Annotated in this window: 386 protein-coding genes, 2 tRNA genes, 3 pseudogenes and 1 riboswitch (1 of these 392 cut by a window edge); of the genes and pseudogenes, 139 read left to right on the forward strand and 252 right to left on the reverse strand. The window is 38.9% G+C overall.

Annotation, left to right across the window (positions count from 1 at the left end):
• Nucleotides 1-2,760: the 3' portion of an EAL domain-containing protein gene (locus tag A3Q33_RS04085; protein ID WP_081178836.1), read on the forward strand. The gene continues 1,830 nt to the left of window position 1, outside the view; the window shows 2,760 of its 4,590 coding nt (coding positions 1,831-4,590); the start codon falls outside the window, past its left edge; its stop codon occupies nt 2,758-2,760.
• Between the two features lie 142 nt (nt 2,761-2,902).
• Entirely contained in the window at nt 2,903-3,265 is a 363-nt protein-coding gene (locus tag A3Q33_RS04090) for a hypothetical protein (protein WP_081178837.1), read from the forward strand.
• Nucleotides 3,266-3,497: 232 nt separating this feature from the next.
• On the opposite strand, the gene A3Q33_RS04095 is transcribed toward A3Q33_RS04090, so the two are convergent.
• From A3Q33_RS04095 to fadI, 3 genes and pseudogenes are all read right to left on the reverse strand, one after another.
• Entirely contained in the window at nt 3,498-3,701 is a 204-nt protein-coding gene (locus A3Q33_RS04095; RefSeq protein WP_081178838.1) for a hypothetical protein, read from the reverse strand.
• Nucleotides 3,702-3,948: 247 nt separating this feature from the next.
• Nucleotides 3,949-6,102, reverse strand: coding sequence for a fatty acid oxidation complex subunit alpha FadJ (gene fadJ, locus A3Q33_RS04100; RefSeq protein ID WP_081178839.1), 2,154 nt, complete (start codon nt 6,100-6,102; stop codon nt 3,949-3,951).
• Nucleotides 6,102-7,408: pseudogene (gene fadI, locus A3Q33_RS04105) on the reverse strand (acetyl-CoA C-acyltransferase FadI). The gene fadJ and the pseudogene fadI overlap by 1 nt, the downstream one beginning before the upstream one ends.
• 251 nt (nt 7,409-7,659) lie before the next feature.
• Between fadI and A3Q33_RS04110 the strand changes: the two are divergent.
• The 8 genes from A3Q33_RS04110 to A3Q33_RS04145 all read left to right on the forward strand — a co-directional run bounded on the left by A3Q33_RS04110 (nt 7,660) and on the right by A3Q33_RS04145 (nt 16,416).
• A complete protein-coding gene (locus A3Q33_RS04110; RefSeq protein ID WP_081178840.1) occupies nt 7,660-8,616 on the forward strand; it encodes an AAA family ATPase in 957 nt (318 codons plus the stop codon).
• A gap of 15 nt (nt 8,617-8,631) precedes the next feature.
• Nucleotides 8,632-9,642 (forward strand): DUF58 domain-containing protein, encoded by a 1,011-nt coding sequence (locus tag A3Q33_RS04115; RefSeq protein WP_081178841.1) that lies wholly within the window; start codon nt 8,632-8,634, stop codon nt 9,640-9,642.
• Nucleotides 9,630-10,214 (forward strand): DUF4381 domain-containing protein, encoded by a 585-nt coding sequence (locus tag A3Q33_RS04120; RefSeq protein ID WP_081178842.1) that lies wholly within the window; start codon nt 9,630-9,632, stop codon nt 10,212-10,214. Before A3Q33_RS04115 ends, A3Q33_RS04120 begins: the two co-directional genes overlap by 13 nt.
• Nucleotides 10,211-11,230 (forward strand): vWA domain-containing protein, encoded by a 1,020-nt coding sequence (locus A3Q33_RS04125; RefSeq protein WP_081178843.1) that lies wholly within the window; start codon nt 10,211-10,213, stop codon nt 11,228-11,230. Before A3Q33_RS04120 ends, A3Q33_RS04125 begins: the two co-directional genes overlap by 4 nt.
• Before the next feature lies 1 nt (nt 11,231).
• Complete coding sequence (locus tag A3Q33_RS04130; RefSeq protein ID WP_081178844.1) at nt 11,232-13,103, forward strand: vWA domain-containing protein; 1,872 nt, start codon at nt 11,232-11,234, stop codon at nt 13,101-13,103.
• Entirely contained in the window at nt 13,097-14,767 is a 1,671-nt protein-coding gene (locus A3Q33_RS04135) for a BatD family protein (protein ID WP_231295774.1), read from the forward strand. Before A3Q33_RS04130 ends, A3Q33_RS04135 begins: the two co-directional genes overlap by 7 nt.
• Before the next feature lie 427 nt (nt 14,768-15,194).
• Nucleotides 15,195-15,710 carry a sigma-70 family RNA polymerase sigma factor gene (locus tag A3Q33_RS04140; protein ID WP_502687240.1) on the forward strand — a complete coding sequence of 172 codons (516 nt, stop codon included), beginning with the start codon at nt 15,195-15,197 and terminating at the stop codon, nt 15,708-15,710.
• The gene (locus A3Q33_RS04145) at nt 15,703-16,416 is read left to right on the forward strand and encodes a DUF3379 family protein (RefSeq protein ID WP_081178846.1); all 714 of its coding nucleotides are present in this window, start codon (nt 15,703-15,705) and stop codon (nt 16,414-16,416) included. The genes A3Q33_RS04140 and A3Q33_RS04145 overlap by 8 nt, the downstream gene beginning before the upstream one ends.
• 138 nt (nt 16,417-16,554) lie before the next feature.
• On the opposite strand, the gene putP is transcribed toward A3Q33_RS04145, so the two are convergent.
• On the reverse strand, nt 16,555-18,039 hold the full coding sequence (gene putP, locus A3Q33_RS04150) for a sodium/proline symporter PutP (protein WP_081178847.1): 1,485 nt from the start codon (nt 18,037-18,039) through the stop codon (nt 16,555-16,557).
• Between the two features lie 291 nt (nt 18,040-18,330).
• Here putP and A3Q33_RS04155 point away from each other — a divergent pair, with 291 nt between their 5' ends.
• Entirely contained in the window at nt 18,331-19,551 is a 1,221-nt protein-coding gene (locus A3Q33_RS04155) for an EAL and HDOD domain-containing protein (protein ID WP_081178848.1), read from the forward strand.
• Nucleotides 19,552-19,838: 287 nt separating this feature from the next.
• Here A3Q33_RS04155 and galE read toward each other — a convergent pair whose 3' ends face one another.
• The 33 genes from galE to A3Q33_RS04320 form a co-directional block, all read right to left on the reverse strand.
• Nucleotides 19,839-20,849 (reverse strand): UDP-glucose 4-epimerase GalE, encoded by a 1,011-nt coding sequence (gene galE, locus A3Q33_RS04160; RefSeq protein WP_081178849.1) that lies wholly within the window; start codon nt 20,847-20,849, stop codon nt 19,839-19,841.
• 53 nt (nt 20,850-20,902) lie between these two features.
• Complete coding sequence (locus tag A3Q33_RS04165) at nt 20,903-21,859, reverse strand: DHHA1 domain-containing protein (RefSeq protein ID WP_081178850.1); 957 nt, start codon at nt 21,857-21,859, stop codon at nt 20,903-20,905.
• Between the two features lie 153 nt (nt 21,860-22,012).
• Entirely contained in the window at nt 22,013-22,615 is a 603-nt protein-coding gene (cysC, locus tag A3Q33_RS04170) for an adenylyl-sulfate kinase (protein WP_081178851.1), read from the reverse strand.
• Nucleotides 22,616-22,946: 331 nt separating this feature from the next.
• Nucleotides 22,947-24,674 carry an SLC13 family permease gene (locus tag A3Q33_RS04175; protein WP_081178852.1) on the reverse strand — a complete coding sequence of 576 codons (1,728 nt, stop codon included), beginning with the start codon at nt 24,672-24,674 and terminating at the stop codon, nt 22,947-22,949.
• Between the two features lie 1,345 nt (nt 24,675-26,019).
• Nucleotides 26,020-27,423, reverse strand: coding sequence for a sulfate adenylyltransferase subunit CysN (gene cysN, locus A3Q33_RS04180; RefSeq protein WP_081178853.1), 1,404 nt, complete (start codon nt 27,421-27,423; stop codon nt 26,020-26,022).
• A 104-nt stretch (nt 27,424-27,527) separates the two neighbouring features.
• The gene (cysD, locus tag A3Q33_RS04185; RefSeq protein WP_081178854.1) at nt 27,528-28,427 is read right to left on the reverse strand and encodes a sulfate adenylyltransferase subunit CysD; all 900 of its coding nucleotides are present in this window, start codon (nt 28,425-28,427) and stop codon (nt 27,528-27,530) included.
• A gap of 135 nt (nt 28,428-28,562) precedes the next feature.
• The gene (gene pgi, locus A3Q33_RS04190; protein WP_081178855.1) at nt 28,563-30,209 is read right to left on the reverse strand and encodes a glucose-6-phosphate isomerase; all 1,647 of its coding nucleotides are present in this window, start codon (nt 30,207-30,209) and stop codon (nt 28,563-28,565) included.
• Between the two features lie 764 nt (nt 30,210-30,973).
• The gene (locus A3Q33_RS04195; protein ID WP_081178856.1) at nt 30,974-31,342 is read right to left on the reverse strand and encodes a GxxExxY protein; all 369 of its coding nucleotides are present in this window, start codon (nt 31,340-31,342) and stop codon (nt 30,974-30,976) included.
• An 841-nt stretch (nt 31,343-32,183) separates the two neighbouring features.
• Complete coding sequence (gene galU, locus A3Q33_RS04200) at nt 32,184-33,086, reverse strand: UTP--glucose-1-phosphate uridylyltransferase GalU (RefSeq protein ID WP_081178857.1); 903 nt, start codon at nt 33,084-33,086, stop codon at nt 32,184-32,186.
• 286 nt (nt 33,087-33,372) lie between these two features.
• A complete protein-coding gene (gene rfbB / locus A3Q33_RS04205; RefSeq protein ID WP_081178858.1) occupies nt 33,373-34,473 on the reverse strand; it encodes a dTDP-glucose 4,6-dehydratase in 1,101 nt (366 codons plus the stop codon).
• A gap of 63 nt (nt 34,474-34,536) precedes the next feature.
• Nucleotides 34,537-35,412: a dTDP-4-dehydrorhamnose reductase gene (gene rfbD, locus A3Q33_RS04210; protein ID WP_081178859.1), complete on the reverse strand. Its 876-nt coding sequence runs from the start codon at nt 35,410-35,412 to the stop codon at nt 34,537-34,539.
• Between the two features lie 13 nt (nt 35,413-35,425).
• A complete protein-coding gene (rfbC, locus tag A3Q33_RS04215; protein ID WP_081178860.1) occupies nt 35,426-35,986 on the reverse strand; it encodes a dTDP-4-dehydrorhamnose 3,5-epimerase in 561 nt (186 codons plus the stop codon).
• Between the two features lie 176 nt (nt 35,987-36,162).
• Nucleotides 36,163-37,041 carry a glucose-1-phosphate thymidylyltransferase RfbA gene (rfbA, locus tag A3Q33_RS04220; RefSeq protein ID WP_081178861.1) on the reverse strand — a complete coding sequence of 293 codons (879 nt, stop codon included), beginning with the start codon at nt 37,039-37,041 and terminating at the stop codon, nt 36,163-36,165.
• Between the two features lie 414 nt (nt 37,042-37,455).
• Entirely contained in the window at nt 37,456-38,202 is a 747-nt protein-coding gene (locus tag A3Q33_RS04225; protein WP_081178862.1) for a glycosyltransferase family 2 protein, read from the reverse strand.
• A 109-nt stretch (nt 38,203-38,311) separates the two neighbouring features.
• Nucleotides 38,312-39,238 (reverse strand): glycosyltransferase, encoded by a 927-nt coding sequence (locus tag A3Q33_RS04230; RefSeq protein WP_155866696.1) that lies wholly within the window; start codon nt 39,236-39,238, stop codon nt 38,312-38,314.
• Between the two features lie 307 nt (nt 39,239-39,545).
• Nucleotides 39,546-40,769 (reverse strand): hypothetical protein, encoded by a 1,224-nt coding sequence (locus tag A3Q33_RS04235; RefSeq protein WP_081178864.1) that lies wholly within the window; start codon nt 40,767-40,769, stop codon nt 39,546-39,548.
• On the reverse strand, nt 40,756-41,787 hold the full coding sequence (locus tag A3Q33_RS04240) for a glycosyltransferase (protein WP_081178865.1): 1,032 nt from the start codon (nt 41,785-41,787) through the stop codon (nt 40,756-40,758). Before A3Q33_RS04240 ends, A3Q33_RS04235 begins: the two co-directional genes overlap by 14 nt.
• Nucleotides 41,780-42,754 carry an acyltransferase family protein gene (locus A3Q33_RS04245; RefSeq protein WP_081178866.1) on the reverse strand — a complete coding sequence of 325 codons (975 nt, stop codon included), beginning with the start codon at nt 42,752-42,754 and terminating at the stop codon, nt 41,780-41,782. Before A3Q33_RS04245 ends, A3Q33_RS04240 begins: the two co-directional genes overlap by 8 nt.
• On the reverse strand, nt 42,751-43,683 hold the full coding sequence (locus A3Q33_RS04250; protein ID WP_196798048.1) for a glycosyltransferase family 2 protein: 933 nt from the start codon (nt 43,681-43,683) through the stop codon (nt 42,751-42,753). The genes A3Q33_RS04245 and A3Q33_RS04250 overlap by 4 nt, the downstream gene beginning before the upstream one ends.
• Nucleotides 43,676-44,836 (reverse strand): glycosyltransferase family 4 protein, encoded by a 1,161-nt coding sequence (locus tag A3Q33_RS04255; protein ID WP_353615522.1) that lies wholly within the window; start codon nt 44,834-44,836, stop codon nt 43,676-43,678. Before A3Q33_RS04255 ends, A3Q33_RS04250 begins: the two co-directional genes overlap by 8 nt.
• Before the next feature lie 81 nt (nt 44,837-44,917).
• Entirely contained in the window at nt 44,918-45,814 is an 897-nt protein-coding gene (locus A3Q33_RS04260; RefSeq protein ID WP_081178867.1) for a ParB N-terminal domain-containing protein, read from the reverse strand.
• A complete protein-coding gene (locus A3Q33_RS04265) occupies nt 45,814-47,136 on the reverse strand; it encodes a hypothetical protein (RefSeq protein WP_081178868.1) in 1,323 nt (440 codons plus the stop codon). Before A3Q33_RS04265 ends, A3Q33_RS04260 begins: the two co-directional genes overlap by 1 nt.
• Nucleotides 47,137-47,151: 15 nt before the next feature.
• Nucleotides 47,152-48,417, reverse strand: a complete 1,266-nt coding sequence (locus A3Q33_RS04270; RefSeq protein WP_155866697.1) for a flippase — start codon at nt 48,415-48,417, stop codon at nt 47,152-47,154.
• Between the two features lie 58 nt (nt 48,418-48,475).
• Nucleotides 48,476-49,447 carry a GDP-L-fucose synthase gene (gene fcl / locus A3Q33_RS04275; RefSeq protein WP_081178869.1) on the reverse strand — a complete coding sequence of 324 codons (972 nt, stop codon included), beginning with the start codon at nt 49,445-49,447 and terminating at the stop codon, nt 48,476-48,478.
• Between the two features lie 142 nt (nt 49,448-49,589).
• Entirely contained in the window at nt 49,590-50,717 is a 1,128-nt protein-coding gene (gene gmd, locus A3Q33_RS04280; RefSeq protein WP_081178870.1) for a GDP-mannose 4,6-dehydratase, read from the reverse strand.
• A 30-nt stretch (nt 50,718-50,747) separates the two neighbouring features.
• A complete protein-coding gene (locus A3Q33_RS04285) occupies nt 50,748-52,169 on the reverse strand; it encodes a phosphohexomutase domain-containing protein (RefSeq protein ID WP_081178871.1) in 1,422 nt (473 codons plus the stop codon).
• A 24-nt stretch (nt 52,170-52,193) separates the two neighbouring features.
• Nucleotides 52,194-53,594 (reverse strand): mannose-1-phosphate guanylyltransferase/mannose-6-phosphate isomerase, encoded by a 1,401-nt coding sequence (locus A3Q33_RS04290; RefSeq protein WP_081178872.1) that lies wholly within the window; start codon nt 53,592-53,594, stop codon nt 52,194-52,196.
• Between the two features lie 37 nt (nt 53,595-53,631).
• Nucleotides 53,632-54,111: a GDP-mannose mannosyl hydrolase gene (locus tag A3Q33_RS04295; protein WP_081178873.1), complete on the reverse strand. Its 480-nt coding sequence runs from the start codon at nt 54,109-54,111 to the stop codon at nt 53,632-53,634.
• A gap of 109 nt (nt 54,112-54,220) precedes the next feature.
• Nucleotides 54,221-55,258, reverse strand: coding sequence for a UDP-N-acetylglucosamine--undecaprenyl-phosphate N-acetylglucosaminephosphotransferase (gene wecA / locus A3Q33_RS04300; protein WP_081178874.1), 1,038 nt, complete (start codon nt 55,256-55,258; stop codon nt 54,221-54,223).
• 12 nt (nt 55,259-55,270) lie between these two features.
• Nucleotides 55,271-56,371: a Wzz/FepE/Etk N-terminal domain-containing protein gene (locus A3Q33_RS04305; RefSeq protein ID WP_353615518.1), complete on the reverse strand. Its 1,101-nt coding sequence runs from the start codon at nt 56,369-56,371 to the stop codon at nt 55,271-55,273.
• 357 nt (nt 56,372-56,728) lie between these two features.
• Nucleotides 56,729-57,766 carry an NAD-dependent epimerase/dehydratase family protein gene (locus tag A3Q33_RS04310; RefSeq protein ID WP_081178875.1) on the reverse strand — a complete coding sequence of 346 codons (1,038 nt, stop codon included), beginning with the start codon at nt 57,764-57,766 and terminating at the stop codon, nt 56,729-56,731.
• A gap of 453 nt (nt 57,767-58,219) precedes the next feature.
• Complete coding sequence (gene tviB / locus A3Q33_RS04315) at nt 58,220-59,500, reverse strand: Vi polysaccharide biosynthesis UDP-N-acetylglucosamine C-6 dehydrogenase TviB (RefSeq protein ID WP_081178876.1); 1,281 nt, start codon at nt 59,498-59,500, stop codon at nt 58,220-58,222.
• Between the two features lie 259 nt (nt 59,501-59,759).
• On the reverse strand, nt 59,760-62,480 hold the full coding sequence (locus A3Q33_RS04320; RefSeq protein ID WP_155866698.1) for an SLBB domain-containing protein: 2,721 nt from the start codon (nt 62,478-62,480) through the stop codon (nt 59,760-59,762).
• 681 nt (nt 62,481-63,161) lie between these two features.
• Here A3Q33_RS04320 and A3Q33_RS04325 point away from each other — a divergent pair.
• The 4 genes from A3Q33_RS04325 to serA all read left to right on the forward strand — a co-directional run bounded on the left by A3Q33_RS04325 (nt 63,162) and on the right by serA (nt 69,009).
• Nucleotides 63,162-64,697 (forward strand): peptide MFS transporter, encoded by a 1,536-nt coding sequence (locus A3Q33_RS04325; RefSeq protein WP_081178877.1) that lies wholly within the window; start codon nt 63,162-63,164, stop codon nt 64,695-64,697.
• 1,361 nt (nt 64,698-66,058) lie between these two features.
• Nucleotides 66,059-66,694, forward strand: coding sequence for a 5-formyltetrahydrofolate cyclo-ligase (locus A3Q33_RS04330; RefSeq protein WP_081178878.1), 636 nt, complete (start codon nt 66,059-66,061; stop codon nt 66,692-66,694).
• A gap of 332 nt (nt 66,695-67,026) precedes the next feature.
• A complete protein-coding gene (gene rpiA / locus A3Q33_RS04335; protein ID WP_081178879.1) occupies nt 67,027-67,683 on the forward strand; it encodes a ribose-5-phosphate isomerase RpiA in 657 nt (218 codons plus the stop codon).
• 96 nt (nt 67,684-67,779) lie between these two features.
• On the forward strand, nt 67,780-69,009 hold the full coding sequence (gene serA, locus A3Q33_RS04340; RefSeq protein WP_081178880.1) for a phosphoglycerate dehydrogenase: 1,230 nt from the start codon (nt 67,780-67,782) through the stop codon (nt 69,007-69,009).
• Between the two features lie 267 nt (nt 69,010-69,276).
• Here serA and A3Q33_RS04345 read toward each other — a convergent pair whose 3' ends face one another.
• From A3Q33_RS04345 to A3Q33_RS04365, 5 genes are all read right to left on the reverse strand, one after another.
• Nucleotides 69,277-69,750 carry a phosphatidylglycerophosphatase A family protein gene (locus A3Q33_RS04345; RefSeq protein WP_081178881.1) on the reverse strand — a complete coding sequence of 158 codons (474 nt, stop codon included), beginning with the start codon at nt 69,748-69,750 and terminating at the stop codon, nt 69,277-69,279.
• Between the two features lie 2 nt (nt 69,751-69,752).
• Nucleotides 69,753-70,724 carry a thiamine-phosphate kinase gene (gene thiL, locus A3Q33_RS04350; protein ID WP_081178882.1) on the reverse strand — a complete coding sequence of 324 codons (972 nt, stop codon included), beginning with the start codon at nt 70,722-70,724 and terminating at the stop codon, nt 69,753-69,755.
• 18 nt (nt 70,725-70,742) lie between these two features.
• Nucleotides 70,743-71,159: a transcription antitermination factor NusB gene (gene nusB, locus A3Q33_RS04355; RefSeq protein WP_081178883.1), complete on the reverse strand. Its 417-nt coding sequence runs from the start codon at nt 71,157-71,159 to the stop codon at nt 70,743-70,745.
• Nucleotides 71,160-71,171: 12 nt separating this feature from the next.
• Nucleotides 71,172-71,636, reverse strand: a complete 465-nt coding sequence (ribH, locus tag A3Q33_RS04360; RefSeq protein WP_081182288.1) for a 6,7-dimethyl-8-ribityllumazine synthase — start codon at nt 71,634-71,636, stop codon at nt 71,172-71,174.
• Between the two features lie 626 nt (nt 71,637-72,262).
• Entirely contained in the window at nt 72,263-72,715 is a 453-nt protein-coding gene (locus tag A3Q33_RS04365; RefSeq protein ID WP_081178884.1) for an REP-associated tyrosine transposase, read from the reverse strand.
• Between the two features lie 879 nt (nt 72,716-73,594).
• On the opposite strand from A3Q33_RS04365, the gene A3Q33_RS04370 reads away from it, so the two are divergent.
• On the forward strand, nt 73,595-73,903 hold the full coding sequence (locus A3Q33_RS04370; RefSeq protein ID WP_081178885.1) for a DUF6170 family protein: 309 nt from the start codon (nt 73,595-73,597) through the stop codon (nt 73,901-73,903).
• Between the two features lie 43 nt (nt 73,904-73,946).
• Here A3Q33_RS04370 and A3Q33_RS04375 read toward each other — a convergent pair whose 3' ends face one another.
• From A3Q33_RS04375 to A3Q33_RS04535, 33 genes are all read right to left on the reverse strand, one after another.
• Complete coding sequence (locus A3Q33_RS04375; RefSeq protein WP_231295775.1) at nt 73,947-74,747, reverse strand: MlaA family lipoprotein; 801 nt, start codon at nt 74,745-74,747, stop codon at nt 73,947-73,949.
• A gap of 387 nt (nt 74,748-75,134) precedes the next feature.
• Nucleotides 75,135-75,602, reverse strand: coding sequence for a DUF2802 domain-containing protein (locus A3Q33_RS04380; protein WP_196798049.1), 468 nt, complete (start codon nt 75,600-75,602; stop codon nt 75,135-75,137).
• A 58-nt stretch (nt 75,603-75,660) separates the two neighbouring features.
• The gene (locus A3Q33_RS04385; RefSeq protein WP_081178887.1) at nt 75,661-76,155 is read right to left on the reverse strand and encodes a chemotaxis protein CheW; all 495 of its coding nucleotides are present in this window, start codon (nt 76,153-76,155) and stop codon (nt 75,661-75,663) included.
• A gap of 75 nt (nt 76,156-76,230) precedes the next feature.
• Nucleotides 76,231-77,112 (reverse strand): chemotaxis protein CheW, encoded by an 882-nt coding sequence (locus tag A3Q33_RS04390; protein ID WP_231295776.1) that lies wholly within the window; start codon nt 77,110-77,112, stop codon nt 76,231-76,233.
• Between the two features lie 4 nt (nt 77,113-77,116).
• On the reverse strand, nt 77,117-77,893 hold the full coding sequence (locus A3Q33_RS04395) for a ParA family protein (RefSeq protein WP_081178888.1): 777 nt from the start codon (nt 77,891-77,893) through the stop codon (nt 77,117-77,119).
• A 9-nt stretch (nt 77,894-77,902) separates the two neighbouring features.
• Nucleotides 77,903-78,901, reverse strand: coding sequence for a flagellar motor protein MotB (locus A3Q33_RS04400; RefSeq protein WP_081178889.1), 999 nt, complete (start codon nt 78,899-78,901; stop codon nt 77,903-77,905).
• Nucleotides 78,898-79,644 (reverse strand): flagellar motor protein, encoded by a 747-nt coding sequence (locus A3Q33_RS04405; protein ID WP_081178890.1) that lies wholly within the window; start codon nt 79,642-79,644, stop codon nt 78,898-78,900. Before A3Q33_RS04405 ends, A3Q33_RS04400 begins: the two co-directional genes overlap by 4 nt.
• The gene (locus A3Q33_RS04410; protein WP_081178891.1) at nt 79,637-80,758 is read right to left on the reverse strand and encodes a protein-glutamate methylesterase/protein-glutamine glutaminase; all 1,122 of its coding nucleotides are present in this window, start codon (nt 80,756-80,758) and stop codon (nt 79,637-79,639) included. Before A3Q33_RS04410 ends, A3Q33_RS04405 begins: the two co-directional genes overlap by 8 nt.
• 46 nt (nt 80,759-80,804) lie before the next feature.
• Complete coding sequence (locus tag A3Q33_RS04415) at nt 80,805-82,922, reverse strand: chemotaxis protein CheA (RefSeq protein ID WP_081178892.1); 2,118 nt, start codon at nt 82,920-82,922, stop codon at nt 80,805-80,807.
• Nucleotides 82,923-82,935: 13 nt separating this feature from the next.
• A complete protein-coding gene (locus A3Q33_RS04420; RefSeq protein WP_081178893.1) occupies nt 82,936-83,679 on the reverse strand; it encodes a protein phosphatase CheZ in 744 nt (247 codons plus the stop codon).
• A gap of 30 nt (nt 83,680-83,709) precedes the next feature.
• Nucleotides 83,710-84,093, reverse strand: coding sequence for a chemotaxis response regulator CheY (cheY, locus tag A3Q33_RS04425; protein WP_081178894.1), 384 nt, complete (start codon nt 84,091-84,093; stop codon nt 83,710-83,712).
• A 48-nt stretch (nt 84,094-84,141) separates the two neighbouring features.
• Nucleotides 84,142-84,855, reverse strand: a complete 714-nt coding sequence (locus A3Q33_RS04430) for an RNA polymerase sigma factor FliA (RefSeq protein WP_081178895.1) — start codon at nt 84,853-84,855, stop codon at nt 84,142-84,144.
• A gap of 21 nt (nt 84,856-84,876) precedes the next feature.
• On the reverse strand, nt 84,877-85,719 hold the full coding sequence (locus tag A3Q33_RS04435) for a MinD/ParA family protein (protein ID WP_081178896.1): 843 nt from the start codon (nt 85,717-85,719) through the stop codon (nt 84,877-84,879).
• A gap of 75 nt (nt 85,720-85,794) precedes the next feature.
• The gene (gene flhF / locus A3Q33_RS04440) at nt 85,795-87,360 is read right to left on the reverse strand and encodes a flagellar biosynthesis GTPase FlhF (RefSeq protein WP_081178897.1); all 1,566 of its coding nucleotides are present in this window, start codon (nt 87,358-87,360) and stop codon (nt 85,795-85,797) included.
• A gap of 43 nt (nt 87,361-87,403) precedes the next feature.
• Nucleotides 87,404-89,506 carry a flagellar biosynthesis protein FlhA gene (gene flhA, locus A3Q33_RS04445; protein WP_081178898.1) on the reverse strand — a complete coding sequence of 701 codons (2,103 nt, stop codon included), beginning with the start codon at nt 89,504-89,506 and terminating at the stop codon, nt 87,404-87,406.
• A 230-nt stretch (nt 89,507-89,736) separates the two neighbouring features.
• Nucleotides 89,737-90,867, reverse strand: a complete 1,131-nt coding sequence (flhB, locus tag A3Q33_RS04450; protein ID WP_081178899.1) for a flagellar biosynthesis protein FlhB — start codon at nt 90,865-90,867, stop codon at nt 89,737-89,739.
• Entirely contained in the window at nt 90,867-91,652 is a 786-nt protein-coding gene (gene fliR / locus A3Q33_RS04455) for a flagellar biosynthetic protein FliR (protein ID WP_081148707.1), read from the reverse strand. The genes flhB and fliR overlap by 1 nt, the downstream gene beginning before the upstream one ends.
• A gap of 2 nt (nt 91,653-91,654) precedes the next feature.
• Nucleotides 91,655-91,924: a flagellar biosynthesis protein FliQ gene (gene fliQ / locus A3Q33_RS04460; RefSeq protein WP_081178900.1), complete on the reverse strand. Its 270-nt coding sequence runs from the start codon at nt 91,922-91,924 to the stop codon at nt 91,655-91,657.
• The gene (gene fliP / locus A3Q33_RS04465; RefSeq protein ID WP_081148704.1) at nt 91,924-92,721 is read right to left on the reverse strand and encodes a flagellar type III secretion system pore protein FliP; all 798 of its coding nucleotides are present in this window, start codon (nt 92,719-92,721) and stop codon (nt 91,924-91,926) included. The genes fliQ and fliP overlap by 1 nt, the downstream gene beginning before the upstream one ends.
• Nucleotides 92,705-93,289 (reverse strand): flagellar biosynthetic protein FliO, encoded by a 585-nt coding sequence (gene fliO, locus A3Q33_RS04470; protein WP_081178901.1) that lies wholly within the window; start codon nt 93,287-93,289, stop codon nt 92,705-92,707. Before fliO ends, fliP begins: the two co-directional genes overlap by 17 nt.
• Before the next feature lie 6 nt (nt 93,290-93,295).
• Entirely contained in the window at nt 93,296-93,643 is a 348-nt protein-coding gene (gene fliN / locus A3Q33_RS04475; RefSeq protein WP_231295840.1) for a flagellar motor switch protein FliN, read from the reverse strand.
• 181 nt (nt 93,644-93,824) lie between these two features.
• Nucleotides 93,825-94,889, reverse strand: a complete 1,065-nt coding sequence (fliM, locus tag A3Q33_RS04480) for a flagellar motor switch protein FliM (protein ID WP_081178903.1) — start codon at nt 94,887-94,889, stop codon at nt 93,825-93,827.
• A 119-nt stretch (nt 94,890-95,008) separates the two neighbouring features.
• The gene (gene fliL, locus A3Q33_RS04485) at nt 95,009-95,548 is read right to left on the reverse strand and encodes a flagellar basal body-associated protein FliL (RefSeq protein ID WP_081178904.1); all 540 of its coding nucleotides are present in this window, start codon (nt 95,546-95,548) and stop codon (nt 95,009-95,011) included.
• Between the two features lie 101 nt (nt 95,549-95,649).
• Nucleotides 95,650-97,971: a flagellar hook-length control protein FliK gene (locus A3Q33_RS04490; RefSeq protein ID WP_081178905.1), complete on the reverse strand. Its 2,322-nt coding sequence runs from the start codon at nt 97,969-97,971 to the stop codon at nt 95,650-95,652.
• A 156-nt stretch (nt 97,972-98,127) separates the two neighbouring features.
• Nucleotides 98,128-98,562 (reverse strand): flagellar export protein FliJ, encoded by a 435-nt coding sequence (fliJ, locus tag A3Q33_RS04495; protein ID WP_081178906.1) that lies wholly within the window; start codon nt 98,560-98,562, stop codon nt 98,128-98,130.
• A gap of 83 nt (nt 98,563-98,645) precedes the next feature.
• Complete coding sequence (fliI, locus tag A3Q33_RS04500; protein WP_081178907.1) at nt 98,646-100,010, reverse strand: flagellar protein export ATPase FliI; 1,365 nt, start codon at nt 100,008-100,010, stop codon at nt 98,646-98,648.
• Nucleotides 100,011-100,175: 165 nt separating this feature from the next.
• Complete coding sequence (fliH, locus tag A3Q33_RS04505) at nt 100,176-100,970, reverse strand: flagellar assembly protein FliH (protein WP_081178908.1); 795 nt, start codon at nt 100,968-100,970, stop codon at nt 100,176-100,178.
• A gap of 24 nt (nt 100,971-100,994) precedes the next feature.
• Nucleotides 100,995-102,047, reverse strand: coding sequence for a flagellar motor switch protein FliG (fliG, locus tag A3Q33_RS04510; RefSeq protein ID WP_081178909.1), 1,053 nt, complete (start codon nt 102,045-102,047; stop codon nt 100,995-100,997).
• A complete protein-coding gene (gene fliF, locus A3Q33_RS04515) occupies nt 102,040-103,764 on the reverse strand; it encodes a flagellar basal-body MS-ring/collar protein FliF (RefSeq protein ID WP_081178910.1) in 1,725 nt (574 codons plus the stop codon). Before fliF ends, fliG begins: the two co-directional genes overlap by 8 nt.
• Nucleotides 103,765-103,811: 47 nt before the next feature.
• The gene (gene fliE / locus A3Q33_RS04520) at nt 103,812-104,156 is read right to left on the reverse strand and encodes a flagellar hook-basal body complex protein FliE (RefSeq protein ID WP_081178911.1); all 345 of its coding nucleotides are present in this window, start codon (nt 104,154-104,156) and stop codon (nt 103,812-103,814) included.
• A 216-nt stretch (nt 104,157-104,372) separates the two neighbouring features.
• A complete protein-coding gene (locus A3Q33_RS04525; protein WP_081178912.1) occupies nt 104,373-105,713 on the reverse strand; it encodes a sigma-54-dependent transcriptional regulator in 1,341 nt (446 codons plus the stop codon).
• Entirely contained in the window at nt 105,700-106,902 is a 1,203-nt protein-coding gene (locus tag A3Q33_RS04530; protein ID WP_081182293.1) for a sensor histidine kinase, read from the reverse strand. Before A3Q33_RS04530 ends, A3Q33_RS04525 begins: the two co-directional genes overlap by 14 nt.
• Nucleotides 106,903-107,469: 567 nt before the next feature.
• Nucleotides 107,470-108,948, reverse strand: coding sequence for a sigma-54 interaction domain-containing protein (locus tag A3Q33_RS04535; RefSeq protein ID WP_081182297.1), 1,479 nt, complete (start codon nt 108,946-108,948; stop codon nt 107,470-107,472).
• Between the two features lie 480 nt (nt 108,949-109,428).
• On the opposite strand from A3Q33_RS04535, the gene A3Q33_RS04540 reads away from it, so the two are divergent.
• The 3 genes from A3Q33_RS04540 to A3Q33_RS04550 all read left to right on the forward strand — a co-directional run bounded on the left by A3Q33_RS04540 (nt 109,429) and on the right by A3Q33_RS04550 (nt 110,552).
• Entirely contained in the window at nt 109,429-109,713 is a 285-nt protein-coding gene (locus A3Q33_RS04540; RefSeq protein WP_081178913.1) for a hypothetical protein, read from the forward strand.
• A 72-nt stretch (nt 109,714-109,785) separates the two neighbouring features.
• Nucleotides 109,786-110,184, forward strand: coding sequence for a flagellar export chaperone FliS (gene fliS, locus A3Q33_RS04545; protein ID WP_081178914.1), 399 nt, complete (start codon nt 109,786-109,788; stop codon nt 110,182-110,184).
• A complete protein-coding gene (locus A3Q33_RS04550) occupies nt 110,184-110,552 on the forward strand; it encodes a hypothetical protein (RefSeq protein WP_081178915.1) in 369 nt (122 codons plus the stop codon). Before fliS ends, A3Q33_RS04550 begins: the two co-directional genes overlap by 1 nt.
• Before the next feature lie 239 nt (nt 110,553-110,791).
• Here the strand turns inward: A3Q33_RS04550 and fliD are convergent, their stop codons facing one another.
• From fliD to A3Q33_RS04635, 17 genes and pseudogenes are all read right to left on the reverse strand, one after another.
• On the reverse strand, nt 110,792-112,213 hold the full coding sequence (fliD, locus tag A3Q33_RS04555; protein WP_081178916.1) for a flagellar filament capping protein FliD: 1,422 nt from the start codon (nt 112,211-112,213) through the stop codon (nt 110,792-110,794).
• Nucleotides 112,214-112,296: 83 nt separating this feature from the next.
• A complete protein-coding gene (locus tag A3Q33_RS04560) occupies nt 112,297-112,725 on the reverse strand; it encodes a flagellar protein FlaG (RefSeq protein ID WP_081178917.1) in 429 nt (142 codons plus the stop codon).
• A 167-nt stretch (nt 112,726-112,892) separates the two neighbouring features.
• Complete coding sequence (locus A3Q33_RS04565) at nt 112,893-114,362, reverse strand: flagellin (RefSeq protein ID WP_081178918.1); 1,470 nt, start codon at nt 114,360-114,362, stop codon at nt 112,893-112,895.
• Nucleotides 114,363-114,692: 330 nt separating this feature from the next.
• Nucleotides 114,693-116,180, reverse strand: a complete 1,488-nt coding sequence (locus A3Q33_RS04570) for a flagellin (RefSeq protein WP_081178919.1) — start codon at nt 116,178-116,180, stop codon at nt 114,693-114,695.
• A gap of 308 nt (nt 116,181-116,488) precedes the next feature.
• Nucleotides 116,489-117,694 carry a flagellar hook-associated protein FlgL gene (flgL, locus tag A3Q33_RS04575; RefSeq protein ID WP_081178920.1) on the reverse strand — a complete coding sequence of 402 codons (1,206 nt, stop codon included), beginning with the start codon at nt 117,692-117,694 and terminating at the stop codon, nt 116,489-116,491.
• A gap of 8 nt (nt 117,695-117,702) precedes the next feature.
• Entirely contained in the window at nt 117,703-119,721 is a 2,019-nt protein-coding gene (gene flgK, locus A3Q33_RS04580) for a flagellar hook-associated protein FlgK (RefSeq protein ID WP_081178921.1), read from the reverse strand.
• Nucleotides 119,722-119,773: 52 nt separating this feature from the next.
• Nucleotides 119,774-120,766, reverse strand: coding sequence for a flagellar assembly peptidoglycan hydrolase FlgJ (gene flgJ, locus A3Q33_RS04585; RefSeq protein ID WP_081178922.1), 993 nt, complete (start codon nt 120,764-120,766; stop codon nt 119,774-119,776).
• 20 nt (nt 120,767-120,786) lie between these two features.
• Entirely contained in the window at nt 120,787-121,881 is a 1,095-nt protein-coding gene (locus A3Q33_RS04590; protein WP_081178923.1) for a flagellar basal body P-ring protein FlgI, read from the reverse strand.
• Nucleotides 121,882-121,894: 13 nt separating this feature from the next.
• The gene (gene flgH / locus A3Q33_RS04595; RefSeq protein WP_081178924.1) at nt 121,895-122,602 is read right to left on the reverse strand and encodes a flagellar basal body L-ring protein FlgH; all 708 of its coding nucleotides are present in this window, start codon (nt 122,600-122,602) and stop codon (nt 121,895-121,897) included.
• Nucleotides 122,603-122,618: 16 nt separating this feature from the next.
• On the reverse strand, nt 122,619-123,407 hold the full coding sequence (flgG, locus tag A3Q33_RS04600; RefSeq protein WP_081148659.1) for a flagellar basal-body rod protein FlgG: 789 nt from the start codon (nt 123,405-123,407) through the stop codon (nt 122,619-122,621).
• 20 nt (nt 123,408-123,427) lie between these two features.
• Nucleotides 123,428-124,171, reverse strand: coding sequence for a flagellar basal-body rod protein FlgF (flgF, locus tag A3Q33_RS04605; protein ID WP_081178925.1), 744 nt, complete (start codon nt 124,169-124,171; stop codon nt 123,428-123,430).
• Between the two features lie 883 nt (nt 124,172-125,054).
• The gene (flgE, locus tag A3Q33_RS04610; protein WP_081178926.1) at nt 125,055-126,434 is read right to left on the reverse strand and encodes a flagellar hook protein FlgE; all 1,380 of its coding nucleotides are present in this window, start codon (nt 126,432-126,434) and stop codon (nt 125,055-125,057) included.
• Nucleotides 126,435-126,463: 29 nt separating this feature from the next.
• Nucleotides 126,464-127,153, reverse strand: a complete 690-nt coding sequence (locus A3Q33_RS04615; RefSeq protein ID WP_081178927.1) for a flagellar hook assembly protein FlgD — start codon at nt 127,151-127,153, stop codon at nt 126,464-126,466.
• An 18-nt stretch (nt 127,154-127,171) separates the two neighbouring features.
• Nucleotides 127,172-127,590, reverse strand: a pseudogene (gene flgC / locus A3Q33_RS04620) (flagellar basal body rod protein FlgC).
• A 2-nt stretch (nt 127,591-127,592) separates the two neighbouring features.
• Complete coding sequence (gene flgB / locus A3Q33_RS04625) at nt 127,593-127,991, reverse strand: flagellar basal body rod protein FlgB (protein ID WP_081178928.1); 399 nt, start codon at nt 127,989-127,991, stop codon at nt 127,593-127,595.
• Between the two features lie 41 nt (nt 127,992-128,032).
• Nucleotides 128,033-128,887 carry a CheR family methyltransferase gene (locus A3Q33_RS04630; protein WP_081178929.1) on the reverse strand — a complete coding sequence of 285 codons (855 nt, stop codon included), beginning with the start codon at nt 128,885-128,887 and terminating at the stop codon, nt 128,033-128,035.
• A gap of 39 nt (nt 128,888-128,926) precedes the next feature.
• Nucleotides 128,927-129,862: a chemotaxis protein gene (locus A3Q33_RS04635; protein WP_081178930.1), complete on the reverse strand. Its 936-nt coding sequence runs from the start codon at nt 129,860-129,862 to the stop codon at nt 128,927-128,929.
• 187 nt (nt 129,863-130,049) lie between these two features.
• On the opposite strand from A3Q33_RS04635, the gene flgA reads away from it, so the two are divergent.
• From flgA to flgN, 3 genes are all read left to right on the forward strand, one after another.
• Nucleotides 130,050-130,742 (forward strand): flagellar basal body P-ring formation chaperone FlgA, encoded by a 693-nt coding sequence (gene flgA / locus A3Q33_RS04640; protein ID WP_081178931.1) that lies wholly within the window; start codon nt 130,050-130,052, stop codon nt 130,740-130,742.
• 74 nt (nt 130,743-130,816) lie between these two features.
• A complete protein-coding gene (gene flgM, locus A3Q33_RS04645; protein ID WP_081178932.1) occupies nt 130,817-131,131 on the forward strand; it encodes a flagellar biosynthesis anti-sigma factor FlgM in 315 nt (104 codons plus the stop codon).
• A 34-nt stretch (nt 131,132-131,165) separates the two neighbouring features.
• Nucleotides 131,166-131,597, forward strand: a complete 432-nt coding sequence (gene flgN, locus A3Q33_RS04650; protein ID WP_231295777.1) for a flagellar export chaperone FlgN — start codon at nt 131,166-131,168, stop codon at nt 131,595-131,597.
• A gap of 117 nt (nt 131,598-131,714) precedes the next feature.
• On the opposite strand, the gene A3Q33_RS04655 is transcribed toward flgN, so the two are convergent.
• Entirely contained in the window at nt 131,715-132,179 is a 465-nt protein-coding gene (locus A3Q33_RS04655; RefSeq protein WP_081178934.1) for an LPP20 family lipoprotein, read from the reverse strand.
• 26 nt (nt 132,180-132,205) lie between these two features.
• Nucleotides 132,206-132,853: a FlgO family outer membrane protein gene (locus A3Q33_RS04660; RefSeq protein ID WP_081178935.1), complete on the reverse strand. Its 648-nt coding sequence runs from the start codon at nt 132,851-132,853 to the stop codon at nt 132,206-132,208.
• A gap of 575 nt (nt 132,854-133,428) precedes the next feature.
• On the opposite strand from A3Q33_RS04660, the gene A3Q33_RS04665 reads away from it, so the two are divergent.
• Together A3Q33_RS04665 and A3Q33_RS04670 are read left to right on the forward strand one after the other, a co-directional pair.
• On the forward strand, nt 133,429-134,592 hold the full coding sequence (locus A3Q33_RS04665; RefSeq protein ID WP_081178936.1) for a flagella assembly protein FlgT: 1,164 nt from the start codon (nt 133,429-133,431) through the stop codon (nt 134,590-134,592).
• A gap of 217 nt (nt 134,593-134,809) precedes the next feature.
• Nucleotides 134,810-134,885 (forward strand) — tRNA-Arg (locus tag A3Q33_RS04670).
• Nucleotides 134,886-135,256: 371 nt separating this feature from the next.
• Here A3Q33_RS04670 and A3Q33_RS20570 read toward each other — a convergent pair.
• Nucleotides 135,257-135,406 carry a hypothetical protein gene (locus tag A3Q33_RS20570; RefSeq protein WP_155866699.1) on the reverse strand — a complete coding sequence of 50 codons (150 nt, stop codon included), beginning with the start codon at nt 135,404-135,406 and terminating at the stop codon, nt 135,257-135,259.
• A 459-nt stretch (nt 135,407-135,865) separates the two neighbouring features.
• Here A3Q33_RS20570 and tkt point away from each other — a divergent pair, with 459 nt between their 5' ends.
• The 6 genes from tkt to A3Q33_RS04700 all read left to right on the forward strand — a co-directional run bounded on the left by tkt (nt 135,866) and on the right by A3Q33_RS04700 (nt 143,578).
• Nucleotides 135,866-137,851 (forward strand): transketolase, encoded by a 1,986-nt coding sequence (gene tkt / locus A3Q33_RS04675; RefSeq protein WP_081178937.1) that lies wholly within the window; start codon nt 135,866-135,868, stop codon nt 137,849-137,851.
• 98 nt (nt 137,852-137,949) lie between these two features.
• Nucleotides 137,950-138,963, forward strand: coding sequence for an erythrose-4-phosphate dehydrogenase (epd, locus tag A3Q33_RS04680; RefSeq protein WP_081178938.1), 1,014 nt, complete (start codon nt 137,950-137,952; stop codon nt 138,961-138,963).
• Nucleotides 138,964-139,033: 70 nt separating this feature from the next.
• Complete coding sequence (locus A3Q33_RS04685; RefSeq protein ID WP_081178939.1) at nt 139,034-140,212, forward strand: phosphoglycerate kinase; 1,179 nt, start codon at nt 139,034-139,036, stop codon at nt 140,210-140,212.
• Between the two features lie 447 nt (nt 140,213-140,659).
• Nucleotides 140,660-141,724, forward strand: a complete 1,065-nt coding sequence (fba, locus tag A3Q33_RS04690) for a class II fructose-bisphosphate aldolase (protein WP_081178940.1) — start codon at nt 140,660-140,662, stop codon at nt 141,722-141,724.
• A 254-nt stretch (nt 141,725-141,978) separates the two neighbouring features.
• The gene (locus A3Q33_RS04695) at nt 141,979-142,809 is read left to right on the forward strand and encodes a mechanosensitive ion channel family protein (RefSeq protein ID WP_081178941.1); all 831 of its coding nucleotides are present in this window, start codon (nt 141,979-141,981) and stop codon (nt 142,807-142,809) included.
• Nucleotides 142,799-143,578 carry a DUF481 domain-containing protein gene (locus A3Q33_RS04700; protein WP_081178942.1) on the forward strand — a complete coding sequence of 260 codons (780 nt, stop codon included), beginning with the start codon at nt 142,799-142,801 and terminating at the stop codon, nt 143,576-143,578. The genes A3Q33_RS04695 and A3Q33_RS04700 overlap by 11 nt, the downstream gene beginning before the upstream one ends.
• A gap of 82 nt (nt 143,579-143,660) precedes the next feature.
• Here the strand turns inward: A3Q33_RS04700 and A3Q33_RS04705 are convergent, their stop codons facing one another.
• From A3Q33_RS04705 to A3Q33_RS04735, 7 genes are all read right to left on the reverse strand, one after another.
• The gene (locus A3Q33_RS04705; protein WP_081178943.1) at nt 143,661-144,422 is read right to left on the reverse strand and encodes a metal ABC transporter permease; all 762 of its coding nucleotides are present in this window, start codon (nt 144,420-144,422) and stop codon (nt 143,661-143,663) included.
• Nucleotides 144,423-144,446: 24 nt separating this feature from the next.
• A complete protein-coding gene (locus tag A3Q33_RS04710) occupies nt 144,447-145,358 on the reverse strand; it encodes a metal ABC transporter solute-binding protein, Zn/Mn family (RefSeq protein WP_081178944.1) in 912 nt (303 codons plus the stop codon).
• A complete protein-coding gene (locus A3Q33_RS04715; RefSeq protein ID WP_081178945.1) occupies nt 145,342-146,595 on the reverse strand; it encodes an outer membrane beta-barrel protein in 1,254 nt (417 codons plus the stop codon). Before A3Q33_RS04715 ends, A3Q33_RS04710 begins: the two co-directional genes overlap by 17 nt.
• Before the next feature lie 256 nt (nt 146,596-146,851).
• Complete coding sequence (locus A3Q33_RS04720) at nt 146,852-147,142, reverse strand: hypothetical protein (protein ID WP_081178946.1); 291 nt, start codon at nt 147,140-147,142, stop codon at nt 146,852-146,854.
• Nucleotides 147,143-147,323: 181 nt separating this feature from the next.
• Nucleotides 147,324-148,133: a co-chaperone DjlA gene (gene djlA, locus A3Q33_RS04725; RefSeq protein WP_081178947.1), complete on the reverse strand. Its 810-nt coding sequence runs from the start codon at nt 148,131-148,133 to the stop codon at nt 147,324-147,326.
• A 35-nt stretch (nt 148,134-148,168) separates the two neighbouring features.
• Complete coding sequence (gene murU / locus A3Q33_RS04730; RefSeq protein ID WP_081178948.1) at nt 148,169-148,870, reverse strand: N-acetylmuramate alpha-1-phosphate uridylyltransferase MurU; 702 nt, start codon at nt 148,868-148,870, stop codon at nt 148,169-148,171.
• Between the two features lie 85 nt (nt 148,871-148,955).
• The gene (locus A3Q33_RS04735) at nt 148,956-149,957 is read right to left on the reverse strand and encodes an aminoglycoside phosphotransferase family protein (protein WP_081178949.1); all 1,002 of its coding nucleotides are present in this window, start codon (nt 149,955-149,957) and stop codon (nt 148,956-148,958) included.
• A 144-nt stretch (nt 149,958-150,101) separates the two neighbouring features.
• On the opposite strand from A3Q33_RS04735, the gene lptD reads away from it, so the two are divergent.
• The 7 genes from lptD (at nt 150,102) to A3Q33_RS04770 (ending at nt 158,929) form a co-directional block, all read left to right on the forward strand.
• Complete coding sequence (gene lptD / locus A3Q33_RS04740; RefSeq protein WP_081178950.1) at nt 150,102-152,381, forward strand: LPS assembly protein LptD; 2,280 nt, start codon at nt 150,102-150,104, stop codon at nt 152,379-152,381.
• A complete protein-coding gene (gene surA / locus A3Q33_RS04745; protein ID WP_502687241.1) occupies nt 152,381-153,703 on the forward strand; it encodes a peptidylprolyl isomerase SurA in 1,323 nt (440 codons plus the stop codon). The genes lptD and surA overlap by 1 nt, the downstream gene beginning before the upstream one ends.
• Nucleotides 153,700-154,713, forward strand: a complete 1,014-nt coding sequence (gene pdxA, locus A3Q33_RS04750; RefSeq protein ID WP_155866701.1) for a 4-hydroxythreonine-4-phosphate dehydrogenase PdxA — start codon at nt 153,700-153,702, stop codon at nt 154,711-154,713. The genes surA and pdxA overlap by 4 nt, the downstream gene beginning before the upstream one ends.
• Nucleotides 154,710-155,531, forward strand: coding sequence for a 16S rRNA (adenine(1518)-N(6)/adenine(1519)-N(6))-dimethyltransferase RsmA (rsmA, locus tag A3Q33_RS04755; protein ID WP_081178952.1), 822 nt, complete (start codon nt 154,710-154,712; stop codon nt 155,529-155,531). The genes pdxA and rsmA overlap by 4 nt, the downstream gene beginning before the upstream one ends.
• Complete coding sequence (gene apaG / locus A3Q33_RS04760; RefSeq protein ID WP_081178953.1) at nt 155,524-155,916, forward strand: Co2+/Mg2+ efflux facilitator ApaG/CorD; 393 nt, start codon at nt 155,524-155,526, stop codon at nt 155,914-155,916. The genes rsmA and apaG overlap by 8 nt, the downstream gene beginning before the upstream one ends.
• A 9-nt stretch (nt 155,917-155,925) precedes the next feature.
• On the forward strand, nt 155,926-156,738 hold the full coding sequence (locus A3Q33_RS04765) for a symmetrical bis(5'-nucleosyl)-tetraphosphatase (protein WP_081178954.1): 813 nt from the start codon (nt 155,926-155,928) through the stop codon (nt 156,736-156,738).
• Nucleotides 156,739-156,910: 172 nt separating this feature from the next.
• Complete coding sequence (locus A3Q33_RS04770; RefSeq protein WP_081178955.1) at nt 156,911-158,929, forward strand: methyl-accepting chemotaxis protein; 2,019 nt, start codon at nt 156,911-156,913, stop codon at nt 158,927-158,929.
• A gap of 107 nt (nt 158,930-159,036) precedes the next feature.
• Here the strand turns inward: A3Q33_RS04770 and folA are convergent, their stop codons facing one another.
• The 5 genes from folA to A3Q33_RS04800 all read right to left on the reverse strand — a co-directional run bounded on the left by folA (nt 159,037) and on the right by A3Q33_RS04800 (nt 165,138).
• The gene (gene folA / locus A3Q33_RS04775; protein ID WP_081178956.1) at nt 159,037-159,531 is read right to left on the reverse strand and encodes a type 3 dihydrofolate reductase; all 495 of its coding nucleotides are present in this window, start codon (nt 159,529-159,531) and stop codon (nt 159,037-159,039) included.
• 322 nt (nt 159,532-159,853) lie between these two features.
• Complete coding sequence (locus A3Q33_RS04780) at nt 159,854-162,001, reverse strand: peptidase domain-containing ABC transporter (RefSeq protein WP_081178957.1); 2,148 nt, start codon at nt 161,999-162,001, stop codon at nt 159,854-159,856.
• Between the two features lie 704 nt (nt 162,002-162,705).
• Nucleotides 162,706-162,969, reverse strand: coding sequence for a hypothetical protein (locus tag A3Q33_RS04790; protein ID WP_081178959.1), 264 nt, complete (start codon nt 162,967-162,969; stop codon nt 162,706-162,708).
• Nucleotides 162,970-163,168: 199 nt separating this feature from the next.
• The gene (locus A3Q33_RS04795) at nt 163,169-164,425 is read right to left on the reverse strand and encodes a beta-barrel domain-containing protein (protein WP_081178960.1); all 1,257 of its coding nucleotides are present in this window, start codon (nt 164,423-164,425) and stop codon (nt 163,169-163,171) included.
• Nucleotides 164,426-164,916: 491 nt separating this feature from the next.
• Complete coding sequence (locus tag A3Q33_RS04800; RefSeq protein WP_081148597.1) at nt 164,917-165,138, reverse strand: DUF3820 family protein; 222 nt, start codon at nt 165,136-165,138, stop codon at nt 164,917-164,919.
• A 155-nt stretch (nt 165,139-165,293) separates the two neighbouring features.
• Here A3Q33_RS04800 and A3Q33_RS04805 point away from each other — a divergent pair, with 155 nt between their 5' ends.
• Complete coding sequence (locus A3Q33_RS04805) at nt 165,294-166,409, forward strand: DUF3083 family protein (RefSeq protein ID WP_081178961.1); 1,116 nt, start codon at nt 165,294-165,296, stop codon at nt 166,407-166,409.
• Nucleotides 166,410-166,926: 517 nt separating this feature from the next.
• Here the strand turns inward: A3Q33_RS04805 and A3Q33_RS04810 are convergent.
• From A3Q33_RS04810 to A3Q33_RS04820, 3 genes are read right to left on the reverse strand one after another with little or no spacing between them, the layout of a single operon-like run.
• Complete coding sequence (locus A3Q33_RS04810) at nt 166,927-168,642, reverse strand: two-component system response regulator (protein ID WP_081178962.1); 1,716 nt, start codon at nt 168,640-168,642, stop codon at nt 166,927-166,929.
• A 1-nt stretch (nt 168,643) separates the two neighbouring features.
• On the reverse strand, nt 168,644-169,081 hold the full coding sequence (locus tag A3Q33_RS04815; RefSeq protein ID WP_081178963.1) for a response regulator: 438 nt from the start codon (nt 169,079-169,081) through the stop codon (nt 168,644-168,646).
• Nucleotides 169,082-169,086: 5 nt separating this feature from the next.
• Nucleotides 169,087-170,268 (reverse strand): sensor histidine kinase, encoded by a 1,182-nt coding sequence (locus tag A3Q33_RS04820; protein ID WP_081178964.1) that lies wholly within the window; start codon nt 170,266-170,268, stop codon nt 169,087-169,089.
• 371 nt (nt 170,269-170,639) lie between these two features.
• On the opposite strand from A3Q33_RS04820, the gene A3Q33_RS04825 reads away from it, so the two are divergent.
• From A3Q33_RS04825 to A3Q33_RS04835, 3 genes are all read left to right on the forward strand, one after another.
• A complete protein-coding gene (locus tag A3Q33_RS04825) occupies nt 170,640-171,917 on the forward strand; it encodes a sensor domain-containing diguanylate cyclase (RefSeq protein ID WP_196798050.1) in 1,278 nt (425 codons plus the stop codon).
• 425 nt (nt 171,918-172,342) lie between these two features.
• Entirely contained in the window at nt 172,343-172,858 is a 516-nt protein-coding gene (locus A3Q33_RS04830) for a hypothetical protein (RefSeq protein WP_081178966.1), read from the forward strand.
• A gap of 314 nt (nt 172,859-173,172) precedes the next feature.
• A complete protein-coding gene (locus tag A3Q33_RS04835) occupies nt 173,173-173,679 on the forward strand; it encodes a YfiM family lipoprotein (protein ID WP_081178967.1) in 507 nt (168 codons plus the stop codon).
• A gap of 171 nt (nt 173,680-173,850) precedes the next feature.
• Here A3Q33_RS04835 and A3Q33_RS04840 read toward each other — a convergent pair whose 3' ends face one another.
• From A3Q33_RS04840 to A3Q33_RS04870, 9 genes are all read right to left on the reverse strand, one after another.
• Nucleotides 173,851-175,356, reverse strand: coding sequence for a protein adenylyltransferase SelO (locus tag A3Q33_RS04840; protein ID WP_081178968.1), 1,506 nt, complete (start codon nt 175,354-175,356; stop codon nt 173,851-173,853).
• Nucleotides 175,357-175,659: 303 nt separating this feature from the next.
• Nucleotides 175,660-176,325: an endonuclease/exonuclease/phosphatase family protein gene (locus A3Q33_RS04845; RefSeq protein ID WP_353615519.1), complete on the reverse strand. Its 666-nt coding sequence runs from the start codon at nt 176,323-176,325 to the stop codon at nt 175,660-175,662.
• A gap of 422 nt (nt 176,326-176,747) precedes the next feature.
• Entirely contained in the window at nt 176,748-177,245 is a 498-nt protein-coding gene (locus A3Q33_RS04850; RefSeq protein ID WP_081178970.1) for a hypothetical protein, read from the reverse strand.
• 402 nt (nt 177,246-177,647) lie between these two features.
• Nucleotides 177,648-177,782: a hypothetical protein gene (locus tag A3Q33_RS20930; RefSeq protein WP_286160898.1), complete on the reverse strand. Its 135-nt coding sequence runs from the start codon at nt 177,780-177,782 to the stop codon at nt 177,648-177,650.
• A 57-nt stretch (nt 177,783-177,839) separates the two neighbouring features.
• On the reverse strand, nt 177,840-177,983 hold the full coding sequence (locus A3Q33_RS20575; RefSeq protein WP_155866702.1) for a hypothetical protein: 144 nt from the start codon (nt 177,981-177,983) through the stop codon (nt 177,840-177,842).
• A 619-nt stretch (nt 177,984-178,602) separates the two neighbouring features.
• Nucleotides 178,603-180,390, reverse strand: coding sequence for an ABC transporter transmembrane domain-containing protein (locus tag A3Q33_RS04855; RefSeq protein ID WP_231295842.1), 1,788 nt, complete (start codon nt 180,388-180,390; stop codon nt 178,603-178,605).
• A 330-nt stretch (nt 180,391-180,720) separates the two neighbouring features.
• Entirely contained in the window at nt 180,721-183,006 is a 2,286-nt protein-coding gene (locus tag A3Q33_RS04860) for a xanthine dehydrogenase family protein molybdopterin-binding subunit (protein ID WP_155866703.1), read from the reverse strand.
• A 6-nt stretch (nt 183,007-183,012) separates the two neighbouring features.
• A complete protein-coding gene (locus A3Q33_RS04865; protein ID WP_081178972.1) occupies nt 183,013-183,507 on the reverse strand; it encodes a (2Fe-2S)-binding protein in 495 nt (164 codons plus the stop codon).
• A 380-nt stretch (nt 183,508-183,887) separates the two neighbouring features.
• Nucleotides 183,888-184,556 (reverse strand): glutathione S-transferase family protein, encoded by a 669-nt coding sequence (locus A3Q33_RS04870; RefSeq protein ID WP_081178973.1) that lies wholly within the window; start codon nt 184,554-184,556, stop codon nt 183,888-183,890.
• Nucleotides 184,557-184,751: 195 nt separating this feature from the next.
• Between A3Q33_RS04870 and A3Q33_RS04875 the strand changes: the two genes are divergently transcribed.
• Nucleotides 184,752-185,585, forward strand: a complete 834-nt coding sequence (locus A3Q33_RS04875; protein WP_081178974.1) for an AraC family transcriptional regulator — start codon at nt 184,752-184,754, stop codon at nt 185,583-185,585.
• A gap of 126 nt (nt 185,586-185,711) precedes the next feature.
• On the opposite strand, the gene A3Q33_RS04880 is transcribed toward A3Q33_RS04875, so the two are convergent.
• Both A3Q33_RS04880 and A3Q33_RS04885 read right to left on the reverse strand, forming a co-directional pair.
• Entirely contained in the window at nt 185,712-188,333 is a 2,622-nt protein-coding gene (locus tag A3Q33_RS04880) for a TonB-dependent receptor plug domain-containing protein (RefSeq protein ID WP_081178975.1), read from the reverse strand.
• 435 nt (nt 188,334-188,768) lie between these two features.
• Nucleotides 188,769-190,352, reverse strand: coding sequence for an isocitrate lyase (locus A3Q33_RS04885; protein ID WP_081178976.1), 1,584 nt, complete (start codon nt 190,350-190,352; stop codon nt 188,769-188,771).
• 342 nt (nt 190,353-190,694) lie between these two features.
• Here A3Q33_RS04885 and A3Q33_RS04890 point away from each other — a divergent pair, with 342 nt between their 5' ends.
• From A3Q33_RS04890 to A3Q33_RS04910, 5 genes are all read left to right on the forward strand, one after another.
• On the forward strand, nt 190,695-191,630 hold the full coding sequence (locus tag A3Q33_RS04890) for a LysR family transcriptional regulator (protein ID WP_081178977.1): 936 nt from the start codon (nt 190,695-190,697) through the stop codon (nt 191,628-191,630).
• 24 nt (nt 191,631-191,654) lie between these two features.
• The gene (locus A3Q33_RS04895; RefSeq protein ID WP_231295778.1) at nt 191,655-192,023 is read left to right on the forward strand and encodes a CidA/LrgA family protein; all 369 of its coding nucleotides are present in this window, start codon (nt 191,655-191,657) and stop codon (nt 192,021-192,023) included.
• 5 nt (nt 192,024-192,028) lie between these two features.
• Nucleotides 192,029-192,745: an LrgB family protein gene (locus tag A3Q33_RS04900; RefSeq protein WP_081182307.1), complete on the forward strand. Its 717-nt coding sequence runs from the start codon at nt 192,029-192,031 to the stop codon at nt 192,743-192,745.
• 461 nt (nt 192,746-193,206) lie between these two features.
• Nucleotides 193,207-195,381 (forward strand): malate synthase G, encoded by a 2,175-nt coding sequence (locus A3Q33_RS04905; protein WP_081178978.1) that lies wholly within the window; start codon nt 193,207-193,209, stop codon nt 195,379-195,381.
• A 356-nt stretch (nt 195,382-195,737) separates the two neighbouring features.
• Complete coding sequence (locus A3Q33_RS04910; RefSeq protein WP_081178979.1) at nt 195,738-196,250, forward strand: hypothetical protein; 513 nt, start codon at nt 195,738-195,740, stop codon at nt 196,248-196,250.
• 227 nt (nt 196,251-196,477) lie between these two features.
• On the opposite strand, the gene A3Q33_RS04915 is transcribed toward A3Q33_RS04910, so the two are convergent.
• The 4 genes from A3Q33_RS04915 to A3Q33_RS04930 all read right to left on the reverse strand — a co-directional run bounded on the left by A3Q33_RS04915 (nt 196,478) and on the right by A3Q33_RS04930 (nt 199,680).
• Entirely contained in the window at nt 196,478-197,431 is a 954-nt protein-coding gene (locus A3Q33_RS04915; RefSeq protein WP_081178980.1) for a hypothetical protein, read from the reverse strand.
• 3 nt (nt 197,432-197,434) lie between these two features.
• Complete coding sequence (locus A3Q33_RS04920; RefSeq protein ID WP_081178981.1) at nt 197,435-198,172, reverse strand: hypothetical protein; 738 nt, start codon at nt 198,170-198,172, stop codon at nt 197,435-197,437.
• Complete coding sequence (locus A3Q33_RS04925) at nt 198,162-198,713, reverse strand: RNA polymerase sigma factor (protein WP_081178982.1); 552 nt, start codon at nt 198,711-198,713, stop codon at nt 198,162-198,164. Before A3Q33_RS04925 ends, A3Q33_RS04920 begins: the two co-directional genes overlap by 11 nt.
• 73 nt (nt 198,714-198,786) lie before the next feature.
• Nucleotides 198,787-199,680, reverse strand: coding sequence for a hydrogen peroxide-inducible genes activator (locus A3Q33_RS04930; protein WP_081178983.1), 894 nt, complete (start codon nt 199,678-199,680; stop codon nt 198,787-198,789).
• Between the two features lie 286 nt (nt 199,681-199,966).
• Between A3Q33_RS04930 and A3Q33_RS04935 the strand changes: the two genes are divergently transcribed.
• Nucleotides 199,967-200,248: a peptidylprolyl isomerase gene (locus A3Q33_RS04935; protein WP_081178984.1), complete on the forward strand. Its 282-nt coding sequence runs from the start codon at nt 199,967-199,969 to the stop codon at nt 200,246-200,248.
• 84 nt (nt 200,249-200,332) lie between these two features.
• On the opposite strand, the gene msrQ is transcribed toward A3Q33_RS04935, so the two are convergent.
• The 7 genes from msrQ to A3Q33_RS04970 form a co-directional block, all read right to left on the reverse strand.
• On the reverse strand, nt 200,333-200,974 hold the full coding sequence (gene msrQ / locus A3Q33_RS04940; RefSeq protein WP_353615520.1) for a protein-methionine-sulfoxide reductase heme-binding subunit MsrQ: 642 nt from the start codon (nt 200,972-200,974) through the stop codon (nt 200,333-200,335).
• Entirely contained in the window at nt 200,974-201,984 is a 1,011-nt protein-coding gene (gene msrP, locus A3Q33_RS04945; RefSeq protein WP_081178985.1) for a protein-methionine-sulfoxide reductase catalytic subunit MsrP, read from the reverse strand. The genes msrQ and msrP overlap by 1 nt, the downstream gene beginning before the upstream one ends.
• 146 nt (nt 201,985-202,130) lie before the next feature.
• Nucleotides 202,131-202,493, reverse strand: a complete 363-nt coding sequence (locus A3Q33_RS04950) for a glutaredoxin family protein (protein WP_081178986.1) — start codon at nt 202,491-202,493, stop codon at nt 202,131-202,133.
• Between the two features lie 55 nt (nt 202,494-202,548).
• The gene (locus A3Q33_RS04955; protein ID WP_081178987.1) at nt 202,549-203,100 is read right to left on the reverse strand and encodes a DUF2058 domain-containing protein; all 552 of its coding nucleotides are present in this window, start codon (nt 203,098-203,100) and stop codon (nt 202,549-202,551) included.
• Nucleotides 203,101-203,269: 169 nt separating this feature from the next.
• A complete protein-coding gene (locus A3Q33_RS04960) occupies nt 203,270-205,525 on the reverse strand; it encodes a xanthine dehydrogenase family protein molybdopterin-binding subunit (RefSeq protein WP_081178988.1) in 2,256 nt (751 codons plus the stop codon).
• A 2-nt stretch (nt 205,526-205,527) separates the two neighbouring features.
• Nucleotides 205,528-205,998 carry a (2Fe-2S)-binding protein gene (locus A3Q33_RS04965; protein WP_081178989.1) on the reverse strand — a complete coding sequence of 157 codons (471 nt, stop codon included), beginning with the start codon at nt 205,996-205,998 and terminating at the stop codon, nt 205,528-205,530.
• A 78-nt stretch (nt 205,999-206,076) separates the two neighbouring features.
• A complete protein-coding gene (locus tag A3Q33_RS04970) occupies nt 206,077-206,709 on the reverse strand; it encodes a nucleotidyltransferase family protein (RefSeq protein WP_155866704.1) in 633 nt (210 codons plus the stop codon).
• Nucleotides 206,710-206,989: 280 nt separating this feature from the next.
• Here A3Q33_RS04970 and A3Q33_RS04975 point away from each other — a divergent pair, with 280 nt between their 5' ends.
• The 3 genes and pseudogenes from A3Q33_RS04975 to pheA all read left to right on the forward strand — a co-directional run.
• Nucleotides 206,990-209,425 (forward strand): penicillin acylase family protein, encoded by a 2,436-nt coding sequence (locus A3Q33_RS04975; protein WP_081182311.1) that lies wholly within the window; start codon nt 206,990-206,992, stop codon nt 209,423-209,425.
• A gap of 38 nt (nt 209,426-209,463) precedes the next feature.
• Nucleotides 209,464-209,847: an MAPEG family protein gene (locus tag A3Q33_RS04980; protein ID WP_081178991.1), complete on the forward strand. Its 384-nt coding sequence runs from the start codon at nt 209,464-209,466 to the stop codon at nt 209,845-209,847.
• A gap of 369 nt (nt 209,848-210,216) precedes the next feature.
• Nucleotides 210,217-211,392 (forward strand): annotated as a pseudogene (pheA, locus tag A3Q33_RS04985) (prephenate dehydratase); the annotation flags it as partial.
• A 294-nt stretch (nt 211,393-211,686) separates the two neighbouring features.
• On the opposite strand, the gene A3Q33_RS04990 reads toward pheA, so the two are convergent.
• The 3 genes from A3Q33_RS04990 to A3Q33_RS05000 all read right to left on the reverse strand — a co-directional run bounded on the left by A3Q33_RS04990 (nt 211,687) and on the right by A3Q33_RS05000 (nt 216,576).
• Nucleotides 211,687-212,088 (reverse strand): hypothetical protein, encoded by a 402-nt coding sequence (locus A3Q33_RS04990; RefSeq protein WP_081178993.1) that lies wholly within the window; start codon nt 212,086-212,088, stop codon nt 211,687-211,689.
• A gap of 327 nt (nt 212,089-212,415) precedes the next feature.
• On the reverse strand, nt 212,416-215,520 hold the full coding sequence (locus A3Q33_RS04995) for an efflux RND transporter permease subunit (RefSeq protein WP_081178994.1): 3,105 nt from the start codon (nt 215,518-215,520) through the stop codon (nt 212,416-212,418).
• Nucleotides 215,521-215,523: 3 nt separating this feature from the next.
• The gene (locus tag A3Q33_RS05000) at nt 215,524-216,576 is read right to left on the reverse strand and encodes an efflux RND transporter periplasmic adaptor subunit (RefSeq protein ID WP_081178995.1); all 1,053 of its coding nucleotides are present in this window, start codon (nt 216,574-216,576) and stop codon (nt 215,524-215,526) included.
• 224 nt (nt 216,577-216,800) lie between these two features.
• Between A3Q33_RS05000 and A3Q33_RS05005 the strand changes: the two genes are divergently transcribed.
• Together A3Q33_RS05005 and A3Q33_RS05010 are read left to right on the forward strand one after the other, a co-directional pair.
• Entirely contained in the window at nt 216,801-217,535 is a 735-nt protein-coding gene (locus A3Q33_RS05005; protein ID WP_081178996.1) for an AsmA family protein, read from the forward strand.
• 90 nt (nt 217,536-217,625) lie between these two features.
• Nucleotides 217,626-218,222, forward strand: coding sequence for a hypothetical protein (locus A3Q33_RS05010; RefSeq protein WP_081178997.1), 597 nt, complete (start codon nt 217,626-217,628; stop codon nt 218,220-218,222).
• Between the two features lie 144 nt (nt 218,223-218,366).
• On the opposite strand, the gene A3Q33_RS05015 is transcribed toward A3Q33_RS05010, so the two are convergent.
• The 9 genes from A3Q33_RS05015 to rpsP form a co-directional block, all read right to left on the reverse strand.
• Nucleotides 218,367-218,840: a thioredoxin family protein gene (locus A3Q33_RS05015; RefSeq protein WP_081178998.1), complete on the reverse strand. Its 474-nt coding sequence runs from the start codon at nt 218,838-218,840 to the stop codon at nt 218,367-218,369.
• Nucleotides 218,841-218,865: 25 nt separating this feature from the next.
• Nucleotides 218,866-220,008: a bifunctional chorismate mutase/prephenate dehydrogenase gene (gene tyrA / locus A3Q33_RS05020; protein ID WP_081178999.1), complete on the reverse strand. Its 1,143-nt coding sequence runs from the start codon at nt 220,006-220,008 to the stop codon at nt 218,866-218,868.
• Between the two features lie 29 nt (nt 220,009-220,037).
• On the reverse strand, nt 220,038-221,147 hold the full coding sequence (locus A3Q33_RS05025) for a 3-deoxy-7-phosphoheptulonate synthase (protein ID WP_502687219.1): 1,110 nt from the start codon (nt 221,145-221,147) through the stop codon (nt 220,038-220,040).
• A 296-nt stretch (nt 221,148-221,443) separates the two neighbouring features.
• Nucleotides 221,444-223,387 (reverse strand): acetate--CoA ligase, encoded by a 1,944-nt coding sequence (gene acs / locus A3Q33_RS05030; RefSeq protein WP_081179000.1) that lies wholly within the window; start codon nt 223,385-223,387, stop codon nt 221,444-221,446.
• Nucleotides 223,388-223,791: 404 nt separating this feature from the next.
• Nucleotides 223,792-224,490 carry a hypothetical protein gene (locus A3Q33_RS05035; RefSeq protein ID WP_081179001.1) on the reverse strand — a complete coding sequence of 233 codons (699 nt, stop codon included), beginning with the start codon at nt 224,488-224,490 and terminating at the stop codon, nt 223,792-223,794.
• 315 nt (nt 224,491-224,805) lie between these two features.
• The gene (rplS, locus tag A3Q33_RS05040; protein ID WP_081179002.1) at nt 224,806-225,159 is read right to left on the reverse strand and encodes a 50S ribosomal protein L19; all 354 of its coding nucleotides are present in this window, start codon (nt 225,157-225,159) and stop codon (nt 224,806-224,808) included.
• Between the two features lie 12 nt (nt 225,160-225,171).
• Nucleotides 225,172-225,981 carry a tRNA (guanosine(37)-N1)-methyltransferase TrmD gene (gene trmD, locus A3Q33_RS05045; protein WP_081182313.1) on the reverse strand — a complete coding sequence of 270 codons (810 nt, stop codon included), beginning with the start codon at nt 225,979-225,981 and terminating at the stop codon, nt 225,172-225,174.
• A 43-nt stretch (nt 225,982-226,024) separates the two neighbouring features.
• The gene (rimM, locus tag A3Q33_RS05050) at nt 226,025-226,555 is read right to left on the reverse strand and encodes a ribosome maturation factor RimM (protein ID WP_425429873.1); all 531 of its coding nucleotides are present in this window, start codon (nt 226,553-226,555) and stop codon (nt 226,025-226,027) included.
• A 29-nt stretch (nt 226,556-226,584) separates the two neighbouring features.
• Nucleotides 226,585-226,833, reverse strand: a complete 249-nt coding sequence (gene rpsP / locus A3Q33_RS05055) for a 30S ribosomal protein S16 (protein ID WP_077286254.1) — start codon at nt 226,831-226,833, stop codon at nt 226,585-226,587.
• 242 nt (nt 226,834-227,075) lie between these two features.
• Between rpsP and A3Q33_RS05060 the strand changes: the two genes are divergently transcribed.
• The gene (locus A3Q33_RS05060) at nt 227,076-228,056 is read left to right on the forward strand and encodes a DMT family transporter (protein ID WP_081179003.1); all 981 of its coding nucleotides are present in this window, start codon (nt 227,076-227,078) and stop codon (nt 228,054-228,056) included.
• A 402-nt stretch (nt 228,057-228,458) separates the two neighbouring features.
• On the opposite strand, the gene ffh is transcribed toward A3Q33_RS05060, so the two are convergent.
• Nucleotides 228,459-229,841: a signal recognition particle protein gene (gene ffh, locus A3Q33_RS05065; RefSeq protein WP_081179004.1), complete on the reverse strand. Its 1,383-nt coding sequence runs from the start codon at nt 229,839-229,841 to the stop codon at nt 228,459-228,461.
• A gap of 348 nt (nt 229,842-230,189) precedes the next feature.
• On the opposite strand from ffh, the gene A3Q33_RS05070 reads away from it, so the two are divergent.
• Together A3Q33_RS05070 and A3Q33_RS05075 are read left to right on the forward strand one after the other, a co-directional pair.
• The gene (locus A3Q33_RS05070; protein WP_081179005.1) at nt 230,190-230,990 is read left to right on the forward strand and encodes a cytochrome C assembly family protein; all 801 of its coding nucleotides are present in this window, start codon (nt 230,190-230,192) and stop codon (nt 230,988-230,990) included.
• A gap of 84 nt (nt 230,991-231,074) precedes the next feature.
• Nucleotides 231,075-232,352, forward strand: coding sequence for an HlyC/CorC family transporter (locus tag A3Q33_RS05075; RefSeq protein ID WP_081179006.1), 1,278 nt, complete (start codon nt 231,075-231,077; stop codon nt 232,350-232,352).
• A gap of 796 nt (nt 232,353-233,148) precedes the next feature.
• On the opposite strand, the gene A3Q33_RS05085 is transcribed toward A3Q33_RS05075, so the two are convergent.
• From A3Q33_RS05085 to gshA, 3 genes are all read right to left on the reverse strand, one after another.
• Nucleotides 233,149-234,165 (reverse strand): IS110 family RNA-guided transposase, encoded by a 1,017-nt coding sequence (locus tag A3Q33_RS05085; RefSeq protein ID WP_081178157.1) that lies wholly within the window; start codon nt 234,163-234,165, stop codon nt 233,149-233,151.
• A 921-nt stretch (nt 234,166-235,086) separates the two neighbouring features.
• Entirely contained in the window at nt 235,087-235,710 is a 624-nt protein-coding gene (locus A3Q33_RS05090; protein WP_081179007.1) for a transglycosylase SLT domain-containing protein, read from the reverse strand.
• Nucleotides 235,711-236,065: 355 nt separating this feature from the next.
• Nucleotides 236,066-237,646 (reverse strand): glutamate--cysteine ligase, encoded by a 1,581-nt coding sequence (gshA, locus tag A3Q33_RS05095; RefSeq protein ID WP_155866705.1) that lies wholly within the window; start codon nt 237,644-237,646, stop codon nt 236,066-236,068.
• A gap of 384 nt (nt 237,647-238,030) precedes the next feature.
• On the opposite strand from gshA, the gene A3Q33_RS05100 reads away from it, so the two are divergent.
• Together A3Q33_RS05100 and A3Q33_RS05105 are read left to right on the forward strand one after the other, a co-directional pair.
• Nucleotides 238,031-239,389, forward strand: coding sequence for a Na+/H+ antiporter NhaC family protein (locus A3Q33_RS05100; protein ID WP_081179009.1), 1,359 nt, complete (start codon nt 238,031-238,033; stop codon nt 239,387-239,389).
• Nucleotides 239,389-240,093 carry a TIGR01621 family pseudouridine synthase gene (locus tag A3Q33_RS05105; RefSeq protein WP_081179010.1) on the forward strand — a complete coding sequence of 235 codons (705 nt, stop codon included), beginning with the start codon at nt 239,389-239,391 and terminating at the stop codon, nt 240,091-240,093. The genes A3Q33_RS05100 and A3Q33_RS05105 overlap by 1 nt, the downstream gene beginning before the upstream one ends.
• Before the next feature lie 85 nt (nt 240,094-240,178).
• Here A3Q33_RS05105 and A3Q33_RS05110 read toward each other — a convergent pair whose 3' ends face one another.
• Together A3Q33_RS05110 and A3Q33_RS05115 are read right to left on the reverse strand one after the other, a co-directional pair.
• On the reverse strand, nt 240,179-241,525 hold the full coding sequence (locus tag A3Q33_RS05110; RefSeq protein ID WP_081179011.1) for a sodium-dependent transporter: 1,347 nt from the start codon (nt 241,523-241,525) through the stop codon (nt 240,179-240,181).
• Nucleotides 241,526-241,771: 246 nt separating this feature from the next.
• Entirely contained in the window at nt 241,772-242,254 is a 483-nt protein-coding gene (locus A3Q33_RS05115; protein ID WP_081179012.1) for a YajQ family cyclic di-GMP-binding protein, read from the reverse strand.
• Between the two features lie 185 nt (nt 242,255-242,439).
• On the opposite strand from A3Q33_RS05115, the gene A3Q33_RS05120 reads away from it, so the two are divergent.
• The 3 genes from A3Q33_RS05120 (at nt 242,440) to A3Q33_RS05130 (ending at nt 245,026) form a co-directional block, all read left to right on the forward strand.
• A complete protein-coding gene (locus A3Q33_RS05120) occupies nt 242,440-242,847 on the forward strand; it encodes a VanZ family protein (RefSeq protein WP_155866706.1) in 408 nt (135 codons plus the stop codon).
• Nucleotides 242,844-243,746, forward strand: coding sequence for a ketopantoate reductase family protein (locus A3Q33_RS05125; RefSeq protein ID WP_081179014.1), 903 nt, complete (start codon nt 242,844-242,846; stop codon nt 243,744-243,746). Before A3Q33_RS05120 ends, A3Q33_RS05125 begins: the two co-directional genes overlap by 4 nt.
• 263 nt (nt 243,747-244,009) lie before the next feature.
• Nucleotides 244,010-245,026 (forward strand): IS110 family RNA-guided transposase, encoded by a 1,017-nt coding sequence (locus A3Q33_RS05130; RefSeq protein ID WP_081178157.1) that lies wholly within the window; start codon nt 244,010-244,012, stop codon nt 245,024-245,026.
• A gap of 481 nt (nt 245,027-245,507) precedes the next feature.
• Here A3Q33_RS05130 and thiI read toward each other — a convergent pair whose 3' ends face one another.
• From thiI to pomA, 3 genes are all read right to left on the reverse strand, one after another.
• Nucleotides 245,508-246,962, reverse strand: a complete 1,455-nt coding sequence (thiI, locus tag A3Q33_RS05135; RefSeq protein WP_081179015.1) for a tRNA uracil 4-sulfurtransferase ThiI — start codon at nt 246,960-246,962, stop codon at nt 245,508-245,510.
• A gap of 121 nt (nt 246,963-247,083) precedes the next feature.
• Complete coding sequence (locus A3Q33_RS05140; protein ID WP_081148503.1) at nt 247,084-248,019, reverse strand: flagellar motor protein MotB; 936 nt, start codon at nt 248,017-248,019, stop codon at nt 247,084-247,086.
• A 12-nt stretch (nt 248,020-248,031) separates the two neighbouring features.
• Nucleotides 248,032-248,796 (reverse strand): flagellar motor protein PomA, encoded by a 765-nt coding sequence (gene pomA, locus A3Q33_RS05145; RefSeq protein WP_081179016.1) that lies wholly within the window; start codon nt 248,794-248,796, stop codon nt 248,032-248,034.
• A gap of 441 nt (nt 248,797-249,237) precedes the next feature.
• Between pomA and xseB the strand changes: the two genes are divergently transcribed.
• From xseB to A3Q33_RS05165, 4 genes are all read left to right on the forward strand, one after another.
• Nucleotides 249,238-249,492, forward strand: a complete 255-nt coding sequence (xseB, locus tag A3Q33_RS05150) for an exodeoxyribonuclease VII small subunit (RefSeq protein WP_081179017.1) — start codon at nt 249,238-249,240, stop codon at nt 249,490-249,492.
• The gene (gene ispA, locus A3Q33_RS05155; RefSeq protein ID WP_155866707.1) at nt 249,485-250,375 is read left to right on the forward strand and encodes a (2E,6E)-farnesyl diphosphate synthase; all 891 of its coding nucleotides are present in this window, start codon (nt 249,485-249,487) and stop codon (nt 250,373-250,375) included. Before xseB ends, ispA begins: the two co-directional genes overlap by 8 nt.
• A gap of 22 nt (nt 250,376-250,397) precedes the next feature.
• Complete coding sequence (gene dxs / locus A3Q33_RS05160) at nt 250,398-252,284, forward strand: 1-deoxy-D-xylulose-5-phosphate synthase (protein ID WP_081179018.1); 1,887 nt, start codon at nt 250,398-250,400, stop codon at nt 252,282-252,284.
• Nucleotides 252,285-252,511: 227 nt separating this feature from the next.
• On the forward strand, nt 252,512-254,047 hold the full coding sequence (locus A3Q33_RS05165; RefSeq protein ID WP_081179019.1) for an amidase: 1,536 nt from the start codon (nt 252,512-252,514) through the stop codon (nt 254,045-254,047).
• Between the two features lie 305 nt (nt 254,048-254,352).
• Here the strand turns inward: A3Q33_RS05165 and ribBA are convergent, their stop codons facing one another.
• The 10 genes from ribBA to A3Q33_RS05215 all read right to left on the reverse strand — a co-directional run bounded on the left by ribBA (nt 254,353) and on the right by A3Q33_RS05215 (nt 264,301).
• Entirely contained in the window at nt 254,353-255,462 is a 1,110-nt protein-coding gene (gene ribBA, locus A3Q33_RS05170; protein ID WP_081179020.1) for a bifunctional 3,4-dihydroxy-2-butanone-4-phosphate synthase/GTP cyclohydrolase II, read from the reverse strand.
• An 11-nt stretch (nt 255,463-255,473) separates the two neighbouring features.
• Nucleotides 255,474-256,133 carry a riboflavin synthase gene (locus A3Q33_RS05175; RefSeq protein ID WP_081179021.1) on the reverse strand — a complete coding sequence of 220 codons (660 nt, stop codon included), beginning with the start codon at nt 256,131-256,133 and terminating at the stop codon, nt 255,474-255,476.
• A 77-nt stretch (nt 256,134-256,210) separates the two neighbouring features.
• Entirely contained in the window at nt 256,211-257,335 is a 1,125-nt protein-coding gene (gene ribD, locus A3Q33_RS05180; protein ID WP_081179022.1) for a bifunctional diaminohydroxyphosphoribosylaminopyrimidine deaminase/5-amino-6-(5-phosphoribosylamino)uracil reductase RibD, read from the reverse strand.
• Between the two features lie 45 nt (nt 257,336-257,380).
• Nucleotides 257,381-257,836: a transcriptional regulator NrdR gene (gene nrdR / locus A3Q33_RS05185; protein ID WP_081179023.1), complete on the reverse strand. Its 456-nt coding sequence runs from the start codon at nt 257,834-257,836 to the stop codon at nt 257,381-257,383.
• A gap of 187 nt (nt 257,837-258,023) precedes the next feature.
• Nucleotides 258,024-259,280 carry a serine hydroxymethyltransferase gene (gene glyA / locus A3Q33_RS05190; RefSeq protein ID WP_081179024.1) on the reverse strand — a complete coding sequence of 419 codons (1,257 nt, stop codon included), beginning with the start codon at nt 259,278-259,280 and terminating at the stop codon, nt 258,024-258,026.
• Nucleotides 259,281-259,572: 292 nt separating this feature from the next.
• A complete protein-coding gene (locus A3Q33_RS05195; RefSeq protein WP_081179025.1) occupies nt 259,573-260,253 on the reverse strand; it encodes a hypothetical protein in 681 nt (226 codons plus the stop codon).
• The gene (locus tag A3Q33_RS05200) at nt 260,250-260,858 is read right to left on the reverse strand and encodes an RNA polymerase sigma factor (protein WP_081179026.1); all 609 of its coding nucleotides are present in this window, start codon (nt 260,856-260,858) and stop codon (nt 260,250-260,252) included. Before A3Q33_RS05200 ends, A3Q33_RS05195 begins: the two co-directional genes overlap by 4 nt.
• Nucleotides 260,859-260,882: 24 nt before the next feature.
• Nucleotides 260,883-262,046 (reverse strand): ABC transporter permease, encoded by a 1,164-nt coding sequence (locus A3Q33_RS05205; protein ID WP_081179027.1) that lies wholly within the window; start codon nt 262,044-262,046, stop codon nt 260,883-260,885.
• Nucleotides 262,043-262,789, reverse strand: coding sequence for an ABC transporter ATP-binding protein (locus A3Q33_RS05210; RefSeq protein WP_081179028.1), 747 nt, complete (start codon nt 262,787-262,789; stop codon nt 262,043-262,045). Before A3Q33_RS05210 ends, A3Q33_RS05205 begins: the two co-directional genes overlap by 4 nt.
• Nucleotides 262,790-262,792: 3 nt before the next feature.
• Nucleotides 262,793-264,301, reverse strand: coding sequence for an alpha/beta fold hydrolase (locus tag A3Q33_RS05215; RefSeq protein ID WP_081179029.1), 1,509 nt, complete (start codon nt 264,299-264,301; stop codon nt 262,793-262,795).
• A gap of 412 nt (nt 264,302-264,713) precedes the next feature.
• Between A3Q33_RS05215 and A3Q33_RS05220 the strand changes: the two genes are divergently transcribed.
• Nucleotides 264,714-264,932 (forward strand): EF-hand domain-containing protein, encoded by a 219-nt coding sequence (locus A3Q33_RS05220; RefSeq protein WP_077286225.1) that lies wholly within the window; start codon nt 264,714-264,716, stop codon nt 264,930-264,932.
• Nucleotides 264,933-265,357: 425 nt separating this feature from the next.
• Nucleotides 265,358-265,993 carry a PAQR family membrane homeostasis protein TrhA gene (trhA, locus tag A3Q33_RS05225; protein WP_081179030.1) on the forward strand — a complete coding sequence of 212 codons (636 nt, stop codon included), beginning with the start codon at nt 265,358-265,360 and terminating at the stop codon, nt 265,991-265,993.
• A gap of 139 nt (nt 265,994-266,132) precedes the next feature.
• Here trhA and A3Q33_RS05230 read toward each other — a convergent pair whose 3' ends face one another.
• From A3Q33_RS05230 to A3Q33_RS05270, 9 genes are all read right to left on the reverse strand, one after another.
• Nucleotides 266,133-267,293 carry an aminotransferase class I/II-fold pyridoxal phosphate-dependent enzyme gene (locus A3Q33_RS05230; protein WP_081179031.1) on the reverse strand — a complete coding sequence of 387 codons (1,161 nt, stop codon included), beginning with the start codon at nt 267,291-267,293 and terminating at the stop codon, nt 266,133-266,135.
• Between the two features lie 47 nt (nt 267,294-267,340).
• Entirely contained in the window at nt 267,341-269,449 is a 2,109-nt protein-coding gene (gene ovoA, locus A3Q33_RS05235; protein ID WP_081179032.1) for a 5-histidylcysteine sulfoxide synthase, read from the reverse strand.
• A 53-nt stretch (nt 269,450-269,502) separates the two neighbouring features.
• Complete coding sequence (locus A3Q33_RS05240; RefSeq protein ID WP_081179033.1) at nt 269,503-270,162, reverse strand: hypothetical protein; 660 nt, start codon at nt 270,160-270,162, stop codon at nt 269,503-269,505.
• An 8-nt stretch (nt 270,163-270,170) separates the two neighbouring features.
• The gene (locus A3Q33_RS05245) at nt 270,171-270,605 is read right to left on the reverse strand and encodes a hypothetical protein (RefSeq protein ID WP_081179034.1); all 435 of its coding nucleotides are present in this window, start codon (nt 270,603-270,605) and stop codon (nt 270,171-270,173) included.
• Nucleotides 270,606-270,736: 131 nt separating this feature from the next.
• On the reverse strand, nt 270,737-272,596 hold the full coding sequence (locus tag A3Q33_RS05250; RefSeq protein ID WP_196798051.1) for a tetratricopeptide repeat-containing diguanylate cyclase: 1,860 nt from the start codon (nt 272,594-272,596) through the stop codon (nt 270,737-270,739).
• Nucleotides 272,597-273,042: 446 nt separating this feature from the next.
• Nucleotides 273,043-273,273 carry a glutaredoxin family protein gene (locus tag A3Q33_RS05255; protein WP_081182315.1) on the reverse strand — a complete coding sequence of 77 codons (231 nt, stop codon included), beginning with the start codon at nt 273,271-273,273 and terminating at the stop codon, nt 273,043-273,045.
• An 83-nt stretch (nt 273,274-273,356) separates the two neighbouring features.
• Nucleotides 273,357-273,968 (reverse strand): fumarylacetoacetate hydrolase family protein, encoded by a 612-nt coding sequence (locus A3Q33_RS05260; RefSeq protein ID WP_081179036.1) that lies wholly within the window; start codon nt 273,966-273,968, stop codon nt 273,357-273,359.
• Nucleotides 273,969-274,048: 80 nt separating this feature from the next.
• Nucleotides 274,049-274,399 carry a hypothetical protein gene (locus tag A3Q33_RS05265; protein WP_081179037.1) on the reverse strand — a complete coding sequence of 117 codons (351 nt, stop codon included), beginning with the start codon at nt 274,397-274,399 and terminating at the stop codon, nt 274,049-274,051.
• 93 nt (nt 274,400-274,492) lie between these two features.
• Complete coding sequence (locus tag A3Q33_RS05270; protein WP_081179038.1) at nt 274,493-274,882, reverse strand: EF-hand domain-containing protein; 390 nt, start codon at nt 274,880-274,882, stop codon at nt 274,493-274,495.
• A 270-nt stretch (nt 274,883-275,152) separates the two neighbouring features.
• Between A3Q33_RS05270 and A3Q33_RS05275 the strand changes: the two genes are divergently transcribed.
• From A3Q33_RS05275 to A3Q33_RS05285, 3 genes are all read left to right on the forward strand, one after another.
• Nucleotides 275,153-276,661: a HAMP domain-containing sensor histidine kinase gene (locus A3Q33_RS05275; RefSeq protein WP_081179039.1), complete on the forward strand. Its 1,509-nt coding sequence runs from the start codon at nt 275,153-275,155 to the stop codon at nt 276,659-276,661.
• On the forward strand, nt 276,661-277,287 hold the full coding sequence (locus A3Q33_RS05280) for a hypothetical protein (protein WP_081179040.1): 627 nt from the start codon (nt 276,661-276,663) through the stop codon (nt 277,285-277,287). The genes A3Q33_RS05275 and A3Q33_RS05280 overlap by 1 nt, the downstream gene beginning before the upstream one ends.
• Before the next feature lie 113 nt (nt 277,288-277,400).
• Complete coding sequence (locus tag A3Q33_RS05285) at nt 277,401-278,774, forward strand: sigma 54-interacting transcriptional regulator (protein ID WP_081179041.1); 1,374 nt, start codon at nt 277,401-277,403, stop codon at nt 278,772-278,774.
• 213 nt (nt 278,775-278,987) lie between these two features.
• On the opposite strand, the gene bamJ is transcribed toward A3Q33_RS05285, so the two are convergent.
• Genes bamJ through A3Q33_RS05300 form a run of 3 tightly spaced genes read right to left on the reverse strand, consistent with a single transcriptional unit; the run spans nt 278,988 to nt 281,146 of the window.
• Nucleotides 278,988-279,461 (reverse strand): BamJ family beta-barrel-assembly machinery protein, encoded by a 474-nt coding sequence (gene bamJ / locus A3Q33_RS05290; RefSeq protein WP_081179042.1) that lies wholly within the window; start codon nt 279,459-279,461, stop codon nt 278,988-278,990.
• A 52-nt stretch (nt 279,462-279,513) separates the two neighbouring features.
• Nucleotides 279,514-280,224, reverse strand: coding sequence for a pseudouridine synthase (locus tag A3Q33_RS05295; protein WP_081179043.1), 711 nt, complete (start codon nt 280,222-280,224; stop codon nt 279,514-279,516).
• A gap of 28 nt (nt 280,225-280,252) precedes the next feature.
• The gene (locus tag A3Q33_RS05300) at nt 280,253-281,146 is read right to left on the reverse strand and encodes a mechanosensitive ion channel family protein (RefSeq protein WP_081179044.1); all 894 of its coding nucleotides are present in this window, start codon (nt 281,144-281,146) and stop codon (nt 280,253-280,255) included.
• Between the two features lie 437 nt (nt 281,147-281,583).
• Nucleotides 281,584-281,682, forward strand: a riboswitch (TPP riboswitch).
• A 94-nt stretch (nt 281,683-281,776) separates the two neighbouring features.
• On the opposite strand from A3Q33_RS05300, the gene thiC reads away from it, so the two are divergent.
• Genes thiC through thiE form a run of 5 tightly spaced genes read left to right on the forward strand, consistent with a single transcriptional unit; the run spans nt 281,777 to nt 287,624 of the window.
• Entirely contained in the window at nt 281,777-283,735 is a 1,959-nt protein-coding gene (thiC, locus tag A3Q33_RS05305) for a phosphomethylpyrimidine synthase ThiC (RefSeq protein WP_081179045.1), read from the forward strand.
• A 4-nt stretch (nt 283,736-283,739) separates the two neighbouring features.
• On the forward strand, nt 283,740-284,921 hold the full coding sequence (gene thiO, locus A3Q33_RS05310) for a glycine oxidase ThiO (protein WP_081179046.1): 1,182 nt from the start codon (nt 283,740-283,742) through the stop codon (nt 284,919-284,921).
• A 49-nt stretch (nt 284,922-284,970) separates the two neighbouring features.
• The gene (gene thiS / locus A3Q33_RS05315) at nt 284,971-285,189 is read left to right on the forward strand and encodes a sulfur carrier protein ThiS (protein WP_081179047.1); all 219 of its coding nucleotides are present in this window, start codon (nt 284,971-284,973) and stop codon (nt 285,187-285,189) included.
• A 3-nt stretch (nt 285,190-285,192) separates the two neighbouring features.
• The gene (locus A3Q33_RS05320; RefSeq protein WP_081179048.1) at nt 285,193-285,996 is read left to right on the forward strand and encodes a thiazole synthase; all 804 of its coding nucleotides are present in this window, start codon (nt 285,193-285,195) and stop codon (nt 285,994-285,996) included.
• Nucleotides 285,996-287,624 carry a thiamine phosphate synthase gene (gene thiE, locus A3Q33_RS05325; RefSeq protein WP_081179049.1) on the forward strand — a complete coding sequence of 543 codons (1,629 nt, stop codon included), beginning with the start codon at nt 285,996-285,998 and terminating at the stop codon, nt 287,622-287,624. The genes A3Q33_RS05320 and thiE overlap by 1 nt, the downstream gene beginning before the upstream one ends.
• A gap of 16 nt (nt 287,625-287,640) precedes the next feature.
• Here the strand turns inward: thiE and A3Q33_RS05330 are convergent, their stop codons facing one another.
• Entirely contained in the window at nt 287,641-288,273 is a 633-nt protein-coding gene (locus tag A3Q33_RS05330; RefSeq protein ID WP_081179050.1) for an N-acetylmuramoyl-L-alanine amidase, read from the reverse strand.
• 734 nt (nt 288,274-289,007) lie between these two features.
• On the opposite strand from A3Q33_RS05330, the gene A3Q33_RS05335 reads away from it, so the two are divergent.
• From A3Q33_RS05335 to A3Q33_RS05345, 3 genes are all read left to right on the forward strand, one after another.
• Complete coding sequence (locus A3Q33_RS05335) at nt 289,008-291,434, forward strand: PAS domain-containing protein (RefSeq protein WP_081179051.1); 2,427 nt, start codon at nt 289,008-289,010, stop codon at nt 291,432-291,434.
• On the forward strand, nt 291,434-291,886 hold the full coding sequence (locus tag A3Q33_RS05340; protein WP_081179052.1) for a response regulator: 453 nt from the start codon (nt 291,434-291,436) through the stop codon (nt 291,884-291,886). Before A3Q33_RS05335 ends, A3Q33_RS05340 begins: the two co-directional genes overlap by 1 nt.
• A gap of 352 nt (nt 291,887-292,238) precedes the next feature.
• Nucleotides 292,239-293,174: a GGDEF domain-containing response regulator gene (locus A3Q33_RS05345; RefSeq protein WP_081179053.1), complete on the forward strand. Its 936-nt coding sequence runs from the start codon at nt 292,239-292,241 to the stop codon at nt 293,172-293,174.
• A gap of 151 nt (nt 293,175-293,325) precedes the next feature.
• On the opposite strand, the gene A3Q33_RS05350 is transcribed toward A3Q33_RS05345, so the two are convergent.
• The gene (locus A3Q33_RS05350; RefSeq protein WP_081179054.1) at nt 293,326-294,324 is read right to left on the reverse strand and encodes a cupin domain-containing protein; all 999 of its coding nucleotides are present in this window, start codon (nt 294,322-294,324) and stop codon (nt 293,326-293,328) included.
• A 79-nt stretch (nt 294,325-294,403) separates the two neighbouring features.
• Nucleotides 294,404-295,144 carry an SDR family NAD(P)-dependent oxidoreductase gene (locus A3Q33_RS05355; protein ID WP_081179055.1) on the reverse strand — a complete coding sequence of 247 codons (741 nt, stop codon included), beginning with the start codon at nt 295,142-295,144 and terminating at the stop codon, nt 294,404-294,406.
• Between the two features lie 130 nt (nt 295,145-295,274).
• Here A3Q33_RS05355 and hisD point away from each other — a divergent pair, with 130 nt between their 5' ends.
• From hisD to A3Q33_RS05375, 4 genes are read left to right on the forward strand one after another with little or no spacing between them, the layout of a single operon-like run.
• A complete protein-coding gene (gene hisD, locus A3Q33_RS05360; protein WP_081179056.1) occupies nt 295,275-296,549 on the forward strand; it encodes a histidinol dehydrogenase in 1,275 nt (424 codons plus the stop codon).
• Nucleotides 296,550-296,552: 3 nt separating this feature from the next.
• Entirely contained in the window at nt 296,553-297,560 is a 1,008-nt protein-coding gene (locus A3Q33_RS05365) for a LacI family DNA-binding transcriptional regulator (RefSeq protein ID WP_081179057.1), read from the forward strand.
• A 15-nt stretch (nt 297,561-297,575) separates the two neighbouring features.
• A complete protein-coding gene (locus A3Q33_RS05370) occupies nt 297,576-298,301 on the forward strand; it encodes an alpha/beta fold hydrolase (protein WP_081179058.1) in 726 nt (241 codons plus the stop codon).
• A 16-nt stretch (nt 298,302-298,317) separates the two neighbouring features.
• Nucleotides 298,318-299,088 carry an HpcH/HpaI aldolase family protein gene (locus tag A3Q33_RS05375; RefSeq protein WP_081179059.1) on the forward strand — a complete coding sequence of 257 codons (771 nt, stop codon included), beginning with the start codon at nt 298,318-298,320 and terminating at the stop codon, nt 299,086-299,088.
• A 69-nt stretch (nt 299,089-299,157) separates the two neighbouring features.
• Here the strand turns inward: A3Q33_RS05375 and A3Q33_RS05380 are convergent, their stop codons facing one another.
• Nucleotides 299,158-300,168: an ester cyclase gene (locus A3Q33_RS05380; protein WP_155866708.1), complete on the reverse strand. Its 1,011-nt coding sequence runs from the start codon at nt 300,166-300,168 to the stop codon at nt 299,158-299,160.
• A 247-nt stretch (nt 300,169-300,415) separates the two neighbouring features.
• On the opposite strand from A3Q33_RS05380, the gene A3Q33_RS05385 reads away from it, so the two are divergent.
• Nucleotides 300,416-301,384 carry a nuclear transport factor 2 family protein gene (locus A3Q33_RS05385; RefSeq protein WP_081179061.1) on the forward strand — a complete coding sequence of 323 codons (969 nt, stop codon included), beginning with the start codon at nt 300,416-300,418 and terminating at the stop codon, nt 301,382-301,384.
• A gap of 177 nt (nt 301,385-301,561) precedes the next feature.
• Here A3Q33_RS05385 and A3Q33_RS05390 read toward each other — a convergent pair whose 3' ends face one another.
• Nucleotides 301,562-302,572 carry a nuclear transport factor 2 family protein gene (locus tag A3Q33_RS05390; protein WP_081179062.1) on the reverse strand — a complete coding sequence of 337 codons (1,011 nt, stop codon included), beginning with the start codon at nt 302,570-302,572 and terminating at the stop codon, nt 301,562-301,564.
• A 241-nt stretch (nt 302,573-302,813) separates the two neighbouring features.
• Here A3Q33_RS05390 and A3Q33_RS05395 point away from each other — a divergent pair, with 241 nt between their 5' ends.
• From A3Q33_RS05395 to A3Q33_RS05405, 3 genes are read left to right on the forward strand one after another with little or no spacing between them, the layout of a single operon-like run.
• Nucleotides 302,814-304,424 (forward strand): sodium:solute symporter family transporter, encoded by a 1,611-nt coding sequence (locus A3Q33_RS05395; RefSeq protein ID WP_081179063.1) that lies wholly within the window; start codon nt 302,814-302,816, stop codon nt 304,422-304,424.
• Between the two features lie 17 nt (nt 304,425-304,441).
• Nucleotides 304,442-305,551 carry a nuclear transport factor 2 family protein gene (locus A3Q33_RS05400; RefSeq protein WP_081179064.1) on the forward strand — a complete coding sequence of 370 codons (1,110 nt, stop codon included), beginning with the start codon at nt 304,442-304,444 and terminating at the stop codon, nt 305,549-305,551.
• Between the two features lie 2 nt (nt 305,552-305,553).
• Nucleotides 305,554-306,417, forward strand: coding sequence for a hypothetical protein (locus A3Q33_RS05405; RefSeq protein ID WP_081179065.1), 864 nt, complete (start codon nt 305,554-305,556; stop codon nt 306,415-306,417).
• Nucleotides 306,418-307,266: 849 nt separating this feature from the next.
• Here the strand turns inward: A3Q33_RS05405 and A3Q33_RS05410 are convergent.
• Together A3Q33_RS05410 and ppiC (A3Q33_RS05415) are read right to left on the reverse strand one after the other, a co-directional pair.
• Complete coding sequence (locus A3Q33_RS05410; RefSeq protein ID WP_081179066.1) at nt 307,267-309,651, reverse strand: TonB-dependent receptor; 2,385 nt, start codon at nt 309,649-309,651, stop codon at nt 307,267-307,269.
• A gap of 783 nt (nt 309,652-310,434) precedes the next feature.
• Nucleotides 310,435-310,713 (reverse strand): peptidylprolyl isomerase PpiC, encoded by a 279-nt coding sequence (gene ppiC, locus A3Q33_RS05415; protein ID WP_081179067.1) that lies wholly within the window; start codon nt 310,711-310,713, stop codon nt 310,435-310,437.
• Nucleotides 310,714-310,997: 284 nt separating this feature from the next.
• On the opposite strand from ppiC (A3Q33_RS05415), the gene A3Q33_RS05420 reads away from it, so the two are divergent.
• The 6 genes from A3Q33_RS05420 to A3Q33_RS05440 all read left to right on the forward strand — a co-directional run bounded on the left by A3Q33_RS05420 (nt 310,998) and on the right by A3Q33_RS05440 (nt 318,880).
• Nucleotides 310,998-312,269 (forward strand): tyrosine-type recombinase/integrase, encoded by a 1,272-nt coding sequence (locus A3Q33_RS05420; protein ID WP_081179068.1) that lies wholly within the window; start codon nt 310,998-311,000, stop codon nt 312,267-312,269.
• Nucleotides 312,270-312,614: 345 nt separating this feature from the next.
• Nucleotides 312,615-312,737, forward strand: coding sequence for a hypothetical protein (locus A3Q33_RS20935; protein WP_286160899.1), 123 nt, complete (start codon nt 312,615-312,617; stop codon nt 312,735-312,737).
• Between the two features lie 64 nt (nt 312,738-312,801).
• On the forward strand, nt 312,802-313,389 hold the full coding sequence (locus A3Q33_RS05425) for a hypothetical protein (protein WP_155866709.1): 588 nt from the start codon (nt 312,802-312,804) through the stop codon (nt 313,387-313,389).
• Nucleotides 313,390-313,527: 138 nt separating this feature from the next.
• Entirely contained in the window at nt 313,528-314,277 is a 750-nt protein-coding gene (locus A3Q33_RS05430; RefSeq protein WP_081179070.1) for a hypothetical protein, read from the forward strand.
• 143 nt (nt 314,278-314,420) lie between these two features.
• A complete protein-coding gene (locus A3Q33_RS05435) occupies nt 314,421-318,083 on the forward strand; it encodes a hypothetical protein (protein WP_196798052.1) in 3,663 nt (1,220 codons plus the stop codon).
• Between the two features lie 179 nt (nt 318,084-318,262).
• The gene (locus tag A3Q33_RS05440) at nt 318,263-318,880 is read left to right on the forward strand and encodes a recombinase family protein (protein WP_081179072.1); all 618 of its coding nucleotides are present in this window, start codon (nt 318,263-318,265) and stop codon (nt 318,878-318,880) included.
• Nucleotides 318,881-318,923: 43 nt separating this feature from the next.
• On the opposite strand, the gene A3Q33_RS05445 is transcribed toward A3Q33_RS05440, so the two are convergent.
• From A3Q33_RS05445 to A3Q33_RS05460, 3 genes are all read right to left on the reverse strand, one after another.
• Nucleotides 318,924-319,616, reverse strand: coding sequence for a hypothetical protein (locus A3Q33_RS05445; protein ID WP_081179073.1), 693 nt, complete (start codon nt 319,614-319,616; stop codon nt 318,924-318,926).
• A 1,127-nt stretch (nt 319,617-320,743) separates the two neighbouring features.
• Nucleotides 320,744-321,349, reverse strand: a complete 606-nt coding sequence (locus A3Q33_RS05455; RefSeq protein ID WP_081179075.1) for a hypothetical protein — start codon at nt 321,347-321,349, stop codon at nt 320,744-320,746.
• Complete coding sequence (locus tag A3Q33_RS05460) at nt 321,301-322,545, reverse strand: hypothetical protein (protein WP_081179076.1); 1,245 nt, start codon at nt 322,543-322,545, stop codon at nt 321,301-321,303. Before A3Q33_RS05460 ends, A3Q33_RS05455 begins: the two co-directional genes overlap by 49 nt.
• 443 nt (nt 322,546-322,988) lie before the next feature.
• On the opposite strand from A3Q33_RS05460, the gene A3Q33_RS05465 reads away from it, so the two are divergent.
• Nucleotides 322,989-323,531, forward strand: a complete 543-nt coding sequence (locus tag A3Q33_RS05465) for a recombinase family protein (RefSeq protein ID WP_081179077.1) — start codon at nt 322,989-322,991, stop codon at nt 323,529-323,531.
• A 90-nt stretch (nt 323,532-323,621) separates the two neighbouring features.
• Here the strand turns inward: A3Q33_RS05465 and A3Q33_RS05470 are convergent, their stop codons facing one another.
• The 3 genes from A3Q33_RS05470 to A3Q33_RS05480 all read right to left on the reverse strand — a co-directional run bounded on the left by A3Q33_RS05470 (nt 323,622) and on the right by A3Q33_RS05480 (nt 328,472).
• Nucleotides 323,622-324,956 carry a UvrD-helicase domain-containing protein gene (locus A3Q33_RS05470; RefSeq protein ID WP_081179078.1) on the reverse strand — a complete coding sequence of 445 codons (1,335 nt, stop codon included), beginning with the start codon at nt 324,954-324,956 and terminating at the stop codon, nt 323,622-323,624.
• Nucleotides 324,953-326,104 (reverse strand): hypothetical protein, encoded by a 1,152-nt coding sequence (locus A3Q33_RS05475; protein WP_081179079.1) that lies wholly within the window; start codon nt 326,102-326,104, stop codon nt 324,953-324,955. The genes A3Q33_RS05470 and A3Q33_RS05475 overlap by 4 nt, the downstream gene beginning before the upstream one ends.
• A 160-nt stretch (nt 326,105-326,264) precedes the next feature.
• Nucleotides 326,265-328,472, reverse strand: coding sequence for a hypothetical protein (locus A3Q33_RS05480; RefSeq protein WP_081179080.1), 2,208 nt, complete (start codon nt 328,470-328,472; stop codon nt 326,265-326,267).
• A gap of 176 nt (nt 328,473-328,648) precedes the next feature.
• Here A3Q33_RS05480 and A3Q33_RS05485 point away from each other — a divergent pair, with 176 nt between their 5' ends.
• Nucleotides 328,649-329,233: a hypothetical protein gene (locus tag A3Q33_RS05485; RefSeq protein ID WP_081179081.1), complete on the forward strand. Its 585-nt coding sequence runs from the start codon at nt 328,649-328,651 to the stop codon at nt 329,231-329,233.
• A 102-nt stretch (nt 329,234-329,335) separates the two neighbouring features.
• Here the strand turns inward: A3Q33_RS05485 and A3Q33_RS05490 are convergent, their stop codons facing one another.
• Complete coding sequence (locus A3Q33_RS05490) at nt 329,336-330,592, reverse strand: Y-family DNA polymerase (protein ID WP_081179082.1); 1,257 nt, start codon at nt 330,590-330,592, stop codon at nt 329,336-329,338.
• A complete protein-coding gene (locus tag A3Q33_RS05495; RefSeq protein WP_081179083.1) occupies nt 330,580-330,993 on the reverse strand; it encodes a LexA family protein in 414 nt (137 codons plus the stop codon). Before A3Q33_RS05495 ends, A3Q33_RS05490 begins: the two co-directional genes overlap by 13 nt.
• 243 nt (nt 330,994-331,236) lie before the next feature.
• Here A3Q33_RS05495 and A3Q33_RS05500 point away from each other — a divergent pair, with 243 nt between their 5' ends.
• From A3Q33_RS05500 to A3Q33_RS05510, 3 genes are all read left to right on the forward strand, one after another.
• A complete protein-coding gene (locus A3Q33_RS05500; protein WP_081179084.1) occupies nt 331,237-333,255 on the forward strand; it encodes an AAA family ATPase in 2,019 nt (672 codons plus the stop codon).
• A 66-nt stretch (nt 333,256-333,321) separates the two neighbouring features.
• Entirely contained in the window at nt 333,322-333,756 is a 435-nt protein-coding gene (locus A3Q33_RS05505; RefSeq protein ID WP_081179085.1) for a DUF6641 family protein, read from the forward strand.
• A 101-nt stretch (nt 333,757-333,857) separates the two neighbouring features.
• The gene (locus A3Q33_RS05510) at nt 333,858-334,271 is read left to right on the forward strand and encodes a DUF2787 family protein (RefSeq protein ID WP_231295779.1); all 414 of its coding nucleotides are present in this window, start codon (nt 333,858-333,860) and stop codon (nt 334,269-334,271) included.
• A gap of 580 nt (nt 334,272-334,851) precedes the next feature.
• On the opposite strand, the gene A3Q33_RS05515 is transcribed toward A3Q33_RS05510, so the two are convergent.
• The gene (locus A3Q33_RS05515) at nt 334,852-335,340 is read right to left on the reverse strand and encodes an Lrp/AsnC family transcriptional regulator (protein ID WP_081179086.1); all 489 of its coding nucleotides are present in this window, start codon (nt 335,338-335,340) and stop codon (nt 334,852-334,854) included.
• Between the two features lie 613 nt (nt 335,341-335,953).
• Here A3Q33_RS05515 and A3Q33_RS05520 point away from each other — a divergent pair.
• From A3Q33_RS05520 to A3Q33_RS05560, 9 genes are all read left to right on the forward strand, one after another.
• Nucleotides 335,954-336,748 carry a maleate cis-trans isomerase family protein gene (locus tag A3Q33_RS05520; RefSeq protein ID WP_081179087.1) on the forward strand — a complete coding sequence of 265 codons (795 nt, stop codon included), beginning with the start codon at nt 335,954-335,956 and terminating at the stop codon, nt 336,746-336,748.
• 31 nt (nt 336,749-336,779) lie between these two features.
• Complete coding sequence (locus A3Q33_RS05525; protein WP_231295780.1) at nt 336,780-337,940, forward strand: M20 aminoacylase family protein; 1,161 nt, start codon at nt 336,780-336,782, stop codon at nt 337,938-337,940.
• A 43-nt stretch (nt 337,941-337,983) separates the two neighbouring features.
• Entirely contained in the window at nt 337,984-339,024 is a 1,041-nt protein-coding gene (locus tag A3Q33_RS05530) for a TRAP transporter substrate-binding protein (RefSeq protein WP_081179088.1), read from the forward strand.
• Nucleotides 339,025-339,171: 147 nt separating this feature from the next.
• Nucleotides 339,172-339,699 carry a TRAP transporter small permease gene (locus tag A3Q33_RS05535; RefSeq protein WP_081179089.1) on the forward strand — a complete coding sequence of 176 codons (528 nt, stop codon included), beginning with the start codon at nt 339,172-339,174 and terminating at the stop codon, nt 339,697-339,699.
• Nucleotides 339,696-341,042: a TRAP transporter large permease gene (locus A3Q33_RS05540; protein ID WP_081179090.1), complete on the forward strand. Its 1,347-nt coding sequence runs from the start codon at nt 339,696-339,698 to the stop codon at nt 341,040-341,042. The genes A3Q33_RS05535 and A3Q33_RS05540 overlap by 4 nt, the downstream gene beginning before the upstream one ends.
• A gap of 46 nt (nt 341,043-341,088) precedes the next feature.
• Nucleotides 341,089-342,270 (forward strand): M24 family metallopeptidase, encoded by a 1,182-nt coding sequence (locus A3Q33_RS05545; protein WP_081179091.1) that lies wholly within the window; start codon nt 341,089-341,091, stop codon nt 342,268-342,270.
• 105 nt (nt 342,271-342,375) lie between these two features.
• Nucleotides 342,376-343,272, forward strand: coding sequence for a DMT family transporter (locus A3Q33_RS05550; RefSeq protein ID WP_081179092.1), 897 nt, complete (start codon nt 342,376-342,378; stop codon nt 343,270-343,272).
• A gap of 477 nt (nt 343,273-343,749) precedes the next feature.
• Nucleotides 343,750-344,940, forward strand: a complete 1,191-nt coding sequence (locus A3Q33_RS05555) for a diaminopropionate ammonia-lyase (RefSeq protein WP_081179093.1) — start codon at nt 343,750-343,752, stop codon at nt 344,938-344,940.
• 125 nt (nt 344,941-345,065) lie between these two features.
• Nucleotides 345,066-346,286, forward strand: coding sequence for a putative porin (locus tag A3Q33_RS05560; RefSeq protein ID WP_081179094.1), 1,221 nt, complete (start codon nt 345,066-345,068; stop codon nt 346,284-346,286).
• Between the two features lie 1,102 nt (nt 346,287-347,388).
• On the opposite strand, the gene A3Q33_RS05570 is transcribed toward A3Q33_RS05560, so the two are convergent.
• From A3Q33_RS05570 to A3Q33_RS05585, 4 genes are all read right to left on the reverse strand, one after another.
• Entirely contained in the window at nt 347,389-348,123 is a 735-nt protein-coding gene (locus tag A3Q33_RS05570; RefSeq protein WP_081179096.1) for a DNA/RNA non-specific endonuclease, read from the reverse strand.
• A 98-nt stretch (nt 348,124-348,221) separates the two neighbouring features.
• Nucleotides 348,222-348,500: a peptidylprolyl isomerase PpiC gene (gene ppiC, locus A3Q33_RS05575; RefSeq protein ID WP_081179097.1), complete on the reverse strand. Its 279-nt coding sequence runs from the start codon at nt 348,498-348,500 to the stop codon at nt 348,222-348,224.
• A gap of 125 nt (nt 348,501-348,625) precedes the next feature.
• A tRNA-Leu gene (locus tag A3Q33_RS05580) sits at nt 348,626-348,710 on the reverse strand.
• Between the two features lie 527 nt (nt 348,711-349,237).
• Entirely contained in the window at nt 349,238-349,648 is a 411-nt protein-coding gene (locus A3Q33_RS05585; protein WP_081179098.1) for a hypothetical protein, read from the reverse strand.
• 141 nt (nt 349,649-349,789) lie between these two features.
• Here A3Q33_RS05585 and A3Q33_RS05590 point away from each other — a divergent pair, with 141 nt between their 5' ends.
• The gene (locus A3Q33_RS05590; protein WP_081179099.1) at nt 349,790-350,290 is read left to right on the forward strand and encodes an RDD family protein; all 501 of its coding nucleotides are present in this window, start codon (nt 349,790-349,792) and stop codon (nt 350,288-350,290) included.
• 90 nt (nt 350,291-350,380) lie between these two features.
• On the opposite strand, the gene lptG is transcribed toward A3Q33_RS05590, so the two are convergent.
• Together lptG and lptF are read right to left on the reverse strand one after the other, a co-directional pair.
• The gene (lptG, locus tag A3Q33_RS05595; RefSeq protein WP_081179100.1) at nt 350,381-351,451 is read right to left on the reverse strand and encodes an LPS export ABC transporter permease LptG; all 1,071 of its coding nucleotides are present in this window, start codon (nt 351,449-351,451) and stop codon (nt 350,381-350,383) included.
• Nucleotides 351,448-352,572 carry an LPS export ABC transporter permease LptF gene (lptF, locus tag A3Q33_RS05600; RefSeq protein WP_081179101.1) on the reverse strand — a complete coding sequence of 375 codons (1,125 nt, stop codon included), beginning with the start codon at nt 352,570-352,572 and terminating at the stop codon, nt 351,448-351,450. The genes lptG and lptF overlap by 4 nt, the downstream gene beginning before the upstream one ends.
• Nucleotides 352,573-352,811: 239 nt before the next feature.
• Here lptF and pepA point away from each other — a divergent pair, with 239 nt between their 5' ends.
• The 4 genes from pepA (at nt 352,812) to A3Q33_RS05620 (ending at nt 358,233) form a co-directional block, all read left to right on the forward strand.
• Nucleotides 352,812-354,317 (forward strand): leucyl aminopeptidase, encoded by a 1,506-nt coding sequence (pepA, locus tag A3Q33_RS05605; RefSeq protein WP_081148425.1) that lies wholly within the window; start codon nt 352,812-352,814, stop codon nt 354,315-354,317.
• Between the two features lie 31 nt (nt 354,318-354,348).
• Complete coding sequence (locus tag A3Q33_RS05610; RefSeq protein ID WP_081148424.1) at nt 354,349-354,825, forward strand: DNA polymerase III subunit chi; 477 nt, start codon at nt 354,349-354,351, stop codon at nt 354,823-354,825.
• A 22-nt stretch (nt 354,826-354,847) separates the two neighbouring features.
• Complete coding sequence (locus tag A3Q33_RS05615) at nt 354,848-357,718, forward strand: valine--tRNA ligase (protein WP_081179102.1); 2,871 nt, start codon at nt 354,848-354,850, stop codon at nt 357,716-357,718.
• A 305-nt stretch (nt 357,719-358,023) separates the two neighbouring features.
• Entirely contained in the window at nt 358,024-358,233 is a 210-nt protein-coding gene (locus A3Q33_RS05620; RefSeq protein ID WP_077286195.1) for a cold-shock protein, read from the forward strand.
• Between the two features lie 143 nt (nt 358,234-358,376).
• Here A3Q33_RS05620 and hemH read toward each other — a convergent pair whose 3' ends face one another.
• The gene (hemH, locus tag A3Q33_RS05625; protein ID WP_081179103.1) at nt 358,377-359,393 is read right to left on the reverse strand and encodes a ferrochelatase; all 1,017 of its coding nucleotides are present in this window, start codon (nt 359,391-359,393) and stop codon (nt 358,377-358,379) included.
• 9 nt (nt 359,394-359,402) lie between these two features.
• Nucleotides 359,403-359,981, reverse strand: coding sequence for a glutathione peroxidase (locus A3Q33_RS05630; protein WP_081179104.1), 579 nt, complete (start codon nt 359,979-359,981; stop codon nt 359,403-359,405).
• A 332-nt stretch (nt 359,982-360,313) separates the two neighbouring features.
• On the opposite strand from A3Q33_RS05630, the gene ccmA reads away from it, so the two are divergent.
• Genes ccmA through ccmE form a run of 5 tightly spaced genes read left to right on the forward strand, consistent with a single transcriptional unit; the run spans nt 360,314 to nt 363,133 of the window.
• Nucleotides 360,314-360,958 (forward strand): cytochrome c biogenesis heme-transporting ATPase CcmA, encoded by a 645-nt coding sequence (gene ccmA, locus A3Q33_RS05635; protein WP_081182318.1) that lies wholly within the window; start codon nt 360,314-360,316, stop codon nt 360,956-360,958.
• Nucleotides 360,959-360,969: 11 nt separating this feature from the next.
• On the forward strand, nt 360,970-361,653 hold the full coding sequence (gene ccmB, locus A3Q33_RS05640) for a heme exporter protein CcmB (protein ID WP_081179105.1): 684 nt from the start codon (nt 360,970-360,972) through the stop codon (nt 361,651-361,653).
• Between the two features lie 4 nt (nt 361,654-361,657).
• Nucleotides 361,658-362,413, forward strand: a complete 756-nt coding sequence (locus A3Q33_RS05645; RefSeq protein WP_081182320.1) for a heme ABC transporter permease — start codon at nt 361,658-361,660, stop codon at nt 362,411-362,413.
• Nucleotides 362,403-362,636: a heme exporter protein CcmD gene (gene ccmD / locus A3Q33_RS05650; protein WP_081179106.1), complete on the forward strand. Its 234-nt coding sequence runs from the start codon at nt 362,403-362,405 to the stop codon at nt 362,634-362,636. The genes A3Q33_RS05645 and ccmD overlap by 11 nt, the downstream gene beginning before the upstream one ends.
• Nucleotides 362,637-362,647: 11 nt before the next feature.
• Nucleotides 362,648-363,133, forward strand: coding sequence for a cytochrome c maturation protein CcmE (gene ccmE / locus A3Q33_RS05655; RefSeq protein WP_081179107.1), 486 nt, complete (start codon nt 362,648-362,650; stop codon nt 363,131-363,133).
• Nucleotides 363,134-363,424: 291 nt separating this feature from the next.
• Here ccmE and A3Q33_RS05660 read toward each other — a convergent pair whose 3' ends face one another.
• From A3Q33_RS05660 to A3Q33_RS05675, 4 genes are all read right to left on the reverse strand, one after another.
• The gene (locus A3Q33_RS05660) at nt 363,425-364,396 is read right to left on the reverse strand and encodes an NAD(P)H-dependent flavin oxidoreductase (protein ID WP_081179108.1); all 972 of its coding nucleotides are present in this window, start codon (nt 364,394-364,396) and stop codon (nt 363,425-363,427) included.
• Between the two features lie 135 nt (nt 364,397-364,531).
• Nucleotides 364,532-365,692, reverse strand: coding sequence for an acyl-CoA dehydrogenase family protein (locus A3Q33_RS05665; protein ID WP_081148412.1), 1,161 nt, complete (start codon nt 365,690-365,692; stop codon nt 364,532-364,534).
• A 69-nt stretch (nt 365,693-365,761) separates the two neighbouring features.
• Entirely contained in the window at nt 365,762-366,544 is a 783-nt protein-coding gene (locus tag A3Q33_RS05670) for an enoyl-CoA hydratase-related protein (RefSeq protein WP_081148411.1), read from the reverse strand.
• 54 nt (nt 366,545-366,598) lie between these two features.
• The gene (locus A3Q33_RS05675; RefSeq protein ID WP_196798054.1) at nt 366,599-368,644 is read right to left on the reverse strand and encodes an acetate--CoA ligase family protein; all 2,046 of its coding nucleotides are present in this window, start codon (nt 368,642-368,644) and stop codon (nt 366,599-366,601) included.
• Nucleotides 368,645-368,986: 342 nt separating this feature from the next.
• On the opposite strand from A3Q33_RS05675, the gene A3Q33_RS05680 reads away from it, so the two are divergent.
• Nucleotides 368,987-369,931: a GlxA family transcriptional regulator gene (locus A3Q33_RS05680; protein ID WP_196798055.1), complete on the forward strand. Its 945-nt coding sequence runs from the start codon at nt 368,987-368,989 to the stop codon at nt 369,929-369,931.
• 26 nt (nt 369,932-369,957) lie between these two features.
• Here A3Q33_RS05680 and betI read toward each other — a convergent pair whose 3' ends face one another.
• On the reverse strand, nt 369,958-370,605 hold the full coding sequence (gene betI, locus A3Q33_RS05685) for a transcriptional regulator BetI (RefSeq protein WP_081179111.1): 648 nt from the start codon (nt 370,603-370,605) through the stop codon (nt 369,958-369,960).
• A gap of 314 nt (nt 370,606-370,919) precedes the next feature.
• On the opposite strand from betI, the gene A3Q33_RS05690 reads away from it, so the two are divergent.
• The 4 genes from A3Q33_RS05690 to A3Q33_RS05705 all read left to right on the forward strand — a co-directional run bounded on the left by A3Q33_RS05690 (nt 370,920) and on the right by A3Q33_RS05705 (nt 376,623).
• Nucleotides 370,920-372,569: a 5-guanidino-2-oxopentanoate decarboxylase gene (locus A3Q33_RS05690; protein WP_081179112.1), complete on the forward strand. Its 1,650-nt coding sequence runs from the start codon at nt 370,920-370,922 to the stop codon at nt 372,567-372,569.
• Nucleotides 372,566-373,765, forward strand: coding sequence for a pyridoxal phosphate-dependent aminotransferase (locus A3Q33_RS05695; protein WP_081179113.1), 1,200 nt, complete (start codon nt 372,566-372,568; stop codon nt 373,763-373,765). Before A3Q33_RS05690 ends, A3Q33_RS05695 begins: the two co-directional genes overlap by 4 nt.
• A gap of 71 nt (nt 373,766-373,836) precedes the next feature.
• On the forward strand, nt 373,837-375,255 hold the full coding sequence (locus A3Q33_RS05700; protein WP_081179114.1) for an aldehyde dehydrogenase family protein: 1,419 nt from the start codon (nt 373,837-373,839) through the stop codon (nt 375,253-375,255).
• Between the two features lie 108 nt (nt 375,256-375,363).
• Nucleotides 375,364-376,623 (forward strand): MFS transporter, encoded by a 1,260-nt coding sequence (locus tag A3Q33_RS05705; protein ID WP_081179115.1) that lies wholly within the window; start codon nt 375,364-375,366, stop codon nt 376,621-376,623.
• A gap of 132 nt (nt 376,624-376,755) precedes the next feature.
• Here A3Q33_RS05705 and A3Q33_RS05710 read toward each other — a convergent pair whose 3' ends face one another.
• From A3Q33_RS05710 to A3Q33_RS05750, 9 genes are all read right to left on the reverse strand, one after another.
• Complete coding sequence (locus tag A3Q33_RS05710) at nt 376,756-378,345, reverse strand: tetratricopeptide repeat-containing sulfotransferase family protein (protein WP_081179116.1); 1,590 nt, start codon at nt 378,343-378,345, stop codon at nt 376,756-376,758.
• A 174-nt stretch (nt 378,346-378,519) separates the two neighbouring features.
• The gene (locus tag A3Q33_RS05715) at nt 378,520-380,907 is read right to left on the reverse strand and encodes a TonB-dependent receptor (protein ID WP_081179117.1); all 2,388 of its coding nucleotides are present in this window, start codon (nt 380,905-380,907) and stop codon (nt 378,520-378,522) included.
• 459 nt (nt 380,908-381,366) lie between these two features.
• Complete coding sequence (locus tag A3Q33_RS20580) at nt 381,367-381,525, reverse strand: hypothetical protein (RefSeq protein ID WP_155866710.1); 159 nt, start codon at nt 381,523-381,525, stop codon at nt 381,367-381,369.
• A gap of 56 nt (nt 381,526-381,581) precedes the next feature.
• A complete protein-coding gene (gene rraB, locus A3Q33_RS05725; protein WP_081179119.1) occupies nt 381,582-381,932 on the reverse strand; it encodes a ribonuclease E inhibitor RraB in 351 nt (116 codons plus the stop codon).
• Nucleotides 381,932-382,705: a 1-acylglycerol-3-phosphate O-acyltransferase gene (locus A3Q33_RS05730; RefSeq protein ID WP_081179120.1), complete on the reverse strand. Its 774-nt coding sequence runs from the start codon at nt 382,703-382,705 to the stop codon at nt 381,932-381,934. The genes rraB and A3Q33_RS05730 overlap by 1 nt, the downstream gene beginning before the upstream one ends.
• Before the next feature lie 162 nt (nt 382,706-382,867).
• On the reverse strand, nt 382,868-383,539 hold the full coding sequence (locus A3Q33_RS05735) for an MlaA family lipoprotein (protein WP_196798056.1): 672 nt from the start codon (nt 383,537-383,539) through the stop codon (nt 382,868-382,870).
• Between the two features lie 83 nt (nt 383,540-383,622).
• Nucleotides 383,623-384,966, reverse strand: coding sequence for a hypothetical protein (locus tag A3Q33_RS05740; protein ID WP_081179121.1), 1,344 nt, complete (start codon nt 384,964-384,966; stop codon nt 383,623-383,625).
• A 442-nt stretch (nt 384,967-385,408) separates the two neighbouring features.
• On the reverse strand, nt 385,409-386,137 hold the full coding sequence (locus A3Q33_RS05745; RefSeq protein ID WP_081179122.1) for a response regulator transcription factor: 729 nt from the start codon (nt 386,135-386,137) through the stop codon (nt 385,409-385,411).
• Nucleotides 386,138-386,378: 241 nt separating this feature from the next.
• Nucleotides 386,379-388,157, reverse strand: coding sequence for an acyl-CoA dehydrogenase C-terminal domain-containing protein (locus tag A3Q33_RS05750; protein WP_081179123.1), 1,779 nt, complete (start codon nt 388,155-388,157; stop codon nt 386,379-386,381).
• A 151-nt stretch (nt 388,158-388,308) separates the two neighbouring features.
• Between A3Q33_RS05750 and A3Q33_RS05755 the strand changes: the two genes are divergently transcribed.
• A complete protein-coding gene (locus tag A3Q33_RS05755; protein ID WP_081179124.1) occupies nt 388,309-389,280 on the forward strand; it encodes a hypothetical protein in 972 nt (323 codons plus the stop codon).
• Nucleotides 389,281-389,297: 17 nt separating this feature from the next.
• Here the strand turns inward: A3Q33_RS05755 and A3Q33_RS05760 are convergent, their stop codons facing one another.
• Together A3Q33_RS05760 and A3Q33_RS05765 are read right to left on the reverse strand one after the other, a co-directional pair.
• Nucleotides 389,298-392,711: an ATP-binding protein gene (locus A3Q33_RS05760; RefSeq protein WP_081179125.1), complete on the reverse strand. Its 3,414-nt coding sequence runs from the start codon at nt 392,709-392,711 to the stop codon at nt 389,298-389,300.
• 119 nt (nt 392,712-392,830) lie between these two features.
• A complete protein-coding gene (locus A3Q33_RS05765; RefSeq protein WP_081148379.1) occupies nt 392,831-394,210 on the reverse strand; it encodes a PhoH family protein in 1,380 nt (459 codons plus the stop codon).
• A gap of 413 nt (nt 394,211-394,623) precedes the next feature.
• On the opposite strand from A3Q33_RS05765, the gene rapA reads away from it, so the two are divergent.
• The 3 genes from rapA to A3Q33_RS05780 all read left to right on the forward strand — a co-directional run bounded on the left by rapA (nt 394,624) and on the right by A3Q33_RS05780 (nt 399,520).
• The gene (gene rapA / locus A3Q33_RS05770) at nt 394,624-397,536 is read left to right on the forward strand and encodes an RNA polymerase-associated protein RapA (RefSeq protein ID WP_081179126.1); all 2,913 of its coding nucleotides are present in this window, start codon (nt 394,624-394,626) and stop codon (nt 397,534-397,536) included.
• A gap of 96 nt (nt 397,537-397,632) precedes the next feature.
• Nucleotides 397,633-398,316 carry a bifunctional tRNA pseudouridine(32) synthase/23S rRNA pseudouridine(746) synthase RluA gene (gene rluA, locus A3Q33_RS05775; protein ID WP_081179127.1) on the forward strand — a complete coding sequence of 228 codons (684 nt, stop codon included), beginning with the start codon at nt 397,633-397,635 and terminating at the stop codon, nt 398,314-398,316.
• Between the two features lie 157 nt (nt 398,317-398,473).
• On the forward strand, nt 398,474-399,520 hold the full coding sequence (locus tag A3Q33_RS05780) for a DUF3530 family protein (RefSeq protein ID WP_081179128.1): 1,047 nt from the start codon (nt 398,474-398,476) through the stop codon (nt 399,518-399,520).
• A 109-nt stretch (nt 399,521-399,629) separates the two neighbouring features.
• Here the strand turns inward: A3Q33_RS05780 and A3Q33_RS05785 are convergent, their stop codons facing one another.
• Entirely contained in the window at nt 399,630-400,700 is a 1,071-nt protein-coding gene (locus A3Q33_RS05785) for a WD40/YVTN/BNR-like repeat-containing protein (RefSeq protein ID WP_081179129.1), read from the reverse strand.
• A gap of 146 nt (nt 400,701-400,846) precedes the next feature.
• A complete protein-coding gene (locus A3Q33_RS05790; protein ID WP_081182323.1) occupies nt 400,847-401,227 on the reverse strand; it encodes a YacL family protein in 381 nt (126 codons plus the stop codon).
• A gap of 434 nt (nt 401,228-401,661) precedes the next feature.
• Here A3Q33_RS05790 and A3Q33_RS05795 point away from each other — a divergent pair, with 434 nt between their 5' ends.
• The 3 genes from A3Q33_RS05795 to A3Q33_RS05805 all read left to right on the forward strand — a co-directional run bounded on the left by A3Q33_RS05795 (nt 401,662) and on the right by A3Q33_RS05805 (nt 406,999).
• The gene (locus A3Q33_RS05795; RefSeq protein WP_081179130.1) at nt 401,662-402,369 is read left to right on the forward strand and encodes a substrate-binding periplasmic protein; all 708 of its coding nucleotides are present in this window, start codon (nt 401,662-401,664) and stop codon (nt 402,367-402,369) included.
• 76 nt (nt 402,370-402,445) lie between these two features.
• Nucleotides 402,446-403,219 (forward strand): hypothetical protein, encoded by a 774-nt coding sequence (locus A3Q33_RS05800; RefSeq protein WP_155866711.1) that lies wholly within the window; start codon nt 402,446-402,448, stop codon nt 403,217-403,219.
• Between the two features lie 972 nt (nt 403,220-404,191).
• Nucleotides 404,192-406,999, forward strand: a complete 2,808-nt coding sequence (locus A3Q33_RS05805) for a bifunctional aconitate hydratase 2/2-methylisocitrate dehydratase (RefSeq protein ID WP_081179132.1) — start codon at nt 404,192-404,194, stop codon at nt 406,997-406,999.
• 139 nt (nt 407,000-407,138) lie between these two features.
• On the opposite strand, the gene A3Q33_RS05810 is transcribed toward A3Q33_RS05805, so the two are convergent.
• From A3Q33_RS05810 to ampD, 8 genes are all read right to left on the reverse strand, one after another.
• Nucleotides 407,139-407,501 carry a hypothetical protein gene (locus tag A3Q33_RS05810; protein WP_081179133.1) on the reverse strand — a complete coding sequence of 121 codons (363 nt, stop codon included), beginning with the start codon at nt 407,499-407,501 and terminating at the stop codon, nt 407,139-407,141.
• A 127-nt stretch (nt 407,502-407,628) separates the two neighbouring features.
• On the reverse strand, nt 407,629-409,581 hold the full coding sequence (locus tag A3Q33_RS05815; RefSeq protein WP_196798057.1) for an alpha/beta hydrolase family protein: 1,953 nt from the start codon (nt 409,579-409,581) through the stop codon (nt 407,629-407,631).
• A gap of 142 nt (nt 409,582-409,723) precedes the next feature.
• On the reverse strand, nt 409,724-411,154 hold the full coding sequence (gene lpdA, locus A3Q33_RS05820) for a dihydrolipoyl dehydrogenase (RefSeq protein WP_081179135.1): 1,431 nt from the start codon (nt 411,152-411,154) through the stop codon (nt 409,724-409,726).
• Between the two features lie 256 nt (nt 411,155-411,410).
• The gene (gene aceF, locus A3Q33_RS05825; RefSeq protein WP_081179136.1) at nt 411,411-413,381 is read right to left on the reverse strand and encodes a pyruvate dehydrogenase complex dihydrolipoyllysine-residue acetyltransferase; all 1,971 of its coding nucleotides are present in this window, start codon (nt 413,379-413,381) and stop codon (nt 411,411-411,413) included.
• Nucleotides 413,382-413,406: 25 nt separating this feature from the next.
• Nucleotides 413,407-416,082, reverse strand: a complete 2,676-nt coding sequence (gene aceE, locus A3Q33_RS05830) for a pyruvate dehydrogenase (acetyl-transferring), homodimeric type (RefSeq protein WP_081179137.1) — start codon at nt 416,080-416,082, stop codon at nt 413,407-413,409.
• Nucleotides 416,083-416,228: 146 nt separating this feature from the next.
• A complete protein-coding gene (pdhR, locus tag A3Q33_RS05835) occupies nt 416,229-416,999 on the reverse strand; it encodes a pyruvate dehydrogenase complex transcriptional repressor PdhR (RefSeq protein ID WP_155866837.1) in 771 nt (256 codons plus the stop codon).
• Between the two features lie 914 nt (nt 417,000-417,913).
• Nucleotides 417,914-418,819 (reverse strand): beta-lactamase regulator AmpE, encoded by a 906-nt coding sequence (gene ampE, locus A3Q33_RS05840; protein WP_081179139.1) that lies wholly within the window; start codon nt 418,817-418,819, stop codon nt 417,914-417,916.
• 222 nt (nt 418,820-419,041) lie between these two features.
• A complete protein-coding gene (gene ampD, locus A3Q33_RS05845; RefSeq protein WP_081179140.1) occupies nt 419,042-419,623 on the reverse strand; it encodes a 1,6-anhydro-N-acetylmuramyl-L-alanine amidase AmpD in 582 nt (193 codons plus the stop codon).
• A 141-nt stretch (nt 419,624-419,764) separates the two neighbouring features.
• Between ampD and A3Q33_RS05850 the strand changes: the two genes are divergently transcribed.
• The 9 genes from A3Q33_RS05850 to yacG all read left to right on the forward strand — a co-directional run bounded on the left by A3Q33_RS05850 (nt 419,765) and on the right by yacG (nt 428,297).
• On the forward strand, nt 419,765-420,286 hold the full coding sequence (locus tag A3Q33_RS05850; RefSeq protein WP_081148344.1) for a retropepsin-like aspartic protease family protein: 522 nt from the start codon (nt 419,765-419,767) through the stop codon (nt 420,284-420,286).
• A complete protein-coding gene (nadC, locus tag A3Q33_RS05855; RefSeq protein ID WP_081179141.1) occupies nt 420,287-421,174 on the forward strand; it encodes a carboxylating nicotinate-nucleotide diphosphorylase in 888 nt (295 codons plus the stop codon). It begins immediately after the preceding gene.
• A 338-nt stretch (nt 421,175-421,512) separates the two neighbouring features.
• Entirely contained in the window at nt 421,513-421,959 is a 447-nt protein-coding gene (locus A3Q33_RS05860; RefSeq protein ID WP_286160900.1) for a pilin, read from the forward strand.
• A 129-nt stretch (nt 421,960-422,088) separates the two neighbouring features.
• Complete coding sequence (pilB, locus tag A3Q33_RS05865; protein ID WP_081179142.1) at nt 422,089-423,795, forward strand: type IV-A pilus assembly ATPase PilB; 1,707 nt, start codon at nt 422,089-422,091, stop codon at nt 423,793-423,795.
• Between the two features lie 183 nt (nt 423,796-423,978).
• Nucleotides 423,979-425,235 carry a type II secretion system F family protein gene (locus A3Q33_RS05870; RefSeq protein ID WP_081179143.1) on the forward strand — a complete coding sequence of 419 codons (1,257 nt, stop codon included), beginning with the start codon at nt 423,979-423,981 and terminating at the stop codon, nt 425,233-425,235.
• Nucleotides 425,236-425,420: 185 nt separating this feature from the next.
• On the forward strand, nt 425,421-426,302 hold the full coding sequence (locus A3Q33_RS05875) for a prepilin peptidase (protein ID WP_502687222.1): 882 nt from the start codon (nt 425,421-425,423) through the stop codon (nt 426,300-426,302).
• A gap of 127 nt (nt 426,303-426,429) precedes the next feature.
• Nucleotides 426,430-427,041 carry a dephospho-CoA kinase gene (coaE, locus tag A3Q33_RS05880; RefSeq protein WP_081179145.1) on the forward strand — a complete coding sequence of 204 codons (612 nt, stop codon included), beginning with the start codon at nt 426,430-426,432 and terminating at the stop codon, nt 427,039-427,041.
• A gap of 92 nt (nt 427,042-427,133) precedes the next feature.
• Nucleotides 427,134-427,880: a cell division protein ZapD gene (gene zapD / locus A3Q33_RS05885; RefSeq protein ID WP_081179146.1), complete on the forward strand. Its 747-nt coding sequence runs from the start codon at nt 427,134-427,136 to the stop codon at nt 427,878-427,880.
• 180 nt (nt 427,881-428,060) lie between these two features.
• Nucleotides 428,061-428,297: a DNA gyrase inhibitor YacG gene (gene yacG, locus A3Q33_RS05890; protein WP_081179147.1), complete on the forward strand. Its 237-nt coding sequence runs from the start codon at nt 428,061-428,063 to the stop codon at nt 428,295-428,297.
• 96 nt (nt 428,298-428,393) lie between these two features.
• On the opposite strand, the gene mutT is transcribed toward yacG, so the two are convergent.
• The 3 genes from mutT to A3Q33_RS05905 form a co-directional block, all read right to left on the reverse strand.
• Nucleotides 428,394-428,792 (reverse strand): 8-oxo-dGTP diphosphatase MutT, encoded by a 399-nt coding sequence (gene mutT, locus A3Q33_RS05895; protein WP_081179148.1) that lies wholly within the window; start codon nt 428,790-428,792, stop codon nt 428,394-428,396.
• A gap of 985 nt (nt 428,793-429,777) precedes the next feature.
• Nucleotides 429,778-432,456, reverse strand: a complete 2,679-nt coding sequence (gene secA / locus A3Q33_RS05900; protein ID WP_081179149.1) for a preprotein translocase subunit SecA — start codon at nt 432,454-432,456, stop codon at nt 429,778-429,780.
• Nucleotides 432,457-432,582: 126 nt separating this feature from the next.
• Nucleotides 432,583-433,479 (reverse strand): M23 family metallopeptidase, encoded by an 897-nt coding sequence (locus tag A3Q33_RS05905; RefSeq protein ID WP_081179150.1) that lies wholly within the window; start codon nt 433,477-433,479, stop codon nt 432,583-432,585.
• Nucleotides 433,480-433,511: 32 nt separating this feature from the next.
• Between A3Q33_RS05905 and A3Q33_RS05910 the strand changes: the two genes are divergently transcribed.
• Nucleotides 433,512-433,973 (forward strand): DUF721 domain-containing protein, encoded by a 462-nt coding sequence (locus tag A3Q33_RS05910; RefSeq protein ID WP_081179151.1) that lies wholly within the window; start codon nt 433,512-433,514, stop codon nt 433,971-433,973.
• Nucleotides 433,974-434,124: 151 nt separating this feature from the next.
• Here the strand turns inward: A3Q33_RS05910 and lpxC are convergent, their stop codons facing one another.
• From lpxC to mdh, 23 genes are all read right to left on the reverse strand, one after another.
• A complete protein-coding gene (gene lpxC / locus A3Q33_RS05915; protein WP_081179152.1) occupies nt 434,125-435,042 on the reverse strand; it encodes a UDP-3-O-acyl-N-acetylglucosamine deacetylase in 918 nt (305 codons plus the stop codon).
• Between the two features lie 138 nt (nt 435,043-435,180).
• Nucleotides 435,181-436,344: a cell division protein FtsZ gene (ftsZ, locus tag A3Q33_RS05920; RefSeq protein WP_081179153.1), complete on the reverse strand. Its 1,164-nt coding sequence runs from the start codon at nt 436,342-436,344 to the stop codon at nt 435,181-435,183.
• 76 nt (nt 436,345-436,420) lie between these two features.
• On the reverse strand, nt 436,421-437,656 hold the full coding sequence (gene ftsA, locus A3Q33_RS05925; protein ID WP_081179154.1) for a cell division protein FtsA: 1,236 nt from the start codon (nt 437,654-437,656) through the stop codon (nt 436,421-436,423).
• A 5-nt stretch (nt 437,657-437,661) separates the two neighbouring features.
• Complete coding sequence (locus tag A3Q33_RS05930) at nt 437,662-438,429, reverse strand: cell division protein FtsQ/DivIB (RefSeq protein WP_231295781.1); 768 nt, start codon at nt 438,427-438,429, stop codon at nt 437,662-437,664.
• Between the two features lie 15 nt (nt 438,430-438,444).
• The gene (locus tag A3Q33_RS05935) at nt 438,445-439,380 is read right to left on the reverse strand and encodes a D-alanine--D-alanine ligase (RefSeq protein WP_081179156.1); all 936 of its coding nucleotides are present in this window, start codon (nt 439,378-439,380) and stop codon (nt 438,445-438,447) included.
• Nucleotides 439,377-440,837: a UDP-N-acetylmuramate--L-alanine ligase gene (murC, locus tag A3Q33_RS05940; protein ID WP_081182328.1), complete on the reverse strand. Its 1,461-nt coding sequence runs from the start codon at nt 440,835-440,837 to the stop codon at nt 439,377-439,379. Before murC ends, A3Q33_RS05935 begins: the two co-directional genes overlap by 4 nt.
• 8 nt (nt 440,838-440,845) lie before the next feature.
• The gene (gene murG / locus A3Q33_RS05945; RefSeq protein ID WP_081179157.1) at nt 440,846-441,952 is read right to left on the reverse strand and encodes an undecaprenyldiphospho-muramoylpentapeptide beta-N-acetylglucosaminyltransferase; all 1,107 of its coding nucleotides are present in this window, start codon (nt 441,950-441,952) and stop codon (nt 440,846-440,848) included.
• Nucleotides 441,945-443,207 (reverse strand): cell division protein FtsW, encoded by a 1,263-nt coding sequence (gene ftsW, locus A3Q33_RS05950; RefSeq protein WP_081179158.1) that lies wholly within the window; start codon nt 443,205-443,207, stop codon nt 441,945-441,947. The genes murG and ftsW overlap by 8 nt, the downstream gene beginning before the upstream one ends.
• Nucleotides 443,207-444,601, reverse strand: coding sequence for a UDP-N-acetylmuramoyl-L-alanine--D-glutamate ligase (murD, locus tag A3Q33_RS05955; RefSeq protein WP_231295782.1), 1,395 nt, complete (start codon nt 444,599-444,601; stop codon nt 443,207-443,209). Before murD ends, ftsW begins: the two co-directional genes overlap by 1 nt.
• A gap of 10 nt (nt 444,602-444,611) precedes the next feature.
• Nucleotides 444,612-445,694, reverse strand: a complete 1,083-nt coding sequence (gene mraY / locus A3Q33_RS05960) for a phospho-N-acetylmuramoyl-pentapeptide-transferase (RefSeq protein WP_081148303.1) — start codon at nt 445,692-445,694, stop codon at nt 444,612-444,614.
• Entirely contained in the window at nt 445,694-447,094 is a 1,401-nt protein-coding gene (locus A3Q33_RS05965; RefSeq protein WP_081179159.1) for a UDP-N-acetylmuramoyl-tripeptide--D-alanyl-D-alanine ligase, read from the reverse strand. The genes mraY and A3Q33_RS05965 overlap by 1 nt, the downstream gene beginning before the upstream one ends.
• On the reverse strand, nt 447,091-447,498 hold the full coding sequence (locus A3Q33_RS05970; RefSeq protein WP_081179160.1) for a glutamate ligase domain-containing protein: 408 nt from the start codon (nt 447,496-447,498) through the stop codon (nt 447,091-447,093). The genes A3Q33_RS05965 and A3Q33_RS05970 overlap by 4 nt, the downstream gene beginning before the upstream one ends.
• Nucleotides 447,483-448,709, reverse strand: a complete 1,227-nt coding sequence (locus tag A3Q33_RS05975) for a Mur ligase family protein (protein ID WP_081179161.1) — start codon at nt 448,707-448,709, stop codon at nt 447,483-447,485. The genes A3Q33_RS05970 and A3Q33_RS05975 overlap by 16 nt, the downstream gene beginning before the upstream one ends.
• Nucleotides 448,702-450,459, reverse strand: coding sequence for a peptidoglycan D,D-transpeptidase FtsI family protein (locus A3Q33_RS05980; protein ID WP_196798058.1), 1,758 nt, complete (start codon nt 450,457-450,459; stop codon nt 448,702-448,704). Before A3Q33_RS05980 ends, A3Q33_RS05975 begins: the two co-directional genes overlap by 8 nt.
• 21 nt (nt 450,460-450,480) lie before the next feature.
• Complete coding sequence (gene ftsL, locus A3Q33_RS05985) at nt 450,481-450,795, reverse strand: cell division protein FtsL (protein WP_081148291.1); 315 nt, start codon at nt 450,793-450,795, stop codon at nt 450,481-450,483.
• A 15-nt stretch (nt 450,796-450,810) separates the two neighbouring features.
• On the reverse strand, nt 450,811-451,752 hold the full coding sequence (rsmH, locus tag A3Q33_RS05990; RefSeq protein ID WP_081179163.1) for a 16S rRNA (cytosine(1402)-N(4))-methyltransferase RsmH: 942 nt from the start codon (nt 451,750-451,752) through the stop codon (nt 450,811-450,813).
• Nucleotides 451,753-451,802: 50 nt separating this feature from the next.
• Nucleotides 451,803-452,261 (reverse strand): division/cell wall cluster transcriptional repressor MraZ, encoded by a 459-nt coding sequence (gene mraZ / locus A3Q33_RS05995; protein ID WP_081179164.1) that lies wholly within the window; start codon nt 452,259-452,261, stop codon nt 451,803-451,805.
• Nucleotides 452,262-452,534: 273 nt separating this feature from the next.
• Nucleotides 452,535-453,644, reverse strand: a complete 1,110-nt coding sequence (locus A3Q33_RS06000) for an ABC transporter ATP-binding protein (RefSeq protein ID WP_081179165.1) — start codon at nt 453,642-453,644, stop codon at nt 452,535-452,537.
• Entirely contained in the window at nt 453,644-455,269 is a 1,626-nt protein-coding gene (locus tag A3Q33_RS06005; RefSeq protein ID WP_231295783.1) for an ABC transporter permease, read from the reverse strand. Before A3Q33_RS06005 ends, A3Q33_RS06000 begins: the two co-directional genes overlap by 1 nt.
• A 24-nt stretch (nt 455,270-455,293) precedes the next feature.
• Nucleotides 455,294-456,307: an extracellular solute-binding protein gene (locus A3Q33_RS06010; RefSeq protein WP_081179166.1), complete on the reverse strand. Its 1,014-nt coding sequence runs from the start codon at nt 456,305-456,307 to the stop codon at nt 455,294-455,296.
• Between the two features lie 182 nt (nt 456,308-456,489).
• Entirely contained in the window at nt 456,490-456,969 is a 480-nt protein-coding gene (locus A3Q33_RS06015; protein ID WP_081179167.1) for a YcxB family protein, read from the reverse strand.
• Nucleotides 456,970-457,201: 232 nt separating this feature from the next.
• Nucleotides 457,202-458,119 carry a collagenase gene (locus tag A3Q33_RS06020; protein ID WP_231295784.1) on the reverse strand — a complete coding sequence of 306 codons (918 nt, stop codon included), beginning with the start codon at nt 458,117-458,119 and terminating at the stop codon, nt 457,202-457,204.
• A gap of 259 nt (nt 458,120-458,378) precedes the next feature.
• Nucleotides 458,379-459,314 carry a malate dehydrogenase gene (mdh, locus tag A3Q33_RS06025; protein ID WP_081179169.1) on the reverse strand — a complete coding sequence of 312 codons (936 nt, stop codon included), beginning with the start codon at nt 459,312-459,314 and terminating at the stop codon, nt 458,379-458,381.
• A 256-nt stretch (nt 459,315-459,570) separates the two neighbouring features.
• Here mdh and argR point away from each other — a divergent pair, with 256 nt between their 5' ends.
• Nucleotides 459,571-460,044 carry a transcriptional regulator ArgR gene (gene argR / locus A3Q33_RS06030; protein ID WP_081179170.1) on the forward strand — a complete coding sequence of 158 codons (474 nt, stop codon included), beginning with the start codon at nt 459,571-459,573 and terminating at the stop codon, nt 460,042-460,044.
• 260 nt (nt 460,045-460,304) lie between these two features.
• On the opposite strand, the gene A3Q33_RS06035 is transcribed toward argR, so the two are convergent.
• Nucleotides 460,305-461,228, reverse strand: coding sequence for a Dyp-type peroxidase (locus tag A3Q33_RS06035; protein WP_081179171.1), 924 nt, complete (start codon nt 461,226-461,228; stop codon nt 460,305-460,307).
• Between the last annotated feature and the right edge of the window lie 145 nt (nt 461,229-461,373).

Consider the following 461,373-nt stretch of genomic DNA (forward strand, 5'->3'; position numbering starts at 1 on the left):
GGCACTGGGTGGGTTTCGACTAATATTGGCATAAATTCAGTTCACCCCACAAACCAATTAGTCAGAACTTTTAATAAAGATATGCTATTGAATGACAATGAGTATATTAGCGATAGCTCTTTATTAACATCTAGTGATACCATATTTTTCGGAGGAATAAATGGTTTCCATACATTCATTCCTCAAGAAGTATCTAATATAAAACAGCTTACCATAACGCCTAGTATATCAAATATATTTATTGCAAATAAGCAAGTGGCTGTTAAAAATGACATACAACTAGGAGCATTAGATAAAGATTTTTATTTAGATCAAGCACCCAATTTTTTAAGTACCCTGACTTTACAGCATACTCAATCCCAATTTAGTATTGAATTCATCACACCAAACACAAAGCTACCTAATCAACTTAATTATCGTTATCGCTTAGTGGGGTTAGAGGATAAATGGATTGATTCTGGAAAAAATAACCAAAGAGCAACTTACACAAACTTAAGCTCAGGTGATTACACTTTTGAAGTGCAAGCATATGATATTCAAAACTCTCAAGTGAGCTCTATTAAATCATTAGATATTGCGGTTATGCCTCCTTGGTGGCTATCTCGCAGTGCACTACTAATCTATAGTCTTTTCGCACTACTAATTATCGCTTATATACTTCAACAAGTCCGTCATAAGCGACTATATCACTTACAAATAAAGTTAAGTGAAGAGCGCCTTAAATTATCGCTTTGGGGCAGCGGTGATGAAATGTGGGATTGGAACATTAAGAGTGGAAAGATATTCCGATCAAATATCTGGGGTATTTTAGAATTCCCGCAAGATGGCAAGCGCAATGTTGGCGCCGATCAAACTAACATTCACCAGCATGATATTCCACGTGTGCGTGAAGCATTAAACCAGCATTTTGAAGACAGTAGTCAACATTTTGAAGCGACGTACAGGGTTAAAGACAAAGACGACAAATGGATATGGGTGCTCGATCGCGGAAAGATTGTTGAACGTGATGAAAAAGATAAACCCAGCCGTATGACCGGTACTTTAAAAGATATAAGTCAAATTAAGCGAGCAGATGAACGATTAAAACTTTTTGCAAAATGTATTGAAAATATTTCAGACGCTATTGTTATTTACGACCGTCAATTTACCGTAGTTGATGTTAATAAAGCATTTCAAAGCATCACAGGGAGAAGTAAGTTACAAATGCGCGGGACTTTGCTCAAATTTGAACGGTACCCTGATAGCTTCAATCAAAACGTTAAAAAGCATTTAATTACCAAAGGGAGCTGGCACGGTGAAATTGAAAATACTCGCGACAATGGCGAGCTTTATTTAACTGATTTAAATATTGATATTATTCGCGATGAAAATGGCAATATATCTCACTTTGTTGGTGTTTTCTCTGATATCACTAAACGCAAACAAACAGAAGCCGAATTAAGAAAGCTTGCCAATACTGACACCCTGACAGGACTACCTAATCGTGCTTTTTTCCAGGCTAATCAACAAAAATTAGTCAACAATAAAATTCCGCATGCGTTGTTGGTTTTCGATTTAGATAACTTTAAAAAAGTTAATGACTCTTTAGGCCACGAAGTCGGCGATTTATTACTTTGTAAAGTTGCTGAGCGTATTAGAAGTTTAGGCAGAAACCTTGATACTGTCTATCGTCTAGGTGGCGACGAATTTAGTTTAATTATTAAAAATACTAATGATATACATACCATAACGACTATCGGCAAAGAAATTTTAAAGTCTATTGCGTTGCCTCTTAGGCTTAAAAGCCAAGAAATTGTGCTTTATAGCAGTATTGGTATCGTACTATACCCTGAAGATGGTAAAAGCCCCCAAGAGCTGCTTAAAAATGCCGATACGGCTATGTACCATGCTAAAAATACCGGTGGTAATAAATATCAATTTTTCAGTGACTCAATGAACAAAACAGCAGTTAAACGCTTGCAAATCGAGAGTTTAATTCGGCACGGTTTAAAAGAAGATTTATTTTCGGTTTTTTATCAGCCTAAAATTGAGATCACGACAGGAAAAATAGCTGGTATGGAAGCATTAGTGCGCTTTGAAACACCAAGAAAAGGCATCATTAGTCCCGTTGTATTTATTCCTGTCTCAGAAGAGACCGGGCAAATTATTGATATTGGTGAAGTGGTATTAAGAAAAGCATGTATTGCCACCAAAAAGTGGGTCGATACCGGTCTTTTTGAAGGCCGCGTTGCGGTAAATCTATCTGCAGTTCAGTTTACCCAACCTAACTTAGTGGCGATGATCGCCGATGCGTTAAGAGAAAGTGGCTTACCTGCAAAGTATTTAGAATTAGAGATCACCGAAGGGACCGTGATGGACTCGCCACAAAAAGCCATCGAGACTATGTTGCAAATTCGCGCGATGGGAATCCATTTATCGCTAGATGATTTTGGTACAGGCTACTCTTCACTGGCATACTTAAAAAAATTCCCATTAAATACGCTAAAAATAGACAAAGCCTTTGTTGATGATATAGAAACATCTGAACAAGGTCGAAACATGGTAGCAACCATAGTAACAATCGCGCATAACTTAGGGATGCAAGTGGTTGCAGAAGGCGTTGAAACCAATCAACAGCTGAGCTTTCTCTCAGGCTTACGCTGTGAGCAATTACAGGGTTACTTGTATAGTAAACCGCTCCCTGAAGGCGACTTTCAAAAGTATTTACTTTCTTTTCAAATCACGAATAAATCCACGTCATTTCGTTCAAATCCGCTTTAAGTCATTAGTGCCGATTTTCTGACACTCTATTTCAGCTTGTTCAACACTCAGTTAAAAGCCTTATAAACAAAGGCTTTTAACTTTTGGCACGATTATAGCTTATATACTATTGAATATAATAATAACTTAAATAGGAAGTAGTATGCTTAGTTCATTAATTTTATCTTTAGTAATGTCATCAACACCAGCGGCAACAAACGTAAATGATTTCAACCCTGAAGTTATAGGCACTAGACCTGGCACAGTTCGTATAGGTACTAGACCTGGCACAGTTCGCATTGGTACTAGACCAGGTACAGTTCGCATTGACGCTCAAGGTATCAAAATCGAAGAAGTTGGCACTAGACCTGGCACAGTTCGCATTGGCACTAGACCTGGCACGGTTCGCATTGGCACTAGACCAGGTACAGTTCGCATTGGCACTAGACCAGGTACAGTTCGCATTGACGCTCAAGGTATCAAAATCGAAGAAGTTGGCACTAGACCTGGTACGGTTCGCATCTAGGAGGCTTTATGATCAATTTAATTAAAGCATTATTTATAGCTGAAAAGATAGAAAACACTATCGCTGCAAGCATCGAAATAAAAGAAATGCCTGCAAGCACTTGGTGGAATTAAGCTCACATAGCAATATTAGCAAGCTATAGAGTTATAAGAGTATTGGACACTTCGCTACAAGGAAGTTAGCGTCTTTATATTAAGCGCTAGTAGTATAAAAACAGGGATTAGTTGACGTATTATGCCGAAAATAACAAACAATCAAAACCAAAGCGCTGGTATGTCTTTAAGCGTTTTTTCATACAGAACATTGGCCATACAAAAGGCCCAAACATCAAACCTGCTGTTGCCCATCGTTTTACACCTAAGCCACTACTAATCGCCTGGCAATAGAAAAACACAGAAAAAACAACACTTAATACCGCGCTTAATAACAAAATCATGCTCTACTCACTTCGAAAACATTATACTTACAAAAGACAGAAATCACTAAACGCCTATATTTTAGCAAGTTTAGAGTAATTATTCAAAACTATTATAGCTAATTTTATCATCACTTCTACACCTTAATATAATACTAAAGCTAAAAATACAGTAAAAAAAAGAGGCAATACATTGCCTCTTTTTTAGTCAATTATTGCCACCATCGCGGCAGATAAATACCGTTAATGATGTATAAATAATCTCGTTTTATTTATAAAAACTATCACTTTGCTCTGCCATTTTCACTAACGCATCACAAGGTGTAAATCGCTCACCAAACTCGGCTTGCCACTGTGTCAGTTTACTGACTACCGTAATAGCGCCAATTTTATCCATATATTGGAATGGCCCGCCAAGAAACGGAGGGAAGCCAATACCAAAAAGAGCGCCAATATCACCATCGCGTGCATTACGAATAATACCTTCATCTAAACAACGAGCAGCTTCATTCAGCATCATATAAACACAACGTTCTGCTTGCGCATCTGTAACCTTTGTATTGCTAACCTGTAGCCCTAATAAGGTGTATACGCTGTCATCGACTACTTTTTTCTTGCTCTTAGTGTTGTATTGATAAAAGCCTTTCTTGGTTTTTTTACCTAAACGGCCATCATCAATTAATTTAGAAAATGCCGCTGGAGGTGCAAATCTATCACCTAAATCCGCTTGCAAGATCGGACCAATTTTAGCACCTACATCAATACCCACTTCATCTAAAAGCTGCATAGGGCCAACCGGAAAACCAAATTTCACCATAGCTTTATCCAACGCTTCAATAGAGCAACCTTCAAGTAATAGTATGGCTGCCTCATTCATATAAGGCGCTAAAATACGATTAACATAAAAGCCCGCTTTATCTTTCACAACTATAGGTGTTTTACCTTGCTGCTTAGCGAATGCGACAGTTGTTGAAATCGTTTGGTCTGAGGTTTTTTCATTCGGAATTATCTCTACCAATGGCATTTTATCCACCGGAGAAAAGTAGTGCAGGCCAATAACATTTTCTGGACGCAAAGCCTTCTCAGCTATTTTACCGATGGGCAAACTTGATGTGTTACTTGCGAAAATAGTACTTTCTTTACAATGGCTTTCAATCTCAGCCACCATATTTTGTTTTAACGTTAAATCTTCAAATACGGCTTCAACAACAATATCTACATTATTAAAACCAGTATAATCTGTCGTCCCCGTTATCAAGGCTAACTGACTTTGCATTTCGCTATGGCGCATAAAACGGCGTTTAACTTTTTTGTTTAACAAGTCATAACCATATTTCAAAGCATAACTAATTCCTTGATGTGAGATGTCTTTTATACGCACGGGTAATTTAGCTTTTGTTGCCGTTACAAAAGCGATACCACCGCCCATTAAGCCACCACCAAGCACTGCTGCTTTAGTTATTTTTTCAGGAGCAACACCTTCAACACCCTGCTCTTTTTTCATATCAGTGGTAGCAAAAAATACTTGTCGAAGCTGAGCTGAAACATCACTCATGACTAATTGACCAAAATGGTCCGCTTCGACTTGATAACCTTTCGAAGGCGCTTGTTCAACACCAGTGCGAATACAGTCAATTATTTTTAAAGGTGCTGGATAATTACCCTTGGTTTGACTTAATACCATTTTGGTCGCTTTATTAAATAAAACACTTCGACCTAAACCATTACCTTCAAGTAACTTATCCATTATTGATAATTTACGAGCTTTAGGCTTTGCTTTACCTGAAAGTGCCAGCTGCTCTGCAGATTTTAGTAAAACACTGTTCGGAACTACGTCATTGACTAAACCCGCTTTTAACGCTTGAATACCACGCAACTGCTTACCGGTAAGCATCATATCTAATGACTTTTGAATGCCAACAAGTTTTGGTAATCTTTGTGTACCACCACCACCAGGCAATAGACCTAACTGTACTTCAGGCAACCCTAACGCAGTTTTAGGGCTGTCACTACAAACTCTGGCATGACATGCCATAGCAAGCTCTAATCCACCACCTAAACAAGCACCATGAATCGCAGCAACCACAGGTATAGATAAGTTTTCAAGTTGATCAAAAATCATTTGCCCTTGGCGTGACAGAGCTGTTGCTTCAGAAGCAGAGGTACAATTAGCTAACATGTGTACATCAGCACCCGCGACAAAAGAATCCGCTTTACCACTGGCTAATACTAAGCCAATAATTGACTTATCTTCGCGTATCTCTTTTAAAATTTCAGCAATTTCATCGGCAAACTCAGCTTTTAATGTATTCATGGATTCGCCTTTAACGTCCATGATCAAATGTGCTATGCCATTTTCTTGGCGCGCTAAGCTAAAGGTCTTATTATTCTCTTTTTGTTCTGTATTTTTTACATCAGTCATTAGTCTGTCTCCACAATCATAGCCGCACCTAAACCACCCGCCGCACAAGCAGTGGTTAAGCCAACACCGCCGCCACGACGGTTTAATTCATTCAATGTTTGTACAATCAAGCGCGTACCTGTTGCGGCAAACGGATGACCATAAGCTAACGAGCCCCCATAACATTAAACTTGTCCATATCGATTTCACCAATGGCTTTATCGCGACCTAAATGCGTTTGAGCAAACTTGTTACTAGCAAACATTTTTACGTTCGCAAGTGCTTGTGCTGCAAATGCTTCATGCATTTCAATTAAATCTAAATCAGCTAAATTCATGCCTGCACGCTTTAAAGCTATTGGCGAGGCATAGCTTGGTCCCATTAACATATCTTCCCATACGTCAATGGCGGCAAAGCCGTAACTGCGAATATAACCTAATGGTTTATAGCCTAGTTCTTTCGCGCGACCTTCACGCATCATTAAAATGGCCGAAGCGCCATCGGTAAGCGGCGTACTTGTCGCAGCAGTTACCGTACCGTGTTTACGATCAAATACCGGACGTAATTTCGCGTAACTAGCTAATTCTGAATTCTCACGAATACAATTATCTTTCTCAATATATGACTTGTAAGGTTCGCTGTGTGCAGTCATCACTTCGCCAGCCAACTTGCCCTCTTGCCAGCTTTTAGTCGCTAAGGTATGAGAGCGATGAGCAAGCGCGTCTTGTGCTTCACGGGTGATCCCATGAGTTTTTGCCATTTGCTCAGCGGTATGGCCCATTGACAAGCCTGTTGAATATTCTGCAACGGCAGGAGGAACAGGTAATATATCTTTAAAGCTAAGTTGGCGTATCAACGCCATTTTTGCACCAAACGAGCGGGCTTTACTTAAATCTAATAAAGTACGCGCGAATTTTTTTGACACTCCGATAGGAGCAACAGAAGATGAGTCAGCACCACCAGCAACACCTACATCAACAAAACCGGCCATAATTGACTCAGCAACATTCACTGTCGATTGAAAACTAGTCGCACAGGCGCGTGAAACACTGTAGGCATCCGTATGAACATTCATCCCTGTTCCTAAAACAATTTCACGGGCAATATTTGGCGCTTCTGGCATTTGCACAACTTGCCCAAAAACTAACTGATCGATAATTTTAGGGTCAACGTCATGCTTTTGTAGTAATTCATTTACCACAATTTTACCTAAATCAACGGCAGGAATGCCATGAAAAGCGGTAGCTTGTTTTGCGAAAGGCGTGCGTAAGCCAGCGACTATAGCTATGCGCTCTCCGCTGCCTGTTACTAATTTTGATTGTGTCATTTTTAATTCCATCTTGTTGCAACGCTCAAGAGGTCAGACCTCTTCGGATTTACTATAATTCTAACGATAAATAGAAATAATTCAATCATTAGCTAACAAAAGTTAAAAAATTAATACCAAGGTATTAAAAAGCTGAAGAAAAATCCCTACAATTTTGTCATTATGGTTGTTTTTTTAAACCTGAACCTTATATCAATCTATGGGTCAGACCTGCTGACTTCAATTATTATAATCAATAAGAAAGATAAACTATGGCTATTGAACATTTTTCCTCATTAAAAGAACATTTATCTTCACAAATTATCGGGCAGCATGCGCTGGTTGAAAACTTACTCATTGCACTTTTAGCTAATGGTCATCTTATTGTAGAAGGTCCTCCGGGTTTAGCAAAAACTCGTGCTGTTAATGCATTAGCGCAAGGCTTAGAAGCTGACTTTCATCGAGTGCAGTTTACGCCTGATTTATTACCGGCAGATTTAACCGGCACCGATATCTATCGTCCTGAAGATGGTACCTTTGTTTTTCAACCTGGGCCATTATTTCGTAACTTAGTACTAGCTGACGAAATAAACCGTGCGCCAGCAAAAGTACAGTCTGCTTTATTAGAGGCGATGGCTGAGGGTCAAATTACTGTCGGCCGAAACACTTATCCACTACCTGAATTATTTTTAGTCATGGCAACACAAAACCCGATTGAGCAAGAAGGTACTTATCCATTACCTGAAGCACAGCTCGATCGTTTTTTAATGCATGTTGAAATTGACTACCCAGATGCCGCCAGCGAGTTAGAAATTTTAAAACTTAACCGTGGTGAAGCATTAAAAATAGAAAAGCAGGCTGTTAAAGAAATTACGCAAGCCGACATTTTCGCCGCACGTGAACAAGTGATGCAAATTCACATGGCTCCCGCGGTAGAAAACTATATTGTTGACTTGATAATGGCAACTCGTCAGCCAGAAAAATATGACGATAAGCTAAAACAGTGGCTTGCTTACGGTGCTAGTCCACGTGCCACAATTGCTTTAGACCGATGTGCACGAGCAAGAGCTTGGTTAAATAACCGAGATTTTGTCAGTCCTGAAGACGTTCAAGCGGTTTTTCACAATGTATTGCGTCACCGCATCATCATGACCTATCAAGCTGAAGCAGAAGGTATCAGTAGTAATCAACTACTTGACCATTTACTTAGTTTAGTGGCGGTTGCCTAGGCGCAAGTTACCCTTATGTGGTTTAATCAAAAAAAATCGACCGAGCAAGATAACCCGCAAGCATTGCTTGATGAACTGGTTAGTAATGGTATTGAATTAACCATAGATGAGCTGATTCGTTATCAAACGAAAAGCTCACTGATTAATTTAGCGGCCTCGAAAAGCTCGCATGGCAAAATGTCAGGCAATTACCTCGCTCGTAGTAAAGGACGAGGGATGGAGTTTGATGAAGTGCGTCATTATCAAAACGGTGACGACATTCGTGCTATTGACTGGCGAGTAACAGCGCGCACAGGCAAAACACACACAAAATTATTTCGTGAAGAAGTTGAACGCCCCGTACTTATCGCCACTGATTTAAGCACCAGCATGTTGTTTGGCAGCCGTTTGCTTTTTAAATCTGTACAAGCAGCACATGTGGCCTCCCTTGTAGCCTGGCATGCTAAGTCGCGTGGCGATCGCATCGGCGGAGTGGTGTTTAATCAACAAAGCCATACTGAATTAAAGCCGCGTAGCCGACAACAAGGCGTATTGCATTATTTGCATGCGCTAGTTAAAAGCCATGCCGACTCTGTACAAATTGCTAGCGAAAATTTAAATAAAGAACAAGCTAAAGTAGCCTTTGAACAAAATTGCGCGCGTTTACGTCAGCTCGCAAAACCTGGCAGTTTAGTGTATTTAATTACCGATGCATTTAGTCTTTCTGAAGAAGCCGTTCGTCACTTAGCTAATATTAGTCGCCATTGTGAATTAGTGGTGTGTTTGATCAGCGACCCACTAGAGCAACAACTGCCGGATAGCGTGCAGAAAATTAGCGTTGCTATTACTAATGGTGATGACGACGAGCGACAACAATTTATACTCGGTGACAAGGCACTTGCTGAAAAATATCACCAGCAGGCCATGAGCTTAAACAACACCATGGAACAACAACTCACTAAAGCAGGCGCACGCTTACTGCACTTTTGTGCCAGTGAAGCACTCGAAACCCAATTACATCGCGGAGTAGCGTCATGGATCCGTTAGCACAACTCAGTGATATACACCTACCTAGTAATATACATAATTATCCTATTGCCCCAGGTTGGTGGCTTCTAGCTATTATCACTTTAGCGTTAATTATTTATGCTGTAGTAAAACTTCGTCAATATTTTATTAAGCGTAAAGTACAAAAAATAGCATTAAAACAATTATCCACGGCAACTGAAATAAGCACTATGGTCACTTTGCTAAAATGGGCCGCTTTACAATATTTCCCTCGAGAGAAAGTAGCTCACTTAACTGGCGATGCGTTTAAAGCGTTTTTAGTTACAACACTGACTGCGAAGCAACAACAAAAGTTTGCTGATCTTAGTGCCGAGCATTTTAAGTCTGTCTATCAAAGTGACTCTGCTAGCCAAAGTACTGATGATTTTTCTGCTGCCGCAACATTATGGCTTAGTCATGCGCTGCCGCCCAAAAAAGACTTATCTATGTCAGCCAGTTCTCCAGCTAAAAGTTCTAATGTTTTATTAGATAGCAGTAAAAAAATTGAAGATAAATCCGTTGAAAACAAATCCGTTGAAGATATTGTTCAAAATGAAGGAGTCAAATCGTGATCCATTTTGATTTCCTCTGGGCGTTAATCGCTCTCCCCCTGCCATTACTTATTTATTGGCTACCCGCTAAAAAACAAGTACAAGCAGCGCCGCTTAAAATGCCCACCATCATTAAAGGCATGCAAACACAAGAGTTTGCCCCAGAAAAGAAAAAAACATCTTTGCTCATCCTCAGCCTTATTTGGTTGTTAGTTGTGCTCGCCAGCACTCAGCCACAATGGCTAGGCGAAGCGGTTAATGTGCCTACTGAAGGGCGTGAAATGATGATCGCTGTCGATCTATCTGGCAGTATGCAAGTAGAAGATATGACCTTGAATGGTCGCAGTGTCAATCGTCTTGATATGCTAAAAGTCTTGCTCGGTGAATTTATCGAACGCCGCAGTGGTGACAGGCTAGGTTTGATTTTATTCGGTGACGATGCCTACATGCAAACCCCGATGACTTTTGATCGTAAAACCGTGCAACAAATGCTCGACGAAACGGTATTAGGCCTAGTAGGTAAACAAACCGCTATCGGTGATGCTATCGCATTGGCTGTTAAACGCTTTGACGAAAAGAAAGATTCAAATCGCGTACTGTTATTACTGACCGATGGCCAAAACACCGCAGGAAAAATTACGCCCGATCAAGCACTTGAATTAGCTGTAGCAAAAGATATTACTATCTACTCTATCGGTATTGGTGCTGATGTTATGATCCAAAATTCATTATTTGGCGCCCGTCGTGTTAACCCTTCAAGTGAGTTGGATGAAGAGTCTTTACAACGCCTTGCTGATGAAACCGGCGGTTATTATTTTCGAGCCCGCGCCAGTGAAGATATGAGTAAAATTTATAAATTATTAGATAATTTAGAACCTGTAGAGCAAGAACAGCAACAAATGCGCCCACTAACCGCCTTGTACTACTGGCCTTTAGGTTTAGCTTTATTGATAAGTTTACTCACCCTGCTAATTAAGAGTGTTTCCAATGGTCAATTTTTCATTCGCAGAAAAGAAGTAACGGGAGTGAAGTATTAACATGGCTGACTTTCATTTTATTCGCCCGCTTTGGCTACTCGCCATTATTGCCTTAATGTTCATGTTGTTTATGCTAAAAAAACTGCGTGTTAAACAATCTGGCTGGCAACAACTTTTACCCGCTCATTTAGCGAAAGTACTCGTACAAGGCAACACAAAAGCGAAATCAGGCTCATTAGTTCTACCTTTTTTTATTGGTTTGCTATCAATCATAGCGATGGCAGGTCCTAGCTGGCAAAAACTGCCACAGCCGGTGTATCAAGTAGCACAAGGCTCTGTCTTGATTATGGACATGTCCTATTCCATGTATTCAACCGACGTTGCACCTAATCGTCTGACGCGTGCGCGCTATAAAGCTATAGATTTACTCGATAATATTAAAGAAGGTGAAATCGGTCTTATCGCTTATGCGGGCGATGCTTTTAACATTAGCCCACTTACCGGCGACAGCAATAATATAAAATTATTACTACCGTCATTAAGCCCAGAGCTAATGCCTGTGCTGGGTAGTAACCCTTTCGCCGCACTTGCTTTAGCCAATGAAATGTTAGTCAACGCTGGCCATAACAGCGGGGATATATATTGGTTTACCGACGGCATTGATAACATAGATATTCAAGATATAACCCAATGGTCGCGTGATCACCCTTATCGCCTTAATATTCTTGGCGTTGGCACAAAAACAGGCGCGCCTATTAAACTCAGTAACGGCGAGTTAATGAAAGACGACAACGGCGCAATTATTGTGCCCAAACTGCCCGTGCAAGCATTACGAGGCCTCGCGCAACGCGGTAGAGGAAATTACACCACGCTAACTCATGACAATAAAGATATTGAACGACTGATCTACAAGCCAATGGTCACAGACACCGACAACACCAAAGAAAGTGAAAACACCGGCGATCAATGGCAAGAATTTGGCCCTTATTTGTTGCTCTTAGTTTTACCACTGTTGTTAAGTTACTTCAGACGTGGCGCACTATTGGTAACGCTTCCGTTTGCTCTATTATTAATGCCAAATAAAAACGCGCATGCAGATATGTGGCAAGATCTTTGGAAAACTAAAGATCAACAAGGCCAAGCTCATTTTAAAAGTGAGCAATACCAACAAGCTGCAGCAGAATTTAAAAACCCACTATGGCAAGGAAGTGCACACTATAAAGCCGGTGATTACGAACAAGCCCTAGCCGCGTTTCAACAAGAGAACACCGCTGACGCACTATATAATCAAGGTAATGCCTTGGCTAAACTGCAGAAAATTGACGAAGCGATAGCAGCCTACGATAAAGCTTTACAGCTTGATGCCAATTTAGCCGATGCAAAAAATAATAAAGCCATTCTTGAACAGTTAAAGCAGCAGCAAGAAAACCAAGACCAACAATCTGGTGACGATCAACAAGAGCAAGACAAAGATCAAGAGCAACAAAATCAAGATGGCGAAAGTCAAAACAGCCAAAGCCAAGACGGTGAAGATAAAAAAGGCGAGCAGCAGCAAAGTGATCAAAATGGTCAACAAAACTCAGAACCAAAAGACCAATCCGAACAAGGTGAGTCATCTGAGCAACAAGATTCTGAAGATCAACAAGCGCAAAAAGACCAGCAACAAGCTGACAGTGAGCCACAAGAACAGACAGATGAGCAACAAGCTAAAGAAGCTCAGCAAGCCAAAGACACTGAAGAGTCAAATGATGCACAAAGCGTAGAAGCAAAACAAATAGCTGAGCAGTTAGCCAAAGAAACCGAACAAAAACATCAACAATTACTCAATAAAGTAACAGATGATCCCTATATGCTACTGAGAAATAAAATGCAGTTAGAGTATCAAAAACGAAATCAAGATCGCCGAAATGTAGGAGTTAAGAAAAAGTGGTAAGAGTTATAATTTCTTTGTTGGCTATTTTATTATCATTTCATAGCCACGCGTTAACACAAGTCAGTGCCTCGGTAGATAAAAACCCGGTAATGGTCAATGAATCGTTAATATTAACCGTTACCGCCGATGATGACATAGACAGAAACGCCTTAGACACATCAGCATTATTAACCGACTTTATTGTTGGCAGAACCTCCGTTAACTCACAAACTAGCATGGTGAACTTTAACACCACGCGAACCACCACTTGGAATACCGTATTAATACCGCGTCAGTCGGGTGAGCTTATTATTCCAGTATTTGATATTGAAGGCGTAAAAACACAAGTTATCAAACTTAACGTATTAGCGGCCAACAAATCAGCAGCGTCAAGCCAGCAAGATTTATTTATCACCACTCAAGTATCTGCCACCGATATATACGTGCAACAGCAAATTACCCTAACGGTAAAGCTGCACTTCGCGGCAGAATTAAAACGCGGCAGTTTAACTGAACCGACTTTAGCGGGCGCAAACATTTTACAAGTTGGCAAAGATAAAGAGTCAGAAAATATCATTAACGGTAAACGTTATCGTATTATCGAACGCGTATATGCCATTAGTCCGCAAGAAAGTGGTGAAGTCACATTAAATTCGCCGATTTTTTCTGGCGAAATAATGATGCCTTCAGCCAGGCGTTCTAACTTTTTAAGCTTCGCGGATACAAAACCGGTTAGCGTGGTCGGCGACGACATTAAGTTAACGATTAAAGCTATTCCTGCTCAAGTTAATGGTGCATGGTTACCCAGTGAGCTGTTAGCTTTACATCAAGAATGGCAACCTGAGCCAAGCCAATTTAAAGTCGGTGAACCTATCACTCGCACCATCACCCTCACGGCAGCGGGTCTTTCAGAAGAGCAATTACCCGAAATTACGATGGATGTACCTCAAGGATTAAAAGTTTATCCTGATCAAGCTACGCTTCACACCGGCCTTAACAATGAACGTTTAGTCAGTCAGAAAGTGATCAACTTTGCCATTGTTGCCAGTCAAGCAGGTGAATATCAATTACCTGAAATTACGGTACCTTGGTGGAATACCGTGACAAATAAAGCAGAAGTAGCAAAAATACCCGCTCAAACAATCACGGTATTACCAAACGCTGATATAACGCAAATCGTCACAGCACCACCAAGCGTTGCCCTTGAAAATACAACGCCATCGCCGATTGTAGAAACGGTGATAATTCAGCCGAACAACTTCCTACAATGGCTATTTCTAGCTTTATGGCTATTAACATTAGTCGCGTGGTATTTATCGGCTAAGCGCACTACTAAACCTAAGCGAATAAATGGTGAAACCAGTAGTAAGGTTAATAATGCACAGCTTGCTATAATGGCGGCATGTAAGAAAAATAATGGCGAATTAGCCTTAACCTGCTTACTGCCATGGGCACAATCACAAGCATCAAGCAGTAGCGAAAGCGAGTCACTAACAACTCTTGACTCATTACATAGTTACTTCAACGATCAAGCACTGACTAACGCTATTATTGAGTTACAACAAAGTTATTATGGAAAAAGCCCTAGCGACTGGTCAGGCAACAACCTGCTCGCGGCCATACAAATGTTACATAAAAAAAATCATAGTAAATCAGCAGACAAAAAAATTAACATTAACCCTTAAAAAACATTAATTTTTTATCGGAAAAGGAGCTATCGAAATTATACCAATTTCATGAATTAGGTGATCTATTTTATACTTTGTGAAAATGACCAAATACACGGCATTTATTTTAATAACCAGTTGTTCAGGACAATAGGCGCCTGCATTGTCTAATAAGCTGCATATATGTAGCGATAATGATTAAATAAATAACGCCGTAGTGGGTCGTTTTAACCCGTATAAATGATCAGATAATAGATGAGATTGGTATTAGCGCCTTTTTTATATTTCCCCTACTATTCGAAGTCATTAATCCCTCGCTTCGTTACCGCTATTTAACCGCTTAGTATTACCGCTAACCGTCAATATTTTTTCACGTTATAATGTAACTATCTAAATAAATGCATTCGTGTGAAATAAAATGACAAAGCCTCAGGTCTCTTACAACATGGCGACAAAACAAGTTAGATACGAAGCACTCGTTAAAGCATTACATGCAGATTTATATCGGTATGGCTATTGGCTATGCAACGATAAGCATATTGCTGAAGACCTAGTGCAAGAAACATTTTTACGTGCATGGCGCGCGCTTGACTCGTTGAAAGACGAAAAGGCGGCAAAGTCATGGCTAATTACTATTCTGCGCAGAGAAAACGCCCGTCGTTTTGAGCGCAAGCGTTTTGAAATGAGTGAATATGAAGAAGCAACCATTACCGATGCAAAAGCAACCAGTAGTGAACAGGAAATTGAAAACCATTGGCTGCGTGAAAAAATAGCTCAAATGCCTGAAGAGTACCGCGAACCATTAGTGCTTCAGGTCATAGGTGGTTTTACTGGTGAAGAAATTGCCACCATGTTGTCGCTGAATAAAAATACCGTTATGACACGATTATTTCGTGCTCGCAATCAATTGAAAGAGGCCGTAGACGACGAGCCAAAATTAAGAGGTCTACACAATGGATGATTTGCAATTTAGACGAAGCATATTAGCCGATCCAAAAAGTCGAGATGAGGCAATTAATGCCAGCATAAAAAATGATCCGGCAAAACAAAAGTTTGTACAAGAAATTGACAATTTAGATAATAAAATCGCACAAGCAATGAATATTCCAGTGCCTGACGATTTAGTTAACAAGTTAATTTTACGCCAAACATTAGCCAGCCATCAGCAACAAAAACGTAAAACACGCGTTCGTTTAGCCATGGCGGCATCGGTTGCATTTGTGATGGGTTTAACCGTTAATTTTTATATGTTTTCTAGTACATATAAAAATTTAGGTGACTATGCTATTGCACATGTTAATCATGAAGCAATGCACTTTTCTAATAATGACCAGCCAAACGTAACGTTAGCTTCGTTAAACGAGAAAATGGCGACATTTAAAGGCAGTTTTGATAGTACCTTCGGCACGCTGATTTTTGCTGATTATTGTCGCTTTGACGGCAGTAAAAGCTTGCACTTAGTCTTTCAAGGTAAATCAAGCCCAGTTAATATCTTTATTTTACCCGAAGACGAAGACATTAAATTTATAGCTAATTTTGCGAATGATAAATTACAAGGTAAGTCATTAAACTTTAACCAATCAAACATTATAGTGGTTGGTGATAAGCAAGAGCCCATTCAACAATGGCAAGAACGCGTTAATAAAAATATTACCTGGTCAATTTAGTTATCTAACTTAACTGTATTACGGTTTATAGCCTTTATAAACCGCACATTCAGAACAATCAAAAAAGCCATGACAATGTCATGGCTTTTTAATAAAAACTGAAAGCTTAAAACTGACAGCGTTCAGCTCATATCTGAGTTAGTGCTTAGCAGCAACCTGATCAAATATCGCTTCTATTTCTGGTTGTTCTTTTGTCGTCATTCGACTGACTAATACAATAGCAATACTCGCCATAATAAAGCCAGGTACGATTTCATACATAACCGAACTTAAAGATTGACCATTAATAGTGATTGGCGCGTAAATCCAAATCAATACAGTAATCGCTCCAGTTAACATACCTGCTAGCGCTCCATGTCGGTTCATTTTCTTCCAATACAAACTCATAATAACTAACGGGCCAAATGCGGCACCAAAACCGGCCCAAGCATTACTTACTAACGTTAATATCGAACTTTCTCGATCATAGGCAAGGAAAATTGCCACCATTGCCACTAAGGCTACTGACAATCGACCAACAAATACTAATTGCTTCTCACTGGCATCTTTATTTAAAAATGCTTGATAAAAGTCACCGGTTAATGAGCTTGAAGTCACCAACAGTTGCGAAGAAATAGTACTCATAATTGCCGCTAAAATCGCAGCAAGTAAAAAGCCAGCAATAAGCGGATGGAACAACACTTGCCCAAGTAGAATAAATATCGTTTCAGCATCATTAACCACTAAACCTGTTTTAGCCACGTAAGCTACGCCCGCAAAACCGGTCGCCATAGCACCAAATAACGATACAATCATCCAACTCATACCTATTCGTCTTGCAGCAGGTAAATCGTCTACTGAACGTATAGCCATAAAACGCACAATAATATGTGGTTGACCAAAATAGCCTAATCCCCAAGCCATGGCAGATATTATAGCGACAATACTAACGCCACTAAAAAAGTTTAAAAATTCAGGGTTTATCTGCTCAATGGTGGTAAGCATAGCTTCCGTGCCACCAACATCTGATACTGCAACAAATGGCACCAACACCAAGGCAACAAACATGATACAGCCTTGAACAAAGTCAGTCATACTCACGGCTAAGAAGCCACCAAACAGCGTATAAAGCACAACAACGCCAGCAGTAACATAAAGGCCTATTTCATAACTTAACCCGAATGAACTTTCGAATAGCTTGCCGCCGGCAACAATCCCTGAAGATGTGTAAAGGGTGAAGAATAAAATAATAACTATCGAAGAAGTGATACGTAATGCACGAGAACTATCAGCAAAACGGTTTTCAAAAAAATCTGGCAGGGTTATCGAGTCATTTGCCAGTTCTGTGTAGGTTCTTAATCTTGGCGCTACAATCAAATAATTTAAGTATGCACCTAGCATCAAGCCAAAAGAAATCCACACACTACTTAAGCCTACTGTGTACATAAGCCCGGGAACGCCCATCAGCATCCAACCACTCATGTCAGAAGCACCCGCAGAAAGTGCTGTTACCCCAGGGCCTAAACTACGCCCTCCCAACATAAAACCAGAAACGTCGCTGGTAGACTTTTTAAAAGCATATAAACCTATTCCTAACATTACAGCAAAATATAGTGCCAATGAAATCATTGTTCCTACAGCCATTTAACCTCCGAAAAACATTATACCAATTGAACTGATCTATTTTGAAACTTAACGAGTATAATCAATATGGTATTTAAAACTGTTCAAAAAATTAGCTATTTACTAGACATTTGAACGTGAGCAACAATAATATGCTTAGTTAATAGCAGTTTCCATGTTTTTTCGTGAGTATTCACAAATATTTGTGTTATAAATAAGAGAGCTAATGTGCAAATTAATTTTGCCAAACAATAATACCAAGCAATAATAATAAAGTTATCTGTTATAACGTTGGATTAATTAGGGATTTGTATGTACTTTTACGCAGCTAGGCAGCCCATTCTGGATATAGATAAAAATCTATTTGCCTACGAGCTATTGTTTCGCGATAGCATAATTAATGTCTTCCCTGACATTGATGGTGACGAAGCAACTACAAAAATGATCGAGGCCAGCAATTTTAATCTCGGCATCAGTGAATTTACCGGTAACAAACCTGCTTTTATTAATTTCACCTTAGAAACTCTGATTAAAGGTTATCCAGAAACCTTAACTACAGAAGAATTAGTAGTCGAAATTTTAGAAACGGTAAAACCAGGCAAAAAATTATTGTCCATATGTAAAGACTTGCATGAAAAAGGCTACACCATCGCTTTAGATGATTATATTCATCAGACGGTATGGCAGCACTTCTACCCGTTTATACATATTATTAAAATAGACTGGCAAGACACCACAGTAGACACTATAAAAGAAGTTAAAGCCGCCATTGAAGCTTTTCCGCACATAAAATTACTCGCGGAAAAAGTCGAAACCTATGAAGAATATAACCAAGCTGTAGAATTAGGGTTTGTGTTATTTCAAGGCTTCTTTTTTGCTAAACCAGAAATGGTTAAAACCAAAAATTTATCACCATCACAAATAGCCATGGCTGAATTACTCTATGAAACATCAAAAACAGAGTTAGACTTAGCCAGTATCACATCAGTGTTTGAGCGTGATGTAACTTTATCCTATAAATTATTACGTTACGCAAACTCGGCTATTTTTAAACGTAGAAGTGAAATATCCACAATTAAACAAGCACTTGTTACCTTAGGTTCATCAGAGCTAAAACGCTTTCTTGGATTAATGTTTGCTGCAAATATTAACCCTGAAAAGCCATCTGAACTCATTAACTCTGCTATGGCACGTGCAAAATTTTGTGATTTAATGGCTAGTGAAGTTAAACAACCCATTGATAACGCCATTGCCTTTCTAACAGGACTTCTCTCGTTAATTGATGCAATTGTTGATGAAGATTTAGAAAGCATTCTTACCAAACTTCCGCTAGCTCAAGAAATTAAAGACACGTTATTAACACGTGAAGGCGATACAGCTGACTTAATTAAATTGCTAGAGCTTATAGAACGAGCCGAATGGTCAGAAACCACCGCAATAATGCAAAAGCAAGGATTAGACAAAGCCGCAGTGGTTAAATGCTATAACGAAGCAATAGCCTGGGCCGACGAGCAAACCATTGCTAATTATTAGCCATTAAATAACTACTGCTCAAAAGACAAAACTAAAAAAACCTAATATGAAAATATTAGGTTTTTTAGTTTTTTCAGCTCTTTGTAGGTTGGGCTTCAGCCCATCGCTCTATGGATATATAAGCACCAGACATGACGGCATAAATGCCGACCTACAATAACAAACGCTACCTATTCAGGTTTGTCACTGCCAGATTTTTTGTAGGTTGGGCTTCAGCCCATCGCTCTATGAATATATAAACACCACACATGACGGCATAAATACCGACCTACAATACCAAGCGCTAACTATTCAAAACCATTAGGGTTTTGTGACTGCCAGCGCCATGTATCTGCAATCATAGTGGCTAAATCACGTTTAGCATGCCAACCAAGCAAAGTATTCGCAACACTCGCGTCAGCATATACCGTAGCAATATCTCCAGCGCGTCGTGGTGCAATGTTGTAAGGTATATCTTGCCCTGATATCTCTTTAAAGGTATTAACAATCTCTAAAACCGACGTACCATTACCCGTACCTAAATTAATAGGAACACAGCCTTTAATTTCGCTTAATTTTTCTAACGCTTTAACATGGCCTTGGGCTAAATCAACCACATGAATGTAATCTCTAACGCCTGTGCCATCAACTGTTTGATAGTCATCACCAAAAATTTGTAACTGCGCTAATCGGCCAACAGCGACCTGTGAAACGTAAGGCAGTAAATTATTCGGAATTCCGTTAGGATTTTCACCAATAAGGCCAGACTCATGTGCGCCAATCGGATTAAAATAGCGTAAACAAGCAATAGACCATTGCTCATCACTGCGCGCCAAATCAAACAAAATATTTTCTATCATCAATTTGGTTTGACCATAAGGATTGGTCGCCGATGTTGGCATAGTTTCATCAAGTGGCGAAGGATTGTTCTCACCATATACTGTGGCAGATGAACTAAACACTAAATTTTTAACGTTCTGCTCAGCCATTACCTGCAACAAGGTTACCGAACCAGAAACATTATTATGATAATAATTTAACGGAATTTCACTAGACTCACCAACCGCTTTTAAACCAGCAAAATGAACAACAGCGTCAATGTCATACTGCTCAAATACTTTCGTTAGAGCTTGGCGATCACAAATATCAGCTTGAATAAATGTTACCGACTTCCCCGTAATTTGTTTAATACGATCAAGTACTAATGTTGAAGAATTTGATAAGTTATCAACAATAACAATATCTTTATCCAGTGCAAGTAATTCAACAACTGTGTGGCTACCAATAAAACCTGTACCACCTGTGATCAACAAACTCATTTTAAATCCTTATAATGATTTACTCAGTTAACGCTTAAAAAAGCCAACATAATCTATTGATAATATTTTGACACTAACGCAATGAAGTTACCAAGTTTTTCTTTCGGTAATTGGTTGATGCCGGCCGCTGCGGCTCTACCGCCACCGGTGTCAAATTGCGCACATAGCTCGCCGGCACCTACTTTATTATTTATCGGAGCACGTAAGCTAACCGTGTAACTACCGTCTAAATTTAAAGTGATAACAGCATGCGCTTTATCAGGGTTTTGATTAGCCAATTCATTACCATACACACCGCTAACTCGGCGCGACCATGCGGCATCTTCAAGTTCAATAACCTGCAAAGCGGCATCGTCATGTAATACGCTCGCTTGTTTAGCTTGTGCCATATCACTTAAATAAGCCTGTTCAAGAATGGAAAATATTGAGTTGGCTTCATTAACCAAAGTAAAGGGATCTGGATAACTCAGTAAGGTAGTAAATAAAACATCAGGCGCGATATGCAAATCATCAACAGTTCGCCCGTAGCCATTATAATTAATATAAATACCTAACGCTTTCAGCTGTGCTTGTTCTTTTTCTGACAAACCGGCTTGCTGAGCTAACTGCTCAGCCGCTATTAACATATTATCGCCAAACGCAGCCACAATAGCCCACAAAGCATATTGCCCCGCTAAATATTTATTAACCAATAAACTGGTACAAGTATTAGCGTCAGTATCAATAATTTCATGTAAATACGGAGAGTTTGGTACTAAGCCTGTACGATGATGGTCGACATAAAACACCTCAACATTGTTAGCCAGCAAACCAGCTAATGCAGAAATGTTTTTTTCCATCGAAATATCAAGCACAGTCACAGACGTTGCAAGGCCAGCAGGCACTTGCTGCAATAATTGAATATCACGCTTAACGCCAGTGATCAACTTCGAAACCCTAGGCTCAGCTAAACGTAATTGTAATAACGCGATAATGCCATCCGCATCACCATTAAAAACATCATAATGCATATTAATATCTCTTTAAAAAATTATTTACCATACTATACATAAGCTTAATTGTAGGCTATTTGTAGGTTGGACTTTAGTCCATCAGGTTTTGTGTCTGCCTAGCAGTGTCTCACTAAAGCCCGACCTACAATAAATCCCAATCTTTATTGATATTTAGTCAGCTATAAAACCCTGCGCAATAAGATAATCAACCACTTGCTGAGCACATGCTTCAATACTTTTATTGCTAGTATCAATGTGAATTGCAGGGGCTTCAGGTGCCTCATAAGTTGAATCTATACCGGTAAAATCTTTAATTTCACCGGCGCGGGCTTTTTTATACAGCCCTTTAGGATCACGTTGTTCGCAAATGGCAATTGGCGTATCAATAAATACTTCAATAAACTCACCAGACTCAAGCTTATTCGCCGCCATTGCGCGATCGGCAGCAAAAGGAGAAATAAACGCCGTCGAGACAATTAACCCCGCATCAACAAACAGCTGGGCTACTTCGCTAATACGGCGAATGTTTTCAACTCTGTCTTCATCGCTAAAGCCTAAATCGCCATTCAAACCATGACGAACATTATCGCCATCGAGTAAATAACTATGGCACTTACGTTGAAATAATAAAGCATCTACAGCATTAGCGATAGTTGATTTACCCGAACCACTTAAGCCGGTGTACCATAATAAACAAGCTTTTTGCTGTTTCAATTCAGCACGTTGTGTTTTGCTCACTTGCTGAGTGTGCCAAACAGTATTTTCAGTTTTCATATTATTCCTAAAATTGAATCAAAACTAACTTAAAACAGAGCTGTAAGCCTTCAGTTTTAAGCTGTCAGAAAAATCTAAAAAACAGCTGTCAGCTTTCAGTTTAAAGCTGTCAGTAAAATCTAAAAAAACAGCTGTCAGCTTTCAGTTCAAAGCTGTCAGTAAAACCTAAAAAACAGCTGTCAGCAAACGCCCAACTAATCTTTTTCTTTTAACTGATAGCTGACAGCTTAAAGCTTCTCTAAAACTAACATTTCAGTTACTGACAGCTGACAGCTTAAAGCTGACAACTTAAAGCTTAAAACTATGTTTTTCGCTTTAAACTATGTTTTTCTTAAAACGGAAAAACATTCGGTAATAACATTAACACCACAAAACTATAAGTCAGTGTTATCGGCCAACCAAATTTAATAAAGTCGGCCACTTTATAATTACCGGCATTAAACACCATAATATTAGTTTGATAACCATAAGGGCTAATAAAACTGCCACTCGCGCCAAAGGCAACCGCCATCACTAACGGCAAGGGGTTAACACCTAAGCCAATGGCAATATTATAAGCGACAGGAAATACCAAGGCAGCAGCAGCGCTGTTTGTAATAACTTCAGTTAATACTAGGGTGATGAAAAATATCACCACTAAAGCAATAATCGCACTTTGTCCTGCCAATAATTGTTCAATTTCATTGGCAAAAACAGCCGCAACACCACTATGTTCAAATGCTTGCGCTAACGTCAACGCACCCAGCACAATCAGCCATATTTCAATCGGGAAACGGCGTTTAATTTCATTAACCGTTAAACAACCCGATAAAATTAACAACGCTAGATAAAACATTAAGCTCGATAATAAACTTATGCTGGTAACCATAGTCAGTGCAATGGCAATTACAAAACCGAAAATAGCTAACGAATCGCGCCAACCTGACAGCATATTGTCAGGTTTATGACCAGAAAGTATAAAAAAGTTTTTCGTTAAATTAGTACGAGCACAAAAATCAGAACCAACCGCTAAGACTAAGAAATCACCCGCTTGTACGGTAATATCACCCAGTTTTCCTGAAAGCGAAGTCCCCTCTCGTCTAATAGCAACCACAGCTGCATCAAACCTAGCTCGAAAACCAGCCGACTTTAACGTTTCACCAACAATAGCAGAATCATGCTTAATTAAGACTTCCGTTAAGTTTTCACGCAACAAACCATCTTCTTCTGCGAATAGCGTCAAGCCGTCAAATTGCTGCAATACAAGTACTTTACTGATATCACCACTAAATATCAGTCGGTCCTGCGGCTGTATCACTTCATCAGGCGTAACTGGTGAAATAAGCCGTCCGTCACGTACTAGTTCAACTAAAAACAGTGTATCTAAATTTCTTAAACCATTATCTTCAATGCTTTTACCCACAAGTTTAGAGTTTTGTTTTACTTGCGCTTCAACAAGGTATTCCTTAACCTCTAACTTCTCGTTTGGCATATCAGCTAAGGTATTTTGGCGTAGTAATATAATCAGCAAACAAGCAATTAATGCCGAACCTCCGACTAACGTAAAGTCAAAAAAACCTAAGCTTTCTTGGCCTTGTTCAAGCCATAAAGAATTTACAATTAAGTTAGTAGAAGTACCAATTAAGGTTAAAGTGCCACCAAGAATAGCGGCAAATGACAGCGGTAATAATAATTTACCGGGATTAACCACAGTATTTTTTTTCACTACCGAAATTAGCGTAGCAACCACGGCGGTATTACTGATTAATGCTGAACTTAAGGCCGTAAAAACAAGTGTTCTGAAACTTGCCGTAGCAGATTTCCCATTCAGCATTAAAGCCGAAATGCGCCTGATAATACTGGTGCGTTCATAAGCAAAAGAACATAACACCAATAATAATAACGTGACTAAGCCCGGATTAACGGCATTACTGAGAATGTCATCGGTGCTAACAAAAGACGCCGCTAAGCACAGTAACGTTGTACTACCAAAAACGCGCTCGGGCTTATTAGGAAAACAAACCAGCCCGATCAGCGTTAATGCAAATATTGCGACCAGTAGCCACTGCGTTAACAACATAATGTAAACCTAACCCTAGCTACTGCTCTGATAAAAAAAATAACGGAATAAAAAAATGAACAGTATCAATAACAACGTTTAAAATCACCACCCACTACACTATCACCATCAGGCTCCATGTAGGTTGGACTTTAGTCCATCAAGTTAAATGTAATTTAACCCTCTGTAGAATAAATACCCTTCGACAAAACAATATAGCCTGAAATTTTTTATCGCCTATCACATTAATGGCTTGCTTAACGATTGACGGACTGAAGTCCGACCTACAAAAAATCACAGCACAATTGCCCTACACTACATTATCGCCCAAAGGCTCCATGTAGGTTGGACTTTAGTCCATCAAGTTAAATGAAATTTAACCCTTTGTAGAATAAATACCTTTCGACAAAACAATATAAGCTGAATTTTTTATCGCCTATCACATTAATGGCTTGCTTAAAGATTGACGGACTGAAGTCCGACCTACAAAAAATCACAGTACAATTGCCCAACACTTCATTATTACCCAAAGGCTCCATGTAGGTTGGACTTTAGTCCATCAAGTAAAATGAAATTTAACCCTTTGTAGAATAAATACCCTTCGACAAAACAATATAAGCTGAATTTTTTATCGCCTATCACATTAACGGCTTGCTTAACGATTGACGGACTGAAGTCCGACCTACAAAAAATCACAGTACAATTGCCCAACGCTACATTATTACCCAAAGGCTCCATGTAGGTTGGACTTTAGTCCATCAAGTTAAATGAAATTTAACGCTTTGTAGAATAAATACCCTTCGACAAAACAATATAAGCTGAATTTTTTATCGCCTATCACATTAATGCCTTGCTTAACGATTGACGGACTGAAGTCCGACCTACAAAAAATCACAGTACAATTGCCCAACACTACATTATTACCCAAAGGCTCCATGTAGGTTGGACTTTAGTCCATCAAGTTAAATGAAATTTAACCCTTTGTAGAATAAATACCCTTCGACAAAACAATATAGCCTGAAATTTTTTATCGCCTATCACATTAATGGCTTGCTTAACGATTGACGGACTGAAGTCCGACCTACAAAAAATCACAGCACAATTGCCCTACACTACATTATCGCCCAAAGGCTCCATGTAGGTTGGACTTTAGTCCATCAAGTTAAATGAAATTTAACCCTTTGTAGAATAAATACCCTTCGACAAAACAATATAAGCTGAATTTTTTATCGCCTATCACATTAATGGTTTGCTTAACGATTGACGGACTGAAGTCCGACCTACAAAAAATCACAGTACAATTGCCCAACCTACATTATTACCCAAAGGCTCCATGTAGGTTGGACTTTAGTCCATCTAACCAAATTTACTTCAATAAATCGCGCGCGCCCCAATGTGGGAAGTGCTTACGTACTAAAGTATTCAGTTCTTTTTCAAAGGCTGAGTACTGATGCTCTTCCTGAGCTTCAAGCGCGCCATTAATCATACCAGCGCCCACGGTAACATTACTCAATCGATCGATAATAATAAAAGCACCTGTAGCCTTATTATCACCATAAGCATCAAAATGTAACGCTTCAGAAACTTCAAATTGTGCAACACCAATTTCATTAAGCGCTAATTGATCAACATCAAATTTCTCTAACGTATTCACATCAATACGGTGATCAATTTTAATCGCATGTCCGGTCGTAAGCTTACTACCATGCTTAATATAATACTCACGGCCTGGTTCTAGCTCGTCTTCGTGCATCCAAACAATAGTGGCACTTAACTCTTTGGCTGAAGAAGGGATATGACCTTTTTTAACAATCATTTCGCCGCGACTGATATCAATTTCATCTTCAAGCGTTAAAGTTACAGCCATACCGTGGTCTGCGCGTTCAATGTCACCTTCAAAAGTAACAATAGATTTTATCTTGCTCTCTTTACCTGATGGCAAAGCAACAATTTCATCACCTACGCGAATATGTCCTGAGCCAACCGTTCCAGCAAAGCCTCTAAAGTCTAAGTTTGGGCGGTTAACATATTGAACTTGAAATCTAAATTGCGTGAAGTCTTTTTTATCATCAACCTTAATCGTATTTAGTAACTTCATTAATGTGGCACCTGGGTACCAAGACATTTTGCTACTTTCTTCAACAACGTTGTCGCCATTTAGCGCCGAAATTGGTACAAAGCGCACATCTTCAAATGCTAAGTCATCAACAAAATTACGATAATCTTTTTTAATCTCTTGATAACGGTCTTGACTATAATCAACTAAGTCCATTTTGTTAACAGCAACTAACACATGCTTAATGCCTAACAAAGAACAGATAAATGAATGACGACGCGTTTGCACTTGCACACCGTGGCGAGCATCAATCAAAATAATAGCTAAGTCACAAGTAGAAGCACCTGTCGCCATATTACGTGTGTATTGCTCATGGCCAGGAGTATCAGCAATAATAAACTTGCGTTTATCTGTAGCAAAATAACGATAAGCAACATCAATTGTAATGCCCTGCTCGCGTTCAGATTGCAACCCATCAACTAGCAAAGCTAAATCAATTGCTTCACCGGTAGTGCCCGACTTTTTACTGTCGTTTTTAATCGCCGCTAATTGATCTTCAAAGATCATTTTAGAATCGTGTAATAACCGGCCAATTAAGGTACTTTTGCCATCATCAACGCTACCACAAGTAAAAAAGCGCACCATTTCTTTGTTTTCATGCTGCTTCAAATAAGCTTCAATATCTGTTTCAAGTAAGTCTTCTGTCTGACTCATGTTTTTTCCTTGGAAATTTCTACTCGACAAATTGTCGAATTAAATAAAATGCTAATACAGTTCAATAAACTGTAATAAGATGAAAAAATTTTCAAAGCCAAGCTTTAAAAATAACCTTCCATTTTTTTCTTCTCCATCGAGCCAGACGAGTCGTGGTCAATAACACGGCCTTGGCGTTCAGAAGTTTTTGTTAATAGCATTTCTTGAATAATTTCAGGTAACGTTGTTGCTGTTGACTCAACTGCACCGGTTAACGGATAACAACCTAAAGTTCTAAAGCGCACACTTTTCATTTGTACCACTTCATCTTTACCAATAGGCATACGTTCGTCATCAACCATAATTAACGTGCCATCGCGCTCAACTACTGGGCGTTTTTCAGCTAAATAAAGCGGCACAATTTTAATGCCTTCTAAATAGATATATTGCCAAATATCAAGCTCGGTCCAGTTCGACAATGGAAATACGCGAATACTTTCGCCTTTATTAACTTTGCCGTTATAAATATTCCATAATTCAGGACGTTGGCTTTTAGGGTCCCAACGATGATTTTTATCACGAAATGAATACACACGCTCTTTTGCTCGAGACTTTTCTTCGTCACGGCGTGCGCCACCAAATGCAGCGTCAAAACCATATTGATCAAGGGCTTGCTTTAATCCTTGGGTTTTCATCACATCAGTATGCTTAGCACTACCGTGTTCAAAAGGACTAATATTCATGGCTATGCCTTCTGGGTTCTTATGTACCAGTAGGTCAAAACCATATTCCTTCGCCATTTGATCACGAAATTCAATCATTTCTTTGAATTTCCAATTGGTATCAACATGTAATAGAGGAAAAGGTATTTTTCCAGGTGCAAAGGCTTTTCGGGCAAGATGAAGAAGAACGGCAGAGTCTTTCCCAACCGAGTAAAGCATCACAGGATTATCAAATTCTGCGGCAACTTCTCGAATAATGTGAATAGATTCGGCTTCTAGCTTTTGTAAATGGGTTAAATGCATTGCTGTTCACTATTGGTAGCATGATATTATTGACTAACATCATGCCACAGCGATAAAGCATTATCCATATAAGTAAAAGCTTGGTTATACTAAAAAGGTATAACGAAATAAAAGGGGAAGTTTCTCAGTCTATAACTACAGCTGAGTTAAGTTGTTTTTATAACGACGGATCAGCGCCAGCGACGATGCAGAAAGCTTTTCACTGTCAATATCAGCCATGGGCTGCGCCATAACGTTAAGCACTTCATTACCCAGTTGCTTACCTAATTCAACACCCCACTGGTCGTATGAATTAACCTGCCATATAACGCCTTGAACAAAAATTTTATGCTCGTAAAGGGCTAATAAAGCACCAAGGGAATGAGGGTCTAAGCGTTCCATCAAAATTGTATTACTTGGGGTATTGCCTTTCATGGTTTTGTGCGCGGCCAATCTATTCGCTTCGGCCTCACTTGCGCCAGCATTCAGTAATTCAGCTTTTGCTTGTGCCAGTGTTTTACCTTGCATTAGTGCTTCACTTTGAGCAAAGCAATTCGCCACTAAAGCGTCATGATTCGCTAAATGTTCACTCGTTGGCGCAAGAGAAAGAATAAAGTCAGTAGGAATAATATCGGCACTTTGATGCATTAATTGCATAAAAGCATGTTGGCCATTGGTACCTTCTTGACCAAAAACCACGGGTGCGGTTAAATAATTAAGCGTTTTACCGTCAATAGAAACCGATTTACCATTACTTTCCATATCGGTTTGCTGCAAATAACCGGGTAAAGCTCTAAGCGCATGGTTGTAAGGTAAAATAGCTAAGCTTGGGTAGCCTAAGCCATTTCGATTCCAAATGCCCGTTAAGGCCATAATTACCGGCATATTTTGCTCAAACGCTGCATGTTTAAAATGCTCGTCCATTGCATGGGCACCGGCCTTTAAAGCATTAAAGTGCGTATTACCAATAATTAATGCGAGTGGCAAGCCAACAGCTGACCACAAAGAGAATCGACCACCTACCCAATCCCACATGGGTAAAATATTGTCCGCATCAATACCAAATTTAGTTGCCGCTGCAATATTCGTACTAACCGCATACCAATGTTGAGCAATAATGTCAGCCGGTGAGCTATGAGTATCAGCTAAAGCGTTGAGCATCCAAGCTTTAACAATAGTGGCATTAAGTAGCGTTTCTTGCGTAGAAAAGGTTTTAGAAATAACCACTACAAGCGTGGTTGAGGCATTAAGTTTGGCAAATTTTTCTTGTGCAGCATCACCATCAACATTCGCTAGCACATGAGCTTTCAAACCTTTCTGATGATAAGGAACCAGTGCCGACAAAGCCACCTTAACCCCATAATAAGAGCCACCAATACCTATCGCTAGAATATCTGTAAACTTTTCACCGGTAACCGATCGAACCTTACCTAAGTGCACATCATCAACAATGTTGGCCATTTTAGCTTCAGTGTCGATAACCTCTTGCGCCTCTGCACCTAAAACATCAACCTTCATCGCATCAGGAGCGCGCAATACCGTATGCAATACAGCGCGTTTTTCGGTAGAGTTTAACTCTTCACCAGAAAATTGAGCTGATATTTTACCCGCAAGATCAACTTGCTCAGCTAATGCAAATAATGGAGTAAACTCACTATCAACAATATTTTGCTTAGCATAATCTAAAAACAAACCTGCAGCCGAAACAGAATAAGTTTCACTGCGATCACGGTCAGCAAACAATGAGAAAATATTGCGCGTTAATGCCAATTCAGTAAATTGCGATAAATTAGTTACGTCCATATACCCGTGTTTCCAAAAAAATGATTAATAATAATTATGCTAATGCACACGATTTACTTTTAGGCCGGATTTCAGTCCTTCAGCCTTAAGTTAGCCACAAAAACAAACGGCTAACAAATAAAATATATCACAGGAAGAAAACAAGGAGGACTGCAGGAGGTAAACACTAAAACATAAAGAATTTTTCATGTCTAAAATCCTACCTCATTCCCTGCTCATTCACTCCTCCCTGTAAAAAATAAAAATATATCACAAGGAGAAAACAAGGAGGACTACAGGAGGTAAACACTAAAACATAAAGAATTTTTCATGTCTAAAATCCCACCTCATTCCCTGCTCATTCACTCCTCCCTGTAAAAATAAAAATATATCACAAGGAGAAAACAAGGAGGACTGCAGGAGGTAAACACTAAAACATAAAGAATTTTTCATGTCTAAAATCCTACTTCATTCCCTGCTCATTCATTCCTCCCTGTAAAAATAAAAATATATCACAAGGAGAAAACAAGGAGGACTACAGGAGGTAAACACTAAAACATAAAGAATTTTTCATGTCTAAAATCCTACTTCATTCCCTGCTCATTCATTCCTCCCTGTAAAAATAAAAATATATCACAAGGAGAAAACAAGGAGGACTACAGGAGGTAAACACTAAAACATAAAGAATTTTTCATGTCTAAAATCCCACCTCATTCCCTTCTCATTCATTCCTCCCTGTAAAAAAATAATAATTCACAAAGAATAAAAAAGGTTAAACGCTAAAATCAAGAAGGCAAATTAAATCTGCGCAAACCATCCGTTAATTTTTTAACATTAAAATTAATCAGTAAACCTTTATTTATATTAGTTAATTTCATATAAGTTAACAGTTGTGCTGAATACACTGGAATAAGCTTATCTACTGATTTAAGTTCTATAATTAATTCACTAGGTAATAATATATCTAAACGATAACCCGCCTCAATATTCATTCCTTTATAACAGATTGGCAAAACGACTTGAGAATATGCAGTAATATTATTCAAAGACAACTCATACATCAGGCATTTCTCATAAGTGGACTCTAATAGCCCTGGACCTAATTGCTTATGCACTTCAATAGCACAACCTATAACCTCACCTGTAAAACCCATTCCAATACACCTTAATCCTTTAAAGCTATTAAATATAATGTATCACAGGAAGAAAACAAGGAAGACTAAAGGGGGAGGTAAACACTAAGAAACATAAAATGCTTTAAATACCTAAATCCCACCTAATTCCCTTCTCATTCACTTCTCATTCACTTCTCCCCTGTAAAAAACAAAAATATTTCACAGGAAGAAAACAAGGAGGACTACAGGAGGTAAACACTAAAACATAAAGTATTTTTCATGTCTAAAATCCCACCTCATTCCCTTCTCATTCACTCCTTCCTGTAAAAAAAATATTTCACAGGAAGAAAAGAAGGAGCACTGCAGGAGGGAAACACTAAAACATAAAGTATTTTTCATGTCTAAAATCCCACCTCATTCCCTTCTCATTCACTTCTCCCTGTAAAAAAAAATATATATCACAGGGAGAAAACAAGGAGGACTGCAGGAGGGAAACACTAAAACATAAAGTATTTTTCATGTCTAAAATCCCACCTCATTCCCTTCTCATTCACTCCTTCCTGTAAAAAAAATATTTCACAGGAAGGAAAGAAGGAGGACTACAGGAGGGAAACACTAAAACATAAAGTATTTTTCATGTCTAAAATCCCACCTAATTCCCACCTCATTCACTTCTCCCTGTAAAAAACAAAAATATTTCACAGGAAGAAAAGAAGGAGCACTGCAGGAGGGAAACACTAAAACATAAAGTATTTTTCATGTCTAAAATCCCACCTCATTCCCTTCTCATTCATTCCTCCCTGTAAAAAAATAACTATCACAGGGAATCAAAAGGAAAATAGCTCAAAGTATAAAATGAGATACACAAAGTACTCTGACTTTAAATCTTCATCAAATTAGTCAAATAACTTCTAAATTCATCAGCCATTTCAGGATGACGTAAACCATATTCAACATTGGCTTTCATATAACCTAACTTAGAACCACAATCATGTGATTTACCTGTCATGTGAAATGCTTCAACGGTTTCTTTTTCCATTAGCATGGCAATGGCGTCAGTTAATTGTATTTCATCACCAGCACCTGGGGGTGTTAGTTTTAACAAATCCCAAATCTTCTCAGACAATACATAACGACCAACCACAGCTAAGTTTGACGGCGCGTCTTCAACCGCTGGTTTTTCAACAATAGCCGTCATAGTTTTTGACTCGCCTGGCGCAAGATCAACACCACCGCAATCAACTACGCCGTAACTACTTACTTGGTCCATAGGTACAGGCTCAACCATAATTTGGCTGTAACCACCTACTTCGTTATAACGCGTTAACATCGCCGCTAAGTTTTCAGTTTTTAAATCTGCCGTTGCATCATCTAAAATTACATCAGGTAACACTACAACAAAGGGTTCGTTACCAATAATAGGTCGTGCTTTTAATACCGCATGGCCCAAACCTTTTGCTTCGCCTTGACGAACATGCAATATAGTCACGTCTTTCGGGCATATCGCTTGAATTTCATCAAGTAACTGGCGCTTAACACGCTTTTCTAACGTGGTTTCAAGTTCAAATGACTTATCAAAATGGTTTTCAATCGCATTTTTAGAAGAATGCGTAACTAAAACAATTTCTTTAATACCGGCAGAAATACATTCATTAACAATATATTGAATTAATGGCTTATCTACTATAGGTAACATTTCTTTAGGAATGGCTTTTGTTGCTGGCAACATCCGTGTTCCTAAACCCGCGACAGGTATTACCGCTTTTGTGATCTTATTTGGCATTTTTATCCTTATTTGCAACTTTTAATTCATTGTATGGATTGTTTATGGTCTTGTCATGAACTTTATAGGTGAAAAATTTACATCTATATTTTCCAGTACTAGAGTGAATTACCGCGTTAAATTCGCTTCAAACGATTACAAATAAAGTAATCTAAAGCTAAAGAACACAGTTCAATCAACATATCTTATAAAACAATACTGTAATTTAATATAAAAAGGCCGGAAATCCGACCTTTTTAATATAACGATTATATATATTTCAAATACTTTTAGCTACGGGCCATATTTATGAATATTGCTCAGCTATCCAGTTTTGGTAAGAGCCATCCATCACACTCTGCCACCATTCTTCGTTATTCAAATACCAAGCAACGGTTTTAGCAATGCCGGTTTCAAACGACTCTTTCGGTTGATAACTTAACTCATTATTAGTTTTAGTCGCATCTATAGCATAACGACGGTCATGGCCAAGTCTGTCTTTTACGTAAGTAATAAGTGACTCAGTGTTCTGCGCCATTGCCGCTTTAGCCGCAGGAAAACGCGTAGCTAAAGCTTTATTTTTAACAAACTCTTGTTCAACCAATTTTGAAATGGTTTTAACAATATCAATATTTGCCCATTCATTATCGCCGCCAATATTATAGTTTTCACCCACGCGGCCATTTTGCAAGACTAAGTCAATGCCGTAAGCGTGATCTTCAACATATAACCAGTCACGAATTTGTTGGCCATCACCGTAAATGGGTAAGGCTTTGTCATGTAAAATATTAGTAATAACTAAAGGAATAAGCTTTTCAGGAAAATGAAACGGCCCATAGTTATTTGAACAATTACTGGTAGTAACATTTAAACCATAAGTATGATGATAAGCGCGTACTAAATGGTCACTGGCCGCTTTACTAGCAGAATAAGGTGAATTAGGCGCGTAGGCTGTATCTTCTGTAAAAGCCGGGTCGGTAGGTGAAAGCGTGCCATACACTTCATCAGTAGATACATGATGAAAACGATGCCCTTCCAAAATACTTTCTCCGTCTAACCACACTTTTTTAGCGGCTTTAAGCAAGCTATAGGTACCGATAATATTAGTTTCGATAAATGCATCAGGGCCTGTAATCGAACGGTCAACGTGCGACTCAGCGGCAAAATGCACTAAAGTATCAATACCGTGTTCAATCAGTAAGTTTTCAACTAAAGCTTGGTCGCAAATGTTACCGTGCACAAAGGTAAAGTTAGCTTCATCTTTTACACTGTCTAAATTAGCAATATTACCTGCGTAAGTTAGTGCATCGAGTACAACAATTTTATCGGCTGAATATTTTTCCATCCAATAATGAACAAAGTTAGCGCCAATAAAACCTGCACCACCTGTAACTAATAATTTTTTCATAATAACTCTCTAAAATTTTTTATATAAACGCTACGTTCTAACCGCTAAGTAAAAGTTATTAAACTAAGACTGCTCAGCTTTTAACGCCGTCATCATCATATGTAATTGTACTTGCCAATGGCTAAACGTAAGTTCCGGCAACACACTCGCTAAACTGCTTTTATCTAACACGCTATAATGCGGGCGTTTAGCCGGTGTAGGGTATTGCGCAGTGGTTATAGGTTTAATCGGTATTATTTTATCTAACAAGCCAAGTTCAAAACCAATACGTTGAATGGCAACTGCAAAATAAAACCAACTAGCAACCCCTGTATCAGTGTAATGGTGAATACCATTAACATTGCCAGTTAAGCTTGCCACACAGGCTGTCGCTAAACCCTTAGCATAAGTAGGAGTCCCTATTTGATCACTAATAACACCGAGTTCAGGCTTAGTACGCATTAAATTCAGCATGGTTTTCACAAAGTTATTACCGTGCGTTGAATAAACCCAAGACGTACGAATAATGCTACTTCGTTCTGGATAAATATCAGCAATAAATTGCTCACCTTGAGCTTTACTCGCACCATAAACCCCTAACGGATTTATTTCATCAGCAGGTAAATAAGGCGAGCCTTTATCTCCGTGAAAAACAAAGTCAGTAGAAACATGAACAAAAGAAATAGCTAAATCTTTACAAGCTCTCGCTAAATTACCTGGCGCTTTTGCATTGAGCATAAAAGCATTATCAACATCGCTTTCTGCTTGATCAACTGCAGTATAGGCAGAAGCATTAATAACACCCGCAGCTTTTTGCTGCTGTAAACATTCTGTTATTGCTGCAAAGTTTTGCAGGTCAATATCATTACGCCCTAAACAGACTATTTCATGTTCAGGAGATGCAAGTTGACTTAACTCCCAGGCCAATTGCCCCGACTTACCTATTACAATTATTTTCATGGTTTAACTAACTTTACTCGAACTTAGAGGTAAACGTTGGCGCATCTTTAAACAAAAGCCCAGCTTCATCTTTTGCAGCTAACAAAGGAGCTTTACCATCAACCAACGGCCATTGAATGTTTAAAGCAGGATCATTCCACAATAACGACACTTCATGCTCTGGCGCGTAATAATCTGTACATTTATAAACAAACTCTGCCGACTCACTCATCACATAAAAGCCATGAGCAAAACCTTCGGGCACCCATAACTGACGTTTATTTTCACCAGAAAGCACTACACCCACATGCTGACCATAAGTAGGCGACGATTTACGCATATCAACCGCAACATCATAAACTTCACCCGAAGTAACACGCACTAACTTACCTTGGGTGTTTTTCAGTTGGTAATGTAAGCCACGCAAAATACCTTGGCTAGATTTACTGTGGTTGTCTTGCACAAAGGTCTTTTGAGCACATTCGCGAGTAAACTCATCAACGCGAAACGTTTCCATAAAAAAACCACGCTCATCACCAAACACATTCGGTTCAATAATTTTAACGTCAGCAATCGCAGTATCAATATAATTCATAAAATTCCATAAAAATAATAAATTTCATATTACACAAGGAGGAATGAAGGAGGACTACAGGAGGTAAACATAAAATACTTTAAAATGGCTAAAGCAGTTCCTCATTCCCTTCTCATTCATTCCTCCCTGTAAAAATAAAACAGCTCACAGCGAGGAATGAATGAAAACAATAATTCTTAAAAAATTCGTTCTTCAATCAGCTTAATCAAATACTCGCCATAACCACTTTTAAGTAAAGGTTGTGCTATTTCACGCAGCTTTGCTTCACTCAACCAGCCATTGCGATAAGCCACTTCTTCAGGGCAGTTAACCTTTAAGCCTTGGCGCTTATCAATAGTGGCAATAAATTGCGCTGCAGCGAGTAAATCATCATGCGTACCGGTATCAAGCCAAGCGGTCCCACGGCCCATAATTTCAACTTTTAACTCACCAGCTTTCAAATACTGATCAATAACTTCGGTAATTTCTAATTCACCTCGCGGAGAAGGTTTTACATTTTTAGCGAATTCAACCACGCGTTCATCAAAGAAATACAAACCAGGTACAGCATAGTTTGACTTTGGTACCGCAGGTTTTTCTTCAATAGAAATAGCCGTACCAGAATCGTCAAACTCAACAACACCGTAAGATTTAGGGTTCGACACATGGTAACCAAATACCGTGCCGCCACTTGATTGTGCATTAGCATTTTGAAGTGATTTAACTAGATCATGGCCATAAAACATATTATCGCCAAGCACTAATGCCGCAGGTGCGCCATTAAGAAACTCTTCTGCTAATATAAAGGCTTGGGCTAAACCGTCAGGGCTAGGTTGAACTTTATAAGAAATAGAAACACCAAAGTTTGAGCCATCACCTAATAGTTCTTCAAAACGGTGAGTTTCTTCTGGTGTTGAGATAATCAGTATCTCTTGAATACCTGCTTGCATTAATGTCGCAAGCGGATAATAAACCATAGGTTTATCGTAAACTGGCATTAGCTGCTTACTAACTACTTTGGTTAATGGGTAAAGGCGTGTGCCACTTCCACCGGCTAGTATTATTCCTTTATGCATATAAAAGTCTAAACCTCTATTTAAATAGATTAAAATATCTTTGTATTAATAATCAAATGTACAGTACACGAAACGCTTGTTAAACACCTAAAGTATAATTAATCTACCCGTTCTTTGAAAAAGGTGAAATAAAAGCCGTTAGCTTAACGGATGTTTTAAAAAACAATTATATTGATACTTACAATTTTCCGACTAATAGTAACAATTATCACCAAGAAGGTGATTAAGAGAGCCAGAAGCGAGTATCACCTTAAATTATTATGAGAATTGAAAAGCATCAACTCCAAAAGTATATATTTAGTTTTCAGAGTTTTATCCTTTATACATCCGACACTTCAAACTATACCTGAATTCAATTTTTTCTTAATTAACCTAAAGTATGTATACTTTTAAAAAAGTTAAATTACAAATGATTCACTTGATTATAAATTGAGATACTTTCGATAAATTTTTCCAAAGAATAGCTCTTAGTGGATGGATATTATTACATCTCAAAGCTCTAATATCTTCTTCAGTTTTTTGTAAGATATTTTTCAAGCTGCGATTGCTCGCACCGCCAACACGCATTTTCATCAATACTTTTGGTAAATAGGACATCGTTACCTTATGTGTCCAAAGGTAACGCAGTAACGAATCATAATCCGCAGCGATTTTAAAGCTTAAATCAAACAGGCCATACTTATTATATAAACTTCGCTTCATGTAAAATGTAGGGTGTGGGGGCATCCAACCACTTCTTATATTAGACTCTTTATAAACGCCCGATTTCCATAATCGAATAATATTATTAGTATTATTTTTAGAAACATATTGGAGATCACCATAGATCGCATCACAACCAGAGAGTTCAAACTGTTGAACTATATCAGTTATGGCATCAGGATAAGCAAACAAGTCATCAGAATGTAAAAAACCAACGATATCACCTGTTGCAACAAGGATTCCTTTATTTAGTGCATCGTAAATGCCATTATCGGGTTCACTAATAATTTTAGTAACACGAGGACATTCCTGATTAATAACATCTATCGTATTATCATTTGATGCACCATCAATAATGATATATTCAATATTTTTATAGCTTTGCGCATTTAGAGACTGCAAAGTGTCGCTAATAGTTTCTGCGCTATTATATGTAGCAGTAATAATACTAACTTTCATAAACCCTCAGTATAAACAAAGTACAAACCAGAACATACTTGTCTAAAAAATCCAATAATTTTAATAAATAAATTAGTTATCAACTAAATAATCATATTATCTCTAGAAATTAATCACTTTTATAGCCTAACTCTTTATAAATAGAGATGAACTTTTCACCAATCACATCTTCACTAAAAGATTCAATCACATGCTTTCTTCCTGATATACCTAGCTGTATTTTTACTTCATCAGTTAATGAATAAAACCATGATATCCCGGCAGCAAGGGAAGTTGGCTTGAATGGTTCAGCAAGGTAGCCATTTTCTTTATGTTTAACAATATCAGTCAATCCAGAGTGGTTAAAGGCAATTACAGGAGTCTCACAGCTGAGGCTTTCAGCCGCAACTTGTCCAAATGATTCGGCACGAGATGGAACAATAGTTACCGAAGAAAGTGAATAAATATTAGCTAACTCTCTTTCTGATGATATGTGCCCTAATTCAATGGTGTTGATACCAAACAATTTCCCTGAATTTTTATTTTTGCCACCAAATGTAATTATTTTTATATTTCTTAGTGAATCTAAGTTTGAAGCAAACAATTGGATCGCATCTATTAATAAGTCAAATCCTTTTATTGCACTACCTCCTCCATCAATCGCACCAAATGTTATTACAAAATCATTGGGCTCTATACCATCAACACTGAAGGCAGTTGTATCATTGATAAATATTTGAGTATCAATTGGATTGGGTACCACACGAATATCTTTATTCCGAAGAAGGTAGCTTTCTTCAGCTCTACTTTTCATCCAAGTGGATGGGACTGTAAATATAACACCAGTTAAAAGTGGGTAATACTTTAACTTACGCCGCCAAACAAGCCTATTTAAGTCAATACCTTGAACGTTTTGATTGCTTTTATTATAACCTTCAACAACACGTTTATAACTACATATGTCAAGCGCATAATGCTCAGCTCCACAATAGAACCATTCATCGTGTAAGGTAATCACACTTTTATTGGAAAAAAGAGGGAAATCTTTAATACTCAACGTTTCGTTATTAATCCAATGTATGTGCAAAACTTTTGCTTTTTCAACCGTATTTCTTATGTATCGATTGCCAAAAATATTCAGTGAATGTTTAGTACTATTGTTTGAACGTTGAAACTTGGATATTAAATGAGAAAATAACCAAGCAAAATAATGTAATATTAGATAATAAAAAGGAGTTTTATTGGAATTATTTTCAATTGAAATAAAGTCAGTCTCAATAGTTGAACTCTGAAGAATGTTTTGAATACGAACAGCAGCTTTAGCTGCCCCCCCCGAATAGTTGTAAATGCGATAAAAATTATTTTCATATTTTTTTTATTACTGTTTGGTTAGGCTGACGTTTTTTATCACCAATGATCCCATAGAAGGTCAATAATGAAAAAATCAAAAGAAAAGTGAAGTTTTCTGTATTGAACATTATGATTAGGCTTATAGCGATCAGAGTTCGGTTAATAATATTTTGTGTTTGACCATATTTGGGAAACAGAAAAGGAAATAGAAATATTAATGAGAAAATTCCACATTGTGCAATAAACATTGTTAAACCATCTGAACCTGTCGGATTAATGAGTTCATATTTAGAAATCCCCATTAACTGTATCCCATAAGGAATGGCATTTTCAATTTGACTTCCATAACCATACCCTAGAAATAAGTTATCTTTCAACATATTAAAACTGATTATAAAATCATAATACCGCGATAAGAAAGAAACACTTTCTTCCGCAATATTGCCAGCACCAAACTTAATTAATAAAAATGGAACTGCGATAATAACAACAATAACTGATAGTAAAGATACAACTAATATATATAACAATTTATTATTACTATTTCTTATAACTTCTCGCCAATAAATACTGCTCAGTAGAATATAAACTAAGACACCGGTAGTTGATAAAGTACTAATTATTGCAATTCCGAATAAAACATATAACTTCTTAGTCATCATATGATTAATCAAAGTAAACATAAATGCTATATTGATGAATAATTGAAAAGCACCGGGCTCCCACCATAAACCACTATTACGGTAAATGTCATATTTTACGAAGTTATCAGGCACGCCGAAAAATAAAAAATTTCTAAGTGGCCTTTCATCTGTTCCAATAAAGTCTGGTAATAATGAAGGAATATTTAAATAAATAATGAAAAATGAAAACAAAGAAATCATTGATATAAATAAAATGATTTTTGTATAAACAATTGAAAATTTTCTAAAATCTAAAATATGCACCACATAAATAGCGATAAAAATTCTCAGCAATAATACAACAGAAGAACTAACCTTAGTTTCTACATTTATACCAATAAGAAGAATAAAAGTAATAGTATAAAATAAAATATTTCTATTTATTTTTAGCTTTGATGGCTTTACTGTAAATGCTAAAAATGCTAAAAATGCACCCAGTAATAAATTATTACCGTATGTTTCAAAATACAAAGATTTAGATAAAACAATACAACTTAATACAATAAAGAACTCTTTAAAACTATATTTATCCTCACTTTTATCAAGAAAAATCATAACTTGCTACTTGCTTTATATCTTTTTGTTCAGCCTTACTTTCATATATGTTATGTAACAATTTTTTATAAATATCATTATCAATATCACCAATAATTTTCATTAATTCATCTGTTTTATTGTTAGTGAATATATAACCATTTATACCATTGATAATTAACTCCGATGCACCACAGTGGTCTGAAACGATTACTGGCAAACCAAAATAGAGTGCCTCTTCTACAACAATTCCCCAGGTTTCGCTTATGCTTGGTAATATAAAGAAATTATTTTTTTCAAATTCAACTTTCAACTTTGAATTTTCTATTGGTTCACGAAAAAATATATTGCTATTAGCTACACTCATTAGATTCTTTTTTTCTTCCCCATCTCCAATAATAGTCAATTGGTGCATAGGCAGTTGATTAAAAACATTTATTAATAATGCTAAGTTTTTAACCTTAGACAAACGACCCACAAACAAGAACTTTTGTTGATATTTTTTCTCTACTCTTTCAAAGTGTGGTTTGTTAATAATACCTACACCGTGGGTTACTCTAATTTCTTTTTGATAATTTAACGCCTTGAGTAAATCCACATGCAACCGACCTGAAGCAAAGACAATATTTACCATAGAGAGAAATAACTGTTTAACCCTCTTTTTTGCTCCAGAAATATTACTTTCCATGATTGTTGATTCAAGTGCCAAACAGTTCTTATTATTAGAAGATAATAAGGCTACCATCCAGAACTCAGGTAAATCCCATCCACTTAATAATATTTTTTTATACTGCGTGTTACTTATTATTTTAAATAACTTGTATGTTGTTTTAAGCTTATTACGATGTTGGAATGCATGATTGCTGAGCACTGAGTATTTAAATTTTGCCTCTTTTAAGGATGAGAAATCACCGGAACGCTTTTCACTTGTTTCATTCGACACAAAAACAACAAAAATATTCAGTTTATTTGATAATGCATTGTACAAATTAACCTTATAGAAAGCAGGTAAATGAGTAACAATAATATAATCATACATATTTAAAAACGCCCTTATTACTGAAACGCTGTTTCAGCATTAAAACTAACTGAAGAAATATCAATGAAATTAATAGTTTTAATGGCCAACTTCCAAAATGTAGTTTTTCCACTAAAATATGAGAAATATTATTTGTATATGGATGTAATATAAAGAGCAACATAGTCCCTTCTCCCCATTTTTCAATAAGCCAGCCCTTTTTCTTGTTGTTAACTAGAGCTTTAAAAAAAAGAGCAAATAACAGAAACAATAAAACAGCCCATAGCACATTAACAGCCTTACTTTCATAAGTTAACAGAGACATATTCAGCTTAGGTATTCCCCAATAGGCATAGATAACTGTTAATAAAATAATAGGAAAAAGACAAATAACAGTAAGTGATATTTGATTAAACTCTGGATATGACTCTCGCTCTAGAATGTTAAATAATTGCGAACCTATGAATAGCCATAATGCACTATTCATAGCATTGCTAAGTGCAAACGGCAGTTGTAATTGAAAACTAATCAAGAATAAAAGAACAAATAAACAGAACTGAAGCAATATGCTTGAACTACTCTTCTTAATTATATAATAGAAAATTTTAGCGAAAAATAATGCCGGCAAAAACCATAAAACAAAAGCATAAGAATTAGCCAGATGTTTATAGTCCATCCAAAAAAGAATAGCTTTGAATTCAAATAAATAATTTAAGGGTTCTCTCTGCAACCCCCACACCTTAATGCTAGTAATAATAAGCGCTAGAAAAGCAAAAATGAAATATGGGATCATCAAGCGATTGAGATCTTTAATGACCAGTGCCCTTATGCTTCCTTCTATTTTGATAAAAAAGCCAGAAATCATGAAAAACAACGGCATATGCCAAGAAAAAATTAAATCATTTAATGGGTTATTCATATGTCCCAATATAACGGCAAGGCTCCCAAATAATTTTAGCCAAGTAACCCACTCAATATTTTTATTCATTTAATCAATTTCTTTATAGTATATTTAACTAAGGTCCAAAGATTTATAGCAATTAATACAGGATAAGTTGCAACATTATTCTCCAATTTTATTTTATGATACTCTTTGAAAATTTCTAAATCTCGATTATTCCCTAAGCCATCTGCTCGCCACTTAGCGACAATAACATTTCTCATAACAACGTTTGGGAAGTTATGATATGCACGAAGTAAATGCTCATAGTCCATGCAATAAGTATTATTAACATCAAATAGTCCATATTGCTTAAAATATTTAATGCTGGTAAAAAGTCCTTGATGCGGCATAGACATTCTAAACAGTAAAGATTTCTTATCGAATTTAGACATATATGCAGAAACATATAATTCTGAGCCATCTATATCGACTCGTTGTATTCGCCCACTAATAAAGAGATCATCATCAGGATTAACTCCCTGAATCAAATTTTCTAATGAATTAATTTTACAAAAACCATCCCCATCGCCCTGAAAATTAATATAGTCGCCGCTCGCAACTTTAACTCCTTTATTGAAAGCATCACTAATTCCCGCATCAGGTTCACTCACCCAATAATCAATGGCATGCTCATATTTTTTAATTATATCAATAGAGCCATCTGTACTACCGCCATCAATAATAATCAACTCTACATTATCGTATGTTTGATTAAGTATACTTAAGATAGTTTCTTCAAGATATTTTTCACCATTAAATACAGCCGTTATAATTGTTATAAGAGGCTGTTTTTTCGTGCTTTGTTTATAGTATCCTTTTGTACGTAATCCCCCATCACTTATTCTTTTTTTGTTTTCCTGTAAACATAAAGAAGATGCAAACATTTCTTCTGCTTGTATATGTAATGTGTAGGGGATATCCTGAATGTTTCTTGTCGTGGAATAACGTTTATCTAAGCTAGTTTTGCTAATCATTTAAGATCTCTTTGTATAATTCAACATACTTTTTAGCAACAACTTTACTATCAAATTCATTGACAACTTTATTTCTAGCACTTATACAAAGTTCGTCATATTGATCACTTTTCAGTACCCAGTCAATACCATTAGCTAAGTCTGTAGTGTTAATAGGTTGTGCTAGATACCCATTGACTTTGTGGTCTATAATATCTAACAATCCCGTGTGCCCAAAAGCTACAACAGGTGTTCCACAAGCCATTGCTTCGCTAGCAGTTTGCCCAAATGCCTCTTGTAAACTAGGGACGACCATTACATCTGCTAAGCTATATATAGTGATAAGACTGACATCATCATGTACATTACCTAAATAATGCGTTTTAACGCCAAAATCTTGAGATTTTTTTGGCTCACTACTGCCAAATACTACAAACTCAACATCTGTACTTTTAATTTTAGCAAGGGCTTCACATAACTCTATAAAGCCTTTATTTATATCAGCTGTAGCACTGTTAGCACCAAAAAGTATTAATTTTTTATTTTTAGGCAAGCACCAAAGTTCTTTGGCTTTATCCTTATCGAAAGGTTTATATTTTCCAGTATCTAAAGGGTTTGGTAAGTTAATTATTTTTTTATCTTTTAAAAGTGCACTCTTTTTAGCGCAATCTTTTAACCAGTGACTTACACCAACAATTATTAATTGATCTATTTTAGAAAATGCTTTTTTTTTCCGATTAAATACTTTTCGGCTTAAGTCATTTTCGTTAATGCTCCCTAGTCTAGGGCAACTTCCACAGTTATTTTGATATTTATCACAGTCCCACTTTATATGGCACCCACCAGTAAATACCCAGTCATCATGTAACGTCCATACAATTGGTACATTAATTCTTGCTATATCCTCAACGTTAATCATTCCATGACAAACCCAATGTAAATGGACTATATCGGGATTAATATCATTAATCATTTCGATAACACTACTAAATGGTAGAAAAGAAGGACTAAATAAAGAATCTTCCTTATTTTTATAAAATTTAACAGGTATTGCATCTAAAGTTGGACGCAGTTTATTTAAAATTTTATCCTTAACTGAAACCTTTGTGATTACGGTACAATCATCACTCATTTTATTTTGAACGAGCATCGTACTGTCAATATTATTTACTATTAATGCACGATGAAGCCTATACGTAGCTCTTGCCGCCCCCCTTGAATATCAAGCGTGTTGATATGTAATATCTTCATTGGCTTATTTTGATTCATGATGATTCCAACTTTGAGTTACTACTGTTTCTGGAACGCCACTAAATATCTTATCAAATATTTTCAATGCAGACTTAGGGGTGAATACTCCTGATTGTACATTAGGCCATAAGTTAACATCAGCGCGTTCAACCACCTGCCAAACTCTTATTGGTACGTTTTCATAACCCATTGCAGATATAGCCGCTGCACGATGTTGGCCACCCCACTCAACCATCCAACAAAAACTTTTGTCTTCTTTCATCAAGACTATAGCGCCGATATCTCCACCGTCTAAATTATTTCTCAGCACGCCATTTTTTTCTATTGATACCATGAGGGCATATAACCGATTAACTTCGATTTCAAGCACATTTTCTGATACTGGTCCAAAATTCCTCCATCCATGGTCTATAGCTAACTTCGCCCCATGTTCATTATTATCATAAATAGCACAGTCTTTTCTCCCATCGTATTTTTGTTGAATCGATGAATTTTCCCATGGCAATAGTGATAACCATGGTGGTTCATTATCTAAAGAAGGGACTTCCCCATGATCAAACCCTAACCAAGCAGATGCACTTTTTGGCTGTATCGCATCATAATATTTCATCAAATACGTTTTCAATGCTTTTTTATAATCATCAGATAAAAGTGCTGACTTAATAGCTACAATGAAAGGATGAGAAGAGTTATTAGCTAAAGAGAATATCTCTAAGCCCCTACCACTTTCAAAATCAACATCGATCAAAATCTGCCTGTCTGTACTTGTATAGTAGGCTAGAGCTCTAGGACTGTTTCCCTTATTCCTTAAATCTACTGGCTCCGTATGAGATTTTTTCTCTAAGTTATATCCCAATTTACCAAATAATTTAATAACGACATTTTTAAAGTTTTTAAGCACTAGCTACTTCCATTTTTAAAGTGTTGATTATACTTTTCACGTAATGCGATCAGAATATTAAATAACATTTTATTTTTCTTTATTAGTACTTTCGTATTCATTAACATTTTTTGAGGGAAGTTTTTTATTTTGACACCGAAAACCCTTAAATATAGTTTCATGGAGTTTATTCTTTGCACTTCTGAAATAAAGTTAATGTTTATATAAACTTGTTCGTCTTTTGGTATTGATACTTGATAATTATGAGCCAACAAGTATCCTCTTAATAGTTTTACAATCTTACTTGGGTTATTTTGACAATCATCCTTAAAATTTTTAATGCCTATTTTTTCTGCTAACCCTGTTAAGCGGCCTATATATTTATCAAAAAACAGAGGTTTGTGAATGTAAGCATGATAGAGATGTGAAAAGAAATAATCGTCCACCCGAGGTATATTAACGCCATTTTTATCTAATACGCGGTTTTTAATAATGTCCTTTTGCCATTTTTCATCAAAATAATCATCACCAACATACCGAATATCAAACAACACTTGTTTTCCAGCTATATTTACGTGAAAAAAATTCTTTGAGTTCCAAATGTTTATACCATTTGCAGCCGCAGCAAATTCTCCAATGTCAGAGCATAATATATCTACATCACCACTTAACGTACTCACAGTATCTTCTATTTTATCAGATCCTCTTAAAACCACATATTCAGTAGTTAAATTAAGGGTTTCGAACAACTCCTTACAGCTATTCCAACCATTTGCTCCAACTAAATCATTGTTAATAATAGATGCATTCTTGTCCCACTTCATTTTGTCAATTAGCTCAAACGTATACTCTTTACCAAAAAACAATATTGCATTGTTAAAGAATTCTTTTAAATTGTCTGTGGAATGAACCATATAACTTCCACCTACCCACTTTCTAAATAAGTGTTTTTTATCTACCACATTGGCATTAACTATTTTTAATCGTCCAGATGCATCAGTTCTGTATTGGTATTTAGGTTTTGTGTCTTGAATCACAACAACCATAAATGCTTGATCACCGACTTCTTCCCTTTTGCCAGCTTTGCCACCTGTAGGCGCAACATCATAAATTCGATGAAAATTATTATCTATATGTTCTTGTGACCATGTTGTATCGAAACACCCTAAAATATTAAAACTTTGATCTAGTTCGGCTATAATTTCTTTTTCTTTTATTCTGGCTTTAGACCATATAACGACTAAGTGTAAATCTTTATCGTAATTAGTTTCGAAAGTGCCATTAACATCATTATAATTATAAGCTACATTTTGATATTTAAAGTTATTCAAACTCATTTTCATTTTAACATATTACCTTTATATTTTACGTAACATAGGAACAAAACCATCTAATTTGATAAGTAGGTGTTGTCTAGTAGATGGAGTGAACATATCAATGAGTAAAGTTGTAAATATCAACGTGATTAGTGACGTATAAGCGGCAGCTTGAACACCATAAATAGGTATGTATATATAATTCAATCCGACATTAATCACAGCACCGGCAGAGCCTCGAATAAATATAAACTTCGTTTTATTTTCAGCCAACAACCACTTATTACTCACCATTAGAAGCCCAATAAACACACTACTCCAAATCTGTATTATTAAAATATCAGCAGCGCCTTCATAACCAGAACCATAGAGAAACTCCATCAAATACGCCCCAATAAGAGTCACAGTTATAGACAGCGCAATAGCCATCCATATTAATATTTTATACAGGTTTCTGACTCTATTGTTATAAATATTTTCATCAGTTTTCTTGGCATTTAAAATGGCTGGAAACAAGGATGATGTGACCAATACAGGGACAACATACCATAATTCACTAATTCGGCTTGATGCAGCGTATAATCCGACTTCATATTCACCTAAGAATTCCTTTAGCATAATTATATCTATTTTCATGTAAACAGTTACAACTATTGAGCTGATAATCAGGGGCCAACTGTCTCTTAATAAACGACGAGCTAAAGGAAATTCAAATCTCCATGACTTAATCATTAAGTTTTCTTTTAAATAAAAATACAAAAGACCAATTGCTAGAATAAAACTATCAAATAAAATGACATAAGCAAAAGAAATTAATGGTGCTTCATATAAGATTAATGTAACTTTAATTAAAGAAGATATAAGAAGACACAACAAATTGCTGTAAACAACAAACTTACTTAAAACTTGGCTTTGGAAATAGAAATCGATAACATTTAAACTTTGAAAAATAGTTGCAAATGCAATTATTACAATAAGCCAATTTGTTTGACTATCATTCCAATGAAATAAAATCGAAACTACAAGTAATATAATAACCAATAAAGCACCAGCTAATTTAAGTGTAAAGGCAGTCCCTAATAAACGTTCCCTTTGATTTTCATTATGTACTAACTCGCGGATAACGATTCCATCAAGCCCAAGAGTTGCGATTACAGAAAACAGTAATACATAGCTCTGCGCATAACTAAACAACCCAAACTGTTCTGGCCCTAAATACCTAGCGACCCAAATCCCAACAAAAAGTCCGACCACCATCCTTAATATTTTCTCACCCAAAAGCCATGAAGTATTTTTTAAGTACTTCATGGCTCCTTGTTTGCTTTGTAAACTGGACAGTCTTTTTACGATCCCCATTAAAATGGTATTAACCTCTAAACTTATCTTGGTTATTGATAAACCATTGATAGGCCATAGAAAGTCCATCTTTAAGTGAAACAGAGTACCCCCAACCGAGTCTCTTAAGCCTATCTACATTCATTAATTTACGTGGTGCGCCATCTGGCTTGGCTGTATCAAACTTAATTGCTCCTTTAAAACCGACCACTTCTGCGACTGTTTCTACTAATTCTTGAATTGTACAGTCAACCCCGGTTCCTACATTTATATGACTTAACATAGGCTCTGTATTTTCGTTATACGTTGTTTTATCTAGATTCATAACATGAATTGATGCATCAGCCATATCATCTACATATAAAAACTCACGCATTGGCCTACCACTTCCCCATGCAATAACTTCATTATCTCCATTTAACTTAGCTTCATGAAAACGTCTTAATAGAGCAGGAATAACATGGCTATTTTCAGGGTGAAAATTGTCATGTGCACCATAAAGGTTTGTAGGCATTACACTCCTATAATCCCTCCCATGCTGACGATTGTAACTTTCACATAATTTAATTCCTGCAATTTTGGCAACAGCATACGGTTCATTGGTTTCTTCTAATGTACCGGTTAGCAGCGCCGTTTCTTTCATGGGCTGCTCCGCTAACTTAGGATATATACAAGAAGAGCCTAAAAAGAGTAATTGTTGGATGTCAGCCAAATGCGCACTGTTAATAATATTGCATTGAATCATTAGATTTTCATATATGAAATCTGCAGGGTAAGTATTATTGGCTACTATCCCGCCCACTTTTGCGGCAGCTAAGTAAACTTGATCAATTTTTTCTGTTTGAAAGAAATCAAGTACAGCTTGTTGATTTTTTAAGTCTAGTCCTTTACGAGAGCGAGTAATTAACTCGACACCTTGAACTTTACTTAACTGACGAACGATAGCAGAGCCGACCATGCCATTATGGCCCGCAACAAAAATTCGCGATTTTATTTCATTCATTATCTAACCTTACAAAATACTAATAACAATATTTTCACTGAGAACACAGAGTGACTTAGCGCTAAACCGAGAGGAATTAAAGTAAAAATAGAAAGTATCTAATTAGTAACTTTCTATTTTCACTAGGTTGTGTAATTTCTAATTAACTTTCAAGTGTTACTGCAATGTTGTAACCATGCTTTTTTAAAATTGCATGTTGCTTAGCTTTATTTAAGTCGTTTTCTACCATTTCGGCACACATTTCTTCAACAGTAATCTGTGGGACCCAGCCCAATTTTTCTTTTGCTTTACTTGGGTCACCTAGTAACGTTTCAACTTCTGCAGGACGGAAGTAGCGTGGATCAACTTTAACGATAACATCACCTACACTTAAAGCAGGGGCATTATCACCGGTAATTGCAGTTACAGTAGCTACCTCATCAAGTCCTTCACCTGTAAATTCAAGTGAAATTCCTGCTTCTTTAGCCGATAATGTAACAAATTCTCGTACAGAAATTTGCTTACCGGTTGCAATGACAAAATCATCAGCTGTTTCTTGCTGTAGCATCATCCATTGCATACGAACATAATCTTTTGCATGTCCCCAGTCACGAAGAGCGTCCATATTACCTAGGAACAAACACTTCTCGAAACCTTGTGAAATATTAGCAATAGCACGGGTTATTTTACGAGTAACGAAGGTTTCACCACGACGAGGAGACTCGTGGTTAAATAAAATACCGTTACAGGCATACATACCGTAAGATTCCCGATAGTTAACAACTATCCAATAGGCGTACATTTTAGCAACAGCATAAGGTGAGCGAGGATGGAATGGTGTGGTTTCTTTTTGTGGAATTTCTTGTACTTCACCGTATAACTCCGACGTTGATGCCTGGTAGAACTTAGTTGTTTTTTCCAAGCCTAAAAAACGAATTGCTTCAAGAAGACGTAAGGTACCCATAGCATCAACATCAGCTGTATATTCTGGACATTCAAATGAAACAGCAACATGAGATTGCGCGCCTAAGTTATATACTTCATCTGGTTGTACGTCTTTAATAATACGCGTAAGGTTAGACGAATCGGTTAAATCACCATAATGAAGAAAAAACTTTTGATTTTTCTCATGATTATCTTGATAAATATGGTCTACACGCTCAGTATTTAACGACGAAGCTCTACGCTTAATACCGTGTACCTCATAACCTTTCTCTAACAATAATTCAGCAAGATATGATCCATCTTGGCCAGTTACACCGGTAATTAAAGCTACTTTATTCTTTGTCATTTTTATTTCCTAAATTTAATTTAAAAGATGCTATCTTCTTAACAGCTCTAATAATTCATTTGTTTTTTCTTGCATTAAAGCGACATTACCTTTCGCTTCAACATTGAGTCTAACTACTGGCTCGGTATTCGATGTTCTTAAATTAAAGCGCCATTCAAAGCTGCTACTAGCTTTTTTCTCTTTAAATGATAAACCAATACCATCGGTATAATCGATACCGATGGCTTGTTCTTTATATTGATTTAGAACTCGTTCTATCGCTAAACTTGGATCGGCTAATTTTGAGTTTATCTCACCAGAACTTGGGAAGGCAGCAATGCAATGCTTCACCATTGACGATAATGTTTGTTTTTTAACTGATAATAATTCAGCGACTAATAACCAAGGGATCATACCGCTATCACAATATGCGAAATCACGAAAATAATGATGAGCACTCATTTCACCACCATAAACAGCATCTTCTTTGCGCATACGCTCTTTAATAAAAGCATGTCCTGTTTTAGACATAATAGCTTCACCATTATTTTCTTTAATTATTTGCTCGGTATTCCATGTCAATCGTGGATCATAAATTATTTTTTGGCGTTTTTTATTACCGTCAGTATTCTTTTTCAAAAATGCTTCTGCTAATAAACCCACAATGTAATAACCTTCGATGAATTCACCTGTTTCATCAAACAAAAAACATCGATCAAAATCGCCATCCCAAGCTATGCCCATATCAGCATTATGCTCTCGCACAGCTTTAGCGGTATCTTCTCTATTTTCAATCAATAAAGGATTAGGTATCCCATTAGGAAAATCACCATCAGCTTCGTGCTGTATTTTTATGAACTCAATAGGGATATTAAGCTTACTAAAGGCCAATTCTATAGCATCTACAACATGACCTGCGGCGCCATTTCCTGAATTTACCACTAATTTAAGTGGTGTAATTTTTTCAGGAGCAATATAAGTCATCAAATGGTCAACGTAAGCATCTAAATTAGAGATTAGTTTATATTCGCCCTTAGGTACTGTTTGCGACGTAGCACTGTTACTTTTCCAAGGCTTGCTTTCTGCCAATGCTTTAATCGCATTTAAGCCAGTATCTCCACTAATAGGTTTAGAGTCTTCTCTGACGAATTTCATGCCATTATAATTCATCGGATTATGGCTCGCAGTTACTTCAACACCACCGCACATACCTAAATTTTTTGTAGCAAAGTAGATCTCTTCAGTACCCGTCATGCCAATATCAAAAACATCAACACCTTCATCACGAAGGCCATCGGCAAACGATAATTTTAATGATTCAGAAGTTAAACGAATATCTCCGCCTACCACTATTTTCTTAGGTTTTAAATACAGAGCAAAAGCGCGACCTATGCGGTAAGCTATTTCGTCATTAAGCTCTATGCCTAATTCACCTCGAATATCGTACGCTTTAAAACAAGTAAGTTCAGTCATGATAATGTTCTCTTTTAAATAGCTCTAAATTCGGCCATAACGGTCTTCAAAGCGCACAATATCGTCTTCACCTAGATACGAACCTGATTGTACTTCGATCATCTCTAAAGGTAATTGCCCTGGATTTTCAAGTGCATGAACAACACCAATCGGTATATAAGTTGATTCATTTTCTGTAACTAAAAATGTTTTGTCGCCGTTTGTAACTTTTGCAGTACCTGATACAACAATCCAATGTTCAGCTCTATGATGATGCATTTGAATAGAAAGCTTCTCGCCTGGTTTAACAGTTATGCGTTTTACTTGATATCGTGTACCACTATCGATAGAGTCGTATTTTCCCCAAGGTCGATATACTTCACGGTGAATTTTAAACTCGGCTCTTTCCTCTAGTTTTAATTGTTCGACAACTTTTTTTACATCTTGCACTTTATCTTTACTTGCAACCAATAGAGCGTCTTTAGTATCTACAATAACTAAGTTATCAATTCCTACCGTAGCTATTAACCTTTCGCCACCTAAAATCAAGCTATTTGTTGTTTGATACGCAATACCATCACCAGTAACGGAGTTACCATCTGCATCTTTGCTGTTAACTTCCCATAGTGAAGACCAAGAGCCAATATCACTCCAACCGGCATCTAATGGAACAACAACAGCATCCTTTGTTTTTTCCATTACGGCATAATCAACGGATTCATCTGGGCACTTTTCAAAAGCTAATTTATCCACTCTAATAAAGTCTTCATCATTTGAAATGGTTGCTAAAGAACTTTCACAAGCATTATATATATCCGGTCTAAATTGATATAATTCTTCTAAATAACGGCTTGCTTTCATTAAAAACATACCACTATTCCAATAATGCTCTTTGCCTGCAAAATATTGCTTTGCTACTTCTACATTAGGCTTTTCGACAAACGCATCGACATTATAGCTATTATCATCGATAGCTAAGCCTCGCTTAATATAACCGTAACCTGTATGGGCTTCTGTTGGAACAATACCAAAAGTCACAAGTTTACCTGCTTGAGCTAGAGGGATAGCGTTCTCGACAGCTTTTACAAATGCGGTTTCGTTTTGAATAACATGGTCAGCGGCTAAAACAAGAACCAAACTGTCTTGAGACTCTACAATTGTTTTCGCCGCCAAAGCTATAGCTGGCGCAGTATTTCGACCTACAGGTTCTAAAATAATAGATCCCGATTGGTTGATTTGACGTAATTGCTCAGCAACAATAAACCGGTGTTCTTCATTACAAATAACCACAGGGCCTTCTACAGCTAAACCAGATAGTCTCTGCAATGTTTGTTGTAGCATTGTTTCATTGCCGTTCAACGCTAAAAACTGTTTGGGGTAAAGCGAACGGCTTAAAGGCCATAATCTTGAACCTGAACCGCCAGCCATGATAACGGGAGTGATCATATAAAATTCCTTTAAACTATATAAATATGTTAATTTTTTATTTGTTTTTTAAACAAGCATCTGCTTGTTTATCTTCTTGGAAATACCATTTACTATGCTTATGGACATGTTCACACTCAAGCAACTCTTTCTCTGAAAACCACCGATAATTAGAGTGTTGCTCAAGTGGTAATTTAGCTAAATCACCAGTAAATTTTATTCCGTAGGCCAGCACGATATAATGCGTTGTGAAATCGTCATCAGAAAAGTTATCTTCATAGAAATGCTGATAAACACCTCTAAACTCTGCGCTAGCAAGATTAAGTTCTAGCTCTTCTTTTACAAGGCGTTTAAAAGCATTTTCAATGGTTTCATTTTTTAAAACGCGACCGCCAGGAACAAACCAAAAACCTTGTGCTGGACGATTAGTTCTTTGACCTAGCAACACATTCCCTTGCTTATCTCTAATAACTAAATCTATGGATACTAAAGGTGTAGATTTAATAATTGTCTTAAAGTCTGTAATTGATAATTTCATAAATGTTTCGACAGAATAAATATTAATAAACAGCTAAATTCAAGGTTGTAATTGTTTAATGAGATGCATTAGGTCATTGAATCTCGGCATTAAAAAATCAATTAATTCACTACTCATTATATTTCCAACTAATGTGTCGAGCATATTTATTGTAAAGAATAAATATTACGATAAATAAAGTCAGCTCAATACTTTCGGGGACTTGAAAATATTCACCAAGAACTCCAATTAAGGACATGAGCGCAGCAAATAATGAGATAACTACAAGTGTTTGGCGAGAAGACAAGCCCGCGCGTTGCAGTATGTGATGCAAATGATCACGGTCGGGTTTAAATGGAGATTTACCTTTGCGGTAACGTCGCATCACTATTGCTAACATGTCCATCAGGGGTATTGCACATATCCATAGTGCAGTTACTGGTCTAAATGATGCGTTATCACCTTGGGTACCCATTGATAATAACCAGATAACACTTAAACCGATGAACATACTACCGGCATCGCCCATAAATATTTTCTTGGTGTATTTTTTTAAAAAACCAAGATTAAACATTAAATAAGGTAAGGTCGCAGTCGCTAATATTAATGGGTAACTTAAGTAATTCGTATTACCACTCATTAGAAATAATAGTGCAATGGCAGTAAAGGTATTTAAGCTTAAACTGCCCACTAATCCGTCGATACCGTCAACCATGTTATAGGCATTTATTACCACAATAATAGCAAAATAAGTAAATAGAATGCCCATTGGCCCAAGTTCTATATCACCAAAAGCAAATAAGTTGCCTAGGCTCGAAATATAACCACCCACGCCATAAATCATTAAACTGGCAATTATAATTTGCCCTACGATGCGAATACGCACTTTTAGGTCGAATTTATCATCAAGTGCGCCTATAAATACCATCATCGCCGAGGCAATAAGGTACATGCGCAATTCTAAAGTATTAGGTAACCAAAGTAAGCTAGCCGCTAGCACAGCAGCAAATATAGAAATGCCGCCAATAAGGGGAATTTGCCCTTCATGATGCTTTCTTGCATTGGGCTTATCAACTAAGCCAACATCAACAGCAATAGGCTTAAATAATTTAATGGCAAGAAAAGCAAAACAAAAAGCACTTAAGGCAGTTAGGGCAGTAATTATCATATAAATATACTCCTATTTACCTAGCACTTGGCTTGATTGAATTGATTCAGTAGAATGTGTTGGCTGCGCATCATTTTCTGTTTTATTAGCATCTAGTTGACCGTTATTTAGCTTAGTAGCCGTTCCTTTTTTAGTAAAGTAACGAATTAAAACGATCAGCACTGACAAAATTCCACCTAGCATAGTACCCAACACAACGATTAAGGCGCGTTTAGGTTTGGCTTTTTCCTCAGGTGCATTAGCAGGGTCAATGGTTTTTAACACATATTCTTTTGACACTTCAGCCAACATGATGGTTTTGGTTTGTTCTTCAATAAGCTGATAAAACACAGTTTGCATATCAGCCAACTGTGTTTCTTTTAATTTCTTCGTTAAATAGTCGATACTGTTTTGCGCTTCTACTTTATCTTGTTCTCGCATAGTCGCGTTGATGTCATTAACCAACCATTTTAACCACCGTGTGGCAACTTCAGGTGAGTAATGTTCAATGGTCAGCGTTACCATGCCATTTTCTTTATCGGTAGATATGGTTAGAATTTCTTTGAAAGCTTTAAATGCTTGCCAAGAAGAAGGCTTAGGTGTTTTCGGTGCTTTAACTTCTCCTAGCCATGTTTCAGTTTTCGCATTATAAATTTCATCATCAATGATTAAGGTATTAGTATTAATATCCCAGTTATTTACTGCCATTAATGGCACGAGCAAATTATGCTGATTGATAAAATTCTCTAGAAAAAATCGAGATTTTAATACCTCAAGAGCGAGGCCTGTTTTGTCGGTACCGCCACCGCCAAGGTTAATACCCGCTAAACTAGCTAAACCGCCAAACTGTCCTGCCATTTTAGCTAGACCACCCGCGCCACCTTGATCACTTGTTGGTGATAATAAGGTCGTCGCTTTGTAAATGTTCGGCTGATTAATCGCATAAAAAATTGATGACATGGCAAAAAGCGCACTGATAATGATAATCAATAGCTTGCCTGACCATATGGCGTGCCAAAGCTCAGCTAGATCTATTTCATCGTCTTCGGGAAGGTGGTGTTGCTGATAAAATTCTTTTGAATTCATTGCTTCGACTTCATTTGAAGTACTTCCTTGCAATTTATGACTTTTCACAATAGCTCGCATTTAAGTTCATTTTATATTTATTCCTGTGGGCATTTAAACCAACGATTAACGAAAGCGGCCCAAGTGGCAGGCATTATAACAAGGTATCTGTCTTTGTTAATAGTTGTTTATAGCTTTTTTACTGTCGGTTACCGGTCAATATTAGCAAATTTATTTAAATTTTGTTTATTGGTCTTTGATATTTTACAATTCATGCATAAATATTTGGTTGATGGCTTTCAGTAAAAACCTTTAAGGTTGCTATTTGACTGCCTTATCAAGTACATAAGTGTTTTTTGTTTAATTTGACGGGCTGAAGCCCGACCTACAACTTTTTGTGCAATCTGTAGCGGTTTGTTACATATTTTATTTTTTTATAAAGTTGATATACCAGGGCATTGCTTTGTTGATGCCTTGTTGAATACGAAATTCTGGCTGATAACCTATTAAGTCTCTAGCTTTTGATATATCGGCCTGAGAATGGCGCACGTCACCGGCCCTGAAATCTTGATATATTGCTTTTTTGGTATAACTAACGCCATTATCGCCCAATGCAGAAGCTAAGCTAGAAAATAGCTCGTTAAGTGTTGTTCTATCGCCTAATGCGACATTGTATACTTGGTTTTTTCCCTGTTCATCAGCTGTTGCCGCTAATATATTCGCTTGTACCGCATTTTCTACAAAACAAAAGTCACGGCTGGTTTCACCATCACCATTAATATATAGGTCTTGGTTTTCTATCATTGCCGCAGTCCATTTAGGAATTACAGCAGCGTAGGCACCATCTGGGTCTTGACGTTTACCAAACACATTGAAATAACGTAAGCCTGTGGCATTTAAGCCATAAGTTTTATTAAATACATCGGCATAAAGCTCATTAACATATTTTGTAACGGCATAAGGTGATAATGGTTTACCAATGGTGTCTTCTACTTTCGGCAATGCGGGGTGGTCACCATAAGTTGAGCTTGAAGCGGCATAGACAAAAGTGGCTACTTTAGCGTCTTTTGCGGCTGTTAACATATTAAGAAAGCCGGTTATATTGGTCGAGTTAGTTAAAATAGGATCAGCTATTGAGCGCGGTACAGAGCCGAGTGCTGCTTGGTGCAAAATGTAGTCTACGGTTAAGTTTTCAACTGTTAAAGCTTTTTGGCAATCGTCAACGTTTCGAATATCGCCTTTAATGAACGTAAAATTTTGCCATTGCTGTGCTGACACTTCAGACTTTACTTCGTCTAAGTTATGTTGATGGCCGGTAGCAAAGTTGTCTAAACCTATAACTTTTTGGTTTAAGCGTAATAATGTTTCTAGTAGGTTTGAGCCAATAAAACCGGCGACACCGGTAACGAGCCAAGTTTTTGGTGATTGTATAAGCTGTTTTTTTATTTCATCATACTTTGACATTTGTGCATCCGTTTTGGCTGTTTAATTTTTTATAGTTCGCCTGTGTCATTCGTACAGGTTACAGTTTTTTAGAAAGCTGTTAATTTATAGTTAAATACAGTTTTCATTTTTTGTTTCGGTTTTGACCGTTTTGTTCGGTGATGACTTTTTATTTGACGGGCTGAAGCCCGACCTACAATATATGCCTTTGGCCTTTGTAGGTTGGAATTTAGTCCATCAGGTTTTAAATTTGTTCTTTTGACGGGCTGAAGCCCGACCTACAATATATTGCCTTTGGCACTTTGTAGGTTGGACTTTAGTCCATCTGGTTTTAAATATGTTCGTTTGACGGGCTGAAGCCCGACCTACAATATATGCCTTTGGCCTTTATAGGTTGGACTTTAGTCCATCAGGTTTTAAATTTGTTCGTTTGACGGGCTGAAGCCCGACCTACAAAACATCAATGAACCTGGGTTATAAACGCATATCTGCTGATTCTTTCGGTAATATGTATTTTAAATCATATAGCACGTGATGTTTTTTACCCAACTTTCGAATTTCATCTACACCTAAACTCTTAAATTCATTATGTGCTACTGCAAGAATAATAGCGTCGTAATGGCCTGCTTGCGGCTTTTCTGTCAGGCTTAAGTTATATTCATGCTCGGCTTGTTTGCTTGAACACCAAGGGTCGGTAATATCAACATTGATGTTATATTCTTTAAGCTCACTAACAATATCAACAATTTTGGTGTTACGTAAATCAGGACAATTTTCTTTAAAGGTAAGGCCCATAATTAATACATTGGCACCTTCGACTTGAATACGTTTATGCAGCATGTGCTTTACTAATTGAGAAACTACATAAGCGCCCATACCGTCGTTTAAACGACGACCAGCAAGTATCATTTCAGGATGGTAACCTACTGATTGCGCTTTATGTGTTAAATAGTAAGGATCGACCCCAATACAGTGACCGCCAACTAAACCTGGACGGAAGGGTAAAAAGTTCCATTTTGTGCCAGCAGCTTCTAACACTTCTAACGTGTCGATATTAAGTTTATTAAATATAATAGACAGTTCATTAATAAGCGCAATATTAACGTCGCGTTGGGTGTTCTCAATTACTTTTGCTGCTTCGGCAACTTTAATTGAACTCGCCTTGTGAGTACCTGCAATAATTATAGAGCGATATAAGTCGTCTACAATAGTGGCTATTTCTGGCGTAGAACCCGAGGTAACTTTTAAAATATTGGTAACTCTGTGCTCTTTATCACCCGGATTAATACGCTCAGGTGAATAACCCGCATAAAAGTCTTTGTTGAACACTAAACCTGATACTTTTTCTACTACCGGGATACAAGCTTCTTCAGTTGCACCAGGGTAAACAGTAGATTCATAAATAATAATATCGTCTTTACTCACCACTTTACCTAGCATTTCGCTGGCTTTTATTAAGGGTGTTAAATCAGGTTGTTTGTGCTGATCAATTGGCGTAGGTACGGTCACGATATAAACGTTAGAGTTTTTCAAGTCATCGGGTTGGCAAGAGTAACTGAGGTTGGTAGTTTCGGCTAATTCTTCGTCGCTGACTTCAAGAGTACTGTCGGTGCCATTATTTAATTCTGCAATACGTGCTTGGTTGATATCGAAACCTAAGGTTTGATATTTTTTACCAAACTCTACCGCTAGCGGTAAACCAACATATCCTAAGCCTATGATGGCAATTTTTACATCTTTTAAGTCACGTATCATTTTGCGAATCCTTTACCTTTATTACCGGTTATAATTTTATGTGTTATTTATCTATTAATACACGCTGATTACATTGTAGGTTGGGCTTTAGCCCATCGTTTTTTAGGCATAAATGCCAACCTCAGAAATCAACCTATTAATTCTGTTTTTTGTCATTTGTAGGTCGGGCTTTAACCCATCATTTTATGGTAACGATGACGGGCTAAAGCCCGACCTACAAGTTATGAAAATATAACTATACCTTTATAACTATACCTTGTTAAATGCCATTTATTGCTGCGATAGCCACAGCTGAATTATAAATAATTTGTGTTGCTGTCGACCATAATGTTAAATCACTCATATATTCAGAATCTAATGGTACTACTATGGTATCGCCTGGCTTTAATGAACTATCACTCGCGTCAGCAAACCAGTTGCTTTCTTCAACCATTTTAATACTACCACCGGCTGAAATAATATAAATACGCTCATCGTCAGCACGTTTTTTAATGCCACCACTTTGCGCAATATAGTCTTCTGCTGACATTGCACTATTATACAAATGTGATGAACCCACTTGCACTTGGCCAATAACATTAATTGAGTTTTTCTTGGTTGGCACAAGCAGTACGTCTCCACCTTCAAGTAATACTTCATTATTATTTGAAGCCATTAATCTCGGCAGGTCAATAACTAAGCGCCCAACGGGTTCTACATTTGTAATATCAGCAAGAAGCTTTTGTGCATCGTCGTAAGACGCAGAATTGCCTTGTTCGGTTAACGATTTAGACGCCATTTCAACACGCAAATCGCTAGCAAGCTTTATCAGATTTCGTTGTTCTAACTCTTTTAACTTTATACGGGTAAAAACTGATGCACCTGGATGAGCATAATCAGTTAAGCCGCCAGCTTTAATCACTAAATCAGCCAAAGTTTCGCCTCGTCGAATAGTATACTTACCAGGGAACACAAATTCACCACGTAGTTCAACTACATGATTTTCGCTCCAGGCGGGTATTTTGTGAACGTTTAATCGGTCTTTACTCTGCAAAGCTATATCGAAGCTTTTGTTTTCTTTTAACGCTAAGCCCAAGTCAACATCTAGTGATATTTTTGTTGCGCCTTCCGCCGTAAGTGAATTACGAGTGACTTCTGCACGAGCTAAATAGGCAGACTCTTTAACGCCACCAGCGGCTGCGAGTAAATCACTCACTTTGGCATTTTTCGCTAACGGATAAATACCAGGGAATTTAACTTGTCCGTCAACTTCAACCAATTGAATGGGTTGGCCAGAAGCTCCTTGTTGACGTAGTTTTCTCAACACTGGTGCTAATAAACGTGGTCGTGAAAACAAGCCCATTTCACGAATATCAATTTCGCTGTCTAAAGCGCCATTAGTAATTTGCACTAAAGATTGATTAACTAAACGCTCTGCCTCTGCAGTTTCATCAGTATTTGCTGCTAGCTGTGATGCATTGCCGCCATATTGTTTCCAAAACGATTTTTCTTTAAATGAAACTTTAGCTTGTTGGCGCTCTTTGGCAAACAGTTGCTCTTGGGTGAAAGCCAAATCATCTAACGATATTTTTTCATCAATAGACTTAGTTACGTTTGAAAATATTAATAATTTGTCGTTCGGTAAAAGGGTTAAATTATCAACTGGGTTTGATGTTGATTTACTCAATGCTTTCGCTAAATTAAATTGTAAAACTTCAATATTTCTGGCTTTGTCTTTTTGACGAACAATTAAGCCATAACTTAAATCTGCAGAAGGTAGTATATGTGAATCTAAACTTGGTAATAAATCAGCAACTTTAATGCCTTGCTGCCATTGATATTTACCTGGGCGTGAAACGGCTCCAATCACGGTAATTGACTGTTCATACATACCCGAACTTTTTAGTACACGAATATAGTCACCACTTTTCAGTAACTTTTCACGCGCTTTTTTATCGGTTAAATCAATATTAATAATGCTACGTAAACTTTGTTCGTTGTAGCGTTCTACCATGGTTGATTGCGGATAAGCTGACGGTAATAAACCACCTGCCATTTCTATTATATGATTAAAGTTGTCACCGGCTTTTAATTCATAAATAGCCGGTCGTCTTACTTCACCCAGTATGGAAACGTTTTTACTTTGTGTTGGTATAAATACCACGTCGCCTGATTGCAGTAATATATCACTTGAAGAGTCGCCCTTTATTAGCAGGTCGTATAGATCAACAGTTTGTACTATTTTACCTGCACGCTTTACTTCAATATTACGTAATGAGCCAATATCGCTAACGCCACCTGCAGCAAATATAGCGTGTGTAACGCTTGAAAGTGAGCTTAGTGTGTAAGGACCTGGTTTGTAGGCGTCACCTAAAACGAAAATGCGCATTGAACGCAATTCAGCTAAGCTGACCACCACGTTTACACCAATAATGCGTTGTTGAATTCTTTCGGCAAGAAACGTTTTCATTTCTGCGAACGCTAAGCCCACAATTTTTACTGGCCCAACATTAGGGATAAGTATATTACCCTCGCGGGATATTGGCAGTATGTATTCTGCGTTTTCTTTACCATAAATTTGAATCGATAATTGGTCACCGACACCTAATACATAGTGACTAGGAATTGCGATATCCATGGTTGGCGTAAACGTACTTGGCGCATTAGAGAAAACGTCCATGCCATATCGTTCAAGGGGTTTGAATAACTCACTGTCTTCTTCAAATAAAGTAACTTCTGCTTGATTTTCTTCGCTAGTTTCAGCCGAAGGTCTAGGCGTGATGGGCGTAGATGATAATTGGGACTGCTGATTACTGCCGGAAATTTGACCCATAACTGTATTTAGGTCAACTCCCATGCTTTGCGCTAGGGCCTGCTGTTGAGATTTAGGCAAGTTTTTAAATTGTTCAATTTGCTGTTGGCTTATTTGTGCCGCGAATGAGCTAAAAGAGCATGTAAAAACGACGAGAATACTTGTCAGTAGACGAATAGTGTGAATCATTGGCGCGTATTTATTCCTATATATACGAGGGACAGAACTTAGATCTATAAATAAAGCAGCGTGGAGTTTATCAGTAAGTGTACTTCGGTTAAAGTAACTTTTTATCAACCCCATCATCGAGATAAAGCTTTGTTAAATGTATAAGACTTTACGCTTTAATTAACAAAACATCGGCAATGTAATTATTATTTACTTTCAAGGAAGCATTTTTAATAATATTCTGCATTAGGAGTTGTCAGCAACGGATAACTTTGTTTACAAAAATTTGCTTTTGATCACAAGTTTACGTTGTAAGTTGATATAAATGTGAGTACCAACAAACGCACCCAACTAGCAATAATCTAGAATCTCTTCGTTATCGACAGTAATAATATATTGAGTTAATTGCTTATTTTTTCCTTGGTGGCCTTTAACGTTCACGGAAAGTAATGATTGAACACAACAAAAGTTGAGCAATTAATACCCATTAACAAAAGATTAACCTCTCAGACTTGCCTTTCGACGCTAGCAAAGGTATAAAACGGGCTGATTAATAAAAATTTCTAATTTACCTAAACACGATCAACCCGATATATACTCACTTAGCGCTGAAATTGCATATTGCAGTGGAACAGGTATATATTCATGTTGAAACAAAAACAATTTTAAACCGTGTTTGGTCTTACCTATCGAGGATTTTATATGAGTACCCAGAATTCAGAGGCATTTTATGGCCATCCGGGAGGGTTGAAAACACTTTTCGTCACAGAAATGTGGGAACGTATGAGCTATTACGGCATGCGCGCATTACTGGTTCTTTTTATGACAGCAACGTTACAAGAAGGCGGGTTAGGAATAACAATTGCCTCAGCAACCGCTATTTATGGCTTATATACCGGTACCGTTTATTTTATGGGCTTACCTGGTGGCTGGATAGCTGACAGGTTACTAGGCGGCCAACGTGCTGTTTGGTATGGCGGCATAATTATCATGTTCGGCCACATTGTTTTAGCTATTCCAAATGACAAAACATTCTTTATTGGTTTAATTTTAGTTATTTTAGGTACGGGTTTATTAAAGCCTAACATTGGCGCTATGGTTGGCCAGTTATACAGTGAAAATGATAAACGCCGTGACAGTGGTTACGCTATTTATTATATGGGTATTAACTTAGGCTCTTTCATTGGCTATTTAATTTGTGGTTATTTAGCGACAGATTTTGGCTGGCATTATGCGTTTGGTGCTGCGGCAATTGGTATGGCAGCGGGTCTTATTCAATACAAAATGACGACACAAAAATTAGAAGGTGTAGGAGCAAAACCTGTTGCACCTTTATCAGCTATAGGCCAACGTAATAGTTGGATGGTTATTGTTGCTGGTTTAGTTTCAATTGCTGTTATTACCCTGTTAACGTTTCAAGGCGTTATTGTTATAGACCCTATTGCTTTAGCACAATATGTAGCTGTTGCATTTACCTTGATTTTTGTTGTTTATTACGCTGTTATTTATTTCTGTAGTGGCTTAACAGGTAACGAAAAGAAAAAGCTTTGGGCATTGTTATTAATTTGTATTGCCTCAGCGTGTTTTTGGTCTGGTTTTGAGCAAGCAGGTTCTTCATTAAACTTATTCGCGCGTGATTACACTGACCGCATGATTGGTTCTTTTGAAATTCCAACAGCATGGTTTCAGTTCTCTAACTCAATGTTTATCGTTTTGCTTTCACCTTTCTTTGCTGCATTTTGGATTAAACTAGGTCAAAGAATGGTAACACCTGCCTACGGCATTAAATGTGCTGCCGGTTTAATTATTATGGCAAGTGGCTTTATTGTTATGTTTTTTGCTGCACAATACGCTGCAAGTGGCTTACAAGTTGCACCGGGTTGGTTAATAACAACTTACTTCCTACATACGGTTGGTGAGTTATGTTTAAGCCCTATCGCTTTAAGTGCTGTAAGTAAGTTATCGCCAAGAAGATTTGCTGGTCAAATGATGGGTGTGTTTGTTTTAACTTATTCAATTGGTAATATTATTTCTGGTTTACTTGCTGGTAATTATGATCCAAATAACGTTGAACAAATTCCTGCATTATATATACAAATTAGTTTGTTCAGTATTGGTATTGGTATTGTTATTTTACTGGTTGGCTTGAAATCTAGATTCTGGGAAGCGTTAAAAACAGAAGAAGATGACACTGCAGCACCAGTTCAAGGTAATAACGGTACAACCACCACTGCATAATTATTTTATATAATAAGCAGTAAAAATAGCCAACTACACGTTGGCTATTTTTTTGCCTGTAAAAAATTAATATCAAGCTAAAAACACCCAATACTAAAGCGTTAGGCATTTTGTAGGTCGGCCTTCAGGCCGTCAAAGCCAATCGCTAATCCCCCCAATCAACCGATTAGGTAAAACATTCCCAATGATATCTATCCAAAAAAACCGACACCAAACACAGTTAAATTTCATTTAACCTGACGGAATAAATTCCGACCTACAAGGACATACTCCCAACAATACAGCGTTAGGCATTTTGTAGGTCGGCCTTCAGGCCGTCAAAGCCAATCGATAATCCCTCCAATAAACCAAATAGGTAAAACATTCCCAAAGATATTTACCCAAAAAACCGACATCAAACACAGTTAAATTTCATTTAACCTGACGGAATAAATTCCGACCTACAAGGACATACTCCCAACAATACAGCGTTAGGCATTTTGTAGGTCGGCCTTCAGGCCGTCAAAGCCAATCGCTAATCCCTCCATTCAACCGTTCAATCAACCGTTCAATCAAATAGATGAAAACATTCCCAATGATATCTATCCAAAAAAACCGACATCAAACACAGTTAAATTTCATTTAACCTGACGGAATAAATTCCGACCTACAAAGGAAATACTCCCAATGATATAGCGTAGGGCATTTTGTAGGTCGGCCTTCAGGCCGTCAAAACTAATCGATAATCCCTCCAATCAACCAAATAGGCAAAACATTCCCAATGATATTTATCCAAAAAAATCGATAGCAAACACAGTTAAATTTCATTTAACATGACGGAATAAATTCCGACCTACAAAGGACATACTCCCAACGATATAGCGTAGGGCATTTTGTAGGTCGGCCTTCAGGCCGTCAAAACTAATCGATAATTCCTCCAATCAACCAAATAGGTAAAACATTCCCAATGATATTTACCCAAACAAAACCGACATCAAACACAGTTAAATTTCATTTAACCTGACGGAATAAATTCCGACCTACAAAGGACATACTCCCAACAATACAGCGATAGGCATTTTGTAGGTCGGCCTTCAGGCCGTCAAAGCTAATCGCTAACCCCTCCAATCAACCGTTCAATCAACCGTTCAATCAAATAGGTAAAACATTCCCAATGATATTTACCCAAACAAAACCGATATCAAACACAGTTAAATTTCATTTAACCTGACGGAATAAATTTCGGCCTACAAAGGTATTCGAAAATCTTTATTTCTTTTTTTGTCAGTTTCTTGTAGTTTGACCTTTATTCCATCATGTTGATGGCAGTATTATTTAGCTCGTATAAATTATTTAACTTAAGACAATAAACGCCATTGATTATGCCCACACGAAATCAAATCAGACAATTGGTTAGAACAAAACGCCAGAGCCTGAGTAAAATTGAGCAGCAGCAGTTCTCGAACGATTTACTCGCCCAATTAACCGAAAGAGCAGATGTAAAAGCGGCAAAAAACATTGCTATTTATTTAGCTAACGATAGTGAGATCGACGCTATGCCATTTATACAATGGTGTTGGCAGCAGAAAAAAAGCATCTACTTACCCGTTATTCACCCCTTTAGCCCTGGGCACTTATTATTCCTTCATTATGAAGAAAACAGTGATATGCGAGCCAATACCTATGGCATTTTAGAGCCGAAACTCGACATTCGTCTGATACAAAAAATTAGCGAAATAGATATAATCTTCACGCCGTTGGTCGCATTTGATCAAACAGGCAATCGTTTAGGTATGGGGGGTGGGTTTTACGATAGGACATTATCATCGTGGTATACGCAATATTGCCTTGATAATGAAGGGAAAAATATCCATGAACGAAAGATAACCAAGCCATACCCTATTGGCCTCGCCCATGACATTCAATTAATAGACGAAATACCCTCACAGCTCTGGGATATCCCGCTACCTGAAATAGTAACTCCGACTAAGCAATATAAGTTCGACATACATAAATAAACACTAATTTAGTTAATACAGTTGTTATAATAGTGGCGACTAATAGCTGTCAGAAAAACAAAGAAAAGCTGTAAGCTGTCAGTTTTGAGCTTTCAGTAAAAACACAAAGGAACAGCTGTAAGCTTTCAGTAAAGACTAACCATCACTTACTGATAGCTTAGAACTAATTTTATTTACTGATAGCTGATAGCTTAGAACTAATTTCATTTACTGATAGCTGACAGCTTAAAACTAATTTCATTTACTGATAGCTTATAGCTTAGAACTAATTTCATTTACTGACAGCTTTAAACTTTAAACTTATTCTTAAACTTATTCTTAAAGAGATTCTTATGACTCAAGATGACATGAAAAAAGCGGCGGCAATAAAAGCCCTCGACTATATCAAAGCAGATACTATTGTTGGTGTTGGTACTGGTTCAACGGTAAATCACTTTATTGACGCCCTTGCTACGATCAAAGATAAAATTATTGGTGCGGTTTCAAGCTCTGATGGTTCAACCGAACGTTTAAAATCTCACGGTATTGAAGTGTTCGACCTTAATAATGTTGACGGTATTGATGTATATGTTGATGGCGCCGATGAGATAAATCCTCATATGCATATGATAAAAGGTGGTGGTGCTGCCCTTACTCGCGAGAAAATTGTTGCTGCCGTAGCCAAAACCTTTGTTTGTATTGCTGATGATACTAAACAAGTACCTATGTTAGGACGTTTCCCATTGCCGGTTGAAGTAATACCTATGGCGCGTAGTTATGTGGCTAGAGAACTGGTGAAACTAGGTGGTGATCCTTCATACCGACTAGGCGTTGTTACCGACAATGGTAATGTTATTCTTGATGTGCATAATTTAGAAATACTCGACCCTAAAGCACTAGAAAATAGCATTAATGCTATTGCAGGAGTTGTTACTAATGGCTTGTTCGCTAATCGTCCAGCAGATGTATTAATTATCGGCACTGCTGAAGGTGCAAAAATAGTAAAATAACACTTTAGAGTTTATACCCTATATGGTAGTTTAGGTATCTAGCCATCTAAACTTATATTAATAAGTAAATGTTTGATCGAGAGAAGATAAACTATCATGAGCAACAATTCACTAGCTAAAGACAAAATCAAGATACTACTTCTAGAGGGTGTTCATCAAAGTGCCCTTGAAGAGCTTAAAAATAAAGGCTATTCAAATATAGAGTATCTAAAAACCTCACTTTCAGAAGCAGAGCTAATTAAAAAAATTGCCGATGTGCATTTTATTGGTATTCGCTCTCGTACTGACTTGAATAAGAAAGTTTTAAGCCACGCTAAAAAGCTTGTTGCTATTGGTTGCTTCTGTATTGGCACCAACCAAGTAGATAAAGCTGCAGCACAATCTTTAGGTATTCCGGTGTTTAACGCGCCGTTCTCAAATACCCGTTCAGTCGCTGAATTAGTGTTGGGCGAAACCTTACTATTATTACGTGGTATTCCTGAAAAAAGTGCTCAGGCACACCGTGGTGTTTGGAATAAATCTGCCGCTGGTTCAGTTGAAGCCAGAGGCAAGACCTTAGGTATTATTGGTTACGGCCATATTGGTATGCAACTTGGCATATTAGCTGAAACTTTAGGTATGAGAGTTCGATTTTTCGATATTGAAACTAAATTGCCTTTAGGTAACGCTAGCCAAGCGCCAACCATGACCGCATTGTTGAAAGAAGCTGATGTTATTAGCTTACACGTGCCTGAAACCCCTCAAACGAAAAATATGATGGGTGCTGCCGAATTTGAAGTAATGAAAGACGGCGTGATCTTTATTAATGCTTCACGCGGCACCGTTGTTGATATTGATGCCTTAGCAGAAGCCTTAAGCAATAAAAAAGTTGCTGGTGCGGCTATCGATGTATTTCCAATTGAGCCGAAAAGTAACGATGAAGAATTTGTTAATCCTTTACGTGCCTTTGACAACGTTATTTTAACGCCTCATATTGGTGGTAGTACTAAAGAAGCACAAGAAAACATTGGCCTTGAAGTAGCAAGTAAACTTGCCAAGTATTCAGACAATGGCTCAACGTTATCTGCGGTGAACTTCCCTGAAGTATCACTACCTGGCCATATCGGCACTAGCCGTTTATTACATATTCATCGTAATCAACCTGGTGTTTTAACACAAATTAACCAAATGTTTGCCAAGCATAACATCAACATTGCTGCACAATATTTACAAACGGCCGATCAAATTGGTTATGTGGTTATTGATATTGAAGTTGAAAGTCGTGAACTCGCGTTAAAAGAGCTAAAACAAATTGACGCTACTATTCGCGTTAGATTGTTAAACTAGTTTAAAGAAGTATCTAAAGCTGGCAGTTTATAAGAAAGATATAGCCAAAGAGATAGCTTTCAGTTTTGAGCTGTCAGCTAAAAACCAAATCAAACCAAGTTTGCCGTTTGAACTAAGCACTTTTTAGTGCTTTTTCTTTTGAACGTACTGACAGCTTAAAACTAAGTACTTTTTTAGTGTTTTTTAGTATTTTTTAGTGCTTTTTCTTTTGAACGTACTGACAGCTGACAGCTTTAAACTTAAAACTATCTTTTATCAGTTTTAATGTTAAAACTTAAAGATCAAAAACATACAAGCCCAAGCGGCTATACCTGCGACAATATCGTCTATCATAATACCAAAACCACCATGACAATTTTTGTCTAAATAAGAAATGGGCCAAGGTTTTAGAATATCGAAAAATCTGAATAATGCAAAACCGACAAGTACTGTTTGCCATGTAATTGGCATTAAGAACATGGTGATCAGAAAACCAACAAATTCATCCCATACTATTGCACCATGATCAGGTACCCCAGCATCTTTTGCCGCTTTATCACAAATGTAGATACCAGCAATACTCATCAATACCAATACCGCTAGATAAAGGATATTACTGAGTGGTGCGAATAATAACAATAATGGGATGGCGGCTAAGGTACCAAAGGTGCCAGGCGCTTTAGGCGCTAAGCCACTACCAAAACCTAGTGCCAAAAAATGAATGGGATTTGCCAGTCGAAAGTTAGCTGTAGATTTTTTCATGATTAATCTTTTCTATTAGAAAAATGTTCGAAACTTTTAGCATGAATAGCGACAGGCTTACTGTGATATGTTGTGGTTATTTTTTCACTGCGGTTAATCTGCCCAATACACGTAATGGTGTTTGTCGTATTGGCTAAAGACGTTTCCATACCGACTTTATTATCTTCAGATACCGTGAATAACAATTCGTAGTCATCGCCACCCGCTAAGGTCATTTCAAAGGCTTTCTCTAAGCCTACAGTATCTCGCAAAGCATTAGAAATTGGCAGATCATCTAGCACGATATTAGCGCCGACTTTAGAAGCCGTACAAATATGCCCTAAATCTGCAATTAAGCCGTCAGATAGGTCGATTGCCGAACTTGCATACCCGCGGAGTGCTTGTCCAGCTAAGATTCTTGGTGTTGGAAAGTCTAAACTACGTTGAACGCTTTCTCTATATTCTGGAGCTATGTCCACTTCTTTAAAGATATGTTTCAGCGCTAATGCAGCATCACCTATTTCACCGGTAACATAAATCCAATCACCAGCCTTCGCGCCTGAACGCTTAAGATGCTTACCTACAGGCACTAAACCTTGAGCAGTAACTGTAATACTTAAAGGCCCTTGCGTTGTATCGCCACCAATTAATTGCACGTTATAAAACTCGCACAAATCAAAGGCACCACGACAAAACTCTTCGACCCATTTTAAATCGACTTCTGGCAAGGTAATCGCCAAAGAAATCCAGGTTGGCTCTGCCCCCATAGCTGCTAGGTCGGATAAATTCACCGCAATTGATTTATGGCCAATTGCGCGTGCGCTGGTTTCATGAGGAAAATGAACGCCAGCAACTAGGGTATCTGTGGTTATTGCAATATTTTGACGCTCGGAAGGGCTGACTATAGCGCAGTCATCTCCAATACCAAGCACAACATCCTTGCGTTTAATCGCCTGCTCACTAAAGAAGCGCTTGATCAATTCAAACTCTTTCATATTACAACCAAATTCTGACTATTCGTTCGGACGAACAAGCTTAACCACTTTGTCTAAAACACCGTTGACGAACTTATGGCTATCATCGGCACCGAACGATTTGGCTAACTCGATGGCTTCGTTAATGATAACGCGATAAGGCACGTCTTGAGATTCAATTAGTTCAAATACCGCAACGCGAAGGATCGCTTTTTCAACGTGGTCAACATCTTTAAGTGGTCGAGCAACATGCGGAGATATTTTCTCATCAATGCTGCTAACCTGTGCTGAAACACCGCGAAATAATTCCTGAAAATAAGGAATATCAAAACGACGTGCACTATTTTCAGTCAAAAAATTCAGCTCAATTTCAGCAATATTGTTTTGACTTAATTGCCAAGAGTAAACAGCTTGTACTGCTAACTCTCTGGCTTTTCTTCTAGGTGATGGTTTCACAAAATTTTCCTGTTATAACTTATCGAGCACGTTAACCATTTCTAAAGCACTTAATGCTGCTTCAGCGCCTTTATTGCCCACTTTAAGGCCGGCACGGTCAATCGCTTGCTCAATAGTGTCGGTGGTGATAACACCAAATGCCACTGGTAAAGTATATTCCATTGCCACTTGTGCTAAGCCTTTATTACATTCGCCAGCAACAAAATCAAAATGAGGCGTTCCACCACGAATAACGGCGCCAATAGCAATAATGCCATCGTATCCACCTTTCGCAGCAATTTTCTTCGCAGCAACTGGCAACTCGTAAGCACCAGGAACACGTATCACTGTAATGTCGCTATCGGCAACATTACCATGGCGTTTAAGCGCGTCTACTGCACCTTCAAGTAAACTTTCAACAACAAAACTATTAAAACGAGAGACAACAATTGCGAATTTCTTACCGGTTGCATCAAAGTTAGCTTCTATGACATTCATTTCAAAATCACCTACTGATAAAAATTGCCGCAATTCTAGCAAATTGCACGCCACTGAGGAACTCGTTTTAACAAATTTATCTGAAATTAGACTCCAAAAGTCGATATTTAACATTTATTGTCGATTGCAAACAGGCTGAGCCTTAGCCCATCAGCACAAATACAAACATAAACCGACGGCATAAATGACGACCTACAATGACAAGCGCCAAACTTTCGCATGGAGCCTACAGGCCCTTTATAGGTTGGCCTTTAGCCCATCAAGGTAAATAAAAACATAAACCGCCGGCATAAATACCGACCTACAACGACAGCACCAAACTTTCGCGTGGAGCCTACAGGCCTTTTGTAGGTTGGGCTTTAGCCCATCAAGGTAAATGAAAACATAACAGACGGCATAAATGACGACCTACAATTACAAGCACCAAACTTTCATCTGGAGCCTACAGGCCCTTTGTAGGTTGGGCTTTAGCCCATCACGGTAAATAAAAACATAAACCGACGGCATAAATGCCGACCTACAATTACAATCACCAAACTTTCATCTGGAGCCTACAGGCCCTTTGTAGGTTGGGCTTTAGCCCATCAAGGTAAATAAAAACATAAACCGACGGCATAAATGACGACCTACAAATAAATTGAATTCCAAAAAGGATAATCGCCAATATTATTAACCAACCCCTTTCTTAATGGATTAGCAACAATGTACCTAGCTAATTTTTTTCTGTTGTCATCAACTCTCAGGGCGTGATCGTAAAATGATGGCTGCCATAATTTATCTTGCTTTTCGCGTTTTTTATTAATGATGAAGCTACTACTTCCTTTAAGCGCACCAACAATTTTCGGTAATGTTGAACCTTTGATATTTAATCGTAACAAACCATGAAAATGATCAGGCATTAAAACCCAACTGATCCAAGTGCAATTGTACTTAGTTTCATTAGTGTTTATTTGACGAGAAAATATACAAGCTAAATTAAAATCTGAAAAGTGTGGTATTTTATTATGGGTATTAAAAGTAACAAAGTATTCACCATGTTCCTGAGTATATCGACCTTTACGTAAATCACTCCATGACATAAAACCTCCTTAATGTTCATTTTCCTGTGGGATAAAGTAGAGTCATCATATTAAGTTAGTACCATTAGAAGTATTTGTCGCCTCATTTGACGGCATAAATGCCGACCTACAAAACAAACATCAAACTCTACTGTTGATCTTGCAGGCCCTTTGTAGGTTGGGCTTTAGCCCATCAAGGTAAATATAAACATAAACCGACGGCATAAATGCCGACCTACAATGACAGCACCAAACTTTCGCGTGGAGCCTACAGGCCTTTTGTAGGTTGGGCTTTAGCCCATCAAGGTAAATACAAACATAAACCGACGGCATAAATACCGACCTACAATGACAAGCACCAAACTTTCGCGTGGAGCCTACAGGCCCTTTGTAGGTTGGGCTTTAGCCCATCAAGGTAAATATAAACGTAAACCGACGGCATAAATGCCGACCTACAATGACAAGCACCAAACTTTCGCGTGGAGCCTACAGGCCCTTTGTAGGTTGGGCTTTAGCCCATCAAGGTAAATATAAACGTAAACCGACGGCATAAATGCCGACCTACAAAACAAACATCAAATTCTACTGCGGAGCTTCCTAGTCTTTTGTAGGTTGGGCTTTAGCCCATCAAGGTAAATAAAAACATAAAACGACGGCATAAATGCCGACCTACAATTACAATCACCAAACTTTCATCTGGAGCCTACAGGCCCTTTGTAGGTTGGGCTTTAGCCCATCAAGGTAAATACAAACATAAACCGACGGCATAAATGCCGACCTACAAAAAGATTGATGGCTTTTAGTAAATATCAAACTAATGTATTTGCTCATGGCACATTAAGCGCCATTTTTGTATCATAGGGTTCTCTGGCTTTTACGCGTATATTTACTTAAAATTTTATGACTATTTATTTTTCTTCCAATAAAATACCGGCTCTGCATGAATTTAGCTTACATCAACGGCAAGCTATTTTAACTCTGGCACAAGCTAAGCTTTCTGCGCCTGAAAAATTTATATTGAATATTATTAAGTTAATGCTGCTGTTACCGCCATTTCTGTTTATCGCTAATTTACAAGGCTTTGCCTTGGCAGCCTCTGTAGCGGTGGTGTTGATTGCCTATTTCGTGCTGTTAAGACCTATCATGTTGTACTTTTCAGAAAAACATCTTGATAAAGCGATTGCCCAATACAAAAAAAGCGAACATTAGTTCGCTTTTTTATTCCTACTTAATTAATCAAATTGCTATAAGGCTACATTCCTTCTAGCTCTTCTAGGTAGGCGTCAATATTCTCTTCTTCAGCTTTGTTCACTTCGATCGGTGGATTACCGTCATAAACCTTGTACTGCATATTTTGAAAGTAGGCATTTTTCACAAATTCGTAAGGGTCAATGGCATCCCTTAAAATAGCTTCTTGATCAGCAAACGATGCTCTCGCTTCTAAGCCTATTATGCCTGCACGTAATATATTAGGCCAAAAATCGATCACCGCAAGTGGCCAATAATAACTGTCTACAAAATCGCCGACTTCTTCACGCACTGATGAAGGACCAAGTGCAGGAATAACTAAGAAAGGGCCATCCCCAACACCATAACTACCAAGTACTTCACCGAATTCTTCTTCTTGTCGGTTCCAACCAAAGTCACTCGCGGGATCAAAAAAGCCTAATAAACCTATCGTTGAATTTAAAACAAAACGTCCGGTTGATTTTGCCGCATCGGTGAATTTTGCTTGTAACAAATGGTTAATGATTGTTGAAGGCTCGTTTAAGTTAAGCGCCATGTTATGAACACCGGTGCGTAAGTCGGTCGGCATATATTCAACATAGCCTTGAGACGCTGGTCTGAATACGTATTTGTCTGCATAGTCCCAAGTAAAAGTCCAAAACGGTCGGTTAATAGCTTCTAGCGGATCTTTGGGATCAGAGACACTTTGCTCTGACGACGGCGTTGTGGAACAAGCCGTTAAAAATAACGAAAGCGTAAAGGCTAATAGAAGTTTTAGACTAAATATTGCTTGGGCTTTCAATACAATGTTTCTTATTTTGTTCACTACTCGGTCCTTGTTTTATAACCGCTAAACACTTTATCTAACGACTAATATCAATCTCATTAATTATCTGATCATCTATACTGCTTAAAATAACCAACTACTGCGTTATTTATTTAATCATTATCGCTGCATCGATGCAGCTTATTAGCCAATGCAGGAGCATATTGTCCTGAACAACTCGTTATTAAAGTAAATACCTTGTATTTGGCCACTTTTACGGCGTATAAAGCCGATCACTTAATGAATCAACTTGGTATAAAAATAACATGATTTTTCTCAGTCGTGCAGTTTACCACGAGCGCAATAATAATTTTATTTTTAAATGTAACTTTAAGATCAATTTTTTATATCACGGCGAAGTAAGTTTAACGGTGTAGAGCATAATGATTATTTTGTAGATTTTTGCCTATGCACTGAAAGTAACATTTCGGCCTCGGCTCTTGGTATATCGCACTCACGCATAATTTCAGCAATGTCTGCGCCGAGTTCAACCAACTTTTGTGCTCGAGTGTAGAGTTTATCTTCGGGTTGCTGATGTAAAAGCTGTTCAATGGTTTGAAGTTGGCTACTGAACTGGTCCTGAGCCACTTTAATACGGTGCTCTAGTTGCTTGCTAACTTGTTCATTGTCTCGTTGCGATTCACTGCATTGCTTTTGGTTAATGTCTAATTGAGATTGACTGCTTGCAAGTAAATCTTGTAATTCTACCAACAGCATTTCTTGACTAGTAACCTGTTGTTCTAACGCTTCTATTTGCTTAGTAAAACGATTTTTTAGTGACAGTAAAAGCATAGCAACAAGCATCACAATGGCAAATGCGATTAGGCTGATCAAGTTCGCGGGGATATTTTCCATAGTATAATTAAGTTCGCTGGGAGATAAAAGCCTACACATGCAGGCTTATTGGTTGACGTTAGAATTGTTTTAATTCATCCCACTCGTCATCAGAGAGTAATTTATTCAAATCTACTAAAATCAGTAGCTCACCCTCTCGGTTTGAAACGCCTTGGATAAATTTAGCACTTTCATCGTTGCCAATATTTGGCGCGACATCAATCTCTGATGCTTTTAAATATACAACTTCAGCAACGCTATCGACTAAAATACCAATAACCTGCGTTTCAGCTTCAATGATCACAATACGAGTATTGTCAGTTATTTCAGCAGACTCAAGGCCAAATCTTGTCCGAGTATCTATCACGGTGACTACATTACCGCGTAAATTGATGATGCCCATAACATACATTGGTGCACCTGGAACCGGTGCTATTTCGGTGTAGCGCAAGACTTCTTGTACTTGCATGACGTTAATACCATAGGTTTCGTTATCGAGCTTAAACGTTACCCATTGCAGTACCTCATCATTGATGTCTACACGTTCGCTTGCATTGCGTCTTTCATCAGACATACTGCTGACCTCTTTAAATTTCGGTTTCTTAAAATACTTATGCACTAAGTATACTGGCAAGTCTCAAATCATCAATTATTCTTGTCTTATATTTGCGCCTTTTTCCAATAACTTAATTAAGGATTCAACATCTAGCAGTGCGCACATACGATTTTTGACTAACCCTGCGAGCCAAGGTCGTTTGTTTGTTGAGTCTAACCATTTTACATCTTCTTGCTTGAGCGTGACCGTATCGACCAAGTTCTCAGCCATTAAGCCCCACGAGGAATCACATAGCATGATAATATATTGATAGTTCAGTGCCGACATTAAGGCTTCATTGCATTTCTCTGGCATAACCCAAAGTGCGGTATCAACTACATTAACTTTTTCGTCCCGGTGTAGCATTACGCCTTTAAACCAGTCTGGTTTTCCCATCAATGGCGTGGTTTTATCCGTATTATGGATGCCCCCTAGTTCAACCAGCGGTACGGCGATTTGTAAACCTGCCACATCGAAAAACATCGCCTGAAAGTCGCCCTCTCGATAACTTAGCTTTTTGGTCGCTGCAAAACCACCTGCACTTTTACGGGTTTTAATTTCATTTGCGTTAGTTTTTATCGGCTGTAGCTCTGGTTTTAGTTCTGGCTTTAGTTCTGGCTTTAGTTCAGCTGCTTTAAGCGTAGGTTTCGGCGCAGTTTTTGACTGAATGGGTTTAACAGCCACTTCAGTCATCGCCTGATCACGACTTAAGACTTCTTGCTTTATTTTTTTATTCGCCGATTTTGCTGAACTCAATGCGTCAGTGCTGTCTTGTTCAGCCAACGGCGGGAAGGTTGCACTATTGAGTAATTTTTCAAGCGAATGAGTTTGCTTCTCTTTAACTGGCAGTGCAGGTTTTTGCTCTACTTCTTCTGTAAGCAATTCTGACAAATAGCTTTGCATTAACTTTTTACTTGCCGCTAAAGGTTTTGGCATAGATTTACTTACTCTTGGTGTTTAAGTTAACTAAATATTTTAGTAAATTTCGATAAGCAATGATACCACGAGACTTAGCAGCATAGTCTGAAGGTACCTTTTGTGCATCACTGGCATTACGAAAGTTAGTATCAATAGGAATGACTGCGGGCCACACTGACTCACCATAAAGTGCCTGTAGTTTTTTATAAGACAATATTGAAGCTTTTGTGCGTTTATCAAACATGGTGGGGACAATTGTATATTTAAAGGCTGTGGGTTGCTGACCTTGCATAACTTCTAAGGTTTTCATCATGCGGTCTAAACCTTTAAGTGCCAAAAATTCAGTTTGTACCGGGACAATAATTCTATCGCTGGCCGCTAACGCGTTTACCATCAATACCCCTAACACTGGCGGGCAATCAATCAGTACGTAGTCATATTCATCCTGAATTACACGCAAGGCCTTTTTTAACACTAATCCCATACCACCTTTATTACCAAGTGAGCGATCCAGTGTTGCTAAACCCATAGTAGCCGGCAGTATGTCGATATTTTGATAACTTGAAGGACATACGCTTTGCATAATTTGTTCTTTGCCGGCTACCTGTATAAACAAGTCATATACGCTCAGCTCTAAGTCTTCAGATTCAATACCAAAATAATAACTGAGTGAGGCATGAGGATCGGTATCAATCAGCAATACTCGATTGCCCTGTTCGGCTAATAAACCCGCCAAGGCAATAGTTGACGTAGTTTTTCCTACGCCACCTTTTTGATTTGCAACTGTCCAAACTACCAAGTGAAATTCCTATTGTTCGTTATTTTCTGCTTCGGGCGGATTAGCAACTTCGTTGTTAGCGTTAGGCTCAGACCTCGTGGTAATGCGAATGCCACCATTATCAAGTCGGATAATGCGAATTTCGTCATCTACTGTTTCAGTGCTAATGTTTTTAATCGCTTCAACATCTTTTACTGAAATAGTGGGAGTTGCCAATAAATTGGCTTTTTCTAAACCATATTTTGAAATCGCAATAACAACACGGCGGTTTTTAGCTCGACCGGTTGCCGTAGCGTTGTCAGCACTTGGGTAATATTGCCCATAGCCTTCAATCGCCATGCGCGCAGGATTTAAGGTCAACTCTTCTAGCACACGTAAAATGGCCGTTGCTCTGAAAACTGATAATTCCCAATTAGAGGAAAATATTTCAGTATCGATCGCTTGGTTATCGGTATAGCCTCTAACCCGAATATAGTTGCTTGAGTCGGCAATAATTTGATATATAACCGTCAAAATATCTTTTGCGGCATTCGTAGGCGACGATGAACCACTTGGAAATAATAAACCGCTGTTTAATTCAATTTCTAACCAGTCGCCGTCTATTTGCAGTTGGGCATATCCCGACTCAACCAGTTCGTATAATGCTTCATGAAGATCTTCTTCCAAAGACGTTAACGTTGTGCCCACTTGTGCATCTGAGACATTAGATAAGGTTACTTCACCGGTAACAAGTTCAGGTCCGGCGTCTTCCAAAATACCATTGCCAAATAACCGTTTATTCGTTTTAGAGCTATTAACCGGTAAAATGTCATCACCATGCCCCCGATTTTTAGGTTTTTCATCATTCGCTTGAAATACTCGACCTATAGATTCTGTTGCTGTTTCGAATGGCTTTTCATCGATCATCGCCATGGCATATAACACGACAAAAAGCGCGAAAAGCAAAGTCATATAATCTGCATAAGAAACCAACCAACGCTCAACATTTTCATGCTCTACTTGGTGGCGCCTTGTTCGTAAGCGGTTCATTGTTCTAACCGAAATGCCGATAGTTTATTTTCAATGGCATGTGGATTTTCTGCTAAGGCAATGGAAATGAGTCCTTCCGTCATCATTTCACGATACATAGTTTGCTGATGAACTATGGCTTTAATTTTATTGGCCACGGGTAAGTATATAAGATTGGCAAATCCAACACCGTAAATAGTGGCAACAAATGCGGTGGCAATGCCTTGCCCCAATAATTGCGGATCGGCTAAATTTGACATGGCATGTATTAAACCAAGTACAGCACCTAAAATACCAATGGTTGGGCTGTAGCCTCCCATTGACTCAAATACATGAGCAGAGCGTAAGTTATGTTCACGATATAAGTCTAAATCTAATTCTAGTGACACTCGTAGATTTTCAACCTCTACTCCGTCGACAAGCAGGTTTAAGCCTTTGTTAACATAAAAGTCATTTTCTTCTTCGGCAATATGCTCCAGAGACAAAAAACCAGATTCTCGTGCTTTCTCAGCCCATAGCACGATGGATTCAATGCCTAATTCAATATTATACTTAGGCGGGAAAACCAACCATTTTAGTAAGGTCATTGCATGTGAAAATTGGCGTTGTGATGACTGCAACATTACCGCACCGAGCGTGCCACCAAAAACGATGATAAATGCCGGAAGTTCCAATAACGACGATATTGAACCACCATCAATAATAAAACCAAAATAAATTGCCAAAATGGCAACAAATAATCCCGTTATACTTAGTTTATCCATGCTGTATTTCCTTAAGAATTGCAGATGGAAAGCTTTCAAGCGCCAGTGATAGTTCAGATATTCCGGCAACCGTTACCGCTTGGGGCATACCATAAACAACACAAGACTCCTCGTCCTGCGCCCAAATAGTTGCGCCCTTACTTTTTAATAATCGCGAACCTTCACGACCATCAGCGCCCATTCCGGTTAATATAATGCCTAAAACATTGCCGCCAAAAACTTTAGCCGCTGAAGCAAAACTAATATCTACACTGGGTTTGAAAGCAATCCGCTCAGAATTGTCTTCCAGTACTCTCAGTTTTGCTGCATTTTCTGTACCATCAATGACCATTTGTTTACCACCAGGTGCTAAATAAGCATGACCCGGCTTTAAAATGTCACCTGAACTTGCTTGTTTTACCTTTATTTTACACAGGCTATCTAGTCGGTTAGCAAAAGCTAAGGTAAAAGCCGCCGGCATATGCTGCACAATAACAATTGGCAAGGGGAAGTCTTGAGGCAATTGAGTTAAGAGTTTTTGTAATGCCACAGGCCCTCCTGTTGAAGTGCCTATGGCTAATAATTTATATTGTTTACCAGAACTATTTCTTAGCGATACACTCTTGCGCGAGCTAATTGTTGAAGCAGCTCTTGGGGAAGTTGAAATGCTTGTTTTAGCTTTAGTGTCTGCTACAGTCCGTGATCGAAAAGTAGATATTCGAGGTAAAGTAGCGCCTTTTTTTCTCGCGAGTAACTTAACGCGCTGACGCAATAAACTGCCAGCGTCTTCAGTCGTTTTGGCTATTTCATTAAATTTTTTCGGCAGAAAATCCAACGCCCCAGCATTTAATGCTTCGAGCGTGGCTTGTGCGCCGGAATGAGTTAAAGAAGAGAACATAATAATGGCCGTTGGTGCTTTTGCCATGATCTGTTTAACCGCGTCAATGCCATTTAATAACGGCATTTCTATATCCATGGTGATTACATCTGGCTTTAAAGCTATGGCCTTTTCAACCGCTTCTAAGCCATTAATAGCAACATCGATTACGTCAAGTTCAGGATCCTTATTGAGAATATCCGTTACTCTGCGTCGAAAAAAACTGGAGTCATCAACCACCAATACTTTAAAGGACATTTACAATCTATTTCCTGTCGTGATTATGTGTTTTTACTCATAAGTATTATGAACGTAATTTTTTATTTACTACCGATTTTTTAGCATAAAACTTCAGCATATTCGGGACATCAATAATCAAGGCAATACCGCCGTCACTTGTTATTGTTGCACCTGCCATACCTGGCGTACCATGTAATAATCTGTCTAATGGCTTAATAACCACTTCTTCTTGACCAATTAAGCTATCAACAACGAAACCAATTTGTTGGTTACCTAGCTGGACAATTACTACATGACCGCGTTCTCGTGGCTTTTCTACATAATCTCTCACTAGCCACTGATCAAGATAAAATAATGGGATAGCTTTTTGACGGACAATAATGGTTAGCTGTCCATCAACTTGGTTAGTTTTAGTTAAATCAAGATGGAATATTTCATTTACAGCCGCCAAAGGTAATGCAAATGTCTGCTTACCAATCACTACCATTAACGTTGGTAATATTGCTAAAGTTAGCGGTACTTTAATTTCAAGTATGGTGCCTACGCCCATTTCTGAATCGATGCTGACCGTACCATTAAGTTGGGTAATTTTTGTTTTAACCACATCCATCCCGACGCCACGCCCTGATACTTCTGAAATTTCAGTTTTGGTAGAAAATCCAGGTGCAAAAATAAGGCTAAAAGCTTCTTTATCAGACATACGCGCTGCTGCGTCTGCATCTAACACACCGCGTTCTATGGCAATTTCTTTTAATTTTCCGGCATTCATACCAGCACCATCGTCACGAATGGTGAGCAGAATATGATCGCCTTCTTGCGATGCTGATAAAACAACAATACCTTCTCGTGGCTTGCCAGCGGCTGCGCGTTTATCAGGGTCTTCAATACCGTGATCAACCGAGTTACGCACAAGATGTACTAAAGGATCAGCTAAAGCTTCAACTAAGTTTTTATCTAAATCGGTTTCTTCACCTTCTAGAATAAGTTTTATTTCTTTATTAAGACTGCGCGCTAAATCTCGTACTACACGAGGAAAACGACCGAATACTTTCTTTATCGGCTGCATACGCGTTTTCATTACCGCGCCTTGTAAGTCAGTGGTTACAGCATCGAGGTTTGACACCGCCTTAGTTAATTCTTCATCTTCTTTAGTCACGCCTAAACTAGTTAGGCGATTACGCACTAAAACTAACTCACCCACCATGTTCATAATTTGATCTAAGCGTTTGGTATCAACCCTAACGGTTGTTTCACCTTGAGCAGACTTTGCAGGTGCCGGTTTTTTGTCGCCTACCGGTGCTTGTTTCACTGCCGCCTTAACTTCTGGTGCTTTTGCTGCAGGTGCACTTGCCGCTTTAGCAACCGGTACAACTTTCGCTGCGGGCTTTTCAGGTGCAGGAGTCTGATCTTGAGGCGTTTGCGCTTGAGGGCTTTTACCTTTACCGTGAAGTTCATCTAATAATGCCTCAAAATCATCATCATTAATTTCATCGGGTGACGATGAGCTTGCCGACTGCTCATGCGTTGTGCTAACTGCAGCAGAAAAAGCACCTTGGCCATGAAGTTCATCAAGTAATGATTCAAATTCATCGTCTGATATATCATTATTGGATGAAGAGCTTGACTGCGGGGAAACAGGAGCACTAGGCGTTGGAGCACCACCGCCATGAAGCTCATCTAATAAGCGTTCAAATTCATCATCTGACATTTCATCGCTTGAACTGCCAATAGCTTCCGGCGCATTAGCCTCAGGCGTTGCAATAGGCGCTGCAAGCACAGGAGTTTCTTGACCTTCAGGCTGAGATAAACGGTGTAACTCGGCTAACAAACTAGGTTCGGCGCTTGTCAGTGGCTCTTTATTTTGCACTTGCGTAAACATTTCGTTAATTGTGTCAAGTGATTGGAGAATGACATCCATTAACGATGGGGTAACTGATCTCTGCTGATTTCTTAAGGTATCGAAAACATTTTCTGCGCCGTGGCAAGCATCGACTAATTCAGTAAGTGATAAAAAGCCAGCGCCCCCTTTTACGGTATGAAACCCTCTAAAAATAGCATTGAGTAATTCGGCATTATTCGGGTCATTTTCAAGCTCAACTAATTGCTCAGACAAGGACTCAAGTATTTCTCCAGCTTCGATTAAAAAATCCTGAAGAATTTCTTCATCTTGTTCAAATGACATTTAAGAACTCCTATTAAAAACCTAAGCTTGATAATAAATCATCAACGTCGTCTTGATTTGCCACAACATCATTACGATTTTTACTATTAATAATCGGACCCTCGACTAAGTTATCACCGACGGTGGGCAGTTTATTCAATGGGCTCTGCTCTGAAGAAAGACCAAAGGCGGTCAGCATACTGATCAAGCTGTCTTCAACTTCGCGCACTAAGTCGATAACTTTGCGAATAACTTGTCCTGTAAGATCTTGAAAGTCTTGTGCCATTAAAACATCGGTCATCAAGCGATTAATTTTGTCGGTATCTTTTTCTGTTGTTTTCAGTAGCACATCGATATCTCGACATAATGACTTAAACTCACTGACATCGAGTTCGTTTTGCATTAATTTTTGCCACAGTGGATTAACCGTACTGATTTTCTGTTGAATACCATTAACCACCGGAAAAATAGCTTCAACGGCATCCATGGTTTTATTAGCGGCTTCTTCCGTACTTTTGATAACAAAATTCAGTCTTTCTTTAGCGTCTGGTATTTCTTCAGTAGCTAAGTCACTCAAACGTGAATCAATTTGAAAATTATTCAAAGAGTCATGTAATTGACGGGTTAACTTACCTATTTCAGCAAACAGCTCAGAATTAATCGGGGTTTGAATTTCAGCGATTAACTCATCGGCTTTATCTTGTTGATCGTTTTCAAGATATTCGACCAACAGTTTAGCTTGCTCTAATGAAACATGGACACTGGTATTAGTACTCATATGACGGCCTTGCGAAACAAAAATTGATGACTAACCAAGTCGTTCGAAAATTTTATCAAGCTTGGTGTTTAATGTAGCAGCGGTAAATGGTTTTACGATATAGCCATTAACGCCAGCTTGTGCCGCCATGATAATTTGTTCTTTCTTAGCTTCTGCCGTTACCATTAAAACCGGAATATGAGATAAATTACTATCAGCTCTAATCGCTTTAAGTAAATCAATACCTTGCATACCCGGCATATTCCAATCAGTAACAACAAAATCAAAGTTACCCTCTTTAAGCATCGGCAATGCCGTATTACCATCATCTGCTTCTGAGATATTGGTAAAGCCTAAGTCACGTAATAAGTTTTTGATTATACGTCTCATTGTTGAAAAATCGTCAACAACAAGCACTTTCATATTTTTATCCAAGGCACCCTCCGGTGAGAACATTTAAATTCTACTATATTATTATTCTACTTAACTTTGCCAAGATTGCATACGAGCTTTTAATCGATGCATTGCCTGACTGTGTATTTGGCTTACCCGAGATTCGCTGACATCAAGTACTTGGCCTATTTCTCTAAGGTTAAGCTCTTCATCGTAATATAATGACAGTACTAAAGCTTCTCGCTCTGGTAAAGAAGAAATACATTCTGCCAGTGATTTTTTAAAGAAACTATGTTCAATATTAGCATAAGGTTCATCTTGATGATGACTGTGCGCGACTTCAATAACATCTTCACTGACACCTAGGTCATCAATGCCGAGTATTTTTCCTGAACTGACTTCATTAAGGATCTGATGATATTCATTTATGGTGATTTCAAGTTTTTCTGCCACTTCAACATCGCTGACATCGCGTCCGTGTTCAGCTTCTAAGTGTTTTATGGCTTCGCTGACCATGCGACTATTTTTATGCACTGAGCGGGGAACCCAGTCGCCTCGACGAATTTCATCAAGCATAGCGCCACGAATACGAATACCAGCAAAAGTTTCAAAACTTGCACCTTTGCTGTTATCAAAATTATTGGACGCTTCAAGTAAACCTATCATGCCGGATTGAATAAGATCATCAACAATAACGCTGGCAGGTAATCGGGCAAGCAAATGATAAGCAATACGTTTCACAAGCACCGTGTGTTGCTCCAGCAAAGCCGATTTATCAACACTATAAGTATGTACTTTTACCACTATAGCTCACTTATTTGTGGGTTAATGTTCTAGCAATTGCTCAATAAAGAATTCTAAATGCCCTGACGCTTGCTTCGGCATTGGCCAGCTAATAATATTCTTGGCGAGTGCTTGAAAGCCTATTGAGGCTGGTGAGTCTGGATATGCTTCTACAATTGCTTGTTGTTTTCTAACCGATTTACGAATATTTTCATCATAAGGGACAACCGCGACAAGCTCTAAGGTAACATCTAAAAATCTATCGGTAACTTTAGAGAGTTTAGCAAATAAGTTTTGGCCCTCTTTCGGGCTGCGCACCATATTTGCCACAACTTTAAACTTGAATAGGCCGTGATCTCTGCTGAGCAGTTTCATTAAGGCATAACAGTCGGTAATTGAGGTAGGTTCGTCGCATACAACCAATAAAACATCTTGTGATGCTCGGCAAAAACTTAACACCATATCCGAGATACCAGCGGCAGTATCAACAATGAGAATATCAAATTTAGTTTGCATATCACTAAAAGCACGAATAAGCCCAGCATGCTCCGCTGGGGTTAAATCTACCATTGATTGCGTGCCCGACGTGGCCGGAATAATATTAATGCCAGCAGGACCTTGGATAATAATATCATCAAGTTCACACTCGCCGGATAAAACATGAGACAAGTTACGTTGTACGCGCAAACCTAGCATGACATCAACATTCGCTAAACCTAAGTCGGCATCAAGCACTAAAACGCTCTTACCTAATTTAGCTAAGGAAATTGCAGTATTTAACGAGACATTGGTTTTACCAACGCCACCTTTACCGCCAGAAACTGCTATGACTTTTATAAGTTGGGGATCTTGCATTTTTCTTAAGCCGCTCGCTTGATCTATCATCTAAGTAACTTCTCTATATAATACCAAATGAAATATATATTCAATGGTATAAGTGCTCTGCCTATTGTAAGGCGACTATACTGCTACGGCTGATGCGGGTGTCCGCCAGGAAACAGTTCCTGAGCCTTGAGACTTAATTGCCATTCTATCTGCAAGCGTAACCAATTTCTCAGCATTTGCAACCTTAATATCTTCTGGAACCCTTTGCCCATCAGTAAGATAGCCAATAGCTAAACCATTTTGCAGTGATGTGGTTATAATTTCACCAACACTTAGGCTTTCATCTAATTTCGTATAAATACAGCCCGCCAATGGAATGCGCTTAAAACGTTCAACATTTTCTTGCATTACACGCTGTTGCGTATTGGCTGCTAACACTAAGTAATTACGAATTCTAACACGTGCATTCGAAATTAAGGTAGTCAAATGCTCAGTTAGGCGCATATCTCTTTGCCCCATACCAGCCGTGTCTATTAAGATTAATTTCTTTTGGGCAAACTGTTGTAATAGGCTATCTAACTCATTACCGTCGTTAGCCAGCTTAACTTGGCAACCAATAATGCGGCCGTAAGTGGCAAGTTGCTCAAAGCCAGCAATACGATAACTATCAGTCGAAATTAAGACTACTTGGTCAGCACCGTGAACTTGTGAAAATCGGGCGGCTAGTTTCGCAATAGTTGTGGTTTTACCAACACCTGTTGGGCCAACTAGAGACACAACACCACCACGTTGAATAATGTCATTGTTAGTGGTGTTTAATTGTTGCGCGATTATGTGTTTTGCTTGCTGCCATGCATCTTGTTCATGCGTATTGGCTGGAACGTAACCAGCAATTTGATCGGCAATTTGTTCATTAAGACCCATGGCCATTAATTTATTAACTAATACTGCGCGCATTGGATCTTTCTGTGCCATATCTTGCCACATTAAACCCGACATTTGATGCTCTAACAGCTGACGAATTGAAGACATTTCTTTTTGCATGCGGTCAAATTCACTGCTATTTATTTGACGTTCGCCATGAGAACTCATTTTCTCAGATGCTGCCATTGATTGGTCAATCGCGTCATGGAAGTTTGTATTATTTGATTCATTTTGAGCGCTACTAGTTTGCTGATTAACAGCGCTGTCAGGCGTTTCCATTTCCGTAGTCTGTTCTAAACGCGTCGTAAAGTTTTTAAATTGTTGCTCAATATCTTGTGGAACACCACTCTGCTTAGCATTAGCTTGCGGGGTAACTTTTGTCGATGAGTTTTCTATTTGGCTATTAAATGCGCGTGTTGCGGGTGCTTTATCATAGCCATTTTGTTGTACTTGTCGGCTAAGTAAGGCGGCTAAACTGTCTGCGGGTACGTTTGCAGCCTGTTCAACTGGCTTAGGTGCACTGCTAATGGCCACGGTATCTTCGGCTATATCGGCAGGGTTAGCTGGCTGTGCACTTTCCACAGCGCTTAGCTCATGGTTATGCTGAGCAGGTGCCTTGGCAGGCTTTATACTTTGGTTATAATCAACCGCCGCCATTAATTCGACACCTTCAGCAATCTTTTTATTAGACATAATTACCGCGTCTACACCCAATTCATCTTTAATTTGAGCGAGTGCGCTTCTCATATCTTTTGCTACATAACGTCTAATTTTCATCGCCAACCCTTATAATTCAGTACAACTACGTTGAAATATCTGTTTACTGGCCGATAGCACTAACAATTTTAATTTGTTTGTCATCCGGAATTTCTTGATAAGAAATAACACGTAATCCCGGGATGGTATATTTTACAAATTTAGCGAGTACTGAACGTAAAATACCTGACGTTAATAAAATAGGTGTATCGCCAGCCATTTCTTGCTGTTGTGCACCATCTGTCAAAGATTTTTGTAACCGTTCTGCTAAACCTGGTTCGATACCTGCGCCATCGTCTCCAGCCATTTGCATAGACTGGTGCAACATTTGTTCCAACTCTGGTGACAAAGTTATGACAGGTACTTCAACGGTCGGCCCAACTAACTCTTGAACAATGAATTTTCGTAGGGTTATGCGCACAGCAGCCGTAAGAACTTCAGGGTCTTGGCTCTTAGGTCCATACTCAACTAATGTTTGAATAATGCTGCGCATATCTCGAACGGCCACGCCTTCATTCATTAAGTTTTGTAAAACTTTGACGATAGTGCCTAATGACAATACGTCAGGGATCAAACCTTCAATAAGTTTCGGATAACTCTTTTCTAGCATATCAAGCAAGTTTTGAACTTCTTCATGGCCTAATAATTGTGCGGTATTATTTGTTAAAATTTGACTTAAATGTGTTGCTAGTACGGTGGCGGCATCAACAACGGTGTAACCCAATGATTGTGCATGTTCTCGTTGATCTTGTTTTATCCATACGGCATCTAAGCCAAAAGCAGGATCTTTTGTTGCAATGCCATCGAGCTTGCCAAATACTTGACCTGGATTAATAGCTAACTCATTGTCATGGCGAATTTCTGCTTCTCCAACCGTTACGCCCATTAACGATATGCGATAACTGTTAGGGTCTAAATCTAAATTGTCGCGAATATGTACCGCGGGTACCAAAAAGCCAAACTCTTGTGAAAGCTTTTTCCTGACACCTTTAATACGATTAAGCAATTCGCCGCCTTGGGCTTTATCAACCAAGGGAATTAAACGATATCCTATTTCAAGACCGATAATATCAACATGATTTACATCGTCCCAGCCAAGGTCTTTAACATCAGCTTCTTGTTGTATGTTTTGCGCTTCGGCCACTTGGCTATCTTCAATAAGTTGTGCTGCTTTAGCCACTTTGTATTTACTGCTAAAAAAGGCAACACCGCCAATTAATACGGCGAAAGTTAAAAAAGCAACATGTGGCATACCTGGCACAATACCCATAACGAACATAACACCTGAAGCAATATAAAGTGATTTACCTTGTCCAAGTTGGCTGCTTACTTGCTCGCCCATGTCTTGAGAAGTGTTTTGACGAGTAACGACAATTGCCGTGCCTACTGACAGCAGTAATCCTGGAATTTGTGCAACTAAACCATCACCGATAGTTAATAGCGTATAAATTTCTACCGCACGATCAAACGAAAGGTCATGTTGAACCATACCAATAATTAAACCGCCAACAATATTAATAAAAAGTATTAAAATACCCGCAATAGCATCGCCTTTAACGAATTTACTCGCACCATCCATTGAGCCATAAAAGTCGGCTTCACTGGTGACTTCAACTCGGCGTTCACGCGCTTCATCTGCTGTGATAAAACCGGCATTTAAATCCGCGTCGATAGCCATTTGTTTGCCTGGCATCGCATCTAATGTAAAGCGTGCTGTTACTTCAGCAATACGCCCCGCACCTTTTGTAACTACAACGAAATTTATAATAATAAGAATAGCAAAAACCACTAAACCAACCGCGTAATTTCCACCAATAACAACCGAGCCAAAAGCTTCAATTACCTTACCTGCCGCATCGGGCCCTTCATGACCTTCAAGCAATACCACACGCGTACTGGCAACATTAAGCGCTAAGCGCAAAATAGTCGCAATTAGTAATACAGCAGGGAATGAACCGAATTCGAGCGGCTTTAAGGTATAAACCGTGATTAATAAAACCACCAAAGACAGCGCAATATTGAAAGAAAAGAGGATATCTAGCAATAATGCTGGCATAGGTAAAATAACCATACCGAGCGCCGCCATCACAAGGAATGGTGTGCCTAGACCTGAAAGTAGGTTAAGTTTTTGTTTTTTTAAATTATTAAAAGTTGCGGCTAACTGCATGAGCTCTTAGGGATAATTTTTTGACATGTCTATTGAAAAGCAATAATCAGACCAATTTCAAAAAAAACATTTATAAGCTGTAAGTTAAAGCTGTCAGTTAGAAGCTGTCAGTTAAAAGCTTAAAACTAACGCCCTTAACTGATAGCTGACAGCTTCAAACTTAAAACTAACGCCCTTTAACTGACAGCTGACAGCTGACAGCTTAAAACTGATAGCTTCTCTTTCTTTTTTTAATATCTAAATTCATCCGGGATAGGTAGATTTTTGGCGACGGCTTTAGGTCGTCGCGCTTTACCTTTTTTGTGGGCATTAAGTTGAAAAATAAAGGCCAGGATTTGCGCTACAGCGGCGAACAATTGTTCTGGAATTTCTTCGTTGGGCTCTGCGGTGTAATAGAGAGATCTCGCCAATGCGGGTGATGCTACAATTTCAATATTGTGCTCTTTGGCGATGGTACGAATATGTAAGGCCATTTCATCGATACCTTTAGCTACCAATACCGGAGCTCCGCCGACTTCTGCATCATATTTAAGGGCGACAGAATAATGAGTCGGGTTGGTGATCACCACGTCAGATTGAGGTACGTCTTGCATCATGCGCCGCTGTGACATCTCATATTGCGCCCTTCTTACACGACCTTTAGTTTCGGGGCTACCTTCTGAGTTTTTCATTTCGTCTTTGATTTCTTGCTTGCTCATTTTCAATTGACGATTATGATTCCACACTTGATATGGCGCATCAATAACCACAATAATACCGATGGAAAGTGCTAACGCCAAAAACATCCACATCAGTAATGACACGGCATGCGAAAAATTATTCGGAATATTTTCAGTACTTAAATTCACAATTTGACCGAACAGGCTGCTCAATAACAAATAAGCTGAAATAAAAACCACAAAAAACTTAAGAATAGATTTTAAAAGCTCAACATAAGCCTGCACGCCAAACATGCGTTTAAAGCCTGCCATCGGCGAAAGTTTACTGGCTTTTGGTGCCATAGCTTGCCAAGAAAAACTGATGCCACCCAGTATCATATTGCCAATTAATGCAGCAATTACGATGATAATGTGTATCCAAAGAAAAGGCACCATTATCGCGCTTACCCCATCGCTGGCCACTTGATATAAAGCATGCACATCCATGGTTTCTCTACGATTCAAGCTAAACAGACGGGTCATCATTGTAGATAAACCTTCAACGAGGGAGCTTCCCAGCAGCATAATGGCGAGGGCTGCACCAACTAAAACAAACATCGTGCCTAAATCTTTCGATCGCGCAATTTGGCCTTTTTTTCTCGCGTCAGAAAGTTTTTTCGCCGTCGGTTCTTCGGTTTTTTCACCACTGTCAGACTCTGCCATTAGGGTGCCGCTCCGCAATCAATAAGATAACAACTAAAATCTAAGGCGCGTTGCCACTGCATAACAAAGTGACTGTAAAAATTACCCATGGTTAACCACATAATTAATAGCCCGGCGCACATGGTAATTGGAAAACCGATAGCAAATATATTTAATTGCGGGGCTGCTCGCGTCATGATCCCGAATGAAAAATTAATCAATAGCATCGCCGTTAATGGTGCAATAGCGAGTGATAAAGCGGTAGCAAACATCCAGCCACCCCACTCGGCAATCTCTTTAAACTTGATACTGGAAAACTCAGGGGCTGGGATCGGAATGGTGTCAAAACTGGCGACAACAAACTGCAAATAAGCGAGATGACCATCCATCGCCCAGAATAACAATGACGATAAAATTAGAAAGAATTGACCTACCGCTGGCACGCTGGTTCCACTGGCAGGGTCAACAAGCGATGCGAAACCTAAACCGGTTTGCATCGCGATAATTTGCCCTGCTAAAGTAAAAGTATTTACCACCATTACTGTGACAAAACCGAGCATAATGCCAATAATCATTTGCTCGCCAATGAGCAGTGCTGTCGCTAATGAAAACAGATTATCAACACGGGCTGGTGGTAGCGCTGGCATAACGGCCACAGTAATCGCTAAACAAAAAAACAGTTTTACTCGCCCAGGAATTGCTTTTGCGCCTAGGCCTATCATTGACATTACCATGGCTGAAATACGCGCAAGTGGCAGCAAGAAGTCAGCCATGCTTTGATTAATAACTGACTCAGTAAACTCCATGGTTAACTGACCACGCTAGGAATACTACCAATCAGGCGAATGGAATAATCCATTAATTTTTGCACCAACCAATGCCCGCCTATAATTAAAGAGAGCAAGGTAACAATTAAACGAGGTAAAAAACTTAACGTTTGTTCATTTATCGATGTAGCCGCTTGGAATACCGCCACAATCAAACCAATAATTAAGCTTGGTACAATAACGGCACTTACCAGTATAATGACCAGAAGCAACGCATCTCGCAAAATATCAACAAATACCTCAGGACCCATTACGTAGCTCCCATACCATAACTGGTGGCCAATGTGCCTATTACTAAATTCCAACCGTCGATCAGTACAAACAACATTAGTTTAAACGGTAAGGAGACTATCATCGGCGATAGCATCATCATCCCCATCGCCATTAATATACTTGCCACGACTAAATCTATAATCAAAAAGGGAATAAATAGCATAAATCCGATTTGAAATGCCGTTTTTAATTCACTAATGACAAAGGCGGGAATAATAACGGTCATGGGTAAGTCAGTGGGTTGATCAACTTGATCAATACCGGCCATTTGCGCCAATGTATCTAGGTCTTTAATACGTGTTTGCTCTAGCATAAAGGCGCGTAAAGGCACTTTAGCTTTATTAATAGCCTCAACCGAGGTTAGTTGCTCTTGTAAATAAGGTTGAATCGCTCGTTCATTAATTTCGTTATAAACTGGCGTCATAATAAATAAGGTCATGAACAAGGTAATGCCGATAATCACTTGGTTTGACGGTGTTTGTTGTAAACCAAACGCTTGTCGTAGAATGGCCATTACCACAACAATACGGGTGAAAGAGGTCATCATTATAACCGCGGCTGGGATGAAGCTCAGCGCGGTCATAAAAATTAATATTTGTAAGGTAACTGAGTATTCTTGTGAGCCATCAGGATTAGTGGTTAAGGTTAACGCTGATAGTGAAAGATCATCGGCGGCAAAACTCGTATTGCTAATCAGTAAAAACGACAAAATCGTAAACAGCAAAGTTACGATTTTGTTTAACGATAATAATGATTTTTTATTTTTGTTTATCATAAGTTTTCATAGCTTTTTGTTTGAGTAATTTAGCTAACGATTGAGCGAAATCGACACTATTTTCTTTAGCAGTTACCAAAGGTTCGTCGAGCGTTTCTAATAAGGTAATTTGCTGCGCAGTAACACCGAGTAAAAGTTGCTTTTCACCGGCTTGAACTACCACTAGTTTCTCTTTAGCACCAAGATGCAGGCTGGTGACTATTTTCAAACCATTAATACTATGACGCACACCTTGAAAGCGCTTTAATATCACCGCACTGACAATAATGACCGCAAGTACCATCAACAAGGACATGATCATGCTCATGGCATCCATGTTGGCAGTAACATGTTTACCCACCTCAACAGGTGTGTCTGCGGCTTCAACGGAAACAACTGTTGCTTCTAAAGGTGTAACCGCTTCTTCAACGGGAATAACCGCCTCTTGAACGGGGGTAACCGTTTCTGTTAGAGGTGTAACCGCTTTCGCAATAACAACCTGTGAAGTAACATCATTAACCACTTCTTCAGCATAACTAAATGCTAAAAAGGCCAACCATATAAAGCATACTGACAATATTTTTTTCATTAGTCGCTATTTTAACTTTTTGATACGTTCAACTTGGCTGATAACATCGGTTAAACGAATACCAAATTTATCGTTAACGACCACCACTTCACCGTGAGCGATTAAAGTACCATTAACCAAAACATCTAGGGCCTCTCCGGCAACACGGTCAAGTTCAACAACCGAACCTTGATTAAGCTGTAACAGGTTACGAATACTGATATGACTACGTCCCACTTCCATAGAAATAGTAACAGGTATGTCTAAAATAGCATCTAGCTTATGTTTTTCTTCACCTGAGATGGAGCCACTATCATCTTTTAAATCTTCTAATTCTACAGTTTCTGCAGCTTCAGAGGCAGCTTGTTCATCCATCGCTTCATCCCATTGACTTAAATCGTCTTCGTTTTCTGTACTCATGTTGTTTTTCCTCAATTTTCTTCGAGTAACGTCAAAATAACCACGCTATTCTTTTATTATTGCCTATTATGCTGTTATGCGATTTTTACACCACATTTAATAAATTTTTTTATAGATGCTTCTTTATAAATGCGACTTAAAGTTCATCTTCTAACAAATGCAGTTCAGAGTCATTGTCTAGACGTTTACCACCTTTGGTCAAAATGGTCAGTTCAGATTTCACAGACTGTGGACGTTTAATTTTTGATTCTATTTTCAACGCTAAATTATCACGACTTCTACCGAGCTTAGCTCTAAATGACGGTAAGTTCTCTACTAAGACGGTGATATGATCCGGCATTTCAATGGGGATAATATCACCCGCTTTAAAATCCATAATTTTTTGTAATGACAGTTTCACTTCTATAAATTTAGTCGATAATTCAACAGGAACATCCATAATTTCATCACGCAAAGCCTTCGACCAGCGCATATCGGTGTCTTCTTTATCACTTTGAACACCTGCATCGAGCAATTCACGAATCGGCTCTAACATTGCGTACGGTAATGCAACATGAAAGTCGCCACCACCGCCGTCTAGTTCAATATGAAAAGAACTAATAACCACAACTTCTGTTGGGCTAACAATATTGGCCATAGAAGGGTTAACTTCTGAATCAAGATATTCAAATGAAACATCCATCACCGGAGACCATGCTTCTTTGTAATCTTCAAAGATAATTTTTAGCAACATCTGTACGATACGACGTTCGGTAGGGGTAAACTCACGGCCCTCAATTTTGGCGTGATATCTACCGTCACCACCAAAAAAGTTATCCACTAAAATAAAAACTAATCGTGCTTCCATGGTAATTAATGCCGTGCCTTTTAATGGGCGAAAACGCACCATATTTAAGCTGGTTGGCACAAATAAAGTATGTACGTACTCTCCAAATTTAATCATTTGGATACCGTTAATAGAAACCTCTGCTGAGCGTCGCATCATATTAAATAAACTAATGCGCATGTGGCGAGCAAATCGCTCGTTGACCATTTCCAGCGTTGGCATACGGCCACGCACAATACGATCTTGTGAAGAAAAATCGTAATCAGTGGTTCCTCCATCTGCTTGGGAGTAGTCCTCTTCAATCTCTTCTTCTTCAACATCATCTACACCATGTAAAAGTGCATCAATTTCCTCTTGAGATAATAAATCACTCACTCGATATTCTCTTTATCTTGTTAATGTAGTTACACTGTTTACAAATTGTAGCTATTGAATTAGTTACTTAACGTATTTTTCTGCTCTGGATATTGCTACAAACGCTTACTGTTAGCGTTTTACTGCATAACAAAACCAGTAAATAATACTTTTTCGATAATGTCACTGCTCTCGACTTCGGTCATTATTTTTTGTACTTCGACTAAAGCCGTTTGTTTTAACGATGTTTTTCCTGCGCTAGTTGCTAAGTCATCAGCGTTTGAACGCGAAAAAACCCCTAGCAATGCACTTTCAATTAAAGGCACATGCTTTTTGGCGGCTTCTTCATTATCTGAACCTCGCACCAATAGTTGCACACGAATTTCAACAAAGCGGTCACGTGCGTTGCCTGGAACATTGAAGCGAAAAGGTCTTGGCATTGGCACATATAAGGCCGAGCCAATTTCTGCACTTTCAGCGGATGATCCTGCACTTTCGCCTTCCCCATCAGCGCTTAATTCACTATCAGCTGCTGCTTGTGATGTTTCATCTTCACCACCGAGCATAAAAAATGCGGCACCGCCGCCTGCAGCAGCTAATATCACCACAATAGCGATAATAATAATTAGCTTCTTTTTCTTTCCTGAATTATCTAGCTCAAGTTCTTTTTCGTCAGCCATGTTCCCTACCTTTGCAGATTTTTTAAAGCTATTGTTAAACTATATCGTTGAATAGCTGCTAATCCAAAGAGTTTATCAAGTATTGTGGGTGTATTATTGAATTAAGCATAGTAATCGACACCCGATGATGAAGCTTTGACCACATTGTGCATTGAGTTGTCATTTGCACTGACATTATCTTCAGTCGCTTCGCCATTTTGACCTTTATTGGCCTGTTGCCCAAAGTCATTACCCTTTTGCTCTTTTGCTTCGCGCTGTTCGATATTAGCGTCTCCGACATCAACACCACTTTCAGCTAGCATATCGCGAAGTTTACCCATATTTTGCTCTAAAGCCTCTTTTGCTTGTTGGTTTTGCACAACAAACTGCACGGCTGCTTGTTCATTCTGTAAATTCACTCGCACATGAATATTACCCATCTCTGGTGGATCAAGCTGAATTTCTACTTGTTGAATTTTTTGATTGATCATCACCATCACTTTATCTTTAACCGCATCAGCAAAGTCTTTACGGTAAATGGCAATAGTTTCGGTATTCAAAGCCGTGATAGATTTTTGGCTTTGTACGGTATTAGTCGTTAAATGGTTTATTGTACTTTCAAAATTTTGCGTTTGCTGTGCCGCTAATTCTGCAGAACTTGCCACAGGTCTAGTTGCCATCGCATCTAACGTTTGATTGAAAGCTGAGGTAATTTTATCAACTTGTGGCGCTAGTTTCTCACCCTCAGTTTTAGCTAACTTTTGTTCATCAACTTTAGCACTGCTGAGTTTATCAACAACTTCATTTGCCTCAGGTTTTTGATTAGCATCAACCTTTGGCTCTGCAGTCGACGCGCTGATTGCAGCTGCCGTACTCTGATTAACCGTGCGCGTTTGTGCTGGCTCGTTATCATTAGCACGTTTGGAGTCGGCCACATTGACTTGTTTCAATTCTGCCGTTTGCACTTTAACTTCATTGCTTTCGCTAACAACAGCTTTATGAACGGTATTTTGCTCAGCGATTAATTCAGGCGCGGATACTTTTTTAGCCTGCGCTAGATCTAATACACTATCTTTATCTGTCGCACTACTTAGCAATTCTCGATTGCTAGCTTCTTGCCTAGTTACTTGCTGAGTTTCTTGCTTAATATTTTGCTTAGCTTCTTGATTTTTATCTGCAGCATTCACTTCTTGAGCCAAGGCCTGAATGCGTGCTTGCTCTGCAATTAAGTCGGCTTCATCAACTCCCCCTTGCTCGCTAGCTAATAAGTTTGCACTCTCTACACTTGTTGCTATCTGCTTAGCATTCGAGGCATCAGGAGTGTTAACCACATTCTGAGCTGTATTTAGGGCCGAACTCTCAGCAGAGTTTTTTAACGTACTACTTGCAACGTTCTTGACTAAGCCCCCTGCTACAGTTTCGGCGGTAATCTCAGATAACTGTTTCGCGCTAGCTTCACCAGTTGCAAGTAATTTATTTTGTTGAGTGTTATTAGCATTTGCTAACACGGTTACTTGCTCACCTTTAACATTTTTTGCTAGTACGTTTTGCTCTGCAGTTAGATTTTTAGCCTGCTCTGATAGCATTATATTTTTATTGTTGGCCAATATTGATTCATCAACTGCCGCTGTAATTTTACCCTGTAGTTCAACACTGGTATTTTCTGCCGCAGACTTGGTCAATAATTGCTGTGATCCCTGCAACATTTTTAATAAATCAACAGCATCATCTTTTTCGACGTGACTCGCAGCGTTATTTACCGTTTGAGTTTGAGCGCCGACATATGAATTTGACTGATTATTTGATGCTTTAGGGTCGCCATTAAATGCTCCTCCAGCTTTTTCAATCGCTCTAATTTCTGCTTCTAATGGTGTTACAGGAAGAGGAACAGGCAGTGTATGTTCAGAATCTTTAGACTTGGCACCAGTAATTAACTGTTCGCCATTTGCAGCTACCGTTATAGGAACAATAAATCCATCGCCCTCTTTTGGTGAGGTTACTAAAGATTTATCATCTATTGGCAAGGGCACTGGCAGTTTATCAGCATCATCGTTTACCGTTTTATTTGCTGCTAATTGGGACTCATTATCAATAGGAAAAGGCATCGATGAATTTTGGCTATTATCGTTTTTAGCGGATAAAGACGCATCATTGGCCGGTAAAGGCAAAGCTTGAGTGTCACCGGTTTGATTACCCTTGAAAGGCTTTAATGCACTGTCTTTACTTATAAGCTGTTGCTGTTGTTCTGCCGCTTTAGACGTAAGATTGCCGCCTTGCTTATTTTTATTATCCGATTCAGCAACGGTTTTTCTTGGATAATGTTGCTCCATAGCATCGGAAAATGCCTGGGTTTTCGCTTGATTTTTTATTGATGAATCACCTTTAGCACCCTGTTTATCAGGGGTTTGGCCAACATCAGCAGACAAAAAATTTACTTGAGACATAACAAACCTTTCTTAAATATCGACTTAAGCGCAATTTAATAAATTATTTCTATTGTTAATTAAGCAAAATTCATTCCAGAACTTGTTTGTATGGGCGTGGTTTACTGAAAAATTTAGGCACTATTGAATACTATTCGTGACTGTAATGGGGGGAGTTTAACGCTGACGTCGAAGAAATTGTTGAGTGGCTATTTCATCAAACATTTTTTGTTCTTGTTTGTTGGCGGCAAGTTGCAAAATGGCAAGTTTTTTATCTCTTAACAATTCCACCGCTTGTATTTTTCGTCTTTGCTCTAACCATTGCTTTTTACGGGTTTCAACTAGAGCTTTAGCCTGGTGAACCGCAATTTTAACTTGCTGAGCTGCATTATCTAGTTTCGCGATAAAAGCATGAAAATGGCTATATGTTGCGCTATCAATGCCTTCTAATGAACGCTGATTTAACCGGCGCATATATTCTAAGCGATAATCACTAACATTTTTAAAACGGTCTTTATTTTGCTGATAGTCAAATTCCGCGGCTTGTAATGCTTGCGACGCTTTTTGCTCTTTATCGAGCTCAAATTTATATAAGGTGTTCAACTGTTTCATGGCTTTAATTCCTTATTGATACTTGTGCTTTTTGATACTTGTGCTTTTTGATATTGGCGCTGTTTGATATTTATGCAGTTTGATCATTGTGCAGGCTGATTTTGTTGAGCGTGCGCTTGTGCGGCTGCTAATACTTCCTGCAACTGGGCTAAGCTTTGATCGTATGGAATAATATCGAGCATTTTTTGTTGTAAGAAAAACTGAATAACTGGTTGTAGGTCAATCGCTTGATCTATTCTTGGGTCAGTACCTCTGCTATAGGCACCAATGGAGATCAAATCTTTGTTCTCTTGATATAGGGCATAAACTTGGCGCAGTTGTCTAGCAAGCTGCTGATGCTCTTCGCTGGTTACCATTGGCATAACGCGACTAATCGAGCCTTCGATATCAACCGCAGGATAATGCCCAGCATCGGCTAATTTTCGAGACAAAACAATATGACCATCTAGAATAGCACGGGCAGCATCTGCGATCGGGTCTTGCAAGTCATCACCTTCGGTTAATACGGTAAAAAATGCACTAATTGAACCTTGGCCATCACCGCCATTACCTGCACGCTCTACAAGCTGTGGTAATTTAGAAAAAACTGAAGGCGGATAGCCTTTAGTTGCGGGTGGCTCACCTACCGCTAAGGCAATTTCACGTTGTGCCTGCGCGTATCGTGTAAGGGAATCAATCAACAGTAAAACATTTAAGCCTTGGTCGCGAAAGTATTCACTGATTTGCACTGCAGTTTCACAGCCTTTAAGACGCATTAATGGCGAATTATCGGCAGGTGCTGCGATTACCACAGAACGTGCTCGACCTTCTTCACCTAAAATTTCTTCAATAAACTCTTTAACTTCTCGCCCACGCTCACCGATTAACCCCACGACAATAACATCGGCGGTTGTGCCCCGTGTCATCATACCTAAAAGCACACTTTTACCGACACCTGAGCCGGCAAATAAGCCCATTCGTTGCCCTACGCCAACGGTAAGGAAACTATTAATTGACCGAACGCCAACATCGAGTGGTTCTGTAATAGCGCGTCTTGACAATGGGTTAATGGGTTTACTGTTGTATTGATAGTTATCAGCGGCTTTTATTGGGCCTTTACCATCGAGTGGCTTACCGACGCCGTCAATAACTCGGCCGAGTAAATCCATAGATAAGGGTAATCGCGCTTTCGTAGATAAGGGAACAACGCGGGCACCTGGCAAAACACCTTGCAAACTCTGCTCAGGCATTAAAAAGGTAATGTCTTGTGAGAAACCTACAATTTCTGCAATAAGATCGCCTTGTGATGTTTCCACCAAACATTGGCTACCAACTGGCGCTTTAACACCTACCGCCTCTAACGTTAAACCAACCACACGAACTAAACGCCCTGCAACAGATACACTATGCGGGTGAATAAGCTTTTCACAGTCTTTTAAACGTTCGGTTATGCGATTTATATCAACCATAGATGTTTACGCTTTTTAATTAATTTACGGGTACATGGGCATTGGTATTATTTTTATTATGCCTATGTTGCGCGCAAAGGGTAAAGTGTTAGTTGGATTTGTGTTGATCAAATTGACGGCATAAATGCCGATCTACAAATGAGTTAAAGCATATTGATGCAAAGCTTATTGATGCAAAGCTTCTTGCAAAAACGATTCCAACACTTCGTTTAAACGCGACTTAACGCTCAAGTCGATATTAGAGGTACTGTTTTCAATTTGACAACTACCAGGGCTTAATTGCGGAGCGGCAAGTAAACGCCAGCCTTGTTCTTGAATATGTGTTGCACCAAATTGTTGTTCTACTAACTTAATATCTTGTGGATGCAATAAAATTTGTGTTTGCGGCTCTTGCCCCGGTAATGCTTTAATCCCTTCAGCAATCGCCGATAATAAAATATCGGGATTAGTTTTCGCTTCATGCTTAGTTACCGCTTGGGTTAATTGCACCACAAGCTGTAATAATTGCGCTTCTACATTCTTTTCAACATTGAGTAAAGGCTGATGTAGTTGCTCTAACAGTGTTTGCATCGCCGCAATTTGTTGCTCGCTGGTTTCTTTACCTTCAGCTAATCCTTGCGACACACCTTCTTCATGCCCAGAGGTAAGCCCTTCTTGATGACCACTGGCTTTACCTTCTTCAAAACCTTTAGCAAACCCTTCCTCTTTACCTTGAGTAAAGCCTTCATCAAATGCTGCTTGACGAATTTCTTCAATATCTTGCGCTGTTAATGGTACAGGCTCAGAAACTTCAGTTTCCTCCGGCGGTTCATAACGCCAGTTACGTGATTTTCCTAACGCATTGGTTTTACCATCATCTTGAGCAGCATCTTGTTGTACATTGGGTACTGTCCAAGTATCAACTTTTTCAGTTTTTGTTGATGCAGCTTTTTCGCTGCCCGGCTCAGAGTGCGGTGCCATTAGTTAAAACTCGCTAACATATGATTATAAGAATTCATCGCCACCACCACCACCGCCAAGCATAATTTCACCTGAGTCAGATAAGCGACGAGCAACGGCTAAAATTTCTTTTTGTGCTGCTTCAACTTCACTAATGCGAACCGGTCCCATCGCTTCAAGGTCATCGGCTAACATTTCTGCTGCACGTTTAGACATATTAGCCATAATTTTTTCTCTTAAGGCTTCATCAGCACCTTTTATCGCTTTCATTAGCGCGTCTTGCTGAACTTCTCTTAAGATGGCTTGAATACCTCTGTCGTCAACGTCGGCAAGGTTTTCAAAGACAAACATTAAGTCTTGTATTTGTTGGCTCATTTCTTCGTCATGTTCACGAATTGAATCCATTAACATGCCTTCAACATTAGTGTCTAAGTAGTTCATGATATCTGCCGCTGCTTTCAAGCCACCCATTTTCGCTGCTTGTGCACCTGCTTGACCCGCAAACTGTTTCTCCATTATCTCGTTTAGCTCTTGTAATGCCGCCGGCTGAACTTCTTCTAAATTGGCAATACGCATCATAAGATCTAAGCGAACTTTATCAGCGAACTGTGTCATTATTTCTGCCGACTGTTCTGGATCTAAATAAGATAAAACAATCGTTTGTATTTGTGGATGCTCATTACGAATAATATTCGCTACCTGCTTAGAGTCCATCCATTTCAAGGAATCAAGACCCTTAGCACCACCACCCATAACAATTTGATCGATGAGGTTACCGGCTTTATCTTCGCCTAATGCCGCCGTTAATGCTTTACGCACAAACTCTTCACTTTGGAAGCCAATAGTCGAGAAATTTTGAATTTCGTTGATAAACAACTTATGCACAGCGGTGATTTTTTGTTGAGTAAAATCTTCCATACCGGCCATGATCATACCCACTTTTTGCACCTGCTTCGGCTCTAAGTGTTTTAGTATTTGTGCAGCATCTTCTTCTGAAAGACTTAACAATAAAATCGCGGCTTTTTCGCCACCATCAAGCTTATTGACGTCAAATCCAGACGGCTGCTGTGTTGCTAGTTCTTGATTTTCATCACTCATCTTCGTTCAACCAACTTTTAACTACTTGCGATGATAATTCTGGCTCATTTGCCACTAATGCACGTACGGCTTTTAATACATCTTCATCACGGTGTAAATCAGGTAATTGTAAACTACCATCAGGGGCGAAGCCAACAGCGCCTGGATCAAACTCAGCGGTTAGCATATCCATGGTCTCATCACCCAAATCAATATGACTATCAAGCGACTTATCACCGTAGTCACTTGGGGTTTGTTCAGGATGAATTAAGCGTTTCAACATCGGACGTACTACGGCAAAAAACAGTATAGAAATTAAGATCACCGCGCCAATCAATTTAGCATATTTATAAATCGTTGGATCTTTCCATAATGGGACGGTTTCTACTGCGATAACTTCTGCACGAGAAAACGGTAAAGTAACGACGTCTAATGAGTCGCCTCGTTGTAAATTAAAGCCAATACTGCCTTGCAATAAACGACGAATATTTGCCATTTCTTGCACAGATCGTGGTGTTGGCATAGGTTCACCTTCAGCATTAACGCCGGGTAGGTAATCTAAAGCAACCGAAACACTAATACGATGAATAACGCCAGTTTGTTGTTTTGTATAGCTAATAGCTTCGTCGAGTTCATAGTTACGAGTCGACTCTGTATGTTTACGGCCCGGCATACTGCGTTGCTGAGCATTACCTGTCGCATCTTCTGGAATATTACTATCAAGCGGTGGTTGATTAGTTAACGCACCAGGAATACCGCCAAGTAATCCACCTATAGTATTATCTTCAACTTTCATCTCGCTGCGCAAAGCGGGTAAATCTGAATTATATCGACGTTGAGTTTCTTCGGTATTAGTAAAGTCCATCGCGACGTCAACTTGTGCGGTAAAGTTACCTAATCCGACAACTGGAATTAAAATCGAATCGATTTTATTCATATATTCAGCTTCACGCTTTTGTTCAATTTCAAATTCTTTACGTGAACGTGAAGAAACGGAGTCTTGTGAGCCAGAATTTAATAATCGGCCGTTTTGATCGGTCACCGTTACACGATTTGGACTAAGATTTTGTACCGCTGATGCGACAATATCAACCACGGCGTCAACTTCTTCTTCAGACAATAAACGACCACGTTGCAAGGTTAACACGACGGTTGCCGATGGGTTTTTCTCACGTTTAGCAAAAACGTTTTCACGTGGAATAGCTAACAATACACGAGCGCGTGAAATCGACTTTAGTTCTTCAATTGTGCGAGCGAGTTGTTGCTCTCTAGAATGCTTTAATCGTTCACTTTCCAAACGCTGACTCACACCAAAACCCATATCTTGCATAAGAATTTCGCTGCCTTGTGAAGGCGCATCAGTTAAGCCTTCACGTGCCAGCATCAGTTTAACGTTTTGGTATTCATCACTTTCAACAGATATAGTGTTGTTTTCTTGTCGATATTCCACTTTATTACTGTCAAGAAAGTCCATTGTTTTAATCAGTTGCTCGGTCGGCAATTTTGTTAAAAAACGATATTCCGGTTGGTTAGCTAACATGATGACAAAAATGGCAATAGCAAAACAAATCGCTAGCGCGATAACTATCGTCATTTGACGCAGAAAATCAACATTACCCATGGCAGCCGCTAAGCCTGACTTTTGTTCACCAACGGCATCACCTGAACCGTCGTTAGCAACTAAATCATTGTTACCATCGGCTAACATTAAATTTGTATTGTCTGTTGTATCGGCCACTTATTTATCTCCGCGTAACTATCGTTTTATTCTTATCAACTGAGCGCCTAAACCGGCATACTCATAATTTCTTTATAAGCTTCAACAAACTTATTACGGATTTGAACGGTCGCATCGAATGCGATTCCTGCTTTTGACCCTGCAATCATAGTATCTGCCAAAGTAACACTGCGATCACCGAGTTCAAACGCTGTACGTTTTGCACCCGAGTCTTGTTGTAATTCATTGACGTTATTTATCGCGTCTTTTAACAAGCTACCAAAGTCACCACCGGCTTTACTCACCGCTGGTGTGCCCATACCATTTTCTTCACCTATGGGAAGTCGATTCCCCATAGCTTCCATCGACATGCTTTGCATTTGGGCGTATAAAGAATTAGTTTTAATATCCATGGCTATCTCGCTTGCGTCAATTTCTTGTTACTTACTATTACCTATGATTAAAGCAAGCATAGTGCCAAGCTAATAAATATTAACAAAAGCCTCAATGGGCGCGCTTTAAAATATAAAATAAACCAAATAAAATCATATAGAAAGCATCAAAAAAACACGCAAAAAAAAGTGACGTAAATTACGTCACTTTTTAGTTTTTCAATCAATTTTAATGATTTAAATTGGGATTTGAATACCGCTGTCACGCATTCGAGCAATTTTATAACGTAAGGTGCGTGGACTGATCCCTAAACGCTCAGCAACATCTTTGCGACTGCCTCGACAAGCATGTAATGTGTCTAATATTATTTGATGCTCTTGCAATTTAAGTTCACTGCCGAGTTTGTCAGCTTTTGCTGATTCAGCTGACTCATTTTTAACCTGAGGCGTTTCGAAATTATCAATTAATAAATCATTCGCATCGATACAACGATCGCTTTGTAGAATTAATGCTCGCTGAATAACGTTATCTAATTCACGCACATTACCAGGCCAGTCGTAAGCCAATAATTTACTGCGCGCAGCAACAGTGAATTCAGGAATAACATTGCCATCTTTTTGACAAATACGCGAAATTAAATGTGTAGCCAATGGCAGAATATCATCTCGGCGTTCATTAAGTGGCAACCATGTTAATGGGAATACATTGAGACGATAGTATAAATCTTCTCTAAAAATGCCTTCTTGCACGGCATCTTTTAGATCGCGGTTACTGGTGGCAATTACCCTAACATCTAGGTTAATCGTTTTACGGCCACCGATGCGTTCTACTTCTCGCTCTTGTAAAACTCGCAATATTTTTGCTTGCAAGCCTAAATCCATTTCGGTAATTTCATCCAGTAAAATAGTGCCGCCTTGTGCTTGTTCGAATTTACCTGGACTGGCTTGAATTGCGCCAGTAAAGGCACCTTTTTCATAGCCAAATAAAGTCGCTTCAAGCATATTTTCAGGAATAGCTGCACAATTAATCGCGACAAAAGGAGCTTGGCTTCGTGGTGAGTAATTGTGAATATATTGAGCTAACACTTCTTTACCTGAGCCACTTGGCCCTAAAACCATAACAGAAGCTTCAGTATTGGCCACTTTTTTGGCTAGTTTAAGTAACTCAAGACTTTGAGCGTCTGCCACAACAGGATCGCAACCGTCATTTGCTTGTAGCGGTACATACTGACTCACCATATTTAATAACACTTCTTGCGCAAAAGGTTTCGCCATATAATTACAGGCACCGTCTCGCATAGCTTGTACAGCGTCATCAATGGTGCCATACGCTGTCATGATCAATACCGGTAGTTTGGGATAATTACTACGAATACTTTTTAATAGCGATAGTCCAGACATACCACCCATTTGTACATCACTAACCACTAAGTCGACCGAATGCGATTTGAGTTTTATCAGCGCGTCTTCGCCTGAGTCTACTGCCAAACATTGATAGCCCGCTAGTAGCAAAGTATCAACAAGTGCTTCTCTAAGTCCAGCGTCGTCTTCGACAACCATGATTTTACTTGTGCTCATTGCTAAGCTCCTTAGACAAAATTTCGTCATTTTCAGTCATTTCAGCGTTCGAACTCTCTCCAACTAATAGCGGTATTTTTATGCAAAAATGTGCCCCTTCACCTGGTTGGCTTATCAAGCTAACTTCGCCTTGATGAGCATTAGTGACTGACTTTACTACGGCTAGCCCAAGACCTGTGCCTTGGCTTCTTGAAGTATAAAAAGGTTCGAATATTTTATCGGCCAGCTCTGCACTGATACCTGGACCATTGTCTCGGACACTAATATAGGCATAGTTACTTTGGCAATAGGCACTAATATCAATAACAGCATTGGTTTTAATCACCGATAAACTATTGTGAATTAAGTTATGAATTGCGCCCGTTAACGCACTTACATTGCCTAAAATTTCACAGTCTTGCTGACAAAAGTATAAATTAACTTTTGCACCCGCTTGATTAACTTGCGGCTCAATGGCTTGCTGTGCTTGTTCAATAAGCTGATTAACATTCACAGATTCAACAACCGCTTTATTGCCACTTTTGGCGAATAACAACATATCGTTAACTTGTTGCTCAAGGTCATGCAAACGCAGCATTAATTTATCTTGGAAATTCACTCGCGCATCGTCGTTAAGCTTTTTGTTACGTAAGTTTGCGCCATATAACATCGCAGCCGATAAAGGTGTGCGAATTTGATGCGCTAATTTAGACACCATACGTCCTAAAGACGATAGCCGCTGTAATTGGCCTAACTTATCTTGTAAAAGTCGAGTTTCAGTTAAGTCAGTGATCATGATCAACTGTCCTGGCTGATCACCTAAAGTCGTAATTTCTAGTTTTACACGACGACCATCTTTTAAAGAAACCTCATGCCAGTCATCCGCTCTAGGTTTAAATGAACGCTTGATCACATCAAACCATGGCTGACCTAAAATAGGTTCATCAAGTAAATGTTGTGCGGTGTCATTCATTTTCACCACAATGCCGTTACCATCGAGCATTATCATCCCGGTTGGCATGACATCAATAACATGCTGAAGTTGTTTATTTTGTTGACGTAAAAACGCCAATTCACCCGCGAAATTTTCGCTTTCTAATCGATTTGGATGATCGCGTTTTACCTTAACCTCATCAAATGAAGTTAATACACGATTCAGCACAGGATTGGCTGAAGAAGAGTTGGTCGATGTCGAATAGGCAAGTGCCATAATAATTTCACCCGAGTAAAGAAGTACACTCAAGCAAAGCATGAATTATGCCAACCAATTAAAACTATATTATTCAGTAGTTAACGTTAATTTTTTGACTAATATTTCGTCGTCAATAAAATGGCTGAAGCAAAATAAAACAGAAAAAAACTAACAAAATACGAATTTAAGTGTTGTCATTTTATTAAAGAATGGAGGTTTATTCTACTCAGCATGATTTAAGTCTCGTGCTCAGAACACGGTAGGTCGGCATTGGTCACCCGACTACTTAATGAGCAGTTTATGAGATGCAGTATAGTCACTGAAATTCGATGTTTTTTTCTGATACGGTTAAATTTCATTTAACTTGATGGATTAAAGTCCAACATACACGGGCTTAAAGCAGATAATGCTGTGTTGGGCAATTATCCTGTAGGTCGGACTTCAGTCCGTCAACCGTGTAGCGAACGATTAATATTAGGCGTTAACCTATACCTTTTTAAATATTATCTTTTAAATCAATATTTACACTAACAATAGTAAATTTCATTTAACTTGATGGACTAAAGTCCAACCTACATGGGCTTATTAGCTGGCTTTATGGAGGTTATATTTACGCATTTTCTCCACTAAAGTGGTTCGGCGCATATCTAAAAGCTCAGCAGAACGCGCCACAACCCAATCATTTTTATCTAATGCTTGCTTAATCAATGAAATTTCTAGCTCAGCTAAATACTCTTTTAAGTTCAAGCCATCGTTTGGCAGTACATCAACTGTTTTTCCATTTACTGCGGTATGATCTTCTGTGCTGGCTTCGGCTTCATCATCGTCTTCGTCGTCATAATCAAACCCAGAGAACAATTCATTAATCGCTTCTCGCTCTTGCAGTTCTTCAGGATATTCCGGCTGATAATCATCTACATCTAAGTGGCGATACTTTAATGGCAGTTGTCCAACATTGACCACTTGTTCACCAAACATAATAATCATGCGCTCAATTAAATTAGACAATTCTCGCACATTACCAGCCCAAGGATGCTCTTTAAGCGACTCAATAGCTTTATCAGTAAAGCGCACCGATTGCCCTTGTTCAGCGGAAAACCTTGAAATAAGCTCTTTCAACAAGAGCGGAATATCTTCTTTTCGCTCTCTAAGTGCGGGTGTTTCAATTGGAAAAACATTTAATCGGTAATAAAGATCTTCACGAAAATGATTAGTTTTAATCATATCTTCTAAGTGCTGATGCGTCGCGGCAATAATACGTACGTCAGCTTTTAAACTTTTAGCACCGCCCACACGCTCAAATGTTCGCTCTTGCAATACACGTAATAATTTTACTTGCATGGGTTGAGGCATATCACCAATTTCATCAAGAAATAATGTCCCCCCTTCTGCCATTTCAAAACGGCCTTTTCGCGTCGAAATAGCGCCAGTAAACGCGCCTTTTTCGTGACCAAATAATTCACTTTCTAGTAACTCAGCAGGAATAGCACCACAGTTAACCGGTACAAATGGCCCTTTGCTTCTGTCGGATAGATCATGAATATTTCGTGCAACAACTTCTTTACCGGTACCAGACTCACCTAAAATAAGTACATTAGCCGAAGTACAAGCAACTTGTTCTATTAAAAACCGCACTTGCTGCATAGGCTCGCTCGTCCCCACTAAAGAGCGAAATAATGAGCTAGGACTACTCGCACCACGTTTTGACGGTAAGTTGTTGTGATACTGATGACTGTGATGCACTAGCTCGGTTAATTGCGCATAATTTAGCGGTGTAGTTAACTCACCAATAACATTGACGTAGCCACTAAGCTGTTTTTTATCAATAACATCGTGATAGATAAATGGGTATGTTGGGTTTGATTTAATAACATCTTGTAACTTTGGGGAGATATCGCCGCATAAAATAATATTAAGAATATGAGGGATATCAGTTAAATGTTTATCAATTTCAGATTCTGAAAAAACGTGAAAATGTTCACCCACAAAGGCTAAAACGGTTTCTATTTGATGGCGTCTTGCAGCGTCGTTATCGACGACTAGAATATGTTTTTGCCCTTGCATATTATGCCCTTGCATTTTTGTCGCTGTATTTTTGTCATTACTTTACAATTACTTTGCTATTACTGTTTTATTGTTACTTCTTTGCAAAGCGCACTGACAAATCATTTATTATTATACCTTTTCTCTATTATTAACTTGCTGTTGCGATTAATCAACAAAAAATTGACACTGCCATGTCATTTTTTTGTCAGTTAAAGCAATATTCAAACCTGCCGATATATAGTAAGCAGACAAAATGGCTTGAGCACTAAAAACACCTCGGCCAATAAGACCATGATTTAATCGATGTCAAAAATCTAGCAGTGAGCTTTAATCACAATGAGCTGAGTAAAGTAGGTAATTACACAGTGAGATAATTTTTTATATTTCAGCAAAATACTGATTAATTATTACTGTGAGCTAAAAAGTGGCATGAAATAAGCTTAACAGTAAGCACTATGCTTAAGTTAACGCTAAATTAAATTTTAATAGGAAGATCCCATGTTAATTATCAACGGTACCGCTGAGCTTATGAACAACAGCAACAGTTTTAATAAAGGTGACAGATACGAGTTCAATATGTTTTCATTACATATGCCGCTTGAAGATCAGCTTGCTCAAATAGAAGACTACTTAGTCACCCGTGGTTGGGACAATATTGAAGTTATCAATAATGGTGTTGTTGAAGACCCAAGCCATATTGAACACGAAGTATTGGCAGCTGCCTACGAAAAAGCCAAAAGCGAAGGGTTTGCTGTTACTATTAACAACCAAGCTTTAATCTAATTTATATCGCACAATTTTAAATTTAGTGTATTTTAATATAATAAAGTTATTGTATTAATACTGGAGGTATCTATGACTCACGCGTCATTAAAAAAATATCAACAAGTAAACAAGAGTGCCGCTCAAGAAGCTACGCCTTATCAGTTGGTTGCGATGCTATTTCAAAAATTACTTGATAATATAGCCACAGCAAAAGGCGCAATTACGCAAAAAAATTACGCTAAAAAAGGTACTGAGTTATCAAATGCTATCGCTATTATTGGTGTTTTAGAAGCATCGCTTGATTTTAAGCAAGGTGGAGAAATTTCAGCTAATCTAGCTTCTCTTTACAGCTATTGTATAGAGCAACTCCTCGATGCAAGTATTAATAACGATATTGATAAACTCAATGAAGTCGCGCAAATACTTATTCCTATAAAATCTGGTTGGGCTGATATACCGCTTGAAAATCAACAAAAGGTAAGCTTCTAGTGGCTTTAAGTGCCGTTGAGGTTTTAAACCATGTTATTGACGTATCTCAAACCTTACTTAAGCTCTTAGATGCGTCTGATGTGGAAGGAGAAAAGTTAGCAGATTTATCAGCCGATCAAGAAGATATTAACTCAGTTAAGAAATCAAACCTACTAGGGTTAATTAAGGTTAGAGAAGAGAAGATCCATCAATTATTTGCAGATTTTAGTAGCGAAGAGTTGCAATTACATAAAATAAAACTTCAATCTGTAAAAGAACTCGATAATGAAATTCTCGAGAAAGTTAAGCGAACATTACAATCTGCGAAAGGGAAAATTTTAACATTAAAGCAAAATAAAAAGGCAATTAATCAATACCAAAAACTGTGAGCTACAAACTTTAAATTAAGCTGTTACATAAAATTTTTTCTTAACCTAAGCTCTTGAACCAATCGCTTTAATCAAAGTCCTTCAGTATCATTTCATACCATATTTCGACATATGTGCAGGGTAAATGACTCAACTTAAATTAAATTAAATTAAAACAAGGAAATATTAAATTTTTCCTTAAAATTCTAAAAATATTAGTTTGCTACCAGTTATAATTTTATTAATTTTTGTATTATTGGCTAACTTTTCTTCACAACACCAGGTAAGTTATCTAATTGTTGCTGTAAGTAGCTGCTCGTAGCATTGAGGTTAGCGACTAATAAATCCATCGCGTTATATTGTGCAAATAAACGTGCTTCTAGTGAATCAATACGTCTTGTAAACTCAACACGTTCATCGTCTAACTTAGTTAATTGTTTATTCTTACTGTCAATACGTCCTTGAATAATACCATCAGATTCGGTGTAAAACTCAGTAAGGTTTTTTAATGATGCTGCAAAGCCTGGTTTACTATCACTACCAACAAAGAAGTTTTGAACTCCATCAACATCCTTTTTGATTTGTTCATCTAGTTCTTCACTGTCTAAACTTAACTTACCATAACGATCAGTATGAACACCTAATTGGTTTAAGGTCAGTGTTTCATTACCACGACTAGTAAAAGATGCACTTAACTCTTGACGTACCTTGCTTATTACACCACGCAACAGCGAGTCGCCAGCAAGAGCACCTGTACCTTCTAAGCCTACTTGTCCTAGTTGACCACTAAGATCAACAAAGTCATTGTAGGTTTTAATAAACAACTCAAGTCCTGATTTAATGTTATTATTATTCTCAGTAACGCTAGCATTACTAATATCATCGTCAAGATCATGTACTTTCTTAGCTGTAACGGTTATACCGTCAATAGCATCTGTAAACTCGTTCGTGCTATTAGTAACAACTAACGTGCCATCGATTGTTATTTGTGCGTCTTTAGCCTCACGAACCTCTGTTAGATTTGTTGCACCAGTATCATAAGCTAAGCGGGATAGTCCTACTAAGTCAGTATTATCGGGGCCGAAAAGATCACCAGTCTGCGCTACTTCGGCAACGGTTACTGTTATTGCATTGTCAAGGCCGGTTTCTTTACTTGTTAAAACCAGGTGCTGTCCGCTATCATCCGTGATAATAGTAGCCGTCATTGAAGTATTATCTGCACTGTCGTTAATTGCATCACGAATATCGCTAAGCGTTGCTGTACTTGATACGTCAATATCAAAACTTTCTGAGCCTGAAGATAAAGTCATGGTACCTTCACCAACAGCTTCGCTACTACTAAAGGCATCGGAAACAAGTTTATGAGCACTGGCTATTTGATCAACCTTTATAGAGTAGCTACCAACCTCAGCACTTTTTGTGCTAGTTAATGACACAAAATTATCAGAGCCGCTGGTAATTTTTTGTTGATATTTATCGGCGTCAGCTAAACCTTCAATTGAAACAATAACACTTTCAAGTGAGCCTTTAAGAGCACCTACCGCAGAAATATCAGTAGTGATTTGGGCTTGTCTACGGTTTAAACTGGTTTCAAATGGCGCGCGTTCTGCACCAACAATTGCGTCAACAATTTCAGAAACTTGTATACCTGATCCAATACCAGTAAATGCAATATCAACCATAATTTCACCATTCTCTCTCGGGTTACACTACTTAAAAGTCTTCTTTAATAAAAAGCACTCATTAATATAAGTATCAATAGCCGTTATATTTCAGTATCGATTAAATTACCTGTTGCGTTTGATAATTTAGAAATTAATGTGAGTATTTCTTCTGACGGGTATTGCTTAACTAATTCACCCGTACCTTTATCAAGCACTTTTATAACATCTCGACCTGAATCTTTATCCACTAAAAACTCTAAGCTTCGATTCATTTTACCCATAAATTCTTGCAATTGTTGCGCCACTTTCTCTAACTGTTCAGGCGTTATCGCAATGGCTTTACTTGCCTCATTTACATTGGCTTTATTTTCATTTTTAGCGATAACAGCTTGGTTAGCTAAATCACTTTCATTCTGTTTTATAACATTTTGTTTATTCAATTCTGAGCGTTCAGCTTTGCCGCTTAGTAATTCAACAGTTGTTGAATTGTTTGAATTAACAGAGGTATTGACGGCGTTAGATACATTCATCTTTGACTCCTTTATCACCTTTATACAGTCTAGAGTATTATGCTTGTTGAGACCATTTTAAGATGCAAACTTCATTAACTATAAAACACAAAAAGGAAGAGGTGTTCTGCCTCTTCCTTAACTTATGCTACTAACATACTGCTAAATGTTAGTGTGAGTTTCGAGGCCTAACCTAACAAGCTTAATGCCGCTTGTGGTAATTGGTTAGACTGTGCCAAGATTGACGTACCTGCTTGTTGCAAGATTTGATTCTTAGTCAAGTTAGCTGTTTCTACCGCAAAATCAGTATCTTGGATACGACTACGTGACGCTGATACGTTTTCCTGAATATTAGATAAGTTACTAATTGTGTGTCCAAAACGGTTTTGAATAGCACCTAAGTCAGCTCTTTGTGAATCTATTTGAGCAATAGCACCATCAATAATAGCTAACGCACTTTGTGCTCCGTCTTGTGTGGCTAAATCAACCTTATCAACATTAATCGCCTTTGAAGTTTCTGTACCTGCTGCACCTGCAACGGTGGCATCAGGAGCCGTTACAGAAAAAGTAGCTGTTGAATTAAGACGTACTGAACCACCTATTGTAGTAGAGTCTGTTGTAGCTGTAGCACCAGTTAATGTAGTAGTAGTACCACCAAGGGTTCCATCGTACTCCATACCGTTAACATCCATATCTCCAGTTGCAGAAAGGTAGTTATCAATTTTAATATCTTTACCGGTCTCATCGGTAAGCACTACGCCAGAATCAGTCACTGTTGCTGAAACACCCGTAGAGCCAGACTTCTCATTTATTGCGGTTGCAATTGATGCAAAATCATCATTAGTTTCTGCATTAGCTGAAATCACAGAGCCATTAAGTTCAAATGACATTTGGCCCGCTGTAAAACCAGATAATTGTGCTTGGGTTCTTGCATCGGCAGTAACGCCTGTTTTATCTGATTTGGCATTAATTGAATCTGCAGCTGAAGCCGCTGAAGCACCAGCACCTATTACAGCTATAACTGCTGCACCACTTTTACCTGTAATTGAAAGGTTACCTCCAGTAACACCGTTAGCTCCAGAAGCTGGAGCAGCTGCACCCGCTTCACCAAAACCAGCAGTATCACCCGCCAAGTCTAAACGTTTGGTGCCAATATCTACCGCTTTAACACTACTTAAACCTAGTGAAATAGTTTCGTTAGCGTTAGCTCCAACTTGGAACGACTTCGTTCCAAAGTTACCATCTAATAAAGATGTATCACCAAACGAAGTAGTCTCTGCAATACGTGTTAATTCAGTTTGAAGTTGTCCAACCTCTTTTTGTAATGCTTCACGGTCAGCCGCTGAGTTTGAACCGTTAGCTGATTGCAATGCCAAGTCACGCATACGTTGTAGTATACTGCTTGACTCTTGCATTGCACCCTCAGCTGTTTGTGCCATTGAAATACCGTCATTGGCATTTCGTTGTGCAACACCTAAACCATTAATTTGAGACGTTAAACGGTTTGATATTTGTAGACCAGCAGCATCATCTTTTGCGCTGTTAATACGCATACCTGATGATAAACGTTGCATTGAAGTTGCTAGGCTCTCACTTGAGCTAGATAAGTTACGTTGAGCATTCAATGATGCGGTATTTGTGATTACTGATAAAGCCATGATAAAACTCCTAATTACACTGGGTAATATATTGGTTAGTTAGTTAATCAGGTGCTTTAGATAATTCATCAAGCTCCCGTTCTAATAATGGTAACGGCCGCTTAAAAAATAACTTTAACCTTTTTATTTAAAAAAAGATAAATAATCACAAAACATCAAAACAGTAAATAAAAACATCATGAAAAACAAATACTTAAACGTTATAAAATTAATAAAAAAAAGGCTGAACAGTCTGTTCAGCCTTTTTTTACATTTACTTATATCTATGATTTACGCCATTAACTACACGCCTTTAGACAGGTTCGTTAGAGAATGAATCACTCGGAAGTACTAGCCTCCAAGTAAACTTATTGCTGCTTGCGGTATTTGATTCGCTTGCGCTAAAATTGACGTACCTGCTTGTTGTAATATTTGGTTTTTAGTCAAGTTAGCTGTTTCAACAGCAAAGTCGGTATCTTGAATACGGCTTCGTGATGCTGATACATTCTCTTGTATATTCGCTAAATTACTAATAGTATGGCTAAAACGGTTTTGAATTGCACCTAATGTTGCTCGTTGAGCGTCAATTTGTGATATAGCACTATCAATAACATCTATTGAGCTTTGCGCGCCTCCCTGAGTCCTTAAATTCACACTATCAACATTGATACTGGCAGAAACATGTACTGCGGTATCTGCACCTAATGTTGCATCATTAGAAGTTACAGCAAATGATGCTGTTGAATCTAAGCGAATAGTACCCGCTATCACGGTAGAATTTGTAGTACCTGCTCCAGCCAATGTTATTGCCGTAGAGCCTGTTGCTGAAGAGTCATAATTAAGGCCAGTAGCAACAATATTCCCGCTTGACTTAAAATCGTCAATCTTAATATCCGCACCTGACTCATCAGTTAATACCAGTGTTCCAGTTTCGGTTAGGGTAGCACTTACCCCCGTTGAACCTGATTTTTCATTTATTGCAGTTGAAATTGATGCATAATCAGAAGTCGAGACTGGGTTAGCAGCAATAACAGAGCCATTTAATTCAAACGATAATGCACCGCCTGCGGTTAAGCCAGTTAGTTGAACTTGACTTTTTGCGTCAGCGGTTACCCCTGTTGTTGATGTAACATCATTAATTGAATCAGCTATACTTGATGCTGAAGCACCAGCCGTTGTTAAAACGTTAACTGCTGTACCACTTTTACCGGTAATATCTATACTAGAAGCAGCAACACCGTTACCATTTGTTGCTGCTGTAGCTGCTGTAGCTGCCACACTAGCTTCACCTAAGCCTGCTGTAGCACCACTCAAATCAAATCGTTTTGTACCAATTTCGGACGCTTTAGTACTACCTAATCCTAATTCGATGGTTTCATTGGCGTTAGCACCTACTTGGAATGATTTAGTACCAAAAGAACCATCTATTAATTTCTGGTCACCAAAAGATGTTGTATTAGCAATACGCGTTAATTCAGTTTGTAATTGAGAAACTTCTTTTTGCAGTGCTTCACGGTCAGTGACAGAGTTTGAACCGTTGGCAGATTGTAAAGCAAGATCACGCATACGTTGCAGTATGTTGGTTGACTCTTGCATCGCGCCTTCAGCAGTTTGCGCCATCGAAATTCCGTCGTTGGCATTACGTTGGGCGACACCTAAACCATTAATTTGAGAGGTTAATCGATTTGATATTTGCAAACCTGCCGCGTCATCTTTGGCACTATTTATACGCATGCCTGATGATAAGCGTTCCATAGAAGTTGCTAGACCTTCACCAGACCTAGTCAAGTTACGTTGGGCATTCAATGATGCCGTGTTAGTTATTACTGATAAGGCCATGATAGACTCCTAAGAATTTAAATTATATTTAACATTGTTATGCGTTAGGTGGTTTGCTTTATGTAGTCAAACTTCCAACACTATTTGTTTCAGCCCATATTTATAATTGCGAAAACTTATAATTGCTAAAACAACTTATGCAATGTATTTGGACTTCATTGGCCTTAACAGCCAGGTTTGCGATAAAAGAGTTAATATCTTAAACCGCCAGTTTTATGTTTTCTTAGTTAGATAAAAGCAACATCTGTACCAAAATTGAGCAATATGTTTAATTATTCAATTTAAATTGCAAATATTATTAAAAAACGTTACCTAATATAATTAAATAAATTCAAGCCCTGCACTTGTGTAAAGGTCTGTTGAGCCGCTTGTAGCGCCACTTTAGATTGCTCAAAGGTCGATATAGCGGCGGCAATATCAAGGTCTTCAATTGACGAACGCCCTGACGCCAAATACAGCTCAGTGTCTAAATGATTACTTTTTTGACGGTCGATAACTTGTAAGTTAATACCTGACTCTGCTCTACGAGAAGTTAGGTGATTCATAGAATCGCTTAACTGTTCAAGAATTTGATTAAAATCAACCTGAACTTGCGGGTCTTCACCTGCGCCGGCTTTATTGTTAATCCAGTCAATAGCTGACTTTATCGTGTCAAAAACACCAATATTTTGTTCAGGGGTTAATGTGAAGCTATCTCCCGGCAATGGATTGCCGCTTAACTTAACCTCAATACCATTAAAGGCAATGGTTTGCCCTGCTGTGTAACCGCTAATATTAGTTACATTGCCAGCACCGTCTGTCACCGTTAAGTCAGAGGCTGTAGTGAAGTTAATCGTAAAGTCTGCAGGGTTTGCTGATCTATCATAATTACTTGGATCTGCGACCACGGCGCTTTCAACACCTAAACCTGAGGTATTGATATTATAAATAGCCGAAAAGTCACCAATAGCGTTTGGCACTTTTTCGAAAACTTTTTCACCACTTTGATTAGTCGCAATCGACACATTTTTTGCTATTTGTAGCTCCCTAACACCATTATCGGCACGATAGGTCACTGAGTTATCTGCCTGCAATACAAATGGTGCATCATCTATTTGATAACCGGCAAAAGCATAACTGCCTGATTCATCTTTAGTGTTAGCGATGTCAAGAATTTGTTGTAAAGCCTGACTCGCTTGCTGACCGATTGACGCCAGATCATCTGCTGAATACACACCATTATTGGCTTGTAGCATTAAATCTCTTAATTCATTCATAATATCTTCAGCATTGGATAGCGAAGTATCAATTAAACTATTGTGATTTTCTGCTTGGATAATATTACGTTGATATTTATCAATATTGGCCAGGTCATTTTTATAACCTGCTAGTGTGCCATACGCTACGGCATCATCTTTAGCGGTAACAACGCGTTTACCTGTTGAAATATGACTAACCTGCTCGTTAAGACTCGATTGTTGGCTAGACATCTGCTTGCTACTTTGCATATAAAATTGTGCTGTTGAAACGCGCATAATAACTCCTATCTAGAGACCGCTAATAAGGTATCAAAAATGGTATTTGCCACGGATATTATCTGTGACGACGCCTGGTAGGCTTGTTGATATTTCAATAAGTTCGCCGCTTCTTCATCAAGGTTTACCCCTGAATTAGATTGATTACGGTTATAGGCTTGGGTAAACAATGCTTGCGCGGTATCAGCAACGAGCTCAGCCGTACTTGCATTCGAGCCTACTTCTGCTGTTGCCGTTGCTAATGCTTGGCTAAATGTTTGTTTGCCTCCACCTAAAATTCCTTGCTCTTGCGTTGCCGCCATTAAACTGGCGTTATTAGCGTTACCAGAGCCAAAAGCATCTGAGATAGTAAACTTTTCACGCGCTAGTGCACCTTGCCCTTCCGGTAAACCTGCTATTTCAATTTGAAATGCAGCAGTGGCAGGCGCTGGTGGCATATCAATAACGGCAGTGGCTCCTGCGAAAAATCGACCATCGGCCAAAGTTGACGAAGGCGCAGGTGGAGGAAGAGGTGGATTAGCAGCATCATAAACTCGATATACAAAATCCCCTGGCGGTGTTTCTTTATAAACATCAACAACTATATTGGCATTGGTACCATCGGTGTATGAACGAGCGACTTCCGGATCCGCCACATTTATAATACTGACAGCGCCATTACTGACATTATTTTCATCTGCTTCTATTCCAATCGCCGAACTAGCGGCTATGGATTTAGGATCGCTAAGCGTTACCTTCATTAATGCGGCGCTATTTTCTGTGGGTCGCAGGGTAAAGCGATCATCAGTGCTTGGTGTGCCTGAGTTAACCTTAAACTCAAAACCATAATCTGTTGGATAAACACCAGGAGACGAAGCAACTAATGTTGTCGTCGAACCGTTTTGAGCATTCGTCATGATGTAGTCTGTACCATCATATTTAATGGTAAAATCATTCGCGGGCACTAAAGAAACATCGGTTATATTAATGCCAGCCTGCACAGTACCGGTATTTTTTGACGATGCTAAAACCCGTGAATTTTGTAGATTAGTGGCATTAATATCAGTAAAAATATCTAAACCCTGTTTAGCATTTAAATCGAGCCCTTTGGCTTGTGATTGATTTAATGTTTCTGAAACGGCCATCGCTAAACGATTAAGCTCGCTGCGCGCTTTTGCCACATGTTCATCACGGTATTCAATTTTAGCGGCAATTGCACCGCCGAGTTTAGACGCATCGAGTGCGACTTTACCGTTACGGCTATTTAGCTGTAATTTTGTTTGTAATGCATCAGGGTCACCCGCTTCCACACTTACCGTTAAAGGCGTAATACCGGCAACCAACGTTGCGCCATTGCCGATCATCACGGTCATTACCCCATGCGTATCTTCAATGGTATGAACTGAGGTATATTCGCCCAGTTGATTAACAAGTTGATCACGTTTATCTAATAAATCATTCGGTTGGCCAGTTAGATTTAAATCTTTATTCTGTAATATTTGTTCATTAATTTTGGCTAAATCAAGCGAGATTTGCGAAATTTTACTCGCCATTTGCTCTATTTCGCCGTTAGTCGACTTTTCTAGCTGGTCTAAATTGTAATTTAAACTGTTAAAGTCTTTTGCGAGTACGGTAGCTTGGCTAAGGGCAATATTACGTAAGCCAAGGTCATTTGGATTGTCGGCTATGCCATTAACCGCTTGATAAAAACGATCTATAGAGCCACCAATAGCTTCACTGGAAAATGACATTATTTCGTTTAATTGGTTAAGGTCTAAACTAATTGAATCAGCATTACCCAAGTTACTTTTATTGAGTAATTGTTCTTTATAAGAAAATTGATCGTAGAGGCGTGTTATGTCTTGAACATAAGTACCAGAGCCAACAAAATTACCACCATTATAATTTCCAACCGCTGAACCCTGCTCTGTACGCTGGCGGGTATAACCTTCGGTATTAACGTTAGCAATGTTATGTCCTGTAGTCGCTAACTGTTGCTGCGCGGACAGTAAACCACTTACACCAGTTTGATACAGATTAATCGACATGACCTAAACTCCTACAGTAACCTTAATTTCAACAGCGAAATTATCGGTAGTCTTATTTATTTAATAAGCCAGTTACTGTCCGAAGTGTCCCCATTATCTTTTTAGCGTAATTTGGGTCGGTAGCATAACCAGCACTCTGTAGGTTATGCAAAAATTGCTCCACATCTGTAGATTTTTCTAAAGCGCCTTGGTAGCGCTCACTTTGGGTAAGTAAATTCACGTAGTCATTAACGCTTTGTCCGATAGAGTCGTACACCCTAAAAGGCTCACGTTTCTTCACCATAGCGCCATTTTCAAACTCTAAGGTTTCTTTATGGGTTTTCTCACCAGCCCAGCGGCTATCGGCTTTAATGTTAAATAAATTATTTGAGCTTTCGCCTGAGTCGGTTTTAATTATTTTTTGACCCCAGCCAGTTTCTAACGCGGCTTGGGCAATAACGACTTCAAACGGCACATTAATTTTTTCTTGCACACGTTTGGCGTCGGCGGTTAAGGCAGTAACAAAATCTTTTGGCTCTGTAAATGTAGGGCTTTGCAGCATGTTCGATGCTTGGGCTGCCATTGAGCCATTTGTTTGACGATCTTTACTAGGATCCTGATGTGCTGACGAGTCTTTGACTAAACTTACGGTGTTGACCAATGACGGTTCGCTAATACGAACACTGCCACGACTATCAAGATTGCCGTCACTGCGTAATATTGTATGAGGCGTAAAGTTTTCACTGTCGCCGCCAAGTTGGCGAACGATTAGCGGTGCAAGACCTAAAGCACCATTATTAGACAATTCGAGCGACATTTGTTGATCATGCATATCACGATAAAACTTTGTCGACTCTGAATTAAGTGGGCTATCAGACTCCAACACTGCTTGCGCTTTACGCATGCTTTTCATCAGCATTTGCATAAAAATAGCTTCAAACTGCTTAGCCGCTTGTTCTAGAGCATCTTTTTTACTGGCTTTGTCACCCGATTTCGCGTCTTGGCGGATCGAATTTAAACCGTTAACGTCTAAAAAGTTTTGTGCGTCTGCAATACGTGTTGTCATAAGTTTATTTTGATCATTATTTAAATAATGATCAAATCTCCGCGTAAAGCGCCGGCTTGATCTAAGGCTTCTAAAATTGCCATTACATCGCCAGGACCTGCGCCAACTTGGTTGATAGCGCGTACTAAGGCATCTAAAGTTACACCGGGGTCAAAAACAAACATACGTGAGTCGTCTTGCTTAACATCGATAATAGATTGATTGGTCGCCACGGTTTCGCCAGCGGCAAATGCATTAGGTTGGGAAACGGCTTCAACTTCATTAATGGTTACGGTTATACCACCATGCGTTATCGCTGCTGGTAGCAGGCGAACATCAGCACCAATAACGATGGTACCTGTGCGTGAATTAACAATAATTTTTGCTGATGGTGTGCCTGGTTCAAACTCTAAATTTTCTAAAGTTGCCAAAAAGCTAACGCGATCTGCGGCATCTCTCGGGGCTGTAACTTGCACTGATGCAGCATCAATTGCGCGTGCAGAACCAGAAATTAAGTTGTTAATGGTGTCTGAAAGACGTTTTGCGGTAGTGAAATCAGCATTGTGGAGGTTAAATGTAATATGATCACCAGAGGTAAAAGGTGATAACACTTCACGCTCAACCATAGCACCATTAGCTATACGACCTACTGTTGGGGTGTTGGCAATGACTTTTGAGCCATCTAACCCTTCAGCGCCTAAGCCACTTACAATTAAGCTGCCTTGAGCAACAGCATAAGCATTACCGTCTAGCCCCATTAAAATAGTTTGGATTAATGTACCACCACGCAAGCTTTGCGCACTGCCCATTGATGACACCGTAACATCAATTTTTTGACCTGGCTTTGAAAAAGCCGGTAATTCTGCATGCACGGCTACGGCAGCAACATTCTTAATTTTTGGTTTTAAGTTCGTCGGCATTTTAATGCCAAAGTTACTTAACATGGTTTTAAAACTTTGCTCAGTAAAAGGGCTTTGTTCGCCCGTACCCGGCAAACCTACAACCAAACCATAACCTATTAATTGGTTGCTGCGTACACCCGCTACATCAGCCAAATCTTTAATACGCTGGGCACTTGCTTCAGGTAACAAAACCAGAGCAGTTAACAGCGCTAAACTCACTAAATATTTTTTCATTATATTATCCTACTTAAATAGGCCACCATGAACTATTGAAAAACTTCGACAACCAGCCTTGCTCTTGCACGTCAGCAAAGGTGCCGGTTCCGGCATATTCAATACGAGCGTTAGCCACTTTACTAGAGGTAACTGTGTTATCTGAGCTGATGTCTTGCGAGCGAACTATGCCTGTTAAGCGAATGTATTCATCACCATTGTTCAATGACATCCATTTTTCGCCACGGATCATCAAATTACCATTGGGGAGAACTCTTAAAACATGAACAGAAATATTGCCGGCTAAGCTATTGCTCTGATCAGCTTTTGAGTCACCTTTGAAATTTGACGATTGGTCATAACCAAACTGTAATGCTTTGTTGTTGAAATTTATCGCCGCGCCACCAATACCCGTAATAGGATTAAGCGCTGCGTTATTGGCTTTTTTCAACTCAGTTTTTGCATTTTTATTCGCTTGTGTGCTTTCACTTAAAATTACTGAAATAATATCACCAACTCGATGTGCTTTAGAGTCTGAATAGATATTATTTACATAGTTGATGTTAAAAAGTGAGCCTGTTGGCACTAAAGGTTTATCCTCCATTTCCGGCAAAATAGGCGCAAAATCTGGGTCATTAGGCATTGTTTTTGCCTGTTCAATACTGGCACAACCAGTAAATAATATTGCAACTATGCTCACCGTAAAGAAGGTGCGTAGTAAAGAAGATTGTTTGCCTTTCATGATACCTTCCTCAACTTTATAATTGCTGATTAATGTAGCTAAGCATTTGGTCAACGGCTGAAATAACTTTCGAGTTCATTTCATAAACACGCTGACTTTCAATTAGGTTAACCAACTCTTCAGTGGTATTAACATTGGAGGTTTCTAGCGCACCTTGCACTAATAGACCGTAACCTTCTAAGCCCGGAACACCTTCTTGTGGCGCACCACTGACTGACGTTTCAACATATAAGTTTTGCCCAATAGGCTCTAAACCGGTCGGGTTAATAAAATTAACGGTATTAATTTGTCCAACCACGGCAGGTTCAGCTTGGCCTTGCAAAGTAACAGAAACTTCACCGTCTTGTGAAACGATGATACTTAAGGCATCTTCAGGCACGGTAACTTGCGGTTGTAATAGATAACCTGCGCCCGGTGTAACAACGTTGCCTTCTTCATCCATGGTAAACTGACCGTTGCGTGAATAGGCAGAAGATCCGTCAGGCATTAAAATTTCAAACATACCTTCACCTTGAATCATCAGATCCAAGGCATTATCGGTATTAAGCATGTCACCTTGGGTATGAATTTTTTGTGTTGCCACCACTTTCGTGCCCGCACCTAACATTAACCCTGACGGCATTTCAGTATCTTGCGCTGAACGACCACCGGGTTGGTTAATATTTTGATAAAGTAAATCTTCAAATACCGCACGGCTCTTTTTAAAACCAATAGTACTGGCGTTCGCCAAGTTGTTAGATATAACCGCAATTTCTTTTGTTTGCGCATCTAAGCCTGTTTTACTAATCCATAATGCTGGGTTCATACATCACCTCAAAAATTTATTTAGAACGCTCGTAATAATGATGCTGCACTTGAATCAATTTCTTCGGCAGTTTTCATCATTTTTAACTGCATTTCAAATTGACGCTGCAGCGCGATCATATCGGTCATTTCACTGATAGGGTTTACGTTACTTGATTCTAATGAGCCACTCGCTACTTTTACCGTGATATCAGCCGGCTCATTATTGCCGTCTTTACGACGAAATAGGCCATCACTGCCTTTTTCTAGCAAGCGATTGTCTGGGTTAACAAATTTAATTCTGCCAACTTCTTCTTGAACATTACTCGGTGCACCTTCAGGCTGAACCATAATGGTACCGTCAGCAGAAATATTAAGTTTACTAATGGGTAATGGTAAGAAAATAGGCCCTCTGTCACCAATAACCAGATCACCTCTTGATGTTTCAAGTGCCCCGTTATCGTTTAATTTTAACTGACCATTTCGGGTATAAGCTTCATTGCCATCTTTAGTTTGAACCGCTAGCCAACCTTCACCTTGAATTGCGACATCAAGATCACGCCCAGTACTTAATAAAGCGCCACTGTCAAAGTTTTGGCCTGCACGCTCGGTCATTGAAAACACCCGAGTAGGCATACCTTCACCGAAAGCCTGCATTGCCCTAGCATTAGCTAAATCAGCTTTAAAGCCTGTAGTTTTGGCGTTAGCGAGGTTATTAGCATTCACTGATAAGGCTTGCATGTTTTGCTTCGCGCCACTCATGGCGATATACAGCAACTTATCCATAATGAAATTCACCCTTAATATTAATCATATTTGAAGTGTTGCAAATAAAGTGCCAGAAAATTAAGAAGGGCAATGTTATGTATAAGTTGAATGGCTTTTTGCTGGTCGTAATTAAGTCAAAAAACACACTATTAGGATAAATAAAGCATGAAATCAAATTGATGGGCTGAAGCCCGGTGGTACAAAGAAGATAAAGCAGCCTACAACACCTAAATAAAGTTTAGAGATACCTAAATAAAGCTTAGCGATTGATCGTTGTAGGTCGGTATTTATACCGTCAAAAAATTAAAATGCATTAAAAACACCAAAACCGTAATATGCCTAGAAACGGCAACGTGCATGTTCTTACAGGGAAGTAAGTCATTAGAGTAATGCAGGAGCAATTACCGAGATGCACTAATGCCATGAAGCCATGTTCTTACAGGGATGTAAGTCATTAGAGTAATGCATGGAGCAATTACCGAGATGGCTAGGAACGGCCTGGACATCGCTGCTCTTTCACATCGACGTACATGTTCTTACAAGGATGTAAGTCATTAGAGTAATGCAGGAGCAATTACCGAGATGCACTAATGCCGTGAAGCCATGGACGGCAAGGAACGGCGACGTGCATGGATGTACTAATGCCGTGAAGCCATGGATGGCTAGGAACGGCCATGTGATCGCAGCATACCGTTCATCGACGTGCATGTTCTTACAGGGATGTAAGTCATTAGAGTAATGCAGGAGCAATTACCGAGATGCACTAATGCCGTGAAGCCATGGATGGCTAGGAACGGCCTGAACATAAAAAAGCCAGATATCAATATTTGATTATCTGGCTTTAAATTTTTAGGACTAATTGATTAATCCTTAAGCTTCGTACAATTATCGTCTATTTAAATTAACGAATTTGTAGAATAGTTTGGTTTAGTTGATTATCAACTTCAAGTGCTCGCGAGTTCGCTTGGAAGTTACGTTGCGCCGAGATTAAATCAATCAATTCTGACGTTAAGTTTACGTTCGACTGCTCTAAAGCTGAAGAGTTTATCGTACCAAAAGTACCAGAACCGCCCTCACCCGCTAACGCTATACCTGAAGTAATGCTCTCTTTCCAACCGGTATTACCCACCTGTTGCAAGCCTTGCTCATTGGCAAAGTTTACCATCGCAATTCGTGATAATGGTTCAGAAGTACCATTACTATATGTTGCTCTGACTAAACCATCAGTACCAATATCAATACCGGTTAATCGGCCAACAGCTAAACCATCTTGCTGCAGAGAAGTTACTTCAAAGTTAGAAGCAAACTGAGTTGGCTCATTTGGATTAGGACCTAAGGGATCTAGGTTAAAATCAATTTGAATCGTTTGTGATGTGTCTGCACCGTTAGGCAAATGGTTAGCAAAGTCTCTAGTGGTAATACCACCAAAGGCATCCGCTGGTATTTGAGACTGAAAATCGCCTGAAGAATCAAATATCAATCTAGCGCCAGTCAAACCACCGCTTGCCGATAAAGGACCTGATACAGCTCCACCAACGGGGTTCGTGTTACCATCGCCAGCAGGATCAACCAAGTCAATAGGCTTGCCATCAACAGAAGCAAAAAGCATCCACTCATTTGGATTAGCAGCAGGATCATCTTTAATAAAGTAATAAGTCATAATATGACTATCACCTAACGAATCGAATATTGTCACCGACGTTGAGTGATTAAATGTTAATGGATCTTCAGGGTCAAAATTACCAGGTGCTGATGAAATATAAGAGTCGCCCGCAGGTAAATTCATTCTTATATCAACTTCTGATGATTTTTGTGGCGCACCTGAGGCTGTCGGTATACGAATAGGCTCAGCCGTACTTAAGCTTACTGAAGCAGATGTACCGTCGGCATTCACCGGGAAACCTAACAAATGACCACCTTGTGAGTTAACAATAAAATTGTCTTGGTTCAGTTTAAACTGACCTGCTCGGGTATATGAGGTTTCTAAGCTATTTAACTCTGGAACCGTGGCAAAAAATCCGTTGCCGGTAATCGCCAAATCTAACGAGTTATTAGTAAACTTGATACTACCTTGTGAAAACTGCTGTGCTACTTCTGACGTCAAAACACCGTCACCGACTTTAGTTTTGCCCGAAGATAAAAGCGAAGCCGCATAAACGTCGACAAACTCTGCACGTGATTCTTTAAAGCCAGCAGTGTTGACATTGGCTATGTTGTTGGATGTTACATCCAAATCTTTCTGAGCTGCGTTTAATCCGCTCAACGCTACATTAAATGACATAATTTCACCTCATATAAAAAACTGTTTGCTTAACCTTGAGAAACTTCTACTACATCTGAAAGTTTCATGGTGCTACCACCATTAAGGTTTAATAAAATACTTCCACCGCTACCGGCCAAAGTGACGCTGTCGACTTTACGATAAGTCATCGCTTGCAATTCTGATGCATTGCCTTCAACTAAGCCGGCAACACGAAAACGATATGCTCCTTCAGGCGCTGGCTCACCATTGGAGCCTTGTCCGTCCCAAGTGAAGGTAAATTCACCCGAAGCTACGTTACCCACTGGCACTGTTTGAATAATTTCACCGGCAACGTTTTCTACGTAAATATTGACATTACTTGCCGGTTGGTCAGTGACTAACTTACCTTTTACTGACTGACCTTCTTCCATACCAAATACGTTGTCTTCCACTAACACGCTACGACCAACAAGGGATGAAGCTTGCAAGGCTTGGCTTGACGACATTGATGCGGCAAAGTTGGTAAATTGATCGTTTAGCTTTGTTACGCCATCTGTGGTCGAGAAAGCGGTCATTTGAGAAATCATCTCATTGTTTTCAACCGGCTTGGTCGGGTCTTGATTCGACAATTCTTGAGTGAGCAACGCGAAAAAATCTGCTTGCGTTAGCATTCCCCGATTTTCTTCAGCCTCAGGAGTGCTGTTTTCCTGTTGCCAACGAATATTGTCTAATGGGCTAGAGCCAGATACAGTTTCCATGATAGTTCCTATTTAACCTTAGCGTTGACCAAGTGTTAGCGTTTTAGTTAGCATACTTTTTGCTGACTCCGCTATTTGCACATTGGTTTGATATGAACGAGAAGCAGAAATCATGTTAGTCATTTCTTCAATAACATTTACGTTCGGCTTGTAAATATAGCCCTCACCATCGGCCATAGGGTGGTCGGGGCATATTCAATATTAAGGGGTTTGTTACTTTCAACAACACCCAGTACCTGAACACCAACCGACTCATTTTGTCCACCGGCAGCTTTTTGCATCTCAGCGGCAAAAACTGGATGGCGTGCACGATATGTTTGATCGATACTACTGCTAACACTATCAGCGTTAGCAATATTACTAGCCGTAGTATTTAAGCGAACAGACTGTGCGCTCATACCCGAACCAGATATAGAAAATACATTAAATAGGCTCATTTTTATTGCCCTCCAGTGATGGCTTTTCTCAAGCCTTTGATGCTTCCGTTAAGAAATTGTAGGCTTGCTTGATATTGCATAGAGTTTTCTAGATACAAGTTTCGTTCCACTTGTACATCTACGCTGTTACCGTCACCCGTGTCAGCTTGGTCAGGTACGCGAAAACCCACACCGTTATTGAGCTCCATACGAACATCGAAATGTTTTTCGTTAGTTCGCGTCATACCCGATTGTTGTTTTGAGGATGCTTGCGCTAATGCGGCTTTGAAATCCATTCCTTTGGCTTTGTAGCCTGGTGTATCGGCATTAGCAATATTACCTGCAATAAGTTCAGCGCGTTGAGCACGCACTTGCAAACTTTGCGGATAAATGCCGAATGCTTTTTCAAAACTAATAGCCATAAAAAAATACCTCCATATTGATGGAGGTATTCATTCAAGATTTATGCCAGAGATTTAGAGAAGGGTTGCTTTTTTTGGTAAACGATACCAGGACTACAGCGGATCATATTAAAATCTTGGCTTATACCTGAAAGTGATTCAGAGGCGCCAAGAAATAAATAACGGTCTTTATTTAGCGTTGCATGTATTTGAGAAATTATTTTTGTTTTTAGCTCCGGAGAGAAGTAAATCAAGACGTTACGACAGAAAACCAAATCAAACCGCCCCATTAAGCTATAACTATTTAACAAGTTTAATTGGCGAAAACTGACCATATTTTTAATAAAGTCTTTCACCTTTAGCATGCCGTTATCGCTGGCTTCAAAGAACTGCTGTCTTCGTTCCCGAGATAAACCTCTTGATAATGCTAAACTGTCGTATTGCGCATTTTTACAATGTTCCAACATCGTATTAGAGATGTCAGTGCCAATAATTTGAACACCTCCAGGAAATGCGCCGGGGTTACTTTGTTGATATTCATAAATCGCCATGGCTATTGAATAAGGTTCTTGCCCGGATGAGCTTGCCGCTGACCAAATTTTTAGCTGAGTACGCTGGCCTTTAAATTCTGGCAGTATACGTTTTTTCAAAAGCTCGAAGGGATATTCATCGCGAAACCATAACGTTTCATTTGTGGTCATGGCGTCAATAACTGCCGCCCGCAGTTGCCGATTTAAGGGGTTAAGCGTTTGTGTTATTAAATCAGTCAACGACTCAACATCAAATTTCGCCATCAATGGTGCCAAGCGACTTTTAACTAAGTACTGCTTACTTTCACCTAAAACAATACCGCATTGCTGCTCTAGGAATGTTTTAAACTGATGGTAACATTTATCATCGAGTTGCTTAGTTAACACTAGCTATAATCCACCTTATTTAAATATTGTAAAAAAGCATTAAGAAGTTTCATCGTGTTTTAACCATTTTTTAACTGCTGTAGCTAACTCATCAGGATGAAATTTAGGAATAAAATCTTCAGCTCCTACTTTTTTTACCATGGCATTATTAAAAACACCACTGAGTGAAGTGTGAAGAATAACAGGCATTTTTTTCATGCGCTCATTGTGCTTAATTTCCGCGGTTAGCGTATAACCATCCATTTCTGGCATTTCAATATCAGAAATTAACAGCGCAACCTTTTCAGTAATACTGTGTTGACATCCGTCAGCAATTACCTGCAATTGCTCAAGGGCATCTTGACCATTTTTAGCCAAAAGCATAGTTACACCAAGGGGTTCAAGAGCTCGCTTGACTTGATTACGGGCGACGGTTGAGTCATCCGCGATCATAATGACTCGATCGCCAATTTTTTCGCCAACCGTTGCGTCGGCAATCCCTTCACTTAATTCAGTTGAAATTGGACTAATTTCATTGAGAATTTTTTCAACATCAAGAATGGAGACCATTTCGTTGTCAATTTCGGTAACTGCCGTGAGGTAGCTTGATTTACCTGTACCCTCTGGTGGAGGCATCATGTCTTTCCAACTGAGTGTTACAATGCGCTCAACACTAGCAACAAGAAATCCCTGCACGCTTCGGTTATACTCAGCAATAATGACAAAACTGCTTTCTGTTTGAACAATATCAGGACCACCCGTAGCTTTACTTAAATCAATAACGGAAATAGTTTGGCCACGAATATGAGCTACGCCTTTAATGAACTTATCTTGCTTGGGTAATACAGTCAACCTAGGACAAGGCATCACTTCACGTACTTTAAAAACGTTAATACCAAAGCGCTGTCTACCAATAAGTTTAAATAACAACAACTCCAATCGATTTTGTCCTACTAATTGGGTGCGCTGATTCACTGAGTCTAATATACCTGTCATAAAAAACCTCTTAGGTATGCCAATGTATATAACAAAGGCACGATTCTTGATTGTATCCCATTTAAACGACAATCATTTAACCGATAACGTAAATATTTTGACGTTATTCGTGTGACATTGTATTTAGTTAAACTTATATTAAGTTTAGACGAGTATTTTTATTTCCCTAGCAGTAAGATAAAAAACCATGAGAAAATTAAAGATATTAGTAAGCGTAACCCTTATTTACTTAGCCATAGCTAATCCTGGCTCAGCAATGACATTTGATCGTGATTATCTCTATAATTTCATCAAAAATCATGTCGAAAATAACGTCAGTCTGCCTGAACAGGGAAAGTTAAAAGTCGACGTAGCGGAAATAGATCCTCGCATTACACTGCACCCTTGTCTATCACCATTAACGGCAAATATACCTGAAAACCATAATGGTAGAAACGTAAATGTTAAAATTGTTTGTCCCGACGAGGATCCTTGGCAGTTATTTATTCCAGTTAAAATTCAGACAATTGTACCTGTATTAGTAACGCGAATACGCATAAGCAAAGGTACCTTACTCAATAATGATAATATTGAGATTATATTTAAAGATAACAGCCAAATAAGAGGCACAGTGCTAACTGACCCCAGTGTAGTGACTGGTGCAAGAACAAAAAGAAATTTATCTCAAGGTAGCGCTATTACGAATAAAAACACCTGTTTTGTTTGTAAAGGCGAACCCGTAAACATTATCGCTAAATCTGATAATTTTGAAATTAAATCTTTTGGCGTTGCGCTAGACGACGGGAGTTTAGGCGAAATAATATCAGTACGAAATAAGAAATCTGGCCGCATAATTCAAGGGCAAGTTAACGCTATTAACCAAGTAGTAATTAATTTATAATAATTGCTTAAGTTTTCTGCTGTTTTGCCGATAAAAGGTTAGAAACCAATAACTGTTGTAAGTAGGATACAATAATGGCTATTAATATCAATAACTTGAATAATACCAATCAAGTAAAACAAAAAGTTGAACAACAAGTTCAAACCAAACAGCAAGTTAGCGAAAGTGCAAATGCCTCGCAACAAGCTAAATTGGCACCTCGTGATTCGGTATCAATTACCCCACAAGCAAAACAAATGACCGAGTTACAGAAAAAAGCGGCCGATGCGCCAGTGCTTAATCAGAAAAAAATTGCTGAATTAAAAAGTGCGATTGCCTCTGGAGAGTATAAAATCAATCCTGAGAAACTAGCAGCAAGCATTGCTAATTTTGAATTTGAACTCAACTAACTCAGCTAACTAAAAGTAAGAGTGGAGTATACAAGTGTCTGAAAAAATAACACCGCAACAATTGATTTCTCAACAGTTATTACAATTGACGCAATTAGAAGCGTTATTAGACACAGAGAAAGAAGTACTTCAGCAGCAAAATCCAGCTGCGCTTATTAGCATTACCTCAGATAAAAATAATTTGCTTATAGCGATACAAGAAATTGACAATGCTATAGGTCAAAGCTTTGAGTTCAAACAAGAAAAATTAGCCGGTAACTTCAGTACAGAATTATCGGATATTGAAGCGTGTTTAATCCGCTGTAAAAAACAAAACCAAATTAATGGTCTGATCATTCATCAATCGCAGTTATCTGTTGAACGAATGAAAACCTCGTTATTAGAAAATCATAATAGGTCCTCAATGACCTATGATAGTAAAGGGAAAACTTCTGGCGGGCTCAGTAGTTTAGGTATAAAAGCTTAAGCCTTTGTATTAACTTTATTAGCACTGCTCCCTTACATCTATGTGATCGCACCATACCTTACATTCTGTCAATAAAAAACCAGCAAATAGCTGGTTTTTTTAATGGTAAAAAGAAGATTAATAATACGTAATATGTTTTATTTCTTGGCGGTTTGAAGCGGCATTATATATTTCATAAACATCTTTAAAATCTAAACTCAACTCGGTAGTGTAGCTGTCACCAACAGGATAACTTTTCACCACTTTTGCACCACGAATAATCCCCTGTACTGATGCCTTTAACTGCTGGTTATCAACCACTAAATTAGACATTGTGGTTTTTCCATCAATACTTTGACCATAAACTTGTTCAGCTAGCTCAGCATAAGCCGCAATTTTTGAAGCTTTTATTGCCATTAGCATGCGCTGGGTTTTATGTGTTGAGTTTTGCAAACTAATAGGTGCTTGACCTATTGCTGTTAGTACTGGAAATTGTTCAGGTTTCACATTTTGCCATTCAACGTGTCTGTCAAACACCGAAGAACATGCGCTCAAAGCTATAGCACTTAAAAAAACTGCGATATTATTGCGTAAAATATTCATATTCACCTTCGATATTTTTAAACTTATTACTTCTGTATGGCAATGGCACGTGCGTCGTCGACTAACATCGCGCTATCTCGCAAGATCATGCCATCTTTCATTTTAACATTCTCATGACGATTAAAATCGTCGCCAACAACCCAAGCGGGAATAAAAGACTGTGCTGTGGCAACGACAACTCGTGATTGCATACCAATCATTCGAGCGTTAACTAAAATACCCGACTCTTGCTGCATCATAGTGCCAGTAACTACATAGTCAATTATCTGACGTTCAGGTAATTCCTTCCAATCTCGACTGAAAACATAATCACCATCTTCGGTGACACGGATATGTCCGGTAGTTTTAAAATCGATAACAACTAAGCCATGTCGTTGCATTTCATGAACAAAGCTCTCCGACAGCTGATTACCAAGCCAATTAGTTGATTCTAAGTTTTTTAAATCTACAAATGACGCCACAGCAATGGGTGTTTTAGGATTAACAAACGTACTACTTTCCAACATTTGATATGCCAGCCCTTTAACCACGTCGTTTATCGCATGACGAGGTAACGCTAAGCTGTCAATTTCTTGTTTGGCGGCGTGAGAAGAACCATAAAAATCTTCATTCTTGGTCTGAACAGAACACGACATAACTGCCGGTATTAGTAGTGCAATAAGCCAATTTTTCATTGAGCTATCCTCAATTAATACAAATATCATAAAATTAATACAAATAATAAAGCATGATCCGCGCCAATATTTTCATTTAACCTTAACTTGGCCTAATGAATTTTGGGATTAAAACCGAGCAAACAAGTAGTGATAGTGGTTTACTTAATTAAGTACCCTACTTTATAGGTAGGAAAACAACAAAAATAAAGCGTATGCTTTAAGCAATAGTTCTTCTGAACAATATGCGCCTTTATTATCTAAAAGCTGCATTCATGCAACGATAATGATGAAATAACACAGTAATTGGATGCTTTAATCTGTAAGAGTGTTCAGGTAATTAGTGAGATTCGTAATACCTTATACACTCGACTCACTTACCATGAGCACTTTATATAGCGTCATTAATAACTTTTTGACTTTAATTTAGAGCCGTCCCTGAAAAACTTAAATTCACCTTTTTCCCTGCATTATCTAAAGACACGAAAGTTGCCATTCAAATGGCTTTACCGAGATTGACTTAAGCTTGTAATATAAATAGGCACAAAACCTGCATATTCAAAAATAGAAATCGATCCAATATTAAAGAGATATTTATGCGCTTAAGTTTAATTGGCCTTTGCTTTGCTTTATTTAGTAGCGCTAGTTTTGGGCAATGGTATGAATCGCAAGGTGTAGCAAGCATCAGAAATGGCGATAATAAAACAGCGAAAGCTCAAGCGATGCAAAATGCATTGAAAAAAGCGTTACTAGTTGCCGGCGCCTCTGTATCAAGTGTTCAACAAGTCGTTAATGGTTTGCTAACGCAGGATGAAATTAGTATTCGTGCAAGTGGTAGTGTTAATTCATTAGAGTTAATAAGTGAAAACTACAACGACGACTTTGTTACGGTAACCATTCGTGCTGATATTTTTCCACAAGAGAAAAAATGTTTCGCTGCTGACTATAAAAAATCTCTGCTGTTAACGCGCAGTAATATACTGCATCGCGAACAAGCGAATATTGGTAGTATCTACGCCATTGATCGAACCTTGATCAAAAAGCTCGCTGATAAAATTCAGCAACAAGGGATATATTTAGATACTAAATTAGCCTTACAAACTAAGACTGAATTCTCACGTTATAACCAAAGTTTACAAACACAAAGCCTAAAAAACTTAGCTATGTCATTAGCTAACATGTCAGACAGCCAATATATTTTATTTTCAGAAATTCAAGATCTTTCCATGGCCAATGATGAAAATAATGATTGGCAGTTTTGGCAGAAAAATATTTACCAGCGACAATTTAAAATTGCGCTATACATTCACGACGGTACTACAGGTGAGAGAATTTTAGATAAACACTATCAGAGCTCTGCCCCCTGGGAGTTCGATGAACGTAAACAAATTGACGTAACAAGCCACAACTTCTGGCAGAGTGAATATGGCAAAAAAATTAATCTGTCATTAGACGATATGGTCAGAGATATTGACGAAAATATGATGTGCCAGCCGACCCAAGGCAGAATTGTGCAAGTTCAAGGAAATTCAATTACTTTTAACTTAGGCAAAAGACACGGTGTTCAAGTAGGTGATGAATTCTCTTTATTGCATTTTAATAACTTTGTCAGTGATGACAAACGCTCTTACTCAGGCTTTAATATTAGTCCTTATAAAGTCATTGTGACTTCGGTCAGCCAAGATAGTGCCCATGCAACGACCACAGAACAGCATATACTAGACAATATACAAATAAATGACTTAGCGGTAAGATATTAAAAAGCTCATTTCTAAAACAATAAGTGGCAGAACATGAATTGAAGAATATAATGAATGTTCAGGTTATTAATTAAGACCCTGTTAGTATTCATTATATTTATTTTTATGAATACAAATTTATAAAATAGTTGTAGCATACTCAGGCTATAACCTAACCACTTCAAGCTGCGATAAAAGTTTTATCCTGAAGTCACGAGGATATAATTACTTGCGTTTTGTCCTCATAGTTTAACTGGATAAAACTGTGGCCTCCTAAGCCGCTGCTCCAGGTTCGAGTCCTGGTGGGGACGCCAGTAATTGCTTTAATAGCCTAGACCCCGTAGCTTTATCCATAATAAATATTTTAATTTTACTGTCACCACGGCATACCGTACATCCTGTACCGCCGTTCATTGACGTCCTGTCACCACGGCATACCGTACATCCTGTACCGCCGTTCATTGACGTCCTGTCACCACGGCATACCGTACATCCTGTACCGCCGTTCATTGACGTCCTGTCACCACGGCATACCGTACATCCTGTACCGCCGTTCATTGACGTCCTGTCACCACGGCATACCGTACATCCTGTACCGCCGCTCTTTGACGTCCTGTCACCACGGCATACCGTACATCCTGTACATAAAAAAGCCCCGCTATTGCGAGGCTAATATTAAAGTGAGCTAATTGATCAGCTCAGATTTCGTTTGTTCTATTGTAACTTCCTTGTCGTCTAATGTTGAACCACTGCTCAACACCGCTGAAACTGCTAATATTAATACCGCTAATATTACCGTTGTCAGCTTAATTCCGCGTGACGACGACCTGTTCATTCTTTAATCCTGTGTAATGTGGTATTTTTTTTAATTATTATTAATACAACCAGTTAACATTAAAGCAACTTGTCTTAATATTCAACCATTAGCTCAATAATTAAGCAGTTTTCACTGTTGCTATGCTAAAAATATGATCAATAGCGAAATAATAAGCTTCCCGTTGGATCATAAATATGGACTGTTCAGGGGCAATAAAAAACTGAAATTAATATTTCAAGCGACAAGAATTATTACGCTCTAACAAGTAACGTTATTAAAAAACAAGCAAGTAATACTCATATCGAGCCATTTTTAGTACGGCTAAAGTCAGTTTATCCTGCACTCAATTAGCGATAAATATAACTTAGTTAAAAATAATAACAGAAAAGTGGTAATAAGATTTGCAGTCAGGGGGTACTCTAGGTGAAAATAAGCGCAATTTATATCCCATCAAATTTAACATTAATTGGAGCAATTATGCCGTCGCGTCAACAACTGGCCAATGCAATTCGAGTTTTAAGCATGGATGCCGTGCAAAAAGCTAAATCAGGACACCCTGGAGCCCCTATGGGGATGGCAGATATCGCTGAAGTTTTATGGCGTGACTTTCTAAAACATAATCCAACCGATCCACAATGGGTTGATCGTGACCGCTTTGTTTTATCTAACGGCCATGGTTCTATGCTTATATATTCATTATTGCATCTGACCGGTTATGATTTGCCGATGAGCGAATTAAAAAACTTCCGCCAATTGCACTCTAAAACGCCAGGCCACCCTGAATACGGTTACACGCCAGGCGTAGAAACTACTACAGGCCCATTGGGTGCTGGTATGTCGAATGCTGTTGGCATGGCGATAGCTGAAAAAACATTGGCTGCACAGTTTAACCGTGAAGGTCATAACATTGTCGATCACAACACCTATGTATTTTTAGGTGACGGGTGTTTGATGGAAGGTATTTCACATGAAGTATGTTCATTAGCCGGTACTTTAGGTTTAGGAAAACTTGTCGCCTTTTGGGATGATAACGGTATTTCAATCGACGGTCATGTTGAAGGTTGGTTCACTGACGATACACCTGCTCGATTTGAAGCTTACGGCTGGCATGTTATCAGTGACGTTGATGGTCACGATAGTGCAGCTATTGCTGCTGCCATAGCTGCTGCCAAAGCCGTTACTGATAAACCTACTATGATTTGTTGTAAAACAGTGATTGGTTTTGGTTCACCAAATAAATCAGGCACACACGACTGTCACGGCGCTCCATTAGGCGATGATGAAATTGCAGCTACACGCGAGTTCCTTAATTGGCCACATGCTCCATTTGAAATTCCAGCTGATGTATACGCTGATTGGGATCAAAAAGAAAAAGGCGCTACTGAACAAGCCAGCTGGAATGAAAAATTTGCTGCTTACCAAGCCGCACATCCAGCATTAGCTGCAGAATACGAACGTCGTGTAATTAACGGTGATTTACCTGCAGAGTTTGAAGAAAAAGCTAATGCCTACATTCTAGAGTGCCAGGAAAAAGCTGAAAACGTAGCTTCGCGTAAAGCATCGCAAAACACTATTGAAGTATTTGGTGCTATGTTACCTGAATTATTGGGTGGCTCTGCCGATTTAGCGGGTTCAAACTTAACACTTTGGTCCGGTTCAAAAGGTATTCAAGATAATGCTGATGGTAACTACATTTATTACGGTGTACGTGAATTTGGCATGAGCGGTATTATGAACGGCATTTCATTGCATGGCGGCTTTATTAACTATGGCGCTACCTTCATGATGTTTATGGAATACGCGCGTAACGCAGTACGTATGTCAGCATTAATGGGCATTCAAAACATTTTTGTCTATACCCATGATTCAATTGGCCAAGGTGAAGATGGCCCAACGCATCAACCGATTGAGCAGTTAACAAACTTACGTACTACCCCGAACATGGTGACATGGCGTCCAGCCGATGCAACCGAGTCTGCTGTAGCATGGAAAAATGCTGTTGAACGCCAAAAAGCGCCAACATCATTAATCTTTTCACGCCAAGGTTTACCGGCTTTAAGTCGCACCAGTGCACAAGTTACTGATATCGCTAAAGGTGGCTACATATTAAAAGATAGCGTTGGTACACCAGAAGTGATTTTGATTGCTACTGGCTCTGAAGTGTCATTAGCATTGAAAGCAGCCGAAAGCTTAGGCGACACTGTTCGTGTTGTTTCTATGCCGTCTACCAATATTTTTGATGCGCAAGATAATGCATACAAAGCATCAGTATTACCAACAGCGGTAACTAAGCGTGTTGCTATCGAAGCCGCGCATACTGACTTTTGGTATAAATACGTAGGTTTAAGTGGAAAAGTGGTTGGCATGACGACCTTTGGTGAGTCAGCGCCTGGTAATGTATTACTTGAGCACTTTGGTTTTACAGTTGAAAACGTAGTTAAAACGGTGAATAGCTTAAACTAATCTCGTTTTATTACCGTCAAACGGTATTTATAGCCAGTTAACTTATACTTAACTGGCTATTTCCTTCACCAAGTTCGTTATCAATAAGATCCCAAAATATGTCAATTAATATCGCAATAAATGGCTTTGGAAGAATCGGCAGAAATGTTGTTCGTGCACTTTATGAAAACGGCAGAGCCAACGACTTTACGTTAGTTGCTATTAATGAGCTTGCCGATCCTGAAGGCATAGCTCACTTATTAAAATACGATTCTACCCACGGTCGCTTTTCATTTTCGGTTCAACAAAGCGATGGAAAACTATTTATCGCGGGCGACGAAATCGCTTTGAGTCATGAAGCCGAAATAGCAGATTTACCATGGCAACAGCACAATATCGACATTGTTATTGATTGTACCGGCAAGTTTGGCAGCCAAGCAGATGGCCTGCTTCACATTAAGCAGGGTGCAAAAAAGGTTTTGTTTTCCCATCCCGGTTCACAAGATTTAGACGCTACTATTATTTATGGTATTAATCATCAGCAACTAACTGCTGCTGAAAAAGTGGTTTCAAACGGCTCTTGTACTACCAACTGTGTGGTGCCTGTTATTCAGGTTTTAGATAAAGCTTTTGGCGTTGAAAGTGGTGCTATTACGACCATTCACTCTTCGATGCATGATCAACAAGTTATTGACGCTTATCATCCCGACTTACGACGTTCTCGTGCCGCCAGTCAATCAATAATACCCGTTGACACTAAACTTGCCGCAGGTATTGAGCGCATTTTGCCTAAGTTTGCCGGTCGCTTTGAAGCGATTGCGGTGCGAGTGCCCACTATCAATGTAACCGCTATGGACTTGAGCTTAAACTTATCTAGCGATGCCACTATTGCACAAATTAACCAAGCGATTGTCGACGCGCAAAACAATGGTTTAGCTGGGATTTTGGGCTATACCACTGAGCCGCTAGTGTCGATCGACTTCAATCATGACCCTCATTCCAGCATTGTTGACGGTAATCAAACACGTGTCAGTCACAAGCGTTTAGTTAAGCTACTCATTTGGTGTGATAACGAATGGGGCTTCGCTAACCGTTTACTAGACACTGCCTATACTATGGGCAAAGTCGGTTAGTTCGACACAGTCAGCTATTAAATTTTTTAAATTTACTTAACAGTTAAACTTCTACCAACAGGAAATAAACATGTCAGTAATCAAAATGACCGATTTAGCATTAAACAATCAACGTGTGCTAATTCGTGAAGACTTAAATGTGCCAGTTAAAGATGGCAAAATCACCTCAGACGCTCGCTTAAGAGCTGCCTTACCAACACTTAGATTAGCTTTAGAAGTCGGTGCGAAAGTGATGGTTATGTCGCATTTAGGACGCCCAACCGAAGGCGAATATAATGCAGAGTTCTCATTACAGCCTGTTGCCGACTATCTTAGTGCAGCGCTTAATGTACCGGTTCGTTTAGCTAAAAGTTACCTTGATGGTGTAGATGTTAACATTGGCGAATTGGTCATATTTGAAAATATTCGTTTTAATGTTGGCGAAAAAAACAATGATGACACCTTATCAAAAAAATTAGCCGCGTTATGTGATGTTTTCGTTATGGACGCATTTGGTACTGCTCATCGCGCGCAAGCGAGCACTCATGGCGTGGCAAAATATGCTCCTATTGCTTGTGCTGGGCCACTATTGGCCGGTGAATTATCAGCTTTATCAAAAGCACTTGATAACCCTGCTCGCCCATTAGTTGCCATTGTTGGCGGCTCGAAAGTTTCAACTAAACTGACCGTACTAGATTCATTAGCCGGCATTGTTGACCAATTAGTGGTTGGCGGCGGTATTGCTAATACCTTTATTGCCTCACAGGGCCATAATGTTGGTAAATCATTATTCGAAGCTGACCTAGTCGATGAAGCTAAGCGCTTAACAAAACAAGCAAACGATAATAATGGTTCAATTCCAGTACCTACAGATGTCGTGGTTGGCAAAGAGTTCTCTGAAACTGCAGTCGCAACACTTAAAAATGTCAGCGACGTTGACGACAGCGATATGATTTTTGATATAGGTCCTCAAAGCGCTAAAGCGCTGGCTGAAATTATCGCTAATGCCGGTACCGTAGTTTGGAATGGCCCCGTTGGTGTATTTGAATTTGATCAATTTGGTAAAGGCACTGAAGTTATCGCCCGCGCTATTGCTAGCAGCAAGGCATTCTCTATCGCTGGCGGTGGTGACACATTAGCCGCTGTAGATAAATATGGTATTGCCGATCAAGTGTCATATATTTCAACAGGTGGCGGTGCTTTCCTTGAATTTTTAGAAGGCAAGAAGTTGCCGGCAGTAGAAATACTAGAAGCGCGCGCTAAGGCATAACCTCCAAAAGCGCACCATGCCTGCCTATATACTAAACATTAAACACTAAATATATAAGCTAAATAGTTGGCAGTGCTCAATTGCACTGCCATTTTTGTTCTCAGCGTTTAAATTACATCCAACTTCAGCCATATAAAAAAATCGCGTTTGCCCTTAATTAAAACCATCAAAAAATAATTTTTATTCACTCCCCACAATTCGTAGTAAAATTACATAACTATCCGCGTATTTTTCAGGAAAAAACGATTAATCCATCGTTATTTTCGTAATTAATATACAAAAACAATCAATGGCAAATAAATAGAATTTTTAAGTGCTATAGCGATATTTTTTCTAGTGCAATGCACTAAATCCATCTGATATAATTACGGTACGAAAGCGTTAAGTTTCACAATGAAACTTTTCAAAACCAATTTTGTTTCTATTTATTATCACAGGAGTTAGTTCATGGCTTTAGTTTCTATGCGCCAAATGTTAGATCATGCAGCTGAACACGGTTACGGTATTCCAGCCTTTAACGTTAACAATTTAGAACAAGTTAGAGCCATTATGCTTGCTGCTAACGACACTAATAGCCCAGTAATACTGCAGGGTTCTGCCGGTGCTAGAGCCTATGCAGGCGCACCTTTTTTACGCCATTTGATCTTAGCAGCAATTGAAGAATTTCCACATATTCCTGTCGTAATGCATCAAGATCACGGCACCTCGCCAAGTGTTTGCCAGCGCTCAATTCAATTAGGCTTTTCATCAGTAATGATGGATGGTTCATTAATGGATGACGGTAAAACACCTTCAAGCTATGAATACAATGTTGATGTTACTCGTCGTACAGTAGAAATGGCGCACGCCTGTGGTGTTTCCGTTGAAGGTGAGTTAGGTTGTTTAGGTTCGCTTGAAACTGGTGAAGCTGGTGAAGAAGACGGCATAGGTGCTGTTGGAAAACTCACTATGGATCAAATGCTAACTGACCCTGAAGAAGCTGCTGACTTTGTCCAAAAAACACAAGTTGACGCTTTAGCCATTGCTTGTGGTACTTCGCATGGTGCTTATAAATTTACTCGTCCACCTACGGGCGATATATTAGCTATCGATCGCATTAAAGCGATACATAACCGTATTCCTAATACACATTTAGTGATGCATGGCTCTTCATCAGTACCACAAGAATGGTTAGCTATCATTAATAAATATGGTGGTAATATCCCAGAAACTTATGGTGTACCTGTTGAGCAAATTCAAGAAGGCATTAAAAACGGTGTGCGAAAAATTAACATCGATACCGATTTACGTTTAGCGTCTACCGGTGCTGTTCGTCGCTTCTTGGCTGAAAATCCAAGTGAATTTGATCCACGTAAATTCTTAAAAGCTTCAACTCAAGCTATGTATGATATTTGTAAAGCACGCTACGAAGCCTTTGGTGCCGTTGGCCATGCAGCTACCATTAAACCTATATCCCTAGATAATATGTTTATGCAATATTCTACGGGTAAATTAGACGCTATAATTAAGTAATATCTGTTTGATTTTATTAGCCCCTGCGATATAGCGATAGCTAAACAATATTGAGCTTTATAAACAAAAATCCGATGACACTTTGCATCGGATTTTTTTATACCTGTTATTCAAACACAAGAAAAGCAAGTTCCCCCTTTAATACCACTGACTTGGCTAAGTTTTGAAACATTCGTTTAATTTATTAACAATTTAATGAAATTTAATTTCATGTTCATTATAATCCCCCATTTATAATAATGTTAAGAGTAACAATGGACATAATTCAAAATTGGCTTGTCGATAATCAACAAATGTTAATAGACTTTACGATTAAATTATTAGTTGCGATAGCCATCATTTTCATCGGTAAGTTTGTTGCAAACTTGGTTCGTGAAGGCATAGTCAAAGTCATGCGACTTAGAGGCATGGATGAAGCTATTATTTCATTTCTCGGTAGCTTAATTTACGGCATGTTGTTCCTTGTTGTTATTATTACGGCTATATCACACTTAGGTTTTAACACAACGTCACTTGTTGCAATCGTCGGTGCTGCCGGGTTAGCTATTGGTTTAGCGTTACAGGGCTCTTTATCTAATTTCGCCTCTGGTGTACTGCTTATTATATTAAAACCATTTAAAAGTGGCGACTTCATCGATGTTGCGGGTGTTTCAGGCATTGTTGAAGAAATTCATGTTTTTTCAACCAAGTTGAGAACCGGTGATAATAAAGCCGTAATAATTCCGAACGGCAAAATTACCTCTAGTACGATTACCAACTTTTCAACCAAGCCAGAGCGCCGCCTAGATCTAGTTATAGGGGTGAGTTACGAAGCAGATCTTGCCGTCACTAAAGCATTACTAACCAAGCTCACTAATGAGCATGAATTAGTCATGAAAGAAAAAGAAGTCGTCATTGGTGTGCAAGAATTAGCCGAAAGCTCAGTAAATTTTGTCGTTCGCCCTTGGGTTAAATCAGGTGATTACTGGCCATTACATCGCGATTTACTTGAAAAAATTAAAGTAGCGCTAGACAATGCAGGCATAGAAATACCTTATCCACAATTATCTTTACATGTAAGAAAGGAAGAAACGAATGAGTCATAAGTTAATATCAGCAGCATTATGCTGTATGCCGCTAATGGCATTAGCAGAAGAAGCCACGGCACCGAAAGTTAAGTCACCTTATACTGCTTCTGCAGAGTTGGGCATGCTTTTCAAAACAGGTGATACAAACAGCGCAGATATTAAGTCAGGCTTTGATTTTACTCACGAAGAAGCCGCTTGGAAATCTACCGTAACATTAGGCTTGCTGATCAAGAAAAGTGAACAAGAAGATGAAAACGGTGAAGATCATTTTATCACCAGTGATCAAAAATGGACTGCGGTAGGCCAAACAAATTACAATCTAGACAAAACCAGTCCAAATTATATCTACGGCAACGTTTCATATGAAGATAACCGTTTCAGTAACTTCAGAAGCCAAAGTTCAATCTCAACAGGTTGGGGTCGTCGTTGGTTCGAAACTGAAAAAGCCACACTAGATGCAGATGTTGGTCCTGGTTATAAACGCGATGTAATTCGTGCAACTGACACTCAACCGGAAGAAACTAAAACGGCTTTTATCATACAAGCGCAAGCCTTATATAAGCGTGAAATAAATGAACACGTTTTATTTAAACAGTTATTAGTGGCAAAATACGCACCAGAAGGCGGCGAAAATAGTACTTATAAAGCAAGAACGTCGATCACAACAAAGTTACTTGAAACATTACAGCTTAAGTTTAGCTTTACGCTAGATTACAATACTGATGTTGAAGATGGTAAAGAGAATGTAAACACCGAAACAGCAATGACCTTGGTATACAGCTTCTAAGTATTAATTCCCCCCTTATTGATAATATTTTATAAAGCCAGCACGTTTAACGCGCTGGCTTTTTTATTGCTAATTCCTCATCTTATCCTTTTAGGCCGACTTTGCTTATTAGCCTAAAAACTACGGCACTTAACGCTAATGACGCAACAATGGCCGCGCCACTAGGTAAGTCAAAACTTGCTGATAAGTACAATCCTAATAAATACCCGACTAAACCAACCCCGTAAGCCCATAGTAAAACGCGCTTACCTTGTAACTTATTAATGGCTAAAGCGGGTAATATTAAGGTACTAAAAACCAGGTAAACCCCTACAAGCTCAACCGATAGTGTTATCACTACCGCGAATAAAAGATAGAAAGCGGCTCCATCTAATATTTTAGGCTTGTAAAGTATTAACGCGAGAATAGCAGTGTAAACAATTGATGGTAATAATAATTGCTGCCAACTGACCCAAAGAATTTGTCCTGACATAAGCTGTTTAAGCAACTCGGCACCATGGGGATCATTGGATAACAATAACATAGCTGTTACGGCTGATAAGACGTAAAAACAACCTATCATTGCTTCCAACTCTTCGGCCATATACTTGGCTAACATTGCAATAATACCTGCTCCCGCTAAGGCAAATAGTGCAGGCACCCAAACGTTTGCATAAGCAAGTTCAGCAATATCATGATCCATACGTACCACTATTGCCCCTAAAGCAGCAATTTGTGCGATGGCTAAATCTATAAAAATAATGCCACGCTTTAGCACTTGCTTGCCCAAAACAACATGGGTTGAAAGTACTAATATACCCGCAGCGAATGCCGGTAACAGTATGGTGAGTAATTCATAATCCATCGAAGGTACCTATCAATTTAGACACTATTTTTGTTCGGCTTGCGCTTGACTCAATAAATTTAGCACACTGTCATACAAGCTAAATAAATCGGTACTTTGCTCATTACCACCAACTGACAATGGCAACACAACCACAGGTAAACTCGACTTTTCAGCCAACCAATTTGCCCCACGTTGGTCTTGATAAGAAGCAATAATAATTGCTGTTATATCGCCTTTTTTCGCTTGTTTTAACAAACCTGCAAGATGACTACTGGTTGGAGGCAAGCCCGGTTTAGGCTCTAAGTCTGCTACTTGCTCAATACTGGCAAAGTCAAATAAATAGCGAAAGCTTGAGTGATAAGCAATGACCTTCATACCATTCAAGCGACTCGCTTTAATTTGCCACTGTGCCATCGCTAACTGCCAACGTTCAGCAAAGTTTGTTAACTGTTGCTGATATAAGTCACTTTGCTTTCCGTCTAGCTGTATTAACTTGCTTGTTAATGCATTGGCAATATCTAGCACGTGCTTTGGTGAAAAATGTACATGCGGATTACCTGCACTATGTACGTCACCCATGCTTCTATCGACATTACTCATTTGATCTAAAGTTGTTACATGATCAGCAGCAAAAAACAAGCCTTTGTCTGTACTTCGCACGTTGGCATTAGCCGCTTTCATTTGTAACATGGGTAACCAACCTACTTCTAGGTCAGCACCCGCACAGATCACAAGGTCTGCCTGACGCATTTTAGCGATTAGGCTAGGTCGTGCTTGCACTTGATGCGGATCTTGCATCGCTGTTGTTGCCGAATATATTCGCGCATTAGGAGCAAGCTCTTTTGCCAAAGCGGCATACTCAGGCTCACAAGCGAAAATATTCATTTGTGCAAAAGCACTGTGGCTTAAGGTTAGTAAAGCGCCACTAAAGAGTAACTTAAAATTGATGCGCATTATGTGCTCCTAGTGCCATTACATATTGTAAAGTAATCACATTATCATTTTCAGCATTCTCAAAGCCAATATTACTTTGGTGGCTAAATTCAACTCTCACCGTTGAGAAATGACTGTTGTGCCAAGCAACACTTAACTCAGTTTCTTTAAGCCTTTGTTTGTCGAAATGCTCTTCATGAAGTACTTGGCTATCTAATTTACCGTATCGTAAACCAGCTGACCAATGTGGTGAAAATTGATAAACGCCACTAACATACCATGCTTGATGGTAATCGTTAGTACTGCCTTCGTCGTGGTGCTCTTCTTCTAAATGCTCTTCTTCAAGTTCAGGCACCATAAAGTCACTCACTCTAAAATACTCAGCACTCAGGGTTAAATGTTGATATTTATAGTTGCCATTTGGCGCCCACTTATAAACAAAGTCAGCTATAAAAGTATTTTTTCCGGTATAACCTGCAGAATGAGCATGTGACTCTTCTTCATGTGCTTCACCCTCTTCACCTTCTTCATGCTCTTCTGGCGTTAATAGGCCATTTTCATTTCGTAAGAAACTTGCACCTAATTGCCAAGAACTTTCAATGCCAATATCGCCACCAATTTTTGTAAACGCGGTATAAACCCCTGTACTATCAAATTCGCGCTCACCTGACTCATCTTCAGCGCGTAAACTATCACCTGAAAAAACTTCAGCGCCCATAGTCCAGTACAAATCTGTTGGTGCTATATAGCTTACTCGTAATCCATCATCGAAATAATGCCCACCTAAAAATGCACGATAAGCACTTGGTCTGCTGGTAAAAGCATCAGTATGAAGATGTTGATTATTTAAATAACCGATATCAGATAAAAAACGCCCTGCACGGACAGTAAATCCATTCGGCAATGCCAATGTCTGTACAAAAGCTTCTTCGATATTAACTTCGCTTTCACCTTCATGAGATTCAAAAACAGTGGTGAGTTTACCGAAAAACATATCATCGATACTGGCACTAAACGCTAACTCAGTTTCACCTAAGCCAAAACCTTTTACCCTTTCGGTCATTAACCGATCTTCACTTTGATAATAGCCATCTAAAACGGCACTAACGGTGAGATTAGAAAGTGTGGGTGTTTGTGCAAAAGAAAGTAAGGGAAAAATACCGGTTAATATGCAGGCTGCGCTAACTTTCACAGGCGACAAAATAGAACTCGATACGGCAGCGGATAAGCGTGATGGAAAAAATTGAAAATTGTTCATTTAAAAATCTCTAAAATAAATTTCACCAATTTGACTAATAAAGTGATCTACTTTTTTATGAGGAAAAATGAATAAATACAAAGCATAAAATTTAGTCAGTAATTATTCTACTTATAAATTTTATAGCGCCGTAGCTTTTTATTTTAACCATTAAAATGGCAGATAATTAATCAACTTGGTATTAAACACGAATACAGAAACCCACCTGCTATATGGCAGCTGGATATGTAAAGATAAAATGGTTAAATAATTACTTTTAGAGAGCTAAGGGAGGTGCGCGACTATGATAATTAACACTATGAGTTAATGTTAATATAGGTTCTGCAATAACTGTTGGTTCAGCTATTTGGCTAATAAAATCAAGATTGGCGTCTTGCTGCGGTAGTACTTGATCGAATTGATGCTGGTGAAAGCACAAAGTACAATGCTTTTTAGCACCATCATCTATATGTTCAACACTATGCGCAGAAGCAGCCACAGACATGACTAACAATATAGCGCTAAGCCATATTGCAATATACCGTCTGTTAGTTGCCGAAAATAACATTTGTGTTATCCAATGATTGAATCAAAATCGGCATTAGTTTACGCGACTTTCTGTCGTGCATGCAAGCTTTGCAAACGCCGTCTACCATATAAAACAGTTATTTTAACGCATTAAAGCCCTAGCAATAATGCATTTTATTGAAATACACGAGCAAGATGAAATTTTTGTAAGCAATGAAAAATTATTTATTTTGTGCTGAAACTAATTCATAGGCTGCTTGTATGTCTTGTGCTTTTTGCTTAGCGGTTTCCATCATTTCGGGTGGCAAGCCTTTCGCTACTAATTTATCAGGATGGTGTTGTGACATAAGTTTACGGTAAGCCTTTTTAATATCACTTGCCGAGTCGCTCTTAGACACACCGAGAACTTTATAGGCATTTTCAAGTTGCTTCCCTGATTGCGCAAAACTTTGGTTCGCACCACGCTGCCCTTGCTGGTGAAAGTTAGCTCCGGCGATAATCATCTCTAGTAATTTATCTAACTCTTGAGCTGAATACCCTAAACCATTGGCGATTTGATGCAATGCTTCACGTTCATCTGTATCTAGACTACCATCGGCAAAAGCCACTTGAATTTGAATCTCTAAAAACAGTAATAATAAATCTTGACGACTTCCTACTGCAGATTTTAATTCTGTTAATCGTTCAGTGAGCGGAAAACCTGTTGTTTTTCCATCTCTAAATGCATCTTGGGCTTGCTGGCGTAATGAATCTTTTAGCCCCAACTTATCCATATAAGCAGTGGCGAAGGCAATTTCATGTTGCGTAACCTGACCATTAGCTTTTGCTATGTAGCCCATCACCGAAAAGCTGCTATAAAAAAATGTTGCTTGTCTATCGGCTTCACTTTTGGCGCCGCCTAAGGAATTGAAATTTAGGCCTATGCCTTTATCAAAACGATGTCCCAACCAAGCACCTAATAGTGCACCAAAAATGTTTTTACTTAGCATTAAACCAAATAAAAAACCTAAAACTTTACCCCAAATTCGCATCGTAAAACTCAATAATTAAGTAAATATATAACTGTTTAAATAGTGTTTAGCTTAGCTAAACGTTCAGGCGTGCCAACATCTGTCCAAGCAGATGTGATAACACTAGCTGATATTATATTCTGATCAGCGCCAGTTCTTAACATCGGTGCTAAAGGTTGCACTCTTGTTTGCTGCAATAATGCACCATGATCTGTTGTAGTATATTGTTTAAAGAAACTTTTACGATAAAGGGCAATGCCACTAAAGGTATAAGTTTCTTGTCGGTTACTTTTAGGGTTAACCAGCATGCCTTGGGTGAGTTGAAAATCACCATTTTTATTGTGCTCTGGGTTCTCAACTAACAACAAATGTGCGTTAAACTCAGCAGACAATTGTGGTAAATCCTTTAAATTATAATCGCAATAAATATCGCCATTAATCACCACAAATACATCATCGTCTTGCTCTACCAACATTGGCAACGCTTTGATGATACCACCGGCCGTTTCCAAAGCACTAGCTTCTTCACTGTAACTGATATTCGCCGAAAATCGTTCACCATCGCCGAGGTAATCGACAATTTGATGACCCAACCAGGCGTAATTGATCACAATATCGTTTATACCCGCCGCCACTAAATTTTTTATATGGTATTCAATCAGCGGTAGCCCTTTTACTTTTAGTAACGGCTTGGGGCATTTGTCGGTTAGTGGTCGCATTCGTTCACCACGCCCCGCAGCTAAAATCATTGCTTTCATGAAAACTTTCCAAATTTAAATTAAAACTTTACTTAAAACATCACTTAAAACTTTACTTACAACTTAAGTTAGCGATTAACTAGCACTAACTCAATTTATTTACTGCCGGTATTACTCGCTGAGTGACTAATTCATGCAGGAAGCTGAGTTTATCATATTGTGCGCTAACATCTTGTATGTAGCCCAAAGTAAGTGGTATATCCGCTAAATATCCTGATTTATTATCTCTGTGATGTAAGCGTGCAAAAATGCCACTGGCTTTTATATGGCGTTGCAGGCCCGTTAAATCAAACCAATATTGCCACTTTTCTTTCGTTAAGTTCTCTTCAGGGAAAGAGTTTTCGACCTGCTGGCGATAGACTTCCATTAACGGCGTTATTAACTCGTTAGGCCAACGAACATAACAATCCCTTAATAGTGAAACCAAATCATAAATAATCGGACCTTGAACTGCATCTTGGAAATCAATAATGCCAAGTTCACTGTTGTCTAACAGCATAATATTACGACTGTGATAATCGCGATGCATAAAAGTTTTAGGTTGCTCAACAATGGCAGAAATCAATATTTCAAAACACTCGTTTAAAGCGGATTGTTCGTCGTCAGTTAAATAAATACCTAAATATTTTTCTAATAACCATTCGTTAAAAATAGCCAACTCAGTTTTGATAAACTTTTCATCATATTGTGGTAACTCTGCGACTAATGCAGTTTTACATTTTAGCATTTTGTTCAGTTCAACTATCGCTTGTGCGTAATATTGCGCCATATTTTCGTTTGTAAGGCGATCTGATAGTACCGTTTGGCCAAAGTCGCTAAGACAAAGAAAACCTTGGTTAAGATCAACCGCAAGAATATTAGGCACATTAACGCCAACGCCCTGCAATATTTCCTGCACATCGACAAACGCTTGATTATTTGAAAACTTAACCGGTGCATCGACCGCGATATAACTCTGATTTTGATAGTCAAAGCGAAAGTAACGTCGAAAGCCAGCATCGCCCGTTAGCGGTATTAAGGTAATATTTTCTAGCGAAAAATGACTTTTTAACCAGTGTAATAATGCCGTAGTTCTTAAATTACTCAATAGGAGATATCTCTAAAAAATGATAGTGCCAATATAACTAATTCGCAGGCTAATGAAAATTGCTATATTATTATTGCCTTTAGCGTTAAAATGCCGAACTGAAACTAGGCTTTGTATTTTTCAAGTTAATTACCCGGATCATAAATGCGTTTTCCCTTAAACAAAATTTCCTTTCTCTGCCTGATATCGTTTACATTTGGTAGTAAGGCGCAAAATACTGAAATAAATACAAATATAGCGAGCCAATGCCCGATTCCATTTTACGCTAATATTGCTAACGAGACGGGTAAAGAGGCGGATGAAAGCTTTACCATTATATCTTCAACCTCAAGTATTAAAAAAGGGCAATTTGCCAAATTTACGGGTGGTGTTACCTTACTTAATCAAGATAAATCGATTGTTGCAGATGAATTATCGGTTAATAGAGGTACATCGTCGGTCGATGCGAGTGGCGATATTCACTTTCAGAATAAAGGCATAGATATTTTTGCTGAATCGCTCAATATAAATCAACAGAAAAAATCTACGTCACTTACGTCAACGTCCTATCAATTAAATGGCTCTGCCGGCCACGGTCATGCAAAAGAAATTAATATTGATGGTAATGGCAAAACCTTAAGTTTTATCGATTCAAGTTTTACCACTTGCTATGATCCTGTGCCTGATTGGCAAATGCGAGCAAGTGAAATTACCATTTCATCAGATAAAAAGTCGCTTGAAGCTTATAATGCCCGCTTTAGTCTTTTTGATGTGCCAATTTTATACATCCCCTACTTAACGATGCCGATCAGTGATGATCGACAGTCAGGTTTTTTATATCCAAAAATCAGTACTTCAAATAGTGCAGGTTTAGAGGTTGAAACGCCTTATTATGTCAATATTTCAGAAAGTATGGATGCTACTATAACGCCCCGCTATATGTCTGAGCGAGGAACGCAATTAATTACTGAATTTAGATATTTACAAGGCTTACAATCAGGACAGGTTGACATTGAATATCTTAATAAAGATAAAAAGCTTAATAATAATGATGATTCACGCTATTTAGCTCGATTTCAGCATATTGGCACATTTTCAGAGCGCTTTAGAGCACACGTCGATTACACCACCATCAGTGATGATAACTATCTGGTAGATTTGGGCAGTAGCCAATTCAATTCTAACGACGCATACCTTTATCAAGTAGGTGAGCTTGCCTACTTTGCCGATAATTGGCAAACAACCTTAAAAATGCAAGATTTTGAACTTTTAGGTAATCATCAGCAAAGTTACAAAACCTTACCGCAAATAGAAGCAAGCCGTCAGCAGACGTTTGATAACTTCGATGGCCTTTTTGATGTTTATGCTGAGTTTTCAAGTTTTGATACTTCAGACAAAACCAAACCAACGGCACAAAGATACCATGTAGAAGCGGGATTGTTATATCCAATCGTTACGCCTGCGTGGTTTCTAAATTCAGAATTAAAAGTGCTACAAACTAATTACAGTCAACAAAATATTAGTAACAATAGCCTGTTAGAAAAAAATATCAGCAGAACTTTACCTAAAATACGTTTTCATGGCGGGGTAAATTTCGATCGCGATATTGCTTTATTTAATAGCGATTATAACCAAACACTAGAGCCACAATTACAATATCTTTATATTCCTGAAAAAGAACAAAATAACATTGGTATTTACGATACAACAAACTTGCAAGATGACTACAACGGCTTATTCCGCGACCGTCGTTTCAGCGGTATTGACCGTATAGCACAAGCCAACCAAATATCTTGGGGGGTTACAAGTCGATTATTAACCGAAGAAAATAATGAAGTACTACGCTTTAGTTTAGGTCGTATCGTTTATTTAAAGGAAAGCAAATTTGACGATACAGACCCAGATGCTTTAGTCGATAAATCAGCGCTTGCGGCCGATATTTTTGTCAACTTAAGTCGTAATTGGCAGTTCAGTTCTGACATTCAATACAATACTGATTTGGGCGTTACTAATAAAAGCCAAACCACATTAGATTATTTATTTTCCAATAATCAAACAATTCAATTGAACCATCGATATGCGCGTGATGTCTCAGGAGAGTCATTAGAACAAATGTCACTTGCAACTAATGTTAAAATTGCCCAACGATGGCAACTTGTGGGTCGATTTACACAAGACCTACAAGGAAAACGCAGCATTGAAAGCTATGCGGGCCTTGAATATAGTAGCTGTTGTTGGGGTATTCGCTTTACTTACCATCGCAATATTAACTCTAAAATTGACGACGCTGGTAACATAGACGAAAATCGTGATGCATTTGATAGCAGTTTTAATATTCAATTTGTATATAATGGCATAAATAGCAATAAATCTTCCAACAGTGTTGGAGATATGTTTAATTCAAGTATATTCGGCTATAAACGCCCTTACTTCCTCAATAACTAATTAAAAGAAATTTACGTTACATGAAAAATTCATTGAAATTATTACTTGTTAGCTCGGTGTTTATTTTAAGCTCACTTGAGCAGAGTCTGGCAGCTGAAGTTGAACTAGACCGAGTAGCAGCAGTGGTCAATAGTGGTGTGGTATTAGAATCTGAAGTTAAAGATCTTATTACTACTATTACCTTACAAGCAAAGAAGAATAACCAAACCTTACCATCGGATCGCGCTTTGCGTATCCAAGTAATGGATAAGTTAATTAACGACGCGATAATATCGCAATTGGGTGAGCGCATGGGCGTTCAAATCAGCGATGCCCAACTCGACGAAACCTTAGCGAATATGGCTAAAGAAAATAAGCAGTCGCTTGAATCGTTTCGCCAAGCGCTTGTTTCAGACGGCCTAGATTATGAAAAATATCGTGAAAATGTACGTAATGAGTTAATTTCTGGTGAAGTTCGACGCGCTAGCTTACGTCGTCGCATTTATATCTCGCCACAAGAAATCACTAACTTATTATCAGTCATGAAAGAACAAACTAACGCTGATGTAGAGTATCGTTTAGGGCATATTTTAATCGAATTCCCTAATAATCCAAAACAAGCAGACATCAGTGCTGCGAAAGTTCGTGCTGAGAAAGTACTTGAATTATTAAATAATGGTAGCGACTTTACTAATATTGCCATGACATCTTCAGGTGGTGGTAATGCCCTTGAAGGTGGTGATTTAGGTTGGAAAACAATTAATGAAATGCCAACGCTATTTTCTGAATTAGTTGATGGTCAGGACAAAGGCAGCGTTTTTGGTCCAATCCGTACGGGTTTAGGTTTCAGTATCGTGAAGTTAGTCGATATTCGCGGCCGTCAAACCATGGAAGTTGAAGAAGTACAAGCCAGTCACATATTGATTAAACCTTCAATTATTCTCAGTGAAGCGAAGGCTGAAGCCTTATTACAAGGTTTTGTTGATAAATTAAATGCTGGCGAAGCTGATTTTGCTGAACTTGCCAAAAAACATTCCGAAGGACCTACATCTGTTCGCGGTGGCGACTTAGGTTGGTCAGAGCCAAGCAAATATGATCCAGCATTTGCCGAAGCATTAGCCAGTTTAGATATCGACGAAGTACATAAACCTTTTCGTTCATCTTTTGGTTGGCACATTGCTAAATTAACTGGCCGTAGAACATTAGATGCCACTGAGCAAATGAATGAGAACCGCGTTTACCAACTACTTTACAACCGTAAATTTGGTATGGAAGGTGCACGTTGGATCAAAGAATTACGCGATGAAGCGTACATAGAAATTCTAGAAACAGGTAAAAAATAGTGTTAAAAAGAATTGCAATAACACCAGGAGAGCCAGCAGGAATAGGCCCAGATCTGATGATAAAAGTCGCACAGCAAGATTGGCCAATACAAATTGTTGCTGTTGCATCTCCTGAGTTATTGACGGCAAGGGCGAAGTTATTAAACTTACCTCTCAATATTAAGCTCTATAACGCCAATGACGAATTAACGGCACATAAAGCAGGAACACTTATTGTGTTGCCTGTGCCATTAGAAGACGTTTGCGAAGCAGGCGTAGCTAACCCTAACAATGGTCGCTATGTTGTTGAAACATTACGTATAGCGAGTGAAAAAAACATTTCGGGTGAGTTTGACGCCGTTGTTACAGGGCCGGTTCATAAGGGCTTAATTAATAAAGCGGGTATCGCATTTAGCGGCCATACCGAATATTTTGCTCACCAAGCGAATTGCTCTGACGTGGTCATGATGTTAGCAACAGAAGGTTTAAGAGTGGCGCTAGTCACCACGCATATTCCTTTAGCTTACGTCTCTAAAGCGATTACACACGAAAGATTGCAAAAAGTAGCCCGTATATTACACCAAGATTTAATCAATAAATTTGGCATTCCTGATCCGAAAATTTATGTTTGTGGTATCAACCCGCATGCGGGTGAAGATGGCCACCTTGGCCGTGAAGAAATTGATGTAATGATCCCTGCTTTGGACGAATTGCGCTCAGAAGGCATGAACCTTATTGGGCCATTACCTGCTGACACTATTTTCCAAGCTAAATATTTAGATGACGCCGATGCTATTTTAACCATGTTCCATGACCAAGGTTTACCGGTACTTAAATATAAAGGTTTTGGCTCTTCAGTAAATATTACTTTAGGACTGCCATTCATCAGAACATCTGTTGATCACGGTACAGCCTTTGATTTAGCTGGCACAGATAAAGCAGATGCTGGCAGCTTCTATGAAGCCATAAACACGGCGATAACTTTGGCTAATAACCATGAAAAAGATGCATTAGAGCAAAAAACACTATGAGTAAAAACTCCCATTTAGGTCATCAAGCCAAAAAACGCTTTGGACAAAACTTTTTACACAATGAAGCCATAATTAGCGATATCGTTGACGCGATTAACCCAGAGCCAGGTGAAAACTTAGTTGAAATTGGCCCAGGTTTAGGCGCACTTACCGAGCCTGTTATTGATCGTGCAGGCCAACTCAGTGTGATTGAATTAGATAGAGATTTAGCGCATAGATTACGTCATCATCCATTTTTGGCACCTAAGTTAACGATCTATGAAGAAGATGCTTTGAAGTTTGATTTTGCTCAATTAGCCAGTGACGAGAAACCGTTACGAATTTTTGGTAATTTACCTTACAACATTTCAACGCCGCTTATTTTTCACTTACTGACTTTCAAAGATAAAGTAAAAGATATGCACTTCATGCTACAAAAAGAAGTTGTACAACGCATGGCGTCGGGTGAAAACTGTAAAGCTTATGGCCGTTTATCGATCATGACACAATACCAATGCCAAGTTATTCCAGTGATGGAAATAGGACCTGAGGCCTTTAAACCAGCTCCAAAAGTAGACTCTGCTATTGTCAGATTAGTACCGCATAAAACTATTAAAAATCCAGTGAAAGATATTAACTCACTGAATAAAGTGTGTTTAGCGGCATTTAATCAACGCAGAAAAACTATTCGTAACAGCTTTAAAAAGCTTATTTCTGTCGAACAGTTAACGGAGTTAGGTATAGACCCTGGTCTGCGTCCTGAAAATTTAGCCTTAGCCGATTTTGTTATGTTAGCTAACTTTGTTACTGACAACCCGGTAGCACTAGACGATGAGTAATGACAAAGTAGCTTCGGTCGCCGATATTCAAGTTTCTGTAGTGACAGACTACATTGCTCAGCAATCGATAGAAGCAGAGCAACAGTTTGTTTTTAGTTACACCATTACTGTTACAAATAACAGTGCAGAAACAGTGCAACTTCTTAGTCGCTATTGGTTAATTACCGACGCTAATGGTGACTCAAGCACTGTCACTGGTGAAGGTGTTATAGGCCAGCAACCTTTTATTAAAACTGATCAGAGTTTTACTTATAGCAGTGGCTGCGTATTGAAATCTCCATTAGGTAATATGCAAGGACACTATCAAATGCGCACAAATTCAGCTGAATTAATTCAAGTTGAGATCCCCGTATTTCGGTTAGCAAAGCCCAACATTCTAAATTAGAGAACGCTAATGGCAGTTTATTTCGTCGGTGACATTCAAGGCTGCTACAGCGAACTAGATGCTTTATTAACAAAAGTTGGTTTTTCAAACAACTGCGACCAGCTTTATGTTGCGGGTGATTTAGTTGCCCGCGGCCCCAACTCTCTCGAAACCTTGCGCCTTATTAAATCACTCGGTAATAGTGCTAAAGTGGTTCTGGGCAATCATGACTTACATTTACTTGCTGTTTATCAGGGTATTAAAAAAGTAAAAAAGCAAGATCATCTATCGGCATTATTGTCAGCCCCTGATGTTGCAGATCTAATGCATTGGCTTATTCAGCAACCCCTTATTCAGAAATTGCCTAACGAAGAAGTTTACATGAGCCACGCAGGACTTTCGCCGCAGTGGACACCACAACAAGCTTTTGAACAAGCAAAAATAGCACATCAACATTTAACATCTTCAGCGAGTAACACCTGGTTAAGCACCATGTATGGCGAGCAGCCAACAAGCTGGACAGACGCCAACGATGAGCTAGGGCGTTTTAGATACACCATTAATTCGCTAACCCGAATGCGATATTGCTTTGCTGATGGCAGTTTAGACTTTAGCTGTAAAGAGAGCCCTAGTAAGGCACCAAAAGCATTATCCCCTTGGTTTGAATTTCAGCATATTCCCGAGAATACTCAATGGGTATTTGGCCACTGGGCTGCTTTAATGGGTCACTGCCCAGCTAAAGATATTTACGCACTTGATACTGGCTGCGTTTGGGGGCAGCACCTGACGATGCTTAGATGGCATGATAAAAAGTTATTTATCGAGCAATCACATAAAAACTAAGATAAAGCTTAGCATTTGTTTAAAATATAGCTTAGCTTGCTATACTAGCCTCAAGCTTTTCTACATTCCTTTGTAGTCTAATAATAATAATTAATGTTCACGTGTATCTTTATAAGTTTATTAATTCTCGTGTGATCAAAAAAATAATTTAATTTATATATTGGTGGGTTCTATGAAATTAACCGTAGCAATGAAAATAATTGGTGGTTTTACCATTATTTCTCTTTTACTCTTTTTAACCAGCGTAATATCATGGAATAGCCTAAATACTATTGGTGATGCGACTAAACAGCAAAATGAACTTGCCATACCAACACTAAAAGAAAGCAATGAATTAGCTAACAATCTAACAAGTATTGGCAACTTAACCCTGCGAGCATACTACCAAACTTCACTAGCTCCACTTGCCAAAAACTATAGCGCTTTCGATACTGACAAAAATAATTTTAGAGCACACCTAAAAAAATTAAAAGATATTGTCCAAAACGAAGCAAGTCTGCTCGAAAATTTGCGCAAAGTAGACCCTATTTACAATCGCTTGGAAAACGAAATAGACAAGGTACTTAGTAATCGAAAACTTGCTATAGAACAACATATTTCTTTATCTGAAAAAATAGATATTATTGAAGAAAAAGCCGACGATACAGCGACTATTTTACTCGATCTAGGCGACCACGAACTCGCATCAACAAAATTACAACGTGCCGTAAGTTTAGCTGAGCGTTTAGAAACGCTACTCAATAGCATTGTTAGTTCATCTTTTGAATATCGTGAAGTTAAAGATCAACAGTCGGCATCTTTAGTCGCTAGTGAAATTGAAAGTTCATTTAATGATATTAAAAAATCAGTTGATGATGTCGTTAATGAATTAAACTTAAAAGGCATAGCTGGTATTCCAGATGACTTAACAGACAGCTTTGCATCATTACAAGATTACATTTCCGGCAATGAAAATATTTTCAACAATAAAAATAACCAACTGAACGCCATTAAAGCGGCAACCGTAAGTTTAAAATTAGCCGAAAACGGCATTGATAGCGCGAATGCTATATTAGCTGCACAAGTAAATTTAGCCAATGAAACGACAATGGCAACAGGTATTTTAGTTGAAAAGTCTGTTTCTGAAGGTACACGCAATACGTTTGTTATCACCTTAATTTCAATTGCCCTTGCTATCATTATCGCGTTTATAACATTAACCAGTATTACGCGCCCTTTAAAGCGTGTGAACGAAATGCTCAATGTCGTAGCATCAGGCGATTTGTCGCGTAAGTTGGATGAAAGTGGTAATGATGAATTCGCTGAACTATCACACAACTGTAATTTGTTAATTGATAGCCTACGTAACTTAATTCAAAGCATAGTCAGTCGCTCAACCCAGCTAGCAACGGCCGCAGAGCAAACTTCGGCGGTAACAGCCCAAAGCACGACAGCAATTGAAGAACAACGCATGCAAGTTGAACAAGCGGCCTCTGCCACCACAGAAATGAGCAGTACGGCTCAGAGTGTACTATCAAGTGCAAATGATGCTTTAGGTGAAATCAAACAGGCTGATGACGAAGCGGAACGCGTTAAAGTTATTTCTGGCCGTAACCGTCAAACGATTGAATTATTAGCGAATGAAGTAGAGTCTGCTTCACAAGTTATCAATAAATTACAAGAAGATAGCGCGTCAATTGGTGGGATTCTTGACGTAATTAGAAGCATCGCAGACCAAACTAACCTTCTAGCACTAAATGCCGCTATAGAAGCTGCAAGAGCCGGTGAACACGGCCGTGGATTTGCTGTTGTTGCGGATGAAGTAAGAACCTTAGCGAGCCGAACGCAAGTGTCTACTCAAGAAATTCAAAACATGATTGAAGTGCTACAAGGCGGTGCAGAAAAAGCCGTTTCTGTTATGGCTCAAGGTAAAGAACAAGCAACGAATTGTGTTGAGCAAAGTATTCAGGCAGAACAAGCTCTCGATTCAATTACAGATGCAGTGCATGAAGCCTTTGATCGTAGTTCGCAAATAGCAACCGCGGCAGAAGAACAAAGCGTTGTTGCCCATGAGATAAGCGAAAATTTAGAGTCAATAGTCGCCATTGCTGAGCAAACAACAGCAGGATCTAAACAAACGGCAGAATCTAGCAGTGAAGTCGCCCGCTTAGCGGAAGAGCTACAACAATCAGTACAAGAATTTAAACTTTAAATCTCGTTATCATAAAGCTTAAATAGCAAAAGAGCGCATCAGCGCTCTTTTTTATATCTCAAAAATGTTAAATCAATAGATTTAGACTTTTTTGATATCATCACCACTTAATCAATAGATTTCTCATAAACCGAAAAATCTAATTGATATTGATTTTTTTCATCGCTAGGACGAATATCACTAGCGACTTTTTTCCACATCGATAGGTCATAATCAGGGAAATAAGTATCGCCATCAATATCAGCGTCGATATGGGTAATATAAAGGCGTTGTGCCGCCGCTAAACAATGTTGATAAATGGCACCGCCACCAATAACCATCACTTCTTCGCTATCAACAACCAAAGCCAACGCCGCTTCAACAGAATTTACCACCTCAACGCCTTCGACTTGATAGCTCTCGTCTCGTGAAATTACAATGTTTTTTCGCCCAGGCAATGGTCGTCCGATAGATTGAAATGTTTTTCGCCCCATAATAATAGGCTTACCTAAGGTGGTTTTTTTAAAGTAGGATAAATCTGCTGGCAAGTGCCACGGCATATCATTGTTTTTTCCGATCACACGGTTATTAGCGTGCGCGACTATCATTGAGAGTATGGTCATGTGGATTATTTGATTCTTAGTACGGCTAAATTTTAAAATATTATACGTTATTACCGACAACAAAAAAGCGACATTTTATCGTTTCGAATGTGCCTATTTCAGTTAACGGAAATGCTAATAAAAAACTAACTGGAGACACTCAACTGCTACACTTTAAGCTTTTACTGCTCCGGTACTTATGCACCTTTGTAAAAAGCATTGGGCATAAAATTAACATTCACAATTTACCCTAGCTAATTTTGCCCAGGCAATTTTCTCTGAGTCATTTTTCTCTAAGTAATTTTTATCTTAGTAGTAATGGAGAATGAATTAACAACGTAAGTTAGCTGATAGCTTCAGAAATGCTTTCATTAATATCAATTAATGTACCATCATTTAGTAGGTATACCTTTTCAACCATATTAATGGTTTCTTGGCGGTGAGCAATCATGATCCTAGTTATAGGTAAATGCTGGATTTGTTCACTAATTTTAGTTTCATTATCTTTATCTAGGTGACTTGTCGCTTCATCCATAAATAGCACACATGGTGTTTGATAAAGCGCTCGAGCCAGCAATAAGCGTTGAATTTGGCCACCAGATAAATTAGAGCCCATATCGCCGACAAGCGAGTTATATCCCATTGTCATTTTATTAATATCGTCATGAATAGCAGCTAGATGAGCGCATTGCTCTATTTTTAAATAATTAGGTTGAGGATCAAAAAAACTAATATTATCTGCGATAGAACCGGCCAATAAGGTATCGTCTTGCATAACCGCAGCAATATACTTACGATAATTTTTCAAACCAAGATGGTTTATATCTTTACCATCAAGGTATATTTTGCCTGCAGTGGGCTGTAATAACCCCAACATAATTTTCATTAAGGTAGTTTTACCCGCTCCTGATGGACCCGTTATAGCAATTGACTCACCGGCTTCAAGCGTCAAGTTAATATTATCTAAAATAGGTCTTTGGTCTTCACTGTAACTAAAAGAAATATTTTCTAAGGTTATTTGACCTTTGGGTTCATCAGTAAAAGTAGCTTCTCCTTCACGGTTTGCTTCTTGCTCTGTTAACGCAATATCGGCAATACGGTCAAGATGTAAACGCATCATTTTAAATTGAATAATTTGCTCTATCAGGTTAGCAAATCGACTGGTTAATTGTCCTTTATAGGCAATAAATGCCAGTACCATCCCTATCGATAAACTATTAGCCATAACCATCATGGCAGCGAAATAGATCACCAATACATTCTCTAAGCCAAACAGTAACTTGTTAAATGAGTCAAAACTGATGTTTAATCGGCCTAAACGGATTTCACTATTAATGACTTCAGCATAACGGTTTTGCCAAATACCTTGACGTTGTGATTCATTGCCAAAGAGCTTAATGGTTTGCATACCACGAATATTTTCTAAGAAATTAGATTGCTCTTTGGCTGAATTTTGGATCATCTCTTCAGTCGCTTGATGTAGTGGACGATATAAAGCTAATCGTACTATCGTGTATAAGGCAATAGCCACAAGTACCACGGCAGTTAACTTAAAAGAGTAAAGTGCCATCATAATTAAGACAGTAATTGCCATAACACCATCGACAAGCGTTTCAACAAAACCCGTGGTAATACGCTCGCGTATCTGTGCTAATGAGCCAAACCGAGAAACAATATCACCGATATGTCGTGACTCGAAATAGTTCATGGGCAAACGCAATAAATGCCTAAGTAGATTCACCCCCATTTGCATATTCAGCAAGCTTGATAAGCGTAAAATAAGCCAACTACGTACGGCATTAGTCACCACAGAAATAATAGCAATCAAGGCAAAGCCAAGCGCTAAAACTGTCAATAATGGTTTATCAAAACTTATGAGAACTTCGTCAACCACCCATTGCATATAATAGGGAGCCATTAAGGCAAAAAGTTGAAGAACTAGCGATAAACCTATCAACTTGAATAATCCAGCTTTCAAGCCAGACATTGAGCTCCACAACTGAGTGAACTTCATCCGCACTTGTTCTTGTTTTACTTCAAATTTACTGGTCGGTGTTAACTCTAAGCAGATGCCTGTAAAGTGTTTACTAAACTCTTCAGTTGTTAAGACTCGTTTGCCAAGCGCAGGGTCATTTATGAAAAATTTAGCTGACTTACCTTTTCCTGAAACCTGAGCTAAAACAACAAAATGATTTAAATCCCAGTGCAATATACAGGGAGTTGCTAGTTTATGAGTTTCGTCAATAGGACACTGCAAAGCACGACTAGCCATACCAAGGCTGTCACCTAATTCTATAACCTGCTGTAAGTTCATCCCTTTTAGATTAGCCGAAAAGCGTTTTCTCATTGCAGGCATGTCTAACTTATGGCCGTGATAACTTGCCACCATAGCCATAGAGGCTAGACCGCATTCTGCGATTTCAGATTGTAGAATTAATGGTGTTGACTTTGATAAAGAAAAACATAACAGTCGTTCAGATAAATTTTGCATACATGCCACTATTTAATAAAAAATTAAATCCATATAAAATAACAAGTTAAAAGATTAATTATACTTAGAATATCCATCATTCCATTTTAAATTAGTAACTTTTCACTAATATAAAATTTATAAGTAATGATTCAGAAAATTAATTTGTAGCCACAAAAGTAAAATAATATTTAAATATAAACATTCAAAACGTTCGTTTGTGCTTATTCATTTACCCTAAAGTAATGTAAAACTTAGTACATACATAACATCTCTAAGCATACAAGATTAGTAAATGATCACTATAAACTTTGAATTAACTAATTCATCTCCTTACTTTATTGTTTTAGCATATTTACTTTAGGTACTTTTTGTATGCTAAAGAAGTTCCGTACCATAGTGAAGAACCGTATATTATTGAAGCAACGAGCCAAATTAAACATGTTGTAACAATTTCTACTTGTCTCAACTCTTCTCCCGTAATAGTCATACTTAGAAAAATAATTGTGGAAAACACCCCCCATTTTACGATTCCTTCAAGCAAAACAAACTTTACTATACCTTCTTGTTTTCGACGCTCCCATATGGTTATACTATTTTTATCCCAATTTTTATACATAGAACAGTACTTAATAAAAAAATTAGCCATCACTTTTTACCTTATGAAATAGAACCATACAGCAGTTATATCTTTACTCCTGTATGACCCTCTTAATTAAATGAACTTAATTTTTGGATAACCCCCGCAGTGAACTGAAATAAGCCCCCCCGCCGCCGCCTAAAAATGCTCCGGTAAATCTATACCCAGCCCCCCATATTATTGCACCAGCCCCACCGAAAAACCCTGCAATCCCTCCCATAAACGCACCTGCGACTACATCACCAAGATCACCACCACTAGCATACGAACTTGCTCCACCAGCAACAGCACCAAAAACTAACCCACCTCCATTTACCTTTTCAATTTCATTTACGTTTAATTCACGCATAATGTTATACTCCATGTATCCGACATTAAGTTGTCGGTTGTTAAGGACTAACTCAATCATTTGAGTTAGTTGTTAATAGGCTGACTTTAGTTGCTCTCGCTAAAGTGTATCTAAAGTCGGCCACTCTATTTCCCAATCAGACAGTTAAGATATAAATAACAGCCTGACCAGAAAAATTCTTTTAATTGCTTACTGTTTACTAGCTTACTCTGCCTCTCAGACTATAAATAGGCTCAAGTAGCCATTCAATTAATGTACGCTGCTCAAGCATGATATCGGCCTCAAACAACATGCCGCTTTTCAAATCAAACGATTTTCCAAACGCTTGCACTTGTTGGTGATTTAACTTCGCGCGTAAACGATAAACAGGCTCTTGTAATGTAATAGGTAGCTGTATTTCATTTGGCGCAATTAATGTTTGATCAATTCTTACAATTTCACTGTTAATAAAACCAAAGCGTTGGTAAGGAAAAGCATCAAACCTTAAGCGTGTGCTGTTACCAACTTGAATAAAGCCCGCAGATCGTGTGGGTAATAAAAGCTCGGCAATTAACTCTGAGCCTTCAGGTAATATGTGTAATAAAGGTTTAGATTGCGCTTTTGATTGGGACAAGGTTTCCCCTTCAACTACTTGTATTCCGGTTACTAAGCCGTTATTACTTGCAGTAATAGTGTATCTATAATTACTTGCTACTTGAGCTAATTGGCGTTGAAGCTCTGCTTGCTGACGTTTTAAATTATTAATGCGTAAAGTATATTGTTGAGGAATATTATTAATATTAAATGCTACTTGATTTAATTGGTTTTGCTGCTGAAGCTGCAATCGAGCAGTGTTTTGTTTTTCTTGCTTAGCCTCAAGTAATGCCTGTTGCTGACGCTCGTTCTCTAAGTTTGATACATAGCCATTTTTATTTAACTGATTGAAATCTAATTGCTGATCCGTTAACAGATTTAGCTTTTCGTCGGCTAAAGTCATTTGACTTTCAAGTGCTACTTTTTCATTATTTAAACCCGATTTCTGTATATTTAAATTTAAAAGCTCTTGAGTTTTTAAGGCTTGATGTTGAGCTATTTCATCTGCTAATAAATTAGCTTGAGTGTTGAGTTGATCGGAGAGTTGTGTACTTAAATCAATGCCATTGCTATTTCTTTGCTGAACTACGATAGTCGCGAGTGACTGTCCTTTAGTAACTTTATCACCCTCTTTTACCCATAATTTTTCAATGGTTCCACCTTGACTAGCAAAGCTTTTAATAACTCCTTTACTAGGCATTAAAAAACCACGAACCGTTTCTTTACGAGAATATTCAGCCCTGAATAAGAAGGTAACAATGAATACTGCGGCTAACACTAAAGTTAGTACCGTAAGCTTTATAGATAATGGTTGAGCTAAAATAATAGCACCTGTTAAACGCTCACCTTGATGAGAGACAGCTTCCTTTCTAAATAACGACATACCAATTCCTTTGATAGTGATAGTAGAGCTTTAGAAAAATTAGTTCACGAAAGTAATTTCGTCAAGTTGCTGTATTAATTTAAAAGTGAGATAAATATTATCTAAGTGAAATAATGATAAATATCAGAATATTAATTGATTATTTAATTGAGTATTTAATTGAGATAAATTTTAACGTTAGCAGAAAACACATTGGATAGAACTTTTTTAAGCAACAGAAGCTGTATTGCATTTATTAAAGCCTTCGCTGGAGAGTTTTATCGGGTTCAAAGGGGTTGTATTAAGTAAACCAAATTCACTAATTATTTGACTATTACTAATGGCTAAAACAGCTAATTACTGCGTGTAAAGTAGCTTGTATAATCAGTGGCATTGATAGAATAACTGACTGATATAAATATAATTAACGCTAAACCCATCTGGAATAGCGTTTTATAAAAGCTCCCTGATTAGCTCTAAGAGAAGTTATTTAAACAAACCTATAAACAGGATTACCCTCTTAACAAGGGTCTCAGCATATCTTCTAAACCATTAAGCTTAACTTCATAGATTAACGCTAATTGTTCGCCGAGTTTTCCTTCAGGGAAGCCTTTGCCGTAAAACCACACTAAATAAGGTTCAGGTAACTGTAGCAATTTTCTGCCGCTATATTTTCCGAAGGGCATTATCTGATTTATTGCAGCAATTAATTCTGCATTATTGTCTATCGACATAAGTTACACATGCTCAATTGAGCCTCCAAATATTTTAATTACTGCTGATACGCTTGTTCTTTGACATAAAAATGTCACACCTAGTGCTTATAATCCAAGACATATTTATTTCAATCGGTATCAAGTTGATGCCTAAATTTTTTCAGGGAGTTGTTATGTCTATAGTTAGGAAACGAAATGCCGCCCCAAAAGCTTATATACCAGCTAACGCGCGCGATAATCAGTATATTTTGGCTGAATTCACGTTAACAGATCAACTGCTTTCGCAATTACCAACACATATTAATAGTGACGGTAATATAAATTATTATGCTTGTTACCAAGCGATAGCCGATTTACTGTTTACTTTAAGTAATAATAATACCATCACGAACAGCATATTAGTTGCTAACGACAAGTTAGTGCGTGTACGTTATAGCCAAGAAATGCATCAGTGGCAAACGAAACAACAAATAATTTTCTACTACGACCCGCAGCAGCATGTATTACAAAATTCATTTTTTGATGCCAATAACAGAGCAAAAAAAATTACCTTAGTTTTTTTAGCATCAGGTACTGATATTAGAGCGGGTGCGGCAGACTTTCATCAACGGGTAAAAACCCTGTTAGGTGAATTTTCTGAGCAAATAAAGCTGCCATTAAACGCTATACGCATGCGTGATCACCAGCATTTAACCTATGATATTTTTGCTAAAAATAAAGGTTGTAACGCAAGCCAGGCACATAAATTTAGGCCGATAGCACAAAGGTATGCGAGCCAAGATGTAAAATTAGCGGAAAATATTTCATCAATTACTTATGCTATTGTCGACTTAACACTTGATCATAGGATCTCTGGGTTAGTTGATATAGATTCTGCTTCAACAGATCCCTATAATCCACTTTATACCTATTTAACTGATACTTTTTCATTAGTGGCAAAGCGCTTTAACTTAAATAATGGTGCACTTATCGCCAATGGTTTGGTCCCACTTGTTAGACATAGTTTGCATGACTTAGTATCAAAGGTTGGCGAATTACAAATGCTCGGCTACAACCCAAAGCAAAGTCCATGTGGTATTGTCAGCAAATGGCAAGCAGATACATTAGTCGATAATGTGCAATTAATTTTTGTTGCTAACAGCCAAAATGGCGAAGAACAAAATTATGCTAAATTTGTTAATCAAATAGAGCAAGCCATGCGTTTATTTGCAACTGAACTTGAAATTCCAACAGAAAAAGATGAATTAACTTTACGCTTTCATCAACATGTTGCCTTTAATTTATCTTAACACCTGACGTATGCACCTAGGACTGAACAGTATGGCACTAGGTGCGCTTTCTCGCCTGCCAGCCTGCCTTTGCAATCAACAGCCTTTAATCTACAGCCTTTAATCTACAGCATCATCATTGTGTGAAGTACTACCATAACGCCTTGATTAATTTTGCCAAAATAAAGTCAGTGATGCCTAAAAGCAAGATACTTAATCTTTCAGCTTATCAATAGTGCATATGTTTGAAACCAAGGTTTTATGATTGGTAAGCAAAACTGAGTATTGAACATATTAAAGTACTGAGCTTCGACCTGATGCTTGGTAAAAAGTTACTAACTTGGGAACTAGGTATATCAATTTTTCGATGGGCTCTGGTTGAGTTCTGGTGTTAAAAATTGTATTAAGCAAATCCTGTTCAGCCTTATGTTTAATATTAACAAGTCACTGGTTTTCTTAAGATAACATGATAGAAATAACACCATATTGTAGAATTTATAATTTCATTAAGTATATGTAATTGTCCAGTTGTATTATGTCACCTTTCAACTGCTTTATATTGGTTGTAATATGCGGCAAAGTCTTCTGAATTTAATGGCACCGAAAAGTAGTAACCTTGCACTATATCGCCAAAATATTCATGACATTTTTTTAATTGCTGAGCATCTTCAACGCCTTCAACAACGACTTTAAGTTCCATTGATTTTCCTAAGTTTATCAACCCTTTCAGCAACCGACAGCTGGCTACGTTATGAGGAACATCAGACAAAAAAGAGCGATCAACCTTTAAAGTTTGTACATTCAGGTGCTTAAGGTAGCTTAAAGATGAATACCCTGTACCAAAATCATCAATAGCTAAATCTACACCTATGGCTTTTAATTGAGATATTACATTTACGGCTTTGGTAAAGTCTTGTACTAATTCGCTTTCGACAATTTCTAGCTCAATCAAATTTGGATCGATATTAACTTCTGCCAGCACTTTTTGTACATTATCTAAAAATGTATCACTCTTTAGGTGCCTAGCTGAAATATTAATAGCAATTTTGAAGTCTGTATTTTTTATTAGTGTTTTTTGCCAAGCGCTCCTTTGACTACAAGCTTTTGCCATAACGATTTGGTCTATTTCTTCAATTAAGCCGGTTTCTTCAGCAATATCTAAAAATTCCTGTGGGCCAAGTATGCCGCGTTCAGGATGCCGCCACCGAACTAATGCTTCTGCACCAACTATTGTATTACTGTCGGCTGATAACTGAGGCTGATAATAAACTACGAACTCGTCATATTTAATAGCGTTCCGTAACTCCGCCGCAATTGAAATTCGGCGTTCAGCTATATCTTGCAATGTTTCATTAAAGTAGTGAAAACGATTTCGACCATCCGATTTCGCTCTATACATAGCGAGATCGGCCTTTTTTAGCACATCATTTAATATATCTTTTTCATCCGTAAAGTCAGCGATACCAATACTACACTCAATATTGACGACTAAATTTTTCATTTCATAAGGACGTTTAAATGCGGTAAATATTCGTTCTGCGACTACATATGAATAGTCATCTTCCTGACACATGATAGCCAGTGCAAACTCATCGCCCCCTAAGCGGCATAGGTAGTCTTCCTCACGGCATACACTTTGTAGGCGCTTGGCAACTTCAATTAAAACTTCGTCGCCTCGGTCATGACCGTGGGTGTCGTTTATCCATTTAAAATTATCTAAATCAAGCAACATTAGACTTAAACCACTGCTTAATCGTTCTCTCATCGACTTTGTTGTTGTTAGTCTGGCTTCAAATGCATATCGGTTTAGCAGGCCAGTCAATTGGTCATGCTCAGCAAGGTTTTGCATGTCTAAACGGTTTTTGTCTAATTGCATTTCGTTAGCATGGCGAAGTTTCGAGTGCGTTATCGCCTTGCGTAAATGTGCTGGGTTAATATCTTTTTTTAATAAGAAGTCTTGCGCGCCAAGCTCTAAGCATTGCTGTGCCAAGGCCTCATTCTCTATACCTGATAAAAATATAATGGCGGTTTTGCCGATGCCACTTTTAGTGGCATGCTGTAAAACCTCCAACCCGGTTAAGTCAGGTAGATTGTAATCTAACAATACTAGATCATACTCTGTTGACTGCATACCACTTAAGGCTTCATAGCCCGTAACAGCTACTGTTATCTCCAGATCGAAATCTGATTGTTTTAACAGTCTTTTAGTGGCCATTCGATCAACGCGATCGTCATCAACTAGTAAAATCTTCAAATTAAACCTTACCTTTAATATCAGGAAATTCAATAATGTGCCAATAAGCAGTCAACAAATCGATCAGTTTTTGAAAAGAAGTACCTAATTCTGACTTAACCACATAGCCCGCGATATTTTTTGCGTATGCGGCTAACTTATCTTCGTCAGATTTAGACGTGGTTAAAACAAATATTATGATGCTGTTTAATTCTGCATCATGTCGTATCTCGTTTAAAAACTCAAATCCCCCCATTACGGGCATATTTAAATCTAACAATACGATGATAGATTTACCTGCCAATTTACCTCTTAATATCTCAAGGGCCTCAACACCATTTCTAACTCTTTCAACCGGGTTTTCAATGCGTGTATTTTTAAACGCTCGTTTAATACCAATGACGTCAAGGTCATCATCATCAACAATTAAGATAGTAACTTCGTTATAGTTTTCTGCCATACCCCCTAACCCCTTTGTGATACTTCAGCGGCCATTAGCATTTTTAAATGATGTTCTTTGGGCCAAGTAAATATTACCGTTAAGCCTTCGCCTTGCTCACTAGCAAAACTTAATGAACCTTCAAACTTATTAATAATTTTTTGTATTATAGCAAGCCCCATACCGCTTCCCTCAACTTCATCTTTTGCTTTTAACGTACTAAAAATTCGCGTTATCCGTTCAAAGTCACTGGCGTTTACACCTGGACCATCATCTTTCATACTAAATTCAAAATAGTTATCTTTCTCAATAATATCAAGCCAAATATTGCCCCCTTTTTTATTATTATGCTTAATTGAATTGTCTAATAAATTTCGAAATACTAACGCTAACGGGGCCTGAAATGACTTAAAATCTTCAATATTATCATCAATATGCAAAGTGACTTTTGATGTAGTATTTAACAGTTCAAGTAACTCAAAACATAAATTCTTAACATTAATTGATGTCAGTTCACCTGAAATATGACCCGCTCTTGAATAAGCGAGTAAGTCATCTAACAAATTTTCCATACGGGTTATTCTTGATTTCATGACATCAAAATGTTCACGGCAATCTTCAGGTAAAGTGAACCCCTCTGCGTGTAAATCTTCTTCAATCCAGCTCGCTAACTGTCTAATACCCCGCAAAGGTGATTTAAGATCATGTGATGATGCAAAGGCATAAGCTTCTAATTCGTCATTTAAGTCATTTAATCTTTTAGATTCAATGGCTAATATTCTGGCTTTTTCTTGCAACTTTTCTTCTGCTGCTTCACGTTTTTCAACTTCAACTTTAAGTTTTTCAACAGTCGGAATATTTTTTAAGGTAGGTACTAGCTTCCACAACATATAGGCCGTAGCCACTGAAACAATTGCGGCCATCGCTTTCATCCCACCACTTAACCAATAGGTGCCGTTCCAGACATTCCACACCGCTAATAAATGGGTAAAACCACACAATAATACAAAGGCGCCAAATAACGCCATAACGTTCGAAAAAATTAAATCTTTGCGCATACGCAAAATATAGACAAGCGTAATGGGTATACTTGTGTACGAAAGGAAAATCAACGCATCGGAAATAACATGTAGCCAAAGTAATTCTGGCCGCCACATATAGCACATGCCGTGTGGCATGAATTCATTTGAAAACAATGTTTTTAACATAAATTATAACTTTCCAATGACTTTGCTAGACTATAATTTATACTAAAATATAGTTTAAAAGCCAATAATTAAAACCAGAAAATAATTTGGTACTAAAATAACTGTAGTGCTAAATTAGCAGATTGGCGAGGAGAACAAGTTTACTTAAGTTCGTTCCCTTATTGGACGTTATAGCACAATAACCATGAACACTATCTGTATAACAACCTAGTGATTAATACACTATTTATAAAGCTCAAGCTTTGCCAAAAAAACAACTATTGTTAAGCGTTTATAGGCCAAACAGGCAGAGCATTCGGTTATTAGAATTGACTCTAAGATACAGCTCTTTTATTCTTAATTTATAAACTTCCTCATTTATGGGCAAACAAGTGAATTTATCACAATTTGATTCTGCAGCTCTGTTAGAAAACCTCCACACAGGTGTGGTTGTGCACAGTAACGATACCAAAATAAGTTATGCTAATCCCAAAGCATTAGAGTTATTAAGACTAAGTAGGAGTCAAGCATTAGGAAAAGATGCCCTTGACCCTAACTGGCGATTTGTTGATAAACACAGCCAAGTCATGAGTATTGACACTTTCCCAGTGAACAGCGTCATTAGGACCAAAGCGCCGATCACTAATTTGGAAGTGGGCATTTTAGACAGTTCATCTGAAAAAGTGACTTGGGTAATTTGTAATGTTTATCCAGAGTTTGACGACCAGCATCAAATTAAACAAATCGTGGTCAGCTTTTTAGATATTACTCGACAAAAAAAAATTATTCCCTTTGAAGATATTGTCGAACTGGCTAATGACATTATTGTGGTAACTGAAGCGGCTCCCTTTAAAGACCAAGGTCCGAAAATAGTTTATGTTAACCAAGCTTTTACTGATTTAACTGGCTATAAAAAAGAAGAGGTAATAGGTCAAACCCCTCGAATTTTACAAGGTCCAAACACCAGTAATGAAACAACCTATAAAATTCACAAAGCATTATCTCAACAACTCCCCGTAAAAGCACAAATATTAAATTACTCAAAGTCGGGACAAGAATATTGGTTAGATATGAATATTGTGCCAATGAAAAATGAGTTTAATGACGTGTTTTATTTTGCTGCAGTAGAGCGTGATGTAACTGAACAAATAGAGCGAGAAAAGCTAGTAAAAGAACTTAGCGTGCGTGATCCACTCACTTCGTTTCTCAACAGAAGAGGTTTTTTTGAGGCAGCAAAAGCGTCACTTTCCTACGCAAAAAGGAACATAAAGTCAGTCAGTTTAGCGATGATTGATATCGATTTATTTAAAGCTATCAATGATAATTATGGCCACCATACTGGCGACGAGGTGTTAAAGGAATTCGCGAAAATAATGTGCGAATGTTTTAGAGATAGCGACATTATTGGGCGATTAGGTGGTGAGGAGTTTTGTGTACTATTAACTGATTCAAACCTGCTAAGTGCAAAAGAAAAGCTAGATATGTTTCGGGATACTGTAGAGAAAAACACTATAAGCATTGAGGGCGAGTATCTAATAAAATTCACCATTAGTGTTGGCTTGACTGAAAGTGAAAAAAATTCAGAATATAACTTAGACGCTATGCTCAAGCAGGCAGACAAATACTTATATCAAGCAAAAGACACAGGACGAAATAAAGTGTGTTTGTAATAGTTTTACACAATACTTAAACTGTCCTCCTATGAGACAAACCTTAATCGTTATTAGCTCAGATACAGTTAAATAATTTAACAATGATCACAGCTCAATAATACCCCCTCAATCGACGAGATTTGACTGTTCTTATAAACCCTAAATACAATCTGCTTAGCTTAGGCTTAACTTATGCTTAACTTAGGCTTAGTTTATACTTAACTAAAGTAGATTAACTGTAAGCGATATTTAGCCATAGCTAGGATTGAGCATTACTGCCTGATGGCTTTTAGAGGCTAATAACTTGTAGTCATTTTTCAATTGCTTATAATAGCTATTCTAGTTGTTACAGCATATTTATAACTTTTGAATTCGCCCTTATTAGCTGGTTTATAAAGTGATAACGTCACAATTTTTTTATAAAATTTAGCTAAGGCCGAAGTTTGAAAGTTATCGTAAAACGCACATTTTATATTTTATTATCCTTAACCGTTTTAGTCTTTGCGCTAATATTGCTCGCCTTACAGCCGTCGCCACATATAAAGGCGGTTCATCAAATTGATGCTAACTTCGCCACTGAGAACAAGAATACATTACAGCGTCTTGTACAAACCATTAAATCAGTGCAAACAGATGAGTCAAACAATCAGCCGGTAATATTAAGCGTTACTCAAAATGAAATTGATGGTCTCAGTGCGTTAGGTCACCGTGCTATTCCGCAGCTTATTTCAAACATTGTGTTGATAGAAGGCCAAGGATTTTTTCGGCTTTCCCTTGAGTTACCTTTACCTAAGCTCATTCGTTTTTTAAATATAGAACTTACCTTAAATGCTTCTCAAACAGGATTAGACCTCGACACAGCCTATATAGGAAGTATTCCAATACCTGGTAATTGGTTAATTGTGCTAGCTGAATTAGTCAGCGAAAACTATATAAAAAAGAGTTTGGTATTTCTTTAATCAACATTATTTCTAAGGTTGATATTTCGCCTTCAAGTCTGCATGTTAATATTGAAATACCCGACAGCCTGCATAACAACAATAAAACCGCTAAAGCATCTTTATTTGCATTACGTGACAAATTTGCATTATTTGGAAATGTTGACGATATTCGCTTTTATCACCAAGCATTACTCAACTTTATTGCAAGCAACGACAATAAAAAATCGCTAGCCCCTTATATTGCGCATGTATTTTCAGTTGCTAAAAAACGCAGTGCCCGCATAGGAGCACAAGCCGCGGTAGAAAATAAAGCCGCGTTAACGGCATTAGTGTTGTACTTTGGCACAGATGCTTTTGAATTGTTGATTGGTGAAATTTCGCATTATTCATCAGAACAAGCTTTACAACGAATGAAATTACAAAGGAGTGTTACCTTAAGAGATCGTGTTGACATTCAAAAGCACTTTATTTATTCCATTGCTTTACAGTTATTTGGTAATAGTAATGCCAGTGATGCTATTGGTGAACTAAAAGAATTTTTAGACTCGAATCAAGGCGGCAGTGGCTTTAGCTTTGCTGATTTAATGGCGGATCGCGCAGGAACAAAATTCGCCATGATATCAACCCAGTCAAATAACAGCGCTTTATTAGTACAGGCGAGTTTAGCGCAAGCCAATAGTGAGTCGGCTATCATCCCAGCATTAGCAAAATTACCTGAGGGGATAACACAACAAGCATTTAAAAAGCACTACCAAGATGTACAATCACAACATTATATTGCGATGTTGAGCCATATCGACGAGCAACTATTACAAATACCTTTATATCAAATTCAATAACTTACAATGATACCCTGCAGCTAATTATGCATAAAACTAACAGGCAATATTAATTAGCTAGTTGTTAATTTGCCTAAACAGCCATGAGTGTCATAGCTGTTCCTTTATTTTAGTTGCTTATCCTATTAGCTATTCCTATTAGCTATTCCTAATGTAAAGCTTAATGCCAGATCAAGTACCGCAATAGGTATGATAATTTGTATCGCCGTCAACGGGTGCATCTTGATAGTTTTTAGTCTCTGGGATTTCTGTATAAGGTTGTCGCAATACGGCCAAAAACTTATTTAGCGCCGTTAAATCACCAGTTTCTTGGCAAGCGTCTAATAAAGCTTCAACATGATGATTTCTTGGAATAACAACAGGATTAATGCTCACCATTAACTGGTGTGCAGCCGTTTTAAATGGCTCAATACGTGTATGCCAACGCGGTAACCATTCATTAAGCGCCTCAATAATGGGTTCTTCAATCTGTCTTTTGTTCAATGAATAAGTTAAAGCTGCGAAAGTTTGTGTGTAATCTAACTTTTGCTTTTGCATAATGGCCAGTAAGTCATTAATCAACTGAGCATCACCTTGCTCGGGCTCATCAATACCAATTTTAGCCGCCATCATAATCAAGTTGCCTTGCTGAAGGTCTTGATGAAATTGCGTTAATAAGGGCTCTATTTTCGCTACGGCTTCATCTTCATCGCTAGCTACTAAGGGTAATAAGGTTTCGGCTAGTCGCGTCATATTCCACTGCATAATGCCTATCTGTTTACCAAAAGCATAACGACTATTGCGATCAATTGAGCTAAACACAGTGTCTGCATCATAGCTATTCATCATGGCACAAGGGCCGTAATCTATGGTTTCACCTGAAATAGTCGTATTGTCTGTATTCATTACACCATGAATAAAACCGACCCTTGACCATGACAGCACTAATGGAACTTGCTTTGACAACACCGCAGAGAAAAATTTAAGTACTTGTTCGCTATCAAGCTCATTAGCCGTTGATTTCTCATCAAGATCTACCTTTGTTGGTGTTTTTTCTTCAAGACGCAATGCTGGAAAATGACGATTTATAGCATAATTTATCAATTTTGAAAGCGAGTCAGTGTCGCCACGTGCCGCGAAATATTGAAAAGTCCCCACTCTTATATGACTTGCCGCAACACGTGTAACCACAGCCCCCATGTAAGGTCGCTCGCGATATACACTTTCACCAGTAGTAACCACCGCTAAACAACGCGTAGTGGGCACACCAAGTGCGAACATAGCTTCACTCATAATATATTCGCGCAGGGCTGGACCAAGCGCACAACGACCATCACCTTGACGTGAAAAAGCACTGACGCCTGAGCCTTTAAGCTGAATATCCCAACGTTGCCCCTCAATATCTGCAATATCACCTAATAAATGTGCCCGACCATCGCCAAGCTGCGGATTAAAGTGACCAAATTGATGACCTGAATAAGCTTGAGCAACGGGTTTGCTTCCATCAATGAGTTTATTACCTGAGAAGTATTGCGCGATGAGTTCAGCGTCATTGTCTTGACTAAAAGGGATAGTTAACGTTTTAGCTAACGTTTCGTTCCACAATAATAATGAGGGTTGAGACACAGGTGCTGGCAATGTTGGCTCTGAAAATTTAGCGCCAAGTGCTTGATAATTATTAGACAGGTTTAGGGACATTTATTTCTCTTGGTAAAATTTTTATTCGATGCGTTTTATTCAATGCGTTTTTTTACAATGCGTTAATCACAATTAACTATGCTATTTAACTATACAATTAAACTATGCCACCCATAATAACTAGAAGCAATAATGACATGCCAATTAGGGCTTGATAGCTAGATTTACCCTCTTTATAAAAAATGGCTTACAGATATGCGTTTAAGGTTGTTGGGATCTGGGGATTGTTTGATACGAATTAACCTACCTAAATAAAGATAAGCTTCCGAGTTATTCCACTTTAATGAATAACGCTTCATACCTTCAACCTTTAGTCTGGCTTGCAAGTTCACTTGTTATGGCGAAACTGCTATATAGTGGAAAATGGTCAGAGTCTATACTGGGTAAACGCTTAAGCTCAATAAGCTGGAAATGTGCAGAGTGGAAAATGTGATCCAATGGCCAACGAGCTAATGTATGTTGTGCGTGGAACGTATTAAAAAAACCTCGGCCAACTCTTGGATCCAGTAACCCACTTTTATGGCGAAAGGCCCTAGTGGTCGGGGACCAGGCTACGTCATTTAAATCGCCAGTGACAATCGTTGGCTCTTGTCTGGGGCTAACCTGTTTAGCAACAAGCAACAATTCACGATCTCGGGGCGTTGCGACCTTACTTTCTGTAGGACTAGGAGGTTCAGGATGAAGAAAGTGACACTTAATTCTGATACTTTCATTCAAAATAAGGTCACAATGTATAGATGGAATATCTGCTTTAATTAAGTCTACTACGGTCAAGTTTTCTAACTTGTGTTTACTGTAAAGATGCATGCCATACAAATTATCAAGCGGTTTTGCAACTCTGTATGGATAATCGTCGTGCAGTGAACTAAGGGAGTTTTGCCACCATATGTCGGACTCCAGTGTCACTAAGACGTCCGGTTGATACTCGCTAACCAAAGCCAATAATTTATCTGATGATCGGTTCGTCATCAATACGTTGCTCGTGATAACCTTTAGCTTAGGTGCACTGACATTTGAGCTTACACCGCTTACTTGGACAGGTGCTAACCAAGTGAATGGAAATATCCAAAAAACCTGATAGATAAGGAGCACTGCATTTATTGCTACTAGGGCATAACCTAGTTCACTTGGCAGTAGATATAAACACGCAAGCATATTGAGGAGTACTAATGCACATATCTGAACCCTTGGAAATTCCCACACTCGGAATAACCAATGATTAGATGGTAAAAGAGGAGCAAAAGTAACCATGAATAAAGCGCTCGTTAATATGATCAAAATAATGTGCATTTTATGCTAACACCCGTTCAGGCGTTCCCTTTACAATAAAAAATTAAAGAAAAAAAGAGCAATAATGCTCTTTTTTGACGAACTAAATCATACAATTTATTTTAAGCACTGGAAACTTTAGTAGCATCGAATGTTTCAAATGTTTGCTTAATTAAATCTTTGATATCGTCATTTTCATAGTTAACACCTACGAGCACCGCACCTTTTTCTATTGCGTCTTCGTAATATTTTATTTCGTGTTCAGGAATAGTAAAACCAATTGCTCCTCCCACTAAACCACCTGCTGCTGCACCTGCACCACCAGCAGCTAAGGCCGCAACTAATGGTCCGCTAGCGAGTAAACCAACACCACCTGTAGCCACTGTTCCAACAGCTGTAAGGCCCGCTACAATAGCAGCTAATGCACCACCTGATGCGGCACCGATGGCAAAACCTTCAGGTAATTTGGAACTATCGGTTACAGCAAAGCTGTCTTTGGTTAAAGACTCATTTGCTACTAGCGAAATATCATTCGCATCAACACCTTTATGCTCTAATGAATGAATTGCAGCACTTGCATCTTGTTGATTTTCAAATAAACCTGTTATTACGTCGCTCATAATTAACTCCTTATTGTTTAAATATTTAATAAAAATAATTAATTTTCATTAATTTAATAAGCAAATTATTTGCCATTAACGAATTATAAAAATATAACTTAAAAACAACGACTTAAAATAAAAGCAAAAATCGATATGCAGTCACATTGTAATTTTTACAATATTTTTGAAGTTATTGCTTTACACAACCTAAGATAAACAGGAGAAATCCATCTAGTAAGTACCCGCTTGTGACCGTCGCTGCACATAGTCACCTCCATATAGGTTAAAGAGGCTGTTGTACAAAATTTTTTACAAAGTAATACTCATTAAATTACTATTTACTTATTATAAAAACGCCATAAGCTATCAAGCTTATGGCGTTGTACTTTTAGTCTTTATAATGAATACTAGCGTCTCAAATTAGAGTCTACCGCTTAAAAATAATATCAACACTACAAGTAATAACAATCCACCTAAACCGCCAATGGCCACATTCTTAACTACTGCGGCTGCCACTAACAGTATAATAACTAATCCTAATAAGCCTATTCTCATGATCTTTTCCTCATTTTAATTTTAATATAAGTTAATTCACTATTTTATCTTAGTTATCTATTGACTCGACCATACTGTAAAACCATGTAAGTCGCCGATACGATCATCAACTGTTCTTGATAATTTCGCCGCTAACATTCCCCCGGCTAATATTGCAATAATCGTACTTCGCAACATCCAAATAATCGTACTTCGCAACATCCAAATGATAGCACCAAGACCAATACCGTCATCTATTACGCTAAGATCTGCATCAACGGCGACATCGATCGCAGAGCCAAGAAGTACTAACAGCTAACTTGAGGCGAATAGTAAGCTAACACCTGCAAAGATTGCCCCCAAAACTGATAAGGCGGACAACCGGTTTACTATACCCAGTAGTGGTTGAAACACCTGTGCTTGTTCCAATAGTAGTATCATTAGTAAATTAGGTTAACATCACTGCTTGGGGCTATTTTGGTCTTAATTAAATATTTACGTCATGACTAATTAGCAAAATACGGACCAGTGCTTATGCTTTTGGATGCCAGCATACGCATCACTGTATGTCTGGCTATGAGAAGTTAGTTCACAATATCCAGGCATTCAATAACGCCAGTGTTAGATCTTTAGGATTCAGTAAGATTTACATTTTCGAACGAATATTTTACACAGAGTTAGCAAAGCGGATTTGTACAAGTATTTATGATTTATTTATTTCGAACTTGCAGATAAAAGTTATTAATTTCATCATTGAATTATTGAATTATTGAATTATTGAATTATTAAATTATTAATAACCTTAGCTCATTGACTGTAAGTTAGTTAATGTTATTTCGGATTAAGTAGAGTCTTCATTAGCTTTATCGAACTGCAACTCGCAAAGCCTTTGATAGAGTTTAGAGCTTTTTAACAGCGACTTATGATTTCCTGTATCAACAATTTTACCTTGATCCATAACAACAATTAAATCCGCATGAATTACCGTTGCTAGTCGGTGGGCTATTATTAATGTGGTTCTATTGGTCATTAATTCATCTAATGCGGCTTGTACGTGGTATTCACTTTGGGCATCTAAGGCACTGGTTGCCTCGTCAAGCAGTAATACAGCAGGGTCTTTTAATATCGCTCGTGCTATAGCAATGCGCTGTTTTTGTCCGCCGGATAAGCGCACTCCTTGTTCGCCTAAAAAGCTGTCATAACCTTGAGGTAATTGTTCAATAAACTCATGAGCATGCGCTTTTTTTGCGGCGCTAATAACCTCACCATCACTCGCTTCAGGCTTGCCATAGCGTATGTTGTGCCATACATCGGAGCTAAACAGTATCGGATGTTGCGGCACCATACCCATTGCTTGACGCAAATCAGTTAATTTTAGTTCGGTAATATCGGTATCATTAAAGCTAATGCTGCCTTTTTGCGGATCATAAAAACGTTGTAATAATTCAAATAACGTTGTTTTACCAGCCCCCGAAGGCCCGACTAAAGCGACAATTTTTCCGGTAGGAATGGCTAAATTGATATGACTAAGTGCTGCACTGTCTGGCCTAGACGGGTAACAAAAGTCGACACCTTTAAAACTGATCACCGCTTGAGCATTATTATTGAGCACTTTCGGAGAAACTAATTCTTTAATATCACTTTCAATTTCAAGTAATGCTAACAGTCGCGTTGCTGAGCCCGCTGCTCGTTGCAATTCACCATAGACTTCTGCCACCGTTGCCACCGACATAGCTACCATTACTGCGTAAAATACAAAGGCGCCTAATTCACCGCCACTCATTTCACCTTTTAACACATCCATGCCACCAACCCATAACATACCGCTAATCGCTCCAAAAGTGAGAAATATAACAATAGCAATTAAGGTTGAACGTTGTTTTACGCGCCTTTTGGCAACAGAAAACGCTTTTTCTACTTCGTCAGCAAAAGCGTGTTGCTCTTTTATTTCATGGGTATAACTTTGCACCACTTTAATATTTTGAATAATTTCACCGGCATAAGTACCGACATCGGCGATCGCCGCTTGTGAGCTTTCAGCTAATTTTCTGACTTTTCGGCCATAAATCATCATAGGTATTAAAATAACGGGCACAGAGAGAATAACAAAGAGGGTTAATTTAAAATTAGTCACCATTAACATCACTAATCCGCCAATGAGCATTAAAACACTGCGCAGTGCCATCGAGAATGAAGAACCAATAATTGACTGTAATAAAGCGGTATCGGTGGTTAAACGCGACATGAGTTCGCCGCTGCGATTTTCTTCGAAATAGCTTGGATGCAAAGTAACAATGCGGTTAAAAACAGCTTTGCGAATATCTGCGCTAACGCGTTCACCTAGCCAAGACATTAAATAAAAGCGACTAAAGGTACCTATAGCGAGCAAACTAATTAAACCTATTAAGACTAAAATAGCCGATTGTAATTGCTCAAGTGAACCGGCAATAAAGCCGCTATCGATAACAAACTTTACCCCTTGCCCTAAAGACAAGTTAACCGCCGCGGTAATTAGCAACGCTAATAATGCCAACGCTAACATCAGCTTGTATGGTTTTATAAAAGCAAAAATAGGCAGTAAACTGGTGAAAGCTTTGGGCTTATTTTTTGAGGAACTTTCATCTGAAATAGCTTGATTGATGGTCTTGTTATTGTTGCTCACGATGGGCTCTTAGGGTGTTAAGCTTTTACTAGAGATGGTTATAAAAAGTGATAATTCAAGTGAATACGCCACTTATTAATTGCACCTAAGCTTGAATAAATAGGTTCTAAAACGTGTTAGATATAATTCAAAGGCTACTTTAATCTTGGTTACGTCTGCTTATATCAGGTTATATCTGGTTATCAACAGCTGTTAAGGCAATAAAAAACCCTTAGTAGCATAATGCCAAAACTAAGGGTTTTAAAACTTGTACTCGTTACGCCAATATTCAGCGTTCAAGTCACAACACTATATTACTTAAGCATTTTTTATAGCCGCTGAAGTAATAGGTAAGTCTCTCACCCTAACCCCTGTGATTTGGAAAATAGCATTGGCAATAGCTGGCGCAATAGACACCACGCCAGGTTCGCCTAAGCCAACAGGAAACTCTTCACTTTCGACAAATTCAATGTCTAATTCAGGCACATCGTTCATGCGTAAGGGAGAGTAGGTATTTAGGTTGATGTTACTCACCTGACCATTTTCAATTGGACTTTGCTCGTGTAATGCTAAGCTTGTTCCCCATAACATCGAACCTTGTACTTGTGCTAAGGCACCGTCAGGATGAACAATAACGCCCGCATCAACAATCATAGTGAGCTTTTTAACCGTTATTTTTCCAGAACTCGGTTCTACATGAACCTGCGCCGCACAAGCCATCCATGCCGGCATGGTTCTTTCTTGTCCAGCACTTACGGCAACACCAATAGCTTCATTTTTTGCTAATTTAACGTTTTTGGTTTTTTGCTGCAATATTGTCAGTACATTTGCTAATCGCTTGGCACCGCCAACACTTTCAGGGGCTTTACCTGCTTGTTTACCTAAACCGTCGAGCATTGATAAACGAAAATCAATAGGATCCACTTTTACCTGATGAGCAATTTCATCAATAAATGATTCTAGCCCCCAAATAATCCAACCCTGCCCTACTGATCTCAACCAGCCCGGTAAAATGGTTTTTTGTGCTAATTTATTATTAATCGCTCGTACACGGTGATTTTCCATGCTGTACCAATGGTCTGTGCCACTGGTTGAAAATAGATCTACCCGAATTTTTTTATCTAGGCTCTCAGGCATAAAACCGGGTGCCATTGACAAAGTTGGCCAACCAGCCGCAAGAGCATGCTCCATGCCGGTAAATTTATTATTTTTATCAAATAGTGCTTTAAATGATACAACTGATGGGGATCTGGGTTGATCAAATCGAGAGTCATCTTCTCGGGTAAAGACCATTTTCACCGGTTTCCCAATCGCTTTAGCCGTTAATACCGCCGGTATCGCGTAATCACCGAATAAACGTCGACCGAAGCCACCACCCAAGTATTGCTGATGCATAACAACATTTTCGTCAGATACCTGTAGCGCTTTGGCTATCGCCGGTAACGTTAACGATTGCCATTGATTACCAGTATAAACATGCCAATGACCATCTTTTTCTTCAACCGTGGCATTTACCGGCTCTAATGCAAAATGCAAAGCCGTATGGGTTCGATAAACCGCATCAATGGTGTTTGCCGCTTTATCACTTGCTGCGACGAAATCACCCTCATCGACAAACAAGCCGCCTTCACTCTTGTCGGCAACTAAACGCGCGCCTTCTTTGAGAATATCGTCTTCACTAACCTTAGCTGTTTCACCTGCTTGATAGCTAACATCTAACGCATCAGCCGCTTTAATCGCGCCATAATAAGTGTCTGCATGAACGGCAACCCAACCTTGAATATTTTCGCTTGGGTCTTGTAGAATATGGTAGCCAAGATAACCTTTTATCTTCTGTGCCGCGCTATCCTCAACTTTCGTGACTTTACTGCCATAGCGAGTTGGTGGAATAATTGGGCGAGCATAAACCATGCCTTTCAATTCAATATCAATACCATAAACGGCTGAACCATTAGTTTTAGCGGGAATATCTAGTGCTGAGCTAGGTTTGCCTACTAATGTTCTTTTGCTGGCAGGCTTTAGCGGCAAAGCGTTGATTTCTTCTGGTGTAAAAGTACGGTTAAAGGTGCCTTTAGCCACAATGTCGCCAAAGCTAATAGAGCTTTCTTTACAAAATACAGCACCGTTCTCAACTCTACATTCTTCCACAGGGCAATTTAATATTTTGGCTGCTGCCTCAATTAAAGCAATACGGCCTGCAGCGCCGGCTTGAGATAGTGGTTTAAATGATTGAAATACAGACCAAGAGCCACCTGTGACCATATAACCCCATTTAGGGTCGGTATCTACATGAGTGATCGACACTGTAGACCAATCTGCGCCTAATTCATCTGCAACAACGCGTGCTAGTGCTGTGCCAACATGTTGGCCCATTTCTGCCTTAGCAATATTAATATTAATTTCTCCCTGAGGGTTTATTTCGAACCAAACCGTTGGGGAAAATAATTTATTTTTCAGTGTTTCTTGCGGGCTTTTACTTAAGCCGGATGCACTCACCAATGGCGCAAATGCCATTAACAGTGAACCGCTAACCGTACCAACTAAAAAGCGACGTCGAGATAAGCTGACATTATTTTTTGCATCTTTAATATTTTTCATTGTCATTCGCCTTTATGATTGTTGCGTTGAAGCGCGCGGGTCAAAAGTTTGCACTTCGGCTGACATAACGTCAGCTGCACTTTTAATGGCACTTTTGATGCGAACATAAGCCATGCAACGGCATAAGTTCCCGCTCATATGATCCACAATTTCTTGGTCACTCGGTGACGGGTTGTTTGCCAACAAAGTAGCGGCTTGCATAATTTGTCCCGACTGACAGTAGCCACATTGTGGCACTTGTTCTTCAATCCATGTTTTTTGTAATGGATGTTTGTTATCTAACCCTTCAATCGTGGTTATATTTTTATTTGCCGCGGCTAATAATGGAAAAGAACATGTTCGAACAGGTGCTCCGCCCATGTGCACAGTACAGGCACCACACATGCCAATACCACAACCAAATTTTGTGCCTTTAAAACCAAATTCATCACGGATAACCCATAACAATGGTGTGTTCACATCTGCAGCAGAGGAAACCTTGTTTCCATTTAACTTGAATTCAATCATAGTTTTCTCTCTCAAAACTGAGTTGTAACATTAACAACTCATATAATTATTAAGTACACCACTTAACGAAGTGGTTGATTTTTATTTGCAATGATTTAACAATCACAACTAATGGGTAACGCGATGCTTTAAGAAAAGCGAACGCCCGAAATAAGCTTGGTTAGAACGGCAAGAACAGCTTTGGCGATTCTTCTTTGGTGTTCAATTTCTAATACTCTATTTCCGACGTGTAGGATCACATAAGGCTATATATTAAAGTAAAGCTAACAATGGCTTTCTATCTACTTGTTTATAGACTAAATTTCCCGTATTTCTTTATTACTTTTGATTTGGCTCTTTTCACTTGGGACTTTAATTTAAACAAAGGATTAAGCAAAGGGTTAAGCAAAATCGTAAGTTCCGCCTGATTTCAAGGCTTTTTGATAAGCTTCCCGAGCTTGAAAGCGCTTAACAAACGCAACAATTGTCGGATAATTTTGGTCAGCAGGTTTTCTTGCCGCCCATGCCTCTAAAGGAAAGCTCATTTGAATATCAGCGCCTGAAAGCTCATTTCCGGCAAACCATTCATTATTTTTTAAATGGTTTTCAATTAAATCTAAGCTAGCTTTGATATTCGGCCCAACGTATCCAGCCATTATTTTTTTCATAATGCCTTTTGCTATAGGCTTAATCAGAAAAGGCATTGAACGTTGCACTGCTTTCTCTAAAATGAGTTTTAACAACAATTGTTGCATCAGTGTTCCTTCAGCAAAATGCAGCCAATATAAATACTGACGATGTGCTTGTGTTTTTGCCTCAGGGATAAAATGATCTTGGCCATAAGTTTGAGCAAGGTACTCAATAATGGCGCCAGATTCTGCAACCGTAATATCACCATCCGTTATCACGGGAGATTTACCTAAAGGATGGACTTTTTTAAGACTAGTAGGCGCTAAGTTAGTCTTGAGATTACGTTTATAATGTTTTATCTCATAAGGAACGCCAAGCTCTTCTAAAGCCCAAAGCACTCGTTGAGAGCGAGAGTTATTCAGATGATGTACAACAATCATAATTTTCTCCAATAAAGTAAAATATTTGGCTGAGCTATTGCCATTAAATTGCCAAAGCAGACCATTTTCTTCACAACACGCTTGCTAGAATTACAACTAAAAGTACAATAGTGCTACGTTTACATTATTTTAGTATCTTTATTGCATGGTGTCGCATAGCATTGAACCCTATAATTATACTATTGGACTATTTTAATGCTTTGGACTTCCAGTGTTGTGCTTGAACAAGACATCAAGCAACACCACCACAACTTGCATGAGTTGGTGGTCTGTTTACAAGGAAGTGTAAACATCTGCATTAATGATGAATTACATACGTTATCGGCTGGGCACTCTGTTTTTATCCCTGTTCAATACTCACATTCTATTTGTATCGATAAAAAAATCGAGACAAAATTGCTTTTTTCCTGCATTGATCCGCCCTCATTCGATACTTTGTCAAATCCTACCAACCGGCTATTTCTAAATTCGTTATCTCAAGGCGATTTTCTAATAAACAATAGTCTATTAGACACAGATAACAGCACACAGGAAATACTTAAAACTGCCCATGAAATTGCAGCTTCACCCGATTCCACCTCACCTTTATTTACCAGTTTAAAAGAGAACTTATACTTAAGGTTATTGCTAATTCATGTTAGTGGTGCAGGTTATGAGCAGAAAACAAATGCGCAGTCATCACAAAGAATGACAACAGCTCAGAACTGGATTCACGACAACTATGCCATGGACATCACGCTAGAAATGGTGGCAAAACAAGTCAATATTTCAAGAAGTCATTTTGCTCGTCAATTTCGTCAGCATACCGGGTTTAGTGTTATTGAATATCTCCTCAAAGTACGCTGCGATGCCGTTGCTAAACTACTTGCAAACTCAAACACCGATATAACAGAAGTGGCTTTTGCGACCGGCTTTAGTAATTTGAGTCATTTTTATCGACACTTTAAGCGCCGCTATGGCATTACACCCGGTGCTTTTAGACAAATGATTAAACATCAAGGCACTGCGCTGACAGCTGACTCGGTGTAAGTAACACAGCCAAAGTATTTATATACCAACCTATTTATATACCAACCTATTTAGTCTAAAAAATAGCAAAAAAAAAGCTCTTACCTAAGTAAGAGCTTATTAATATTGTTAAATACTAGCCGTTATTTAAAACTTGTAGCTTGCTTTAACGTACAAAAAGCGACCTTGGCTATTGTGAGTGCTATTCGCAAAGCCCATAAAATCATGATAAGCAAACGGTGGTTCTTCATTAAACAAGTTAGTGGCACCTATACTCAAGGTAGTATTTTCAATCCCGATATAATTCACTGTGGTATCAACCGTTGTCCATGAATCTATATCACTCATACCTTCAGTAGCAACTGAGTCATCTTGCTTAAATTCGCCAATATAGTTTATCGCCATACTTGCGTTCCAATCACCTTGTATCCAAGTTGTGTTGAACGTCCAACGAACTTCTGGTTGTTCAAAGTCACCTTCTTGGGTATCAATACGCATAGAACCATCAGCATTCGGACGCGCATCTTCATAAGATAAAACGTAATTAACTACATAAGTAAATTTGAATTCACCTATATCAGTTTCCAAGCCGTAATTAGCTTCGATATCTAAACCAGAAGTAGTGATATTTCCGATGTTTTCATATTGATCGAAGATACGAACAACTTCACCTGGGTCGCCAGCAATAGTTGATGGTAAACGTTCAACTACCGAAGGATCATTCCCTAACGTACTGAATTTAAACTGGGTATCTTTAGTAATTACATTTTCAATATCATAATCATAATAATCTATTGAAAAGTCCATGTTATCGGCGATTTCATAGATTAAGCCTAAGTTATAGCTAGTCGATTCTTCAGGACCCAAATCGTCATTGCCTGAAAGCACAGCAGTATACTCTTGTGGCTCACAGGCTTTGTTAATATTACCAACAGCATCACAACGTACTGTATCAACCAAGTTAGGTGACTCATCAGTATTACCTAAGCCAATTTGGTGTAATGACGGGGCTCTAAACGCCGTACCGTATGAACCACGTAAAGATAACGATTCAGTTGGTTGCCAAATAAAAGCAACTTTTGGATCCGTTGTAGTACCAAAATCACTGTAGTCTTCATGACGAACCGCAACCTGCACTTCTAATGTATCAAGTACTGGAATGGCCAATTCTGCAAAAATAGAGGTATTATCACGCGAACCATTTGCTTGGGTTGCTTCTGTACCAAAGACTTCGCCACGTAAGAATTGATCATCTGGATTATCGCTAATACTCTCTTCTCTGTATTCAACACCCACCGCTAAACCTAGGTCACCATGCTCCATTTCCATGACTGAACCGCTGATTTTACCATCAAAAGACTTACTGGTTGATTTACCAATACGTGTCGTGGTTGTTTCAATAAAGTCTAATGATTCTTGACTGTTGCTAGAGGGTTCGAACGGGTTCCATAAACCACTATCAATCGCTTCTTGCGTGCGACGTGAATTAGGGAAACCATTTACGCCACGCTCTGTCGATGTGCTCTTAATGTAGTTATAAGCGACTTCCCAGCTCCAATCGTTGATCTCACCTTGTAAGCCAATAATTGAGCGATAGTAGTCAGAGGTAACGCGCTTTTCACGATTGCCAATATCAAGCATACGTCGGCGCATGGTTAAGTCTTGCTGATAAAATTCATGCGTCGGCATCAATGCAAACGGGTGATTTACATTATCACCAGACATAAATAATTCATTAAAGCTTGGGCTACCGGCACCACGGATTGTCGTTTTAGAATGTTGACCGTTTAATTCCGCAAAACCACGTAAATGGTCATTAATTTCATATTTACCTAAATAAATAAAACTAGCGCGTTCGGTTGCCGGAACAGAAGTCATGACTGGAGCATAATCATAACGACAAAGGTTACCGACAATATCTTCCTCAGCACAAACATCATTACCAAAGGTGTCAGGCATACGATTAGTTGAGTCACTCGCTAAGGCTATAGTGCCGGGGAACCCTGATGAACTTCTAAAGTCAGTTGCAAATGGGTCATTCGGTCTTAATGCTTGTTGGTTAGCCGATTTCGAATAGTCGCGATCAGCATAAAGAATTTCTTCACGTTCAAAGTAATCTAATGCAAATGTATGGCTGCTTTTTTCTGTTGAGTTACCCCAAACAATGCTGATGTTTTTTTCTTCACCACCACCGTCAGCTGTATCTCCGAATTTTACGGCAACTTCAGCGCCTTCAACATCGTCACGTAAAACGATATTAATAACACCGGCAACAGCATCTGAACCATAAGTTGCTGACGCACCGTCTTTTAGAATATCAACGCGCTTGATAGCCGCTAAAGGAATATTGTTGATATCGACAAAGGCGGTATCAATATTATTCGCAAATGGTGAAACAGAAACGCGACGACCATTCACTAATATTAATGTTGAGTCTGCACCCAAACCACGTAATGAAACACTTGAACCACCATTACTGGTATTGTCACTACTGTTTCCTTGCGTTGAAAAAGTACCTTGTCCCGCCATAGGTAACTTAGTAAAAAGACCGATCAGATCAGTAACCCCGCTATTGGCGATATCTTCAGCACTTAGTGAGGTTAAAGGCGATGGACCTTCCATGTCTGTTCTCTTGATATGAGAACCGGTAACTTCAATTCTTTCTACGCTTTGTTTTTCTGCCGCTATGGCAAGATGACTTTGTGAAGCGAATAGTGCCGCGGTAATACTAAGGGCAAGCGTGTGTTTACGACTATTTAAGAGTTTCATGTTTTAACTTCCTTTTATGCTTTTATAGTTACTTGTTTTTACAGTTATTTGTTTTTATATGAACTTATGTTACTTAATCTCAATAAAATACGATTTAACTAAAATAAATCAAGTGATTTTATAACAAAAAAAATACAGATTTAACAGGTTAACCACTGATATCATCCACCTAAGATGTAAAGTTATGTTAACCAATTGAAATTTAACCACGAAAAATTACTGATTTTAGTTTAATAACCACCAGAAACAGTTCGAAATTATAAAGTTCTAAAAATGTTTACAAAAAAAAATCCGATGAAAACGTTTCATCGGATTTTGGTTTTATTGCCAATTTATAAGTTAAATTTTCTTAACTTCTTGGCATTACTGCTTTAACACAGTACTTTTTCTTTGGTTGGGTCTCTTCTACAAACCAACAGTTAAGTTGATATGTTATTAAAACTGGTTAGAGGTATTTTTCGCTCCACCGGCTTTAAGTGCGTTTTCACCAGCAAAGTATTCTTTGTGATCATCACCCATATCTGAACCTGACATGTTTTGATGTTTAACACAGGCAATACCTTGACGAATTTCTTTACGTTGAACACCTTCAACATAACCTAGCATAGCCGCATCACCAAAGTATTCTTTAGCAAGGTTATCGGTAGATAACGCGGCCGTATGGTATGTTGGCAATGTAATTAGGTGATGGAAAATACCGGCTTCACGTGCTGTATCTGATTGGAAGCTACGGATTTTGTCATCTGCGGCTGTCGCAAGTTCAGTAGTATCGTAATCAACATTCATTAAATCTGCACGAACATAGTTAGATACGTCTTCACCGGCTTCAACCATGTTGTCGTAGGCTTGTTGACGGAAGTTCAATGTCCAGTTAAATGATGGGCTGTTGTTGTAAACTAGCTTAGCATTTGGAATTTCTTTGCGTACTTCATTCATCATTGCAGTGATGTCAGCAACGTTTGGTGTTGCCGTTTCAATCCAAAGTAAGTCTGCACCCGCTTTAATAGCTTCAATGCTGTCAAATACACAACGCTCTTCACCCGTGCCTTGACGGAATTGGTATAAACCAGAAGGTAGGCGCTTAGGACGAACAAGCTTGCCGTTACGATTGAAACATACATCGCCTTCAGCCATGTCAGCTACGTCAATTTCTTCAACGTCTAAGAAAGAGTTATAAATATCGCCTTGATCGCCTGGCTCTTTAACAACCGCAATTTCTTTTGTAAGACCTGCACCTTCAGAGTCGGTTCGTGAAACGATAATACCGTTATCGATACCTAATTCTAAGAAAGCGTGACGTAATGCACGAATTTTAGAATGGAAATCAGCATGAGGAACCGTTACTTTACCGTCTTGATGTCCACATTGCTTTTCATCAGCAACTTGGTTCTCAATTTGCAAAGCACAAGCACCAGCTTCGATCATTTGCTTCGCCATTAGGTAAGTTGCTTCAGCATTACCGAAACCTGCATCGATGTCAGCAATAATTGGAACAACGTGAGTTACATGGTTATCAATTTTGTGCTGAATGGCAGCTTTATCGCTGTCAGACGCTGCGTCTAATTCACGGAAAAGACCGCCTAATTCGCGTGCATCTGCTTGGCGTAGGAAAGTGTAAAGTTCGGCAACTAAAGAAGCTACAGAAGTTTTCTCGTGCATAGATTGATCAGGAAGCGGACCAAACTCACTGCGCAGTGCAGCAACCATCCAACCTGAAAGATACAAGTAACGACGATCTGTTTGACCATCAAAATGCTTCTTAATAGAAATCATTTTTTGTTGGCCAATAAAACCGTGCCAGCAACCTAATGATTGAGTGTACTTAGAACTATCAGCGTCGAATGCAGCCATATCGCGACGCATAATATCTGCAGTATATTGCGCAATGTCTAAACCAGTTTTAAATCTATTCTGTGCTCGCATACGGGCTATAGACTCTGGATTAATGGCATCCCAAGAACTGCCAGCTTTTTCTTTAATTTCTTTAACTGCTTCTATTGCACTTTGATAATTAGACATATCACTTTCTCCAAAAGTTTTAACTGACAGTATTTATATGTTTGATGATGTAACTGCTTATGTAAGCTATCACACCGGACAACATAAATACTAAACCAACATTCATGAATAAACAAAATATATATTCAACATCCTTACCATTCACAAAGTGAATAATGGTGTAATAACTCTAAAGTATCATTGTAAATAATCCAATATATTCAAGCAGTAATAACTCATGTTATGAATTATTCATATAAATTACGCTAAAATTAATTTAATTTTTCCATCAAATTTACTTGATTATCCCCATTAGCCATGACATATATCTAAGTTATGTTTATGTTCTAGGTTATTAATTTTATGAATATCTCAAAAATAGATTTAAATCTGCTGATTTATCTTGATGTATTACTCAGAGAGAAGAATGTTACTCGCGCTGCTGGCCAGTTAAATATAACTCAACCAGCAATGAGTAATGGTTTAAAAAGACTGCGAACACTTTTTAACGACCCTATTTTAGTGAGGACTTCTGATGGTATGGTGCCTACTGAACGATCTCGAGCTCTAGCACCTGCGATTCGAAAAATTTTATTGGAGCTAGAAGAAGCACTCCAAGGTGAAGAAGAATTTAACGAACAAAATAGCCAACGAGTTTTTCGTCTGATGGCAAGTGACTACGCAGCCTCTACGTTATTACCCAAGTTATTAAAGCGCATCAACAAAATAGCGCCTAATGTTACCATTGACATAATGACCCCTAGTGATGTTAATTTTCATGATGTTGAGGCCGGTAAAATTGACATGGCTATCAATCGTTTTGATGAGTTGCCACAATCATTTCATCAAAAAACTATTTGGCGAGATTCCTTCTCATGCCTATTAAGTGCTGATAATCCCGTTGTTGAAAAATTTAACTTAAATACTTATCTGAGCGCTAAACATGTTTGGGTATCAAAAACTGGCTTTGGTGTCGGTGTTGGTATGGATCCTAAAGATGTGCAAAAATTAGGTTGGGTTGATGAAGCATTAGCGCGTTTAGGTAAACAACGTGATATTAAAGTCTTTACCCGAAATTATCACGTGGCAATGCAATTAGCACTTGAAGATGAACTAGTCGCCACCTTGCCTACGCGTGCGGCATTAATTCATAAAAACGATGCTAATTATACCGTGCTCAAACCGCCATTCGATATTCCAGATATTGAGCTTAAAATGATATGGAGCCCCCTGTTGCATCATGATGCTAGTCATATATGGTTTAGACAGTTGGTTATTGAAGCGGCCAAAGAAGGCTAACAAAGCAATAAGGACGTAGTGAGTGTGATCACATTTAAGAAAAAAACATTCAATGCTTTGTATAGCATATTTGCCATTTTTAGTTGTGTTGCGCTTGGTAAGTTGTGCGCTTATGCGGCCCCCATATTACCGGGTAGCTTATACGGGTTGATTATTTTTACCCTGACACTGCATTTTCGGATTTTTAACGCTGATCATATTAAAAGCAGTGTCGTTTGGTGCTTAAAACATATGGGCGTATGTTTTGTTCCTGCTGGCGTTGGTATTATGAACCACTTTGAATTAATCAAACAATTCGGCATCGCTATAGTCGCGATTACTTTTCTAACCACCTTCATATTACTGACTGTTGTAGGTTTACATTATCAGCGATTCGCTGACGACGACGAGTGACGCAAATGTTACCTGAACTATTAAGCACTCATATGCTGTCCTCGATTTTTACTATTATTGGCACCATTGCGCTATTTCAATTTACGGCCGTATTTCAACGTAAATTGAACGCAATTTGGTTACAGCCAATGCTAGTAAGTATTTTAGTCACTATTATTATTTTGCTTTGGCAAGACGTCAGCTTTGAACGTTATTTTTCAAGCTCTTGGTTTCTCAATGCCTTACTAGAGCCGGCGGTTGTCGCATTAGGTTTTCCACTTTATCAACACTTAGAAACTATTAAAAAGCAGTGGAAAAGCATCATATTCGTGCTATTCATTGGGGCATTCATTGCCATTGTCAGCAGTTTTGTTATCACTATGCTGTTGATAGGGGATTACACGATAGCCGTTGCACTTTCTTTAAAGTCGGTTACCACACCCATTGCCATTGCTATAGCGGGTCAGTTAGACGGCAATACAGCGATAACGGCTTTTGCCATTATTCTCGCAGGATTTTTTGGCGCTTTGGTTGGCCCTCCTTGGTTAAGGTATATTAAGGTGAAATCACCAAAAGCACAGGGATTGGCAATTGGCGCTGCGAGCCACGCTATTGGTACAGCAACCGTCAGTAACATAAGTTACGAGCATGCCGCTTATGGCTCACTGGCGTTGATTGCTTCTGCAGTAATCACAGCATTTATTAGTCCATTTATCATCAGTTTTTTAGCTATGCTTTTGTAGTATTTTTAAAAGCGATTTATATGGAAAAATTTGCGTTAACGCCTTTGTCATATATTATAACAACGATATGTCTGTATCATTTATCTCAATGAGCCAGCTTATCTGTATAAAATAGCACAGGCCTTGTTTATGATTCATTCTCAGTATGAATAGCAAAGATAACAACAAACAATAATATGAATATAGCGATGATAAAGTGAAATAAAAAAATACTTATCTATTAAAAAGCAAGCAGTTAAATTAATTCGAACGACTTGAATTACAAAAGTCATGGCTAAAATATACTTATTTTTTACTCGCAGCTATTGCATCAGCTAGACAATATTTCTACATTGCAGGTAATAGTTTTTCCTCAATGTCTTAAAGCATAAAAATTTATCCCTATTTGACTTATTAATTATCTGTGCACTATTTAATCAGTCAAATGGATGTTACTTCCAAACTTTCAAGAAAGGTGTCCCATGACAAAAAGAATTTCCATCTCAAATTTACAGGTAGCAGAAGAGTTATATAGCTTTGTTAACGAACAAGTTCTCCCTGGCACTGCAATCGCTTCAAATACGTTTTGGGATGGTTTTTCAAAGCTTATCGCTGATTTAAGCCCGAAGAATAAAGCCCTATTGTCCAAGCGCACTTCACTGCAACAACAAATAACGGCTTATCATCAAGCACACCCCGCTGATAATTTTGTTTTTGCTGACTATAAAAGCTTTTTAAAAGATATTGGCTATCTCGCTAAACCAGTAGCGGACTTTACTATATCGACAAAAAATGTTGATGCTGAATTAGCCACAATAGCCGGTCCGCAGCTTGTGGTGCCAGTAATGAACGCCCGCTTTGCCTTAAATGCGGTAAACGCTCGCTGGGGTAGTTTGTACGATGCATTATATGGCTCAGATGTTATTTCTAATGCTGATGGAGCAGAAAAAACAAAATCTTATAACCCAAAACGGGGTGATAAGGTTATTGCTTTTGCACGAGACTTTTTAGATCAAACTATACCGTTAATTGATGGTTCACACCATAATGCCCAGCGTTACCAAGTTGTAGACGGTGCACTCGTTATTGAACTGAATAACGGTAAAACCGCAAACTTGGCAGAGCCGGCATTATTTATTGGCTTCAATGGTGAAAAATCCGCGCCAAGTGAGCTCGTTTTTAAACAGCACGATTTACATTTTATTATTGAATTTGACCAAAACAGTACAATTGCAAAAAGCGACACCGCAGGTATAAGTGGTATCTCTATGGAGTCTGCACTAACTACCATCATGGATTGTGAAGACTCTGTGGCCGCAGTTGATGCAGAAGACAAAGTTATTGCTTATCAAAATTGGCTTGGTTTAAATCAAGGTACGTTATCTGAAACATTTGAAAAATCAGGTAAGCAACAAACACGCTTGATGCATGCCGATAAAAGTTATCAAAACCTTGAAGGTACGCAAGGTAAACTCAAAGCGCGTAGCTTGATGTTTGTCCGTAACGTTGGCCATTTAATGACAAATAATGCCATTATTGACCAACAAAATAATGAAATTCCTGAAGGCATCATGGATGCTGTAATCACCTCATTAATCTCAACTTATGACGTTAATAAGCAAAATACTTTACAAAACAGTGAAACAGGATCGGTTTATATTGTTAAACCCAAAATGCATGGTCCGGAAGAAGTTGCCTTTGCAAATGAATTATTTGACCGTGTTGAAGACCTTTTAACACTGCCTCGTAATACCCTAAAAATGGGTATTATGGATGAAGAGCGCCGAACAAGTATTAACTTAAAAGCCTGTATTTATGAGGCAAAAGAACGCGTAGTATTTATCAACACAGGATTCCTCGACAGAACCGGTGACGAAATACATACCTCAATGGCCGCGGGCGTTATGGCAAGAAAAGCTGATATCAAGTTAACAAAATGGATTTCAGCATATGAAGATAACAATGTTGATGTTGGCTTAGCCTGTGGCTTTAGTGGTAGAGCACAAATAGGTAAAGGCATGTGGCCGATACCTGATCAAATGGCTAATATGCTAGCAACAAAAATAAACCATGTTGAAGCGGGCGCAAATACCGCATGGGTACCGTCGCCAACTGCAGCTACTTTACATGCTTTGCACTACCATAAAGTTAATGTATTACAATTGCAGCAACAACTAAAAAACCGTGTACCTGCTAACGTAGACGATATTTTAACGATACCTTTAGCAGAAAATACTCAATGGTCTGCGCAAGAAATCTCTGATGAATTAGACAATAATTCACAAGGAATCTTAGGCTATGTGGTACGCTGGATAGATCAAGGAGTTGGTTGTTCAAAGGTGCCTGATATTAATAATGTTGGCTTAATGGAAGATCGCGCAACGTTACGAATTTCAAGTCAACATATGGCTAATTGGTTACAACATGACATTTGTACCGAAGCACAAGTGCTTGCAAGCTTGAAAAAAATGGCTGCCGTTGTGGATAAGCAAAACCAAAATGACGCGCAATACCAAGCAATGTCGAGTAACTTTGATAACAGTATCGCTTTTCAAACCGCAGTAGAACTAGTACTACAAGGCCATAACCAACCCAATGGTTATACTGAGCCTTTATTGCATAAAAATAGAATTATATTTAAAGCCCAAGCTAAATAAGTATATCGTTACAGGGATATAAATATTTAGGCCATTAAAGGTCTGTGCTTATAAGTCATTATACTTATGAACATAGGCCTATTTTTTTCCTGGATAAAATCAAAATCACTATGACATTTATTTACTAGTATAACGTCCAAATAGTAAGCATAGATCCCCTGCCACACCTCAGAATAATAGCCGTCAGTTTTGCTTAAATGATATTTTATAATTAGGTTATTGGTCTGAAAAAATATGCAGCTCGACTTATTATCCTCGCGTAAATGCAAGCCCTTATCTATATTAATTTGTAACATAATGGTATTATGTCGATATCAGGGAAAGATCTAGGATAGATATTTGATGAGAAATTCAAAATGACAAGACAAGTTAAACCTCATTTATTAAGCTCTATTATTGTTATTGTTGGTTTATATTGCTCAACGATTCAAGCAGAGACAGACGTAAAAGCAAATGTTCAACTGGCTTTTACTAAAAGTAATGTCATCATTAAAATGAAATCTCCTACCATTAAAGTGACGAATAATTACGCTTATCCCAGCATTACCAGCGAAGTATTCAATGTTTACCATCAAAAGGCTTCACGTTCCTTTCCTCAAGAGTCTCGACAACCATTGCCTGGTATTAAAGTCGCAGAATTTTCCAATTTAGTCCCACGTAAGTTTGATAGTAATAATTCCATTTTTGTATTTGCTGCAAAATTTAACGACAAATTACAACAAATACTGGCCTATTTCGATTTTTCTGCTGCTAGCACTAAAAGTAAAGATGAAAATATTAGCGAAACAGATAAAAAAAGCAAAGCCAGTTTAATTGTTAACAATAACAAAAAAACTTCAAAACCAAATTGCAGTCATATTAAAAGCTAATTTTAGCTCTCAGCTAATTTAACTCTCAGCTAATTTTATAAGCTTAACTACAATCGTCACAATAAAAAAACCGCTCGTTAGCGGTTTTTTTATATTCTCTTACAACCCATTTAGGCATTTCTGATGCGTATAACGTAGAGTGTCTAACTAGTCGACTTTGTATTAATACATTGATAATACCCATACTCTAGCTTTGTAAAATCACACCCAGCTTTGCTTATTAACTGTTAGAATTGATAAGATTGTCCTTTACTCATTAATGTGTCAGCACTAATTTTATCCGCTGAACAACTCGCGATATCTTGCTTAGTAAACACCAGAACTCTATCTTTATATCTACTTGCTGACTTTTCTCCCGCTGACTTTAAAATAACACTAACATGCTCATTTTTAGGTAACTCTTTTAAGCCATTGCCGTATAAACAGAGTGTTTCAGTCAATTTTACTGCTAATTGCTGATAGTAGTTGGTACGTTCTTGTATTCTTAATTTTTGCTCCACTTTTTGTTCGGCTATTGCTTTACTGGCTAATTTCGTAATTTTTTCCTTATGACCAAGTAATTTCGCTTCTTGCTCTACAAGCTGGCTTAACGCTTGTTCAATTTCTGCTTTTCGCTCATCACCGGCTCGCGAAAGTTGATAATTTAAATCACGTTTTTCTCGCTCCACATCCCGTAAATTATAAGCAAGATCACGTTGTTCTTCCCTAAGGTGCTTAGTTTTATCACGGTTTTTCTCAAACATCTCCATCGCTCTTTCGTAACCTACAGCAGCAGACTCTAAGGCATGATTAACCGTTTCATTTATATCGATATCATAATTTTCGTGAAAATTTTGATTCAGTTCAGGTGCTAATGGTGCGATTGGCATCTCAGGCATAGACGGCATTTCAGGCATAGAAAAGTTAAAACTATAATTTCCCCATTGGCTGTTATTGGCCGCAGAACTAATGGTAAAAACAACTCCTTGGCCACGTAAATAAGTACTTTCAATACTATTAATTTTTGATAACTGTTTTGCCGTTTTATCAGAAACTGACGACTTAATAATATCACTCATAATTGACAGCTGTTTGTGCATAGCAGCATATTGTTCATTACCCTGCTCAGTGGCAAATACAGCACCCGACATCAGTAAACAAGGTAACAACACCTTTGATGAAAATAAGTTCAATTTATGCATATTCTACTCCTCAGTTGTCCAATTAGCAGGTGTATTTAAGTCACCTTGTTTTAGTCCAAAGCCTTTAACACTTTCTCTTTGATAAGCTTTGTTATATTTAATTGCCTGCTCTAGCGCTTGATATTTAATTTTGTGTTCGAGCATTTCATCTTTTCGCTCGGCATTAATATATTGAATAAAATCACCGATATCCTCTTTACGCTCTTGTCGTGAAGCCCCCATGATATAACTGGCAAGTTGCAGGTTATTGTCTTGCTGCTTCACTTTAATATCCGCTGCATAGTTAGCTAAAACTACTTGCTGCTCTTGAGCGAAACTTTGCAACCGTTCATCGACTAACTTAGCTAGTTTTTGCTCCTGTAACTGAGTACTGTTACCTGCAAAACTTAATAAAACGCCATTGTCTTGCACCACAAGCTCAACTTTAAACAGCACTAATGCGATAGCAAAAATAGAGAATGCCAGCGATAACGCAGGTAACCATTGCCATTGCCAAAGCGATTTTTTATTGTTTTCAAAGCCGCTAGCACGATCCCATGCTGGGACCTTTTCGTCAGAAGACATTGCTACTTGATGTTCAATAGCATTGACGGTATTTTTACGTTGTTGCCATTGTGTTTCACCCGTTAACGAACAGTCTTCTGACTTACCATCAAGCCAATCAGCAAAGGCTTGCTCTTGCTTCAATTCAGCTTTGTCTATGTCTTTATCTGTTGCTTTATCTGACTCTTTATTTGACATTGTCCAACTCCAAATGATCTTTTAATTTATCTAAAGCACTGTACAAACGCGATTTTACTGTATTCACAGATATGCCAAGCTGTTTAGCAATATCATCAAAAGTACAGTGTTGAAAAAACTTCAACTCCACCACTAATTTTTGATTGACCGGTAAAGTGTGTATCGCTTTATTTAATAGGCTGGCTTGTTGACCAGAAAATAAATGCGCCTCAGGGCAGGCATCGCTACTTTGCTCTTCTTGCTCAGGTGTATCATCGAGTGATTGCGTCGGTTTTTTACGGCGATAAAATTCAATACACCGATAATGAGCAATTTTAAACATCCAACCTTTAAAAGGACTGTCGCCACGAAATGACGCTAAGTTACGAAAAACCGCCATAAATACATCTTGCATCAAATCTAAGGCGTCATCGGGATTACTCACCATACGCAGAGTGTAGTTGTATAAGTTTTTCTCATACCGTTTTACTAAGGTAACCCAAGCTGATTTCTTACCTTTCAGCGCTTGTTTTACTAGCGTTTCATCGCTTCGTTCAAACACGCATTTTCCTATTAATTTACTTTCTTATATTAAAGGTAGAGTTGAGGATTAAAATAGTTTGAAAATTTTCAAATTATTTTAATAAATTTATTAATATCGCTGATAGCTTTTGGTATATCGGCGTTTCTGCACTCGTTGAACGTCGCATCAAGGCAATTTCTCGATAAACATTACCTGAGAGTTTCTCTATCGTTAAACCCTCGGCTTTAGAAAAGCCTTTTTTAACCGCCATTTCAGGTAAAAAAGTAAACCCTTGATGATAAGCTGTCATCTGTACCAAAGTTGCTAAACTCGAGGCAGAAAAGGCGTTAATGCGACTGGTATCCGCTAATTTGCAGGCAGATAATGCATGCTTAGTTAAACAATGTTCATTTGAAAGCAGAAAAACACTATGTTCAGGTAAACATTGATAATCTTGTTTTTCACTAAACTTTGCCATTAATTTTGGCTCGCCGGCGGCGAAGAAGTGATCTTTGCCAACCACTAAACTTTCAAAGCCTCTTTGTGCAATAGGTAAAGCAAGAATAACCACATCAAGTTCGCCATTTTTAAGCATATGTAATAAATTATCTGTGGTGTCTTCTCGAAAATAAATCCGTAAGTTTTTTAACGCTTGCTGACATGCCGGCACTAAATCAGTTAATAAATATGGCGCTATGGTCGGTATACAACCAATATTAAATACACCACCATCGGTTTGACCTTGTTGCTTAGCACTATTAACTAAGTCATTAGCATCAACCAGTAACTTGCGAGCTTTTTCAACAAATTCACTCCCCTGACTAGTAAATAAAAATGACTTATTGTCACGTTCAATTAATTGACAGCCCAGTTGTTGCTCTAGCTTTAAAATTGCACTACTCAAGGTTGACTGACTAACAAAACAAGCTTGTGCGGCTTTATGGAAGTGTTGATGTTGATGTAGCGCCACTAAATAGCGTAAATGTTTTAAATTAGGTAGGTACATGCCAGGCTCATTAATTTATTAGATTGAAGAATGTATTTTCATGAGGCTATTAGCTCACCCAATTAACTTAACTTATTAAGAAGGTGAATTTCAATTAATTAAAACGATAAGTAATCAAAATAAATACATCAACAGCCAGCGTTGAAATTTAAAGCAGATTTTTATACAAGTATTACCTGTACGCTTTGTAAAGATATGTAAAATATTTAATTGTAATGACAGTGTTATTCTCAAAAAAAATACGTTAAAGTCCTTCAGGATGTAAAAATAAATCAGAGGTAATAAAATGTTAAGAGCGTCAGCACGTCATATACTGGTAGATACTGAAGAGCAATGTCTAACATTAAAGCAACAAATCGCAGCGGGTGAAGATTTTACAGCAATCGCACAAGCACACTCAAATTGCCCTTCAAAAGCGCAAGGTGGGGCATTAGGTTCTTTTGGTCGCGGCCAAATGGTACAAGAGTTTGATGAGGTTGTATTTACAGCGCCATTAAATGAAGTGCAAGGACCGGTTAAAACCCAGTTTGGTTATCACTTACTAGAAGTAACTTCTAGAGGCGAATAATAACGAATATATTGATAACTAAACTAATAGTTAAATTGAAAGCGAAGGGTAATGCCTTCGCTTTTTTGTATCTATTGAACAACGCTATCTTTTAAACCATCGCTTAATTTTATCTTTGCGCAGGCTTAATAAAAATACGGCCATAGCAACATAAATCATTGGCTCGACAATGTCAGACTTCACTGACCAAAAAAAGTGTAATGAAATCAGTAATACGGCAACATACACCCAGTTATGTAACTTTTGCCACTTTTTACCCATTTTCCGTCTGATGGCGGTTATTGATGTTATTGCTAAAGACAAAAGAATAATTAATGCGGCCATTCCTACGGTAATATATGGCCTGTCAATTATCTCATCAAAAAATAGCGCAAGATCAAACTGTACTTCAAAAGCTAAAAAATTCAGTAAGTGAAATAATGCATAGGTAAAACTATACAAGCCAAGTAAGCGTCTTGTTTGTAATAAATAGCCTTGGCGATATTTTTTCGCCACAGGGGTTATGAGCAAGGAAATAAGTAATAAATTAAAGGCGCCAATGCCGGTAAAATGAATAACGTCCTCAACAGGATCTGCGCCAAGTTGATCAGTAAAGGCCAATAAATAAAGTGCCAATAGCGGTAAAAAAGCCATCATATGAATAGTAATTTTTAGTAGCAATACCCGATTACGTAAAAAAACACTTTTAAAAGATACTTTACCCGCCGTGTTTGCATCTGCTTGCACTAATAGCTTTTCCTTAAGTTCATACCTTTATACATGGCTGCAACTTCTTCACCATAACCATTAAAGGGTAAAGTGGCAATGCGATTACGAGCAAATAAGCCACCGGTTGTTATGCGTCTTTCACTGGCTTGACTCCAACGGGGATGATCTACTTCAGGATTTACATTGGCATAAAAACCGTATTCATTATCGGCTAATCTATTCCATGTGGTGGGTGGTTTGTGCTCAACTAATTTAATACCAACAATTGATTTGATACTTTTAAAACCATATTTCCACGGCACAACTAATCGAATAGGCGCACCATTTTGTGCTGGTAGGGTTTTACCGTATAAACCGACACTCATAAAGGTGAGTGGGTTCATGGCTTCATCAATACGTAAACCTTCAACATAAGGATATTCAACACCGCCACCAATGCGCCGGCTATCTTGTCCTGGCATCTGTTTTGGATCATATAAGGTTTCAAAGGCGACATATTTTGCCCGAGAGTTAGGCGCAGCTTTTTTAATTAGCTCTGCCAACCCAAAACCTACCCAAGGAATAACCATTGACCATGCTTCAACACAGCGCAGGCGATATATACGTTCTTCTAAGGGAAAGCGTTTAAATAGATCATCGTAATCAAGGGTGTAAGGTTTATCGACTTCACCAGAAATACTTAATTGCCAAGGGTTAACGTTAAATTCTTGGGCATTTTCTAGAGGGTCGCCCTTGTTGGTCCCAAATTCATAAAAATTATTATGAGAGGTAACTTTAGCTTCAGGGGTTAATATTTGCGACGATTCGCCAGCTTGTACATACTTTAAGGCTTGACGCTGAAACAATACTTCTTTTTTACTGTTAAAAAAATCTAGTGCACCGGCATTAGCCGAAACTGATTGCGCCAGTAAACTTCCGGCCCCAAGGTATCCAAGTTTTTTTAAAAGATCACGCCTAGAATGATAAACGGCTTCATCGGTAACTTGCTGTTCAGACAGTTGATAATTTTTTTTAGTTTTGATTAACATATTTACCTCTTATAAGGATAATTATACTAATCGGATTAAATAATAGATCACTTACTTAATTGATTTGGTATAACTTATGATAAGAAGACCCATAAAGAGGTAAAAAAATTCTTAAGAAAACCAAATCAATAAAATAAAAGCGCAGCTTAACTTGAGAATTTATTTAAGTAGTTAATTATCTCACTTGATTCATACATCCAAGTAATAGATTGATCTGCATTAGTAATTTTTAAACAAGGCACCGTTCTTTTACCACCCTCGCGAATTAATTCTTCACGAAATTGTTCATTTTGATTGATATTTCGTAACTCAATATTCAAGCCTAATCGCTTCATAGCACGACGGGTTTTCACACAAAATGGACAAGCAGGTAGCTGATATAAGCTTAAGTGTGCTGTGCTTGCATCAACTTCTTTTTGTAGCTGTGGCGTGCGCTTTGGTGCACTCGGAGAAAATATAAAATTTAATAACAAAATTAAACGGCCAATCGGCCAACGAATTAAAAACATAGTAGGGTTTGTGCTCACGGTTAAGTAAATAAACTAAAAGAATAAAATGATTGAATTACCACATCATATCATCAGGAATTTGAAATTCTGCATAAGGGTCATCTTCAGCAATAATATCTTCAGCAACTTTAGTGTTTTGCACCAAAATAACGCTTTTATCTAAACTCGCGACTTTCTCTGCTGTTTCTGAGGTGACAATATAAGTCTTATCGTCAATACCACATAATGCTAAACGACCATTAACTAAGGCTTTATGCGTTACACCATCAACAAATAACTTCTTAATTTTACTATTAAAGGTGTAATTATATTCTGCTTCACCATTAACATTAGTCACTTGATGATGTTGCAAGATTTGTAAAATTCTCAGCTGTTGTTCTTTGGCAATTAATGCTGATTTTTTCTCATTATTTAAAGCGGTATCGCGCGCTAGCTTTTCTTTTTTCGCCAACTCAAGTTCTTGCTTTACTTGCTCTTGTAAACTGGCATCAACCTTCACGCCGCTGCGCTTTTGTTTGCCGGTTTTGCGTTTATCACTGTTTGCTTGTCGTGCTTTTTGCTTGGTGGTTAAACCTGCTTTTAGCAACTGCTCTTGTAAAGAAGCCATCTATATTTCCTGCTGTAGAATGCTAATTAAGTATCTATATGGGAGCTATTTTATCAGGTCATTTGCTATTTAACACCATTCAATAAAAAAGCAGCATAAATTGCTGCTTTTTAAAGTATTTAACAATGATATCTATGTGCTACACCTAGGCTACTAAGCCATTATTTAGTTAAACAATGCCATATTGCTTCAATGGTAGTTCTCGATAACGCTTGCCTGTAGCATTAAAAATAGCATTACAAATAGCGGGCGCAATGGGTGGAACACCCGGTTCACCCACACCACCAGGAGGTGCGTCACTGTCAATTATTTCTACATGCGTGGTTGGCGCATCGCCAATTCGAGCGACTTGATAACTGTCAAAGTTATTTTGCTCAATAACACCGTTTTTCGCGGTTAGCTCACTGAAGAAGGTTAACGATAAAGCAAAAATAGCCGCGCCTTCCATTTGCGATCGAATGCGTTCAGGATTTACCGCTAATCCACAATCTACCGCCATCCATACATCGTCGACTTTAATTTTCCCGTCACTATTTTCTGACACCTCAACAACACAGGCAACGTAACTAACAAAGCTTCGATGCATCGCAATGCCAAGACCACGGCCTTTAGGGAGTTTTCTGCCCCATTTTGCCATCGTACTGACTTTTTCAATCACGGCTTTCATGCGTGCGGTATCAACAGGGAACTTCTCTAGTGTTTCCCCATAATTTCCGTATTCAGCATTTTCTTTCGAAAAATCAATTTTTCGATCGGCGCCGAGCATGGCTAATAGGTTGTCTTTACTGTCCAAGCCTTTTGCCTGGGCAAGCTCATCAATAAATGAACTCACTGCAAAAGCATGGTTTATGTTGGTTACAGAGCGCATCCAACCGATACGGGTATGTGCAGGTGCTTTACCGATAGCACAGCTAACATTTGCAATATCGTAAGGCATATCTATAAAGCCCAAACTTGCTTCTGAGCCAATTAAGTCTGCACCTTTACTAAAGGTTGAGCCGATAGTGGGCTCGGCAACATGGTGTTGCCACGCTGTAACCTTGCCAGCGTCGTCAATACCTGCCGCTAGTTTTTGATAACTTACCGCATGATAATAGCCGTTTTGAATTTCATCTTCACGTGTCCACATCACCTTAATCGGTAGATTTAGCTGTTTAGATAAAATCGCAGCTTCAACAATAAAGTCTGGCTTAGACTTGCGACCAAAGCCTCCCCCAAGCAAGGTAACGTTAATATTAACTTTTTCGGGTGCAACTCCCATTATTTGTGCCACTGTGCCCTGTGCTGATTGCGGTGTTTGCGTACAGGCCCAGATGTCGAAAATACCGTCATGAAAATGCGCAGTGGCGGCTGGCGGCTCCATCGGAACATGGATTAATTCTGGTACATAATACGATGCGGTAATCACTTGTTTAGCATCAGTTAACGCTTTACTCACATTACCTTTACTGCGCAATACTTTCGCAGGATTATCACAACTGTCAGCTAATGCTTTTTTGTATTCTGCACTGTTGTAACTTTTATGCTTACTTTCATGCCATTGAATGGCTAACGCTTCCCGACCTTTTATTGCTGCCCAAGTATTTTTAGCAATAACCGCAACACCACCCAATGGTTTAAATACCGCAGGCTCTTCTAGGTCAGGTAATTGCACAACATCAATAACACCCGCTATTGCTTTGGCAGCATCGCCGTTGAATGATTTAACTTTTGCGCCTAATACTGGTGGTCTGGCGATAACAGCGTATTGCATGTTATCTAATTCAATATCAAACCCGTAAGTGGTATCACCCGTTGCGATTTTTTCACCATCAACTAATGCCACATCAGATTTACCAATGAGGTTAAAGTCTTTTTTATCTTTTAAGACTAATGCAGATTGGGCTGGTATGACTAACTTACTCGCGGCTGAAACTAAGCTACCAAATGATAATTCTCGGCCAGTTTTTTCATGCACAATAGTGCTATTTATGGCTGTTGTTTCACTAACGTCTACTTGCCACTGTTTGGCTGCAGCCTCTTGCAACATCATGCGCGCCGCAGCGCCTGCTTCACGCAAGGGTTGATAAAAACGTCTTACTGAGCGTGATCCATCAGTATTTTGACTGCCATATTTTTTATCTCCTAAGCCTTGAACAACCGCTATTTGTTGCCAATCAGCACCGAGTTCGTCGGCAACAATCATCGGAATACTGGTTCTGATCCCTTGACCCATTTCCGAACGATGCACCACAATACTGACAATGTTATCAGCGCCTATTTGCACATAAACACTGGGTGAAAACTTATCTGAACCTGTAACACCGGCCAAAGCTTTTGGAATAGTGAGCATTGCAGGTAATTGTACTCCAAGCACTAGCGCCGTAGAACTGATACCCAATTTTTTTAAGAAGCCGCGACGGCTAACATTTTCAATGTGTTTCATGATCAGCTTCCTTTTACTTCAGTGGCTAAGTCTGCGGCTAAATGAATCGCTTCTTTGATTCGTTGATACGTACCACAGCGACAAATATTACCACTCATGGCAAGCTCGATATCTTTATCGCTTGGATGAGGTTCGCGTTCTAATAAAGCGACTGCGGACATAATTTGGCCCGACTGACAATAACCACACTGAGGCACATTTAAATCTTGCCAAGCTTGTTGAACAGGATGTTCACCCTGCTCTGAAAGCCCTTCAATAGTCGTAATTTTCTGATTAGCGACCGCCGATACAGGCATGACGCATGAGCGTACAGGTTGGCCATCAACATGCACAGTACATGCACCACATAAGCCTTTACCGCAGCCATATTTAGTACCGGTATATTTTAAAATATCTCTCAGTACCCACAACAATGGCATATCGCCATCATCATTAAATTGATGTTCTTTACCGTTGATAGTTAGGGTGATCATGCAATCGTTTCCTTTCGTTTATTTAACGTTGCTTTCGTTAGCACAGTTTTAAATTAACCTTTTTTCATGCGAGTTACGTTATGTTTTAATGCCGAGTTTTTTATACATATCGTTCAATTGTTCAGGCGTATCTATATCGAAAAACGCATGTGCCAGTGGTACTTTTAATAAATTATCTTGGTATTTTTCTAGTAATGGCTTTGCGCCTTGTGTACCTGTTAACTGTGTTAAATCTGCAAAATAATGTTGTGAAAATATTACCGGCGGACCAATTTTAGCACTATTGACTGCCGCTGCCATATTTGTGTCTTGTGCAACAACAATAGCGTTAGGTGATTCTTGCCAAAAATTTTGATGCCGAATCAAATCTTTTTCGGTTAACTGCCATTGGTCAACTAACACGATCATAACCGCTTTTATATCCGCTGTTAGCGCGGCAACACCTGCGGCAATCGATGAGCCCATGCCACCTGAGAATTTTTTATTAATAATAGTATTTATGGGTAAATGGTCAATTCGGGCTTTAACTTCACTTGCATTAAAACCTAACACACAATAAACCTTGCTAGACACCTTTAACGCTTGCTCTAATTGCCATTCAACCAAGCTTTTTTCTTTAATAGTGATTAATTGTTTCATTTGTCCTAAGCGAGAAGACTGCCCTGCAGCTAACACAATAATAGCAACATTATTATTTAAGTGACTTGTCATTGCCTCTCCCTCTAAACCATTAAGTTGATTAATTAGCTGCTCATTTTTAATGGTTAAAATGAATAACTTCAACTTAACCTGCTGATTATAAGCACCCTAAAGTGTAACAGCCTATTGGTCCAATCAGGTAATTTCAATTGATATCAGCCATAACTATTCAAATAATATCAATAAAACATGACAAAAAAATATTGATATTATTAGGATGGCCTTCAGGATTCAAACTTCTTTTGTTTTAAGGTACTCTAACTTATCTATAATTGTTACTTTGTTTACCTTAATGAAACTTTTAAAAACTACTTTGATCAGCATATTATTTATTCTCTTCTTAGTAATGGCCACTTTAAGTACATGGATATACAGCCAAATTGATAGTGCATTACCGCAATTAGACGGTAAACAAACACTCTATGGCTTATCTGATAACGCCACCATAGAGCGTGACCAACAAGGTATTGCCACCATCAAAGCAAATAATCGCTTAGATATAGCGCTGGCAACAGGCTTTGTTCATGCCCAAGAACGCTTTTTTCAAATGGATTTATTACGCCGAAATTCAGCAGGAGAACTCGCCAGCTTATTTGGTGCCGCTGCCATAGACTATGATAGTAAAATCCGACGTCACCGTTTTAGAGAAAGAGCTTCTGCCATAATTTCACAAATGTCTGCAACCGACTCAGCGCTTTTAAAATCCTACACCCGTGGGGTAAATCAAGGACTAAAATATCTCAAGGCCGCCCCTTTTGAGTATTTACTGCTACGCCAAGCGCCCGTTGAATGGCAAGAAGAAGATACGATATTAACAGTGCTCAGTATGTATATAGACTTGCAATATCAAGAGGGTAAACGCGAACGCACTTTAGGTTTATTACACTCAGTATTAAGCCCTGAGGTGTTTTCATTCCTCAACCCTAAGGGCAGTCGTTGGGATGCTGCGATTGATGGCACAGAGTTTCCATCATCACCATTACCCCAAGCACCTTGGCCATCGGCTTCTAGCGAAAAGTTGGCAGCGCAGCTAAATTATCAACCACTAAACAAAGCTTTAATTAACCTAACTCCATCGTCACTTACCAGAGCGAAGTCAGCACAAAGTGAAGAGTTCCCCGGTTCTAACAACTGGGCCGTAGGTGGAGCTATAAGCGCCACTGGCAGCGCAATAGTTGCTAACGACATGCATTTAGGTATTCGCGTACCAAACACTTGGTTTAGAGCATCTTTCGAATATAAAAGTGCGGCTAATACTAATGTAAAAGTAACTGGCGCAACGCTACCCGGCACACCCAACATTATTATTGGTAGCAATGGTCATATTGCTTGGGGTTTTACTAACAGTTATGGTGATTGGAGCGATGTTATCGTGCTTGAAACTAATGCTGACAAAAGCCAATACTTAACCCCTAACGGCTATCAACGTTTTATTAAACGCAAACAGATTATTGCGGTAAAAGGTCAAGAAGCTGTCGACATTACCGTTACGGACACTATTTGGGGCCCCGTTATTGGTGAAAACGCTCAAGGGGATTTACTGGCATACCGCTGGGTTGCTCATGACAAAGCGGCGGTTAACATGGTGATCACTGAGTTTGAAACAGCAGAAAATGTTCAACAAGCCATTGCTATTGCAGCACGTGCCGGCATGCCAGCACAAAACTTAGTGGTGGGCGATAAACAAGGTAATATTGGCTGGACCATTATGGGGCCGATACCGCAACGCAGCGCAATGTTTGGTGAAACACCAACCTCTTGGGCTAACGGCGAAAATAAATGGCTAGGTTTTTTACCTGCGAAAGATTACCCGAAAGTGATCAACCCTAAAAATTCACGCTTATGGACGGCTAATTCTCGCGTTATCGGTGCCGATATGCTGAAAAAAGTGGGAAATGGCGGCTATGCCATTGGCGCACGGTCTGCTCAAATAAAGCAAAACCTAGAAGCTAAAACTTCGTTTGATGAACAAGCATTACTTAATATTGCCCTTGATGATAGCGCCAAATTTTTACTACGATGGCAAAGCTTTATCTTGTCTGACGTACTCACTGACATTATGTTAGCTAAGCACCAGGAATGGCATGAAGTGAAAGAGATTATCAAGGATAATAACTTATATGCCAGTACAGATTCTGTTGCCTACCGCTTGATCAGAAATTTTAGACTAAATGTTAGAGATCAAGTTTTCGATATCTTCAATGAAAATATGACCAAGCTTGATGACAACTACAGTTTTAATACCATACGACACCAAATAGAAACACCTTTATGGCAGTTGATTAACCAGCAGCCAGAAAACTTTCTCTGGCGCAGCCACGATAGCTGGGCTGCTTTATTCGAAGAAAGCCTAGAAAAAACACTTACAGAAATGACCGAGTCAACCACACTGGCAAATGCCACTTGGGGTAAACAGAATACCAGTAAAATACAGCACCCTTTGAGCCGTGCGGTGCCATTTATTGGTCAATGGCTCGATATGCCTGAAGTAGCATTACCCGGCGATAGCTATATGCCAAGAGTTCAAGGACAATCATTTGGTGCATCGCAGCGTATGTCTGTTTCTCCTGGCCATGAAGAAAATGGTATTTTTCATATGCCGACCAGTCAGTCTGGCCACCCGTGGAGCCCATATTATGGTTTAGGCCATGAAAGCTGGATCAAAGGCGAAGCTTCTCCATTCTTACCCGGAGCAAGCAAATACAAGCTTACTTTACTAAATTACTAGCGAATCAACCAAACACTATCACAAACTAAGGAATGATTATGACCACTTTGATTATTTGTTTATTTATCGCCGCTATACTGCCTTATTTCGCCAAAATTCCAGTTGCCATCGCCATGAATAAATTAGGTGGTTACGACAATAATCATCCACGTGCACAACAGGCAGAGCTTACCGGCTTTGGTGCCAGGGCTTTTGCCGCACATCAAAATGCCTTCGAATCACTGGTTATATTTGCCCCTGCAGTTTTGTTAGCGATAGCCACTCAAAATACTGGCGCTTTTATCGAACAGCTTGCTATAACACACGTTGTCGCACGCGTGCTTTATCATATTGCTTATCTAATCAATATTGGCGTTATTCGCAGCTTAATATGGGCCGTGGGTATTTTAAGTGCTTTTGCTATTATCTACCTGTGTATCTAGATTAAGCCAAACAAGTGATAAATAAGACCTGCACTCCGATAAAAAGGCTAAAGATGTTAAGTTATTTGTAGCTAAATTCACGCTATAAGCCTTTTTTATAGGTTTAGAGAGAAATCGGCATAAAGAAACAGTTGTACTCTTGCGTGATGGTGGCTAAAGTAAAGCCATGCAAATGACAAAACCACATTTTTTCTTTAACGCTTTCTTTATCTCATTTCTCTGAGCGCGCTTTAGGTTTTGGCATTCAATAAAACCTCCATACGGAGGTTTTTTAATTTTAGTGATAGCAACAAGTCACCATGAATAAAATACGCTACTAAAACATCATATTTGCAGCCATTAAACTCATAACATTATTAGGAAAACGCGGTGAACGAAGCATTAGATTTAAATAAAATACGTGAAAAAATTACCCATCTCGATCAGCAATTGCTCGCACTATTTGCTGAGCGCCGCGCCCTGACGTTAAATGTTGCGAAAAGCAAAGCACATCTAATTCGCCCAGTTCGAGACCAACAGCGCGAACAAGAGTTACTTATTCGCCTGATCACGCAAGGTAAAAAACTAGGCTTAGATGCGCATTACGTGACCAGTGTTTTTCAAACTATTATTGAAGACTCAGTACTCAATCAGCAAGCTTACTTACAAACATTAGCCAATCCTAATATGCAGGAGCCAGCAGTAAGTGTTGCATTTCTTGGAGATAAAGGTAGTTATAGCTACTTAGCAAGCCATCGTTACTTTTCTCGCCGTGCAGAGAAAATTATAGAAAGCGGTTGCCAAAGTTTTGCTGAAATTATGCAGCAAGTTGAATCTGGATCGGTTGACTATGGCATGTTGCCAATAGAGAACACCAGTTCAGGCAGTATTAATGAAGTCTATGACATACTCCAACATACCAACTTGTCGATTGTTGGTGAAATTACGCAACCTATTGAGCACTGTTTACTGACGGCCGTGAATACAAAGCTTAATAACATTAAAACTATTTATGCTCATGGCCAACCGTTCGCACAATGTAGTAACTTTCTTGATAAACAAAGCGATATTCGTATCGAATACTGTGAAAGTACGGCCGACGCCATGGCAAAGGTCTATGAATTACAAGACGATAGTGTGGCTGTAATTGGAAGTGAAGAAGGCGGTAATTTATATCAATTACATGCCTTGGAAAAGTCTATAGCTAACCAAGCTGAAAACCACAGCCGCTTTATTTTAGTGGCTCGTAAACCCATTGACGTTGCTGAGCAAATCCCTGCAAAAACCACGTTAATAATTGCTACAGGCCAAAAACCTGGTGCGCTAGTTGAGTGCCTTTTGGTCTTGAAAAACAAAGGCATTAACATGTGTAAACTTGAGTCTCGCCCTATTCAAGGACGCCCATGGGAAGAAATGTTCTATGTAGATGTGGAAGCTAATTTGAAGCACTTAGCGTTACAAGAAGCTATTAGTCAAATCACTGAACAAACAAATTTCATTAAAATTTTAGGCTGCTACCCTATTGAACACATTAGCCCAACTAATGTCCCGAGTAGCGCACTACTATAATCCATGCTTAATATCATTAAGGGCAGTGTAAACTGCCCTTTTTAATACCTACAAACGACTAAGCAACTTTGAACGTTAGTTCGGACAACATCTGCTATATTTTATAACAAGCTCAAACTACGCTAACTTACGAATAAGTAACAAATAAAAACGCAATCACAGGCTGTTTTAATCAGTAAAAATGTATAACTACTGACTACATTTTATGCCTTGTCATTATCCATTTTTCCTGATGAAAAAGTAGATCACTGAATTAATCAAATTGGTATAATTGATACCAGTTAACTTCTTTTAAATATCTAGGTTGTGTCTATTTTTCAAGCGAAAAACAATAGCACTGAATGTTAGAACAAATAAAATTGGCACTGCCGCAAACATTAGCGATGAAAACATAAGCTGACCAATGAACAAGGCTAAAGTAATAAAACACATCGTTGGTAACAACAGCCAAAAGGTATGTTCACTGGCACATAACTTAAAACCCTTACGCATAAAGGCCAGCATTAATAAACTCACAATACTGGCGGAAATAGCTGTAACTGAACCAGGGTAGTAATCAAGAATAAAATCTGTATGGGGGTGAAGTATACTTGGTACAGGGGCTAAGTTACCAATATGTACTAACCAAACTAATGAACCGGCGATTAGGCAACCAAAATTAAAAGACCAAAGTTTTTTATTAACGTTGAACATCAATATTTTCCATATTTATTATTATTATTTTTCCTCTTTATATCTCAAGTATACTTTTTAATCAAGATGTCTATTTTTTGCTCGCACCATGATTGTGGCATTATTGTGGTATTTACATTTATTAGGTGACTTATACCAATAATAAAAAACCCCACACAAAACCGCACTTAATTAACTATAGTTACAATGAACAAAGAATGAATTCCAATCGCTTTATCCATTAAAATTATTCAGATCATGAAATCAATTGAAATTAATATTATAGGTATAAAAAAGCCCATAAAACATCGTTGTTTTATGGGCTGATACGTTTGGTAGCAATTCGTACTACAACGTTTTATTCATCGCAACTTGAGCCTGTTGCTTTTCAATTTCTTGGCTGATCATTTGAGGTGAACCCGTATTTCTACATAGCCAATAATAAGCGCCCGGCACAACAAACAAAGTAAAAACACTCGCCAGTGATACACCAGCAAAAATTACCACACCAATAACCATTCTGCTTTCAGCGCCAGGTCCTACAGCTAATACCAACGGAATTGCACTGGTTACAGTCGTAAAAGTGGTCATAACAATAGGTCTTAAACGTTGTGTAGCTGCACCAATTAATGCTTCTTCAAAAGCTATACCTTTGTCACGTAATTGATTCGCAAATTCAACAATTAAAATGCCATTTTTTGCGGCTAAACCAATCAACATAACAATACCAATTTGACTGTAAATATTGAGGCTCATCCCCATCAACTTAAGGCCTGCTAAAGCGCCAACTAACGCTAAAGGCACGGTTAACATAATAACAAAAGGATGTATAAAGCTTTCAAATTGAGCCGACAAAACTAAGTAGGTTATAACCAAAGCTAAAACAAAAATAAAGGCAATTGAGTTACCAGACTCTTGTAATAATTGTGATTGCCCTTTGTAAGCCACTTGTGCTTCTTGAGGCAAATGTTCAGCAACTGCATTATTTAGAAAACTTAAAGCATCGCCAAGCGCATAACCGTCAGCTAAATTGGCGCTAATGGTGACACTGCGCAGCCGATTGAAGCGATTGAGTTGTGATGATGTAGCACTTTCTTCAATCGTGATCAGGTTCGATAATGGTACTAATTTCTGACTAACCGTGGAACGAACAAAAATATTATCAATGTCTTTAGGGTTAGAGAAGTCGGTTTTTTCACCTCGTACCACCACATAATACTCTTCACCGCGTTCGACAAAGTTAGTCACGCGGCGTTGTCCAAGCATAGTCTCAAGCGTGCGGCCAATATCGCCCACAGAAACACCTAAGTCGAATGATCGGTTATGATCAATCTTCACTAGTAATTGCGGGTAGGTCTCTTTGTAGTCACTATCAATGCCGTGAAAATTTGGATTTTCTTGCGCTTTAGCAATTATAATATCACGCCATTTTGCTAATTCTTCATAAGTATTACCTTGTAATACAAACTCAACCGGCGATGAAGATCCACCACCGCCCAAGCCTCGGCGCATCATTGCAAAAGCCCTAACATCCGTTACCTGTGATAGCTCACCGTTCATTTTATTAATAAATTCAAAAGTATTGGTAATACGATCTTCCCAAGCTGGCATACCAACAATGGCAATACCACCCGCGCCACCAAAACCCGGCACTCGGACAATGACTCGGTCTAGCTCACCACTTTGTTGATGCACCAATAATTTCTCTTCAATTTGCTGCATATTTTTGACGTTATTTTCATAACTTGCCCCTTCAGCACCCCGCATCATTACAAAGAAGTTTCCTCTGTCTTCTTTGGGTGTATATTCTGAAGGCAACTGATTAAATAAACCGTAAACAGCAAATAACGATAAAATAATGACAATGAGTATCATAAATGGCTGATGAATACTGGCTTTTAAGGAACGTCCATAAGCTGCTTCTAACTTAGCAAAGCCTTTATCTAACTTTTGGCCAAAAGACGAGCTGCGCTCCTTATGCTTTAACATTTTTGAACACAACATTGGGGTTAATGAGAGTGCGGTTAAACTTGAGAAAATTACTGCTGCAGCGATGGCGATAGCAAACTCTGTGAACAACTGCCCGATATTGCCCGATAAAAAAATCAAAGGTATAAACACTGCAACCAACACTAATGTGGTCGCAATCACCGCAAAGGCAACTTCACGACCGCCTTCATAGGCGGCAAGCAATGGCGTTTGGCCACGTTCAATACGACGGTAAATATTTTCCAACACAACAATAGCGTCATCGACAACTAAACCGATAGCTAACACCATGGCCAGTAGGGTTAACAAATTTATTGAAAAACCAAGCCACGACAGCACCATCATAGAGCCGATTAACGCTACGGGTACCGTTACTGCTGGAATAAGTGTTGCTCTAACATTGCCCAAAAATAAGAAAATAACCAATACCACCATTAACATGGCAATACCTAGCGTACTGTAAACTTCGTCAATTGAGCCTTGTATAAAAACTGAAGAGTCGTAACTATTGGTAATTGTTGTGCCTATTGGCAGCCCGCCTCGAATAGCTTCCATCTCTTTTCTAGCCGCTTTTACCACTTCGAGAGTATTAGCTTTTGACTGTTTAATAATGCCTAAACCAACCATGTTTTTGCCATTACCACGAAACATGTTTTCTTCATTTTCTGCCGTTAAAGCAATTTTGGCAACATCACCCAGGTAGACCAATGACTTGCTATCATTACGTGCCACCACCATAGTGGAAAAATCATCCTCAGTTAAATAACTTCGTTCAACCCGAATTGAAAAATCTCGATCGATTGATTCAACTTTACCGGCCGGTAATTCAACATTTTCAGCACGTAACGTTTGCTCAATATCATTAACGGTAACGCCTCTAGCAGCCATTGCTTTTCGATTTAGCAGTACATTCAAGGCATAAGTTCTACCGCCTCCAACCTGCACACGCGCTACGCCATCCACCACTGAAAAGCGGTCAACAATATAGCGTTCTGCGTAGTCGGTCAGCTGCAACGTACTCATAGCGTCACTTTGCAAAACAAACCAGACAATGGCACTTTCGTCATCATTTGCCTTAAAAACCTCAGGCGGTTCAGCTTGTTCTGGCAGATTATTCAACGCTCTTGAAATTCGGTCTCGCACATCATTAGTCGCGGCATCAATATCGCGGTCAAGTTCAAATTCAATGGAGATATTAGAGCGACCAACTCGGCTATTAGAGTTAATTGACTTAACACCTTCAATACCGCTAATTCTATCTTCAAGTATTTGCGTTATTTTACTTTCAACTATTGCTGCTGCCGCGCCAGGATACGAGGTATTAATACTCACTACCGGAGGATCAATATCTGGATATTCCCGAAGTGGTAAAGTTAAGAATGCGACAATACCAAAAGTGATCAGCAGTAAATTTATGACGGTAGCAAAAACAGGACGTTTAACTGAAAGGTCAGATAAAATCACAACTTACTCTCCCTGCGCATTTACAGCGGTACCATCGCGTAATTTTAAGGCACCTTCAATGACTACTTCGGTACCAATTTCAACACCCGCAACAACTTCAACAAAACCACGATGACGACGGCCAATTTCTAACTTTTTCTTTATGGCTTTATCTGCTTCTACAATAAAAATAAAATGTTCGTCTTCAATTGGAATAACAGCACTTTCAGGAACTTGCAGTATTTGCTCAACGTTGCGAACCACTTGCAGGTTTAACAACATACCCGCACGTAGTTTATGGTCAGCATTAGGAATTTCGGCTCTTACTTTTAAGGTACGAGTAACGCTATCGATACGAGAATCTATCGAAGAAATTTTCCCTATAAATACTTTTTCTTTGTAAGCTGTATTTGTCGCCTCTATACGTTGGCCAATTGAAACAGTCGTTAGGTAGCGCTCTGGAATTGAAAAATCAACTTTAATAGTACTAAGATCATCTAAACTGGTAATCACATCTCCCACATTTATTAACGCACCAAGGCTAATTTCGCGAAAACCTAACATGCCGGAAAATGGCGCTTTAATCGTAAATTCAGCGAGTTTTATTTTGGCACTTAAAAGTTGTGCTGAAATGGCTTTAGTTTTTGCTTCTTGTTGATCAACGAGTGACTGAGATGTTGCTTTTTGTTTATACAAATCTTGAAAACGATTGAGTTGAGCTACTGATTCAGCAAGGTTTGCCTGAAGCTCTTTAACCTTAGCTCCTTCCTCTTTACTATTAAGGCGGACTAAAATATCACCTTTTTGAACAGTTTCACCATCTTGGAATAGCACTTCATCAACTAAATCTGAATACTTACTGGTAATGAACACTTGCTCATTGGCCCTAGAAGTACCGACAGCTTCGACAGAGTCTTTAAACTCAGCTAACGCTATTTGGGTCGTTTTTACTGATACAACTCGTTGATGTTGTTCTTGCTTGATAGCTTTTTCAGGCCATTGCAAATAGATAACTAAGGCAATTAATACTCCAACGAGCAATAACAAAGGTAAACGACGACTAATAGCAGCAAACATAAACAAAATTCTCTAAATTTATAAAAAATTACAGTACTATTATTATAACTTAGTTATGAAGGACGCTCGATACAACTTAGCCTAGGATTTAAGGCTTTGGTCGCAAATTATAAAAAATAATTAACTTTGTGATTATTAAGATATAATTTAATGATACCTACGCTAAATGAAGAATAGCTTGTATTCGCCATTACTTCATATTTTACATTTTAAGGATTGAACACGTGAAAATTATTGCCTCAATTATTGTCGTTCTATTATTGCTCAGTGGTGGTGCCCTTTGGTTTTTAGCCAACGGCTCATTAAATGACTATGTTAAAAAACAAATTGAAACGGTTGGTTCTCAAGTAACTGAACAGTCGGTAACAGTTAAAGCTGTGGATATTAAGCTTACAAGCGGTGCTGGTAGTATTTTAGGGATTAACTTAGCTAATCCTAAGACTTATAGCCAACCGAACGCCTTTGCTTTAGAAGAAATGACGCTTGATATTAATTTAGAAAGTCTAACTTCATCACCAATTATTATCGACGCTATCGTCATCAAGTCACCACAAGCTTTTATTCAGTTTACCCAAACTGGCGGCTCTAATATTCAAGATATTTTAGATGCCATAGAGCGTAACGCACCTAAAGCTGATGCCAAGTCGGCCGATAAGACAAGTGGCGATGAGCCAAAAATTAAAGTCAGTAAAATTATTCTGGCAGGTACTGCGCTAACAATTGATTTAAGCGCGTTTGGCAATAAAGAGCATAGTGCAACGTTACCTGATATTACCTTAAACAACGTTGGCGGGGATGCAGGCTTGCCAGCAAGTCAACTGGGTAGTGAAATAGTAAAACAAGCATTATCTAAAATTTGGCAACAAGCGAAAGCAACACAAAAGAAAAAATTAACCGATGACGCTAAAGAAAAACTAAAAGAAAAAGCCAAGAAAAAATTAACTGACTTATTCGGTTAAATTTAATTTTAGTGCGATGAAAACCTAGCTAAAGTGACCAATTGCATTTGGCTAGGTTTATAACAATAACAAATCATAGGACACGTTGTAATGAAAGTGAAAAATCCATTAAAACCACTCGCAATTCTCTGCACTTTGTTATGCTCAAACGCGGCTCTAGCAGAGCAATACGAAATCAGCGTTATGGTTGGGCAAATGTACGGCTCTGACTTAGTTGCCAGTGATGATGGCGATATTAATGTTGATTCAGGTAGTAATATTTCTGTTGGATTGGCGTGGCAAGAGAATGTTAATGGTCTTGGGCAAATACTATTGAACCGTGTTAGCCATGATTTTACCGACCAAAATGAAGCTAAAAATACCTTAGATATAACTTATGCACACTTTAATGGCGTGGCTTTATTTCGCCAGCAAAATTATGTAACAACGATGAGCTTAGGTTTCGGTGGTGCTTATTTTGATGCTGAACAAGGTAGTGAAGAGTTATACCCTTCGGCAAGCATTGCTTTTGGTACTCGTTACGAGTTTTCACAGCGGATGGCTTTAGTGACAGAGCTGCGCGCCTACGCGACTTTAATTGACGAAGATGACGCCATTTTTTGCCTACAAGATACTTGTGGTGCAAGTTTTACCGATTCATTATGGATAGATAGTTCAATTACGGTCGGTATTGCTATTAAATTTTAGCCCATTTATGACAAGTTCAACTATCACTATCAGTCTGAATTATCTTAAAACCATTATTTTGATCAATGTAAGTACTTTACAAAATAATGGTTAACTTTGACCACACATAAATTAAAACCATTATTTTGTTTAGCGTAAAGTCGGCTATAACATAGCTGAGATATCAGCAATTAAAGACACTTTAGGACGCTCGATAATACGACCAATTTCTCTATTATTTTGATAAACAATAAAAGTCGGCGTATATTTAATATCGTGAATTTTTGCTCTACCACTTGGCTCTGACTTAGTATAGTCGAGCCCAAATAAGCGAGAGGATATAGTAGAATTTTCAGCCAAAATCTTTAAAAACTTGGGGACTTCTCGCTGACTGTCATGGCACCAAGTGCCAAAGTAAACTTCTACTTGTAAATCTCTTGGCCAAGTATTGATTTCAGTAATTTCAGCATCAGACAACTTTGCTATCAAGTAACTTTGTTGGAAAGATGAATGATCCTGCATTAATTGCTGTTGGCTTATTTCACCAATAGCGATACTTTTGTTATCTGCCTGACTATTGGCGCAAGCAGACACGAAAATCAGAATAATACTTATTAAAATAGCTGAAAACCTGTTCATTGTGAGCCTTTTTTGACTTGCTTATTTAGTGTTTCTTTAGTTGATCAGCTTTTATTAACATTACTTTGCTTTCCTGCATGAAAATATCGGCGTAGTCACCGAACCAATCAGCAACTTGGGTAAACATTTTTGTAAACGCTTCTTTGTCATTTAATTGTACGTCTTCAAGTAATTCTAAGAACCGATAGGCAAAGCGCTTCATCATAGCAATGTTATCTTGATTGGCAAAAATAATATCGGTATAAAGTATTGGATTCTGGGCAAATAAACGCCCTACCATAATTAACTCTAAGCGATAAATTGGCGAGCTCATCTCAACTAACTGCGCTATATCAGCCCCTTCAGACATTAAATGATAACCATAGGCAATCGTCGAGAAATGTCTCATAACTTGTACCATAGACATCGCTTGATCATGAGTATGTGCTTCAACAGGGTGAATTTTTGCTCCCCAGACACGAAATTGCGCTAGTAGCCAATTATATTCTTGAGGTAAACGCCCTTCACAAGCAATAATAGTTTGTTTGACTAAACCGGTAACATCAGGCCCAAACATTGGATGTAAGCCCACAACGGGACCAGCATGTACCTTCATCATTTCATACAACGGCGCTTCTTTAATACTGGTCACATCTGCCAAAATACAGTCTTCAGGCAATGATCCTAATTTTTGGATCACCATAGCTGTCAATCGAATAGGTACCGCCACAATAACCAAACTCGCATCGGCTAAAATTTCAGTACTATTTGGCCAATCTGCTTGCTCTAAAGATTGTACTTGATAGTGAGAACGGTTAAATAAATCGACAAAAATTCGACCCAATTGACCTTCACCACCAATAACAACAACTTTTTTACAATCAGGATTTACACATCGGTAACCACTTGCATCTTGACTGATATAGGAGTCTTGCATCAAACGACGAAGTATATCTTCGATTAACTCTGGTGACAGCCCAACATCTATAGCTTGTTGCCGACGTAACTTTAATAAATCAGCTTCACGTTCAGGAGCAAAAATTGGCATTCCGGCTTCACTTTTTAATAAACCAACTTTCGTGGTTACAGCACGTCGCCGAGCTAATAACGCAACGAGTTGACTATCAATATCATCAATTTCATTGCGTAATTCACCTAATTGTTGCTCAAATGTAAGTTCGTTATTCATTACTGGCGATTATTCCTATTCAATAACGGTTAATTAATACGTTGCTTTAAAGCTGCTTCAAGTTTAGCACTAGCCGCTGAAATAAGTTGCTCAGTAGTATCAAAATCGATACAAGCGTCAGTGACAGAAACGCCATATTCAAGCTGATCAAATGGTAAATCAGAACTCTGATTACCTGAGTTAATATTACTTTCTAGCATAATACCAATAATTGTCTTGTTACCTGCACAAATTTGATCGAAAACATTATCTGCCACAATAGGTTGACGGCGGTAGTCTTTATTAGAGTTACCATGAGAGCAATCGACTACGATACCTGGCTCTAGATTTTGCTTGGCTAACTCTTCTTCACATAAGGCAACATTTTCCGCATCATAGTTCGGTTTTTTACCGCCACGCAATATTACATGGCCATCTGGGTTACCAGACGTTTTAATTAAGGCCACTTGCCCTAAACGATTGATACCCATAAAACGATGCGAAGACGCTGCTGACTGTAAGGCATTAATCGCAACACCAAGTCCACCACTTGTGCCATTTTTAAAGCCAATAGGCATTGATAGGCCACTAGCCATTTCACGATGTGTTTGTGACTCTGTAGTGCGCGCGCCAATCGCCGACCAACTAAATAGCTCAGCTAAGTATTGCGGGCTGATAGGGTCAAGAGCTTCAGTTGCTAATGGTAAGCCTAATTCCGTTAAGTAAATTAATAATTCACGGGCTTTACGAAGGCCACTTTCTACATCAAATGAACCATCCATATGCGGGTCATTAATCAGGCCTTTCCAGCCAACGGTTGTGCGAGGTTTTTCAAAATAAACTCGCATAACGATGTATAAACTATCCTGATATTTATCGTGCAATACCTTCAGTTTCCTTGCATAAGCTTTTGCAGCTTCAAGATCATGAACAGAACAAGGACCCGCAATAACTAATAAGCGATGATCTTGTTTGTGAATAATATTAGCGATGATATTACGAGCGTTTTTAACAAAAACACGTCCTGCTTCTGGTAGGGGTAATTCTTCTCGTAAAGCATTAGGGGTAATTAAGACTTCTTCGGCATTTACGTGGATGTCATTGAGTCTGCTTTTAGGTATTTCGATTGCGTCGGACGCAGTTAATGTTGTGTTTGACATAATTCTTTCCTGAATGTAGAGCAATTAATGTAAGTAGTTAAGTAAAGTATTTTTGGCTAGCAGTTATTGTCTGCTAATAACTAGGTCGCGATAAATGCGACTAGATAAAGTATGGGAGGTAATAATATCGGCATTGCAGATTGAACACTTTTTACGCCCTTCTAGCTGTAAATTTAAGTTTACTTAATTCGTATCGTTTATATTACACTATAATTTAATTACGTACAGCCCTATTTCAAATAATAGTTGGATAAAAAAAAGCGCCTTTCGGCGCTTTTAGCTCAATAGCATAAAATTTAGCTATGCACGATACGATTACTGACTAAGTTATCAACAACCGCAGGGTCTGCCAATGTAGAAGTATCACCTAAGGTATCAAGATCATTCTCGGCAATTTTACGCAGAATTCGACGCATAATTTTTCCTGAACGTGTTTTAGGTAAGCCAGGTGCATATTGAATGTAATCCGGCTTAGCAAAACGACCTAACTCTTTAGCAACAAACTCTGTTAATTCTTTTAGTAGCTCATCAGACTCAGTCGCATTATTCATTAGGGTCACGTAAGCGTAAACACCTTGACCTTTAATTTCATGCGGATAACCGACTACAGCAGCTTCAGCAACAGCCGGATGCAATACAAGGGCACTTTCAATTTCAGCAGTACCTAATCGATGACCCGAGACATTTAAAACATCATCAACACGGCCAGTGATCCAATAAAAGCCATCTTCATCTCTTCTAGCACCATCACCGGTAAAGTAATTTCCCGGATATTGGCTTAAATATGTTTGATAGAAACGTTCATGATCACCATAAACACTGCGTAATTGACCCGGCCAGCTACCTGTTATCATTAATAAGCCTTGGTTTTCACCCTCTAAGGTATTGCCATCTTTATCAAATAGCGCCGGCTTAACACCGAAAAATGGTTTGCCAGCCGCACCCGGTTTCATATCAACCGCTCCTGGCAGCGATGTAATTAATATACCGCCAGTTTCAGTTTGCCACCACGTATCAACAATAGGACAATTATTTTTACCAACAACTTCATAATACCAATGCCAGGCCTCAGGGTTTATCGGTTCTCCAACGGTACCTAAAAGGCGTAACGATGATAAGTCTGCTTTTTCAACAAAGCTATCACCAACACTCATGAGTGCACGTATAGCTGTAGGTGCGGTGTAAAAAACATTAACTTGATGCTTATCACATACTTGCCAAAAACGGCCAGCATCTGGATAAGTAGGAACACCTTCAAAAACAAGCGTTGTCGCGCCGTTCGCTAATGGTCCATAAAAGATATACGAATGACCAGTGATCCAACCAGCATCAGCTGTACACCAATAAATTTCGCCTTCTTTATAATCGAAAACATATTTATGGGTCATGGCAGCGTAAAGTAAATAACCACCACAAGTATGCAGAACGCCTTTTGGTGTACCTGTCGATCCTGAGGTATATAAAATAAACAGTGGATCTTCAGCATCCATTACTTCAGGCTCACAAGCAGCGGTCAGTTTGGCTACTTCTTCTTGGTAATTAACATCTATTTTGTCATTCCAAGCCACATTGCCACCCGTACGTTGTACAACAATAACGGAATGAACACCTGGGCAATCGGCAACAGCGGCATCAACATTAACCTTTAACGGTATAACACGGCCACCACGGAGACTTTCATCTGAAGTCACCACAACTTTACAGTCAGCATCAATAATACGTGAACGTATCGCTTCAGTAGAGAAGCCACCAAATACTACTGAATGTACGGCACCTATTCGAGCGCAGGCTAACATAGCGTAGCCAATTTCTGGGATCATCGGCATATAAATACAAACACGATCACCTTTTTTCACGCCACGTGCTTTTAATAAATTAGCAAAACGGCAAACATGATCATGTAACTCTTGATAAGTTATTTTTTTATCATCGCTAGGGTCGTCACCTTCCCAAATAATTGCGGTATCGTTGGCTTTACTGACTAAGTGACGATCAATACAGTTATAACTAACATTTAATTTGCCACCAGAAAACCATTTAATATCAGCCGTTTTCAAGTCGACATCTGAGACACTATCCCAAGGTTTATACCAATCAAGAAACTCTTCTGCTTGTTCAGCCCAGAAGACATCGGGTTGCTCAATCGACTGCTTATACATAGCGTCATATTTATCTGAATTAATATAAGTGTGAGCTTTTGCCTGCTCTAATACGGGATAACTGCTTTTGAGTTCTTTCATGCTTAATCCTTGAAATCTAAATATTGAATGGCTGAACACACGTATAATTATAGACTGAGCCTAACTATCATGCTGTTTTACTTACCAACATCATAGCCTAAGTTTAAGTGCTGGAACACACCACTAAAGTCGAATATTCGTAAATCTTTTAGATTAGTTTTATCAATGTATATGGCAATAGGTATTTAAAAAGTGCATTTTTGTCGTTACAAAATATCAAGGAACGAATTTCGTAATCTAGAAAAATAAGAAATAAGATAAGTCAGCACGGCTGAAGTAAATACAGGCAGCAGTTTTCTCATTACATAAAACAGAATGTAATGATAATAGATATTACAAAAAAACCAGATAAAATACGATAAAACAATAACTTGAGTTGGAATAAAGCTATATTATCTAGTTTGTTAGTTTTTAAATTTACGGATACCTAGAAGACACAAAAACATAGAAAACAGCCCAATAGTTACCGGTTCGGTTACTGTTATGGCAGAAAGTGTTGTTGCTTGTAGGGTTGTTGAAGCGGGTTGAAAAGCGACTGCTTCTCGATAGGTAAAGAATGATTCAAAAATTTTCCCACTCGGATTTCTTATAAAATCACCCGCAGAAACGACGCCGGTATTACCATTTAATTTGTAATAAGCCATATATTGTTCAAAATAATCTCCACGCATATCCCTCGTAAAGCCTTTGATACCATGATATTCAGGGTATTCTAGCTCACCTAATATAGTCATTTGATTGACATGCTCAATAAAAATTTTATTCGGCTTGTTGTGTAAATAAAGCTCATTGTAGTCAATTACTGAGCCATAGATATTAGTTTCACTCTTATCAAAAATGAAATCAAAATTAGTCAGCAATTCACTCACCAATTGACTACTAGCAAAAATCCAACCCGCATCTAAAACGGATAAATAGTCTTGATATTCAGCTAAGTTCAAACTACGAGTGAAGGTTAAATCAAGCCACTCAAAGTTGGTTTCATCATCATAAGTAATACCGCCAGAAACACCTAAATAATCACGTTCAATTAATGTAGCGGATGAAATTGGTGACCACAGAAAAAAAATTAATAAGCACTTAAAAAAAAGTAGGCCGCGCATGGATGTTCTTCCTCAATTATTATTATTATTTTTTAAACATTCAACGTTGAGAAACACTTAGTCCATTAACATTTCGGTTACAAATTTACACAGATTCAGTTACATATGCAATATTTAATCATTTTTCGTATAATTAAAGTCCATAAGTAACATTAATTTAACTACTGGTATTACCAGTCTCTCTTATTTCCGGAAATTTGAGTATTAATAAAAAATCAGAAAACACAAAAAAGCCTGTTTGGTTTCCCAAACAGGCTTTTCGCATCATCTTTCTTTACTAAAAAATTAGCAGATATTACTCTAATTAAAGAGGAATTATCTTTTGCCCAATTTCTCTTTAATACGCGCAGAACGACCTGAACGCTCACGAAGATAGTAAAGCTTAGCTTGACGTACATCACCGCGACGTTTGATTTCAATTGAATCAACGATTGGGCTATGTGTCTGGAATACACGCTCTACACCAACACCGTTCGAGATTTTACGAACAGTGAATGCAGAATTGATGCCGCGGTTTTTAATAGCAATTACAACACCTTCAAATGCTTGAAGACGTGATTTATCACCTTCTGTAACTTTTACTTGTACAACAACAGTATCGCCTGGGCGGTATGCTGGTACATCTTGCTTCATTTGCTCAGCTTCAAGCTGCTTAATAATATTACTCATAATACCTTCTTCCTAGGGTTCACAGTCATCAGTAGCATTTTTGTTATCAGCTTTTATAGCTGTTAACATTTTTTGCTGCTCTGCTGTCAGAGCTAGGTTAGTTAATAATTCTGGTCTTCTAGTCCACGTTCTTTCTAACGACTGATATTGGCGCCATTGCCTAATATGTTCGTGATTACCACTTAATAGCACTTTAGGAACAGACTTTGCCTCGTTATCCGAAACGTCCATAACCTCTGGCCTAGTGTAATGTGGACAGTCTAATAAACCGTCAGAAAATGAATCCTGCTCAGCCGATTGTTGATGTCCTAATACTCCGGGCACAAAGCGTGCTACGGCATCAATTACGTTCATAGCAGGTAATTCCCCACCACTTAATACGTAATCTCCGACCGACCATTCTTCGTCAATTTCTGACTCAATAAGTCGCTCGTCTATACCTTCATAACGTCCTGCTATAAATATCAGTCGGTCATGTTGTGCTAATTCACGTACACCAGCTTGGTCCAATTTCCGTCCTTGCGGCGACAAATATATAACCTTCGCTCTTCCCTTTTCTTTAATAAGATCAGGGCTGCTATCTTCATCTGCAGCTTTTCTTGCAGCTTGAATAGCATCACGTAATGGTTGCACCATCATAAGCATCCCAGGTCCGCCGCCGTAAGGTCGGTCGTCCACTGTACGATGTTTATCATGTGTAAACTCTCTTGGGTTCCACGTGTGAAACTCAATTAAGCCATTACGAATCGCTCGGCCTGTCACCCCATACTCAGTAATGGCGTCAAACATCTCAGGAAAAAGGCTTATCACCCCAATCCAGATTTTCTTATTGCTAAGCTTGTTTGTTGATACACTATTACTCAAGTTAGAAACCTGGGTCCCAGTCAACACAAATTTGTTTATCTTCAGCGCTGATCGAAAGTATAACTTGGTCCATTAAGTAAGGGATTAACCTTTCTTTCTTCCCAAAGCCATCTTTCAGATTAGCTTTAACAACCAGTACGTCGTTAGCGCCCGTTTCCATTATGTCGGAAACCTGACCAAGGTCGTAACCTTTATCAGTAACTACCGCCATGCCGATTAGATCACGCCAATAAAACTCACCTTCAGGTAAGTCTGATAACGCGTCTTCGCTGACAAAAATTTCAGAACCAACAAGCTTTTGGGCTATATCGCGATCATCAATTCCTGCAACTTTAACAACAAGACCATTGTTATGTTTGCGCCAATCGGTAATTTCTACTGATTGAATCTTATTTCCTAATTTTAAAGACCAAGGAAAATAGTCTAGTATGGCTTCTTGGTCATCTGTGAATGAATGAATTTTCAACCAACCCTTGATACCGTAGACAGCGCCTACTTTACCTAAAGTGACATCTTTACCTATTACTTCCACAACAAACTCCTAAAACCTACCAATTTAATTTAAGCTGCTTTTTGAGCATCTTTAACTAATTTGGCCACACGATCAGATACAGTTGCACCTTGACCAACCCAATGGTTGACACGGTCTAGGTCTAAACGTAATTTTTCCGCTTGACCTTGCGCTGTAGGGTTGAAGAAACCAACTTTCTCGATGAAACGACCATCGCGAGAGTTACGGCTATCTGCAACAACAACCTGATAGAATGGACGCTTCTTTGCGCCGCCACGAGCTAAACGAATGGTAACCATATCGTCCTCTATATAATTTAAGTGTTAAAACGAATTTTCCAGACATTTCCATCGCCTCAGCGACAGAAAAGCTCGCGTATTTTACGCTTTCCTGCTGATAAAGCAACCTAAAGCTAGTGTTAGATTAATTATTTCGTAAATTAGTTACTGCTAATATTAATATAATGGGTATAATCAACGCCTGCAAAACTAAGCGCCATAACAGCTGCGCTACAAATTAGCCCACTCTGGCTGGATAAAAAATGACTCAAGTCGCAAATAATAGTGTAAAAGGATTAATACTGGCAATGACCACGGCAATTATGTGGGGAATACTGCCTTTGGCGTTGAAATCTGTTTTAGTATTAATGGACGCTTATACCATTACTTGGTATCGCTTTGTCTTCGCGGCATTTTTCGTTACTTTATTACTGTCTACCAAAAGAAAGATACCCAGCTCAGTGTTACAAAGTTCCAGTATAATGAAGCAACTCTTTTTTGCTGCCATACTTTTAAGCCTAAATTACATACTTTACTTAGTTGCTTTACATTACATACCGGCAGAAACAGCACAAATGCTCATTCAAATGGCGCCTTTCTTCATGTTATTGGGTAGTGTAATTTTAATGAAAGAGCACTTTAGTCGTGGCCAAATGGTCGGTTCATTTGTGCTTATTTTAGGTTTAATATTATTTTTCAATCAACAGTTCATTAAAAATAGTGGGATTGATAACCATGCATTTTTAATTGGTTTTATTATTATGTTTGGTGCAGCAGTCACATGGGCGGCCTATGCCATCATTCAAAAGCAAATGTTACGTTATTACAGCTCTAACCAAGTAATGTGGTGTATATACCTACTAAGCGCACTGTTTTTTTTACCGCTAGCAAGCCCACAACAAATAACAACATTAGATGATACCGCTTTACTGTTATTGTTTTTTTGCTGTGCGAATACGCTAATTGCCTACGGTACTTTTGCTAAGTCATTAGAGTATTTATCAACGGCTAAAGTAAGCGCAACGCTGGCTATAACACCATTATTAACCGTGATTTTTGCCACTATAGCAGAACAAATTTGGCCACAAACATTTCAAGCACAACATTTAAATACTTTGGCTTATATAGGTGCAGGGTTTGTTGTTTTGGGCTCAATGCTTACCGCGCTAGGTGAAAGAATACTTAACAAGAAGAATATAAATTCACTTAAAGCGTACTTAGGCTTCAAAAATAAAAGCGCTTAATAATACCAAATGTAATAAGTTATTGACCAACTTTAAGCGAGGATAAATTGTTCAAGAATACATGTTTATTGTTCCAGACTAAACATAAGTACCTGCATCCCTGCAGGCAAGGCGTTTGATTGATTAGGGCATGGATGCCCGTAAGTAGAACAATGCAGGAGCAATTGTCGAGTAATAGCGGGCTATTAGGATTGAAAACAACGCAGTTATTGACGATTTAAACCGCCTTAAAATGATCGATTATTTATTTCAATTGGTATAACACAATTATGGGAATATGTATTACCGATACAATTCGATTCCCTCCGTTGATTTAACTTAACTTTCCTCACGGTTCAGAATACAAAAAAGGTAGCTAGACGCTACCTTTTTTAGTGCTAAAAAATGCCTTAGACAGAAAAATTAACGACCAAACGGACCGCCGCCCATGCCACCACCGGGAGGCATCATGCCCTTCATTGAGCGCATCATTTTTTGCATGCCGCCTTTACCTGACATTTTTTTCATCATTTTTTGCATTTGAGTAAATTGTTTTAGCAGCTTATTTACATCTTGTATTTGTGTACCAGAACCTGCAGCAATACGACGCTTGCGTGAGCCTTTAATAATATCAGGGCGTTGTCGTTCAGCTTTTGTCATGGAGTTAATCATAGCTTCCATACGGATAGTGACTTTATCATCCATTTGGCCTTTAACTTGCTCCGACATATTACCCATACCAGGCAATTTATCCATTAGACCCATCATGCCACCCATACTTTTCATTTGTACAAGTTGATCACGAAAATCTTCTAAATCAAAACCTTTACCACTTTTTACTTTTTTCGCTAGTCTTTCGGCTTGTTTGCGGTCAACCTTTTGCTCTACTTCTTCAATTAAAGAAAGTACATCACCCATGCCTAATATACGAGAGGCGATTCTGTCTGGATGAAAAGGCTCTAACGCTTCAATTTTCTCACCAACACCCATAAACTTGATTGGCTTGCCGGTAATATGGCGAATAGACAACGCCGCACCACCGCGAGCATCACCATCGGTTTTAGTTAAGATAATACCGGTTAGTGGTAAAGCATCATTAAATGCTTTTGCCGTATTCGCAGCATCTTGACCTGTCATAGCGTCAACGGTGAACAAAGTTTCAATCGGATTAATGGCAGCATGAAGCTGTTGGATTTCAGCCATCATTTCACCGTCGATATGCAAACGACCGGCAGTATCAACAATCACTACATCAAAAAAGTTTTTCTTCGCGTGGTCAATTGCAGCATTAGCAATATCGATAGGTTTTTGTTTAATGTCACTTGGGAAGAAACCAACGTTAATTTCTGTCGCCAACATTTCCAGTTGTTTTATCGCAGCAGGTCGATAAACATCGGCACTCACCACTAAAACTTTCTTCTTTTCACGCTCAGTTAAAAATTTCGCTAGCTTAGCAACAGAGGTGGTTTTACCCGCACCTTGTAAACCGGCCATTAGCACAACCGCTGGCGGTGCTGTTTTTAGGTTAAGGGCTTCATTAACTTCACCCATTGCCACTTCAAGTTCTGTACGAACGATTTTTACAAAAACCTGACCTGGCGTTAAGCTTTTCGAAACATCTTGTCCAACCGCACTTTCTTTAACTTTAGCGATAAATTCACGAATAACGGGCAAAGCAACGTCGGCTTCTAATAAGGCCATCCGTACTTCACGTAAAGTATCTTTTATATTGTCTTCAGTTAAGCGACCACGGCCACTGATATTTTTTAGTGTTTTTGTTAAACGATCGGAAAGATTCTCAAACATAAATGACTCAAATATTAACTTTGCGCAAAAAATTAGCTCTATTATACCCGTACAAATAATTAGCGAAAGTAGAAGTTATGCTTTTAAGCTAATGGCATACCTTAATAAAGAAAACACAAAGCAGGAATACAGTTCAATAAGAAGGTAAAATATTATGATAAACTGCCGTAAAGATGCCAACTTGGCTTTAGGTTGACAGATACTTATATTCTATAATTTTTAGGCCTTAAACCTACACGTAAACTGTTGATATAAAATAAGCAATAGTTATGGAGTATGATGGCTATTCTGCTAGAATCGCATCATTAGCTAGCTTATGAACAGTTTTTAATTTTTTCGGAGCTCTTTGTGGAATTTTCAAGTATCACTTCATTTACTGCCTTTGTGTGTTATAGCGTGGCGACAATATCAATTTTATCTCGCTTGTTTCACCCTAAAGGGCCGAATTTAATTATTACTTTAATTTTTGCCTGCTTGGCGATAATTTTTCATGTTTTAAGCAGTTCACAATTTTTAAATACGCATAATCATCTTAACTTTTCGCTTCCTAATGTAGTGTCGTTAGTCAGTCTAATTATTACTTTAGTTATTTCTGCGGTCGCTTTGCGCTTTAAAGTTAATTTATTATTACCAGGGATCTACGGTTTTGCTGGCCTTTGGCAACTCGCTATGATTTTTATTGCCCCCGTCGGTAATATGGAAATTGTTTCAGATAAAATTGCGATGTTAAGCCATATTACATTTGCCATAATCGCCTATTGTGTTCTCGTTATTGCTACGCTATATGCCTTCCAAGTAGCCTATATTAATACCAAATTAAAGAGCAAAAACTTCCAGGCGGTTCATCACTTGCCGCCTTTAATGCAAGTGGAACAGCAGCTATTTATTATTCTGTTATTTGGTAGTGTCTGTTTATTGCTTAGCCAAGTGTTAGGTTTTTTGTTTCTTGATGGTATGATCTCAAAAGAAAATGCTCATAAAACAATTTTATCTTTAATTGCCTGCGCAATTTATTTCGTTACGCTATGGGGACATTTTAAACAAGGTTGGCGTGGCCAACGGGTGCTGACATTAACAGTAATCGCGACATTTATACTTACTTTGGCTTATTTTGGTAGTCGATTTGTGAAAGAATTTCTCTTATTATAAATTTTAGCGTATAAGTTAACTTTGTATTACTTTTCCTACTTGGCGCTGTAATACCACTCGCAATTAATATATAGGATCCCTTTTTTGGATAACATCTCTACCGATATGCTGTTTGTCGTGCTTGGCATTCTCATATTCATATCAGCTTATTTCTCTGGCTCTGAAACTGGCATGATGTCAATCAACCGATATCGGTTAAAGCACTTAGAAAAGCAGAACCATCGTGGCGCCAAACGGGTCAGTAAATTACTGGCAAAACCAGATAAATTAATCGGCTTGATCCTGATTGGTAATAACTTAGTCAATATTTTTGCGACGCTGATTACTGGCATAATAGCGCAAAGACTCTATGGCGACGCAGGTGTATTTTATTCAGGTTTGTTGTTAACGTTAGTTATCTTAATTTTTGCTGAAATAACGCCAAAAACCTTGGCGGCTCTGTATCCAGAAAAAGTCGCTTTCCCGAGTTCATTAATCCTCACTTTATTATTAAAGCTTTTATACCCTTTCGTTATAGCGGTAAATTGGATCACCAATGGCATATTAGCCATGTTAGGCATTAGCTCAGAACAAAGAGAGCAACACAGTTTAAGCTCTGAAGAGTTACGCACCGTGGTAAACGAGTCTGGTGCTTTATTGAAATCTCAAGATCAAGATATGCTAGTGGGTATACTCGATTTAGAAAATGTCACTGTTGAAGATATTATGATCCCTCGTAATGAGCTTGTGGGCATTGATATTAACAACGAATGGAAGCGCATCCAAAAACAACTTACGCAATCGAACCATACTCGGGTTTTATTATATCGTGACAATATCGACGACGTTGTCGGCTATGTACATGTGCGTGATGCTTTAAGATTAGTGTCGAAAGAACAATTTACCAAAGCAACTTTGTTACGTGCTGTTCGGGAGATATACTTTATTCCTGAGGGCACTCCTCTCAATGTGCAGTTACTCAAGTTTCAACACGCTAAAGAGCGCTTAGGATTAGTAGTTGATGAATACGGTGATATTCAAGGCTTAGTAACATTAGAAGATATTCTGGAAGAAATTGTCGGTGACTTCACCACCACAATGACACCAACAACCAGTGATGAAGTCAACATTCAACCTGACGGAAGCTATTTAGTGGATGGCAGTGCAACTGTACGTGACGTGAATAAAGAAATGACCTGGAGCTTTCCAACTGATGGCCCTAAAACGATTAATGGCTTAATTTTGGAGTACCTTGAAGATATTCCAGAGGCGAACTTAAGCGTAAGAATATCCGGTTATCCGCTCGAAATTATCGAAGTAAAAGACAACATGATCAAAACGGTTAGAATATTACCCGATTTTTATGATGGTATAAAAACATAGTAATGTAACGGTTAGAGATTAATTATGAGAAAGGCACAGTTAATAATATATTAACTGTGCCTTTTGCATTATAGCTTCGGTAATAGTCGCAACTGAGTCTTCAACTGGCCTGCTTTTCAGGCATAGAAACCTTCAAACATAAGGTACATCAGTGAATCATTAGTTGATAACTAATCGATAACTAATTGATCAAATTAATACCTCCTGCAATGTCCAATAAGCTGCATTCAACCTGCGATAACCATTCAATGTGAAAGTAGTGTCGACTGCTTTAATCAGTTGAAAAGCTCTGATAGTTAATGAGACTGATAGTTAGGGCAACGGGTACCAATGACCTACCATAAAGTTATTTCTCTAAAATTTAAATGATGACTGAACATGAAAATTTACTTAAATGACATTTAATACCAAATGTATTAAGTTATTGACCAATTTTAAGCGAGGATAAATTGTTCAAGAATACATGTTTATTGTTCCAGACTAAACATAAGTACCTGCATATATGGACCCACTCCGTTTGCAAGACATTTAATCGTTATGTAAGAGAAAATCATTGCTCTCATATATCCGGCCTGTTTATGAAGGATTTTTACCTTCTGGCCCCGATGGTTGTTTGCGCTCACACTCCTCATCATCCCTCCGGCTTTTTTATTAGCCAATGCAGGTACCAGGTTTTGTGCAAGCCAGTCTGACTATCTTACCATCCGATTAATTTATCTTTTGCAACTGAAGTAAAAGGGTTTTACTGTTATCTCATCACTGAAACCAATCTAACTTGCTTCAGTTTTGAGCTTTATTATATAGCCGGGCGATAACTTTCCCCCTTCGCCATTATTACCCAAGCCATTCTTGCTATTTTATTCGCCACAGCAACGCATGCTTTGTTGTGTCCTCGTCGGGATTTTAACGCTTGTGCCCACAAACTAAATCGGTCAGTTTTGTTTTCACTGTGCCTTAATACTGCCCGGGCCCCGTGGATGTATAGTGTTCTTAAATAACTATTACCGCGTTTACTTATACCGAGTAAGGTGGCCTTTCCACCCGTTGAATGCTGCCCAGGAACAAGCCCAAGCCATGCCGAAAAATGTCGACCATTTACAAAGTCTTTTCCATCTCCTGCAGCTGCATAAGTAGCGCTAGCTGTGATTGCTCCAATACCTAATATTTCATCTAAGCGAACACATATTTCATTTTCTTTATTCATCGTGTTTAAGCGAACTTCACACGCTTTAAACTTCACTTCTGTGACTTGAAATTCAAGCCATAACTCATTAAATATCTCCCGACTTAAATACGTTAACTCATTTGTCGCATCCTCTAAAATATCCGGCAGTTCATTGCGAATTGCAGAAATACCTTTATTGATGACAATGCCATATTCTCCTAACAAGCCTCGTATCTGACTTGCTAATGCTTTACGTTCTTTCTTTATGCGTTCACGTTGTCGATGGAAGTTTTGAATATCTTGTTGTTCTATCGATTTAATTGGCACAAACCTCATGGTCGGGCGTTGCGCTGCCTCTGCAATACCTTCGGCATCGTTATAATCATTTTTATTGCCTTTAACGAAGGGTTTTACATATTGAGGCGCAATAAGTTTTACTTGGTGCCCCAATTCAATAAATTTTCTAGCCCAGTAGTTCGCACTGCCACAAGCTTCCATTACAATTAGGCAAGGCTCTAATGTTGCCATGAAACTCAACACTTGTTTTCTTCTTAATTGTTTCTTTTTTACAAATCGCCCATTTTTATTCACAGCGAACATGTGAAAAATTGATTTTGCAATGTCTAAACCGATTGTAGTAATCTTCATGTTGATCCACTCCGCTTTTATAAATGATTGTTATCACTTTCATTTTGGCCCTAAAGAGGCCGGAAATAAAGTTGGAGTGGGTCCATACCATTATCCCTGCAGGCAAGGCGTTTGATTGATTAGGGCATGGATGCCCGTAAGTAGAACAATGCAGGAGCAATTGTCGAGTAATAGCGGGCGTGTGTGATTGAAAACAACGCAGTTATTGACGATTTAAACCGCCTTAAAATGATCGATTATTTATTTCAATTGGTATAAGCCATCTTCCGACCATTTTGTGGATAGAATAATCCTCACTTAAAGTTAATAACAAAGTTATACACAGCATTAGATCTGAAGTACAAGTTTCCACAATTTCTGTGGATAACAAATGCAAGCCCTATTGAAATTAGACTTTGTATTTTGCAATCAATTTTTCTTCAAATAATGCTCTTTTTTTTAAAAATATTGCTTGTGTATTTCCTAGCCCTTACACAGACTGAATTACTAAAAAATAATGAAAATTTTATTCACGTTGGCAAGAACTATGCTACCCATAACTTCTGAAAAGTCAGTTGAAAAGCTGACCAAATAATAAAGGCAGATAATACTAATTTAGGAACAGATATTGCGTGATAATAGTGCTATAAATTTATTTCGTGTATTTTTAGGTCTTAGACGAATAAAATTTTTAGCCATGCTAAAGAGAGCCTGCTCACGATGTAAAATGTGAAAAACTGCGCATAAAATAACGCTATTAATATTGTAAAACTATAAATATCGTGTTGTTAATTGGCTACATTTAGGGAGATAAATCATAGCTTAAGTTTGTTGGCTTTACTGAGGATAAAGCTGACAAAAAAATGAAAAATTAATGAAGGTAGGTATTGAAAATACACAGCTTGAGACTAAAACGGGTTAACCTCAAGCTGTCGATAAGCACTAGTCACCAAAGAATAAGCGCCATAACCAACCATGGTTAAGTTCTTCTTCACAACTTTTAAGCTGACCAGAGTAACGTTTAGCGCGATTATCTACTTTTCGAGCAACCTTACTTAACCAAGCTTTTTTCTTGTAGGTTTTACGCTTAAAGCCGCCCCATCCTTCATGATAATTTAAATACTGGTTGTAGGCGTCCCACTTCGATACTTTATTGATTTTTTGAGTTTTGAAAATAAACCAGCCCATAAAGTCAATCGCATCTTCAAAGTCATCGCGATCGGCACCAGAGTTATCGGTTTCTCTGATGTAGTCTTCCCAGGTCATGGTTTTTGCCTGTGAATAGCCATAAGCAGTGCTAACACGCCCCCAAGGTATAAACCCTAGCAGATAGTCTCTAGGAGGCAATGCACCCGCTTTAAATGAGCTTTCCTGATACATCATACTCATGGGCACATGAATAGGTACCCCCCAACGTTCGCGCATATCTTTTGCGGCAAAATACCAACTTCTGTGTTCACGAAATATTTCACAGAGGTTTTCAGGATTTTTGGGTGGACTCGTCGCGCAACTCGATAAGGTTAAGCAGGCTAACGCAGAAGTAATTAATGTTTTAAAAAAAGTCATGAACGCTGTTACTTAGTGTTGAGTTGTTAATATAATGCCAGAATACTTGCTGCTTTTCAGGTTAAAGTCATCATATATTTCACTTTTATCTCGCAGACCTTCGATTACTCATTTAAATCTATAAGCGAAAAACAAACTCAGTTTAACATTTCTATTAAAGGCCTTTAAAAGCCACCGGTGCTTGGGAACTCATTTTCATTTTAGGCTACGCATAGTTTATAGAACGTTGTTTCCCGGTAGTGTTTTTTATATTGGTAGTGTTTTAGATTAAATTGCAGGCAAAAAAAAGCACCTTTATTATTTAATAACGGTGCTTTTTATTCGCGGTAATTTAAGCGATAAAACTAAACTCTAATTAGGAGAAGTATTCTTGGAGAAAAGTATCGAAGTCAACGGTATCACTTTCTTCGATAGCTGACTGTTTCTGCAACGATTCAGCTACTGTTTTTTTAAAGTACGCTTCATTAAACTCTTGATAATTATTTGCTAAAAGCTGTTCACGATAATCAACAGCTCTATTCAATGCCAACGTAGTTAACGATTTATTTTCCTTAACTACTGCCGTTAACACTTGTGCTGAAGGCGTTAAACTAGCATCGTTAATTTTGGCTGCTTCTGTGGCAAGTACTTGGCTGTATAATTGACTATCGTTGGCTTTATCTAATAACGTCGCAATATCAGCCATTTTTGCAAAAATCTCTCCGCCCCATTGTGGTACTGACTTACTTTCTGGATTTTCCCCTGAGATATCACGTAACAATAATGTCGGATCCCGTCCTCGTACAACGACAGCATCCATATTTTCTTCACTGATTTCTTGTGAATTACAATCCAGTATTGGGCTAGGTTCGAGCATACAAAAAGTAAGAAAGGTATCTAAGAATCGAACTTGCTCGACCGTAATGCCTGTGGCGGAGAAAGGGTTTACATCAAGGGCCCTAACTTCAATATATTCAACGCCTCTGTTTCTTAAAGCTTCAGATGGCTTTTCGCCCGCTTTAGCCACACATTTAGGTCGAACTGGCGCGTATAACTCATTCTCTATTTGTAAAACATTACTGTTTAGCTGCTGATATTGACCATCAACTTTAATACCGATTTTTTCAAATTTTTTCGATGGTAAATTTATGGCGTTTTTAACCCCATCTAAATAACCCGATAAATTGTTATAACAAATTTGTAACGATGACTGTTCGCTATTGGTATAACCCAAATCACTCATACGTAAAGACGTTGCATGTTCGAGGTAAAGATAGCCTTTGCCGGTTTTTTTAAACGGTAAATCAGTAGGTTTATTTTTTAAAAACGAACCACAAATAGCGGGTGAACTTCCGTATAGATAAGGAATAAGCCAACAAAAGCGCTTATAGTTTCTTAGTAGAGCAAAATATTTATCAGAAATATAATCATCTAGTGCATCAGTATTGTTCTCAATTTCTTGCAATGACTGAAAAAAACTTTTTGGAAATGAAAAATTAAAGTGTATACCAGAAATAACCTGCATCATGCTGCCATAGCGATTTTTAAGGCCCTGGCGATAAACAGTTTTCATTCGACCAATGTTAGATTTACCGAATTGAGCCAAGGGTATTTTATCGTCGTCATCAACAAAACACGGCATACTCATCGGCCACAATAGCTCGCCATCAAGCTGACTTAAGGTAAATTTTTGTACATCTTCTAGTTGGGCAATCACCGTTTCCGGTTTATGACTAACTGGAGTAATAAACTCCATCAGTGTTTCGGAGTAATCAGTGGTAATGTTGGGGTGTGTTAAAGCCGCGCCTAATAGCTCACTGTGCCCGCGTTCAGACAAACGTCCTTGTGGCAGCACTCGAAGTGCTTCACGTTCTATACCTCGACCAAATTGGCTCAAAGAAGTTTGATGCTTTTTTTCGGTAAAAGCCGAGATATATTCGTTTAATGATAGTGTCAAAATGATTCCTGATGCGTTACGCCAGCTAGTAACTGTTATTTAAGGGTGAAATGTCAATTTTCAATGGCTACAGTGATTTATTATCATCTAAATATCAGTTAGATCTAACAATAAAGGAAGTAAGCGAGTTGTCAATATTGAATAACTCACTTTCAACTCACAATCTTACACTGATAAAATATACCTTATATTGCAATATTTATCCTTATCGACTCAGGTATTGACCTGACTTATTCAAAGTATATTTCTTTTTTTGAGTTTTTTATCATGATGTCGGCTAGCATTCAGTTTCTTATTACATAAGCTTACGGTAAAGTTAGGGGCTTTTAAGTTATAGCCAAAAGATCAAAGCCCTCTGACATAAAATAATAAAAAAGGTTTACTATGCAAGACAGTGTTTTTAGCTTACTTCCCCCACTTGTTGCTATTATCATTGCCATATGGCGAAAAAATGCACTTTTCGCGCTTTTGTGTGGCGTAATACTTTGTTATTTAATGGCAGAAAATGGCAACCCTATTAACGGTTTAATCGCCACAACCTTTGGTATCACAGGCGTATTTTCTTCTATAGGTAACGTTTACATTGTCAGTTTTAGCTTGTTAATTGGCGCATTAGTGACGCTTATGAATCAATCGGGCGCAGTAAACGGCTTTATTAACCATCTTGCTTCATTAAACTTGGTTAAAAATAGCCGACAAGCCAGTATTTTACCTACCGTGATAGGTACCTCTATTTTTACCGATACTAATTTGAGTATGTTTACTGCCGGCATGGCGAGTCAAAAGTTATTTGACCACCATGGCCTTAGCCGCGCTAGATTGGCTTATTTAGTTGATTCAACTTGCGCACCTATCAGCATTTTATTTTTGGTTAATGGTTGGGGCGCTTATGTTCTAGGCTTACTAGATGGTTACTCATTTGATGACCCTGTGGGTATTTTAATTGGCACAATCGGATACAACTTTTACGCTATAATTGCTGTAGCACTGGCATATTACACCGCTTTTAGTGGCAGAGTTTTCGGGCCCCTTAAGCATGCTGACTCATTGGTCAAAGAAAAACAAAAAGACACGGTAGAACATGTTGCTCCCGCACATATGATGTGGCTGCCTATGCTAACGCTTTTAATCGGCACTTTTGTTCTACTCTGGTATACAGGTGACGGTGATATACGTCGTGGCTCAGGCGCTTTCTCGGTATTTTGGTCGGTGGTTACAGCCTTAGTATTTTTAGTGCTGCTAATAATGAGTCAAAAATTGATGTCACTTAGTACTATCTTTAAAACTATCATTACCGGTATTAAATACATGTCACCTGCCGTGGCGATTTTGGTGTTATCATTTGCCTTTGGCGACGCCATTAAAGCCCTAGGTACTGGTATGTATGTCAGCCAGTTAATTAACGTTGAAGTGCCGTTGTTTTTAATGGCGCCTATTTTGTTTATTGCGGCTGCCATTATGGCATTTGCCACGGGTACATCATGGGGCACCTTTGCGATACTTATTCCCATCGCCGTGCCCATTGCGCAACAAAGCGGCTTGCCTATCGAGTTTTTAGTGGCTGCCGTACTCGGTGGCGGTATCTTTGGTGACCATGCTTCACCCATTTCAGATACCACAGTGGTTGCGTCTATTGCCAGTGGCTGCGATCACTTTGAGCACGTTAAAACACAATTACCGTACGCCTTAGTTGGCGGCATAGTAACGTTAATCATTTATGTCATTATCGGACTTAACTTTTAATGACGAAGCAACTGTTAGCCGTTATTGATCATCAAGCTGACTTTGTCGTGCTTGATAAACCTCAAAACATCAGTTTTCATGACGAAGATAATATTGGTTGTGGCTTATTTTCACAAATAAAAGCCCAACTAAAAGCGCAGTTTTCATTAGCTGAACTTTATCCCGTGCATCGTTTAGACAAGATGACTTCAGGACTTATCATTGTTGCTAAAAATAGTGCCACAGCTAGGGCTTTTCAACAGTTATTCGAACAACATCAAGTTGAAAAATATTACCTAGCAATCGCTGAAGGTAAGCCGAAAAGAAAACAAGGCTTAATTAAAGGTGATATGGAAAAAAGTCGAAGAGGCATGTGGAAGTTGCTACGTACTTTAGAAAATCCAGCGATTAGCCAGTTTTTATCTTACACTATAGCGCCAAAACAGCGACTATATTTGATCAAACCTCATTCGGGTAAAACCCATCAAATAAGAGTGGCACTTAACAGCATAGGTGTGCCGATACTGGGTGATCCGCTTTACAACAGTACTATAGTTGCTGACCGAGGTTATTTACACGCTTTTGCGTTAAACTTTAGCTTGAACAATAAACAATATCAGTACTGCCTGCCGCCGAGCACTGGCTCAGTTTTCAATACGTCATCAACCCTTGAGGTTATAGAGCAACTAACACCGCCTTGGCAGCAGCAATGGCCTAAGCTATAAAGCCCCAAAACTTAAGTTCGTATAAATTATCAAAAAGAAAGGGAGCTAATCAGCTCCCTTTTTACTTATTTATCTTCCAGTAACTTTACAGCGAATGCCAGAACACAATCGCTATTGCCGTCGGGCAAACAAACTTAGTATACCAAGGCCAAATTTTCCAAAACAAGGAATGCTCAACCATATCATTTCCTTGTTTAAGTTCATTTAAAATATCGTTACGAAACCAAATCCAACCAACAAAAACACAACACAACATAGCAATGAGCGGCTGACCATAAACGGTAGAAATTGAAATAGCTAAACCAAAGAGCACATCAAAATTAAGCACGATTAATGCGCTTATCATGAAAATACCTATACCAATAAAGGTCGTCGCTTTTTTGCGGGCAATATTGTGGCGCTCAACAACAAAAGAAACAGGCCCTTCTAGCATTGAAATACTCGATGTTAGCGCGGCAATAGACATTAATATAAAGAAGCCAAAGCCAACAAATAAACCAATAGACCCCATACCATTAAATAAAGTAGGTAGAACATCAAAAACTAGATTAGGTCCAGAAATAAGCCCGCCCTCAGCATCGAAAATAGCAACACCTTGTGCCTGAGCAACATACATTGATGGAATGATTAACAAACCAGCTAAAAATGCGATTGATACATCAATAAGGGTAACTTGTGCGCCTAAGGTAACTAAATTTTCTTTCTTAGAAATATAAGAACCATAAATCACCATGACACTTGTCCCGAGCGACAACGAGAAGAATGCCTGCCCTAAAGCGCTGATCAATAAGTCGGGCTCAAATACCCGAGAGATATCAGGATTTAAATAAGCCTCAAAACCTTCTTTTGACCCGTCTAAAGTGAAGACATAGATAATGAGCAACACTAACAAGCCTATCAACATTGGCATTAAGCGCTTAGACCATTTTTCAATACCTTGCTCTACGCCTCGACGAATAATCGATATAGTCAGCATCATAAATAAAGCGGTGAAAACTAAGTTACGTTCCATCGATTGTGACGTAAGCCAGCTTGACGCTTCATTAAAGCCCAATAAAGTGGTGATGGGTTCAATCGCGAACGACATCATCCAACCAGCTAAAATACCATAAAAGCTTAAAATTAAGGCCGCACAAATAATACCGCCAAAACCGACAACAAAAGCAAAGCGTTTGTGGAATATATTTCGAGATATTTTTTGTAGTGACGTCACCGCATTGGCCTGGCCATAACGCCCAATTAGCAACTCAGCCATAAAAGCGGGATATGCTAAACAAAAAGCCAGCACTAAGTAAACCAGCACAAAAGCGGCACCGCCATTGCTTGCTGTTTGTGTTGGAAAACCCCATATATTACCTAACCCCACGGCAGAACCCGCAGCAGCCATGATAAAACCTATACGAGAACTGAACGCACCTCTAGAAGCAGCCATTTATAATCATCATTATTATTATTTGAATAAGTTAATTTACTTAAAGTATTAAGAAAAAAACAGCGTTTATTAGTAAAAATCATCATGAAAGTGCTTTAATCGATGCTTTCATCGTAAACATTTCATTACTGGTTAAATTACAGTCGACTTATATTCACTCGCTATACCGCTATTTATGACATTAAAAACAAAAAAGAGGCTAAGGCCTCTTTTTAAATTAGACATTAATGATAAATAATAGTCGAATTAATCTCTAAAATTATTATACTGAAATGACTGCTCTAACTCTGTCTCTCTCAGTAACTGCATTACGGCTTGTAAGTCGTCACGTTTTTTACCGGTAACACGCACTTGTTCACCTTGAATAGAGGCTTGCACTTTTAACTTGCTGTCTTTTATTAATTTAACCACTTTTTTGGCCACAGGTTGCTCTATTCCTTCTTTAAAAGTCGCATCCTGGCTAAAGTTTTTACCTGTGTGCTCAATACTACTAAGAGTTAACGCTTTGGCGTCAATATTTCTTTTGGCTAACTGGCTGCGCAGCACATCAGCCATTTGCTTTAATTGAAAATCTGAATCGCCCTTCATCGTAACGGTTGGAGTTTTCCAAACAAAGCTTGCGTCTACACCTCGAAAGTCAAATCGAGTCGACAACTCACGGTTGGCATTTTCAGTTGCGTTTCTAACTTCTTCCAAATTAATTTCGGAAACAATATCCATTGAAGGCATGGTGACTCTCTATCTAGCAAAAATTGAGCATATATTATCAATATATGAAATTAATACCAATGCTGAAGATGACAAATAACTCGCTTTAGCTGAGAAAAACGCTTCGGACTCAATAATTGACTTGTTGCAAAGCATTTAGCACAAAGAACAGTGATAGTTTTACTTGCTGAGCCCTGATATGATTAATGCCATCTAATTTCGGCAAGTACACTAAAAACACCTCAATGAAAAGTCGCTATCATTTATCAATTCTAGCTATTATTATCCTACTATTTTTCTGCCTTTACTTTAGCTCTACCGATTTTAGGCGCATAGTTTTTCGCAGTACAGAAATCGACTCTATTGGCCATATTATTAGCTTTTTTTGTTTAACTTGGGTATTGCACAGTATTTTGAAGTTACCATTATTTAATACTATGTTAACCGTTGCTTTTTATGGTGTACTAACGGAATTAGGGCAATATTACTTAGGCTTTCGAAGTGCTCAGGTTAGTGACTTTATTTCTGATTTGATCGGTATAGCACTGTTTGGCATTATAAGATGGTCGATATTGATGTACCGCAACCGTTCTAGTAATAAGTCAGTAAAATGAATATTGTTATTATTGGTCAAGGTGCTATCGGCTTGCTTTGGTATCATCATTTGGCAAAGTCTTCGAAAAATGCAGTCAGCTTATTTTGTTCATCAAGAACAACATTTATCCCAAGCCATTATGGCTTTACTGATATAAACCTGCAAAGCGATGAGCTTGCATTAACGGTCGCTGATAACGCGGCGTTTACTGATGCAGAATTAATACTAATTTGCGTAAAGTCGTATCAAGTAAAAGCCGTTATAGAAGCATTAAAAAGCAAAATATCAGCTCATGTCATCATTGTTTTTTGTCATAACGGTATGGGTGCATGCCATAATTTAGCAGATCTCCAGCAATCTTGCTTAACGCTACTGACCACTCATGGTTGTAAAATCAATAGCCCTTTTCATGCGCAACATACCGGGTTAGGCCACTGTGATTTAGGCTCGATACATGGAAAAATTTCACCATTAATGCGCGCTAATATCACTTCTACACTTGAACAAGCGTTACCAACATTAACATTTACCAATGACATCAAAACAAAGCAATGGCTTAAATTAGCGATAAACTGTGTTATTAACCCGCTAACCGCTGTTGAGAATATTGATAACGGACAGCTACTTGATGAAAGATTCACCCCCATAATTACAGAATTAATTTCAGAGATTATTACTGTTGCAGTTTATGAAGATGTTAAATTTAACTTTGATGAGTTACAAGAGAAAATAATGCAGGTAGCGAAAAACACGGCCAAAAATTGCTCTTCAATGCGCAGTGATATGTTACAGCAACGTAAAACTGAGATTGACTATATTAATGGCTATATCGTCAGTTTGGCTAAAAAATCAGGCATCCCTGTACCTAAAAATGAAAAGCTAGTGCAGCTAGTTAAAGCGTTATCCCAAGTTGATTAATGGTATTATACCAATTGAAATAAATAATCGATCATTTTAAGGCGGTTTAAATCGTCAATAACTGCGTTGTTTTCAATCACACACGCCCGCTATTACTCGACAATTGCTCCTGCATTGTTCTACTTACGGGCATCCATGCCCTAATCAATCAAACGCCTTGCCTGCAGGGATAATGGTATGGACCCACTCCAACTTTATTTCAGGCCTCTTTAGGGCCAAAATGAAAGTGACAACAATCATTTATAAAAGCGGAGTGGATCAACATGAAGATTACTACAATCGGTTTAGACATTGCAAAATCAATTTTTCACATGTTCGCTGTGAATAAAAATGGGCGATTTGTAAAAAAGAAACAATTAAGAAGAAAACAAGTGTTGAGTTTCATGGCAACATTAGAGCCTTGCCTAATTGTAATGGAAGCTTGTGGCAGTGCGAACTACTGGGCTAGAAAATTTATTGAATTGGGGCACCAAGTAAAACTTATTGCGCCTCAATATGTAAAACCCTTCGTTAAAGGCAATAAAAATGATTATAACGATGCCGAAGGTATTGCAGAGGCAGCGCAACGCCCGACCATGAGGTTTGTGCCAATTAAATCGATAGAACAACAAGATATTCAAAACTTCCATCGACAACGTGAACGCATAAAGAAAGAACGTAAAGCATTAGCAAGTCAGATACGAGGCTTGTTAGGAGAATATGGCATTGTCATCAATAAAGGTATTTCTGCAATTCGCAATGAACTGCCGGATATTTTAGAGGATGCGACAAATGAGTTAACGTATTTAAGTCGGGAGATATTTAATGAGTTATGGCTTGAATTTCAAGTCACAGAAGTGAAGTTTAAAGCGTGTGAAGTTCGCTTAAACACGATGAATAAAGAAAATGAAATATGTGTTCGCTTAGATGAAATATTAGGTATTGGAGCAATCACAGCTAGCGCTACTTATGCAGCTGCAGGAGATGGAAAAGACTTTGTAAATGGTCGACATTTTTCGGCATGGCTTGGGCTTGTTCCTGGGCAGCATTCAACGGGTGGAAAGGCCACCTTACTCGGTATAAGTAAACGCGGTAATAGTTATTTAAGAACACTATACATCCACGGGGCCCGGGCAGTATTAAGGCACAGTGAAAACAAAACTGACCGATTTAGTTTGTGGGCACAAGCGTTAAAATCCCGACGAGGACACAACAAAGCATGCGTTGCTGTGGCGAATAAAATAGCAAGAATGGCTTGGGTAATAATGGCGAAGGGGGAAAGTTATCGCCCGGCTATATAAATAAAGCTCAAAACTGAAGCAAGTTAGATTGGTTTCAGTGATGAGATAACAGTAAAACCCTTTTACTTCAGTTGCAAAAGATAAATTAATCGGATGGTAAGATAGTCAGACTGGCTTGCACAAAACCTGGTACCTGCATTGGCTAATAAAAAGCCGGAGGGATGATGAGGAGTGTGAGCGCAAACAACCATCGGGGCCAGAAGGTAAAAATCCTTCATAAACAGGCCGGATATATGAGAGCAATGATTTTCTCTTACATAACGATTAAATGTCTTGCAAACGGAGTGGGTCCATATATGCAGGTACTTATGTTTAGTCTGGAACAATAAACATGTATTCTTGAACAATTTATCCTCGCTTAAAATGGGTCAATAACTTATTACATTTGGTATTACAAATCATAACAATAATTTTCAGCATTAAAAAAGCCCATAAACAATTGCTTGTTATGGGCTTTTTAGTTTTAAATACGTGCTATGACTTAAGGGCGATATACTTTAACATTGGTAAAGCCTGCGCCTAATAAATACAGCGCCTGTAGTTTACTCATTACACCTTGGTCGCAATAAAGTAAGTAATCTTTAGACTTATCTAAGTCTCCAAACTGAGTCGTTAGCTTGTAAAAAGGTAAGTGCACCACTTCTACCCCTTCTAGGTCTAATGGATTATCATCTTCTTCTTCAGGGCTACGAATGTCGAGTACTACCGCATTGGCAGGAATATTATCCAAGGTGTCAACAGCATGAATCTCGGCTTCGCTTTCTTTACCAATGTCACGAATATCAAAGATACGAGTCTCAGCAATGACTTTATCGAGCACTGCAAAATCAAAATTAGCTTCTTCTGCCTCAACTTTTGACAATACCGCTTTTACTGTGGGTTTTTTAGAAATAACACCACAGTATTCTGGGATAGTTTTAGCAAAATCTTCAGTCCCAATTTGGCGTGCTATATCAATAATATCTTGTTTGTCGTATGCAACTAATGGTCGTAGAATCAAGGTTTCGGTAACACGGTCAATCACATTCAAGTTAGTTAATGTTTGACTAGATACTTGCCCTACGGCTTCTCCAGTGACTAGCGCTTGAATACCCATTTTTGCAGCTATTTTTTCAGCTGCTCGCATCATCATGCGTTTAAGCACAACGCCCATCAGGCCATTTTCTATGTTTTCTAAAATTTCAGCGACGACAGGTTCAAAATCTACAGCAAAAAACTTCACTCGGTGAGAAGCACCAAACTTATCCCATAAATAATAGCTAACCTGCTTAACACCAACTTCGTGCGCGTCACCACCCAAGTTAAAAAAGCAATAATGGGTACGTGCACCTTTTTTTATCATTTGGTAACTAGCAACACCAGAATCAAAACCACCAGACATAAGCGATAAAACATCTTCTTGTGTGGCAATAGGGAAGCCGCCCATACCTTTATGACGTTCAGTCACTATAAATAAATTTTCATTTTTAATTTCTAGATAAACCGTAACATCAGGTTTGGTCAATTTAACTCGGGCAGACTCAACTTGCTGATTTAAGCCTCCTCCAACATATTGTTCCACTTTTATAGAATTAAAATCGTGCTTACCGGTTCGTTTTACTCGCACACAAAAGGTTTTATTCTCAATGTTTTTAGCATGCACAGCTAAGGTTTTTTCATAAATATCGTGCAAATCGGTAAAATCTGTTTGTTGCACTTCAAGAAACATCGGAATACCTGGAATTGACTTTAACGTTTCGATCAATTTCAAACGGTTTTCGGGTGTATTGTTGGCTGTATTTACTTCAATATTGTCCCAGTTCATGCGCGTTGTAACTTGATCATCAACACGTCGTAAAACATTTTTCACACTCGATTCTAAAATCTTAGTAAAACGCTTACGCACCGGACGGCTTTTAATCGTAATTTCAGCCTGTAACTTAACAATAAATTTCATTAACAATAACACCTACACCTAGAATGGCGCGCATTATATATTAAGCACAGCCATAAAAAAAGGAGTACATCATTTGTACTCCTCACTTAAGCTTGCGTCTATGCAAGGTGGTTAATTATAGTTAACGGATAGAAATTGGTTCTGTTTCTTTCGCTTTACCTTGATTAATCGCAATTTCAACACGACGATTACGACGGCGATTAAGGCGATTATTATTCGGCACTAAAGGTCGTGTATCGGCATGGCCAACAACAAGTAAACGTGATTGATCAAATCCAGGTACTTTAATAATTTCATGTGCTATAGCTACTGCACGTTTACTTGATAAGTCCCAATTAGAGGTAAATAGCTCAGAGCTGATACCTTGATTATCGGTATTACCAGAAATCATTATTTCCCCCGGCACCGTATTTAATAACAAACCAATTTCTCGCATAATAGGCTTAAATTGCGGCTGTAAAAATGCCGAACCTGATGGAAATGAACCATTTTCGCGTATTCTAATAATAACTTGCTGCCCCAATGACTCTAGTTCAATGGCACCATCTTGTATTTGTTTTTCTAATTGTTCAGCTATTTTCTTCACTAGCTCATTCACTTCTTCTTGTGACGCTTGCTCTAGCTCTTCTTTAGCTTGTTGTATTGCCTGTTCTGCCATTTCATCAGCGGTACTTTGTGATTGACCACCGCGCTCTGCGCCACGCTGCTCTTGACGACCACCAGCTTCGGTTTCATCGCCCGCTTGAAACTCCAGCATTTGTTGGGTCATTTCCATCGTTTGTTGCTGAATAACTTCAATAGGCGTTGGTTCAGGTTTACCGGGACGAAATTCCTGAGCGATAATGCTGGTACCTTTAGGAATATCTTTCACTTCTATTTTGTTTTGCACACCAAAAGCAAACTTCATTGAGCCTGCAATTTGTTTGAACTTTAAAACGTCCATTTCTGAAAACGATAAAAGTAAGACGAAAAAACACATCAACAGCGACATTAAGTCGGCGAATGTTCCCATCCATGCTGGTAGCCCTGGGGGTGGGCATTTACATTTATCTGCCATAAGTGACTCCCGCTACTCTTCGGTGGTATTAACGGCTCGCTTACCTTCAGCAAGGTAATTTTTCAATAAACCTTCAATAACACGCGGGTTTTGGCCATCTTGAATACCTAAAACAGCATCAAGCACTAATTCTTGATTCATCTTTTCTTCGGCTAAACGTAGCTTTAATTTCGACGCAATAGGGATCGCAATGACATTCGCTAAAAACGCGCCGTATAAGGTAGTTAAAAGTGCAACCGCCATTGCGGGACCAATCGCTTTTGGGTCATCCATATTAGATAACATAGCAACCAAGCCAATCAAAGTTCCTATCATGCCCATTGCAGGTGCGACATCGGCTAGTGCCATCATCATATTTGAGCCGGTTTCATGACGTTCGGTCGTAAGGTCGATATCTTTTTGCATGGTCGCCCTTACGACATCTGCATCATGGCCATCAACTAACATGTCGACACCCTTTTGCATAAATGCATTTGAGATTTCAGCTTCTTCTAAGGCTAAAAATCCACCTTTGCGGGCTGCATCAGCCATTTCAACTGATTTTTCAATTAACTCTTCAGGCTTTTCTAATTTAAACATGAAGGATTTGCCGATAATTTTCCCGATCCCGAAGAACTGGCCTAAATTATAATTGGATAAAACAATAAAAATTGAACCACCAAATACAATGATCACCGACTGAGCATCTATAAACATGCCAATGTCACCAGCGAGTAACATCGCCATAACCAGTAACCCTATTGCACCGACTATGCCTATTAACGTTGCTAAATCCACAAATGCCTCCGATAAATTTTCTTATATATACTGATACCAATTAAAATAAATAATCGAACATCCTAAAGTAACTTAAAGCGCCAACATCTGCGTTGCCTGCATGGATGCAGGTACTTATGTTGAGTCTGAAATCAACATGTACTTTCAATCCCAATAGCCCGCTATTGCTAATCAAACGCGTTAATCTTGAATATTTATTATTACTTACAATTGCTCATTTACTTAGTTCAGTTGGTATTACTATTCTGATAATACCTGATGAATAGGTCTTACGCGAATACTTATATTTTTAGTTATAGCTCTATTATCGCCCATATTGTCAATAACTTAAGAAGATAATAGGAATATTATCTAGATCAGCATAAATTCATCATTAATTGACCCAGCGCCCCAGCTAAGGTAAGTTTGCGCCTAGAGTTCATATCACGCTAAAAAAAGTCCATGGCCAGAAAAAAAATTGAAAATTTAAGCTTTGAAGAATCATTAGTTGAATTAGAAACAATTGTGCAAAATTTAGAGCAAGGGGATCTTAATCTTGAAGACTCAATGGCGTTGTTTGAACGTGGCCTACATCTGAGCCAACACAACCAAAAGAAACTTAAAGGTGCCGAACAGCAAATTAATATTTTGCTAGAAAAAAACGGCCAAGCCCAGTTAGAAAAATTTAATACCAACGAGACAAACAGCAGTGACTAAACTTGCATATATTGATGATGTACAAACTCGCATTAATGATTATCTTGGCAAAAAAATCGACAGTTTAGCCATTAATGATGAGAAGTTATTAGATGCCATGCGTTACGGCTTACTCATTGGCGGCAAGCGCATGCGCCCTTATTTGGCGTATATCACTGGCGCAACTTTAGATGCTGAGCAAGGCGACATTGACGGTGTTGCAGCCGCTATAGAATGTATTCATGCATATTCACTGTTACATGACGACTTACCTGCGATGGACGACGATGATTTGCGCCGCGGCCAACCAACCTGTCATAAAGCCTTTGATGAAGCGACAGCAATTCTCGCGGGTGATAGCTTACAAACGCTAGCTTTTGACATTATTGCCAACCACGACTTTTCAAACGCCGTTGCTGCCAAACGTATTAATTTATTGCGCTACTTAGTTAATGCCGCGGGTTATCAAGGTATGTGTGGTGGCCAAGCATTAGATCTAGCTGCAACCGATAAAGCGATTACGCTGGCCGAATTAGAAAACTTACATTCTCTAAAAACTGGAGCTTTGCTTGAAGCTTCGGTAAAAATGGCTGCAGAGTGCAGTAATCACGCAACAGCATTCGATAAAGAACAATTAGCACTTTATGCTAAATTTATGGGCTTAGCCTACCAAGTACGTGATGATATTATTGATATAACATCAACAGAAGAAGAGCTTGGCAAACCAGCAGGTTCCGACCTTGCCGCGAATAAAAGTACTTACCCTGCATTGCTAGGTTTACAAGGCGCACAAGAAAAAGCAGAAAACTTATATCAACAAGCGCTTCAAGCTTTAGCCACTTTACCTTACAATACACAAAGCTTGTCCGACTTTGCGACTTTCATTGTCAGCCGCAAACATTAATTTATAAATTTAATAGAATAATATGACTATAAACCTAGCTAAATACCCTTTACTGGCCAACATCAATTGTCCGGATGATTTACGAAAATTAGATCAAAAGCAATTAACCAAAACCAGTGAAGAGTTAAGACGTTATCTGTTAAATTCTGTCAGTAAAAGTAGCGGTCACTTTGCCTCAGGCTTAGGCACAATTGAATTAACTGTCGCCTTACATTACGTATATAACACACCATTTGACCACCTGCTTTGGGATGTTGGACACCAAGCATACCCGCACAAAATACTTACGGGTCGACGTGACCAATTACACACTATTCGACAAAAAGACGGTTTGCACCCATTTCCATGGCGTGAAGAAAGTGAATACGACGTCCTCAGTGTTGGCCACTCAAGCACCTCAATTTCTGCCGCCTTAGGCTTAGCGGTTGCTGCTGAACAAGAAGCCAAAAATCGCAAGGTTGTCGCAGTCATAGGTGACGGAGCTATGACTGCAGGTATGGCATTTGAAGCATTAAATCACGCTGGTGACATCAATAAAGATATGTTGGTTATTTTAAACGATAACGAAATGTCTATTTCAGAAAATGTCGGTGCGCTGAATAATCATTTAGCAAAAATGCTTTCAGGAAGCCTATATACGGGTATTCGTGAAGGTAGTAAGCGCATACTTAAAAATATTCCACCGATCAAAGAATTAGCCAGCCGTGCAGAAGAACACTTAAAAGGCATGGTCGTACCAAGTACCTTCTTTGAAGAATTGGGTTTTAACTATATTGGTCCAATTGATGGCCATGATGTTAATGGCTTGGTCGATACCATCACCAACATGCGCAATCTTAAAGGACCACAATTACTTCATATTGCGACTAAAAAAGGTAAAGGCTATCAACAGGCTGAGCAAGATCCGATAAAGTACCATGCGGTGCCAAAATTTGATCACACAGAAACTAGCTTACCTAAAAGTGCGCCAAGCTTACCCACTTATTCGGCAATATTCGGCGATTGGTTATGTAAAGTTGCTGAACAAGATCCAAAGCTAGCGGCTATTACGCCAGCCATGCGTGAAGGTTCAGGTATGGTGCAGTTTAGCCAACGTTTCCCCAAACAATATTATGACGTTGCTATCGCAGAGCAACATGCCGTGACGTTTGCAGCAGGTCTAGCTATTGGTGGACAAAAACCCGTTGTTGCTATTTATTCGAGCTTTTTACAACGCGGATATGATCAATTTATTCATGACGTTGCGATTCAAAATTTGCCGGTTTTATTTGCCATCGATAGAGCTGGTATTGTCGGCGCAGATGGTGCGACTCATCAAGGCGCATTTGATTTAAGTTTTATGCGCTGTATTCCTAATATGACGATCATGACGCCGTCTGACGAGCGTGAATGCCAACTCATGTTAAATACCGGTTATCAGTTAAATACACCTGCAGCCGTACGTTACCCTCGTGGTAGTGGCAATGGTGCTGAGTTACCAGGCATTAACGAAACTATCGCACTGGGTAAAGCTAATGTTATTCGTGAAATTAACCAAGATAATGATGCTGCAGTTAACGTGGCAGTGCTCAATTTTGGTAGCACACTAGCACAAGCTAAAATAGCCGCTGACACTCTAAACGTCACGTTAGTCGATATGCGATTTGTTAAACCGTTAGATCAAGACCTCATCAAAACATTATGTAACAGTCACGACTATATTGTTACGATTGAAGATAATGCTATCGCTGGTGGTGCTGGCTCTGGTGTAAATGAGTATATTTTAAGCCAAGGTATCGCGAAAAAAATTCTCAACATTGGTTTACCAGACAGCTTTATCAAACACGGTACGCAAGCAGAAATCCATCATGAACTTGGGCTAGATGCGAGTGGTATCATAGAGAAAATCAATCAATTTATTACGCTTTAACAAAGGTTAATTAGCGTCTCGTAAGCTCACCAAGCCATTTGACAAACAAGTGGCTTTTTTCTTTTTTAATGATGACTTTATTTATTATTAAATAGCCGCACGGCGTATATCGTCAAACATTGTTTGCGGATACTACCCAATCCTTACCACTAAGCTTTACCGCTAGACTAGACAAATTAGTTTTTTTCACGTTATATAAGTGCACAAATAATAACAATAGAAACACCATGAAAAACTTCCTAATATTTATAACGCTGGTATTGCTTTACCCTTTATCAGCCCACTCTCAAAATAACATGACATTCCACGACTTAACAGTGACTAAAGCTCATAACATGATGGCAGATAAACAGCTAACTAGTGAAGCCTTGGTCAACTATTACTTAGACCGAATAGCCAAAATTGATCATCAAGGGCCACAGCTCAACGCTGTCGTCCAGCTCAATAAAAACGCGATAAAAAGAGCACAGGAACTTGATGTAATTTATAAAAAATCAGGAAAAGTAGGGCCCCTTCATGGCATTCCTGTGTTATTAAAAGATAACATCGATACGATTGACGGCATGGCCAATACGGCGGGCTCTTGGGCGTTAAAAAATAACTACCCAAAAGATGATGCGTTTTTGGTTCAGCAACTTAAAAGTGCTGGTGCGATTATCTTAGGTAAAACAAATTTAAGTGAATGGGCAAACTTTCGCTCAACCTCTTCGTCAAGTGGCTGGAGTGGTCTGTGGGGACAAAGTAAAAACCCGTACGACATCACTACAAGCCCATGTGGTTCAAGTGCTGGCTCTGGCGTAGCTATTGCAGCAGATTTAGCTTTACTGGCTGTAGGCACAGAAACTGACGGTTCTGTTACTTGCCCATCAGCAATAAATGGCATCGTGGGTATTAAGCCGACTTTAGGCACGGTCAGTCGCGACGGTATTATTCCTATCGCTCATAGTCAAGATACTGCTGGCCCGATGGCCCGTTCAGTAACTGACGCGGTAATGCTACTTTCAGCATTAACCGCTGTCGACGCTAATGATAACGCCGCTCTTGCTGCGCCTACTGATTATATGAGTCATTTAAAGCTAGACGGTATTAAAGGTAAGCGCATTGGTGTCGCACGTAACCTGATGGGGTATCACGGACAACTTGATGCGATATTTGAACAAGCTATTGTAGACTTAAAAGCTCAAGGGGCGATTATTGTCGATTCAACTAACTTCACCAATACCGAGGTCTGGGGCGACGCTGAATTTGAAGTCCTGTTATACGAGTTTAAACATGGTTTAAATGCTTATCTTGCAGGTACTGATGATAATACCCCAAAATCACTTGAAGCAGTAATCGCCTTTAATCTTGCTCACGCCGATAAAGAAATGCCTTATTTTAAACAAGAAATTTTTGACATGGCACAAGCTAAAGGACCGCTTACTGAAGATAGGTACCTCGCCGCTTTAGCATTGGCAAAAAAATCGACTCAAGCTGAGGGCATTGATGCTCTTTTGGCTAAACATAAGCTTGATTTAATTATTGCACCAACAACGGGCCCAGCTTGGAAAACGGATTGGATAAACGGTGACCATTATTTAGGCGCGGCCTCTTCTGCTGCAGCCATTTCTGGTTATCCTCATATTACAGTACCAATGGGATATGTTCATGGTTTACCTGTTGGCTTATCAATGTTTTCAGGTAAATTGCAAGAAGGTAAGCTAATTGAAGTTGCTTACGGTTATGAACAATCGACATTACATAGAAGAGCGCCAACACTTTAATTAATACCAATTGAAATAAATAATCGATCATTTTAAGGCGGTTTAAATCGTCAATAACTGCGTTGTTTTCAATCCCAATAGCCAGCTATTACTCAATCAAACGCCTTATTCTTGAACAATTTATCCTCGCTTAAAATTGGTCAATAACTTATTACATTTGGTATTATTTGGTTCTAATACCAACTTTACCTAGATCAAAAAAGCGATTTAAATGACTTCAAATCGCTTTTTTTATTATTGCTTTGCAAAATAGTTCAGGAAAGTTAAGCTTGAAATAGTGTGCGTACTTCCTGCAAAAGTATGTCTTAATCAGCGATATATTCTACCACTTCCAAACCAAAGCCTGACAGTGAATGATATTTTGTTTGCGAGCTTAATAAGCGCATTTTACTGACACCTAAATTAGCCAAAATTTGCGAGCCTACGCCGACGTTGCGTGAGCCAACATGACGTTTAACTTCTTTCACTGATTCACCGGCGTCAAGTTTAGCGTACTTTTGCACTTGGGCGATAAGATCTAACGGTGACTCATGCTTGCCTAATAAGACTAATACTCCACCTTCTTTACCAATTTTTTCTAAGGCACTAGCGATTGGCCATTTAGCAACGCTTTCACGCTGACTGCACAATAAATCTTTAAAGGTATTTTCTAAATGCACACGCACTAACGTCGGCTCTTCAGGCTTAATTTCACCTTTAGTTAAAGCAAAGTGTGCTTGACCGTCAATGGTGTCTTTAAATACTGTTAAGTCAAAATCGCCAAATTCAGTTGGCAATTTACATTGTGATATGCGCTCTATAGTCGTTTCGTTAGCATTACGATATTCAATTAAATCGGCAATAGTCCCCATTTTAATGCCATGTTTTTCAGCAATAATTTCTAGGTCTGGGCGACGTGCCATGGTGCCGTCTTCATTCAAAATTTCAACTATAACCGCAGCCGCTTCGAGGCCAGCTAAACGCGCTAAATCAACACTAGCTTCGGTGTGCCCAGCACGGTTTAGTACACCGCCATCTTTAGCAATCAAAGGAAAGATATGACCTGGTTGTACAATCGAATGATGATCAGCATTTTTACCCACAGCCGCTAACACGGTTGTAGCACGATCAGCTGCAGAAATTCCTGTTGTAACCCCTTCAGCGGCTTCAATAGAAACAGTGAAATTGGTAGTGAACTGAGCATCATTTTTATCAACCATTAACGGTAATTTTAAAAGCTCACAACGCTCTGCCGACATTGGCATACAAATTAAGCCACGACCGTGTGTTGCCATAAAATTAATGGCTTCTGGCGTAACTTTTTCTGCCGCCATGATGAAGTCACCTTCATTTTCGCGATCTTCATCATCCATTAAGATGACCATTTTACCTTGAGCTATATCGTCGATAATCTCTTCTGGCGTGTGTAAATTCATGAAAACCTCTTTTATTTAATAAAACCGTTGCGCGCTAATAACGCATGCGTAACACCTGACTGTTCTTGTTTGTCGGCTGTTTGCTTGGTAAGTAATCTTTCTATATAGCGGGCAATTAAATCAACTTCAAGATTAACTTTAGTGCCTACCTGGTATTTACTGATAATTGTTTGGTCTGTGGTGTGTGGCACAATCGTTAAACGGAATTTATCATCGCTTAAACTATTTACCGTTAGGCTTGTGCCATCAATAGTCACTGAGCCTTTTTCGGCAATATATGCTGATAACTCTGCTGGCATAGTTAACCAATAATCGATGCTATTGCCTTTATGCTCAATAGCGCTAATTTCACTCACCGCATCAACATGACCCGAAACCATGTGACCACCAAATCGGGTTGTAGGTAACATCGCTTTTTCAAGATTGACGCTATCACCCATTTTATAGTGTGCTAAACCAGTACGCGTTAAGGTTTCACTGGAAACATCGGCGCTAAAGCTAGCATTATCGAGCGCAACAACAGTAAGGCAAATACCATTGGTGGCAATTGAATCGCCTAATTTAACATCTGACAAGTCTAATGTTGCCGTATCAATGGTGACGCGCGCGCCGTCACCTGAGCTATTAATCGCTCTTAAACGCCCTACGGCTTCTATTATCCCTGTAAACATAATGTCTCTCGTCGTCTGTATAGCTTATGAATTATTATTTATACTGAAAATAGGTTTCCAATCAGTGCCTGTGCTTATCAACTAAACTTTGCCGTTATCCTGATATCTTTACCCACCATACGTATATCACTAATATCAAGACGCTTAGCCTCTGATAACTGTATTATTGATGGCATACTCACTAAACTTTTACCATCACTGCCGATCAACTTGGGCGCTTGATATAATATGAGCTCATCCACTAAGTTTGCGCTAATAAACGCGCCCGCTAGCTTCGCTCCTGACTCTATTAATATGTCATTCAACCCTTGTTGGGCCAAATAAGCTAATAATAGGCTTAGATCAACATGTTCACTATCTTCAGCTTTAGAAATTGTGACTTGTTCTACGAAATGCGGCCAAGTTTGGCTTTTTTCAATAGCATGTCGAATTAATAATATTTTACTTGTTGTTTTAAAGATAGCGAGATCAGGTGTTAAACGATTTTTACCATCAATAATAATCCGCACTGGCTGTCTAACATCAGCTTCTGCATAACTATTTTTAAGTGCCCCTAAAGCATCCCAACGGACATTCATTCTGGCATCGTCAAAAATAACAGACTCCGCGCCACAAATAACTGCACAGCTTTGCGCTCTGAGGCGTTGAACATCTGCGCGGGCTTCGGGAGACGTTATCCATTGGCTTTCACCACTGGCCATGGCAGTCTTTCCGTCGAGGCTTGCCGCTAACTTACAGCGCACAAAGGGTAACTTTTTAGTCATTAATTGAATGAAGCCTGGATTCAATGCGATAGCATCTTGTTCCAGCAAACCAAATTGTGTGGTTATGCCCGCGGCGGCTAATAGTTCAAGGCCACGACCTGATACTTTTGGATTGGGATCAACCATAGCGGCAATAACATGACTAACCTGCGCTTTAATCAATGCTTCTGCGCATGGAGGAGTTAAACCAAAGTGACTGCAAGGTTCAAGTGTGACATAAGCGGTTGCACCTTTAGCTTTGCTGCCTGCTTGTTTTAGCGCATGAACTTCGGCATGCCCTTGCCCTGCTTTTTTGTGAAAGCCTTCACCAACAATCTCGCCATTTAGTGCGATAACACAACCCACTCTTGGGTTCGGTGACGTAGTAAAGTGACCACGCTTTGCCAAGCAAATAGCGCGCTGCATAAATTGATGATCTTTTAACGAAAAATTGCTCATTAAGCCACTCTAGATTAAGTAATACCAAGTTGATTAATACGTTTATTATTCATCATCGCCTAAACGTGCGATTTCTTCACCAAATTCTTTAATGTCTTCAAATGAACGATATACAGAAGCAAAGCGAATATAGGCTACTTTGTCTAAACTCTTTAGTTGCTCCATGATAATAGTGCCGAGCATTTCACTCGACACCTCACGTTCGCCGGTTGCCCGCAGTTGTGATTTAAGTTTATTAATCGACAGCTCCATTTCTTCTGTGCTCACGGGTCTTTTTTCTAACGCGCGTAATAAGCCATTACGCATTTTATCTTCATTAAAAGGTTCGCGGGAACCATCTCGCTTAATAATGCGTGGCATCACTAATTCGGCACTTTCAAACGTGGTATATCTTTCATGGCATGCTAAGCATTCACGACGACGACGCACTTGATGACCATCTGACACTAAACGAGAGTCGATAACTTTAGTGTCGTTGGCTGAACAAAAGGGACAATACATTGATGAGTTCCGAAGTTAATGGGTCATGAATAATTTAATCACGATATTTTAATTGAAAAAAGTGCATTTAGCGAAATATCTTACCAAATAAAAACCAGTTAAAAAAAATGGCCACAAAGGTGGCCATTTTAAGGTTATTACTTGACGTTTAATAAAGTAATAACAAGATTTTTAATGCTAAAACTTATTACTTGTAAACAGGGAAACGAGCACAAAGTTCACTAACACCGGCGCGAACTTTAGCGATAACGTCTTCGTTTTCAATGTCATCCAAAATATCGCAAATCCAGCCAGTAGTTATTTTAGTTTCTTCAACACCAAAACCACGACGAGTAATTGCTGGAGTACCTAAACGTAGGCCAGAAGTTACAAATGGTGAACGTGGGTCATTTGGCACAGAGTTTTTATTTACTGTGATATGAGCACGGCCTAACGCGGCATCTGCATCTTTACCGGTAATATCTTTATCAATAAGATCAAGGAGTAACAAATGGTTTTCAGTGCTGTTAGAAACAACTTTATAACCACGCTCTTGTAATACTGCCACCATAGCTTTAGCGTTATCTAATACGTTTTGCTGATACACTTTAAACTCTGGCGCTAATGCTTCTTTAAATGCCACGGCTTTCGCAGCAATAATGTGCATTAAAGGTCCACCTTGACCACCAGGGAATACTGCGCTGTTCAATTTTTTATAAATTGCTTCATCATCACAAGCAGAAACGATTAAGCCACCACGTGGGCCAGCCAATGTTTTATGTGTAGTCGTCGTAACAACATGTGCGTGTGGCACCGGGTTAGGATATAAACCTGCGGCAACTAAGCCGGCAACATGTGCCATATCAACGAAAAAATACGCCTCAACTTTGTCGGCAATTTTACGCATACGCGCCCAGTCAACAACACCAGAAAACGCTGAGAAACCACCAATAATCATCTCTGGCTTATGCTCTATTGCTAAACGCTCTAATTCAACGTAATCAATATCGCCAGTTTCAGGGTGTAAACCGTACTGAATTGCTTCGTATGACTTACCTGAAAAGTTAACATGTGAGCCATGAGTTAAGTGACCACCATGCGCTAAGCTCATACCTAACACTTTCCCGCCAGGAGTAACTAAGGCTTGAAAAACAGCTGAGTTAGCTTGTGAACCTGCATGTGGTTGCACGTTGGCATAAGTAGCGCCAAATAATTCTTTTGCGCGATCAATCGCTAACTGTTCAGCGATATCAACATATTCACAACCACCGTAATAACGCTTACCTGGGTAACCTTCGGCATATTTATTAGTCAGCTGTGAACCTTGAGCTTCGAGTACACGTGGACTACAGTAGTTTTCCGAAGCGATGAGTTCTATATGTTCTTCTTGGCGAACAACTTCATTGCTCATTGCTTGATAAAGTTCTGGATCAAAATCTGCAATATTCATATCACGTGTAAACATGTTTTATCCTCAAATAGTCTGCTATTAGCAATACTGGGGGTGGCGTTAGTTCAAAATTAATTGCGGCATATTCTGCCTGAACTTGAAGTATTTGTACACGCAAAAACCGTACTCTGTTAGTTCATTTTGCAATCAAATATACTTTGAAGTGAGTGATAAAAACTTTTATCACTCACTTCAATAAATAATTCAAACTAATATACCGCCTTGAAATCGCAATAACAACAAATTTAATGCGAACAAAAAACAATAAATTTGCATATTATTTCATAAAAACAAATAAACCTGATTTTTATGCTAACTTAGCTTTTAATAGCTGCTGGTATTCTTGTTTACGTTTTCGATGTAGGTAGTCAACGACGATATATACAACAACCATAAAGCCATTAGCCATTAAATATGCCGATAAAACTGCTTTGCTACTTGTTTGACTTACGGTATATACAAACCAATTAATCAGCGGTAAAAACGGTAAAAATGAAATTTTTGTAATCCACATGTATTGCATTGATGATTTACTGCTCGCTATCGCATTGTCTATAGCTTTTTCAGGACTGTCACAAAGCTGTGACCATGTTGCGACACGGATCTTAGTTTCAAAATAAACAAAAATTAGTGACAACAAGCTGCCGAGTCCAAGATAAATATTAAAAGGCTCTCCCCATTCGCCATTATATACACCGTATAAAAATGCAATAAATAAAGCGATGGTTGCAACAATATTTAGTGCGAAACAAAATTTTGCGCCAATAGTTCTACGCCGTGTTCGCTTCACTAAAGCTAACACATCGGTTTTTATCGTCGGTTGTGTTTGCCAATCTTGAGTGAGCTCTGCCCAAGCATCATCCGGTAATTCAGGCATATCAGCACTTTGCTTTTCTCTATGAGACAGCAGTATTTCTGTAGAGACATGTTCGCTGGTTGATTGCTCACTTTCGCTCGCCATTTTAATTTTATCGTTTTCTTCACTCATACTGCCTCCAACAATTGCATCAATTTTGCCTTTGCTCTTTGTAGCCTAACGCCAACTAAGTTAATAGATATTGCTAACACGTCAGCAATATCTTGATAACTCATCCCCTCAAGCGCCAAGGTTATGACTTGCTGCTGTTCAAGCTTCAGCTGACGAATGGCATGAGCAAGTCGCTGTTGTCTTTGGTTTTGATCTAGTGATTGATATGGTGTGAGTTGCGGACAAACTGAAGTATCATTTATTACTGGTTCATAACTCGTGCTATCTACCGGCTGAAAACCTTGCTCTGTTTTTACCGTTTTAACGGCTTTAGCGACATGCGTTGCTAAAACATTATGAGCAATTCGCGCAATAAAAGTTTTAACGGCTGAGTCGGCACGAAAGCTAGGTAAAGCTCGCCATATGTTTAAGGCAATTTCTTGAAAAAGCTCTTCTTGAATTGCAGGAATGGCTTCAAAGCCATTAATAATATGACGCAGGAGTTTCTCATGTTCAGAAATCCAGTTAATAAATATTGCTTGATTGCTCAATGAATAACCCAGTTTATGTTTAGCCGTTTTAAAACAGTCTTGTTTTTGGATGACTAATTCTACTGGGTTATTCATTTTATACAATCCTACTGACAATCTCTAACTCAACGACATCACTACTTTTTCAGAGGTTAAACGTTTGGCTAATATTAGCACCAATGCCACGGTTAAACCGATGGTCGCCATACTGGTAAATAATAAGGCGTTCCAATCTATCGGTAAGCCTTTAAATACATCTTCCATTAACAATGACTGACCCGAAATCGGCACCCATTCGACCCAAGCAGGTTTGTCATCCATCATCATTAACGCAAATGGGATGAAGCTAGGCGCCATGATTAACATAGTCACCGTTGATTGCGCCTCTTTGAAACTCTTGGCCTGAAAAGCGAATAATAATTGTAGTGAAGCCGCCAGAAAGCAAATAGGTACCAATAACAACAATAAAATTGCAAAGGTACTGGCATCAATACTAAAACTTGCACCTATCTTGGTAAGGTCAACAAAGTTCATCGCAACGGAGGTAAGTACTAACATTAAGATAATGGAGATAATGGAAATTGAACTGGCGCAGCTCAACTTAGCTAACACTATTTTTAAGGTGCTAACAGGCTGGCACAATAACATTTCCAATACATTGCGCTCTCTTTCGCCAGCGCTGGAGTCAATCGCCACCGGTAAACCTGACATAAACGCAGCCATCATTAAATAGACTCCTAAAATTAGAGAGATCATCACCGCATTACTACTGGGCAGTGAAGTATCTTGCTCAAGTAGTTTAATGGGTTGCAATAATTTCGTATCAATACCGCGCACTAATAGCCGCTTATAACCTATTATCAGAGAGTGTTCGCTCACAACATCTTTAATGCGCCGAATAGGCGATGATAACGACTTCTCGTTGTAATCCGCGCGTAAGGTCAATTCAATGGGTTTGCCAGCGGCCATATCTTCAGTGAAAGTATCTGGAATACTCAATTCAATATTACGCTCATTCCAGTTACGCTCTTCATCTTCAGGTACATCAGCAAAAGATAAAATGTTCTCGTCTTGTAGTGCTTTAATCAGTTTTGGTGCATGTTGCTCACCACTATATTTTACATATACTGCGGGGTTATCCACGGCTTCTTTAATCGCCACTTTTAACATCACCATAATCATAACGGGCATCAATAAGGCCATGCTCATCGCCACCATTAAGGCGCGCCTGTCACGAAAAGCTTCTTTAAACTCTTTCACCATTAAGGCTTTTAATTGCATCATGCTGCTACTCCTTCATCTGAGCCTATTAATTTAACGAAGGCATCTTCTAATAATTTCTCGCCCGCTAAATCACATAACTCTTGTGGCGTGCCTTGAGCCGCTAACTTGCCATTTGAAACGATAATCACGCGATCACACAGTGCAGCAACCTCTTGCATTACATGGGAAGAAAATAAAATACAATGACCCTTTTCTTTAAATTTAGCTAAATGGTTACGCAAAACTCGTGTACTCATCACGTCTAAACCGCGGGTTGGCTCGTCGAGTACAAAATTTTTCGGTTGATGTACTAAAGCCTGAGCTAAAGTCACTTTCATGCGTTGGCCTTGAGAAAAACCCACTGTTTTGCGATGTGCTAATTCTGTCATTTCTAAATCAGAGAGAATTTGCTCAATGGCGGCATGCTTATTAGCGCCTTTCATGCCATGTATGCTGGCAAAATAATCAATTTGTTCATAAGCGGTTAGTCGTTCATATAAACCAAACTTATCAGGAAAAATACCTAAGAGCTTGCGTGCCTTAATAGGTTCTTCTGTTACTTTAATGCCATCAATCGTCGCGTAGCCCTCATCCGCTCGAAGTAAACCGTAAAGCGTCCGTAAACAGGTCGTTTTACCCGCGCCATTTGGACCTAATATGCCGGTAATTTCACCATCTTTGGCAGTAAAAGATAGGCCATCCAAGGCTTTAACGGTATTTTTCTTACTGACAAAACTTTTATGTAAATTATTAACTTCAATCATGACTTATTCCTTTGCTTCGGTTGGCATAGGGCTCGGCGATACTTCTGCTACTACGCCACCATTTAGACCTACCATAAATGACTCGTCAGGGATCTCTTCTAGACATGACTCATCAAGTTCCTTTGGCGCTTGTTTTTCTAAAAATTCATTAACTATTGTGATACCACAAGTTGTAGAAGCTACTATATGTGCGTTATTTTTAGATATAATGTGATGACTATTAGGTAAATTTACATGGGACTTTTCGCCATTACTCGCTGGCGTTACAGGATCTAATTCACCTGACATAATGAGGGTTGGAATATCAGCGGTTACTGTTTGATAAAATTCATTACTCGGTTGATACTTAGGCCAAGCAGAACATACTTTGCCAACCATCACTAAACTCATGCCTTTAGCGAAACTGTTATCAGCGTCATCAGCTTTCATGTCGGCAGATATTTTTGGATAGTCTTCATTGCAAACAATATTAAAATGCAAACCTATATATATGCCCATACCACCTTCGCCCTGTGCGATAAGGCCGGCCAATGGTTTATAGTTACCTAAATACGCTTGATGAATTAATAAGGGTACTAAACTCCGCGTTTCCATCGAGTACAATTGCATTTGTATAGCAGAAATAAACTTATCATTACTGATAGTAAATGCAGTATTGGTCCCTAATCTTGGGTGAGCAATTTCTACTGTGACAGGTGCTTGTAATAATTTATCAGTTATGGCGCTAAACTCTTTGGCCAAATCAGGGTAATGTCCAGCACAACTTGTCTCATTCTGGCAGTTTTCGATTAGCTTGATAAAAGACTGCTCAGCACTTTTACCAAACAAGCCAATTGGCACTTCAATTGGACCAACACTGTCGAGTACCACACTCTTTAACGATACTGGAAACATACGCATATAAACTAAACCCGCACGTGTGCCATAAGAGCCGCCATAAATATGGACCTGTTGATGATCTAGCGCTGCTCGAACCGCATCAAAGTCTCGAATAGAGTTTTCTGAGTTATATTGACTCAAGTCACCTGTAAGTTGAGCTATACATTGCTCAATATCAGTAATTGAAAAGTCTTCTGGTAGACTGGTGTAGGGATCTACTTCCAATGAATCTTCACATTGCAATGCATGCGACTTGCCGGTGCCACGTTGATCGATAAGGATTAAATCGCGAGTCTTTCTGATTTCATTAAAGCCACGGTAAATATGACTAGCAAGCTCAGTTGCTGCCTGACCAGGCCCTCCGGCTAAGAACATTAACGGCAGTTTTTCTTTACTGTTATCTATCGCGGGTAAGACAACAAAATTAATATCAATTTGAACACCGTCGGGTTTTTCATAATTTTCTGGAGTCACTAAGGTGCCGCATTGCACTTGCTGTCTTATGCCATTTACATGGCAGTTTTCTAACGTCAATTGCTGGTCTGAAATATTTTCAGCCAAACTAATGTTACTAAGCCCTATCACCCAAATGAGTAAGTTCGCTTTAAATAAATTATTCCAATTTATTGTCATTTTATCTTCCTTTTAAAATATTGACTGCTTAGTCTTAACATTGTCGACTTTATTACACTTTTTTTAAAATATATTTATTTCAATACACGCTAATGGCTAAAATTATCTATTACAGTCAAAAAAATACGTTAAGAAGTTTGCAAAGTTCTCTGTCGTCATTTGCAAAATAAGGCTAAAAAATTTTGCCGTTAAGTATCGACAGTATATTTGATATGTAAACTATAAATTTATCTATTTATTATCTCTATCTCACCTATTAAGTAGATATCCCTAATCCACTTCACCCCTTAAAAATAAGCTAATAGGTCTAAAACATGCAATTACACGAAATAACAGAATTAATCATTCACATATTCCTAAAATAACGATAAAGTCTATTATAGGAATTAACCGCCAAATAAGAGGATGACTGATGGAATTAAATCAGTGGGTAGATGAACTATTTGAAGTGTTTGATGAAGATAAGGATGGGGTCATCAATAGAAGTGAATTTGTCGAATTGATTGACTGCTTATTACAAGATAAGGGCATTCGTATGTGTGAAACCATATTCAATCGCTTTGATAAAAATCATGACAACTCGATTTCAAAAGATGAGTTGCGTGAAATGGTCATCGATCTCGCCTTGTAGCTCTTATTTGCGCTTATATATCACCCGTTTATTTAAGCGCAACTTGATCATTGATTGATCGTAAAATTAGCATTTAACCTTTTGAGTTTAACCATAAAAACTCAGCATTCAGCTCATTCTAAAAATAAAACTAAATTTCAAAGTCCTCTCTGTCGCCTGATACTAAGCGCTTTATATTTCACCAAGTCCATTAAGTACGATCGGTTTTTATACATTCACTACTTATTTAATTCAGTTGGTTTAATTCAGTTGGTTTAATTCAGTTGGTTTAAGCCAGGCTTTAGCAGCCTTTATTTCTCAACGATAATATCATCACTCTCCACTTTCATCGAGTTCAGAACAGCAAAGGTCAGACCACTAGCATTCAAAGCCATGGTTTGCTATCATACTCAGCGTACAAGTGTACACTGAAATAGGAATATAACGTGCAAATTCAAGAATACGGCGTAGCGGAAGAAATTGTCAATGCAGTAAGTCATGGGCTAGCGGCATTGCTTAGCGTTGCTGGCTTAACCCTTTTAGTGACTTTAGCCTGGATACAAATTGACATGATGAAGGTGATCAGTTTTAGCATTTATGGTGCTAGCTTAGTTTTGCTATTTAGCGCTTCTACGCTTTATCATGCGTTATTACATGAACGGGCAAAAAGCATATTCAAGTTACTCGACCATTGTGCTATTTATCTATTGATCGCGGGAACATATACCCCGCTAATGCTAGTGACATTAGGTGATGACATTGGCCCGCCCATATTAGCAATTATATGGGGCTTAGCCATTTTAGGTATCGCGTTTAAGGTTAAGTTTGGTAATAAATATAAAAAATTATCTCTCTCAACTTATTTAGGCCTAGGCTTAATATCCCTAACATTCATACATAAACTGAATGAAAAACTTGCACCTGAAGGTATGTTTTTACTCGCGTTGGGAGGTATTATTTATGGTTTAGGCACTATTTTTTATGTCAGAAAAAACAAAAAGTACAGCCATGCAATTTGGCATTTCTTTGTATTTTCAGCCGCTGTTTGTCATTTTTTTATGATATTTTTTTACGTACTTTAATGACCCAAAACGGCTATAAAACAAGGTAATACTGTCGGTCGGTATTTATTTATGCCGACAACTTATTAAACAATAATGATAGTCGGTATAATCAAGGCAGCGATTAAACACAAGGAGTTCAGCATTATTTGGACTCGATTCAAGCTGTGCTCTGAAGCAAAAAATGCTCAAATAAACCCAGTGTGTTAGCGAAGCTTTCTTGCCCTAATCCTAAGCGAAAGTAGCTTCCTTTAAGTCCAAAAAGCTCGCTTGGCAGCGCTAAAATCCCACATTGCTTAGCAAGTTTTTCTGACCAAGTGACTATCGATGTTATATGTTTAACCTCAACAAGTGCCAATATCCCAGCTTGTGGTGGGGTCCAGCTTAGCTTGTTTGAATGCCGAGCAATAAGGGCCGAAAAAAGCTCAATATTATCGAGAATAAGCTGATTATTAGTGGCTAAAATTGCTGTGCTATTTTTCAACGCTATAGACGCTAGTTTTTCATCTATTTTAGAACAACTAATAGAGTTAACGGTTTTAATAGCAATGATACGTTGCACTAAAGTCATATCAGGTGTTACCGCCCAACCAATGCGAACTCCCGCCAGCCCTAAGCTTTTCGACATTACACCAACAACAATACTTTTTGGGTAATCTAAAAAACTATGTGCTAAAGCTAGATTATGGTAATTACTTGCTTGCGAAACATCATCACTTAATAAATAACACTGATAGTATTGAGCCAGTTTTAAAATTTTATCGGCTAGTTCGGTATCAATAATACTACCCGTTGGGTTGTGTGGTGAATTAAGCACAATAAGCTGAGTTTTCTCATTCACAACTTGATTAAAGTCATCAATATTGACTTGCCAATGGTTGTCAGTGCATAGCTTGATTTCTCTCACAATAACGCCCATCGACTTGGCCATATTAACCAAAGATGGATAGCTTGGCGTCATTACAACAATTTCATCACCAGCACTTAACACGGTCTGATAAATAGCCGAAAGTGCTTCTTGTGCTCCACAAAATGTCACCGCGTTATTAGCGTCGACTATTCTACTGTGGTTGTTTAAATTTTGATGGAAATTGACGATTTCTTGTCGTAATAGCTCATCACCTTGAATCGGTGAATACTGCAAAAGCGTACTACTAATGGCCGTAGTTTGAGAATCACTTGAAAAAGAATGATCAGATCCCAGCTGACATAACTGCCCCATCGTTAAAGCTTGTGCGGTCGAGTCACTTAAATTGTACTTAATATAGCTCGCTAGGCGCTGACTAAAAGCAATGTGTTTGGGCAAGTTAGATTCAAGCATCAGCTAAATATCCATTTTTAAGTCAATAACCCTATTAATACTAACACCTACTTTGCTCGCCAAACACTAAGCTCGCAGTGAGATAAATTGAAATTACGCGCTGAATCTGCAACAACTCGAGTTAATTCCTTTTTAGAGATCGGCTCAAAGTCAGTACTAAGCTGATGAGTTAATGCATCAATACCTGATAAATTTTCACCATTTACTTTCACGCCACTGAGCCATTTAGACTTTTCTGTTGTCTCTAGCTGGTAGTTATAATCTGAAACTATAATCAATAAACCTGATGGGTTCAGACGACTTATGGCGTTCGCTAGTAACCTTTTAGGATCATAACTTTGCTCCAAAGCGTGCTGGATCAAAATAACGTCATAGTGATTAAAGTTATCTTTTAGGTTACAGCCATCGGCCTGGCTAAATAATATGCTTTCAGCATTAACGCCTTTAACCTTATCAGCTAAAGTAATTTCATTATATTGGCAAATATCGCCTTCGATAGTATGGGTATACCGAACACTTTTGCCCGTTTGTAATTGCACCCCATACTGTATCGTACGAGCAGAAAAGTCTATCGCGTCTATATGTTGAAAATGTTGGCTCAGTTCAAATGCGACTCGTCCAACACTACAACCTAAGTTAAGTAAACGCTTCGCGGTAACCTGTTCAGTCCCAATAACGCTTATAACTTTCTTTGCTATTTGCTGGCCATAATTTTCATAACCAAGCGTATTATCGCCAAAATAACACTCAAGTTGCTGGCAAATATCTTTACTTGTTTCATACTTATTGACTGATACTGAAGGATTTTTGGCTTGATCGCTCAACACATAACGAAAACCTGCATGTTGATAAAAGTGTCGGCGAAAAGCATAACGCGAAGATCCTAAAGTCTCATTGCCTGTTGAAATCCAAGAGCCACCTTTTATTAAGTTATGCTTACCATCAAAAGTCGGTGTAGAAAAGTCATCATATAAAGGATGCACTTTAAAACCATCGAAGCCATCAATCGCCGAGTCCGTCCACTGCCAAGTATTGCCAATAACATCGAAAAATTCACCATTTTGATGTTGGTTAACAGGACAAGAGGATGCATAGTAAGCTAAATCAATGTTACCGGGTACGTCTCTCCACTGGTGCTGATCGCCAGCAATATGCTTTCGAAGACAGTACCACTGTGCTTCAGTAGGTAAACGAATAAACCCGCTAGTGCTTTCTTGTCGCCACTGACAAAATGCTTTTGCTTCTAAAAAGTTAACTTCTACCGGCCAATCTAACGGCAAGGGCATTTCACTTGCTAAGTTGCGTTGATAATATTCACCATTATTATATCGCCAAAATCTCGGCATTTTAGCTTTTGTGAAGTCTAACCATGCTAAGCCTTCTTCACACCAAAGCGTTGTAGTTTGATAACCTCCAGCAGCAACAAAAGCCATGTATTCATGATTAGACACTAAAAATTTTGCGGCACTAAAGTCATCAACAGTTACCGATTGATGACCATACTCATTATCCCAACCAAAGGTGTTGTCCTGTGGCTTTTTTCCCAAAGTTAAGGTTTGTGACTTCACTGGAATAAAGGCATTTTCAGGTGCAGCAGCAGAATGCAGACACGGCTGCCACTGAGCTTTGATTGTTAGCCATTTCAATGGCAACATGCGCATGATCACCGAAGATGTTTCAAGGTGAATACGCTCGTGCTCACAACCCATCAATATAATCCACGCTAGTGAGTCTTGGGTAATAGGTAAACTAAACTCCATGGTATCAATCAAATCTAACACTAGGTCATATACTTGCTGACGATAGCCTCTGACTTCATCAACGCTTGGCCAGTCATAGTGCTCGCTGTTGAGATCGTCCCAACTCATTTCATCAACACCAACAGCACAAATAGCTTCCAAATGACTGTTAACACGTTTTGTTATGTATTTGCCTAAGATCAATTTATTGATATAGAAGGTCGCGGTGTGACCAAAGTAAAAAACCAACGGATGCCGCAACGGCTCGGGCCGTAAAAAATACGCATCATCGTTATTGATAAGTGAGAATAATGACTCGTATGTCGACCAAGTATTTTTAAAGTACGCGGTTAACTCTTGTCGCTTTTCTGCTATCGTGTTGCCATCAAGTTTTGGCGTATTCAATTGATTTATCATATAATTTTCACTAAATATTATTATAGTTTGTCGTTATAACCCAAAGCTAAATTTTAAATTACGATACTAGGTCGTTGAAATTGTTTTAAATAATAGTTCTGTAATAATTGTCCCGCGCTAAACTGAGCATGGTGTTCGCCCTGATAGTTTGTCGCACTGAGCGCTTTATCAATCGCTCGACTAAACCAATCATTATTAGCAAATAATGTTATAGCGCCAACACTAGGGTATTTATCATCTAACGAGCTCGGTAATTGCCCATATTCTTCACTATGTACTTGGTCGTTATCTTCAATATCTTCGATTGCATCAATTACATTCAACAATGCAAATATGACATTTAAAAAGGGGTTGTAATACTCGCTTGATGCTCCTAACCTGTGTTCTATACGTGCTGTTTTATGCCAATTATCGTGGCTAACAATGACATTATTTTTATCATCATATATTAAGGGTTCAACACCCATTTTTTGATTGTGTTTACCGATATCTCGATATAATGCAATACTGCCTTGATGACCGCCGGAAATATCAACTGGGGAGCACAACTCTTCTGCCAAGCCGTATTTCGATTTTAACGCTAAGCGCTCAAAAGCTTCTTCTTCGGGCAAATAAATCAAGCAACTGTCTAAACTAGTGCGTAAAAAGCATTGTTGAAGGCATTCAGCAAAACCACCAGAAACAAGTAAATTATTGCCAGTTAAATCCTGCACACTAACATTTATTTGTACTGCGTTTGGGATATGTACAGCACGATTTTCGCCACTAAAAATATTTTCACATCCAACAGCAAGCTTGCCAAAATCTCCCCCCAAACCACCGGTTTTATCAGGGTTTTTGTCACGCCTTGTTCAGCAAAAAGTGTTGGTAATATATGAATAGCACGGTGTAAATTATGTGCCTCTTTTAATGGGCTTTGACCATTAAAAAGCGAAACATACTCCCATTGGTTACTCCAATACTCAGCAACTACTTCTCCATCTATACCCAACGCTAATAATTGTTTATTCACCTGTTTGTAATCTACTTTCTTAGCTATAGGTTTTTGGTAACACCCTTCCAGTTCAAAATGGATTAATGCACGAAAGCCACGATTATTAATATAATCCTGCAAATTAAAAATTATGTCTTCTGCTAGCCTATTTAAACTACTCATATGGGGCAAATTTTTGAACTTTGATATTACGCATAAACTTAAAATAATTGACCTTCAACCTAATTTTAAATCATTGGCCGCTACATCTGATTTATCAATAAACAGTTATACGTAACAATGATGATTTTGGATTAAAAAACATTAACTTGATTTTTACCTAAGTTTTTTGCTTGATAAAGAGCTTGATCAGCGTTGATATATAATTGCTTTACATCTTGGCATTGCTCAGATAATGCTGCGATACCAATACTAACGGTTATAGTCTCTTGATGACCTGCAACCATCTTTGAGTCGTTAGTTAACGCTAGAAATCGTTGTGCAATTTTTGTTGCTTCGCTAATATTTGTTCTAGGTAAAATACACAAAAATTCTTCACCGCCGATACGTCCAAATATATCGTCTTGGCGGAAAATATCGCGTCCTACTTCCGCAATTTGTCTGATAACGTCATCTCCCATAGGATGACCGTAATTATCATTAATTTTTTTAAAGTCATCAATATCGATTAAAATAACCGACAATGTCATTTTGTCAGGATGGCTACCTAAAACGGCTGTTTGTAGATAATCAAAAATGTATCGACGATTAAATAACCCCGATAATGGGTCATTTATTGAGATTAAATGCATTTTTTTATTTGTTCGGTACTGTACCGTAATCACAATGAGTACAATCAGGACTACGCAAATAATAAAAATATTGAAATAAATTTGTAATATACGGCTGTTTTCTCGCTTTTCTAACTCTAACATTTCAACTTGTGAACGTTTCTCTGCCAAGTTTTGCGCTATTCTTTTGCGCTCTATCTCCATGCTAGCCCTAACTTTTAGCAACCTTTGAGATGAGTTTTTTAACAATAACGCGGTATATTTTTGATAATATTGCTCAAGCATGCCATAGCCAATACCATACTGACCCCGCGCATAAGCTAATTCACTTGATATTTTTATCACTTCAAGCTGCCAAGAAGTGCCTATTAACTCAGGAATATTGGCAAAAATATTTGCTGCGTTAAATAACGCACTTTCAGCTTCTTCGAGTAGTTCGAGTGCTATCAAACAACTTGCTTTGCGTTTATATAATTCAGCGTTGTAATCAATAGCACCTTTTAGTGCTAAGGCTTTATCGATAACAGCAATAGCATCAAGACAGTCACCTCTCTCAGCCAAAGTCATGCCAATGCCGTAGGCAGCAAAAAAGCTAATATTTGCGTTGGGGGTATAATCAATTTGTTGTTGATATTTATCAAAATATTCAATCGCTAAATCATACTTTTTCCAGTATCGATAAGTTGATGCCAGTCCATAAAGCGCCTCGGCAATATGAGCAGGATATTCTAAATTTTGATAGGCTTCTAATGCTCTTTGATAATATTCAATGGATTTTTTGTAGTCATTTAGGTAGCCATAAATAGCACCATAAGTTTCATTTATTGAGGCAATTAAAAACTGATCTTTTAGGGCAAAAGCTTCAACGTAAGCTTCTTGAATATCTTCTAACGAGGCGTCAAATATCTCAGTAAGAGTTTTTGTGTAAGCAAGCTCTTGTTTCGTGAAAATATATAAACCGCTTAATTTAGCTTCTTTCGCCTGTATTAACCCTTTAGCAAGTGCAGATTGAGATAGACTATAATTGCCCTGTCTACTATGAATTAGCCCTTGAAACAGACTTAAATGCGCTTGAATAGCTAAAGGCGTTTTACCGGTGACTAACGCATTAGCTTGCTCAACCGTACGATTAAAATCATCATAGAAGTAAATGAGGTTTTCTGCTTGGGCTTTACGTAGCAACCACCAAAGATAAGTTAATTCATCATATGATTGAGCCGCAGATTGTAAAGCTATGAGTTTTTGATAAGACTGCCAAGGCGCTCGATAAATGTCATGCTCCATGTCAATAAAGTTAACACGGTCATCCGCTATTGCAGCTATAGGAAAACTAAACAATAGTATGATTAAAGTTGCACAATAAACTTGCAAAGCTTTCTTCATAGAATATCCGAGTAAGAGCCTATTCGGCATTTATTTTAAGCTAACACGAAAGCAGTAAATTAACGATCGAAAATCATACAACAGTAAAGTAATCAAGATCACATTCAAGCTACGAACCATTGATAAGACCTTTCTAATTAAGTAATTAATTCACAAAAGCTATATATCAAATGACATTTAAACAACGACACTTTAAAGTGGTCATTAATACTTACTGCTTACTCTGTAACTATAAGTATTTACCTACATAGGTCGTTTCTAGGCATTTAGATAAAGCACCCGCATTATTCTCCTGACTCACATCCATGTAAGCGCATGATTCCAAGACATCAGTAAATTCGTTTACAGAGGTCTTAACTTCAGTTTAGAACAAAAAACTTGTACTCTCGAATATTGATCTACTCTTACCATTGAACCATGACTTAATTAAATCAGTAAAAGTAGCATCAACTGTTTTGATAAAGTTGATTGAAGCTTTTCACATTAAAGCCTTTAAGTACTTGATCACCGATTTTCAATACGGGTACACCGCGTAAGTTTAATTTAGAAAACTCTTTTTGCCCGGCAGGTGTTTTAACATTACATAAACGAAAAGGAATATTTTTATCTTCGAGGTAGCTTTTTGCCGTCTGGCAATGTGGACAATTACTCATTGTGTAGAGGATAATACGTTTCATAGGGGTAAATATAAGCGCTGAATTTGCTTCAATTATCGCATAGTTTGACAAGTATTTAGTAACTAATTATCTTCAGATAATAACTAAAGCGCATGCCATTTTTTTTGCACTAAAACCGTGTTTCGATGCAATACTCGTCCTTCAAAAACATCACCTGCTACAATTTCACCAACACCTGCAGGCGTGCCTGTCATAACAATATCGCCATCTTCTAAAGTGATAAAAGATTGAATTTCATCTAATACAGCTTGCGGTGAATACAACATCATCGCTATCGAACCTGACTGCCGGCATTCACCATTAATAAAAAGCTCTAATTTGAGATGCTCATCGATAGCATCTAAATTAACAAAATGGCTAAAAAGTGCGGACCCATTGAACGCTTTAGCACGTTCCCAAGGTAAACCTTTGGCTTTTAATTGAGACTGCAATGCCCTTTTGGTTAAATCCAGACCAATTGCAACAGCACAAAAACGACCTTGTTGATACAAAAAGCAAAGCTCTGCTTCATAATGTAAGGCTTCGTGATGGTAAGACAGTAATTGTTCTGAGATGGCAGCATTCGGCTTAATAAACAACACCATATTATCAGGAACTTCATTCCCTAGTTCGCTGATATGTGCGGCATAATTGCGTCCGACACAAATAATTTTAGAAGGTATAATGTCGCCATTATTGACTTTAACCGAGTTCATTTGACAGCCCTTTCAAATAAGTTAAAGTACCATTCTAAAGCTTAATATGATTTTTTTATTATACTACAACTAAACTACAACTAAACTATAACTAACTTTAATGCAGGTTTAACACTATGCAATGGAGGAACTTTAACAATATCCGATACTCTTTGCTTTTGCTTAAAACGGTCAAAGTTCACGGTATCTAGCCCGAGTTGCTGACTCATTTTTACAAATGTTTGGTAGTCTTCACGGGTAAAATCATCATCTTCTCTCGTAAGTAAACCATCTATATAAGCACTGTCACCATTTAAAGCAAAATTCGCAACAGCAGAATATGGTTTACCAAAATCATCAACGCGTATTGCGCGTACTGATTTTACTTCGAAAATCCATTTATCAATTTGAACATAACGGGACAAAGTATCTTGAGTTGACTGATCTTTCATGTGGGGGCCTTATTTAGTAAATAAAAAAAACTGCTTAGTTGGGAATAAACGCAGACAGTTTAAAAAATGAGCTATTAGCTCACAGAAAACAAACTATAGCAAAGATTTCTTAATATTTGCTAGGTATTGGTTAAATTCTTTTTCATTAATTTCTTTATCGTCATTGATATCGATCAGATTAAAAGCTTTTGTTAGTTTGTCATTTTCAGCTAATTCGGCAGCGCTGAGGGTATTATTATCATCGGTGTCATAATCTGTGACTAGTTGAGAAAAAGATGATGCAGGCACAACCTCGTTAGAGAGTTTTTTATTGTTATCATTATGAGCAAAAACAAGGTTAGATGCCAATGAGGCTAAAACAACAGTAATAGATAATTTTTTTAAGCTAATATTATTCATACCTGAATCCTTTTGATTGATTAGTAGCACATCATTGAATATGCTGAGCATGGCACCTGCCATCACCAATAAATTAATGCACATATCATGCCATTAATTAAGTCGTTGATTTTCAAGGCGTTATCATATACCAGTAAAAATAGATGTCACCAAATAGCAACAGCTTATTTGGTGAATAATTTATAGAATCAACCCAGCGAAGCATAATTTAAAATATAAGCATAAAAAACAGAAACTTAAAAAAACAAAACACATAAATATCATTGTCTCTATTTTGAGACACTATTGTTTTTTTTACATTTTTAGCTAACACTACATTCGTATTTATCAAGAGAAAAGGCAATAGCGAGCATTTTGAGTAATTTAACAACACTAGCCGGTAAAGCAGATATTAAAAGCTTACTGTTGAAAAGCTTATCAATCAAATCATTAACTTTATTAGGCTTTGGATTAGTCGCTTTACCACTAGTTATTGCTTTAATTTTCGGCGCATCACAAGTTAATACTCTTGCTAAAAAAAGTACTAATGCCATTACCAATATCGCGAAAATTTTTGAATATCAGCAATTACTCAAAAGTAACCAAATTAAAATGGAGCGCAGTGCTGCGCAATACTTAGTGCTTAGGGATCCCGCTTTAACAGCAAGTTACAATGAGCAAAGTCGTCAAATATTACACTTAGCCGAACAATTAATTATGGTAAGCCAAGACCAAAAATTACTACAATTGGTAGCCCAATATGCCCAAACCATCACCACCCTGATTGAAAGCACAATGCCAGAAGCTGAGCTAAAGATACCAACCGACACAACAATTATCAAACCTATACAAGTTGAGTTCAATGCTTTAAGTACAATTTACGAACAAATTTCACAGCGTAGTAATGAGCTTAATACCTTGCACATAACAAAAATTGAGCAAGCAGCAAAGGCCGTTCGCGATATTATGATCCGAAGCTTAATTATTATTCCTGTTAGCATACTTATTGCTGGGATATTTACTTTCTTAATCACTAGCCCGTTAAAAATATTAACGAAAAGTATTTTTCGCCTTCAACAGGGGCATTTTGATAGTGAAATTAAAGTAGTGAGTTCACCGGAAATTCAAGAAATAGCACAAGCACTAGAAAACATGCGTATGCGTTTGCAAGCATTAGAGCTACAAAAGTCGAGTTTTATCCGTCATATATCACACGAATTAAAAACGCCATTAGCAGCAATAAGAGAAGGTACTGAATTGCTGTACGATAACAGTGTGGGTGAGCTAAATGCCGAACAACAAGAAATATCTCACATTATTAAAGACAGTGTGTTTCGCTTACAAAAACATATTGAAGACTTACTCGACTTTAATATTGTCCTCGACTCAACAAGCCTACAAGATTCAGAGTCGATGCAAATAAATGACGTGGTATATCAAGTAATAGCAGATCGAATATTAGATATAAAACGAAAGAAGATCAATTTTAACAATAACTTAAGCGACATATCACTATTTAGTAACCGAAAACAAGTCGCGGTTATTATCGATAACATTTTATCTAATGCGATAAAATACTCACCTGACGAAGGGGTAATCGATATTTCATCAACACTTGTGGGCGAGAACCTGCAACTATTTATTAGTGATCAAGGCATAGGGATTGATCATGAAAATCAAGAAAAAATATTTGATGCCTTTTATCAAGGTCCGCCACCAGAACAAAGTTTGATCAAAGGTAGCGGCTTAGGACTTACCATTGTAAAAGAGCTATTATTGCGCCTCAATGGCAACATTGAAATTTTGAATGAACAAAGCGATCAACAAGGAACTAAAATAAAAATCACCTTGCCACGCGCTTTTCACCAAGAGGAACAAGTATAATGGCTAATTTACAGCCACTTTCAATTCATCTCATACTATTTTTTATAGTCTTATTACTGTCATCTGCTTGTGAACTTACCACAAAGCACGATATTACAAGAACAAGCTATGGTGAATATTACATGACATTGCAACAACTTACACCGCAACAACTAATAGAGGAAGTGAGTAAGCAGCAAATAAACGTTGATAGTAAAAGCAATAAACATACAAAAGTTGACTATGACGCGCAAATTAAATTACTACTACTTTATAGTCTGCCTAAGTCACCTATTTATAATAGTTTCCACGCAAAAATGTTGTTAAATGAACTAAATAGTGAACATAACACTTCCGCATTCGCTGATTTTACCCCAGATGATGAGGCGCTATTTTCACTATTGCACGACCAATTAAATCAACGTTTACTAATGAGAAATCGATTACTCGCTCTGCAAAAAGAACTACTAAATGAACAACTAAATGAACAGCAACAACGAGAAGTTAAGCTACAACAGAGTGCAAAACAGCAACAACAGAGTGCAAAGCAGCAGCAACAACATTTGATCGAACAAGTTAAATTATTAGAACAAACAATCAAACAACTTAAGAGTATTGAACAAGCTATTGATAAACGAGATCAATAGTCGTAAATAAGAAGCACAAACACCATTAACTTAATTAACTTGGCTTAATTTAATTAAGTTAAGCCAAGTTTAAGTCATAAATTTTAGCTATAAATAAGTATCGAGAATAACCCATGAACACTCTTAATCCGGCTGCCATAGAAACCGACAGTAAAATTCTAATCGTTGATGACGATCCTAGCTTATTACGATTACTCGGTATTCGTTTATCAGCAGCAGGCTATCAAATTGAGTCAGCAAAAAATGCCAAAATTGCCCTAGGCAGACTTGAAAGTTTTCATCCTCAACTGGTGATAAGCGATCTAAAAATGGAAGGCATGGACGGCATGGCATTATTTGAGCAAATAAGAGCTAAACACCCTCATATACCGGTGATAATCATGACCGCCCACGGCACAATTCCCGATGCTATTAATGCCACTAAACAAGGCGTTTTTAGTTTTCTGACGAAGCCATTTGAAAGTAAAGAGTTGCTAGAAATAGTACAACAGGCCATTCGACTGCAGCCCGCAGAGCTAAACTATAACCAAGCTGATAATCAATGGCGAGACAAAATAATTAGCCGCAGTACTATTATGGAGTCGCTTTTACAGCAAAGTAAGCAAGTGGCAAAAAGCGATTTTAGTATACTCATCCAAAGCCAAAGTGGTACAGGCAAAGAGCTATTAGCCAAAGCTATTCATCTTGCAAGTCCCCGTCACCAACAAACATTTACCGCGATCAATTGTGCTGCTATTCCTGAACAGCTTTTAGAATCTGAGTTATTTGGTCACAACAAAGGCGCATTTACGGGTGCTGAAAAAAATCATATCGGCTTATTCCAAGCAACGGATGGAGGGACATTATTTTTAGATGAAATTGGTGATATGCCAATGAGCTTTCAAGTAAAGCTGTTACGGACATTGCAAGAACGAGAAGTGCGTCCCGTTGGTAGCACACAATCAATCAAAGTCGATGTGAGGGTCATTTCAGCAACACATAAGAATCTTCAACAAGCCATATTAGATAAAACCTTTCGTGAAGATTTATATTACCGACTCAATGTGGTTGAACTAGAATTACCACCATTGTCTGAACGCAGAGAAGATATCCCATTACTTGCTCAATATTTTTTAAGTAAATCAACAGAACAATCCCACATTAATATTTCCGGTTTTTCGCAAGAAGCGATGGAGATTTTAATCAGTGCGGCTTGGCCAGGCAATATTAGACAGCTACAAAATGTTGTTGAACAAACTGTGGCTTTATCTACTGAACCATTAATTAGTGAAATGTTAGTAAAAAATGCACTACGTGATAAAACCACTATTTTACCGTCATTTGTGCAAGCCCGAGATAAGTTTGAACGTGATTACCTCGCTAAGTTACTAAAAATAACGGCAGGAAACGTCTCACAAGCAGCAAAAATAGCGCAAAGAAATCGCACTGAATTTTACAAGTTACTCAATCGTCACCACTTGTCAGCAGAAGCTTTCAGAGAAGAGTAAATAACCGACTAAAGCTACAAGCAGCGATGAAAGCGCAAATTAAAGCGCTATCATGGCTGCTTGTAGCTCGGCATTAATGCCGCTAAGCTTCACAATAATAAAACTAAATGAGAAAGATAACCGAAACCATTACATTGCGTTGTAACAACTTTTAAAAGCGATTAAAGCCCTATTCTATTAATTGAAAGACATCATCGAGCATTCTCAGTTGAGCTAATTAATAGCAAGTAATTCAACATCAAATATTAACAATGCACCAGCAGGAATTTTACCTGTTGCACTATTGCCATAACCCAGTTTCGCGGGGATGAATAAACGAGTTTTTTCACCCACCACCATGAGTTGCAAGCCTTCGGTCCAGCCTTTTATCACCTGATTTAAACCAAAACTAATCGGTTCGTTTCTTTCAACTGAGCTATCGAAAACGGTGCCATCAAGCAAAGTACCGTGATAATGCACTTTTACTTTTGCGCTAGCCATTGGGTGCACTGCCCCCTGTCCTTCGGTTAGTACTTGATACTGCAAACCCGAAGCTGTTTCAATCACACCATCTACTTGTTTATTTTTTTGTAAAAATTGCTCGGCTTGCAATATATTCTCTTTCGCGGCTTCGCGGTTCGCGTTATTACGTACAAAAAAGCTCACAATCAAACCTAACACTATGATTATAAATATATACTTAGTCATTTTATTCCTTATTTTATGTTGTTTTGTTAAAATTTATTTACTACCTAACATGCTATTGATCAATATTATTAATTTCACTCTGCGTTAACTCTCTACTTTGTCCTTCAAGCAATTGACCGTCGAGTTGTAAATTGCCGATTGAGCTGCGGTGCAAAGCTAAAACCGGGTTACGAAACCTTCCGAACATACGCTTAATTTGGTGGTAACGTCCTTCAATAAGCTCAACTTGGGCCTTATAATCAGAAAGCACGGTTAATTTGGCAGGTTTAGTAGTGAGATCCTCAAACGCGAAATACATCCCCTGAGCAAAAGCGGCTATATATTCTTCGCTTAGTGGATTTTGCAAAGTCACGTTATAACGTTTAGTGACTTTTTTATCTGGCAGAGTTAAACGTTCTGACCAACGGCTATCATTAGTTAATAGCACTAACCCTGAGGTATTAAGGTCAAGACGGCCCACAATATGTAGCTCATGCTTAAATGAGTAATCAAGTAAATCAAGCACTGTTTGGTGCTTTGTATCGCTCGTTGCGCTGACTACACCTTTAGGCTTATTCAGCATAATATAATAGGCGGAGTTTTCTTGTATCACCTTTCCATCTAGCGTTATAAGGCTAAATGTATCAATAATTTCATCAATATTATGTGCGACAATGCCATCGATAAACACTCTATTTTGCGCCAACATCAGTCGCACATTTTTGCGACTGATTTGACAATATTGAGCCAAAAATCGATCGAGCCTGGCTTTATTTAGCGCCATCGTTAAACGATATAAAACGACATAAAAATTACACCAGATCTTTAATAAGATGTATATCACGTTGTGGGAACGGAATTTTAATGTTGGCTTTATCTAACGCGAGATAAATCTCTTTATAAGCTTTGTATTTAGCGCTATATAAATTTTCTGTTGGCGTCCACAAACGTATGCCGATATTGATAGCACTATCAGCAAAAGCATCGATGCCAATCAATGGGCTTCGAGCGACGCTGACAATATCTAACTTGCCAATCACATCTTCAAGCATTGCCACCACCTCTAACGGGTTTTCGCTATAATCAATGCCGACACTTAACTCTAATAATGAGTCATGCTTTGAGTTGTGTAACACTTCACCAACGATATGTTTATTAGGAATAGTAATTTCAACGTGATCTTCATCCGTTAAAATGGTGTATGCCAATAATACTTCTTTAACCAGCCCCGTAACGCCTTGTACGGTAATGGTATCGCCGACGACGAAAGGTCGAATGATAATAATATTAAAACCGGCAGCATAGTTAGATAGTAGTCCTTGTAATGCTAGACCTGCGCCTAATGAAATAGCACCAATGGCCGCAATAAAAGGCGTAACACTTATGCCTAATTTACCTAAAGCGATTATCGCGATCATCACGACAATTAACATTTTACTGGCATTAGCCAAAAAACGACTTAGGGTAACATCAAGCTTATGACGCTCACATAAACGTAGAACTACTTTGGCAATTTTACCCGCAAAAATAAAACCAATAATTAGAATGATTAACGCGCCAATTAATTGAAAACTATAATTGGTGAAAAATTCAACAATAATATTGTAAATACGGCCAACTTGGTCGATTTCATTTTTAAGCAGACTTGCAGGATCTAAGGTCTTTATTACTTGTTCTGTTGTACTTGCGGTGCTAGATTCAGCCATAAATTCATTCCATATGATGTACATTGTTCAGTTTGACTATATTACGTCAATTTACCGGTTAATTTACAATGTTATTAACAATTAATCGGTAAAATTCATCATTCTCCAAGCTTTTGTTAATTTAATGACTTAAGTGTAAACAGAAACAAACATTCCATGATATTTCACATTAACAAATGTTCGAGATTACACATATTCAAGTTAAAATATTTTTTAGACATACAAAATCACTGGTGAAAATGGTTCATTAAAAGCAGGGTAAAGTTACTACTTCGTATACCAACCTTCATTGTTACACCAGCGCCACCAGAATCAACATCCAATAAAACCCCTTAATTAACAACAACTAAAAATAAAAATAAAATAGTGGTTGATTAGCGTCGAAAATTAAAGCTAGAATCTAGCCACGTTTAAGGACACTTAAAAAACTTAAACGTATTGACTTGTCGGAGTGCCAAAGGGCTGAGATCGCGAAAGCGGGATCCGTAGAACCTGATTAGATTAACATCTGCGAAGGGAACAAGTAGTAGCTTTAAACACCATGTTAAATTTTGTTTAAAAAACTACTCCTCGTTACTACCCCCATAAAGCTCCGCCTAACTTTTATTTAATAAAAACAGGTGAGAGAACATGAGTTCAATTTCAAGACGCGAGCGTCGAAACCAAGCAACACAATTTTTAAAAAACGTTGCTGATCAATCTTTTCCAAATTCCAAAAAAGTTTACGTAGCGGGTGAACTGCACGATATCCGTGTTGGTATGCGTGAAATAACCTTGTCTGACACCTTGATTAATGGCAACAAAGACAACCCTAGTTATGAGAAAAATCAGCCATTATGTGTTTACGATACCTCAGGGTTTTATACCGATGATGCTGTCAATATTGACGTCCACAAAGGTATTCCTCGCTTACGTGATAGCTGGATTGAGTCACGTAACGATGTTGAATTTTTAACAGGAAAAACCTCAACCTACAGCCAACAGCGCTTAGCCGATGAAGGCCTAGACCATATTCGTTTTGAACATTTACCACAAGTGCGAAAAGCCAAAAAAGGCAAAAACGTTACGCAAATGCATTACGCACGCCAAGGTATTATTACGCCTGAAATGGAATATATTGCCATTCGTGAGAATATGAAACGCCAAGAAGTTAAAGACGAGATGTTGCTACAACAACATCAAGGTCAATCATTTGGCGCCAGCATTCCAGAAAAAATTACGCCTGAGTTTGTCCGCGATGAAGTTGCGAGAGGCCGCGCCATTATCCCGGTCAATATTAACCATCCTGAAGTTGAACCGATGATCATCGGCAGAAACTTTTTGATCAAAGTAAACGCTAATATCGGTAACTCAGCGGTAACTTCTTCCATTGAAGAAGAAGTAGAAAAATTAGTTTGGTCGACTAAATGGGGCGCAGACACGGTGATGGATCTTTCTACCGGTCGATACATCCACGAAACCCGCGAGTGGATTATTCGTAACTCCCCGGTTCCCATTGGCACCGTACCTATTTATCAAGCTTTAGAAAAAGTAAACGGTATTGCTGAAGACCTTACGTGGGAAATATTTCGCGATACCTTAATTGAACAAGCAGAGCAAGGTGTTGACTACTTTACTATTCATGCTGGGGTATTACTGCGTTATGTGCCAATGACGGCTAAACGCGTTACTGGCATTGTTTCTCGTGGTGGCTCAATCATGGCTAAATGGTGTTTAGCACACCACAAAGAAAACTTTCTTTACACTCATTTTGAAGATATTTGTGAAATTTTAAAAGCCTACGATGTTTCATTTTCTCTAGGCGATGGTTTACGACCAGGTTCGATTGCCGACGCCAATGATGAAGCACAATTTTCAGAATTACGTACTTTGGGTGAATTAACAAAAATCGCCTGGAAACATGACGTACAAACTATTATCGAAGGTCCGGGTCACGTGCCATTGCATATGATTGAAAAAAATATGACTGAGCAACTCAAGCATTGTGGCGAAGCACCTTTTTATACCTTAGGACCATTAACGACAGATATTGCGCCAGGTTATGATCATATTACTTCCGGTATTGGCGCCGCTAATATTGGTTGGTATGGTTGCGCTATGCTTTGTTACGTTACTCCAAAAGAACACTTAGGTTTACCTAACAAGGAAGATGTTAAAGAAGGCTTAATGACTTATAAAATCGCGGCGCATGCCGGTGATTTAGCAAAAGGTCATCCGGGCGCTCAGATCCGCGATAACGCCATGTCTAAAGCCCGTTTTGAGTTTCGTTGGTACGATCAATTCAATATAGGTTTGGATCCTGAAAAAGCACGTGCATATCACGATGAAACATTGCCGCAAGAATCAGGCAAAGTTGCGCATTTTTGCTCTATGTGTGGTCCTAAATTCTGCTCAATGAAAATTTCACAAGAAGTGCGAGATTATGCTGCGAGCTTAAGCACTGCTGCCAACAACGAACAGAACATTGAAATCAAACTATTGGATGAAACCATCAGTATTTCAGTACAAGGAATGGCAGAAAAGTCTGCTGAGTTTAAAGCCAGCGGCAGCGAGCTTTACCACCCTGTTGAAAAATCGTTAAGCAATTAACCTTATGCCAACCATCGCTATTATTGGCGCCGGCCTAATGGGCCGTTTGGTAGCCTTGTCGTTAAATCGACAAGGCTACCAGGTAACGCTATTCGACAAAGACCAGAAAAGTGGCCAGCAAAGTGCTGCTTATGCGGCCGCCGGTTTATTAACACCGCTTGGCGAAGCCATGCACAGCCCTGCCAACATTGTTGCAATGGGCTTTGCTGCCTTAGCTTTATGGCCAAAATTGCTTAGCACACTTTCTGGCTATAACTTCTTTCAACAATCTGGATCGATCGTCGTTAGCCATGAACAAGATATCGCTGACTATCATAGATTAACGCGATTTTTAGCCAATAATTATCCAAGCCACGCTCGACAACAGCTTAATCGAGAAGCATTATCGGCACTTGAGCCAGAGCTAGCTGGTAAATTTTCGCAAGCGTTATACTTGCCCGAAGAGGGGCAAATTGGTAATCGAAAGTTACTACTCGCTTTACATCAACAATTAGTAGATGAAGGGGTTAAATGGCATAGCGAATCTGAAGTTATTGCCATAGAGTCAGACAGTTTTAGTACCGGCTGTGATATTCGCTTCCAAACTTGTAACAAGCGTAAAAGTAGCGAATGCCAGTCGTTTGACCTTGCCATTGACTGCCGGGGAGTTGGTGCAAAAAAATCGCCGAGCACAAACAGTAAACACAATGCTCAACTTGATGATTTACGTGCCGTTCGTGGCGAAATATTTCAACTTTTTACCACTGAAGTTAACATTTCACGACCGATCAGACTCATGCATCCTCGCTATCAAATTTATATCGCGCCAAAAGGTAAAGGCCATTTTGTCGTTGGCGCAACAGAAATTGAAAGTGACGATACTGCCCCAATGACCGTTCGCTCAGCCATGGAGTTGCTCAGTGCTGCTTATAGCGTTCACCCGGGTTTTGCTGAAGCTAATATCCGCCAGCATATCAGCCAACTTCGTCCAGCATTTAGTGATAATCAACCAAAAATAATTTCACAAAATGCCTTAATTCAAGTCAATGGTTTATACCGCCATGGCTTTCTAATTGCCCCTGTTGTGCTTGCCCAAGTGCTAGAGCATGTTGACAACATAATGCTCGAACAGAAAAAATCTGTCGATAATTATCAATATGCTAAGTGGCTGCCAGTAAACCAACCTATGACAAATTTAGCTTATTAAAACCACTGCATAAATTGAATAATCATCTAGGCAAGAAAGGAGATAACAAATGAAAATATATATTAATGGCGACGCGTTTGAACTCCCACACACGTCAGAGCAAAACTGTCTTGATTTAGTACTAGCAAAAGCATTACCGGTAAACCAGCAACAACAAAGTTTTGCTTTGGCGCTCAACGGTGAATTCATTGGCCGAGAAGACTACCAACATACCGCGGTTAGCGATAACGATAGTATTGATGTGCTTTTCCCAATTGTAGGAGGTTAACCTATGTCACTAAATATTTATGGTCAAACGCTAAATAGTCGATTATTAATTGGCTCCGCACTTTATCCTTCACCAAAGGTCATGCAGCAAGCCATTATAGCTAGCGGATCACAAGTGGTGACATTATCACTAAAGCGTCAAAACCCATTGGCACAGTCAGGTGAGAAAATCTGGCGCTACATTCAAGAAACTGTTGCACAAAACCAAGGTTTTCTCCTACCTAACACCGCTGGCTGTAAAAGCGCTAAAGAAGCTATTACCTTAGCTAAAATGAGCCGAGAATTATTTCAAACAGACTGGATAAAGCTTGAAGTAATTGGCGATGATTATAATCTACAACCTGATCCTATAGAGCTTTTAATTGCTACCGAGCAACTGCTTGCTGATGGCTTTAAAGTATTACCTTACTGCACAGACGACTTAGTAATTTGCCAGCGATTATTCGCGTTAGGCTGCCAAGTTATCATGCCTTGGGCTTCACCCATTGGCACCGGTAAAGGCTTAATGAACCGCTATAATTTAGCCACTATTCGCCACCGGTTACCTGAAGCTACGCTAATACTTGATGCTGGCATAGGTAAACCGTCAGATGCCTGTATTGCCATGGAAATGGGCTTTGACGGTGTGTTGCTTAATAGTGCTATTGCGCTAGCCGATAACCCTGCTCTGATGGCAAAAGCTTTCGCCAACGCAATATCAGCAGGTGAATCCGCTTATATCGCAGGCACTATGCCTGAACGCCAAACCGCTCATCCCAGCACACCGACACTAGATACGCCTTTTTGGCATCAACCGGAACATAGCTAATGAGCATTGAAACTGTATTACTGGGCAATAAAGTGCAAAACAAACCAATAATTTGGACCATTTCAGGCGCAGACTGCTCAGGTGGTGCTGGTATTGCTGCCGATATTAAAACTGGCCATAATCTCAATGTAGAAGTGTGCCATTTAATTACCGCCAATACCGTACAAAACTCATCAGCACTTATTGCGGTTAATCCAACTGGGGTGGAGATATTAGTCCTGCAGGTACAGGCATTACGCTTCGACAAGCCGCCAACAGTAATAAAAATAGGCTTAATAGCTAATCGTGAGCAGATCAACTGGCTAATAGAGATGCTTTCGGACATTAAGGCCCAATTACCTAACTTACTGGTGGTTTATGATCCCGTTGGCCGAGCGAGTGTTGGAGGTTGCTTGTCATCGTTACCTACTTCCGCACTTGTGCCGCTCATGCCATTGGTGGATGTTATTACACCCAACTTTATAGAAGCTAAGCAGTTATGTACTTTAACGGCTAACAACTCAGTAGATGATGCCGCGATAATGGCAGAAAATATTCTCCTATTGGGGTGTAAAGCGGTGATTATAAAAGGCGGACATACGGCTACTGAAAAAACTAAACAAGACCAAACACATTGCACTGATATATGTTTACAAAGCTTAAGTGCTACTTCAAGCCAGTTATTAATCTTGCAGTCGCCAAAAATCAACACCAGCTATAGCCATGGCAGCGGTTGCAGCTTTGCCAGCGCATTAGCTAGCTTTTTAGCACATGATTATTTATTGCGTGATGCCTTTACACTCACTAAAGCATTTATTAACCAAGGCTTATTAACTCAAGGGTTATTAGCAGCTGAAGTAAAAAATGACATATCAGATGATAAATGTGATGTTAAGCGTGATGACAAAAAGGAAGATAAGCGAAACCGTTATTACGGCGCATTTGAGCAAGGTTTGTGGCCCTCAAAACCAAAAGATTTTCCAATAATTATCAGCTCACTCAATCAACAATTTCAGTCAAAAAAATGCTTTAAATCCCTTGATTTAGCTGATGGAGAAAAACTCGGCCTCTATCCTGTAATCGACTCGCTTGATTGGCTAGCTCTATTATTACCAATGAACTTAAATATTATTCAACTGCGCATTAAAAGTAACAATATTTCAGAAGTTGAGCCAATTATAGAAAAAGCGGTAGCAATGGCCCGTGATTATAATTGTCGGTTATTTATTAATGATCATTGGCAACTGGCCATTAAATACCGTGCATACGGTGTTCATATTGGCCAAGAAGATCTTAACGACGCTGATTTAAATGCTATTGCGAAAGCCGGTTTGCGCTTGGGTATCAGCACGCATGGCTGTTACGAGTTTTTATTAGCAAAACAACTGCAACCTTCCTACCTTGCTATTGGCGCTATTTTCCCAACAAAAACCAAAAACATGACAGGGCAAATCCAAGGCCTAGCAAACTTAACCCAGATATTAGCGCTAGCCGATACTACCCCTGTAGTGGCTATTGGTGGCATTAACCAACAACGACTAGACCAGGTATGGAGTACAGGTGTGAGCGCGGTTGCAGTTGTTACGGCAATAACCGAAGCTCAGCAACCTTTTAATGCGACTAAAGCTATGCAAGCACGACTATGTTAAACGAGAGTATTTATCTTTATCTGGTCATTGAAATAATTTCAGGATGGTGAATAAACTCATCCAATTCGTCTTGGGCATTTGGAAATTGTGCGCGGTGCTGTTGTAAAATAGCAATCGCATTGCTCATTGCTAATCGTGACTCAGCAGAGACTGCAATGGTTTCATGTTCAGGGCTAGCAGTAATATGAGCCAGTTGCTCGCGAATATAATTCATCTCTATTTTATCGCCTGGGCAAGATTTACTGGTGCGATATCGAGAAGATATAATATTTTGTTTAACTAAGTCATTCAATTCTCGATGGCCAATCACTTTATCTGCTGGTATCGAAAATTCAGTCATCAACCGCCGTATTAAGCTGTATAAACTTTCATACTGCGCGGGTGTAAAGTCAAACTTATCGCCATGGCCAATACAGCAAATACCTAAAGAACGACTATTTAGACCTAAAGTATGAGCGCCGGCTTTGTTAGTTGGCCTACCATTTTCAATACTGCCATCGGCTTTTTGGCTGTGTTTATCATTTAAAATGACAAAGTGATATCCTATGCCTGACCAGTTGCGGGCTTTATGCCACTGGTCAATCATATCTCGATCACAATCTCTCCCGGTGAAGGCAGCAGTATGAAGCACAATATATTCTGGAAACATAGTCAATTCCCTTAATTTAGTTACTGATATTTATGCGCTAATCTCAAAAACCCAAAGCCATTTATACTTATTCACTTATGAGTTTTAATAACACCATCGTCAATATTAATAATGATAATTAAAATGATCGGTAAAAAGCTCTATTATCCCAGCTTGAGTGACATAATTAACATAAGTATGTAATGCGTTATCTTCCCAATGAAACGGCTAATAATGCAGTTGATTAATCGCTTTAATTACTTATGTTTACTTTTGACTTTTTTTCACTCGTTTGGATTACTCAAGCATTATTTGCTATCCCCCCCTAAATAATAGTGCATTTTTCATACAAAACAATTTAATAACAAAACTGTGCGTCGAAGCGGTTTGAGTGAATGTTGTTATCAATACTCTGCTAATTGCATACTCATGAGTATGTTTTATGTTTTATGTTTTATGTTTTATGTTTTATGTTTTATGTTTTATGTTTTGAACATGCTAGTTTTACACTAGCTTTTTCGTTAGCCAGAGCCTTAACGGTTTACGTATGTTTTTAATTTAAAAATCTAGCTAACACTTCTCCTGAGCAAGCTTAAAATATGCTTACGGTTGCTTAGCTAAAACTAAACCCTTGTTATTTAATTGCTATATTATTCTGAATGTACTTTGTTGTTTCACGTTCAAGGTGTTTTAGTGGTGTATTTTCGTCGTTAAAGCCTCTATGATTTATAGCGAATCAACGTAGGTGCATCGTAATGACAGAGTTATCTTTCAATAAGCCCGCCATGATTATTGCAGCCATATATACTTTTTTATTAGGCGCAATCGTTTTAACAGGTTGGTACATTAGTAACAGCGACTTAATTCAAGTGCTGCCACAATTTACACCTATGCAATATAACACTGCTCTGGGATTTTTATTGAGTGGAATCGGCCTATTCGCCATAGTGAAATGTTTAAAACGCCTAAGCTTAGCTTGTGGAATACTCGTTACTTTCATTGGGTTTCTAACCCTGTTGCAGTATGTTTTTGTGATTAATCTAGCAATTGATCAACTGTTAATGGACGCATATATTACAGTAAACACCTCTCACCCCGGCCGTATGGCAATAAATACCGCGTTGTGTTTTATTTTTACCGGCATCACATTATTATTATTATTTTCTTCTACAAATAAAAATCCAAAAAACTACGCATTAATTGAAATACTGAGTCTGTTTATTTTAGCTTTATCAGCAATAGCGCTCACCGGATATATTATTGGCGAAGAAAATGGCTATGTTTGGGAAACACTCACACGTATGGCACTGCATACCGCAAGTGGCTTTATAGTTTTGGGTTTTGGTTTCTTAATCGCTATTTGGCGCCACAGAACTAGAGTAATAGCATTGGTACCTCTTTGTGTTCCAGCCCTCTTATGCTTTATCGTTTTACTTATTGATATGTTTCACGCGCCAAACATTGCCGTGGGAGTCGCTTATGTACCATTAGTTTTGTTCGGTCTATTATTTTACCGAAAAGAAATAACATTTGTTTTAGCTGGGCTCGCGACTGTACTGATTATTTTCGGTTACTTAGCTTCGCCAGAAATAGATGTCGACAACCAATATGTGATTATAAATCGTATACTTGCCATCGTTGCCGTTTGGGTTTTGTCAGTTGTGGTATACCTTCAAAAAATCACCCAAGAAAAATTACGTAAAAGTGAAGAAGCGTTAACTTTAGGTTGGCGCGGCGCCGGTGACGGTATGTGGGATTGGGACGTTGCTAGCAATACCATGTTTTTTTCTGAGCGCGTGAAAGAATTGCTAGGTTTAGAGTCAGAGAAAATGCGTAACCATTTTGACGAGTGGATTGAACATATACATGAAGAAGACAAAGATAGAACGCTCGCCGCTCTAGACGCACATATTAAAAACAACAGCCCTTATGATGTAGAGTTTCGTCTGAAAACAAGTTCGGGACAGTGGCGTTGGTTTCAATCCAGAGGACAAGCCTTATTAGATGAGGACAATAAACCTGTCCGTATGGCTGGCAGTTTAAGTGATATTACGGTGCGTAAAGAAACTGAATTGCAGTTAAGGCTATTTAAATTAACCATTGAAAACTTAACAGACGTTGTGGTGATCACCGAAGCCGATCCTGATAACCCGATTATTATATTTGCTAACACGGCTTCAAATAACGTATTAGGTTATAAACCTGAAGAATTAATCGGACAAACTCCACGGTTATTACAAGGCGAAAAAACTGACAAAGTGCAATTAGCCGCACTTAAAAAAGCGTTAAAAAATAATCAGCCGTTTTCTACTGAACTCATTAATTATGCAAAAGACGGTAGCGAATATTGGATCGATATCAATATTGTTCCGGTAAAAGATCAACAAGGAAACACCAGTCACTTCGCCGCTATTGAGCGTGACATTACCGATAACAAAGCAGCAAACTTTGAGCGTGAACGTTTAATTAAAGCGCTGGAAAAAAGTAATAGCGAACTAGATGAATTCGCTTATGTTGCCTCGCATGATTTAAAGGCTCCACTGCGAGTTATCGAAAATATTTCTCACTGGCTCGAAGAAGACTTAGGCGATCGTCTCGATGATGAAAGTCGAGAAAACTTGTTACTGTTGCGAAGCCGTATCCAGAGAATGGAAAGGTTACTAGAAGACCTTCTCGAGTATTCACGTATTGGTCGTAAACTAGATGAAAATTACGAAGAAACGCTCACTGGAGATACCTTAATAAAAGATATCACTTTATTAATTGCCATGCCCGAGGGTTTTACCATTAATGCCAGTGCAGAGTTTTTACAACTTAAGGTGAATAAAATGCCACTGCAGCTTATTTTACTTAATCTAATCAGTAACGCGATAAAGCACCGAGATAAAGACATTGGGTTAATTGAAGTAGATGTTAAAGAGCAAGAAAACCAATACCAGTTTACTGTAAAAGATGACGGCCCAGGCATCGCGCCAATATATCATCAAAAAATATTTAAAATGCTTCAAACCCTCAAGCCTCGTGACCGTGTCGAAGGTAGTGGAATGGGATTAGCCATTGTACGAAAACATATTGAATTATTCGGTGGTACTATCGAAGTAGCATCAGAAGAAGGCGAAGGCTGCGCTTTTATTTTCACGTGGCCTAAACAGCAAAAAAACTCAATTAAAGACACTTTATAATGGTCGCTATAATCGAAGAGACATTAAAAAATCAGCACTTGAATATTTTTTTAGTAGAAGATGACGACGGTGATGCCAAAGCCATTTTTCGGGCATTTAGCAAGGCAAAAGTTACTAGCCCAATATTGCGTGCGTATGACGGACAAGAAGCATTGGAAACATTAAGGGCTGAAAATGGTCGCACTAAACTTTCTAGCCCTTTCATTTTGCTGCTTGATTTAAATATGCCAAGAATGGATGGCATTCAGTTTTTAAAAGAGTTACGCAATGACCCAAAGTTACAAAAAAGTATTGTCTTTATATTAACAACATCGAAAAGTGAACGAGATAAAAATGCAGCTTATAATCTAAATGTGGCGGGATATATTGTTAAAGAAACCGCTGGCGTAGACTTTCTTAAATTAATAAATTTAATTGATAGCTATCGCCACTTAATTGAATTACCTGAATAATAGAATACAAATATCCTTTGCTTGCGTTAACCTGCATATACATCACAATTAGCTATAAACTATTTAAAATAACATTCATGGCGTATTATAAAATGAATATTGGCAAAATTTTTAGCGTTTATTACACCAACTTAATTAACTAGCGAGCTATTTTATGCGCAATAAATGCCCTCATTTAAATATTTATTTGAATAAATAATTGAGCTTAAAAACACACTGCATCAATGTTGTGTCAGGTAAAATCATCAGATCATGTGTGAAATTTACATCACTCTTTCATTTTGATGCTTATCGAAAGTTAAGTAAAAAACATCAAAAAATTAATTATTAACTAGGAATAATCAGGTAGCACATGACTCAATCAACGCTGAGAATATTTCATATTGAAGATGACGATGGTGACGCTAGACAAGTCAAACGTGATTGCACTAAAGAATTTGATACCGAGCATTTTACCTTAACCCGTGTTGATGCAATCGACGCTGCGCTGATAGCCTTAAAAGCGTCATATTACGATGTAATATTATTAGATTTAAACTTAGGTGATGGCCGCGGATTAGAAAACCTTCGAATAATTAAAGAACTGATCCCAGATACCCCAATCGTAGTGCTAAGTGGTCATGATGACACCAAAACAGCGCTTGACGCGATTCGTGGTGGCGCACAAGAGTATATAATAAAGTCGACTAACAACAGTCGCCACCTTGGTTTGGCCATATTGTCATCCATCGAACGTAAAGCTTATGAGCGGCATTTGTATCAATTAGCTAATCAAGATGAATTAACTGGTTTAAATAACAGACGAGCATTTAACAACTATCTAAGGCCTTGGTTAATTCGAGCGGCTCGCTGGCAGCGTACCGAAACGGTAATGTTTATGGATGTAAACGGCTTCAAACAAGTAAACGACACCTTAGGTCACGATGTTGGAGACTTATTGTTGCAACACATTGCCGCAACGCTGCGCGCGGGATTACGCGCAAGTGACATGCTGGCAAGGTTTGCTGGTGATGAATTTGTTGTGCACCTAGACGCACCATCTCACGAATCAGTAGAAATCAGTGCGAGTATTGCAGAAAAAATAAGTGCATTGTTTGAAGAAACAGTTTTGATAGCAGGTCATGAGATAAAAACCAGTGTCAGCATTGGCATCGCCTTTTATCCTGAACATGGCCAAGACACAGTATCACTTATTAAAAGTGCTGATAAAGCGATGTATCAAGCTAAAAAAGCGAAACTACCTTATGTTTTTTATCAACCTACTGAAGAGCTTAAGCTGGTACAGTAACTACCAACTAGCCAATTAAACTTATAGCCAAAAAAATATTTCCACTGTTAAGTTGAAAAATAAAGGAGTCAACTTATCTGTCGACTCCAATACGTCTTTTAGTACCAATTCAAATCAGAACTTAACTAACATAACAAAGTTAAAGCTTAGTTCAAATGAATGCAGGCGCTTTTGGAAAATCATTTCGGCGAGTGATGTATAAAATACATTCACCGTGCCCCGTTTGTGTAAATGAACGCTTTGCGCCTATAGGTGTTGTAAAAGTATCGCCTTTTGTCAGCGAAAGTGTTTCACCGTCTACGGTTATATCAAGCTTTCCTTGCTGAACAAAAATCACTTCTTCTTCGAATCGAATATGCTCAGGCACTACCGCATTACTTTGTAATTTTAGCCCTCGCACAACAAAGCCATGCGACCAACTCAACTTACTTGCAGGTAAATCTTCGATTATATTCTTGTTGCCGACTAATGCGACTTCTTCAACGCCATCAAACTGTGCTAAACAAGTATTTTTTGACCAAGCAAAAGTATCACTACGTTGTACAATTGACTCCATTTCTTCGTCGCCAACAATACGATGTTCTGCAATTTTCTCTGTTGACGTAACGGGCATAGGTTGCTTACCTTCTGGTACTTTTTCACCTAAAGTTGTGTCTACTAAGCTACCGTCATCTAGCAGGATCAAACCATATTTTTCAGCAAGGTCAAATACTTGAGGTGCCCATAATACGTTACCTGGGTCATCACTGCCTAAAACCGCATACAAATAAGCGCTACCTTCGCCCACATTTTCGAAACCACGAAAAATATCTGTTGGAATAGAAATAATGTCACCTTCGTTTATTATAACTTTTCCATCCTCACCGTTCACACCACTCATAAAAGCCCATGTGCCACTATGTATAACAAAGAACTCTTCAGTTAAATGACTATGTTGAGAATTTAAGCAACCTGCAGGCTGGCGAGCTCCGCCAATATTAAAACCATGAGGAATCGAAATGTGTATATGTTGGTCGGGATTTTCTGCCACACCAGGCCCAATAAGGGTAAAATTTTCTTTTTTATCACTACCAGGGCTGCGCGTATCAATAAAAGCATTAGTACAAGGTTTTAAGTCATCATATCTGATCAATCTGTCTGCTAATGTCATCTTTTTATATCCTATTGTTTTTACTTTCGTTAAGTCATTACGTTTAAATCATTCATGTATGTTGCTTACTATTTAACGTTTAATGTGCAGTCCAACCACCATCAACTTTAATGCTAGTGCCGGTGATCATCGAAGCTAAATCACTTAATAAGAAGGTACAGCTATTAGCGATATCTTCTACTTTCGCTAAGCGGCCTAGGGGGATCATATTAAAAACAAAGTTTTTAAAAGCTTCGTCTTCAAACATCGGCTCAGTCATTGGGGTTAATACGAAGGTAGGAGCGACAGTATTTACGCGAATATTATGCTCGGCTAACTCAACAGCCATCGCTTTAGTCACGCCTTCTACCGCATGTTTGCTCATACAGTACAAAGTACGACCAGGTGAACCAACAAAACCCATTTGTGATGACATATTTACAATAGACGCACATTTGCTGCGCTTCATCGGCGTAATCGCCGCTTGAGATATTTTATAAAGTGTTCGAATATTTAAATCGATCACCGCATCTATATTTTCGCTGCTTTGCTCTTCCATAGGACCAACGCGGTTTATGCCGGCATTATTAACTAAACCATCTAAAGTGGGTAATTCGCGTAATCTTTTATAAAAAGCATCACTTGTTACGTCCATCACCCAAGGTGTTATATTTTCAGGATAAAGTTCAGTCAATTTATCTAAATCACTTTTTGTTCGAGCTACCGCAATAACATTAGCGCCATACTTAGCCGCCATAACAGCACAGCCCAAACCAATACCCTTACCTGCACCAGCAATTAATATCGTTTTACTTGTGAATAAATTTTCATTAAAGCTCATAACATATATCCTAAAATCAATTATTGCATTCGAAGTCATTATTACGTAGGATTTAGATAAGTTCAAGTTAATAAGTCGAATCTGTATTAATTAAGTCAAAATTTAAATCAAATAAACTGGAGATATTGAAATGATTAAATACCTAAAAAAAGGCAAGCAAGAAGAAGAAAAAAAAGACTTCTTACAATCAGTTAAGACAACAGTAGAGAATATTCTTGAAGATATTGAACAAGATGGTGATAAAGCTGTTGCAAAATACTCTGAAACCTTCGATAAATGGAATCCGAAGTCATTCAGACTAACAGAAGAAGAAATTAAAGCCTGTTATGAAGAACTCGATGACAGTGTTATTGAAGATATTAAATGGGCACAAACGCAAGTGCGTAATTTTGCTCAAATTCAACGCGACTCAATGAAAGACGTTGAAGTAGAAACATTACCTGGCGTTATACTCGGCCACAAACATATACCAATGGAAAGTGTTGGCTGTTATGTGCCAGGTGGTAAATACCCATTAGTTGCATCTGCACACATGAGTGTTGTTACCGCTAAAGTTGCTGGTGTAAAACGTGTTATTGCTGCGGCGCCACCATTTAATGGCAAACCATCACCTGCAATTGTTGTTGCAATGGATTTAGCCGGCGCTGACGAAATATATTGTTTTGGTGGCGTACAAGCGATAGCGGCTATGGCTATTGGCACAGAAACAATTGCCCCTGTTGATATGATTGTTGGTCCAGGCAACGCTTTTGTTGCTGAAGCAAAACGCCAACTATTTGGTCGTGTAGGTATTGATTTATTTGCTGGTCCAACAGAAACATTAGTTATTGCCGATGAAAGTGTTGATGGCGAATTATGTGCTGCCGACCTACTAGGTCAAGCTGAGCATGGCCCTACATCGCCTGCCATATTATTGACTAATAGTGAGAAATTGGCACGCGATACTATGGCCGAAGTTGAAAGACAGTTAACTATTTTACCAACGGCAGAAGTTGCCGGTGCCGCATGGAAAGATCACGGTGAAGTTATTGTTTGTGATACCTACGAAGAAATGGTTCAAGTTGCTAACGACTTAGCTTTTGAACACGTACAAATAATGACTGAAAACATTCCATATTTTAAAGAGAATATGCGTAACTTTGGTGCCCTATTCTTAGGCCCAGAAACAAACGTTTCTTATGGTGACAAGTGTATTGGCACAAACCATACGCTTCCAACTCGTAAGGCAGCACGTTATACTGGCGGGTTATGGGTTGGTAAGTTTATTAAAACCTGTACATTTCAGAGCGCTACAAAAGAAGCATCGGTTGTTGTGGGTGAATATTGCTCAAGACTTTGTGCTGTTGAAGGGTTTGCTGGTCATAAGGAGCAAGCCGATATTCGTTTAAGAAGATATAAAGGGTAAACATTGACTAAAACTAAAAAAGTTACTTCTTATGATGTCGCTCGCGAAGCGGGCGTATCACAATCAGCTGTTTCTCGCGTATTTAGACCGGGCTTAAGTGTCTCGGCAAAAACTCGCGAGAAGGTAACGGCCGTAGCCAATAAAATGGGTTATCGACCTAATGCAATCGCGAGAATGCTGATTACTAAACAGTCTGGAATGGTGGCTGTTATCGTTTCGTCACGTGCGAACGTTAACTACCCTGAAGTACTTTCGCAAGTCAGCAAACAACTTGCGGCTCGTAATAAACGAGTTTTATTATTTACCTTAGATGACGCTGAGGGTGTAGATGAGTTATTTGAACAAATCTGGACCTTCCAAGTTGATGGCGTTATCGCACTTGCTGCTCATTTTGAAAGCCAACGTTTGGCACAATTTGAGCAACATAAAATACCCGTAGTGCTCTATAACCGTAATGTTCCTGATGCCTCAACCAATACCGTTTGTTGTAATCATGAGCAAGGCATTAAACAACTGCTTGCCGAATTAAAATTAAACAATCCTAAATCCTATTTAGTCCTTTCAGGCCCTGAAGATTCAGATGTTGCCAACGAACGTCGCGAAATTGCCCTTGATTTACTGCGAAAATCAGGTGAAGAAAATGTTCCTGTGCTTTATGGCGACTATTCGTATCAATCAGGCAGAGACTGTATTGCCCAATGGTTGAAGAAAAACCCTGCGCCAGATGCTGTAATTTGCAGTAATGATACGATGGCTATTGGCGTAATTGACGAAATAAGAGAAAATCACAACATTCATATTCCAAACGATATGTCTGTTGTAGGATTTGATGGAATAGCTTCATCATTTTGGCAAAGTTACCAAATTACAACGGTTAAGCAACCGCTAGAACAACTGGTAAAAGCAGCTGTAGACATGTTAATAGAACACATTGAAAACCCTGATTCGCCACCTGAAGCTCGTGTATTAACGGGCACCTTAATCAAAGGAAATTCAGTAAAGCGACCTTAACTAGGTTATGTTGTTATGTCCTCTTTGCCCATTTTAATTTTACCCGGCACCTTATGCACAGGTGCTATGTTTAGTCATCAAATAGCACAACTCAATCAATATTGTCATCAGATATCAGTTGTACAATTTACTGATGAAGCTACCTTGCCAGCAATGGCAGCGACCGTAATAAAGGCAACAGGTGATCAGCCATGCGCTATTATTGGTTTTTCAATGGGTGGCATTGTTGCTGCTCAAGTAGCTAAAACCCACCCTCACCTTATTGCTAAGCTCGCGTTAATTAATTCTAATTGCCATGCTGATCTTCCTGAAAGAAAAGCTGGCAGAGTTGAACATATTAAACAAGCCAATGCTGGGCAGCTTAGGCTATTGATCGAAAATACATTTATGCCTAACTACCTTTACCAACAAAAAGCAGAATACCAAAAAATTATTCTAGATATGGCTTTATCACTTGGTGAAAAATGCTTTTCTGCACAAGCAATGGCAATAGAAGATCGCCCAGACACGCTTAATGTTCTACAAAGCCTTAAGGCGAACATACTTATTATAAGTGGTCTACAAGATAAAATATGCCCGGTTGAACATCAATTGCTAATGCATAAAGCACTACCCAACAGCGAATTGTTATTACTAGAGCAATGCGCTCATTTCTCGCCTTTAGAGCAAGCAGAGAAAGTATCGCAAGCATTAATCCAATGGTATTCATTGCCGTTAACTCAACAACAAAAAACCAGTTAAACATTAGGGATAAAAAATGAATTTTAAACAGGCATTAGCGACAAAGTCCCCCTTACTCGGCACATATATCAAAACCCCACATTTTCATAACGCCGAAGTATTAGCCCATACAAATTTAGACGTTTTATGTTTAGATGCTGAACATGCACCATTCGACAGAGCAGATTTAGACACTTGTGTATTAGCCGCTAAATCAAAACAAAAGCCGGTAATTATTCGCATACCCGACAGTGAAAATGCCACTATTTTAAATGCCTTAGATCTAGGCGCTGACGGTATCGTAATTCCGCATGTATTAAATGCCGAACATGCTAAACGCATAGTGAAAAAGTGCTTTTATGGGCCTGACGGTAGAGGGTATGCAGGTTCAACACGCTTTGCTGGTTACACTACTCATAAATTGCCCGACAACTTAGCCGCCAATAAAAATGGAACTTGCGTAATTGCGCAAATTGAAGACTTAGAGGCCGTAGACGACATTGAGGCTATTTGCCAAGTCGAAGGCATTGATTGCATTTTTATTGGCAGAATGGATTTAACGGTAGCGTTACAACAAACAGATCCTAGCCACCCTGATGTAATAACAGCCGTTGAAAAAGTTGTTGCAGCTGCTAAGAAGTACAACAAAAACTGCGGTATGTTTGTCGGTAATTTGGCTGAGCTTCCTCATTGGATAAAATCAGGTGTGAGTTTGTTTTTATTAGGCTCTGATCATAGTTTTTTACTTAATGGCGCTAATCAATTGCAGCAGAGCTTTGAAAGCTCAATAGCAAAGTCAGCAGAATAAAACCTTAAACATCTCTTTATAGTATGAATAAATAAAGCCCTTTCGGGCTTTATTTATTCATAGAAAGAATTAGCAACGAGCTTTATTAAACTCTTTCATTCTACCTAATACATCAACGCCAAGCTGATGATAAACGTGTAGTAAATCAACCAATACCCAATTTTCTCGTATTAGCCCTTTCTCACAGCGCCAGAAATCTAAGCTACGCATTGTAATTTTTTGATTTGATGGCGCAATACCAAGCCAGCCATCGCCACTTACTTTCATTTGCATACCGGGCCAGGCGGTAAATCCAACATATTCGCCATCGGCAAATAAATAGCCTTTTCCAACATCGCCAACACGATTAGGCATACCATTTAAAAACGGTATTTGATGCCAATTTCTAAAACCTTTAATACCACGACCTGTGCCGATACCTGAAGGACCATACCAACTACATCTTGGATGCCAATATTTTTCTAGTTGCATTGCTTCAACACCACCAAGCGCATAATTACCTAATGAATTACACATATCACCAACAAGCTTGCAGCTCAGATTAGCCTTTAGATCGTCATTTTCTATCTTTAAACCATCTTGTGTTGCGGGTGCGGGTACATGCCACTCTCTTCCCAAGCTCGGTGCCATTGGCCATGCTTTGGCTTGCATCATAACTTCAGGTATATCCCACAGCGCCTGCATTTCAATGACAACACCGTTTTCTATTCGATAAAATTCATGAAAACGCATCACCACTTGATGTCCTGTTGCCGGAATATCTAACCAACTTTTTTCAAAGCTGCCCGTATAATATCCACAACAACCTACCCAAGTACTGCCATCTTCAGCAGATCCTGCCATAACAATAGTTTCGCGGCGCTCAAGATCGGGAATGGCGTGCTTTAGCGGTTTATAAGCATCTTCATATAAACTGTTTGGTCCAGCTAAAGTTTCAAAAGGATAACAAAGTTGTATCTTAGCTTTAGGTGAAAAAACCGTTTTAATCGCCGACTTAACCGCCTCTTCATCGTAATCATATAAAGCTAGACTTAAAGGCTTTATTACACTTTTACTTGCGTTACGTAAATCCTGAGACACATTTATTCTCCTATGTTAAATACAACCTATTCTATTAATACCAATAGATTATTTATTCTTTTATCGCACTAAACCATTCTCAACAGTTATTGGGTTTTCGACGTAGATATTTTTTATGTTAAAGCGCTAAATAAAGTCTTTAATGAACTTTTTATATTCTTACACTAAAACAAGTGACTTCGAAGTCACTCGATGATAACCTCATAAAAAAGTAATTCAAGTAAAACTTATTTTAGTGGAGAAAAATATGTTAACGGTTATTGACAAGTTATATCATCAACTCAAATTATCCCCTGCTAACATTGAACAATATGTTCATGGCGATGTTGCTTGGCGTGTAAGCGCGCCCATTAATGACTTATTGGGTTCAGCTGAAGTAATAAGCAAGTTTTGGCAACCCCTAGTGACTGCCTTACCCGATATAGAACGTAAACCATTTATTAATATTCAAAGCGAATATAACGATAAAGAATGGATTGCAAGTACCGGGTATTTTGTTGGCACATTAAGCCAACCGCTTTGGGGAATTCCAGCGAACAATAAAACCTTATATTTACGCTATACCGAGCTGGTTGAGCTAGAAGATAACAAAATTAAGCAGTGCTTTATTATTGTAGATTTTCTTGATGCAATGAACCAAGTTGGCGTTAATCCACTAAGAAAAAGTTTAGGCCATAGTGGCTTAATTATGCCACCAAGCACAATGGACGGCATATTAAGAGATAAAACTCCCGCACAAGCTGCGAAAAAGTCTGAACAGTTAATACTTGATATGCTTGATGAATTAGGCCGATTCGACGGTAAATCACTATCAAGCATGAAGTTAGAGAACTTTTGGCACCCAGATTTTATGTGGTACGGCCCAGCGGGTATTGGAACTACTCGCGGCATTGAGGGCTTCAGAAGAGATCACCAAGGGCCTTTCGTTTTTAGCTTTCCAGACAGAGATGTCGACCATAAAGCTACCTTAGTATCTGACGGTAACTATGTCGCAACAGGTGGTTGGCCTCATATGCATGGTACGCATAGCGTAGGAGGTTGGTTAGGCTTACCGCCTTGTAATAAACAGCTATCGTTACGTGTAATGGATATTTGGCGCCGTGAAGGTGATTTACTTAAAGAAAACTGGGTTGCAATTGATATTATTGATATGTGCATGCAAATGGGTCTAGATGTATTTGCTATGATGAAAGAACAATTAGGTGATAATGCTTAACTATTGATTAATCAATGAATACTAGTTTTATCAATAAAAAAGGAAGCTTACTAGGCTTCCTTTTTTAATATCTTCGATTCATGTGAGCTATTTATTAGAGCTATGCGTTAAACCTATAAACTAGATCACTAAATTAGTGCACTAATAACACTTATTAATTAAGCCCATATACCTAGCTTAACTCGGGTTATTAATTTTGCGACTACGCTCTAAAATATCTAAACCTTGCTGCTTTAACCAATAAGGAATATCGATTAACACCCAGTTTTCCATCAATTTATCACCCTCTCGACGATAAACATCAACCACTCGCATGTCAGCTCTAATATCTCCCCCGGGTAAACCTAAAAAGCCACCAATAGGTGTACTACTTAAATTTGGCCAACCAAAGAAACAGGCGTAATTGCCTTCTGCATAACGACAAATATGACCATTAAACACTTTATCTTTTAGCCCTTGCCTAAATGGGTACGAATGCTGCTCTTGAAATTTAGGGATAGTATAAGTTGCCCCAATACCCGCAGGACCATACCACACCATATCCTTAGCCCATGTTTTTTCTAAAATTTCAGGCGGATAAGTATCGTTGCCTGTTTGATTAAGTTGAGACAAATCATCAATCATTTGATTGAGTACAGCCATAGTTTTCTCAGCTTCTGCTGGGGCTTTATCGTCTAATTGAATGCCATCATGAGTTCGAGGGCCAGGATAAATAAATGAATGGCCTGTTGCTTGTGGTAAAGGATTAATACCCACTTGATGCATAACACTAATAATGTCACAGAAAAAACCAGCACGAACAATTTTTCCGTTTTCTATACAGTTAAAGTCAGCGTAGCGCACCATAGCAACTCGCCCAGAGCGTGGTATGCCTAACCAGTCATTATCAAACTGCACCATAAAGTGCCCCATACTGGTAACCCAATTAGCACCATCGTTACCACTAACACCGGCCATAAACACATCTTGTCTGCGCTGAATATTTTTAAAGGCATGCATAAAAGGTTGCCAAAACACTTCATTAATCGCCTGTGGCCCTTTTTGTTCGTTAAATGGATGTACGCCATACCATTGACAATCACTACTCATATATTGAGTCAAAACATCGCCAACCGTTTCCGCTGAAGCCTGCTCTAATGCTTGGTAGTACTCCAGTATCAAGTTTTTATTTTTTTGTTCGTTTGTCATCATTAGCCTCAAATATCAGTACTGTTATAAATTTATAAAATTACACTTTAATTAGCCAGTTATATACCCGTATGTTTATAAATGTTCAGACCAATTCTAGAGTAAGCCTTAATTTATTACCTATTTTTTAGATAATATCTGCTTTCATATTATTTTAAACAATGCTATGTTTAAATGACTTCGAAGTCAACGATGAATAATGAACAAAAAAAGACTTCTGTAAAAATAGAGAGAGATAGATATGACAGAGTTTGGAACGCTTAATTGGACTATTTTAATTGTTTATATTTTGGCAAACCTACTATTAGGTTTTGTTATCAGTAAAAAAGTCAGCACCGCTGATGATTTCTATCTAGGACAAAAAACAACCCCTTGGTGGGCTATCGGCATTTCGGTTATTGCCACCTATGTTAGCGCCATGACATTTTTAGGTGCGCCGGCGTGGGCATACAAAGATGGCTTGTCAGTTATTGCGATACACCTGAATTATCCACTCGTTATTATCGCCGTTATTACCTTCTTCTTTCCATTTTTCTACAACGCTGGTGTTGCTTCAATATACGAATACCAAGAAAAGCGTTTTGGTAAGAAAGCTCGCGCTTTAGTCTCGGGTATTTGGTTAATATCGCAAACAATGAGCTCTGCTGCCGTGCTTTATGCTACCTCAATTGTTTTAAGTTATATCACAGGTATTCCAGAAATAACCTCGATTATCATTGTAACGATTATTGCGCTTGTCTATACCGTAATGGGTGGAATAACCGCGGTAATTTGGACCGATGTAATTCAATCGGGCATATTATTAATTGGTGCCGGCATTATTATGTATGCATTAATAGATAGTAGTACCACCCCGGTAATGGAAAGCCTTGCTCAATTAAAAGCCCAAGGAAAAACCAACCCACTTAACTTTGATTTCGATTTCAGTAACGTAACAACGGTTTGGTCGGGTATTTTAGCGATGACGCTTTATCATATTACCGTTTATGGTACTAACCAGATGATGGTTCAGCGTACCTTAGCGGCTAAAAACATTGGTGATGCGAAAAAATCTTACTTATTAATGGGTTTCTTAGCCTTCTTTGTTTATTTCTTCTTTATTATCATGGGTATATTGTTCTACAACTATTACGAAGGTAAAACTTTTGAGAATGAAAATACTATAATTTTAGAGTTTGCTTCTCAGTATGGTATGCCAGGCTTAATGGGTATTATTGCTGCAGCTGTTATGGCGGCGTCAATGTCGAGTTTAGACTCCGCATTCAACTCATTATCTACAGTTTCAACCCTCGATTTTTATAAAAAATACTATAAGCCAAATGAATCAGATAAACATTATTTGAATGTCTCTCGTGTATTCACTATTTTTTGGGCCGCTATTATCATTTTCCCTGCCATTATGTATCACCTGCATAGTACGGGTTCTATTTTAGAAGTGCTGAGTAAAGTTGGTTCTTATTTTGTAGGTGCGCAATTAGGTATGTTTGGTTTAGGTTTTTTCTCTAAACATGCGACAGAGCGTGGTTTATTAGTAGGTACATTTGTTGGTGTTTTAGCGGTAGCTTACGCCGCTATTTATACCGATATTGCATGGCCTTGGTACGCCGCTATTGGTGCATTTGTCAATGTTATAGTAACCATTATTGCCAGTATTGCGATTGATGGAAAACAAAAAGATTACTCTCCATATACCGTTAAAGGTCAAATCAAAGCATTTGCCGATAGTGGTGCTGCAGAAAAAGAAAACGGCTGGTATTTAGTTCCAGGTAAAGTAGACAAAGTATGTTATTCACTATTTGGTTTCTTTATTTTCACACTAGTATTTCTGTTCTCTTTTGAACTATTTATTTAACAAAACGAGTTAATATTATGAGTTTTAAACTAGATAACAACATCACACAGGTTCATTGGCAGCCTTTAACTAAGCTGTTAGACCCAACAGGTGCAAAGCAACAAACACTCGCGGGATTTGATGACGAATTCGTTGATATTGTTGATTATATTATTCGTATAACCCATCGTATTTGGGAGCAGAAAAATGTTGGCCTGTGCTATAAATATTACAGTGATATTTGCCCTGTTTTCACTTTAGGAGCTTACTCAGAATGCGTTGAGCAAGTTGTTCAAGGTACCTTAAAAACCATAGCGGCCTTCCCAGACAGAAGCCTTATTGGTGAAAATGTAATTTGGAAAGAAGAAAGCGATGGTACTTATTATTCATCGCACCTAATCACCAGTATCATGACGAATACCGGAAACTCTGATTTTGGTTTATCTACAGATAAAACGGGTCGAGTTACCACAATTGCTGATTGTGTTTGTTTTGAAAACCAAATAGTTAAAGAGTGGCTGGTAAGAGATAATAGTTTCCTGATTAGCCAGTTGGGCATTGACTTAATTGATGCCGCTATTAATTTCTCAGCGCTACAACCTAATGATACATTTAACGAATGGTATCAAAGTGAATATAACCGAGTCGTTAATACTGAGCATAGAAAAGAGCTTGAGTGCATAAGCAACAATTGGACTACCGATAACTTTGTGCAAGCTTGGGCACAAACCTTATTCAACCAAAAGCAGTTCTCTACATTAACGCAGTTTTATCATGTAGCCGCATCACACCAATGGCCAGGTGGTCGTCAATCGACGGGGCTTGCACAAATTAGTGGTACGCTTATTCAATGGTTATCACAATGTCCTAATGCCAAAATGACCGTGGACCACACGGCCGTTGTAGGCTTCGACGATAACACTATAGATATCGCTATTAGATGGTCTGTTGCCGGTAACTTTAACCCTCATATTGGCCGTTTAGCGCAATTAAAAGGTCAACGTTATTTTGTTTTAGGTTGTACTCATCTGCGAGTAAAAAACCAAAAAATAATAAAAGAAGTTACCGTTTTTGACGAAATTGCTTTATACGCCAATATTATTCGTGAGTCTGGCTGCACTCTCCCTTTATTAGCGCAAGGATCATAGTTATGTTTAATCAACTTATCGAGTTATACACCAAGGGTGATTTAGCGCAATTATCCGCTAATATTCTCCATAGCACAGCTTGGAAACAACATGACTTTACCGCATATGGAAATATGCAAATCGAGAAGTTATGGCTTAAAAGTATTGAGCAATTTGGGTTTTTAACCGTAACCGAACGCCAAGAAATTCAAGGTGAGCAGTTTTCAGCACTTTATATCGAATTGTCAGACCAAGTTAAGAATGAAAAGGTCTCTATTGCCTTTTTCTTTGAGCATAATAATTTACATATTAAAAAGTTACACTGCATTGTAGATACGTTAGCTTTGGCAAAGTTATTACAGCAAGATGTTGCTACTATTATTCAAGCATTACCGGCGTCAGATCCCTTATTACTCAGCCAATTTGACCATCAATTACATCCTAAAAGCTATCATGCTACACCTGATGACATTACTGAGTTACCAGTTAGCTTGAGAAGTACAGTGAATAAATGGTGGAATATATGGCAAGAAAAGCAACTCGCTAACTTCGATAAAATCTATCACAGTAATGCCATAGTAACACTGGCAGGGTTCGGTAAAAATGAAGGTTTTAATCAGCTAAGAAGCTTCCATTTAAAGCTACATAACAGAATGAATCGCAGTTATTGCCAATTAGAAAACATAGCCTTTGATGAAGCGAAAAACTCAGTCGCTATTAAGTGGCATGTTGATGGCGACTATATTGATAATGGGGTTATTAAGCGCATTAGACTACCGTTTATTTCCATTCTTACTATCAATGAAGAGCTTGTAGTAAAAGAATACTTACAAGCTGACTGGCTAGCACTTTGTAAACAATACAAAGTGAATTATCCCTTTGTTTAACTAATAATTAAATTCTATCTGAGCTGAAGTAAAACACTACCTCAGCGCTTTAAACATTAAGTTACCTTAGCTAATAGCTTAGGTAACTTTTTTATTATCCCAACCATAAAAATCACCCTACTTTTACATCACAAGCTCCAAACCTAAAGCGTATACACAAGCTGCATAGAGCACTTAGTATGCTAAGGTAATCCACTCTTTTGATCCCCCTTTAAAGTAGTGTAAATTAATGCCTATTAAAATAAGTTACTCAAAACTGAGGTTTTAAGACAAGCACTCTCAGGCCGAATAGCACAATCAATTAGATAAAGTCTTAATAGCGACTATTAATACCAATTGAAATAAATAATCGATCATTTTAAGGCGGTTTAAATCGTCAATAACTGCGTTGTTTTCAATCCCAATAGCCCGCTATTACTCAATCAAACGCCTTATTCTTGAACAATTTATCCTCGCTTAAAATTGGTCAATAACTTATTACATTTGGTATAAGGCATTTTACTAGCTTATATTACGTGTATTCGGTGAATTTAATGTAGCCTGTACTGAATAATAGCAGCCCTTGGTCATAGTCAAAAATACTTCTAAGCTAACGATTAAAATAGCCTTTCAGTTAATCATTTACCTAATCATTGACCTAGCCTTTAACCTTCCTCCTAATCTGGTACATAAAGTTACAGCGTAACTAAATATCCAAGGGTATTAGGCCGTATATACTCAAGCCACTTGAATCCTGCATCTTCAAGTAGCTTGGGTATATAAACTACTTAATGCATCTATTTTTTAGACATAAAAAAACCGTAGAAGCATCTACGGTTTTAAATTTAAGCTTTAATAAACTTTGGCAAATTAAAAGGTATATTTAAGACTAGCACCCCAAGTTCGAGGATCATTCCAGTTAGCTTGTACTGAGTTTATTGGTTTTGCATCAACAAGTTGAGAATGCACAACTGCGCGCGTTAACACTTCTTCATCGGTTAAGTTTTTAACAAAGAAGTCCACTTTAACATCATCGTTAATTAACCAGGTTAATCGTGCGTCGATAATGGCATGGGCATCAACTTTAGTTTCAGGAGTATTAACATCAAAAGCATAATACTCGTCTGAATAAGTTACTTGAATATGCGGAATTAACGCACCGCCGTTACTTAAGCCAAACTCATAGTTTGCCGCTAAGCCAACCGTGTATTCTGGTGCCATTGCAGGAGCCCAGCCAGCAAAACTAAATTGGCTGTTATTATCATTAATATCCTGACGACCTTCAAAGTTACCTAATCCTAATAACGGACGTAATTGATCATTACCAACTGCGTAATCATCCGTGAACTCAGCATCTAACCAGGTAAAAGTACCTGTAACCGCTAAATTATCGATAGGGTACCATTGCATATCAAGCTCAATACCTTTGGTATCAATACCACCACCATTTTCATAATATTCAAAGCTTTGTGTTGCTCCAGCTTCTACACACTCTAAAACAGTATCTGTAGAGGTAATGTCGCTACAAGCAACAGCAAATAGTTGAGCTTTTACATCATCATATTCATTAACAAAAGCAGATATATTTAGACGCATGTCACCATCAAGCAATGTGCTTTTCATACCTATTTCATATGACATAACTTCTTCATTGTCATAAAGAGGATCAGCACCACGGGAAACAACTCGACTATCGTTTGCCCCACCCGTTCTTATGCCTGTAGCAGCAGACGCATATAACATTACATCGTCAGTTTGATCAAATTCAATTGCCGCTTTCCACAATACTGCTGAGTCATCCCAATCTGGAATTGTATCGCCGGTAAATGACTTTTCATCTTTGTTATAACGTAAACCACCCACTAAACGTAAATCGTCAGACAGTTCATAACGTAGTTGTCCGAAAACTGCAATTGAGTCAGAAGTATGAGGGTCATGATCTGGGTTACCCCAACTAGGGACAACAATTGAATCTGCTACACCATTGCCAGTAGTATCAGTACTTGACAACCATTCCCAATCAGCTTCTTGATCGAAATAATATAAGCCTGCAATCCACTGCAGTGGACCTTCATGATTTGATGAAACTTGTAACTCTGTTGAAATTGTTTTCTGATCATCTTGGCGACCAAAACCGCCAACAAAATCTAAACCACCATCGCTGTAATCGTTATCATAAAACTGCTTACCGCTTAGCTCTGAATAGTTAGATGTCCATTTAAAGTCAGCTACATCGGTGTACCACTCTAAAATAGCAGTTGCAGAAAATGCCTCTTGTTTATCTAGCGACATTGCATTTCGATATACATCATAAGGACCTGTATCATTATGCTCTACATCGTCTCGCTGATAAATATGGCCCGGAGTTACGGTTGCATTAGGATTGTAAACACCTGGACTAGTTTCAGTAAGTGAGTAACCAGCAATTTGTTGATAACCCCAAATAGCTTCAGAGTTAGCGTCTTTTTTCGAGTAGTCTAATCTAAAAGTTGCATTAAAATTATCACTCGGTTCATAACGCGTTATAGAACGCGCATAAAATGAATTTTTTTCACGTAAGTCATCAGAAGGGCCATCTATAACATGATTTTTGATATAACCATCATGTCTATCTGAAGCAACAACGATTCGAGTTGCTAAGTCATCCGCTAAAGGAATGTTCAATACACCTTCATAGGCACTGCGATTATATGCGCCCGTAGTTATTTTAATGTTACCTTCAATTTCATCCATATTAGGACGATTAGTAATAACGTTTATACTACCTGCAAAGGTATTGCGACCATACAAAGTACCTTGCGGGCCACGCAATACTTCAATGCGTTCAATATCGACAAAAGCACCCATGCCTGCAGTTGTTGTCGGTACATAAATACCATCTTGGAAAATACCAACAATTTGTTCAGCAATACCAGTACCAGCAACACCCACTTCATTCGTTCTAGCACCACGCATGGCAGGTCTAACTTCGCCACCTGAACTACCTACTTTTAAACCCGGAATAACCTGTTGTAAGCCTGATATATCAATAATTCCTGCGCGTTCGACGTCATCAGCCCCTAATGCAGTAATAGAAGAAGACACCTCTTGAAGATCTTGTGATTGACGGTTAGCTGTAACCATTATTCGTTCAATTTTATCAGTGGCTTTCGTGCTTTTTTCTTCTGCTGCAATTGCAGATTGGCTTATACATGCATTGACAATAGCTAATGCAATAACCGATTTAACAAGCTTTTTTGATGTAACTGGCTTCATGGTAAATCCCCTTCCTTCATTTAAAGAATTAAATGTTTATATTATTTTATATGTGAATTAATGTTGCTTAAATAATCTTCATTTACATATTTGTACTTCGAAACCATTTTAATGTCAACAGCAAATGGATAAGGTGAATATTTTTCAACTATAATTTATTTATCAATTTGAGTTATCTTACTTAAAAGTTAATGACTCAGGATAACAGTTCAGCAAAACAAAAAACAAACAAAAACGATTAATTACAAGTAATTAAAAAACATAAAAGATAGAAAAACAAACTGACCTACATCGTTAAAATTAAATTAATCAGATAAATAAAGGTAAAAAACATAATGAAAATAAAAATGACTGCGAAGTAACTATTGGGTTGGTTTTTAATATTTATGCTTAGCAACGATTACACATATAAGGAAAATACCTCATTTGTTATTTCTCCTAAAAAGATTGTTAAATTTAGATGAAAGACATAGCAATGGTTAACAGTATCTGGGTATCTGTGGGGTCAGGTTCTGAGGAAATATCAACAATGAGCATAGAGCAGAAATTAAGGCTAACTAATTACTGGCTTGCGTTGAATGCATGAAATAAGTACTTACAATTACAGTCATTACCAATAAAAATTCCACACAGCAATGATTCGAATAAATCATAAAATAATGAGGTCTATTACTAGGTACTGTGTTTAGTGAGACTTTATCCATTTACGGCAACACTTTAAATACAATATTAGAATACATAGTCGAGCTGATGCGCGTTCAACTGGTAATATTTAAAAATAAACTAAGTCCTATAAAGCACTTTAATAACATGCCAACCAAATTTAGTTTTAACGAGGTGAGGCTCTAATATTGCACCACTAAATGCTACTTTATCAAACTGAGGTACCATTTGACCGCGTTTAAATTCGCCCAAATCACCCCCTTTTTTACCTGAAGGACAAGTGGAGTGCTTCTTAGCTAAGGTTTGAAACTTAGCTCCTTTACCTAACTGTTTAATAATATCTTCTGCAATTTCTTTGTGCTTAACCAAGATGTGAAGTGCGTGCGCTGTAGCTGCCATGTAAAAGCCTTTTTAAAACTATTTGATAAACACGCATATTATAGCGGTTTATGAATTAACTTTTTTAATATAATCTTTTAAGCATAAAAAAGCCCCGACTCTTTCGAATCAGGGCTTTATAAATGATGGTACCAGCGGTCGGACTCGAACCGACACGTCTTTCGACAGGGGATTTTGAACAGAGCACGTGTAAAACGAACATTTAAAATCAATAACTTAAAATGATTTTTTTACACTTTGCAAAAACTTTGCAAATGCAACTTTGAATTGTCATACTAGATTTTATGACTACTCAAATCGAAAGACACGACATTCAAGACGGATTATACGTCTATCTTCAAAACAACAGCAAACGCTGGTATTGCCGATTTGTGCTTTATCGAAAGTGGTACTCTAAAGCCACAAAAGAAAAAGACCTACATAAAGCGATTGCCCGTGCTCACATGATTTATATGGAGTACAAAGTAAAAGCTAAAAACAATCTATTAGTTGATAGCAAACGATTCAAAGATGTTGCAGCTAGGACTATCGATAAGTTAGAGAACGAACTAGAACACGGCGGTGGTAAAGTTAGCTACCGTGATTATATCCAAGCACTAAACAAATATCATATCCCCTACTTCGACCGAATGTACATAACGTCAATTGATCAAGACAAAATACGTGAGTTTAATAAATGGCGTATCGAACAATTTGGGCGTATTCCTGCTAAATCAACCATTCTTACCCACAATGCAGGTCTGAATATGGTGTTCAAAGAGGCCATTGAAAACAAGTGGATGATTGCAGCTCAAGTACCAATTCTAACATCAAAAGGTGAAAGCGGTAAACGACGAGCTGCATTCTCTGAAGATGAATACGATAAGGTTTTTGATACGCTTCTTAATATGATTGATAACAGCCGTAAAGAAAAAACAAAATTAATAAGAGAGCTGTTACTTAACTATATTGAATTTGCAGTTTTCACTGGCATTCGTCCCGGCACTGAAATGGAAGGCATCACTTGGGGGGATATTGAAATGGCTCGCCAAGACAATAATGTACGTTTCAAAGTTAAAGTTAGAAAAGGTAAAACGAGTAAGCATACGGGAACCCGAACTGTTATTTGCCGTGATCAAATTTGGAGCACCTTAGAAACATTACGTGAACGATTTCCAAATAGAAAACCAAAAGATAAATTATTTAGATTAGCAGATGGTGAGGAAACCAAAGAGCTTGGCGTTACCTTCAGGAAAGTACTTGATGCTTGTGATTTGAAAGAATCTCCTGATGGAGTTAGAACACTTTACTCATTACGCCATTCTTACATTACTTGGCAATTGCTACGTCGTGATTTACGGATCGATATATTAGCCAAGCAATGTGGTACAAGTACCGCAATGATCGAGCAACACTATAGTCATGTTGTGCCGAGCATGTTTGAAGAAGAACTCTCTGGGGTTAAGTTTAAGAAGGAAGATAAAAAGGTTCGGCACATGAATAAGAAATCATTAGATAAACAAATAGAACAATTCAAAGGTTGGGAAGCTGAGTATAAGAAACGCGGTTGTATATAATGTAATTCTTAAGGCAAAGTATTATAGGTAATCTACAAACGCAAAACAGGATGGCGGAGCGAGGAGAAACATATGGAAAGATGGGATAAAAGTTGGCATCGTTTAAAATTCTGGACTGATTTTAGTGCAAAGTCAGAAAGGCTTACTGTTCAGGTTTTATTATCTGATGGATATTCAAATATAGAACCATCACACCCTAATGGTGATTCATATTCGACCATTTGAACTAGCTTTTATAAAACTTAATAAATTGGAAAGTAAAGCTACATTCAAATGGGAAGAGAAAAGAGACTGATATTTAGGGCTATATCAGGCTATTGATAATAACTAAAAGGATTAGTATAAATGGAGACTCAACAAATTAAAAAAGAACAAAAACAAATTAACTTTATAAAACTTGCTGCTTTTTTTCTTAGTGGAATAGGTTTTATTGCCGCAACTTTTCATTATATTGGTCATGGTTTTTAAAGGTCGCTTGCAAACAATCGGGCTCGGTAACGTCCAATTTGAATTAAATTCTCATGAAGCTCTTATGCAAGCTAAACTAGCACTAGAAATATTAGAAAAGCATCTCATTGAATTATTTACTGAATTTTTAGCTATGCCTTGGTATGCGTTCGTATTCATATTATTCTATTTTGCTTTACTAATGTTTATATTGAGAAAATCTTCAAACAATTCTAAACCAAGTAGTAGGTTTAACTTCCTAATTAATGGGTCTATGAAATATCTGACAGGAAGCATAAGTATCTTATGTGTCATTATAGTTTCGTTGCCAATGCTTGCTCTTATTTTTCAATTTATTGCTAATTTTCTATCTGTTGGAGAATTCGCTGGCAGGAAACAAGGACTGAATGATATAGCTCAAAAAGTCTGTATCAACATTGAAGATTATAATGGAGGTTCAAAAATCATACCCGGTTGTTCGGAGTACGTTGACATAAAAGGAACAATCCACAAAGGAACTGTGCTAAGAAGTAATGATCGACATACAATTATGATAACCAATACCGAAAGCATTCTATTCTCTCCTGACAAAAGTATTCTTTTGTGCTCCCCGATAATTAACTTAATAAACGAAGAAAATAAAAATAACTGCCCGAAAAAGAAAGAGCTCTAATAAGAAATACTTCTATACGACTAAAAGTGATCAATGGTATATAAATCAATCATCATTCATTACTTGCATTGGTAATTAGCATGGTTAGGTGCATAATGACTATCTAATAAATTATTCTCAATAAATTATAGGTTTAGCTTGTTTTCTTCAAATACCAAACTCTCGATTATTCTAACTTTGCTTTTTGTTTCTTCCGCGATTATTTGGTTTGCATTTCCAAAGTACAATTTAGAGCCTTGGATAGTTTTGATAACAGCAGTAATTGCGGTGGAAAGACTTTATCACTCGCATTTCAAACTCAAAATAAAACAATTGTTCACCAAAAAACAAAATTATATATTTTTAAATTCAGACAAAAAAATCAATGCGCTTGAAGGTTCATTTGACGATTTTTCTAACGGTGTAACATTAAAACTAAATGACCAATCACTTTTAAACACTCCTACAGAAATTAGAATTTTTTTTAATCAAATAGGTTTAGATATGAAGGCCTATTTTACTAATAAGCTAACTGTTAAACCATTGTTTAAATTTGATATTGGCTATTACAATGGAAAAGAATATAGAGCAGAAAAAATAACAAATAACTATTTCATTCTCCAATACGATATCGATAATGACGGTATAGATGAATTTATTTTTGGTGTAATCGATAACTGCGATATACAAATCAATATTTTGAAATACCACCCTCCACTTAGAGAGGAAGATGTAGTTAGAAAAGCTAACTGGACAATATTAGCAAACATAACAGCTGAAGCAATAAGGTGTACATCACCAAAAATAGAAATCAAAGATAACACAATTAAAATTGATAGGTGTATTCGTGGTTTTTATTATAAATGGATATTTACAAACCCCGAGGTCGTTGACGTTAGTAATATTTAACTGAATTGAAGAATTAAAACAAACTGAATATATAAAATTATCATTACCCTTAAGGGCTAAACATGCGAGTAACAGCTAATCAAATTGAAGTATGGGCGAACACAAGAGACTCCCAAGCAGAGTTACCATTATTAGTGCGACGCTTGATTTTTGCATCAGCAAGCCTTACTGAGCTTGCAGTGCCTGCTGGGGACTCAATCTATAGACCTGGATGGGATGGTTACATTAATGCCATTTCAAAAGTACCTTGGGTTCCCAGCGGTATTTCTTGTTGGGAGATTGGGTGCAATAAATCAATTAAGGCAAAAGCCGAAGAAGATTTCAATAAGAGAGTTAAAGGGCTTCCTAAAGAGTTTAGAGTAAAACATACCTATGTTTTTGTAACCCCTCGCAGGTGGCACAAAAAAAATGAATGGTTAGAAGAAAAAAGAAAGCTATGTGATTGGAAGCAAGTTTGTATAATTGATGCTGATGATATAGAAGCATGGTTAGAGCAAGCCCCATCGGTAGCTCTTGAATTCAGCGAGCAACTTGGATTGTCTGGAGATGGTATTGAATCAATTAATAGATATTGGAACAATTGGAGTGAACAATCCAGAATTCCAATAACGGTTAAAGCTATGCTGGCTGAGCGAGAACTGGCTCAAAAGGAGCTTATAACTCAGATTGAAAATAATAAGTCAATTGTTACTGTTGAAGCCGATAGTCGAGAAGAAGCTACAGCATTTGCATGCGCGGCTTTGTTAGAGCATAGCATTAACGCACAGGTTATTTGCATAACAGCAAAAATAGGTTGGCGATTTGTTGACGTAAACCCCCACATAAATATAGTTGTTTGTAGTGAACCAGAATCTGCAAAAACAATAAGTCCTAAAGCAGGGCAAACACTCATTGTACCTATATGTCACGGTGATAATCTAAATAGGAATGCAAATACCGAATCATGTGTTTCAATACCAAGAATAACGCCATCTCAATTTGAAAAAACTCTTATCGACCTTGGTGAAGAAGAGAGTGATGCAAAACGTTATTCAACTTCAATTGGTCGCTCATGGTCAGTTTATAGAAGAACAACAGCTAAAAATCCACTTGTTGCGTCTCCATCTTGGTTAATGAATATTGATTTTGAATGTCTTTCCGTTTTAATGCTTGTAGGTGCTTGGAACTCGAACAGTACAGGTGACAAAGCAGTTGTAGAGTCAATGTCAGGTTTGCCATATGAGAAATTTGAGCAACAGCTTCGTCAAATTGTGGGACTAGATGATTCCCCAATTATTCAAATTGGAAGTGTTTGGAAAGCTAAATCCCCATTGGAACTTGTTTACCTTATCGCACCTAAGTTATCGGCAGACACCATAAGGCGTTTTCTTAAACTTGTTGAGGCTATTTTCATCAAACCAGATCCATCTCTAGAACTTGAAGAAAAAGATCGGTTTATGGCTTCTATTTATGGAAAAGTACGTGAACAATCAGGGATTATATTAGACTCAATTGTAAACTCATTAGGTAAGCTAAAGGTATATGCGGAAACTAATTGCGACCCTATTTCAACAGAAATTAATTTGGGCGTAGAAAATCTTATACATGAGTTGTTTTATTGTGCAGAAGAAGAAAGGTGGTTGTCGTTGGCTGATTACTTACCTGAGTTTTCTGAAGCTTCACCTAGCACGTTTTTAAAATGTATAGAAGCTAGTTTAAACACTAATGTTCAACCAGTTAAAGTTCTAATAAAAAGGACAACTGGTGCAGGAATGAACAGTAAATGTTGGCATTCAGGGTTACTTTGGGCACTTGAAGTTATTGCTTGGAACCCCAGTAAATTCTCTAGAGTTACTCAAATACTTGCTGAGCTTGATAACACACCAACAGAAAGTACTTGGGCTAATACTCCATTTTCAACATTGGTATCATTTTTCAGAGTCCATTGGCCTCAAACATTGGCTACTTCCGAGCAAAAAATTGCAATATTGAAGAGGTTAATTAAAACCCATGAAAATATAGCATGGCGCTTATGCCTTGCATTAATGCCAAGTCACGGTGGCAGCATATGTATGAATAATGCTCGTCCTAAGTGGCGAGGTGATGATGCAGGAAGTGAAGCAGAACGAGGAAAGTATTATCCTCATTATTTATCTGAAATCGGTAGGGTTAATTTGGATTTGGCAAATAAAAATCCAACTCGAATTTCTGAATTGATTGATTATATAGATAATTTTGAAGGTGATTATAGAGAAGAGCTATTAACTCAAATTGAAAATGCAGTTAATTTTGATGATCAAGGCAAAGAGGTAGTACTCGGAAAGCTTAGAAAACATCTTAGCTTTCATAACACCGATGATATAGATACTTTCACTGATATAGAAAGGTTAACTTTAGCCTACAAAGCTATCATCCCAGATAACTTAATTATTAAAAATAGATGGCTTTTTACAGAAAGTTGGGTTGAATTACCAGAAGGTGAACGAAGTGATTATAAGAAAAATCAAGAGCTAGTAGCAAAATATCGAGCGGATGCTGTTGAACAGATTTTTGAAGAATTAAGTGAAAATGGAATTATACAGCTTAAAAATAGTTCTAGTGATAAATGGCTTGTAGGTAAGTATGTAACGGAGGGACAATTAGGTACTAATGTTAAGTTGTTAATGAACTTCACCGTAAAAGAGTTTATTAAGGATGGTAAACAGTTTAATGATCCCTTTTTAGATGGTGTTATAAGTTGCCTAGCTTATAGGGATATAGAAGTATTGCTCAACTTATTGCCTGAAACCATAGCTAATTTCAATCTTGATACTCCTTGTTATACGTCCTTACTGTCTTGTTTACCACCCAAGTTAGAAGTTCTTAATTTTATTGAAACCCTCCCCCAAGAGATCGCCAATAACTATTGGCAAATAATAAAGTTCAATCATAGGTTAAATGAAGCTGAAAGAGAGGTTATATTAGATAAGTTCATACTTTTTAAAAGATATAGGTCAGCTTTTTCTCTAATCAAAGATGATTATAAGGAAGCTCCTGCGAAACTTGTTTATGATATTTTGAAAAACATACTGCATGTCGATGAACCAAATGCCGAATTGCCTAATTCTCATTGGTTATTTAAAGCTATTGAGTATATTCAGACAAGCGATGTATGTAGTCGTTTAGAGCTTGCTTTACTGGAATTCGGATATTTTCCACTGTATCACAAGCCTGATTACATACCTCCTAATCTTAAAGAAGAGCTATTACATAACCCATCACTTTTTGTTGAACTAATTTGTTATTGCTATAAAAAAGAAGGAAAATACTCTGTTGAAAAAGATATAACATCGAATAAGAATACTGCTGAACTTTCTTGGAAAGTTATTCATTATGGCAGGGGTACTCCGGGCTTAACTGAGGATGGTACTGTAAATGAAATAGCATTTAATGACTGGATAGAGAAAGTACGGCGTAAGGCTAAAGAGTTTGATAGAGAAACTATGACGGATCAAACGATTGGTCAATGGCTTACTAAGTGCCCAGAAGAAGAAGAAGGAATATGGCCTTGTTATCCTGTTTGCGAGCTATTGGAGAAAGCTTATGCAGATGAAATAAGAAGTTGTTTCAAAATGGGGGTTAGAAATAATAGGGGTGTAACAACGAAATCTTATGGTGAACGTGGCACACAAGAAATAAAATTGGCGACCATATACCGTAACTATGCAGATAAAGTACATGTTACTTATCCCCTCACGGCCGATATGTTAGAACAAATTGCGCTTTCTTATGAACAAGAAGCGAAGCAAGAAGACGATAGAGCGTCAATTAATATTGAAATAGACTAGTAACTTTACCTGTAGTAGATATTTATTCGATGCATATCAGTCAACTATAGGTCAGTGAGAATGTTTTCTAAGCTTATAACCACGTAATTTATCTATCAATTAATATTGTCAGAAAGTCCATTGATAGTTTATCAATCATCAGTATATTGGATATATTCATTGATAACTGACTAATAATTATGAACACTCGAATTTACTTAAGAGCATCAACTAAAGAACAAGACGCAGATCGAGCTACTCAGCTATTAATTCAATTTTGTGGGACTAATAATCTCAACATCGTTGCTAAATATGTAGAAAACATCTCAGGAACGAAACTTAATCGCCCTCAACTAAATAAGTTATTAGATGAATCTCAACAAGGTGAAATTTTACTTGTTGAAAGTGTTGACCGTTTATCGCGATTACCGATGAGTGACTGGGAGAAGCTAAAATCGATCATCAGTGACAAAGGACTAAAACTTGTCGTCGTAGATCTTCCTACAACCCATACTCTTTTGAGTTCTGATGATATTACCGCCAGCATATTATCGATAATCAACAACATGCTTTTAGACCTTATGGCTACAATGGCTCGTCTAGATAATGACAAGCGTATTGAACGGATAAAACAAGGACAGCAGCGTGCTATTGATGCAGGTAAAAAAATTGGTGGTAGTACTAAAAATCAAGAAATTCGATCTAAGGTTATTTCATATCTATCTAAAAAACTCACTGCTGAAGAGGTAGCTAAAATGACTGACTGTGGTGTTGCTACAGTCTACCGTATCAAAAAGGAGTTGAAGCTTCTAACGTAGTGGCAAAATTCACTATGCCACTACAACAGATATAATTTAATTACTACCCTATTGGAAGCCAAACCGGTTGTAAAAGCAATTTTATAAAACTATACAAAGACAAACTGAGAATAAAGAGGGTGCCAAATTTTAAAAATTTTTGATGAATTAAAAAATATAGCCTGTAATCTTCCCAAGCAGGTGCATGTTCAGAGCGTTCCTCTGCTTCACGAATACCTGAAACCATAAAGGTAACGAACGCTCTCACTCCGACTATCAACAACGCCAATATTGATAACACAATAGCTAATATTCCAAATGGTTCAGTGCCACCCAATACAACTAACCAAGTTGGATGCTCTTCAAATTTAACCATATGATCTATTATATGAGCTTCAATGATAGGTTTTAAGCCCGGTTCTTTTGCAATAAGTTCTTGCCCAAACTGAAGTACCTTACTCTCTTGTTTACCTATAAATGAAAAAACTAGAGCTTTAATCACATAAGGTACAAGTGCTATTAATGTCAAAAAGCTTAATAATAGAAAATTAAACCCTGTGTACTTTCTTCTTAATAAGCTGTAGGGATCATTAGAATCAGGTGAGAAACGGGTTCCTCGAATAGAGTTATCATCTAATCTGTATGAAGCAAGCCTTAAGTCAAAATCATCAAGGGCAACTTGTTTGATAGAGCACAACCTTAAATCAGAACCTTTAAAAGTAACGGTTCCATTTTTAAATGCATCATCAATCCACAATCGTCCATTTCCGAACTTAGTTTCATTAAATGATACTTTACCATCTCCAAACTGAATATCGATAAAATTAAGGATAAAGTTAAAACGGCCATCGTGAAACTTAGTTTTAAGCGCAACGGTGCCATTTTGAAACTGCGCTGATTCAAAGGAAAGGCCGCCATGTCCAAAAGTAATCTCAGAGAAGAATAAATCTCCAAAAAACTGAGCTGAGTCAAAAGAAACTTCGCCGTCACCAAAATTACAATGACTAAACGAAACGGAACCATCACCAAAATCAACATGACGAAAATTAACTTCACCTACCCCAAATTTAGCATTTTCAAAATCAACATGCCCTTTACCAAATATTGAATCATAAAAATAAATATCACCATTCCCAAAAATAGAATTTTTAAAAGAGACATCTCCATCACAGAAATGAGCATCGTCAAAGTTAAGGTAACCTTCTCCAAAGTTTACGTTTTCAAATGAAACTTTTCCGTTACCAAATTCACTTTTATTAAAATATAGGCCACCGTTACTAAACTTAGCATTATCAAAAATGACATCTCCATCACCAAAAATAAGCTCTTCTGAATCAGAGGAAAAGTCCCCTTCATTAAATTGCGCTCCTGCAAAGTTTTTTGTCCAACCTTTGTATTTAGCATTTGTACAGACAGTACTAAAAACCTGCCTACCTAAACGAATTAATTCTATTGCGGCTGAGCCCCAATGACTCTTCGTTCATGATCGAATTGCTTTTCTAGTTTATGAATCTTTTCTGTTATATCTTTAGGAAAGTGGCTATAAGTAATATCGTCTGGCATTCAATTTTGCCCTTTTTATATTTCGTAGATTAGGTAAAAGATAATTAGATCACGAGTCATTACATGTTTTTCATTTTTATGTACTAATTCATACTGAATAAATAATTAGCTACTTTAATAAAAGAAAATCAATCACTTCAATTTGATGTAGATTTTCTTTTCACACTTAGATACATCATCTATTATTGATGATGTATCTAATCTCTGGGCTAGATTGGCTTTCGTAAATCATCTGCACAAAAATATAACAGAGCTATTTATCTATTTATCTATTTATCTATTTAGAAGTAGATATTAAATGGTCTCATCTTATAATTAAGGCTATGCTAGCGGGGATACTACTAGCAAATCATCGGTATTGCTTTCGATAGTTTCCGCCTCATTTTGATTAATCCATTCAATAATTTTTAGTTTTGGTTTAGCTTCAGGAAATTTTTCCATTCTGATATCTATTCCCTTGCCTGCTGCCTCCCTTAATTCCCCTTTGATACTGTTTAATCGGCTTCTACCGTAAATTTCGCCTTCTCCGGGTTGAGATGCTGAAGTTCCAGTCATTTTTTCTATTACGTCAACAGTGACTGTACCGGGTGTGCCAAGTACCTTTTTTACGAGAAACTTAGCCGCTGCAGTCACCATTTTTCTGATACCCGTCCTAGCTCCTTTATCAAGTAAGAGCTCGGTCTCTGTATCAACCTTCCCGTTCCATTCTCTGTCTATTTGGTCCGCAAGTTTCAGTGCTGTATATGCCGCAACTTCCTTATTGCTCATAACTCCATCTTTAATATCGGCCTTACTAATCGGGTTTTCCTGTAAATACTCAATTGTCTGCTCTACGAAGTACATTTTTTCTGCAAGAGTCATATCCTTATTGTCACCTTCTAGTGTTGCACTAACCGTGATACCAGCAGGCTCTCTTTCTCCCCCCATAACACTTCTTCATCAATTCCTTCTGGTAGGTAACTATAAGTTGTGCTTATACCATTTTCTTTGCTTTCACGGTCTTGAGTAACTGTAAATACGGCTGTTAATGCATTACCTACCTCCTCAAGTAAATCTTTATCTAATCGTTTCTCCTCAGGCAAATAAGGTATCACATGTTTTTCCATCATATTGTTCACTAAATCGTTTGTAACACCACTTGCCATTCCGCTATAAATTTGATCTGTAAGAGTGTCCATATCGATTTTTTCACCTCTAGCTACAGCATCTAGTGCATAATCAGCGGCACCATTAACTGCAGAATCAAATATTTTACATGTAGTGTCATCACCAGAACTTACATTTATTACAGCAGTCGCAACACTTGAAACAAAATCATCAAATGAATAAGGCTCCCCACCAATAACGACATTACCAACATCTGTTGCTAAGTTTTGAATTACTTGGGAAGACGCTTGTGGCATAGAATCAATGAAAGCTTGCCCTGTTGACCCGCTGCCTGCAAATTCCCCTGCATATCCAGCAGCTGCACCAGTAACAAAGCTATTTAATAGATCCTGATCAGACATGTCTTTTTTGAAAATATACTTATCAATAATTGCATTTGCAAATGCAGATCCCATGGGGCCACCATAAGCAGAAGCAGCATAAACTATAGCCATTCTAGCAATATTTTCAGGCTCTCCCATAGCAGCCAGTGCCGCACCTGTTTTTTGGATTCCTTTGTCCGTTTCTCGCTTAACGTTGGCGTAAGTATTTGTAAGTTCTCTGTCGATATCTTCTTTTGCTTCGGTCAGTGTTTTATCAAAGTCTTTTTTTAAATCTGTTGCCGCCGAATCAATATTTTCTTTACTTTTTGTGAGCGATGTATCGAGATCCTGCTTAAGGTCAGTAGCAGTTTCATCCATATCTTCTTTAAGTACGGTTACCTCCCTATCTAACGCTACCTTTGCGTTCGTTGCAGCAATATCAACTTCTGCTTTCTTTTCTGTCAACTCTCTATCAATATCATCTTTAAGTTTTTTAGCTTGCCTTGCCGCTTCCTTCACTGTACCGACAGGGTCTATTTTGACAGGGCCAACTCTAATAGTTGGCTTTGCGATTGTAATCTTTGGCTTTGCGATTGTAATCTTTGGCTTTTTGATCGTAATTTTAGGAGTGCTAATTTTAATTCCCCAACCCATAACTCTTTCCTTAGTGTTTATTCGTTTAGGTAGAATATACATTAACAAAATCTGGTCATTAATCAACCACCACGAATCTTAACTACACTTGGAATCAGTTGGTTTTATGCAAGGTTTAACTACACTCTAAATTTACGGATCATGATATTTTCATCCGAAAAAACATGCTGTTACCGAGACATGGAATCAACTGGCTTCATGTATGGTTTACCTAGGCTTGAAGTATACACCGAGCTATAAACGCCTAGTTTCACATTGGTACTCACTTGACACTCGAACCAATTTCTATATAGGCTTCACCTAGCCACACTTAAAAAGTAAAGGTTACGGACAATCAAAATTTACGTTAAGCAAGTCGAATAAGGTTGTCATTTTTAAGTATGTTTCTTGGCTAAATTTACAGTATTGTTGGACATCTAAGACCCAAAACTTACGGTGACAACATGACAGAACATATTGGATATATTAGAGTTTCTACGATTGAACAAAATACTGAACGCCAATTACTGAATGTCGAGCTAGATAAATCTTTTACAGATAAATGTAGCGGTAAAGACACAAATCGTCCTCAGCTGAAATTGCTAATTGAATATGCGAGAAAAGGTGATGTTATTCACGTACACGATATCAGTAGAATGGCGCGTAATACTGAAGATTTATTGCGTTTAGTTAAAGAATTCACTGAGCAAGGCATCAGTTTAATGTTTCACAAAGAGCACCTTGAATTCAATGGTAAAAATAGTCCTATGCAACAACTCATGTTGACTATGCTTGGCGGCATCTATCAATTTGAACGTAGCATGATCCTTGAAAGACAACGCGAAGGCATTGCTATTGCTAAGGCTAAAGGAAAGTACCGAGGTAAACCAATTAATGAAGCTCTCCATGATAATATCAGAGAGCTTTTTAGCCAAGGAATTAATAAAACACAAATAGCAAAACAGCTTGGCTGTACGCGACCTACAGTTTATAAGGCTTTAAGTTAACCACCAAAAATCAAAAACTAATTCATTAAGATAATGTTATTTTCACTGGAGGCTAACCGATCCGATTAACTGCCCAGAAGGAGCCAGCTATTAAACTATTTTAATAAGTGGCTTATCTAATTCATCAATAGGATAAAGGCCCTTTTTCATATCACAAAATAAAGCCTTACCGCCACAGTCACGAACAATTGACAGTGATTGCTTTGCCCTAGTGATGGCAACATACAATACCCTTTTCTCACAGTACTCGGTATCTAGCTGGGAATACCCAAACCTAGGGTCAATAACAAATACATGCTTAAACTCTTTCCCTTTACTGCCGTGTATAGTCATTAATAAAACTCCGAAAGCATCGTCATCATTAGGAACAGGAACTTTCTCTTTTTCCATTATTGAATTAACGCTCTCTAGTTGAGCGTTAGTTCTTACTAACACTGCTATTTCATTGACATTCTCGCCTTGTTCAAGCAATTCAACAATACTTTTACAAACCCAGCCTATACTCTCTTCAAACGTTGATTCAGAAAGCAGTTTCGGTTTTGAAGAGCTGCCTTTTGAAGCTTCTATTTCATGATAATTATTATTGATATTTTTCCGCAGCCAGTTACCTACATCTACAATTTCAGCACTAGAGCGGTAGTTCTTAGTCAGTTTGATTTTTATGCTGTCAGCAAAACGATTAGTAAACTGAGATAAATACTTGCCACTAGCACCACGGAAGCTATAAATTGTTTGGGCAGGATCACCAACACAAAATACCTTAATCCCTTTTCGACTCAACTTCCTTAATATATTCCATTGAATAACACTCATGTCTTGCGCTTCATCAACCAACACATGACTAGTTTTAGCTAGTACCTGTTTCAAAAAGCACTTACTTTTTAAAGCCGCATAAAAGTCTGTTAGTAGATCATCAAAGTCAGCTTTCCCATTTTTTAGCTTTTTACTTTTATACTCTTCAGTGATTTGCTTTAGCTGCTCTTCCTTTCCTTTAAGATGTTTAAAACGTTTTTGAATCGCTTTATCAATACTTATATTTTTGTTAGCGCAGTAGCTTATTAGCTGAATAACATGAGTTACGTTAAACCGATTTCCTACAATTTTCTTAACAAACTTTTGTTGCTCATCCGTATCCATATTAAAGAGCTTTACCGAATAACCATTGTATTTCAGTTCTCTTAAGCACCAGCTGCTAAAGGTACTGACATTACTTGATAACTGAGACAACATTCGTTCTTTAATTTCTTCTTTAGCAGCGTTAGTAAATGTTATTAGCTTTATACAGTCACAACCGACTTGCTCTGCTAACCAATTATGACGTTCAACTAACAATGAGGTTTTACCTGCCCCCGGACCTGCAATAACACAAACATTTTTACCCTGAGCTTGCTGTATTGCCTTGCGCTGTCTACTGTTCCATTTCATTTACTTAACCTCTTTAACTGTTTTTTCGGCTCAAGGATAAGCCCTTTTAGCGTTGTTAAAAGTCTGTGATGTTGGCTGTCCACCACCTCTCGTTCCACACTAAGCATATTTACAGTATTACTTTTTCTAGCTTCGTAACGCTCAACAGCCGCTTTAACATCAGTACCTTTACGCTTCCTTATTAAAGATTTATTTGTAAGCTTGTGCATTTTCGCAACATCAAGAGGATCAACAAAGTCCAGCTCATGCAAAATTTGATTACATAACTCAAGGTTTGCTACTCGTATTTTCCCTCTAACACGGTTTTGGTGCTCAGCCCTTGTTGTCATCACCTTATTGGTAATACTACAGCCCGTGTTTTTCATCATTTCTAATAGCTTGTCGTACAGCTTAATCATGTTACCTAACCCATGTTCAACTGTTTCAGCCAAATCACCACCTTTAGGGTATATCTCTCCTTCTTTTAACTTCTTGTAGTTACAAATCGTATAGACAAACAATGAACATAGGCCATACAAATTAAAGCCTGTATCTAACCGAGTTATTCGTGCCCTATTAATTAGATTTTTGTACTCCCTACTGCCAAATAAACTTTGAATATGCGTAAAGAGCATACCTATTTCTTTATTAGTAAAGTGATTGGGGTTAAAGCTAAACCTTAAGCTGGCTGTACTAAACTCCTTTACGCCTGTTGATACATAAACTTTGACCGCTGTTTCTTCTTTTCCTGCAACACATACATCAAAACATTTGCTGTACCAAGGGCGACTATTATCTTTGCTAAGATCAATATCACGATTGATATTCCCTGCATTACTTTTCTCAACAACAATAATACTTTTTAGAGCTTTAACAGTAATAGTTTCAATCTTATCTAATACCTTTTGAATAACAGGACTAATCCCTTTTTTGCTCTTTTTGAATCTAATAGTGAAATCTAGCTTATCAACATCTAACTTAACGTTAGCAAGGCAATGTTTAAGTACTGCGCTTTGGTATTGCGCTAGTTCTAAATCTTTAACGTGGTCTACTAATAGGTCTGTATTTTTGTACTTTATAAGATCAGTGTTTATAAGATTACGGAGTACTTTATTAAGCTTAGGAGTAATATGTTTATGATTTTTAGTCTGAATATTTCGTAGTTTCATGGTCTTTACAACTTAAGAAAAAAGTGTTTTAGTACTAAAAAATTAAGATATTCAGTACTAAAACACATAGATGTAGCAGGATGAGGTTAAGATTGATGTTATAGGTTCTAGTTTTAGACCTACTGACGTTTAGATAGTCCCTATACTCAGTCCATTACACCTAACCCACAACAGTATTAAGCTTCAACTCACTGGGGGCTACGGGGGCTAGTGGTTCAGCAGAGTTGGTCAACAACGCAGGGTTACTTCGATAGACCATGATGTCCTCTTCATCTTTTTCGATAATTTTCACTACCACGACCCACCCAAACTTTGCTAGAACATTTAACGCCCCTTTTGTACGGATAGGGTTGTTTTTGATGCCTGCCCAGCCTTTATCTTTGTAAAGAGTGCGTACTGTAAATTCCGTGGTTATCAACCGTAGTTTTGGCGCGATAGATAGCGCATTGACATAATCGATGTGCTCATTAAATGCCAATTTCAGAATGTTTTGTCCGATAAAATTGGTTAATGCAACGGCTTTAACCATCACAAACTTAGATATCTCATCAACAGGTTCAATTTGCTTTTCATACTCGTCGTAAGCATCCATGAATGCAATATTGAGTGCTAGCTTATAAGCTAGGGAGTCAAGTGACTCCAGCTGTTGGTGAACCCATGGCTCTACAGGAGCTGATTTAATCAACTGACCTATATCGAAATTCAATTCATCATGAATATCTGATGCTGCTTTTGATAGTTTCACCACTACTGGAGTTTTTGCATCAAGTCCCATTATATAATCGCTAAGAGCAACAAATTGTTCAGACAAAGCCTTTACACTCTCCTCTTGTACCATCGCATTATTTCTAAATTTCAACGATTCATCCGTTGAACAAATATAAATGTCATAGCTTTCGATTGGTGCTAAATAGGTTGTTGTACTTACTTCGCTTTCTTCTCTAATGTCATCAAATTCATTGATAGAAAGCATTGATAGAAATGAAACGTTTGTATAGTTAGTACGGTTAATTAAATTCGAAAGTTCTTGTTCAACACCCTCATCACTTGCAGCTTTACGTAACATACGAGCAGTATTTACTGGAAAAATCACCGTACCATGCTCAATATTTGGGATTTCCTTAAGTACAAAGTCAATATCGTTTGTATGGTAAACAGGTTTAGAAAAACAAAGCTCTGGCGCACCATCAGCATGAACAAGCACTTTTTCTAATAGTGAATTTTTTACCTCGTGAGCTACGCCACTACCATTTTCAGCAATGGATATAGCTTTTTTAACTGCCACCGACATTAGGCTATCTTCCATTTTGGAATGAAATTTATCTTCAATGCGATATTTTTGTTTTTTACTCTTTGCGGCTATTTCAGCTTTTTCTTGTAGAGCATGTAATGTTTTTACTACTAGTTCTAAGGACTCCGCACTCCCGTCATTACTTCTCCCTACAAGACATCCTGATATCACAGCATCTAAAAGAATATTTTCTTTACCTATATCGCTATCACTAGTTTCAATAACTACTTTATTATTTATTATGCTGCTAGTAGCGCATACAGTTGCAATATACAAAGCGTCCTTATTGCCAAATTTGTTATATTTCAAATCTACTGAAAATTGATTTATTGATGCCGGCATTTCTTTACGAGTAAGCGGAGTAGGTGTAATACCTTCTAATTCAATTTTGGTCGGGGCGGGTATAAAATCCACATTCAACGCAATCGCTATGTTTTCAGCAATATGAGTACAACCAATGTCTAACCATTTCGTCGTATAAGGTCTCTTCATTGTTGTTTCAATACCTCTACTTAATAACTCCTTATTCTTAAAGTAAATAGCATCTGGTAACCTCAGCCGCTCAGGCCTTTTACATCTACTGTTACCACCAGATTTATTAGCAATAATATTCTGTATTCTTAATGCGTCATCTGCATTGTTAGCCTTGATTAACCAATAATGAATCACCTTCCCCCTATGCATTACAGCGCAAATAGTAGGCTGAAGTGTCATCGTTAAGTTACGTCTTGGTTCATTACGCTTGCACATGTAACTTACCCTAATCAAATAATGACCAGGTATAAGTTTTTCAAATTCAAGTATATTTATATAAACACTTTTTTCACCCTTAATTTTAACTAACACCAGAGCTATCAACTCATCAATGTTTTGAAAAATAATTTCTTTTTTTTCTCCTTTATAGCTGTAGTAAACAGGAAGTTTTGAAATACTTTCTTTTATTAGTTCTTGAAGAAATATGAAAATTAATTTCATATTTTTCAAAACTACTGTTGGAAATTCTGGTAACGGTTTTTTACCCTTCCCCCTTCTTTTAGACCCTATTGACTCTCTTACTTCTCTCATCATATCGCTCATCACAACCACCTTAATAACATATTAAATTCACTTACTTAGCTGACAGCCATACTAAGGGTAAACATAATAAAAATCAGAACAATCAACTTACTATATAGACCAAGTTAAATGGCTTATATAGACAATCGATTGATTTGACATTATAGTAGATAGATATAATAAGGACTGGAGTTACGATGTTGGAACAAAATACTAAAATTGCCTACTCTTCTACTAAAGCAAAGTATACAAAAAAGTTTATTTTTAAAGTTTTAGAAGCGAGAACTCTTACAAAAGAAGCTGTTGAGGGCATAGTAAACAGTAACGAAACGACAAAGACTAAAATCACACCGTTCCTAACACCGCAACAGCTTGAATTTTCATTGTTCTTAGTTACTGATCATCTATCAAATGAGACTCCATTTAAAAAGTATTACTACTACGATAACTTAATTGCTCTTGCCTTTAAATTTGCAAAAAAAACCGACTACCGACAACACAGATCTAAAAACTTAAAACTCACACCTAATGAACAATTTATTCAGAAAGCATTAAAGAAGCTTGATAGCATTGGCTTGATACATTATGAATTCAATAGAAAAAGACTGAGTAAAAACACCAAAGAAGAATATGAAGCAACAGGAAAAACAAACAGGAAAGGAATAAGAATTAAGTTTTTAGATTTTAGAAGTAGTAAAACGGTTCCTGAGTTATACCAAGAAACCAAGAAAATATTAGAGTTTGATTGTGATAGTAAGTCCCCTGAGACCCCAGTGAGTTGAAGGCTGAAGAAAGTATGATTATAAAGCAAACATCAAATATCCATATTGAATCAATTTTAACTGACTAATAGCGTTAAACTTTGAAGGTTTATCAAGGTAAACTCAGCAATGTATCTTCGGAATATCGCGCCAGCTTGTAGTGAACTGTGGGCTAAGGAAGTGTCGTTTCATTGGCCACGTTTCCGACTGTCCTTCAGCACCTAGTTTTAGCGTTCCTTGACCATATCGGTTATTAATATTATCAAAGCACTTCATCAACACTGGATTTGAATTATCTGGCATGAATAAATCAGGCTGTTTAAACGCCCTGCTTTCCAATTCAATGGCACCAACACCACAACGATAGAAACGAACACCTTCAACAAAAATATCTGCCAGCACCAAGCTAATTGCTTTGGCAATATCACAGCTATTGTCAGTGGCTACTGGAAACCTATAAACCATCGTTTGTTTATAGTAGTTATCATCGTGAGGCGAACTAGAAGCAAATATCATCAGTTTTTTAACCAATGATGACTGTTGCCTTACTTTCTTAGCGACAATAGATCCATGCGTTGCTAACGCTGATTGTAATGTATGAATATCAACAATACGTAGCCCAAAACTACGCGTTGAAAATATCTCTCGCTTAGGCTCTCTAATGTCATCCCACGACAAACAACTAATGCCGTTTAATTCATTAACGGTTCGTTCGGTAACAACGCTAAATTGTTTCCGCATAGCCTTAGGGCATTGAGTCGATAATTGATAAGCTGTTTTAATTTCCTGTTGCTTTAAACGTTGAGATATTTTCCTACCAATACCCCACACCTCGTTTACGTCCATCCGTTCTAATATGGCTTTGCCGCTTTGAAAATTGTCTATTACCGCCACACCATTATAGCCACTGAGTTTTTTAGCCGCATGGTTTGCCGCCTTTGCTAGTGTTGACGTAGTACCAAAGCCAACACCTACAGGTAACTTGGTTTCTTTCCAAATAGCCCTTCTTATTTCATGACCGTATTTATTCCAATCTTTAATTAATGTTCCGTAGTTTTTAAAGTGTAAAAATGACTCATCAATAGAATACACATAATGGTTATCACTATATCTAGCAATAACATTCATCATCCTTTCACTTAAGTCGGCATAAAGTTCATAGTTAGAAGAACGAACCACCACACCATGTTTTTGAAGTAGCCACTTTACTTTAAAATACGGTTCAAACTTAGGTATACCGAGTCTTCGAGCAATAGGACAAACAGCACAAATACACCCATCGTTATTAGTCAAAACAACCACAGGTTTATTTCTTATGCTTGGGTCAAATACCTTTTCCGCGCTAGCATAAAAAGAGACCGCATCAACTAGTGCATACATGCGGCTAATTCAGGTGCGGGATGATGAAGTCTAATAGAGCGTGTAACCACTCCTTCTAGTTGAAAGTCATCATCAGGTTTTATTGTTACAGGTGCATGTTCTTTAGAGGCAGAAAGTAATCTAGCATGTGGCTTATCTATTAACTTACAAACAAAACAGCCATTAAAGTTAGCCACAATAATGTCGCCATTTCTAACAGTTAACGACCTATCGACAATAAGCAAATCCCCATCAAAAATACCACCCCCTTGCATTGACTGTCCTGAGGCTTGACCGATAAAAGTAGCATTAGGGTGGCGAATAAGAAGTTGGTCTAATGACAGACCAAGCTCTTTATATTCTGCCGCTGGTGATTCGAAGCCTGAAATGCCTGCTTCGATATAAATAGGTATTACCTTCATAACAAAACCCAGTAACTGTACAAAAACACAGTATAGTTATTGTGGTGGTATTTAGAAAGTTTTACTTATAATTATGTTCGTAAGCATATAAGTAAATTAGATGAAGGTGCGCTAAAAAACCTCAAAACATCAGCCTCGAACAATCACCGAAATATAAATAAAGTTGTCAAAAAGTGCCCTAATAATAGGCACTTAAAGATAGTAAAATGTAGCTACCCCACCAACACAACAAGAAGACATCCGATGCAGTTCAACTCACTCGGTATACAGAAACTCGCCTGCGACTTTGTAAAAGAGATTATCAATTCAAGTTATTACGAAGCAGATGCTTTAGAGGAAATCCCTGAAGTAACCATTACCGCATTAACAGGAAAGTCATTTAAGACCAAAGGTAAATCGGACAATGAACGTTTGGCTGAACTTAATAATCTATTAAATATACCTAAGCAAAATGACCTGCTCAATAAAAGGCTAGTCAATAACTGCCATGTTATTTGTGACGCTCTAAAATTAAGTAAAGCGTGTGAGCCGCTACTTCAGTTATCTGCTCTTTGTACACTTAACTTTGGTTTAGCCGACTTCATTAGCAACCATCTTTATTACACAACCAATAAACATAATTTACTGATTTCTTCGGCGCTTAACATGGGATTGGTGGAAATAGAAATAGCCACGTTAGCTATTTCAAAAACAGGTCTATTCCCACACCCCTGCAACGAGGTTTTAAGCATACTTCATTTACCTAAAGCCTTAGTCAATAACGTGGTCAGTATAGATACCAATAACTTTAAAGAGCTGGTTTCAGGTTGCTTTGAAGTACTACCAAAAAGTGAGTTGTCACTACATGATTACCCACACCTTAACCTGAGTTATCTAACCGAGTTTATGAAACAGGCGGTTAAACAGAAAGTACATGGAGTAAATATACTTATACACGGCATAGCAGGTACAGGTAAAACCGAGTTAAGTAAGGTACTCGCGCACTATTGCAGGAGCAGTTTAATGACAGTTAAAGCTCAAGGTGAACAGTATCAAGTTAAGAAAGACGAGCTTACCTCAGAATTAAATACCGCAACGCTTCGCTTACAACATTACGACCTGTTACAGGCAATGTTAGCTGGTGAGCCAAATTCAATGCTGATAGTTGATGAATGCGAAGATGTGTTCTTTGCTGATTTTGGCGAAAAGAAGGTTTCTAAAGACCGATTACATCAAGTGTTAAGTGATAATGCTCTACCTACAATCTGGATAACCAATCATATCGACCAAGTGGAAGACAGTTGTATTAGACGTTTCAGCTATGTATTGGAAGTACCGACACCGCCAGCCACCATTAAGAAACAGATATTGAGTAAGCCGCTTAAGCATTTACGTGTAACGCCAGCTTTTAAAGAGTCACTTAGCCAGATTGACGATTTAACGCCAGCGCATGTTACACAAGCCGCCAATGTAGCAAGGTTAATAAACCTTACTGGCAAAAAAGCAGAGCAGTGTATTGAAGAGCATATTGAACAAACATTATCAGCCTGTTCTTTAACTATGTCGAAGCCACGTTATCAGGCAGAAATCCCCTTTGATAAACAGTACATCAACCTAAAAGGTGATATGAATTCCATTGAAGAGTTGATTAAAGCCGTTACCACTTTTGATGGCACAAGAGCGTTATTGTTTGGCCCCCCAGGTTCGGGAAAAACAGCCTTAGTTAATCACCTTGCCGAATCTTTAGAGCAAGAATTAATTACCGTTAAATGCAGTGATGTGCTGGGAAAGTACGTGGGGGAAAGTGAGAAAAACGTAGCCCAAATTTTTAGACAAGCGCATCAGCAAAATGCCATTTTGTTTCTAGATGAAGTTGATAGCTTACTTAGCAATCGTGCATCTTTAACAAATCAGTTCGAGAGGCAGCTTGTAAACGAATTCCTTCAACAGATTCAGCAAAGTGAGCTTACGCTATTCGCTGCGACAAATGCAGCTGAATCGATTGATTCAGCTGTTCGTAGGCGTTTCGATTTCAAGCTGACATTAACTTATCTCAATCAGCAACAAGTACTGAAATTATATCAAGAAGTTGTCGGCAATATTTCATCAACACAGAAACAACAATTACTTCAAATGAAGCATTTAACTGGTGGTGATTTTGCCATAGTCGCTCGGCGAAACCGTTTAAGTAAAAAACCATTAACCAACGCTCAGAACATTCAACTACTACAGGAGGAAAACAACCGTAAGCAACAACGTAAATCCATCGGTTTCGTTCAATAAAAACTAACCGCAAAGTAATACCACGTTAATCAATCACCCAATTTAATAACCAAAAAGGTACATACCATGTCTACATTATTGAGTTCACTCAAACTATCAACACGCCCTGAAAAAACATCAGAAAACCCAACATTAAAGAAACGTGAAAAACTGTTAACTAAGCTAAACCAGCAACTTGCTATGGCACAAAGCCACGTTGCTGGCGAAACCTATACGGTTTACAAAGAAAAATGGCAAAAGAATGCTGAATCAGGTCAACAAGAGAAAATAAAAATACCAAAAAAAGTCAGTCCTTGGTACTACCTAAGAAATAACCAGTACTTTTTTGAGGTGCGATACGGCAATAAGCCTTTGGAATTAAGTAAAGGTAATCATGCCATTGAAGTAGGTGAAAAAGAAAATCTAGTTTTGATAATTAAAACCGTTATTGAAGCGGTTGTTGCTGGCGAACTTGATGCCTTGCTCGACAAGGTGAACTCCCACCTAAGCAAAAAGAAATAACCACCACTTACAACGAATACCCCTAAGTTAATACTCATCAGCCTAGGGGTTTTCTACATACCCATTCAAAACCCAACTAAATAAACCAAAGGAATAAAACCATGACTATTCGTATTAAACACGAAGGACTAGCCGTGCCTATGAGCCCAATGTTCACACTTTATATTGCCGGCTTAATTACACCCCATGAAAATGAAAATGCCGTAACCATTAACTTTCAAGACCCTAACTATTCAGCCGACGATGGTGGTTATCACCCTGTAGAAATTCGATTAGAGAACGAAGGTGATTATTGGAGGTTCAATTACATTACCGATTTTACATATGTCGGTAGTGGCTATATGGCAGAACTTGCTAAAGACTTGGATTTCGATTTTGATGCAGGCGTATTTCAAAACCTATTCGGTATATATCCTATTGAACAAGCGATAGAGATGTTTCAAATTTGGGAAACTAACTTTGTCTATTACGCCATGGTGTCAGAAGTATTTAAAATAGAAATTACACAAGGTTAATTAATGGTGAACCATAAGTATAATTAGAACAATATTAACTAAGGTTTCTGGTCGTTTGAAAGGCAGTTTTAAGCTCATTACTGCCGTTGGTGGTGTAAAAGCTAAAGACTGCTTAGAGCCTAAAGCGGACATAACGGACAGAGTCAATGCAGCGATTCTAACGACCCTTTTGATACGAAACCGGACGTTAGCCTTAGCTTATCTAGCGACAAGTGATCGCTATTTGCTGACATGTTGCGTTAATTTAAATTGCTAACTTTTTGTTGCAAGAGCTACCCTCAACCTTATGTCTGCTATCTGCAAGGATAGCTGACATTAGAATATATACTCTAAGGCGCTATCGCCCCCCAAGCGAGTTATAAAAATTTAAATAGTGCTTCAAAGCAATAAAAAACAAACATTGTCTCTGATAATTATAGATATTTAGAACAAATGAGACCCGATACATAAGTTAGCTTAAACAAAACAGATAACGAACACTATCCTGTCTTGCGTCCGAATAGATATGTATCTATTACCGCCCAATAATATCTATCTACAACTAACTTAGTATTACCTATTGACCTGTTACAATGTGTGATTAATCTTCGAGATTAACGGGCACCGTAAGGCCTCTTTTTACGTGATTCATCACCACGTTTGATTGAAAATTACGAACATTATGATTTTCAAAAAATACATCACGCGTAAAAGATTCGTAGTCATCCATATCAATCGCCGTAACTACCAAAATAAAGTCAGCGCTGCCAGTTACGTAAAAGCACTGCTGAACAGCTGGGTTGCTTCTCATTTCTTTTTTAAAAGAGTCAAGTAAGTCGGAGCGCTCTCGCTCTAATGTTACTTCTACAACAATAGTAACACCAAGACCTACTGCTTGTGGGTTAACAACCGAGACATCTGCCTGAATCACATGTTCTTCACGCATTCGTTTCATACGGCGTTGTACCGCCGCGGGAGAGAGACCAATTTGTTCCGCTATTCGATCAGACGTTGTTCTATTGGATTGTTGAACAATTTCTAAAATTTTGCGATCGAAGTTATCTAGGGTTGCCATTTTAGCGCTATTCATAAGGAACATCAGCCTGTTTAAACGAAATATTATTCTGCCTATTAAAGGCAGAGGAAACAGTTCCAATTTATACTGATGTGAAACCAACCTCAAGACTTTCATCTATAATCATTAGTCAACTCTTCATAAGTTGAGCGCCATTTTATTCATTATTGCCATATTTTCTGCCGCTTTGCTGCTGACTATGATGTTTTTCCTTCATTAAAACTGACATTTAATGACCAATGAAAACATACCAATTTTTAATTATCTCTGCTGTGTCCCTTTTTACGTAAGGGCTTCGCTCAATTTAATGAGTTTGAGGCATACGTAAAACATCCCTCAATACTATAATGGAAGATGAGCATTATTTTATTTTTACTCAGGGCTTCTAATCCGACGTTTTTTAGTGGTTTTAAAAAAATGTAGTGAATTAATATGTTTTAAGTGTGATTTTGCGGATTGCCATCATTTAAGGGTTCTTAATCCGTTAATTTCTGCATTAAATGTAACGTAGTATAATAAGCATGCTCCATTCAGTACTATTACTAACACCTTGAGACTGACTTTAGCCATCATATTTTTCTAGTATAAATTGCTCGATATTTTAGTTTTCAGACAAGGTAAGGCGACCATGAAATTTACAACGGTTCAACATCAACAACCATTAGACTCTCTGGCCTCAGGTGGCCGGATCGGAGTAATCTCACTAGCAACCGACTTTAACATCGAGGCTGATCTACAACAAATGTATCCTAACGATGTTCAGTTTTTCACTAGCAGAGTGAAAAATATTAACCCTTTGACTATCGAAAATTTGAAAAAAATGGCGCCTAGTATTAGTGCCACTGCTGATACTATTTTACCGGGTACAGATCTCGATGCGATTATTTATGCGTGTACCTCAGGTACGGTTGCCATTGGAGTTGAACAGGTTAACGAACTAATCCACCAAACTCGCCCCGGTGTGCCCGTAACCAATCCTATCACAGCGGTAATGTTGGCTTTTGAGCATTTTGATGCAAAACGGATCTCAATTTTAACCCCCTATACCGAAGCGGTTAACCGTGACATTGCCGATTTTTTTACCACACAGGGCTACGAGGTGTTGAGTATTTCGGGTTTTGGATTTGAAGACGACACCGCAATGACTTATATAACGCCACAGGATATAGCCGATCAGGCAGTCGCTTGTTGCGAACCTACGGCTGATTTGTTGTTTGTTTCGTGTACAGCATTACGGGCGTCTGTGGTCATTGATGAAATTGAACAGCGATTGAATATTCCTGTTGTCAGTAGTAATCAAGCACTTGTATGGCACAGTTTGAAACTGGTGAACTATCCTAAGGCTATCACTGGTTTTGGCGCATTATTGCGCGATAAGTTGGTCAGTGATGCTGAACTAACATCTGAATTAACACCTGAATAACGATCTAAATAATACGGTTGGAGACTGAATTTTGACTTTAAATACACAATTGATAACTCAAATGACACAATGGCGCCGTCATATGCACCGCTTCCCTGAGTGTGGCTTTGATGTACCATTAACCGCTAATTTTATTGCCGACAAACTTGAAAGCTTTGGTATTGAAGTTACCCGCAATATTGGTGAACAAGGTATTGTTGGTGTATTACGCTGTGGTACCGGCGATGCCAGTATTGGTTTACGTGCCGATATGGATGCACTTCATATCAATGAACAAAATAGCTTTGAACATCGGTCTTGCCATGAGGGAAAAATGCACGCCTGTGGGCATGATGGTCACTCGGCAATGCTGCTTGGTGCTGCCAGCTACTTAGCCGAAAACAAAGGCTTTAATGGCACTGTGCATTTTATTTTTCAGCCTGATGAAGAGCACGGAAAAGGCGCACAGGCGATGATTGATGATGGCTTGTTTGAGCGTTTTCACATTGACACTATATATGGCTTACACAACATGCCTGGGCTAGCCGAGGGCCAATTTATAGTTCGTCCCGGTTCATTGATGGCGAGTGAAAGTAGCTTTGAAATTGTGATAGAGGGCGTCGGTGGACATGCCGCAATGCCTCATCGCGGCATTGACCCTATCGTAGTCGGTTCTCAAATTATAATGGCCCTGCAAACTATTGTATCGCGAAATCTAAACGCGATTGAAGAAACCGCAGTGGTGTCAGCGACCGAATTTATTACTAATGGCACAGTTAACGTGATCCCATCTCAGGTGATTATCAAGGGTGACTGCCGCTGTTTTACCGAAGACAGTTTAGTCAAAATAGAACAAGCGATGGAGCGTATAGTTGCCGGTATTTGTCAGGCTGCTGGTGCGCAACATCGTTTTGATTTTATCAATACCTTTTACCCTACCGTTAATAGCAGCACACCAACTGAACATGTTATCCAAGCGGCTGTTGCTGTCTTTGGAGACGAGCATGTTGAACAAAATTGCCTTCCTCTGACCATTTCAGAAGATTTCTCCAGCATGTTACGTGTTAAACCCGGTTGTTATGGATTATTGGGTAACGGTGTCGATTCTGTCGGAGGATGTGCTCTACATAACCCTGAATATGATTTTAATGACAATATTCTTAAGTATGGTGCGCAATATTGGGTGCAACTTGTATCAGATCAATTGAAATAACTATTACATTAATTTTAACCATAATAAAAGTAAGGAAAATAAAATGAGTAAATTACTAGCAGCTTTATTAACACTAACTCTTAGCTTAGGCGTGAGTGCTGAAACCTGGAAGTTCGCTTCTGAAGAAGATAGACAAGATGTCCAAGACATCTTCGCGAAAACTTTCGCCAAGACAATAAAAAAAGAATCTGACGGCGATATTCGCGTCAAAGTTTATTATTACGGTCAATTAGGGACTGAGAACGACATTGTTGAGCTTACGGCTAAGGGAGTCATTCAATTTGTATCGGTGGGGACTGGTCATTTAGGTTCTTATGTACCGGAAGTTCAGGCGCTGAGTATACCTTATGTCTTAGGTACCGATACTGATGTCGTGCGTAAATTACTGACCAGCAGCAAGGCTATCTATAGTGATTTGGCTGATCGTTTTGAAAAAGTAAATTTGAAGTTATTGACGATGATTTCTGAAGGTGAAATGGTTTGGGGCGCCAATAAGGCGATTCGCAGTCCTGAAGATTTTGCAGGTCATAAAATTCGTACATTTACCTCGACTATTCCGGTAGAAACCTATAAAGCATTTGGTGCGACCCCGACACCTTTGTCTTGGGGCGAAGTTTATGGTGCGCTACAACTTAAAACGGTTGATGGCATGGTTAACCCCATTTACTTTGTTTACAACGCTAAATGGCATGAAGTTCAGGACTATTTGATGTTTCCTGGCCAACAGCCATACGTCGGTACTGTGTCGACCAATAGCAAGTGGTTCAATGGATTATCGGCTAAGAAACAAGCGATGGTACGTAAGGCGATCACTGTTGCAGAACAAGCTGCTCACGAATATCAAATCCGCATTAACCAAGAAAATCTGGACAAAATTATCTCTGAACGTCCTGACATGAAAATTGTTGTTCTTAATGAAAAAGAACGTGCTCGCTTCAAAGTACTAAGCAGTTCAATCCACGATACCTATTATGATGTGGTCGAAAATGCTTATAAAGATGCAGAAAAAGCGCAGGCGCGTGTTGGAGCCAAAAAGATCTTGAGCACTTTGATCGAAGAAGTTAAGGCAGCAAAAGCCCCATAGCTCAATAGATGAATGCGGGAGAATAGTTAGGCTAATTTCCCGTGTTTATCACCAGGCCATTTAGATGTCTAGGTATTTAGTAAGAATTGGTCATCTTCTTTAATATGACAAAGGCAACATCCATTGTGTGGTGTTCGAGGTAATATTATGAAAAAAATATTCATTACCATCAGTAAGGTGACTGAATCGATAGAGCAATTTGTAGTTTGCTATTCGATTCTTTTGATGATGGTTAATTCCACCGCTAATGCTATCGGGCGGTATGCTTTTGGCGAAAGCTTATTCTTTGCCGAAGAGCTCAACCAATTCTTGATTGTAGCAATCACCTTCATCGGATTTGCTTATGCGGTGCGTAAAGGTCGTAACATTCGAATGACGGCAGTATATGACGCTTTAGGTTATCGTGCCAAAAAAGTTATTTCGACCTTGATATCAATCTCCACTGGCCTGTTGATGTTTTACCTTGCCTACAAGGCAGTATTTTACGTAATTGAGTTAAAAGAACTCAATCGATTAAGTCCAGCGTTGCAATTCCCCGTTTACATCATTTATTCGATAATCCCCTTAGGACTAGGTATTGCAGGCGTGCAGTATTTAATCGCCTTCTTTTTGAATATTACCCATAAAGAAATTTATTTGTCGCGTGAAGTAATTGATAAAGGTGAACTATCATGAGTGCTGTTTTTGAGTTTTTTTCTAACATCATTGCTGGTGAACTCGATGTTTACGTTATCACCTTTACCTTAGTTTCCGTGATGATTGTTTTACTGTTTTTAAGTTTTCCTATGGTGGTACCTTTATCGGTTGGCGCACTTATTGGTCTGGTCCATTTTTCTGGAATAGACACCGGGGTGATAATACAGCAGATGGTTACTGGCATCTCGCCAAATGCCTTGATTGCAGTACCGATGTTTATTCTTGCTGCAGACATAATGACTCGGGGACATACCGCGCACAATCTACTGGGCCTAATCGAATCATTCGTTGGTCATCTGCGCGGTGGTTTACCTATCACTGCTTGCATTAGTTGCACTTTGTTTGGCTCTGTCTCAGGTTCAACCCAGGCAACAGTAGTGTCCGTTGGCCAGATCATGCGGCCAAAATTGCTCCAGGCGGGCTATAAAGACAGCTTCGTGATGGCTTTAATCATTAATGCCAGTGATATTGCATTTTTGATTCCGCCGAGTATCGGTTTGATCCTGTACGGAACACTGGCAAATACTAGTGTCGGTGAGCTGTTTATTGCGGGTATCGGTCCTGGGATTTTACTGGCTGTGCTGTTTTCTGCGTATTGTTACTTTTATAGTGTTTACCAAGGGGATAGTATTACGCTGGTAGAAAAATCAACCATGGCAGAAAAGCTGATGGCGATCAAAAAATCATTATTACCACTTGGCTTCCCGACGCTGATTGTGGGAGGAATATACTCCGGAGCTGTAACGCCCACTGAAGCGGCCTCATTTTCTGTACTCTATGCGATTATCCTTGAGTGCTTCATTTACCGTGAATTAAAGTATAAAGATATTGTTGATGCGGCGTTAAGCACTGGCTTGATCACTGCGGTAGTCTTTATTCTTGTTGGCATGGGGCAGGCGTTTTCATGGTATATCTCATTTGAACAAATCCCGATGGAACTCCTGGCGCCGTTAGACCTGGAAGGTGCATCCAAAGAATATGTATTGTTCGTGATCGCCTTATCGTTCTTTGTTGGTTGCATGTTCGTTGACTCGCTAGTGGTCTTGGTTATTCTGACACCTATTTTTGTACCGATAGTAACCGCTGTTGGGCTTGATCCTGTATTGGTAGGCGTGATGATCACCCTTCAAATGGCCGTTGGCTCGGCAACACCACCCTTTGGTTGCGATATTTTTACCGCGATAGCAATCTTTAACAAGCCGTATTTGGAAGTAATACGAGGGACCTTACCCTTTATTTTGATCCTCTTTATGATGTCGGCCCTGTTAATTTATTTTCCAGAAATAGCCCTGTTTTTGCGTGACCAAGCTTTTGCCAAGTAACGCCTAAGCTCCCGATAAAATAGACGATATAAAAGTGAGTAATAAAATGAAAAATGAATTGATAGCCCCACCAAGAGGCTTCGAACGTAGTGAGTTTGAACAACGTACTGACAAGCTGCAGCAACAAATGGCTGTTCAAGGTATCGATGCCGTATTTTTTTCTACGGAGCATGAATTTCGCTATTTCAGTGGTTTTGCTTCACAGTTTTGGCAAAGCCCAACACGACCTTGGTTTTTAGTGATTCCTTCGCAAGGGCAACCTATTGCGGTGGTTCCTGGGATAGGTGCTGCCGGTTTTGATGATACTTGGATTGATGATGTTCGAACCTGGCCATCGCCACGCCCTGAAGATGACGGTGTTAGCTTACTCGCTGATACCTTAGCTGAGGTATCTAAGCAAACAAGACGCATAGGCGCGATGCTTGGCCCTGAAACACATTTACGTATGCCGGTTGCCAATTATCAAACGTTGCAAGCGAGCTTAAATCAACACGACATGGTCGATGTTAGCGAAATTGTTCGCAATCTGCGCAGTATAAAGTCCGCTGCGGAAGTCGATAAAATTCGCTTTGTTTGTGATGTTACGGCGGCGGGTTTTGACTTTTTGCTTGAGAACTTGCATGCGGGTATGACTGAACGTCAAGCCTGTAAATCGATGCATTTGGAGATGTTACGCTTAGGCGCTGATGCTTGTCCTTACTTGATTTCGGCGTCAGGACAAGGCGGATACGACAACATCATTATGGGCCCGACCGACCGACGACTCGATAAAGGTGATTTATTAATCATCGATACCGGCGCTAATTTTGATGGTTACTTTAGTGATTTTGACCGTAATTTTGCTTTTGGTGACATTGATAGAGCCACCCATGATGCTTATGAAGCAGTATATGCTTCGACTGAAGCTGGTCTTGATATTGCTGCACCAGGGCGCACGACTGGTGATGTTTGGAAAGCTATGTGGTCGGTACTAGAAGCTGCTGGCTCACTGGGTAACGATGTCGGCCGAATGGGTCATGGCCTTGGCATGCAGTTAACAGAATGGCCATCTAACGTGCAAGGTGGTGATGTTATTTTACAACCTGGAATGGTATTAACATTAGAGCCAGGCATGACATTTGCGCCGGGCAAGGTGATGGTGCACGAAGAGAATATACTGATCACCGAAAAAGGTTGTGAAATGTTACATAAACGCGCATGGGAAAAACTCCCTATTATTACGCGTTAGGCATACCGCTTTCTTACAATAGGCTCTGCTTTGCAGGGCCTATTTTCTTTGTACTAATAGAAATATTATCAAATGCCACAATCATTTGATTAATAAAGGATTAACGTGAAAAGTAAACAAAATCAATCTAAGCAAATGACAGGGATGCTCTATAGCTTGTTAGGTGTATTGTTATTGACGCCTGATGCGTTAATTTTGCGTTGGGTCGCCATCGAACATAGTGAAGTATTATCGTGGCGTGGCATATTTTTTTCACTTGGTTTTTCTTTTATTGTATTGGTTCGTCATCGCAGAAACGCAGTGCGTGCACTCATGAATGCGGGATGGCCGGGTATTATCAGTGGTTTTTTTTTCGCGATGAATACTTACTGTTATACGCAGGCATTGCAACAAACTGGCGCAGCAACAGCAATGATGATTATCAGTACGGCGCCCGTTTTTGCAGCATTGATTGCCTGGTTATGGTTAGGCGAACGAATTAATTTGGCTGTTGGACTAACCATTGCAATGACTTTACTCGGTATGGCTATTATTGTCAGCGATGCTGATGGCGGCAATAGTTTATTTGGTAATATGATGGCTATGGGTTGTGCTATTTTTATGGCTATAAACTTTAATTGGGCGCGACGACACTCTTCACTGGATATTACACCGGGGCTTATTGTTGGTGGCTTAATTATTATTGCGCTTGGCTGGGTCAATACCAGTGCAGTGGTGGCGAGACCTGAGGAAATAGCTGCTATGTTTCTTTCTGCGGCGATTGCTATGCCTATTGGTTTTGTTTTATTACAAATCGCGCCACGTTATATCAGTGCTACGGAAGTCAGTTTGTTTTTATTGTTAGAGTCGATTATTGCGCCAATATGGGTGTGGCTGGGGTTGGGTGAAACGCCAAGTAGCATAACCTTAGTAGGCAGTGTTATTGTCTTAGTTGCATTGCTGTTGTATTGCTATGTTGTTCGTTTCAAAGCACAAACGATGTTAACCACTAAAGAGGCCTAACTATCAACACCAGTGCATTGATAGGGTGCTGACTTTCCCCCTCCACTATTAACCCAACTTATTACACTTAAATAAGTTGGGTATAAAACTGGCCGTTTACTTCCTCACAACGGTTACCCACTAATTCATCGTAAGCATTCTGGCCGCACTGTAGAGTGGAACGCTACCTATTTCATTAATGTTCAATTGAAGATAAAACTCGTCAACCCCCCTTATTTAAATGTAATTCCTCATGCACATTGTCAATTTGAAAGAATGACCGCTACGCCTTTAGGTAAACTTATTGTCATAGTTACTTTGCTATGGACTTTAAAGGCTAATTCCTTGCAATAACTTAATTAATAGTCTGGTTTATTTATAAATACCAATAAGGCTAATTATGATCGACCTTGTTTAATTCAGCTAAATCTGGTTATTCATTTTACTAGATTTTAGGTCGTTCGAAAAATCATCTGACAACTAGAGGCATTTATAAATATGTTAAAACAAAATAGTAGGCTAACCCATTTTGCAAACCCTGCAGCACATCGAGAAAATAAATATTCGGACGCACAGAGAGACGTATTAAGCGTCGAAAAATCTGTCGATGTGATTGCAAATATAAAAACATGGCCAGCTTATTCGACGACGCCATTACATTCATTATCTGAGATGGCAGCAGACGCTGGTTTGGCCGCCATTTGGTACAAAGATGAATCAGAGAGATTTGGCCTCAAAAGTTTTAAAGCGCTTGGCGGTGCATACGCCGTTGCTTGCCAGCTTCAAAATTTATTAGAGCAGCGTTTAGGGAAACGCCCAAGCATTTCAGATTTGTTAGAAGGACGTTTGAAAGAAGACGTTGCGGAAATCGTTGTTACCTGTGCAACCGATGGTAACCATGGACGTTCTGTGGCGTGGGGAGCACAAATGTTTGGTTGCGGCTGCGTTATTTATATTCACCGTGATGTCTCTGAAGGTAGAAAAGTAGCAATGGAAGCCTTTGACGCTGATGTTATTCGTATTAGTGGCAACTACGACGAATCTGTTCGTCAGGCTGGTGCAGATGCTAAGGCTCATGGCCGGGTCATCGTTTCCGATACCAGTTACGAAGGTTATATGGAAGTGCCTAAAGACGTTGCCTTAGGATATACCGTGATGCTGGCTGAAACGGTCGAACAGCTTGATGGTGAGATACCTACTCATGTTTTTGTCCAAGGTGGCGTCGGCGGGCTGGCCTCTGCAGTAGCGGGCTATTTCTGGGATCTTTGGGGCGAACGCCGTCCAAGATTTATCGTGGTAGAACCGGAGCAAGCTAATTGTTTACAGCTTAGTGCTAAAGCCGGTGAACCTGTGGTGGTTAATGGTGATCTCGATACATTGATGGCAGGACTGGCCTGCGGTGAAGTTTCTTTATTAGCTTGGCAAATATTATCTAACGGCGCCGATGATTTTATGACGCTGAGTGAAGACGCTATTGCAGACACTATGAGCTTATTAGCCAAAGGTTATAAAGGCGACCCAGCAATTGAAGCTGGAGAATCTGCTGTACCAGGATTAGCCGCCGCTATCAATGCACGTGCGCAGGATACTTTTGCCAAAGCATTGAATTTAGATGCTCAAAGTAAAGTATTAGTTATTGGTACAGAGGGGGCAACAGATCCTGAACTTTATCAACAATTAGTGGGCTAATTCTAGTTCCATCAATTTCGAATGGACTCTCAGCTGACAAGCACTTAACAGCTAATTATTAGCTGTTAAGTAAAACATAAAATAAAACTATAAAAAAATAAACACTAACTAATTGGAGAGAATACATGAAAATCTATAATAGCATATTAATTGGTAGCTTACTTGCCAGCTCAACGTCGGTTTGGGCCGATACATCAGCATCGTCTACAGAGCGTCTTGCTGAGCTCGAAAGACAAGTAAGTGAATTGAAAAAGGAAGTTAAAGAAGAAAAGAAAGTCACCTCTACATCAGCGCCCGATATTAAAGTCGGCGGTGCGATTCGTATGAATTACAACTACAGCGACTCTAATAAAGATGAAGGAGGCTCTTTCGATTTCTCTATTTTCCGTCTTGACGTCAACGGTACTATCGGGGATGTCAGGTTATCAGCTGAGTATCGCTGGTATTCGTATATGGATGTGGTTCATCATGCTTATGCTGCGTATCAGTTTGATGATAACTGGGAAGGACAAATAGGTGTCACCAAGGTGCCTTTTGGTAATTTAGGTTATAACTCTAATAGCTTTTTCTATAGTGATGCTTATTTCGTAGGTTTGGAAGATGAATATGATTCAGGTCTAAAATTTATCGGTAAATACGACAACCATGATATTCGTATTGCTTATTTTCTTAATGATGAAACAGGCGGTAGTGGTACAAATGCTCGTTACAGTTTTGATGTTGTAGGCCTAACTGATCTTGATGCCAACGGTAATGTCATAGACGCATATGCTGAACCTACCGTAGGTCTGAGCGAAAGTAATACTATTAATATTAGGTACGCTTACACATTTGATAACGATGTTGCTAAGACCGAAATTGGTGGCTCTTTCCTAACAGGAGAGCTTGAGGGGGCCAATAATTCACTTGGCGACCGTACTGCTTATGCTGTACATTTAAAAAGCATTATCAATAACTTTACCTTAATGCTTCAATATACCGATTATGATTATGATTTAGACAATGGTGATGACTTTGTTACTGTCGGAGCTTATGCTTATAACGACAGTATACCTACCTCGGCGAGCATATATAACGTGAATATGTCATATTCTCATGATATCGATTTTGGTGCGTTTAATAACCTAACTTTCTATAATGATTATTCAATAACGACCGATAAATCTGGCGATTTTCAAGAAGATACACAGGCGAATGTTTTAGGGGTAGGAGTTACTGCTGGGCCAATTTTTGCTTGGGTTGATTATGTTGCTGGTACAAACAGACCCTTTAATAAAGGTTCGCTTGTAGACGATTCAACTGAATGGAAACACCAACTTAATATTCAGGTAGGTTACTACTTCTAGTATTGGTTAAATGTTAACAGGCATTGAATATTTCGATGCCCGTTTTTTTGGAAAAGTAATCTTCTACTTCTTGGACTTCCCATACTTTGCTAGGTACCAAAAGAATACAATCCTTACAAACTGTCTAGTGAAAGCTGGGAAGTCCATTCAATGCATAATTTAAATACACCTTAAATAGCCATATTACTCATGAAGAAATTGTGTCTATTTTACGTTTAAGATTATCTAAATAAGCATTTAATGTCGAAATCTAAGACTTTAAGTGCCCCAGAGCGCCATAGAAGTATGAAATCTATGTCAGCTTTATGATCGGAAAGTTGACCTTTATATTAGTGTGTATTTTATGCCTTTCTACGCCCTGTTCAGTTCTTACATTGAAATAATGAAAGAGTCAGCAATCGTATCTGACCAGCCGTTAGAAACACAAAAGCTAACGTCAGCTAATGGCTAGCTGCTGCCGTAAACAGCTAATGTCCGCAATGTCGGATAAGCCGCCTTTAAACCCTAAAGATTTAACAACTGCAAAGGCACCTTAGCTGCCTGTCAGAATAAAGGTAGCTCTATGTCTTTTGACAGCTATAAACAACCTAAGAAAATATAGGTTTTAATGGTCGAAATATCAGACTGCATCCACCATTTGATAAATAAGTGCTAACGCCCGCTTCTCAAAGTTTACTCTGAAAACCGACCTAAATAACCAAATGGCAAGGGGAGGTATCACTACCTTGCATAATAATAATCTTAGTCTAAGGTTATTTAGTACTAATTAACTTTCAAGGATTGAATGTAATGTATCAAGAACTCCCACCACCTGTACTTGTAGAAACTTGGCTCGATATAATCAACAATAAAGATATGCCTATATATATTATTAATAAGCGCACGAAGCTAATTAATTATTTTTTTGGCTCTGTTGAGTTCGCTTGTAGGTATATTAAGCAGAGTCAGTTTAACCACCAGAAAGCATCGTAAGGTCGTACATATAAAATTTATGCTTTAGATGCTGATAAAAGATATGTTCAGTTAATGACCATGTCTTTTATCAGGGTGATATTTACTCTCAAGTGAGTTACAACTCCTAAAGTCTAGCTGAAACTATGTATTAGCAGCCGAGTCTATTTAGTATTTCTTTTGAATCTGTGAAATCAGGCATAGTGAATGGAACTTTAGCATTTAGGTCTTTATTGCTAACTTTTTGATTACAATAATCCGCTTTCCTTGGTAAGTCCTGATCAAAGATGAAACTAGCAGCATTGCCCTTTGGGTCATATACAACTTTAAAATATGCAGAGGGGATGGTATGTACTTCGTCAGCTCCGGGTAATGGGTTTTCCTTTTCTAAATATAAAGTACCCGTTATTACATATAGAGAATCTCTAAAGCCAACGGCCTTGCGTACTGCAATTTCTAATGCAACCCATGAACCTTGATTTAAAGCTGACTTTTGAGGTGTTATGTTGGATAGGTAATTTAGCTCTGCCCAATTTTTATGTCCAGCAAAGCTAGCTAATGGTACCTGATGCCCCTTATCTGATTCTAATAACTGAAAAGCGCCTTTATAGTCTGACTCTTCTAGTGATTCGTCATCATCAATCAAATCATCATTGCCCCAATTCCTACCAGGACTATCGCCAAAATTTGTTACGTTCACCTCATAAGCAGCCCAGTCGGCAAATTTTGTTTTTGGATTGTTACTCAACGCATAGGTGTGATTAAACACAACGTCGTTATCAATGATATTCAAGCTAGGACAGCCTAAAGGGCAGTGAACGCTTCTAATCTCAGCATTTACTATAGTGCTAAATGCGATGAGTGATAACAGTATGAGTATTTTCATTTGAAACCTTAATTATGGCGAAGTCTTTAATTCCGAATTTAATATAAAGCCTAATATAACAGTCACTAAAGCCCTACTCGATTAACACTGGTTTAAAATTAAGTTCGGTAAAGTACTTTAATAACATGCCAACCAAATTTAGTTTTAACCAAATGAGGCTCTAATATTGCACCACTAAATGCTACTTTATCAAACTGAGGTACCATTTGACCTCGCTTAAATTCACCTAAGTCACCACCTTTTTTACCGGACGGACAGTTAGAATGTTTCTTAGCTAACGTTTGAAACTTAGCTCCTTTACCTAATTGCTCAATAATATCTTCTGCAATTTCTTTATGTTTAACCAATATGTGAAGTGCGTGCGCTGTAGAAGCCATGTAAAACCTTTTTAATACAATTCGATAAACACATATATTATAGCGGTGCATGAATTAACTATTTAAATATAATCTTTTAGACATAAAAAAACCCCGACTCTTTCGAATCAGGGCTTTATAAATGATGGTACCAGCGGTCGGACTCGAACCGACACGTCTTTCGACAGGGGATTTTGAATCCCCCATGTATACCAATTTCATCACGCTGGCATAGGCTTTACGCCCGTTTTGCAATTTGCAAAGAAGTCATTTTTCACTTTAAAAACTGATTTCTTTGTAAACTATTTTCTTCTAAATCTTTTACTTAATTGCGACTAAATCAAAATTTTTCTTTGCAAAACTTTGCAAGGGTTCAAATCATCGCCAGACTACTAGAATTAAGCATCTACGTGAAGGCATCCTGTATTTTGAATCCCCCATGTATACCAATTTCATCACGCTGGCATAGGCTTTACGCCCGTTTTGCAATTTGCAAAGAAGTCATTTTTCACTTTAAAAATTGATTTCTTTATAAACTATTTTTTAACTATTTTACTGAACAAGGTCACATTACCGCCGGTATTTTTCAGGCTAAGTAAGTCATGCTCTTAAAGTAAGTCATGCTCTTAAACTAAGACTTCAAAATCATTATATCTTCAAAAGATGTAAAACATTACTGAAGAGGCAGGCATTATACGAAAAATTACTCTGTTGGCAATAGTTTTTCTTCTATTCTCGCTTGAGTGCTGTTTATTTGTTCATGATGAGACAATAGCTGAAGCCGCTAGTTCTTTTTCCAACCAATGTCTGGCATCAAATGCATTATCAAAAAAGGCATGTTTGACTCCCGCAGAACGATATATTTTACTAAATAAGCTCTCCGCTAATAGTGGCGTTGTGCAATGAGCAAGGTTTAATGCAATAGCTTTAGTATTGCCTCGGCGAATAAAGTCAGCGTGATATTCAACACCTGCTTCGACACTAATAGCTTCACCTTTAGGGGTGAGTAAAGCACCAAAGTTATTATAGTCAACCTGTGCTAAAGCCAACAGTAACTGCTGATGCAGATAATCTATGTAGTCAATATTCCACGGCCCTTCTGCATCAATTAAGATTATATTGTCTTCTGTTGACATTGCCAGTGTGCCGCGCGGCGCAAAAAGGGTCATTATTAAAAGTCCTACTTTACATGCTTAAATTTAATATTTTTTAACTCAGCTAAATATCGCTGAAAATTAAATATTACACTGTTACTTATACTTTTATATGCCTTTTGCTAAACTAGCGCAAATTTTTCTATTGATATAGCTATGTCATTAACTTCTAATTCATCTTTTCCTCGTGCTGGCTTTCGACGTCGTGTGGCTTCATGGTTGTATGACGCTTTAATAGCGGTTGCTGTTTATATGACCGCAGGCGCAGCTTCTTTTTTAATTATTTCCTTAATGGTTCATTTTGGACTTTTTGATTTACAAGGTTATCAACACTTAAGCGATACCATTAGAAATACTTCGTGGTTGCTTTGGCCAAATGAATTTTGGAAGCTAGGTTGGGTGTCATTGTTTTTTATCTGGTTTTGGTCTAAAAGTGGCCAAACCCTAGGGATGAAAGCGTGGCGTTTAAAAGTGCAAAATCAAGACGGTAGCTTAATCACTAAAACTACGGCTTTAAAACGCTTATTGCCCACATTATTCGGCTTAGGTAATTTTACCGTATTAGTTGATAGAAAAAATAAATTGAGTCTTCAAGACAGACTCACGAATACTGAGGTGGTGCTGTTAACTCTTGAAGCAAATCGTGGCAGGCTGTAATTCTTCTAACTAATTTAATACTTGAGCAATCGAGATGAATACAGCGCGGTATTCATCTCGTAGATTAACTATTTAAATTGTTTAATCACGCTAACTTGCGCGCCTATTCATTAAATACAACGCAATACTGACAAAAATAACGCTGGGCATAAAAGCACCAAAAATCGCGGGGAGTTGATAAACTAAACTGAGCGAACCCAGCACTTCGTTAACAATGAAGAATAAAATCCCCGTTGCTACACCCATCATAATTCTGGCGCCCATAGAAACTGAACGTAATGGGCCAAAGATAAAAGATAGCGCCACTAAGAGCATAACTGCCAACGTAATAGGTTGAGCTATTTTTCGCCAAAATGCTAACAAATATCGGCTTTTATCTTGCTTATTGGCATCTAAGTAGTCTAAATAATCATTTAACCCTCTAAGTGATAATGACTCTGGCTTTACCGTTACAACACCTAATTTATCAGGGGTTAACGTTGAGCTCCAAGACATTATATCTTGGCTTTCTTTAGTAATTTCTTTATCGCTGATCTTCGTTTCAATGACATCGCGTAATTGCCAAGCATTTTTTTGATAAACCGCGCTGCTGGCCGATACCCAACTTGATAGCTTAAGCTGTTCATTAAACCGGTATATTTGGATATCTTTTAAAGAGCCTTGATCTTGTACTTCACCAATATGCACAAAGTAATCGCCGTCTTTGGCCCACGTACCACCTGTTGATGAGATTAAACTACCACCTGAAATAGCCTGCGCACGTACTTGTCGCGCTGCGGCTTCGCCTTGAGGTGCAAGCCATTCGCCAACGGCCATACTGACCACAATCAACAGCAAGGCAGATTTCATCACTGATTTAATAATATCGAGGCGAGAAAGTCCTGATGCCTGCATAACAATTAGTTCGCTACTACTTGCCATCATGCCCATACCAATTAGGCCGCCAATTAACGCCGACATTGGGAAAAATAACGACACATCTTGTGGAATAGCATAAAGCACATAAAGCGCAGCATGAGCTAAATCGTAATTACCTTTGCCGACTGACTTCATTTGTTCAACAAATTTAATGATACCGCTCAAACTGACAAATACTGCCAAAGTGAGAAAGGTCGTCGAGGCGATAATGCGACCTATGTACATATCTAGAATACGCATTATGCAGCACCCTTATTTATCGCTATTTTTGCTTTAAATTTCCGACCACTCGTTCTACCTTTCACCAGCAAGCTAAAGCCTAATACCAGCACAACAAAATGTACGGGCCACAAACCAATATATTGTGGAACAGAGCCTTTTTCTATGCCGGACCGAACCGCCGTCAGTAACAAGAAGTAACTTAAAAACAGGAGTAGCGCTGGTAGCATTTTACCAAACTTCCCTTGGCGCGGATTAACCACACTCAGCGGCACAGCGACTAAAGTCATAATAATACAGGCTAATGGGAAGGCGATTCGCCATTGGCTTTCGGCGCTCGTTTCGGGTGTTTTATCTTGATAAAGCTCTGAAGTTGGAATAGCACTAAGTTTACGACGTTTGTGCGCCACTTTTTGATCTTGAATTTGAATATAATACTTATCAAAAGCAACTTGGCGAAATTCTTTATTTTTTATGTCATTTTGATAACGGGTACCTGCCGACAATATCAAACGCTGTAAGCCGGTTTCCTCTTCAACCACTTGACCTGTCGCGGCATAAACTAAGCTTGAGTCTATAACACTAGAATTTGGTGTGTCTTCATCAGGCAGCTGAGCAACAAAGACCTTTTCAAATGTATTGTCAGCTCTATTTTTATCATGAATAAAGACCACTGCTTTTTTATTGCCCGTTGTTTGAAAGCGACCGGCAATAAGCGAGCTTAATCCTGAGTCAGCCGCAATTTGATCTTTAACTTGATATTCATACTCTGCAGCCATGGGCGACAAATAAAGTGTGAATATGCCGGTAATAATGGCGGTAACAAAACCCAGTATTAAGGTAACACGCACCACATACCATTCGCTTACACCACAGGCATGCAAAACTGTCATTTCATTTTCAGCGTAAATGCGACCATACGCCAATAAAACCCCAAGAAAAAAGCTCAGGGGTAAAATCATGCCAGCAAGGTCAGGTATTTTCAGGCCAATAAATGTCATCACCAAATGACCTGGTATACCACCTTCCGAGGCATCGTCAAGCACGCGAACGAATTTATTGCTGATAAATATCGTCATAATGACAAGAAATACCGCAAGTTGGGTTTTAGCAACTTCTTTGAGTAAATAACGAAATATAATCACAAAGTGATCCTATAAAAACTTAGTTTTTTCTGACATACAGCCATTTTTTGCGTAAACTTGTCATTTTTAGCATTAAGTTAATTGTAAGCTTAACAGGTAATGCTGTGCAATCCGGCTATAATTATAGCCTTTAGCCGAATACAATTAAAAGCAAGCTTAGCGATTATTTACTGTTTTTAGCAACCTTATTAGTATATTTTCTATAAAATATACGCATTTGAGTCAAATTAGGAGACATCATGGAGTTCAGTGTAAAGAGTGGCAGTCCGGAAAAACAACGTAGCGCCTGTATTGTCGTCGGTGTTTTCGAACCACGTCGTTTGTCGGCAATCGCTGAGCAACTAGATGAAATTAGTGAAGGTTATATTAGTAACCTGCTACGTCGTGGCGATTTAGAAGGCAAGTCAGGGCAAATGTTGTTGTTGCATCATGTGCCAAATATTCTTAGCGAACGCGTATTGCTAGTCGGTTGTGGTAAAGAACGTGAGTTAGACGAGCGCCAATACCGCCAAATTATCAGTAAAACCATTAGCACCTTAAATGAAACCGGCTCAATGGAAGCCGTGTGCTTTTTGTCTGAATTACATGTTAAAGGCCGCGATACTTACTGGAAAGTTCGTCAAGCGATTGAAGCAACACAAGATTGCCTTTACAGTTTCAACAGTTTAAAAACCCGTAAAGAAGAGCCTCGTCGCCCTTTACGTAAAATCGTGTTTAATGTACCAACGCGCCGTGAATTACCGATTGGTGAACGCGCAATCAACCATGCTTTGGCGATTGCTGAAGGTATAACGACCTGTAAAAACGTCGCTAACATGCCGCCAAACATCTGTAATCCTGCCTATTTAGCTGAACAAGCGCAAATTTTGGGTACTGATTACGACAATGTTACTACGCAAATTGTTGGCGAAAAAGAGATGGAAGAACTCGGCATGGGCTCATATTTAGCCGTAGGCCGTGGTTCTGTTAATGAGTCACTGATGAGCATTATTAAATATAATGGTGCTGGTGATGATTCAAAACCGTTAGTACTGGTCGGTAAAGGGTTAACCTTTGACAGTGGTGGTATTTCATTAAAACCAGGCGCAGGCATGGATGAAATGAAATATGACATGGGTGGTGCCGCCGGTGTTTTAGGCGCTATGCATGCTCTTGCTGAGCTGCAATTACCAATCAACGTTATTGGCGTTTTAGCGGGCTGTGAAAACATGCCAAGCAGCAACGCATATCGTCCTGGTGATATATTAACCACTATGTCGGGTCAAACCGTTGAAGTGTTAAATACCGATGCTGAAGGCCGTTTGGTTTTGTGTGACGCACTCACTTATGTTGAACGCTTTGATCCTGAGCTTGTTATTGATGTTGCCACCTTAACGGGTGCTTGTGTCGTAGCTTTGGGCGCGCATGCAACAGGCTTATTAAGTACTCATAATCCACTGGCGCACGAGCTATTAAATGCCTCTGAGCAAAGTGGTGACAGAGCATGGCGCATGCCTTTATGGGACGACTATCAAGACCAACTTGAAAGCCCATTTGCTGATTTTACCAACTTAGGTGGCAAAGAAGCAGGCACAATTACTGCCGCATGTTTCTTATCTCGCTTTACCAAGAAATATCATTGGGCGCATTTAGATATTGCTGGCACAGCATGGCGCAGCGGCAAAAATAAAGGCTCAACAGGCCGCCCAGTAAGTATGCTAACGCAATTTTTATTAAATCGCGCTGGCGCTGAGCAAGGCGAATAATTCTCAGTGAATTTATACGCGGAATAACGTCATGCTAACCCAAGCAATGTTCTACAGTATAGAAGAGCAAAGTACAGTCACAGGTGTAACTGAAGCACAGTTGCACCTGCATTATGCCTGTTTGCAAGCGGCTCACTTTTACCGACAAAATCAGCGGGTATTTATTTATACTCAAGATCAACAAAGTGCGCATGATATTGACGAAATGTTATGGGCTTTTGATCCCGACAGCTTTGTACCACACAATTTAATTGGTGAAGGTCCAAAGCAAGGTGCTGCTGTCGAAATAAGCTGGCAAGCCCCAAAAAACCGCCGTGCGGTTTTAATTAATTTAACTAGCGAAGTACCCAACTTCGCTAACCAATTTTCGCATCTGATAGATTTTGTACCTGCCGATGAAACCTTAAAAGAGCAAGCTCGAAACCGTTTTCGTACTTGTCGCCAATGGGGTTTCAATGTCGCTCACCAAGTGGCTAGCGCACCGCAAACTATCGATACAACCAGTTAAAAATCTTCTGACGGAAACTCTGATGGAAAAAACATTTACCCCCTCTGACATTGAACAATCCCTGTATAAAAGCTGGGAAGAACAAGGTTACTTTAGCCCGACAGGTGAAGGCGACAGCTACAGTATTGCTATTCCACCACCAAACGTAACGGGTAGTTTGCATATGGGCCATGCTTTTCAGCAAACCATAATGGACACCTTAATTCGCTACCAACGTATGCAAGGTAAAAATACCTTGTGGCAAACTGGTTGTGACCATGCAGGTATCGCAACACAAATGGTCGTAGAGCGTAAAATTGCCGCAGAAGAAGATAAAACGCGTCACGACTATGGCCGTGAAGGTTTTATCGATAAAATTTGGCAATGGAAGGAAGAGTCGGGCGGTACTATTGGTAAACAAATGCGCCGCTTGGGTAATTCTATCGATTGGTCTCGTGAAAGATTTACCATGGATGATGGTATGTCTGAAGCCGTACAAGAAGTTTTTGTGCGTTTATATGAAGACGACTTAATTTATCGTGGTAAACGCTTAGTAAACTGGGATCCAAAATTCCATACCGCTATTTCAGATTTAGAAGTAGAAAATAAAGATAAAAAAGGCCACATGTGGCATTTACGCTATCCACTCGCTGACGGCGCTAAGACAGCTGATGGCCTTGACTATTTAGTGGTAGCAACGACTCGTCCTGAAACCATGTTGGGTGACACCGGCATTGCGGTTAATCCTGAAGATCCTCGTTATAAAGATTTAATTGGCAAACAAGTGTTATTGCCGTTAGTAAATCGTTTAATTCCCATTGTTGGCGATGATCATGCCGATATGGAAAAAGGCACGGGTTGCGTAAAAATAACCCCTGCCCATGACTTTAACGATAATGAAGTGGGTAAACGTCATCAACTTCCACAAATTAATATTTTTGATAAAGACGCTGCTATATTAGCCACCGCTGAAATCTATGATACTAAAGGTGAAGTCTGTAATGCCTACGACACCGCATTACCGGCTGAATTTGCCGGTATGGACAGATTTGTTGCTCGTAAAGCCATCGTTGCTAAGTTTGACGAATTAGGTTTATTAGTTGAAGTAAAAGAACATGATTTAGTAGCCCCTTACGGCGATCGTTCAGGTGTTATTATCGAGCCATTATTAACAGACCAATGGTATGTACGTGTTGAAAAACTAGCCGGCCCAGCCGTTGATGCAGTAAAAGATGGCCAAATTGAATTTGTTCCTAAGCAATACGAAAACATGTATTTTGCTTGGATGAACAACATTCAAGATTGGTGTATTTCTCGTCAACTTTGGTGGGGACATCGTATTCCAGCTTGGTATGACGAAAATGGTAAAGTCTATGTTGGCCGTACAGAAGCAGAAGTACGTGCGAATAACACCATTAGCGACGATATGAAACTAAGCCAAGACGATGACGTACTCGATACTTGGTTCTCATCAGCATTATGGACGTTCTCTACGTTAGGTTGGCCTAAAGAAACTGAAGATTTAAAAACCTTCCACCCGACTGATGTCTTAGTCACCGGCTTTGACATTATTTTCTTCTGGGTTGCTCGTATGATCATGATGACCATGCATTTCAACAAAGATGAAAATGGCAAAGCACAAATACCTTTTAAGAAAGTCTACATGACCGGGCTTATTCGCGATGAAAATGGCGATAAAATGAGTAAGTCAAAAGGCAATGTTGTTGATCCACTTGATATGATCGATGGTATTTCGCTGGAAGATTTATTACAAAAGCGCACCGGTAATATGATGCAGCCTAAATTGGCTGCTAAAATTGAAAAACTGACGAAAAAAGAATATCCCAACGGTATTGAAGCCCATGGCACTGATGCCTTACGTTTTACCTTAACGTCTGTAGCAACTACCGGCCGCGATATTAGCTGGGATATGAAACGCCTTGAAGGTTACCGTAACTTTACCAATAAGTTATGGAATGCCAGCCGTTATGTGATGATGAATACAGAAGAGTTTGATTGTGGTCGAACTACATCGAGCAAACCTGCTGGAGAAATGACCTTTTCATTAGCCGATCGCTGGATCATGGGACAGTTTCAACAAACCGTTAAAACTGTCCATGAAGCATTTAACACTTATCGCTTTGATCTTGCTTCACAGGCTTTATATGAATTTACCTGGAATCAATTTTGTGACTGGTACTTAGAGCTCACTAAACCGGTATTATTTAAAGGTGATGAAGCACAGCAGCGTGGAACTCGTCATACCTTAGTTACTGTTTTAGAAGCTTTATTGCGTTTAATGCACCCTATTATGCCGTTTATCACTGAAACAATTTGGCAACGAGTAGTGCCTTTGACTAACTTTGAGAAAACGGGCGATAGCATTATGATTCAAAGCTTCCCGCAGTTTGATGAAAGTCAATGTGACCAAACCGCTATTGACGATTTAGAGTGGGTTAAACAACTTATTGTTGCTATTCGTAACATTCGAGGCGAAATGGATATTGCCCCTAGCAAGCCATTGCCTGTGCTTTTGAAAAACGTTAGTGCTGATGATCAACGTCGCTTAACTGAAAATGAGCAATTTATTAGTGCCCTAGCTAAACTCGAAAGCATTACTGTACTCGCTAGCGATGATAATGGCCCGGCTTCAGCAACCGCTGTGGTTGGTAATTTATCACTATTAATACCAATGGCAGGATTAATAGATAAAGATGCTGAGTTAGCACGTTTAGATAAAGCCATCGATAAGTTATCAAAAGATGCAGACCGTGTTCGAGGTAAGCTAAATAACGAAAGTTTTGTTGGTAAAGCACCCGAGGCTGTTATTAATAAAGAAAAAGCTAAACTGGCTGAAGCAGAATCAACCATCGCTAAAATGGTTGACCAGAAAGCCCAAATTGCTGAAATTTAACGCAACTTTTTAAAATATACTATAAAAGCCAGCATCTTAGCTGGCTTTTTTTTATTTTAAAAAAGTCAGATAATCTTGGTTTTTTTAGAGATTCCTAAATTCTAATGTGTTAATATGACTTTGCGTTGAGTTTTTGCGTTTCGGGATAAGGAGAGATCTTGTGGTCAACAGACCTACGATCAGCCTAGACGCTTTAATATGTGTTACTGGAAACCTTTCTCTGCCTTTTTTTAGATAGAGAGCATTTACTCCGCATATGGCCATTTTGGCTAAACTTTAATTTTTGATCTGCGAGAAATGTTAGTATGTCTGATACAGTAACTGGTAAAGTAAAATTTTTTAACGAATCTAAAGGATTCGGTTTCATCGAGCAAGAAAACGGCGCTGACGTTTTTGTTCACTTTAGTGCAATCTCTGGTGACGGTTTCCGTACTTTGACTGACGGTCAAGCGGTAACTTTTAGCGTAAAACAAGGCCAAAAAGGTCCTGAAGCTGAAAACGTAGTTGCATCTTAATCTAAAGTGCAAAACTTTCTTTAGTTAATACTAAAGATAAATAAAAAAACGAAACTTATGTTTCGTTTTTTTGTTTCTAACGCTAGAAAACTATTTGTTTCTAACGCTAAAGAATCCAGCTTAATTAAGTACGTATAAGTTTACTAAACGATATGTGGCTCTATTAAATCAAGCATAACGTCAATATGCGCATCTTCGTCATTTAGTGCGGCAATATAGTGATATTGTTCACCACCCGCGGTAATAAATATTTCTTTATTTTCGTGAACTAACTCTTCTAAAGTCTCTAAACAGTCAGCACTAAAGGCTGGGCTAATAATAGCGACATGTTTATTTCCCGCTTCAGCAAGACTTACTAATGTTTCATCCGTATAGGGTTTAAGCCATTCTGCTTTGCCAAAACGCGACTGAAAAGTCATCACATAATCATCTTTACTTAAGCCAAGCTCTTCAACCACTAAACGCGTAGTTTTATGACTAAAACAATAATATGGATCGCCCTGCTCTAGAAAATATTTCGGCATACCATGATATGAAAAAACGAACTTATCGGGTTTGCCATGAGCGGCAATATGGTTATTAATACTTGCCGCTAATGCTTTAATATAAAGCGGCTTATCATGATAACTACTTTGAAAATGAATACTTGGGATCCAACGCCAGGTTTTAATTTTATTGAACACCGCATCAAACGTAGCACCTGTAGTTGGCCCCGCATATTGTGGGTACAAAGGCAGAACAATAATATTATTAACGCCCTGTGCTTGAAAGCTTTCTAACGCGTTGCCAATTGAAGGATTACCATACCGCATAGCAACATCGACGATGACGTTATCGCCATACTTGTCGGTAAGCGCTTTTTCAACTTTAGCTTTTTGTTGCTGGCTAATCACTAATAGAGGCGAGCCCTGCTCTGTCCAAATACTTTCATATAACTTAGCCGATTTTTTTGGCCGCACTCTAAGAATAATGCCATGTAAAATAACTAACCAAATCAAGCGGGGAATTTCTACCACACGTGGATCAGATAAAAATTCACGCAGGTAACGTCTAAGCGCACTAGGCGTAGGACTATCGGGCGTTCCTAAATTAGTTAATAGCACACCAGTTTTCGCGGTGCAATCATGAATTCCTTTACTTTGCCCTGCATATCTTGACATAAATGTTCTCTATAAAATTTCGTTAACAGCGTTGATAAACTCTTCTGAATCAGGTTTTACGCGGCTGTTAAAGTGCTTAACTGTTTTGCCATCTGCGCTGACCAAATACTTATAAAAATTCCACTTTGGGGCAGTAGTTTCATCAGCTAATTGTTGAAAAATAGGATGAGCCTCACTACCAAATACATGCACTGGTGATAACATCGTAAATGTTACACCATAATTTACAAAGCAAATTTCAGCGGTATCTTTTTCATTATCTTCTTCTTGGTAAAAGTCATTTGACGGAAAACCAATGACCACTAAGCCTTTATCTTTATATGCTTTGTGTAAACTTTCAAGCGCTGTAAACTGGGGTGCAAAACCACAATGACTAGCGGTATTAACAATTAACATTGTTTTACCAGCGGTGAACTTACAAAGGTCTAGCTTTTCTTTTGCGTGCAATTTCTTTTCACTGTGCTTCATAAAGTCTAAACACTGCGGTGACACTTCGACATTGCTAGATTCAGTAATAACTGAGTCTGCTTGTGCTATAACAGTGAATGGCGTTAAAGCAATAAGAGTAATCCACAATAAGTTTTTCATGATCTTCCTTTTTAGCGCTATTACTAACGACATATTATCGTAATTAACTAAGCAAAGGAATTATCCATGCCTATGATAATATGCTATTAATTCAATTATATCGTTATACGAGTTTAATTCATTTAATGATCACTTAACGGTAATTTAAAACACTAATAACAACGGAATATCTGTTACTAGCCTTTATTGAACGATATAGTATCATACCCATTGTGTGCAGCGATTCGGTTACGTCCAGTCGTTGTTATTACTCAATAAAGACATTTACCAATACCTACGTGTAATAACTAGTTAAGTGAAGAAGTTTGTCAAACCTAAACATCGAAAATAAAATGACACCATCGAATACGAAAAACTTGTTAAGTGCGAATAACTTAACATGTATACGTGAAGACCGAGTGTTATTTGAAGCGCTTAACTTAAGCATCTGCGCGGGCGAGATTCTACAAATTGAAGGCCCTAATGGCGCAGGGAAAACCAGTTTATTGCGTATTCTTGCCGGCCTTTCTCAGCCTTATGACGGCGGTGTTTCTTTTAAAAATAAAAACATTACTCAATATCGCGAAATGTTTCATCAAGATTTGCTGTATTTAGGACATCTGCCCGGTGTTAAAGACGAGATGACCGCCCAAGAAAACCTTGAGTTTAACCTCACTTTACATGGTTTAGATCGCAAAACAGCCGAAATAACATTAGCAGAAGTTAATTTATTAGGTTTTGAGGATGCGCTCGCTTCTCACTTAAGCGCAGGGCAGCATCGCCGTATTGCTTTGGCGCGCTTGTGGCAAAGCCAAGCTAAAATTTGGATTTTGGATGAGCCCTTCACCGCTATCGACAAATTGGGCGTAGAAAAATTAGAGCAACTCTTTATGCAACATGCCGATAATGGCGGCTGTGTCATATTAACTACCCATCAAGATCTCTCATTACCCGCAGAGCGAGTAAAGAAAGTAACTTTAGCTTACCGGTTTTATTAGGGCAATTATTCATGACACAACTTTCATACCGTGCCGCCTTTGCTTTAATTGTTAAAAGAGATTTAATGATCGCTTTTCGTCATCGTGACGATATTATCAACCCATTACTCTTCTTTATTATTGTAGTCACTTTATTTCCGTTGGGCGTTGGTCCAGAAAGCACCATGCTATCACGCATCGCACCCGGCATTATTTGGGTTGCTGCATTATTATCAACTTTGCTGTCACTGGACCGATTATTTAAATCTGATCATGCTGATGGTTCGCTTGAGCAAATGTTATTAAGTCCACATCCGATATTTATTTTAGTGCTAGGAAAAATTTTTGCACACTGGTTACTGACAGGCTTACCGTTAATACTCATTGCACCATTGTTGGCTGTATTATTACATTTGCAAGAAAGTAGCTACGGTGCACTTATGCTGACTTTATTGCTAGGCACGCCGGTATTGAGTTTATTAGGCGCAATAGGCGTGGCTTTAACCGTCGGTATTAAAAAAGGCGGAGTGCTTTTAAGTTTGCTCGTGCTACCGCTTTACATTCCCGTGCTCATTTTTGCAACCAGTGCTATTGACAGTGCAGCAATGAACTTACCTTATAACGGACAACTTGCTATAATCGCGGCAATATTTTTTGCCTCGTTAACCTTGGCCCCCTTTGCTGTTAGCGCAGCGCTGAAAGTGAGTACAAATTAATATGATGTGGAAGTGGTTACACCCTTATGCAAATCCTGAGATTAGCTATCATTTTGCCGGTAAAATTCTCCCTTGGTGCGCACGCTTAGCCTTTATTTTTTTAACCATAGGTATGACTTGGGCATTGCTATTTGCTCCAGCAGATTACCAACAAGGCGACACGTTTAGAATTTTCTATGTGCATGTGCCTGCGGCCATGTTGTCGATGGGGATCTATTTAGGCATGGCCATTGCGGCATTATCCGGTTTAGTATGGCAATTAAAACTAGCAGACGCCTCAGCGGCCGCTATGGCACCTATCGGCGCGACCTTTACTTTTATCGCATTGGTTACCGGCGCGGCTTGGGGTAAACCTATGTGGGGCACGTGGTGGATTTGGGATGCTAGGCTTACATCTGAACTAATATTATTATTTTTATACTTAGGCGTTATGGCGTTACATAATGCCTTTGAGGATAAAACTTTAGCCGGCAAAGCCGCGGGTATTCTCGCCTTAGTTGGTGTTATTAACTTACCCATTATTAAATATTCCGTTGAGTGGTGGAATACGCTGCATCAAGGTGCAACAGTCAGTAAATTAGGTCAGCCATCAATGACTGCCGATATGTTTTGGCCGTTTTTAGTTTGCTTTATCGGCTTTGCTTTTTTGGTCACTACACTGATATGCCTTCGTTTTCGCACAGAAATATTGAACCGTAACAGTATGCGACCTTGGGTACGTGAATTAGTAACTACCGAGGAGAAAGCGCATGCAGTTTGATAGTATCAGTGCATTTTTAGACATGGGTGGTTATGGCTTTTATGTCTGGCTATCTTATGGCGTTAGTATCATAGCCTTGGCATTATTAGTTTTTACCAGTCTAAGTAGCCACAAAAAAATTAAGCAACAAATCGCCCAACGCATAAAGCGTGAAGCGAAATTACGTCAAGCGGCCGAGCTGCAAAAAGCACAAACCGGTGCTGACACCAGTCATATTATTTAAGAGGTAACATCATGAATCCCCGTCGTAAGAAACGATTAACCATAGTAACGTCATTGATCATCGGTTTAGGTGTTGTGGCTGGTCTAGTTTTATATGCGCTAAGTCAAAATATAGATTTATTTTATAAGCCTTCAGAAATATACCAAGGTAAAGAAGACAGCGGCCTTAAAGCAATTAATGGCCAACGACTACGTATTGGAGGTTTAGTGGTGCCAGGTAGTGTCCACCGTGACCGTGAAAGCTTACACGTAAGCTTTAAGCTAACAGATATGAGAATGCCGATTAGCTTCTCTGAGTCAGATCCAACAGTAACAGTGACCTACGACGGCATATTGCCTGACTTATTTCGTGAAGGGCAAGGTATTGTCGCTAATGGCGTTTTAGTAAACGGTAATATGATTGAAGCAAGCGAGGTATTAGCCAAACACGATGAAAACTATATGCCAAAAGAGCTAGCTGATGATATGGGTGTTAAGCCAGTTAAATCAAGTTATTAGTAAAGTGTTGTTAGTATTAAGTAGATAGTTATTACATACTGACAAACATCTGTTTCTGTAAAAATAAAAAGCGAACTAAAATATTAGTTAGCTTTTTTCTTTTTGTTAACCCTGACCCGCCCTAAGTAATACCAACGTCATTCACAAATGGTCTACTCTGTACGCTAGAAAAGCGGTGCAATATCAGGTGTTTATTTTATAACTAATTACTGAGTACAATAGGCTTCTGCATTGCCTAATAGGCGGCATCCATACTGCGATAATGATGAAATACCGCAGCAGTTAGTTACCTTAACCTACTATCGACATTAATCGATTTTTTATAATGCTTTCAGCATCACTAACAATGCGAGTCACTAATTCATCGATAGTCGGCACATCATAAACTAAACCTGAAGACATTCCTGCCCACCAAATACCATGTTCCATATCGCCACTTTCGAGTAATTCACCACCTCGCTGCCCAGACACTAATGGTGCGACATCATTAAATTCGCTACCCTCTCGACTTTCAATGGCAGCAACTTCCATAGAAATGCTATTTTTAAAAACCCGAGCGGTATTTTTAAACTTTCTGAAAATGAGCTGTGTATCAAGTTCAGTTGCACCAACCAGCTTATCCTTAAGGTTTTGATGAACACGCGCTTCTTGAGTACATAGAAAGCGCGTACCCATGCTAACCGCATCTGCGCCCAATGCTAGCGCTGCGGCTAAACCTCGGCCATCACTAAAACCACCACAGGCAATAACCGGAATATCCAATTCATCGACCGCACGAGGTACTAAGATCAACGAAGGAATATCATCTTCGCCTGGATGTCCCGCGGCTTCAAAGCCATCAATTGTCACCGCTGCACAACCTACTGCTTGGGCTTTTTTTGCATGACGAATCGAGGTGCATTTATGAATAACCTTGATACCAGCCGCATTGAACATCGGCATAAACGGTGCTGGACTTCGACCTGCCGTTTCAACAACTTTGATACCCGCATCTATAATAACTTGCGCATATTCTTCATAAGGCGGCGGTGTCAGCGTTGGCAAAATAGTTAAGTTTACGCCGAAAGGTTTGTCAGTCATTGAGCGAGTACGCTCAATTTCTTTTGCCAGCAAAGCCGGTGTAGGCTGCGTTAAAGCACTTAAAAATCCTAATGCGCCAGCATTAGCTACAGCCGCGACGAGTTCTGCAGTTGACACACGTTGCATGCCACCTTGAATAACTGGATGCTCTATATTTAACATTTCAGTAATGGACGTTTTCATCTTTTCTACTCCAAAAATCAGTTTGTTTGCCTGTTAGTAACGATACTAATCGGACTAAATAATTTAACTCGTCAAAGTCAGCCAAGCTTTAATCAGCGCTAACTCATTAGCACTGATAAATTCGCATTGATTAAATTAACTTTCGACGGTCCGTAATAATTCTCGTGAGATAATATGGCGCTGAATCTCAGAAGTACCTTCCCAAATTCTTTCTATGCGGGCATTACGCCATATACGCTCTACCGGCGATTCATCCATTAACCCCATACCACCAAAAATTTGTACCGCTTCATCGGCAACCTTGCCTAGCGTTTCGCTGGCAAATAATTTCGCCATACCCGCATCACCGTCTGTCATGGTATCGAGATCCATTTTTTGTGCGGTATATAATGTTAGAAGATCGGCCGCACGAATATTGGTAGCCATGTCTGCTAACTTGAAAGACACACCTTGTTTTTTACCAATGGCTTCGCCAAACTGTTTCCGCTCAGCCGCCCAAGTAACGGATAAGTCCATGGCGCGTTGAGCTTGTCCGACACAATTTGCTGCTACCATCACGCGTCCGGCATTTAGCCAGTCACTAGCAACATCCCAGCCTTTACCCTCTTCACCCAATATTTTAGCCGCAGGCACACGACAGTCATCAAAAAACATTTCATATTGTTCGTAACCTAAGTTACTCACACAGGTCGGTCCTTTTCGTATCACTAAACCAGGAGTATTAGTATCAACCAAGAATGAGGTGACTTGATTACGTGCCCGGCCTTTTACTTCAATAACATCAGTAACAGCAAAAACAATGGCAAAATCAGCATCACCAGCATGACTGATAAAGTGCTTAGATCCGTTTAAGATAAAGTCATCACCGTCTCTAACCGCACGAGTTCTAATGCTTGCGGCGTCTGATCCAGCATCAGGTTCCGTCAAGGCAAAACAATCAACTTTTTCACCACGTACACAGGGTAATAGGTATTCTTCTATTTGCTTCCCTTTACACGCCATAAGTATTTTACTGGGTCTTGCTACGTAGACATGTAACGCCCAACCCACTTTCGATAATTCACGTTCAATTATCGCCTGCGACAGGTAATCAAGCCCAGGTCCACCAACACTTTCAGGCATATTAAAGGCATAGAAACCCGCTGCGATGGCTTTATCTCTGATCTTTGCCGCAAGCTCTTTAGGTACTTCACGAAGTCGTTCAACTTCGGCTTCATGCGGCAATAATTCTTTTTCAACGAAGCTATTTACCGCTTCGATTAGCATGTTGTGTTCTTCTGTTAGTTGAAAGTCCATAACAATACGGCCCTTAAATATAAATTTTATTTGATAAAGTAACGAGCAAATTGATTGCTACCAATTCAGTTAACAGCCACGCCATTTCGGCTCACGACGCTCTTGATGAGCTTTTGCCCCTTCAGTAGCATCTTCACTTTTAAGCATTTTTTGAAACTCTGGCCATTTTCCTGAGCGCAGCTCCTGGTAACTTTGGGCAAATGACAGCGTTTCTGTTTCTCTAACCACTTCTTTAATCGCGGCAACAGAAAGCGGAGCTGATTTCATAATTTTTTCTGCAAGTTCGTAAGCATGTGCTAACAACTGTGCTTGTGGTACCACCGAATTTACTAAGCCAAGGTCCGCCGCTTCGTTCGCGCTTAACCGTTTACCGGTTAACAATAACTCCATCGCCTTAACCCGAGGCATTATTTTAGGTAGTACGAACGAGGCGATGTCTGGCACAACGCCCACTTGTGATTCAGGCAGCCAAAATTGGGCATTGTCAGCCGCAACGACAAAATCTGCATTAAGTAACATTTCAAAGCCGGCGCCTAATGCATAGCCATTAACCGCACATATAACAGGTTTGAGTAAAGTGTCCATTTCAGGAAATCCGCCAAAGCCACCTTCACCGAAATCACCGGTATATTCTTCACCTTCGGCAATGGCATTTAAGTCCCAACCACCGCAAAAAAACTTTTCGCCCGCGCCAGTTAAAATAGCTACCCGAAGTTCAGGATCATCGCGAAACTGCGCAAATACCTTGCCCATTTCTCGGCTTAACTTGGCATCAATCGCATTACCTTTTGGCTTATCTAATACTATTTCAAGTATTTGGCCTTTGGTGCTTACATGTAAATATTCTGACATTTCGCTTCTCCTGTAAAAAATTTATGCATTAGCGTTACCTCGCTAACAATTATCTTAAGCTCTGATACTTAATAACGCATCGGCGGCAACGGCTCCTTTACCACTAGCGCGAAGCATTAATGGGTTAATATCTAATTCTTCGATTTTATCGCGATTTTCTTCCGCAAAATGAGCTATCGCTAAAATGGCATCAACTGCCGCATCAAGGTCGGCGATTTCACGTCCACGAAAACCGTTGAACAAAACAGCACTACGCAAACTCTGCAAGGCATTAAGCACTTCTTCGCGATTAACAGGTAATAGTAACGAACGACTATCGCGCATTAATTCAACTAAAATACCGCCAGCGCCAATAACAAGATAAAGGCCAAATTGCTCATCTCGCACCACACCGACGATAATTTCAGCAACCACTTCATCGATCATCTCTTCAATTAAAAAGCGCTCAGATAAATGTGCCATAGCTTTTACAGCTTGACTGACCTCATCGGCTGAACTCAGGTTTAACTTTACCGCGCCGACATCAGTTTTGTGCGCAACACCTAAGGCTTTAACAACGAGTGGATAGCTAAGTTTATCTGCTGAGTGACGTGCTAGCTCAGGGCAGGTGACAATTTCACTTTTAGGCACCACCACACCAAATTCAGCTAAGCGTTGCTTTGCTTGCGCTTCGTCTAGCAGTGTTAGCGATGCATTTTCAGCGCTTATATTGCTACACATTATCTCGACCGGTAATGGCGACTGCCACGAAATACCGATATCTGCGGCGGCTTGCAACCCTTCTATACCGGCTTTCAGTCCTGCTAAAGGCACTATCGAGTTAGCCATTAAGTGTTTCGCGGTACTTTCTGGCATGCATTCAGGCATTGTGGCAAGCACCGCAACTTTGGCTTTCGTTCTCTCTACTGCATTAATGATGGCTTGCTGGGCTGGCTGCCAATTTTCATCTGTACATCGATCCTGTCGAGGATAATCAAAAACACATAGCGACATATCAAATTCTTGCTCAATAAAGGCAGAAAAAGTAGAGGTCAATCGTTTAGTGTCTAACCAATCAAAAAGTTGATAATCTAATGGGTTTGATACCGATACCAAGTCATGAACAGTATTTTTAATTCGATTTTGATGGTTATCTGACAATACAGACAATTCAAGTCGTCCTGCTTCAACAGCATCTGCCACAAGTGCACCATCACCACCAGACGGGCTCATTGAACCGAGTTTATAACCGTTCAATGGGCCATGAATATGCAGGACTTTTAGTGCTTCAATTAATCCTTCCATCGAATAAACACGGCCTACACCATTGCGACTAAATAAGGCGGATATCAGTTCATCTGAACCCGCTAAAGAAGCGGTGTGTGACATGGTTATTTTTTGCGCTGCTGCCGAGCGACCTGACTTTATGGCCACAACAGGTTTACCAAGTTCGCGAGCAAAACGCACCGCACTTTCAAAAGCGCTTGGGTCGCTAATACCCTCAATATAAAGGCCTATCGCAGTAACACTGGTTTGTTTAGCAAATTCTCTGATGGCATCATGAAGATCAAATTTAACCTTATTACCCAAGGAAACCATATAGCTGATAGGCAGTCCGCGCTGCTGCATGGTTAAATTAACCGCGACATTAGAAGACTGCGTGATAATAGCGACACCACGATCAACTTTTTCACCACCATGTTGATCCGGCCAAATAATGGCTTGATCAACATAATTAATTAAACCGTAACAGTTTGGCCCTAGTAGCGGCATATTTCCCGATACTTTCAACAGTTCTTTCTCTAATGCTTGCCCTTCTTCTCCTGATTCGGAAAAGCCGGTGGCATAACAAATAGCGCCACCCGCGCCAAGTTCAGCTAACTCAGCAACAATCGATATTGTTAAATATCTATTTACCGCTACATAGGCCGCATCAGGCGCTGCTGGTAAATCTTTAACTGAAGGGTAAACCTTGAGGCCAGCTATCTGCTGTTTTTTTGGATGTACAGGCCAAAGCTCACCTTGATAGCCGGAGTTGATACATTGACGAATAACCTCTTCAGCTTCTCTTCCACCGATGATGGCGATATTGCGTGGTTGCAGAAAACGAGCAAATGACATAATTTTCATCCTGATTCAACTGAGCATGGAAAATAAATTTAGCAACTAGGCAGGTTGTTATCGAAATTTTAAATGGCTTTTAGCACAAAATTTAAACTCTATTTGTTCAGGACTAAAAAGCATTTACCCAGTGACAAAACCATACTAATCAAACAATCTCGTTAACAAGTTGCTTTATTTGCCAAAATAGATACACTTTTCGACATAGCGGTGACCAAACGTGCAATCCTTTTTCACTTGTACGACATATTTTTCAAGAAAATGTAAACGCCCTTTTCTGCTAACTATTGATGCGGGCTTTTTATAATGCCAATTCATCGTAATAACGAGGTTAAATTGACCATGAAACACTACTGTTACTTATTGTTGCCAGAATTTAGTAATTTATGCTTGTTTAATTCTATTGAGCCGCTAAGAGCTGCTAACAGTTTTATTGATGGGCCAGGCTATCAATGGTCCTTAGTATCTATGGATGGAAATGCCGTCACTAGCTCCAGTGGTTTTGAAATGCGTGTAAACTGTAGCATTAGCCAATTGCTAGAGTCAGAAAAGCCTGATGTGTTGATTGTTTTAGCAAGTTATAACTACCAAAGGCACAGTACCGATGCGGTAATCGAAAAATTACGCCAATTGAAAAACCATATAAAAGTCATTGGCGGACTAGATTCTGGTAGTTATCCTCTGGCAAAAGCCAAGTTACTTAATGGCTACAGAGCGACGATTCATTGGGCTGAAATTGAGACCTTTAGCGAGGAGTTTCGACAAGTTGAGGTTTGCAATAATCGCTATGTTATTGACCGAAATCGTATAAGTTCGGGCGGGGCGACTACTGCACTTGATCTTATGCTATCGATTATCAGTCATGATTTTGGTAAAGAAATTGCCATTGCAGTATCTGACTTACTGATATTTGATACTGAGCGCTCCGGCAGTACCCCACAACGTGAGCATGTGCCGGCTATGATAGAAAATCAAACTCCACGGCTGGCTCGAGCAATAAAACTCATGGAACGAAACATAGAAATACCCTTAACGGTGGCTGAAATAGCCGGACAAACTTTCGTTTCTCAACGCCAATTAGAACGAGATTTTAAGAAGGTTTTAGGCAATAGTATCGCTGGCTACTATTCAAGATTACGGATAATGTTCGCACAGCGACTGTTAACAGAAACCAGTTTAAATACCACCGCAATCGCTATCCGCTCTGGTTACAGTTCGCGGGCTTCTTTTAACCGGTCTTATAAAAGAATATTAGGTAAAACACCGACAGACGACAGAAGAAAATAAGTAAGAAACTAAGTAAGAAAACGCCTCTATGCCAGGCGTTTTAAACCATTAGTGATTAGCGCATCTACCCAACATTGACAAATTTTTGCCGCCTCATCTGGTGAAAAGTTATTTGGGTTTAGCGACCATTCTAACCATAAACCATCCATTAACGCAGATAGGCCAGTTGCGGCAAGTCGAATGTTAATACCTTCAATAGCGCGTTCTTTTACCGTTGCTGCCATCAACTTTTCTAGCGTCGTGATGACCTTGTTATTCACTTCATTTCGTAGCACAGCTATTTCAGGTTTTTGTTTACTTAAGCCCCAAAAAACCAACCAAATCATTAAATAGTCTTTATCTAATACTGGCCGGCGAAAACTCACATCGATAAATAAGCGTAATTTATTCAGTGCAGAGGGGTCGCTTGCATGGGCTAACGATTGATTAATACGGGTGTAGATGTCTTTGGTTAAATAACGATAAGCTTCGGTAAGTAACTCTTCTTTACCGGAGAAATGGTGCGTTAGCAGCCCCGCAGAAACTCCCGCTTCCTGACAAACTTTACGTACAGAAAGCCCAGCATGACCTTCTTTTATTATACAGCGTAATGTTGCATCAATCAGTGCTAATCGCCTTTCATCTGGGCTTAATCGAGCGCCTGACTTTGTAGGACTAGCAAATAAACCTTGCATGGCATTTCCCTAAAATACGTTGATAATCATGTTATTTTTAACTTAACCAACTAATATTTAAGGTAATAGTTGAAATACAAAAATAAAGTGGCAGCACGCTATTGTACACTTGTATAGTAACATGCTAGCTTAATAGCACAAAATAGTTACTAACAAAAAATGACGACAGGTTTAAATCGCGGCCTTTAATTTACTATAAATTGGTCAGCAAAAATTTTTAAATCACTATTGAACGACCGTACAATAAGATTTTTACTAACTAGTTATTGTACGGTCGTATAACAACATTCTACATTGCGTTAAGAGGTTTCACCATGACAACTAAGATAATAAATGAACTCACCTGTGGACAAGCTTTGGTCAAATTACTAGAAGCCTATGGTGTTGATACCGTTTTTGGTATCCCGGGCGTTCATACGTTGGATCTCTATGACGGTTTGAGTGGCAGTACCATACAACATGTACTAGCACGACATGAGCAAGGCGCAGGCTTTATGGCTGATGGCTATGCTCGTGTCACAGGTAAGCCTGGTGTTTGTTTTACTATCACAGGTCCTGGTGTAACCAATATTGCAACGCCTATGGGTCAAGCGTTTGCTGACTCCATTCCTATGCTAGTCATTAGTAGCGTGAACAAAGTTAACTCTATGGGTCGTGGACGTGGAGAATTACACGAAACTAAAGATCAACGTGCGATTACCACGCCAATTACCGCTTTTAGTGCCACCGCATATAGCCCAAGCGAAGTGCCAGCTCTTATTGCCAGAGCTTTTAGTATTTTCAATAGCGAACGTCCTAGACCGGTATTTATCGAACTACCACTTGATGTAATTAACGCGCCAATTAATAGCGATTGGTTAAGTAAGCCGGTGCAATTGGCTCCCCGACCTGCACCGCAAAATCGCACAGTGATACAAGCAACTGACATGCTCAGCCAAGCCAAAAAACCGGTCATTATCGCCGGTGGTGGTGCAATAGCAGCTGGCGGTGAACTGCAACAATTAGCAGAACAGCTTGGCGCAGCAGTATTTACTACAGTAGCAGCGAAAGGATTACTCCCAACGGATCATCCGCTCTACGCCGGTTCAATATTATGCGTTGAGCCAAGCTGGAATTTTTTATCAGATGCCGATGTTATTTTAGCGGTGGGTACCGAGTTAGCCGAAACCGATATGTGGCGTGAGAAACTACCACTTTCAGGCAAATTAATTCGTGTCGATATTGATCCAGAAAAAATGAATGATTTGTATTTGGCCGATCTGCCAATTATCGCCGATGCTGCCTGTGCGCTAGAAGCCTTTCATAAAGCATTAGCGAGCGCTGAGAAAGCAAACGCGCAGAATACAACAGCCGCATTAAGTGCATTAAAAACTGAAGTAAAAACCGACGTTGAACCGTTACAAAAAATACACCAACAAGTGTTGGATGTCGTAGCCCGTGTTTTACCCGATGATAGCTTTATCTCTGCCGATATGACGCAAATAGCCTACACAGGTAATTACTTATTTGATGTTAATAAGCCGCGCTCATGGTTACACCCCACAGGCTATGGCACGCTTGGTTATGCACTACCTGCCAGTATCGGCGCTAAGTTCGGTGCTCCTGAACGCCCAGGTTTAGTCTTGGCCGGCGATGGCGGTATTTTATATACCATTCAAGAATTAGCCACCGCCTGTGAAGAGCTTAAATCGCCGTTAGTGGTTTTATTATGGAACAACGACAGCTTAGGGCAAATACGAGACGACATGGTAGCGCAAGGCATAGAGCCCATTGGTGTTAATCCTAAAACCCCGGACTTTATCAGTATTGCCAAAGGCTTTGGTTGCAATACTGCCAAACCAGATTCATTGCAGGCACTCGAGAAAAATTTACGCGACGCCTTTACCTTCAATGGCGTGACCTTAATCCAAATGAACGAAAACTATCTACGTTCAACAACACAATTATCAGGAGCATCAGCATGAAATATTCTGCCTTAACCACCCGTATCGGTGGCGATTCCGCTGATGCTTGGCAAATACTGTATCGTGCCATGGATCGACAAAAAGCCGGAGACGATGTGGTCATTCTTGCTGTTGGAGATCCTGACTTTGATACTCCGCAGCCGATAATAGATGCGGCAATCAATGGTTTACAAACCGGCGCAACGCATTACACCGATGTGGTTGGTGATGCCGAATTAAGAACCATCATCGCCAATTGGCATAGTCAGTCCACAGGACAAAACGTCAGTAAAGCACAAGTTGTGGTAATGAATGGCGCCCAATGTGCATTATACGGTGCTGCGCAATGTATTATGGAAGCGGGTGCAGAAGTCATTATTCCAGAGCCTATGTATACCACTTATGAAGCGTTATTCAATGCCACGGGTGCTAAGGTGATTAAAGTGCCGATGCGACCAGAAAATAACTTTCAAGTGTTGCCGGAAGATATTGCCGCTGCTGTAACTGATAAAACCACTGCTATTTTAATCAATAGCCCGAACAACCCAACCGGTGCAGTTTTTCCGCGCAGTACCATGGAGGCTGTGGCAGAGATATGTAAGCGTCATGATTTATGGCTGATTTCAGATGAAGTGTATTCAACCGTGACCTTTGGCACTGAGCACTTTAGCCCTTGCGCACTGCCTGGAATGGCTGAGCGCACTATCACTATTAACAGTTTATCAAAATCTCATGCTATGACAGGCTGGCGATTAGGTTGGGTCGTCTGCCCTGAAGAAATGGCCTTACATTTAGGTAACTTAACCCTGTGTATGCTATTTGGTAGCCCAGCATTTATCCAAGACGCCGCAAAAGTCGCCCTTACCACCAAGCTACCTGAACTTGAACAGATGCGTCAAACGTATCAACGCCGCCGTGATGTTTTTTATCAGCAGCTAAAAAATATTGAAGGCATTCATTGCCACCTGCCAGAAGCTGGCATGTTTTTAATGGTCGATATTCGAGAAACCGGAATGTCGAGCCAAGACATGGCCGAGTTACTATTAAATAAATTTGATGTTGCCACCTTACCCGGTGTTGCTTTTGGTCCATCAGGCGAAGGTCACATCAGAGTCAGCTTAGGCGTTTCAGAAGAAGATTTAGTGAAAGCGAGTCATCGAATTGCCGCCTGTATTGATTATATTCAAGCAAATAAGCGCCAGCAAGATTTAGGCTAAGGCTTTGTTGTGCTACAAACAGATCCAGTATCAATGGAGTAGCTGTCCGTTGATACTGTTCGGAGTAATAAATGATTAATTATCAAAAACTATTTATCAATGGTGACTGGCAAAGCTCAACCAGCGAGCAATATTCAACGGTGATAAACCCTGCCACTGAACAGCCGATAGCCAGTGTTATTTCTGGTAATCGTGATGACGTAAATAGCGCAGTACAAGCCGCGAAAAAAGCTTTTAACCGTTGGTCGAGCACTACCGGCGCTGAACGAGCACATTTTCTTACAGTGTTAGCGAAAAAACTTACAGAACGAGAGCATGAGCTTGCGGCACTGATTTCTGACGAATTGGGCATGCCGCGTCATTTAGCTTTAGATATTCAAGTTCGAGGCCCTATTCAAGGCATCATATCTTATATTGACTATGCCCATTTAATGGATGATAGCGAGCAAGTGGGTAACTCCATCATTGTCAAAGAAGCCATTGGTGTTTGTGCCTTGATCTGCCCTTGGAATTATCCTTTACATCAACTTATTGGCAAGATTGCCCCCGCTATTGCTGCTGGCTGCACTATGATTGTAAAGCCCAGTGTCGAAGCACCATTAAGTGCTTTCTTTTTAGCTGAAATTTGTGCCGAAATAGGTTTACCTGCCGGCGTTTTAAATATTGTGACTGGACCTGGACGTGAAATCGGAGATGCACTTTGTACCCATCCCGATGTTGATATGGTGTCATTTACCGGCTCCAACCAAGTGGGTGTCAGTGTAATGAAAGCCGCAAGTGATTCAGTAAAACGAGTTTGCCAAGAACTCGGCGGTAAATCAGCATTTATCATTACCGAAGATGCTGATCTTGAAGCGGCGATAAAGTACGGCGTCGAAGATATTATGTGTAATTCTGGCCAAACCTGCACGGCATTGAGCCGCATGCTAATCCCGCGCAGTCGTTACGAACAAGCAATAACCATTGCCAAGTCGGTAGCAGAAACATTAGTGATTGGTAGTCCGCTTGATTCTAAAAGTGATATGGGACCTGTAGTGTCAGCACATCAGCAACAAGTTGTTTTAGATTACATTCAACAGGGCATTAATGAAGGAGCTCGCTTAGTCACAGGGGGATTAAGTAAACCCGCAGGACTAAGCAAGGGTTATTATGTTAACGCCACTATTTTTGCCGATGTTGATAACAAAATGACCATAGCGCAAGAAGAGATATTCGGCCCGGTATTGTCAATCATTCCTTATGACGATATTGAACAAGCCATTGAGATAGCCAATGACAGTATTTTTGGTCTCTCGGGCGCGGTTTGGGCAGCCAATAAAGTAGAAGCGATAGCAATAGCGAAAAAAATCAAATCAGGGCAAGTCTTTATCAACGGCGCACAATTTAACTACCAAGCTCCTTTTGGTGGTTATAAGCAGTCGGGTAACGGCAGAGAATGGGGCGAAGATGGCTTAAAAGAGTTTATAGAAATAAAAGCCATGCAAATTTAACACTAGCGAATCAAAGCTATTGCCCTATTCAAATAAAAGAACGATAAACTCATTCATCAACTAAGCGTTTGGTTTTGAAAAACATCGACCAAATTACAGGTGTTATAAATGTTAGAACATTCGTCAAATCAACCACAGCACGTGAATAAGAAAATGACTGACGCCTGGGCGGTATTGCTCAGTATTGGTGTTTTTCTCACCGTAAATAATATTATTTATAACGTACTCTTTATCATTTTAGGCTCCGCCGCTGATTTAAAAGGTTACAGTGAACCGCAAATAGGTTTATTAGGTACCGTGTATTTAATAGGCCAAATGGTCGCGAACTTATCCAGTGTTTTATGGGTCAGAAAGCTGAACTGGAAGTTGATGATTGGCCTAGCAACGGTTGTTTCAGTACTGTCTTTATATGCCTCCGCTTTTGTAGACTATAATGGCTTCTTAATCTTATTAACAATTACAGGTTTAGCTTGCGGTGTGGCGCAAGCCTGCGTTATGTGTTGTATCAGTGGTTTACAAGATCCCACTAAAGCTTATAGCTTAGGACTAGGTTTACAAGTCGTGGTTGCCGGTGCGGTAATTTATTTTCTGCAACTGCACGTTACACCTAATTATGGTTACGCGGGCTTGCTGTTTACCATTGCAGGGTTATTTGCCTTCTCGCTATTTTTCCTTTTCTCCATGCCTAGTACTGACGATAGAACTAGCAGCATAGTTCAACATGCAACTACCAGTAAAATGCCAAGCAAAGTTTCGGTGCCTTCGTTGATCGCCCTCGGCGGTATTGGTATTTACTTTATTGGCCAAACCGGTATATGGGGATTTTTAGAACGAATAGCGGTATCAAAAAACATGGATTATGAGTTTATTGGCATTGTGCTAGGGGCAGTATTAGTACTTTGCTCAATTGGCGCATTTTTGGCCATTAAAGTCGGTAGCCGCTACGGTATATTAAAACCGATGATATTTGGCATTGGGCTATTTTTCATATCAGTAGTCCTTTGGATTATTAGCGATAACAAATGGATTTACGCATTATCCGCCCTTATTTATGCCAGTGCGTGGAATTTTTGCTTGCCCTATCAGTTATTAGCAGTCAATAAAACCGATAAAGACGGCAGCTATGCGGCCATGATTCCTGCTTTTCAATCCATAGGGGGCGCTGTAGGTCCTGCAATGGCAGGCATTTTAATTTTTGAAGGCAACTTTAACTATGTTTATCTATTGGCCATATTCACCAGCATAGCCAGCTTAGTTATTTTTTGGCTGGTCACTAAAAGGCACAGTGATGAAGATGCATCGAATGCGCTAAAGCTTAAAAACATCCCATTGAAAGAAGAAGGCGAATACCACTCTTCACCAAGTTGACCATGTGCGGCATTTAGTCTGATGGCTAATATCCACGCTACATGCCAAGCTCACACAACTGATAAAAAAATAGCACTAAAACGAATAACGCCTAACGGATTAATGTAATCATTCGTTAGGCTTTTTTTTTCACTACAACTTAATATTGGCGGCTTTAAGCCTCTGAATTAATGGCACAAGCTCTTTTTCATAGTTACGCCATTTAGCCACTGAATGGCTGTAGATGGGCTGCCTAACTTGCGCAGCACTGGCGGTGGTTGACGCACTTTTATTATCATAAAAACGTAAACATTGGTCTTGCCAAGGCAAGTCGCAAAACGCTAATAAGCGCTTGGTTTCGGCTTCCGAATTATTAACCAGTTGTTCATATTCAATATCATAAATCACCCCAGGCATAAGCTCATGCCAATGCTGCATCAGCTTGTCATAGGCAATGTAATAATTGGCTATTTCTTCCAAGTTATAAGAAAACGCATAAGAATTTTTAAAGAGTTTTTTATAGATAGCGTAGCAGGTATCAAGCGGATGACGGCGCAGATGTATAATCTTAGCATTCGGTAACGCCTGATGAATGAGACCAGCATAAAGAAAATTCAATGGCATTTTATCAATCAGCCGATCTTCTGCAGGCACAAGTTCAGCAATACTGGTCATATACGCTTCACCCAATTGCTCAAAATCAACTTTTTGGCTAAGTGCTACAAGGTCAGCCGACTTATCTTGTTTTTCGTGTTTTAAGCGCTGACACAAGTCGACTAAAGTGGTGGCAAAATTATTCAATTCACCGGCAGAGGTTACTTCTGAGTGACTTTCAAGAATACGTTCAACCAGTGTTGTACCTGTGCGCGGCAAGCCAATAATAAAGATAGGCGCTTGTTTAGACGAACCTTTAGTTGTGCTATTTTGCCAAGATTGATTAAAACTTTGCATTACACGTGCAATGGTTTGGGTTTCTTTTTCCGCATCATACTGCATGTGTTCTCGACGCAAATCCGCACCGGCTTTTAAATAACGAAATGACGCTTGATAGTCGCCAATATCTTCAAGCTCTTTCGCCAGTGCATAGTTAATTTTGACACTGTTTTTTGGCTCTTTAATACCTTGATGCAAAAGCTCTTGTAACTGTTTAATATGATTATTATCGGTTTTTTGCGTAATAATGTCAGAACGTAAGGCTATAGCTTCATAATCTTGAGGGTTAAATTCAATGGCTTTATTTAATGCCGCTTCTGCAGCGGGCATATTCCCCAAAAAACGCTCAATTGTGGCGATATTATAAAACAATGAAGCACTTTTATGACCTCGCTGAACGAGATCGATATACAGTTGTAATGCCTGTGGGTAGAGTTTCAAGCTACTTAAACATGCGCCCAAAACACCACACCATTCTGGATTTTTAGGGGCTAAAGCATAAACCTCTAACGCTAAGTGTTTTGCGTCATTAAATTTTTCACAGGCATGTAAACACTTTATTTTTTTAAGCTTAGTAGGAATATCATCAGGGTTTAACTGTAATATTTTATTGATTGATTCTAACGCCGCTTTGGGCTGTTTATTCATTAATTGTATTTGCGAGAGTAATTGCCATGCTGGCAGGTACTGTGGGTAAGTATGTAATAATTGCCGGCATGCTTGTTCGGCACTGATATATTGTTTATTTTTTACTTGTTGAAGCACCTGTTCAAATGTTTGCTCTGCGATATTGATATCTGCATTTGTCATAGCGAATTTACTCTACTTACTCGACTTATTCACATCGTGCGTGATAAACGATAAAACGCCCTAGCGTTTAAAAACAAAAATGACCAGCGGCTATTCAAGATGATGCTTTGAATAGCCTACCAGCCAATATATACGTTAACGACTTATTTAACCTAGGTTATTTCACCTGAGAATTTAATAAGTATATTTAAGACCTAATCCTACCGTTAGCGGACGTGCAACATAGCTATAGATATCACGTTTAGTGGCATCAAGCGCGGCAAACTTTGAGCCTCGGGTATTGGTTGGCGCTCTTTCATTGGTAATATTATCAACAAATAAATTAACACTTAAATTATCATTCAGCTTGATAAAAACCGAGGCGTTCAACATCGTGTAACTATCAACATGCGTAAAGTTATCAGTATCGGTTGAAAATGCTGTCGTTACTTCATCTGTATACGAGCCATTCAAATGATAAGAAACCTCTAAGCCATCAATGTATTGAAAATAATTTACTGCTAATGTGACCATATTCTCAGGTACACCAGGTAATTTATCGCCATCAACACCATTAATACCATCAGTCGAAAAATCTGCGGTCAACTTTGCATCGGTATACGCATAACCCGCCGTAATATTTAAATCCTCGGTAATACTGTAATGCCCTTCAAGCTCAAGTCCTTGAGAACTAGCTGTTTTACCATTAGTTAGGATAGTAAAACCACCATTAGGTGATGAAGTTGTTAAAATAACATCATCCCAATCAATGCGATAAGCGGCAACATTAAAGCGTAATTTTCTATCCAGTGCATAGCCTTTCGCACCTATTTCAAGACTGAGGGCTGTATCGTTGGTATAGTTAACTAGATTTTCGGGTTCCGCCCACGGACCAGACGTAGGGATACCATTGCTACCACCATTTCTGAAGCCTTCCGCTAAGGTAACATAAGCCATCACATCATCGGAAATATCATATGAGGTATTAAACTTAAAGATATGATCGCTAATATCTGAGGAATTATCACCACCGTAAACACCGCGAGGGTCGACACCATCGTCAGAATTCCAAGCGCCGAACAACGGCGAACGGTTCTCAATACTATTGGCAAACGATGTTTTAAAGAAACGAGCACCACCCGTAACTTGCCATTTATCGGTTAATTGATAAGAAAGCTCACCAAATAAGGCTTTATCTGTTGCTTCAACTTCTTGATATGAAGCATAAAACAAGTCATTTTTTTCGCCTAAATCATTCAGTGTTCTCACTTGCTCAGCAAAATAACCATTATTATCATCTTGCCAATTATAAAAGCCACGATGGAAATCTTCGTTACTTACACCTAACTCTTGTTTACTGTAAAAAGCTCCTGCAATCCAACTTAAATTATCGTCGCCATTTGAAGATAATCGTATTTCTTGACTAAAGGTTTTCACATCTTTGTCATATTCGCCAATAATGGACTCTCGAGGAAAGCCATTATAGTAATAATCGCCCCAATAGCCTTTATTGTAATACTCTGCGGAAAGATCACCGTTTAAATCAGATTCACTTTCGAAACTTGAGGTTGCCGAGGTTAAGGTAGCAAAACCTAAATCGGCTTCTATTTCTAAAGAGCTTAAGCTAAGTTCTCGCTCTGAAGTCTCACGAATACGCTGTAAACTTATATAATCACCACCATCTGTATGTTGGTCATTAGCCACTTGTCGGTCACCAAATTCATCTTGCTGTATTTGGTGACTTGCCGTTACGCTAATGTCGTCATTAACAAGCCATCTCCAACTGAGCTTCAGGTGTTTAATGGTTTCATCATTACTGTCTTTTTTGGAAAACTCTTTGTTCGGGCTATTTGGGTCATTAGGGTCGACAGCAATAGGCTGATTATTATCATCATAAGCATAAAGTCGATTAGCATCAATAAAGCCTGCTCGTTCGATATAACCGCCAACAGCGCGAATCGCCATATTGTCATTTAAAGGGACATTCAGTACCAAATGAGTGTCGCTGTTAATATTACCGGCACCGTCAGTTTTAGAACCACGGGTATGAAATTCAAATTCTGTTTCATCTACGTTAGGTTTTTTACTGATGTATCGGATCGTGCCACCTAATGAGCCTGAGCCATATAAGGTACCTTGTGGTCCACGAAGTACTTCAACACGTTCAATATCTTTCAAAATTACATTATAGAATAATGGCGTTTCATCGACATATACGGATACAGTGGGAGCGGCAACGGTTGCAAGATCAGTAAAACCTGAACTACTGGTATTTAAACCACGGATAATTAAGCCACTATTAATACCAGAATCACGACCACCTGTGTCGGTGTAAGCTAAACCAGGCACAGACTGAGCCAGTTTTGAAAAATCGACGATGCCTTTTTTTTCTAGAGCTTCCGCTGTTGTCGCTGAAACATTATAAGGAACATCCATAATGGACGTGGTTCTTTTGGTCGACGTGACAATGATATTTTCAATGTCCGCATCTGCGGATACCGCCAAAGCAGGTACGCCTAAACTGGCCAATATTATGCTTTTTGTAAGCAAGTTAAGATGCTGTTTTTTTGTGGTCACTTTCATATCCGCTTTCCCTCGATTAATATTATTATTCTTCGACAACAACAAACTAAAGTGCTTAATCTGTTGTTAGGTTCAACAAGTCATGCTTTTATAATGACTCAGTCAGATCAAGTAAATGTTGCTTTTTTGGTCACAAAAGGTACGTTTTTCGACATCTAATAGGCGGATATCGATACAAAAAAATGATTTTCAGACGATTGAAATATCATTATATTTTACTCGTAACATCCAGTGTATAAGCGTAAATAAGAGGGAATTATTGACAACATACCTATTAGCCGTAACAAGTATTTTTGTCATTACCATACTGCAGACATGGATACGCCTAACTAAATTTTTCAATTAGCTGTCATATACAAAGCGTAAAGTTTATAAATGCAATAATAGTAATGTTAGATTTTTAAGGTGGCTGAGCAATATCCAACAAAAAACGCAAAGTGTCAGCACTTTGCGTTTTTTTTATGAGTCAGGATTAAAGCCGTTTTTAATTTTTTCTATTCGTTCTTGATGTCGGTAATGTGCTTTCAGTGCTGCTACTGAAAACGCGCCAACAATGGCTACAATCGGAATCAGTAGCGCTAATGTTTCAGGTCTTAGTAAAGTATTTAACCATTCCATCGGATAACCTTTTTATTTTTATTTTTATTTTTATTTTTATTTTTATTTTCTATCAATTATTCTTCGAAATATGTGCCCCAACCATCATAATCAACTTTACACTGTTTTGCCAATTCGAACATTTTTTTTGTTTCATCAAAAATAATATCAAAATCTAAAGCTTGTTCAGTAATAATATCGAACGCAAAAACCTTTTCACCCGTTTCTAACTCAGCTTCTTCTGGCTCTTCAATTTCAAAGCCACTTTTGAATGCTGTAATGGCTGCCTTTTCTAGAATATCAAAATCGACACTAGAAAAGTGATGTTCAATAGTATGGTGAACTTCTTCATTAGTACCATCTTCTACTAGCATGGCGATTAATTCTTCCGTATGTTCTTTCCATTCTTGCAATTCTTCATCGATCATTACTTACTCTCACTTGTTTGCTTATTTTGTGAATTTTTGTCATTTACTTGTGGCAGTTCATGGCCAGTTTCTTCGCTTAATTGTGTTATTTTAACCAGCATATCACTGCGTGTTTTATTGGTTATGCTGCGAATCTTGTCTTTATCTTCGGTAGATAAAATTACTGGCGGCAAGAATTCAATAATCATTTTTCCGTTATCCCAGCGATTCAAGTCGATAGTTTTATGAGTATTGCTTGCACAAACAGGAATAATGGGAACCTCTGCTTTTGCGGCGGTGCGAAATGCGCCCGTTTTAAAAGGTAATAAACCACGCCCATAGCTACGCGTCCCTTCTGGAAACAACCATACTGACAACTTTTTTTCGCGAATTTTGTTGGCGGTCATATCAATGGTGTTCATGGCTTTATTTTTATTTTTACGATCAATTAAAATATTACCCGTGAGCCAATACATTTGTCCAAAAAATGGTATCCATTTTAAACTTTTTTTACCGACACTAACGGTGCCTGGCTGAACTGCAGCGGGCACAGTAAAAATATCATAACTATTTTGATGATTACAAATGTAGACAACGGGGCCAATATTTTTTGTCGACTCGGGTATTCTCACTTCTACCTCTAAGCCCAAAATTTTTGATACTTTGCCGAGGTATTTAGCCGTATGATGGACGTTGTCGCGATGAAATGGTCGTATCAAACATAATAAAATAGAACAAAGAGAGATAAAAACTAAAGCTAATGTCATTAATATGACGCGAATAACAGCTAACAAAAGGCATTCCTAGAAAATTTATAAGGCGTGTATAAAGCGTGATTATACCTTTAATTAATAAAATAGCTAAACCTAGAACTCACCTTTTATACGTTAATATGCAACAAGCTTTGTCTATAGCAGATAAATTAATGTTTTCAACACTTAACAAGAACGAATAAGTTAGCGAGCCACCTGAATTTCACGATACTTTTTATAAAGTAGTTTCAAGTATTCATATTCAAATGCTGAACCTGAAGCGTAATATCGAAAAGGTAATCTGGCTCTCGCATCAATACTGTTGACGAGTGAAAGATAAAGTTCCTCTTCAGACTTCATACCAAGAACATCTAAAGTCTGTTGATCAGCTAAGGCATCAAAGGCTAAGCCTGTCGCGTCACGCAGTGAAGATGGACCCAACAAAGGTAAAACTAGATAAGGCCCTGAACTAACCCCCCAATGCCCAAGGGTTTGGCCAAAATCTTCATCTTGCTCAACAAAACCTACGGGTGTTGCAACATCGATTACCCCCGCTAAGCCTATAGTCGAATTAACAAGAAAGCGGCCAAAGGTTTCACCTGCCACTGATAACTTAAACTGCAATAACGAGTTAATAAAAGTCGATATTTCACCTAAATTATTAAAAAAGTTACTCAAGCCAGTTTCAACAACATCAGGGGTTATTTTTTTATAGGCGTCAACTATCGGTAATAAAAAATAGGTATCGGCTTTAGCATTAAAATAATATATTCGACGATTAAACCCTTCCCAAGGATCGTCATAGGCCGTCATGATGCCCAATTCTTCGTGATTATCCGGCAAGGCAACTTTTGGCGCTATAGCCTTATCTTCCAACGTGGGCACTGAAGAGCACGCTACCAAAAGAGTGCAGAATAATAGCGCTATAAAATGAGTACACTTTTGCGAAAACATTAGCATTAATTCCCCCCTCCTTGGAAAGTAGCATGTAAATGCTCAACAAAGCTTAATCTATCTAGATTGCCACAATGTCCACCACGAGGAAAAATTTTCGCTCGTTCGGCGAAAACTTCCTGCAAATATTCCACCTCGCCTGCTTGTAAAATAATATCGTCTTGATTGGTCACTAAGTATATTTTTTCTGACGTTTTTAAATAATCTTCAATTGCATGCAAGCTGTAACGTTTGATCAAATCCGCCTTAGTAAGATTGATATCTTCGCGCTGAGCTCTAGGTAGCATAGCGCGGTCAAAATAGTCACCAAACGTAATATCACTCGCTCGCTGCATTGAATGGGTCAAACTCTCAAATTTATCTATGGTGTGGTCTTTGTAGGTGATTGCACCCGTATTAAAGCTAACATCGATGGCAAATATCATATCTGATGACGACATTCTAAATGAAGCACCAATAAGCAGTTTGAATTCAGCTTCGGTTAACTCTGCATTTTTAAATAAATTGTATATTGACCCTTGGTCAAATTTTGAGGACCTTTGCGCTGAGTAGATATTTGAAAAGCGTGCAAAAATTTCATCAAACATCGCTACAGCGGCTTGTCGATTATTACGCAAGTCAAAATATTCATCTAAAATACTGACCGAATTATATAAACTCACCGGAGGGTTAATTAGGAGCACCTTTTCAAAGTTAAACGCTTGCTTCTCTTCATCAATAAGTGCGATAAATGCTGAGTGAGCGCCACCTAAGCTATAACCAGTAAGTGAAAATGACGAAGCCTTTACTTCATCTTCTGTTTGAACTTGCGCCCAGACTAAGTTCATTACTTTATATAAATCTTTTGCGTCATGAGCTAAATCGCCAGGCATGTATTGGGTGTTTGGTGAGTTAACAATAAAATTAGCAAACGTTGGCGATGACAGTGAAATAACATGATAGCCCTGTTGAAAAAAACTTTTTTGCAGACTGATCATTTTTGCACTCTCAAAACTTGCGCCGGTACCCGCAATAATAAAAATGACTGGTGCAATAGCCTCTTGTTTTATTAACGAGTATTTCATTTTTTTGTTAAACCAAAATATCTCTGAAATTTCATTTAATGGTTTAATCGTTATACTTTTATTAATAACATTTAATGATTTGGGGAGATCGGCTGCAGGCTCTTGGCAATAGCCTGTAACGGTTGCTTGATAGCGAGAATATTCGAAATCGCAAACAGGTATAGCAACCACTACCGGTTCCTCTTTACTGCTGCATGCTGCTAACATTATGATGAGTAAAACGCTAAAAATACGCACTGAGTTTAGCTTTCGTTGAGAGTGTTTAAAAAATATCATTTTACGCATTAGTTGCTGCCAGCAGGTTTAAAGTTTTCAAAGACCAATATGCGTATTCTAGCTTTTGACCGCTAAAAAGTATCTAATTTAAAGCTTAATTTTTCTCAAAGGACATTTAATTATCATTATTTTAGTCACCGGTTTAGCTTTCATTCAAGGTCAATTTACGAGGAATAATAAATATAATTACAACGAGCATTTGTAAATAAATTGGGGGGCAATATGAGTTCGATATGAGTTCGATATGAGTTCAATGTTCATTATTATATTATTGCACTTACGCTTTAAGGCATTATAAATACTCATAAAAAACAACAAACCTACTTGGTAGTCTCAGGCTATATTTGGCTATTAGCCAATAATGAAGTAGTCATGTCAAAGTGCCCGGGAATTTTTCAACCTTGTAGGTCGCTATATTTAATCCTGGCGTTGCAACTACTGTTTAGTGTAATTACGCTGCTGATTCACTTAATGTGTAGCCTTTACCCCAAACAGTATCAATGCTGACTTGTGTCATTCCCTCTTTGACTAATTTTTCGCGTAACTTGGAAATCCGCACATCGACTGTACGTTCAGCACCATTGTATTTACGGTTCAGTAAAGTGGTATAAATAACCTCGCGCGTCATCACCTGTCCAGCATTTTGGATTAAAAAAGCCAGTAATAGGAATTCAAAAGAACTTAACCGAATGGTATTTCCATCAATTTCACATTTATGTGCTTGTGGATATAAGGTTATATTTCCTGACTTAATCACATGTAAAGGGCGCTCTTCTTTCATTGGTTTTCGGCGTAACATCGCCTCAACTCGTACTTTCAGCACTCGCGGTGAAACAGGTTTGCTAATGAAGTCATCTGCGCCAAAGTGAAAAGCATTAATTTCATCTGCGTCAGTTTTTCGGGCGGTTAATACGATGATAGGTTCATCATATATTTCTCGTAATTCATGACAAACTTGAAAGCCATCTAAATCAGGTAAGCCAATATCTAAAATCACTAAGTCTGGTTTATGTTCGAGAATCGCTTGTTTTGCTAAATCCCCACGAAAAACCTGCTTAACGATAAAGTTAGACTTCTCCAAAAATGATTTAATTAAATTAGACACCATACGGTCATCTTCGATTAATAGTACTTTTCTGGTACTGTTTTCAGCAACGACACCTGCATTTAAACCAAACATAATCTATTCCATAACTTAACGGGTAAGTCCGTCGGGCGGATTATAGATGTATTAAAACTACAAAGAAGTATGATTATGTTGCTAACAAAGTAACATAATGTAATTACCTTACATAAAGCCAATTATATCGGCTTAACCATTCAGAAAACTGATATGAATTTTAAAAAACCACGTGCCAAATATCAAAAAAGCCAATTCAAATGAATGAATTGGCTTTTTGTTAAGCATTTAAGCGAATAGCTTAAAAAAGCTCCTCGGCTATATCAAACACCGCGCTCTGACCAGACTTCGCTGACGTAATTAATGACTGACAACGTGGTAACAATCTTGAAAAGAAGTAACGAGCTGTACGCACTTTACTTTCATGGAAACTCTTATCATCGCTCGCTGCAAGTGATACTTCCGCCATTTTAGCCCAAACATAAGCCATCGCGGTATAACCAAATACATGTAAATAGTCATTCGCCGCACAACCAAGCTCTTCTGGAGAGGCTTGCGCCGCTAATAATAAGTGCTCAGTTAAGTCGGCTAGTTCATCTGTGGCATTCGCCAGAGGTTGAATAAACTCTTGCATAGCGTCGTTTTTACTTTCTTGGATGTAAGCACGCACTTCTTCAAGAAACACTAATACAAGTTTGCCTTTACTACCAGCAACCTTGCGCGCTAACAAATCCATGGCTTGAATACCGTTAGTACCTTCATAAATTTGTGAAATACGGGTATCTCTTACCAACTGCTCTTGCCCCCACTCTCTCACGTAACCATGACCGCCAAAAACTTGCTGTCCAGCAACCGTATTTTCAAAGCCAAGATCGGTAAAAAACGCTTTAGCAATCGGTGTCATTAAGGCAACAAGTTGGTCTGCTTTCGCTTGTGCTTCACCGGTGCCGTATGTCGCAATATCTAACTGCATAGCAATATAAGTTGAAAGAGCACGTGAGCCTTCATTCAAGGCTTTCATGTTTAATAACATACGACGAACATCGCCATGTACGAGCAATGAATCAGCTTGCGCATCAGGCGACTTAACGCCAGATAATGAACGCCCTTGAATTCTGTCTTTGGCATACTCTAAAGCGTTTTGATACGAGCGCTCTGCTGCACCTAAGCCTTGGATACCAACACCAATGCGTTCAAAATTCATCATAGTGAACATACAAGCTAGGCCTTTATTAAGCTCGCCGACTAAATAACCTTTAGCACCATCGAAATTCATCACGCAGGTCGCAGAAGCATGAATACCCATTTTATGTTCGATAGAGCCACAACTCACGTTGTTTTGCTCACCAATAGTTTCATCATCATTAACATGAAACTTAGGCACTAAAAACAATGAAATTCCGCGCGGACCATCAGGGGCATCGGGTAATTTAGCTAACACTAAATGGACAATATTTTCAGTTAGGTCATGCTCACCGGCAGTAATAAATATTTTTGTCCCCGAGACTAAGTAACTGTCATCAGCTTGTGGAACCGCTTTCGTTCTGATCATACCAAGGTCTGTACCAGCATGAGCTTCAGTTAAACACATGCTTGCAGCCCAATCGCCAGCATACATGCGCGTTAAATAACGGGTCTTTAACGCTTCACTACCATGCTTCGCTAACGACAAGCCTGCGCCAGCAGTTAAGCCTGGATAAAGTGAGAATGAAATATCAGCCGAACATAACATTTCTTCATGAAATGCAGTTAACATTTTAGGCATACCCATGCCGCCAAAGTCAGGGTCTCCGCCCAATGACGTCCAGCCACCTTCAGCATAAGTTTTAAAGGCTTCTTTATAACCGGGTGCTGTGGTTACGTTACCGGCGTCAAAAGTGACACCTGTTTCATCACCATTTCGTGATAATGGTGCTATTTCTTGTTCAGCTATTTTCGCACAACCTTGCAAAATAGCTTCAGCGGTATCTCTGTCTACCCGTTCAGCTAACGTTGGTAATGACTGCCATAATTTATCGGCATTAAATACGTCATATAACAAAAAACTCATATCTTTCAAAGGCACTTGATAATCAGCCATTACATTCTCCGAACAGGTAATTTAAACAATTAATTAAAACGCTTGTTTGAATATATATGAAACACAGTAAAAGTAAAGCTAAAGTGAGAAATTAGCTTGCCAGCAAAAATTAACGTAAGCTTTAGATGTTGCTAGCTTAGGATAAAGGTCAGTGGTGAAATTTATTGGTATTGTTGTATTTTTAATATTATGTTTGCCAAGGTTCGCTTGGGCGGAGCAGCTTGGTTTTAGTAAAAAAACCACAGATGAATATATTCAATTCAATTACCAATGGCTAGACCAAGCTCAACAAACACAATCATTAAGCTTTGCTATTGATAAAGTCATTATATTTGATCGTTTTAGAAACTTTAAAAGCTACAACGCTCTGCATGCAAAAAAATACGTCGATCAAAAAATCAGACAAAAGCTCAGCCAGGACCCAATCGACAATGTACAAATAAAATTTATAGGGGCTGGTGATAATTTACAAATTGAGCTAAAAAGTGATAATCAAAATACAATCGACCAAGCCTATAAAAGCATTACTAAACTTAAACAAGACTTCATGAATGAACATTTAGCCCGTAATTTTTACACGCAATTTGTTTCTTATGATAATAGTTTATCTATTAAGCCTGATCATGTTCGATTTGCACAAACTTCCGTAGCTGATTTCTCCGTACTAAAGGCGCTTATTTTAGACAAGGTATCCACTAAAGATGTTAGAGAGGTCGGCGATTATGTCCTCGGCTTTGTACAAAGCATTCCTTATTCAACTTTAGAATCGAGAATATCTTCAACAGGTGCTGGCTTTAATCCTCCACTGCAAACGCTATTTCAAAACCAAGGCGATTGCGACAGTAAAGTGACACTCACCGCGGCAATTTATAGGGCGCTAATGCCTCGAATGAAAGTGATGCTAGTTTTTATCAATAATCATGCTTTACTCGCCATTAATATTCCAAGTAAAGGTAACGAACTTACCATTACCGTTGATGGTGAAGCCTATATTCTAGCCGAGCCAACGGGTCCTGCCATGATGCGGGTTGGCGAGTTAACAGCAGATTCTGAGTTTGCCATTCGCAATGGCCGTTATTATGCAGAAGAATTTTCTCCTGAGCCTAGCACTGAGGTCAATTGAAATACCTAGAATTAATTCTAGGTATTGCTCATTTGCGACAAAATACTATCGCGTAATACATTCAAACTAATGGGCTTAGCAATATGTAAGTTCATGCCGGCTGCTATACATTGCTGCCTATCTTCTTCACGCGCATGTGCTGTCATGGCAATAATGGGTAACTTATTATATTGCTGTTGAGCACGAATGTGCTGGGTTGCAGTTAATCCATCCATGACCGGCATTTGAATATCCATTAGAATAATATCAAAATTGTCGAGTGGTAACTTATCTAACGCTTCTTGGCCATTTTGTGCAACAACCACATGCGCCTGCATAGATTCTAATAGTTTAATGGCGACCAGTTGATTAACTAGGTTGTCTTCAACTAGCAATATTTTTAGTCCAAAAAGACTCGGCATTATTTTAGGTCGATGTGCATCAATCTCAAGCGGATCAACCGTCACGTTATCATTGATTAATGTTCCGCTTGCTGGCACCCGCGTAAGTTCATTAGCGAGCTTAGCAATAACATCTCGATACAAGGGTATTTCAAGTAATAAATAATTAACCTGAGAGCCGTTTAATTGATCAAGTAGTTGAGTGGCAATAATGCTTGCCCTTGGCTGACATAACGCAAGCACACTAACTTCTTGCTTTATTATCGCCAATTCACTGTCTGAAAAGCCTTGCGGGTACTGGCTACTATCAACAAATAGTATTTTAGCGCTTTTATCAGTAACGGTTGCTAGCGCTGTAAAATTTGAAATATCAATAATAGGCTGAGTAATATCGGTAAAGTTTTCTCGTAATTTATCAGGTATATTTACCGCTGAGTTAAACACAGCCACTGTCGAAAATTGCGTTGTAAACTTAGATAAAAAATCTTCACAATATTGGCTATCGTCAGCGTTATTATCTGGCAACGCTAAAGCTATATCCGAAGTTATGTTTAAAGGTATGTTTAAAGGTAAAGCTAAGGTAAATTCTGCGCCTTGGCCTAAATCGCTCTCAATGGTAATTTCGCCCCCTAGTAATTGCGCAATATGTTGGCATATTGATAGCCCAAGCCCTGTACCACCATAAACACGAGTCATCGACTCATCGACTTGTTTAAAAGCTTCAAATAGGTCTGTTTGTTTTGATTTTTCTATGCCTATACCGGTGTCTTTAACTTTAAATAAAACCTCGATATTATTAGCTTTTAGGCGATTTTTAGCTGTGTTAGATAATGCCACGGTAAGTTCAACTTTACCCCGCTCAGTAAATTTAATCGCATTATTGAGTAAATTACTCAGCACTTGTACTAAGCGCATGGTGTCAGTATGAATATATAAAGGTACTTGGCTATCAATGGCGACACTTAAGCTTAAGTCTTTCCCAACGAGTGCAGCAATATTTAAATTAAGTGCCTGCGATACAATGCTTTCCAGCTCTATCTGTTCTTTATGCACTGACATATTGCCAGATTCTACTTTTGCTGAATCCAGTAATTCATTCACTAAATAAAGCAATGTATTCGAAGCTGTTTGTGCATTCCCCAAATATTGTTCCTGAATTTTGTTAAGCCTACTTTGTTGTAACAGAAAAAACATACCTTGAATGGCATTAATGGGCGTGCGAATTTCATGACTCATATTCGCTAAAAATTGGCTTTTAATTTGATTGGCTTCTTCGGCCTGATTTTTAGCTCGCTGCAGGGCTTGGTTAATCTCGAATTGCTGCGTAACATCACGAATTAAAATTATACTGCCAAGTGATTCATTCTGTTCACCATAAAACGGTGCTTGATAAATTTCATAGGTATTCTGTTCAGTAGAAATAGTTTGATGATAGGCTGTAGATGAGATTCCTTGTGGGTTTTCACCTATACTCTGCGCGACTTTCTCGCCGATATCGGTTGCAATAAAATCATTAATTTTACCACCTAAAATATCAGCTTCTTTTTGTGATACAAGTTGCTCAACCGCTTTATTACAACCAATTAAAAGGCCTTGCTGGTCATTAAATAGAATATAATCTGGAATAGCATCCATCACTGACCGTAGTAAGGCATAGTCACGCTGATGTTGCTCACTTTTATAGAATAGAGCTTGGGTTTTTTCTTTCACCCTTAGATCTAACTCATTGTTTTGATCTTTTAAGCGCTGCATTAAGCTGCGGTTATCACCAAACAAATCTTCGACAATTTTAAACCAATGCCGCCACTCATCAGATGGCTGTATTTTACCCGGGTCGCCCGCTGAACAATATTCAATATGACTAATGAATTTTTTTGATGGCGCAATGAATGAGCGGTGTGTCACGTAATAAATCACCACTAATAAACTTAACAGCCCGAAAAAAACACCCACTAATATCGAGATAAAGCGCTGATTAATTACCGCATAAAAACTATTTTTTCGATGATACTCAAGTAGAATCCAATTATTAATCGGCAGTTGCTCTCGTTGCACAACCCAATCACCAATTTCAGCACTGGGCGGCAAGTTTAATAGCGTTTGATAACTAAATTGATTTAATTGTGACGGCGCTGCATCGCTAAAAGCGGTATTGGCATTTAGCGTAAAATTGGCGACATTTTTATGCAACAAAACATGGCTATGCTTATCAACAATAATATAGCCATGATCTTTATCGCTTATATTAGGTAAATAGTTATAAAAGCCCGCCGTATTAATATCAATCAGCACCGCCCCTTTTATCTCATTATCTAAATAAACGCCCATGCCCAAAGCCGCATTTAGACCTTTGCCGGCAGAATCAACATAAGGCTGGGACCAAAACTTTTCATCCTTAAGCTTTGAGGCTTTTATTTTCAGCATTAAACCATTCGTTAAGCTTTGATCACTGTACTGCCAAATATTTCTGGGTACCCAAGGGTATAAATTAACAAAGCGACGCACTGAAATGTAATACAACCAGTTAGCTTCTTTAATCGACTCCTGTGCAGTAACAAATGCGGGTGTTAATGCATTTGCCATAATCAACTCATGCACAAATGATTGATTAAAAGCGTCAATGCGGCCAACACCTGTGATGTTGCCGCTCATGATGCGATTATTCGTCGTTAAGTTTTGACGATTTTTATTCTGATAAAAGTATTTACCTTCTTGTCGCAATGACGGCGCTTTACTGGATAATTCTTCAGGGAAACGTAAATAATATTCAGCTAAGTCACGAATACCGGTCAGTGTTTCAACCGTACTATTGAGCTTATTATTTAGCTGGGTACTATACCGACTCATTTCCGCTAATTTATCGTTACGGTGGGTATCACGGGCAAGAAAATAACTATAAAGCGTTATAATAAAGGTCAGTAGCATAATGCTTGTAAAGACCATAATTACCGATTTATTGTAGCGTTGAAAAAGTTGTTCTTTTGAATTTTCTGCTAACACTAGGAAGCCCTGATAAGTAAATAAACGTAAAATTGTTGATGGCTCACTCATCAACAATTTATCGTTAACTTTATGACTTAATATTAAATCAAACTAGCCGTTGAGAACAGCAGAGAAAAACATAACGGCGATATCATTAAAAATACCTGACATCACCAAGACCTAGAGACTTATAAGTTTTCTTCCGCGAAAGAGGCTAAACGACTACGAACCACGCCATTTAAATTGATATTACTACTGCCTGGAAAGTCTTTAAAGCGTTCTACAATGTAGGTCAGGCCAGAGGTGACTGCGGTTAAATAGTTACTGTCAATTTGCGCTAAGTTACCTGAACAAACTATTTTAGTACCTTCGCCACAGCGGGTAATAATGGTTTTCAACTGCGAAGCCGTTAAGTTTTGGCACTCATCAAGTAAAACCAGCGCATTTTGAATGCTTCGACCACGCATAAAGTTCACAGACTTAAACTGAATATTGGCTTTGTCCATAATGTAATCAAGGCTTCCGTTCATATTTTCGTCTTGTTTATGCAGTACTTCTAAAGAATCAGTGATTGCCGCTAACCATGGCGCCATTTTTTCTTCTTCTGTACCGGGCAAAAAGCCAATTGACTCTGCTATTTCAGGGGTACTGCGCGTAACAATAATTTTATCGTATAGCCCGCGTTCAATAACTTGTTCTAACGCTGTGGCCAAGGCAAGCAATGTCTTACCACAGCCTGCAGGCCCGGTGAGAATAACTAAATCAATGGTGGGATCAAGCAAAGCATCCATCGCCATGCCTTGATAAATGTTTTTTGGATGAATGCCCCATGCTTGCTTTGCCATTAAGCGTTCACGACTTAAATCGACTATTGATAATTTTTCATCGTCCCCGCCCGTAATTTTACCCGCAAAATGTTCGCCTTCATCAATAAGGTATTCATTGATATAACTGTTGGGCAGTAAATCGCGTTTAATGTAGTGGGTGGTATTACGACCTTGGGTTTCACTTTCGCACTCTTTTACGTGCTGCCAGAAATCACCGGTAAATTGGTGATAACCTTTGGTTAAAAATTGAATATCATCAATCAGCTGATCAGTACGGTAGTCTTCAACAAAAGCAAGCCCTGCACCTTTTGCCTTTAAGCGCATGTTAATATCTTTTGTAACCAGCACTACTTTGTTTTTTGGGTTTTGTGCTTGTAAATAAATTGCCGTACTAATAATGCGATTATCATTTTCATTAAACGACAACTTTACTTTACTTTCGTCCAAGGCATAATCGTTAAAAATGGATAAACATCCACTGGGGTGTAGTTCATCGTTTTGCGGTAATTTAACACCGGAAAGTACTTGCTCTGGTGATGCATTGACTAATGTATCTTCAAGCGCTCTGATGGCAACTCGCGCATCACGGCTCACATCTTTGTTGCGATCTTTAATAGAATCTAATTCTTCTAATACCGTCATCGGTACGACAACATCATGTTCTTTGAAGGAGAGAAAGGCGAAGGGTTCGTGTAATAATATATTGGTATCTAAAACATAAATAATTTTATTAACTGTCATATGAAGATCCTTTCACAAGTTGAAGGCTCCACAGCGATGTTTATTAGTAACAGCTGCCAGAAACCACAAAAAGTTGATAACTCATCTAACCAAAATAATTCAATAAATCATTTATTTATATCATTGCTTTTACAACAATATAAACGGCTTGTACCATCAAGCATATAACCACTCTACAGTTTATTTCCCCGCAAGCAAGCAGCTTTTTACTGATTAAGCCTTAAGTATCAAGGACTATTATTGTGCTGCGAATGCGTTATGGCTTAAAACAAAATTAAATTCTATTAATTTTAAAGAAAAAAAGTGCGCTTTTACTGATTTTTTTAATGATCACTTCTATGATTAACGATATTATAGCGCCCTTTTTTTGACGTGTATTTTTTACGCGAGTTATTGAGTTGGAGTTTTTTTTTATGTCATTTTACCCTGGACAACGCTGGATTAGTGATAGTGAGTCAGATCAAGGACTAGGTACCGTTACCGCTGTCGAAGGTCGTTTTGTTACTATCGTATTTACGGCTACTGGGGATGCAAGACAATATGCCATAGATAATGCACCTTTAACCCGAGTTATTTTTAATGCTGGCGATAATATTCCAAGCCATGAAGGTTGGTCACTTACCGTCGAATCGTTCGAAGAAAATAATAATTTATTGACCTACTTTGGTGTTAGACAAGACACCGGCGAAGCTTGTTCATTAAAAGAAATGATGATTGATCATTTCATTAAATTTAATAAACCTCATGATCGCCTCCTTAACGGACAAATTGATCGCCTTGATTGGTTTCGTTTAAGAAAAGACTGTCTACATCATCAATTTAGCCAACAACAATCAGATTTAACAGGCCTAAGCGGTGGCCGTGTTAGCTTGATCCCACACCAATTATATATTGCTGAAGAAGTCGGTAGTCGCTTTGCACCTCGGGTTTTGTTAGCTGATGAAGTGGGTTTAGGTAAAACCATTGAAGCTGGCTTAATTATTCATCAACAATTAGTAACAGGCCGTGCTAAACGTGTGCTAATTATTGTACCAGAGTCATTAATGCACCAATGGTTGGTTGAAATGTTACGTCGTTTTAATCTGCCGTTTAGTATTTTTGATGAAAGTCGCTGTGAAGAGACATCAGATAACGGCGATGATGAAAATCCATTCAGCCAAGAACAACTGGTGCTAGTTAATCTTGGCTTTATTACCAAAAATCCTCGCTGGTATGAAGCGATGATTGATGAAGAATGGGACTTGATGGTTGTCGACGAGGCACACCATTTAAGTTGGCAGCAAGATAATGCCAGCATAGAATATCAATGTATTGAGCAATTAGCGCAAACCATACCTGGGGTTTTATTGTTAACGGCGACACCTGATCAATTAGGTCATGAAGGTCACTTTGCTCGCTTACGTTTACTTGATCCTGATCGCTTCTTCGACTATCAAAAGTTTACTGAAGAAGAACAACATTATACCGAAGTCGCTGATGCAGCAAATACGCTGATCACTGATGAACCACTTGCTAGCGAACAAATAACCACGTTAACCACCTTGTTGCACGAAGCCGATGTTAGTGCACATATTGCGGCAATCAATCATGCTGAAAAGTCAGAGCAAAAAAATGCTCGCCAGCATATTCTTGATCAACTTTTAGACCGTCATGGCACAGGTCGTATATTGTTTCGTAACAGCCGTAACACCATTAAAGGTTTCCCCGGCCGTGAATTACATGCTGCGCCAATGGCAATGCCAGAAGCCTATCAAGACGCTATCAATGAACTCTTATTGTCAGGCACTGCTGAAGATTTAAAATCACAAGCACAAGCAAAACTTATTTTTACGCCAGAAACATTGTTCAGCTTAGACAGCCATGAAGATTGGTATGATATTGACCCACGCGTCGATTATTTAATTGAGCTTTTACAGTCATTGAAAAAAGAAAAAGTCTTAGTTATTTGTGCAAATGCGCAAACCGCTATCGACTTAGAAACCGCCTTGCGTGTTAAAGAAGGTATGCGTGCTGCGGTATTTCATGAAGGTTTAAGCATTTTTGAACGTGATCGTGCTGCCGCCTACTTTGCTCAAGATGAAGATAGCGCTCAGGTGCTATTGTGTTCTGAAATTGGTAGCGAAGGACGTAATTTTCAATTTGCACATCATTTAGTCTTGTTTGATTTACCACGTAACCCAGATTTACTAGAACAACGTATCGGTCGCTTAGACCGTATTGGTCAGACAGAGACTATTCGTATTCACGTGCCTTATTTTGAAGACTCTGCGCAAAGTTTACTGTTTAAATGGTATAAAAAAGCGTTGAACGCATTTGAGCATACTTGTATTACTGGCCATGCAGTTTTTAACGCTTTTGGTGAAAAATTATTTGACCTAGCACTTAGCGCCAGTTGGGATTCTAACGAAGCGGAAACGTTGATCAAGCAAAGTCATGAGAAACATTTAACCATCAAACAAGACCTTGAATCAGGCCGAGATAAATTGCTTGAGCTGCACTCTTCAGGCCAAGGTAAAGCACATGCCTTAGTTGAAAAGATTGAAAAGTTAGATCAACAAATTCATTTGCCACAATTCATGTTTCAGTTATTGGATGTTTTTGGCATTCAACAAGATGATAAAGCAGATAATGCCATTGCACTGCAACCTTCTGAGCATATGTTGTGTACTAACTTCCCATGCTTACCTGAAGACGGCACAACGATTACTTTTAACCGTCATACCGCACTAGCAGTTGAAAACTACCAGCTTATTACCTGGGATCATCCTATGGTACGTGGTGCTATGGACCTTGTTCTTTCTGATGAAATAGGTAACTCAAGTATTGGCCTATTGAAAAACCCGGCACTGCCTGCTGGCACATTTTTCTTAGAGTGTATTTTCACCTTAGAAGCTATTGCACCAAGCAATTTGCAGCTAGGTCGTTATTTACCGACTACACCTATTCGCATCTTAGTCGACAAAAATGGTAATAACCTTGCCGATAAAGTCAGCGAAACAGTATTAGATCAACAACTGTCACCGGTGAAAAAACAAGTGGCACTGCAATTAGTTAAAGCATTGAGAAGCCAAGTGGCTCCGTTAGTTGCCAAAGCAGAAGCACATGCGGATGCGCAAATTTCTTCTATTCAAGCAAAAGCGCTTGCAGGTATGCAAGTAGCCATGGATGAAGAACATCAACGTTTAACGGCGCTAAAAGCCATAAACCCAAGTGTGCGTCAGCAAGAAATTGACTTTATTTTGATGCAAAAAAATGCCTTAGCTGAATATATTGAAAAAGCACAAATTCAGTTTGAAGCTGTGCGGTTAATTGTTGTCAGCAACTAGGCTAGAAAGCACTAACAACTAAGAATAAAAAATAGTAAGGCTACGCATATTGTGTAGCCTTTTTGTTTCACGCAAGTTTAAAAGGAATACCTTAAGATGGGTGCTAACCCTGATTTTATTTATCAGCCCCCAATGAGTCCTTACCTTGATATTGTTTATCAAGATAACGATATTGTTGTCTTCAATAAACCTAGCGGGCTATTGACGGTACCCGGTCGCTTGCCTGAACACCAAGACTGTTTACAAAATAGAGTGCTAAAAGTGCTGCCTACGGCAACCGTGGTTCATCGCTTAGACATGGCAACATCGGGCATTATTTTAATGGCACTGAATAAACCTGCCCATGTAGCAATTAGCCGTCAATTTGAAAAGCGCTTAACGCAAAAAAGCTACATTGCTCGGGTCTTTGGTAAAATTGAAAAAACTCAGGGTTCTGTTGAACAACCTTTAATTTGTGACTGGCCAAATAGGCCAAAACAGAAAGTCGATCATGAAAATGGCAAAGCCGCGTTAACCCATTACAACGTGCTAAGTTATCGTGAAAACAACGATAAAAAAATAACCACCTTAGTTGAACTGACACCGGTAACAGGACGCTCGCACCAATTACGGGTGCATATGCTTTTTCTTGGTCATCCAATACTTGGCGATCGACTTTATGCCCACCAGCAAGCATTAACCATGAGTAATCGCTTGCAATTACATGCAAAAATGCTACAAATAACGCATCCAGTTTCTGCGCAAACATTAACATTTTCAAAAGCCTGCCCTTTTGATTAATACCAAAAGTTACAGAGGTTAGATAAAGGTATTAGTTAAAGAGATTAGTTAAAGAAAATGTCGATAACGTCGATACTAGCTAATGTCGATACTATAGGCACACGCGTTTGGTAGCGCCATCCTGTTAATCACTCATCTGTCAGAGGAAAGTTACTTTATGCGTTTAAAAATAAAACCATTATTTAATTTCATTATATTAGCGACATCGACCCTACTGTTTAATAGCACGCACTCATTGGCCTTTGACCCTATCCAAGAAGTACAAGAGCAGCTAAAAACAGGTGCAAAAACAGAGAAAAGTGCTAACAGCGAAACGGCAGGTACAGAGCAAAGTACTAACAGCGACACTGAAGCAGAAACAAACACGGAATCCGACGATAAAAAAGCTGACCCTGAGTCAATAAAAGACACTGATACAGCAGAAGATGAACATCAACACCACGTCATCATCAACCCACCGGTTGATTCGTTTGAACAGCAGCAGCAAGATATTAAACACTACTTATCGCAAGAGAAAATCAGTCCAATACTTGTTGGATCTGAAAGTTATCTGACGGCGATTAATGAACACACCACGGCGATTAACAAAGGTGTGATGGTGTTAATTCCTGATTGGCAACAAAGCATAGCAACACCTAACGCACTTAATCAGCTTCGTAAGGACATGCCACAGCATGGATGGACAACCATTACCTTGCATCCTCCAAGTAAACCAGAAAACTACCCATCACAAGCATTCATGGCGCAAGAACGCAGCACTGAAGATAGCGACACTTTAACAAGCTATAGCAAAAAATTTGCCGATATTATGCTAGCGGTAATTGAGAAAGCTAAAAGTTATCCTGGAGTCATAATTGTTGTGGCAGAAGGTAGTAATAGCGCTGTATTACTCGGCATATATCAGCAAGCGTTAGTGGCTGCACCCGCGGCATTTGTTATGCTTAGTAGCTATATGCCAACAATACCAGCAAGCGATAAAATAGCGCAACAATTGGCAGAAACAGATTATCCCATACTCGATTTATATTTAAAGCGTGACCACCGGTTAGTGCTTGCGAATGCAAAAATAAGAAAAGATGCTGCTAAAAGAGAATTGAAAGTGTATTACCGACAAAAGCAATTAAGTAATCAAGTTACCGGTTACTACCCTAAAAACACCTTAACAACAGAAATTATAAGCTGGCTTAGTGCGATCGGCTGGTAATATTAATTCAAGTTAAAAACACAGTTTTATGCATAGCCTAGTCCAGAATAAAGTTAAGCATAAAGTTAAGAACAAAGTTAAAATCATTGAGAAATATGAACAACTGCACTCATGGATTGGTGCGATATATTGCAACCTTCCCTTGTGCTCCTGCGGCTAAAAACAATCCATTATCACTGGCGATAGTATAAAAACCCTGGTCGTTTATTTCGCTTGAAGTATCGTCAAACGCTTGCCAATGTTGTCCGGAATCTGTGGAAATATCACTGCCAGTTTTGCCACTGGCAATACAAATATTTTCGCTGCAGCTCATCGCGGTGCGCAAACCACGTTGACCCGCATCAATTGGCTGCCATTGCTTGTCTAAAAAGGTGGCAATATTGGCGTAACTTGCTGGCCTTTGCAGATAATCTCCACCTAGCACAAAAACCTGCTGTTGACTGTTCAGCGCTAACGCATAACCGCCTGCGGTTTGTGTTTGTTGAAAAAGCGGCACACTTTGCCTTAGCCAACTTTCGCCCCAATCACTGCTGTAATAAACTGAAGCTGTAAAGCCCCCCGTAGTTAACCAAGCTTGACCATTTTCATCTGTAATAAGCGTATTGCCACTAGCGGCAAAGGCGGCTTCTTTGGGTAAGATTTTAGGGAGTTTTAACCGCGCAATTCTTCGCCATGTTCGACCCGCATCTTCGGTTTTTTTAATCACATAAAAACCGTCAACAGGGTCGCCTAATAATAGCCCTGTGGTATTATTCCAAAACGCAATGGAATCATAAAAGCCCTTAGCATCTTCATTCTGTAAGAGTAATTGCCAAGTTATGCCAGCGTCTATTGTTTTATATAAAACAGATTGAGCGCCTTCCCCTACACCCATTACGATAGCGGTGTTATGATCAAATAATGCGATATCACGAAAGTCGGTATTAACCTTTGCAATAACCGAGCGATCTAACCAAGTTTTACCTGCATCTTGGCTAACATATACCGCATTTTCGCTGCCCGTTATCCAGAGTGAATCTTGATAAACTGCACTGCCGCGCAGTGACACCTTTTTAGCTATATCCCCCCTTTGCCACGGTGTTAATTGTGCATGGACGATGGTCGGCATATTTACAGCAATAAATAACAAAAAAACAAAGCACATTTGAAAAAGCTTTCTAGAAGAAGTATTTACAATCATTTACTTACCATAGATTACAAGTGAGGTCTGACTATCACGATTTTTATCTGTAAAATCAAGCCTCAGCAATTAAAAACCAGGTGAAATATAAAAATTTGTCATTCAAAACTTATCAAAAATTAATAAAATAATGGTCTTATGCATACCTATCTTTTATTGACGAACTTTGCCCAAGACAATAGTATTTCTCGAAAATCTTCGCGTCCACAAGATGACGAGTCCTGTTGATCAAAATCTATATCTTCTTCAATCAATGAATCTGGCAATACCTCAAGTCCGTCCATACTGGCATTAGTTTGTACTGTGACATCACCACGATTAAAAACCACCGTGTATTCGTTACCTGTTATAGTAACTTCTAACTTTTTCTCTGCTTCAATATCTGCCATAGCTGACAATAACTGTTCAAGCTTGTCTGTATCAGTACCAACTTCAACTTCTAACCACGGACCAATAACTTCATGATCAAGTGAGAACTTAGCGATAGCGCCGCCTGTGATTGGATCATCTATAAATTGATATTCCATATATACCTCATTCTGAAAATTTTTCGAAAAACCTATTTTACCCATTGGATTAAATAACTGCATCGCTTAGACTCAATTATATAACCCGTTTGGCATTTTGTTAGCTAATTTCACTCAGCGTTTGCAGCAGTGTTTAACATCTAATTGAAAGCAAAAAAGCTAGCCTAAAAAACCATCATCTAATAATGAAAATCTACTATATTTAGTAAGGACCTTGTTATAATAGATATTGCCACTTAATTGTAGCAAAACCCTAGTTTTTAACACGAAATAACTCAGGTTAATGAAATAAAATAGTGTTTTAGTCTTGGCAAATAAGGAAATGATTTATCACAAATATTGGCAATAATTTTTTCATAGTAAAAATAGACTTAATTAAACAAATACCGCTGCTCGTTCGCGCTAGTTTGGGTTGTCTGTTTTTTTTATTTTTTATGTCATTTAAAATCACAGCGCAACCGCTAAATACTATTATTGTTGCTACGCATATTGAACCGCCATTCTCCAACATTGTTGACGGTATATTCATTGGCGAAAATATTGATATCGCCCATGCATTGGCAGCCAAATTAAATAAAAAAGCGAGTTTTGTCTATTGCCCTCCTGCTCGCTGTTTTGCACTATTACAAAGTGGTCAAGCCGACATGATGATTGCGATAAGGAAAACAGAAACAAGAAAACAGTTTCTACAATATCTTGAACCGCCAATAAAAATACAAAAGCTGCCGTTACAATTCTATATTCATGCCGACAGTAAAATCGATTTAAATAGCTATGAAGACCTGCATTCTTTAAACATTGGCGTTTTAAGAGGAGCTTCATATTTTGATCAGTTTGACCAAGATACACAACTCTCTAAAATTCCATTAACTAACTACCAGCAACTCGTTGATATGCTATTAAAAGGGCGCATTGACACCTTCCTTGAGCGCGAAGAAACTATCACACCCTGGGTTGATCAAAAGGTTTATAATACTCAAATTAAAATAGCGAAGTTCGCTTATGACAAAACGGTAGGATCTTATATTACGGTGTCAAAAAAATCTGCATTAGCCAATGAAACAACACTTTTATCACAAGCCTTAAAGGACTTATCTGACAAAGGTGAGTTGCAGGCTATTGTAAAGAAAGTGAGAAATTGAGTTGAATATCAATTGAACTTACACTGCGCTATCGCGTCTATAACTTATCTTCTATTTATCTGATATTGATATTGTTGTGCGAAAAGGAACTTACCCCGCCATTCTATGTTCCTTAATTATTCATGGCATAATTGTTTATTTAATGCTGATGGCGCAACCAAACAAGCCAAAAATAGTAAAATCAACGACCAAAACAACACCGATAAAAAGCTTTATATATTACCCACCAAATGTAGCCAAAACTGAAGCAAACGCAGTTAATAAAAAGTTGTTAGAAAAAGCCCCGACAATGGAATCGCCTGCTATTGAACAAACTGAGCTTAATAATAAACCAACAGAAAATAACCTAACGCCTGAAATAACAAAAAAAGCGCTTGATGATTCACCTCCAGCTGACTTAGCGATAATGGAAGCTATTGAATTACCTGAAACGGACAATAAAACCACTGAGCCGACCCCCTTACCAAAGCCTACAAATAGAAAATTAGATAGTTTCACGCAATTACAAAAGCTGCGCAGTACACTTAATAAAAATTCGCTTCAAAATACAGATAACCCCTATCAAAGCTATCAACCACCTTCAGTTTTTAACACCAACTCAACGTCGGTCCCACATTCAGTCCCCATAAAAGATGAAGAGAAAGAGCGAGAAAAAAACACTAAAAACATGGGGGCAGGAATAGCGATTACCAAAGGTGATGACGGCAGATGTTCAGTGACTCAAGACTTAAGTGCTTATGGTTTAAGCGAAGGTTCATCTACACAATTTTTCAGCTGTGGGGAGTCAAAGTTCGATAAAAGCTTTCGTGAGCATATGAAAAAAGTTAACAGTAAATTAGGTAAAGATTAATCCGATAATTTTCATGAGCATTTATAATATTGCTTTGGACTTTTTCTTTAATGGCCTATAGAGAAATGCCGATTGTAAAAATAATAATCGAGACAGGGTTATTTCTCATCAGATTAATCGTTTACTTAACCGTTGACGGGCTAAAGCCCGACCTACAAAGAAACACCTGTCCATCAGGTTTGATTTTAAATCAAACTATAAAGCGGGATCATATAAAGTAGGGTCAGATACACATTAATTGATTTTGGTGGCTTTGGTCATTGTAAAAGAGGCAATATTGAGCTCAGAGCTTGACCATGTTGCTCGTTTTAGAGGATATCAGGCAACTAAAATTTAATGTGTATCTGACCCTACTTTATTTGATGAACAACCAGGAGGCTTGCTTCTTGCGCCCGCTTTATCATAAATACTATGGTAACCTTCAGCAGTAAGCTGGTCTCTAACCATTTCGGCGGCGCCACCCATAAGCGTGTTGGTAAGGTTTTGCCAAACTTCTCAATCAGTTTACCAGCAGTTCGGAAATGGCCATTATCAGAATAAATAGCTTAAAAAACCTCACCAGTATAACCGTTCTTTCTACTACCTATAAATAGCGTGAATAGTGCTTATTTAATCAAGTGATTAGTAGTAACTATAAAATCAGGTAGAATATAGGCAAATTTTACACAGCTAGGCTTTGTTGACCTTCATGTATAAATTTTGTTCGAATACACTATTGATTAACAGCAATACAATTGATGTAGCATAGTTGTCTTGATATGATTTTTTGCAACATAGCGCGAAAAAACACATGCTCAAGCTTGATATAAATGTTATACCCATTTGATTAATTAAGTGATCTACTTTTTCATGAGAAAAAATAAGCCGCTAATTAATCAACTTGGTATTAATAAACAACTCGAACGAAACCAGTAAAAATCAACAATTCCTAGTGATAATATTACTAGTATATTTAGTCAAAGAGGGAATCAAATGAGCCTATATTTAGAATATATCGCAGAGATTGAAAGTCGTAAGAATGATCTAGGATTAGCACCTAAGCCGATTGATGGCGCTGAGTTATTAGCAGAAATTATCGATCAAATTAAAGATCAAGGTAACGAGCATCGTGCCGATTCACTTAACTTCTTTATCTATAATACTTTGCCAGGTACAACAAGTGCCGCAAGTGAAAAAGCTAAATTCTTGAAAGCAATTATTCTTGGTGAATCTGTTGTTGCTGAAATCTCAGTTGAGTTTGCCTTTGAATTGCTTTCTCATATGAAAGGTGGACCTTCAGTAGAAGTACTACTTGATTTAGCCTTATCTGACGATACATCGGTTGCACAACCTGCCGCAGAAGTATTAAAAACCCAAGTATTTTTATACGATGCTGATACTGCTCGCCTTGAAGCAGCATTTAAAGCCGGTAACGCCATTGCTAAAGATATTCTAACCAGTTATGCAAACGCTGAGTTCTTTACAAAACTGCCTGAAATAGACGAGAAAATTGAAATTGTGACTTATATTGCTGGTGAAGGTGATATTTCAACAGATTTATTATCTCCAGGTCATCAATCTCATTCTCGTGCAGATCGTGAATTACATGGTCAATGCATGAGCACGCCAGAAGCTCAAGCAGAAATAAAAGCATTACAAGTTAAGTACCCTAATGCGAAAGTTATGCTTATCGCAGAAAAAGGTACTATGGGTGTTGGTTCATCTCGTATGTCTGGTGTTAACAACGTTGCACTATTAACCGGTAAGAAAGCAAGTCAATACGTACCTTTTATCAACATTGCACCCATTGTTGCTGGCACAAATGGTATCGCTCCAATCTTCCTAACAACGGTTGATGTAACGGGTGGTATTGGTCTTGACCTTAAAAACTGGGTTAAGAAAGTAGACGCAAGTGGTAATACCGTTGTTGACGCAAATGGTGATGCCGTGCTGGAAGAATTGTACTCAGTAGCTACAGGTACTGTATTAACTATTGATACCAAAGCGCATAAATTATTCAACGGCGACCAAGAGCTTGCTGATATATCTTCAGCCTTTACGCCACAGAAAATGGAATTTATGAAAGCTGGTGGGTCATATGCTGTAACGTTTGGTAAGAAACTACAAACATTTGCAACAGAAGCTTTAGGTGTTGAACCTGTCAGCGTATATGCATCTTCAAAAGAAATTTCGCATGCAGGCCAAGGCTTAACGGCTGTTGAGAAAATATTTAACCGTAATGCCGTTGGTGTTTTATCTGACTCACCATTGCACGCAGGCTCAAACGTCCGTGTTAAAGTAAATATTGTCGGCTCGCAAGATACTACTGGCCCTATGACATGTCAGGAATTAGAAGCAATGGCTGCTTCTACTATATCGCCAATTGTTGATGGTGCATTCCAATCAGGTTGTCACACAGCATCTGTTTGGGATAGTAAAGCAAAAGCGAATACGCCTAAGTTAATGAGCTTTATGAACGCGTTTGGTTTAATCACAGCACGTGATCCTAAAGGTGTTTATCCGGCAATGACGGATGTTATTCACAAAGTATTGAATGATATTACTGTTGACGACCGCGCTATTATCATTGGTGGTGACTCGCATACACGTATGTCTAAGGGTGTTGCCTTTGGTGCCGACTCAGGCACGGTAGCAATTGCACTGGCAACGGGTGAGTCTGCAATGCCAATCCCTGAATCAGTGAAAGTGACCTTTAAAGGTCATATGAAAAAACACATGGATTTCCGTGACGTTGTTCATTCAACACAAGCACAAATGCTGAAGCAATTTGGCGGTGAAAACGTCTTCCAAGGTCGTGTAATCGAAGTACACATTGGTACGTTAATGGCTGACCAAGCATTTACTTTTACCGATTGGACTGCAGAAATGAAAGCAAAAGCTTCAATCTGTATTTCTCAAGATAATACCTTAATTGCATCACTTGAATTAGCGAAAAGTCGCATCCAAATCATGATTGATAAAGGTATGGAAAACCCAGCGAAAACGCTTCATGGTTTAATTGCTTTAGCTGATAAACGTATTGACGAGGTTAAGTCTGGTACTACACCTGCACTAAGACCTGATGCAAATGCTAAATACTTCGCTGAAGTAGTCGTTGATTTAGACCTAATCGACGAACCTATGATTGCCGATCCAGATGTAAACAACGACGACGTATCTAAGCGTTACACGCATGACGTTATTCGCCCTGTTTCTTTCTACAATGGCAAAACGGTTGATTTAGGTTTTGTTGGTTCATGTATGGTACATAAAGGCGATATGCAAATCATTGCGCAAATGTTCCGTAATATTGAAAAGCAAAATGGTAAAATTGAATTTAAAGTACCACTAGTTGTAGCGCCACCAACATACAATATTGTTGATGAGCTTAAAGCTGAAGGCGATTGGGCAATACTACAAAAGTATTCAGGTTTCGAATTTGACGATGTAAATCCAAAAAATTCGGCACGTACTAAGTATGAAAACATCATGTACTTAGAACGCCCTGGTTGTAACTTATGTATGGGTAACCAAGAGAAAGCTGAACCGGGTGATACGGTAATCGCTACATCTACACGCTTGTTCCAAGGTCGTGTTGTAGCTGATACCACTGAGAAAAAAGGTGAATCATTATTAGGTTCAACACCGTTAGTTGTACTTGCATCTATGTTGGGTCGTTTCCCTACATTGGCTGAATACAAAAGCGCTGTAGACGGTATTAACCTAACAGACTTTGCTCCACCAGTTGAAGTATTAACAACGCCAGCAACCGCTGCTGTTAGAATTGCTGATCCTAGCTAAGATCAAAATAGTTAACTAGCAATCAGCTAAAAACTATTAAGCAAAAGGGTTACTTTACAACATTGTAAAGTAACCCTTTTTTGTCTCTATTTTTTGTCTCTATTTTTTGTATCTATTTTTTGTCTCTAAATGGCCATTATTATTTGATAGCAGCTGGACACTCAATATTAGCGGATAGCGACGGCATGATCATATTAGGAAATGACAATTTGTCATCAAAGCGTTCAACACCTTCTAGCACTTCAATTTTAAAGCCATAGCTTTTACAAATACGTAATGAGCGGCGCATTAAAAACGTAGCCAATTTACTAAACTCGGTATTTTGCTTAGCAATAACTTGCAGATGATGCTTACCGTTCTCCAAATCGGTTTGTTTGAATTGTATTTGATGATCAAAATCCCATTGCGAGGCACCATTGGGCGTCTCCTTTTGGGTTGAGCAAGCACTCAGTAGTATCAAAGACGATAATAAAATAATATTTTTCATAGTGTTAATATCCATATAGCTAAACCTCAAGTTATGAGATTAATGTTATTTAGTATAGTCTGACAGACAATCTATGAAAACAAAATTAAGACCTAAAAAAGCCAGCGTGCATGCTGGCTTTTCAAATAACATCTGTTCTGAATTATTTTAAGTGCTGCTTAAGGAAATCGTTGAGTTCTTTAAATGCCTCAAGCCTATTATCGGCTTCGTCTAAATAATGAGTACCATATTCGAACTCAACATATTTTACATCTAAGCCGGCGCTTTTCGCCTTATTAAAAAAATCTGATGATTGCTCTACACGGACTTGGGTATCATATCGACCATGCATTAATAAAATAGGCGATTTAATTTTATTAATATGATTAATCGCAGATAAACGCTCCAATTCACCCGCCACTTTATCATCCGTTGGATCGCCGATAGTGTTAACTATACTTGCACGTATATTTCCTTGCCATCTATAGTCTTTTTCTGCCAAGGTATACAAATCACTAATACCTGCAATACTAACAATACATCGATATTGTTCCGGCTGTTGAAATGCAGCTGTCAATGCGGCGTAACCACCATAGCTGTAACCTGCAAAACAAGATTTATTAGTATCAACAAGGTCTTTACCTTTTAACCAGTCAAAACCATTATACAAGTCCTGCTGCATACGTTTGCCCCACTGATGGTAACCTGCAGTTTCAAAGTTTGTACCAAAACCGCCAGATCCTCGATAGTTCACCTGTAAAACGGCATAACCTTGGCTAGTAAAAAACTGAACGTAAGGATCAAAGGTTTGATAATCTCTTATACCAATAGGCCCGCCGTGTGGCCAAACAACAAGCGGAGGTTTGCTTTCACTATTGCTACTCAGAGGTAAGGTCAAATACCCGGTCAAACCAACACCGTCATCCGCATCAAATTTTATCGGTAATACATTAGGCATAGCCTGCCTTTCTAAAAAAGGATAAGTACTAAACCACAAGCCCCCTTTTTTATTTTTAATATCTAACCAAAAAAATTTTTGCGGACTATTATCTTTTGTCGCATAAACCAGCATTTTAGTTTTATCTTCACTACGGCTAAATATAGTTGCTTGATAACCTTTGAAGCTATTTTTAACTAAAGAAGAGATCTTGCTGTCTTCATCTTGAAAGTAATGTTCGCGTAAGTAATCATCGTAATAGTAAACGCCGATAACACGGCTTCTGTCTGCATTATAGATCGCAGAGGTAACATCATACTCCTCATGTCCAAATAACATATCAGCAAATTTACCGGTTTTTATATCGTAAGACCACAGAGCTTTTCGTCTAGTTTTATAATCACTTATAACAAGTAGCTTATCATCCTGTACTATAATCGGAGAGAATTTTTCGCCCCTGTATGCTTTTTGCTTATGTAGCAGTTTCCATTCAGATTGCTCATTCTTTCTATGCCAAATTGTATTTACATCGCTAATTTTTTTACTTTTTTCAGTGCCGTAACCAAATAGCACTTCGCCCTTTTCATTAGCAACCCACGCATACACATCAAACTTATTTACAAATAGCTTATCAAAGTCATTTTCATAAACATTAACTTTATATACCGCTTGAGCTTCATCTCTATAATCATATGTTTGCAATAACACGTGCTTTTTATCATCTTTTAATAACGATACAAGTCGCAAGCTTCCAGCATTTCTAATTTCCCATGGTGCCGCACTAGGTGGCATTTTCGTTTTAAGCTCAACAAGATCAGTGCCATCCGTATTCACCGAAAAAATACGATCGCGTCTAAATCTGCGATTAAGTATATTTTCTGAATAACTGGCAACAATTAATAGACGTGATGAATTTACCCACGCAATATCTTCAATACGATCTTGAGACTTCTTCAGTTGTACAATTGTTGATACTTCAGCCGAACCAAAATCACTAATAACGACGCTAGGACCATCACTAGCATTATAAATTGCCGCTATAAATTTACCATTAGGTGATACGCTCGGGTACTCTATCATTGGCAGCGTACCGAACTGTTCATAATTCAAAGCCGGTGTTTTCGCATGCCCAAAATAGGCAACCAGACTTAACATAAGAGTTAGTAATATTTTATTCATTATTTGCATCCAAGCTATTGTTATTTATTTGTTAATCTCAACAATATATTTATACACCATTTGGACACAAAAAAGCCAGCGTAGTCGCTGGCTTTTTAATCGATGTGCTTAAACGCTAAGTTAGCGCCAAGTTAAAACGAAATTATTTTTTCTTTTTAACGGCTTTAGGGTTTGGCATATCAGTAATCGTACCTTCAAAGATCTCTGCAGCCATACCGATTGATTCATTTAATGTTGGGTGAGCATGAATAGTAAGACCTATGTCTTCAGCATCAGCGCCCATTTCAACGGCTAAACAAACTTCACCTAGCATTTCACCAGCATTGATACCAACAATAGCACCACCTAATACACGGCCAGTTTCTTTTTCGAAGATCATCTTAGTTTTACCTTCAGTACGCGCAGAAGCAATTGCACGACCAGAAGCAGCCCAAGGGAAGTTAGCCACTTCAATGTTCAAGCCTTGCTCTTTCGCTTCACGTTCTGTAACGCCAACCCAAGCCATTTCTGGATCAGTATAAGCAATTGAAGGAATACAACGTGGTTCAAAAGTATGTTTCTTGCCTGAGATAACTTCAGCAGCACAATGCGCTTCATGTACCGCTTTATGCGCAAGCATAGGTTGACCAACAACATCGCCAATGGCGAAAATGTGGTTAACGTTAGTGCGAAGCTCATTAGTTACGTTGATAAAGCCACGCTCATCAACATTAACACCGGCTTTATCTGCAGCAACTAAGTGACCGTTCGGCTTACGACCAACAGCAACTAGAATTTTATCGTAGCGTACTTGCCCTTCTGGGGCATTTTTGCCTTCAAAAGTAACATATAAACCATCGTCTTTAGCATCAACAGCAACAACTTTCGTTGACAACATAATGTTGAATTTTTTGCTATTGTATTTAGTATAAACTTGCACAATATCTTTATCAGCTGCAGGTACTAATTGGTCAGCAAATTCTACTACTGAAACATTTGAACCTAACGCACGATATACCGTACCCATTTCTAAACCGATAATGCCGCCACCCAGTACTAACATTTCTTCTGGTACGTCTTGAAGCTCTAAAGCACCGGTTGAATCGATAACACGTGGATCATCTTTTGGAATAAAAGGTAAATCTACTACTGATGAACCCGCAGCTATAATCGCGTTGTCAAAAGTGATGGTTGTTTTACCGTCAGCGCCTTCAACTTCAATAGTTTTATCTGAAGTGAATTTACCGTAACCAAATACTGTTTTAACTTTACGTGCTTTAGCCATTCCGCCTAAACCACCTGTTAATTGACTAATAACCTTTTCTTTCCAGCCACGAATTTTGTCTAAATCAATTTTTGGTGCGCCAAAAGTAACACCATGAGAAGCCATTGCTGCTGCATCGTCAATAACTTTAGCTACGTGTAAAAGTGCTTTTGATGGGATACAACCCACATTCAAACAAACGCCACCAAGCGTTTCACGGCTTTCAACTAATATTACGTCTAAACCTAAATCTGCTGCGCGAAATGCTGCTGAATAGCCACCAGGACCCGCACCTAAAACTACTACTTGAGTTTTAATATCGTTACTCATGCTAACCTCAAAATTGATGTATTTATTGCTGGTTTTGCCAGCCTATATTTGCTGAGCAAAATTAATAGCGTTAACCATTAATATTTCAGCATTTGATTATATCTTACTTGGCGACGATTTTACTTAAACCGCACCAGGATCGCCATCTTTAAATCAGTAATTATTAGCAAAAAGTTGGTAAAAGCGAAAATTAACCAATTACTTTCACTTTACCAACTTTAGGTCATATTACTGTTTTATATCTGCCATTTGGCAATTATAGGATGAGTTTTCTAATATCACTCATTACACCTGCCAGATGTACAGTAAAGCGTGCCGCTAGTGCGCCGTCAATTACACGATGGTCGTAGGACATAGATAACGGTAACATTAACTTAGGTTCAAAATCTTTACCATTCCATTTAGGTTTCATTTCTGATTTAGAAACACCTAAAATCGCTACTTCTGGAGCATTAACAATCGGCGTAAAAGCCGTACCGCCAATACCACCAAGGCTAGAAATAGTAAAACAACCGCCTTGCATATCCGTCGCTTTTAACTTGCCGTCACGCGCTTTTATGCTAATTTCAAGTAATTCACGCGATAACTGGTGAATGCCTTTTTGATCAACATCACGCACGACCGGTACAACTAAACCATTAGGTGTATCAACCGCAACACCAATGTGAATATACTTTTTCAGAATTAAGCTTTCACCGTCTTCACTCAAGCTAGAGTTAAAGGTTGGAAAGGTGCGCAATGCATCTGCTGCGGCTTTTAAAATAAACACTAATGGCGTAATTTTAAAACCCAACTTTTGCTTTTCACAAATAACGTTTTGTTCTTTACGGAAGGCTTCAACATTGGTGATGTCGGCTTCATCAAACTGCGTAACATGCGGGATAGTTACCCAGTTACGATGTAAGAAAGGACCCGATATTTTCTGAATACGTGTCAGTGCTTTCGTTTCAACTTCACCAAACTTCGAGAAATCAATTTGCTTAGCGCTAACAACTTGTAAACCACCTTCACCAGCCGCTACTGAACTACCCGCATTAGCTTTCGGACGTGACAATTCATATTTAACATACGACTGTACATCTTCTTTTAAAATACGGCCTTTACGTCCAGTACCTTTGACTAACGTTAAATCAACTCCAAACTCGCGAGCAATGCGTCGAATAGAAGGTGAAGTATAAATAGCATCGGCATTCGTTAAACCAATTTGTGGATGATGCGGCACAGGCGCTGATTTTTTAGCTGCTGGCGCTGGTGCTTGGCTAGCAGCCGGTGCTGGCGCTGAAGTAGCTTCAGGCGCTGCTTCCTGAGCAGGAGCACCAGACGACGTTTCAAGCTTGATAACAATTGAACCTTGCTTAACTTTATCACCCGTACTGATCAATACTTCTTTTACCGTTCCGGCATGTGACGATGGCACATCCATAGTGGCTTTATCTGTTTCTAGCGTGATCAAGCCATCTTCAGCTTCAATAACATCGCCAACAGCAACCAGTACATCAATAACGTCAACTTCGCCATCTTCGCCAATATCAGGTACCGCTATTTCGATAACTTCACTGCTTGCAGCCGCCGCAGGCGCTGATTTCTCAGCAGCAGGAGCTGGCGTAGCAGGCGCTTCTTCAGATGCAGGTGCACTTGATGAAGTTTCAAGCTTAATCACAATAGAGCCTTGCTTAACTTTATCACCGGTATTAATCAGCACTTCTTTAACTGTACCAGCATGAGGTGACGGAACATCCATAGTCGCTTTATCAGTTTCTAACGTGATCAAGCCATCTTCAGCTTCTATCACATCACCAACCGCAACCAGTACTTCGATAACGTCAACTTCGCCATCTTCACCAATATCAGGTACGGCAATTTCAATAACTTCACTGCTAGTTGCAGCACTTGGCGCTTTTTCTGCTGCCGGTGCTTCAGCCTTAGCTTCTGGTTCAGCTTTTACTTCTGACTCAGCCGCAACAGGTGCTTCTGCTGTATCTTCAGCAGCAGCGCTCTTCATCTCGGCAATAACATCACCTTCTTTGATCTTGTCACCAACTTTAACGGATAACGCAACAAGCTCACCAGCAAATGGGGCTGGAATATCCATTGATGCTTTATCAGTTTCTACGGTAATAATACCTTCGTCAGCTTCTAAACTGTCGCCTACTGCAAAACAAATCTCGATAACTTCTACTTCATCGCCACCGACATCTGGGACTAGAATTTTTTCAATATCAGACATTTCTTAATTCCTTATCTAGTCTTAATTACGCGTAAAGCGGGTTAATTTTGTCAGCATCAATGTTAAAGCGTTTAATCGCTTCACTTACCACTTTGCTTTTAATCTCACCACGGTTTGCCAATTCATAAAGCGCAGCAACAACAATGTAGTTTTGATCAACTTCAAAATGTTGACGTAGGTTATCGCGGCTATCGCTGCGGCCAAAACCGTCAGTACCTAATACACGATACTCAGTGTCGATATAAGCACGCACTTGGTCAGAATAGTTTTTAACATAATCTGTTGCAGCAATGGCTGGGCCTTTTTCTGCCGTAATTATCTTAGAAATATAGGCTGTTTTTTGCTTGCTTTCAGGGTGCAACATGTTCCAGCGCGTTACTTCTTGTCCTTCACGTGCTAGTTCGTTGAATGAAGTAACAGAATAAACGTCACTTGATACACCGTAATCAGCCGACAAAATTTGTGCTGCTTGACGAACTTTTTGTAAAATTGTACCTGACCCCATTAACTGTACGTTGGCTTTAGCTTTTTTAGCTTCAACACGTTCAAGTTGGTAAATACCTTTAATGATTTCGTCTTCAACATCTTTATTTTCTGGCATAGCCGGATGTTGATAGTTTTCATTCATCAGCGTTAAGTAGAAGAAGATGTTTTCATTTTCTTCGTACATACGGCGTAAACCTTCACGCACGATAACAGCAATTTCATAACCGTAAGTTGGATCATAAGTTACACAATTAGGAATTAAGCCCGCTTGCACATGTGAATGACCATCTTGATGTTGTAAACCTTCACCGTTAAGCGTCGTTCTACCTGCAGTAGCACCTAATAAGAAACCACGTGCTTGGCTATCTGCCGCTGCCCATGCTAAATCACCAACACGTTGGAAACCAAACATTGAATAGTAAATGTAAAATGGAATTGTCGTGGCATTACAAGTTGAATAAGACGTACCCGAAGCAACCCAAGACGCCATAGCACCTAGCTCGTTAATACCTTCTTGTAATACTTGGCCTTTCTTATCTTCACGGTAATAAGCCACTTGGTCAGCATCTTGTGGAACATATTTTTGACCTTCGCTGGCATAAATACCCACTTGGCGGAATAAACCTTCCATACCAAAAGTACGCGCTTCGTCAGGAATAATAGGCACGATACGCTTACCGATTTTCTTATCTTTTAGTAAGCTGTTTAGTACACGAACAAAAGTCATTGTTGATGATACTTCACGCTCACCTGAACCTTTTAATATTGGCTCAAATATTTTTAATGCCGGAATATCAAGTGACTCTTCCGCTTGTTGGCGACGCGCAGGTAATGAACCACCTAATGCTTCACGACGTGCTTTCATGTACTTATATTCTTCGCTATCTTCTGGGAACTTGAAGAAAGGTAAGTCAGCAATTTCTTCATCGCTTACCGGAATATTAAAACGATTACGGTAATGCTTAAGCGAATCAACATCCATTTTCTTAACGTTATGCGCAATGTTTAATGCTTCACCTGAAGCACCTAAACCAAAACCTTTAACGGTTTTAGCAAGAATAACCGTTGGACGACCTTTGGTGTTCATCGCTTTTTCATAAGCCGCATAAACTTTAACAGGATCATGACCACCACGGTTTAAACGCCAAATATCTTGATCAGACATATTCGCGACTAGCGCTGCTGTTTCAGGATACTTGTTAAAGAAGTTTTCGCGTGTGTACTTACCGCCTTTGGCTTTACAGTTCTGGTATTCACCATCAACCGTTTCGTTCATTAACTGTAGTAATTTACCTGAAGTATCGCGGGCAATTAATGCATCCCAGTAAGAACCCCAAATTACTTTAACAACTTCCCAGCCTGCGCCGCGGAATGTACCTTCAAGTTCTTGAATAATTTTACCATTACCACGAACAGGACCATCTAAACGCTGTAAATTACAGTTGATAACAAATGTTAAGTTATCTAAACCTTCACGCGTTGCAAGGCCGATAGCACCTAACGATTCTGGCTCATCAGTTTCACCATCACCTAGGAAACAATAAACACGTTGGCCTGAACAATCTTTAATACCACGGTCAGTAAGGTACTTAAGGAAACGTGCAGTATAAATAGCCTGTAATGGACCTAAGCCCATTGAAACAGTAGGGAACTGCCAAAAGTCAGGCATTAAATGCGGATGCGGGTATGAAGACAAACCTTTACCATCACACTCTTGACGGAAGTTATTCATTTGCTCTTCCGTTAATCTGCCTTCCATAAAGGCACGAGCATAAATACCCGGAGAAATATGACCTTGAGCAAAAATAAAGTCGCCGCCATCTTTTTCAGATGAAGCTTTAAAGAAGTGGTTGAAACCAACATCATATAAAGTAGACGAAGAAGCAAAGCTACCAATATGGCCACCAAGCTCTAAATCTTTTTTAGACGCGCGTAATACCAACACTAAAGCATTCCAACGAATAGCAGCACGAATACGTGACTCTATTGTTTGGTCAGCCGGCATATGCGGTTCTAACCCTGGTGGAATAGTATTTACATAAGCAGTTTTGGCGTCAAACGGTAAATGTGTACCGCTACGACGGGCTCTATCGATTAATTTTTCAAGTAGAAAATGAGCACGTTCTGGCCCTTCTTTTTCTAACACAGACTCCATTGATTCCAACCATTCTTGGGTTTCCATTGAATCAATATCTAGATTTGGGAGCTCAGACATAATTACTTAGTCTCCATTTGTTGTTTGTTAAGTAAATTTAGTTGTTTAAAGATAGCTGCTTTTAAGCAATTATCCTTACTCGTTTTAATTTTTTATACCAATACAGTTTAAATGAATGAATTATCACTAATCGATAATTCGTTGAGTTAATTGGTATCAACTTTCGGTCGTTTCATTCTGCGTATAGAACGTTCCATACGGCTATTTTCCTGTGACATTTTTAATAGCACTTCTTCAATGAAAGCTAAATGTCGATGGCTAGCTCCCCAAGCAATTTGGGGTTTACCACTGACAATCGCACTCATTAAACGCGTGCGATAATCAGATATTTGGCCAAACACGTCAGGTCGCTTAGCCAAAGTTGTTAAATTTTTCTCAATGTTGTCAATCAACAACGGCGCCATACTATTGGCTAAATGCAAAATAACCGCATTATGACTCGCCGCGCATATAGCGATATAAAATTCGAATACGGCTTCAGCTTCAAGGCGGTAACTATCTTCAAGTTGTGCCGTGCCAATGTTGTCATGCTTGCGCTGAATTTCATCAAAATCAGCTTGTGTACCGCGCATCGCTGCATAGTAAGCCGACATCCCCTCAATACCATGACGAAACTCTAATAAATCAAATTGTGACTCATTATTATTCGCCATTAAGGCAAATAGTGGGTCTGACAGACCACCCAAAATTTTATCACTTACAAAGGTTCCGCCACCTTGGCGACGCGTGACTAAATTTTTTGCTTCTAACTTTTGAATAGCTTCACGCAATGAAGGTCGAGACACATCGAACTGCTTTGCTAGTTCTCGCTCTGCCGGTAACTTTTGTCCGGGCTTTAAACTACCTTCTAGGATCATAGTCTCAAGCTGAGCCAAAATAATATCTGACAACTTAGCTTGCTTTACCGGTTTTTCAATACTCGGAATCGACATTTAAAACCCTTTATGACTCAAATACAAGTGACCTAAGTTAAAAAACTCACGTCGAAAATATTTTTAAAAAACCTTGGTAAAATGGTCTTACCAATTGATAATTTCAGATGTAATGTAACAAATGAATACACTGTTGTAAACACAGCGACTAATTTATCACCAGTGCCCGCATATTAAGCACACCACTTGATGCAAAAAATCCACACTATTAACCACTGTAGTACAATTACTCATAAAGTTTAATAATGAAAGACTTCACAGTAATCAAAATAAGCCAAACGGCTTAACCTACTATACATAAGGCTAATAAAGCTGATGTGGTAAATAGGCTTGCGCTAAAGGGTAGACTAAAAAATAACGAACAACGTAAAGTAGCTAACTTTCAGTGTTTAGCGTAAACCATTTCGATTTCACTTCGTGGAAAGGGAAGTTGGGATGATATTAGTTTTAAGCTGTCAGTTTGCGAGACTGAAACAAAGGGCGGGATATTAGATATTAGATATTAGCTATTAGCTGTAAGCTTTCAGTTTTAAGCTGTCAGTCTATGAGACTAAAGCAAAGGGCTGGGATGTTAGCTGTAAGTTTTTAGTTTTAAATTTTAAGCTGTCAGTTTGCCAGACTAAAGCAAAGGGCTGGGATGTTAGCTGTAAGTTTTTAGTTTTAAATTTTAAGCTGTCAGTTTGCGAGACTGAAACAAAAAGACGGGATATTAGATATTAGATATTAGCTGTAAGCTTTCAGTTTTAAGCTGTCAGTCTATGAGACTAAAGCAAAGGGCTGGGATGTTAGCTTTGAGCTGTCAGTCTACTGGACTAAAGAACCTCAATACCAAGCAAAGCGGAGGTTGGCTTTACTTGGTTACTGATAGCTTAATACTGATAGCTTAAAACTTGTGTCAATTAAGTAATAATACCGGTTAAGGTTAGAACAGATATTGCGGCTAAGAATAGTAATAGGGTTCGTTTGGCTAACTTAACTAATAAACACGGTTCAGCAGTGCAGTCATCGGCATCAACCATAAAGTCTTCAGACATTTGCGCAACCGCTATCAATACTTTGCTGGGCGCTTTTTCAAACTCAAATAAGTTTTCAATCCAAACGGGCATCGCTTTCGAAAAATGGCCAACAAACATATAACCAAAAGCAACTAACCTTACTGGTAGCCAATCAACCCAAAACAATAATTGCTGGCTGGCTTGACAAGTTTCATCGCTGTTTTGATTGTTTTGATTGTTTTGGCTGCTTGGGCTGTTTTGCTCAGCGCTGTCGTTCTGCCCATCTGTTGCATCATCTGGTTTATTAGCACATTCATTTACCTTGGTTAATAACCGATAAAACAATGCACCTGCTGGGCCAAATAAGACAAAGAACAGCATAACCGCGATAAAGTAGCGATAATTTAACCAAACCATGGTTTGGCCAAATCCCATGTCGGTAATGTTTTTATCTTGTTGTAATTGCAAGTGTTGCAACTCACAAGTAGTTAATTCACCTTTAAAAGCTGAAACCAAATAGTTTTTATAACTCTCTCGAGTTTTCATACAACCAAAACACACAATAAGGATTAAGGTTGAAGCAATTAAATACAATAAAGCGTTATCAATTTGCGCTAATAAAAAATAACACCCCACTACCGGCACCAAAATAACCGCATAAGTTAATATGGCAGAATTTTTATAATCAGCCAGCAACTTAGTTTTCTTAATTACCGCCAAATATCGTTGGTATAAAGTATCAAACTGCCAAGCACTAGAAGACAAGTAACGCTCAGCAACCAGTGCAATCAGCAAACTAATCAAGCTCATTTTTAATTATCCATTTATTAAGTTTTAAGTATAAAGCTGTCAGCTTTCAGATCGCCAACTAACTACTATTATGTGTTTCACGAACAACTGACCTGTTATGTCCTACCTTTAACTGACAGCTAATAGCTGATAACTGCAACTGACCTTGTGCCCTATCTTTTACTGACAGCTGAATTTTCCCTATTCTTTTACTGAAAGCTGACAGCTTAAAACTGACAGCTGTCACTTCCCTAACAACCCCCAAAAACGCTGCCAATCAAACGCATCCCCAGGATCAGTTTTCCGCCCTGGTGCAATATCACAATGTCCAACAATGTTACGTTTTAGCTCAGGATAAGTTCCTATTAAAGCTTGGCTTAAGTCACTAAGCTGCTGATATTGCGCTTTAGTATAGGGAATATCATCTGTTCCTTCCAGCTCAATACCAATTGAAAAGTCATTACACTTTTCACGGCCTTGATAAGACGAAACACCGGCGTGCCATGCTTTATCATTGAATGAAACATATTGCACAATATGACCAGTACGCTGAATCAAGCAATGGGCTGAAACACGTATGCTATATATACTTTCGAAGTAGGGATCAATAGTTGGGTCTAAATTACCGAGGAAGAAGTCGGTAATGTGGCTACCACCAAATTGCCCCGGCGGTAATGAAATATTATGCACAACCAATAAACTAACCGCTTCATCTATCGCTCTAGGCTCACAGTGGCTAGATTTTTGAATTTCAGCGTCACATAGCCAACCATTTTTAATGACTAGTTCAGCGATACATTTTCGGTCATTTTGCAGAAATGACATACAATAATTCACAGGTTGTTTATCAAAGCGCTATTACATAGTAAAGTTATCGATAGAACAAGATATTATCCCCGTATCACGGCAAAATGTAGATTGGTGCGATGGGAGAATCAAACAGATTAATCTAACAGTTGGGCATATATGACTAAAAATGACACTTCAGCAAGTTTTGGTAAAGGCTTTGTCTGGATAGCCTGGATTATCGGTATCGCTTTATTAGTCTTTGTTTTTCAGGACTTACTCGACGAGCAATATAATCCAAACCAAGACCCTAAGCTTTCATTGCAGGCCAATGGCAAAGCAGAAGTTATGTTGCAGCAAAACCGACAAGGGCATTATGTTACTAATGGTGCTATTAATGGCACGCAAGTTACCTTTTTACTCGACACCGGTGCTACACACGTGTCTATTCCCGCGCACATAGCAGAGAACTTATCCTTGCAAGCACAAGGGCAAATGCGTGTGCAAACCGCAAATGGCACAATTACCGTCTATCAAACACAAATAAATGAACTACGCATTGGCAATATCTACCTGTATAATGTCGCAGCAAATATTAACCCTAGTATGGCTGCCGATGAAATTCTGTTGGGCATGAGCGCCCTAAAAAGAGTAGAATTTAGCCAAACCGGAAAACAACTAATTTTACGAGAGCAGCTTTAAATGTTACCAGCATCATTATTAAACGACATCACCAAAACCGTTACTTGGGCATTATGTGAAGACTTAGGCGTAAATACCTATAACGAACTCGCCACTAGCAGTGATATTACCGCCGAACTTATTCCGGCACAAAACCAAGCGGTAGCAAATATTATCAGTCGTGACGAATGTGTTATTTGTGGTGTTGCTTGGGTAAATGAAGTATTTAAGCAGCTTGATAACATTTATAACACCGATACCAAAATCACATGGTTTGTTAACGACGGTCAACACGTAACCGCCAATACCACGTTATTCGAGTTAGCGGGCAATGCACGCATATTATTAACTGGCGAGCGCACGGCTTTAAACTTTTTACAAAGCCTTTCAGGGACCGCAACGGTCACTAGCTCATACGTTAAACACCTTGCAGGCACTACGACCAAATTACTCGATACCCGTAAAACCCTACCCGGCCTGCGCAGCGCGCAAAAATACGCGGTAACTTGTGGTGGCGGAGTAAATCATAGAATTGGCTTATTCGACGCGTTTTTAATTAAAGAAAATCACATTGCCGCGTGTGGCGGTATCAGCAAAGCCATTAGCACAGCACGTATTAATCATGCGGATAAAACCGTAGAAGTAGAAGTTGAAAGTATAGAAGAGTTAACCCAAGCACTAAATGCCGGTGCCGACATTATTATGTTAGACAACTTTACAACCAAAATGATCGAACAAGCCGTTAAGCTAACCGCTGAAATATCAGCCGGTAACACCAAGTTAGAAGTTTCAGGCAATATGACCTTAAGCACGCTAAAAGATTATGCCAAGTCCGGCGTAGACTTTATTTCTGTGGGTGCGTTAACCAAACATGTACAAGCGGTTGATCTATCTATGCGCTTTGTTTAAAAATTAGCTAAAAACTTTAAGCTTTAAGCTGTCAGTTCGAAGCTGTCAGTTAAAAATAGTCCTAAGCTGTCAGCTCTAAGCTGTCAGTTAAAACAACAATATCTATAGTACCTGTTTTCTCTCTTACTGATAGCTGACAGCTTAGAACTAAAAACTTGATATTTATCAATCTAATATCCATGCTTAATTTTTAAAATCACATGAAAATTAACAATTAATGCGTAAAAACAGCGATAATTTGCAATAAACTTAAAATAAATGCTCACAAAGTTTTACATTTGCCAAATTTTGTCGCAATATCAATGCAGCCCCCGTAATAACGAATGGAATTTATAACGATGAAAAAACTAAACACAATGAAAAAATCTCAAGGTTTCACCCTGATTGAATTAATGATCGTTGTTGCGATTATCGGTATTTTGGCTGCGGTAGCGTTGCCTGCTTATCAAACATATACACAAAAAGCGAAATTTTCTGAAGTTGTATTAGCTACATCAACTCAAAAAACAGCAGTAGAAATTTGTGGACAAACGGTTGCTTCAACAGCAGCAACTTTTGCTGCTAACTGTATAACCTCGGCAAATAAAGGCGTGGTTGATTCAGGCTCTACAGGTGTGATTAAGAGTGTGGCAGTAACAGCTTCTGGCACAAATGTAGTTGTTACTGCAACAGGTCTTGCTGCTACGTTCCCTGATGAAGAAACTTACATATTAACAGGTACGTGGTTAGCTGGACAAGTAACTTGGGACAAATCTGGTACATGTGTTGCTGCAGGCCTTTGTTAGATAAGTAACATTACAATAAAAAAGCTCCTTAGGGAGCTTTTTTATTGTTTGAAATAACTGTTTTTTTTGTTTTTTCTAACTAAAATAGTTACACTATAATTTGCAGTTAATAGTTTCATTAAGAGATCTATGAAAGGACTTCATCAACAATCAAGCCTGCTTTCCGCCTTAACTAAGCATAATATTGTGCCTAGTGATAAAGCAGAAAAAATTAGTGCAGGTTTTATTCAACAAAATAAGCCTTTTATTCGCTATTTAGTTGAAGATAAAAGCATTAATGCTGATGACATTGCAAGCACGCTCTGTCGAAGTTTTGGCTGTCCGCTAATAGACTTAGCTAATTTTGATACTAGCTTAGTGCCTGAAGGTGTACGTAACGAAAAACTGATCCGTAAACACCATGCCTTACCGTTATATTTACGTGGCAAAGTGTTATTCGTTGCCATGTCGGACCCGACTAATCTTGATGCGCTTGAAGAAATTCAATTTAATACCGGTTTTTCTACTGAGTTGGTTATTGCCAACGAAACCGCTTTAGCTGCCTGTATTGAAAAAATATTAGAGGAAGATAGCGATGCCCTTGATATTTCAGACATGGACGCGGAAGAATTATCGGGTATAGATGTTCAAGATGAGCGCAAAGAAGAAGATAACATTGGTGGCGGTGATAAAGATGATGCCCCGATTGTTGTTTATATTAATAAAATTTTACTCGACGCGATTCGCAAAGGCGCGTCTGATTTACATTTTGAACCTTACGAGAAGTCTTACCGTATTCGTTTTCGTATTGACGGTATTCTTAACGAAGTTGCCAAACCACCTGTATCGCTCGCCTCGCGCATGGCGGCACGTTTAAAAGTTATGTCGAAGTTAGATATTGCTGAACGCCGCGTGCCACAAGATGGCCGTATAAAATTAGCTTTATCGAAAAAGAAGTCGATTGATTTTCGTGTAAGTACGCTGCCTACCATGTGGGGCGAAAAAGTAGTAATGCGTATTCTTGACTCGTCAAGTGCCATGCTAGGTATCGATATGCTGGGCTACGCGCCAGAGCAAAAGAAAATTTACATGGACGCGCTAGCGCAACCTCAAGGTATGATTTTAGTGACCGGCCCCACGGGTTCAGGTAAAACTGTTTCGCTTTATACCGGGCTTAATATTTTAAATACCGAAGAGCGTAATATTTCAACCGCGGAAGATCCGGTTGAAATTAACCTCGACGGTATTAACCAAGTACAAATTAATGTCCGCGCTGGTTTAACCTTCCCTGGCGCATTACGCTCATTCCTTCGACAAGATCCCGATATTGTTATGGTTGGTGAGATCCGTGATTTAGAAACCGCAGAAATTGCCATTAAAGCCGCGCAAACGGGTCATTTAGTGTTATCAACATTGCATACTAACTCGGCAGCCGAAACACTTACTCGATTATTGAATATGGGCGTACCCTCATACAACGTTGCCAGTTCAGTAACTATTATTATTGCTCAACGACTCGCAAGGCGTTTATGTGTTCAATGTCGAGAAGAAGAGCATATCCCTGAAGCCGAACTGCTCGCGCAAGGTTTTTTACCTGCACAACTAGAGAACATTAAATTATTTAAACCTGTAGGCTGCGATTTGTGTACCGGCGGCTACAAAGGCCGTGTCGGTATATATGAAGTCATAAAAATTAGCGATGTTACCGCAAACTTAATTATGACCGGCTCGAACTCGTTAGATATTGCTGCACAATGCCAACGCGAAGGCTACAATAATTTGCGCCAGTCTGGCTTAGAAAAAGCCGCTCTAGGGGTAACCAGTTTAGAAGAAGTAAATCGCGTTACCAACGCTTAATACGGCGAACTAGGCAAATAAGCATAGTTAACATAGCTGATTTAATACCTAGCCTTAAAACTAAATTTCAAAAAATTGCCAAGTATAGACAATAGTTATAAGCTAAACATAATAAAAGCATTTACTTATATTGCTAACGACAATACTTAAGTTAACTAGACAAATAAAAATTAGGTTAAGCGAATGGCTGTTTCTTCAACAATAAAAGTAAAAGACAAGAAAAGTAAAGTTAAAGCACTTGATGTTTATAAATGGCAAGGGCTGAACCGTAAAGGTAAAAAAATTAGTGGCGAGCTTAATGCCACCAGTATATTAGAACTTAAAGCCCAGCTGCGCAAGCAAGGTATAACCCCAGGTAAAATCAGCAAAAAAGCTAAACCATTATTTGGTATGAGCGGCGATAAAAAAATTCTCCCGGTTGATATCGCGATACTAACTCGACAAATTGCCACTATGCTTGGCGCAGGTGTGCCTTTAGTACAAACCATTGAAATGATAGGTTCTGGTCACAACAATGCCAATATGCAAAAATTACTCAGTACCATTGGGAATAAACTGCAATCAGGTATCCCGCTTTCTGAATGCTTACGTGAACACCCTAAATATTTTGATGATTTATATTGCGACTTGGTTAACTCTGGTGAGCAATCAGGTTCACTAGAAACCATATACGATCGTATTGCTATCTATAAAGAAAAAGCCGAAGTATTAAAAGCCAAAATTAAAAAAGCCATGACCTACCCTATTTCGGTCTTAATTATCGCCTTAATTGTTACATCGGTCTTATTAATTTTTGTTGTACCTGTTTTTAAAGATATTTTTGATAGCTTTGGCGCAGAATTACCTGGTTTTACTTTATTTGTGCTCGCTATATCAGACTTTATGCAGTCTTATTGGTATTTTGGTCTTGCCGGTATATTTATTACGGGTTACCTCTTTAAAAAGGCGCATGCCAATAGCCTTAATTTCCGTGATAGCGTCGATAAAAAAATATTAAAATTACCTGTTGTTGGTGATGTATTAAAAAAAGCGGCGGTTGCCCGTTATGCCAGAACGCTATCAACTACTTTTGCTGCCGGCGTACCTTTACCTGATGCATTAGAGTCAGCGGCTGGCGCTTCTGGCAATGCGGTGTTTCGTGATGCTATTTTAGAAATACGAGCTGAAGTTACCTCAGGTATGCAAATGAATTTAGCCATGCGTAATTGTGCCATTTTCCCAGATATGGTTATTCAAATGGTGGCGATTGGTGAAGAGTCAGGCGCAGTTGACGATATGCTAGCCAAAGTAGCTACGGTATATGAGCAAGAAGTAGATAACGCCGTAGATAACTTAACTACCCTGCTAGAGCCTATGATTATGGCTGTGTTAGGTGTGGTTATTGGCGGTTTAATTGTTGCCATGTATTTACCTATTTTCCAAATTGGTATGGTGGTATAAAAATAGCACAGCATATTTTAGCTTTAATCGATAAAATTAAAACGATGCTTGTCATCGTTTTTTTTATCAACTTAACTTACGTTGTATAACGTATTATGACGTTTTATGACTTTTTATCACATTGTTTGATTTTAACCTGCTAGCTTTAGCGCATAGGGGTTAACATAGATTTCGAGGCTTTTCTTTTGACAGATGTTATAACACTAATGACAAATTCTACGGCATATTTCTACGCGATAGTGTTTGTTTTTTCTTTGCTGATCGGCAGTTTTTTAAACGTGGTCATTTATCGCTTGCCTAAAATGCTTGAGCAAGGCTGGAAAAGTGAATGCCGCGAATTTTTAGCTGATGAGTTAGCAAAACCAATAAAAGCTGACGATAACCTGATCACCCTTTCAACACCAAGTTCGAGCTGCCCTTCATGTAAACATAAAATTCGTTTCTACGAAAATATTCCGGTCATAAGTTGGTTGTTTTTACGTGGAAAATGTAGCCAATGTCAGGAAAAAATATCACTGCGCTACCCATTAGTTGAGTTAGCTACCGCATTATTAAGCGTAGTTATTGCCGCCCATTACGGCGTTACCTTCACCACGCTTATGCTATTAGTGTTAACTTGGGGTTTAATTGCTTTAACCTTAATTGATGTAGACCACATGTTATTGCCTGACCAAATAACCTTGCCATTATTGTGGTTAGGGCTATTGGTGAATATTAATGGTGCCATTGTACCGTTAAGCGACGCAGTTATTGGCGCAGTTGCCGGTTACATGAGCTTGTTCAGCATATTCTGGCTGTTTAAATTAATTACCGGTAAAGACGGTATGGGCAACGGCGACTTTAAGTTAGTTGCCCTGTTTGGTGCCTGGTTGGGCTGGCAGTTACTGCCATTGCTTATTTTAATGGCATCAGCCGTTGGCGCGGTCATTGGTATTAGTTTAATGGTTTTTAAGAACCATCAGCGTGAGCAAGCCATTCCTTTCGGCCCATATTTAGCTATTGCAGGTTGGATAACCCTACTTTGGGGAAACAGCATTTGGTCTTGGTATTTAAGTTCGCTAATTTAAAAACTGACACAAAGACCAGCTTTAAGCTGTCAGCCAAAGAAGCTTTCAGTAAAAAAATCGCTTCCATTAAGCTTGGTAAAACTGACAGCTGACAGCTTAAAACTTAAAACTAAAAAAAGGCTTATACATGTCTACATTCATTATTGGTTTAACCGGTGGCATTGGGAGTGGCAAAACTACAGTAAGCGATTTTTTTGCTGAGTTAAACATTGATATTATCGATGCAGATATAGCGGCTCGTATTGTTGTAGAGCCTGGCAGTAAGGCACTAGTTGCAATTAAAGCACACTTTGGCGCTGACTTTATTGATAATAATGGCCAACTTAACAGAGCTAAGCTTCGTAGCCGAATTTTTAGTGAACCTGAAGATAAAGCGTGGTTGAATAGTTTATTACACCCATTAATTCGACAAGAAATACTAGCGCAAATAGCGCTGGCGAAAAGCAGTTACTGCTTATTGGTCGCCCCCTTGCTACTGGAAAATAATTTACATAAATTAGTTAACCGTGTTTTAGTCGTTAATGTTGACGAATCTGAGCAAATTTCTCGCACAGCGGCCCGCGATCCCAGTTCGGTCGCTGAAATTAAGCGCATTATTGCCAGCCAAATGCCAAGTGAACAGCGACTTAGCTTTGCTGATGATGTTATCAACAATCAAAACACAAGTTTAGAAGACATTCGCCAACAGGTATTAGATTTAGACCAAAAATACCAACGCCTAGCCCTTAAGCCTTTATAAACGTCTATTTTCCCTAAATAATTCGCCATTTTTCCCAGCTATGGTTACTATTAGGGCATGGCTCGCTAATCTCCAAATAAAGTTTTTAAATCATGACCGCAATATTGTATGAACATCCGCTGAATGAGCGCATTCGTAACTATTTAAAACTTGAACAATTATTTGCTCAAGCGTCAGATTGTTTGCACTATAATATCGCCACAAGTCATAGCGTTTTTTTTAATGCTTTATTTGCCATTCTTGACACCTTAGAACGTAACGACATTCGAGGAGACTTGATTAAAGATCTGGAAAAATTAGAGCAAAGCTTAGTGATTTGGTCACAAAACCCAGATATTGATAGTGCAGTGCTAGAAGATAACTTAAGCAAAACAGTCGCGCTGTCTAGCCAGTTAAAAGTGCCTAATGCACAATGGTTGCAGTTAAAAGCTGATAAATTTTTAACGGGTTTGAAACAACGCTTTGCCATTCAAGGTGGTAGTTCACACTTCGACTTACCGCAATTACAATTTTGGTTAAACCAAGCAAGCACAGAAGTTGAAGCGCAATGCCGCTACTGGTTATCGCTATTGGCTCAAATTAACGCCGCATTAGCACTAAACTTAAAATTTTTACGTCAACGCGCTGCGTTTGAAGAAATAGTCACCGAAAGTGGCTTTTACCAAGATAATGGTGAGGGCTTAATTTTAATCCGCATTAAAGTGGCGAATAATTTACCTTTTTATCCAACCATTAGCGGTAACCGTTTTCGTTACTCTATTCGTTTTATGATGCCGTGTAGCGAAACCGGTCGAAAATATTGCAAACAAGCCACAACCTTCCAATTGGCCCGATGTTAAAGTAAACATCGTTTTAAGCTTTCAGTTTAGTCAACACTCTTGTAGCGCATGTTTAACTGACAGCTTAAAACTGACCGCTTACAGCTCTGTTTTTTTTGTTTGTTTTGTTTTTTAACTAAAATTTTCTTATAATAGCGATATTATTTTATTACTTGTTATACCTAACGGATAATCATTCCTATGACCTTAAAAGTAGCTTGTCCCACTTGTAAAAAAGAAGTGATTTGGCAAGCAGAGAGTCAATACCGCCCCTTTTGTTGTAAACGTTGCCAGTTAATTGATATTGGCGATTGGGCTGACGAAAATCATAAAATTAGTCAGCCGGTACAAGGTGCTGTCGACTTAAATGAAGAAATGCTCGACGCTTTGGAAGCAGAATTTTTGCAGCATAATAAGTTCTTTGTAGAACCTGAGTAGATTAGCTTCAAGTGCTAATAAACACATTAACTAGTGTTATTAGCATTGTTGTTTCAGGGCTTTAATATGGTTTAGCTGTGCTGAACAATTGAAACCTTACGACGGGTAATTTTTTTGCAGCTTTTCAATAATCGACTGATTCGCTGCAGGGAAGTTTAACGTGGCAAATTCCGCTAAGGTAAACCAACCTGACTGTTGCCCTTCTAACGCTTTTGCCTCACCGGTAAAGTTATCAACCACAAACACGTCTAACAACACCTTTTTATCGCCGTAATCATGGCTAATTTGCATTAATGATGTGCAAGTCAGGGTTTCTATGGCAACTTCTTCTTTTAGCTCTCTATGAAGCGCTTGATGTACTGTTTCGTTTTCTTCTACTTTGCCACCTGGAAATTCCCACTTATCACCTTGATGGCTATCAGCTAGGCGCTTAGTGAGAAAAAATTTATCTTCATGTTTGATCACACCAACAGCAACATGCACAATTTTTGTCATAATTTGTCCTAAAAACCTATTTAAAAGATTATATCCAGTAATAATGATTGTTGTTCTATCACGTTAATTGTTTGCATAACGGTTGACGGGCTGAAGCCCGACCTACAAAAAAAACAACAGCCTAATGCAGCATTATTTCGCCGCTAGCCCTTGTAGGTTGGACTTTAGTCCATCAAGCTAAATATCTGTCCAGCTGCTGACGGGCTGAAGCCCGACCTACAAAAAACCAACAGCCTAACGCTGCATTATTTCTCCGCCAGCCCTTGTAGGTTGGGCTTTAGTCCATCAAACTAAATATCTGTTTAGCTGCTGACGGGCTGAAGCCCGACCTACAAAAAAACAACAGCCTAATGCTACATAATTTCGCCGATAGCCCATGTAGGTTGGACTTTAGTCCATCAAGCTAAATGTCTGTTTAGCTGCTGACGGGCTGAAGCCCGACCTACAAAAAACCAACAGCCTAACGCTGCATTATTTCGCCGCCAGCCCTTGTAGGTTGGACTTTAGTCCATCAAACTAAAGATCTGTTTAGCTGCTGACGGGCTGAAGCCCGACCTACAAAAAAACAACAGCCTAATGCTACATTATTTCGCCTATAGCCCTTGTAGGTTGGACTTTAGTCCATCAAACTAAATATCTGTTTAGCTGCTGACGGGCTGAAGCCCGACCTACAAAAAACAACAACCTAACACTGCACAATTTCGCCGCTAGCCCTTGTAGGTTGGACTTTAGTCCATCAAGCTAAATGTCTGTTTAGCTGCTGACGGGCTGAAGCCCGACCTACAAAAAACCAACAACCTAACACTGCATTATTTCGCCGCTAGCCCTTGTAGGTTGGACTTTAGTCCATCAAACTAAATATCTGCCCTGCTGCTGACGGGCTGAAGCCCGACCTACAAAAAACTTGCTTCTTAATCGTGGAGCTCTAAAGATAAAAATGCCAGTCAATTGACTGGCATTTTTTAAACGATTACTCGTTAAGTGCTTAGGTTAATTTACCGTGACACTGCTTGTACTTTTTACCTGAACCACAAGGACAAGCCTCATTTCTTCCCACTCTTGGCATGGTGGCTTGTTCTGGTTCAGAAACAGACTCGTGCTTAAATTCTTTCGGCGCTTCATCTGCTTTTCTATGTTGTTCTTCAACGGCTTCAACATCAGACTCAGCTCTAATTTGCACTTTACTTAAAATACCAATAACGTCGTATTTTAAGTTATCGAGCAATTCAGCAAATAGTTCGAAAGATTCACGTTTAAATTCTTGTTTCGGGTTCTTTTGTGCGTAACCGCGCAAATGAATACCTTGACGTAAATGATCCATCGCCGCTAAGTGTTCTTTCCAATGTGAATCTAAGCTTTGTAACATAACTGCTTTTTCAAATTGACGTAAAACATCTGCACCCACCATTTCTTCTTTGGCTGCATAACTTGCATCAACTTCATCATGAATTTTTTCACGTAACGTTTCTTCATGTAAGTTAGTGTCTTCTTCTAACCATTTAGCGATAGGTAATTCAATTGTAAGCTCGCCTTTAAGTCGTTCTTCTAGGCCTTCTATATCCCACATTTCTTCCATTGACTGTGGCGGAATATGTTGACCGATTAAACCGTTTACTACATCTCCACGTATCGCTTTAATAACGTCAGCAATATCTGCTTCATCCATTAATTCGTTACGTTGCTCGTAAATAACTTTACGTTGATCGTTTGAAACATCGTCAAATTCTAGTAATTGCTTACGAATATCAAAGTTACGGCCTTCAACTTTACGTTGAGCGTTTTCAATACTCTTTGTTACCCAAGGATGTTCAATGGCTTCGCCACGCTCCATGCCTAGCTTACGCATCATGTTGGTAATGCGCTCTGAGGCAAAAATTCGCATCAGGCCATCTTCCATTGATAGGTAAAAACGTGTTGAACCTGCATCACCTTGGCGACCTGAACGACCACGTAACTGGTTGTCAATTCGACGAGACTCATGACGTTCTGTAGCTACAATATGCAAACCACCCGCCGCTAAAACTTTATCGTGCTCTACTTGCCAAGCCGCTTTAACTTCTGCAATTTTTTCTTCACTTGGGTTATCAAGCTTAGCTAGCGTCGTATTTAAATTACCACCAAGTACGATATCGGTACCACGACCGGCCATGTTAGTGGCAATGGTCACTGCGGCAATTTTACCGGCATCAGCAACAATTTCGGCTTCTTGCTGGTGAAACTTAGCATTAAGGACTTTATGCTTAATTTTTGCTTTCTTTAGGAATGACGATAAAAACTCTGAGGTTTCAATGCTGATCGTACCAACAAGTACTGGCTGTCCACGCTCAACACAATCTTTAATATCTTCTAAAATCGCTTCAAACTTCTCTTCAGCAGTTAAATAGATTAAATCAGGTAAGTCTTTACGCACCATTGGCTGGTTTGTTGGGATTACAACGGTTTCTAGAGCATAAATATGATTAAACTCGAACGCTTCAGTATCAGCAGTACCGGTCATGCCTGACAATTTATTGTAGATGCGGAAAAAGTTCTGGAAGGTAATTGACGCCAAAGTTTGGTTTTCGTTTTGAATATTTACACCTTCTTTAGCTTCAACCGCTTGGTGTAAACCTTCAGACCAACGACGTCCTTCCATCGTACGACCAGTATGTTCGTCTACGATAACGATTTCGTCGTCTTTTACGATGTAATCTACGTCTTTTTGGAATAACTTGTGTGCGCGCAAAGCGGCCATAACATGATGCAACAAGGTAATATTTGCGGCTGAGAAGAGTGAATCTCCTTGCTGCATCAAACCTTTTTCGATCATGATTTCTTCGATATGAATTTGACCAAGCTCAGTTAAATATATTTGTTTGGCTTTTTCGTCGATGGTGTAATCGCCGGTACTTTCTTCGCCTTCTTTATCTTCTTCTTCCTGCTGCACCAGTGTCGGTACAACCAGGTTAATATTGCGATAAAGTTCAGAGCTGTCTTCTGCTTGGCCCGAAATAATCAGTGGCGTACGTGCTTCATCAATTAATATTGAGTCGACTTCATCAATAACAGCAAAGTTTAGTGGTTTTTGTGCACGCTCTTCTGGTGAAAAAGCCATGTTGTCGCGCAGATAATCAAAACCGAATTCGTTATTAGTACCGTAAGTTATATCTGAGTTGTAAGCTGCTTGCTTATCTTGTGGCGCCATACCGGCGATGTTACAGCCAACGGTCATGCCTAAAAATTCAAATAAAGGACGACACCAATCACCATCACGCGTTGCAAGGTAGTCGTTAACCGTAATTACATGCACACCTTTGCCGGTTAATGCATTTAAATAAGACGGTAAGGTAGCGGTAAGTGTTTTACCTTCACCGGTACGCATTTCGGCAATTTTACCAGAATTAAGCACCATGCCACCGATCATTTGCACGTCAAAATGGCGCATGCCAAATACACGTTTACTGGCTTCACGTACTACAGCAAATGCTTCAGGTAGAATAGCTTCTAACTCTTCGCCCTGTGTTACACGATCTTTAAATTCAGTTGTTTTTGCTTTTAGTTCTTCATCACTGAGTGCTTCAAAAACCGGTTCTAGTGCATTTATTTTACTTACTTCTTTTTGCATTTGCTTCAGTAATCGATCATTACGACTACCAAACAATTTTGTCATTAAACTTACAAACATCGTGTTAAACCATATTGAGAAGAAAATCTTCCGCTGAAAATAAAATGATCGGTAGAACCGACCACATAAACTTGCTTAGTATTGTAATCGCAGGAGTATTTTAAACAACTGAAATTAGTGCTTAAGCTATTCTTTTGCTTTTCGATAAACGTATTTTTTTGGATCTATTTGGCGGTTATTACGTAAAATTTCATAATGTACGTGCGGCCCTGTCGAGCGTCCTGTACTACCCATTTTCGCAATAACTTGCCCTTTATTTACTACATCGCCTACTGATACTTGTACAACTTTATTGTGACCATAGCGAGTTTTTAAGCCATCACCATGATTAATTTCAATTAATTTGCCATAACCGTAGCGATCTCCAGCCCAACTTACAACACCTGATGCAGTAGCAATTATGTCAGCATTTTCTTTGCCGGCAAAATCTACACCTTTATGCATAGCTGCTTTGCCATTAAAAGGGTCTTTGCGAATACCATAAAAAGATGACAGCCAACCCTTAACAATTGGTCGACCAGACAGATACCTTGTATTTTCTATATGGTGACCAAAACTGACAGATTCAAGCATTTTTAATTGTTTTTCTTCATGTTGAAGCGTTTTTTCTAATGCAGTTATACTCAATAACAACTCAGTTAAGCTTTCTTGCTTACCTTCATTGCTCTGGACCATTGGTCCGCCGCTCGGTGGCGATTGCTGAAAGTTAAACTCATTATCAGGAATGTTAGCTTCTTCTGCTAAACGATCTCCTAGCGCATTTAATCTTAGCACTTGGCTTTGCAGCTCGGCCAACTTCATAGTGACAGCAGTGACTTGACTGTTTTCCTTTGCAGTATCGATACTAGGTAGGTTTGACATGCCATAGATTGGGTTTTGTGGTACGTCATCCGCAGAAGCAATTAAATGGACAATAAAGCCAGAAATCAAGGCAAATACAGTCAGAGCAGATAACCAACGCAGCTTATTTAGCTTCATTGAAAATCTAACGTTCTTTCCGCGGTATAGTAATGTTAAACTCATAATTCATTCATCGTTTAGTTCAGAGCTGACTCATGGCAAGAAAATCTAGAATTCCTACAGACATGTCAGCGCTGTTTAATTCAACGTCAGGCACTTTGGCACAAATAGCCGCAAAAACCAACTCTTTAACAGTATTGTCAGACATTGTACGACAAATCTGCCCCGACCTACCAGCAGATGTCTGGAAAATCGCAAATTTCAGGGCAAATGCTATCGTTATTGAGGTAAATTCGGCAGTTTGGAGCCAACGTTTACAATTCGAAAGAATGAATATCTGCCGAGAATTAACCCAAGTTACCGATAATGTCTTTAATCAGGTAGAAATTAAGATCACCCCATTTCGCAATAAAATGCCGGAAAAAACTGTGATACCAAACGCCATTAATTCAACAATTTCAGCCGCCACTGCCGAACATTTATTAAAAATAGCTGAAACAGCACCTGAGAGTTTACGTAAAAAACTTGAAAAATTGGCGGCCCACGCCAAGAAATAATGCTTGTTTCAGTTGGCCATTTTTTAGACGTTAATTGACAGTTTAACGAATGACGCACTGAAGTCCTACCTACAAGTCTAACCGTTTATTTTGCCGATAAAAAAACCAGCGCATGGCTGGTTTCTATTTTCAATGTGATTATTTTACGGCCTTAAAAAGCGGCTGCGTTAATCTCTTGATATTGAATCGGTGACTCTGCGGTATCTTCATAAGTAACCCACTCCCAGCAGTCTACTTGTTTAAAGACTTCACGTAGCAACATGTTGTTTAAGGCATGGCCAGATTTAAAGGCATTGAGTTCACCTAAAATACTAACGCCACCCATGTACAAGTCACCAATAGCATCTAGAATTTTATGTTTTACGAATTCGTCATCATAGCGCAAGTCGTCTTTATTCAACATACGGTATTCGTCTAACACAATGGCGTTTTCTAAACTGCCACCCAGTGCTAAATTATGCGAGCGTAAAAACTCAATGTCTTTCATAAAGCCAAAGGTACGTGCACGACTAATTTCTTTGATAAATGAACAACTAGACAGGTCCATACTCATCGCTTGACAAGTATTTACAATCACAGGATGTTCGAATTCAATCGCAAAATTGACGCGAAAACCTTCATAAGGCTTTAATTCAGCCCATTTATCGCCTTCTTCTACACGTATAGCTTTAGTAATACGTAAAAAGCGTTTAGCAACATTTGACGTTGCAATACCAACCGATTGTATTAAATAAACAAACGGTAAAGCACTACCATCCATAATTGGAATTTCAGGTGAGTCAACCTCAACAATAAGGTTGTCAATGCCTAAACCTGCAACAGCAGAGAGTAAATGTTCGACGGTGGAAATCTGAACACCTTGCTCATTCACTAAACACGTACAAAGGGTAGTTTCACCCACAGCTTCCGGTGTCGCGGGGATGTCGACAACGGGATCTAAATCAACTCGGCGAAAAATAATACCGGTGTTTGCAGGCGCAGGTCGGAGAGTAATCTGCACCTTTTCACCTTTATGTAACCCTACACCAATAGCAGAGACACTTTCTTTTAACGTACGTTGTTTAATCATAAATAGCCTTCTTAAGCCTATATTTTTGTATCAATTAGCCGCCACTGATTTAAGCGGAGACGTAATATAACAAAAAAGCCTAACAAAATCAAAATTCCAACATTTTTAGTATTGCTTACTAAACTTCAACAACAAGTTTTAGTCAGCTTGTTTACGTAAAAATGCCGGTATATCTAAATAATCATCTAGCTCTGTTGCTGCCACTTTTTGTGCTTGAGCATTCGCTTCTGGCATAGTTACTGGGTTAGCAGATAACTCTGGTTGTGCGCTAGGGATGTAATCACCACCAACGACTTGCGGCTCTGCAATAGGAGTTGGGTTAACAAGTGTAATGTCTGGTTTTCTATCAGCACCAATACCTGTTGCGACAACAGTAACGCGTAAATCTTCTGTCATTTCAGGGTCAATAACCGCACCAACAACAACCGTAGCATTTTCAGATGAAAAAGCTTTAACCATGTTACCTACTGTTTCAAACTCATCAATACTGATATCCATGCCAGCAGTAATGTTGACCAAAATGCCACGAGCGCCTGCTAAATCAACGTCTTCAAGTAACGGACTAGAAATTGCTGCTTCTGCCGCTTCTTCAGCACGATCTGGACCAGATGCAGTACCTGAACCCATCATTGCCGTACCCATTTCAGACATTACCGTTCTCACATCGGCGAAATCGACGTTTATGAGTCCCGGGCGAGTAATAAGTTCCGCAATACCTTGTACCGCGCCTAATAAAACATCATTCGCGGCTTTAAATGCATCTAATAAACTCGTGCCAGGGCCTAAAACCTTTAATAGTTTTTCATTTGGAATGGTGATCAATGAGTCAACATTTTTTGATAAAAACTCAATACCTTGTTCCGCGTAATTCATACGCTTTTTGCCTTCAAATGGGAATGGCTTCGTCACGACAGCTACCGTTAAAATACCCATTTCTTTTGCTATTTCTGCCACGACTGGTGCAGCACCTGTACCTGTGCCACCGCCCATGCCAGCAGCGATAAAGACCATATCAGCACCTTTAAGCGCTTCTTTAATAGTCTCTCTATCTTCTTCTGCACTGCGACGGCCAATTTCAGGGTTAGCGCCAGCACCTAAACCTTTAGTAACGTCGTGACCTAGCTGCAAAGTAACATTTGCGGCTGAGTTACGTAATGCTTGTGAATCGGTATTCGCGGTAATAAATTCAACACCTTCGATGGTTTGTAAAACCATGTGTTCTACCGCATTACCACCACCACCACCAACGCCTATAACTTTGATGACTGCTTCTTCGTTGTGATCTTCCATTAATTCAAACATTTTATTTCTCCGATTTTATTACGTTTTGTTCCACCAAAACTCTTTTTTACCTTTAATTAACCGCCAATGCCGTTAATTAAAATTCGCCTTTAAACCAAGCCAGTATTTTTGAGCCGATGCTACCAACTGACTCGCTTTTTTTATGTTCTTTATTTTGTTGCTGACTTGCCTGCATACCATAATGTAATAAGCCAACAACCGTTGAGTATGTTGGGTCATTAACATACTCTTTCAATCCACATACATCAGAAGGTTGTGCTACGCGTGCTGGCATTTGAAATACTTCTTCAGCAAACTCAACTACACCTTCCATTTTTGCTGTACCGCCGGTTAAAACATAACCCGCAGCAATTTGATCTTCTAAACCACATTCTCGTAATTCTTCTTGGATCAGTTCAAATAATTCCTGATATCTAGGCTCAACAACTTCAGCTAAAGTATGACGAGACATAGAGCGCGCGGGGCGTCCACCGACACTCGGCACTTCAATATTTTCTTCCATGCTAACCATTTGGCGCAATGCGCAAGCATATTGCACCTTAATATCTTCAGCATGGCTTAACGGTGTGCGGAATATTTTCGCAATGTCGCTAGTGACTTGATTACCTGCTACCGGAATTACCGCGGTATGGCGTAATGCACCACCCGTAAATACAGCGATATCCATGGTGCCTGCGCCCATATCAACCACACAAATGCCGAGCTCTTTTTCATCATCTGTTAAAATGGCATAGCTAGAAGCAAGCGCTGAAAAAATAAGTTGGTCAGCTTTTAAATCACAACGTTCTACACATTTAACAATGTTTTTTGCCATGTCATTGGCACAAGTGACGATATGAACTTTTGCTTCCATTCGCACGCCTGACATACCAATAGGGCTTTTAATGCCGTCTTGACAGTCAATACTGTATTCTTGTGGTAGCACATGTAACATACGACGTTCGGCAGAAATAGGTACTGAGCGCGCAGTGTGAATAACGTTATCAACGTCATCTTGCATGACTTCTTTGTCATTAATGGGCACCATACCGTTTTCATTTTGACAACTAATATGCTTACCAGAAATACCAAGGTATACCGAAGTTATATGGCAATCTGCCATTAGTTCAGCTTCATTAATAGCACGTTGAACTGACTGAATAACTAGGTTTAAATCATTAACGCCACCCTTATCCATGCCACGCGCAGGTTGATTTCCAACACCTACGATACTGAGCTGATTATCAGGCGTGATCTCGCCAACGGCTACTGAAATTTTTGACGTTCCAATATCTAATCCAACCACTAAATTTCTTTCAGTTATTTTTGACATTCAGGCTAAACTCTTTCTTTATTATCCGCGGTTTTCCAACCAACGGCTAAACCGGTATCGTATCTCAGGTCAACATAATCCACTTGCTGCCCCTCCTTTTTATTCAATTTAATTTCTGGATAAACGTCCATAAAGCGCTGTATACGCTCAACACGATTATCACGTCCTAAATTAATGGTGACACCATCATTTAAGATAAGCTGCCAAGCAAAGCGCTCGGTCAGCACTAATTCATCTATGGTTAGCTGGCTAAAATCCAATAGCTTGTTCAAATCTCTAAAGTTGTCTAAGGCTATTTGTTCACTGCCCTCTGGACCAAAAAATGCCGGTAACTTCTTGACTAAACGCTGCACGTCAGCCTGAAACGCTTTTCCGTTTGCGTTAATCAAAAAATCACCATTCCAATGAGCGATGGGTTTTTGATCAACAATATAAATTTTCAATTCATCGGGCCATTTTTTCCGTACTGAAACAGAATAAACCCAAGGTAACTTAGCCACTTTTTGCTGCACGTCATTCACATCTAAGTTAAAGAAATTACCTAAATTAACTTTTTCTATCGCTCGTTCAATATCTAAGCGCGTGGTGTAAGGCATTTCACCGGCAATCGCAATTGAGGTGACAGGCGCTGACTCTTCCGCGCTAAGTTGTTTGTTCAAAAAAATACCGAACGATAAAATGGCAACAATAACCGCAACGAAAAACGCCACACCTAGCCAAAAAGACCAGTGTAAATTGGCGACTTCTTCCTTTAATGGAAGTTGTTTTTGCATTGCCGTTGCCATACGTTACGCACTGCCTTGTGCGCTTATCGCGACTATTTTTGTCACTAATTCGCTAAAGCTTAAGCCGTGAACCTTCGCGGCTTTAGGAACCAATGACGTTTCTGTCATGCCCGGTACTGTATTGACTTCTAATAATTGCCATTGACCTTGTGCGTTGCGCATAACATCTACTCGCCCCCACCCTTTAGCGCCGGTAGCATTAAATGCTTTTAAGGCGATACTTTGTAGCTCGGCCTCGTCCTCAGCAGAAAGTGAACACGGACAATGATATTGCGTTGTATTAGCTTTATATTTCGCGTCGTAGTCATAAAAGTCGTTCGGAGTTACCATATGTATAACCGGTAACGGCGTTTGGCCTAAAATGGCAACCGTGTACTCTGGCCCTTGAACCCAAGCCTCGACCAAAATTTGATGGTCATAATGAAAAGCAGCGATAAGTGCCTGATGTAATTCCTCAGCGTTATTTGCCTTAGACATGCCAATGCTTGAACCTTCATTCGCAGGCTTAACCATGACCACATTGCCTAATTGTTGTAATATTTTTGCCGCATCTTCTGCTTGATACTGTGCTTTATCGACAATAGCAAAAGCTGCTGTCGGTAAATTCAACGCTTGAAATACTTGCTTGCTGCGAATTTTATCCATGGATAACGCAGAACCTAGCACATCTGATCCGGTATAAGGAATATTCATATATTGCAGCGCACCTTGCACACAACCGTCTTCACCACCACGGCCATGTAATGCAATAAACACACGGTCAATATCTAATTTTACTAAATCACTTAAGCAGTAATCTTGAGTATCAATAAGCTGAACATCGAAGCCAGCTTCTTTTAAACCTTTAGCCACTGCTTTACCTGAATTAAGTGACACCGCTCTTTCTGCTGATGTGCCGCCATATAAAACAGCTAATTTTTGTTCTAATAAAGGTTTCATGAGTTTGCCGCCATTAACTTTTTATCTGTTGCTAAACTACGTGCAATCGCACCAATGTTGCCGGCACCTTGGGTAATAACCATGTCGCCATCTTTTAACTGTGCCGCGATTAATTCGGCTAACTTATCGCTGTCGCTGACATAAATTGGCTCTATTTGACCGCGCAGACGTATGCTACGCGCTAAACTTTTACTGTCAGCATTAGCAATTGGCGCTTCGCCTGCACCATAAACGTCAAGTAAAAATAAGCAATCGACTTCTGATAACACTTCAACAAAGTCTTCGTATAGATCACGCGTACGTGAGTATCTATGAGGTTGAAATACCATGATCAGTCTTTTTTCTGGCCAGCCATTACGCATTGCCGCTATGGTCGCTTTCACTTCCGTTGGATGATGACCATAATCATCAATTAACACCATTTCACCTTGCTCTGTGTGCAAAGTGGCTAATTTTTCAAAACGTCGACCGATACCTGCAAAACTTTGTAACGCTTGCTGAATAGCGATATCTTCAACACCTTCATCAATCGCAACCGCAACACCTGCTAAGGCGTTTAATACATTGTGCTCACCCGGTAAATTAACGCTAATAGCCAATGGCGCGCTGTCTTTGCGCTCAACCACAAATGAGCTCATGCCGGCTGATTGTTGATATTGTGTTGCTCTAACGTCAGCGTCTTCGCAGAAGCCATAAGTAATAACTTGGCGACCAATGCGCGGTAATATTTCTCGTACCACTGGATTATCTAAACAAACCACGGCTAAACCATAAAATGGTAAGTTGTGTAGAAACTCAATGTAGGTATCTTTAAGTTTTTCAAAGTCACCTTGATAGGTTTCCATATGATCTTCATCAATATTGGTGATCACTGAAACCATAGGTTGTAAATGCAAGAATGACGCATCGCTTTCATCGGCTTCAGCAATTAAATAACGACTACTGCCTAAACGTGCATTAGTGCCGGCACTATTTAACAAGCCACCGATTACAAAAGTAGGATCTAAGTTCGCTTGGGCAAATATACTGGCAATTAAGCTAGTAGTGGTGGTTTTACCATGCGTACCAGCAATGGCAATACCGTGGCGAAAACGCATTAATTCAGCCAGCATTTCAGCTCGACGAACAACAGGAATACGTTGTTCATGTGCCGCAACTAACTCTGGGTTTTCAACATTAATAGCAGTTGAAACCACAATAACACTCGCGCCATTAACATTATTTTCGTGATGACCGATAGTTATTTTCGCGCCTAAAGCTGTCAATCGTTTAACCACTTGGTTTTCACCAATGTCAGAACCGGTAATTTGATAGCCTTCGTTCAACAATACTTCGGCAATACCGCCCATACCCGCACCACCAATACCGACAAAGTGGATGGTTTTTACACGGCGCATTTCTGGTACCCGGTTATTGGCATTACTTAATGCTGTATTGTTACTTCTTTCTGTAGTCATTTCTTTACTCATGTTTTTACTACCTCGATACAGGTTGATGCCACAAGGTTAGTTGCATCCGCATGGGCAGCATTGTGCGCAGCTTTCGACATCTGTTGTACGACTTTGTCAGATATAAACAGACTATTAAGCATTTGCCCTAGGGTTGTACCGTTAAACTCTTTTTGTGCGATTAATTTTGCCGCACCACAATTAACTAAATACATCGCATTTTTGGTTTGATGATCATCAACCGCATGCGGCAAGGGTACGAAAATAGCAGGCTTGGCTGCCATTGCTAATTCAGATACTGTTAGTGCACCCGCTCGACAAATAACCACGTCAGCCCACTCATAGGCTGCAGCCATATCTTCAATAAATTCTGTTACTTTGACCTTATCTTCTGGCAAACCGTAGTCTTGATAACTTTTCAAGACGGCTTGTTCATTGCCACCACCGGTTTGATGCCAAACATCAATACTCTGTACCTTAATTTGATTCATTGCTTGTGGCACAACGTCGTTTAGTATTTTTGCCCCTAAACTGCCACCAACAACCAATACTTTTTTGCTCGTAGCCGGTTGCTCAGGCATAACGTTTTTAATGGCGATAATATCGCTACGCAATGGATTCCCAACTACTTTTGAGCTAACTCTTTTACTAAACGCACCAGGAAAAGCACTTAACGTTCTTGTCGCGATAAACGACAGATAACGGTTACTCATACCGGCAACAGCATTTTGTTCATGCAATACCAACGGAATACCTAATAACCAGGCTGCAACGCCACCAGGAGCACTCGCATAACCGCCCATTCCCAGAACAACATCAGGCTTAACTTTGCGCAATATTTGAATCGACTGCAGCACAGATTGCAATATTTTGAATGGCGTTTTCAACCATGTTTGCCAGCTTTTATTACGCACGCCAGCCATATTAATAAATGAGATCGGATAGCCACTTTTTGGCACTAGGTCTGCTTCCATTCGCTGAGCTGTACCTAGCCAATGTATTTTCCAACCTTGTTTTACTAATGCATCAGCAACAGCAATCCCCGGAAATATATGCCCGCCGGTTCCGCCTGCCATGACTAGCAGGGTTGGGCGTTTTGAGTCATGACTAGTTTGTTCAGTCATTTTCGCCCTCGATAAGTTTTGTTTTCTTCACTTTACTTTGTTTCTTCTTAGAGCCTTTATGAGTACCAGTCGCGCGACTGGTTGCTTGAATACTTTGTAATCTAATTTCGTGATCAATACGGATTAATATCACCAAAGCTATGGTCATAATAATCATGGAACTCCCGCCATAACTAATCAGCGGCATTGTTAAGCCTTTAGTTGGTACTATGCCGGCACTGGCGCCAATATTAACGGCTGCCTGAAAGCAGAACCAAATACCAATAGCGTAGGCAAAAAAACCTTCAAAATATTTTTCTTGGCTGACTGCTTTCCTGCCCAGTAATAACGCTTTAAAGACCAAGGTCATACTTAACAACAAAATAACGCTGATGCCGATAAAGCCAAATTCTTCCGCAAGTACAGCCATTACAAAATCGGTATGTGCTTCAGGTAAATATTCTAATTTTTGTACACTGTTACCTAAACCTTGACCAAAGGTTTCACCGCGGCCATAAGCCATTAACGATTGTGTTAACTGGTAACCACTACCAAAAGGGTCTTTCCAAGGGTCGAGGAAACCTGTTACCCGCGCCCAACGATAAGGTGAAAAATAAGCCAACATTGACAGTAACGTGACACCAACGCCTGAAATTGCGATAAATTGCCATAACTTGGCACCCGCTAAAAATAACAAGCCAAAGGTCGTAACAAACATCACGATAATGGTGCCTAAGTCTGGTTGCATTAATAACAAACCACTCAATACACCAAAAACTAATAAAGGCTTGGCAAAGCCTTTAACATTTTCCATAACTTCATCGCGTCGTCTAACTAAATAAGCAGACAAATAGCAAAAGAAAAATAGTTTCGCTGGTTCTGCCGCTTGTATGGTTATCGGTCCAAGTCCAATCCAGCGTGTAGCACCGTTAACATTTCGGCCCACAACTAGAACAACCACCAGTAAAGCAATACCTACTAACAATAAATTGCCACTATATTTATGCCATTTATGCATCGGTATTTGTAACGTCAAGGCCGCAACGAACAGGCTAAGGCCAATGTAAATCATGTGCCGTACAATAAAATGAAATGGATTAGCAAATAGCCTTTCTGCAATTGGCATTGAAGAGCTTGCTACCATGATTAAACCGATCATATACATACTGAGCGCAAGTAATACATAGCTGCGGTCAAAGGTAGCGACCGAACTTGACTCAACTTGTAACCAAGGCGGTAACGTCCACTGTGACAAATTAGCAAAGGAGGCTATCATTAAATTCGCTCCTTATGCGTTAACACTGATTTTATAAACACCACACCACGTTCAACATAGTTCGCAAACATATCTAAACTGGCACAAGCCGGTGATAATAAGACCATGTCGCCCGCATTTGCTAACGTTCTGGCAAGTTTTACCGCCGCTGACAATGAATCAAGGTGCGAAGTTTTATCTGCTTGTTCTGGTGTTCTTAACGCAGCAATATTACGGCCATCTTTGCCAATCGTGATCAAGTAGTCGACGTGCTGGGTTAATGCTGGTGTAAGTGGAGAGAAATCAGCACCTTTGCCATCACCGCCGGCGATTAAAATGAGCTTATTGCCCTGCAATGTAGGTGATAAACCTTCAATAGCAGCAAGGGTCGCACCAACATTGGTGGCCTTTGAATCGTTAATCCAACGAATCCCATCGTTTGTTTCAATTACTTCACAACGATGTGCTAAACCTTTAAAAGTCATTAAGCTTGCTAGTACTGAAGTTAAATCCCAGCCTGCACATTTTCCTAACGCTAACACGGCTAAATAATTTAAAGCATTATGAATACCTTGTAATGGCAATTCAGCCAAGGTGCATAACGGTTTATCGCCTAACATTAAATAACTAACACCGTCGAGTTCAGCAATGCCGAAATCACCCGATTGTGCAGGTTCGCTGCCAAAACTTACCTGCTGACTGTTGGCATAACATGCATCAGGTTTAGTCGCGTTGTCGTTACGGTTATAAAGTGCATAGGTGCTATTTTGATATATGCTTTGCTTGATAGCGCCATAGTTTTCAATGGTCTTATGACGATCTAAATGATCATCACTTAAGTTCAATACCGTTGCGGCCAGTGGCTTCATACTTTTTACGGTTTCAAGCTGAAAACTTGATAGCTCTAAAACAATAAAATCTGCTTTTTCTTGGTCAATTTGATCCAGTACCGGCAAGCCAATATTGCCACCTAACTGCACGCGGTAACCTAAGCCGTTTCCGACATAATTTAACATCGACACCACGGTCGATTTACCATTTGAGCCCGTCACCGCTAATATCGGCGTATCACTTAATCGGCAAAACAGTTCGATATCACCAATAACATCGCAATTTTTGTTAATGACATCACTAATCTCTGACGCTGTAATATCAATACCTGGGCTGACAATTAAAATGTCTGCTTGGGCGATTAGCGCTAGATCCCAATGGCCAAAAACTAAGGTATTATCAGCAAATTGATGTTTAAAATCACCCGGAGAAATAGGCATTGCTCGGCTATCGTTGACTGCAAATGCAATGTCATGACGATGTAAAAAACGCGCGCACGATAATCCCGTGATACCAATACCTAAGATCACGATTCGTTTATTCGCTAATTGCGTCGTTACCGACTGTTGCAATTGTTTATTCACGCGTTTATTTTTACCTTAACTTCAGAGTGGCTAAGCCAATCAACACTAACACTAAAGAAATTATCCAAAAGCGAACGATCACTCTTGGCTCCGGCCAACCTTTTAACTCATAATGATGATGAATGGGCGCCATACGAAATATACGTTGACCACGTAACTTGTATGAACCTACCTGTAAAATTACCGACAGTGTTTCTATAACGAACACACCGCCCATAATAAATAACACTAACTCTTGTCTAACCAATACGGCGATAACACCTAATGCAGCACCTAAGGCAAGCGAGCCAACATCGCCCATAAAAACTTGTGCAGGGTAAGTGTTAAACCACAAAAATCCTAAACCAGCACCAACAATAGCGGTACAAACAACCACGAGTTCACTGGCTAAAGCTATGTGGGGGATATGTAAATATTCAGAAAAATTAGCATGCCCTGTCATGTAAGCAAAAACGGCAAATGCCCCCGCCACCATAATGGTCGGCACAATGGCAAGACCATCAAGACCATCGGTTAAGTTAACCGCATTACTGGTACCCACAATGACGAAATACACTAAACCGATATAAAGTAAACCTAACTGCGGTAATACATTCTTAACAAACGGAATCAGTAACGTGGTTTCTTCAGGGCTTTGCGCAAATTGATATAAAAATATCGCCGTTGCTAAACCAATCACGGTCTGCCAAAAGTACTTCCAACGGGCAATTAAGCCATTTGAGTCTTTGCGAATAACTTTACGGTAATCATCAACAAAACCAATTAAGCCAAAGCTAACGAGTACAAATAGCACGACCCAAACATAGGTGTTTGTTAAGTCAGCCCACAATAAAACACTGACGACGATAGCGGCTAATATTAATAGCCCGCCCATGGTTGGCGTACCTGATTTAACTAAGTGACTTTCTGGGCCATCGTCACGAACCGTTTGACCTATTTGCATATTTTGCAAAGCACGGATCAATTTAGGGCCAAAATATAACGATATAATCAACGCGGTCAGCGTTGATATAATGGCTCGAAATGTTAAATAAGAAAAAACATTGAAAAATGAATAAAACTGGGTGAGATACTCACCTAACCAAAGTAACATTATGCCTGCTCCTGCATAGTCTGACTGTTATGCCATTGAATAATATCAGCCACTACGTATTCCATATGAGCACTGCGCGAACCTTTAACCAAAATAGTCACTTGCTGTTCTTCACCTTGAAGTAACTGCTGTAATCGTGACAATAATTTTTCTTTACTACTAAAATGTTGAGCCTGTGCCTCTTGTCCTTGATAAAAGGCATCAGAGGCATGTTGACTTAATACGCCTAAGGTCAACAAATCGTCAATATGCTTATTTTTCGCATGTTCGCCAACTTCTTGGTGATAACGACGTGCTTCTTCGCCTAACTCGCCCATATCGCCCAAAATAAGCACTCGACGACCTGAATAACTCGCCAATAAGTCTGATGCGGCATTGATTGATTCGACGTTAGCGTTATAGGTATCGTCGATTAATTTAGTCTTGCTATCGAGTTGATGTAAATTCAATCGCCCTTTAACTTCAGCCATTTCAGCTAAACCCAAACGAATATCGTCCAAACTAGCACCAAACTCTACTGCGATAGTCGCGGCAGCAACGGCATTGCAGACGTTGTGATGCCCTGGCACGGTCAGTGCAATTTCAACACTGCCCATAGGGGTCATTAATGTAAAATTTGCACAACCATTGCTATCTAAAACTTCTTGATGACTGTAAAAATCAGCGCTGTCTTTACATGAAAATCGCAGCACTTTTTTATCTGTTAAGCGCCATTGCCATTTGTCAGCCCACTGAGTGTCTTGATTATAAATAGCAACGCCACCAGCGTTTAAGCCAGAAAAAATTTCACCTTTCGCGCGTGCTACGCCACATAAGTCACCAAAACCTTCTAAGTGAGCTGCGGCGATATTATTAATAATGGCAACATCGGGCTTAACCAGTGCTGAGGTATAAGCGATTTCACCAATATGATTAGCACCTAATTCCACCACGGCAAAGTCATGCTGCTCTTCTAATCGTAATAGCGTCAGTGGCACACCAATATCGTTATTAAAGTTACCTTTGGTAGCGAGTACATTGCCTAAGCGATTTAAAATCGCCGCGACCATCTCTTTTACCGTGGTTTTACCACTGCTACCGGTAATCGCTACCGTTTTAGGCGCCACTTTGGCTTTTACATAAGCACCAATTTCGCCTAATGCCTTATGTGTATCTTCGACGACGATTTGCGCAATATTGAGGTTTTCTTGTGCTTTTTGGACAATAACCGCGCTACAACCCAGCTCACTGGCTTGCGTTAAGAATTTATGACCATCAAAATTTGGCCCTTGCAATGCTAAGAAAACATCACCAGCCTTTAAGGCACGACTATCGGTGCTTATCGCTTTTATGGTTGAGCTCTCACCTAACAGTTGGCCATTAATAGCTGTTGATAATTCAGTTAAGGTTAACGAGATCATGCCGTTACCTCTTTTTCTGCAGAATAAAATGCTTTGACTACTGCGCGTTCATCATAATGACGCTTTTCATTGCCAAAAATAATGTAGTCTTCGTGGCCTTTTCCGGCACAAAGCACGACATCATCGGCAGCTGCTTGTGTTAATGCTGATAAAATGGCGGTTTCTCTATCTAATATTTTTTCAAAATTTGTTGTTTTTCCTAAGCCTGCAATAATATCTGCGGCTATGGCTTCCGGGTCTTCGCTGCGAGGATTGTCGTTGGTAACGATCAGACGATCCGCTTTACTTTCAGCCACTTTCGCCATTAATGCTCGCTTACCAACATCTCTGTCGCCACCGCAGCCAAATACTAGCCATAATTTGCCATGGCAATGCAATCGGCAAGCATCTAATGCGCTAGCCAATGCATCGGGGTATGGGCGTAATCAACTACAGCCGTAGGTTTACCTGCTGACGAAAATGCTTCCATCCGACCAATAATGGGCACAAGTTGCGTGATCGCTTTGGCAATGGTAGTTAGTGGTATGTTCTCGACCATTAACACGGCAATAGCAGCTAAGAGGTTTTCAACATTAAAGTCACCTAACAACTGGCTGTGAATTTCACATTCGCCTTGCTCGGTAACCAGTTGGAAGCTAACCCCGTTAGCATGATGCTGAACATTCAACGCTTGCGCAAAACGGGCATAATCTACAATGTGTTTATCTCGACCATAAACCACAACCCCTTGTGCTTTTGGCCAATTTTCTAGCCAACTTTGCGCTTGTTTATCATCGCCGTTAATAACCGCCACTTGTTTATTAGTACCAGTGAATATTTCTTGCTTCGCTGCGGCATACGCCGACATAGTTTGGTGATAATCTAGATGATCGCGGCTTAAATTTGTAAACACAGCAGTATTAAATAATGTCGCACTGACGCGTTTTTGTGCCAAGGCGTGTGATGACACTTCCATGGCAACATCGGTAATATTTTGTTCGCTAAATAGCGCCAAAAGCTGATGCAATTCTGTTGCGCCTGGCGTGGTATTTTCAATCGTTTGCAGATGCGCAAGTTTGCCTGCGCCATTGGTGCCAATAACGGCACAATTTTTCTGACAATAATCGAGTAAATTGGCAATAATTTGGCTTGTGCTGGTTTTACCATTGGTGCCGGTAATGCCAATAATATTTAACGATTTTTGTGGTTCACCATAAAACGCTTTTGCAACATCAAATAAATTATTGTTCAACTGAAAGTAAGACAACACGGGAACTTGTGAGCCTGGCACCTGTTCAAACCATGTCAATTGTCCATGTGCTGATTGTTCAGTGGTTTCTTGCAATATCATGGCGCAGTTTGCCGATATTGCTTGTTGAACATATTCACGACCGTCACGTAAACTTCCGATAACCGCACAGAATACATCACCGGCATTTAAGGCGCGCGTATCGTTCACTAAGTTAGCTTTAGCAACTGGTTGCTGATTATCTTGCGCTGTTAACTGTACTTTAAAGCGTGCTTTGAGTAGCCCAATGTTACTCGATGAAAGCGTAATTTCACCAACGCTTAAAACCGCTGCAATAGCGGCATAATTTTTAGGTGCATTAGAAACGTCTAAAGCGTGATCAAACATGGTCACGCTCCTTGGGTAAAATCTCAACTTTTTGCTCTGCTTTTACAGAGGTCATCCTTGTATTCGCATCAGGCGGGACATTGAGCAGCCGCAGCGTGCCCTTCATAATTCGCGAAAAAACGGGCGCAGCAACTTCCCCCCCATGATATAAATCACCACCGGGATCATCGATCACCACCACGACTGCAATTTCGGGATCAGAAATAGGTGCTACACCGGCAAACAAACCAACATAGTCATTACCATAACCACCGGCAAACGCTTTAATCGCTGTACCACTTTTGCCACCAACACGATAACCATCGACTTTCGCAACGGTGTAATGCTCGTTAACCACATTTTCCAACATCTCTACAACATTTTGACTGTTTTCGGCAGAGAAAATACGTTCATGCTTTTGTTTTGCTAGCATGTCAGCGTCTTGTTTTAAAATAGTTAAAGGTATTTTAGTACCACCATTTCCTAAGGTTGTATAAAAACGCGCTAGCTGAATTGGCGTAATTGCCACACCGTGGCCCCAAGATAATGTGGCTAATTCAAATTTTGACCAACGTGCTCTATCGTGCATCATGCCAGAACTTTCACCCACTAAACCTGTTCCGGTTTCTTCAGAAAATCCGGCGTCAAAAAACTTATCAATTAAGTAATCTTTTGGTACCGACAGGGCCAATTTAGTTGTGCCCATATTTGACGAGTGTACGAGTAGTTCAGATAAAGTAATTTTGCCGAGATAACGCGGATCAGAAACACGACTTCCCCCTAAACGCATCCAGCCTGGATAAGTATCAATAATACTGTCTTTTTTAACACTGCCAAATTCCAAAGCGGTTAACACCGTCAATGGTTTCACACTTGAACCTGGCTCATAGATATCGGTAATCGCACGATTACGAAAACGATGAATAGCAACACCAGCACGATTATTGGGGTTATATGAAGGACTGTTAACCAAGGCTAATATTTCACCCGTGTTCACATTGGTTACCACAGCTGAGCCTGATGTAGCTTTAAACGCCTTAACTGCGCCCTTTAGCTCTCGATATGCCAATGCTTGTATGCGCTGATCGATACTCAAGGTAATTTCTTTTGGCTGTGTAGAGGCTTTAACCGATAAAATTTCTATTTTACGGCCTTTAGCATCTTTACGATATTTTTTCTCGCCATCTTCACCGGTGAGTAGTTGATCGTAAACCCGTTCAACGCCTTCTATGCCTTTATCGTCGACATTGGTAAAACCGACAATATGCGCACTTATTTCGCCCGCAGGGTAAAAGCGTTTAGATTCTTTACGTAAATAAATACCGGGTATTTTTAACTCTTGAATGTAACCAGCCATGGCGGGAGCAACTTTACGTTCAATATAGACAAAACGTTTAGTAGGGTTTTTAGTGACTCGAACTTTTAATTTATTAACATCTTGGCCCAGAACATCAGCCAACGCTTGCCAATGTTTTGTCATAGACAGCGCATTAGTATCAAAAATTATTTTAGGATCAGCCCACACCGTTTCTACTGGCACACTAATCGCTAACTCGTGACCATTACGATCAACAATAGAGCCACGTTGCACGGTTTTTGTATTGGTACGCAATGAACGGTTATCGCCTTGCTTTTTTAGCATGTCAGGTTCAAACACCTGAATATAGGCCGTGCGTGCCATCAAGCCAGCATAAATAAGCAAAACAGCGCCTAACACAACGTAAAAACGCCATGCTACCGTGTTTGGATTATATTGTGCTGGTTTTTTCATTGCCATACCCGTGGTAATAAATCATAGTAATTTAATAATAATTTCCGAGCTTGCATCTGGCCTGGTCATATTCAATTGCTTTTCTGCACTGCTTTCAATGGCACTATGCTCAGCTAAACTGTTTTGCTCTAATAACAAATTTCGCCATTCATTTTCTAATGCGTCTCGCTCAGTTAATAGCACTTCAATTTTACTGGTGGTTTGACGATTCAAATGGGTAAAATAAATCACTGAAAACGCTGATATCAATACCAATAACAAAATGCCATAAATAACTAAGTGGCGCTTAATGTCATGCCAAATATCGAGAGTTAACACAACTTTTGGGGTTGCCATACTAACGCACCATTTTTAGCGCGCTAGCCTCTGTGCAACCCTTAATACTGAGCTGCGAGAGCGCACGTTTTCTTCCACTTCATCTTTACTTGGTTTTAATTTGCGGCCAATTAAGCTCAAGTTTTTACCTTTATTTAATTCTTCTTCGCTGATTGGCATACCTCTTGGCACTTTTTTGCCTTGAGAATGCTTTTTCATAAACTGTTTTACTAATCTGTCTTCAAGCGAATGAAAACTTATAACCACCAAACGACCATCGGTCGCGAGTACTGACAAAGATGCCGCCAATACTTTCTCAATTTGTTCTAACTCGCTATTGATGTACATGCGAATTGCTTGAAAACTGCGTGTTGCCGGGTGCTTTTTAATTTCTCTTTGTGGTGCTGTTTTCTTGATTAATTGCGCTAATTGGCCCGTGCGAGTCAGTGGTGTTACTTCACGTTCATCCACGATAGCGTTAGCAATGCGCCAAGCATGTTTTTCTTCACCAAAAGTACGTAGCACCCAAGTAATATCTTCAACATCTGCAACTGCTATCCATTCAGCAGCGGTTTGGCCACGTGTGGTATCCATACGCATATCAAGCGGGCCGTCTTTCATAAAACTAAAACCGCGCTCTGCTTCATCAAGCTGCGGAGATGACACACCAAGATCTAATAAAATACCGTCTATTTTTTCAGTCAAACCATGCTTTTCGACAATCATCTGTAAATCAGCAAAGCCATGATGTTCGATAATAAAACGTTGATCATCAGCATATTTTTCAGCCGCTGCTATCGCCGTTAAATCTCTGTCTATCGCTATCAAGCGTCCGTCTGGACCTAAGTTTTCAAGAATGAGTCCTGAATGACCGCCACGACCAAAAGTACAGTCGATATAAATACCTGCTGGTTTAATTGCGAGCCCTGTAATCGATTCGGCAAGCAGAACTGAAATATGTGCATTATCGTGTTGCATTATGTATTTATAAACGCCATCTAGTTATCATCATTTTATTCAACGATTTATCATAAAGATAAATCAAGTAAACGGTCTGTAAGCTCAATTTCACCTGACTGAATTTTTGCAATGCCTTGTTGCATCTGTGCCTGCCAAGCGCTTTCACTCCAAATTTCAAACTTTTTCAACTGACCGACCAACATTAAACTTTTTTCCAAGCCTGCATGTTGTCGCAGGGGGCCATTAATTAATAAACGACCACTTTTATCTATTTCGCAATCTGAGGCATTACCTAAGATCACTTGTTGTAATAATCGCTCTTGTGGGTTCATACTCGACAATCCACAAAGCTTTAATTCTATTTCTTCCCATTCGGGTAGTGGGTATAACAATAGGCAGGGATGCTGTATATCTACGGTACAGACCATTTTTCCTTGGCAATCAGCAAACAGCTCCTCGCGATACCTTGTAGGCATCGTAATTCTGTTTTTGCTGTCGAGCGTAATAGCGCTAGTGCCTCTAAACATAATTCACTTTATTATTTTGGGATCACCTATGATCCACTAATTCCCACTTTTCCCCACACTTATACAGTTTAGTGAGTAAAGCAAACTTATGTCAAGCAAAGTTTTCGTTAATTGATTACGCTGAGTGCCAATAAAATAAAGGCTTTGGGGGAAGTGAATGAAATTGTGGGCTTTTGTGGATCTGATACCCAATTAAGGCTGAACAATTAATTATTTTTAGCTAAAAAAGTGATTTTAGTGTCACAAATGGGCGACAGCAACAGTAGAATCAGCTTATAAATGGGCATGAGTAGTAGCAAATAAGTTAAAGTGTTCACCCTTTAATTTAATCGCTAACTTATCACCTAACGTATAAATCTCTTGGCTATAAAAACTTAATTGTGAAAAGGCCAATGCCGTATTTTGTTCAATACTGCTGAGTAAATAATGATAGCCTTGCTCAGTTACGCTTATATGTTCAACAAGTACATTATTCGCCTGATGCTGACATAACTCGATATTATGTGGCTTAACTAATAATTGATAATTGAGTGACCTGTTATCGCTTTCGTCTGTTAGGGTATTAACAATAGCACTACGCGCCAATTGCCCGACTAAACTCGTTATTTTCGCGTCACTCTCTTGCGTCAGTAATGCGACCGGCAACCAACTACCCAATTGTAAAAAGTCAGCCACTTGCCAACTTTTTGGCTGTTGACAAACATTAGCAGGAGAGCCCATTTGTAGCACCTTGCCTTGGTGCATAACGGCAATTTTGTCTGCAAAAGTAAAAACTTCATCTTTATTATGGGTAACAAAAATAGCGGTCATACCTAAACGCTTTAATAACTGTCTAATTTCAATCATTAACTCGTTACGTAGTCTGGCATCAATATTTGAGAACGGCTCGTCGAGTAATAATAAGCTAGGCTGTGGCGCTAACGCTCGTGCAATAGCGACTCGTTGTTGCTGCCCACCGGATAGTTGATGCGGATAGCGTTGCCCAAATTCAGATAACTCAAGTAATGTCAGTAATTCTTCACAGCGTTTACCTTGCTCAGCTTTGGATAGTTTTTTCAGCCCAAAACAGATATTTTCATTCACACTAAGGTGTGGGAACAACGCATAGTCTTGAAATATCATACCAATATTACGTTCTTCAGCCGGTAACATGTCTGTAGTGCTTATTTTTATTTGCTGATTGTCGTTCGTGTTAATTTCAATGGTACCTGCACTTTGTGCAATAAAGCCTGCTAAGGTATTTAGCAAAGTGGTTTTTCCGCAACCGCTTGGCCCAACAAGCCCTAATATTTCACCTTTTGAAAGTGTTAAATCTACGTGCGATAAAATAACTTTTGATTGTAATTCAACCGCTAAATTTTCAATATTGATAAGTGGCTTCACTAGCTGTCCTTCTGGCGGTTAAGAAAAATAATAGGCAGTAAGCCAAACAAGACAATTAAGATAGCGCCTAATGCACCCTGCTCTAAACGCTCATCAGAAATAAGCTGGTATATCTGCGTACTTAGGGTTTCAAAGTTAAACGGGCGTAATAACAATACCGCGGGTAACTCTTTCATTGCTTCAACAAAAACTAACAACCACGCGACCAAAATAGAGGACTTTAATAGCGGTAAATGTACCCTGAAAATAGCCGGTAAGGTTTTGACTCCTAAACTGGATGGCGCTAGATCAAGTGATTTGGGTATTTGGCTGATACCGGCGTTAATAGTGCCATTAGCAATGGCTGAAAATCGAACCACAAAAGCAAAGATAATAGCGAAGACCGTTCCCGATAAAATTAACCCTGGCGCTTTAAAGTCAAACGCCTTGGCAACATCGTTAATAATATGATCTAAAGGACCTAATGTGGCTAACATCGCCATGGCAAGTACAGTACCCGGAATGGCATAACCAAAACCAGAAATTTGCACAGGCAACATTCGTCCGCGACTTTGATGTAAACGTTGAAATAAAGCCAGCATCAATGCAATTAACGTCGCTATTGTAGCGCTGTAAGTTGCAATTTCAATACTGTTTTTTCCGGTCGCAATTAAGGCGACAAGTTGATTATAGTCGGCATAGTCAATCGCCATTGCGAGCAATAGGAGCACCGGCAATAAAAAGCCAGCAAAGACTAAAAACCAACAAAAGATACTGGCCACTATTTGCTGTACAACACTAAGCTGCTTACGCTGGTGTTGGGTATTGGGTCGGCTCGATTGATGCAGTTGCCCTGCTCTAGCGCGTTGCTCGGCGACAACAATAAATAAAATAAAAAGCATGAGAACACTGGCGAGTGCATTGGCGGCGGCAAAGTCACTGTAGCCTAACCAAGTATCATAAATAGCGGTAGTTAAGGTATTAACAGCAAAATATTGTACGGTAGCAAAGTCGGCTAATGTTTCCATGGTCACTAGCGCTAATGACACAGCAATAGCTGGACGTGCTAAGGGTAGTGCAACCTGATAAAAACTTTGTCGTTCGGTGCAACCTAATAAGCGACTGGCGCGAAGTAAATTACGGTCTTGTTGCTCAAAAGCGGTGCGTGTCAGCATATAGACATAAGGGAACATCACCAGGGAAATGACAATGGCCGCCCCGCCTAAGGTTCTCATATCAAAGAAGTAATAATCATTGGGTGATTGCCAGTTAAACCAAGTGCGTAATAACCGTTGCACAGGGCCGGCATAATCAAATAAATCGGTATATAAATATGCAACTAAATAGGCAGGCATTGCCAGAGGCAACATCAGCAACCATCTTAACTGCTTGCCCATCAGGATATTGGTTTGGCTAATAAGTGCGGCGGCGGGTACACCAAAGCAAAATGAAAGTAATGCCACCCAAAAGCCAAGTACTAAGGTATTGCGAATATATTCAGGTAATACCGTGGCCCATAAGTGAGCAAAGAGATCGCTAGAGGCACTGATGCTACCGAATAACATCACCACAATTGGCGACATTAATGCGAAGGCAAAAAACCAGCTGAAAAACTTCCAGCTGGTACTTTTATTTCCGATGTTCACTAAGTAAAATCTTAATTGAAAGCTCTATAGGTCAAATTGTGCCTTGTCGAGTAAAATCAAAGCCGCTTTGCGTTGTTTAGCAATAACTTCTAGCGATAAATTATCGGCTTTGAATTGCCCCCAAGAAGCCACTAATTTAGAAGGCTTTACCCCTGGGCGTACCGGATATTCCATGTTTGTTTCAGCGTACATTTTTTGTGCTGGCTCTGACACTAGAAAGTTCATTAGTGCCAGCGCATTGGCTTTATTGGGTGCATATTTAGCCATGGCCATACCGGAAATATTTACATGGGCGCCACGATTTTTTTGATTAGGGAAGTTAATATTAACCGCATCTGCCCAAACCTTTTGCTTTTCATCTTTAAGCATATTACCAAAGTAGTAACTGTTACCTAACGATATGTCACATAAGTTTTGGTGAATAGCTTGAACTTGTGCGCGGTCACTACCTTGTGGCTTACGCGCTAAATTAGCTTTAACCTTTTCTAACCATGTCAAAGTATCGGCTTCACCGTGCTCTGCGATCATAGACGCGACTAATGCGACATTATAAGGATGCTTTCCACTGCGAGTACAAATTTTACCTCGGTATTTTTCATCAGCAAGATCTTCATAGTTAAAGTCAATTTTGCCTAACCGTTTTGCAGAATAAATATTACGTACGCGTGTTGTTAACGCATACCATGTATTATCTAAAGCTTTATATTGCGCTGGAATGGCCTCTGTCAGTTCAGTAGACTCAGCGGCTTGCAGTAAATCTTTTTCTTTTAACTCGATTAAGCGACTAATATCAGTGGTTAATAAAATATCAGCTGGGCTATATTCGCCTTCGCGTGCCAATCGTTCAGCCATGCCTTGCTTGGCAAAGACTACATTAACCTTAATACCCGTTTCTTTAGTGAACTCATTAAATAAAGGCTCAACCAAAAACGGTTGTCGGTAAGAGTAAACATTAACATCGTCACTTGCTGCAACATTAATACTGGTACCTAAAAGTGCAACTAAAACAAAGGGAGAAAACCAAATTTTATTCAACATGTAGCCCGCCTGAACAATTCGAAAATTGATGAATTTATATTTTCCGTCAGACTAATCAAGATACCTTTCTCTGTCAAGGTTTTTGCGAACTATTCTCATTCAACTTTTATAGCGCTTATATGAAACGGATATAAATACGACTAATAAGCTCAAAAAACAAACTAAAGCTTCATCAAGATAAGTTATTTGCGAATTTTAGCCTGTAAAAAAGCCTGAGCTGACTTATCAAGGCAACGGTTGGAAATATAATGCCGATTATTATTACGGTTTATCAACCAACCATTTTCTGTTGCAGTTATTTGGCTAATATCACTAAATTGCATCTTGTTATCGTTATAGAATGACGATATATGAATACAGTTATTATCAATTTTAAGGGTAACTTCGGCTTTGGCGACTTTACTTAACATTTGGCGTGCAACCCACCACGATTTTTTATAGTGGCTACTAACAACTTCTAATATGCCTAAAGAAAAAACAAACCAAGCAGCATAAGGATTAAGCTCTGAAAACATCACTAATCCAGCACCAATAAGCGTCAATAAAGCACCTTTACGATACATGGTAATCGGAGTTTGTACTTGAACAGATTCATCAAAGCATTCACCAAAATGAGATTTGTCTAATATAAAGCTTGTTTGATAACTAAAGGGCTGGGTCATATTACAATTATATTTTATGAAGTTGTGCGCATTTTACCAAACGGATCAATGTAATACCAATATGATTAATTAAGTGTTCTACTTTTCATGAGGAAAAATGGCTAATGACAAGGCATAAAATGTAGTCAGTAGTTATGCTACTTATAAATTTTATAACGCCGTAATTAGTCATTTTCCCCATTAAAAATGAGCAGCTAATTAATCAACTTAGTCTAATGCTACGTTTGGTATCTTACTGTGTTGCTGTATCAGTCGGGGGTAACTCGACAAGCCATTGACTAAATTCATCATCGTAGCGGCTAGCCCAACTTGTAATAAGCGCCTGATAGCCCGGCCAATTACCCGTTCGAGTGAAGTGCAGCATATGGTCTATTTGTTTACGATGATTTTCCATCATAAAACGTACGGCTAAATAGCCCCAACGATAAACCCGGTCTGTGCCAGTATTTGCATTACTGCTGGTATTAAATAACTCGCTCAACTTAAAACTGTTGGTTTTTGCTAGCGCAACTGCTTTCGGGTTGTTGGTTCCCCATGCTAGATACTCCCCTAAACCTTCAACCCACCAAACAATATGCGGATAGGGTAAATTTGGGCTTGGACAAAATTCGGGGCCAGCATGGTCATCATGCAAACCATTGCAATAATCACCATACTTATTAAAACGGCCATCAAGATAATGAATATACTCATGAGATAAATTCCAAATTTTTCCTTCACGCGCATAAGCTACAAATTCGGCGCGGTTATTATCTCGACTGGGATAGCCTTCCAAATACATGCCACCGTTATTCGTAGGCATAGTAAAATGTGCGCTTGCATATTTAATAAATTCATCGCGATTAGCATAAATATTAGCCCGCATTTTATCGTTATAGTCATCGGCGACCGGTTTTCCTCTGGTAGCAAAGGTAAGGTGAAAGTGGTCTTCTTGGGCGATAAGTGCTTTACAAGCGTTAGCTAACTGCTTCGCACTCAAAGATTGAGAACGAATAACAATCGACTCATTACAATCCGTGACTTGCTGCAATACTTCATCAACCGTATGCAATGCTTTAAGTGTTGATAATGAGGGGTTTTCGTTTGCTACAACCGACCACGCCATTAGCGCAGCCATATACAAGCTTGCTAAAGGAAGGTTTTTTTTCAAGCAGCATTTTTTAAAAATGGAATTTTTCAACGTAAGGCCTAGCTGTTAGTCATTTATATTTTGCCTATAATATAATACAAAGTTGATTGATTATCTGCCCATTTTTAAATGGTTTACAATAACATTCATACCAATTTTATTAATTACGTGATCTACTTTTTCATTTTATCCATTAAAAATGCCAAGCTGATTAATCAACTTGGCATTAGACAATAAAAAACCGCGATAACGCGGTTTTTAATACAGAGCTTAGTAAAGATTAGCCGTTGATAAAATCAACACCTTCTTTAATATCTGCGTTTAATGTTGCAAGCATGTCATTTTTAGCTTTTTCTTCGAATGCACTTAGCGCGCCGTATGGCAATATTTCAACAATACCATTAACACCTAAACGTACTGGGTGAGCAAAAAATGGTGCATCACCACCTTCAACTTCAACGTAAGCGTAATCAACAACGTCTTCGCCTTGTAAACCTTTCACTAAAGATAAACAAAAACGAGCAGCAGCAGCGCCCATTGAAAGCGTAGCAGAACCGCCACCAGCTTTAGCGTTTACAACTTCAGTACCGGCATTTTGAATGCGTGGCGTTAACGCGGCAACTTCTTCATCAGAGAAAGTAACACCTTCAACTTGTGAAAGAAGTGGTAAAATTGTTGTACCTGAATGGCCACCAATTACCGGGATTTTCACTTCGCTTACGTTCAAGCCTTTCAATTCAGCAATAAATGCTTCAGAGCGAATTACGTCAAGTGTTGTTACACCAAAAACACGGTTTTTATCATAAGTACCGGCTTTTTTGAAAACTTCAGCAACAATTGGCACTGTACCGTTTACTGGGTTAGTAATAATACCAACTAACGCTTTAGGACAGTTAGCAACAATGCCTTCTGCTAAAGTTTTAATAATACCCGCATTAACGGCAAATAAATCTGCACGGTCCATACCTGGTTTACGTGGCATGCCAGCAGGAATAATTACAATATCAGCACCTGTTAACGCGCCGGCTAAATCGTCAGCACCAAAACCAGCAACTTTCACTGCTGTAGGGATGTGTGATAAATCAACGGCAACACCTGGAACTACTGGTGCAACGTCATATAAAGATAGCTCAGAACCCGCAGGTAATTGAGTTTTTAATAGTAAAGATAACGCTTGGCCTATTCCGCCAGCAGCGCCTAGCACAGCAACTTTCATTCGATGTCTCCGAAGATTTGAGTAATTACGTAAAAAATTTGTCGGCCAAAAGATATATTATAAACCGCCAAAAAACAATGTTTATACTAATTCTATTACATTTATTCCCCGCTCAGCGCTTCATAACTTTAGTAGACTTAGTATTATTCACCTGTATTGACCTATAAGGATAACGTATAATAAAAATTGTGAAATAATACTTAGGTATTATAAACCAATAATAGTCGACCATAATTTTATCACTTAGTGGACCTATATGAGCGGACAACAAAAACAAGAAGCTTTAGTGCAAGCATTCAAAGATTTATTAAACCAGGAACAGTTTAGTTCACAGGGTGATATTGCCGAGGCTTTAAAAGCTCAAGGGTTTGAGAATATCAGCCAATCTAAAGTATCACGTATGTTAAGTAAGTTTGGTGCTGTAAGAACGCGCAATGCCCGCCAAGAAATGGTTTATTGCTTGCCTGCAGAGTTAGGCATGCCTACAGCTAAAAGCCCGCTTAAGCAACTCGTACTCGATATTGAGCACAACGACGTGATGATCATTATTAGAACCAGTCCTGGTGCGGCTCAATTAATCGCGCGTTTACTAGATAGTTTAAGTAAAAGTGATGGTGTGCTTGGCACAATTGCGGGAGACGATACTATTTTTATTGCCCCCACTAATGTCAAAGCAATTAAACAAACCATTTCTCGACTTGAAGCGTTGTTTTTAAAGAATTTAACTTAACTTAACTATTAACTGTTATTAATGCGGGTTATTGTTGATTAGATTTATGGCGGCGTAACGCTATACATTTTCAAAAAAATATAGCGTTACAACGCGTGCCAATCTCACTGAGCATCAGGCATTTCTACTGGTTAAAAAAAACAATTACTGCGTTATTTATTTAATCATGAGAACAGAGGATTATTAAATAAATATCTTTTCATTGGCGATTTTCCTTGCGGATAAAATAGACCCGCTAATTAAATGAAATTGATTTAGCACTATTCGCCAAGCTGCGCCAAAACATTTAAACTTGGCACAAAAAACGCCGCACCTGTCTCAGCTTGAGTATATTTAAGCAGATGATCACTATGGCCATGAGCATCACCACTGATCATACTTTTAAGCATTAATTCGAAAGGCTCAGGTGTGTGGCAGTAAGACACAAAAAACAATCCCTGCAGTTTCATATCGCCATAAGGCATACTTTGCCGCAATATTTCAAGACTATTACCTTCACTATCTTTTAAGTTAACGCGCTTAATATGAGACGTTGGTGCTTTATTTTCTTCTGAGTACTCATCATTATTAACTTTGGTCCGTGAGAAAACATCTTCTTGTTCTTTAACTTCCAATGAGTTCCACAAATTTAAGTTGTGTCGATAACGCTGAATATGTAAGTAACTGCCAGCTGCAAACTCGGGATCTTGTTCTTCATTAATCAGGGCAACTCGACGACGATGATGACCTTGTGGATTTTCGGTGCCATCAACAAAGCCACTTAAATCACGACCGTCTAAAAAGCGAAACGATCGAACTTGCTCGACTAATTCAACACTATCAGCCAATAACTGACAAACTTTTGTCGCTACAATATGATTGACGTCAGCTCGGTCACCACGAATTTCAATATAAAGATCATAGTTATTCGCAGGTGCAGTTCGATCTTCTATCGCCATTTCTGGAAATTGTCGCAAGTGTTTTGGCCGACCGTTAGGATACAATTCATCCCAAAAATTGGTGCCAATAGCGACAACACCCGCTAAATTAGCTTCTGAAAAGCGGTCAGCATATTTATCAAATAAAGCGGGTAAACGGGATAGAGCTTTACGTAAAAATAAATTTTTATCATCTAAAGCATTAAATAATAAATAATATCCATGAAGACTGGGCTCCGCACAAACGCCAAACTGCTCTCTTGCCATGTAACAATCCACTCATAAATATATCGATTAATTTCTTAATTTTACACAGTTTATTACTAATGGCAGTAAACTTTGAAAATTATTTATTATTTTTGTGAGCTTTTAGCTTGTTCGAGCAAATTTCAAGGCTGGAAAATAATAAGCC

It is taken from the genome of Colwellia sp. PAMC 21821 (genome assembly GCF_002077175.1).
In the GTDB taxonomy this organism is placed as follows: domain Bacteria; phylum Pseudomonadota; class Gammaproteobacteria; order Enterobacterales; family Alteromonadaceae; genus Cognaticolwellia.

Excerpts from the sequence above, each read along its gene's own strand:
- A3Q33_RS04090 (WP_081178837.1), top strand. The coding sequence starts at position 2,903 with ATGCTTAGTTCATTAATTTTATCTTTAGTAATGTCATCAACACCAGCG.
- A3Q33_RS04095 (WP_081178838.1), bottom strand. The coding sequence starts at position 3,701 with ATGATTTTGTTATTAAGCGCGGTATTAAGTGTTGTTTTTTCTGTGTTT.
- fadJ (WP_081178839.1), bottom strand. The coding sequence starts at position 6,102 with ATGACTGATGTAAAAAATACAGAACAAAAAGAGAATAATAAGACCTTT.
- A3Q33_RS04110 (WP_081178840.1), top strand. The coding sequence starts at position 7,660 with ATGGCTATTGAACATTTTTCCTCATTAAAAGAACATTTATCTTCACAA.
- A3Q33_RS04115 (WP_081178841.1), top strand. The coding sequence starts at position 8,632 with ATGTGGTTTAATCAAAAAAAATCGACCGAGCAAGATAACCCGCAAGCA.
- A3Q33_RS04120 (WP_081178842.1), top strand. The coding sequence starts at position 9,630 with ATGGATCCGTTAGCACAACTCAGTGATATACACCTACCTAGTAATATA.
- A3Q33_RS04130 (WP_081178844.1), top strand. The coding sequence starts at position 11,232 with ATGGCTGACTTTCATTTTATTCGCCCGCTTTGGCTACTCGCCATTATT.
- A3Q33_RS04140 (WP_502687240.1), top strand. The coding sequence starts at position 15,195 with ATGGCGACAAAACAAGTTAGATACGAAGCACTCGTTAAAGCATTACAT.
- A3Q33_RS04145 (WP_081178846.1), top strand. The coding sequence starts at position 15,703 with ATGGATGATTTGCAATTTAGACGAAGCATATTAGCCGATCCAAAAAGT.
- putP (WP_081178847.1), bottom strand. The coding sequence starts at position 18,039 with ATGGCTGTAGGAACAATGATTTCATTGGCACTATATTTTGCTGTAATG.
- A3Q33_RS04155 (WP_081178848.1), top strand. The coding sequence starts at position 18,331 with ATGTACTTTTACGCAGCTAGGCAGCCCATTCTGGATATAGATAAAAAT.
- galE (WP_081178849.1), bottom strand. The coding sequence starts at position 20,849 with ATGAGTTTGTTGATCACAGGTGGTACAGGTTTTATTGGTAGCCACACA.
- A3Q33_RS04165 (WP_081178850.1), bottom strand. The coding sequence starts at position 21,859 with ATGCATTATGATGTTTTTAATGGTGATGCGGATGGCATTATCGCGTTA.
- cysC (WP_081178851.1), bottom strand. The coding sequence starts at position 22,615 with ATGAAAACTGAAAATACTGTTTGGCACACTCAGCAAGTGAGCAAAACA.
- A3Q33_RS04175 (WP_081178852.1), bottom strand. The coding sequence starts at position 24,674 with ATGTTGTTAACGCAGTGGCTACTGGTCGCAATATTTGCATTAACGCTG.
- cysN (WP_081178853.1), bottom strand. The coding sequence starts at position 27,423 with ATGAGTCAGACAGAAGACTTACTTGAAACAGATATTGAAGCTTATTTG.
- cysD (WP_081178854.1), bottom strand. The coding sequence starts at position 28,427 with ATGCATTTAACCCATTTACAAAAGCTAGAAGCCGAATCTATTCACATT.
- pgi (WP_081178855.1), bottom strand. The coding sequence starts at position 30,209 with ATGGACGTAACTAATTTATCGCAATTTACTGAATTGGCATTAACGCGC.
- A3Q33_RS04195 (WP_081178856.1), bottom strand. The coding sequence starts at position 31,342 with ATGGGTTTTACAGGTGAGGTTATAGGTTGTGCTATTGAAGTGCATAAG.
- galU (WP_081178857.1), bottom strand. The coding sequence starts at position 33,086 with ATGCCAAATAAGATCACAAAAGCGGTAATACCTGTCGCGGGTTTAGGA.
- rfbB (WP_081178858.1), bottom strand. The coding sequence starts at position 34,473 with ATGAAAAAATTATTAGTTACAGGTGGTGCAGGTTTTATTGGCGCTAAC.
- rfbD (WP_081178859.1), bottom strand. The coding sequence starts at position 35,412 with ATGAAAATAATTGTAATAGGTAAGTCGGGGCAATTGGCCTGGGAGTTA.
- rfbC (WP_081178860.1), bottom strand. The coding sequence starts at position 35,986 with ATGAATTATATTGATACTGCGATTGCTGACGTTAAAATTATTGAACCG.
- rfbA (WP_081178861.1), bottom strand. The coding sequence starts at position 37,041 with ATGCATAAAGGAATAATACTAGCCGGTGGAAGTGGCACACGCCTTTAC.
- A3Q33_RS04225 (WP_081178862.1), bottom strand. The coding sequence starts at position 38,202 with ATGAAAGTTAGTATTATTACTGCTACATATAATAGCGCAGAAACTATT.
- A3Q33_RS04235 (WP_081178864.1), bottom strand. The coding sequence starts at position 40,769 with ATGATTTTTCTTGATAAAAGTGAGGATAAATATAGTTTTAAAGAGTTC.
- A3Q33_RS04240 (WP_081178865.1), bottom strand. The coding sequence starts at position 41,787 with ATGTATGATTATATTATTGTTACTCATTTACCTGCTTTCTATAAGGTT.
- A3Q33_RS04245 (WP_081178866.1), bottom strand. The coding sequence starts at position 42,754 with ATGAATAAAAATATTGAGTGGGTTACTTGGCTAAAATTATTTGGGAGC.
- A3Q33_RS04250 (WP_196798048.1), bottom strand. The coding sequence starts at position 43,683 with ATGATTAGCAAAACTAGCTTAGATAAACGTTATTCCACGACAAGAAAC.
- A3Q33_RS04265 (WP_081178868.1), bottom strand. The coding sequence starts at position 47,136 with ATGAAAATGAGTTTGAATAACTTTAAATATCAAAATGTAGCTTATAAT.
- A3Q33_RS04270 (WP_155866697.1), bottom strand. The coding sequence starts at position 48,417 with ATGAAGTACTTAAAAAATACTTCATGGCTTTTGGGTGAGAAAATATTA.
- fcl (WP_081178869.1), bottom strand. The coding sequence starts at position 49,447 with ATGAATGAAATAAAATCGCGAATTTTTGTTGCGGGCCATAATGGCATG.
- gmd (WP_081178870.1), bottom strand. The coding sequence starts at position 50,717 with ATGACAAAGAATAAAGTAGCTTTAATTACCGGTGTAACTGGCCAAGAT.
- A3Q33_RS04285 (WP_081178871.1), bottom strand. The coding sequence starts at position 52,169 with ATGACTGAACTTACTTGTTTTAAAGCGTACGATATTCGAGGTGAATTA.
- A3Q33_RS04290 (WP_081178872.1), bottom strand. The coding sequence starts at position 53,594 with ATGATCACTCCCGTTATCATGGCTGGCGGTTCAGGTTCAAGATTATGG.
- A3Q33_RS04295 (WP_081178873.1), bottom strand. The coding sequence starts at position 54,111 with ATGAAATTATCAATTACAGACTTTAAGACAATTATTAAATCTACACCT.
- wecA (WP_081178874.1), bottom strand. The coding sequence starts at position 55,258 with ATGATAATTACTGCCCTAACTGCCTTAAGTGCTTTTTGTTTTGCTTTT.
- A3Q33_RS04310 (WP_081178875.1), bottom strand. The coding sequence starts at position 57,766 with ATGTCAAAGTATGATGAAATAAAAAAACAGCTTATACAATCACCAAAA.
- tviB (WP_081178876.1), bottom strand. The coding sequence starts at position 59,500 with ATGATACGTGACTTAAAAGATGTAAAAATTGCCATCATAGGCTTAGGA.
- A3Q33_RS04320 (WP_155866698.1), bottom strand. The coding sequence starts at position 62,480 with ATGATTCACACTATTCGTCTACTGACAAGTATTCTCGTCGTTTTTACA.
- A3Q33_RS04325 (WP_081178877.1), top strand. The coding sequence starts at position 63,162 with ATGAGTACCCAGAATTCAGAGGCATTTTATGGCCATCCGGGAGGGTTG.
- A3Q33_RS04330 (WP_081178878.1), top strand. The coding sequence starts at position 66,059 with ATGCCCACACGAAATCAAATCAGACAATTGGTTAGAACAAAACGCCAG.
- rpiA (WP_081178879.1), top strand. The coding sequence starts at position 67,027 with ATGACTCAAGATGACATGAAAAAAGCGGCGGCAATAAAAGCCCTCGAC.
- serA (WP_081178880.1), top strand. The coding sequence starts at position 67,780 with ATGAGCAACAATTCACTAGCTAAAGACAAAATCAAGATACTACTTCTA.
- A3Q33_RS04345 (WP_081178881.1), bottom strand. The coding sequence starts at position 69,750 with ATGAAAAAATCTACAGCTAACTTTCGACTGGCAAATCCCATTCATTTT.
- thiL (WP_081178882.1), bottom strand. The coding sequence starts at position 70,724 with ATGAAAGAGTTTGAATTGATCAAGCGCTTCTTTAGTGAGCAGGCGATT.
- ribH (WP_081182288.1), bottom strand. The coding sequence starts at position 71,636 with ATGAATGTCATAGAAGCTAACTTTGATGCAACCGGTAAGAAATTCGCA.
- A3Q33_RS04365 (WP_081178884.1), bottom strand. The coding sequence starts at position 72,715 with ATGTCATGGAGTGATTTACGTAAAGGTCGATATACTCAGGAACATGGT.
- A3Q33_RS04370 (WP_081178885.1), top strand. The coding sequence starts at position 73,595 with ATGACTATTTATTTTTCTTCCAATAAAATACCGGCTCTGCATGAATTT.
- A3Q33_RS04380 (WP_196798049.1), bottom strand. The coding sequence starts at position 75,602 with ATGGAAAATATCCCCGCGAACTTGATCAGCCTAATCGCATTTGCCATT.
- A3Q33_RS04385 (WP_081178887.1), bottom strand. The coding sequence starts at position 76,155 with ATGTCTGATGAAAGACGCAATGCAAGCGAACGTGTAGACATCAATGAT.
- A3Q33_RS04390 (WP_231295776.1), bottom strand. The coding sequence starts at position 77,112 with ATGCCAAAACCTTTAGCGGCAAGTAAAAAGTTAATGCAAAGCTATTTG.
- A3Q33_RS04400 (WP_081178889.1), bottom strand. The coding sequence starts at position 78,901 with ATGAACCGCTTACGAACAAGGCGCCACCAAGTAGAGCATGAAAATGTT.
- A3Q33_RS04405 (WP_081178890.1), bottom strand. The coding sequence starts at position 79,644 with ATGGATAAACTAAGTATAACGGGATTATTTGTTGCCATTTTGGCAATT.
- A3Q33_RS04410 (WP_081178891.1), bottom strand. The coding sequence starts at position 80,758 with ATGTCCTTTAAAGTATTGGTGGTTGATGACTCCAGTTTTTTTCGACGC.
- A3Q33_RS04415 (WP_081178892.1), bottom strand. The coding sequence starts at position 82,922 with ATGTCATTTGAACAAGATGAAGAAATTCTTCAGGATTTTTTAATCGAA.
- A3Q33_RS04420 (WP_081178893.1), bottom strand. The coding sequence starts at position 83,679 with ATGAGTACTAATACCAGTGTCCATGTTTCATTAGAGCAAGCTAAACTG.
- A3Q33_RS04435 (WP_081178896.1), bottom strand. The coding sequence starts at position 85,719 with ATGATAGATCAAGCGAGCGGCTTAAGAAAAATGCAAGATCCCCAACTT.
- flhF (WP_081178897.1), bottom strand. The coding sequence starts at position 87,360 with ATGAAAATTAGACGTTATGTAGCAAAAGATATGAGAAGCGCACTCGCT.
- flhA (WP_081178898.1), bottom strand. The coding sequence starts at position 89,506 with ATGCAGTTAGCCGCAACTTTTAATAATTTAAAAAAACAAAAACTTAAC.
- flhB (WP_081178899.1), bottom strand. The coding sequence starts at position 90,867 with ATGGCAGAGTCTGACAGTGGTGAAAAAACCGAAGAACCGACGGCGAAA.
- fliR (WP_081148707.1), bottom strand. The coding sequence starts at position 91,652 with ATGGAGTTTACTGAGTCAGTTATTAATCAAAGCATGGCTGACTTCTTG.
- fliQ (WP_081178900.1), bottom strand. The coding sequence starts at position 91,924 with ATGGGTCCTGAGGTATTTGTTGATATTTTGCGAGATGCGTTGCTTCTG.
- fliP (WP_081148704.1), bottom strand. The coding sequence starts at position 92,721 with ATGATAAACAAAAATAAAAAATCATTATTATCGTTAAACAAAATCGTA.
- fliO (WP_081178901.1), bottom strand. The coding sequence starts at position 93,289 with ATGAAAAAAATATTGTCAGTATGCTTTATATGGTTGGCCTTTTTAGCA.
- fliN (WP_231295840.1), bottom strand. The coding sequence starts at position 93,643 with ATGGATGAACAAGCTGCCTCTGAAGCTGCAGAAACTGTAGAATTAGAA.
- fliL (WP_081178904.1), bottom strand. The coding sequence starts at position 95,548 with ATGGCTGACGAAAAAGAACTTGAGCTAGATAATTCAGGAAAGAAAAAG.
- A3Q33_RS04490 (WP_081178905.1), bottom strand. The coding sequence starts at position 97,971 with ATGTCTCAAGTAAATTTTTTGTCTGCTGATGTTGGCCAAACCCCTGAT.
- fliJ (WP_081178906.1), bottom strand. The coding sequence starts at position 98,562 with ATGAAACAGTTGAACACCTTATATAAATTTGAGCTCGATAAAGAGCAA.
- fliI (WP_081178907.1), bottom strand. The coding sequence starts at position 100,010 with ATGGTTGATATAAATCGCATAACCGAACGTTTAAAAGACTGTGAAAAG.
- fliH (WP_081178908.1), bottom strand. The coding sequence starts at position 100,970 with ATGGCACCGCACTCTGAGCCGGGCAGCGAAAAAGCTGCATCAACAAAA.
- fliG (WP_081178909.1), bottom strand. The coding sequence starts at position 102,047 with ATGAGTGATGAAAATCAAGAACTAGCAACACAGCAGCCGTCTGGATTT.
- fliE (WP_081178911.1), bottom strand. The coding sequence starts at position 104,156 with ATGGATATTAAAACTAATTCTTTATACGCCCAAATGCAAAGCATGTCG.
- A3Q33_RS04525 (WP_081178912.1), bottom strand. The coding sequence starts at position 105,713 with ATGAGCACAAGTAAAATCATGGTTGTCGAAGACGACGCTGGACTTAGA.
- A3Q33_RS04530 (WP_081182293.1), bottom strand. The coding sequence starts at position 106,902 with ATGGCACTTGCCTATTCGACATCGACCAACTCTTCTTCAGCCAATCCT.
- A3Q33_RS04535 (WP_081182297.1), bottom strand. The coding sequence starts at position 108,948 with ATGCAAGGGCAAAAACATATTCTAGTCGTCGATAACGACGCTGCAAGA.
- A3Q33_RS04540 (WP_081178913.1), top strand. The coding sequence starts at position 109,429 with ATGTTAATTATCAACGGTACCGCTGAGCTTATGAACAACAGCAACAGT.
- fliS (WP_081178914.1), top strand. The coding sequence starts at position 109,786 with ATGACTCACGCGTCATTAAAAAAATATCAACAAGTAAACAAGAGTGCC.
- fliD (WP_081178916.1), bottom strand. The coding sequence starts at position 112,213 with ATGGTTGATATTGCATTTACTGGTATTGGATCAGGTATACAAGTTTCT.
- A3Q33_RS04560 (WP_081178917.1), bottom strand. The coding sequence starts at position 112,725 with ATGAATGTATCTAACGCCGTCAATACCTCTGTTAATTCAAACAATTCA.
- A3Q33_RS04565 (WP_081178918.1), bottom strand. The coding sequence starts at position 114,362 with ATGGCTTTATCAGTAATCACAAATACCGCATCATTGAATGCTCAACGT.
- A3Q33_RS04570 (WP_081178919.1), bottom strand. The coding sequence starts at position 116,180 with ATGGCCTTATCAGTAATAACTAACACGGCATCATTGAATGCCCAACGT.
- flgL (WP_081178920.1), bottom strand. The coding sequence starts at position 117,694 with ATGCGCGTTTCAACAGCACAATTTTATATGCAAAGTAGCAAGCAGATG.
- flgK (WP_081178921.1), bottom strand. The coding sequence starts at position 119,721 with ATGTCGATTAATCTGTATCAAACTGGTGTAAGTGGTTTACTGTCCGCG.
- flgJ (WP_081178922.1), bottom strand. The coding sequence starts at position 120,766 with ATGACAACACGTATTGCAGACGCACAAAACTTTTTAGACGTTAACGGT.
- A3Q33_RS04590 (WP_081178923.1), bottom strand. The coding sequence starts at position 121,881 with ATGAAAAAATATTTAGTGAGTTTAGCGCTGTTAACTGCTCTGGTTTTG.
- flgH (WP_081178924.1), bottom strand. The coding sequence starts at position 122,602 with ATGAAAGGCAAACAATCTTCTTTACTACGCACCTTCTTTACGGTGAGC.
- flgG (WP_081148659.1), bottom strand. The coding sequence starts at position 123,407 with ATGAACCCAGCATTATGGATTAGTAAAACAGGCTTAGATGCGCAAACA.
- flgF (WP_081178925.1), bottom strand. The coding sequence starts at position 124,171 with ATGGATAAGTTGCTGTATATCGCCATGAGTGGCGCGAAGCAAAACATG.
- flgE (WP_081178926.1), bottom strand. The coding sequence starts at position 126,434 with ATGTCATTTAATGTAGCGTTGAGCGGATTAAACGCAGCTCAGAAAGAT.
- A3Q33_RS04615 (WP_081178927.1), bottom strand. The coding sequence starts at position 127,153 with ATGGAAACTGTATCTGGCTCTAGCCCATTAGACAATATTCGTTGGCAA.
- flgB (WP_081178928.1), bottom strand. The coding sequence starts at position 127,991 with ATGGCTATTAGTTTTGAAAAAGCATTCGGCATTTATCCGCAAAGTTTG.
- A3Q33_RS04635 (WP_081178930.1), bottom strand. The coding sequence starts at position 129,862 with ATGACAGGTATATTAGACTCAGTGAATCAGCGCACCCAATTAGTAGGA.
- flgA (WP_081178931.1), top strand. The coding sequence starts at position 130,050 with ATGAGAAAATTAAAGATATTAGTAAGCGTAACCCTTATTTACTTAGCC.
- flgM (WP_081178932.1), top strand. The coding sequence starts at position 130,817 with ATGGCTATTAATATCAATAACTTGAATAATACCAATCAAGTAAAACAA.
- A3Q33_RS04655 (WP_081178934.1), bottom strand. The coding sequence starts at position 132,179 with ATGAATATTTTACGCAATAATATCGCAGTTTTTTTAAGTGCTATAGCT.
- A3Q33_RS04660 (WP_081178935.1), bottom strand. The coding sequence starts at position 132,853 with ATGAAAAATTGGCTTATTGCACTACTAATACCGGCAGTTATGTCGTGT.
- A3Q33_RS04665 (WP_081178936.1), top strand. The coding sequence starts at position 133,429 with ATGCGCTTAAGTTTAATTGGCCTTTGCTTTGCTTTATTTAGTAGCGCT.
- A3Q33_RS20570 (WP_155866699.1), bottom strand. The coding sequence starts at position 135,406 with ATGAACAGGTCGTCGTCACGCGGAATTAAGCTGACAACGGTAATATTA.
- tkt (WP_081178937.1), top strand. The coding sequence starts at position 135,866 with ATGCCGTCGCGTCAACAACTGGCCAATGCAATTCGAGTTTTAAGCATG.
- epd (WP_081178938.1), top strand. The coding sequence starts at position 137,950 with ATGTCAATTAATATCGCAATAAATGGCTTTGGAAGAATCGGCAGAAAT.
- A3Q33_RS04685 (WP_081178939.1), top strand. The coding sequence starts at position 139,034 with ATGTCAGTAATCAAAATGACCGATTTAGCATTAAACAATCAACGTGTG.
- fba (WP_081178940.1), top strand. The coding sequence starts at position 140,660 with ATGGCTTTAGTTTCTATGCGCCAAATGTTAGATCATGCAGCTGAACAC.
- A3Q33_RS04695 (WP_081178941.1), top strand. The coding sequence starts at position 141,979 with ATGGACATAATTCAAAATTGGCTTGTCGATAATCAACAAATGTTAATA.
- A3Q33_RS04700 (WP_081178942.1), top strand. The coding sequence starts at position 142,799 with ATGAGTCATAAGTTAATATCAGCAGCATTATGCTGTATGCCGCTAATG.
- A3Q33_RS04705 (WP_081178943.1), bottom strand. The coding sequence starts at position 144,422 with ATGGATTATGAATTACTCACCATACTGTTACCGGCATTCGCTGCGGGT.
- A3Q33_RS04710 (WP_081178944.1), bottom strand. The coding sequence starts at position 145,358 with ATGCGCATCAATTTTAAGTTACTCTTTAGTGGCGCTTTACTAACCTTA.
- A3Q33_RS04715 (WP_081178945.1), bottom strand. The coding sequence starts at position 146,595 with ATGAACAATTTTCAATTTTTTCCATCACGCTTATCCGCTGCCGTATCG.
- A3Q33_RS04720 (WP_081178946.1), bottom strand. The coding sequence starts at position 147,142 with ATGTTATTTTCGGCAACTAACAGACGGTATATTGCAATATGGCTTAGC.
- djlA (WP_081178947.1), bottom strand. The coding sequence starts at position 148,133 with ATGCGAATTTGGGGTAAAGTTTTAGGTTTTTTATTTGGTTTAATGCTA.
- murU (WP_081178948.1), bottom strand. The coding sequence starts at position 148,870 with ATGAAAGCAATGATTTTAGCTGCGGGGCGTGGTGAACGAATGCGACCA.
- lptD (WP_081178950.1), top strand. The coding sequence starts at position 150,102 with ATGCGTTTTCCCTTAAACAAAATTTCCTTTCTCTGCCTGATATCGTTT.
- rsmA (WP_081178952.1), top strand. The coding sequence starts at position 154,710 with ATGAGTAAAAACTCCCATTTAGGTCATCAAGCCAAAAAACGCTTTGGA.
- apaG (WP_081178953.1), top strand. The coding sequence starts at position 155,524 with ATGAGTAATGACAAAGTAGCTTCGGTCGCCGATATTCAAGTTTCTGTA.
- A3Q33_RS04765 (WP_081178954.1), top strand. The coding sequence starts at position 155,926 with ATGGCAGTTTATTTCGTCGGTGACATTCAAGGCTGCTACAGCGAACTA.
- A3Q33_RS04770 (WP_081178955.1), top strand. The coding sequence starts at position 156,911 with ATGAAATTAACCGTAGCAATGAAAATAATTGGTGGTTTTACCATTATT.
- folA (WP_081178956.1), bottom strand. The coding sequence starts at position 159,531 with ATGACCATACTCTCAATGATAGTCGCGCACGCTAATAACCGTGTGATC.
- A3Q33_RS04780 (WP_081178957.1), bottom strand. The coding sequence starts at position 162,001 with ATGCAAAATTTATCTGAACGACTGTTATGTTTTTCTTTATCAAAGTCA.
- A3Q33_RS04790 (WP_081178959.1), bottom strand. The coding sequence starts at position 162,969 with ATGCGTGAATTAAACGTAAATGAAATTGAAAAGGTAAATGGAGGTGGG.
- A3Q33_RS04795 (WP_081178960.1), bottom strand. The coding sequence starts at position 164,425 with ATGTCGTTATTTAGAAAGGAAGCTGTCTCTCATCAAGGTGAGCGTTTA.
- A3Q33_RS04800 (WP_081148597.1), bottom strand. The coding sequence starts at position 165,138 with ATGTCGATAGACAATAATGCAGAATTAATTGCTGCAATAAATCAGATA.
- A3Q33_RS04805 (WP_081178961.1), top strand. The coding sequence starts at position 165,294 with ATGTCTATAGTTAGGAAACGAAATGCCGCCCCAAAAGCTTATATACCA.
- A3Q33_RS04815 (WP_081178963.1), bottom strand. The coding sequence starts at position 169,081 with ATGGCAGAAAACTATAACGAAGTTACTATCTTAATTGTTGATGATGAT.
- A3Q33_RS04820 (WP_081178964.1), bottom strand. The coding sequence starts at position 170,268 with ATGTTAAAAACATTGTTTTCAAATGAATTCATGCCACACGGCATGTGC.
- A3Q33_RS04840 (WP_081178968.1), bottom strand. The coding sequence starts at position 175,356 with ATGTCCCTAAACCTGTCTAATAATTATCAAGCACTTGGCGCTAAATTT.
- A3Q33_RS04845 (WP_353615519.1), bottom strand. The coding sequence starts at position 176,325 with ATGACGAACCGATCATCAGATAAATTATTGGCTTTGGTTAGCGAGTAT.
- A3Q33_RS04850 (WP_081178970.1), bottom strand. The coding sequence starts at position 177,245 with ATGAGCGACGTAATAACAGGTTTATTTGAAAATCAACAAGATGCAAGT.
- A3Q33_RS20930 (WP_286160898.1), bottom strand. The coding sequence starts at position 177,782 with ATGAGAATAGGCTTATTAGGATTAGTTATTATACTGTTAGTGGCAGCC.
- A3Q33_RS20575 (WP_155866702.1), bottom strand. The coding sequence starts at position 177,983 with ATGTTGCGAAGTACGATTATTTGGATGTTGCGAAGTACGATTATTGCA.
- A3Q33_RS04860 (WP_155866703.1), bottom strand. The coding sequence starts at position 183,006 with ATGACAATGAAAAATATTAAAGATGCAAAAAATAATGTCAGCTTATCT.
- A3Q33_RS04865 (WP_081178972.1), bottom strand. The coding sequence starts at position 183,507 with ATGATTGAATTCAAGTTAAATGGAAACAAGGTTTCCTCTGCTGCAGAT.
- A3Q33_RS04870 (WP_081178973.1), bottom strand. The coding sequence starts at position 184,556 with ATGATTGTTGTACATCATCTGAATAACTCTCGCTCTCAACGAGTGCTT.
- A3Q33_RS04875 (WP_081178974.1), top strand. The coding sequence starts at position 184,752 with ATGCTTTGGACTTCCAGTGTTGTGCTTGAACAAGACATCAAGCAACAC.
- A3Q33_RS04880 (WP_081178975.1), bottom strand. The coding sequence starts at position 188,333 with ATGAAACTCTTAAATAGTCGTAAACACACGCTTGCCCTTAGTATTACC.
- A3Q33_RS04885 (WP_081178976.1), bottom strand. The coding sequence starts at position 190,352 with ATGTCTAATTATCAAAGTGCAATAGAAGCAGTTAAAGAAATTAAAGAA.
- A3Q33_RS04890 (WP_081178977.1), top strand. The coding sequence starts at position 190,695 with ATGAATATCTCAAAAATAGATTTAAATCTGCTGATTTATCTTGATGTA.
- A3Q33_RS04900 (WP_081182307.1), top strand. The coding sequence starts at position 192,029 with ATGTTACCTGAACTATTAAGCACTCATATGCTGTCCTCGATTTTTACT.
- A3Q33_RS04905 (WP_081178978.1), top strand. The coding sequence starts at position 193,207 with ATGACAAAAAGAATTTCCATCTCAAATTTACAGGTAGCAGAAGAGTTA.
- A3Q33_RS04910 (WP_081178979.1), top strand. The coding sequence starts at position 195,738 with ATGACAAGACAAGTTAAACCTCATTTATTAAGCTCTATTATTGTTATT.
- A3Q33_RS04915 (WP_081178980.1), bottom strand. The coding sequence starts at position 197,431 with ATGCATAAATTGAACTTATTTTCATCAAAGGTGTTGTTACCTTGTTTA.
- A3Q33_RS04920 (WP_081178981.1), bottom strand. The coding sequence starts at position 198,172 with ATGTCAAATAAAGAGTCAGATAAAGCAACAGATAAAGACATAGACAAA.
- A3Q33_RS04930 (WP_081178983.1), bottom strand. The coding sequence starts at position 199,680 with ATGTACCTACCTAATTTAAAACATTTACGCTATTTAGTGGCGCTACAT.
- A3Q33_RS04935 (WP_081178984.1), top strand. The coding sequence starts at position 199,967 with ATGTTAAGAGCGTCAGCACGTCATATACTGGTAGATACTGAAGAGCAA.
- msrP (WP_081178985.1), bottom strand. The coding sequence starts at position 201,984 with ATGTTAATCAAAACTAAAAAAAATTATCAACTGTCTGAACAGCAAGTT.
- A3Q33_RS04950 (WP_081178986.1), bottom strand. The coding sequence starts at position 202,493 with ATGTTTTTAATTCGTTGGCCGATTGGCCGTTTAATTTTGTTATTAAAT.
- A3Q33_RS04955 (WP_081178987.1), bottom strand. The coding sequence starts at position 203,100 with ATGGCTTCTTTACAAGAGCAGTTGCTAAAAGCAGGTTTAACCACCAAG.
- A3Q33_RS04960 (WP_081178988.1), bottom strand. The coding sequence starts at position 205,525 with ATGAAACACATTGAAAATGTTAGCCGTCGCGGCTTCTTAAAAAAATTG.
- A3Q33_RS04965 (WP_081178989.1), bottom strand. The coding sequence starts at position 205,998 with ATGATCACCCTAACTATCAACGGTAAAGAACATCAATTTAATGATGAT.
- A3Q33_RS04970 (WP_155866704.1), bottom strand. The coding sequence starts at position 206,709 with ATGACAAGTCACTTAAATAATAATGTTGCTATTATTGTGTTAGCTGCA.
- A3Q33_RS04975 (WP_081182311.1), top strand. The coding sequence starts at position 206,990 with ATGAAACTTTTAAAAACTACTTTGATCAGCATATTATTTATTCTCTTC.
- A3Q33_RS04980 (WP_081178991.1), top strand. The coding sequence starts at position 209,464 with ATGACCACTTTGATTATTTGTTTATTTATCGCCGCTATACTGCCTTAT.
- A3Q33_RS04990 (WP_081178993.1), bottom strand. The coding sequence starts at position 212,088 with ATGTTCAACGTTAATAAAAAACTTTGGTCTTTTAATTTTGGTTGCCTA.
- A3Q33_RS05000 (WP_081178995.1), bottom strand. The coding sequence starts at position 216,576 with ATGTTTGCTGCTATTAGTCGTCGTTTACCTTTGTTATTGCTCGTTGGA.
- A3Q33_RS05010 (WP_081178997.1), top strand. The coding sequence starts at position 217,626 with ATGAAAGTGAAAAATCCATTAAAACCACTCGCAATTCTCTGCACTTTG.
- A3Q33_RS05015 (WP_081178998.1), bottom strand. The coding sequence starts at position 218,840 with ATGAACAGGTTTTCAGCTATTTTAATAAGTATTATTCTGATTTTCGTG.
- tyrA (WP_081178999.1), bottom strand. The coding sequence starts at position 220,008 with ATGAATAACGAACTTACATTTGAGCAACAATTAGGTGAATTACGCAAT.
- A3Q33_RS05025 (WP_502687219.1), bottom strand. The coding sequence starts at position 221,147 with ATGTCAAACACAACATTAACTGCGTCCGACGCAATCGAAATACCTAAA.
- acs (WP_081179000.1), bottom strand. The coding sequence starts at position 223,387 with ATGAAAGAACTCAAAAGCAGTTATCCCGTATTAGAGCAGGCAAAAGCT.
- A3Q33_RS05035 (WP_081179001.1), bottom strand. The coding sequence starts at position 224,490 with ATGCGCGGCCTACTTTTTTTTAAGTGCTTATTAATTTTTTTTCTGTGG.
- rplS (WP_081179002.1), bottom strand. The coding sequence starts at position 225,159 with ATGAGTAATATTATTAAGCAGCTTGAAGCTGAGCAAATGAAGCAAGAT.
- rpsP (WP_077286254.1), bottom strand. The coding sequence starts at position 226,833 with ATGGTTACCATTCGTTTAGCTCGTGGCGGCGCAAAGAAGCGTCCATTC.
- A3Q33_RS05060 (WP_081179003.1), top strand. The coding sequence starts at position 227,076 with ATGACTCAAGTCGCAAATAATAGTGTAAAAGGATTAATACTGGCAATG.
- ffh (WP_081179004.1), bottom strand. The coding sequence starts at position 229,841 with ATGTTTGAGAATCTTTCCGATCGTTTAACAAAAACACTAAAAAATATC.
- A3Q33_RS05085 (WP_081178157.1), bottom strand. The coding sequence starts at position 234,165 with ATGAAGATTACTACAATCGGTTTAGACATTGCAAAATCAATTTTTCAC.
- A3Q33_RS05090 (WP_081179007.1), bottom strand. The coding sequence starts at position 235,710 with ATGACTTTTTTTAAAACATTAATTACTTCTGCGTTAGCCTGCTTAACC.
- A3Q33_RS05100 (WP_081179009.1), top strand. The coding sequence starts at position 238,031 with ATGCAAGACAGTGTTTTTAGCTTACTTCCCCCACTTGTTGCTATTATC.
- A3Q33_RS05105 (WP_081179010.1), top strand. The coding sequence starts at position 239,389 with ATGACGAAGCAACTGTTAGCCGTTATTGATCATCAAGCTGACTTTGTC.
- A3Q33_RS05110 (WP_081179011.1), bottom strand. The coding sequence starts at position 241,525 with ATGGCTGCTTCTAGAGGTGCGTTCAGTTCTCGTATAGGTTTTATCATG.
- A3Q33_RS05115 (WP_081179012.1), bottom strand. The coding sequence starts at position 242,254 with ATGCCTTCAATGGATATTGTTTCCGAAATTAATTTGGAAGAAGTTAGA.
- A3Q33_RS05120 (WP_155866706.1), top strand. The coding sequence starts at position 242,440 with ATGCCATCTAATTTCGGCAAGTACACTAAAAACACCTCAATGAAAAGT.
- A3Q33_RS05125 (WP_081179014.1), top strand. The coding sequence starts at position 242,844 with ATGAATATTGTTATTATTGGTCAAGGTGCTATCGGCTTGCTTTGGTAT.
- A3Q33_RS05130 (WP_081178157.1), top strand. The coding sequence starts at position 244,010 with ATGAAGATTACTACAATCGGTTTAGACATTGCAAAATCAATTTTTCAC.
- thiI (WP_081179015.1), bottom strand. The coding sequence starts at position 246,962 with ATGAAATTTATTGTTAAGTTACAGGCTGAAATTACGATTAAAAGCCGT.
- A3Q33_RS05140 (WP_081148503.1), bottom strand. The coding sequence starts at position 248,019 with ATGGCAGATAAATGTAAATGCCCACCCCCAGGGCTACCAGCATGGATG.
- xseB (WP_081179017.1), top strand. The coding sequence starts at position 249,238 with ATGGCCAGAAAAAAAATTGAAAATTTAAGCTTTGAAGAATCATTAGTT.
- dxs (WP_081179018.1), top strand. The coding sequence starts at position 250,398 with ATGACTATAAACCTAGCTAAATACCCTTTACTGGCCAACATCAATTGT.
- A3Q33_RS05165 (WP_081179019.1), top strand. The coding sequence starts at position 252,512 with ATGAAAAACTTCCTAATATTTATAACGCTGGTATTGCTTTACCCTTTA.
- ribBA (WP_081179020.1), bottom strand. The coding sequence starts at position 255,462 with ATGAATTTACACACGCCAGAAGAGATTATCGACGATATAGCTCAAGGT.
- A3Q33_RS05175 (WP_081179021.1), bottom strand. The coding sequence starts at position 256,133 with ATGTTTACAGGGATAATAGAAGCCGTAGGGCGTTTAAGAGCGATTAAT.
- ribD (WP_081179022.1), bottom strand. The coding sequence starts at position 257,335 with ATGAGCAATTTTTCGTTAAAAGATCATCAATTTATGCAGCGCGCTATT.
- nrdR (WP_081179023.1), bottom strand. The coding sequence starts at position 257,836 with ATGTATTGTCCCTTTTGTTCAGCCAACGACACTAAAGTTATCGACTCT.
- glyA (WP_081179024.1), bottom strand. The coding sequence starts at position 259,280 with ATGTTTACACGTGATATGAATATTGCAGATTTTGATCCAGAACTTTAT.
- A3Q33_RS05195 (WP_081179025.1), bottom strand. The coding sequence starts at position 260,253 with ATGAGTGAAGAAAACGATAAAATTAAAATGGCGAGCGAAAGTGAGCAA.
- A3Q33_RS05200 (WP_081179026.1), bottom strand. The coding sequence starts at position 260,858 with ATGAATAACCCAGTAGAATTAGTCATCCAAAAACAAGACTGTTTTAAA.
- A3Q33_RS05205 (WP_081179027.1), bottom strand. The coding sequence starts at position 262,046 with ATGATGCAATTAAAAGCCTTAATGGTGAAAGAGTTTAAAGAAGCTTTT.
- A3Q33_RS05210 (WP_081179028.1), bottom strand. The coding sequence starts at position 262,789 with ATGATTGAAGTTAATAATTTACATAAAAGTTTTGTCAGTAAGAAAAAT.
- A3Q33_RS05215 (WP_081179029.1), bottom strand. The coding sequence starts at position 264,301 with ATGACAATAAATTGGAATAATTTATTTAAAGCGAACTTACTCATTTGG.
- A3Q33_RS05220 (WP_077286225.1), top strand. The coding sequence starts at position 264,714 with ATGGAATTAAATCAGTGGGTAGATGAACTATTTGAAGTGTTTGATGAA.
- A3Q33_RS05230 (WP_081179031.1), bottom strand. The coding sequence starts at position 267,293 with ATGCTTGAATCTAACTTGCCCAAACACATTGCTTTTAGTCAGCGCCTA.
- ovoA (WP_081179032.1), bottom strand. The coding sequence starts at position 269,449 with ATGATAAATCAATTGAATACGCCAAAACTTGATGGCAACACGATAGCA.
- A3Q33_RS05245 (WP_081179034.1), bottom strand. The coding sequence starts at position 270,605 with ATGAGTAGTTTAAATAGGCTAGCAGAAGACATAATTTTTAATTTGCAG.
- A3Q33_RS05250 (WP_196798051.1), bottom strand. The coding sequence starts at position 272,596 with ATGAAGAAAGCTTTGCAAGTTTATTGTGCAACTTTAATCATACTATTG.
- A3Q33_RS05255 (WP_081182315.1), bottom strand. The coding sequence starts at position 273,273 with ATGAAACGTATTATCCTCTACACAATGAGTAATTGTCCACATTGCCAG.
- A3Q33_RS05260 (WP_081179036.1), bottom strand. The coding sequence starts at position 273,968 with ATGAACTCGGTTAAAGTCAATAATGGCGACATTATACCTTCTAAAATT.
- A3Q33_RS05265 (WP_081179037.1), bottom strand. The coding sequence starts at position 274,399 with ATGAAAGATCAGTCAACTCAAGATACTTTGTCCCGTTATGTTCAAATT.
- A3Q33_RS05270 (WP_081179038.1), bottom strand. The coding sequence starts at position 274,882 with ATGTGCATTAATTTATTGGTGATGGCAGGTGCCATGCTCAGCATATTC.
- A3Q33_RS05280 (WP_081179040.1), top strand. The coding sequence starts at position 276,661 with ATGGCTAATTTACAGCCACTTTCAATTCATCTCATACTATTTTTTATA.
- A3Q33_RS05285 (WP_081179041.1), top strand. The coding sequence starts at position 277,401 with ATGAACACTCTTAATCCGGCTGCCATAGAAACCGACAGTAAAATTCTA.
- bamJ (WP_081179042.1), bottom strand. The coding sequence starts at position 279,461 with ATGACTAAGTATATATTTATAATCATAGTGTTAGGTTTGATTGTGAGC.
- A3Q33_RS05295 (WP_081179043.1), bottom strand. The coding sequence starts at position 280,224 with ATGGCGCTAAATAAAGCCAGGCTCGATCGATTTTTGGCTCAATATTGT.
- A3Q33_RS05300 (WP_081179044.1), bottom strand. The coding sequence starts at position 281,146 with ATGGCTGAATCTAGCACCGCAAGTACAACAGAACAAGTAATAAAGACC.
- thiC (WP_081179045.1), top strand. The coding sequence starts at position 281,777 with ATGAGTTCAATTTCAAGACGCGAGCGTCGAAACCAAGCAACACAATTT.
- thiO (WP_081179046.1), top strand. The coding sequence starts at position 283,740 with ATGCCAACCATCGCTATTATTGGCGCCGGCCTAATGGGCCGTTTGGTA.
- thiS (WP_081179047.1), top strand. The coding sequence starts at position 284,971 with ATGAAAATATATATTAATGGCGACGCGTTTGAACTCCCACACACGTCA.
- A3Q33_RS05320 (WP_081179048.1), top strand. The coding sequence starts at position 285,193 with ATGTCACTAAATATTTATGGTCAAACGCTAAATAGTCGATTATTAATT.
- thiE (WP_081179049.1), top strand. The coding sequence starts at position 285,996 with ATGAGCATTGAAACTGTATTACTGGGCAATAAAGTGCAAAACAAACCA.
- A3Q33_RS05330 (WP_081179050.1), bottom strand. The coding sequence starts at position 288,273 with ATGTTTCCAGAATATATTGTGCTTCATACTGCTGCCTTCACCGGGAGA.
- A3Q33_RS05335 (WP_081179051.1), top strand. The coding sequence starts at position 289,008 with ATGACAGAGTTATCTTTCAATAAGCCCGCCATGATTATTGCAGCCATA.
- A3Q33_RS05340 (WP_081179052.1), top strand. The coding sequence starts at position 291,434 with ATGGTCGCTATAATCGAAGAGACATTAAAAAATCAGCACTTGAATATT.
- A3Q33_RS05345 (WP_081179053.1), top strand. The coding sequence starts at position 292,239 with ATGACTCAATCAACGCTGAGAATATTTCATATTGAAGATGACGATGGT.
- A3Q33_RS05350 (WP_081179054.1), bottom strand. The coding sequence starts at position 294,324 with ATGACATTAGCAGACAGATTGATCAGATATGATGACTTAAAACCTTGT.
- A3Q33_RS05355 (WP_081179055.1), bottom strand. The coding sequence starts at position 295,144 with ATGAGCTTTAATGAAAATTTATTCACAAGTAAAACGATATTAATTGCT.
- hisD (WP_081179056.1), top strand. The coding sequence starts at position 295,275 with ATGATTAAATACCTAAAAAAAGGCAAGCAAGAAGAAGAAAAAAAAGAC.
- A3Q33_RS05370 (WP_081179058.1), top strand. The coding sequence starts at position 297,576 with ATGTCCTCTTTGCCCATTTTAATTTTACCCGGCACCTTATGCACAGGT.
- A3Q33_RS05375 (WP_081179059.1), top strand. The coding sequence starts at position 298,318 with ATGAATTTTAAACAGGCATTAGCGACAAAGTCCCCCTTACTCGGCACA.
- A3Q33_RS05385 (WP_081179061.1), top strand. The coding sequence starts at position 300,416 with ATGTTAACGGTTATTGACAAGTTATATCATCAACTCAAATTATCCCCT.
- A3Q33_RS05390 (WP_081179062.1), bottom strand. The coding sequence starts at position 302,572 with ATGACAAACGAACAAAAAAATAAAAACTTGATACTGGAGTACTACCAA.
- A3Q33_RS05395 (WP_081179063.1), top strand. The coding sequence starts at position 302,814 with ATGACAGAGTTTGGAACGCTTAATTGGACTATTTTAATTGTTTATATT.
- A3Q33_RS05400 (WP_081179064.1), top strand. The coding sequence starts at position 304,442 with ATGAGTTTTAAACTAGATAACAACATCACACAGGTTCATTGGCAGCCT.
- A3Q33_RS05405 (WP_081179065.1), top strand. The coding sequence starts at position 305,554 with ATGTTTAATCAACTTATCGAGTTATACACCAAGGGTGATTTAGCGCAA.
- A3Q33_RS05410 (WP_081179066.1), bottom strand. The coding sequence starts at position 309,651 with ATGAAGCCAGTTACATCAAAAAAGCTTGTTAAATCGGTTATTGCATTA.
- ppiC (WP_081179067.1), bottom strand. The coding sequence starts at position 310,713 with ATGGCAGCTACAGCGCACGCACTTCACATCTTGGTTAAGCACAAAGAA.
- A3Q33_RS05420 (WP_081179068.1), top strand. The coding sequence starts at position 310,998 with ATGACTACTCAAATCGAAAGACACGACATTCAAGACGGATTATACGTC.
- A3Q33_RS20935 (WP_286160899.1), top strand. The coding sequence starts at position 312,615 with ATGGAGACTCAACAAATTAAAAAAGAACAAAAACAAATTAACTTTATA.
- A3Q33_RS05425 (WP_155866709.1), top strand. The coding sequence starts at position 312,802 with ATGCAAGCTAAACTAGCACTAGAAATATTAGAAAAGCATCTCATTGAA.
- A3Q33_RS05440 (WP_081179072.1), top strand. The coding sequence starts at position 318,263 with ATGAACACTCGAATTTACTTAAGAGCATCAACTAAAGAACAAGACGCA.
- A3Q33_RS05455 (WP_081179075.1), bottom strand. The coding sequence starts at position 321,349 with ATGGGGGGAGAAAGAGAGCCTGCTGGTATCACGGTTAGTGCAACACTA.
- A3Q33_RS05460 (WP_081179076.1), bottom strand. The coding sequence starts at position 322,545 with ATGGGTTGGGGAATTAAAATTAGCACTCCTAAAATTACGATCAAAAAG.
- A3Q33_RS05465 (WP_081179077.1), top strand. The coding sequence starts at position 322,989 with ATGACAGAACATATTGGATATATTAGAGTTTCTACGATTGAACAAAAT.
- A3Q33_RS05470 (WP_081179078.1), bottom strand. The coding sequence starts at position 324,956 with ATGAAATGGAACAGTAGACAGCGCAAGGCAATACAGCAAGCTCAGGGT.
- A3Q33_RS05475 (WP_081179079.1), bottom strand. The coding sequence starts at position 326,104 with ATGAAACTACGAAATATTCAGACTAAAAATCATAAACATATTACTCCT.
- A3Q33_RS05480 (WP_081179080.1), bottom strand. The coding sequence starts at position 328,472 with ATGAGCGATATGATGAGAGAAGTAAGAGAGTCAATAGGGTCTAAAAGA.
- A3Q33_RS05485 (WP_081179081.1), top strand. The coding sequence starts at position 328,649 with ATGTTGGAACAAAATACTAAAATTGCCTACTCTTCTACTAAAGCAAAG.
- A3Q33_RS05490 (WP_081179082.1), bottom strand. The coding sequence starts at position 330,592 with ATGTATGCACTAGTTGATGCGGTCTCTTTTTATGCTAGCGCGGAAAAG.
- A3Q33_RS05495 (WP_081179083.1), bottom strand. The coding sequence starts at position 330,993 with ATGAAGGTAATACCTATTTATATCGAAGCAGGCATTTCAGGCTTCGAA.
- A3Q33_RS05500 (WP_081179084.1), top strand. The coding sequence starts at position 331,237 with ATGCAGTTCAACTCACTCGGTATACAGAAACTCGCCTGCGACTTTGTA.
- A3Q33_RS05505 (WP_081179085.1), top strand. The coding sequence starts at position 333,322 with ATGTCTACATTATTGAGTTCACTCAAACTATCAACACGCCCTGAAAAA.
- A3Q33_RS05510 (WP_231295779.1), top strand. The coding sequence starts at position 333,858 with ATGACTATTCGTATTAAACACGAAGGACTAGCCGTGCCTATGAGCCCA.
- A3Q33_RS05515 (WP_081179086.1), bottom strand. The coding sequence starts at position 335,340 with ATGAATAGCGCTAAAATGGCAACCCTAGATAACTTCGATCGCAAAATT.
- A3Q33_RS05520 (WP_081179087.1), top strand. The coding sequence starts at position 335,954 with ATGAAATTTACAACGGTTCAACATCAACAACCATTAGACTCTCTGGCC.
- A3Q33_RS05530 (WP_081179088.1), top strand. The coding sequence starts at position 337,984 with ATGAGTAAATTACTAGCAGCTTTATTAACACTAACTCTTAGCTTAGGC.
- A3Q33_RS05535 (WP_081179089.1), top strand. The coding sequence starts at position 339,172 with ATGAAAAAAATATTCATTACCATCAGTAAGGTGACTGAATCGATAGAG.
- A3Q33_RS05540 (WP_081179090.1), top strand. The coding sequence starts at position 339,696 with ATGAGTGCTGTTTTTGAGTTTTTTTCTAACATCATTGCTGGTGAACTC.
- A3Q33_RS05545 (WP_081179091.1), top strand. The coding sequence starts at position 341,089 with ATGAAAAATGAATTGATAGCCCCACCAAGAGGCTTCGAACGTAGTGAG.
- A3Q33_RS05555 (WP_081179093.1), top strand. The coding sequence starts at position 343,750 with ATGTTAAAACAAAATAGTAGGCTAACCCATTTTGCAAACCCTGCAGCA.
- A3Q33_RS05560 (WP_081179094.1), top strand. The coding sequence starts at position 345,066 with ATGAAAATCTATAATAGCATATTAATTGGTAGCTTACTTGCCAGCTCA.
- A3Q33_RS05570 (WP_081179096.1), bottom strand. The coding sequence starts at position 348,123 with ATGAAAATACTCATACTGTTATCACTCATCGCATTTAGCACTATAGTA.
- ppiC (WP_081179097.1), bottom strand. The coding sequence starts at position 348,500 with ATGGCTTCTACAGCGCACGCACTTCACATATTGGTTAAACATAAAGAA.
- A3Q33_RS05585 (WP_081179098.1), bottom strand. The coding sequence starts at position 349,648 with ATGACCCTTTTTGCGCCGCGCGGCACACTGGCAATGTCAACAGAAGAC.
- A3Q33_RS05590 (WP_081179099.1), top strand. The coding sequence starts at position 349,790 with ATGTCATTAACTTCTAATTCATCTTTTCCTCGTGCTGGCTTTCGACGT.
- pepA (WP_081148425.1), top strand. The coding sequence starts at position 352,812 with ATGGAGTTCAGTGTAAAGAGTGGCAGTCCGGAAAAACAACGTAGCGCC.
- A3Q33_RS05610 (WP_081148424.1), top strand. The coding sequence starts at position 354,349 with ATGCTAACCCAAGCAATGTTCTACAGTATAGAAGAGCAAAGTACAGTC.
- A3Q33_RS05615 (WP_081179102.1), top strand. The coding sequence starts at position 354,848 with ATGGAAAAAACATTTACCCCCTCTGACATTGAACAATCCCTGTATAAA.
- A3Q33_RS05620 (WP_077286195.1), top strand. The coding sequence starts at position 358,024 with ATGTCTGATACAGTAACTGGTAAAGTAAAATTTTTTAACGAATCTAAA.
- hemH (WP_081179103.1), bottom strand. The coding sequence starts at position 359,393 with ATGTCAAGATATGCAGGGCAAAGTAAAGGAATTCATGATTGCACCGCG.
- A3Q33_RS05630 (WP_081179104.1), bottom strand. The coding sequence starts at position 359,981 with ATGAAAAACTTATTGTGGATTACTCTTATTGCTTTAACGCCATTCACT.
- ccmA (WP_081182318.1), top strand. The coding sequence starts at position 360,314 with ATGACACCATCGAATACGAAAAACTTGTTAAGTGCGAATAACTTAACA.
- ccmB (WP_081179105.1), top strand. The coding sequence starts at position 360,970 with ATGACACAACTTTCATACCGTGCCGCCTTTGCTTTAATTGTTAAAAGA.
- A3Q33_RS05645 (WP_081182320.1), top strand. The coding sequence starts at position 361,658 with ATGTGGAAGTGGTTACACCCTTATGCAAATCCTGAGATTAGCTATCAT.
- ccmD (WP_081179106.1), top strand. The coding sequence starts at position 362,403 with ATGCAGTTTGATAGTATCAGTGCATTTTTAGACATGGGTGGTTATGGC.
- ccmE (WP_081179107.1), top strand. The coding sequence starts at position 362,648 with ATGAATCCCCGTCGTAAGAAACGATTAACCATAGTAACGTCATTGATC.
- A3Q33_RS05660 (WP_081179108.1), bottom strand. The coding sequence starts at position 364,396 with ATGAAAACGTCCATTACTGAAATGTTAAATATAGAGCATCCAGTTATT.
- A3Q33_RS05665 (WP_081148412.1), bottom strand. The coding sequence starts at position 365,692 with ATGGACTTTCAACTAACAGAAGAACACAACATGCTAATCGAAGCGGTA.
- A3Q33_RS05670 (WP_081148411.1), bottom strand. The coding sequence starts at position 366,544 with ATGTCAGAATATTTACATGTAAGCACCAAAGGCCAAATACTTGAAATA.
- A3Q33_RS05675 (WP_196798054.1), bottom strand. The coding sequence starts at position 368,644 with ATGTCATTTGCTCGTTTTCTGCAACCACGCAATATCGCCATCATCGGT.
- A3Q33_RS05680 (WP_196798055.1), top strand. The coding sequence starts at position 368,987 with ATGAAACACTACTGTTACTTATTGTTGCCAGAATTTAGTAATTTATGC.
- betI (WP_081179111.1), bottom strand. The coding sequence starts at position 370,605 with ATGCAAGGTTTATTTGCTAGTCCTACAAAGTCAGGCGCTCGATTAAGC.
- A3Q33_RS05690 (WP_081179112.1), top strand. The coding sequence starts at position 370,920 with ATGACAACTAAGATAATAAATGAACTCACCTGTGGACAAGCTTTGGTC.
- A3Q33_RS05695 (WP_081179113.1), top strand. The coding sequence starts at position 372,566 with ATGAAATATTCTGCCTTAACCACCCGTATCGGTGGCGATTCCGCTGAT.
- A3Q33_RS05700 (WP_081179114.1), top strand. The coding sequence starts at position 373,837 with ATGATTAATTATCAAAAACTATTTATCAATGGTGACTGGCAAAGCTCA.
- A3Q33_RS05705 (WP_081179115.1), top strand. The coding sequence starts at position 375,364 with ATGTTAGAACATTCGTCAAATCAACCACAGCACGTGAATAAGAAAATG.
- A3Q33_RS05710 (WP_081179116.1), bottom strand. The coding sequence starts at position 378,345 with ATGACAAATGCAGATATCAATATCGCAGAGCAAACATTTGAACAGGTG.
- A3Q33_RS05715 (WP_081179117.1), bottom strand. The coding sequence starts at position 380,907 with ATGAAAGTGACCACAAAAAAACAGCATCTTAACTTGCTTACAAAAAGC.
- A3Q33_RS20580 (WP_155866710.1), bottom strand. The coding sequence starts at position 381,525 with ATGGAATGGTTAAATACTTTACTAAGACCTGAAACATTAGCGCTACTG.
- rraB (WP_081179119.1), bottom strand. The coding sequence starts at position 381,932 with ATGATCGATGAAGAATTGCAAGAATGGAAAGAACATACGGAAGAATTA.
- A3Q33_RS05740 (WP_081179121.1), bottom strand. The coding sequence starts at position 384,966 with ATGCGTAAAATGATATTTTTTAAACACTCTCAACGAAAGCTAAACTCA.
- A3Q33_RS05745 (WP_081179122.1), bottom strand. The coding sequence starts at position 386,137 with ATGTTTGGTTTAAATGCAGGTGTCGTTGCTGAAAACAGTACCAGAAAA.
- A3Q33_RS05750 (WP_081179123.1), bottom strand. The coding sequence starts at position 388,157 with ATGGCTGATTATCAAGTGCCTTTGAAAGATATGAGTTTTTTGTTATAT.
- A3Q33_RS05760 (WP_081179125.1), bottom strand. The coding sequence starts at position 392,711 with ATGAGTGAGCCATCAACAATTTTACGTTTATTTACTTATCAGGGCTTC.
- A3Q33_RS05765 (WP_081148379.1), bottom strand. The coding sequence starts at position 394,210 with ATGACAGTTAATAAAATTATTTATGTTTTAGATACCAATATATTATTA.
- rapA (WP_081179126.1), top strand. The coding sequence starts at position 394,624 with ATGTCATTTTACCCTGGACAACGCTGGATTAGTGATAGTGAGTCAGAT.
- rluA (WP_081179127.1), top strand. The coding sequence starts at position 397,633 with ATGGGTGCTAACCCTGATTTTATTTATCAGCCCCCAATGAGTCCTTAC.
- A3Q33_RS05780 (WP_081179128.1), top strand. The coding sequence starts at position 398,474 with ATGCGTTTAAAAATAAAACCATTATTTAATTTCATTATATTAGCGACA.
- A3Q33_RS05785 (WP_081179129.1), bottom strand. The coding sequence starts at position 400,700 with ATGATTGTAAATACTTCTTCTAGAAAGCTTTTTCAAATGTGCTTTGTT.
- A3Q33_RS05790 (WP_081182323.1), bottom strand. The coding sequence starts at position 401,227 with ATGGAATATCAATTTATAGATGATCCAATCACAGGCGGCGCTATCGCT.
- A3Q33_RS05795 (WP_081179130.1), top strand. The coding sequence starts at position 401,662 with ATGTCATTTAAAATCACAGCGCAACCGCTAAATACTATTATTGTTGCT.
- A3Q33_RS05805 (WP_081179132.1), top strand. The coding sequence starts at position 404,192 with ATGAGCCTATATTTAGAATATATCGCAGAGATTGAAAGTCGTAAGAAT.
- A3Q33_RS05810 (WP_081179133.1), bottom strand. The coding sequence starts at position 407,501 with ATGGATATTAACACTATGAAAAATATTATTTTATTATCGTCTTTGATA.
- A3Q33_RS05815 (WP_196798057.1), bottom strand. The coding sequence starts at position 409,581 with ATGAATAAAATATTACTAACTCTTATGTTAAGTCTGGTTGCCTATTTT.
- lpdA (WP_081179135.1), bottom strand. The coding sequence starts at position 411,154 with ATGAGTAACGATATTAAAACTCAAGTAGTAGTTTTAGGTGCGGGTCCT.
- aceF (WP_081179136.1), bottom strand. The coding sequence starts at position 413,381 with ATGTCTGATATTGAAAAAATTCTAGTCCCAGATGTCGGTGGCGATGAA.
- aceE (WP_081179137.1), bottom strand. The coding sequence starts at position 416,082 with ATGTCTGAGCTCCCAAATCTAGATATTGATTCAATGGAAACCCAAGAA.
- ampE (WP_081179139.1), bottom strand. The coding sequence starts at position 418,819 with ATGAGCTTGATTAGTTTGCTGATTGCACTGGTTGCTGAGCGTTACTTG.
- ampD (WP_081179140.1), bottom strand. The coding sequence starts at position 419,623 with ATGTCATTTCTGCAAAATGACCGAAAATGTATCGCTGAACTAGTCATT.
- A3Q33_RS05850 (WP_081148344.1), top strand. The coding sequence starts at position 419,765 with ATGACTAAAAATGACACTTCAGCAAGTTTTGGTAAAGGCTTTGTCTGG.
- nadC (WP_081179141.1), top strand. The coding sequence starts at position 420,287 with ATGTTACCAGCATCATTATTAAACGACATCACCAAAACCGTTACTTGG.
- A3Q33_RS05860 (WP_286160900.1), top strand. The coding sequence starts at position 421,513 with ATGAAAAAACTAAACACAATGAAAAAATCTCAAGGTTTCACCCTGATT.
- pilB (WP_081179142.1), top strand. The coding sequence starts at position 422,089 with ATGAAAGGACTTCATCAACAATCAAGCCTGCTTTCCGCCTTAACTAAG.
- A3Q33_RS05870 (WP_081179143.1), top strand. The coding sequence starts at position 423,979 with ATGGCTGTTTCTTCAACAATAAAAGTAAAAGACAAGAAAAGTAAAGTT.
- coaE (WP_081179145.1), top strand. The coding sequence starts at position 426,430 with ATGTCTACATTCATTATTGGTTTAACCGGTGGCATTGGGAGTGGCAAA.
- zapD (WP_081179146.1), top strand. The coding sequence starts at position 427,134 with ATGACCGCAATATTGTATGAACATCCGCTGAATGAGCGCATTCGTAAC.
- yacG (WP_081179147.1), top strand. The coding sequence starts at position 428,061 with ATGACCTTAAAAGTAGCTTGTCCCACTTGTAAAAAAGAAGTGATTTGG.
- mutT (WP_081179148.1), bottom strand. The coding sequence starts at position 428,792 with ATGACAAAAATTGTGCATGTTGCTGTTGGTGTGATCAAACATGAAGAT.
- secA (WP_081179149.1), bottom strand. The coding sequence starts at position 432,456 with ATGTTTGTAAGTTTAATGACAAAATTGTTTGGTAGTCGTAATGATCGA.
- A3Q33_RS05905 (WP_081179150.1), bottom strand. The coding sequence starts at position 433,479 with ATGAGTTTAACATTACTATACCGCGGAAAGAACGTTAGATTTTCAATG.
- A3Q33_RS05910 (WP_081179151.1), top strand. The coding sequence starts at position 433,512 with ATGGCAAGAAAATCTAGAATTCCTACAGACATGTCAGCGCTGTTTAAT.
- lpxC (WP_081179152.1), bottom strand. The coding sequence starts at position 435,042 with ATGATTAAACAACGTACGTTAAAAGAAAGTGTCTCTGCTATTGGTGTA.
- ftsZ (WP_081179153.1), bottom strand. The coding sequence starts at position 436,344 with ATGTTTGAATTAATGGAAGATCACAACGAAGAAGCAGTCATCAAAGTT.
- ftsA (WP_081179154.1), bottom strand. The coding sequence starts at position 437,656 with ATGTCAAAAATAACTGAAAGAAATTTAGTGGTTGGATTAGATATTGGA.
- A3Q33_RS05930 (WP_231295781.1), bottom strand. The coding sequence starts at position 438,429 with ATGCAAAAACAACTTCCATTAAAGGAAGAAGTCGCCAATTTACACTGG.
- A3Q33_RS05935 (WP_081179156.1), bottom strand. The coding sequence starts at position 439,380 with ATGAAACCTTTATTAGAACAAAAATTAGCTGTTTTATATGGCGGCACA.
- murC (WP_081182328.1), bottom strand. The coding sequence starts at position 440,837 with ATGACTACAGAAAGAAGTAACAATACAGCATTAAGTAATGCCAATAAC.
- murG (WP_081179157.1), bottom strand. The coding sequence starts at position 441,952 with ATGACTGAACAAACTAGTCATGACTCAAAACGCCCAACCCTGCTAGTC.
- ftsW (WP_081179158.1), bottom strand. The coding sequence starts at position 443,207 with ATGATAGCCTCCTTTGCTAATTTGTCACAGTGGACGTTACCGCCTTGG.
- mraY (WP_081148303.1), bottom strand. The coding sequence starts at position 445,694 with ATGTTACTTTGGTTAGGTGAGTATCTCACCCAGTTTTATTCATTTTTC.
- A3Q33_RS05965 (WP_081179159.1), bottom strand. The coding sequence starts at position 447,094 with ATGATCTCGTTAACCTTAACTGAATTATCAACAGCTATTAATGGCCAA.
- A3Q33_RS05975 (WP_081179161.1), bottom strand. The coding sequence starts at position 448,709 with ATGTTTGATCACGCTTTAGACGTTTCTAATGCACCTAAAAATTATGCC.
- A3Q33_RS05980 (WP_196798058.1), bottom strand. The coding sequence starts at position 450,459 with ATGAAAAAACCAGCACAATATAATCCAAACACGGTAGCATGGCGTTTT.
- ftsL (WP_081148291.1), bottom strand. The coding sequence starts at position 450,795 with ATGGCAACCCCAAAAGTTGTGTTAACTCTCGATATTTGGCATGACATT.
- rsmH (WP_081179163.1), bottom strand. The coding sequence starts at position 451,752 with ATGCAACACGATAATGCACATATTTCAGTTCTGCTTGCCGAATCGATT.
- mraZ (WP_081179164.1), bottom strand. The coding sequence starts at position 452,261 with ATGTTTAGAGGCACTAGCGCTATTACGCTCGACAGCAAAAACAGAATT.
- A3Q33_RS06010 (WP_081179166.1), bottom strand. The coding sequence starts at position 456,307 with ATGTTGAATAAAATTTGGTTTTCTCCCTTTGTTTTAGTTGCACTTTTA.
- A3Q33_RS06015 (WP_081179167.1), bottom strand. The coding sequence starts at position 456,969 with ATGACCCAGCCCTTTAGTTATCAAACAAGCTTTATATTAGACAAATCT.
- mdh (WP_081179169.1), bottom strand. The coding sequence starts at position 459,314 with ATGAAAGTTGCTGTGCTAGGCGCTGCTGGCGGAATAGGCCAAGCGTTA.
- argR (WP_081179170.1), top strand. The coding sequence starts at position 459,571 with ATGAGCGGACAACAAAAACAAGAAGCTTTAGTGCAAGCATTCAAAGAT.
- A3Q33_RS06035 (WP_081179171.1), bottom strand. The coding sequence starts at position 461,228 with ATGGCAAGAGAGCAGTTTGGCGTTTGTGCGGAGCCCAGTCTTCATGGA.